The organism is Loktanella sp. M215, from assembly GCF_021735925.1.
Taxonomy (GTDB): Bacteria; Pseudomonadota; Alphaproteobacteria; order Rhodobacterales; family Rhodobacteraceae; genus Loktanella.
This window is the reverse complement of record NZ_WMEA01000001.1, coordinates 3,643,648-4,005,088: the sequence shown is the minus strand read 5'-3', so window position 1 is coordinate 4,005,088 and position 361,441 is coordinate 3,643,648. Positions and strand designations below refer to the sequence as shown.

The following is a 361,441-nucleotide window of genomic DNA, read 5'->3' as shown; positions in this document are numbered from 1 at the left end:
GCAGGTGCGCCTGCTGGAGGCGGCGCAGGCCGCGCTTGAGGCCGGCAAGCCCGCGCGCACCGTCGACGTCGACCCCGAGGACGCCAAGGCCTGGCGGATGCTGCAGCTGCTGACGACGAAGCCGGTGCTTTACGTCTGCAACGTGGAGGAGGAAGCCTCGGCCACGGGCAACGCCCAGTCCGAGCGGGTGCGCGTTATGGCCGAGGCGGAGGGGAACTCTGCCGTCGTGATCTCGGCCCGGATCGAGGAAGAGATCAGCCAGCTGGATGCGGAAGAGGCGGAGATGTTCCTGTCCGAGATGGGGCTTGCGGAAGCGGGTCTCGATCGGTTGATCCGTGCGGGTTACGCGCTGCTGAAATTGCAGACCTATTTCACCGTGGGGCCGAAGGAAGCGCGGGCCTGGACGATCAACGCGGGAACCTCTGCGCCGAAGGCGGCGGGCGTGATCCACGGCGATTTCGAGCGCGGCTTCATCCGGGCCGAAACCATCGGTTACGACGATTTCGTCACACTGGGGGGCGAGCAGCCGGCCAAGGAGGCGGGCAAGATGCGCGCGGAAGGCAAGACCTATACGGTCAAGGATGGCGATGTGCTGCACTTCCTGTTCAATACCTGACGTGCCGGTCGCCGAAGGATTTTGGCGAAAGATCGGTGCGGCACTGACGGCCCGCGTCATCCGTGGCTGATTTCGTGATTGTCGATCTGCCGGTCGGGCGCGGCACGCTGGGCCTGTGTCCGATGCCGGGTATCGCGGGCGATTACGAAGAGGACTTTCGACGGCTGCTGCGCTGGTCGCCCTCGCTGGTCGTCAGCCTGACCGAGCCGGATGAAATGACCGCGCAGGGGGCCACCCTTGGCGTCGATCTGGTCCATGCGCCGCCGGACTGGGCCGAGATGCCGATCAGGGACTACGGGGTGCCCGATGCGGCGGCGACGGCACGCTGGGTCGGGCTTGAATCCCGCGTGACGGCGCAACTTGCGGCGGCCAAGCGCGTGCTTTTTCACTGCAAGGGCGGCTGCGGCCGGTCGGGGATGATCGTGTTGCGCCTGATGGTCCTGCACGGTGAGGCACCGGATGCGGCCCTTGCCCGGCTGCGCGCGGTGCGGCCCTGTGCGGTCGAGACGCGGGCCCAGCTGATCTGGGCCACGCGCTAGCGGCGACGGCTGGGGGGCTTGCCGGACTTGGCCGCGCGTCGCTTGCGGGCGTGGGTGGCGGCGGTGTTTTCGGTGGATTGCGCATCTTCGGCCCGCAGCTTGCGGTACCGCGCGACGCGGGCGGCGTCGATCAGGCCCGCGTCGACGGCGGCCTGCACGGCGCAGCCCGGCTCGCCCTCGTGCAGGCAGTCGCGGAACCGGCAGGCGTCGGTCAGGGCGCTGATTTCGGGGAAGGTCGCGTCGATCCCGGCGGTGACGTCGGCCACGGCGAGCCCGCGCATCCCCGGCGTGTCGATCAGCCAGCCGCCCGTGGGCAGGGCGTGCAGGCTGCGGCGGGTCGTGGTGTGGCGGCCGCGGGCGTCGTCCTCGCGGATGTCCTGCGTCTCGTCGGTGCGGCCGGTCAGGGCGTTGGCCAGCGTCGTCTTGCCGACGCCGGAGGATCCGACCAGCGCCACGGTCCGGCCCGGCCCGCACCAGGGCGAGAGCACCTCTGCCACGTTCCCGCCCTTGGCGTTGATCGCCAGCACCGGCAGGTCGCCAAGGGCCTGCGCCTGCGCGAGGTAATCGGCGGCATCGTCGGTCTGGTCGGCCTTGGTCAGCAGGATGGCGGGGGCGATGTCGGCGTCATGGGCCAGCGCCAGATAGCGTTCAAGGCGGGCCACGTTGAAATCGGCGTTGCAGGACGTGACGATGAACAGGGTGTCGAGGTTCGCCGCGATCAGCTGGCGCTGGCCGGTCCGGTGTTCCGCCCCGCGCTGCAGCAGGCTGCGGCGGTCGAGGCGGCGGACGAGGTGGGCGGCACCTGCGTCACACAGCACCCAGTCGCCGACGGCGAAGGTGCCGGTGGACACGCCGGGATCGGCGACGAGGGTGAGGGGACCGCCCGCGGTAAAGCTCGCCACATTGCGGCGATGGACGCTGGCGATGCGGGCGGGGGTCAGGGCTGCGTCATCGGGGCCGATCTGATCCGCCTCGGCGTCGGACCAGCCCATGGTGGCAAGGGTGTCCGTGGCGTCTGATGACATGGGCAACGCGGGCTGACCCTGACTATCGGGGGAAATAAGGTGAGAGGCTGACAACGACCCAAGCGGGGCTCGTTATGGCTGCTTCCTTCCGGACCTGACCAGGTTGGCGAGGCGCTCGCCCGCGCCAACCTCTCGAAACGTCATATAGCTGCGGTGATCGGCGCGTGCAACCCGGACACGTCACAAAAGGCGATCCGGTAGCTGGCAAAGCCGTCGTCCTGCAGGCCCGCGAACGTGACATGCGGATGATCCGCGAGGGTGTCGCGGGCCTGTGGGCTGGATGTGAAGCGCGCGGTGGTGCCGGGCAGCGGTGCAAAGGTCCAGGGCTGTGGTGCCGAGGCGACCGCGCCCTGCGACCGGTGCAGGGCCTGCATCAGCATCGTGCGCAGGCCGTCGCGCGAGGTGTGGACGATATCCTGCGGCGGCACGGCAATGATCCCGCCGCCGCCGTGCGCGCGGTAACTGCTGGTGGCCACGACGCACAGGGCATCGTCGTCCAGAGCCCGGCCCCGCAGCGTCAGTTCGGTGATCCGGCGGTGCCGCGACGGTGGCGCACCGGGCAGGGCGGGTGGGACCGTCAGGTCGATCCGGTACTGCAGGCCGTGCAGCGTATCGAAGTGATAAGGCGCCATGCGCGGGTTCAGCAGCGCCTGATCGGTGCGCCCGGGGGTCAGCGTGGCAAAGAAGGCGCTGCAGCATTCCAGCCACGCCCGGATTTGCCAGCCCCGGCGCAGCACGGCGCAGATCGGGTTGTCGAAGGGGACGATGGCGGCACAATCCCGCCGCCGTAGCGGTCCCGGCGAGATCGCGATGTAGTTGTCCGGCCCGCCATGACCGCCCGCCCGGAACGGCGCGGTGGTGGCGAGGACCGGCAGACCGGCATGGGGGGTGCCGGCCAGGGCCGCGCTGATCGCCTCGATCTGGACCTGGGCCAGCAGGGGGGCGGTCATGTCGGCGCCGATGGCGGCAAAGTGGCTGGTCAGCGCGACCGGCGTCTGGCCGATCGGTTGGCGCAGCCGGTCCAGCGTCGCCGCATGGGGCAGCGCCAGCCTGTTGTGCAGAAGCCGCGACAGGATGCTGGGCGCCACGGCGGGTTCAGACGGTCTGATGACCTTGCACCGATGGTCAACGACCCGCCACATCGGCCGCGCGGGCTGTGACCCGTCGGCGTCAGGCGCCGCGACCGAGAGGGTCAGGTCGAGGATGCCCACCTCCTTGCCATGTGCGCCGGCCATCATGGCGGGCTTTCCGGCCAGTGTGCCGCGGTGGGGATCGACCTGCGGCATCGGGCCGAAGGCGGTGCCGGGAAAGACCTCGTGCATGTGACCCATCAGCACGACGTCGATCTGCGGCAGCGCGGCCAGTTGCAGGGCGGCATTTTCCGCCGAATCGGCCCCGGCCGCCGGACCGCCGTGGCACAGGGCCACGATCACATCGGCCCCGGCGGCGCGCAGCAGCGGCACCTCTTGGCGGGCCGTTGCGATGATGTCGTCGGTCGTCACCATGCCGTGCAGCCAGGCGGCGCCCCAATCGGCAATCTGCGGCGGCCCGAAACCGATGATCCCGACGCGCAGGTCGCGGGTCTGGCCGTCGGAACAGGCGACCTGACGCGTCACCAGCGTCCAGGGGGCCGCGAAGGGCGCGTTGCCATCGGCCTTGAGGTTGGCCGAGACGACGGGCGCGTGCAGGTCGGCCAGCACGGCGCGCAGATAGGGCAGGCCATAATCGAAGTCATGGTTGCCGAGAGTGACCGCATCGTAGCGAAGGGTATTGAACGCCTGCACCATCGGATGCGGCAGCATGCGGCGGCCGGCGATGTCGTCCGCCAGCGGGGTGCCTTGCAGGAAATCGCCGGTATCGCACAGCACCGACGCCGCGACCTGCTGTCTTGCCGTGGCGATCAGGGGGGCAAGCGCCACGAGCCCCTGCTGCGCATTCGGCCTGTCCAGCAGGTAATCGAACGCCATGAGATGCATGTGCAGATCCGTGGTCTGGATCAGACGCAGGTGGCCCGTGGGCCGAGGAGAGGCAGACACTTCCGTCACGTCATGCAGAAGAAACGACTTCCACGTGATTCGCAACTTGCGGTTGCCGATTGCATCGCCTGAAACGTCAGACATCCAACCAATTGTGCTTTTTCGCGCGGCATGCGAAGTCAGCGCCATGAAAATCGCGGAAACAGTGACATTTGCGGGCGGCGGACTGGATCGGGCCGCGGAGTGGCGCGGCACGGCTGAGGTCCGTCAGGCCGAGGCCGCATCGCAGACGATCCTGTTGTGGCGGGGCAAGCCGCTGCTGGACGCCGACCGTCTGGTCATGGTGCCGCACGACCACCCGATACTGGCGGACGCGGCCCCCGACCGGCTGCTGCTGGGACGCATCAACGGGGCGGCGGTCTTTGCCGCCGACCTGTCGGGCTGGGCACCGCCGATGGACGCGGACGCAGCACTGGACGGATTTCGCGATGCCACGCTGCAGGTGCATCCCGCCCTGCCGGATGGCCCGGTCTTTACAGAGCTGCGCAACGCCATGACGCATCTGTCGCCGCTGGACGCGGAACTGGCCGCGACCGCGCGGGCGCTGTTCATGTGGCACGGCAGCCACCGGTTCTGTGCCAATTGCGGGGCCGCGTCCAAGGCGACACTGGGCGGCTGGCAGCGCGATTGTGCGGCCTGCGGGCGGCACCATTTTCCGCGCACGGACCCGGTCGTCATCATGCTGATCACCAGCGGCAACGCGGTGCTGGTGGGGCGCTCTCCCGGGTGGCCGGAGCGGATGTATTCCCTGCTGGCCGGTTTCGTGGAGCCGGGCGAGACGCTGGAGGCCGCGGTGCGCCGCGAGGTCTTTGAAGAGGCGGGCGTGCGCGTTGGCCCCGTGCGCTATCTGGCGAGCCAGCCCTGGCCGTTTCCCGCGTCCCTGATGTGCGGCATGGCGGGCGAGGCCACAACCCGCGAGATCACCATCGACCCCGTCGAGATCGAGGATGCCCGCTGGGTGACCCGCGAAGAGATGGCCGATGTATTCGCCGGGCAACACCCCGAGATTAACCCCGCCCGTCCGGGCGCCATTGCCCATTTTCTGCTGGAAAACTGGCTGGCGGACAGGCTCGGTTAACCCCCGGGGTCCACAACGGCCGCAGATCCGGACCACCATAAGGCACTTTCAATGAAGTTCAGCGCCCGCGAAGATATCGAAGCGCCCATCGGGCATGTTTTTTCACAAGTGACAGACTTTGCCGGGTTCGAGCGTCAGATCCTGCGCCGGGGTGCCGATGTGCGGCGGATCGATGTGGGCCAGCCGGTGCAGCCGGGATCGTCATGGGACGTGGCCTTTACCTATCGCGGCCGGGAACGCCGGGTGCTGGCCACCATCGCGCGCATGGATGCACCGACGGACCTGACGATCACCATGGCGGCCAACGGGCTGGACGGCATCACCCAGATCGAACTGGTGCCGCTGACGCCACGCCGCACCCGGCTGAGCGTCAGCATTGAGTTGTCGGCCCGTACCCTGTCAGCACGCCTGCTGTTGCAGTCGCTGAAACTGGCCAAGTCGAACCTGTCGAACCGGTTCAAGACGCGGGTCAGCGACCTTGCCAAGGATATCGCCGACAAGCCGTCGCACAGCGCCTAGGTGGCGCGTTCGTGCCGGCGGGGGGCGGCGGGGAAGACGCCCATCAGCTTCAGGTGGTCGGTGAAATAATCCAGCTCGTCCAGGGCAAGCTGCACGTTGCGGTCGTCCGGATGGCCTTCGATTTCCGCATAGAATTGCGTCGCGGTGAAGTTGCCGCCGACCATGTAGCTTTCCAGCTTGGTCATGTTCACGCCGTTCGTGGCGAACCCGCCCATCGCCTTGTAAAGGGCGGCGGGAATGTTGCGCACGCGGAACACGAAGGACGTCACCATCGGGCCGCGGCCGCGGCGGCGCAGGTCCGCCTCGCGCGACATGATGACAAAACGGGTGGTGTTGCGGGCGTGATCCTCGATATGGCGGGCCAGCACGTGCAGGCCGTAGATGTCGGCGGCGAGTTCCGACGCCAGTGCTGCCTGCGTGGGATCGCCCGCTTCGGCCACCTCGCGGGCGGCGCGGGCATTGTCGGTGCTGACGATCCCCTTGATGCCGTGTTCGCGCAAGAACCCCGCACATTGTGGCAGGATGACGACATGGCCGTGGGCCTGTGTGACGTCGCGCACCTTGGCGCCGGGGACGCCCAGTAGGTTGACGTGCACCCGCACGAAGGCCTCGTCCACGATGTGCAGCCCGCTTTCGGGCAGCAGGGAATGGACGTCGGCCACGCGGCCGTAGGTCGAATTCTCGATCGCGATCATGCCCAGTTCGGCATCACCCTTGCGCACGGATTCGATCGTGTCCTCGAAGGTCGAGCAGGGCAGGGGCTCGTGATCGGGGCGTGCCTCGACGCAGGCCTGATGCCCGTAAGCACCCAGTTCGCCCTGAAAGGCGATTTTCGCGGGCATGGTGTTGTCCCCCCAGACACAATGGCAGCATTTGCGACAAACAGGTCGTTTCGTCGCGCCACTATAGCTTGCGCATCCGGGGGGGAAACGGATACTAGGACGCAACTTATCAAAGCGGGGTGGAACGCGACATGTTCGACACAATGACATTAACCAAAGTCGTCGGCGGCGTGTGCGGCACGTTTCTGGTGTTTCTGCTGGGCGGCTGGGCGGCCGAGGTGATCTATGTCGGTGGCGAAAGTCATGCCGAAGGCGAACATGCTGCCTATCTGATCGAAGTGCCCGAAGCCGGTGGTGGCGAAGCGGCCCCCGTCGAGGAAGCCGTGCCCTTTGACGTGGCCTTTGCCGCTGCTGACGCCAGCGCAGGCGAGGCAGTGTTCCGGAACTGCAAGTCCTGCCACGCCCTTGACGGCGCGAACGGTGTCGGCCCGCACCTGAACGGTGTCGTCGGTCGCCCGGTCGACAGCATTGGCGACTACGCCTATTCCGGCGCGCTGGAGCAGGTGGCCGATGTGTGGAGCGAAGAGAACCTTTACAACTTCCTGGCCGGTCCGCAGGATTATGCGCCCGGCACCAAGATGTCGTTCAAGGGTCTGGCCAAGCCGGAAGACCGCGCCAACCTGATCGCCTACCTCGCCACGACGTCGGGCTGAACGGCCCCGCCTTGCGCAAGAATTGAACCGCGCCCCGCACCGGGCGCGGTTTTTCATTGCGCCTGCGACCTATCACGCAGAGATTACATTTTCACAACTTGAACCGCCCCGCCCCGGCGCACTAGCCTGATGCGCAGCCTGACCCCAAGCCGGAGACCCCGATGACCCAGTCCGATCACCGCCCCCGCGCCCTTGCACTGACGGTAGACCGGCCCTGGATCGTGGGGTCGGCACTGCTGATGGGGGCGCTGCTGCTGGCCGGGCAGGCGCATGCGCAGGACGTGATCAAGACCCACGGCTATTCCTACTTCGGCGATCTGAAATACCCCGAAGGCTTTGCGCATCTGGACTACGTCAACCCGGATGCGCCCAAGGGCGGCGAGATTGCCGAATGGTTCCCCGGCACCTTCGACGGGTTCAACCCCTATACCCGCGGCGGCAACACCGCCGTCATGTCGCAGACCCCGTTCGAGGCGATCGTGATGACGACCGCCGATGATCCCACGGCGCTATACTGCTATCTCTGCACGACGATGGAGTATCCGGAGGATCTGTCCTACGTCATCTTCAACCTGCGCGATGACGTGACGTTCAGCGACGGCAGCCCGATGACCGCCGAGGACATCAAGTTCAGCTACGACACCTTCATGGAACAGGGCCTGCCGGAGTTTCTGGCCGCCTTCAAAGGCCAGATCACCGGGGTCGAGGTCATGGACCCGCACCGGATCAAGTTCACCTTCGGCGGCGATGCGCCCCGGCGCGACCGCATCGGTCTGGCCGCGACCTTTCCGCCGTTTTCCAAGGCGGAATGGGAAAAGTCCGGCCGCCGTCTGGACGAGACCTGGCAGACCCCGCCGATGGGCACCGGCCCCTACATGCTGGGGCCGTTCGATTATGGCCGCAGCCTGACCTATGTGCGCAACCCGAATTTCTGGGGGGCCGACCTGCCGATCAACGTGGGCCGCAACAATTTCGACAGCATCCGCATCGAATACTTCGCCGACGGCGACACCGCGTTCGAGGCGTTCAAGGCCGGCGAGTATACCTTCCGCAACGAGAATTCCTCGCTGACATGGGCCACGGGGTATGACTTTCCGGGCGTCCAGAACGGCACCGTGATCAAGACCGAACTGCCAGACGGATCGCTGCCGCGCGCGCAGGCGTTCATCTTCAACCTCAAGGACGCCAAGTTTCAGGACCCGAACGTGCGCGAGGCGATCCGCCTCATGTTCAACTTCGAATGGTCGAACGAAACACTGTTCTACGGCATCTATGACCGCGTGCAGTCGTTCTGGGCCAATACCGAGATGGAGGCGACGGGCGTCCCCAGCCCCGAGGAGGTCGCGATTCTGCAGCCTCTTGTCGACAAGGGGCTGCTGGATGCGTCGATCCTGACCGACGAGGTGGTCACACCGCCCACATCCTCGAACAGTCAGCTGGACCGTGGCAACCTGCGCGCGGCGGGCAAGCTGCTGGATGATGCGGGCTGGGTGCCCGGCAGCGACGGCATCCGACGCAAGGACGGGCAGACGCTGGACGTGGCCTTTCTGGAAAGCAGTCCGGCCTTCGACCGCGTCATCAATCCTTATGTCGAAAACCTCAAGCGGCTGGGCGTCAACGCCAAGCTGGACCGGGTGGACCCCGCGCAGGAGCAGGAGCGCACACGGTCGGGCGACTGGGACATCGTGACCCACAGCTTTTCCATGGCGTTGGAACCGGGGACGGAGCTGAAGCAGTGGTTCGGGTCCGAAACCGCCGAAGACAGTTCGCGCAACCTGATGGGTCTGGCCGATCCGGCGGTTGACAGCCTGATCGACACGGTCGTCGCCGCCGATAGCGCCGACGCCATGCATACGGCGACCCGCGCGCTGGACCGGGTGCTGCGGTCCTATGGCTTCTGGGTGCCGGAATGGTTCAAGCCGACCTTTACCGTCGCCTATTACGACCAGTTCGAACATCCCGCAGAGCTGCCGCCCTATGCACTGGGCGAGACGGATTTCTGGTGGTTCAATGCGGACAAGGCTGCGGCGCTGAAGGCGTCCGGCGCGCTGCGCTGACCTGATGGGCGCCTATATCCTACGCCGCCTGCTGCTGGTGATTCCGACACTTGTCGGGATCATGGTGGTGAACTTTACCCTGACGCAATTCGTCCCCGGCGGACCGATCGAACAGATCATCGCCCAGATGGAAGGCGGCGGTGACGTGTTCGAGGGGATTTCGGGCGGTGGTGGCGGCGAACTCGTGGCGGGCGCCAACAGCGATTACATCGGGTCGCGTGGCCTGCCACCGGGGTTCATCGCGGAGTTGGAAAAGGAATTCGGCTTCGACAAGCCCCCGCTGGAGCGGTTCCTGAACATGATGTGGAACTACGTCCGCTTCGATTTCGGGCAGAGCTACTTCCGGTCGATTTCGGTCTTCGATCTGGTGATGGAAAAGATGCCGGTCTCGATCACGCTGGGGCTGTGGACGACGCTGATCGCCTACGCGATTTCGATCCCGCTGGGCATCCGCAAGGCGGTGCGGGACGGATCGAAGTTCGATACGTGGACCAGCGGCGCGATCATCGTGGGCTACGCGATCCCCGGATTCCTGTTCGCGATCCTGCTGATCGTGCTGTTTGCGGGCGGCAGTTACTGGCGCATCTTCCCGCTGCGGGGCCTGACCTCGACCGACTTCGACCAGCTGTCGACGCTAGACAAGATCGGCGACTATTTCTGGCACATCGCGCTGCCGGTCCTGTCGATGACCATCGCCAGTTTCGCCACGCTGACCCTGCTGACCAAGAACAGCTTTCTGGACGAGATCAAGAAGCAGTATGTGCTGACCGCCAAGGCCAAGGGGCTGGGGGAATCGACGATCCTGTATCGCCACGTGTTCCGCAACGCGATGCTGATCGTGATTTCGGGCTTTCCGGCGCTGTTCATCTCGGTCTTCTTCGGCGGATCGCTGATCATCGAGACGCTGTTCAGCCTCGACGGTCTGGGGCGGCTGGGCTACGAGGCGGCGGTGGCGCGGGATTATCCGGTGGTCTTCGGCACGCTGTTCGCCTTCTCGCTGATGGGCCTTGTCGTCGGCATTCTGACCGACCTGACCTACATGTTCATCGATCCGCGCATCGATTTCGAGGCGAGGGGATAGGCCTGTGACCAATATCGACCCCCATGAAGAGGCCCTGATGGGTGCCGCCCGCAGCCGCGCGCCGTATCTGTCGCCCCTGAACCAGCGCCGCTTGCGCAACTTCAAGCGTAACCGCCGGGCGGTCTGGTCGCTGTGGATTTTCGCGATCCTGTTCGGCCTGTCGCTGTTTGCCGAGTTCATCGCCAACGACCGCCCGCTGCTGGTGGACTACCGCGGCGAATTGCGGATGCCGATCTTCAGCTTCTATTCCGAGGCCGACTATGGCGGCGATTTCCAGACCGAGGCGGGTTACACGGATGTCGAGGTCAAGTGCCTGATCCGCACCGGTGGTCTGGCGGACCTGTGTTTCGACGACCCCGAGGGGACGCTTGCGGCCGCTGATGCGGGCACCATCGACGACCCGAACTTCAGCAAGGGCTGGACGATCTGGCCGCTGATTCCCTACAGCTACAATACCATCGTCGACGTGCCGGGCGTGGCGCCGTCGGCCCCCGATGCCAATAACTGGCTGGGCACCGACGACACCAAGCGCGACGTCGTGGCCCGCGTGATCTACGGCTTCCGCCTGTCGATCGTGTTCACGCTGATCGTGACGGTGGCCTCGTCGTTGATCGGCATCGTCGCAGGCGCGGTGCAGGGCTATTTCGGCGGCTGGGTCGATCTGACGTTTCAGCGCGTGATCGAGGTCTGGTCGGGCATCCCGTCGCTTTACGTCATCATCATCATGTTTGCGATCCTGGGGCGAAGTTTCTGGCTGCTGGTCTTCCTGATCGTGCTCTTTGGCTGGACGTCGCTGGTGGGCCTTGTGCGGGCGGAGTTCCTGCGGGCGCGGAATTTCGAATATGTCCGCGCGGCGCGGGCCCTGGGCGTGCGCGACCGGACGATCATGTTCCGCCACATCATGCCCAACGCCATGGTTGCCACGGTGACGATGCTGCCGTTCCTGATCACCGGGGGCATCTCCACGCTGGCGACGCTCGACTTCCTCGGCTTTGGCCTGCCGTCGTCGGCGCCCAGCTTGGGTGAGTTGACCTTGCAGGCGAAACAGAACCTGCAGGCGCCGTGGTTGGGCTTTACCGCCTTCTTCACCTTCGCGATCATGCTGTCGCTGCTGGTGTTCATTTTCGAAGGGGTCCGCGACGCATTCGACCCCAGAAAGACCTTCTCTTGACCGTCCTCCTCGATGTGCGCGACCTGAACGTCTCTTTCCGGCAGGACGGCGACACGACGCTGGCCGTGCGCGGCGTGTCGTTTCAGGTGATGAAGGGAGAGACCGTGGCACTGGTGGGCGAGAGCGGGTCCGGCAAATCCGTGACCGCCCTGTCCACGGTGCAGTTGCTGGGCGATTCGGCGAACGTCACCGGGTCGATCACCTATGCCGGCACGCAGATGGTCGGCGCGTCCGAGCGCGAGTTGATGCGGGTGCGCGGCAACGACATCAGTTTTATCTTTCAGGAACCGATGACGTCGCTGAACCCGCTGCACACGATCCAGCGGCAATTGGGCGAGAGCATCGAATTGCATCAGGGCCTGCGCGGCGACGCGGTCCGGACCCGCGTGATCGCATTGCTGACGCAAGTCGGCATCCGCGACCCCGAGGACCGACTGGAGGCCTATCCGCACCAGCTGTCCGGCGGGCAGCGGCAGCGGGTGATGATCGCGATGGCGCTGGCGAACGGGCCGGATCTGCTGATCGCGGACGAGCCGACGACCGCGCTGGACGTGACGATTCAGGCGCAAATTCTCGACCTGCTGGCGGACCTCAAGCAATCGTCGGGCCTGTCGATGCTGTTCATCACCCACGACCTGACCATCGTGCGCAAGATCGCGGACCGCGTCTGCGTCATGAAGGACGGGCTGATCGTCGAGACCGGGCCGACCGCCGAGATATTCGCCAAGCCCCAGCATCCCTATACCCAGATGCTGCTGGCCGCCGAATCGGTCGGCAGCCCGGAGCCTGTCGCGGACACAGCCCCGGTCATCGCGGAAACCGAGAATCTGAAGATCTGGTTCCCGATCAAGCGGGGCCTGATGAAACGCACCGTCGGGCACATCAAGGCGGTGAACGACGCCACGCTGTCCGTCAGCGCCGGGGAGACGGTGGGCATCGTCGGCGAATCGGGGTCGGGCAAGACCACGCTGGCGCTGGCGATCATGCGGCTGATCGGATCTGAGGGGCGGATCGTGTTTCAAGGGCAGGACATCCAGGGCCTGAACCAGCGCCAGATGCGGCCCCTGCGGTCCGACATGCAGATCGTGTTTCAGGACCCCTACGGAAGTCTGAGCCCCCGCATGACGGTGGAACAGATCATCGCCGAGGGGCTGACGATCCACAACATCGACCCTGCCCGCAAGAATCGCGACATGGTGGCCGAGATCATGCAGGAGGTCGGGCTGAACCCCGCCCTGATGGACCGCTATCCGCACGAATTTTCCGGCGGGCAGCGCCAGCGGATTGCCATTGCGCGGGCAATGATCCTGCGGCCCAGACTGGTCGTGCTGGACGAGCCAACCAGTGCCCTCGACATGACGGTGCAGGTGCAGATCGTGGACCTGCTGCGGGACCTGCAGCAGCGGCACGGGCTGGCCTATATCTTTATCAGTCATGACCTGAAGGTCGTGCGCGCCATGTCGCACAAGGTCATCGTCATGCGGCAGGGCGACGTGATGGAGGCGGGGACGGCACAGGCGATCTTTGATGCGCCGCAGACCGACTATACCCGCGCCCTGATGGCCGCCGCGTTCGAGGGGCGGGCAGTCTGACCTTAGGCGTGACCCAGTAGCAGCAGGACCAGCGGCAGTGTGGCCGCCGCGGCCAGCGTCTGCGTGGTGATGATGCCCGCCATCAAGGTGCCGTCACCGTTCATCTGCCGCGTCAACACGTAAGCCGTCGTCGCCGTCGGAATGGCCGAGAAGATCACCAGCACCTGCGCCTCGACCCCGTCGAGGCCGAAGGCCACGGCGACACCCGCCGCCAGCAGCGGCATCGCCAGCAGCCGCAGGACGGCGTTGCCGGTCATCGCCGCAAGGTCCAGCCGCATCGCGGCGGGCCGGAGCGCCGCACCGACGCACAAAAGACCCAGCGGCAGGCTGCCCTGCGCCAGCAAGGCCAGAAACCGGTCGATCCCGAACGGCAGCCCGTAGCCCGTCAGTGCGACGGCCAGCCCTGTGAGGCACGCGAGAATCAGCGGATTGCGCATCATGGTGCGCAGCAGGGTGCGCGGCGCGCGGGCGGTCCCGGCCTCGGTCAAGGCCAGAATGGACAGGACGTTCACGACGGGCACGGCCACGGCCAGAAAGACCGCCGCCCGCGCCAGACCGTCGGGGCCGGTCAGGCTCGCCGTGATGGCAAGGCCCAGATAGGTGTTGAACCGCACGACGCCCTGCAACGCGGGGCCGAAGCGGGCAGGGGGCGCGGGCCAGCGCCGCCGCAGCAGGTTCAGCACGAGTGCTGCGATGCAGACGGTCGCGGCCGCCGCACCGCCGAGCCGCAACAGGGCGGGATCGCGGACCGGCGCGTCCTGCAGGCTGGACACCAGCAGGGCGGGGAACAGGATGAAGTAGTTCATCCGCTCTGCCGCGGGCCAGAACCCGGCATCGGGAAAGCCGCGCCGGGCCAGGATATAGCCCACGCAGATCAGCGCGAAGATCGGCCAGATTGTCAGAAAAAGCACGGCATATGACCTGTCATGGGGGTCAGGCGGGGCCCGGTTGCCGGGCCGCCCAAACGAAATCGACGCCACCGGTTGCCCGGCAGCGTCGGAATCGCAGATGGTAAACGATCGTCCAAATCGACCATCCGATTGTCGCGGGTGAGGGGGTTAACCCTCTGACCCGATCATGAAACATGATTGATTGCGGGCCTGCAACCGGCGGCAGGCCAGGTCGGCACCTTCCCGCGTGAGGCCCATGAAGTTCGCGTCGAACCCGCGGGTGTTCTGCGTCACGCGCCGGACGGCACCGTCGAGCGTGCTCATCTCGTTCAGGGCGACGCGCAGCAGCACCTTTTCGGCCTCGTAGCGCGAGTTGTAGCGTCCCACGTTCACGCCCCAGTGCCGCCCGCCGGAGGTCGAGATGCGGGTGACGACCTCGGGGGCTTGCGGCTGTGCGATGGCAGGTGCCGGGGCAGGTGCGGGGACCGTAGAGGCGACTTGAGTCGCCTCTTGCAGGATCGAATTGATCATGTCCGTGTCGACGTCCAGATTGACGGCCACATCGACCGACGGTGCGGCCTGTGTGGGCCGCAGTGCGGGGCGCAGGCTGCGGGTGACGCGACCGGTGACGCGCACGGTCTTGCCAGCGCCGCCGGCGGTGGCGGGGCCTGCGTTCGATGCCATTAAGGCGGCGGCGGCAGGGGCGGGCGCCGGGGCGGCGGCGGGCGGTTCCGGCCGGTTCAGGGGGGCGTTGGCCGGGGCCTTGGCAAAGCCCATGTCCATCAGTTCCTTGATCTTGCCGTTGCGCTGCGCGGTCGAGGTGCCGCCGAAGACGGTCGCGATGATGCGTTCCTGCCCGCGCTGCGCCGAGGCCACGAGGTTGAAGCCTGCGGCGTTGGTAAAGCCGGTCTTGATGCCGTCCGCACCCGGATAGCTGTCAAGGAAGCGCCGGTTCGTGTGACGCACTTGTGCCACGCCCGCATCCGCCGTGCGGCGCGAGAAGAGGTTATAATACTGGGGGAAGTCATAGATCACGTGGCGGCCCAGCACGCTCATGTCGCGGGCGGTGGACAGGTGGCCTTCGGTCGTCAGGCCGTTGGCGTTCTTGAAGGTCGTGTTGGTCATGCCCATCGCGGCGGCGGTGCGGTTCATCCGGGTGGCGAAGGCCTCCTCGGACCCGCCGATCGCTTCGCCGATGGCGGTTGCGGCGTCGTTGGCGGATTTCACGGCGGCGGCGCGCAGCAGGTAGCGCAGTTTGATCTTCTGACCGACCTTCAGACCCAACTTCGACGGCGGCTCGCTGGCGGCGTTGCGGCTGACGGTGACGTCGGTATCCAGCGTGATCTCTCCGCGCTGGATGGCCTGAAAGGCGATGTAGAGGGTCATCATCTTGGTCAGCGAGGCGGGGTGCAGGCGGGTGTCGGCGTTCTGGGCGTAGATCACCTCGCCGGTGCGGGCGTCCATGACGAAGGCGGCATAGGGGGCTGCGAAAGCCACCACCGGCGTCAGGGCGAGCAGAAGGAACAGGGTAACGGCGCGCACATGGCGCGTGTGGGGACGATTTTGCACGTCTCTTGCCTCTTTGTAGGTACTGCCTCGAAGCCCCGGATTTTCCCGGTGACCGCCTTGTTGGAAACACGCTAGCACAGGCAAGATGCGATCGAAAAGCCCTGATTTTCAAAGGCTTTCACTGTGGTCTTTATGCACTGCGTCAAGATGTTGTAGGGGGCCTTGGTGCAATCTACCAGATTCGGTGGGTGACGCTGCGTCCCGTCATGTCAGCGGACGTCTGACGCGGCGCGCGCGCCTGCGACGATCCTGCCCGCGCCCTGCGGCGACAGGGGGTTTTCATGCAGCCCAAAGCGACTATATAGACAGCTTCAACAGACATGTGTGCAGGATCAAAGTCTAGATGCGGACGCGATACGAGCTCATGGCGAGCAGCGATGACGAGGACGGTCAGGACGACATCGGTGTCGTGCTGAAGACCAAGCCGAAGACGAAGCGCCCGCCGCTTTACAAGGTGCTGATCCTGAATGACGATTTCACGCCGATGGAATTCGTCGTCATGGTGCTGGAACGGTTCTTTGGCATGACCCATGCCCAGGCCTTTGACATCATGCTGACGGTCCACAAGAAGGGCGTCGCCGTCGTCGGCGTCTACAGCCACGAGATCGCGGAAACCAAGGTGGCGCAGGTCATGGATTATGCCCAGCGGCACCAGCACCCCCTGCAATGCACGATGGAGAAGGAATAGCGCCGCCCGCGCTGTTCCCGCCTGATGGCCGCAACATCCCGCCTGCACACCGTCCTTGACGACGGCCTTCTGTCCTTGCCCGACGGTCCGGTGACCGTGATGCGTCCCGCTGCCGATTATGATCTGTCGCCGCTGGCGGACCGTGACATCCGGATCGCCCAAGGGTTTGCCCCGGATGCAGAAGCCTTTGCGCAGGCCGGTTACACCGTCACGCAGGATGCGGCTGCGGCGCCCACGATGATCGTCGTGGTGCCCCGCGCCAAGGCGCTGGCGCGGTCAATGATCGCGCAGGCCTGCGCGCTGGGGCAGGTGGTCGTGGTGGACGGGCAGCGGACCGACGGGATCGACAGCCTGTTCAAGGATTGCCGCGACCGGCTGGGCGACCTGCCGTCGCTGCCCAAGGCCAAGGGACGCCTGTTCTGGTTTCCCGCGATCGATGCGCTGGCCGACTGGGCCGCGCCGCCGCCCGCACAGGGCGAGCATGGTTATTTCAACACCGCCGGCGTCTTTTCCGACGGGGCGATCGATAAGGGGTCGGCGTTGCTGGCCGCTGCCTTGCCGGCAAAGCTGCCTGCGCGCATGGCCGACCTTGGCGCGGGCTGGGGGTATCTTTCCAACGCCGTCCTCGCGCGGGACGGAGTGAAATCGTTGGATCTGATCGAGGCAGAGGCGCTGTCGCTGGACTGCGCCCGCCTGAACGTGACCGACGACCGGGCGTCCTTTCACTGGGCCGATGCGCTGAGCTGGACACCGGGCAAGAAATACGACGGCATCGTGATGAATCCGCCGTTCCATACCGGATCGAAAGGCACGCCGTCGCTGGGGCAGGGCTTTATCGCGGCCAGCGCCCGGATGCTTGCGCCGCATGGCAAGCTTTGGATGGTGGCCAACCGGCATCTGCCCTACGAGGCGGCCCTGCGCGACCATTTCCGCAATGTCGACGAGATGCCCGGTGACGGGGCCTACAAGCTGTTCCACGCGACCCGCCCGCTGAAAGCCTGAAAAGAGGTCTGCCATGTCGTTTTCCATCAAGGGTCGCACGGCCATCGTGACCGGGGCCGCCAACGGGCTGGGTCTGGCAGTGGCGCGGCATTTTGTCCGGGCTGGCGCAAATGTCGTCCTTGCCGACATGGACGAGGCCGCGCTGGAGCGTGAGATGACCGAGATGTCCGCCGACGCGGACCACGTGCGGATGTTCACCGGCGACCTGCGGCAGAAACTGTCGATTGCCAACTTGGTGTCCACCACCGTCGATGCCTTCGACACGGTCGACATTCTGGTGAACGCGGCACGGCAGGTGGCCTCGACAGCACCTCTGGACCCTGACGATACCTCGGTCGAGGAGATGCTGATGCAGAACCTGTCGATGCCCCTGCGGCTGAGCCAGGCCATCGCGCGACGGTTCATCAAGCAGGCCGAGGCGGACAGCGACGGCAGCATCGGGTCGATCGTGAACCTGTCGTCCATCGCGGGCCGCCGGGCCAACCCGGACCTGCTGGGCTTTTCCGTCGCGAATGCGGCACTGGACCAGATGACGCGGTCGATGGCCGTGGCGCTGGCGCCGCACCGGATCCGGATGAACGGCGTGTCAGTCGGGTCGGTCCTGTCGGCAAGCCTGATGGGCTGGATGCGCGACAACGACACGGCGCGGGCCGCGATCCTTGATGCGACCCCGATGGGCCGCATCGCCAATGCGGCCGAAATTTGCGATACGGTGCAATACCTTGCATCGGACGCCGCAGGTTTCGTCACCGGGCAGATCGTCACCGTCGATGGCGGCCGGACCCTGCTAGACCCGGCCGCCGTCGCGGCGCACTGACGGCGTCATTCAGGATATTGCGCGCGGCACTGCGCCACGGCGGTCGCGGACTGCCGTTCCAGCACGGCGCGTTTCGCCAGCAACTGATCCAGCGTCTCGCGCTCGATCCGCAGGTTGATCGGGACGGGCTTGGTCACGGTGCGGTAAGCCGGTTCGTCGCAGAAGTCGGGCGACAGGCCGCCCTTGCGGTCGCGCGCGTAGCAGATGTTCGTGTTGGACGTCAGGCGTTGTTCCGTCTCGAGCGCGTAGCCACGGTTGAGGTTGCCCTGCGTCTGGGCGATCAGATAGGTGTTCACGCGCAACGCCTCGGTCACGTTGTTGAGGCACTGCTGCTGCGGGGTGGCGCAGGCGGTCAGCACGGCCAGCGGGGCAAGGGCGAAAAGCAGGCGCATCATCATTCTCCGGACGGGTGGGGCGGTGGGGCTGGCATGGACTTGGCATTCCCCATGCGCCCCCTTTAAGATGATATGCAATAACAGCGGGGCAAGGGCCACATGACAGAAACGATGGACTCTGAAAAGGCGCGCGCCAGCGCCTGGTTCGAAACCCTGCGCGATACGATCCTCGCCGCCTTCGAGGGGATGGAGGACACGCAGACCACCGGCCCCACGGCTGATCTGCCTGCCGGACGGTTCGAGCGGAGTGTCACGCGGCGCACCAGCGACGACGGGTCAGAGGCCGGTGGCGGCGTCATGTCCGTGATGCGCGGCGGGCGCGTGTTCGAAAAGGTGGGCGTCAACACCTCGACCGTGCACGGCGTGCTGGGCGAGGCCGCACAGCGCGCCATGGCCGCCCGCGGCGTGCCGGGCATGGACAGCGATCCGCGGTTCTGGGCGTCCGGTATTTCCTTGGTAGCGCACATGCAGAATCCGCATGCGCCCGCCGTTCACATGAACACCCGGATGTTCTGGACGCCGCACGCCGCGTGGTTCGGCGGCGGGTCCGACCTGAACCCTTGCATCGAATACGACGCGGATACCGCGCATTTCCACGCCCAGCAGCAGGCGCATCTGGATCCGCACGGGGTCGACCTTTACCCCCGGCTGAAGGCCTGGGCGGACGAGTATTTCTATATTCCCCACCGGGGGCGGGCGCGGGGTGTCGGCGGCATCTTCATGGACGATCACGCGACGGGCGACTGGGAGGCCGATTTCAGCCTGACGCAGGATATCGGCCGCGCGTTTCTGCCTGCGTACCTGCCGCTGGTGGAACGCCGCCGGGATACGCCCTGGACCGAGGCGGACAAGGATGTGCAGCTGATCCACCGCGGGCTTTATGCGGAATACAACCTCGTCTACGACCGGGGGACGAAGTTCGGCCTGACCACAGGGCATGACGCCAACGCGGTGCTGATGAGCCTGCCGCCGCTGGCGAAGTGGGTGTGACGCGGGGCGGCAACCGCGCGGGTTGAGGGGGCGGGAGCCTCCGGCGGGAGTATTTGAGGAAAAAGCGAGGATCGGGGCCATTGGTGGCCGCAGGCGCTTCGGGCGGGCGTTTACCTTGTCAGATGAAAGAGCGCTGCGGGGCTGCAGGTGTGTCATGGAACCGTTACCCCACTGTCACGCGGCGGTCATGGCGGCGGCCTAATGCCTGCCACATCGTTAACCTGCCAAAGGCTGAACCATGACCCTGCGCATAACGCTGCTTGCCGCCACCGCCATCGTGTCCGTCCCCGTGCTGGCCGCCGCCGAGATGAACTTTTCGGCGATCCCGGTGCCGACCACCGATGAGATGAAACGGTCGATCCTGTCGAGCGAGACCGTCACCCTTGACGGCGCCGACACCACCATCGGCTATCACGTGCTGGCCCGGTCGGGCGACACCATCGGATCCGGCACATTTGCCCAGCTGGTCGATCAGGACGGCAACCCGATCACGGGTGAGAGCGAATACGGCTCTCCTGATGCGGATTTCACGTCGTTCCTGCCTGTAGGCGACAAGATCTATTCGATCACCCATTTCGAATCTCGCCCTGCCGCGATGTATCTGTCGACCGTGGCGCAGGATGCGGACGGCGCACTGACCTACACCGACACCAAGCCGATCGACTTTTCGTCCGTCGGCGGTCTTTGGGTGCCTTGCGCCGGATCGGTCACGCCTTGGAACACGCATCTGGGATCAGAGGAATATCCCGCCGATGCGCGGGCCCATGCGGAAGCGACCTCGCTCGATCAGATCGACGATTACAACTATGCCATGGTCGCCTATTTCGGTGTCGATCCGGCGACCATGTCGCTGGACGACTATCGCCGTGTCTACAACCCCTACCAGTACGGTTTCCCGGTCGAGGTGACCGTGACGGCCGAGGGCGAGGCGACGCCTGCCAAGCATTATTCGATGGGCCGGATCGCGGTCGAGCTGGCGAATGTGATGCCGGATCAGAAGACCGCCTATATCTCTGACGACGGCACCAACGTCGGCCTGTTCCGCTATGTCGCGGATACCGCGGGCGATCTGTCGGCGGGGCAGCTGTTTGCCGCCAAGTGGACCCAGACCAGCGACGACGGTGCGGGTGCTGCCGATATTTCCTGGGTCGATCTGGGGCACGCCGATGATGCGACGATCCAGAAAGCCATCGACGACAAGGTGGGATTCATGGACATCTTCAACGTCGGCGAGATGGGCGCGGATGGCACCTGCGCGGAAGGGTTCCTGCCCTCTGCCGCCGAAGGCCGGGCGGAGTGCCTGCAGGTCAAGGACGGGATGGAGGCTGTCGCCTCGCGTCTGGAAACCCGCCGCTATGCGTCGATGCTGGGGGCCACGGTCGAGTTCCGCAAGATGGAGGGCAACGTCTATAACCCCGACAACAACAGCCTGTATCTGGCGATGTCAGAGGTCGCCAAGGGCATGACCGACGGCGATGATCTGGACATGGGCAGCAGCAACGACGTGCGCGTGGCCAAGAACCCCTGCGGTGCGGTCTACGAGCTGTCGCTGGACGACACTTTCGTCGCGACCGACATGAAGGCGGTGATCGCGGGTGTGCCCACGACCTACGCCGAAGGCAGCGAGTATGCCGGGAACGAGTGTGACGTGGACGGGATCGCGAACCCCGACAACGTCACCTATATCCCCGGTCAGAAGTTGCTGGTGATCGGTGAAGACACGGGTGCAGGCCACCAGAACGACGTGGTCTGGACGATGAACACGGACACCGGCGATCTGACGCGGATCATGTCGTCGCCCTACGGGTCCGAGATGACCAGTGTGGATTGGTACGCCGATCTGAACGGTCATGCCTACCTGACCGCCGTGATCCAGCACCCCTACGGCGAGAGCGACGAGGACAAGGCCGCTGATGCCGCCGATACCCGCGCCTACGTCGGATACATGGGGCCGTTTCCGGTCGCGATGAAGTAAACGCACATCCGGCGGCCGACCTGCGCCACGTCCCCGAATCGGGGGGGCGTGGCGACTTGCATCCGGGCGATGGTCTGCCGCGGGCAGGGACATGGCTTAGCGGGAGTTGTGGTGTAATTATGCAATTTAAGATTGATTAAATTAATCTGGTTTTATAAACTTGAGGTTGCAGGACAGGGGGTCCTGCCGCTTTGGACCGGACTGCCAACCGGGATACCAAGGCTCAACTTTTGAGAGATTGGATAGCCTGTGTCTGACACTTTGACTGCTTTTGATCCCGACGAATCCGATGCCTTGGCGAAAGCCGCAGCGCGCGACACCTCGACCTATTTTCATCTGCGCGCCTATGATCTGATGACGAACGAGCCGAAGGGCTGGCTGGGGTGCACGCAAGGCGCGGCGGCAAATTACCTGCGCCTTTATGACGACAAGGATGCGGCGTCCTTCGTGAAATACGTGAACGACGGCGATCTGAAATATCTGGCCCGCGATACCACGCCGAACGACCGCTATCTGGGCTGGCGACGAATTCCTATGCGGGCTGGGGCCTGAAAGGTGGCTGGCGGAACCCGATCAAGCTGCATGCCAACGGCAGCATCAGCCTCGACCCTTACGAGGATGCGTCGTTCAAGGACCGGTATCTCTACCTCTACGGCGCATCGGTCTATTCGGACTATCTTTGCTGGTCAGAGGACGCCAACAATTCCAACATCCTGTCCTTCCGTCAGGAATGAACGGGATCGCGTGACCGCAGCCCGCGTGCGGGCCGTGGCAACGGTCAAAGGGGTGCGGTCGGTGCGCGGCCGCACCCGCAGTGCGACGCCGCTGCATGCCGCCGCGCAAAGCTTCGATCAGCGATGCGTGATCCCCTCGATCGCGGGCAGCGGGACCGGTTGCGTGACGCGGGTGACGTCGCGCCGTTCATAAAACGCGTTGCCGCCCGTCGTCACGACGTAATGCATGTTGTCGTAGCCCGCGCGGTAGCTGGCCGCGTGAAAGAACATCGCGTTGCCCGTCAGGGGATGGCGTTCGCCGCGCAGGACCGACCGTGCGGCCTCTTGCACCAGCGGCAGGCCGCGCCCGTTCATCTTGCGTGACATGATGCCGGGGGCGAATTGGTTTTTCTGCGCGACGACTCCGCAGACCGAGTCGGGGTACTGGTCGGACGCGACGCGGTTCATCACCACGCTGCCGACGGCGATCATGCCATCGCGGCTGGACCGGATGGATTCAAAGAACATCGCGCGTTCCATGCAGTCCTGGGCGCTGTGGCGGCTGAACATCCCGCAGCCCGACAGAAGCGCGAGGGCCGTTCCGGCGATGGCAAGGACCCGCAGCCGCATCACCCGCCCGGACGCAGGACGCGGGCCAGAGCGGCCCCCATCTCTCCTGCTGCCGCGAGGCCTGCTGCGGTGCCAGCACGGTCGGCCTCGGGTTTGTGCTGGTTGACCTTCCAGGCCCCCTCCAGTCGGGCGACGGGCATGCGCAGGCCCACGATGCCGCGCTGGAGGCTGGCGATGTAGTCGGACGGGGCATCGGCCACGGCCCAGGGTGTCGCGCGGTCGCCTTCCATCGCGTCGCTGATCCGTGTGACGTGGGCATGCAGCCAGTCGCCGTCCTGCACCGGGGCCAGCATCCCTTGGGCGTGGATCACGATGTAGGTCCAGGTGGGCACGACCTTTCCGGTCTCGGCCTTGGACGGGTAGAACGCGGGCGAGACATAGGCGTGCGGGCCCTGAAAGATCGCGACGGTCGGGCCCGGCGTGCGCCAGTGCGGATTGCCGCGGGCGACATGGGTTTCCAGCACCAGCGCGTCATCGGGACCGGCCAGCAGCATCGGCACATGGGTCACGACGGGGCCGTCATCGGTCTGGGTGACCAATGCGCCGAACATGATGTCGCGCGCCGCTTTCCGCAGCACCGCCACGCGGTCCTCGCGAAAGGCTGCGGGCGCGTACATCAGCCGCCGCGCACCGTGTCGATCATCAGCTGCACGTTGGCGGGGTCCGCCTCTGGTGTGATGCCGTGGCCGAGGTTGAAGATATGCGGGCCGTGCGAGAAGGCATCGACCACGCGCCGCGTTTCGCGCACCAGATCGTCGCCGCCGGTGACCATGTGGGATGATGCAAGGTTGCCCTGCACGCAGCCCCCCGTCTGGACATGCGCCGCGGCCCATTCGGGCGTGACACCGTCATCGAGCGCGATGCACTCTGCCCCGATGGCCTTGTGCAGCCCTTCGTATTTTTCACCGGCACCGCGCGGGAAGGCGATGACGGGCACGTGGGGATATTTCGCCTTCAGCGCCGCCGTGATCTGGCGGGCGGGTTCCACCGCGTATTTGGCGAAGTCTTCGCCCTGCAGCGATCCGGCCCAGCTGTCGAAGATCTTCACGACCTCGGCGCCCGCGTCGATCTGGCGCGACAGGTAGTGGATCGTGCCTTGGGTGATCTTGTCCAGCAGCGCCTCGAAGACCGGGCGGTTTTCGTTCTTCAGCGCGTGCGCGGGGCCTTGGTCCGGCGTGCCGCGTCCGGCAACCATGTAGGTGGCGACGGTCCAGGGCGCCCCTGCAAAGCCGATCAGCGCCGTCTCGCTGGGCAGTTCGCGCGACAGGATCTTGACGGTCTCATAGACCGGCGACAGGACCGCGTCGATCTCGTCCACCGGACCCAGCTTGTCCAACCCTGCCTGATCAGTGATCGTGGACAAGCGCGGGCCTTCGCCGGTGACGAACCACAGGTCGGCCCCCAGCGCCTGCGGCAGCAGCAGGATGTCGGCGAACAGGATCGCCGCATCGAAGCCGTAGCGGCGGATCGGCTGCAGCGTGACCTCGGCGGCGAGGTCCGGATTGTAGCACAGCGACAGGAAATCGCCCGCCTGCGCGCGCGTCGCCTTGTATTCCGGCAGGTAGCGTCCGGCCTGACGCATCATCCAGATCGGCGGTGTGGCAAGGGTCTCACCGGCAAGGGCACGTAGAATGGTCTTCTGGCTCGTCATCGGGCGTCCTTTATGTTGTCAGTTTCGTCGCAATGCGGTGGCCTGTTGTCAACCCGGATTGACACCGCTAACACTTGGCCCATGACGCTGACATTGCCCACACCCGCCGCCGCCTTCAAGATCGGAACCCGAGGGTCGCCCCTTGCCATGGCGCAGGCGAACGAGACGCGCGCCCGTCTGGCGACCGCCTTCGATCTGCCGTTCGAGGCCTTCACCATCGTCATCATCAAGGTGACCGGCGATCAGGTTCTGGACCGCCCGCTGAAGGAAATCGGCGGCAAGGGCCTGTTCACGCGCGAAATCGAAGAGGCCCTGCTGGACGGGTCGATCGACATCGCCGTGCATTCCATGAAAGACATGCCGACGCTGCAACCGGACGGCCTGCTGCTGGACACCTATCTGGAGCGTGAGGACGTGCGCGACGCCTTCGTGTCGCGCCACGCCCGCGGAATCGCCGATCTGGAGCAGGGGGCGACGGTCGGGTCGTCGTCACTGCGCCGCCGCGCGCAGTTGCGTGCGCGCCGTCCCGATCTGAACGTCGTCGAATTCCGCGGCAACGTGCAGACCCGGTTGAAAAAGCTGGACGACGGCGTGGCCGTGGCGACCTTTCTGGCGCAGGCCGGGCTGAACCGTCTGGGGATGGAGGATGTGCCGCATCACGCGATCAGCCCCGACGACATGCTGCCCGCCATCGCGCAGGGTGCCATCGGGATCGAACGCCGGGCCGACGATCACCGCGCCAGCGCCATGTTGGAGGCGATCCACGACACGCCCACCGGTCACCGCCTTGCCGCCGAACGCGCGCTGCTGCTGGCCCTTGACGGGTCGTGCGAGACGCCGATAGCGGGCCTGGCGGAATTGGAAGGCGGCAACCTGCGCCTGCGCGGAGAGATCCTGCGCGAGGATGGCAGCCGCGTGTTGTCCGACGACATGACCGGGCCGATTGCCGACGGGCCGCAGATGGGCCGCGAGATGGCGGCCAAGCTGCTGGACCGGGCAGGGCCGCACTTTTTCGCCTAAGGCTCCAGCGGGGCGTTACGGTCGAGCCACAGGATGGCCACCATCGCGATTGCCATGACGGTCGCGCCGATCACCGCCGCAAGGCCGTAACCGCCCAGTGCCGCGCCGACAGCGAAGACCAGCGCGCCCAGCCCCTGTGCTGCGATCTGTTGCAGCGCCAGCAAGGACGCGCCCGCGCCAGCACGGCTGCCCAGCAGGTCCTGCAGGTACCCGATCGCCAACGCATAGATCATCGCACCCCCCATGCCGTAGGGCAGGCACAGCAGCCACAGCCCCGGCCCGTCCGCCAGCACCGGCAAGAGCGCCATGCCGGCGGCATAGATGAAGACCCCCGCTGCGATGATGTGCAGTCTGCGGAATGACCGCCGCAGCGCGCCGACGGACAGGGTCACCGCGATTTCGATGGCCACGAAGATGGCAAAGAACGCGCCGACGTCGCCCGCGCCGCGCCCCGGCACTGCGTTCAGAAGCAGGCCGATGATAACCCCCGACAGTGCCGCCCCGCTGTGGATCGCGCCGACCAGCCCGACTCGCAGCAGGACGGGGCCGTGGGTCAGTTCCGACAGGGATGCGCGAAAACCAAGGCCGGATTTCACCTCGGTCCAAGGCGCCTGCGCATCGCGGGGCCAGCGCGTCAGGATCAGCACCATCAGCAGGGCACCACTGAGCGCCGTCCAGCCATAGACCGCGATCAGCGGCACACCTGCATCGAACAGCACCCCCCAGATCGCCAGCAGCACGACGAAAGGCAGCGCGAAGGTCGCGCGGATGATCGCCATGATCCCGTCGCGGTCCGCGCGGGGCAGGGGCGCCGTCACCAGCCGCGCCACGGCGAACAACTGCCCGAAGAGCGTGCCCGTCACCGGCAGCAGCAGGACATGCGCCAGCACGAAGGCCGTGGCCGACTGCCCCGCCAGCACCAGCAGCGCGCCAGCGCACATCGTCCCGGCGGCACAAAGCGCCATCGCCCGGCGGCTGGGCCGCTGGTCGGTCAGGATGCCGACCCCGATCGACGCCGTGACCGAGACCATCAGCGACGCCGCGAGGATCAGCGCGTAGCCGTTGTCCGACAGGCCAAACACGGTCACCGCGATCAGCGACTGAAAGGAGCCGACCGAGGCCGCAAAGCCGCCGTGCAGCAGCATCGCCAGCAGCATCAGCCGCAGCGTCGGGTCGCGCAGGGTCAGACGAAAGGCATGGATCATCGCGGGATGGTCTTGCCGGGGTTCAGGATGCCTTTGGGATCGAGTGCCGCCTTGATCGCGCGCATCGCGTCCAGCGCGACCGGATCCTTGCGCCGCGCCATGCTGCCCAGTTTGGACAGGCCGACGCCGTGTTCGGCGCTGAACGATCCGCGCAGGTCCTGCACGACGTCCTCCACCATCTCTCGGATCGCGGCCTTGAGGTCGGCGTCGTCTCGGCTGGGATAGGCGGTGTAATGCACGTTGCCGTCGCCCAGATGCGCCACGGACAGATCCGACGCCGCGGGGTCTAGGGCCAGCAGGCGCCGCCGCGCCTCCTCCAGAAAGGCGGCCACGTCGGTCAGCGCCACGGCGATGTCCGTGTCGACAAAGGGACGGCGGGCAAAGGTGATCTCGGCCGCGGCCTCGCGCCGCGCCCACATCTCGCGGCGCTGCTGCTCCGACCGGGCGGTGATGGCGTCGAGGATCAGTCCCTCGTCCATCATCTGCGCCAGCGTGTCCTCCAGCAGCGCCACGATCGGCACGGTGCCGTCGTCCAGCGGCGTCGCATCGCGGGGGCGGTGGCGCCGACCTCGATCAGGATGTTCACGTCGTGGGCCTGCGCAAAGGGCGGCTTCGCGCCCGCCACAACGGCCAGATGCCCGGCGATATAGGCGGCAGGCATGTATTCGAAGGCCTCGACGGCGCCGCCGGTCGCGGCCTGCACCCGGTGCAGCAGGGTCAGCGCCGCATCCAGAGAAGCTGCCGCGACCATCGCGGTGGCATAGGCGCGGGGTTTCGGAAAGAGCTTCACCGTGGCGGCGGTGATGATGCCCAGCTGCCCCTCGGCCCCGATCAGCAGGTGTTTGAGGTTCAGCCCGCTGTTGTCCTTGTGCAGCCGGCCCATCAGATCCATCACCCGCCCGTCCGCCATCACGGCGGTCATCCCCAGCACCAGATCGCGGGTATTGCCGTAACGCAGCACGTTCGACCCGCCCGCGTTCGTCGACAGCACGCCGCCGATCATGGCAGAGCCGCGCGCGCCGAAGGTCAGCGGAAAGATCAGGTCGTGGTCCGCTGCCGCGTCGTGCAGGCGTTGCAGGACCACGCCGGCCTCGACCTCTGCCGTGCGGGCATTGGGGTCGATGCTGCGGATCGCAGTCATCCGGTCCAGCGACAGGACCAGCGCGCCCTGCGCCGCGGCACCGCCGTTCAACCCGGTGTTCCCCGAGGCGGGGACGACGGGCGTGCCGCTGGCGTGGCAGGCGGCCATGACCGCACTGACCTGCGCCGTGCTGACGGGGCGGGCGACGGCCAGCGGCGCGCTGACATAGGCGCCCGTCCAGTCGCGGCCCCAAGGGGCCATGTCGGCGTCAGTGGTCAGCAGGCCCTGCGGACCCAGTATGTCAAAAAGTGCGGAAAGGATCGTCATGGCCCGGCCTGTCGTTGTTCCGCGGACCCTGACCGGCAGCAGGGCCGGTTGCAAGTCCGCACGTCGATTTCAACGCGCGTCATTCGGCGGCCACGTTCGGCCGACTGTCATCGGATTGCGGCGTCTGTTTGTTTCCAACGCGCCAGAGCACATCTGCGCGTGACGGGCCACGGATCCCGCTACCGCTTGAATTTAGGCGATGACACTCCGTTCGCCCCATGATAGAACGTCAAATGCGTTTCGCTTTGGGCTCTGTGCTTGACCGGCTCTTCCGCTTTTAGACACTTTGCAGATTCGAACGCAGCGTGGACTTTTGCGTAAGCGACTTGAGCAGCTTCAATCCAATCGCTGGTCCCGGCAGCATATATGCTGCGTTGCACAATCGAAAAGAAGTATCCTATTGGCCTATCAAATTGCTTACGTCAGCCTGTCGACAGCGCCGTTGGACGTCACGCGCCTGTCCGATATTCTGACCGTGTCCCAGCTTCACAACACGCACGACGGCATCACAGGTATCCTGATGTATCATGACTTGCTGTTCTTTCAGGTGCTGGAGGGTGAGCGGTCCAGTGTCGAAAGATGCTATGATCGGATCAAGCGTGATCCCCGCCATTCCGGCATATCGTTGATGTGGGAAGGTGATGCCGAAACCCGGTCATTCCCGACCTGGTCGATGGGCTATGTCGGACCGGATGAAATCGGACACCACACGAAACAGAAACTCGCGTCCTTGTCCGATCTTAAAAGCCGCGCAGCGGCGACTGCGCAAAGTGACTGCCTCGCCTTGCAACTTGCACTTCAGGTGTTCGGGAATTTCTCGGGTGTCGACACCTACGGACAATCGCTTTCGCGCTGGGCCCGCGCCGAAACCTGACCGGACGTACGGTTTTTGCGACCTTAGAAAGACGACATGTTTCGCGTCTGAAGATCTGCCTTTGCGTCACGTCAAAAGGGTTTCGTGTCGCAACGGTCCGGTGCCATCGGTCACCACCGCCCGCACCGTGTGGCGGGGCCTGACAGGGGGCGCGCAGCGATGCCAAGCGCGCGCCCCCTGTTTGCCGCTCATCCCTTGTGATGGACCTCTTGCAGGCCGTAGACCGGGGTCGCCAGACCTTCCATCCGGGCCTTCAATTGCAGGGCGAGGTAGAGGGAATAGTGCCGCGACTGGTGCAGGTTGCCGCCGTGAAACCACAGGTGATCCTGATGCGTGGGCTTCCACATGTTGCGCTGCTCGCCCTCCCACGGACCGGGGTCCTTGGTCGTGTCGGACCCCAGTCCCCAGACCTTGCCGACCTTGTCCGCGACCTCTTGGGAAATCAGGTCCGCCGCCCAGCCGTTCATCGAACCGTAGCCCGTGGCCAACACGACAAGGTCCGCGTCCAGCGCGGTGCCGTCGGCCAGAATCACGCCGGTTTCGCTGAATTCCTTCATCTGGCCCTGCACCAGCTTGACCTTGCCGTCGATGATCAACTGGCTGGCGCCGACGTCGATGTAATACCCCGACCCGCGGCGCAGGTACTTCATGAACAGCCCCGACTCGTCGTCGCCGAAATCGAGCTTGAAGCCCGCGTCCTCAAGCCCCTTGTAGAAATCCGCGTCGCGTTCGCGCATCTGGTTATACAGCGGGATCTGAAAGTCGTGCATGATGCGGTAGGGCAGCGACGCAAAGATCATGTCCGCCTTTTCGGTCGTCATGCCCGCGGCCACCGCCTCTTCGCTGTAAAGCGATCCCAGACCGATATCCATCAGCGTGTCGGACCGCACGATATGGGTGGACGACCGCTGTACCATGGTCACGTCGGCGCCGTTTTCCCAAAGTGCCGCACAGATGTCATGGGCCGAATTGTTGGACCCGATCACGACCACCTTCTTGCCCGTCCAGTCATCGGGGCCGTGGTGTTCGGAGGAATGCTGGACCGTGCCCCGGAACTGGTCCTGCCCGGGAAAGGTCGGCATGTTCTTCTTGCCGGACATGCCCGTCGCCAGCACCAGTTGCGTGGGTTTTAGCGTGACCTTTTCGCCGTCGCGATCCACTTCGACGGTCCAGGTTTCGCTCGCCGCGTCATAGCTGGCAGAGGTGACTTCTGACCTTGTCCAGTAGTTCAGCTCCATCACCTTGGTGTACATTTCCAGCCAGTCGCCGATCTTGTCCTTGGGGGCGAAGACCGGCCAGTTTTCGGGAAACTTGATGTAAGGCAGATGGTCGTACCAGACCGGGTCATGCAGGCAGAGCGACTTGTAGCGTTTCCGCCAGCTGTCGCCGGGGCGGTCGTTCTTTTCGATGATGATCGTGGGCACACCCAGCTGCCGCAGCCGCGCGCCAAGGGCGATCCCACCCTGACCGCCGCCGACGATGACGGTATAGGGCTGCGTGTCATAGCCCAGCGTTGCGGCTTCGGCCTCTTGCCGTTCCTTCCAGCTGGTGCGGTTCTTCTCTGCCCCGTGGGCGGCCCCCATCGGGCGGGCATGGCCTTTGGGTTCCTCGAACCCCTTGAGCTCCTGCAACGCCGTCAGCAGGGTCCAGATCTTGCCGTCCTTCAGGCGGATCAGGCCCCAGCCGCGCCCCTGCGCCGTCTGAAACGTGATCCAGGCCGTCGTCACACCGCCGTCTTCGGTCGGGATCTCGCCCTCCTGCAGTTTGAAATTCGACGGTTTCGCCTGCGCCAACTGGCTGTGCAGCATGTCGCGCACACCGTCCGGGCCTTCGACGGTCTTGAGGTTCCAGGTGAAGGCCACGAGATCGCGCCAGTAGCTGTCGCTTTGGAACATCGCCGCTGCGCGGTCCGCGTCACCGGCGGCCAGGGCCGCGCCGAAGTCGTCCAGAAACGTCTGCGTCTGGTCCGCAATGGTTGTATCGAGCATCGTATCTCCTCCCAAAGACATCTGCAGGTTGACCATACGACAGGACGGGCATCTGAAAACCGGTCTTGTGCGCGGCGGGCGATAAATTTCGCTTGAGGCCACAGCACCGGTATCCGGGCGTCGATCCTGATCCATGTCAACGACACTGGCCCCCCGGATCGTCAGACATGGTCGCATCCCGGTCCGGAGTGTCTGCCCGTGCGCGATCAACCTGCCTCTCCGCCCGACTTGGCGACCGGTACCGTGCTTGCGGTGCGCGGGGCCGTGGTCGATGTCGCCTTTGTGGGGCATCTGCCCGCGATCAACGATGCGCTGACGATCGAGCGCGACGCGGGCGGGCTGCTGACGCTGGAGGTGCAAAGCCATCTTGACCCCCAGACCGTGCGCGCCGTGGCCTTTCAGGCGACCGCCGGCCTGTCGCGGGGCACGGCGGTACGCGCGGGCGCTGGGCCTGTCACCGTGCCCGTCGGTCCTGCGATCATGGGGCGCCTGCTGGATGTCGTAGGGCAGGTGCGCGACGACGGCCCGGCGCTGCCTGCGGACACGCCGCGCCGGTCGATCCACGCGGCCCCGCCCGCCCTGCGCAACCAGACCCGCACCACAGAGGTCTTCGCGACCGGCATCAAGGTCATCGACCTGCTGACCCCCATGGCCCAAGGCGGCAAGGCCGCGATGTTCGGCGGCGCGGGTGTCGGCAAGACCGTGCTGGTGATGGAACTGATCCGCGCGATGGTCGAAGGCTACGACGGCATCTCGGTCTTTGCCGGTGTCGGCGAACGCTCGCGCGAGGGGCATGAATTGCTGACAGAGATGCAGGCCTCTGGCGTGCTGGACCAGACGGTGCTGGTCTACGGCCAGATGAATGAACCCCCCGGTGCGCGCTGGCGGGCGCCGATGACGGCGCTGACGATGTCCGAATACTTTCGCGACACGCAGCACCGCAACGTGCTGCTGCTGATGGATAACGTGTTCCGCTTTGTGCAGGCGGGGGCAGAGGTATCGAGCCTGCTGGGCCGCCTGCCGTCGCGCGTGGGCTATCAGCCGACACTGGCGACAGAGGTCGCGGCCCTGCAGGAACGCATCGCGAGCGTCGCCGGGTCGTCGGTCACCGCCATTCAGGCGGTTTACGTGCCCGCCGACGATTTCACCGACCCCGCCGTCACCACGATTTCCAGCCACATGGACTGCGTCATCGTGCTGTCCCGCGCGCAGGCGGCGGAAGGCTTCTATCCCGCCATCGATCCGCTGGCGTCGTCGTCGATGCTGCTTGATCCGCTGGTGGTGGGTGAGGCGCATTACCGCGTGGCCGAGGACGTGCGTCAGGCCTTGGCACGGTTCCGCGAACTGACCGATATCATTTCCCTGCTGGGGGTGGAGGAGCTGGGGCAGGCGGACCGGCAGATCGTCGGTCGCGCGCGGCGGTTGCAGCGGTTCCTGACGCAGCCCTTCATGGTGACAGAAGCCTTTACCGGCCTTCCCGGCGCGCGCGTGACGCTGGCCGACACGCTCGCGGGGTGCCGCGCGATCCTTGACGGCGCGGCGGACGATTGGGATGAAAGCGCGCTTTACATGGTGGGCACGCTGGCGGATGCCGCAGCCAAGAACGCCAAGGCGGCCCCCGCCGAGGCTGCCGCATGAACCTGCGCATCGTCACCCCGCTGACCGTCGTCGTGACCACCGGCATCGACCGCATGACCGCCGAGGATGCCAGCGGCAGCTTTGGCATCCTGCCCGGTCACGCGCCGTTCCTGACGGCGCTCGCGATCTCTGTCGTCTCTTGGACCACCGCAGGGGTGACCTTGTTCTGCGCCGTGCGCGGCGGCGTGCTGAGCGTCGACGGCGATGTTGCCATCGCCACGCCGGAGGCTGTGCCGGGCGACGACCTTGCCACCCTCGACGCCGCCGTGCTGGCCCGCTTTCGCGCCGACGCCGATGCGGAACGGGTGGATCGCAGCGCCGCGACCGCCCTGCAACTGAACGCGATCCGCCGGATGGTCAGCCGCCTGTCCGCCAGCCCCGATACCGGAGAGTTCCGATGACCCCCGATGACGCCCCGGACGACGACCCCCTCGTGCAGCAGGCGCGGCTGCGCCGCGACCGCCACGGGCGCTGGCTGCGGGATGGTCAAGACTCGGTCGGGCGCAGGCTGGCGCAGATCGGTGTGCTGGGCTGGATGATCGTCGCACCCATGCTGGTCGGCCTGTTCGGCGGGCGCTGGCTGGATGCGCGGACGGGCGGTGGGCTGTTCTGGACGGCGCCCGGCCTGATGCTGGGTCTGGGGCTGGGCGGCTGGACCGCATGGGCGTGGATGAACGCGGAATGACCCTCGACACGCTTCCCCTCGCTATCATCCTGCCGGCCTGCTTTGTCGGCGGCGTCGGGCTCGGATACGCCTATTTCCTCGCCCTGCGCGAAACCGCGCGTCTGATCGTGGCGCAGGGGCATCCGCTGATCGGTCTGGCCCTGACCCTTGGCCGCTTGTCGCTGCTGTGCGCCGGATTCTATGTCGCCGTGCTGGCGGGCGGTGCCGCGCTGCTGGCCGCACTGGCCGGGGTGCTTTGCGCCAAGGTCATTCTACTGCGGGCCGCACCATGATCTCGCCGCTCGCCTCGACCGTGCTGTTCCAGATCGGACCGGTGCCGATCACGCAGGCGGTGGTGACGACATGGGGCATCATGGTGCTGCTTGTCGGCTGTGCCTTTGCCCTGACCCGCACCCTGACCGCCACGCCCACCCGCCGCCAGGCCGCGGTGGAGCTGATTGTTGCGACCCTCGACACACAGATCACCGCGACCACCGGCGCCGGCCCCGCGCCCTATCGCGGGTTCATCGGATCGCTTTTCGTCTTCATCCTGATCGCGAACTGGACCTCGCTGATCCCGGGGATGGAGCCGCCGACGGCGCAGCTTGAAACCGACGCGGCGCTTGCGGCGCTGGTGTTCGTGTCCGTCGTCTGGTTCGGTATCCGGGGCGCCGGACCGGTCGGCTATCTGCGGTCCTTCACCCGGCCCAACCCGGTGATGATCCCGCTCAACATCCTGCAAAGCCTGACGCGAGTGTTTTCCATGTTCGTCCGCCTGTTCGGCAACGTGATGAGCGGCGTTTTCGTCATCGGCATCGTGGTGTCGCTGGCGGGACTGCTGGTGCCGATCCCGCTCATGGCGCTCGATCTGCTGACGGGCCTCGTGCAGGCCTACATCTTTTCCGTCCTCGCGATGGTCTTCATCGCGGCCACCATCAAGGACGGCACTCCCCCATCCGAAAAGGACACCTGATGGATTATATTCCCCACGTCAGCATTATCTGCGCGGCGCTCGCCGTCTCTTTCGGCTCCATCGGGCCGGCCCTGGCCGAAGGACGCGCCGTCGCCGCCGCGATGGAGGCGATCGCTCGTCAGCCAGAGGCCGCGAACACGATCTCGCGCACGCTTTTCGTCGGCCTCGCGATGATCGAGACGACGGCGATCTACTGCCTTGTCGTGGCCCTGCTGCTGCTTTTTGCCAACCCGATGCTGACGTGAGCATCAACCTGTGGACGCTGGGGCTGCAGGCGATCAACGTCGCGGTCCTGATGTGGCTGTTGTCGCGCGTCTTCTGGACACCCGTCGCCGCGGCCATCACCGCCCGGCAGGCGACCGTGACGGCGCTCCTGACGGACGCCAAGGCGGCGCAGGCCAAGGCGGACGCGGCGCTGGCCGAGGTCACGCAGACCCGCGCGGGCATCGCCGCGGAACGCACGGCGGCACTGGCCGAGGCCGCGGCGCAGGCCGAGGTGGTGACCAAGGCCGCCGCCGCCAGTGCCCGCACGCAGGCCGAGGCGCTGGTAACGGCTGCTGCCGCGACCGCCGCCGCGAAGGCCGAGACCGACCGGGCGGCCGCAGAAAAGGCCGCGGCAACGCTGGCCGTCGCCATGGCCCGCAAGCTGCTGGCGGGACTGGATACGGAGGTCGTGCAGACGGCCTTCCTCGCGCGTCTGGTGGCGGGCATCGGCGCCATGACGCCGCAGGACCGGGCCGCGCTGGCCGCGACAAAGGGCGGGATCACCCTCGCCAGTCCGGGCGATCTGTCGCCAGAGGCGCGCAAGGCGATCACGCAGACGGTCCACGATGCCTTGGGGGCCAAGCCGGTGCTGCATTTCGTGACCGATCCGGCGCTGATCGCGGGGGGCGAGTTGCGCACCCCGCATTTCACGCTGCACAACAGCTGGCGCGCGGATCTGGACGATATCGAACGGGCGCTGACCGATGCCGCGTGACGCCGCCGCATGGCTGGCCATGGCCGAGGCGCGGCTGGACGCCGTGACCCTCGCCCCCCTCGCCATCCACCGTGGCCGGGTCGAGGAGATCGGCGATGGCGTCGCCATGATATCCGGCCTGCGCAATGTGGGGCTGGACGAGGTGCTGCATTTCGCGGGCGGGCAGACCGGGTTTGCCCGCGTGCTGGACCCCGACCGGATCGGCTGCGTGCTACTGGACGGGACGACCGAGGTGGAGGCGGGCGACGCTGTGACCGGCACGGGCACAGTCGTGGATGTCCCGGTGGGCGCAGCGCTGCTGGGCCGCATCGTCGATCCGCTGGGTCGCCCGCTGGACGGCAAGGGGCCGGTGGCCGCCACCGCCCGGATGCCGATCGAGCGGGCCGCCCCCGCGATCATCGACCGCGATCTGGTGACGGAACCCGTGCAGACCGGTGTGGTGGTGGTCGACACCCTCTTTCCGCTGGGTCGCGGCCAGCGGGAGCTGATCGTGGGCGATCATTCCACCGGCAAGACGACCCTCGCGGTCGATGCGATCCTCGCACAGGCGCACAGCGACATGATCTGCGTCTATGTCGCGGTGGGGCAGAAATCCTCTAGCGTGCGGCGTGCCGTGGCGGCCTTGCAGGCGGGCGGCAATTTCGACCGCTGCATCGTCGTGGTGGCCAGTGCGGCCAGCGCGCCGGGCCTGCAATGGATCGCGCCCTATGCGGCCATGACGATGGCCGAACATTTCCGCGATGCTGGTCAGCACGCGCTGATCGTCTTCGATGATTTGTCCAAACACGCCGCCACCCACCGCGAGATCGCGCTGCTGACGCGGCAAAGTCCGGGGCGAGAGGCCTATCCCGGCGATGTCTTCTACATCCACGCGCGCCTGCTGGAACGGGCGGCGAAACTCTCGCCCGCTTTGGGTGGCGGATCGCTGACCGCGCTGCCGATCGCCGAGACGGTGGCGGGCAACCTGTCCGCCTATATCCCGACGAACCTGATCTCGATCACCGACGGGCAGATCGTGCTGGACGCGGCCCTGTTCCATCAGGGCCAGAAACCCGCTGTCGACGCGGGCCTGTCCGTCAGCCGGGTCGGCGGCAAGACGCAGGCCAAGGTCCTGCGCACGGCCGCGGGCACCCTGCGGCTGGACTACGCCCAGTTTCTGGAGCTGGAGGTCTTTACCCGCTTTGGCGGCATGCCCGATGGCCGCGTGCGCCAGCAGTTGACGCGCGGCGCCCGGATCAGGGAAGCGCTGCGGCAAGGCCAGCACATGCCTTTCCGCCTGGTGGACGAGGTGGCGCTGATGCTGGCGGTCCAGACGGGCCTGCTGGACCCGCTGCCGCTGGACGCGGTCAAGACCTTCCGCACCGGCCTGCCCGCCGCGCTGGACGCGCAGGCCGCACCGGTCGTGCAGGCGATGGACCGGACCGGTCAGCTGGACGGTGCCGCCCGCGCCGCGCTGCTGACGGCGCTTCAGGGTTTTGCGGTAACGCTGACACCCGCGGACCCGGTCACCGACCCATGACCGAACGGCTGGCTGACATCAGCGCCCGGATCGACGGGATTCGCCAGCTGGGGTCGGTGGTGAACGCGATGAAGGGCATCGCCTCGGCCCGCGCCCATGTTGCCCGCGCGCAGGTCGTGGCGGTCGACAGCTATGCCGCCACGCTCGCCACGGCCATGGCGCAGGTGCTGGGGGCAGGGGACCGCACCACCTCGCCCGCCGGCCGCATCGGGCTGCTGGTCTTTGGTGCGGAACAGGGATTTGCCGGGGCGTTCAGCGAACGGGTGCTGGACACCGTCGCGACCGACAACGACGTGCCGGTCTTCCTTGTCGGCACGCGCGGCCTGTCCGTTGCGGCCAGCCGGGGCGTCACGCCCCACTGGCACACCGCCCTGCCATCCCAGTCCACCACGATCCCGAAACGCGCCGAGGCGATCACCGCGGCGGTCCTCGCCGCCGTGGCGCAGGGGCAGATCGACAGCCTCGACGTGATCCACACAAGCTGGGCCGCAGGCCGGGCAGAGGTGGTGCGCCACAGGCTCTTCCCCCTCGATCTGGCGGCGCTGCCGGCGGTCAGCGGTGCCGCGGTCCTGACGCAACTGCCCGCCGCGGCGCTGCGCGACAGCATCGGGCAGGATTACCTGCACGCCCTCATCACCCGGGCCGCCCTGCACGCCTTTGCCGCCGAAAACGAAGCGCGGATGCAGGCGATGACCGCCGCCGGACACCAGATCAGCGAAGAGCTGACGGTCTTTCAGGCCAAACTACGCCGTGTGCGACAAGAGGCGATCACCGCCGAGATCATCGAGCTTGGCACCGGCGCCGCCGCTGCGGGGCAGGCCACATGACGCCGATGGGCCGACATAGGCTGACCTGGATCAAGGCGCGCCTGTCGCCCGGCCCCTAACACGGGGGGCAGGGGACCGCCCGCCGCGTCCCCGTGATGAAGGACCTTTCATGCCCAGTCATGTCAAACAGATCGTGCCGCAGCCCAACACTGACACGCCGCCCGAAGTCGCCGTCCCCCCCAAGCCAGAGACGACCTACCAGGCGCTTGACCGCAAAACCCACGCGCATGTGGCACAGGCGACGCTGGGGCTGGCCCCGTCCGTGCTGGGCGAGGCGTGGATGGACTGGGCCGTCCACATGGCCACGTCCCCCGGCAAGCAGATGGAACTGGCGCAGCAGGCGCTTGCGGACACGCAGGCGTTCTGGACCGGCAGCCTCGGGCTGACACCGGCGACTGTGCCCGATGACCGGCGCTTTGCCTCTGACGCGTGGCGGGTCTATCCGTTCAACGTGCTGGCGCAGACCTATCACCGCAACTGGCAGCTGTGGCAGGATGCGACGACCGGGGTGCATGGCGTGGCGACCCCGCACGAAAACCTGATGGCCTTTACCGCCGGTCTGCTGACCGATGCGGCGGCGCCGTCGAACTTTGCCCTGACCAATCCCGACGTGCTGGCGGCCACGGTGCAGGACCACGGCACCAACATCCTGCAGGGCCTGCGCAACCTGTCCCACGACATCACCCACAAGGGCGAGGTCGCACCCTCTGCCTTCGTGGTGGGGCGCGATCTGGCGGCGACGCCGGGCAAGGTCGTGTTCCGCAACGACTTGATCGAGTTGATCCAGTATGCGCCGACGACCGACACCGTGCGGCCCGAACCGATCCTGATCGTGCCGGCGTGGATCATGAAATACTACATCCTCGATCTGTCGCGGCAGAACTCGCTGGTCGGATTCCTCGTCGCACAGGGCTTCACCGTCTTCATCGTCTCGTGGAAGAACCCCGACGCCAGCGACCGCGACCGGAGCATGGAGGATTACCGCAAGCTGGGTGTCATGGCCGCCCTCGACGCGGTCGAAGCGATCACGTCAGCCCCAAAGGTCCATGCGGTCGGCTACTGCCTTGGCGGCACGCTGCTGGCCATCGCCGCCGCCGCCATGGGCCGCGACAAGGACGACCGCCTGGCCAGCGTCACGCTGCTGGCGGCACAGGTCGATTTCACCGAGGCCGGTCCGCTGAAGCTGTTCATCAACGAGGCCGAGGTCACCCTGATCGAGGACATCATGGATGCTCAGGGGTTCCTGACCTCTGACCAGATGGCCGGAGCCTTTGCCCTGCTGCATGCCCGCGACCGGATCTGGGCGCCGATCATCCGCGACTACATGCTGGGTCAGCGGGGCGATGCCTTTGATCTGATGGCCTGGAACGCGGATGCCACAAGGATGCCCGCGCGGATGCACGCGGAATACCTGCGCCAGTTGTTCCTGCACAACGATCTGGCCGAGGGGCATTACCGGGTCGGCGGCAAGGCGGTGGCGCTGACCGACATCGCGGCGCCGATCTTTGCCGTGGGGACCGAAGACGACCACGTCGCCCCCTGGCAGTCGGTCTACAAGCTGCACCTGTTCGCCGATACGGACGTGACCTTCGTGCTGACCAGCGGCGGGCACAACGCGGGCATCGTGTCCGAACCCGGCCATCATGACCGCCATTTCCGCAGCGCCTGCACGCCCGAACGTGGCGCCTTTCGTGATCCGGCCGCGTGGCTGGAGGCGAATGCAGCACAGGACGGATCGTGGTGGCCCGTGCTGACGGACTGGCTGCAGGCGCGGTCCGGTCCAGAGGTCGCGCCACCGCCGATGGGCAAGCCCGATGGGCGTTATGCGGTCAGGGGTGACGCCCCCGGCACCTATGTGATGCAGCGATGACCGCGCTGGACGGCAAGGTGGCCCTTGTGATCGGCGTGGCCAATACCCATTCCATCGCCGCCGGTTGCGCGCAGGCCATGGCGGACGCAGGCGCCGACATCGTGATGACCTACATCGACGCCACTGCAAAACCTTACGTCCAGCCCGTGGCAGAGGCGGTGGGTGCCAAGCTGCTGCTGCCGCTGGACGTGGAAAAACCCGGACAGATGGAAGCCGTCTTTGCCGCGGTCAAGGCGCGCTGGGGGCGGCTTGATATCCTCGTGCATTCCATCGCCTTTTGCGGTGCGCCGGACCTGCACGGTCGCGTCACCGATTGCAGCGCCGCGGGCTTCGCGCAGGCGATGGACATCTCCGTCCACTCGCTGATCCGTGCCGCCCGGCTGGCGGAGCCGCTGATGCACGCCGGCGGCACGATCCTGACGATGACCTATTACGGCGGAGAGAAGGTGGTGGACGACTACAACATCATGGGCCCGGTCAAGGCCGCGCTGGAGGCGGTCGTGCGCGATCTGGCCGTTGAACTCGGGCCGCAGCAGATCCGCGTCAACGCCCTGTCGCCGGGGCCGCTGCGCACCCGCGCCGGGTCCGGCATCGCGCATTTCGATGCGCTGATCGACGCCGCCCGCGACCGCGCGCCGGAACAGGCGCTGGTGACGATCCGCGATGTCGGAGAGGTCGCCGCGATGCTGGCCAGCGACGGCGCGCGCTGCGTGACGGGAGAGGTCGTTCATGTCGACGGAGGTCTGCATGTCCGCGCCTGACCCCCTGATCACCCCCGCCTTCATCGAGAACCGCACCTACGCCGAACTTGCCGTGGGCGACACGGCAGAGTCGGTGCGGACCCTGACGCCCCGCGACATCTCCTTGTTTGCGGTGATGTCCGGCGACGTGAACCCGGCACATGTCGATGCGGATTATGCGGCGACCGACATGTTCCACGGCATCATCGCCCACGGCATGTGGGGGGCGGCGCTGATCAGCGCTGTGCTGGGGACACAACTGCCCGGTCCCGGCACGATCTTTCTGGACCAGAGCCTGTCGTTCAAGGCCCCCGTCGCCTTGGGCGACACGATCACGACGCGGGTCACCGTGACCGAAAAGCTGAAGAAGGGCCGTGTCACGCTTGCCTGTTCCTGCGTCAATCAGGACGGCGTGACGGTCATCGACGGCGTGGCCCGCGTCATCGCGCCGTCGGACCAGGTCCACCGCCCCCGGATCGTGCTGCCAGAGGTCGCGCTGCACGCACCCGCCGCGCAATACGCGCGGCTGATCGCCATGACGACGGACCTGACCCCGGTGCGGACCGCCGTGGTGCATCCCTGCGATGAACTCTCCCTGATCGGTGCCCTCGACGCGGGTGCGCGCGGTATCATCGTGCCGGTGCTGGTCGGGCCCGCGGCGCGGATCGTGGCCACGGCCAAATCCGCAGGGCGCAGCCTGAAGGGGGTCGAGGTCATCGACACCCCCCACAGCCACGCCGCCGCCGCGATGGCCGTGTCCCTTGCCCGCGCGGGAAAGGTCGCGGCCCTGATGAAAGGCGCGCTGCATACGGAAGAGCTGATGGAGGCCGTCGTCGACGCCACGCTCGGCCTGCGGACCGACCGGCGGATGAGCCATGTCTATGTCCTTGACGTGCCGACCTATCCCAGACCGCTGTTGATCACGGATGCGGCAATCAACGTGGCACCGGATCTGGGGGCCAAACGGGACATCGTGCAGAACGCGATCGACCTTGCACTGGCGCTGGGCACGGTGCTGCCCAAGGTCGCGATCCTTGCGGCGGTGGAAACCGTGAACCCGCGCATGATCTCGACCCTTGATGCGGCGGCGCTGTGCAAGATGGCCGACCGGGGGCAGATCACCGGCGGCGTGCTGGACGGGCCGCTGGCCTTTGACAACGCAATCTCGCCTGCCGCGGCGGCGGCCAAGGGGATCGTGTCGCCGGTCGCGGGGCAGGCGGATATCCTTGTCGCACCGGACCTTGAATCCGCGAACATGATGGCCAAGCAGTTGATCTATCTGGCGGCGGCGGATGCGGCGGGGCTGGTGATGGGGGCGGCTGTGCCGATCATCCTGACCAGTCGCGCCGACAGCGCATGGGCGCGGCTGGCGTCCTGCGCGCTGGCCCGGCTGGTGATCGGATGACCGACGCGATCCTGACCCTTAACGCCGGGTCCAGCAGCCTGAAGTTCGCGCTGTTCCCCATCGCCGACGACTTTCCCGCCCTGATGCGCGGCAAGATCGCGGGCATCGGCACGGCGGCGCAGTTTGCGGCGCGCGACCACGGCGGCGCGCCCGTCACGCAACCGATGGCCGTCGCCCCGGACGCGCAGCATGACGCGCTGATCCCCGATCTGCTGCGCTGGCTGGGGCGGCAACTGCCCGATGTGACCATCGTCGCCGTCGGGCACCGCGTCGTCCACGGCGGTCGCACGCTGAAGGGGCCGGCGCGCATCACCGCAGCCCTGCTGCGCACCCTGACCGACCTCGTGCCACTGGCCCCGTTGCACCAGCCGCACAACCTGGCCGCCATCCGCCGGGTCGCGACCCTGCTGCCGGAGGTGACGCAGGTGGCCTGCTGCGATACCAGCTTTCACCGCACGCAGGACCGGCTGGCGCAGCTTTTCGCCTTGCCGCGCGACCTGACCGACAGCGGTATCATCCGCTACGGCTTTCACGGGCTGTCCTATGATTACATCGCGGGCGTCCTGCCCGAGCATAGCGACCGCGCCGCGGGACGCGTGATCGTGGCGCATCTGGGGGCAGGGGCCAGCATCTGCGCCCTGCACAAGGGGGCCAGCGTGGCGACCAGCATGGGGTTCACCGCGCTGGACGGGCTGATGATGGGGCAGCGTTGCGGCACCATCGACCCCGGCGTGTTGCTTTACCTGATGGACCAGCGCGCCATGACCGTGCAGCAGCTCTCGACCTTGCTTTACACCCGGTCGGGCCTGCTGGGGGTGTCGGGCCTCAGCCCTGACATGGCCGTGCTTCTGGCGAGCGCTGTCCCCGCAGCCAAGGAGGCGATTGCTCTGTTCTGTTTCCGAGCCGCGACCGAACTGGCGGCGCTGGCCACGGCGAACGGCGGGCTTGATGCCATCGTCTTTACCGCCGGGATCGGCGAACGCTCTTCTGTCGTGCGCGCGGCGATCTGCGACCGGCTGGCGTGGCTCGGCGTCATCCTCGACCCCGACGCGAACGCCGCCGATGCGATCCGCATCTCGGCCGATACCTCTGCCATCGACGTGCTGGTCATCCCGACGGACGAGGAATCCGTCATCGCCGAGGCCACCCGCCGCTGGGCCTGATCCCGCTGATCCGTGCCAAAAGCTGATCCGTATCAATATTGACCGGGACAATGTGGTCTAAAAGTCTTCCATCGACAACCGGCGGCCCGCTGCAGTCCGGCCTGATCACGCAGACCGCCGACAGCGATGACTGGCCCGGCACCGCCTCGCGATTATCGTGCAAAAGGAGATTTTCATGACCACCGATCACGCTCTGAAGTCTGGTGGTCTGGCCGAGCTGGACTGGGAACCCAGTGTCAACGCCGATCCTGTCGGTGTCACCACCGCCGACGGCGTCGTCACCGATATCCAGGTCAGCTGACACCATGGCTGCCCCGTATCCTCGGGGCGGCCCACCACACCGGGGGACTAGGCATGAACGCTGCGATGACGCTGGACGATCAACACTTTGCGGCTTGCAACACCTGCGACCGCCTGACCGAGGCCGACCACAGGATCGCCAACCATCTGGCCATGCTGTCCGGCTATGCCCGCCTGAAATCCCGGGCGATGGTCAAGCAGGGCAAGGGTCTGACCGCGCGGGATGCGCTGCTTTTGATCAATGCGGTCGATGTCCAGATCAACGCGGTGGCGGATCTGCACCGCATGCTGGCGGGGCACGGATCGCGCGGTCCGGTGGATCTGCCGGCCTACCTGGGGTCTGTCTGCACGGCGCTGCAGTCGGTGGGCGGCGACGACCTGACGATCCGGCGCGCGTTCCGGCCGGGCTGTGCGCTGTCGTCGGACCACCTGCTGCCGGTCACGCAGATCGTGACAGAGGTGATGACGAACGCGATCAAGCACGCCCGCGACAGCGCGGGCAAGGTGGCCCTGCTGGTGTCTTGCCGCCCCTTGGCGGATGCGATGATCGAGGTATCGGTCCGCGATTACGGGCCGGGACTGGCCCCCAATTCAGCCCCGAAGGCCGGGCAGGGTCTGGGCCTGCGGATCGTCGAACGTCTGCTGGCGCAGGTTGGCGGCACCGCGGCCTATCTTTCGGACCCGGCGGGTCTGACCGTCCGGCTGACGGTGCCCGCGCAGCGTCAGACGGCGTGACCGGTCACCCGATCATCCCGCGGCTGCGACTAGCGCAGCAGTGGCCCGTCCTGATCAAGATAGTCGAAATCGAACTCCGCCAGATCGACCAGACCGTCGAAATCAAGGATCTCGACCTGTCCCCTGTGGAAGGTCAGCAACCGGCTTTCGCGCAACTCGCGCAGGACGCGGTTGATGTGGACGGCACTCAGCCCCAGTGCGTCGGCCAGATGGTATTGCGTCAGCGGGCAGGCGAAACCTTCGCGCGTGGCATGGCCGACAAGGACAAGCCGGGCGTTCAGCTCCAGCAGCAGATGCGCCGTGCGTTCCAGCGCATTGCGCCGCCCGATGCCCACAAGGTGTTCGACGACCATCGCCTCGTCCCGCGACGCGGCCCAGAGCACGGCGGTCGCAAGGCGCGGCGTTTCGGCAAAGGCATGCAGCAACTCGCTGCTCAGCACCTCGGAGGCTTCGACCGGGGTGATCGGTTCGATGTTATGGTCAGCGGTGCGGAACAGGACGGACCGCAGCCCCAGAAAATCGCCCGGAATCTGGAAATCCACGATCTGCCGTGTGCCGTCGCGCAGCAGCTTGTACGAACAGACCCAGCCCTCGGCCAGAATATACGCGGCAGAGCGGAGCTGCCCCTGATGCACCAGATCGCGCCCGGCCACAAATGACCGCCTGCGCTGGTGCAAGCCGTCGAGGATGTCCAGCTCGGCCTCGTTCAACGCGACGAAATTGCCCAATTTGCGGGTCAGCGGACTGTGATGGCTGTACATCGGCATTCTTTCGGTTCCGGTCGCGGCGTGCCCGGACAGGTTACATCGTATTTAGCGGCAAGTCTGAAGGACGATCCTGATGTCGATCAGTCCATATTCGTATCATTCTGTCAGTGTTGTGAGCGGCCTGACCGGACGGGCCGGAAACCGGAAGGCCCTGCCCATGTCAAACGCAACACAATCGCAAGATGTCGAATCAGCCCCGCTGTTCAGCGCAAGGGTGACCGCTGCCGCCGCGCTGTCGATTTGTGAATCGCTGATGCTGGCGCTGAACGACCGCAACATCCTGCCAGAACACGAAATCGTAGGTGTCCTGCGCGACGCGGCCGCGGCCCACAGCAACCATCCCGACGCCACCGAGGACTCGGCCTTTCACGTCGAAGTCGCGAGCCTGATCAACCGGATCATCCGTGGCGGCAATTCGGTGCGCCGCGATGATGCGCCGTCCGGTCGGACCTGAGCCTTCGTGACCTGCCGGGCCGGGATCATGCCCCGGTCGTATCGGTTCCCGACAGACAGTCCGCGACGATCCCGGGCAGGGCGTCGAAGCTGGAGAACGCTGTCCGGTGCGGCAGGGCGTCGATGGTGCTCTTGCGATAGCCTTCGGTGAACAACAGGAACGGCACCTGCGCGCGCACCGCCGTTTCCGCATCCACGTCGCTGTCGCCCACGTAAAGGCGCGGGCCGTCCGGCAGCGCCGTGAAGGCGGCGTGCAGGGGCGAGGGGTCGGGCTTGTGGACGGGCAGGCTGTCGCCGCCCCAGACGGTTGCAAAGAATGGCGTCAGATCGAAGTGATCCAGCACCCGGCGGGTGGGGGCCAGCGGCTTGTTGGTGCAGATGCCAAGGCTATGGCCCGCGTCGCGCAGGGCTGTCAGCGCCGCCACGACGCCCGGATAGACCTGCGTCAGCGCCACCGCACCGTCATAGCGCGCCATGAAGGCCGCCAGCAGGCGGTCCTGATCGCTGTCAGGCATGTCCCGCGCCGCGCGCATCCGCTGCACGAAGACGGCGGTCCCGTCGCCGATGAAATCCTGCGTCTGCGTCATGGTCAGGGGCGCTAGCCCCTCGTCCGCCAGCACGGTATTGGCGACACCGTGGATATCGGGCGCGCTGTCGATCAGCGTGCCATCAAGGTCGAAGACGATCCGGGCCATCAGCTGTTCCTTGTCATTTTGAAGTGCATCGACGGCATGCGCCCTGCCACTGCCATCGCGCGGCTGGACGAAAGGACGGCCATGCCCTCAGCCCCGCACGGCGGCGCGAATCGCGCGCATGTTCTCGCCGTAGACCTGTGCCGCGTCTACGGACCCGCCCCGGAACACGGCGGATCCTGCGACCAATACGTCGGCGCCGGCGGCCACCACCAGCGGCGCCGTGACGGGATCGACGCCGCCGTCCACCTGAATGTGGACCTCTCGGTCGCCGATCATGTCACGCACACGGGCGATCTTGGCGGTCATGTCGATGAACTTCTGCCCACCGAAACCGGGGTTGACGGTCATCACCAGCACCATGTCGGCCACGTCCATCAGCTCTGCCACGGCTTCTGCCGGGGTGCCGGGGTTCAGGGCCACGCCCGCCTTCATCCCCGCCGCGCGGATCGCCTGCAGGGTGCGGTGAATATGCGGCCCGGCCTCGACATGGGCGGTCAGCATGTCGGCGCCCGCCTCGGCGTAGGCATCGATATAGGCATCGACCGGAGAGATCATCAGATGCACGTCCATGAACGTGGTCACGTGGCGGCGGAACGCCTTCACCGCAGGCGGGCCGAACGTCAGGTTCGGTACGAAATGTCCGTCCATCACGTCCACATGCACCCAGTCGGCGCCCTGATCCTCGATCGCGCGAATCTCGCGGCCAAAGTCGGCAAAGTCGGCGGACAGGATCGACGGCGCGATCTTGAGGCTGCGGTCGAAGGTCATCGGGCTTTCTCCTTGATCCGGCCCGCGCGGCGCGCGGTCCCACGCGCGTCATAGCGCGGGCCGTGCGGGGATTCCAACGCCTTCGTGACGACGCCCGTCGCCGGTCAGTAGTAGGCCAGCGCCGGAAACAGGATCAGCAAACCGACAGCCAGCGCCTGCAACCCGATGAACGGCAGCAGCGCGCGAAAGATCTCGCCCAGTGAAATGTCGGGCGGGGCCACGGACTTGAGGTAGAAGGCCGCAGGACCGAAGGGCGGCGACAGGAAGCTCATCTGCATGTTCATGCAGAACACCACCCCGAACCAGACCGGATCGTAGCCAAGGCTGACGATGATCGGCACGAAGACCGGCATGGTCAGCAGGGCGATGCCCACCCAGTCGAGGAACATGCCCAGCACGAAGAGGATCACCATCATGAAGAGCAGGATCAGGACCGGGTTGTCGGAAATGCCGGTGATCAGTTCCGTGACGAAATGGATGCCGCCCATCAGGTTGAACACGCCGACCAGCGCCGTGGCGCCGATACCGATCCAGACGATCATGCCCACGGTCTGCAGCGTCTGAAGGGCTGCGTCGATCATCATCCGAAAGGAAAACTCGCCGCGCACCATGGTCGACAGGGTGACGCCTATGACGCCCACGGCTGATGCCTCGGTCACGCTGGCGATACCGCCATAGATCGACCCCAGAACGCCCACGACCACCAGCATCGGCAGCACCAGCCCCTTGGCCAGCCGCAGCTTCTCGGTCCTGTCGACGCCGCTGAGATCGCCCAGCGGGGCCATGTCGGGGTTCATGCGGGTGCGAATCAGGACATAGGCCACATAGAACGCCGCCAGCATCGCGCCGGGGATGAAGGCCGCCGTGAACAGGTCCCCGATCGAGACGTTGGCCGTCAGGCCATAGATGATCAGCACGATCGACGGCGGGATCATCGTGCCCAGCGCACCACCCGCGCAGACCACGCCGATGGCCAGTTTGCGGTCGTAACCCAGCCGCAGCATCTGGGGCAGGGCGATCAGGCCCAGCAGCACGATCTCTCCACCGATGATGCCCGACATCGCTGCAAGGATCACGGCGACAAAGATCGTCTGCACCGCCACGCCGCCGCGCATCCGGCCCGCGAAGAGCTTCATCGCATCAAAGAGGTCGCGCGCGATGCCTGACCGGTCGAGGATCGCGGCCATCAGCACGAACATCGGCACCGACACGAAGACGAAGCTGGAAACAAAGGAATAGATCCGCGAGGTGATCAGCGGCACCGCGGACGGGCCGAACCAGCCCAGCACGAAGAACAGTGCCACCAGCAGGGTGACATAGGCCAGCGGGATGCCGGTCACGAGCAGGAACAGCAGCATCGCGAACATCAGGCCGGTGCCGGCCTCGATCCCGAGGCTCTGGAGGGATCCGAAAAATTCCATCAGCGCGGCTTTCTGGCGTAGTTGTAGGCAAGGATGAGGAACTGAACTGTCATGATCGCCATGACCACCATCAGCATGATCTTGATGACGCCGGGATAGACCGGGTCCCAAGCGCTGCCGGAGCGTTCCAGCCGGATCGCCCCGTCTGGTGCAAAGGCCGACCGCTGCACCATCAGCCAGGACGCCCAGGTAAAGAACCCGGTGCAAATGGCACAGATCAGGGAAATCACGACATCCAGCGCCCGCCGCATCCCCGGCGGTGCGATGTCATAGAGCAGCACGACGCGGATGTGCCGGTCCTTGGCCGTGCAATAAAGCCCGCCAAAGATGAAGGCCGCACCGCAGAGGAACACCGTCGTCTCGTGCGCCCAGATCGTCGGGGCGTTGAAGACGTAGCGCAGCAGCACCTCTTGGATCAGGATCAGCATGGATACCAGCAGGCCCACGGCAAAGACCAGCCCTAGCCGGTCGATGACGCGGCCCAGCCAGCCCGCCTCGGGGATCGCGACATGGTTTTCGTGCAGAACCTCTGGAATGGCATCATGCTTGGCCATGGCGGTCTCCTTTCTGTGGCGGTGGGGTGCAAGGGGGGACGGGACGGCGCGTGCCGTCCCGTCCGGTCGGTGTTACTGCTGCAGCATGCCTTTTTCGGACAGGTAACCGGTCAGCGTTTCATAGACCTTCTTCGCGTTGTCCGACCGGTCGGCCAGCGCCGCCCACTGGTCGACGGCAATGGTGCGGAACTTGGCGCGCTCTTCGTCGGACCAGTCGTGCACGGTGATCTTGCCACCGGCCTTGGCCTCGGCCACTGCGGCCTCGTCACGCTCCTTCAGGGTCGCGACCTGCGTCTGGGCGAACTGCGTGACGGATTCCTTCATCGCCGTCTGGATATCCTCCGGCAGGCCGTTCCACTTGTCGAGGTTCATCGAAATCTCGACCAGCGGCATCGAGTGGAAGCCCGGATAGACCGGATGCGGCGCGATGTCGTTCAGACCCTGCGCCTGATTGGTCGAAAAGACCGAATAGTCAGCCGCGTCGATGACGTGCTTGTCGAGGGACGTGAACACCTCGGATCCCGGCAGGTTGACCGGCGAGGCGCCCGCGGCGGCAAAGACCTGCTGCACGAGGCCTTCTGGCGCGCGCATCTTCAGCCCCTTGAGGTCGTCGACACCCTCCAGCGGCACGCTGGACACGAAGGCTTCCAGCCCCGGTGTCGTCGCACCGATGAATTGCAGGCCGTAGGGGTTTTCCAGTTCGTTCATCAGCGCGGCGCCGCCGCCGTCCGCCATGAAGTCGAACATCTGCTGCGGGTCGGACCAGGCGCCGACCGGGTTGGCGATCAGGCCGAAGGCCGGGTCGCGGCCTGCGAAATAGGAAACGTCGGTGATGTGACCGTCGAGGATGCCGGCGGCGATGGCATCCTGCGTCTCGTTATGGGCGACGATGGAATCGACGGGCAGCAGTTCGATGGCGACGCGGCCGTCGGTCATTTCGGACACCAGTTCGGTCCAGCCCTGCTGCAACTCGAAATTCGGGTTGCCGGCGGGATCGGACGACTGGAACCGGAAGCTGAAGTCCTGCGCCATGGCGGGTGCCGCAAGGGCCAGGGCCGAGACCGTGGCCAGGGTGTATGTGGTAAAGCGTGTCATTGTATCCTCCTGTGAATGACGGCGGGTTCAGTCCTTGGCCGGTGCTGGAATCAGCGCGCGGTCAAGGTGTCGGGTGATGAAATCGGTGGCCTGCGCCACGATGGCGTCAGGCGTATCAAAGGCGGGCAGGATGCAGGCCAACTCGTCGGCCGCGGGCGGTTCCAGCGTGTCGAGCTGACTTTGCACCAGCGACGGCGGCATGTAGTGATCCTGCCGGGCCGCGACGCGCGCCTTCAGCAGGTCGCCGTCGGCGGCCAGATGGATGATCGGCATCGGGCGGCAGGTCAGGCGCAGCCGGTCGCGGTAGACGCGGCGCAACGCAGAGCAGGCGAGGACGGACAGGCCGGGCCGGGCCTGCGCCTCGGCGGCGATGGCATCCAGCCAGGCCCAGCGGTTGTCGTCGGTCAGCGGGACGCCACGCGCCATCAGCGCCTTGTTGTCGGCGGGGTGAAAATCGTCGGCCTCGATGAACCGCGCGGACAGCCTGTCGGCCAGACCCCGCGCGATCGTCGACTTCCCGACACCGCAGGCTCCCATGACCAGAATCACGGGCACATCTTTTTCCATCTGGCCCCCTCCCTGGCGCCTGGCCCGCGCTGCCGTGCAGGGGGCCATGAATGACAGCGCTATCATCATTGATAGCGCTGTCATTTGTCAATACATGTCTGAGGCAAGAGGATGACAATGGCGAATGCGACCCTTTCCGACGTGGCCAGACTGGCGGGCGTAAGCCCGATCACCGCGTCGCGCGCGATCAGGAACTCTCCGCAAGTCACGGAAGCGACACGCGAAAAGGTCCGTGCCGCCGCGGCCTCGCTGAACTACACCCCCAATTCCGCCGCCCGGGCGTTGGCCACCGGTCACAGCGGATTCCTCGCTGTGCTGATCCCCTCGGTCACGAACGCGGTGTTTGCCGACGTCCTTAGCGGTGCCTTTTCCGTGGCGGACGATCTGGGGCTGACGCTGCAACTGGTGAACACCGGCTATTCGGCCCAGCGCGAGGAAGATGCCCTGCGCCTGATTCTCAACCAGCGGCCCAGCGGCATCATCGTGTCCGGCATCGACCAGACCGACGCCAGCCGCCGGATGCTGGAAGGTGTGCAGGTGCCGTTGGTGCAAATCATGGACCTGTGCGACGACCCCATCGACATGATGGTCGGGTTTTCCCACGCCAATGCCGCCGCGGCGGCCGCAGCCCACCTGCTGGACATGGGATACCGGCATCCCGCGGCGCTGGCGGCACAGCTTGATCCGCGCACGATCCGGCGGATGGCGGGATTCAGCGACGGGTTGCGCGCTGCGGGCCACCCTGAACCGGACCGTATCCAGCGCACGGACGCCCCGTCCGGCTTTGCCGTCGGCGGACAGCTGTTGCGCGACCTGATGGCGCGCCGTCCCGACACCGACTGCGTCTTCTGCAACAACGACGACCTCGCCATCGGCGCCCTGTTCGAGGCGCAACGCCTTGGCCTGTCGGTGCCGCACCGGCTGGGCATTTGCGGTTTCAACAACCTCGAGGCGGTGGGCGCGACAGAGCCGGGAATCACCAGCGTCAAGACCAACCGGTTCGAGATGGGCCGCCTTGCGGTGCAGAAGGTCAGCCGGATCGCAGGCACCAAGGACGGCACGCCGCGGGTCGTCGACCTTGGGTTCGAGGTGATTGCCCGCGCCAGCACCCGCCGCACGCCGACCGCCGGCTGACGGGTCTGCAGATGCCGCGACCGGGATGATGCAGACGCGGGAGGTCCGCCGCAGATCATCGCAACGCGACGCCCTGCAGATGATCCTTCGACAGACATGTTCGGGAGGACAGGGTGGTGGCGTGGGGGAGACTTGAACTCCCGACCTATCGATTATGAGTCGATCGCTCTAACCAACTGAGCTACCGCGCCTTGCCACGGCGCATCCGATAAGCGGGCGTGGCAGGAGTGTCAAACGCAAATTTGCGCGAACGTCGGGACAGCTGCGGGACGCCGGTCGGTTTCGGGGGCAAATCGCGAAAAGCGGGAAAGAATCGCACCAACTGCAAAGCCGGCGCTGGACCTGACGCGCCGGGACGGCGACAAGGAACCGGACCGGGCCAAGGCAGGAGAACGCGCCGTGACGACAGGATTTCTGACGACCCATGTCCTTGATACCGCGCGCGGCTGCCCTGCGGCGGGCCTGGTGATCGTGCTGGCGCGGATCGCGGGTGACGGCCGCGAGGAGCTGGTCCGCATGACGACGAACGCCGATGGCCGGACCGATGCGCCGATCCTGCCGCAGCCCGATTTTGCCATCGGCACGTACGAGCTGACCTTCCACGCCGGCGATTACCTGCGGGCCACGGCGCAGGAGGGTGACGCACCGCTGTTTCTGGATGTCGTGCCGATCCGGTTCGGCATCAGCGATCCAGCGGCGCACTACCATGTGCCGCTGCTGCTGTCGCCCTACGGCTATTCCACCTATCGCGGAAGTTAACGTTCTGTCGGAGAGGGCGACGGTCAATCAGGCGCGCCTCAAAATGGTGTTGCATCCATCCTGACATGTCACCGGCTGCGCCATGCAGGACTGACCAGCAGCGCCTTGCGGGATCGCGACAGCGATCATCCACCCCAACGACTCAGCTGCCTGCTTCAGGCCTTTTGGCATTTGCCGAAACTGGCAGGTCGTCAAAGACCTCAACTTCACACGCGTTGATGGCGGTCAAGGTTGGCTTTCGGTCCGTTGCGATGGCACCGTTCAATGTCAGCCTGACGGGTTCCTAATCAACTTCAAAGCGCGATGATATGACATCGGACATCATTCAGGCTAATCTAGATCACGACCTATCAGCGGGTTTCAGTGCGGTGCCGTCCTGTCCTGCTCGTCCGCGATACGGACCCTGATGGCGCCGGGGTGCTGGTTCCGGGTGAGTGCGGCACGATGATCCGGCGCCTTGGGTTCAGGACCCATGTGGGGCAGGGGGACAAGTTTGGCGCGATCCTTGGTTCATCCGGGATCTGACCCACAGGTCTGGATCAGCGCGCCAAAGCAGTCCCGGTGCAATCCGGGCTGCTGGAATCGGCGGCGACGCCTGCCATCCCCGGCGGCGTGAGTGAATGTCGTGACGTGCACGTGAGGGACATTCTGGCCTTGTCGGCCCCAAATGTTTCGCGTGCGAGACATATTATGTCAAATGGACCGACCGAAGGTAAAGGTGGTGAACTGGCGGTAGGGGGCGGCCTCGGTCACGCGGATCGACGGGAAATCCGGATGGGTCGGCGCGTCGGGCCAGCCCTGCGCCTCGAAGGCCAGTGCCTCATAGGGGGTCTTGCGCGGCCCGACCAGATGGCGCCCGTCGAACAGCTGCATGCCCGGCTGATCCGTCGCCATGGTCAGCGTGGTCCCCGACTGGCCGGTCAGCCACAACACATCGCGCAGCGCCACCGGACCGTCCGACAAACAGTAGTTGTTGTCCAGATCCGGCTGTCCGGGCGCAATGCTGCGGGTCTTGCGGAAATCCATGTCGGTGCCGGTGAGGTCGGCAATCTCGCCGGTGGGGCAGAAATCCTCGGTCGCGGGCAGATAGCGATCGGCGGCGACGCGCAGGGTGTGACCTTCCCACGTCGGGGTGCCGTCGAGGTTCCAGTAGGCGTGATTGGCAAAGTTCATCAGGGTCGGCTGGTCGGTTGTGCCCGTGATCTCCATCGTCAGGGTGGCGGGGGCGATGACGGTATAGACGACGCGGATGTGCCGGTCACCGGGCAGCCCTGCGTCGCCGTCGGGCAGATGCAGGGTCAGCGTGACGCGGTCGGAGGATGATTCCTTGATCTTCCACGGGCGCAGGTGCGTGGCCCGGCTGCCGGAGTGCAGGTGGATGCGGTTCTTCAGGTTCCGTTCCAGTTCATACATCATGCCGTCGACGGCAACCCGGCCGGTGCTGATCCGGTTCACGATCGGCCCGATGACCGACCCGTGGTAACGCATGTCACCTTCGTAGTCGCTGATGTGATCGGATCCCGGCGTCAGGGCATAATCGATCCCCGCCAGCCGCAGATCCTGGATCACGCAGCCCCAGGTCAGGATCGTCACGGACAGATCGCCCGCGTGCAGCCTGATGCTGTCGATGTCGTGGCCAGCGGCCGTGGTGCCGAAGTGCGAGATCATGATCGTGCCTCCCAGTGAACGCCGGCCGCGGGAATCGTGGTGCCGTTCCAGTCGATGGGCTTAGTGCCATAGTTGAACAGGAAACGCATCGTCGAAGTGTCGCGCACCCGCAGCCCTGCGGGAAGTTGCAACGTGGCAATCCCGGCAGCATCGCAGAGGCCGCCGACGATCCCGTCAAAGGTCGCGTCGTCCGGCCAGCCGGCGAGGTAGCGCAGGTGATCGCCGCCCATGATGGCAGGGCGGCCGTCGCGCGTCGACAGATGGACGGGTGCGGTGCCGTCCAGATGCTCGAACCAGTGGCGGAAGGCGCCGCCGCCCTGCAGCTTGATCTTTTCGGAGGGCGGCAGGCTTTCGGTCAGGGTGACGGTGACGTCGGTATCGGGCAGGTGAGGTCCCATCGGTAGCGGGATCGCCATGTCGCGGGACTTGAGGTCGCTGCGGGGGCCGATCAGCGCGATGCCCTGATAGGTGGCGAGGGCCGCGCGCAGCGGGTCGGACAGGGTCATCAGGCCGGGGGCGAGCACCAGTTTGTAAGCGGACAGATCACCGGTGTCGGGCGGCAGGATGTCGATGCTGAGGCCCGCACGGCGCAGGGCGCGGTAGGCGGCAAAGGCAAGGCGGAACATCTCGAAATCCGCGCCCTGCGGCTGGGTGTCCCAGGCCCAGGCGGATTCGTAGTCGAAGATCAGCGCGACAGTGCCGGTGGCCTGATCGAGGTCGGGCATCTGCGCGATCTCATCCGCGACCTGCGCCGCCTCGGCCAGTGCCGGGGCCGGCTGGCTGTCGGGGCGCAAGAGGCCTGCGTGCATCTGCTCCTGCGCGAAGGGCGCCTGCCGCCAGCGGAAGTAGCAGACGGCCTCGGCACCGTGGGCAAACGCCTCCCACGCCCAGAGGCGAGCCATGCCGGGCAGGGGGGCCGGGTTGTAGGGCGCCCAGTTCACCGGGCCTGGTTGCTGTTCCATGACCCAGAGCCGCCCCTTGCCCACGGCGCGATAGAGGTCGTGGTGGAAGGCCTGATTGTCCGGGTGGCCCTGACGCAGGAAGGCCTGTTTATCTTTCTTGCTGCCCTCGATCCGGTCGGACAGGAAGCCGATCGGGTAAGAGTCCCAGGACGCGATATCGAGGTCGGCGCCGACGGCGTAGTGATCGAAGGTCAGGGTCCGACCCATGTAGTTGTGGATCAGGGGCGCGTCGGTGAGGGGGCGCAGCGCCTCGACCTGCACGCGGTTGAAGGCCACGACCTGATCCGATGAATAGCGGCGGAAGTCCATGACGTGCGCGGGGTTGGGTTCGGTGACGGTCAGGTTGGGCAGGTCGATCTGGTCGAAGCTGTCATATTGCATCGACCAGAACACGTTGCCCCATGCGCGGTTCAGGGCGTCCGGGCTTTGGTATTTCTGCGCCAGCCAGTTGCGGAACCCGGTGCGGGCGGCGTCGGAATAGCTGAGCGTCGTGTCGTGGCAATCGTATTCGTTGTCGATCTGCCAGGCGGCGACGTGAGCGTTGCGGCCATAGCGCTCGCCCATCGCGCGGGCGATGCGGCGGCATGCCTCGCGGTAGCCCATGTGGCTGAAGTCGTAGTGCCGGCGCGAGCCAAAACCGCGGGTGCGGCCCTGCGCGTCGACGGGCAGCATGTCCGGCATGGAGTCCACCAGCCAGCGCGGTGGCGTGGCAGTGGGTGTGCCCATGACGACCTTCAGCCCCGCGTCGCCCAGCGTCTGCACGGCGCGGTCGAGCCAGTCCCAGTCGTAGATGCCGGGGTTGGGTTCCATCAGGGACCAGGCGAATTCGCCGATCCGGACCCAGGTGAGGCCGGTGGCGCGCATCTGGGCGGCGTCGGTCGCCCATTGGGAGTCTGGCCAGTGTTCAGGATAATAACAGACGCCGAGCGTGCGGGGCATGGTGGGCCTTTTTGAGTATTTAAGAAAAAAGCGAGGACAGGGTCAGAGAATGACGCGGTGTTCGCGTTGGCCGGTGTAGGGGGTCGCAATCTTGTAGGTCAGGCCCTGTGCAGGGTCGGGATTGTCAATCTCCTGCCGTGCGGTCGTGACGTAGAGCGTGGACAGGTCCGCGCCGCCGAAGGCGGGACAGGAGGTGTGGCGGGCGGGCAGGTCGAAGGCCGTGATGAACTGGCCTTGCGGATCGTAGGCGGCGATGCGGCCGACGCCCCATTGCGCGTTGAACAGGTTTCCGGCGGCATCCACGACGGACCCGTCGGGATAGAAGTCGGTGCCGGTCAGGTCGATGTGGACCTGCGGTGTGCCGGTGGGCCACCCCTCTGGGTCGAGGATGACGCGCATGATCTGCTGGGTCGGCGTATCGGTGAAATAGGCGGTCTGTCCGTCGGGGGCGAAGCATATGGAATTGCTGATCGCGAGGTCGGCGTAGATCTTGCGCAGCGCGCCTCGGTAGAAGCGCCAGATGCTGCCGTGACCGGCCTCTGCACCCAGTCCCATGGTCCCGATCCAGAACCCACCCTGCGGGTCGGCGCGGCCGTCGTTGGACCGGGTGCCCGCGAGATCGTGTTCCAGGTCCATGATCTGGACGTGATCGCCCGAGGCGATGTCGAAGCGGTGCAGCGCGATGTCGGAGGCCACGAGCAGGGTTTCGTAATCGACCCAGCCGGCGGCCGAGACGTGGCCGGGGAAGTCCCAGTGCTGGCCCTTGGTGTGCATCCGGTGGTTGATGATGTCGAACCAGAAGAGCTGGTCGCGTTCGGGGTGCCAGAGCGGGCCTTCGCCCAAGATGCAGGGGGTGTCGTCGAAGATCATGCGGTGGCCTCCTCATAGGCCGTCACGATTGTTTTCGCGCGGCTGGCGACCTGTCCGGCTGTGAGGCCGGGCGTGTAGAGGGCGGTGCCGATGCCAAAGCCGGAAGCCCCCGCCGCAATCCAGTCGGCGAAGTTGTCGGGGCCCGCACCGCCCACGGCATAGACCGGGCAGTCGGCGGGCAGGACGGCGCGCATCGCCTTGATGCCGGCGGGACCGATGAGGGACGCGGGGAAGATTTTCAGGCCGTCGGCGCCGGCCTTGAGGGCGGCGAAGCATTCGGTGGGGGTCATCACGCCGGGCCAGCTGGCCATACCGGCGGCCTTGGTCGCCATGATGACGCGGGCGTCGCAGTTGGGGGACACGATCAAGGTGCCGCCTGCGTCGCGCACGCGGTTCACGTCGTCGGGGGTCAACACGGTGCCAGCGCCGATTTCCGCGATGTCGCGGTGGGCGTCGGCCATGCGGCGGATGCTGTCGAAGGGCTGCGGCGAGTTCAGGGGCACCTCGATCCTTGTGATGCCGGCGTCGATGCAGGCGGCGGCCACGGCGACGGCGTCGTCGGGGGTGACGCCGCGCAGGATGGCGATGATGGGGCGGGTCATGTCCGGTCCTTCCAGATGCGATATGCGGCGGTCAGGCCCGCGAGGGTGGCGCGGTCTGCATTTACCTGTGTCGCAGGGGCAGATTGCGCCGCGAGGGCCGTGACGTAAAGTCCTGCGAGCGTGCCTGCGCCGATCACGGCGATCTGTTGGCCCAGCCAGTAGGGTTTCGTCGCCGCAAGCTCTGCCCCGATGAGCAGGCCGGACAGGCGGGCGCGGGCGACGGCGTCGGGGAGGGCGTCGAGCAGCCCCTCGGCACGCAGGGAAAACAGGCGGGCGGCGAGTTTCTCGGGGCGGGAGATGGCGTCGTCGACGCCCTTTCCGAAACCGGCGTCGTCCCACCCTGTCGCTGTCGAATGGCGCAGGACCGTGTGACCGGTGATCGCGGCGAAGAGGTCGCCGGTCATCACGGTCTGAAAGCTGATGACCTCGCCCGCGCTGACGTGGACCCACTTGGTATGGGTGCCGGGCAGGCAGATGACGCCGTCCCAGTTGGGGTTGAGGGCGAGGAAGCCCGCAATCTGGGTTTCCTCGCCGCGCATCACGTCGGCGGGGCTGGTCTGTTTCAGGCCGGGAATGATGTGGGTGCGGTCGCCCGCGAGAGTGAGCTGGTTGGAGAGGGGTGGGCAGGGGACGGCGGCATAGGCGGCCTCGGCCCAGCCCTGGCGGGACCCGACCATGCCGCAGGCGATGACCGGCACGTGGGGCCAGTCCGCCGTCACCCGGTCGAGGGCGGCGGGATAGGCGTCGCACGTCAATGATCCCATGCCGTCGTCGGAGGTGGCCGCCGCCAGCACGGTGCCGCTGGCGGACATGGCCCAGACCCGCAGGTTGGTGGTGCCCCAGTCGGCGGCGATCCATATGGCGGCAGAGATGCTCATCCTGTGAACGCCAGTCCGCCGTCGATGAAGAGGCATTGCGCCGTCATCATCCGCGACAGGTCGGAGGCGAGGAAGAGGGCGGTGCCCGGAACATCTTCGGGGTAGAGGTTCTTGTCGATGCACTGGCGCTTGCGGAAGTCGGCGAGGTCTTCGTCGGTGTGCACCTCCTCGATCTGCTTTTTCGTCAGCACGAGACCGGGCGAGATCGCGTTGACGCGGATTCCGCGCGGGCCCCAGTCGCGGGCGAGGGAGCGGGTCAGGCCGATGATGCCGGCGTTGGATGAGATGTAGGGGGCGAGCTGTTCGCCCGCGATCTGGTAGCTGGCGGAGGAGAAGTTGATGATCGACCCGCCGTCGGTCATCAGCGCGCCGGCCTTCTGGCAGGCAAAGAAGTAGTGGCGCAGGTTGACGGCGATCTGGTTGTCCCAATCGTCCACCGTGATGTCGGCGGGGTCCATGCGGGTGTCCGCGGCGGCGTTGTTGATCTGGACCTTGAGCGGGCCTTGGTTGGCCACAGCCTTGTCCATGGCGGCGTGCAGGGCCTGCGTGTCGGTGACGTCGCACTGGAGGAAGAGGGGCTTGGTGCCGGTCTTGTCGGCCATATCGTCCGCGAAGTCGCTGTAGTCGGAGCGGCCGACGAAGCTGACCTTTGCCTTTTGGGTCAGGAAGGCTTCGGTCAAGGCGGCGCCGATGCCGGACCCGCCGCCGGTGATGAAGACATGGGCGTTTTCGAGGTCTTGGAAATGGGCGGTCATGCGCGGTGTCCTTCGATGATCCACATTGAATCGGGAAGGTCGTAGGGTAGGGCGATGCCTTGCGACATCAAACTTTGTCCCGTCAGGGTCAGGGGGCCGGATTTCAGGGCCGGGGTGCCGCGAGAAAGGCTGGAGATATCTTCGCGGTTGGCGAGGTCGATGGTGTAGCTGGCGGCGGGGTCGAGGCCGGTCAGGCGCAGGGGGCGCGGGGCGATCTGGGTGCTGGTGCCGGCGTGGCCCGCGAAGACGACGAAGCGGGTGCCGTCGGCGGCCTGCTGCTGTTCGGCGATGATCGCGGGATCGGCTGCGTCGAGGCGCAGGATGTCGGCGGTGCGCAGCCAGTCGCGGTTGGCCTTGTACCAGGCGGTGACTTTCGTGAGCGTTGCTGCCTCGGCGTCGGTCAGCTCTCGGGGGTCCATCTCGAACCCCATGTGGCGCTGGGCTGCGACCCAGGCGCGGAAGCTGATGGAGTGGATGCGGCCCGTCGTGTGGCAGGTGCGCGGGCCGACGTGGGAACCCGTGACGCAGGATGGCAGGAAGAGGGCGGCGTCGTGCTGGATGCGCAGGCGCGACAGGGCGTCGTTGCTGTCGGACAGCCAGACTCGCTGGGTATGCGCCATGATGCCGAAGTCGATGCGACCGCCGCCGGAGGAGCAGGATTCGATCTCCACCTCCGGATGGGCGTCGCGGAGGCGTTTCAGCAGGTCGTAGGTACCGCGGGTCTGGGCGGCGTCGTTGTACGGCAGGACCCGATTGTGGTCCCATTTGATGTATTCAATATCATGGGTCGAAAGAGTGGTGGTGATTTGAGTGAACAGGTGATCGCGCAGATCGGCGTTCGCCATGTCCAGCACATACTGCCCGCGGCCCAGCGGCTGGGTCGTCGGGCCGAGGATCCAGTCGGGGTGCGCGCGGGCGAGGTCGCTGTCGGCGTTGACCATTTCCGGCTCGAACCAGAGGCCGAAGGTCATGCCGAGGCCGTGGATGTGGTCGATCAGCGGGGTCAGGCCGTCGGGCCATTTGGTGGCGTCGATGGTCCAGTCGCCGAGCGATGTGGTGTCGTCGTTGCGGCCTTTGAACCAGCCGTCGTCCAGCACGAAACGCTCTGCCCCGAGTGCGGCCGCGCGGTCGGCGATGGCGGTCAGGGCGGCGAGGGAGTGGTCGAAATAGATCGCCTCCCAACAGTTGTAATGCACTGGACGGGGGGTGTCGGGCTGCGGCCAGGTCACGATGCGGTCGCGCAGGTGACGCTGGAAGCTGACAGCGCAGCCGTTCAGGCCGGTGTCGGAGAAGGCTGCGTAAAGCGGCGCAGTCTCGAACCGGGTGCCGGGCAGGGGATCGCTGGCGGTGGCGTGGCCGAACTGGATCTGGCGGCGGCCGTCGGGCAATTCCTCGGCCAGCATGCGGTGACCGCCGGACCAGCCGTAGTGCAGGGCGTGCGCCTCTCCACCCGTATTGGTGCAACCGCGGGCGGGCAGGATGATCGCGGGGAAGTGTTCGTGCCCGGTGCGCCCGGTGCGGTTGTCGCGGGCGCGGATACCGGTGGCCCAAGGTGTCGTGACGGGCTGGAATTCATCGCACCAGCGGCCGGCGAAGTCGATCATCTGGTCGGCCAGTTGCGGGCCGGGCAGGACGGGGGCGGCGAGCCAGTCGCACAGGACGGGTGTGTCGCTGTCCAGCGTGGTGCTGGCGGTGATGATGCCGGTCGCGGCGTCGGCGGCAAAGCGGAAGGTCAGGGTGAGGCCGAGGTCCTCGTCGGTGTAGGCGAGCGACAGGGTGTCGGTGCGCTTGGTGCCGGCCTTGGTGAAGACGGGGCGCAGGGGCGTGCCATCGGGGGAGCGGACCACCAGACCGGGCTGGCCCGGAAAGGCGGCTGCGGTCTGCGGGCAGAGCGTCAGTTCGGGGTTGGCGTCCAGCATGCCGCCGGTCAGGTCCAGCGCGGCGCTCGCCGCGACCTGCGCCAGATCGGCGCCATCGGGCAGGCGCGCGCCCCAGAAGGTGCAATGCGGCAGCCCGTCCGAGGGGGCGGCCAGCACAAGGGTCTGGCGCAGGGCGTCGATACGATAGTGAGTCATTTTGCTTACTTTACGGCGCCGAGGGTCAGACCGGCAATGAAGTGCTTTTGCATCAGGAAGAACATGGCCACGGGGGGCAATGCCGCGACGATGGACCCGGCAGAGACGAGGTGCCATGCTGCGACCCACTGGCCGTTCAGCGACGACAGGCCGGCGGTGACGGGGCGGGTGTCGGCGCTGGTGGTCAGGACCGTGGCCCAGAAGAAGTCGTTCCAGATGAAGGTGAAGACCAGCACCGACAGCGCGGCGATCGCGGGCTTCATCAGGGGCAGGACGATGTACCAGAAGATCTGCCATTCTGCGACGCCTTCGACACGGGCGGCCTCGATCAACTCGCGCGGCAGGGCGGCGATGAAGTTGCGCATGAAGAGCGTGCAGAAGCCGGTCTGGAACGCGATGTGGAAGACGATCAACGCCCAAGGCGTGTTGTAGATGCCGAGGTTGATGGTCATGTCGCGGACCGGGACCATCAGGATCTGGAACGGCACGAAGTTGCCTGCGACGAACATGAAGAAGATCAGCAGGTTGCCGCGGAACTTGTAGATGCCAAGCGCAAAGCCGGTGAGGCAGGACAGCGCGACCGCGCCGATCACCGTGGGGATCGTCACGTAAAACGAATTGCGGATGTATTTCCAGAGGTCAAAATCAAAAAGGACGGTCCAGTAATTCTCGAACGCGAGGTGCGTCGGCAGGCCGAAGTAGTTGCCTGACGCAAGGTCGGCTGCGGGTTTCACCGAGGTCATGGCGATGCCGAGCAGCGGCAGCAGCCACAGGATCAGGGCGATGGGCAGCAGCGCGGAATAGGTCCACTGGGCGGCGGGGCCGCGCTGGGCGATGGGGCGGGGGAACATGGTCAGTGCCCCTTTTCGTCGCGGATCATCTTCCAGACGAAGCCGGCGATGAAGACCATCATGATGAGGAACAGGACGACGGCGATGGCAGCACCGTAACCCATGCGGTAGCCATATTCGCTCAGCGCTTTTTCATACATGTAGAATGACAGCACGCGGGTCTGCCCGAAGGGGCCGCCGTTGGTCATGATGGACACGAGGTCGAAGCTGCGCAGCGCACCGATCACGGTCACGACGACGGCGATGAAGGTGGCGGGCCGCAGTTGCGGCAGCACGACATACCAGAGCATCTTGAGGCCCTTGGCGCCGTCGAGGCGCGCGGCCTCGATCTGGTCGGGGGCCACGTTGTTCAGGCCGGTCAGGTACAGGATCATGCAATGGGCGATCTGCGGCCAGAGGCCCGCAACGATGATGCCATAGGTGGCGTATTCGGGGTTCGCGAGGACAGCGGTGCCGGTGCCGAAGAGCCATTCGGTCAGCAGGAAGAACAGGCCGAAGTTGGGCGCGTAGAACCACGCGAACATCAGGCCGACGACGACCTGAGAGATCACGAAGGGAAAGAAAAACAGGGATTTGTAGATCCGGATGCCGGTCACGGTCTGGTTCAGAAAGATCGCGATGCCAAGGCCCGCAGGCACCGCCAGCATGTAAAGAACCAGCCAGATCAGGTTGTTCTTGAGCGAGATGATGAAGTTCCGGTCGCCCCACAGCTCCTGGTAGTTGGCCCAGCCGACCCATGTCTTGGGGGAGAGGCCGTCCCAGTCATAGAAGCTGAACTGGAAGGAGGCGAAGATCGGCCAGATCACGTAGACCGCGAACATGAAGATGCCGGGGGCCAGAAACAGCCACGGGGTCAGGGTCTGCTGGTTCGACTGCCACCACGTCCGGCGCGGCGGCTCTGATGGTTCTGGCACGGCAATGGTCATCGTGTTCCCCCCGGTCGGTGCGGGGCGGGCCATTTGAACCCGCCCCGGCAGCGTTACTTGTAGATCCGCTGACGATCGCTTTCGAGGCGGTTCAGGATGTCCTCGAGGTTGGCCGGATAGGCCATGAACTCCTGAAAGCCTTCCATGCCGCTGGCCGCCATTTCGGCCGGTGCATCACGGTCGAAGAACTGCGCGAGGCCGGAAGCGGTGGAGAGCATCTCGAACCCTTGCGAGAGGAATGGATCGGCTTCGTCCACGGTGGATTCGTTGTTGACCGGAAGCTGACCCAGCGCGGCGTTCAGCTTGGTCTGCACGTCCGGCCGCGCGAGGAACGCGAGGAAGGTCTTGGCGTCCTCGGGGTTCTTGGCACCGGCGGGGATGTGGACGGTGTCGGTCGGCGCATCCTCGGCGCGGGCGACGTCGGGGTTGATCGTCGGGAACGGAAAGAAGCCCAGCGTGTCGTCGGTCATGCCGCCGTCCTTGAACGTGGCCACGGCAAAGTTGCCCATGACGTAGTTTGCGGCCTTGCCTTGGCTTAGCAGCGCTGCGGCGTCCTGCCAGTCGATGGCGGCGGCGTTGGCGGTGATGTAGCCGGGTTCGACCAGCTTGTTCCACTCGGCAAAGGTGTTGCGCACACGCTCGTCGGTCCAGGGGATCTCTCCGGCCGTCAGTTGCATGTGGAAGTCGTAGCCGTTGGTGCGCAGGTCGAAATAGTCGAAAAGGCCTGCGGCGGGCCACATGGCAGAGGTGCCGGTGGTCAGGCAGTCGATGCCCGCATCCTTGAAGAGTTTGCAGTTGGCGACGAAGTCTTCATAGGTTTCAGGTACCTTCGCGCCGACCTGGTCGTAGACCGCTTTGTTATAATACATGCCCCACTGGTAGTAGGTATAGGGCACGCCCCACTGCTTGCCGTCGATGGTCATGGCGGACTCGGCCGAGGCGAGTTGCGCGTTCAGATCGTTGTCGGCCCAGACGTCGGAGACATCCACGAACTGGCCTGCGTCGACAAAGGGCTTCATCCGGTTGCCGGCGTACCAGTTGGCCAGATCCGGGCTGTCGGCGGTCAGAAAGTTGCGGATCGCGGTTTTGTAGCCTTCGTGGTCGAACAGGTTGGTCTGCACGTCGATGTCCGGATACTCCGCCTCGAAATCGGCGATCAGCGCCTCGAACGCGGCCTTGGGCGCGGGGTCGGACGTGTCGGTATTGAAGGTCAGAACGCGCTGCTGGGCGATGGCGGATGTCGCCCCCAGCAGGGCCACGGACAGCACCAGACCGGTGCCGAGGGGTTTGCGCAACATTGGTTTCCTCCCTGAATTGCGTCTCTTTGGTTTCATTATGTGAAACTCGGTTTTGTATATTGATACCTAATCGCGAATCCCCTAGGCTTGTCAACAGTCCCGATCCGCCGCAGCGCAGCATCGGGTGCAGGGGGAGGGACGCATGGCAGGCAGCGGTGACGGCACCGTCGGCAAGGCACTGGAGGTGCTGGATCAGGTGGCCGGTTTCGGCCGCCCGGTGCGGTTCAATGACGTGCTGGCGGACTCTGCCTTTCCAAAACCGACGCTTTACCGCCTGCTGCAAACTTTGGTCAGCCAGAACATGCTGACCTTCGATCCCGACCGGCAGACCTATGCCCCCGGTGCGCGGCTGGTGCGGCTGGCCCATGCGGCCTGGGCGCAGTCGAGCCTGGTGCAGGTGGCGCGGCCGCATCTGCTGCATCTCTCCGCCGCGACCCATGAAACCGTTCATCTGGCGCAGCTGGATCACGCGCAGGTGCTTTATCTGGACAAGCGCAACGCGGACAGTCCGGTTCAGATGTTCTCTCAGGCGGGCAAGGTCGGTCCGGCCTATTGCACCGGCGTCGGCAAGGTCATGCTGGCCTATCTGGAGGGCGGTGCCGCCGATGCGATCATAGCACAGCAGTCGTTCCACCGCTTCCAGCCCGGCACGCTGACCACCGCCACCGCCCTGCGGCGCGAGCTGCAGGCGATCCGCGCGCGCGGCTACGGTTTTGACCGCGAAGAACACGAGGCGGGTATCATTTGCGTGGCGGCCCCAGTGCTGACGCCCACGGGGCGCGTGCTGGGTGCGGTGTCGGTCACGGCCACGACGGCGCGGACCGATCTGGCGGGGCTGGACCGGTTGGCACCGCAGGTCTGCGACACGGCGGCCGCGATCGCCGCCGATGCGGCGAAATGGAGCTTTCCCGATCTTGGGACACAACGGAAAACAATAGCGGGGGAATAGGCCATGTCAGGCGTCACATTGCAGAACGTGGTCAAGAAATACGGCGAGGTGGAGGTGATCCACGGCATCGACCTTGACGTGAAGGACGGAGAGTTCTGCGTCTTCGTCGGCCCCTCGGGCTGCGGCAAGTCCACGTTGTTGCGCATGATCGCGGGGCTGGAGGAGACGACGGCGGGCCGGATCACCATCGGCGCGCGGGACGTCACGCGCCTTGATCCGTCAGAGCGTGGCGTGGCGATGGTGTTCCAGACCTATGCGCTTTACCCGCATATGACGGTCAAGGACAACATGGGCTTCGGGCTCAAGATGAACGGCCATCCAAAGACCGAGATCGCGGCCAAGGTGGCCGAGGCGAGCCGGATTCTGAAGCTGGACGACTACCTCGACCGCAAGCCCGCCGCCCTGTCGGGCGGACAGCGCCAGCGGGTCAGCATCGGGCGGGCCATCGTGCGGGGGCCAGAGGTGTTCCTCTTCGACGAGCCGCTGTCGAACCTCGACGCGGAACTGCGGGTAGAGATGCGGGTCGAAATCGCCCGCCTGCACAAGGACATCGGTGCGACGATGATCTACGTCACCCATGATCAGGTCGAGGCGATGACGCTGGCCGACAAGATCGTGGTGCTGCGCAAGGGTGCCATCGAACAGGTCGGCGCGCCGATGGACCTCTACCGTGACCCTGACAACAAGTTCGTCGCGGGCTTCATCGGCAGCCCCGCGATGAATTTCATGATCGGCGACGTCAAGGGCGGCACGCTGATCGTGGCGGGGATGAAGGCGCGGTTCGACCTGAACCTGCGCCATCACGCGGGCCCCGTCACGGTCGGCATGCGCGCCGAACATCTGACCGTCGATCCCGACGGCGACACCCACACGGTGGACCTGACCGAAAGCCTGGGCGGCGTGTCCTACGTCTATCTGCTGGGCGACACCGGAGAGCGTCTGGTGATCGAGGAGCGCGGCGATCACCGCTCGCGCATCGGCGACCGCGTCGGCATCACGATCGAGGCGCGGCGCGTCTACCTTTTCGACCCCAAGACGGAAGCCCGCATCCGCCACTGACGCGCCGCTGCCCCCCCTCTCTGTTTTGAAAATATCCCGGGGTTTGGGGCAGAGCCCCAAGCCGATTTTTCACGGAAAAATCGGATACCGCGCCCGGGCTAGCGTTTGCCGTAGTACAGGCCGACGACGTGTTCCGCCTGCGCAAAGAACAGCCAGCGCAGACAAAGCACGCCCAGCAGGTGCGCCACGACGGCGATCAATGCGGTGATGTGGGTCAGCCCGGCGGCCAGCAGCGGGATTGGCACGCCGCAGGCGAGGATCAACCCGATGACCCGCAGTTGCAGCGCGTGCCGCCGTCCGACTACGTGGACGAATTCGCGCAGCAGATAGTTCGATCCTGTATGTGGCGGCATGAAGGACCTGACGCTGCCGATCCCGCCCAGACCCGTGGCCGTGGCCAGCGTCGTGCCGGATACGGCCAGCCGCCTGTCGCCGGTGATCCAGGCCACCAGTTGCAGCACTGCCGTCATAGCGAGCAGGATCAACGCGGCATGACCCTGATTGGCCAGCAGCGCGCCGCCGGCCAACGACAGGCCCAGGAACACGGCCGGCGTAGTCCAGTGGCGCCAGCGGGGCACGGTCTTCATCTGGGTGTAGATCATCGCGGTGGTAAAGACCGTGGCAAGGCATCCCAGCGACACCAGCCATCCCAGCGGGGCGGCTGCGATCTCTATGACCCGTAAAAGCGCGAAGATGCCCCCCAGCAGCAGTGTCGCGATCGCGGCGATCCCCTCGCGCGACAGCCAGCTGGTGCGCCATTGGGTGAGGGCCAGATGCGCGCGCTCCGGATGGCCGAGGTGGAAGGTGGAGGCGAGCAGGCCGACGACCGCCAGCACGAAGGCAAGGCCAAAGAAGGCCGCGGCGACCCAGCCGGTGGGGCCGGGCAGCCCGAGGCCGAGCCAGAACAGCAAGCCGAAGCCGAGGCCGGAGAGGGTGGTGAATGTGATGACGGAGGGGGCCGGGTGCATCAGCCGCGCGCCCCGGGCAATTTCGACAGGGTCCGGTCGAGCCATGCGACCAGCCCCTTGCCGTCGGTCGCGACGGTGTCAAGGAGCGGTGCGAGTATGTCGATGTCGCCGGCGGTATCGCGGTCGCGGGGGCGGGGGGGCAGGTACTTGTTGACCGGTTTCGTGCCTTGTTCTGGCATCAGATCGAAGCCGCCCCGGTCCGCGACCAACTGGCTGACGGCGGAGTCCGGATCGCCCAGATCGCCAAAATGGCGCGCGCCGGCGGGACAGGTGCGCACGCAGGCGGGGGTGCGGTCGATTTCGGGCAGCGCCTCGTTGTAGATGCGGTCGACGCAGAGGGTGCATTTCTTCATCACGCCGGCGCTGGAATCCATTTCGCGCGCACCGTAGGGGCAGGCCCAGGCGCAGAGGCCGCAGCCGATGCAGGCGTCCTCGTTCACCAGCACGATGCCGTCGGTGGCGCGCTTGTAGCTGGCACCGGTGGGGCAGACGGTGACGCAGGGGGCGTCTTCACAATGCAGGCAGGATTTCGGAAAATGCACCGCTTGCGTGGGGCCGGTGGGCGGCGTCACCTCGTAACTGTGGACGCGGTTGAGGAAGGTGCCGGACGGGTCTGCCCCGTAGGGGTCCTGATCCGAGAGCGGCGCGCCGAGGTCGCTTTGGGTGTTCCAGCCCTTGCAGGCGACCACGCAGGCATGGCAGCCGACGCAGGTGTCGAGGTCGATGACGAGACCGAGCTTGACCTGTGACGGGGGTGGCAGCGTCGTCATGGGGTGTGGCCTTGGTGTGGTTCTTTTTTGCGCCGGCATCGGGGGGGCCAGCCCCCCGTCCTGCGGACTCCCCCCGAAGTATTTGCGACCAGAAGAAGGATCATTTCCGGGCCTCTCGGGCGAAGGCTGCGAGGTCGTCGGCGAAGCGGTCGGGCGCTTCGAGGAAGGGGGTGTGGCCAATGCCGTCGTAGATGACGTGGGTGGCGTTCGGGATGTTGTGGGCGGCGGAGGCGGCGGGCGGAACGATCGCGTCGGCGTCGCCGTGCAGGATCAGCGTCGGGACGGTGACGGTCGCGGCGTCGGCGGTGTAGTCCTCGTCGCGGGCGGCGAGGGCCATGCGGACGTGATGGGGGCACAGGAGCGCCTCGTCCAGCAGAGTCTGTGCGAGGTCAGGGGCGAGGGGGTCTTTCGTGCAGGCGCGGACGAAGGCGGCGGTGCCGGTTTCGCGCTGGTCTTCGTCGAACATCGGGCCGCGGTTGGCCTTGGTCGCGGCGGGGACCGGGCCAGTGTAGCTGCCGATCAGCGCGAGGGCCGACAGGGCCGCATCGCCGTGGTGGCGGATATAGTCCATCGCCACGCGACCGCCCATGGACCAGCCCAGCAGCAGCGGCCTGTCAAGGGAGGCCAGGATCTGCGCGATGTCGGCGGCCCAGGCGGCGCTGTCTCCGTAGGCCTGTTCGGGTTTGGGTGACAGGCCGTGGCCGCGCAGGTCCGGGGCGATGACGTGGAAGGAGTCCGACAGCCGCGCCATCAGCGGTGCGAAGATCGCGTGCGACATGGAGAAGCCGTGCAGCATGACGATGGATGGATTGGCCGGGTTGCCTTGGGTGGCGATGTGGAGCGGCAGGGTCATTGGGTCTGGCCCGTGGCGCGGCAAGATGCGTCAGGGCGTTTATTCTGGGAAGTGGACGGCTGGGGTGCAGGGGCGGTGCGGCGTGCTTCCGGGCGACGGTCGGAGCCTCCGGCGGGAGTATTTGCTGAAAAAGCGAGGAGGGTGCGGGTCATCGGATCTTCCAGTGCAGGGATGTCGGGGCGGGCGGGACGGGGGAGGCGAGCGGGGGCAGGATGGGTTGGGATTCCTGCGGGGTGCCGGATTTCTCGATCTTGACGCGCAGGTCGAACCAGGCGGCCTGACCGGTGACCGGGTCGGAGTTGGACCAGCGCAACCCGTCGCCCTTGGGCGGGAGCAGTTCGTGGATCAGGTGGTTGAGCAGGAAGCCGCGGGTCGCCTCGGGTGCAACCTTGTCCAGCGCCCAGGCGCCCTTGCGCTTGCCGATGGCGTTCCAGGTCCAGACGGTGTTTTCGTTGAGCGACGCCTGCAGGGCCACGGGCACGGTGATGGAGCCGTGGGCCGAGGTGACGCGCGCCCAGTCGCCGTCCTTGAAGCCATGCTTGGCCCAGATCTTCGTCGGCACGTAGAGCGGGTTGTGGCCGTGAATCTGGCGCAGCCATGCGTTCTGGCCGCCCCAGCTGTGATACATGGCCATGGGCCGCTGGGTCAGGGCGTGGACGTTGTATTCGGCGGGGTCGATATGGGCATCCTCGAACGGGGGATACCAGATGGGGAGGGGGTCCATCGTGACGCGGAGCTGGCCGCGCAAATGGTCCGGGGGCTGGCGGTGGCCGTGCCCTTCGGCGGCGAGCTGGAAGCGGCGCAGGGGTTCGACGTAGAGCTGGAAGATGTAGGGCTGCGGCGCGTCATAGAGGCCCATCGTCACGGCCCAGTCCTGATAGGCGCGGTTGAAGGGTTTGTAATAGGCGGCGCCGTCGGGGATGTTTCTGGTCCAGAAACCACCGTTCGCGATATATTCGTTCAGCTGATTGTCGTTGGGCCCGCCGCGGCCGTCCTGCAGACCGGTATCGCCCACGCGCCAGCCTGCCAGCGGGCCGATGCCGGGGCGGCGGATGTGGTGGGTGATGTAATCGGCATAATCGGCGTATTTCGCGGTGCCGTCGTCATTGACGAAGCCCGGCAGGGACAGCCGCGCGCCGAGGTCGCAGAGGACCGACTGGAAGGCGCGCACGTTGCGGTCAGGCTGGACGACCGGCCAGCGGATCGCATCGGCCATGGCGTCAGCTTCTGAGATCGGGCGGTCGAGGAGCGAGATGCAGTCGTGGCGTTCGAGGTAGGTCGTATCGGGCAGGATCAGGTCGGCGTAGGCGACCATTTCCGATGAATAGGCGTCGGAGTAAATGATGCGCGGGATGACGTAGTCGCCGTCCGCGTCCGTGTCGGTCAGCATGTCGATGACGCCTCGTGTGTTCATCGAGGAGTTCCACGACATGTTGGCCATGTACATGAAGAGCGTGTCGATCCTGTAGGGATCGCCAGCGTGCGCGTTGGAGATGACCATGTGCATCAGCCCGTGGGCCGAAAGCGGGTTTTCCCAGGTGAAGGCCTTGTCGATGCGGGCGGGGGTGCCTGCGTCGGTCAGGCACAGGTCGTCCGGCCCCTGCGGATAGCCGAGATGCGGGCCGTTCAGGGGCTGGCCGGGGACGACCTTGCAATGGGGCTTGGGGTGGGCTGTGGCGGGCTTGGGGTAGGGCGGTTTGAACCGCATGCCGCCTGGCGTTTCGACCGCACCAAGGATGATCTGCAGCATGTGCAGCGCGCGGCAGGTCTGGAAGCCGTTGGAATGGGCCGAGATGCCGCGCATGGCGTGGACGCTGACCGGGCGGCCGATCATCTGGGCATGGTGCTTGCCGCGAAAGTCGGTCCAAGGGCGGTCGAGGATCACCGGCTGGTTGAAGGCCACGTTTGCCATGTCGGCGGCCAGTTGCCGGATGCGGGCGGCGGGGATGCCGACGCGGTCGGCCACGTTTTCAGGCGCGTGGACAGGGTCGGTATAGCGGTCGGCCATCAGGTGAAAGACGCTGCGATGGGTAGTGCCCGCGTTGCGCCATGTGCCGGTCAGTTGCGGTTCCACCCCTTCGCCGTTCCACGGCGCGAGCTTGCCGGTGCGCTGGTCGATGACCTGCGGGCGCAACTCGTCATCACGGATGAAGAGGCCGTAGTCGGGGGATTTGGGGTCCTGATTGACCAGCACGCTCGCGTTGGTGAAGCGCGCGAGGTAGTCCACGTCGATCTGGCCTGCGGTCATCAGGCAGTGGACGAAGCTCAGGATCAGCAGTCCGTCGTTGCCCGGTGTCACGCCGAACCAGTCGTCGGCCACGGCGTTGTAGCCGGTGCGGATCGGGTTGACGCCGACGATGCGCGCGCCGCGCGCCTTGAGCTTGCCGATGCCGATCTTGATGGGGTTGCTGTCGTGATCCTCGGCCACGCCGAAGAGCAGGAAAAGCTTGGTATTCTCCCAATCGGGGGTGCCGAATTCCCAGAAGGCGCCGCCCATGGTGTAGATGCCCGCGGCGGCCATGTTGACCGAGCAAAAGCCGCCGTGGGCGGCGTAGTTCGGGGTGCCGAAGCCCTGCGCCCAGAGGGATGTGAAGGACTGCGACTGGTCGCGGCCGGTGAAGAAGGCGAGCTTTTCGGGCGCCGTCTCGCGCAGCGGTTTCAGCCAGGAGGTCGCGAGGGTCAGGGCCTCGTCCCAGCTGATCTCCTCATACTCGCCCGATCCGCGCGGGCCGGTGCGTTTGAGGGGTGCACGCAGGCGGGCGGGGGCGTTGTGCTGCATGATGCCCGCGCTGCCCTTTGCACAGAGGACGCCCTTGTTGACGGGATGATCGCGGTTGCCCTCGATATAGGCGACCTTGCCACCCTTCATGTGGACGTCGATGCCGCAGCGGCAGGCGCACATGTAGCAGGTGGTCTTGCGGACCTCGTCACCGACGGGGCGTGACAGATCGAGGGTCGGATCGCTCACGCCAGCAGGTCCAGAGCCGCGCGGGCGATGGCACTCTCTTCGCGCGCGGGAACGATCCAGGCGGCGACGGGTGATCGGTCGGTGTGCAAGCGGGCCTCTCCCTCTGCGTTCGCTGCCGCGTCCATGACCAGCCCGGTGAAGGCCAGCCCCTCCATGATCGCGGCGCGGATATTGGGATCATTCTCGCCGATGCCACCGGTAAAGGCCAGTGCATCAATCCCGCCCATCGCGGCGATCATGGACCCCGCGTGGCGGATCGCCCAGTAGGTGAAGTGCCCGATTGCAAAGCGCGCGGCACGGGTGCCAGTGGCAGAAAGGGTGCGCATGTCCGAGGCACCGCCGAGGGCCGCGAGGCCGCTGTGGCGGTTCAGCAGGGTTTCCGCGCCGTCAATGCCGTGCAGGCGGGCGAGGGCGAGGACGGCTGCGGGGTCGATGCTGCCGGACCGGGTGCCCATGGTCAGGCCGTCCAGCGGCGAATAGCCCATCGTGGTGGCGACGGACTGTCCTGCCTTGATGGCGCAGAGGGACGCCCCGTTGCCGAGGTGCAGCGCCAGAAGGCGGTCGGGCTGCGGGGTCACGCGGCGGGCGAGATCGGCGTAGCTGATGCCGTGAAAGCCGTAGCGGCGGATGCCCGGCGTCACGGGGATGGCGTAGGTCGTGGCAACGCGCGGGTTGGTCGCGTGAAAGGCCGTATCAAAACAGGCGACCTGCGGCAGGTTTGGGGCAAGCGTCGTCACGGCGTCGATTCCGGCCAAGGCCGCAGGATTGTGCAGCGGGGCGAGGGGGATCAGGGCCGCGATCTGTGCGCGGACCTGCGGCGTGACGCGGGTGGCGGCGGTCAGCACGTCTCCACCGTGGACGACGCGGTGGGCGCTCGCCGTCAGGGTGTGGCGTGCGTAGTGGTCCAGGATGGTGGCGATGGCGGCGGCGTGGTTGGTGACCTCTGAGATGGTCAGGCTGTCCAGCGCTGTAAGGTCGGTCGCGAAGAGGGCGGATTTGACGGAAGACGAGCCGGCGTTAAGGACGAGGATGCTCATATGAGCGCTCGGATCAGGCCCAAAGCGGAGAGCGCCATCAGCAGCCATGTGGCGAGGCGGCGGAAGGCGGCGGGCGGGGCTGCGGCGAAGCGGCGGTTGCCGAGCAGGATGCCGATGGCCAGCAGGGGTGCTGCGATGAGGGCGGCCACGAAGGTCGCCTGCGTGATCTGGCCGCCGAGGCCCAGCAACGGCAGGGTCATCAGGTCGATGCCGGTCAGAAAGACGATCATCGTGGCGCGGAATGTCGCGGGCGGGATGTTTTGCGCGCCAAGGCAGGCGGCGACGGGCAAGCCGCCCACGCCTGCCGCGTTGGCCGCACCCGCGATCGTGCCGACGGCGATATGGCCTGCGCGGCCCAAGGGGCGTTGCAGGGTCCAGCCGGTCAGCATCAGCAGGGCCAGCGCGCCGATGACCGCGCTGACGAGCAGGCGCACGGCCTCGGCCGGCAGGGTCAGCATGGTCGTGACCGCCAGCGGCAGCGCCACCGCGGCCCCGCCCAGCAGCGCCAGCGCGCGGGACCAGTCGACATGGCCGCGGATGCCGCGGGCCTGCAGGGCGGTCATCGCGATCTCGCACAGAAAAACCACGGGCATCAGCGGCAGCGGGTTCGTGACCAGCGCTGCACAGGCGATGACGATGGCCGAAAAGCCAAATCCGGTATAGCCGCGGATGATCGCGGCCCCAAGCAGCGCACAGGCCAAATAAGCCGCGATGCCGGGCGCAAGGTCGAAGGGCATCAGACCTGCGCTGTCGCCATGTCGTCCTTGGAAATGCCAGCCACGCGCACCGGCTTCTTCATCGCGTCGCGGCGAAACGGCTCTCCCAGCTCCTGATTGAGAAGGACCTCGATCAGGGTCGTCTTGCCGTTCTGCATCTGGTCGGTGATCGCGGTGTTCAGGGTTTCGGTCAGGTCTGCCATCCCCTTGACCTGCACGCCTTTCAGGCCGCAGGCTTGGGCTATGGCGGCGTAGGACACGCCTTCGTCCAGTTCGGTGCCGACGAAGTTGTCGTCGAACCACAGGGTCGAATTGCGCTTTTCCGCGCCCCACTGGTAATTGCGGAAGACGACCATGGTGATCGCGGGCCACTCGGGCCGCCCGATGGCGGTCAATTCGTTGCAGGCAATCCCGAAGGCGCCGTCACCGGCGAAGCCGACGACGGGCACGGACGGTTGTCCGATCTTGGCACCGACAATGGACGGCAGGCCATAGCCGCAGGGGCCAAAGAGGCCGGGGGCGAGGTATTTGCGGCCCTGATCGAAGCTGGGGTAAGCGTTGCCGATGGCGCAGTTGTTGCCGATGTCGCTGCTGATGATCGCCTCGCGCGGCAGGGCGCTCTGGATCGCGCGCCAGGCCATGCGGGGCGACATCCAGTCCGGCTTGTCGGCGCGGGCACGCTGGTTCCAGGTGGTGCCTGCGTCGTCGTCTTCGTGGTCCATCGACGACAACTGCTGCGCCCAGCGGGATCTTGTGTCGCCGATCAGGGCTTTGCGGTTCTGCCGTCCCGCATCGCCCGCCGTGTCTGACAGGGCGCCGCGGATGCGGTCGGCGACGGTCGCGGCGTCGCCGACAATGCCGACGCTGACCTTTTTCGTCAGACCGATGCGGTCGGGGTTCAGGTCGACCTGGATGATCGCGGCGTCGCGTGGCCAATAGTCGATGCCATAGCCCGGCAGGGTACTGAAGGGGTTCAGGCGGGTGCCAAGCGCCAGCACGACATCCGCCTTGGCGATCAGTTCCATCGCCGCCTTGGAGCCGTTGTAGCCCAGCGGCCCGGCGAACAGGGGATGCGATCCGGGGAAGGCATCATTGTGCTGGTAGCCCACGCAGACCGGCGCATCGAGGCGTTCGGCCAAGGCCATGGAGGCCGCGATGCCGCCATCGGAGAGCACGACGCCGGCGCCGTTCAGGATCACCGGGAATGTGGCGTTGGAGAGTAGATCGGCGGCGCGCGCGATGGCGCCTTCACCGCCGGAGGGACGCTCGAACGCCACGATCTGCGGCAGGTCGACGTCGATCACCTGCGTCCAGAAATCGCGGGGCACGTTGATCTGGGCGGGGGCAGAGGCGCGCTTGGCGGCCATGATGACGCGGTTCAGGGTTTCGGCGATGCGGGAGGGATCGCGGACCTCTTCCTGATAGGCGACCATGTCTTCGAAAAGCTTCATCTGCTCGACCTCCTGAAAGCCGCCCTGACCGATGGTCTTGTTGGCGGCCTGCGGGGTGACCAGCAGCAGGGGGGTGTGGTTCCAGTAGGCGGTTTTGACGGCGGTAACGAAGTTGGTGATGCCAGGCCCGTTCTGCGCAATCATCATGCTCATGCGGCCCGTGGCGCGGGTGTAGCCGTCGGCCATCATCCCGGCGGAGCCTTCGTGCGCGCAGTCCCAGAAAGTGATGCCCGCGTCGGGAAAAATATCCGAGATCGGCATCATGGCGGATCCGATGATCCCGAAGGCCTGATCGATCCCGTGCATCTGCAGGGTTTTGACGAAGGCTTCTTCGGTGGTCATCTTCATGGTGTTGATCCTTGGGCAGAGCATATTGTTGGGCGATCATCCGATTTTTCGTCGAAAAACCGGCGCGGGGCTCTGCCCCGCACCCCGAAGTATTTGCGACCAGAAGAAGATCAGCCCAGAACGCGGGTCAGGGCGCGGTCGACAGCGTCGGTGATCTGATCGATGTCGTCGGTCGTCGCGATCAGGGCCGGGGCGAAAAGCAGCGTGTTGTTGAAGCCCGGGACGGAGCGGTTCGTGGCCCCGATGATCACGCCCTGCGCCATGCAGTCGGCCACGATGGCGCCGACCTGCTTTTCATTGAGCGGGTCTTTGGTGCCGCGGTCGGTGACCAGTTCGGCGCCGCAGAACAGGCCCTGGCCGCGCACGTCGCCGATGACGGCGTGCTTTTCCATCAGGGCGTGCAGGTTGGCCTTCAGGTGGATGCCCATCGTGGCGGAGTTCGCGAGCAGGCCTTCCTCCTCGATGATCGCCATGTTCTCGATCGCCGCTGTCGGGCCTGCGGTGCAACCGCCGAAGGTCGAGATGTCGCGGAAATAGGACATCGGGTCGGTGTCGTCCTTGAACTGCTCGAACACGGCGTTCGTGGTCACGCAGCAGGAGATCGCGGCGTAGCCCGATGCGACGCCCTTGGCCATCGTCACGATGTCGGGCTGCACGCCGTATTGCTGGTAGCCGAACCAGGTGCCGGTGCGGCCCAGACCGCAGACGACCTCGTCGATGTGCAGCAGGATGTCGTATTTGCGGCAGATCTCCTGCACGCGGTCCCAGTAGCCTTTCGGCGGGGTCACGATACCGCCGCCGGCGGTGATCGGTTCCAGGCAGAGCGCGCCGACGGTGTCCGGGCCTTCGCGCAGGATGACCTCTTCGATCGCGTCGGCGGCGCGGACGCCGTAGTCGTCGTCTGTCAGGCCATCCTGACGGCGGTATTCAAGGCAATGCGGCACCTGCACGAAACCCGGCGTATAGGGGCCGTACTGGGCGTTGCGCTCGTGCTGGCCGCCGGCAGAGAGGTTGGTGATCGTCGTGCCGTGGTAGTCGCGTTCGCGGAACAGGATCTTGTGCTTGCGGCCACCGTGATGCTTGTGCGCGATCTGGCGCACCATCTTGAAGGCCTTCTCGTTCGCCTCTGACCCCGAGTTTGCGTAATAGACCCGGTCGAGGCCCGGCATCTTGTCCACCAGCATTTCCGCGAATTGCGCGCCGGGGATGGTGCCGGAGGCGCCGGCGAAGAAACACATCTTGGTCAGCTGGGCGGCCACCGCATCGGCGATCCGCTTGCGGCCGTAGCCCACGTTCACGGTCCAGACCGCACCGGACACGGCGTCGATGTGTTCGCGCCCCTTGATGTCCCAGACGCGCAGGCCGCGGCCTTCGACGATGATGCGGGGGTCGATCGTCTCGAACGGTTTGTGCTGGATCAGGTGGTGCCAGACATGCGCGCGGTCGGCGGCGATGACGGCGGCGGGATCGTTCGACAGGGTGTGCTGGTTCATGGGGCAAATCCGGGGTCAGAGGGCAGCGGGCAACAGGTTCCAGTCTTGGCCGGGCGGTCCGCCTTTGGCAAGAGATTGCATCCGCATGCCGCAATTTGCAGCGCGATGCGCGACGGCTGGAGTCCCGTTCGCGACACGCAGGCCGCGCGTCACCTGTGCACTGGTCAGACCGGGGTGGCCTGTGATTAGCTGCAGGGCGAGAGGCGGGATGCACCCGCCCGGTCCATGCCCCGATGCGGGGTGCTTTCAACCGGGAGACGACAGATGACATTGAAGACGACGATGATGGGGGCCACGGGCGCGCTGGCGCTGTTGACCGGCGGTCAGGCGATGGCTGAGGCGCATGGAGAGCTGACCGTTGGTTACTTCCTTGAATGGCCGATGCCGTTCGAATTCGCCAAGGTGCAGGGTACCTACGATGAGGCGCTGGGCATGAAGGTGAACTGGGTCAGTTTCGATACCGGCACCGCGATGTCGGCCGCAATGGCCTCGGGCGATGTGCAGATTGCGGTCAGCCAGGGCGTGCCGCCCTTCGTGATCGCGGTCAGCGCGGGTCAGGACCTGCAGGTGCTGGATGTGGCCGTCAGCTATGCGGACAATGACAATTGCGTCGTGGCCTCCGGTCTGGAGATCGACAAGGAATCGGCCGGTGAGCTGGCCGGCAAGAAGGTCGCTGTGCCGCTGGGAACGGCGGCGCATTACGGGTTCCTTAAGCAGATGGACCACTTTGGCGTGGACGTGGGCAGCATGCAGGTCGTTGACATGGCCCCGCCCGAAGGCGCTGCGGCGCTGGCGCAGGGGGCGGTGGACATGATGTGCGGTTACGGCGGGTCGCTGCGCACGGCGATGGACTATGGCAACGTGCTGCTGACCGGCGACGAGAAGACCGAGTTGGGGATCCTCGTGTTCGACGTGACCTCTGCCCCGGCGGCATTCGTGGCTGAAAATCCCGATGTGGTGGCGAAATTCCTGTCCGTGACGGCCAAGGCCAATGACGCATGGAATTCCGGCGCCAAGGTCGAGGAGATGATCCCCGTCATCGCGCAGGACAGCGGCATGGACGAGGCGGCGGTTCGCGACTTTATGGCGACTTTCACCTTTCCGGGTGTCGAGGACCAGTTGGGCCAGAAGTGGCTGGGCGGCAATGCGGCGGAGTTCATGAAGGGTGTGGCACAGGTCTTTGTCGATGCGGGGTCGATCCCCTCGGCGCTGGACGATTATACGGCGGCGGTGAACACCGGGCCGTTGCAGGCTGCAGAGAGCATGTAAGCCCCTTGCGGTGTGCGGCGGTGGTCGCGCACCGCACCGACTGAAAGAGGGGCTGCCGTGGCCGGTCTGCATATCGAGAATCTGTCCATGCGGTTCGATCTGCCGCAGGGGGGCGCCGTGCAGGCGCTGAAGGACGTCAGCATCGACCTGAAACCGGGCGAATTGCTCAGCGTTTTGGGGCCGTCGGGCTGTGGCAAGACGACCTTGCTGAACATCGTGGCGGGGTTTCTGGCACCCACCGCGGGGCGGATCACGCTGAACGGCAACCGCGTCACCGGGCCGGGGCCGGACCGCGGCATGGTCTTTCAGCAAGGCGCGCTGTTCGAATGGATGAACGTGCGCAAGAACGTGGGCTTTGGTCCGCGCATGAAGGGCATGAAGGCGGGACCGAAGCGCGAGATCGTCGATCACCTGCTCGACGTCGTGGGCCTGCGGGATTTCAAGGACAAGGCGGTCTATGAGTTGTCGGGCGGCATGCAGCAGCGCGTGGCACTGGCGCGGTGTCTGGCGAATGAACCCGACGTGATCCTGATGGACGAACCGCTGGGCGCGCTGGACGCGCTGACGCGCGAAAAGATGCAGGGCCTTGTCCTGAAGCTGTGGAAAGAGACGGGCAAGACCATCATCCTGATCACCCACTCGGTCGAGGAGGCCCTGCTGCTGGGCGAGCGCCTGATCGTCATGGCGCCGCGACCGGGGCGCATCCATAAGGAATACAATCTGCCCTTTGCCGACATGGGCGTGGGCCGCGACCTGCGCGAGGTCAAGAAGGATCCCCGCTTTGCCCAGACCCGGGAGGAGATCCTGTCGATGATCTGGAACATGGAGGAGGAGATCATGGGCAGCGCCGGAGAGCAGGTCTGATGGCCGTTCTAGCGGCGCTTTGGGGCGAATTCCTGACGGTATTGAAGGCAGTGGGCGGGGCGGTGCCGTTCATTCTGGCCTATGTCGCGCTGATCCTTGCGTTGATGCTCGTCTGGTCCTTTGTCCGCCGCCTGCTGCGGCCAAAGCATGACTATGGTGGCCTGAAAACCGTGACCTTTGGCGATGAATCCGCCGTGGTGTCGAACGGGGTCGCGTCGGTCATCAGCATTGTGCTGATCTTCGTGCTCTGGGGGGCGTTTACCGGATCAAAGCTGCTGCCGGGATTCCTGCACATGCCGGGGCCGTTTCAGGGGACGGCGACGTTTGACTACACGTTGACGGGGCCGGACGGGGCGACCGATGACGCTACGGTCACGGTGCTGGTCCACCCCGCCGATGTTACCACCCCCGATCCGCAGGTCGATCCCGGTACCGGCATGGCCCGCAACGACTCCATCGCCATCGGCATGTTCCGCAGCGCCCTGCTGCGCGTGGCTGACAACGACGAGGTCACCCGCGATCAGGGGGCCCAGATCACGGCGGTCGATGGCACGCCCATCGCACCGGGCGGGTCTGTGCGCACCGGCTTTGGCCGGGTGATGATGACCCCCAAGGGCACGCTGAACATCGCGCCTGCGTCCGGCTGGCAGATGGAGCCGATCTGGCTGCCGCCGCCAGAGGCGGTCTGGGCGCAGGCTGTGACCATCGCCCGCGACGGGTTCCGGGGGGCGAGCCTGTGGGAACACCTGGGCTATTCGCTGTTCCGGGTGATCGTGGGCTTTTTGCTGGGGGCGCTTGTGGGCATCCCCCTCGGCTATGCCATGGGCCTGTCGGACTGGTTTCGCGGCTGGTTCGACCCCATCGTGGAGTTCATGCGGCCCGTCCCGCCGCTTGCCTTGATCCCGCTGGTCATCATCTGGGCGGGGATCGGTGAGACGGGCAAGATCATCCTGCTGTTCCTTGCGGCACTCTGGATCATGGCGATCGCCGCGCGCTCCGGCGTGTCGGGCGTGCGGATTTCCAAGGTGCATGCGGCCTATTCATTGGGCGCGTCGAAATGGCAGGTGATGCGGCATGTCGTCATCCCGAATTCCCTGCCGGAGATATTCACCGGTGCGCGGGTGGCCATGGGGGTCTGCTGGGGCACCGTCGTCGCGGCAGAGCTGGTGGCGGCACAGACCGGCGTCGGCATGATGATCATGGTTGCGTCCAAGTTCCAGAACACGGACATCGTGCTGATGGGGGTGATCGTGATCGGGATCGTGGGGTTCACCATCGACCTTGGCATCCGCTGGCTGGAGCGGATCATGGTGCCGTGGAAGGGCAAGGGATGACGTCATGACGGGACCGGCTGCAGCACTTGCGGTGCTGCTGGTGTTGCTGGTGCTGGGCGGGGCCGACCCGGCCCGCTTGCAGACCTTCGCGTGGTTCGCACTGGCCGGGCTGGCGCTGGGCCTGCTGTGGGACACCCTGTGGGAGGTGTGGCGGCGGCGCTCGCCCGCGGACGTGGCGCCGCGCCGGATCCCGCAGCAGCGGCGGCGGACAAACAGGCCGCGCGTTCCGCCGCAGGCCCGCCCGACAATCCTGATCGACGGATCGAACGTCATGCACTGGAACGGGAACGCGCCGTCCGCCGTGGTGCTGCGCCGAGTGGTGCAGGCGCTGGTGGACAAGGGCGAGCGGCCGCACGTCTATTTCGACGCCAACGCGTGCTACAAGCTGGCAGAGGGGTTCAGGGATGCAGTGGCACTGGGTGCCATGATCGGTCTGCCCGCGTCGTCGGTCACCGTCGCGGCCGGCGGGACGCCGGCAGATCCGCTGTTGCTGGCCCATGCGGCACGGGATCGCCTGCGGGTCGTGACAAACGACCGGTTTCTGGACTGGAAGACGCAATTCCCCGCCGTGGGCGCGCGGGGATTTCTGGTCAAGGGGCGCTGGCAAGAGGGCGCGCCGATCCTGCGCCTGTAAGACGGGCGGTCGTGCCTTTGCGTGCAATCTGATGGGCGATGCATGACCCGGATCGGGCCGCCAGTCGCCGCTGATGTCGCGGTCCGAATCCGGAAAAGTGTGCGCGATGACAGTTAGTTGATGAACCCCTGTGCAGGGTGGGCGGTTGTCTATGCAGAACATGGCCTGAAGCGTCAGGCCTGGACGACCCAAAGGATTTGACTGATGAAAACCATTCTCGCCAGCACGGCAATTGCCCTCGTCATGGCCAATGCGGCCGTGGCGCAGACCCCCGCCACCAGCCCTGCAACCGACGGCACATCCACCGACAGCATGTCCGTGCAAAGCACCGGCAACCCGGCTCCGACCTCCGCCATGCCTGCGACTGACGGCACATCCACCGACAGCATGTCCGTGACTAGCACCGGCACAGGCACCAGCACCGAGGTCGTACCTGCGGATTCGTCCACCTCCGCATCCGAAGCACCGGCGACCGATGGCACGTCGAACGATTCCATGTCCGTTCAGAATGCCGCATCGGCGATGACGATGGACGGCTACAGCGACGTTGTGGTGACCGAAATCACCGTCGAACAGCTGACCGGACTGGACGTCTATGACACGGACGGCAACAAGGTCGGCACGATCAGCGAGCCTGTCATCGGCGCCGACGGCACCGTCTCGGCCGCCATCGTGGATGTCGGCGGATTTCTGGGACTGGGTGCAAAGCCGGTCGCGATCTCTCTGAGCAGCATGCAGGTTCTGGCGATGGCAGATGGTAGCGACATGCGCGCCTATGTCGGCATGACGACGGACCAACTGAAAGAGATGCCGGCCTATGAGGCAACCGCCGCGTCGAACTGATCATTTTTTAGATCGCAGGAATTGGCCGCCCTCTCCGGGGCGGCCTTTTTCCTGTAAGGGGGGTGCGACGTGCCGCGTCCGAAAAGCAGTGCGCAGTTGCCAGCGCCGGGCGCCAAGTGTCACGGACTCTGCAGGAAATTTCAATGAAGGTCTTGGTGGAGACGATCGGGATCGAACCGACGACCTCGTCGTTGCGAACGACGCGCTCTCCCAACTGAGCTACGTCCCCACTCTGACGTCTAGATGGCGCGGGGCCGGGGTGCTGTCAAGATTGTCTGCGCGGTGTTTGGGTCACACCGGGGACAATTCACGGGCGTTGCGGAACGCGGCGGGACAGGTCACGTTGAGGTTGGAACATTCAAAGGAGACGACGATGGACACCTTTCTGCAAGTGGTCGGCTGGGGTGCGATTTCACTGCTGGCCGTGATCGGTCTGGTCGCGGGCCTGATCGCTGCGGTCATCACCGGAGGCAACAAGGGCGCCTACATTGTCGCAGGCATCATCGGCGCCGTGGCGCTGCCCTTCGTGCTGGCCTTGCTGGGCGTCACGGCCGCAATCGGTGCGGGCCTGCTGGCGATCCTCGTGATCGGTGCGGTTGGCGCCGTGGTGCTGGTCGTGCTGATCAAGGCGCTGACGGGGCGGTCGGACGACCGGCCCCGCAGATAACGAGTGGGGTCGGGCCGGTTTGGCCTAACGCTTCTTCCCCCCATACCGCGACTTTCCACCCCGCATGCCCCCGCGTCCGCCCGTAGACCGGCCTGAGGCCTTGGCGGAGTCTTCGACCGCCTTGTCGACGGCCTGTTGGCGCGCCAACGGATCGTCGGCAATCGCAAGCTCGACGGCCTCCAGCCGTTTCAGCTCGTCCCGCAGGCGGGCGGCGGTTTCGAATTCGAGGTTCTCGGCGGCCTTGCGCATGTCGGTGCGCAAGCCGTCCAGAACGGCCTTCATGTTGGAGCCCTGACGTTCGACCTTGGCCGTCACGCGATTCATGTCGACGTCGCCCTTGTAGAGGCCCGCGAGGATGTCTTCGACGTTCTTTTTCACCGTCGTCGGCGTGATGCCGTGTTCGACGTTGTAGGCGGTCTGGCGGGTGCGGCGACGCTCTGTTTCCTTCATCGCGCGTTCCATCGACCCGGTGATCCGGTCGGCGTACATGATGACGCGGCCTTCGGCGTTCCGCGCGGCGCGGCCGATGGTCTGGACGAGGGAGGTTTCGGAACGCAGGAAGCCTTCCTTGTCGGCGTCGAGGATGGCGACGAGACCGCATTCGGGAATATCCAGACCCTCGCGCAGCAGGTTGATGCCGATCAGCACGTCGAAGGCTCCAAGGCGCAGATCGCGCAGGATCTCGATCCGCTCGATCGTGTCGATGTCAGAGTGCATGTAGCGCACGCGGATGCCCTGTTCGTGCATGTATTCGGTCAGGTCCTCGGCCATGCGCTTGGTCAGCGTGGTGCAGAGCGTGCGGAAACCGGCGGCAGAGACCTTGCGGACCTCGTCCAGCAGGTCGTCGACCTGCATTTCGACGGGCCTGATCTCGATGACCGGGTCGATCAGGCCGGTGGGGCGGATGATCTGTTCGGTGAAGACGCCGCCGGTTTGTTCGAGTTCCCACGCCGCAGGGGTGGCGCTGACGAAGACGGACTGGGGGCGCATAGCGTCCCATTCCTCGAACTTCAGCGGGCGGTTGTCCATGCAGGACGGCAGGCGGAAGCCGTGTTCGGCCAGCGTCATCTTGCGTCGGAAGTCGCCCTTGTACATGCCGCCGATCTGCGGGACCGAGACGTGGGACTCGTCCGCGAACACGATGGCGTTGTCGGGGATGAATTCGAACAGGGTGGGGGGCGGCTCGCCGGGGGCGCGGCCCGTCAGGTAGCGGGAATAGTTCTCGATCCCGTTGCAGACGCCGGTCGCTTCCAGCATTTCCAGATCGAAGTTGGTACGCTGTTCCAGCCGCTGTGCTTCCAGCAGCTTGCCTTCGTTCACCAGTTGATCCAGCCGCATCCGCAGCTCTTTCTTGATGCCGATGATGGCCTGCTGCATCGTCGGTTTGGGCGTGACGTAGTGCGAGTTCGCGTAGACGCGGATTTTCGGGAAGGTGTCGGTTTTCTCGCCCGTCAGGGGGTCGAATTCGGTGATCGACTCCAGTTCCTCGCCAAAGAAGCTCAACCGCCAGGCGCGGTCGTCGAGGTGGGCGGGGAAGATTTCCAGCGAATCGCCGCGCACGCGGAAGGTGCCGCGCTGGAAGGCGGCGTCGTTGCGGCGGTATTGCTGGGCGATCAGGTCCGCCATGATCTTGCGCTGGTCGTAGGATTTGCCGACGTGGATGTCCTGCGTCATGGCGCCGTAGGTTTCCACCGACCCGATACCATAGATGCAGGACACCGAGGCCACGATGATCACGTCATCGCGTTCCAGCAGCGCCCGCGTGGCCGAGTGGCGCATCCGGTCGATCTGTTCGTTAATCTGGGATTCCTTCTCGATATAGGTATCCGACCGGGCGACGTAGGCTTCGGGCTGGTAGTAGTCGTAGTAGCTGACGAAGTATTCCACGGCGTTTTCGGGGAAGAAGCCCTTGAATTCGCCATATAACTGCGCCGCGAGCGTCTTGTTGGGGGCGAGGATGATCGCGGGGCGCTGGGTCTCTTCGATGATCTTGGCCATGGTGAAGGTCTTGCCGGTGCCGGTGGCCCCTAGCAGCACCTGATCCCGCTCTCCGTTTTTGACACCTTCGGACAGCTCGACGATGGCCGTCGGCTGGTCGCCGGCGGGTTCGAATTCGGTCTTCAGGACGAACTTGCGGCCGCCTTCCATCTTCTCGCGCGTCCGCACGTTGGGCGCGGGGTTGGACAGGTAGGCGGCGTCGGCAAGCTCGCGTTTGTCGGTCTGGGCGTAGGCCATGGGGAATCCTTCGGGGGTCAAGACATATTTGATCCCGAAGCCCTGCGGTTCAAGGGGTGCTGCTGACACTTGCCGCCAGCAGCAACGCCGAAGGCGACGAAAGGGCCGGTTTGTGCTAGAATCGGGCAGGCTGCATAGGGGGGATGCGATGGCTGTGGCGATCCTGTGGGGCACGTCGAAGGGCGTGTTTCTGGTGAGGGAGGGTGCGCAGGGCTGGGCCGCGACAGGCCCGTTCTGCGACGGCTGGCCGATCAACCACGTGATCGGCGATCCTTTGACGGGGACGCTTTGGGCCGGTGGCGGTGGCGACTTTCAAGGGGCGGGGGTCTGGCGGTCGCAGGACGATGGTGCCACCTGGACGCTGACCAAGCTGACCAAAGGCGGCATGGACGACTGGGCGGCCAATGATCCCGGCTTTGCCGCGATGATCGGCTGGGTGGATGCGCCGATGCCGTTCGACCGGGAGTTCATGCAGGTCTGGTCGCTGCATTTCGCCCATGGCGTGCTTTGTGCGGGCACGAAGCCCGCGCGATTGCTGAAAAGCCATGACATGGGCGTGACGTGGGACAAGGTCGGCGGTCTGACCGACGATCAGGGTGTGGATGACTGGCAGGCGGGGGGCGCAGGGCTGACGCTGCACAGCCTAGTCTCTCATCCCGCGGACCCCGACCGGATGTGGGTCGGCATTTCGGCAGAGGGCGTCTTTGCGACCGACGACGGCGGGGCGACATGGGACCGGCGCAACCGGCTGTCGAACGCGGGCGCCTGTGCCGACCATCACCACCCGGCGGGGCCGGAGGGGGGCGAGGTCGGGCATTGCGTCCACAACATGATGCGCGCGCCGGGCGAGGGCGATGTGCTTTATCAGCAGAACCACCACGGCGTCTGGCGGTCCGCCGATGGGGGGCGGTCGTGGGACGATATCTCGACGGGGTTGCCGTCCACCTTCGGCTTTCCGATCCGGGTGCATCCGCGCGACGCGGACACGATCTGGACCCTTCCGCTGAACGGCGACATGGCGGGGCGGTTCCCACCGGATGCGGCCTGCGCCGTCTGGCGGTCGCGGGACGGCGGTGCCACGTGGACAGGACTGCGCGACGGGCTCCCGCAACAGGGCTGCTATTTCACCGTGTTGCGGCAGGCGATGGCGGGGGATGCGCGCGATCCGGCGGGTCTTTATTTCGGGACGAACTCCGGATCGGTCTTTGCCAGTTTCGACGAGGGCGACAGCTGGGCGGAATTGACGCGGCATCTGCCGACCATCCTCTCGGTCGAGGTGCTTGACAGGGCCTGAGCCGAGGTTGACGCCGCAGGGCAGAGGCGTAGGTTCGCGCCCAACCCTCAAGGAGCATCCCCATGTCCGACCATCTGGACCCCGAAAAACTCGACCGTCTGGCCGAGGTCGCCGTGCGCACCGGCGTGAACCTGCAAAAGGGGCAGGACCTGATCATCACCGCCAACATGTCCGCCCTGCCGCTGGTCCAGCGCATTGCGGTTCATGCCTACAAGGCGGGCGCCGGTCTGGTGCTGCCGTTCTTTACCGATGACGCAATCACGCTGGCGCGGTATGAAAATGCCGAAGATGAGAGCTTCGATCGTGCCGCCGACTGGTTCTACGAAGGGCTGGGCAAGGCTTACAAGGCCGGTGCCGCGCGCATGGCGATCACCGGCGACGACCCCATGCTGCTGGCCGAACAGGACCCGGCGAAGGTGGCACGTGCATCCAAGGCCGTGTCCATCGCGGCCAAGCCGGCCATGAACCCGATCGTGGGGTTCGAGGTGAACTGGAACATCGTGGCCTTCCCCGGTGCCGCCTGGGCCGCCCGCGTGTTCCCCGATGTGCCTGTCGATCAGGCGCAGGGTCGGCTGCTGGATGCGATCTACGACGCCTCCCGCCTTGGCGGTGACGATCCGGTGCAGAACTGGGCCGACCACACGGCGGAACTGAAGACCCGCGTCAAATGGCTGAACGCGCAGAACTTCGAGGCGTTGCAGTATACCGGCCCCGGCACCGACCTGCGCCTTGGTCTGGCAGAGGGGCATATCTGGAAAGGGGGCGCCTCGCCCGCGCTGAACGGCGTCGTCTGCCAGCCCAATATCCCGACGGAGGAGGTCTTTACCTGCCCGCACGCCTACAAGGTCGACGGCACGGTCGCGGCGACCAAACCCCTCGCGTATCAAGGCACGGTGATCCGCGACATCGCGGTCCGGTTCGAGGCGGGCAAGATTGTGGAGGCGACGGCATCGACCGGAGAGGCCGTGTTCCGCGACCTGCTGGCCGTTGACGACGGGTCCAGCCGGATCGGAGAGGTGGCGCTGGTGCCTCATTCCTCGCCGATCTCGCAATCAGGCACGTTGTTCTACAACACGCTCTTTGATGAAAACGCATCCTGCCATATCGCGCTGGGGCAATGTTACGCGGACACGATCCAAGGCGGATCGTCCCTGAAGCCCGAGGAATTGAAGCAGAAGGGCGGCAACCAGTCTCTGGTCCACGTCGACTGGATGATGGGATCGGATGCCGTCGATATCGACGGCATCACCCGGACCGGCGAAGTGGTCCCGGTGATGCGCGCAGGCGAATGGGCGTTCTGATTACTTGAACACGCCACAGGCGATGCGGTCACCCGCGTCGCCAGCGGGCTGGCTGCTGTAATCGTCGGTGCCCGCATGCACGATGATGGCCGATCCGTCGTCGTCACCCATCAGCTCGGGCGTCAGCATCGCGTTGAAAAATTCCATCTTCGCCGTGCCATCCTCGGCCACGGTGATGTTGGGAATATCGCCCGGATGCGGGCCAGCCGCGGCCATCACGCCGTGGTCATGACCGTCGGCCAAGTGGCCGCCAGCACTGGTGAAATCGGCGGCCGCACAGTCGCCCGTTTCGTGCACATGGATCGCGTGGTCGCCCGCAGGCAGGCCCGACAGGTCGATCTGGACCAGCATCGCGCCGGACTCGGTCGGGGTGATGGTGACGATCCCCTTGCTGGACCCGTCGGTGCCGTTGACCGTCGCGGTCATCGGCATCATTTCGGCGTGGGCCGCAGCAAAAGCGCCGGCCGGCACCATGGTCAGCGCGGCCATCAGGGGAAGAAATTTCATGGGTCGTCCTTTGGTCTGGGTTCAGCTGACCAACGCGGGCTGATGGGGTAGGGTTCCTCTTGCCCTTGGCGCGCAATTTGCCGATAACATCCCCGGTTCAACAGGAGTTCGTCCCATGCAGGCCCGCATCTATCGCCCCGCCAAGACGGCCATGTCCTCCGGCACGGCCAAGACCCACGTGTGGGTGCTGGATTTCGTCAAGGATTCGGCGCGCGAGATCGACCCGCTGATGGGCTGGACCAGTTCGACCGATACCCAAAGCCAGGTGCGGCTGACCTTCGAGACGAAAGAAGAGGCGCTGGCTTATGCCAAGGACCACGGGATTGACGCGGTCGTGACCGAACCCCAGACCCGTCGGGCCAACGTGCGTCCCGGCGGCTATGGCGAAAACTTTGCGACTCACCGGCGAGGCGTGTGGACCCACTGAGGGTGTAAATCGGGACAAAGTTGTCTCGGAATCGGGCTAAAGATCCTGCGAGACTGACTTTTCATCAACGTGTTGGGTCACGATCGGTGCGGCAACTAAATGTAGAATGCGACGAGCTGGTTCAGATAGCCCCCTTAAGCTTCCGGTTTTCTTCAGAATGAAACGCTCAGATCTATAAGCGAGTACAGAGTCTGCGCATGGCTGAAGGCTGCATGACCTGCGGCAACTACTGCTATTCAAAGGGCTGCTGAAAGTAGTCCAGCTGTTGGTGTTTGTAAAACACAGCATTAAATGGCCATTCGTGGCCATTTTTTGTCCATCAAACACAAGTTAGTGTCCACTCTGTGGCGCACATATATTTATACTTGATTTTATCGATGGGTTAGGGCGTCTCTTCGTTTGGACCTGTCTTTTGCAGGTTCCGGGACGTGAACAACCGCCGTGCGATCTTTCCGAAGCAATTATGTCGCCCGCCGCTGGAGCTGATAAGCAGTCGACAAGATGGGCGTATTCCGTTGAAAAACTCTTGTTGATTTGGGGCCTGGTCGCTGATTCACTTTCGGTAGTGAGGCGGAGGATCTGCGATGCTGAGACCAAGGCAAGAGGCGCAAGGCGCATTGTTTTACGAGTTCTCGATAGAAGGTCATGTCCCGCAAGATCACCTGCTGCGATCCATTGATCGCTTCGTGGATCTGTCCGGCATCCGTCAGTATCTGGCTCCGTTCTACAGCAATACCGGCCGCCCCTCCATCGACCCCGAGTTGCTGATCCGCATGCTGCTGGTTGGGTATTGCCTGGGCATCCGGTCAGAGCGGCGGCTCTGCGAAGAGGTGCATCTGAACCTCGCCTATCGATGGTTCTGCCGCCTTGATCTGGCTGATCGTGTGCCAGACCACTCCAGCTTTTCGAAGAACCGCCATGGCCGGTTCCGGGACAGCGACCTGTTGCGCCACGTGTTCGAGACGGTCGTGGCGCGGTGCATCGCTGAAGGTCTGGTCAGCGGCCAGCGCTTCGCCGCAGACGCAAGCCTGATCGAGGCTGACGCCAACAAGCAGAACGCGACGGCGAAGGAAGACTGGCATCCTGAAGCCATAAATCCAGCCGATGCGCCGCGGGCCGTCAGAGAGTATCTCCAAGTTCTGGATGACGCCGCCTTTGGCGCAGCCACAACAGTTGAGCCCAAGTTCACGTCTCATTCAGACCCGTCCAGTCAGTGGACTGCAGCTCGCAAGGGCCCTGCGTTCTTTGCTTATTCGACGAACTACCTGATCGATACGGACCACGCCGTGATCGTTGACGTGGAAGCGACCCGGTCGATCCGGCAGGCTGAGGTCGGGTCTGTTCGCACCATGCTGGATCGTGTGAGAGACACGTTCAACCTGCATCCCGAGCGCATCATTGCGGACACGGCCTATGGCTCCGGACCGATGCTCGGCTGGCTGGTGGACCGCAAGATCGCACCGCATATTCCAGTGATTGACAAGGCGAGCCGCACAGACGGCACCTGGTCTCGCGCCGACTTTGATTGGGACGCCGAGAACAACCAATACATCTGCCCGGAAGGCGAAACCCTCAAACAATTCCGTCGCAATTACTCCGACCCGAAACGTGGCCCAACCGGCAAGGGCGTCGCCAAGTATCAGGCCCTGAAGCTGACCTGCCAATCCTGCCCTTCGAAGCCGAAATGCTGCCCGAATGCCGACGCCCGCAAGATCACCCGCGAAGAGCATGAAGATGCCCGTCAGGTTGCCCGCGACATCGCCAAGACGGAGCAATACGCCGTCTCAATGCGGCTCCGAAAGAAGGTCGAGATGCTCTTCGCCCACCTCAAACGCATTCTGGGGCTGGGGCGGCTCCGATTACGCGGTCCGAACGGCGCAAATGACGAATTCTTGCTCGCCGCCACCGCTCAGAATCTCCGGAAATTAGCCAAGATCCTTCCTGCACCGCAGCATGTGCGCCCGGCCTGATAAGAAAGGCGCTTGCACCCTCATCGGCACCTGACTTTCTGCACGAGCGAACCGTTGTTTTTCAACAGAATCGGCGGAAAGCTGACCTTCGCTGCGCCGAAAATGGAGGTCTGCTTTGGCGTAAACCACCTTTACATTGTTCCCAACATTTTGCGTCAGACTACTTTTGAAGGCTGCATGTAGTGGTAGACGGCGGTCGTTATTGCTTTGGCGGAAGATCTGGCCTGTCATTTGGTTAGGCTGAGCTGCTGCCGGTTTCGTGGACACCGGGTTAGGTTTGCATAGCTCGGTCCTCGAACGCCATAGGGCTGAGATAGCCCAGCTTCGAATGCCGTCGCCTCGGATTGTAAAAGCGCTCGATGTAGTCGAACACGTCGGCGCGTGCCGCGTCACGGGTGCGGTAGACCTTGCGGGCTGTCCGTTCGATCTTCAGCGACGAGAAGAAGCTCTCCATTGCTGAGTTGTCCCACACATTGCCCGCACGGCTCACCCGGCAAATGATGCCGTTGTCCAGCAGCAGGCGCTGAAACTGCTCACTGGTATATTGCGATCCTTGGTCTGAGTGATGGAGCAGCGCGTCAGCCTTTCCGCGCCGCCAGACGGCCATCCGCTGCCCGGCAGTGGTTTGCAGGTCATTCCGGTGGAATGACTGGCAAACCATGAGAGGGATCAGCGCATCCATGACCAGTGAAGCATCCCGTTCCGCCTTCATGGACCAGCCGACGGTGAGCCATTGATGCGCCATTGGTTCAAGCACAATGGCGAACCCTGGAGAACAGGTCCAGCACGACCGCCACGTAGAGCCAGCCCTCTGCGGTCCAGATGTAGGTGAAGTCGGCAAGCCACTTCTGGTTCGGCCGGTCTGCTGTGAAGTCGCGGTCAAGGATGTTGTCGGCGATGACCGACCGCTCGCCGTCATCCTTCGGGTTCCCGCGGCGTTTGGGCCGCGCTCTCATTGCATTTAGCCGCATCAAGCGTTCGATCCGGTGCAGTCCACATGCGAGACCTTCTTCCAGAACGTCACGCCAGACCCGGCGGGCGCCATAGGTGCGATCGCTGGCCTTGAAGCTCTTGTCGATCGACTGGACGAGCTTTGCATCCTGAGCCGCGCGTTCGCTTATCGGCCTTCTGAGCCAGGCATGAAAGCCGGATCGGGAGACGCCCAGCACCGCGCACATCCAGCTGACCGGCCAAATGTGCCGATGCTTTGCCACGTAAGCGAACGTCATGTCGCTTCCCGCGCGAAGTAAGCTGCCGCCTTTTTTAGGATGTCACGCTCCGCCTTGAGCTTGGCGACCTCTTTCTTCAGGGTCGCAATCTCGGCCAATTCTGCGCGTTGCAAGCCATTGCCGGGAAACGCCGCAACAGGCGCTCCCATCAATTCCCGCATCCAGCGACGCAGCACGCTCTCCGCAAGATCCAGGTCCCGGCACGCCTGAGCGACCGCAACGCCTCGCTCGGTCACCAGCCTTACCGCCTCGATCTTGAACTCGCGGCTAAACTTCCGTCTCGTCATATCCACTCTCCAGTTCAATGGTCACGATCTTATCTTCGTGTCCACAAAACCGGCAGCAGCTCAAAACGCCGGACTATCTGTCGTGGCTTCGTGCACGTATTCACAGATCAACGGCCGGCATAAATAAGTGGCTGGACGGTCAAACCATTGAACAGGTGCTCGCCGCGTCAGAAATGCTCGGCGGGATCCTGCAGCACGGCCATAATGTTGCCATCACGAGATTGACACCCGAGGAAACTGAAGAAGCAACGGATAGCGGTTTCTCAATCTACACAGAAGGCCCCGGGGCAATCGAGGAGGCGCTTGACACCATCCGTCAAACCTCGACTGCCACCGCGGTGCAGGCTGGTCCACTTGCTTTTTATGGAAGGCTTTTCAACTGGCTTGATCGCCGGTGCAATGCGATCAATCCTGGTCCGATCCGTGATATCCTGCGCGACCACATCGTAAAGCATTCCGCAGTTGAGCCCGGCACGCGGGTTCTTGGCGTCGAAATTACACAACGGCGATACCATACCCTTTATAGCTTGTCCGCGGCCGTCGGCGTCGAAAGGCCACGGCTATCGCGCCTCCTGAAATAGCTTGGTGAGATTCCAACAGATGCGACTGAAGTGGAGAGCGGGACCATGGTGTTCGAGGCTGCCAAGAGCGTGCGCCTGATCGAAGCCTTTGCAACCGCCATTCCGTTGCGGGATGTCCCCGCATATCTGTGCGCCACCCAGAACCAAGTGGAAATTCTTTATCGCGTAGATCTTTTGCAGCCATTGATTCCGAGGACCGGTCGCGGGTCAGTTCGCCATGTCGTTTTTGCCCGGTCGCACCTCGAAGAACTTCTGAATAAGGTGACCGAATTGCCGGTGCTGGACGAAACGACCGCTGGTGAATTTCATCCGATTTCTTACGCCTGCCAGCGTGGTGCTGGACGCTTCGAAGACCTGTTCGCCGACGTTCTCGATGGCAAGGTTCAGGGCTTTCGCCGTTTCGATAAAGTTGGCATCGGAGCAATTGAAGTCGATGTCCGCTCTTTGATCGCGATGAAGAAATCCGCCTGAACCGCGCCTGAACGTTCCAGAAATTGTCAGTCACCAAGCTCGCCTCGGCGAGCTTTTTTTCGTCTTGTTCCAGTCCGCGGGATCTTACCCCGATTTTCGTAGCATCTTTGCCCGGACTTCTAAATGGACGATAATAAGCCACTGTTATTAATCGTCTTTTCGAGCTCTTCCGAGGCAACTTTGCTCCGATTTACAGGGTGCGGGGCGGACCGTCGCTGTCATCCACCACGGCCCGGTTCCGGGCGTGGCGACGGCAAGACACAGGGACTGAAGCCTAGCCAGACCTCCGACCTGACGGCCCTTATTGAGCTCTGTCAGCTGGACAACGGGCAGGTCCTGCGCGCCCATACGCTGATGTTGCTGGAGTGGGGGCAGGCCCGGATCTCCAAAGTCTCGCTGGGTTATCCGGTTCAGGTCTTGAACGCTGGTGTCGCGGTCAGTATCCGCAGCGGCCTTCTCGACGGATCGCTGTCAGGTCACACCGTTCATTCTGTGTCGGCCGACATCGGCGGGCCACTGGATTTTCGCCATGCGGCGTCGGTTCACCCCGCAGTCGAGGAGACGCTTGCGAAACGCCGCTCTATGATCACCCTGTCGCGTGCCCTATCGTCCGGCGCAAATCCCCGTTGATCAAGGTCCGAGATGTCAGAAATCACCTCCATCGCTGTCACAACCGCCCTTTTGGGGCCGGACTACGACTCTTCCGGACCCGTCGAAATGGTGTTGCAGGAAGGCCTGATCGCGGCCATCCGTCCATGGGCGGGGGTGGCGCCGCGGCTGCTGGCGATGCCTGCGGTGACGGATGCCCACAACCACGCGCGCCCCTTGTCGAGCGCGTCGTTCGGTGCCGCGCTGAAGCCGCTCGAACTTTGGCTGCCGCAACTGGCGACCATGCCGGCGGTCGATCCTTACACGGCGGCGGCGGCGGCGTTTGCGCGTTCCTTGCGCGGCGGGGCGACGGCGGTGATGGTGCATCTGACCCGTGCGATGGGCCAACGACCCTTGCCGCAGGAAGCCCGCGAGATCGCACGCGCCGCACAGGATGTCGGTATCTCCATCGGTTTTGCCGTCGCGATGCGGGATCGCAATCCGCTGGTTTACGGCGATTACGCGTCGGTGCTGTCCAGGTTAAGCCCCGACGCGGCACAGATGGTGCAGAAGACGTGGGGTGCGGCCCCGCTTGCGGTGGCCGATCAGATCGCGCTGGTGGACGAGGTCGCCGCGGCGGTGGCCGACATGGATGTCCATGTCGACGTGCAATACGGGCCGACCGGCGTGCAGTGGTGTTCCATGGATCTGCTGACGGCGATTGCCGACGCCTCGGCCCGGACGGGGCGGCGTGTGCACATGCACCTGCTGGAAACCCGTCCGCAGCGCCACTGGGCCGACCGCAGTTATCCCGACGGCATTGTCGCCATGCTGGACAGGATCGGTCTGCTATCCCCGCGGCTGACGCTGGCGCATTGCGTCTATGGCCGCGCGGCAGAGTATGCGGCCATCGCGCGGGCGGGTGCGCGGATTGCCGTCAACGTCTCGTCCAACCTGCATCTGTCGTCGGGGATCGCGTCGGTGACCGCGATGCAGGCGGCGGGTGTTCAGGTTGCGATGGGACTGGACGGCTGCGCATTGGACGACGACGATGATGCGCTGCGCGAATTGCGCCTATTCCATTTTCTGAACCGCGCACCGGGCTTCGGGACCGACGGGATGACGCCGCAGACCGCGCTGAAGGCCGCCTGTGCGACCGGCCGCGCGGGCTTGGGTCTGCCGCCCGGTGGCGTGCTGGCGCCAGGAATGCCGGCGGACCTGCTGCTGCTGGATCTGGATCTGCTGGATCCGGACGCACTGATGCCCGTCGATCCGCGCGACTTCGTCATGACACGCGCGACCCGCAACATGATCCGCCGGATCTATGCGGGCGGGCGGCTTGTTCTGTCGGACGGGCGGCCCTCCGGTGTGGACATTGACCGCCTGCACACGGACTTGCGGACGCAGGTGCGCGCGGGGCTGCCGGGGACGGCGGCGCTTGCCGCCCTCTGGCCAGAGATCGAAGATGCCATCGCCGCGGAATACAGGGGATGCTGCTGAGCGCCTGACAGGGGGGGATCTTTTCAGGCCGGGGCGTCTGCGGCGTGCGCCGAAAGATAGCTGCGCCAGTCGCCGGTTGCCGTGATGTCGGTCGCGCCTTGGGTGGCTGTGGCTTCGCACAGAAAGCCCTGGACCGTGGTGCCATCGTCCAGCGCGATGGTGCCCAATCCAAGAGGCGCGGGAATCCCTGCCAGAAAACCGCCCACCGCCGTCAGCGGCAGATCCCACAGCTCTACGGCGATGGCCGCGCCCGATCCGGGCGCACCGCGCACCAATCCGGGGCGCGCGGGCGGGCCGCCGGCCAGCGCGTAGAAGCGGTAGGCATCGCTGGTCCGGGCGGCCCTGACGAAGACCGCACCCCGGTCGGTCAACTGCCCGTTCAGCGGCAGACCCGACATATGCGCCCCGCACACCGCGAGGCGCAGGACAGGCGCGGGCGAGGCGTCCTCCACCGCGGGCGGTGCCACGAATGGCCAGTCGGTGGCCCCCAGACGGCGCCCGCCCGCTGCCTCCAGCGCGAGGGCGGTGGCGGCGATCCGGTCGTCCTGACCGGCTTTGGCCAGCAGGGTGACGCTGCCGGGCCGTCCGTCGGACCGCGCGGGCACCGGTACGGCGATGCCGCACATATCCAGCAGGTTCACGAAATTGGTGTAGGTGCCGAAATTGGAATTGGGCGTGACGGGGTCCGCCTCCAACTCTGCGACCGTATGGAACCGCGGGATCGTCGGCACGCACAGCATGTCGATGCCGTCCAGCAGCGGCTCTGCCGCGCGGGCCAGTTCCTTCAGCCGGTAGATGCCGCGGAAGGCGTCGGCGGCGGACAGATCCTCCGCCTTGCGGATGATCTGCCGTGTCACGGGATGAATGGCGTCGGGATCGCGGGCCAGCAGGTCGGCGATCACCGTATAACGCTCTGCCACCCAGGCCCCTTCATACAGCATGTGCGCCACATCGTAGAGCGGGGTGAAGTCGATATCCCTGATCACGGCGCCCTGCGCGCGCAGCAGGTCTACCGCGTCCGCAAAGGACGCCGCCTGCACGCCGTCCCCCAGAAACCGGATACTGTCGGGGCTGGGAATGCCGATCACCGGCGCCGGGGCGGCTGCGGTCAGGGCCGGGGCCGTGATGTGGCGGGCAAAGGCATCTTGCGCGTCATAGGCGCAACAGACGCGGTAGGCGGCATAGGCGTCGGACACGGTCAGCGCAAAGATCGAGATCGTCTCGATCGACCGGCAGGCGGGCACGACGCCAGTGGCGGACAAGGCCCCGAGGGTGGGTTTCAGGCCGACGATATTGTTCAGCGCCGCGGGCACGCGTCCCGATCCCGCGGTGTCGGTCCCCAGTGCCAGCGGCACGATGCCGTGGCCGACCGCCACGCCGGACCCGCCGGACGATCCGCCCGGCACGATCAGCGGGTCGATGCTGTTGCGTGGCGCGCCGTAGGGTGTCCGCACGCCGACCAGCCCTGTGGCGAATTGGTCAAGGTTCGTCTTGCCCAAATAGATCGCCCCCGCCGCGCGCAGCTGCGCCACGACAAAGGCATCGCGATCGGGCGTATAGGCATAGGCAGGGCAGGCGGCGGTCGTCGGAACCCCGGCCACGTCGATATTGTCCTTCACGACAAAGGGGATGCCCCACAGCGGCTTGGCCGGATCGAACGGCCCAAGGGCCGCCGCATCGGCTAGCACCGCGTCCTGTTCGGCAAGGGTGATGAAGATCTGTGGATCGCGCGCGGCGGCGATCCGGGCAAAGACCTGTCCGATGACCTCGGTCGGGCTGACGCCACTGGCGTAGGCGGCATGCAGATCGGGGATCGTCATCCGAATGTCGGTCATGGCAAGGATCCTCGTGATGATCGCAGGAGTATTCCGCCCTTGTCCGCAGTTGCGGCCAGTCACGCAAATGCTAAGAATTCACAAAAGCGATGCAAAAAATGCAGCGCTGCGCAAGGGGCTACCATGAAACACCTGCAAAACTTTCATTATATCGAGGGGGTCATGCGTGCCGGGTCTATCCGCAAGGCCGCCGACGACATGAACATCACCGCCTCTGCCCTGAACCGGCGCATCCAGCGGTTCGAGGACGAGTTCGGATCCGAAATCTTTGAACGACTGCCGCGCGGAGTGCGCCTGAACCCGGCCGGAGAGTTGTTGATGCAGCATTTCCGCACGCAGGCCTCTGATCTGCGCCGGGTCCAAAGTCAGGTGGCCGATCTGTCCGGCGAGCGGCGGGGCCACATCGCGATCGCCTGTTCGCAGGCGCTGGTGCCCTATTTCCTGCCAGAGCAGATTGCCGCGTATCGCAGGGACCATGCCGGTGTCACCTTTTCCGTCATGGTGCGGGACCGCGAAGCGGCAGAGCGTGATCTTGCGACCTTCGACAGCGACCTCGCGCTGGTCTTCGAGCCGGTGCATCTGGTGGATTTCGAGGTCATTGCCCATTGCCCGCAGGTCATTCATGCCATCATGCGCCGCGACAATCCGCTTGCGGCACAGTCAGACGTGCGGCTGCGCGATTGTCTTGACCAGCCCCATATCCTGCCCAGCAGCGCCTACGGCGTGCGCGCCCTGATGGAGGTGGCGGCGGCCCGTGGCACGCGCCCGCTGCGCCCCAGCGTGGAAAGCGACAGCTTCGATTTCATGCGGCACTATGTTTTGCACGAAAATGCGGTGTCGTTTCAAATTCCCATCGGCTTGCAGCTGGCCCCCGATGACAGGATCGTCTCGCGGCCGCTTTCGACACGGGATGTGCCTGCGGGCAATCTGCTGCTGGGGCAGCAGCGCGGGCGCACGCTGCCGGTTGCCTCTGCCCGGTTTGCCCAGCGCCTGACGCGGGCGCTTGATCGCCTGTCGCTGGCCTGAAACCGGTAATAGGAAGAGCGCTGCATTTTTTGCACCGCTTTGGCGAATATTAAGCAGACGTAAACAGCGCTGAACTCTCATAGTCTGCGATTCATATATATTAACGGCCGCCGCGCCCGGCGTCCGATCAACATGGAGCGACGACATGCCCAAGATGACCCCCCTGAATCGCCGCCGCTTTCTGGGCACCAGTGCCGCCGCCCTCGGTGCCATGGCGCTCAGCGGTTTTGCCCGGCCCGCCATGGCGCAGGAGGCCCTGACCGTGGGCTTCATCTACGTCGGGCCCAAGGACGACTTCGGCTACAACCAGGCTCATGCAGAGGGCGCCGCCGCCGTCAAGGCGATGGACGGCGTCACCGTGCTCGAGGAGGAGAACGTCCCCGAAAGCCAGGACGTGCAGAACACGATGGAATCGATGATCAACTTCGACGGCGCGTCGCTGCTGTTCCCGACGTCCTTTGGCTATTTCAACCCGCATATCATTGAACTGGCACCGAAATATCCCGACATCCGGTTCGAGCATTGCGGCGGTCTGTGGACCGAAGGCAACCCGACCAACGCAGGGTCCTACTTTGGCTATATCGGCATGGGGCAATACCTGAACGGCATCGCCGCCGGTCATGCCAGCAAGTCCAAGAAGATCGGTTTTGTCGCGGCCAAGCCGATCCCGCAGGTGCTCAACAACATCAACTCTTTCCTGCTGGGCGCGCGCGCCGTCGATCCGACCATCACCTGTCAGGTGATCTTTACCGGTGAATGGTCGCTGGCGGTGAAGGAGGCAGAGGCCACCAACGCGCTGGCCGATCAGGGCTGCGACGTCATCACCTGCCACGTCGACGGCCCCAAGGTCGTCTGCGAGACGGCTGCCGCGCGCGGAGCCTTCGTCTGCGGCTATCACGCGGATCAAAGCGCGCTGGCCGGTGATCTGTATCTGACCGGTGCCGAATGGAACTGGGCCAGCGTCTATACCGACATGGTCGCCAAGACGATGGCCGGCGAGACGATCCCCAACTTCGTGCGCGGCGGCCTGGCCGACGGGTTCGTCAAAATGAGCCCGCTGGGCCCTGCCAACTCTGACGCCGCGCGCGCACAATTCGAGGCCGTGAAAGCCGAGATCATGGCCGGCGGCTTTGCCGTCTATAAAGGCCCGCTGATGGACAACGCGGGCAAGGAAATCGTGTCGGGGGGCACGGAGCTGGTGGAAACCGACGTGGCACTGGAAAGCATGGATTACCTTGTCGACGGCGTCCTGGGATCGACCAGCTAAGATGAGCATGTCAGGACCTGCGACGGCTGCGTCTGGCAGTCCCGCGGCACGGGTCCTTTCAAGGGTCATGCCGCGCGCCGAGGGGGTCGCGATCCCCCTTGGTGCGCTTGCAGCCGGGTTCGCGGCCTTCAGCCTGTTCCTGCTGCTGGTCGGCAAGTCCCCGGCAGAGTTCTTTGGATTGGTGTGGAAGGCCGGGTTTTCTTCGGCCTTCTCGTGGCAGAACACGCTGTCGCGGGTGTCGCCGCTGGTGCTGGCTGCCTTGTGCGTAGCCTTGCCTGCGCGGTTGGGTCTTGTCGTGATCGGCGGCGAAGGCGCGATCGTGCTGGGCGGGCTTGCGGCAGCGGTCACCGGCACGGCGGTCGCAGGCTGGTCCGCAGCCCCCGGCATGATCGCGATGGCGCTGGCGGGCATGGCGATGGGCGGTCTGTGGATCGGGACGGTCGGTGCCCTGCGGATCAAGCGCGGCGTGAACGAGACCATCTCCTCGCTTCTGATGGCCTATATCGCCATCGCTCTGTTGAACCATTTCGTCGAAGGGCCGTTCCGCGATCCCGCGTCGCTGAACAAGCCCTCGACTGCACCTCTTGTCGATGCGCTGAAGGTCGGCGACATGCCGTTTCTGGGCGCGCATTGGGGTGTCCTGGCCGGCGTGCTGGCCTGCGTGTTTAGCTGGATCCTGATCGAGCGGACGACGCTGGGTTTTGCCGCCCGCATCGCCGGCGACAACGTCCGCGCGGCACAGGTGCAGGGCCTGCCCGTGGGCAAGCTGGTCATCGGTTTCACGGCCCTTGGCGGGGCCTTCGCCGGGCTGGCCGGATATTACGAGGTCGCCGCGGTGCACGGGTCGGCCAACGCCTCGCTGATCGCGGGTTACGGCTACACGGGAATCCTCGTGGCCTTCCTCGCACGGCACAATCCGCTGGCGATCCTGCCCGTCGCCGTCCTGCTGGCCGGGTTCGAGGCGTCCAGCGGGTTGATCCAGCGTCGCATGGATCTGCCCGACGCGACGATCCTCGTCTTCGAAGGCATGGTCTTTATCATCATCCTGCTGAGCGAGGCGCTGTACGGTCACCTGCGCCTTTTCACCGCCGCCTACTGGGAGGGCCGCTGATGGACCCCGTCGATATCGGTCTGTGGGGCGTGCCGCTGGCCATCCTTGGCGGCGCGATCCGCGTCTCGACGCCGTTCATCTTCGTCTCTCTGGGCGAATGCCTGACAGAGCGGTCGGGCCGCATCAATCTGGGGCTGGAAGGCACCCTCGTCTTTGGCGCGATGAGCGGCTACGCCATCGCCTACCAAAGCGGCAATCCCTTCGTGGGTGTGCTGGCGGCGGCGCTGGCGGGCGCCTGTTTCGGTCTGCTGCACGGCTGGATCTGCAAGTTCAAGGGCGTGAACGACATCGCTGTTGGCATCGCCATGATGCTCTTCGGCATGGGCCTCGCATTCTTTTTCGGGAAACCCTACATCCAGCCGCAGGCGCCGGACCTGCCCGCGATCCCGCTGGGCTGGTGGTCGTCCGTGCCGCAGGTGCAGGCGGCCTTGCAGGTGAACGTGCTGTTCATCGCGGGCGGCCTGCTGGCGGTCGCGATGGCATGGATGTTCAAATCCACCCGCGTCGGTCTGATCGTGCGTGTCGTGGGCGACAGCACGGATGCGGCCCGCGCCATGGGCCTTGACCCCGACCGTGTACGCCTGCTGTCCACCGCCGCTGGCGGTGCGCTGGCGGGTGTCGGCGGGGCCTACCTGTCGCTTTACTATCCCGGCAGCTGGACCGAAGGCGTGTCCTCGGGGCAGGGCCTGATGGCCATCGCACTGGTCATCTTTGCCCGCTGGAACCCGATCAACTGCTTCTGGGCGGCGCTGCTGTTCGGCGGGGCCGGGGCGCTTGGCCCGGCGCTGCAGTCCGTCGGCGTGACCGAGGGCTACTACCTTTTCTTTGCAGCACCTTACGTCCTGACGTTGGCGCTGCTGATCCTCACGAGTTCCCCGGACCGGGCCCTGCAGGGTGCGCCGCTGGAACTGAGCCTCACCAAATAAGGAGCGACCGCAATGAATGGCCTTGGCGGACTGAACAAGACGGACAACGGCGTGGTGATCGGCCTCGTACAGTTGCAACTGCCCAACGTGGTGACAAAGGCCGATCTGACGGCACAGACCGCGCGCGTGGTGGAACTGGTGGCCAAGGCGCGCCGCAACCTCGGCACGATGGATCTGGTCGTGTTTCCCGAATACATGCTGCACGGCCTGTCGATGGACACCAACCCAGAGATCATGTGCAGCATGGACGGACCAGAGGTCGCGGCGCTGAAGCAGGCCTGCATCGACAATGCGATCTGGGGCTGCTTTTCGATCATGGAACTGAACCCGGGCGGCTATCCCTACAACACCGGTCTGATCATCGACGACGCGGGCGAGGTGCAGCTTTACTATCGCAAGATGCACCCTTGGGTGCCGGTCGAGCCGTGGGAGCCGGGCGATATCGGCATCCCGGTCTGCACCGGCCCGAAGGGGGCGAAGATCGGCCTGATCATCTGCCACGACGGGATGTTCCCCGAAATGTCGCGCGAGGCCGCCTATAAGGGCGCCGAGATCATGATCCGCACCGCAGGCTACACCGCGCCGATCCGCGAGGCGTGGCGGTTCACCAACCAGTCCAACAGCTTCTGCAACCTGATGGTGACGGCCAACGTCTGCATGTGCGGGTCGGACGGCACCTTTGACAGCATGGGCGAGGGGATGATCGTGAACTACGACGGCAGCGTCATCGCCCATGGCAAGACGGGCCGCGCGGACGAGATCATCAGCGCGGAGGTGCGCCCCGATCTGGTGCGCGAGGCCCGCGCGATCTGGGGGGTAGAAAACAACCCCTATCAGTTCGGACACCGCGGCTATGTCGCGGTGAAGGGCGGCGCGCAGGACTGTCCCTATACCTACATGACCGACCTTGCGGCCGGCAAATACGTGCTGCCGTGGGAAGGCGATGTGCGCGTCACCGACGGCACTGGCTGCGGCTTTCCCAAGCCCAACCGGATGTTCGGAGAGAAGGAAACCGGTCAGTGACGACCGTCGACAGCACCCCTTATGCGTGGCCGTGGAACGGCGACCTGACGCCCGCCAACACCGCGCTGGTGGTGATCGACATGCAGACCGATTTCTGCGGCGCCGGCGGCTACGTCGATCACATGGGCTATGACCTGTCCCTGACGCAGGCGCCCATCGGCCCGATCAAGGCGCTGATGGCGGACATGCGGGCCAAGGGCTATCACATCATCCACACCCGCGAAGGGCATCGCCCCGACCTGTCGGACCTGCCACCCAACAAGCGCTGGCGCAGCCAGCAGATCGGTGCGGGCATCGGCGACGCCGGTCCCTGCGGCAAGATCCTGATCCGCGGCGAGGCGGGGTGGGACATCATCCCGGACCTCTATCCGCTGGACGGCGAGATCATCATCGACAAGCCGGGCAAGGGCAGCTTCTGCGCCACCGACCTTGAATTGATCCTGCGCACCAAGGGCATCACCAACCTGATCCTGACCGGCATCACCACCGACGTCTGTGTGTCCACAACAATGCGGGAAGCCAACGACCGCGGATTCGAATGCATCATCGTCGCGGATTGCTGTGGTGCCACCGATCCCGGCAACCACACCGCCGCCATCAAGATGGTCACGATGCAGGGCGGCGTCTTTGGCGCGGTGACGGAGTCGGCTGCGCTGATCGCCGGTCTGCCCGCATGAGCGTGATCGGCGCCGAGACCCGTGCGCCCACCGCCGCCATCGGGGTCGAGGCGCTGCACATGACCATGCGCTTCGGCAGCTTTACCGCGCTGGATGACGTCTCGATCCGGATCCCCGCGGGCAGCTTTCACGTGCTGCTGGGCGAAAACGGGGCTGGCAAATCGACGCTGGTGAAATGCATCATGGGATTTTACCGCGCGACCTCTGGCCAGTTGCTGGTCGCGGGACGCGAGGCGAAGATGAACGATCCCAAGGTCGCGCAGACCCTGGGGCTGGGCATGGTCTATCAGCATTTCACCCTCGTGCCGTCCCTGACCGCGGCCGAAAACCTTGTGATCAGCCGTGCGGATACGCCCGCCGTCATCGACTGGCGGCGCGAGCGGGTCGCGCTGGACGACTTCATGTCACGGATGCCCTTCAGGGTCCCGCTGGACCAGCCGGTCAGCCGTCTGGCGGCGGGCGAACGGCAGAAGCTCGAAATCCTCAAGCAGCTGTATCTGGGCAACCGGTTCCTGATCCTCGACGAACCGACCTCTGTCCTGACGCCGAACGAGGCGGACGAGGTTCTGGGCCACGTCCGCGCCTTGACGCGCGCGGGCGAGATCACCGTCCTGATGATCAGCCATAAATTCCGCGAGGTCAGCGCCTTTGCCGACGAGGTGTCGATCCTGCGGCGGGGCCGCTATGTGGGTGGTGGCAAGGTGGCGGACATGAGCATCGACGCCATGAGCCGCGCGATGATGGGCGAGGCGCCCAAGGTGTCCACCCGCACACGGACCCACCTGCGCGGCGCACCCGTGATGACCTTACAAGGCATCCGCGCCCCCGACCGCACGGGCCTGAAAGAGATTGCCGTCGACGACGTGACACTCCACGCAGGAGAGATCCTTGGCATCGCGGGCATTTCCGGCAACGGGCAAATGGAACTGATGGAAATCCTGACCGGCCAACGCGGGCTGAGGGCGGGCCGCATCACCGTCGGCGGCAGCCCCTACACGGCCACCCGGGCGCAGGCGCGGGCGCACAAGGTCCGCTATCTGCCGGAAGAGCCGCTGCGCAACGCCTGTGCGCCGCGCATGAGCGTCGCCGAAAACCTCGCGTTCCGGATGTTCGATCAGGGCCCGGACGGTGGACATGTATTCTGGCAGGACAGCCGCGCCATGGCCGCCAACGCCGACGCTTTGATCGCCGGGTTCAATGTCAAGACGACGTCGCCCGCCGCGCGCATCGCATCGCTGTCGGGCGGCAACGTGCAGCGGGCGGTGCTGGGACGGGAACTGACCGGCGAGGTCAATGTGCTGATCGTGTCCAATCCCTGTTTCGGTCTGGATTTCGCAGCCGTGCAGGCGATCCGCGACCGGCTGGTGGACGCGCGCAACGCAGGGACAGCGATCCTGCTGATCAGCGAGGATCTGGATGAGATCATGGAACTGTCCGACCGCATCCTCGTGATGTCCGAAGGCCGCATCACCTTTGAAGCACAGGTCGCCACCGCGGATGTGGCCGAACTGGGCCGACACATGGCGGGGCACGCCTGATGACAGGGATCGCCGCCGCCCCCTTCGCGTTTCCGCTGGACCGGGACCGGGTTGCCCTGATCGTGATCGACATGCAGCGCGACTTCATCGAAGCGGGCGGCTTTGGCGCCAGTCTTGGCAATGATGTCAGCCTGTTGTCGGCCATCGTGCCGACCGTGCGACGCCTGCTGGACGGATTCCGCGCGGCGGGGCTGCCGGTGATCCATACCCGCGAATGTCACCGGCCCGACCTGTCGGACTGCCCGCCGGCCAAGCGCCTGCGCGGCGCGCCATCGCTGCGGATCGGTGATCCCGGCCCTATGGGGCGCATCCTGATCGCGGGCGAACCGGGGGCCGACATCGTGCCCGATCTCGCACCATTGTCCGGCGAGATCGTCATCGACAAGCCGGGCAAGGGGGCCTTCTACGGGACCGACCTTGGCCTGCGCTTGGTCGACCTTGGTATAAGCCAACTGATCTTTGCCGGTGTCACGACAGAGGTCTGCGTGCAGACCTCGATGCGCGAAGCGAACGACCGCGGGTTCGACTGCCTGATCGCGACCGACGCGACCGAAAGCTATTTTCCCGCATTCAAGGCCGCAACCATCGCGATGATGACCGCCCAAGGCGGCATCGTCGGCTGGGCGGCCCCGACCGATGCCATACTGGAGGCGCTGCATGACTGATCCGAAGGTGCTGACCGGCCTGCTGCCAGAAGGATGGGACCGGATGACATTCGCGCCGTTCCGCGACGGGGTCGAGATTTGCCACCTCTGGCAAGGCGGCCCCGACGTGGCCCTGCTGCGCTATGCTGCCGGCGCGTCCGTGCCGCGGCACAGGCATACGGGGCTGGAGACGATCCTTGTGCTGTCAGGCAGTCAAAGCGACGAGGCGGGCACCTATCCCGCCGGATCGGTGGTCTTCAACCCCGAAGGATCGGAACACAGCGTCTGGTCCGTCGACGGCTGCACCGTTCTGATCCAGTGGGAAAGACCGGTGGCCTTCGTCGGCTGACGACGCCCGTCAGGCGACGGATTTCGTGAAGAGGATCCATGTTTCGGCATCGACGCGCCAGTCGTCCTTGACGACTGGGCGACGGTCCACCGCGCGGTAGCCGTGTGCCGCATAAAGGCGCAGCGCGTCACCGTGGGTGTCCGCCGCGATCAGGCTGATCGCGGGGCATCCGGCGGCCCGGGCCGCGACCTCTGCCCGCGCCAGCAGGGTTGTGCCGACGCCACGCCCGCGACACGCGGCATCCGTCGCCAGCACGTTCAGGTACCATGATCCCGGCGCCAGCCGTTCAAGCGCGATCAGCGGCACGAAGATCGCGGGCGTATCGGGGTCGATGGGGTCGGGATCGACCTCTGCCGGGTAGCCCAGCAGGCAGCCCGCCACGGTGCCGTCGACCTCGGCCATCCAGGCATTGCGCCAGGAAAAGCCGCCGGCGTCGCGCATCGCCCGGTTGCGCCCGATCGCCAGCGCGTCGCCGTCGGGCCCCGCAGTCTTGCGCCAGAAATGCAGCGGCAGGTCGTCGGCCGCCATATTGACGAACCGGACCAGATGGTGCGCGTCCGCCGGTGTTGCCTCTCTGATCGAGACCATCTGTTCCACGTCCTCTCTCGCGCCCTGTCGCTTGAGACATCGCCCGGCAGGCCTGTGGGGATCAAGCGGGAAACGTGCGCGGCCGGCCGTCCCGCGTGCATGCCCATTGTCACGGCGGCGCGGGCGTCCTACGACTGCGTCATGACCGCAGCGTGCACCCCGGAAGGACTGACATGAGCGATATGGTTTTCCGTTTTCCCGCGCCGGGACCCACGCCACTGCTGACCGACCTTGAAGGGTGGACCAAGGTGGCGGGCGATCCGTCGATGAAGACCTGGGTGCAGCATACCTCCCTCGACGGAAGCGTCATCAGCGGGACGTGGGAATCGACCGTCGGGACGTGGCACACCGACTACAAGTTCTACGAATTCGTGCACCTGATCGCCGGCCGGATCACGATCACGCCGGACGGCGGTGCCGCCGTGGACCTGGTGCCCGGCGATGGCTTTGTGGTCGAACCGGGGTTCAGCGGCACATGGGTGGTCTCTGAACCGGTCAAAAAGCACTTCTGTATCAAGCTGCGCTGACGCGCCGCTGGCCTGCGGCGACCGCCCGCGTGTGAGCTGTCCAAGATCCGTCCGCGACGTGCAGGCGGCCGCGCCATCGTGACGCTTGCGTTCGCGCATTTCAGGTATCGGCTGTCTCTCGCTGCCAGTGTCGCGCGTTCGGACGGCAGGTTTGCATCGCGGCCGCAATCGGCGTGACTGAAGCGCGACCGGGTGGGTTATTCCCGCCGTGCATCGCGAAAATTGCCGCTCTGCTGCATCGACAAGCAGGGTAAACCGCCACGTATCATGAACCCAGCAGTTCGGATATCACGCGCATCGACGATGCCGTATGCTCGCGCATCCGCAAATGAGCCAGCTCGCCGTTCTGCGCCAGAATGGCATCGAGGATGGCGTGGTGTTCCAGTCTGGATGTCGCGACGCGATCGGATCTGGCGCGAAACTGCGCGCCGCGCCACGGCAGGGTCCGCCGGTGCAGATCATCCAGCAGCCCTGACAGCATGGCGTTGTGAGCACCGTGACGCAGGATGTCGTGAAACCGGACATTGACCTTTTCGTAGTCGGCGTCAGGCCGGTCGCCCTCTGCCACGATATCACGCAACTGGTGCCGCTCGATTTCAGTCATGCGAAGCGCGGCGAGACGCGCAACGAGCGCTTCCAGTTCACCTAACGCTTCGAACAGATCCTGCAGTTCGGCTTGACCCATGCGGCGGACGACGAACGCCCGGCGTGTCCCGCGCTCGGTCAGACCAGCGCTCGACAGACGTTGCAGCGCTTCGCGCACCGGCGTGCGTGACAGACCAAAATCCCGGGCAATGGTTTGCTCGGCCAGGGAATCCCCCGGGCGTAACTTGCCATCGACGATCCTCTCGAGGAGCGTGTCGTATATCTGGTCCGCCGAACTTTTGGTCATCTCAATCCTTTTCTGGTCAATTGTGCATCTTTTGGCGTGACCTGTATACATATCGCGGTACCGACCTTGTGACATGTATACAGGTCGGCCCTACTGATTCCAGCACGGAGCCTTGTCAGAAGACTGCAGGATATGCGGCCGGGGGAGTTGTGCGCCCTTCGTGGCGGGTGCGGATGCCCGTCGTTTACGAACGACACAAATGGAAACGGGGATAGACGATGCAAGATCACAAGGACATTCTGGCACGACATGTCGCAGCACGCTTGGGCCGGCGCACGATTCTGAAAGGGATGGGCGCAGGCATGATTGCGGCCACGACCGGTGGTGCATTCCCTGCGATGGCGCAGGCCGCGCAAAGCGGACACATCAAGATCGGTGAGATCAAGCCGATCGACACACTGGACCCGCATTTCACGTTCCGACTGGGGGCCGTGCAGATCATCAGCAACATCTGCAACGGTCTGCTGAAGGTCGTCTATGATGGCACCACCGTGACATTCGAACCCGATCTGGCCGCGACCTGGGATCTGGAAGACGAGAAGACCCACGCCTTTACCCTGCATCCGGGCGTCATGTTCCACGACGGCACCCCCTGCGACGCCGAGGCGATCAAGTTCAACCTGATGCGCGTCAAGTCCGGCACCCCGGCCTCGCCCCATGCGTGGAAGCTGGAAAAGCTGGAGGAGGTCGAGATCATCGACCCGCTGACCTTCAAACTGCATTTCTCTGAACCCTATGCGTTTCTGCCCGTCGCCCTGACGGGGTCCATCGGGCGTGCGGGCACCATCGTCAGCCCCGCAGCCGTCGAGAAGTACGGTGAGGATTTCGGTCGCAATCCGGTGGGCACGGGTCCCTTCAAGTTCGTGTCCTGGAAGGAAAACGACAGCATCGAACTGGTGGCCAACACCGAGTATTTCGAGGCAGGCCTGCCCAAGCTGGAAAAGGTGTCGTTCATGATCATCGACGAGCCGTCCACTGCACTCGCCGCGCTGATCTCTGGTCAGATCGACGGGATGAACGATTGCCCGATGCAGCTGATCGAACAGGTCAAGAAGATGCCGAACCTGAACGTCTATGGCGGGGTCGAGGGCAATTATACCTACGTCGGCATGAACACGCAAAAGCCGCCCTTCGACGACGTGAACTTGCGCCGTGCCGTCGCCTTCGCCATCGACCGCGATGCGGTTCTGAAGCAGGCGTATTTCGGTCTGGCCAAGCAGGCCTATACACCGATCTCGCCCCCGATGAGCGGGTTCTACGATCCCGATATCGCTCAATCCGGACGCGGGCAGTTTTACGACCTTGAAAAGGCGAAGGAGTTCCGCGCCAAGGCCGCCAATCAGGATGAGATCGAGGTCACCTACATCATGACCGAGAACCCGCCCGCTGGCACGCGCGTCGCCCAGATCGTGGCGCCGATGCTGGCCGAGATCGGGATCAAGGTAAAGCTGGAGCTGCTGGAAAACGCCGCCTGGACGCAGCGCCTGCAGGATCGCGATTTTGAGATGCTCGACTTCTTCTGGACCGCCGACTTGGACCCGGACGAAACCCTGTACCCCGAGTTCAAGACCGATGGGTCGTGGAACTACTGGGGGTGGAGCAACGCCGACTTCGACAGGCTCTGCGCCGAAGCGCAGGTTATTCTGGACGTCGCCGCCCGGTCGAAGCTGTACAACGAGGCCGAAGACCTAATGGTGGACGAAGCGCCCGTCGCGATGCTGGCGCATTTCCCGCTGTACAAGATCTTCAGCAACAAGGTGCAGGGTTTCAACTATGTGCCCTGTGACCTGTTGAACCTCAACACGGTAAGCCTTGCCTGATGCTTGCCCGCGCCGCCGGTCGAATCCTTCAAACGCTCGCGGTGCTTCTGATCGTGTCGATTGCCAGCTTCAGTCTGCTGAAGCTGGCACCCGGCGATCCGGTCGTGCTGATGCTGGGCACGGAGTTTTCCCAGGACAGTTACGACGATCTGCAGGCGCAGCTGGGTCTGGATCAGCCTGTCGTCATCCAGTACGTCCGCTGGCTGGGCGACTTTGCAACGGGCAACTGGGGCAATTCCTACGTCGCCAAGACCGACATCTTCGACTTCGTGGTGAAGGAGGCGCTGCCGGTCACCCTGACGCTGACCGCCTGCGCGATCATCCTCGCCATCGTGATCGGCGTCCCGCTAGGCGTGATGTCCGCCGTTCGCAAGGATACGTTCTGGGACGCCGGCATCGCGGCGCTGGCGCTGACGGGCACGGCGTTTCCGTCGTTCTTCCTTGGAATCGTGCTGATCTGGTTCTTTGCCGTCAAGGTCGGCTTCTTTCCCGTCATGGGGTTCGTGCCCCCGTGGGAGGATTTCTGGCAAGGCATGCTTCACCTGGTCCTGCCGTCCTTCACGCTGGCCACGTTCTTTATCGGCATGATCGTCCGCGTCACCCGCGCCGCCATGGTCGAGGTGCTGGACCAACCCTATATCACTGCCGCCATTGCCCGGGGCGAACCGCGCCGCCGGGTGATCTGGGTGCATGCCTTCCGCAATATCCTGATGCCCCTCGTCACGGTGATCGGGCTGCAGCTGGGCGCGATCCTGCAGGGTGCCGTGCTGACGGAAACGGTCTTTTCGCTGCCCGGCCTTGGGCAGATGCTGACCGGCGCTGTGCTGGGCCGCGAATACGTGCTGGTGCAGGCGGGTGTCATGCTGACGGCGACGCTGTTCATTCTGGTCAACCTTGCGGTCGATCTGTCCTATCCCTTTCTTGACCCCAGACTGAGGGCGCGCTGATGGATACCTCTGCCGTCGCGTCCCCGCGTCCCGCCAAGGTGCGTCGCCGCCACATGTTCCTGCGCCGCCCGTTCTTTACCGTCGCACTGGTCGTGACACTGGGATTTGTCGTCTGCGCGGTCTTCGCGCCGCTGATCGCGCCCTATGACCCGACGCAGCAATCGATCGAGGCGATGATGGCGGCACCGGGCGGTGACCATCTGCTGGGGACCGACAGTTATGGGCAGGATATCCTGTCGCGGATCATCTTCGGGGCGCGTTATGCCTTGTCGATCGCCTTTTTCGCGATCCTGATCGGCGCGACCGGCGGTCTGATCCTTGGCACCGCTGCGGGTCTGACGACGGGCTGGGTGGAATGGGTGCTCATGCGCCTGATCGACTCGATCCTGGCGCTGCCGTCGCTGATCCTCGCGATCGCCGTCATCGCCATCCTGGGGCAGGGGGTCGACAAGGTGGCGATTGCCGTCGGCATTTCGATGATCGGTCCCTTCTCGCGCACCGTGCGGTCCGACGTGTTGCAGGTGTCGTCGCAACTGTTCGTCGAAGCCGCAGGCCTGATGAGCATTTTGCGCCTGACGGTGATCCGGCGGCATATCCTACCCAATATCGTCTTTCCGCTGGCGGTGCAGATCACCGTCCGGGTGTCAGAGGCGATCCTTGTGTCGTCGTCGCTGTCGTTTCTCGGGATCGGGGTGACGCCGCCGACGCCGGACTGGGGGTTGATGATCGCCGAGGGTCGCGGCTTTGTCAGTTTCGCGCCGTGGATGTCGGGGATGCCGGGGCTTGCGCTGGCGCTGCTGCTGATCGCGCTGGCCATCGTGGGCGATGGCATCCGCGAGGAATTCGACCCCAGGATGAGAGGCGGCCAATGACCGATACGCTGTTGAAGGTCGCGGGGCTGACCGTCCATCGCGGATCCCGCAGGATCCTTGACGATGTCAGCTTTACCCTGGGTAAAGGCGAGACTCTGGCGCTTGTCGGGGAAAGCGGTGCCGGCAAATCGACCATCGCGGCGGCCTTGATGGGGTTGCTTGCAGGGCAGGCCCGGGTGGCGGGGCAGGCGGCGTTCGACGATGTGCCAGACCTGCTGGCGATGAAAGAGCGGGCGTGGAGCAGCCTGCGCGGTCAACGCATCGCGATGATCTTTCAGGACGCGGGTGCCGCGCTGAACCCCTGCTATACGGTTGGCAGTCAATTGATATCGGTCCTGCGGCGGCAGTTGGGACTGGACCGGAACACGGCGCGGACCCGGGCGGTGGACCTGCTGGACAGCGTCGGTCTGAACGATGCCGCCGCCCGCATGTCGGCCTATCCGCACCAGTTGTCCGGCGGGATGCAGCAGCGGGTCATGATTGCCATCGCACTTGCCTGCAGTCCCGATCTGCTGTTCGCGGATGAACCCACCTCTGCGCTGGATGTCACCATTCAGGCGCAGATCGTGCGGCTGATCCTGGACCAGACCAAGGCGAAGGGCGCGAGTTGCATCTTCGTGTTGCACGATCTGGCGCTGGCCAGCCAGTCCTGCGACCGGATTGTGGTCCTTTATGCGGGTCAGGTGATGGAGGCGGGGCCGTCGGACATTGTGTTGCGCGACCCACGTCATCCCTACACGCGGTTGTTGAAATCCTGCGTGATCGAGATCGGCACGACCGACCTAGACCCGCCAGAGGGGAGCGTTCCCGGCTACGACGACCTGCCGGCCGGATGCCGGTTCGCCACGCGGTGCCCCCGCGCCCTGGCACAGTGCAGCACCGACCGGCCCCCGTTGCAGGACGTCGCGGGCCGCAGTCTGGCGTGCTGGAACCCGGAGGAACCCGCATGACCGATGCGCCCGACGTCCAACCCCTTTTTGAACTGATCGAGGTCGAGAAGGTCTACATGGTGCGCAAGCCAGGCACGGTGTTTTCCACCGCAAAAGTGGGTTTGCCAGCGCTGGACGGCGTCCGGCTGAAGATCCGCAAGGGCTCTTCCATCGCACTGGTGGGCGAAAGCGGGTCCGGCAAGTCGACGCTGCTCCGCGTGTTGCTGGGCCTGACCCGCCCGACCGAGGGCCGCGCCCTCTATATGGGCCGCCCCGTGGACGAAGTACGGGCCGAAGGCACGGACTTCGCCCGGCAGGTCGCGATGGTCTATCAGGACGCCCGCGGCTCGCTGAACCCGCGCATGACGATCGCGGCACTGATCGCGGAACCTCTGCGCCACTTCGCCATCTGTCCCGAGGCGGACATTCCCGCACGGATCAACGCCCTGCTGGCCCGCGTCGGCCTGCCGCAAGAGGTCGCGCAGCGCTATCCCTCGGCCATGTCGGGCGGGCAGGTCCGGCGGGTCGCGATTGCCCGGGCGCTGGCGTCGGAACCGACGGTTCTGGTCGCGGACGAGGCGGTGTCGGGTCTGGATGTGTCGACGCAGGCGCAGCTTTTGAACCTGCTGCGGCGCCTGCAGCGCGACATGGCGCTGACGCTGGTGTTCATCACCCACGATCTGGGCGTCGCGAGTTATCTGTGCGACGACATCGCGATCATGTATCTGGGGCGCATCGTCGAAACCGGACCGACGAACGCGGTGCTGACTGCGCCGGCGCATCCCTATGCCCGCGCCCTGCGCCGGGCTGCACCGGATTTCTTTGCCCCGATCACCGACCCGCTGCCGGGCGAAATCCCAAGCCCTCTCGACCTGCCGCCCGGGTGTCGCTTTTCGGGGCGGTGCGATATGGTGCAGGCGGATTGCCGGCGCAGCGATCCGGCGCTGGTGCGTCTGGCCCGTCCCGACCGCGCGGCTGCCTGCTTTCATCCCCTGACCGACGATACGCCAAACCGACAGAAACGAGACCTTCATGCATGACTTCTTCTCTGCCCGCCGCCCCTCCACGTTTTCGGGGCGGGCAATGGTTGCGACCTCTCATCCATTGTCCACGGCCGCTGGCCTCGACATTCTGTCGGCGGGTGGAAACGCCGTCGATGCGGCACTGGCTGCGGTTGCGGTGCAATGTGTCGTCGATCCGCTGATGACCGGGATCGGCGGGGATTGCTTTGCCCTTTATGCCCCCGCCGGTGGCGCGGTGAAGGCCCTGAACGCCTCGGGTCGCGCACCTGCCGGGGCCACCATCGCCGCGCTGAATGCGGCGGGTCTGATGGACGAGATTCCCAAGACGAGCCCGCATGCGGTGACCATCCCCGGCGCGATCTCCGGCTGGTGCCGGCTGCACGGCGATCACGGCAGCCTGCCGTTGGACCGCATCTTTGCCCGTGCCATCGGCTACGCTGCGGACGGCTACCGGATCACGCCGCGCGTCGCAAAGGACTGGGCGGCCCATGTCGATTTCGTCGCGGGCGATGCTAATGCGGCAGCCCTGTTCCTGCCCAATGGCCGCGCACCGCAGGTCGGAGAGCGCCATGCCCAGCCTCTGTTGGCTGACCGTTTGCGCGAGATCGCGGCGCAGGGTGCGGACGGGTTTTACAAGGATGACACGGCCGCCCGTATGGTGGCTTACCTGCAATCCCTCGGCGGCTTTCACACGACCGCGGATTTTGCCGCGGGCGCGGACGCTGCGCATTGGGTGACACCGATCCAGGCGTCCTACCGTGGTTACGACGTGCACGAATGTCCGCCGAACGGGCAGGGGCTGGCGGCCCTCGTGATCCTGCGGATCATGGAAGGCTTCGACATCGCCACGATGTCAGAGGTCGACCGTATCCACCTGCACGCCGAGGCGACAAAGCTCGCCTATCATCACCGCGATTCGCTGATGGCCGATCCGGGCGAGTGCGGCGATCTGGCAGAGACGCTGCTGTCGGACGCTGTCATCACGACCCTGCGGGCCCGCATCGACATGGACCGCGCCCTGCCGCCGGCCTTGTGGGACGAGCCAGAGCACAAGGACACCGTCTACCTCTGTGTCGTGGACGAGGCCGGGAATGCGATCTCGCTGATCAATTCGATCTTCAACGGGTTCGGATCGACCCGTCTTGATCCCGCCACGGGCGTGTTGTTCCACAGTCGCGGATCGTCCTTCCGCCTGATCCCGGGACATCCGAACGCCATCGCACCGGGCAAACGTCCGATGCACACGATCATCCCGGCGATGCTGTCAAAGGATGGCCGGGTCGAAATGCCCTTCGGTGTCATGGGGGGGCATTATCAGGCCGCCGGACATGCGACGTTCCTGTCCAACATCATCGACCATGGCATGTCCCTGCAGGCCGCGATGGATGCCCCCCGAACTTTTGCCTTTGGCGGGGTGCTGGAGGTAGAGCCGACATTGCCCGAGGAGACCCGCACGGCACTCGGCGCACGGGGCCATGCGATCAAGCTCGTGGCATCCCCCATCGGTGGCAGTCAGGCGATCCGGATGACGGAAGGTCTGCTGGAGGGTGGATCGGACAGCCGAAAAGACGGTATGGCGCTGGGATACTGATCTTGTCGCAGCGCACTGGCGGCGAAAGACGAAACGTGAGACACCGCAAACCAAACTGCCGGATGGACATATGACCTACCTCAGACGCCTTGGCATCGACACCTACATGCTTCTGCTGATTGCCACGGTGGTCATCGGCCTGGTCCTGCCGGTGCAGGGTGTGGCAGCCGACGTGTTGAAGCAGATCACATTCTGGGCCGTGGCGCTGCTGTTCTTTCTTTACGGGGCCAAGCTTGACGCGGCGTCCATCCGGTCTGGGATGCTGAACTGGCGACTGCAGGGGCTGACCTTCGCTGCGACCTACCTGCTGTTCCCCTTGCTTGGACTGGCCTTCGCCTTCATGTTTGGCGGTGTGTTAGGGCCGGACCTGACGTTTGGCCTGATCTTTCTGGCGGTGCTGCCGTCCACCATCCAGTCGTCGATCGCCTTTACCGGCATGGCGGGGGGCAACGTGCCGGCGGCGATCTGTGCCGCGTCCTTTTCCAACCTGATCGGCGTGGTCCTGACACCCGCGCTGGTGGCCGTGTTCCTGCATCAGGGCGGCGGGGCGATCAGTGGTGCCGCAGTGGTGAAAATCGCATTGCAGATCCTGCTGCCCTTCGTCATCGGCCAGATCTCGCGCCCCATCGTCGGTGATCTGGTCAAGCGGCACAAGGCGGCGACGTTGCTGGTCGACCGTGGCGCGATTTTGCTGATCGTCTATTCGGCGTTCAGCGCGGGGACCGTCTCGGGCCTGTGGTACGCCATTCCGGGGACCAGCCTGATCCTGCTTTACGGTGTGGTGGTGCTGTTTCTTGCTTTGGCGATGGGGATCATGACCTTTACCGGCCGCGCCCTGGGATTGCCGGACGAGGATCGCGCCGTCCTGTTCTTTTGCGGATCGACCAAGAGCCTGGCCAGTGGTCTGCCGATCGCCACGGCCCTGGTGCCCGCCGCGACGCTGGGGGCGACTGTGCTGCCGCTGATGCTTTACCATCTGACGCAGCTTTTTGTCTGCGCACTCGTGGCGCAGCGCAAATCGCAGGCACTGGCAGACGCCCGCGATGAATCAGTCTTGCCGGCATCCTGACCTTGCGTCTTTGCTGATTTGGCTTTGTCAGCGGCCGTCGGCGACCGCTGACTTGCGACATGACGTAAACTGCCCTTCATTGTCGTGCCCGTGCCCGTGCCCGTGCCCGTGGCCGTGCCCGTGCCCGTGCGCAAAGCCAAGGCGGTTCATGCCTAATCAGCTGAGGGGCTGCTATTCAGCAGGTCGGCGACGGCGGTTCGCAAGACGGCCTCGTCCTCAGGATTGAGGCTCGGATTGCCGGCACGATGCCCCCAGATCGATTCAAGCGGACGGAACGCGGCGTTTGGCATCATTGCCGTTTCCAAGGCGCTGTCTTCTGGCGTGAAATAAAGGTCGGTCCGCGACGGCATGATGACCGAACGGGCCGTGATCGCGTTCAGCGCCCGTTCAAGGTTGCCGTCAAATATCGCGTTGTCAGAGATGTCCGAGGTCATCCAGGTGTCCAGGCTGGCCAGCAGATCGTGGGCATCGCGGCGCAGGAAATTCGCCTCCCAAGAGCGGACGAGGAAATCCTCGAGCGAGCCGTAACCCACCCGTTCATAGAGCCGTTCGCGGTAGAAAGCCTGCGACATGGCCCAGCCGGCATAAACCCGCCCCATCGCGCGCAGACCGCGCACAGGATGATCCGCGAAATGATCGCCGCGCCAGGACGGATCGCCGGTCAGCGTCGCGCGGACGCCTTGCAGAAAGACCTGATTGTGGATCGAGGTGCGCGCCGATCCACAGACTGCGCAGATGCGTTCGACCTGATCGGGAAAAATCGCGCCCCAGTGCAGCGCCTGCTGCGCCCCCATCGACCAGCCGTAGATCATCGCCAGTCGCGTGACGCCGAACACCTCTTCCAGCAGGCGGCGCTGGGCGTGAACATTGTCCCAATGAGTGAATGTGGGATACCGGTCCTTACCGAAGGGGGCGTCGATGGTGGAGGGCGATGTGGACAGGCCGTTGCCGAACATGTTGGGGATGACGATGAACCAGTCGTCGGGATCCAGCACGCGGCCCGGCCCGATCAGCCATTCGGTATCGACGTGCTGCGCCCCGTAGGATGTCGGGTAAAGAATGACGTTGGACTTGTCCTGCGCCAGACGGCCATAGGTCTTGTAGGCAAGCTGCGCCCGCGGCAGGGTGATTCCCCGTTGCAGGCGTAGGTCCGTGATCTCGAAGATGTCGTAATCCACAGTTGTCATAGGGCCTCGCAGGGTAAAGGGGGCTGAAATGAATCGCACGTCTCGCCTCAGGTTGAGGCTGCCCACACGGAAAGCAAGGGACAATCCTGCCGCGCGACCCCGATCACAGTCCGCCCATGATCGCCCGGGCCGCCTCCATCGCCATGGGAGAGGCTTTGCCGACGAAATCCTGCGGCGTCCATTCCGCCAGCGATCCGGCCACATGGATCGCGGCCAGCGGCCGGCCGTCCCGTCCGGTGATTGCCACGCCGACGGCGACCTCGCCCTGTACGAATTCATCGACGACGACAGCAAAGCCGTCGGTGCGGGCGACCCTGACCTGCGCCATCACGCTGTCCGGATCGGTCAATGTCATTGCGGTGTATCGGTGCAGTGGCGTGTGGAGGATGATCTCTTGCGCCTCTGCGTCCGGCAGTTTTGCCAGAACCGCCCGCCCGCCGGCGGTGCAGAAGGTGGGCACACTGTGCCCGACGAGGGTTGCGTAAAAGGTCTCGCGCTTGCTTTGCATCCGCAGCGCATAGATCAGCCGCGTTTCATCGTAGAGGCTGAAGTCCACACGCTCTCTGATGTTCTTGCGCAATTCCAGCAGCACCGGCGTCGCCTTCTGCACCACCGGATCCAGCCGCAGGATGTCAAGCGTGTGATCCAGCAACCTGAGGCCGGGCAAATACCCGCGATCGTCGGCGCTGCGCCGGATGTACCCCAATGTCATGAGAGTATGCACCAGCCGCTGCGCCGCGGACCGGTCGATCGCGGCCCTGGTTGCAATCTCTGACAGGCTGAGCGGGCCACTGGCATGGTGGAACGCGCTGAGGACATGCATGGCACGCGCTGCCGATCTGACGAACAGACGGTCGTCGTCTGCCTGAAAATTGATCGGTTTCGATGGATCTGCGCGTAGAATTCCGGTCATCCGATCCTCCGGGTTGACGATGGGTCAATCACATCTCTAGCATCATACAACACTACGAGTGTATCGTCAGGCAATACTTGCGATACGGGACGTAGCGTCGAAACGGGTCGCCAGAAACGCGCAAAAGGACCGCCATGAGAGTTGCAGTTGCGGGTTTCCTTCATGAAACCAACACCTTTGCCCCGAACCTCGCGGATATGGCTGCCTTCCGGAACGGGGGTGGCTATGTCCCGATGACACGCGGGGCGGCGATGATTCCCGCCTTTGCCGGCGTGAACCTTGGCATGTCGGGTGCCTTGTCAGTGGCTGCGGCACGCGGGTGGGACGTAAAGCCCATCCTTTGGGCAGGGGCGATTCCGTCCGCGCGTGTGACACGCGAGGCGTTCGAGATGATCGCGGCAGAGATCGTGGCGGGCATTGCCGCCGCCGGGCCGCTGGACGGCGTGTTTCTCGATCTGCACGGGGCGATGGTCGTGGAGCACGTGGACGACGGTGAAGGCGAGATCGCGCGGCGTGTCCGTGCCGTGGTCGGGCCCGACGTGCCGATTGCTGCGGCTCTCGATCTGCACGGCAACATTTCGGACGATTTCGTTCAAACGGTCGATGTCCTCGTCGGGTTCCGAACCTATCCCCACGTCGACATGGCCGATACAGGGGCCGCTGCGGCGCGGTTGCTGGACACCCTGATGCAGACAGGACAGCGGCCGTTCAAGGCCTGCCGGCGGATGTCTTACCTTGTCCCGATTCCGTTCCAGTCCACGGATATGGCCCCAGCCGACGGCCTTTACGCCATGCTGCCACAGGTCGAGGCGGCGGGGGCGATGACGGCCTCGCTGTTCATGGGGTTTCCGGCGGCGGATATCCCGGACTGCGGGCCGGTCGCGATCGCGTTTGCGCCGACACAGGCCGCGGCAGACCTTGCCGCAGACACCATCGCCGCGGCCTATGAGGCAGCAGAGACGGCGTTCGACAGCGTGACCTACACGGCGACAGAGGCCGTAGCCAAGGCGGTAGAGATGACGCGAGGCACAGGACGCGGCCCGGTCGTGATCGCCGACACGCAGGACAATCCCGGTGCCGGTGGTGTGTCGGCCACGACGGGAACGCTGCGGGCCCTCATCGCTGCGGATGCGCAGGATGCGGCCATCGGCCTGATCGTGGATCCCGCCACTGCGGCACAAGCCCATAACGCAGGGCAGGGCGCCGTCGCCCGATTCTCCATCGGTGGGCATCCGGGCGTGCCGGGGGATCATCCGGTGCAGGTCGAGGCCACGGTCGAACACCTGTCGGACGGCGCCCTGCACGCGACGGGCCCCTATTACGGCGGCACGCATCTGAACCTCGGGCTGTCTGCCTGTCTGCGGATCGGCGGGGTGCGGGTCGTCGTAACGACGGGCATCGCACAGATGGCGGATCGCGAGATGCTCCGCTTTGTCGGTATCGTGCCAGAGGATCAGGCGATCCTCGTCGTCAAGAGTTCCACCCATTTCCGGGCCGATTTCGCGCCCATCGCGCGGGAGATCCTGATCGCCCGCGCGCCCGGCCCGATGCCCTTCGACCCTGCGGACCTGCCGTTCACGCGGCTGCGCGACGGTCTGCGGCTGTCACCGGGCGGTCCCGCCTTTGCCACCCCGCGCGCCGCTGCGGCGCGTCCCTATCCCGGCGACACGCGCGCCGCGGTCCAACACCAAAGCACCGACAACCAACATGGGAAACAGACATGCTGACATTGCGACACACGCTGAAAACCACCCGCGGCCTTGCCGCTGCCCTTTTGACCGGAACGGCCCTGATGACACCTGCAGCCCTGCTGGCGCAGGACGGTGAAACCACCATCACAGCGGTCATGCACTCTGGCCTGCGCGTGCTGGACCCGGTCATCACGACCGCCCACATCACCCGCGACCATGGCTACATGATCTATGACGTGCTGACGGCGGTGGACGACACCTTTACCCCGCAGCCGCAGATGGCCAGCTGGGCGATTTCGGACGACGGGCTGACCTATACCTTCACCCTGCGCGATGGCCTGATGTTCCACGACGGCGCGCCGGTGACCGGGGCCGATGTCGTCGCCTCGCTGGAGCGGTGGGGCAAGCGCGATTCCGGTGGTCAGCTGATCATGGACGTGACGACAAGCATCGCAGCGCCCGACGACAAGACCATCGTCTGGACCTTGTCCAAGCCCTTTGGCCCGCTGCTGGACGTGATTTCCAAGCAATCCGCCGTCCCGCCCTTCATCATGCCAGCCCGGATCGCGGCGACATCCCCGGACGAGACGATCACTGAATATGTGGGCTCCGGTCCGTTCGTGTTCAACGAGGCGGAGTATGAGCCCGGCGTATCCGTGACTTACGACAAGTTCGCGGACTACGTGCCCCGCGACGAGCCCGCGTCATGGATGGCGGGCGGCAAGGTCGTGAACGTCGACAAGGTGGTCTGGACCACGATGCCGGATGCGCTGACCGCCTTGAACGCCCTGTCTGCGGGAGAGATCGACTATCTGGAACAAGTCCAGATCGACCTGATGCCAATTCTTGAAGGCAATCCCGACGTCACCGTCGAGAAGCGCGACAACCTTGGATACGTCACGATCGGACGCCCCAATTTCCTGTTCCCTCCGTTCGACAACAAGCTGGTACGGCAGGCCGCCATGGCGGCGCTGGATCAGGAATCCATGCTGGCGACGATGCAGGGCGATCCAGAGTACTACAACGTCTGCGGTGCGATCTTCGGCTGTTCCACGCCGCTGGGCGATCCAGCAGGGTCCGACATGCTGACCGGCGGCGCCGATCCCGAAAAGGCCAAGGCCCTGCTGGAAGAGGCCGGATACGATGGCACGCCCGTCGTTCTGATGGCGCCCACGGACGTCATCAGCCTGAACAACCAGCCTGTCGTGGCGGCACAGGCCCTGCGCGAGGCGGGGTTCGAGGTCGATCTACAGGCGATGGACTGGCAGTCGGTCGTGCAGCGCCGCGCGATGCAAAGCCCGGTTGCGGATGGCGGCTGGAACCTGTTCTTCACCAACTGGATGGTCCCCGAAATCTCGGACCCCTTGGTCAACGTGATGCTGAACGGACGCGGTGACGACGCGTGGTTCGGCTGGCCCGACGACCCCGAGATCGAGGCGATGCGCACCGAATATGTCGCAGCCAGCGACGACGCGACCAAGAAAGAGATCGCGGTCCGCATTCAAGCACACGTCATGGACAACGTGAATTACCTGATGATGGGCGAATACGTGATCCCGCAGGCGCGCCGGAACACAATCAAAAACATGATCCCGTCGCCGGTGCCGGTGTTCTGGAACATGACCAAAGCCGCAGAGTGATCTGCACCGGAGGATGCGCCGCGCGGCGCATCCTTCATCCGACCCCCAAGGAGCTGCGGCCATGTTCGTCTATATCCTGAAGCGCGTGCTGGCCACGATCCCGGTGATGGTGATCGTCGCCATCTTCGTGTTCCTGCTGTTGCGTCTGACCCCCGGCGACCCTGCCGCGATCTTGGCGGGCGATGCCGCGACCCCTGCACAGCTGGAAAGGATCCGCGACAGTCTGGGCCTGAACGATCCGCTGCTGACGCAGTTCGTGACGTGGATGGGGCAGTTGGCCCGCGGAAATCTCGGCACCTCTTTGCTTTCGAATACACCCGTGGCGGGCATGATCGCCGACCGGCTGGGGCCGACCATGAATATCGCGCTGATGACGATCGTGATCTCGGTCGCGCTGGCTGTCCCGATGGGGGTGATTGCCGCGTGGCGTCACCGGACGTGGGTCGATTTTCTGGTGATGTCGTTCTCGGTCCTCGGGTTTTCCGTGCCGGTCTTCGTCATCGGCTACATCCTGATCCAGATCTTCGCCATCGACCTGAAATGGGTGCCGGTGCAAGGCTACAAGTCACCGTCCGAAGGGTTTGGCGCCTTCTTCAGCCGCGCCATCCTGCCCTCGCTGACCCTGGCCACGATCTATATCGCGCTCATCGCCCGCATGACGCGCGCCTCCATGCTGGAGGTGCTGGGCGAGGATTACATCCGCACGGCGCGGGCCAAGGGTGTGCGCGAGAATGTCGTGCTGTTCCGCCATGCCCTGCGCAATGCGGCGGTGCCGATCCTGACGATCATCGGGACAGGGTTCGCGCTGCTGATCTCCGGCGTCGTTGTCACGGAAAGCGTGTTCAACATCCCCGGCATCGGACGACTGACCGTCGATGCGATCTTGGCCCGCGACTATCCCGTGATCCAGGCGATGATCCTGCTGACGGCGGGCATCTACGTGGCGGTCAACCTGCTGATCGACATCTCCTATTCATTCTTCGACCCAAGGATCCGGTACTGACATGACAGAGATCCCCACCTCGCGGCACAGCGCGTTTCAGGTGCTGACCGGCTGGTTTTCGTTGCCCGCGGGTGCGCGCATCGGCATCGGCCCGACCATTGCGGCCGTGATCCTCGTGATCATCGTGCTGGCCTCGATCCTGGCGCCGCTTTACGTGCCCTACGATCCGCTGGCCATGAACGCGATGGCGCGGTTGAAACCGCCGTCGGACGAATTTCTGCTGGGCACCGACCCCTACGGGCGCGACACCTTCAGCCGCGTGATGACCGGCGGCCGTGTGTCGCTGCTGATCGGCGTGGGGGCTGCCGTGGTCAGTGTGGCAATCGGCCTGATGATCGGGCTTGTGGCGGGCTACTTCCGCCTTGCGGATGCGATCATCATGCGGATCATGGACAGCCTGATGGCGATCCCGGCGATCCTGCTGGCCATCGCGCTGGTAGCGCTGAACGGCCCCAGCCTGATGTCGGTCATCATCGCGATCACGGTGCCAGAGGTGCCGCGCGTCGTGCGCCTTGTCCGGTCCGTCGTGCTGTCGGCACGAGAGGAGCCCTATGTCGAAGCTGCCATCGCGCTGGGCTCGTCGATGCCCAAGATCCTGATCCAGCACCTGATGCCCAACACCTTTGCGCCGCTCATCGTGCAGGGCACCTACATCTGCGCCTCTGCCATCCTGATCGAGGCGATCCTGTCGTTCCTTGGGGCCGGTGTATCGACCGAGATTCCGACCTGGGGCAACATCATGGCCGAGGGGCGCAGTTACTTTCAGATCAAGCCGGGCCTGATCTTCTGGCCGGGGTTGCTGCTGTCGCTTTGCATCCTTGCGATCAACCTGCTGGGTGACACGGCCCGCGACCTGCTGGATCCGCGCATGAAAAAGCGGGAGGGGTAAGCATGGAGTTCAAGTCACGGGATTTTACCGACGCCAAGACGGTCCTGACGATCAAGGGCCTGACTGTGGGTCTGACCGGCCGGTCGGACGCGGCCCTTGTGCTGGATGGCATCGACCTGACGATCCGGGCGGGCGAAACGCATTGCCTGGTCGGCGAAAGCGGATCGGGCAAATCGGTCACCTCGCTGGCCGCGATGGGACTGCTGCCCAAGGATGCGCTGGAGATCACCGGCGGCAGCATCGATCTGGAGGGGTTCGAGATCACTACGGCTCGCCCCGCGCAAATGCGCGAACTGCGAGCCCGGCGGATCGCCATGATCTTTCAGGAACCGATGACGGCACTGAACCCGGTCCTGCGCGTCGGCGAACAGATCGAGGAGGTGCTGAACATGCACACCTCGCTGTCGCGCAGCGAGGCGAAGGCGCGCACCGTCGCCATGATGGAACAGGTCCATCTGCCGGACGTGGAACGGATCTATGCCGCCTTTCCGCACCAGCTGTCCGGCGGCCAGCGCCAGCGGATCATGATCGCGATGGCGCTGATCCTCGACCCCGATCTGCTGATCGCCGACGAACCCACGACGGCGCTGGATGTGACAACGCAGTTGCAGATCCTCAAGCTGATTGCCGAAATGCAGGAACGGCACGGCACCGCCGTGCTGTTCATCACCCACGACATGGGCGTCGTGGCCGAAATCGCGGATACCGTCAGCGTCATGCAAAAGGGCCGCATCGTCGAACGCGCCCCGATCCGCGCGCTGCTGACCGCACCGCAGGACCCCTACACCCGCAAACTGCTTGCTGCCGTGCCGAACCTTGCGCCGCGCGCCGCACGCGCGGCGGCCACGGCTAAGGATGTGATCACGGTCGAGAACCTCGACATGACCTATGGCGGCAGCGGATTTTTCAGCACGTCCGAAGGGGTGCGCGCCGCAAGGGACGTGAATTTCACGATTGCTCCCGGCCGGACGCTGGGCATCGTGGGTGAAAGCGGGTCCGGCAAATCCACCGTGGCCCGCTGCATCATGCGCCTGATCGACCCGACGGCGGGCAGCGTCACCGTTGCGGGGGCTGAAATCGCGCATCTGTCGCGTCGCCAGTTGCAGCCGCACCGCAAGCATTTCCAGATCGTGTTTCAGGACCCTTACCGGTCACTGAACCCACGCTGGACCGTCGCGCGCAGCCTGTGCGAGGGGCCGGTCAATTTCGGCACGTCCAAGTCCGACGCGATGGATCATGCGGCAGAGTTGATGGATCTGGTCGATCTGCCGCGCGATGCGCTCGACCGCTATCCGCACCAGTTTTCCGGCGGGCAGCGGCAACGCATCGCCATCGCCCGCGCCGTCGCGATGAAACCCGACCTGCTGGTCGCCGACGAGGCGGTCTCTGCCCTCGACGTCAGCGTGCAGGCGCAGGTGCTGGACCTGCTGGACGACGTGCAGGCCCGGTTCGGCATCGCGATGCTGTTCATCACCCACGACCTGCGCGTCGCGGCGCAGATCTGCGACGATGTGCTGGTCATGCAAAAGGGCGTCGTGGTCGAGCACGGGCCCGCGGGCGAGGTGCTGGCCAACCCCCGCCACGACTACACCCGCAACCTGATCGAGGCGGCGCCGGGCCGCCTTTGGGATTTCGCCAACTTCCGCGCCATGAGCGCTGTCACCACAGGAGCCACCCCATGAGTATCATCCCCAAGATCGACGCCTTCGCGCCCGATCTGACCGCGATCCGTCAGGACCTGCATGCCCACCCCGAACTGGGGTTCGAGGAAACCCGCACCGCTGCCATCGTGGCCGAAAAACTGCGGGCCTACGGCGTGGACGAAGTGCACGAGGGCATCGGTGGCACCGGTGTCGTCGGCCTGATCAAGGGGCAGGGCGGGGGCAACCGGCGTGTGGGCCTGCGCGCCGACATGGACGCCCTGCCGATAGAGGAGGCCTCTGGCGTTGCCTTCACCTCGCAGAACCCCGGGCGGATGCATGCCTGCGGCCACGACGGTCATACGACGATGCTGCTGGGCGCCGCCCGTTATCTGGCCGAGACCCGCGATTTCGACGGGACCGTCGTGCTGATCTTTCAACCGGCCGAGGAAGGTCTGGGCGGCGCGCGGCGCATGATCGCGGAGGGGCTGTTCGACAAATTTCCCTGCGACGAGATCTACGGGATGCACAACGACCCCAATTCTGCACCCGGCTTTGTATCCGTCACGCCGGGGCCTGCGATGGCGGGGGCGAGTTTCTTTGACATCACGATCAAGGGCACCGGCAGCCATGCCGCCATGCCGCACCAGTCGCGCGATCCCATCGTGATTGGCACGGCGCTGGTCCAGCAGTTGCAAAGCGTCGTCAGCCGCAACACGCCGCCGACGAAGCCGATCGTGCTGTCGGTGACAAAGTTCAACGCAGGATCGGCCTATAACGTGGTGCCGGGGTCTGCGACCATCGCCGGCACGATCCGCTATTTCCACGACGACGTCATCGCGATGGCAGAGGCGCGCATCCGCGAGCTGTGCGCCGGCATGGCGCTGGGCTACGGGGTCGATATCGACGTCGAGTTGCGTAACGTCTTTGACGTGCTGATGAACGATGCCGACCTGACGACGGCCTATGTCGCGGCGGCGGCGGATATCGTCGGCGCTGACCTGTCGCAGGAATCGACCGAACAGGCCACCGGGTCCGAAGATTTTGCCGACATGCTGAAGGTCGTGCCCGGCGCCTACTGCCGCGTCGGCCACGCGGGCAATGTGCCGCTGCACAATCCCGGCTTCGTGCTGGACGATGCGATCCTGCCCGTTGGTGCCTCGATCTACGCCCGCATCGTGGAGACACGCCTGCCCAAGGCCTGAATTCTGTCCTTCCTTTCCCAAACCACCCCCGGTGTGCGCCGCGCCACCGGGGCAGGAGCCTGCACCATGACCGACCCGCTGACCCTGCCATTCGACACCGACGAGATGATCGCCGGTCTGAAGCCCTGGATCGAGACCGAGAGCCCGACGTTCGATGCTGCGGCCGTGAACCGCATGATGGACCTCGTGCAGCACGACCTGGCTGCTCTTGGTGCCCGGGTTGAAAGGATTCCCGGTCGCATGGGGTACGGCGACAGCGTCCGCGCGACCATGCCGCACCCGAAGGCAGGGCAGGGGGGCATCCTGCTGCTGGGACATATGGACACGGTCCACCCGGTTGGCACCCTGCAAAAACTGCCGTTCAAACGCGACGGCGCGATCTGTTACGGTCCCGGCCTGATGGACATGAAGGGCGGCAATTACGTCTTTCTCGACGCCCTCCGCAAGCTGCTGGCAGCAGGAGTCGAGACACCGCTGCCCGTCACCGTCCTGTTCACCCCGGACGAAGAGGTCGGCACGCCGTCCACGCGCGCGCTGATCGAGGCGGAGGCGAAGCGTCACCAGTTCATCCTGGTTCCCGAACCCGCCTGCCCGGACGGCGGGGCCGTGATCGGGCGCTATGCCATCGCGCGGTTCAACCTGCAGACCCGCGGCAAGCCCAGCCACGCCGGCTGGGCGCTGGGCGAGGGACGATCCGCCATCGCGGCCATGGCGAAATCCGTCGCCGTGATCGAGGGGATGACAACGCCTGACTGCACCTTCTCGCTGGGCGTGATTCACGCCGGGCAGTGGGTCAACTGCGTCTCGTCATTCTGTGACGCCGAGGTGCTGTCGATGGCCAAGACGCAGGCACTGCTGGACGCAGGCGTGGCCCGGATGATGGCCCTGGACGACGACAGCGGCGAGGTCGTGATGGAGGTGCGTCGCGGTGTGACCCGCCCCGTCTGGGAGCCCGACCAGCCCGGCACGATGGCGATGCTGAAAGTGGCGCAGGATATCGCGCAGGACATCGGGTTCGAGATGTCGGGCACCTCTGCCGGGGGCGGATCGGACGGGAATTTCACCGGCTTCCTCGGCCTGCCCACGCTCGATTCCATCGGCGTGCGCGGCAAGGGATTGCATACTCTGACCGAGCATATCGAGGTCGACAGCCTGGTGGAGCGCGCCAAGCTTGCTGCGGCGCTCTACTGCCGACTGGGGGCCTGACCAGCGCCATGTTCCGTTCGATGCAGATCCGCAGGGATGCTGTCGGGACCGGACACGGCGTGGTCGCGTCTCAGCACCGACAAGCGTCTCTGACCTCGGGATCCTTGTCCGCCCCCGCTACGGCGTCATCCATTCCATAAACCTGTTGGAACGCGAACCCATCACCCTTTGAAGAGATTGCGATGTTGCGCAGGCTGGCACCGCAGATACTGGTTTGCGGCCTCCACTTGCCCACCAAGGGCGGCGGCTGCATGCCACGGCCAGCGCGGATCATAAAGAATGGTCCGGGCCAGTGCGATCATGTCGGCGTCACCATTGGCGATGATGGCCTCGGCATGGGTGGGTTCGGTGATCAGCCCCACAGCCACAACCGGGATGCCGACGGCAGCCTTGACGGCACGCGCAAGCGGCACTTGATACCCCGGTCCAACGGGAATTTTCTGGTCCGGATGCAGACCGGCGGACGAGACATGGATCGCATCGACACAACGTGCCTCAGCCATGCGGGAAAATGCGACGGCCTCTTCCAAGGTGAAGCCGCCGTCAACCCAGTCGGTCGCCGAAATCCGCAGCGTGACAGGGCGGTCTGCTGTAAACGCCGCGCGGACCGCATCAAACACCTCCAGCGGAAAGCGTGCCCGGTTTTCCAGCGACCCGCCGTATTGATCATCGCGGTGGTTCGACAGTGGTGACAGAAATTGATGTAGCAAATAGCCATGAGCGACGTGAATCTGAACGGCGTCAAAACCCAGCCGGCCCGCGCGCGTCGCCGCCGCCGCGAATGCATCGCGCATCTGGACCAGACCCGCAGGATCCAGTGCGGTCGGCGTCGATGAACGATCGTCGTAAGGCACGGCCGATGGGGCCTGCGTCTGCCAGCCATTGACATGATTCACGGGCAGGGGCGTGCCGCCCTGCCAGGGCACATCACAGGACGCTTTGCGCCCCGCATGGCTCAGCTGGATCGCAACCGGCATCTGGCTGTAATGTCGGATATGATCAAGAACACGGGCCATCGCGGCCTCGGTTGCATCGTCGTACAGACCGACGTCGCCATAGGTGATCCGCCCTTCCGGCGATACCGCCGACGCCTCGATCGTCAAAAGTCCGGCACCTGATTGCGCAAGATTTCCCAGGTGCATCAGATGCCAGTCGTTCATGCAGCCATCCTTGGCCGAATACTGACACATGGGGGCAACGACGATGCGATTGGCAAGTTCCAGGTGACGCAGCTTGAGCGGCGTGAAAAGGGCGGGCTGCGACATGGGATCTCCGATCTTTGAATGGGCTGGAGCCCGTCTACACTGCGCCGTGCGCTTATCAAAGCGCGACGGCGTCGATCTTTCCAACCTGAGAGACTCGACCGCCATCTCACAGTCCGACGGCACTCAACTGTCTTTCACGAGAAACTCAAGGTAGCTTTCAAGACCGACGCCGAGTTCTGTGTTTACAGAAAAACCGAGATCCCGCTTTGCACGTCCGATGTCGATCGCAGTCGGACCTGTGGCGGTCTTTTGCGGGGCTGATAGGGCCAGTCGGACGTCGGGCCGAAGGTCGGTGATGATGCTGGCAAGGTGTTTGACGGGCACGCCGGGTCCGGTTGCGATATTGTAAAGCCAATCTCTTGGTGCGGCAGCGCAGCCAGCACAGATCAGCCCGTCGACGGCGTCCTGAATATAAAGATAATGGGTGAAATCGTCCGGTGCCGCACTGAAGACGGCGGGTTGCCCGGTGAGGGCGGCGCGCAGGATATTCTCCAGCTCTGTCGGGGTTCGACGTCCGGGGCCGTAAATCCACGACAGGCGCAAGGCAATGGCGTCGGTGCCATGTTCGCGCACATAGCCCAGAACAGCATTCTCGGCCGCAAGCTTGCTGGCCGCATAGACAGAATTTGGCGCCGGCCGCGTCCTTTCATCGACCGGCGCGGCGAGGTCGCCGTAGACATTCGTGGTCGAACAGACCACGACCCGCCCCGCGTCATGAAGGCGTGCCGCCTCCAGCACATGGGCCGTGCCGAGCGCGTTGATCTGCCAGATTGCCAGAGGCTGATCGGCAAGCACCATCGGCCCGGACACTGCGCCACAGTGAAAGACGGTCCCGAACGTCTGGCCTCGAAAGAGTGCCTCGACCTGCGCAAAGTCTGTGATGTCGCACGGTGCGTCGCCAGCTTCGATATCTGACGCAATGACCTGATGGCCGGTTCCCCGCAGGCGGGCCATCAGTGCCGCGCCCAGAAAGCCATTTGCACCGGTCACAAGCACAGGGCCAAGCTGGCGCGGGGTCATCGGTTTGCCTTGAGTTCAGCAACAAGCGCTTCGGTGCTGATCTGCCGGCAATAGCCCTTTATGGCCTTCACCGATGCCTCTTGCCGTTCTGCTGTGTATGTGGCGCTTGCGTCAGGAACGAGTGTGACAAGATACCCCAGATCGCAGGCATCTCGCACGGCCGACTCGACACATTGGTCTGTTACCACTCCGCAAAGGATCACCTGCTTTATCCCCAGACTGCGCAATAAATAATCAATGTTGGTCGATATGAAGACATTGGATGAGTTTTTCCGAAGGATGATTTCGTCGTCTCCGGGTGCGATCGCCGCGCACACCTGGGCATCCCAAGACCCTTTTTCGACGTTGATCCCCGAAATCTTGTAGTCGAGGCTGCGGTCTCTTCCATTGGCGGTCAGGTTCTCGATCACGGCGTAGATGACTTCCAAACCGGCGCCGCGGGCCGCCTGCTGCAAACGTTGCATGTTCGGCAGTGCGACGCTCTCAAGTCTTTCAAAGTAATAGTCATATTTCGACTTTTCGGCGGGACCCAGTCCTTTGAATTCGCTGCCATCGGGGTGGGCCGCGTAGTTCTGGACATCGATGAAAACGAGTGCTGCATGTCGGGGTGCGATGGTGATGTCACGGGTCAGAGCGTCAGGCATGTTGCGTTTCTGTTCCTGCTCAAAGGTCGGTGCGGATGATCTTATGTCGGGCTGTAACAAACTCAATATACATTTGACGGACCGTAACATTTGTTCTCTTGTTACAGAAGTTACGACAAGACCAATTCCCTATCAAACATTACAATGGGGCTGTGTTGTTGTCGTTGCTGGAAAACGGGGGCGGGATGGACGCGTCGACAGAACCACTTTTGACCGTCGGGGGGCTGACCAAGACCTTTGGTGGCGTCCGCGCACTTGATGGTTTCGGTTTCTCGATCAACGAAGGGGAACTGGTGGGGCTGATTGGTCCGAACGGGTCAGGTAAGACGACGGCGTTCAACCTTTTGACGGGCGTGCTGAAACCGACATCCGGCAACATCCGCTTTCGGGGCAAGGACGTCGCGGGCAAGTCGCCTGCGCACAACGCGCATCTGGGCATGGCGCGGACATTCCAGAATATCCGGCTGTTTCGCGATCTCCCGGTCCTCGATAATGTAATGGTCGGTCTGCACATGCGCCATGGCGCGGGCTTTCTGTCGACAATCCTTCGGTCGTCCGCCGCCCGGTCATCGGAGGTCGACATCCGCGGCCGTGCATTGAAAATGCTGGAGGTCCTCGGCCTGCGGCGGCGCGCACATGAAATGGTCAGCAACGTGTCGTATGGCGAGCAGCGCAAGGTGGAATTTGCCCGCGCTTTGGTCAGCGAGCCTGCGTTGCTGCTGCTGGACGAACCGACGGCCGGCATGAACCCGCAAGAAACCATCGATCTGGGGCAAACGATCCGCCGCCTGCATGGCGAATTGGGCATAACGACCCTGCTGGTCGAACATGACATGAAGATGGTCATGGGGATCTGCGACCGCATCGTGGTCCTTCATCAGGGCAGGCTGCTGGCCGAAGGCACCCCTGCCGAAGTCCAGCGCGATCCGCGCGTAATCGAAGCATATTTGGGTCGCCGCAGAAAGGATGCCCATGCTGCGGATTGAGGACGTCCATGTCCGCCGTGGCGGCACGCACGCGTTGCGCGGGATCAGCATGACCGTCAACGCGGGAGAGATCGTGGCATTAATTGGCGCGAACGGTGCAGGCAAGACGACAACGCTGGCGACAATTTCGGGGCTGCTTCGGCCTGAATCGGGCACCCTGAGCTATGCGCCTCGTGCGGACGCTGCGCCCATCGACATCGGGCGGATGCGCGCCGAACAGATCGTGCAGGCCGGGATATCCCATTGCCCGGAAGGGCGGCAGGTGTTTGCAGCCCTTTCTGTGACCGAAAACCTGCGGATCGGGGCCTATCTGCGCCAGGACCGGGCGGCCATCGATGCTGATATCGCCGACCTTCAGACCCAGTTTCCGATCCTGCGCACCCGCGCCAACGTGCCCGGGGACCGGTTGTCAGGGGGCGAGCAGATGATGCTGGTCATCGGGCGTGCGCTGATCAGCCGCCCCAAGCTGCTGCTGCTGGACGAGCCGTCGCTGGGTCTGGCGCCGCAACTGGTCGAACAGATCTTCGACATCCTGGAACGGCTGCGGCGGGAGGGCATGACGATCCTTCTGGTGGAACAGAACGCCGCCATGGCGCTGGATATCGCCGACCGCGCCTATGTGCTGGAGGCGGGACAGATTGTGCTGGAAGGCACCGGCCGCGATCTAGCCGGGAACGCGGACGTGCAGCGCGCTTATCTGGGGGCTGCGTGATGGGATCGGCTTATATCCTCTCTCAGATCGTGAACGGCGTGATCCTGGGCAGCATGTATGCGCTGATCGCAATCGGTTTCACGATGATCTACGGCATCGTGCGCCTGATCAATTTCGCCCATGGCGATATCTTCACGATGGGCGCATTCACGACGCTGGCGAGTCTGGCGTTGATCGGGCTGCCGTTTCCGGTGGCACTGGTCGTTGTTGTCCTGACCGGGGCCTTGTTCGGTGTGGTGATCGAACGGATCGCATTCCGGCCGATGCGCGGTGCGCCGCAGGTCACCGGCTTTATCGCGTCGCTGGCGGTGGCGATCATTCTGGAAAACCTTCTGGTAATGACGATTTCGGCCCAGCCGCGCGTCTTTCTGGTGCCGGAATATCTGAACCGGCTGGTAGCGACCGGGGTCATCACGATCCGGGTGATCGACCTTGCGATCGTTGCGCTCGCCATCGTCTTGATGATCGCTCTCGTCTTTTTCGTGCAGTTCACGAAGGTGGGCATCGCGATGCGTGCCACGGCGGAAAACTATGACGTGGCGCGCCTGATGGGGATCAACATCGACCGGATGATCATGCTGGCCTTTGCCATTGGCAGCGGTCTTGCGGCCGTCAGCGGTTTGATGTGGGGCAGTAAATACGGGCAGATCAGCCCGTTCATGGGGCTTTTGCCCGGGTTGAAGGCCTTCGTGGCCGCCGTGATCGGTGGGGTCGGGTCCATACCGGGTGCGGTTGTCGGTGGCTACGTTCTGGGCCTGTCAGAGGTCCTGTTCGTGGGCCTGCTGCCGCCAGAATATTCGGGATACCGCAACGCCTTTGTGTTCGGGGCGCTCATCGTGGTTTTGCTGGTCATGCCCAACGGCCTGCTGGGCCGCAACACCGAAACGCGCGCATGACCGGCGGGACCAAAATCGGGGTGGCGGTGCTGACGCTGGTGGTGGCATCGGCGCTGATCTATGGCGCGATCCATGCCTTCGATCCCTACACCGTGTCGATTATCGGCTTTGTCGGCGTGAATATCATTCTGGCCGTCAGCCTGAACATCACAAATGGCTATATCGGTCTGTTCTCGCTGGGTCATCCTGCGTTCATGACCATCGGTGGCTACCTGTCTGCGATCCTCGTCATGGCGCCAGAGCGCAAGGCCGTGATGCTCAAATCGCTGCCCGATTTGCTCGTGACACAGCATTGGCCGTTCCTGCCTGCCCTTCTGGCGGGTGGGTTGCTGTCGGCGGCCACTGCGGTTATCGTTGGCTTTCCGGTGTTGCGGCTGCGTGGCCACTATCTGGCGGTCGCGACGCTGGGGCTGATTTTCATCGTGCAAAGCTTTGCGGTGAACCTTTCGGGGATTACGCGGGGCGCCCTTGGATTGAGCGGTCTGTCCGCGCTGACCAATTTGTGGTGGGTTTATCTGTTCGTGGCCCTGACCATCTATGTCTGCTGGCAGCTCAAGCATTCGTCGCTGGGACGCACCATGCTGGCGATCCGCGAAAACGAACTGGCGGCGTCTTGCCTCGGGATCAACGTGGCACGCACGCGGGTTCTGGCCTTTGCGCTGGGGGCGTTCTTTGCGGGGATCGGCGGCGGGCTTTGGGTGCATCTGGTGACGCTGATCAGTCCCAATTCATTCACCTTCCTGATGGCGTTCCAGCTGGTCGTGATGGTCGTTTTGGGGGGCACCGGCAGCATCACCGGTGCGGCCATTGTGGCCGTGATCCTGACGATCTCGACCGAGTTTTTGCGACCATTCGAAGAAGTGGCGGGCCTGTTTGGTGCAAGCCAGATGATCGTGGCCGTCGTCGTCCTGCTGGTTCTGATCTTTCGCCCCACCGGCCTGTTCGGCACGGCAGAGCCTGACCTGTTTGCCTGGACCCGAAAGTTTACGAGGCGCCCAGACCCGAGCCATGGGTCACAACCCTGAAACAAGGAGATTCCGATGTCTTTCAACTGGAAGTCTAAAGTTGCGGCGTTTGCTGCAAGCATGGCCATCGCTGTGGCATCGCCCGCAGTCGCCCAAGAGCCGATCAATATCGCAGCCCTGTATAACGTCAGCAGTGGCGGCCTTGCGTCGCTTGACGGGCCATCGCTGAACGGGGTCAAGCTGAAGGCGAAGATGATCAACGATGCGGGCGGATTGCTGGACGGCCGCATGATCGAACTGACGGCCATCGACACCAAGGACGACACCCGTGAAGCGGCGACCGCCGCACAGCGCGCCGTCGCCATCCCCGGTCTGACTGCCGGGATCGGTCACAGCGACACCACCTTCGCGCTGGCCTCTGCGGCGCTGTTCCAGACCGCCGGTATCCCCTTCGTCACCTCCGGTGCCACCTCTCCGGACTTGCCTGCGATGGTCGGCGACGAGATGTTTCTGGTCCCCTTCGGCGACGACGTGCAGGCCCATGCGATGGCCGAATATGCCTATGAAACGCTGGGCCTGCGCAACGTCGCTGTCTGGACGGACAACGCGATGGACTACACGACCGGCCTGTCGAAATACTTTGTAGAGCGGTTCACCGCACTGGGGGGCACGGTCGCGGTTGAAGATGTTTACATGACCGCCGATCAGGACTTCTCGGCACTCGTCGCACGTCTGCAGGCGACGACGGGCGTCGATGGCGTGTTCGCATCCTCTGGGCCGGATACGGCAGGGATCATCGTGAAGCAGATCCGAGAGGCCGGGATTTCCTTGCCGATCATGGCCGGGGATGGCTTTGACACCGATCTTTTGACGTCCGTTCCCGGACCGATGCTGTCGACCAACGTGTACTTCACGACCCACGCCTATGTCGGACTTGAAACCGGACCGGCAGAGACCTTCCGCAAAGCCTATGAGGCGGAATATGGGATGCCCCCTGAAAATGCATTCGCGGCCCTTGGCTATGACGCGATGGGGCTGATCGCGGATGCCATCACGCGGGCCGGATCGTCCGATCCGAAAGCCGTGACAGAGGCACTGGCCGCCACCGCTGGCTATGCCGATGCCGTCACGGGCACGATTGCCTATGTCGCCGGCAGCCGTGTGCCCAGCAAACCTGTCGCGATCATGCATGTGGTTGATGGCGTCGTGTCGCTTGATACGACTGTCACACCGCAAAGCTGACCGACCCCATACAAAATGACGCAACCCGATCAGACGACGCTACCACCGATCGGGTTGCGCCGGGTCCCGTTGAAGGAAGCCCCGACGTGAACACCAAGACGACGCTTTTGAGCATGACCGACCCGCAGGCGTTCGGTGTCGAAAACCCAGACGGTGCCAGCCCCATCCTGTTCGTGTCGGACCACGCCGGACGGGCGATTCCGCAGCATCTGGGCACGCTCGGATTGGGCGAAGACGAACTGTCGCGACATATTGGCTATGACATCGGGATCTATGGTGTGACACGCGAATTGGCCCGCACGCTCGATGCGACCTATATCTTTCAGCCCTATTCGCGGCTTGTCATCGATTGCAATCGCAAGCCACGAAAGCCGCAGTCGGTCCCTGAAATCAGTGACGGAACCGTTGTACCGGGCAATGTCGGCCTGACGGTGGACCAGATCGGCGCACGCGAGCACGAAATCCTGCGGCCCTATCAGGACCGTATCAAAGCGGAACTGGAGCATCGGCGGGCCGCAGATCGACCGTTCGTGCTGTTCGCGATGCACAGTTGCACCGATCGCCCTCGCAGCGATCCGCGCCCCCGGCCTTGGGACATCAGCGTCATCGCAAACAGTGACTGGCGGATCGGGAACGCGCTGGTTGACGTGCTGAAATCCGACACGACGCTCTGTGTCGGCATCAACGAACCTTACGTCGTGAACATGGAAATGGATTACACCATTCCCGTCCATGCCGAGGCCAATCAGATTCCCTACGTCGAGATCGAGATCCGGCAGGACCTGATCGGCGATGACAGCGGGCAGCGGCAGTGGGCCCGTTTGCTGGCTGACCTGTTTCCCAAAGCGGTCGATCTGTCCGGGGTTCTGACGTCATGACCGCCCCCGACAAGAACGCCAGTGCAACTGATCGTCCGGCCCTGTCGCTGCAGGACAGGGTCAGACGAGAGCTGGGATTGTTCACGGAGGCCGAACGCCGGGTGGCACAGGCGCTTTTGGGCGAATATCCGATGGCCGGACTTGAAACGGTTGCCCGCTTTGCGCGTCGCGCAAACACCAGCGGACCGACAATATTGCGGTTCACCAGCCGGCTTGGCTTTGAAAACTATGCCGATTTTCAGGAAGCCTTGCGCGCCGAAATTCAGGTCAGGCTTCAGGGGCCATTGTCGCGCTATGCGGTCAGGGGCGTCGAAGACGGGCCCGTCGCCCCGCGCGATGGCATCGCACAGGCCATGGTTCAGAATATCGACATGGCAGAGCGGGATCTGCGTCAGCACCTGCCATGGATCGTGGCGCGGTTGTCCGACCTCGACCGCAAGGTGTTTTGTATCGGCGGCCGGTTCAGCTGGATGGTCGCCTCCTACCTTCATCATTACCTGCGGGAATTGCGGCCTGGTGTGCGGTTGATCCGCGACAGCAGCGCGGCCTGGGCGGATTATCTGCTGGACGTCGGGCCGGGCGACACCGTCGTGGTCTTCGATTTCAGGCGCTACCAGCGCGACGTGCTGGACTTTGCAAAAGGCGCGGCCGGTCAGAAGGCGTCGATCATCCTTGTCACGGATATCTGGTATTCTCCAATCGCCGCTTTCGCCGATATCGTCGTGCCCTGTCCCGTCAGCATCCCCAGCGCCTTTGACAGCGGTGTCACCGGTCTGGCCATGGCGGAAATCATCACGGCGGGCGTCGTGGACGCCCTTGGGGCGCGATCAAAGGACCGGATCGCCACACTCGAAAACCTGCGCAAACCATTCAACCTCGGGTCCTGATCCATGACCCAACCGCACCAGAGGCCAGACATGCAACAAGATCCACTGACGATGTTCTGCTACACCGACCTTGCGGGCCAGGTGCGCGGCAAGGGCTTTCCATCGTCGCAACTTGAAAAGCGTCTCACAGGGGGCATCGGCTGGACACCGAACAACCTGATGTTCACGGCGCTGGGGACGATTGCGCCGGGGGCCTGGGGATCGCACGGCGACGTGATGCTGATGCCCGACCCTGCCACCGGGGTCGCGGTCGATTACGGCGATGGCACACCCGCCGAACGGTTCTATCTGTGCGACGTACAGAACACGGACGGGACGGTGTGGGACTGTTGCCCGCGCACGCTGTTGCGGGACGCTGTGGCAGATCTGTTGGCGCAGACCGGCATCGTCCTGAAAGTCACATTCGAACACGAGTTCATTTACAGCGGTGCCAATGCGCGCGCGGCGGACAACTACGCATTGGACGCCATCCGCCGCCACGGCGTTTTCGGCGAAACCTACCTTGGCGCGCTGCGCACCGCCGGGGTCGAAGTCGACAGCTACCTCGCGGAATTTGCACCCGGCCAATTCGAGGTGACGGTGCCCCCGTCGGAGGCCCTGGTCGCCTGCGACACTGCCATGACCGTGCGCGAAATGGCGCGGGCCACGGCTTTTCGGCTGGGCCACAGTGTCAGCTTTTCGCCGCGGGTGCAGCCCGATGGTCTGGGGAGCGGTGTGCACATCCATTTCAGTCTGTGGGATACGGACGGCACACCCCTCAGCCATGATCCGGACCGCCCGTTCGGGATCAGCGAAAGGGCAGGGCAATTTCTGTCCGGAATTGTGCGGCACATGCCGGCGCTATGCGCCTTCACTGCGCCGTCACCGGTATCCTATCTGCGGCTGGTGTCGCACTCTTGGACCGGGGTGTGGTCGAATGTCGGGTTTCGCGACCGAGAGGCGGGGCTGCGGATCTGTCCGACCTTCGGGGCGTCACCCGAGGCCGTGGCGCGACAGTTCAACTTTGAATTCCGTGCAGCCGATGCCACGGCGAACCCCTATCTGCAGCTGGCCGTCATCATTCGTGCCGGCCTTTCCGGGATCAACGACGCGCTGCCGCCGCCGCAGCCGACGATGGACGAAGATCCCGAAACCATGTCGTCAGACGCGCGTGCAGCACGCCAGATCGTCAGGCTGCCATCCTCCGTGGACGCGGCCTTTGCGGCGCTGAAGGATGATCCGGTCGTGCAGGGTTTCCTGCCGCAGCGCCTGCTGGACGCCTACATTGCCAACAAGCAGGCCGAGTTCGAGATCAGCCGCGCGTGGGCGCCCGACGAGCTCTGCAGACGTTACGCCGAAATCTACTGAAAATGAACATGCGCCTCTGATGAAAGCGGTCCACGGGAGACACAAGATGGGACAATTGGACGGTCGTATCGCGATCGTGACAGGGGCCGCAACCGGACTTGGTCGTGGCATCGCGATGCTCTACGCGGCCGAAGGGGCCGATGTCGCGGTCCTTGACCGCAATGGACCGGGTGCTGCGGCTGTGGCCGCGGCCATTCGCGCGACGGGACGCCAAAGCGTGTCGTTTCAGGTCGACGTCGGGAACGAAACAGAGGTCCAGACCGCGATAGCGGCCGTTATCGACGACCTTGGTGCGCCTGCGATCCTTGTCAACAATGCGGGCATCGGCACGGTGTCCTTGGTGGAAAACATGCCCACGGCCATGTGGGACGAGATGATCCGCATCAACTTGACCAGCGTCTTCTATTGCACCCGCGCGGTGCTGCCCCACATGCGCGCGCAACGCTATGGCCGGATCATCAACATCAGCTCTCAACTGGCCCACAAGGGAGGCGAGGGCATGGGACACTACGCCGCTGCCAAAGCTGGTATTCTGGGCCTGACCCGTTCGCTGGCCTACGAGGTCACGCGCGACAACATTGCAGTCAACGCGATCTGTCCGGGACCACTTTTGACCGACATGAAACTGCCGGCGGAATGGGCCGCGAAAAAGCAGGGCGAACTGCTGACCGGGCGACAAGGTCATGTGGACGAAATCACACCGACAGCGCTCTTGCTCGCGACAGAGGCCGCCGCGTTTTACGTCGGTGCCACGTTCAACCCCAATGGCGGGGACATCATGGTATGATGGCGCCAAGCGAGAGCTGCACGTTGGCAATGCCGTCATGATTGGCAAATGTATATGACGGCCAACGTCCTTCATTACAGTCTGCGCACGATCGCTGCGCAGTTGGCCGACGGAGCGCTGCGGGCACCGGATTTGATCGACGCGGCCTTGGCGCAGCATGATCCTGCGTTGAACGCCTATGTGTCATGGGCGCCAGATATGGCCCGGCTGCAGGCCACGGCGGCCGACGCCGCCTTTTCCGCGGGCACCTACCTGGGCGGGCTTCAAGGCATCCCGATATCCTTCAAAGACCTCTACGGTGTTGCGGGGCTGCCGACATTTGCGGGCAGCCCCTGCGCACTGCCCGAAGTCTGGACTGCCGAAGGTCCACTTGTCGCCGCTGTGCGCCGGCAACTGGGGGTCATTGTCGGCAAGACCCATACGGTTGAATTCGCCTTTGGCGGATTGGGAACCAGCAAGCATCACCCGGTGCCATGGAACCCCCGAGCCCGACAGACCCACCGCGCCCCCGGCGGATCGAGCAGCGGCGCGGGCGTCTGTGTTGTGGAAGGTACGGCGCTTGTTGCCTTCGGGACCGATACCGGCGGTTCGGTGCGTATCCCTGCCAGTATGACCGGTACGGTTGGCTTGAAGACGACGTTGGGAAAATGGTCGGTTCAGGGCATCGTGCCCCTCAGCCCCAGTTTCGATACCCCCGGAATCCTGACGCGCACCGCTGACGACGCGGCCTTCGCCTTTGAACACCTCGGGGGCGACAAGGTGCCGGATCTGGCTGAAGGAACGTCGCTGCGGATCGGGGTCGCAGAGCGGTTTTTCTGGGACGGCACCGATCCCGGCATCGCCGAGCGCGTCACGGAGGCGATGCGGCTGTTGGAGGCTGCCGGTGCGACATTGACAGAGCAGACCTTGCCCGGTTGTGGCGAAGTTTATGAGATCTATCATCAGGGCGGCATCGTATCGGCCGAACTTTACGCCTTTCTTCGCGGTCATTTGCCGGACTGGCTTGACACACTTGATCCGCGCGTCCGGCAGCGGATGGATGACGGGCGCGACCTGCCGGCTTGGACGTACCTGCATCGCAAATCCCGCTATGCGGCTTTGGCCGCCGAGGCGGCCGCCGTTCTGCAGGGCTATGATGCGATCATCAGTCCGACCGTACCGATCACCCCGCCGCCCGTCGCCATGCTGGCCGACGCGGACACATATGCACGGCTTAACCTGGCCAACCTCCGCAATACCTGCGTCGTCAGTTTTCTGGGTCTCTGCGCCGTGACCATTCCCGCCGGGTTCGATGCTGCGGGTCTGCCGGTCGGACTTCAGCTGATCGGGGCACCCGGCCGCGAAGCGCGATTGCTAGCGATCGCCCGGACGATCGAAAACCTGCTGGCAAAGGCCGATATCTGGAGGGCCCACGCCTGAAAGGTCCGAAAAACCCCCAAAATCCATCCCTTTTCAAAGAGGTCACGCATGCCCACCGCCACCGACGCCACCCTCAGCCGGATCCGGCCATTTGATCCCAAGCGGACTTGCCTGCTGTTGATCGACACGCAGAACTACGTCTGGAATCCGCGGGTAGCGGAAAGCATTCCGTATTTCGACACCGAAATTCGCAAGACGGTGCTGCCGAACCTGCAGCGGCTTCTGACCAGCTTTCGCGCGGCAGGGGCAGAAGTGATGTACACCGTGATGGAAAATATGACCGAGGACGGGCGTGATCGCAGTCTGGATTACAAGCTGTCGCAGTTCTTCATCGCAAAGGGATCGTGGGACGCCAAGGTGCTGGATCAACTTGCGCCGGGAAAGGACGACATCGTACTGCCCAAGACGTCGTCCGGTGTCTTCAATTCGACGAATATCGAATACCTGCTCCGCAACATCGGGATCGATACGCTCGTCGTCACGGGCTTTCTGACCGATCAATGCGTCGATCATACGGTGCGGGATGCGGCCGACCGCGGCTTCTATCCTGTCTGCGTCGCGGACGCCTGTGCCACCCATACCGAAATGCGCCATCAGAATGCTTTGTCGGCGTTTGCGGGGTACTGCCGGACGATGTCGACCGACAGCTTGATCGACGCGATCGAAGCCGGCGCATGACGACAGTTACTGGCAGCCTCGCGTGGTTTCGATCTGCCACGGGCGGTGGCCGCAACGCACCGTATTCCAGTTCAGGCATGGGCAGGCGCCTCGGGTTCCGCCCGTTATCCCATGCTTCGGGCTTCACCCCCAAGCCCCAAGTCCAACGGCGGGACCGCAACACAAGACAGGAGACCTTCGATGTCGAGACGATCAAGAGGCTTTGGTATTTTTGTGATGTCAGCGGTTTGCGCCGCGTTTGTGACGACCAGCGCACAAGCGCGCGACCTGAGGATCGGGATCCGTGCCGATCCCGATATTCTCGACCCCGCACAGGGTGGCTCGGTTGCGGGTCGTCTGGTTTTCGCGTCGCTTTGTGACAAGCTGATCGACACGACGCCCGAAGGCACTTTTCGTCCCCAACTGGCCACCGCCTGGGACTGGTCCGAGGATAACCGTTCGCTGACCCTGAAACTGCGACCCGATGTCAAGTTTCATGACGGCACCGCCTTGGATGCTGCGGCGGTGAAGACGAATCTGGACCGCTACCGGTCCGATCCGATTTCGCGTCGCCAGACAGAGCTGAAGTCGATTGCATCGGTCGAGGTTGTCGATCCCCTGACCGTTCGGATCGATCTCGCACAGCCTGACGCGCCCTTGGTGGCCGCATTGGCTGACCGCGCCGGCATGATCATGTCGCCAAAGGCGCTGGCGGACGCGGGAGAAGATATCGGTTTGAATCCCGTGTGCGCCGGGCCCTTCAAGTTCGTCGAACGCGTGTCGCAGGATTTCATCAGGCTCGAGAAGTTCGATGAATATTGGAACAGCGGCGAAATCTTTCTGGATGGGGTCACATTCCTGCCGATACCCGACGATTCGATCCGCCTTCTCAGCCTGCGCTCGGGCGATCTGGACATGATCGAACGGGTTGCGCCCACCGATATCAAGGCCGTCGAAGACGATGCTGGCTTGACGCTGGTGCGCGGTCCGTCGGTCGCATACGATCTTATATCGATCAATGTCGCGAACGGAGAGAAAGCCCAGAACCCCTTGGGTCAGGATGCCCGCGTGCGCCGCGCATTCGAGCTGTCGATCGACCGCAATGTCTTGAACCAGGTGGTCTACAACGGCCTTTTCGTTCCAAGCAATCAACACGAAGTGCCCGGTTCGCAATACTACGACGCCACGCACCCGGTCCCGGACCGCGATGTCGAAGCGGCAAAAGCGCTGCTGGCAGACGCTGGTATCCCGAACCCCAGCTTCACGTTGAATGTCGCAAATAGCTCCACGTCCCAGCAGATCGGCGAAATCGTTCAGGCGATGGCAGCCGAAGCCGGATTTGACGTCAAGCTCGAAGCGCTTGAATCCTCGACAATGGCGTCGCGTGCAGATGCCGGGGACTATCAGGCCTCATTGGTCATCTGGAGCGGCCGACCTGATCCAGACGCCAACGTTGCACCCTGGGCGTCATGCGACGGCTTCTTGAACTGGGGAAAATATTGCGATCCCGCTCTGGATGCGATCCTGAAGCAGGCACGCGAGATTACCGATCCGACGATGCGTTCCGACCTCTACCAGAAGGCCGTCGCGATCTACACCACCGCCAATCCACACATTGTCATGTATCACTACACCTCATTGTTCGGTCTTCGAAACGATGTGACTGGGTTCGTCGCATATCCCGATAGCCTGATCCGGCTTCAAGGGGTGAAAAACGCCGCATAGAAAGAATTTGGCACGGCATGCAATGGATCGCTGATCAAGTCGTCGGCGTTGCCTCCATTTGAAATGTCGTGCCATCCACCCACATGCGATGCGAGAAATTCTCTATGCCAACGCGTCCTTGGCTCGTTTTGTGAAAATCGTCAGGCAGAACGTGACGCGATGCCTCAGCCAAGATTGTCCTCAATTGCGGAAAAGGGCCCTGTCGTCACGTCGGCTTATTTGACGCCGAACGCCGTCAGAAAACGATCAACGGCGCGTGTGATGGCCTCGGTCGGCTTCGCGGGGCAGTGGACCTGAGAAATGTGCTGCCGGATGGGGCGCAATCGTCATGGTCGTCTCCGCAACAGCGGCGAAGACCATGTCGCTCATCGCTGTCAGACAACGGGCCAGGATCTTCGCGTCGCGCGGGACATGGTTGCGAAGCGAAAATCAGAGGAGATTCTCTTTCAATGGGGTGCAGGTCGATCCGGGACGCGGGGTCAGCGTTTACGACAGAAGTAACCAGACCGGCGGAGTTCAAGTTGGGGCGGCAAGCTCCGATTGCGTGGCACGCAGAAGCCCTATTGTGCACCGCCGTGTGCACCTCGTTCTCAAGTTCCGATTCCGAATATCGGAAATCCTGAGATTTCAGGAACTTGCTGGAGGATTGGCTCCGACGGTAGGGATCGAACCTACGACCAATTGATTAACAGTCAACTGCTCTACCGCTGAGCTACGTCGGAAAACCTGAGGCTGCTATAACAACCGGGTTTTCGCGCGTCCAGACCCATTCGGCAGAAAAAGTCAGATCTTTTGTCGAAGTTCCACAGCGCGCCAAGGTCATTTTGTTAGCCTTCCAAGTGCTTGTGCGAAAGATAACTGCGCCTGTGTTGGTAAAATGAATTGACCAGTGATTGCGTCTCTTATTTACTCATGCTCAGGCAAACCGACCGAGACCCGACTTTGCCCAACAGGAGGATAAAAAAACATGAAACGCAGACAATTTCTGACCTCGGCCGCCGTGGGCACCGCAGCGACCACGCTTGCCACACCGATGCTGGCGCAGACCCGGATCGACATGAACATCGTTTCGACCTGGCCGCGGGACTTTCCCGGGTTGGGGACGTCCGCACAGCGGCTGGCTGCCCGGATCGAGGAACTGACCGAGGGCCGGATCGCGGTGCAATACTTTGCCGCCGGCGAAAAGGTCGGGGCATTCGATGCCTTCGACGACGTGGCCTCCGGCAACTCTCAGGCCTATATCGGTGCCGACTACTACTGGAAGGGCAAGCATGCCGGCTGGTCGCCGTTCACGGCGATCCCGATGGGCCTGACCTATACGGAAATCGACGCCTGGATGAAGTTCGGCGGCGGGCAGGAATTGTACGAAAGGCTGGGCGACGAATTCGGCATCATCGGCTACCCGGCGGGCAACACCGGCGTGCAGATGGGCGGCTGGTTCAACAAGGAAATCGAATCCCCCGACGACATTCGTGGCCTCAAGATGCGGATCCCCGGTCTTGGCGGCGACGTCATGGCGAAACTGGGCGCGTCGCCGGTGTCCCTGCCGGGTGGGCAGATCTACGAAAACCTCGTGTCCGGCGCGATCGACGCGACCGAATGGGTCGGTCCGTGGAACGACTATTTCCTCAAGCTTTATGAAGCGGCGAAATACTACTACTGGCCGGGCTTCCACGAGCCGGGCTCGCAGCTGGGTTTAGGTATGAACAAGACCTGGTGGTCGACCGTGCCCGAGATCGACCAGAAGATCATCCGCGCCGCTTGCGCCGAGGAAAATGCCGTGTCCTGCGCGGAAACCAACGCCAAGAACGGCGAATATCTGGGCAAGCTGATCAACGAATACGGTGTAGAGCTGCGCGAGTTCAACGACGAGGTCTACGAAGCCTTCGGCACTGCTTCGGCTGAAGTTATCGAAGAGGCGCGTGATCACAGCCCGCTGGCTGCCGAGATCTTTGACAGCCACCTCAAGGCCCGTGCCGAGATTGGTGCCTGGACGGCGCTGTCGGACGCGCCCTATGTGGCCAAACGGAACCGCGTTCTGGACATGTAAGCGCAGGCAATTCCGGGTGGAACGGGGCGGCAAGATTGCCGCCCCATTCCCAAAAATACAAAAAAACGGGGGGATGGGAATGGAAACGCAGGGACATGCGCGCGCCTTGCTGGCGCGTGGATTTGGCTGGATCGTGTTGGCGGTGCTGGCCGCCTACATGATCAACGTGGTGCTGACGTTCTGGTTCGGGTTTCCGGGTGCCATGTCCGCGCTCTCCGGCGGCGTGGGTGTCATGGCGCTTGTGCAGGTCGTCGTGGTGCTGGCCGCGATCGCCGCAGCGCTCCTCTATGTCACGCGCAGCCCTGACGTGACCTTGCGGCAGGACGCGGCCCGGATCAGCGCCTTCAACCGGTTTCTGGTGCGCTGCGCCTTTTTCGTCGTGCTTCTGGTCGGCATGGGGGACGCGATCCTGTCGTTCCTGCGGGTGCAGAACATGCTGGACGGCGTGGTCGGTCCCGATCTGGCCGGCAACCTCGGCCGTGCCGATTTCCGCGGCGTCTATTTTCACGTGCCGCTGATCGTCCTCGGGATCGTGCTCGGTGCCATCACCCGCGGCCTCGGGTTCATCTGGCTGACGCTACTGGTGGTCGTGGCCGAACTGCTGATCGTGCTGTCGCGCTTCGTCTTTTCATACGAACAGGCCTTCATGGCCGACCTCGTGCGGTTCTGGTACGGCGCGCTTTTCCTCTTCGCCTCGGCCTATACCCTGCTGGAGGAGGGGCACGTCCGCGTCGACCTGCTCTATGCCTCGATGCGCCGCGAATCAAAGGGGCGGGTGAACGCCGTAGGTTCCGTCATCCTTGGCATGGTGCTGTGCTGGACGATCCTGATCATCGGCTTCGGCACCGCCTCGTCGATCATCGTCGGCCCCATTCTGGTGTTCGAGACGACCCAGTCGGGCTTTGGCATGTACGTCAAATATTTCATGGCGGGCTTCCTCGCGGTCTTTGCGATCACGATGATGATCCAGTTCGTCGCTCAATTTCTGGAAGCGGTCGCCGACAAGCGCGGCGAACCCGGTGCGCGCGATGTCGCCACCGAGATGATGTAATCGGGGACACCGGACCACATGGAACTCTTCTTTCTTCTGATGCTGCTCGTCGTGATGGGCACGGCGCTCGGCTCCGGCTACCCGGTGGCCTTCGCGCTGCCCGGATCGGCCATTTTGACCGTCGGTGCCGCGGCCCTTGTCGGTCTCCTGCTCGAAGGGTCAACAGCCGCCTATTTCGCCAACGGCGGCCCGTCGCAATGGCTCTCGGCCGGCGTCACCAACCTGCGCGGCGTCTATTGGGAGCCTGAACGCGACACCCTGATCGCGATCCCGCTGTTCATCTTCATGGGGATCATGCTGCAACGCTCCAAGATCGCAGAGGATCTGCTGGTTAACATGGCCCAGCTCTTTGGCCCGATTCCGGGCGGCCTCGGCATCTCCGTCATCGTCGTGGGCGCGCTGCTTGCCGCCACGACGGGCATCGTGGGCGCGACCGTCGTCGCGATGGGCATGATTTCCCTGCCCGCGATGATGCGCAACGGCTATTCCAATTCCCTGTCGTCGGGTGTCATCGCGGCGTCCGGCACACTGGGGCAGATTATTCCGCCCTCCATCGTGCTCATCATTCTGGCCGACCAGCTTGCCTCTGCCGTTGATCAGGCGGGCACCTCGCGGACCGAGCTTTACAAGGTCGCGACCGGCGAGCTGACGATGCCGTCGGAATTCGCCATCGTCTCGACTTCTGCCGGTGACATGTTCCTTGGCGCACTGGTGCCGGGCCTGCTGCTGGTGGCCATCTACATCCTTTACGTCCTCGCCATCGCGATCCTGCGGCCGAAAATGGCGCCTGCCGTTCCCTACGAGGGGAAATACGACGCGGCCTTTATCGGCAACGTCCTGCTGGCCATGATCCCGCCGCTGGCGCTGATCCTGCTGGTGCTGGGGTCGATCATTGCCGGTGTCGCCACGGTCAACCAGGCTGGCGCCATCGGCGCCGTCGGCGCCATGGTCATGGCGGGCTATCGCCTGCATCCCAAAGGCCGCCCTGGACGCTTTACCCCCGCGATCATCGCGGCGGTGGGTCTGGCGCTGGTGGCCTGGACGCTGGCGAACTACAACACCAACGTCCTGAACATGCAGACCGCCAGCGACCGCATGGGGGTCACACTGGCCGCCATCGGCGTCGGTTTGATCGTCATCTCGATCATCTGGTCCGGGATCCGCGCCTTCACGAACGAGGACGCGCTGACCGGCGTTATGGTCGAAACCGCCAAGACGACCTCGCTTGTGTTCATCATCCTGCTGGGTGCGGCCATGCTGACAGCCGCCTTCCGCGCCTTCGGTGGCGAGGAGCTGGTCAAGCACTTCCTCGAAGGGTTGCCGGGCGGCTTCTGGACGAAATTCATCATCGTCATGACGGTGATTTTCGTGCTGGGCTTCTTTCTGGACTTCATCGAAATCGCGGTCGTCGTGGTGCCCATCGTGGCCCCGATCCTGCTGGCCGATCCAGAGGCGAACGTCTCTGCCGTCTGGCTGGGCGTGATGATCGGTCTGAACATCCAGACCTCGTTCCTGACACCACCCTTCGGTTTCGCGCTGTTCTACCTGCGCGGCGTCGCACCGGCGGCGCTCAAGACGATCCAGATCTACAAGGGCGTCGTGGCCTTCATCTTGCTGCAGATCCTCGCGCTGATCATCGTGGCCTTCAACCCGCCGCTGGTGAACTACCTGCCGGCGCGCACGTCCCTGACGGCTGAAACTGCGCCGCCGCCGGTGAACCCCGCGTTGCAATACTGCATCGAGGAATACATCGCGGACGCCTTCGACACGCGTGGCCCGCAAATCAGCGCCGCCATCGAGACGGCGCGCGGGCTGGACGTGTCATACCTGCCGGAAAACCTGCGCGACGATTGGATCGAGGGGCTGGACAAGGCCGCAACCGCGATCCCGATGATGGCCGAGATCCAGACCATCCAGCAGCGCCTGCGCGACGGTGCCGTGGACTACCGCCCCGAACACACCATCGTCCGCGGCCTGCAGCGCGACATGCTGATCCGGACCAAGGAAATCGCGGACCTGCGCCTGCGTGCGTCCCGCGGTTTCGGCGACAGCGAAGCCCAGACCGCCCGCGCCGACGCCTTGCAGTCCGAAGTCGACGCTCTGCAGGCGCAGATTCCCGCGACATGGGAGGATACGCAGGCGACCTACAACGTGCTCAACAAAGAGAATGAGACCGCCCGCAACCTCTATCGCCGGACGGTCGATCAGGCTTACGGGCCGGTGATGGACATGAAGGCCGTCATCGCCAGCACCGACGCGCTGGAGGCCATCCGCGCCCCCATCGCAGCCCTCGTGGCCGATGCACCCGGCATGGACGGTGACACCGCCGACGTCCGCTTCAAAGAGGTGGAATCGATGCTGGGCGACGTCGATGGCGGGCGCGAGATCCGCGGCCTGCTGGCCGATGCCCGCAAAGAGATCGACGACCGCTCTCCCGATCCGGAACGCGCGATGGCGTATCTGGCCGAGGCGCAGGCGCTCTTCGACACTCAGATGGCTTGGCGCACACGTGCAGCGACAGAGCTTCTGCCCGGAGTCACCGCCTACGACGACGCGATCCGCGACACCATCGGTCTGCGCCAGCAACCGCGCCTGCCGCGCGCGCAGGCGCTGGAAGTCGCCTCCTGCGCCGCGCACCACCGCGATATCTCGCTCAACTTCTGAGCGGCGCATGACGCAGACCTGATGCTGCGCAAGGGCCGGGGGCACGCCTCCGGCCCTTGCATGTAGGCACCGCAGCAGCACTGTGCGCTGCCGCACCTATCGCCGGACCGCGACTGGGCTTATATTGCGCGCGAACATCCCGAAAGGATCCCCCATGGCCGCGATCGTGTCCGTCAAGAACCTGCGCAAAACCTACGACACCGGGTTCGAGGCGCTGAAATCGGTCAACCTCGACATCGAGGAAGGTGAGATTCTGGCCCTGCTCGGCCCCAACGGGGCGGGCAAGACCACGCTGATCTCGGCCATCTGCGGCATCACCGTGCCAACCTCTGGCACGGTCAGCGTCGGCGGCTTCGACACGCTGCTGGAATACCGTCAGGCGCGCGCCCTGATCGGCCTCGTGCCGCAGGAAATCAACCTCGAACCCTTCGAGACGGTGCAGAACACCGTCAGCTTTTCCCGCGGCCTCTTCGGCAAGCCCCGCGACGATGCAAAGGTCATGGCGATCCTGAAAAGCCTGTCGCTGGACGACAAGGCGAAGTCCCGGGTCAAGGAACTCTCCGGCGGGATGAAGCGCCGCGTGTTGATCGCCAAAGCCTTGGCGCACGAACCGCGCGTGCTATTCCTTGACGAGCCGACCGCCGGCGTCGACGTCGAACTGCGAAAGGACATGTGGAACGTCGTGGCCGACCTCAAGGCTACCGGCGTCACCATCATCCTGACCACCCATTACATCGAAGAGGCCGAGGCCATCGCCGACCGCGTCGGCGTCATCAGCAAGGGCCAGATCCTGCTGGTGCAGGACAAGGCCGAGATGATGAGCCAGATGGGCAAGAAACAACTGCGCGTCGATCTGGCGGAACAGGCCACCGCGATCCCCGCCAGCCTGTCGGATTATGATCTGACGCTGGAAAAGGACGGCACCGTGCTGGTCTATACCTACGACACGCGCAAGGAACGCACCGGCATCCGCCGCCTGCTGAACCAGATGAATGACGCAGGGCTGGTGATGACCGACCTGCAGACCCAGCAAAGCAGCCTCGAAGACATCTTTGTCGGACTGGTAAAGGACAACGCATGAACCTGACCGCGATCAAATCCATCTACAAGTTCGAGATGGCCCGCTTTTTCCGCACGATCACACAGTCGCTCGTGTCGCCGGTGCTGTCGACGTCGCTCTACTTCGTGGTCTTCGGCACCGCCATCGGCAGCCGGATCGACACGGTGGAAAACGTCAGCTACGGCGCCTTCATCGTGCCGGGCCTGATCATGCTGTCCGTGATGACCCAGTCCACCAGCAACGCAAGCTTCGGCATCTACTTTCCGAAATTCATCGGTACGATCTACGAACTGCTCTCGGCCCCCGTGAACTTCATCGAGATCACGATCGGCTATGTCGGGGCCGCGGCGACCAAAGCGCTCTTCATCGGCACGATCATCTTCATCACCGCATTCTTCTTCGTCGATATTCAGGTGGCGCATCCGTTCTGGATGGTGGCCTTCCTTGTGATGACCTGCGTCAGCTTTGCGCTGCTGGGGTTCATCATCGGCATCTGGGCCGGCAATTTCGAACAACTCCAGCTGATTCCGCTGCTGATCATCACGCCACTCGTTTTCCTGGGTGGATCCTTCTACTCGGTCACTATGCTGCCGCCGGTCTGGCAGACGATCACCATGTTCAACCCGGTGGTCTATCTGATCAGTGGCTTCCGTTGGGCGTTCTTCGACAGTGCTGACGTGCCGGTAGGCCTGTCGTTGCTGGCGATCAGCCTGTTCATGGCGGCCTGCCTCACGGCGATCTGGTGGATCTTCCGCACCGGCTGGCGCATCCGTCAGTAAGTCGCACAAGACCGCAGGGACAAAGACTTGCGGGTCTGGGGCAGGGGACCTAGATCGGGGGCATGAAAATGAAAATCCCCTTCGTGAACCGCGACCCGCTGGTCAACGTCGTCCGCCTGCAAGGCGCCATAACCACCGCAGGCCGAGGGTTGGACGACCCCTCCCTCGCCGCCGTGCTGCAAAAGGCCTTCACCAAGGGGAAACCCAAGGCCGTGGCGCTTCAGATCAACTGCCCCGGCGGCAGTCCTGTGCAGTCGTCCCTGATCGCCGCGCGCATCCGCCGCCTCAGCCAGGAACACGACGTCCCCGTCATCGCTTTCGTCGAGGATGTTGCGGCCTCTGGCGGCTACTGGCTGGCCTGTGCGGCGGATGAAATCTATGCCGATGTAGGCAGCCTCATCGGCTCCATCGGCGTCATCTCGGCGGGCTTCGGGTTTCACGACCTGATCGACCGCTACGGCGTCGAACGTCGCGTGCACACGGCAGGCACCTCGAAATCCATGCTCGACCCCTTCCGGCCGGAAAAGCCCGAGGATGTGCAGAAGCTTGAAGGCTGGCTGACCGACCTGCACGAGATCTTCATCGATTACGTGAAATCCCGGCGCGAGGCGCTGCTGGACGACGACCCCGCAATCTTCTCGGGCGAGGTCTGGATCGGCCGCAAGGCGCAGGACAAGGGTTTGATCGACGGCATCGGCCACCTGATCCCTGTGATGAAGGCGATCCACGGCGACGACGTGAAATTCCGCCGCTACGGGCCGAAGAAATCGCTCTTTGCCCGCCTCGGCGCGCGGATCATGGGCGACGCCATCGCCAGCATCGAGGATCGCACCGCCTTTGCCCGGTTCGGTCTTTGATGCTCATCAAGGTCGCGGCCCTCTTCCTCGTCTTCTTCTTCGTCCTTGGACTGTTCGGCAAATGGCGGTTCCCAGGGCAGAAGGCATTGGCCGCGGCCAAATGCCCCAAATGCGGGCGTTACAACATTGGCAAAGGCCCCTGTGCCTGTGAAAAGGGAAACCCCTGATGGAATGGCTCCTTGTCGCCGCCGGCCTGATCATCCTGATCTTCGCCGGGGACAGCCTTGTCAAAGGTGCTGTGAACCTTGCCCTGCGCCTTGGCGTGCCGGCGCTGATCGTGTCGTTGACCATCGTGGCCTTCGGGACCTCCGCGCCTGAACTGCTGATTTCCGTCCAGTCGATCCTCGACGGCTTTCCGGGGCTGGCGCTGGGCAACGTGGTCGGGTCGAACACGGCCAACGTGCTGCTGGTGCTGGGTATCCCCGCGCTGCTCGCGGTGATCCACACCTCCGAATCCGATGTGCGCGCCAGCTACCTGCAGATGCTGGCGGCCTCGGTGCTGTTCATCGTGCTGTGCTTCTTCGGCCCGCTGAACTGGATCAGCGGGTTGATCCTGCTGGCCGGTCTGGCGGCGATGCTGACAGATGCCGTGCTCAAGGCCCGCCGCAGTCCCGCCCCGCCAGAGGTCGAAGGCGCCGACCCCTCGATGGCTTGGGGCAAGATCATCGTGTTCCTCGCGCTTGGCCTGATCGGCCTGCCGATCGGGTCAGAGCTTCTGATCCGGGGGGCGACGGTCATCGCGCAGGACTTCGGCCTGTCCGACAGCGTGATCGGCCTGACGCTGATCGCCGTCGGCACGTCCCTGCCAGAGCTTGCGACGACCGTCATGGCGGCCTTGCGCCGTCAGGCCGACGTGGCGCTGGGCAACGTGGTCGGGTCGAACCTGTTCAACATCCTCGGCATCATGGGCATCGCCACGCTGGTCGGCCCGGTGCCGGTGGACACGCAGTTCCTGACGTTCGATCTCTGGGTGATGCTGGGGTCCGCGCTCTTGATGATCCCGCTGGTCTTCATGGGTCGCAATCTGACGCGCCTCTGGGGCATCGGTCTGACCGCTGCCTATGCTGTCTACGTCTGGTCCATCCTGTGAAGGCGCTCGTCACCGGGGCAGGGGCGCGTCTGGGGCGGGCCATGGCGCTGGCACTGGCGGATCGCGGGTATGACGTCGCTGTGCACTACGCAGGGTCCGCCGCCGGGGCGACCGAGGTCGCCGACCTGATCCGCGCCAAGGGCCGGCAGGCGGTGACCCTGCAGGCCGACCTGCTCGACATCGCCGCGACGGACGACCTTGTCGGGCGCGCTGTGGCAGGCTTGGGTGGGCCGTTGACGGTGCTGGTCAACAATGCCTCGATCTTTGAACACGACGACATTCATACCGCCACCGCGAAAAGCTGGGACCGGCACATGGGGTCCAACCTGCGCGCGCCCTTGATGCTGACGCAACACTTCGCTGCACAGGTGCCGGACCCGGCGATGGACGATGACGGCGAGCCGGTGGCGCAGGGGCTGGTCGTCAACATGATCGACCAGCGCGTCCACAAGCTGACGCCGGAATTCATGACCTACACGCTGGCCAAGATGGGCCTGTGGACCCTGACGCGTACGGCGGCGCAGGCCTTGGCGCCGCGCATCCGGGTGAACGGCATCGGCCCCGGCCCGACGCTGAAAGGCGCTCGCCAGTCGCCGGAACATTTCGCGGCACAGCGCGCCGCGACGATCCTTGGGCGCGGGGCGGATGCCGCGGATATATGCACCGCACTCCTCTATCTGCTGGACGCGCGCGCAGTCACGGGCCAGATGATCGCCGTCGATGGCGGGCAGCATCTGGCGTGGCAGACGCCGGATGTTCTGGGCCTCGAATAAACTTGCGCGATACGAGTTGTGCACCTTGACAACCCAAGACCTCACTTTGCCGGGGTTAATGTGCTTGAGGGTGGCCTTCATAAATCCTTCATAAAATAATATTTTAAAATCAATAAGATAAAGAACTGCTTATAAATACGGCAAAGTGATGAAGCCCACGGGATGCAACGAAAAAATCCGCCTCACAGCAAAGTGCCCCCGGAGTTATCCACAGAATCCGTGGATGCCTTACGTCTTGTCCCGATTGCGTTAACATTGCAGACACACCCAGAATCACGGACTTCGCGATGACTGACACCAAGACCGGCGCTGCCCTGACCGGCTACGCCTATATCGCGGCCTTCGTGAAGACGCTGGACGCCTCGCCCGGCGTCTACCGGATGCTGGATGGCGAGAGCAGGGTGCTTTACGTCGGCAAGGCGCGCAACCTCAAGGCGCGGGTCACGAACTATTCCCGGCCGGGGCCGCATTCGGGCCGGATCGCGCGGATGATCCGAGAGACGCAAGGCATGATGGTCCTGACCACCCGGACCGAAACCGAGGCGCTGCTGCTTGAGCAGAACCTGATCAAGCAGCTCAAGCCGCGCTACAACGTGCTGCTGCGCGACGACAAGTCGTTCCCGAACATCCTTGTCACCACCGGCCACGACTGGCCGCAGATCAAGAAGCATCGTGGGGCCAAGACCGAGAAGGGCGACTATTACGGACCCTTCGCGGGGGCGGGGGCCGTCAACCGGACGCTGAACCAGCTGCAGCGGGTGTTCCTGCTGCGCAACTGCTCTGACCAGGATTTCGAGACGCGGACGCGGCCCTGCCTGCAATACCAGATCAAGCGCTGCTCTGGCCCCTGCTGCGGGCTGGTGACGGCAGAGGACTACCGCGCCTCTGTCCGCGATGCGCAGGCGTTTCTGTCGGGGCGCACCAAGGGTATTCAGGAGACGCTGGCCGCCGAGATGGCTGCCGCATCCGAGGCGATGGAGTTCGAGCGCGCCGCGGCGATGCGCGACCGGATCAAGGCGCTGACGCAGGTGCAGACGACCCAAGGCATCAACCCCAAGCATGTTGAGGAGGCCGACATCATCGGGCTGCACATCGACGGCGGGCAGGCCTGCGTGCAGGTGTTCTTCATCCGGGCCAATCAGAACTGGGGCAATCACGACTATTACCCCCGGATCAGCGGTGACGAGGATCCGTCAGAGGTGATGGAGGCCTTCGTCGGCCAGTTCTATGCCGACCGCGAGCCGCCGAAGGGGCTGATCCTGTCGCACGGGCTGGACAACCCCGATCTGATGGCCGAGGCGCTGTCCGGCAAGCTGGGCCGCAAGGTCGAGATCCTCGTGCCGCAGCGGGGCGAGAAGGCGGAACTGGTGCAGGGCGCGCTGCGCAATGCCCGCGAGAGCCTGGCACGCAAGATGAGCGAGACGGCGACGCAGGGCCGCCTGCTGAAAGGCGTGGCTGAGGCGTTCGATCTGCCCAAGGTGCCACAGCGGGTCGAGGTCTATGACAACAGCCACATTCAGGGCAGTTTTGCGGTGGGGGCGATGGTCGTCGTCGGGCCTGACGGGTTCGAGAAGAACCAGTACCGCAAGTTCAACATCCGCGGCGACGACCTGACGCCGGGGGATGACTTTGGCATGATGAAGGAGGTGCTGACCCGCAGGTTCCAGCGCCTGCTGAAGGAAGACCCCGAGCGCAAGGGCGGCACCTGGCCGGACCTGTTGCTGATCGACGGCGGTGCGGGGCAGGTGAGTGCCGTGCGCGAGATCATGGAGAAGCTGGGTGTGGGCGACGTGCCGATGGTCGGCGTCGCCAAGGGCATTGACCGGGATGCGGGCAAGGAAGAGTTTCACCGCACCGGCAAGTCGGTGATGGCGCTGCGGCACAACGACCCGGTGCTCTATTTCATCCAGCGGATGCGCGACGAGGTCCACCGCTTTGCCATCGGCACCCACCGTGCCAAGCGCGCCAAGGCGATCGGGGCCACGCCGCTGGACGATGTGCCGGGCGTGGGCGCCACGCGCAAGCGGGCGCTGCTGGCGCATTTCGGATCGGCCAAGGCGGTGGCGCGCGCCAATGCGGGCGATCTGCAGGCGGTCGATGGCATCAGCCAGACCATGGCGCAGACGATCTATGACTATTTCCATGAAAATGGCTGAGGCGCCCCGCGGCGCGGTGGAGGGGGGGCCAGCCCCCCGCCGCTTCGCGTCTCCCCCCGAAGTATTTTTGACCAGAAGAAGGGGCAGGGTGCACGTGATCTGGTGTCTTTGTGTGAGCGCAGCTAGGGTGCGCTCATGACCATGACTTTTCCCAATATCCTGACGATCCTGCGGCTGCTGGCGGCACCGGCCGTGGCTGTCATGTTCCTGTTCTTTGCGCGGCCCTGGGCCGACTGGTTCGCGCTGGTGCTTTTCGTCAGTGCGGCGGTGACGGATTTCGTCGACGGCTACCTTGCGCGGGCGTGGAAGCAGGAAAGCAAGTTCGGCGCGATGCTTGATCCGATTGCGGACAAGGCGATGGTGGTCATCGCGCTGCTGGTCATCACCGGATTTTCCGGCATGAACCCCTGGATCTTGCTGCCAGCGACCTTCATCATCTTTCGCGAGGTCTTCGTGTCTGGCCTGCGGGAGTTTCTGGGGGCGACGGCGGGGCTGCTGAAGGTCACGCAACTGGCCAAGTGGAAGACCACGGCGCAGATGGTGGGGATTGCCCTGCTGTTTGCGACCGGTGCCTTCGAGCATTATCTGGGCATGCAGACCTTTGGCATGGACCGTGCGATCCGCGATAACGTGCTGGCGGGGCATATTCCCGATGAACTGGGTCTGGTCTGGAAATACTGGGGCATGATGCTGAGCTGGTATGCGGGGATCACCGTGCTGTGGCTGGCGGCCGCGTTGACGCTGCTGACGGGCTGGGACTATTTCCGCAAGGCCCTGCCGTATCTGAGGGACGCGTGATGGATGTGCTGTATTTCGCCTGGGTCCGCGAGCGGATCGGTTTGCCGCGCGAGCGGGTGGAGACGCAGGCCGCGACGGTGAATGACCTGGTGGCGGAGCTGGTCGCGCGCGAAGAGCGTTATGCGGCGGCCTTTGCCGACACGACCGCGTTGCGGGTCGCGCTGGATCAGGTGCTGGCAAGTTTCGATGCGCCGCTGGACGGGGTGCGCGAGGTCGCGTTCTTTCCCCCGATGACGGGCGGCTGATGGCAGTCCGGGTGCAGGAAGCGGCCTTCGATGCGGGGGTGGAGCTGAACGCCTTTACCGCCGGGGCTGTGGCGGCAGGGGCTGTCGTCAGCTTTACCGGCGTCGTGCGCGACGTGGACGGCGGGCTGCGGCACATGATGATCGAGCATTATCCGGGCATGACCGAAAAGGCGATTGCGGGGATCGTGGAAGAGGCGCGGGCGCGCTGGGATCTGGTGGATGCGCTGGTGATTCACCGGTTCGGGCCGTTGGCACCGGGACAGCCGATCATGATGGTGGCCACGGCGGCAGCGCACCGGGCGGCGGCCTTTGCCGCGGCGGATTTCCTGATGGATTACCTGAAATCCCGCGCGCCTTTCTGGAAGAAGGAAGTGACGGCGGACGGCGCGGACTGGGTCGCGGCCAAGGACGCGGACGAGGCGGCGCTGGGGCGCTGGGACTGACCTTATCCGCGGGGAAGCCGCGCGGTGCGTCAGGGATGCGTTAACGGATCGTGGCGGTGGCAGGGGAGGATGTGGTCGTTCACCAGACCGCAGGCTTGCATGAAAGCGTAGACGATGGTCGGGCCACAGAACTTGAACCCAGCCTTTTTGAGGTCTTTCGAGATGCGGGTGGACAGGGGCGTGAAGGCCGGCACATCGGCCATCGTCGCGCGGTGGGTCTGCAGGGGGCGGCCGTCCACGTAGTCCCACAGGAAGCGGTCAAAGCCTTGTGCGGCCTCGATCTGTTGCCAGGCGCGGGCGTTGGTGATCGTGGCCGCGATCTTGCCGCGGTGGCGGATGATGCTGCGGTCGCCCAGCAGGCGCGCGATGTCATCCTCGCCCCAGGTGGCGACGATGTGGGGGTCGAACCCGGCGAAGGCCGCGCGGAAATTGTCGCGCTTTTTCAGGATGGTGATCCATGACAGGCCGGCCTGAAAGCCGTCGAGCACCAGCTTTTCCCACAGGGCGCGGCTGTCGTATTCGGGCACGCCCCATTCGGTGTCGTGGTAGGCTTGGTAAAGCGGGTCGTCGCCCGCCCAGGCGCAGCGGATCGGGGGCATGAAATTACCTTTGGCGGTGATGTCTTAACCCGGTGTTAGGCGGGCGGGCGCATTGTGGCAAGGCCCGCAAATGGATTCCATGTCATGTCGCAGACCCGCCTTCACGCGTCGCCCGATCGGGATGAAGATTTCAGCGATCCGTTGCAGTTCGCCTTTGCCAGCCGTGATGCGGATACGCCGCATCTGGTGTCGCAGGCGCTGGATCAGGGGCGGGCGCAGCTGGCGTTCCAGCCGATCGTGGTGGCCGCCGACCCCACCAAGGTCGCCTTTTACGAAGGGTTGATCCGCCTGCTGGACAATGCGGGCCGCGTCATTCCCGCCGCCAATTTCATGCCGCAGGTGACGGACACGGCAATCGGGCGGCGCATCGACGTGCTGACGCTGGACCTTGCACTGCGGATGCTGCGGCAGACTCCGGCGATGCGGTTGTCGGTCAACGTCTCGGCCCGGTCGCTGGGGGACTGGCGCTGGCGCCAGACGCTGGAAGCGGGGCTGGCGGAACGTGGGGCGCTGGGCGAGCGGCTGATCTTCGAGATCAGCGAAACCTCGGCCATGATGCTGCACGAGGTCGTCATGCGCTTCATGGAAGACATGCAGCCGCGCGGCGTGGCCTTTGCGCTGGACGGGTTCGGGGGTGGGATGACGGCGTTCCGGCATCTGAAGGATTTCTATTTTGACATGGTGAAGGTCGACAAGACCTTCGTGAAGGGGATCGCCGACGACCCCGATAATCAGGTTCTGATCGAGGCGCTGGTCACTGTCGCCCACCAGTTCGAGATGTTCGCCATCGTGGAAGGCGTCGAAAACGCCCGCGATGCCCGGTGGTTGCAAAGCATCCGTGTCGATTGCCTGCAGGGCTATTACATCGGCGCGCCGAAGTTCGGGATCGATTAGGCGGTTCCCGTTGCCCTTCCGTGGCGTGCGGCATACATTCGTGCCCAAGACGCGGAGGGGACGACATGAAGACCCTTCTGCGGCCTGCAACCGCTAGAAAGGGTTAACATGACCAATGTCGTGATCGCGTCCGCCGGGCGCACTGCTGTCGGGAGCTTCCTCGGCTCGTTCGCCGCCACGCCCGCCCACGATCTGGGTGCCGCCATGCTGGAAGGCATCGTGGAACGCGCCGGGATCGACAAATCCGAGGTGAGCGAGACCATTCTGGGTCAGGTGCTGACCGCGGCGCAGGGCCAGAACCCGGCGCGGCAGGCGCATATCAACGCAGGCCTGCCGATCGAATCCGCCGCCTGGTCGCTGAACCAGGTCTGCGGGTCGGGGCTGCGGGCCGTGGCGATCGCCGCACAGCATATCCAGTTGGGCGACGCCACGATCATCGCTGCCGGCGGGCAGGAGAACATGTCGATGTCACCCCATGCCGCCAACCTGCGGCAGGGCCACAAGATGGGCGACGTGAGCTATATCGACACCATGATCAAGGACGGCCTCTGGGACGCTTTCAACGGCTATCACATGGGGCAGACCGCTGAAAACGTGGCTGAAAAATACCAGATCAGCCGCGATCAGCAGGACCAGTTCGCGGTCGCATCGCAGAACAAGGCCGAGGCCGCGCAGAAGGCCGGCAAGTTCAAGGACGAGATCATTCCCTTCACCATCAAGACCCGCAAGGGCGAGGTCGTGATGGACGCGGACGAATACATCCGCCACGGTGCCACGATGGAGGCGATGCAGAAACTGCGCCCCGCCTTCACCAAGGACGGCTCTGTCACGGCGGCCAACGCATCCGGCCTGAATGACGGGGCAGCCGGTTGCATCCTGATGACCGCCGACGAGGCGGAAAAGCGCGGGATCGAGCCGCTGGCGCGGATCGTGTCCTATGCGACGGCCGGTCTGGACCCCAAGATCATGGGCGTCGGCCCGATCTATGCCTCGCGCAAGGCACTGGAAAAGGCCGGCTGGAAAGCCGCCGATCTGGAACTGGTCGAGGCGAACGAAGCCTTTGCCGCACAGGCCTGTGCTGTGAACAAGGAAATGGGCTGGGATCCCCAGATCGTGAACGTCAACGGCGGCGCCATCGCCATCGGCCACCCGATCGGTGCCTCGGGTGCGCGCGTTCTGAACACGCTGCTTTTTGAAATGAAGCGCCGCGGCGTGAAAAAGGGCCTCGCGACCCTGTGCATCGGCGGCGGCATGGGTGTGGCCATGTGCGTCGAACGCCCCTGAGCCCAATGATGTGCCCGCATCCTGACAGGGTGCGGGCATCCCGCGTGCGGCCTTGGTCTGCCGCAGATCTGAAAATCCAAAATTGAAATAGAAAATCACCACGAAACCGGTGGACGCAATTTTATTGCGCGTTACACTGAATTTTACGATCTAGGGAGGATACGATCATGGCACGAGTGGCACTTGTCACCGGCGGCACGCGCGGCATCGGCGCGGCCATTGCAACCGCACTGAAGGAGGCCGGCTATACCGTCGCCGCGACCTATGCGGGCAATGACGAAAAGGCGAAAGCCTTTACCGACGCACACGGCATCAAGACATATAAATGGGACGTCGGCAGCTATGACGCCTGCAAGGCCGGCATCGCGGGGATCGAGGCGGAGTTGGGCCCGATCGAGGTGCTGGTCAACAACGCCGGCATCACCCGCGATGCGCCGTTCCACAAAATGACGCCGGACCAGTGGAACGAGGTCATCGGCACCAACCTGACCGGTGTGTTCAACATGACCCACCCGGTCTGGCCCGGCATGCGCGAGCGTAAGTTCGGGCGGATCATCACGATTTCCTCGATCAACGGGCAGAAGGGGCAGTTTGCGCAGGCGAACTACTCGGCCGCCAAGGCGGGCGACATCGGCTTTACCAAGGCGTTGGCACAGGAAGGCGCGCGCGCTGGCATCACCGTCAACGTGATCTGCCCGGGCTATATCAACACCGACATGATGGCGACGATCCCGGAAAAGATCATGGACCAGATCGTCGGCAACATCCCCGTCGGCCGCCTGGGCGAGCCCGGAGAGATCGCCCGTGCGGTCGTGTTCCTCGCATCCGACGACGCGGCGTTCATCACCGGCGCCACGCTGACGGCGAACGGTGGGCAATATATGGCCTGACGCCGATTGGCGTGCTAGGCGCGAAAGGCCGGGGCATGTCCCCGGCCTTTTGCATGGGGGCAACGGGATGACACGCAAAGCTGCGACGCTGACGGGCTTTGTCGCCGTGCTGCTGTGGTCCTTGCTGGCGGTGCTGACGGTTCTGACATCCCCCGTTCCGCCGTTCCAGCTGGCGGCGCTGACCTTTGCGGTCGGTGCCATGGTCGGGCTGATCTGGGGGGGCATGACCGGCACGCTGGGGCTGCTGCGCACGGTGCCGCTGTCGGTTTACGCGGTCGGGACGCTGGGCCTGTTCGGGTATCATGCGCTGTATTTCTCGGCCTTGCGGCTGGCGCCACCGGCAGAGGCCGGGCTGATCGCCTACCTCTGGCCGTTGTTGATCGTGCTGCTGTCGGGACTGCTGCCGGGCGAGGTGCTGCGGCGCGGCCATGTGGCGGGGGCGGCGCTGGGCTTTGCGGGGGCGGCACTGATCATTCTGGGGGGGCGGGGTGTCGCGGGGACGGGCGCCTTTGTGGGGTATGCCCTGGCGCTGCTTTGTGCGTTCTTCTGGTCCGGCTATTCTGTTTTGTCCCGGCGTTTTGGTGCCGTGCCGACAGTCAGCGTGACGGTTTTTTGCGCGGCAACTGCCGTGCTGTCAGGGGGCGTCCACATGGTGACAGAGGTCACGATCGCACCGACAGCCACCGGGTGGCTGGCGATTGCGGGGCTGGGTCTGGGGCCGGTGGGTCTTGCGTTCTTCGTCTGGGATATCGGCGTCAAGCGCGGCGACATCCAGTTGCTGGGGACTGCATCCTATGCGGCACCGGTGCTGTCCACGATTGTGCTGGTTCTGGCGGGTCAGTCGCCGTTCACATGGGCCTTGGCCGGGGCGACCCTGCTGATCGTGGGTGGGGCTGCACTGGCCGCAAGGGCCAGCGCAGCAACGCGGGTCAGTGCGCCGACAGGCGGGTGATTTCCTGCTTGATCATCAGCTTCTGTTTCTTCAGGCGCGAGATTTCCTGATCGTCCGTCGCCGGGTGACGCTGCAAGGTCTCGACCGAGTCGGACAGGGTCTGGTGCTTCTTTTTCAGTTCCTCAACGTGCGAACTCAAGCTCATGGTCGGCTCCTTTTGCTGTCATTGAACAGTTACATTGCAGCACAGACCAAAGCCAAAGTCACGGAGTTTGACATGATCCTGCCGCCCAACCACTTTCCGACGCAATTATTGCCAAGAAGTTAATTGCGTTACGGCAATTTTTTGCCATTGCCGGGAACTTGAGGGGCGTGAGCGTGGTAATAGGCGTCGCCGATCCCCATCTGTCGCGCGGGTGATGTTGCGGCCCTCAGGGCGAGGTGTCGATCTGCGCGTCGCGCATTACGGCCCGCGCCATGAACAGGTCGCGGTCGGCCACCATGACGCGGCGCGGCAATATGCCAAGGCTGCCGTCGAGGATGCTCATGTTTACGTCAAACTGGAAACAGGTTATGTCCTCGGCGTCCAGAAGGGCGGTCGCAAGGGCGATGACGGTCGGGTCATTGGTGCGCAGCAGTTCTTTCATGGGCGAAACCTATGCGGCACCTGCGCCCTTGTCCATTCAGCCTGCGAAAGTCCCCTCCATGAGCCTCGATCACGCCTCTTCGAAACCGCACGAACGTCTGGCCGCGGCGCTGGCCGAGGATATGGCGGCGGTGAACGACATGATCGCGGCACGCATGGCGTCGGAGCATGCGCCGCGCATCCCCGAAGTGACGGCGCATCTGGTGAATGCGGGCGGCAAGCGGTTGCGCCCGATGCTGACGCTGGCTGCAGCGCGGCTGTGCGGCTACGACGGGCCTTACCATATCCATCTGGCGGCGACGGTGGAGTTCATCCATACCGCGACGCTGCTGCACGACGACGTCGTGGACGAAAGCGACAAGCGGCGTGGGCGGCCGACGGCGAACCTGCTGTGGGACAATACCTCGAGCGTGCTGGTGGGTGATTACCTGTTCGCCCGCAGCTTTCAGCTGATGGTCGAGACGGGCAGCCTGCGGGTGCTGGATATCCTTGCCAATGCCGCCGCGACGATTGCCGAAGGCGAGGTGCTGCAACTGACCGCGGCGCGCAACATCAAGACGACCGAGGACACCTATCTGAAGGTCGTGCGCGGCAAGACTGCGGCGCTGTTTTCGGCCGCGACGGAAGTGGGCGGCGTGATTGCTGCCGCGCCCGAGGATCAGGTCGCGGCGCTGCATGCCTACGGCGATGCGCTGGGCATCGCGTTCCAGATCGTGGATGACCTGCTGGACTGGCAGGGCGGGGCCGGCATCGGCAAGAATGTTGGCGACGATTTCCGCGAGGGCAAGCTGACGTTGCCGGTGATCCGCGCGATTGCCGCGGGCGACAGCGAGGACCGGGTGTTCTGGACACGGACGCTGGAAAAGCGCGTGATCGAGGCAGGCGATCAGGATCGCGCGCTGGCGCTGCTGGAGCAGTACGGCACGCTGGACAGCACGCGCGCCGATGCGCTGATGTGGGCAGAGCGGGCCAAGACGTCGCTGACCGCCCTGCCGGATCACGCGATCCGCGGGATGCTGACGGATCTGGCGGATTACGTCGTGGCCCGTCTGGTCTGACGTCAGGCGCGCTGGATGGCGGCAGGTGCGACCCACCAGGCCATTTCAGCCACCTGAACCGCGCGGGCGGTCAGGCGGGCGGTGGCCATGTCGCCGACCAGCGCCCAGCATGTCGCGCCCGATCCCGACAGGCCCACTGTCTTGACCGCAGGCAGGCGGCGCAACCGGTCGAGCACGCGGTCAATGTCGGGGGCGATGCGGCGCGCGGTGTCCAGCAGGTCGTTGCGCTGATCCGCCAGCCAGACCGCGAAATCGTCGAAGGTCATGTCGTCCGGCACAGCCGCCATCGGATCGTTGTGGCGCGATGTGAGCGCCTTGAAGACCTGCGGTGTCGGCGTTTCGACCCGCGGATTGACCAGCACGAGGGCGCAGTCAGGCAATGCGGGTGCCGCGGCAATGTGGTCGCCCATGCCCGTCATATGCAGCGGGCCGGGGCCTGACAGGCAGGCCGGGACATCGGCGCCGAGGGCCAGCACCTCTGGATGGTCGGCGGGCAGGGGGGCCACGCCCCAGAATTTTGCGAGCACGGTTAACGTGGCCGCCGCGTCGGCAGAGCCGCCGCCGACGCCCGCCGCGTGAGGCAAGTTCTTTTCCAGTTGCAGCAGCGCGCCGCGGTCCACGCCGCGCACCCGCGCCAGCGCGTGGGCTGCGCGCAGCACGAGGTTACGCTCATCCGTCGGCACGCCCTGCGCGAAGGGGCCGCCGACGGTCAGGCGCAGGTCGGGGGCGGGCTGCACCGTCAGCCGGTCACCCAGATCGACGAAGACAACCAGCGAATCGAGCATGTGGTAGCCGTCGTCGCGCTGGCCGGTCACGTGCAGCGTCAGGTTGACCTTGGCGGGGGCGTCTGCGGTCAGCCTGCTCATTGTGCGGGATCGGCGGCGACGCGGGTGGGTGCCAGCCCTTCGTCGCTGCGAACCGCATCGAGGCCACGGTCCAGCTTGGCGCGGATTCGCGCGGCAAGCTCCGGCTCGGGATCGAAGGACAGGGACCGCTGCCACTGGAAGCGCGCCTCTCTCACGCGGCCCACGGCCCAGTAGGCGTCGCCCAGATGGTCGTTGACCACGGCGTCGGTCGCCTCCAGCGAGGCTGCCTTTTCCATCGGGTCGATGGCGTCCTCGTAGCGGCCCAGCTGGAAATAGACCCAGCCCAGCGAATCAACGATAGCACCGTTGTCCGGCTGATCCGCGACCGCGCGTTCGATCATGCCAAGGGCCTCGTCCAGCTTCTCGCCCCGTTCGACCAGCGAATAGCCCAGATAGTTCAGCACCTGCGGCTGATCGGGGTTCAGGGCGAGGGCGGCGCGAAAGTCGGATTCTGCCGCGGTCCATTGATCGAGGTCGTGGTGGACGACCCCGCGGGTGTATAGCACGACCCAGCGGTTCGGGTCGGCGTCGGGGTAAAGGTCGAGGGCGGCACTGTAGGCGGTGACGGCCCCGGTCAGGTCGCCTGCGTCACGCAGGACATCGCCCAGCTTGGACTGCACGAAGGGCAGATCGGGATGAGTGCGCGCGAGGGACTGGGCGACTTCGGTCGCGACGGCAGTATCGCCGGATTTGCGCAGGGTGTCGATGCGGCCCAGTTCGGCGTTGACGAAGGCGGGCGCGTCTTGCGGCACCTGCGCGAAGGCGGCAGAGGCCAAGTCATACTGATCGAGGTTCTGCAGCAAGGCGGCGGAAAGCATCGCGGCGTCGGCATTCTGCGGGGCCAGCAGTTGTGCGACGCGGGCGTATTGCAGGGTGTAATCCTCGCGCGTCTCGACCGCCAGCAGGCTGGCGATCATGAAGGCGACCTCTGCCACGCCGTCGCGGGGGCTGGTCACGATGTCGAAGGGGATCGGGGAGTCGCCTTCCAGCCGCATGCGCAGGTCCGCGATTTGTGGGTCCATGGTGGCCCCAAAGGCCGCGTCGAGGGTTGCGATAGCGTCGGCGTTCCGGCCCATCTGCGACAGCACTTGCGCGCGGGCGATCACGGCGCGGGGGCTGAAGGCGGTGGCGCCGGGGCCGGGGTCCGCGAGGATCGCATCGGCGCCTTCGTAGTCACCGACCGAGGCGAGTGCCAGCGCCTTGTGGAAGCGGCCGTAGGGGGCCATGCCGTCGGTGGCGATGACGGCGTCGAAGGCGGCCAGCGCCTCTGTCATGTTGCCAAGGCCCAAGGTCGCCCAGGCCTTTGTCAGGCCGTCGAACAGGGGGCTGACGCCTTGGCCCGCGTCGATATCGGCCACGATCCCGGCCCAGTCGTCGCGGCGCGCGGCGTCGGCGATCAGGACCATGTTGCCGACCTGACTGCCGAAGCCGCCGTTGCGCAGCTCTTGTGCGATGGGCTTGGCGTCGTCGATTTGCGCCATGGCGAGGTAGGCGATGACGCTGCCTTCCAGCAGGGCAGGATTGCCGGGGTCGATGACGCGGGCCTGATCGTACCAGTTCGCGGCGGCGGCGTAATCGCTGCGGCCCGCAGCGTTGCGGGCGGCGAGGTAAGCCCCGGCGTCGGGCGTATCGGTGCCGGTCACGGCGATGGCCGGGGTGGCGGGCGCCTGCGTATCCTGTGCCGCAGCACCTGCTGCCATCAGAATACCCGCAAGGATCGCGCCGGTCGAAATAAGTCTTTTCACGTGTGCATGCGCCTGTCTGTCGGTTCAGGGCGCAGCCTATGCCCCGGACGGCACCTGTGCAATCGCAGCACCGTCACAGGGACTTGAACGGGCGGACCTTCGCCCGCCCGGATCGGTCACATATTGGGGTAATTCGGGCCGTCGCCGCCCTGCGGCACGGTCCACTCGATGTTCTGGCTGGGGTCCTTGATGTCGCAGGTCTTGCAGTGGACACAGTTCTGGAAGTTGATCTGGAACTTCGTATCCTCGCCCGTGCCCACGAATTCATAGACCCCCGCCGGGCAATACCGGGCCGAGGGGCCGGCGTATTCGGGCAGGTTCACCTTGACCGGGATCGAGGGGTCTTTGAGTTTAAGGTGCGCGGGCTGGCTTTCCTCGTGGTTGGTGAAGCTGAAGGCCACGTTGGTCAGCCGGTCGAAGGACAGTTTGCCGTCGGGCTTTGGGTAGTCGATGGGTGTGTGCTGGTCGGCATGCTCTGTCGCCTCGGCGTCGGTCTTGCCGTGTCCCAACGTGCCGAGGAACGAGAAGCCCAGCGTGTTGGTCCACATGTCGAGGCCACCGACGGCGAGCGAGGTGGCGAGGCCGTATTTCGACCAGAGCGGTTTGACGTTGCGGACCTTTTTCAGGTCGGTGCCGATCGGTCCGGATTTCACTGCCTTGTCGTAGTCGGCCAGCGTATCGCCCGACCGGCCTGCGGCAATCGCCGCATGGGCGGATTCGGCGGCGTGGATGCCGGACAGCATGGCATTGTGGTTGCCCTTGATCCGGGGCACGTTCACGAGGCCGGCCGAGCAGCCCAGCAGCGCGCCGCCGGGAAAGGCCATCTGCGGGATCGACTGGAAACCGCCTTCGGAGATCGCGCGGGCGCCGTAGGCCACGCGCTTGCCGCCTTCCAGCAGGTCGGCCACCATCGGATGGTGCTTGAAGCGCTGGAATTCCATGTAGGGGAAAAGGTAGGGATTCTTGTAGTTCAGGTGGACGACGAAGCCCACGTAGACCTGATTGTTGTCGATGTGATAGATGAACGACCCGCCGCCGGCATTCTTGCCCAAGGGCCAGCCCATCGTGTGGGTCACGGTGCCGGGCTTGTGCTTGGTGGGGTCGATTTCCCAGATTTCCTTCATGCCGAGGCCGTATTTCTGCGGCTCGGAATTCTTGGCGAGGTTGTATTTCGCGATGACCTGCTTGGACAGCGACCCGCGCACGCCTTCAGACAGGAAGACGTATTTGCCCAGCAGTTCCATGCCGGGCTCGTAGCTGGACCCTTCGGTGCCGTCGGCGTTCTTGCCGAATTCACCGGCCACGACGCCGGCGATGCGGCCGTCCTCACCCCAGACCAGTTCGGAACAGGACATGCCCGGGAAGATTTCGACGCCAAGCGCTTCGGCCTGTTCGGCCATCCAGCGGCAGACGTTCGCCATGCTGACGATGTAATTGCCGTGGTTGTTCATCAGCGGCGGCATCGGGAAATTGGGCACGCGGATCTTGCCCGCCTCGCCCAGCAGATAGAAGTTATCCTCTTTCACCGGCACGGTGATGGGCGCGCCGCGATCTTTCCAGTCGGGCATCAGGCGGTCGAGGCCGCTGGTGTCAAGCACGGCACCCGACAGGATGTGGGCGCCGACCTCTGACCCCTTTTCCAGCACGACGACGGACAGATCCGCGTCCAGTTGTTTCAGACGGATCGCGGCAGAGAGGCCCGCAGGCCCCGCGCCGACGATGACGACGTCGTATTCCATTGCTTCGCGTGCGGTCTCGGCCATGTGGGTCATCCCTTGAAAGGTCACGGAATTAAGTTGTGCATCGGGTTACAGGACCACGGCGGGTGGGGCAATCGCGACACGACGTTAAATGCCACACATGCGGCACCTTGGCAGGTCCTGCCGATACCGCGACAGGGTCAGACACCTGCATCCGCGCGCCCAACGATCTGCCTGCAGTTGCCGCTTGTGCTTGACTTTGCACTGCCCCCATACGCTATGAACGTTCGATTGATGCAACCTGCCGCCATAAGGGGCCCCACCATGGACAAGATCCCGCTGACCGCAGCTGGCTACAAGAAACTCGACGAAGAACTCAAGCACCTCAAGTCGGTGGAGCGTCCGGCGATCATCCGCGCCATTTCAGAGGCGCGCGAACACGGCGACCTGTCCGAGAACGCGGAATATCATTCCGCCAAGGAAAAGCAGTCCTTCATCGAAGGGCGCGTGAAAGAGCTGGAAGGCGTGCTGTCGCTGGCCGACGTCATCAACCCGGCCAAGATGTCGGGCACCGTCAAGTTCGGTGCGACCGTGTATCTGGTGGACGAGGATACGGACGAGGAGAAGACCTTTCAGATCGTCGGCGAATACGAGGCCGATATCGAAAAGGGCCGTCTGAACATGAAGTCTCCGCTGGCGCGGGCGCTGATCGGCAAGGACGAGGGCGACAGCGTCGAGGTCCGCACCCCGGGCGGAGACAAGGCCTACGAAATCGCCAAGATCGAATTCAAGTAGCAGGCGGACGCCCCCATGGTCGACGGCCAGCACAAACCGACCTTTGTCAACGACACGGGCCTGTCCCGGGTCGAACTGCTGGCCATCGGGCTGGGCGGGCTGTGGGTCGTGGTGGTCGGCATCTATGCCCTGATGATGCCAGCGGCCCCGGCAGGGGCCGGTGCATTGCAGGGGCTGGTCCTGATGATGACCGTCTTTCTGCCGGTCGCGATGTTCTGGGTCGCGGCCACGGCGGCGCGCACGACGCGGATCCTGCGCGACGAATCCACGCGCCTGCAGGCGGCGATCGACGCGTTGCGGGCCGCCTATGTGGCGGACCGCAAAAGCAACCCGAGCGCCCCCACGGTCGAAGCCCGTCTGAACGAGATCGCGCAGACGGCGCGCAAGACGGAAACGGCGCTTGCGACCTTCACCACCTCGCGCGATCCGGTCACGAAGCCAAAGCTTGCGATCACTGCGATTCGTGCGGCCACGCCCGACGAACAGCCGACGCTGGCGCTGGGCACCCGCGAGGAGGATGCCGCACCGCCCTTGCCCAACGTCGATTTCATCCGCGCGCTGAACTTTCCCGACAACGACCGCGACAAGCCCGGCTTTGACGCCCTGCGGCGCGCCCTGAAGGACCGCCGCGCGCGGCAACTGGTGCAGGCCGCACAGGACGTTCTGACCTTGCTGAGCCAGGACGGCATCTACATGGACGACCTGACGCCCGACCGCGCGCGGTCCGAGATCTGGCGCCGCTTTGCGCTGGGCGAGCGGGGGCGGTCGATGGCGGCGCTGGGCGGCATCCGCGACCGCAGCTCGCTGGCGCTGTCAGCGGGACGGATGCGCGAAGACACGATCTTTCGCGATGCGGCGCACCATTTCCTGCGCCTGTTCGACAAGGCGCTGGTCAGCTTCGAGGCAGAGGCCACGGACGAGGAACTGGCCGCTTTTGCCGATACCCGCACGGCGCGCGCCTTCATGCTGCTGGGCCGCGTGACCGGGGCCTTCGACTGACGTGCTGGCGATCTTTCTGCAGACGCTGCCGTTCTTCGCGATCATCGGCCTTGGGTACGGCGCGGGACGCACCGGGTTCTTTTCCGAGGCGGCAACGGCGAGCCTGACCAAGTTCGTCTTCTACTTCGCCCTGTCCGCCCTGCTGTTCCGCTTTTCCGCGAACCTGAGCCTGTCGGAGGTCTTCGACTGGAATTTCGTGCTGGCCTACCTGTGCGGGACGGGGGCGATCTATCTGGTGGCCACGGTGGTCGCGGTGGTCCGCCGCCTGTCCATCGCAGAGGCGGCCGTCGAGGCGCAGGTCGCGGTGATCGGCAACGTCGGCTTCCTCGGCATCCCGATGCTGACGCTGCTGCTGGGGCCGGAGGCGATCGGGCCGAACATGATGGTGCTGTCGGTCGACCTGATCGTCTTCGGCTCGCTGATCGTGGTGCTGATCACCGGCAGCCGCGACGGACGGGTCCATGTCGGTGTGCTGAAGACCGTGGCGCTGGGCCTGCTGAAGAACCCGATGATCGTGTCGATCGTGCTGGGACTGACGGTGTCCGCGCTGGCGCTGCCGATTCCCAAGCCTTTGAACGATTTCGTGGCGCTGCTCGGCGGGGCTGCGACGCCCGGCGCGCTCTTCGCCATCGGGGCGTCGCTGGCGTCCAAGTCGGCGGAACGGATGTCCGTCGCGGTCTGGCTGTCGACGTGCAAGCTGGTGTTGCACCCGGCGTCGGTCGCGGTCTTCGCGCTGCTGGTCTTCGACGTCGACCGCTATGCGGCGGGCGTGATGATCGCGGCGGCGTCATTGCCGGTGGCGGGCAACGTCTACATGCTGGCGCAGCACTACCGGGTGGCGCCGCAGCGGGTGTCGGCGGCGATCCTCGTGTCGACGGCCTTCAGCATCCTGACGGTGTCTCTGGTGATCGCACTGGTGGCGACTGGGCCATAAGGCGGGGTTCACAGGCGGATGCGACTGCGCTAGCCATGCGGCAACCCGAAACGGAGGAGACGCAGATGGAAACCAAATCCGAAAACCGCAGCTTTGGCGGCACGCAGGGCGTCTATACCCACGCCAGCAAAGCCACCGGCACCGACATGACCTTTGCGCTGTTCCTGCCGGAAGAGGCTGCGACCGGCCCGGTCCCGTTGCTGTGGTTCCTGTCCGGCCTGACCTGCACGCATGACAACGCCATGACCAAGGCGGGCGCGCAGCAGTGGTGTGCGGCCCAAGGGCTCGGTCTGGTCTTCCCCGACACCTCGCCGCGCGGCGAGGGTGTGGCGAATGACGAGGCCTATGACATGGGGCAGGGCGCCGGATTCTATATCGACGCGACGGAAAGCCCCTGGACACCGCATTTCAAGATGGAATCGTATATCACCAAGGACCTGACCGACCTTCTGGCGGCGGAATTCCCGCTGGATATGGACCGGCAGGCGATCACGGGCCATTCGATGGGCGGCCACGGCGCGCTGACGCTGGCGATGAAGCACCCGGGGCGGTTCCGGTCGGTGTCGGCCTTCTCTCCGATCTGCCATCCGACCGCGTCGGACTGGGGGCGCAAGCAGTTCACCGGCTATCTGGGCAAGGATGCGGACTGGACAGGTCACGACGCGACTCTGCTGATGAAGGATCGCGGCTTCGACGGGCCTGTGCTTGTGGATCAGGGGACGGACGACCAGTTCTATGACCTGCTGAACACCGGCGATTTCGCCGCCGCCTGTGCGGCGCGCCGTCAGGACGCGACGGTGCGGCTGCACAAGGGCTACGATCACAGCTATTTCTTCATCTCCACCTTCATGGAAGAGCATGTCGATTTCCACGCGCAGGCGCTTTACGCATGAGGCCGTGCCCGTGATCGTCGGACCGGAGGGACGCGCTTGATCTACGTCGATGCGGATGCCTGCCCGGTCAAGGCCGAGGTGGCGCGTGTCGCCACGCGCCACCGGGTGAAGACCTTTGTCGTGTCGAACGGCGGCATTCGGCCGTCGGTCAATCCGCTGATCGAGACGATCGTGGTGCCCGACGGGCCAGACGTGGCCGACATGTGGATCGCCGACCGCGCGACCCGGGGGGATATCGTCATCACCGGCGATATCCCCCTGGCCGCGCGCTGCGTCGAGAACGGCGCGCAGGTGCTGAAACATAACGGCGAGGCGCTGACGCCCGCCAATATCGGCAACATCCTTGCCACCCGCGACCTGATGGCGGACATGCGCGCCGCCGATCCGTTCCGTCAAGGCGGTGGGCGGCCGTTTTCGAAGGCCGACCGGTCCCGCTTCCTCGACGCCCTCGAACGCGCGCTGCGCGCAGCCAAAGGATAGACCATGCCTGTCACACCGACCGTCAAGGCCGTCGTCTTCGACATCGGCAACGTGCTGATCGAATGGCAGCCGGAGCGTTTCTATGATGCGCGCGTGGGTGAGGCGCGCCGGCGCGAGATGTTTGCGACGCTCGACCTGCACGGCATGAACGACGGCGTGGACCGGGGCGATCACTTTCATGACGCGGCGACGGCGTTTGCCGCCGCCAACCCGGACTGGCACGCCGAGATCATGATGTGGCACGACAACTGGGCGGATATGGCCAGCCCGGCCATCGACCACTCAGTTAGACTGTTGCGCGCCCTGCGGGCGGAGGGGGTGCCCTGTCTGGCCTTGTCCAATTTCGGCATCCAGACCTTTGAGATTGCCGAAAAACGGTATGATTTCTTGCACGAATTCGATCAGCGCTACATTTCAGGCCATCTGGGCGTCATCAAGCCCGACGCCGAGATCTATGCCCGGCTGGAGGCCGATTGCGGCGTGGCCCCCGGCGATCTGCTGTTCACCGACGACCGGATCGACAACATCCGCGCCGCTGACCGGCGCGGCTGGCAGACCCATCTGTTCGACGGACCCCGCGCCTTTGCCGGGCGCCTGATCGCCGAAGGCTTGCTGACGCCGGAGCAGGCCGTATGACCCAGACCATCCCCTTTGAGGCCGAACGCCACCTCGACTGGCTGGCGCTGACCGACGCGCTGGCGGCGGGGCACGATCTGCCCGCGGCGAAGGTCGAGGACGTGTTTCTGTACCAAGGCGACAACACGCTGCTGAACCGGTCCGCGTGGATCGCGGGGCTGGGCCTGCTGGTCAAGGCCGCGACGGTCTTTCCGGGCAACCCCGCCAAGGGCAAGCCGATGGTCGGCGGGGCGGTGAACCTGATGTCGGACGCGGACGGCAGCTTGCGCGCGATCCTCGATTTCGCACTGGTGACCAAGTGGAAGACCGCCGGTGACAGCCTGCTGGCCGCGCGGCGTCTGGCGCGTCCCGACAGCCGGCGCATCCTGATCGTGGGGGCAGGGACCGTGGGGCGCAGCCTGCTGGCGGCTTACGGGGCCGCGTTTCCGGACGCGCAGTTCACGGTCTGGAACCGCTCGCCCAAGGGCGCGGCTGACTTTGCCGCGGCCCATCCCGGCATAGCTGTCGCGGACGATCTGGAAACCGCCGTGCGCGCGGCGGACATCGTGACCTCTGCCACCATGTCCACCAGTCCGATCATCATGGGCGACTGGCTGCAACCGGGCCAGCACATCGACCTGATCGGCGCCTACCGCCCCGACATGCGAGAGGCTGACGATGACGCGATCCGCCGCGCCCGCGTCTTTGTCGACAACCGGCACACGACGATGGAGCATATCGGAGAGCTAAAGGCGCCCCTTGCCGCCGGCGTCATCGCACCGGAGCATGTGATTGCGGATTATTACGACCTGCCGTCATTCCAGCGCCACACGCCCGACGAAATCACCCTGTTCAAGAACGGTGGAGGCGCGCATCTGGACCTGATGACCGCCGATTACATTCTGAGGGCCGTTGCGGATGCTGCTGACTGACTTGACGATAAGCACGGGGCTGGCGGGCGCATGATCCTCGCGCTGATTCTTGCGGCGCTGGCGGGCATCGCGCTGGTCCCGATTTTCCAAGAGGCGCGGCGTCATCCGGTCAGCGCCGTCGACCGCGCCGCCGCCCCCGGGGATTGCGTGGCGCTGTCGCAGGGCCAGACCTATCTGCGCTGGCACGGTCCGGCGCGGGGTCCGGTCATCGTGGCGATCCATGGGCTGACCACGCCGTCACCGGTGTTCGATGCGCTGGCGGGCTTTCTGGGCGGGTTGGGCTACCGTGTGCTGACCTATGACCTCTATGGGCGCGGTTTGTCGGATCAGGTGCCGGGACCGCAGAACGCGGCGTATTTCCTGCGACAGCTGGACGATTTGCTGACCCACGAAAAGCTGAGCGAGGACGTGATCCTGATGGGTTATTCCATGGGGGGCGCGATTGCTGCGGCCTTTGCCGCCGCCCAGCCGCACCGTGTGGCGCAGGTGATTCTGCTGGCCCCCGCCGGCATGGCGCTGAACGAGACGCGGTTCTGGCACCTTGCTCGCCGCGTGCCGGTGCTTGGCGAATGGCTGGTCGGCAGCTTCGGCGCGCGGCTGCTGGCGGCAGAGGCTGCGGGCGATACGCCCGTCGGTCGTGCGCAACGCGCTGGTCTGGCGCGGCGTGGATACCTCTCGGCCGTGCTGTCCAGCCGCAGGCATTTCTTGTCGGTCAGCCAACAACCGGCGCACCGCTTTCTGGGGCGGGAGGACGTGCCGGTGACGGCGATCTGGGGCGGTCAGGATCCGGTGATCCCGCTGCAGGCGCTGGGTCTGTTGGCCCAGTGGAATCGCAACGCCCTGCAGGATGTCGTCCCCGATGCCGACCACAGCCTGCCGTGGCGCCATGCCGAAGCAGTGGCCGAGATCCTGCGCGACAGGCCCTGAAGGGGCCCTGACGACGTCTCAGGCGAGGGCAGTGGCGGTCGGACGGGACTCTTTGATCGGCAGGTGGACGATGGCGCTGAATGCGCCGACGCCGATTCCGATCCACCAGACGGCGGTGTAGTTGCCGAAGGCATCGAACAGCCGCCCGCCGAGCCAGACCCCCATGAAGCTGCCCAACTGGTGCGAGAAGAACACGATCCCGTAAAGCGTGCCCATGTAGCGCAAGCCGTAAAGGTGTGCCACGAGGCCCGAAGTCAGCGGCACCGTGGCGAGCCAGAGGCTGCCCATGGCGAGGCTGAAGAGGATCACCGTGGCCGGCGTCACGGGTGTTAGGATGAAGGCTGCGGCGACCAGCGTCCGCCCGGTGTAGATGCCCGCCAGCAGATATTTGCGCGGAAACCGCTTGCCTGCCCAGCCCGCCAGCAGCGTGCCCGCGATATTGGCCAGCCCGATCAGGGAAATCGCGATGGCCCCCAGCGCGCTGGTCGTGGTGATGCCAAGGCCCGCAAGGACGCCGCCCGCCATGATCGGACCGCACATCTCGGTCACGAAGGCGGGGAAGTGGGCGGTGATGAACCCAAGCTGATAGCCGCAGGAAAAGAAGCCGATGAAGATCAGCGCGAATGAGGGATCGCGGATGGCCCGGTTCAGGATCGTGCCCATGCTCTCCTCCAGCACGGCCTTTGACACCGGGGCGGGGCTGCGCATCAGCGGCAGCACGGCGAGGGACGCGAGGATCAGGGCGGCAAACACGAGGAACACGCTTTGCCACGCCATCATGGACAGCAGCCATTCCGCCAGCGGCGCGCCGAAGACCTGCCCGGCAGAGCCTGCGGCGGTCGCCACGGCGAGCGCCATCGACCGGTTGTCGTCGCTGGCCGCACGCCCCACGACGGCGAGGATGACGCCGAAGCCTGTGCCGGCGATGCCGAAGCCGACCAGAACCTCTGTCATCTGGGCCGCCAGTGGCGTGGTGGCGCCCGCCGACAGCACGAGGCCGATCGCGTAGCAGACAGCCCCCAGCACGATCGCCTTGCGGTCGCCAAGCCGTTCGGCGATCGCGCCGAAGAACGGCTGGCCGAAGCCCCAGGCGAGGTTCTGGATCGCGATGGCGAGGCTGAACTCGGCCCGCGGCCAGTTGAACTCTTGCGCGATGGGGATCTGGAAGACACCGAAGGACGCACGGATTGCAAAGCCGGTCATGATGATGACGCAGCCTGCGATGAGGACGGGGTTCACAAGGGGACTGCGCTGTTCCATGGCGCAGATTGAAAGCCACCTTCGCGAATTGTCAATCGGGCGCGCACCGCCTAAGTCATCCTCCATGATGACCGTGACCCAAGCCTATACCGCCGCCGTGGCCGATGGCCGCCTGACCCGAGATGCCGCACAGGAAGGCGTGCTGAGCGAGCTTGACCGCATTCAGGCGGCGCTGGCAGAACCGGTGAAGAAAGGCCTGTTCCGCAAGGCCGCCCCGCCGCCAAAGGGGCTTTACATGTGGGGTGGCGTGGGGCGGGGCAAGTCGATGCTGATGGATCTGGCCTATGCCCAGATCGACGCGCCCAAACGGCGGCAACATTTCCATGCCTTCATGCAATGGGTCCACGCCGAGATCGCAGAGGCCCGCAAGACCGGCGTGAACGACGCGATCAAGCCGGTCGCGGCCAAGCTGGTGGCCGACATCCGGCTGCTGGCGTTCGACGAGATGCAGATCAGCGACATTACCGACGCGATGATCGTGGGTCGTCTGTTCGAGGCGCTGTTCGCCGCGGGCGTCACCGTCATCACCACATCGAACCGGCCGCCGAGTGATCTGTACAAGAACGGGCTGAACCGCGAAATCTTTCTGCCGTTCATCGCCCTGCTGAAGGACCGGATGGTCGTGCATGAACTGGCGGCGGCGACGGATTACCGGCAGGGCCGGCTGGCGGGGGCGGAAAGCTATTTCACGCCCGCCAACGCTGACAGCCGCGCCCGGATCGCCGCGATCTGGGAGGATATCAGCCAAGGCGAAAGCGCGCCGCTGACCTTGCGGATCAAGGGGCGCGACGTGGTGCTGCCGCAGTATCACAACGGCGTCGCGCGGGCGTCGTTCTATGACCTGTGCGGCAAACCGCTGGGGGCGGCGGATTATCTGGCGCTGGCTGATGCCGTGCGCGTGCTGATCCTGGAAGACATCCCGTCGCTCGGGCGCGACAACTTCAACGAGGCGAAGCGGTTCGTCACGCTGGTCGACGCCCTGTACGAAGCGCGGGTCCGGCTGATCTGCAGTGCTGCTGCAGAGCCTGAGTATCTTTACCGCGAGGGCGAAGGGTCGTTCGAATTCGAACGCACCGCCAGCCGTCTGCGCGAGATGCAGGCAGAGGGTTGGGGGCAGGGGTGATGCGGTACGGCGATGCGGACAGAGTAATATGGGGCTGATCGATGGCGTTAATCTTGGTTAACGGATTTTTGGAAATGTCAAGGATTGTAGTGGCCCCTAAATACAAAAAAGCAGGCTAAATGCCTGCTTTTTTGCCCTGCCTCACTGCCCAGAGGGTACGACGGTTGATCCGCCTGTTCACGCTCTCGTTGCAGTAACCTTAATGTGAGCAGTGATTCGGCGTCAATCCCCTGATTCGCGAATCGGCATTTAACTTGTGGGGATGGTGACAGAGCAGTCCGGCGACACGGGGTCGAATGTGGCCACCAGTGGCGTTTCGGGCGGGACGCTGCTGGTATGGACGTAGGTGCCGTTCACGCAGATGTCTTGCGCATAGTTGCCGGAGTTGAAGCCGAAGCCGGGGCTGCCGCAGTTCTGCACGTTGCCGTCGGCGTTCCAGCCCTGCGAATGAGGACCCGCAAAGCTGCCGCCGGTCAGAAAGGTCATCGTCAGGGGAGCAAAGCGCATGTGCCAGGTCGCACCATGCGCGGCGCGGCTGTTGTCCCAGGTGCCCAGCAGCCGGCCGTCCTTGTAACCGGCGATCTTGAACTGCGTGACATCCGCCTCTGTCACGATGGCACGCTGCATCAGGGGATCCGGGATCTGCATCCGCCCGGTCATGGTATAGCCTTCGGCGCCCTGCCAGCAGAAATTCACCGTGGCGGCAAAGGATGAGACAGGCACACAGGTGGCCACGAGAGCGAGGACGCGTAACATGATGAAATCCGGTCTGTTCTATGAAACAAGAATGGCAGGCCGGACCCCGGCCGCGCATTCGAATGACTAACAGATCGTTAACGACGAAGGGCCGAACGGGTTCCGCCTAGACCGGGCCGCCGGTGCCATTCAGGCGCAAAACATGTCCGGCAAGGTAGAGTGAGCCGCAGATCAGAATCCTGACCGGTCCTGCGGCGGACAGGTCCCGCAGTGCCGTTTCGACGTCGGGCGCGGTCGTGGCGGGCAGGCCGACGGTGGCGGCGTGCTGCGCCGTCTCGGCGGCGGGGATCGTCGCGGCCTCGCCGGGGATCGACACGGCCGTCAGGCTGGCGGCGACGGTTGCCAAGGGGGCAAGGTAGCCCGCGATATCCTTGGTGTTCAGCATGCCGCAGATCAGATGAGTCGGGCGCGGGGGCAGGGCAGCCAGCGTCGCGGCAAGGACCAGACCGGCGGCGGGGTTGTGGCCGCCGTCCAGCCACAGCTCTGCCGGGCGGGCGAGGTCGACCAGCGCGCCGGTCGTCAGGCGCTGCATGCGGGCGGGCCATGTCACCTGCGTCATGGCCTTGGTGCAACAGTCTTCGTCGGTCGCGGACTGTCCGGCGGTGGCGGACAGGTGACGCAGGGCGGCGATCGCCATGCCGGCGTTGCCGATCTGGTGCGGGCCGGGCAGGGCGGGCAGCGGCAGGTCCAGCAGGCCACGCTCGTCCTGATAGATCAGGCGGTCGCGTTCGGTCGTCACGTGCCAGTGCTGGCCGTGGACCAGCAGGGGGGCGCCGACGCGGGCAGCGCGCGCCTCGATCACGTCAAGGCCTTCGTCGTGCTGGGGGCCGACGACGCAAGGCACGCCGCGTTTCAGGATGCCCGCCTTTTCGCCGGCAATCAGCGCCAGCGTGTCACCGAGGTAGCTTTGGTGGTCCAGATCGACCGGCGTGATGACCGTCAGGGCAGGCTTTGCCACCACGTTCGTCGCGTCCAGACGACCGCCGAGGCCGACCTCCAGCAAGGTGTAATCCGCGGGCGTTTCGGCAAAGGCGAGCAGGGCCGCGACGGTCGTGATCTCGAAATAGGTGATCGGGTCGGGGCCGTTGGCGGTATGGGTGCGATCCAGCAGCGCGGTCAGCGCGTCCTCTGAAATCAGCGACCCGGCCAGGCGGATGCGTTCGTGGAACCGGGCAAGGTGCGGCGAGGTATAGGCGTGGACAGTCGCGCCCCGCGCCTCCAGCCCGGCGCGGATCATGGCCTGCGTGCTGCCCTTGCCGTTGGTGCCGGCGATGTGGATCACCGGTGGCAGACGGTCCTGCGGATTGTCCAGACGGTCGAGCAGGCGCCAGACGCGGTCCAGCGTCAGGTCGATCACCTTGGGGTGCAGGGACATCATCCGCGCGAGGATGACGTCGGAACCCGGCGTCACGGCTGGACCGGCAGCGCCGCCTTGTCGTCCAGGGCGTGGCTGTCGATATGCGGCGGCGGCAGATCGCCCCGGACGGCGGGGGGCAGTTTGGTCAGGATGCGGACGATGGTGATGAGTTCGTCTTTCAGGTCCGTGCGCTTGGTCACGCGGTCCAGCATGCCGTGATCCAGCAGGTATTCGGCGCGCTGGAACCCTTCGGGCAGTTTCTCACCGATGGTCTGTTCGATGACGCGGGCACCGGCAAAGCCGATCAGCGCGTTGGGTTCCGCGATCTGCACGTCGCCCAGCATGGCGTAGGATGCGGTCACACCCCCCGTCGTGGGGTGCGTCAGCACGACGATGTAAGGCAGGCCCGCCTCTTTCAGCATCTGCACGGCGATGGTCGTGCGCGGCATCTGCATCAGGCCAAGGATGCCTTCCTGCATGCGCGCGCCACCGGCGGCGGAAAACAGGATCAGCGGGCGGCCCATTTCGACGCTGCGCTCAGCTGCGGCGACGATGGCGTTGCCGACATACATCGACATCGACCCGCCCATGAAGCTGAAGTCCTGCACGGCGGCGACGATGGGGGTGCGCCCGATCTCGCCCTCTGCCACCAGCATCGCGTCACGCTCGCCGGTCTTCTTGCGCGCTTCCTTCAGGCGGTCGGTGTATTTCTTCTGGTCGCGGAATTGCAGCGGGTCCGCCACGGGGTCCGGCACCTTGACGTCGGTGTAGATGCCGCCGTCGAACAGGGCGGTCAGCCGGTCGCGGGCGGTGATCGGCATGTGGTGGCCGCAATTGGTGCAGACGTTCAGGTTGTCGGCCAGTTCGCGGTGGAACAGCATCGTGCCGCACTCGGGGCATTTCGTCCACAGGTTGTCGGGCACTTCACGCCGGGAAAACAACGAGTTGATCGTCGGGCGGACGTAGTTCGTGATCCAGTTCATCGCGGCTTACCTATCAGCTTTATCGCCCCGAAATAGGCTGTTGCCGGGTCGAATGCAATCAAGCCCTGATCGCGATGCGCGCGGCCAGCCACATCACCAGCACGCCCATCGCCGAATAGGCCAGATCGAAGAGCGTGGCTGTGGTCGCCAGCCCCTCCAGCCCCGCGGTATTGATGGTCTCGGCGGTGTCGGGCAGCAGGAACAGGGCCAGCCCGAAACCGGGCGCCCCCATGAAGCCCAGCACGAGGGCCGCAAAGAGGTTGTTGCCCAGATGCAGGCCGATGGCAGCGCCGAGGTTGCCGGTGCGCGCGGTCAGGTCTGCACAGGCAGCACCCAGCATCGCCGCCCAGACGGCCCACATCGCGCCTTCGGCCAGACCGTCGCCGTTCAGCAGGTGGCTGGTGCCGAAATAGACTGAGGGCAGCAGCATCCAGACGCGCTTTTTCAGACTGACCGCGGCGAGTTGCTGGGTCAGGTAGCCGCGGAAGTAGATCTCCTCTGTCGTGACCTGCAGCAGGATCGCGAGGGCGGCGGGGATCAGCCACAAGAACCAGTGGCCAAGGGGGGCGAGGATCAGGTCGCGCAGGTCCGGGGCCAGATCGAAGGGTTGCTGCACCAGCAAAACGAGGCAGACCGCGACCAGCACGCGCCCCAGATCGCGCAGCAACGGGCCAAAAGGCCCGGTCAGACTGGCGGGGCCGCGGCGGTGCAGCAGGGCGATCAGCACCAGCAGGGCCGCCAGATCAAGGCCGAAGCCCGCGTAATTCAGCGTCTCCAGCACCGCGTCGGGCCAGGACCAGTTGATATAGGGATCGAGGATGTAGGGTGTCGTGGAAAAGGCGACCTCGAACCCGATGATGACGAGGGCCACCCGCCACAGGCCGGGCAGGGCCAGCGCGGGGCGGCGAAAGGTGCGCAGGGCGCTGTAGGCTGTGGGCAGGGACATGGGGCAGGTGTGGCGCAGCTGCGGTGGCTGCGCAATGTCCGAACGCGCGGCAGGGCTCTGCATTGCGTCTTGTGTCGCGGCAAGGTGCAAATTAGACCAAGGGCAACTTGAGAAGGACCCATCCCATGGCCACGAACCGCCCCGACAAATCCAAGCTGCCCAGCCGTCACGTCACCGAAGGCCCCGCGCGCGCGCCGCACCGGTCGTATTACTATGCCATGGGTCTGACCGAAGAAGACATCGCACAGCCCTTCGTCGGCGTCGCCACCTGCTGGAACGAGGCGGCGCCCTGCAACATCGCGCTGAACTGGCAGGCCCAGTCCGTCAAGGCGGGCGTGATCGAGGCGCATGGCACACCGCGCGAATTCACCACGATCACCGTCACCGACGGCATCGCGATGGGCCACGAGGGGATGCGGTCGTCTCTGGCGTCGCGCGAGGCGATTGCCGACTCGGTGGAGCTGACGATGCGCGGTCACGGCTATGACGCGCTGGTCGGTCTTGCGGGCTGCGACAAGTCGCTGCCGGGCATGATGATGGCGATGATCCGGCTGAACGTGCCGTCGGTCTTCATGTACGGCGGGTCGATCCTGCCGGGCAAGGTGCCCGAAGGTGCCAATGTCCCCGCCGATTTCGCCGACCGCGACCTGACCGTGCAGGACATGTTCGAAGCCGTCGGCCGTTACCAGAACGGTGAAATGACCGACGAACAGCTTGCGATCCTGGAAAAGGTCGCCTGCCCGTCAGAAGGCGCCTGCGGCGGCCAGTTCACCGCCAACACGATGGCCTGCGTGTCCGAAGCCATCGGTCTCGCGCTGCTGAACTCGTCTGGCATGCCGGCACCCTTCAAAGATCGCGGCCAGTATGGCGTCGCATCCGGCAAGGCCGTCATGGACCTGATCACCAACAACATCCGCGCCCGCGACATCGTCACGCGCAAGTCTCTTGAAAACGCTGCCCGCGTGGTGGCCTGCACCGGCGGGTCCACCAACGCCGGTCTGCACCTGCCCGCAATGGCGCACGAGGCCGGGATCGACTTCGACCTCTGGGACGTCTGCGACATCTTCAAGGATACGCCCTATTTCGTCGACATGAAACCCGGCGGTCAGGCCGTGGCGAAGGACCTGTATGACGCCGGTGGCATTCCCGTCGTGATGAAGGAGCTGCGCAAGGCGGGCCTGATGCACGAGGATTGCATCACCGCATCGGGCCGCAGCATCGGCGAGGAGATCGACATGATCACCCGCGATCCCGACGGCAAGACCATCCACTTCATCGACAACCCGATCACCAAGACCGGCGGCGTCGTCGGTCTGCGCGGCAACGTCGCACCCGACGGTGCCATCGTGAAGGTCGCAGGCATGACCGAGGAACAGCAGGTCTTTACCGGCCCCGCCCGCGTCTATGAAAACGAGGAAGAGGCCTTTGAGAGCGTCAAGGCGCGCACCTACAAGGAAGGCGACGTGCTGGTCATCCGCAACGAAGGCCCCGCAGGCGGCCCCGGCATGCGCGAAATGCTGGCGACGACCGCCGCCCTGTCCGGGCAGGGCATGGGCAAGAAGGTGGCACTGATCACCGACGGTCGCTTCTCTGGTGCCACCCGCGGGTTCTGCGTGGGTCACGTCGGGCCGGAAGCGGCCCATGGCGGCCCCATCGCGTTGCTGAAGGATGGCGACATGATCACGATCAACGCCCTGACCGGAGAGTTGTCCGCCGACATCTCTGCCGAGGAGATGGACGCCCGCCGTGCCGCATGGTCCGGCCCGAAAGAGACGATCTATGCCTCCGGTGCGTTGTGGAAGTATGCGCAGCTTGTCGGCGGAGCGCGCAAGGGGGCGGTGACGCATCCGGGCGCCAAGCACGAAAAGCACATCTACATGGACCTTTAAGGGTCGTGCGGTGGGGCCTGCCTGCGGCACTGGCGATGATCGCGGCACTGGCGGGCTGCGAACCCGTCTCTCTGACCGCACCGGGCGAGCCTTCGGTGCGGCTGGTGGGGGACGTGCTGGTGGGCGGGCCTGCGGGCTATTGCGTCGATCCGGTCGTGACGCGGCCCCGGCAGGGCTTTGCCTTGCTGGCCGCCTGTGCGGCGATGACCGCTGACGAGACCGACACCTATCCGGGTGACATCGCGCTGATCACCGTGACGGTGGGCGATGCGGGCAGTGCGGTCGTGGCGGGGCAGGAGGAGGACTTCAAGACCTTCCTTGAGACGCCGCAGGGGGCGGCGCTGCTGTCGGCCTCGGCCATCGGCGGGCCGGTCGCCGTGCGGCAGACCCAGACGGACGCCAACGCCGTTGCGGTCTATACCGAGGATGTCGGCCCCCCCGGCGTCAAGGGCACGCAGACGCAGGCCTGGCGATTGTTCACGGACATGCGGGGCCGGCTGGTCACGATTTCCGTACGCGGCCTGTCGGAGGATCCGCTGTCGCAAAGCACCTCGCGCGCGCTGCTGACGCAGATGCTGGCGATCCTGCGGCGCGCCAACGACGAGACGGCGACATGAGCGCGACGGGGCTGTTTCCTTTCCCTTGGCGATTTGCCAGATAGACTGCTGACGACGCACTGAACGGGACCTGTCGACATGGGACGCAAGACCAAAGGGGTGATGGACGCGCTGTTGCACACCCGCGTCCTGCGACGCTGGACTCGTGCCGCGCGCCAGGCGGCGACCGAAGAACTGCAGGTGCTCCGCGTACAGCGCCAGCAGGCCCGCGATCTGTCCGCCCGCCTGACCGAACTGATGTTTCACGCGGACGGGCGCCTTGCGATGCCGCAGATCGGATCGAACGCTTTTGCCCGGCCCGCCGGGACTCTGTGGTCGTGGCGGCCTCTGCTGTGGCGCGGTCCGCTGCCGCAAAAGGGGATGACGGCCGTGTCCAGCAAGACCGCTCTGGGCGACGAGGTGACGCTGTTTCACGACTGCGCCGTCAGCGAACTGACGCTGCGCCAGCTGCGCAACACGCGCGAGGAGGACCTGTCTCCCTTCGGCCTGCGGCTGGACGTGTTCCGCTTTGACGGCTCGTTCCTGTCGCTGGCGCTGGATCTGCCGCCAGAGGCGGTCCAGGGCATGACCCGCCGCCAGATTCTGCGCGTGTCCATCGTGGTGGAGGTCGAGAAGCCGCTGGAAATCTTTGCCCGACTGAATATCAACCACGGTCCCAACACCGAACAGATGGTGCAGGAACTGCCCCGCAAACGGGGCGAGGCCATCGTGGAATTCGACCTTGCCTACACCGAGTTGAACGAGAAACGGATCGAGAAGGCCTGGCTTGACCTGATCTTTGAGGGGCCGGAGATGAACCAGATCACCCTGCGCGATGTCACGGTCTGCCGTTACCCGCGCGCCGAACTTTAAGGGGGCGACATGTCCGACCTGACACTGACGAAAACCCGCATGATCGCGGGTATCTGGCACGGCATCCTGACCGGTGCGACCGGTGACACCGCCCCCCCCCTGACGTTGTCGCACAAGGCCGAAGTGCTGACTTCTGGCCTGACGGTGCAGCCTCGTGACGATGGGACCTGGTCAGTCGAGGTGGCGGTGCCGGTGAACCGGCTGGCGGACGGCGTGCAGACCTTTGTCATCACGGACACGGCGACCGGCGACACGCTGGCCAGCTTCGCCTTTCTGGCTGGCGAGGGGCTGGCCGAGGATATCCGGGCCGAGGTGGATCTTTTGCGCGACGAACTCGACATGCTCAAGCGCGCGTTCCGCCGCCACTGCGTGGAGACGGCAGAGGAGGAGTGACGCCGCGTCGGGGGTGACGCAGGGCTGTAGGCGGGGCATCCTCGCGCGCAGGAGGGCCATCCCATGACCGATTATCCGCACCTGCTCGCCCCGCTCGACCTTGGGTTCACCACGCTGAAGAACCGCGTGCTGATGGGATCCATGCACACCGGGCTGGAGGAAACCCGCGACTGGAACCGCGTGGCCGAATTCTATGCCACGCGCGCCCGTGGCGGTGTCGGCCTGATGGTGACCGGCGGCATGGCCCCCAATGCCGAAGGCGGTGTCTTTCCGGGGGCTGCCGGCCTGTTCAGCGACGCGGATATTGCCAACCACCGCATCGTCACGGACCGCGTTCACGAGGCTGGCGGCAAGATCGCGATGCAGATCCTGCATGCGGGCCGCTATGCGTATAGCCCGAAATGCGTGGCGCCTTCGGCGATCAAATCCCCGATCTCTCCGTTTGCCCCGACCGCCCTTGATGCGGCGGGGATCGAAAAGCAGATCAGCGACATGGTGACTGCGGCCAGCCGCGCGCGGCAGGCGGGATATGACGGGGTCGAGGTCATGGGATCGGAAGGGTATTTCCTGAACCAGTTCCTCGTCACCCACACGAACAAGCGCGACGACGACTGGGGCGGCGCTTACGAAAATCGCATGCGCCTGCCGGTCGAGGTGGTGCGCCGGGTCCGCTCCGCCGTTGGCCCCGATTTCATCATCATCTACCGCCTGTCGATGATCGACCTGATCCCCGATGGATCGACCTTTGCCGAGGTCGTGCAACTGGCAAAAGCCATCGAGGCGGCAGGGGCCACCATCCTGAACACCGGCATCGGCTGGCACGAGGCGCGGGTGCCGACCATCGCGACCTCTGTCCCGCGCGCGGCCTTTGCCTGGGTCACGCAAAAGCTGATGGGGCAGGTGGGGATCCCGGTCATCACCTCGAACCGGATCAACACGCCGCAGGTGGCCGAGGACGTGCTGGCGCAAGGCTGCGCCGACATGGTCAGCATGGCGCGCCCGTTTCTGGCCGATCCGGATTTCGTGGCCAAGGCCGCAGCCGGTCGCGCCGATACCATCGCGCCTTGCATCGCCTGCAATCAGGCCTGCCTCGATCACACGTTTGGCGGCAAGCTGTCATCCTGCCTCGTCAACCCGCGCGCCTGCCACGAGACGGTGCTGACCCTGCGGCCGGTTGCGGTGGCGCAACGGGTCGCGGTGGTCGGCGCGGGGCCGGCGGGTCTGGCAACAGCACTGGCCGCCGCAGAAAGAGGCCATGCGGTGACGCTGTTCGACGCAGCCGATGACATCGGCGGCCAGCTCAATATGGCGCGTCAGGTGCCGGGCAAAGAGGAGTTTCACGGCCTCGTCGACTGGTATCGCACCAGCGTGGCAGAGGCGGGAATCACCCTGCGGATGAAGACCCGCGCGACCGTGTCGGACCTGACCGGCTTTGATCACGTGGTCATCGCCACCGGCGTGCGCCCGCGCGATCCGGCGATTCCCGGTCAGGACGGACCGAACGTCGTCAGCTATATCGACGTGCTGCGGGCCCGCGTGCCGGTGGGCAACCGCGTGGCGATCATCGGCGCCGGCGGCATCGGGTTCGACGTGGCCGAATACCTTGTCACCACCGACAGCCCGACGATCGATCTGCCGGCGTGGATGGCGGAATGGGGTGTCACCGACCCGGCCGACCAGCGCGGCGGTCTGGCCCCCAAGGGGCCGCGGCCAGATGCGCCCGCCCGGCAGGTCACGCTGTTGCAACGCAAGTCCACCAAGCCGGGCAAGGGCCTTGGCAAGACGACGGGCTGGATCCATCGCGCATCCTTGCAGATGAAGGACGTGAAGATGGTGGCCGGGGTGAACTACGAACGGATCGACGCGGACGGCCTGCACGTCTCCTTCGGCGCAGGGCGCGAGACGCCAACGCTGATCGCTGCGGACACCATCGTGCTCTGCGCCGGTCAGGAACCTGAGCGCACGCTGTTCGACGACCTGACGGCGGCGGGGATCGCGGCGCATGTCATCGGCGGGGCGGATGTCGCGGCGGAACTGGACGCCAAACGCGCGATTGACCAAGGGACACGGCTGGCCGCCACACTGTAAGGCGCGCGGTGCTTGTCCTGCTAATTCGGGCGGGCTGCGCGGCACCACACTAGGGGCCTGTCACGATGCTGTCGGTTGGCGATTCGATCCCCCTGCGCGCCGGCGCTGACCGCATTGTCGCGACGCCTTGCTGTGCTGGCAAAGCGCGACGCGCGTGTCATCTGCGTCGACGCAAAGGACGTCATCGATCCCGCGGATCTGTCCCTCTACGATCCCGATCTGACCCACCCGTCCCGCGCAGACGCGGCCCTGATCGGCGATTTGATCGCCCACCGGATGGCGCAGGTGTCGCCCGGCTGACGCCGTCCGGTTGTTTCCCATGCCGCGTCAGTGTCCACCGAAACCGCCATATTGTCAGGCCCATGTCCCATTCCTGCCCTGATTGGCCGTCACATCAGACGCATTGGATACAGATGCGTTAGGACAGCGGCATGGATCGCCTTACCGAAATGGAAGCCTTTGCCACGGTGGTGGATCAGGGCGGTTTCACCGACGCAGCACGCAAGATGGGGATATCGAAATCCGCCGTCTCGAAACACGTCTCCTCTCTCGAGGCGCGTCTGGGCGCACGTCTGCTGAACCGCACCACCCGCCGCGTCAGCCCGACCGAGATCGGTCTGGCCTATTACGACCGCGCCCGCCGCGTGTTGAACGACGCGGGCGAGGCGGATGCGCTGGTGACGTCGATGCAATCCGCACCTTCGGGTCTGCTGCGCATTTCCGTGGCCACCGACTTCGGCGTGAACCACCTGTCGCCGGTGCTGGGTGATTTCCTGTCGGAATTCCCCGACATCACCGTCAACATGGTGCTGAACAACCGCTACGTGGAACTGATCAGCGAAGGCTTCGACATGGCCGTGCGGATCGGAGAGCTGGAGGATTCCACCCTGCGCGCCCGCAAGCTGACCGACACCACACGGCGGATGATCGCCTCACCGGGCTATTTCGCGAAACACGGCCGGCCCGAGAAGATCGACGACCTGAACGACCACAAGCTGCTGCATTATTCCAACGCCGCCAATTCCGCTGTCTGGAAACTGACGGCGCCCTCGGGGGAAAAGCGTCAGGTCCGCACGGCAGGCTGGCTCACCGTGAACGATGGCCAGTCGCTGTTGAACGCATGCGTCGGCGGCCTCGGCATCGCTTACCTGCCTAGCTTCCTCTACGGTGATGCCATGTCCAAGGGGCTGGTCGAAGAGGCGATCCCCGATCTGCCCGCCGACACGCAGGGGATCTACGCCGTCTATCCGCCGGGCCGGTTTACCCAGCCCAAGGTGCGTGCTTTCATCGATTTTCTTGTCCACGCCTTCGCGGAAAAGGGTCCGGACGCCTGGTAACACCCAGACCGGGAAAGCATTCTTCCCTTCTTCTGGTCCCAAATACTTCGGGGGTCCGGGGGCAGCGCCCCCGGCGGGTCGACGGGCCGCAGGCCCGGCGAAACCCGATTGTCACGCGGCCCTAGTTGATCGGCCCTGTGACCACGGCTTCGACCCTGCGGTTTGCCGCGCGCCCGGCGGGATCCAGATTGCTGGCGACCGGCGCCAGATAGCCCATCCCTGCCGCGGTCAGCCGCGCCCCGTCGGCGCCATAGTCCGCCACCAGCCGGGCGATCACCGCCGCCGCACGTCGTTTCGAGATCGCGATATTGCCGTCCAGCCCCCCTTGGCTGTCCGTGTGGCCGACGATGCTGACCTGCAGGGCCGGGTTCGCCGCCATAAAATCTGCCAGCCGCTGCAGAACGGGCATCTTGGCGTCTGACAATGTGACGTCGCCGGTCTGGAAGGTCACGCCGTCCAGCACCGCATGGCCGGTTTCGGTCAGCGCCTGCGCCAGATCGCCAGTGGCGCCAGGGCTGGGGGGCGTGGGGCCGGTGGTCACGGGGCCACTGGTCGCGGGGCCGGGGGCGCGGGCTGCGGGGGCATCGGCAGCGGTCAGGGGCGGTACCTCTTGCGCATCCGCAGGCACCACCCGGATCACTTGCACGAAGCCTGCCTGCGGCGTGCGGCTGACTAGCAGGCTGACCGCACGGGTGTCGCCACCGATCTGCCGTGTCGCTGACAGAAACCGGAAATCCGACAGATCGACCTGCATCGCGGGCGGGGCTGCGACGATCGTGCCGAACCGGAAATCAAAGCCGCCGCAGCCTTGGGTGTCGCATTCGAAGGTTATGTCATACCCCGCTTGTCGCAACTGGTCGCGCAGCGGGCGCAGCAGTTGCAGGCTGGCAAGGCCGGTGGCGGCCACGCGCCAGACCTGCGTGGTCATCTCGCCCTCGATCCGAGTGGCGGGGATCGCGCCGTCGGCCCATGGCCCGGTTGGCAGGTCGTAGCTGTCCAGCGGCACGCTGATATCGCTGTCCAGCGTCGCGTTGCCGGGCAGGGTCAGCACCTGTGCTGTCAGCGCGCCGGGCCACAGCAACCACAGGGCCAGCGCGCGGATCATCGCGCCTGAGCGTGATAGTCGGGATTGGGGCGCATATCGGTGGCAGAGGCCACGCGATTCGTCATGTTGAAGAAGGCCGCGACTGAGGCGATGTCCCAGATATCGCGGTCGGTAAAGCCTGCGTCCCGTAGTGCCTGCCGGTCGGCCTCGACAATGCGGGCGCTGTCGGTGGTCAGCTTGTCGGCAAAGTCCAGCATCGCGGTCTGTCGCGGGTCCAGATCGGCGGCGCGCCAGTTCATCACCATCATTTCGCCCAGCGCCGGGTCGCCCGACAACTGCCGCACGGCGGCCCCGTGGGCGGTCAGGCAATAGAAGCACTTGTTGATCGACGAGACGACGACGGCGATCATCTCACGCTCCAGCTTTGACAGGCCGGAGTCCGCCAGCATCAGGTCGTTATAAAGGCCAGTAAAGGCGTCGAGCTTGGCGATGTCGAAGGCGTAGGCGCGCAGCACATTGGGCACCATGCCCAGCTTGTCCTGACAGATGTCGAAGTATTTCTGCGTGGCGGGCGGCAGCGGGTCGACCTGTGGCAGATCGAGGGCGGTGGGACGGTCGGTCATGACTTTTCCTTTGGCAGGGCGCGGTAATGATAGCGGCCGACCTCTGCCAGCCCAAGGTCGGCGTAAAGCGCATTGGCGCCGGCATTGGCGGCGGTGACTAGCAGGCTGAACTCTGCGGCCCCCTGTCGCTGCGCCCAGAACGCCGCAGCGCGGGTCAAATGGCGGGCAAGGCCCTTGCGGCGGTGGTGCGTCGCGACCTCCAGCCCGTGCAGCATCGCGGTGCCATCGTGGATCGCGACGAAGAGGGTCCCGGCGGGGCGGTCGTCGATGCGGCCGAAAAGCGTGGTCTTTGTTCCTTGGACCCGGTCCATGATGGCCAGGCGCGCAGGTCCGATCCCGCCGTCCGCCCAAATGTCGCGCTGGGCGGCAAGTGGCGGCCAGACGGTGAAGGCGGTGACGGGAGGCACCGGTTCGGTCGTCAGACTTGCGGTCGGGCAGGCACGGATCACCGTCGGGTCGCGGATGATGTAGCCCGCGTCGGCCAGCATCCGGTCCAGCGCATCCTCGCCGTCCCGCACCATGAACAGCGGCTCTTGCCCCAGATCGCGCATGGCGGACACGGCGCTGTCGAGGTCATCCAGTCCGACCGCTGCCACAGCCGTCGCGGCGCTGACGCGGTTGCCGCCACCGGCACCGGTGCGGATCGTCCACGGGCCGTGCGACCTGCGCGCGGCGGCGGGCCATGTGGCGTCGATCACGGCAGCCCAGTCGGTCATGCGGGAAACAGCGCCTGAAGTTGCGCCATCGCTGCCGCGACGCGCGTGGCCTCGGTCCCGCGGATCACGATATTCGTGCCATAGACGCCGTCCTTCTGGAACGGATAGGACCCGATGCTCAGGTCCGGGTGATCCTGCGCGATCTGCGACAATGGCTGCGCCACATCGCCTTCGCCGCGCATGATGCGCCATGTCTCCGACAGCAGCGGTGCTCCGTGGGCGAGTTTGCTGACGACGGATGCGACCATCGCCTCGAACACCGCGGGCACGCCGGCCATGACGTTGACGTTGCCGAGGGTAAAGCCCGGTGCGGTGCTGACCGGGTTGTCGATCAGGGCGGCGCCGTCGGGGATGCGGGCCATGCGCAGGCGCGCGTCGTTCAGGGTCGTGCCTGCGCGGTCGTAATGCGCCTGCAACAGCGCGCGGGCATCGTCGCGCACATCGACGCTGACGCCGAAGGCCGCGCCAATGGCGTCTGCGGTGATGTCGTCATGGGTCGGCCCGATCCCGCCAGAGGTAAAGACGTGGTCGTAAGCCTTTGACAGCGCCTGCACGGCGGCCACGATGGCGGTCTGATCGTCGCTGACCACGCGCGCCTCTTTCAGGTCGATGCCGGCCTCTGTTAGCACCTTTGCCAGATGGTTCATGTTCGAATCGCGGGTCCGGCCCGAGAGGATCTCATCACCGATGACAAGCATCGCGGCGGTGGGGTTTGGCATTGGCTTCTCCTGTGCGTCGGGTCTTGGTATAGCCCGCCGCATGGACTTTGCCACGCCCCTGATCCCCGCGACGCTGATCCGCCGCTACAAACGCTTTCTGGCCGATTGCAGGCTGGAGGACGGGCGCGAGGTGACGGCCCATGTGGCCAACCCCGGTGCGATGACCGGCACCGCGATTCCCGGCAGCCGCATCTGGCTGGAGCCGAACGACAATCCGCGCACAAAGCTCGATTACGGCTGGCGCCTGCTGGACGTGGGCGGCGATTTCGTCTGCGTCGATACCAGCCTGGCCAATCGCATCGTGGGCGAGGGGTTGCGCGCGGGCGCCGTGCCGGGGCTGGCAGGCTATGACGTCGTGCGTCAGGAAGTGAAATACGCGGACGCCAGCCGGGTCGATTTCCTGCTGACCGGCGACGGGCCAGATCTGTATCTAGAGGTCAAGAGCGCCAATTTTTGTCGCGACGCACCCTTGGTGGAGTTTCCCGACAGCAAGACCCTGCGCGGGGCGCGCCACATGGCCGATCTGGCGCAGATGGTGGGGCAGGGGCATCGTGCGCTGGTCTTCTACCTCATCACCCGGACGGATTGCACATCGGTCGCCGTCGCCCGCGACATCGACCCCGCCTATGCGGCGGCTTTCGACGCGGCGCGCGCGGCAGAGGTCGAGGTGATGGCGATGGATTGCGTCATCTCGCCCGCGGGGATCGTGTTGGGGCAGGTGCGGCCCGTGGCGGATCCGGCCGGTTAGCCTAAGGGGTGGAACGCAGGTGCAAAACGGCCTATGTGGGCGAAAAGGCAGCCGAGGGTACACGCGATGACCGACACGACACATCTGACGAAAGACGGCATCCGGCTTTATGCGCCTTCGGATTTCGGCGGCATGAACCGCGCCGGACGACTGGCCGCAACGATCCTTGACGATATCGCCGACCACGTGTTTCCGGGGCAGACCACCGGCAAGCTCGATCAGCTGATCACCGACTGGGTGACGGCGGCGGGGGCGACATCGGCCACCATCGGTTATCGCGGGTATCAGCACGCCAGCTGCATTTCCGTCAACCACGTCGTCTGCCACGGCATTCCCGGCGCGCCGGTGCCCAAGGGCAAGGACGAGACGGTGTCCAAGAACCATGAAAAGCGGCGCGACGACGACGTGCTGAAGGATGGCGATATCCTGAACATCGACGTCACCGTCATCGTCGACGGCTGGTACGGCGACAGCAGCCGCATGTATGTGGCAGGCACCCCCAGCCCCAAGGCGCAGCGCCTGATCGAGGTCACACATGACGCGCTGATGGTGGGCATCGAGGCGGCCAAGCCCGGCAATACCTTCGGCGACATCGGCCACGCGATCCAGGTCTACGCCGAGGCGCAGCGCATGTCCGTCGTGCGCGACTTCTGCGGTCACGGTCTGGGCCGCGTGTTCCACGCGCCGCCCAACGTGCTGCACTACGGGCGCGCCGGGTCCGGGGCGGTGCTGGAAGAAGGCATGTTCTTTACCATCGAGCCGATGATCAACCTTGGCCGTCCCGAGACCAAGACGCTGGCCGACGACTGGACCGCCGTGACCCTTGACCGGTCGCTCTCGGCCCAGTTCGAGCATTCGATCGGCATCACGGCGCAGGGCTGCGAGATCTTTACCACCTCGCCCGCCGGACGGTTCTATCCCACGCAGGCCGTGTGAGCGCGCCGAAACGGTTGATCCCGGTCCTGTCGGCGGCGAATTTCGTCATCGGCATGGGCGCCTTCGTGCTGATCGGGATGCTGACCCCGGTGGGGCAGGATTTCGGTATCGATCCCGGTCGCACCGGCTGGCTGATGACGACCTACGCACTGGCCTATGCGGTGCTGTCGCCGCTGCTGGTCTCGTTGACAGGATCCATCGGCCGCAGGCGGGTGCTGGCCTATGCGCTGACCGGCTTTGCGGTGGCGAACCTGCTGTCGGCGCTGGCCCCGACGGAGCTGACCCTGCACCTGACCCGGATCTTGGCGGCCGCCGGGGCAGGTCTGCTGACGCCTGTCAGCGCATCCGTCGCCGCCGGTCTGTCCGCGCCGGAGCGGCGGGGCAAGGCGCTGGCTGCGGTGGTGTTCGGTCTGACACTGGCGCAGGTGCTGGGCGTGCCGGCAGGCAGTTTCATCGCCTATACCTTCGGCTGGCGCGCGGCCTTCGTCGTCGTGGCCCTGCTGGCGGTGCCGATCGTGCCGCTGATCTGGCGGATCGTGCCGTCGGGGCTGGCGTTCCAGACCGTGACCCTGCCGGAACTTGGCCGCACCCTGCGCGATGGCCGCACGATGCTGGCGGTCGCCTTCACGGCGACCTATCTGGCGTCGGCCTATGTCGTCTATACCTACCTCGCCCCGCTGCTGGAACAGACGATGGGGTATGGGCGTAATGGCATCACGGCGGTGCTGCTCGTGTTCGGTGCGGCGGCGGTCATCGGCAACCTGGCGGGTGGGGCGGTGGCCGACCGGATCGGATCGTTCCGCACGCTGCTGGGGCTGGCGGTGGGGCAGGCAGTGGTCCTGCCGCTGTTTTCCCTGATGCCGCTGCCGGGACCGCTGCTGGTCGTGCTGATCGCGGGTTGGTCGCTGCTGGTCTGGTCAATGATCGCGGGGCAGCAGATGCGGATCATCGCCCTGCGTCCCGCAGCGGCCCCCATCGTGCTCGCCCTGAATGCGGCGGCGATCTATATCGGAGCGGCGGCGGGGTCCGCGATCGGCAGTGCAATTATCGCCATGGGCGGGATGCGCGCGCTGGGCGTCGGCGGGTCGGCTGTGGCGGTGGTGGCCACGGTGCACATCCTGTGGTCCGAGCGGCTGAACCGAAAATCGGCCTGACCCTCTTGTGCAGCGCGTGCGGTCAGGCCATATTCGCTTGACCACTAGCGGTGGCACCCCCCCTAAATCATTGAACAGGATGCAGATCATGCACCGTCTGAATGCTGCCGCTTTTGCGGCCACCCTTGTCCTTGCCATGCCTGCCAACGCGCAGGAGGTGACGTTGCGGTTCCAACACTTCGTGTCCCCCGCCAGTGCTAATCCGACCTATTTCATGCAGCCCTGGGCCGATGCGATCGAGGAACAGTCAGGCGGCCGCATCAAGGTCGAGCTTTATCCATTCATGCAACTGGGCGGTGCGGCGCCCGCGCAATACGACCTGATCCGCGACGGGGCCATCGACGGTGGCTGGGTCATTCCCAGCTACGAGCCCGGCCGCTTTCCCGAGGCCGAGGCGCTGGAACTGCCCTTCATGACGCCCAAATCCGGAGAGATCGCGTCTGAGGCCGCGTGGCATTACACGCAGTCGCACCTGATGGACGATTTCGCAGACGTCCACGTCATTGCGGCGCATATGCACGGGCCCGGCATCATTCACAAGAAAGGTCCGGCGATCGCCACGGTCGAGGATATGCGCGGTTTGAAACTGCGCGGCCCCTCGCGTCCCGCGACCAGCCTGCTGACCGCCATGGGCGCCGTGCCGATCGGCATGCCGGTCCCCGCCTTCACCGAGGCGCTGTCGCGCGGCGTCGTCGATGGCGGCGTCATCACATGGGAAATGTCGCCGAGCCTGAAGCTGGACGAACTTGCCGACAGCCATACGGACGTGGCGGGGGACGAGGCGCTTTATAACCTCTATTTCATCTGGGCGATGAACAAGGGAGTCTATGACGCGATGCCGGCCGACCTGCAGGCCGTCATTGATGCCAATTCCGGTCTGATGGCCAGTCGCTGGGCGGGTCGGGCGCATGATACGGGCGATGCCCTTGGCCGCGAGATCATGGCCGATAGCGGGAACGAGATTGCTGTGCTGTCCCAGCCCGAGACGGACCGCATCCGTGCGCTGGCCGAGGTCGTGCGCGCAGACTGGATCGCCGAGATGGATGAAAAGGGGTTCGACGGCGCCGCCCTTGTGCAGGACGCGACCGACGAGATGGCCGCGGCCCGCGCCTCATCCGGGGGCAACTGACGCCGCTGCAGCGGCCCTCTTAAATCCCGAGGGCCGCTGCGATCTGCGCCATGGCGGTGACGGGTGTCGAGGGATACCCGGCGGCGCGCGCAGGCCCGCCCTCTGCCACGTAGGCAAAGCAGCCGCAGCCTGCGGCCTGTGCCGCGCGCCAGCCGGCGGGCATGTCGTCGATCATCCAGGTGGCGTTCGGGGCGGCGCCTGCGACCTGCATCGCATGCCGCAGCATGGCGGGGTCTGGCTTTGGCGCATGGTCATAGGCGGAATAGATGCGCCCGGCGAACCGGTCCCACAGGCCGGAGGCGGCCAGCGAAATCTCCATCTTCTGCGGTGGCCCGTTCGAGGCGATGGCCATCGGCACGCCCGCCGTGTCCAGCGCGTCGATCAGGTCGATCACGCCGGGCACGACGTCCACACCTGCGCGCAGGGCGGCGTAGACTTCGGCGTAGGCATGCTCCAGCCAGTCGGGGGGCAGCCGCGCCCCGCGCTGCACGGCGCCTTCGCCCACGCCCTTCAACGTACCGCCGGCAAAGAGGCTGTGAATCTCGTGCGGGGCGATGGTCAGACCGTGGCGCGTCAGGTTGTCAGAGATGACACGGTCGGTGGTGGGCTCCGTGTCCACCAGCACGCCGTCGCAATCGAAAATCACCAGTTCGGGTGTCATAACGCCTCCACCAGCGTGATCCATGTGTCGCCATAGCGGCGGGCGTCCAGCGCCTTGAAACCTTGGGGGGGGATCTGTGCCGTGCGTTCCTCCCAGACGATGACCGTGCCCGCCGCGATCCAGCCCTTTGCCCTTGCCGTGCGCAGGGCCGTCAGGCCCAGCCCCAGGCCGTAGGGGGGATCGAGGAACACCAAGCCGCACGGCTTACCGTCCGGCAGGGCGTCGGCGCGGCAGCGCAACAGGGTGCAATCGCCCGCGCGGCGCAGTTTGGCGATGTTTCCGGCGATCAGGCCCTGTGCCACCTTGCCGTCATCGACGAAGGTTGCGTGGGTGGCACCGCGCGACAGCGCCTCCAGCCCCAGCGCGCCGGTGCCGGCGAACAGGTCCAGCACCAGAGCACCCTGGATCGGATCGCCGAAACGGCCCCCCTGCAGCACGTTGAAAAGGCTTTCGCGCACGCGGTCCGTGGTGGGGCGCAGGTGGGCTGCGTCGTCGCCGGCCCCCACGGGCACCAGCGCCGTGCCGCGATGTTGCCCTGCGATGATCCTCATGCGCGCAGCAGCGCCTTCATGTCCGTGGCAGGGTCGGTGACGATGGCGGGTGCGGGGCTTTGCCCCGCTTCGATCAAGCGCTTGCCGACCATATAGTTGCGCACGTCCGACATGGCGTCGATCGCGATTAGCGTGTCGTCGCGGTAGTACCAGTGGGATTGGGCCAGCCCCTCGCCAGTTTTGACGTAGACGGCGGTGTAGCCGGTGTTCAGCCCGGCGATCTGCAGTTTGCAGTCGTATTGATCCGACCAGAACCAGGGGGTGGGCGTATAGGTCACGTCATGGCCCAGCAGGTTCTGGGCCACGATCTCGGCCTGGTCGATGGCATTACCGACGCTTTCGATCCGCACCCGCGCCCCGCGCCACGGGGTCGAGGCGCAGTCGCCTGCAGCCCAGATATGCGGGTCCGAGGTGCGTCCGTGGGCGTCGCAGGCGATGCCATTGCCGAGCGTCAGGCCCGCGCCATCGGCCAGCGCCGTATCGGGGGCGATGCCGACGCCGACGATGGCGAAGTCGATGTCCAGCGTTGTCCCGTCCGACAGGACCGCGCCGGTCACGGTGTCGTCGCCGGTCAGGCGCACCAGACCGGTGCCTTCGCGGATATCCACACCGTGGCTGCGGTGCAGATCGCGGAAATAGGCGGACGTTTCCGGGGCGGCGACGCGCTGCAGGATGCGCTCTGATGCCTCGACAAGCGTGACGTGTAGGCCACGACTGGCGGCGACGGCGGCCGCTTCCAGCCCGATGTAGCCACCACCGACGATCAGGCAGCGCGCGCCTTCGGCAAAGGCGGGTGCCATGGCGTCCGCATCGGCCAGATCGCGGACGGCAAAGACATTGCCCAGCGTGCCACCGATCGCGGCGGGCAGGGTGCGGGGCCATGCCCCGGTCGTCAGCACCAGATCGTCGTAGCCCAGCACGCTGTCGTCGGACAGCTTGACCTGCCGCGCGGCTGCATCGACGCCAACCGCCCGACAGTTCAGCCGCAGGTCGATACCGTGGTCTGCATACCAAGCCTCTGGTTTGAAAAACAGGCGCTCGCGGTCCATCTTGCCCAGCAGATAGGCCTTGGACAGGGGCGGGCGCTGGTAGGGGGCGTGAGGTTCGGCGCAGATCAGGGTGATGCCGTCGGTCACACCGCCCGCCACCAGTTTGGCCACCAGCGCCGCCGCGGCTTGTCCTCCACCGATCACCACGATCCTGCTCACGATGTCATACCCTTGCTCTGGTTCTATTCCCGCGCACCCTATATGTTTTGGGGTGACAAGAGCAATTCAAAGGACGATCAGCATGACCATCACCACGGGCGACACATTGCCGGACGCAACGGTTCTGACCATGGGCGCAGAGGGACCGGAAGCCGTGTCCATCGGCGACAAGCTGAAAGGCCGGACGGTCGTGATCTTCGGCCTGCCGGGTGCTTATACCGGCACCTGCACCACGGCGCATGTGCCAAGCTTCATCCGCAACATCGACGCATTGAAGGCCAAGGGCGTGGACGAGGTGATCTGCCTGTCGGTCAACGATCCCTTCGTGATGCAGGCCTGGGGCGAATCCACCGGTGCCGCAGCGGCCGGTATCACCATGCTGGGCGATGCCGAGGCGTCGTTCACCAAGGCCATCGGCATGGAATTCTCAGCCCCGCCCGTGGGCTTTGTGAACCGGTCAAAGCGCTATGCCATGCTGGTCGAGGACGGTGTCGTGAAGGTCCTGAACGAGGAGCCCGGCCCCGGCCAATGCGACATTTCCGGTGGCGAGAGCATGCTCGACGCCATGGCCTGAGAGGCGATTATCCTTGCGTGACGTTACGGGCCATGCGGACATGGCCCGTGACTTGGTGAGGAGTATGACATGTCAGATCTTTATATCGTGGCCACCCTTGTGGCCAAACCCGATCAAGCGGACCGTCTGCGCGAAATGCTTACAGGCGCCGTGCCGGACTTTCGTGCAGAGGACGGCTGCATGGGTTATACCGTGCTGGAAGATGCCGGCCGCCCCGGCCGGTTCATGACCTATGAACGCTGGCGCGACCGGGCCGCCGCCGATGCCCATATGCAAACGCCCCTGATGGGGACGCTGCTGCCGCAATTGCCGGATATTCTGGCGGAAGAATTCAAGCAGGATTTCCTAAACCCCGTCGTGATGATGTGACGACGGGCCGGGGGCGTCAGTCGTCCTTGGCCATATACATCGTGCGGGTGGGGAAGGGGATTTCCACGCCCGCGGCGTCCAGCGCCTCTTTGACCTTGCGGGTCATGTCGGCCTGATACTGGAAATAATCGGTCCGCGCGCACCAGACCCGCACCAGAAAATCGACGGAAGAAGCGTTCAGGTTGTTGACCTGAATGAACGGCTCCGGATCTTTCAGGCTGCGCGGGTCGGCCATGATCGTGTCGATGATTGCACGTTCCGCATCGGCCAGATTGGCACCGTAGGCCACCCCGATGTTCCATTCCGCGCGCCGCTGCGGATAGACGGAATAGTTGACGATCGTGTTGCCCCAGACTTCGGAGTTCGGGATGATGATCTGCACGTTGCCGATGCTCGCCATCTCGATGAAGTTCAGGTTGATCGCCTTTACCGTGCCGCTTTGATCGTTGATCGTGACGAAATCGCCCAGCTTGATCGGGCGGAAGAAGATGATCATCACGCCCGCCGCCACGTTCGACAGCGTGCCCTGGAGGGCCAGACCGATGGCCAGACCGGCGGCACCGATGACGGCCACGACGCTTGTCGTCTGGACACCGAAGGTGTTGAGGACGAACAGGAACGAAAAGCCGATGATGATGTAGCGGACGATGTTCCCAAGGAAGATGAACAGCGTCTCGTCCAGATGACGGTTCTTGACGCCGATGCTTTCGATCCGGCGGGAAATCCAGCCGCCGACGACAAAGCCGATGGTGATGATCAGAATGGCGGTCAGCACGGACCCGATGGCCGACGCCAGAAACTCCAGCGTCAGGACGTCCATGATGGATTTGCCGTTCAAAATCGGCTTGTTCAGCAGGTTTTCCATCTTAACGCTCCGCGAGTTCGTCCATTTTCTGCGCCAGTTTGGCGTCGAGCGCGGTCAAACCATCTGCATCATGCGTGGTCAACGCCACTTCCACGGTTTTATAGACATTGGACCACTCCGGGTGGTGGTTCAGCTTTTCCGCGTGAATCGCTACTTGCGTCATCCAGCCAAAGGCCTGCACGAAGTTCTTGAATTGATACGTCTTCGTAATGGCGTCGCCTTCGTCGGACAGGGTCCAGCCCGCGTCCGTTAGCGGCTTGATCTCGGCTTCGGTCAGTTTGTCGGTCATTGTTGTTCCTCTCGGGTGTCGCGTTTGAAGGGGCCGTAGGCTGTCAGCACCTCGATTTCCTCGTCGATGGCGCGGGTTTCGGCCACGAGGTAGCGGGCGATGGCGTCGCGGAAAGACGCGTCCCTGATCCAATGCAGGGAATGGGTCGCCACCGGCAGGTAGCCGCGTGCCAGCTTGTGTTCGCCCTGCGCACCAGCTTCGACCCGGATCATCTTGTTTTGAATGGCATAATCGATGGCCTGATAATAGCACAACTCGAAATGAAGCGAGGGGTGGTATTCGGTGCTGCCCCAGTAGCGGCCATAAAGCGTATCGCACCCGATGAAGTTCAGCGCGCCGGCGACGGGCCGGTCGCCGTCCATCGCCAGCACCAGCAGCATGTCGTCGCGCAGGGTCGCCTGCGCGCGGTTGAAGAAATCCCGCGTCAGGTAAGGCGTGCCCCACTTGCGGTTGCCGGTGTCCTGATAGAACCGCCAGAACGCGTCCCAGTGGTGCGGCTGGATCGCGTCGCCGGTCAGTGCCACGATGTCGCCGCCAAACCCCTGCGCTTCGGCCCGTTCCTTGCGGATGTTCTTGCGCTTGCGGCTGGACAGGTCGGCGAGGAATCCGTCGAAATCGGCGTAATCGCGATTTTCCCAGTGAAATTGCTGACCGACGCGGGGCATCAGGCCCATCTCGGCGCCCGCGAGCGCCTCTGCTTCGGTGCAGAAGGTGATGTGCAGCGACGACAACTCGTTGTCCGATGCAATCTGGACCGCGCCCTGGATCAAGGCCGACATCCCCACTGCCTCGAACCCCGGGCGGGTCAGAAAACGGCGTCCGGTGGCGGGGGTGAAGGGGACGGCGATCTGCAGTTTCGGGTAGTAATCGCCGCCCGCATTCTCGTAGGCCTGCGCCCAGTTGAAATCGAAGATGTATTCGCCTTGGCTGTGTCCCTTCGCGTAAAGCGGCGCGCAGGCGATGACCTGACCGTCCGCCTTTGCCACCAGATAGCGGGGCTGCCAGCCGGTCCGGCCACCGACGGAGCGGGAGTCCTCCAACGCCTTGAGGAACCGGTAGGTCGTGAACGGATCTTCGGGCCGACCGTCGCCGGGGCTGGCGCAGGCATCCCAGTCGGCCTGTGCGATATCATCCAGCGACGGATGTGCTGCCAGTTCTATGGTCGGGGTATTCATGGGGCGTAACGTGGTCGCAATGCCTGCGGCGTCAAGCGGCATATCCCTCGAACGTGATGTTGTCGGCGTATTGACGGGCGGCCTGCGCCTCTTCTTTCGAGCGGATCGTCCAGCACAGGATCGCGGCGCCGTGCTGCTCGTTCAGCTCTGTCACGCGCGGTTGATCCAGTTCCTTGTGATAATGGCTGATGAAGCTGGCGCCGACATGGCCGTAATCTGGAATGTCGCGCAGGCGTTCCAGCGTGGGCTGCGGGACCGTGGGCCAATCCTGCGGATTGAACGACCCGGTCGTCAGACCGCGCGGCACGTCCGGCAGCAGGCGCGCCATTTCGGCCACCGCATGGGGGTTGAAGGACATGACGGCGACCGGCCCCTTGTAGGGTTCCAGCACGGCGGCGACAGCCTTGCCTAGCGGGCCGGTATCGGGGCCAAGCGCGCCGTCCTGATCCTTGATCTCGATCAGCAGGGGGACGCGACCGGCGACGAGTTTCAGCACATCCGCCAGCGAGGGGATGGTGGTGCTGTCGCCCATCAGCGGGATCTGCGCCAGTTGCGCCGACGACCGTCCGGCCAGGGGCCCCTGTTCGATGGTCAGACGGCGCAGGTCGTAGTCGTGAAACACCATCGGCACGCCATCGCTGGCCAGTTGCAGGTCGATCTCGATCCCGTAGCCGTGCTCGATCGCAGACTTGATCGAGCTGATACTGTTCTCGACCCGGCCGTGCGCCTTGTCGTGAAAGGCGCGGTGCGCGATGGGACGCGTGACGAAGGATTTCGGCAGCATCACGCGATCTCGAACACGGCTTCGATTTCGACCATGACGCCCATCGGCAGGCTGGCGACACCCACGGCGGACCGGGCGTGGCGCCCCTTATCGCCAAGGGCTGCGACGAGGAAATCGGAGGCGCCGTTGATGACGCGTGGCTGGTCGGTGAAGTCGGGCGTGCTGTTGACCATACCGACCAGTTTCACGACGCGCACGAGGCGGTCAAGATCGCCGTCGCAGGCCTTTTTCAACTGCGCCAGCAGGCTGATCGCGCAGGCCTTGGCGGCGGCCGCGCCGGTTTCGATATCGACCCCGTCACCCAGCTTGCCGATCATCAGACCGTCAGGCCCCTGGCTGATCTGGCCGGACACCCAGACCTGATGGCCAGACTGCACGAAAGGCACATAGTTGGCCGCCGGGGCGGGGGCGTCGGGCAGGGTGATGCCCATATCCGTCAGGGTCGTTTCGATCGTGCTCATGGGCTCAGGCCTCCGCTTGCGCTGTCGCGGCCACCCTATGCCGGGGCGGGTGGCGCGTCCATCTAGCTTTCGCGGAACGCCTTTGCGAAGTAGTCTGCGACGGGTTTGAGGAAGTAGTCCATGGGGGTGCGGTCGGCGGTGCGGACGTAGGCCTCGACCGGCATGCCGGGGATCAGGGTCATGCCGGTGGGAAGCTTTTCGATCTCGCCGTCGTCCATGCGGACCTCTGCGCGGTAGAAGGACAACCCGTTCTGTTCGTTCTTGAACGCATCCGCGCTGACCTGCGTGACGTGGCCGGTCAACTCCGGCGTGCGGCGCTGGTCGAAGGCCGACAGACGCAGGATCACGTCCTGGCCGAGGTGGATCTGGTCGATGTCCGTGACCTGCACCTGTGTCGCGATCACCAGCGGACGGTCCTGCGGCACGAGATACAGCAGCGGCTCTGCCGCGCGCACCACGGAGCGGGGGGCATAGACCGTCAGGCCGTAGACCACGCCCGAGACCGGCGCGCGGATGTCCAGCCGGTCGAGTTGCTGGCGCAGGGTGCGGCGGCGTTCGGTCAGCTCCAGTTCGTTGTACTGCAGGTCGCGCAGGCGGGTGATCGCCTCTTCGCGGCGCGTGCTGGTCAGGCCGAGGATCTGGATCTCGATCTCGGTGCGGCGTTCGGCCGCCTGTGCGGCCTGCGCAGTCAACTCACCGACGCGGCCGCGCATGTTGGACGCTTCGCGCTTCAGGGCCAGCACCCGGCTGGCCTGCGCGAGGCCGCGATCCAGAAGGGTCTGCTGGTCGGCCAGTTCCTCGTCGATCAGGGCGGTCTGTTCGGTCAGGGCGGTCTGCTGCGCCGTGATGCCGTCGATCTGGCTCGCGATCTGCATTTCCTGCTGTTTCAGCTGGTCTGTCGCCTGCAGTAGGCTGTCGAGCCGCGCCTCAAACAGGCGCTGCTGGCCGGACATCAGGTCGCCGGCCTCGTCTTTGCCCTCCAGCAGAAGGGGGTCGAAATCCAGGTTGGGCAGGCCGTCACGCTCGGCCTCCAGCCGGGCGCGGCGGGCGAGGATCTCGAACAGCTGGCCTTCGACCACGGCCAGTTCGCTGGCGAGGTTGGACGAATCCAGCCGGATCAGCAGATCACCAGCGGCGACGGTCTCGCCCTCGTCGACGACGATCTCCTCGACCACCCCGCCGTCCGGGTGCTGGATCACCTGGCGGTTGCGGTCGACCTCGATCTGGCCGTGGGTGATGACGGCGCCGGTCAGGTTGGCGAAGACCGCCCAGGTGCCGAAACCGCCGACCAGCAAGGCTACGGCGAGGGTGCCGGTCAGCAACGGTTTCGTGGCCGACCAGCGGCTGGGGACATGGGGCGCGGTCATTGCACGCCCGCCAGCTGGCCGGTCGCCTGCGTGATCGTCTGCGCGTTGCTCAGCACCTTCTTCATCACCTCGTCCTTGGGGCCGAAGGCCCGCAGCGTACCATTCTCGATCACCAGCAGCAGGTCGCATTCCTGGATCGCGGCCGGGCGGTGCGCCATGATGAAGACCGCCTTGCCTTCGGATTTGGCCACGCGGATCGCGTCGTTCAGGGCGGTCGATCCGTCGTTGTCGAGGTTGCTGTTGGGCTCGTCCAGCACCAGTATCACCGGATCGCCGTACATGGCGCGCGCGAGGCCCACCCGCTGGATCTGGCCACCCGACAGCCGCCCGCCGTTGGCGGTGACGCGGGTGTCGTAGCCGTCGGGCAGGCGCAGGATCATGTCGTGGGCGGCGGCCTTTTGTGCCGCGCGCACCACGGCGGCATCGTCGGGGGTCATCGACATGCGGGCGATGTTTTCCTTGATCGTGCCGTCGAACAGCTGCACCCGCTGCGGCAGATAGCCGATGTGCTTGCCCAGCGTGTCGGCGTCATACTGGTCCAGCGCCGCGCCATCGAGGCGGATCTTGCCGCCCGCGGGCCGCCAGACGCCCGTGAGGGCGCGCGCCAGCGTCGACTTGCCGGCGCCGGAGGTGCCGATCACGCCCACGGCCTGTCCGGGATGCACCGCAAAGCTGATCATGCGCAGGCTGGCCTGCTGCTCGCCCGGCGGTACGACGGTCACGCTTTCGGCGCTCAGGATCGCGCGGGGGGCGGGCAGGGCGGTGCGCACCTCTTCCTCCGGGACAGAGCCCAGCAGGACGGACAGGCGCTGCCAGCCTTCACGGCCTTTCTGGAACACGGCCCACTGGCCCACGATCATCTCGATCGGGGCCAGCGCCCGGCCCATCAGGATCGAGCCTGCGATCATCGCGCCCGCCGTCATCTCGCCGCGCAGCACCAGCAGCGCGCCGAGGCCCAGCATGGCCGACTGCAGGAACAGGCGAAAGGTGCGGGTCATCGCGGTGAAGGTGCCTGCGGAATCCGAGGCACCGATGGTCGCATCCAGAGAAGCGCCACGCGCGATTTGCCAGCGGTCGAAGGCCGCGGTGCGCATGCCAAGCGCATGGACCATCTCGCTTTCGCCGCGTATCTGCGCCCCCAGTGCTTCGGATTGGAAAGAGGCGGCATTCGCGGCCTCAAGCGGTTTTCGGGTGGTGATCTGGTTGGCCAAGGCGACTACGATCAGGACCGCGCCGCCGACCAGCGCCAGCAGACCTAGATCCATGTGAAAGACGAAAATGCCCGCAAAAAACAGCGGGATGAAGGGCAGATCGAAGACCGCCATTAGCGCGGGCGATGTGATCAGGCGCTGCACGGCCTCAAGGTCGCGCAGGCCCGTGCGGGCTTCTTGCGGGACACGGTTCAGGGTCTGGGCGTGCAGGGTCGCGGCAAAGACGCGCCGGTCAAGACGCGCCTGAAACCGCGCGCCGAGGCGCCCCATGACGCGACCCCGGACGTAGTCGAGGATACCCATCATGCCGTAAAGGAACGCCACCAGCACGCTGAGCGCGATCAGTGTTTCCAGACTGCGCGACCCCAGCACCCGGTCATAGACGTTGAGCATGTAAAGCGGCCCGGTCAGCATCAGCAGGTTCACGAAAAAGCTGAACACCGCGACCGCCCAATACAGCGCCCGCCCCTCGCGCCGCACTGCCGCAAGCTCTGCCGCTCCCCGCTTTACCGCCTGATCGCTACTGCGCATCGCCGTCTTTCCCCATATTGCGGATCGTGCGGCCGGTCCTGCGCGTGCAAGGATTCGGTCCGCGCTATCCAGCCACCCGGCCCGTGTTACACCCTTTTGGTAGCCCGCGGCGACAGCGTGTCGTCGCAAAGACCGTTTTGAGGCAAATTCGTTGCGAAAGGCCTTACGGCAACCGCCGTGACAGCGCCACATTCGGGTTGTAGCATCACCGGGGTGTGAATGGCAGGGAGGCCACGGAGCATGACCGCAGGATTTCATCTGGCCCTGACGCTGGCCCTGCTGGCCACGTCAGCGCAGGCCGGCCCCTATGACGGGACCTACAAGCAGGCGGCCAATTCCGAATGCGCCCTCGTCGGGATCGACGGCGGATCGGTCAAGATTGCGGAAGGGATCTTTTACGGGGTCGAGGTCAGTTGCCGGATGACCAACCCGGTCAATGTCCTGGACATGGATGCGCTGCTGTACACCATGCAGTGCAGCGGCGATGACCAGAGCTTCAGCGAGCGCGCGATGCTGATGAACAAGGCCCAGGGCGACGGGATCATCATGGTCTGGGACGGCTATGCCTTCGTCTACGATCGCTGCCCGGAGCCGGGTGCGCCCGCTGCCCCCGGGCCAGTGGCGGATGCGGTGGCGGAGGACGGCTTGCCTGATATCGCTGACGTGGCGCCCGCAGCCGCCCCGTCACCGGCCTCGGCGGAACCCGCTGCCGCCGACTGATTCCGCGTCAGTTGCCCAGACCGTTGAGGATGTTGTTCAGCACATCCAGGATCTGGCCATCCGCCTCGATCCCGCTGTCGGCCAGCATGCCACCGCGGCTGCTGGGGCCGGGTTGGTCCATCGGCAGGGGCTTTGGCACCTCGCCCGCCACGACGCGTGACATCGTAGCCTGCCAGATTTCCGCTGGCAATCCGCCCCCGGTCACACCGGTCATCGGGCTGTTGTCGTCGTAGCCCATCCAGACACCCACGACATAATCGGCGTTGAACCCGATGAACCAGGCATCCCGAGAAGAGTTCGTGGTCCCCGACTTGCCCGCCAGTTCCCAGCCGGGAATCTGCGCCCGTGTGCCGGTACCGCGAGACACGACCTGGCTCATCATGTAGGTGAGTTCCCGCGCCGCCTTTTGCTGGATCACGCGTTCCTGCAGGCCGGTGCCCATGTTGTCCATCAGGGGCGAATCGTCGCCTTTGAGCCGCAGGTCGATTAGACCGTAAGGTTCGACCGCAGAGCCGCCGTTCAGGATGCCCGCGTAGGCGCCCGTCATCTCGATCAGGGTGCTTTCCGACACGCCGAGGGCCAGGGCCGGACCGGCCGCCAGATCGCTGGCGATGCCGAATTTCTGGGCGACGGTGCGGACCAGCTCCCGGCCGACCTCCTCTGACAGGACGATGGCGGGGATGTTGCGCGATTCGTACAGCGCCTCTGTCAGGGTGATCGGACCCTTGAATTTGTGGTCATAGTTGTCAGGCCGCCAAGGGCCGGAGCCGGGGACGTTGATCGTCAGCGGCTGGTCGTCGATCATGTCGTTGGGGCTGAACCCAAGATCCAGCGCCGTGGCATAGATGAACGGCTTGAAGGCCGATCCCGGCTGCCGGCGGGCTTGCGTGGCGCGGTTGAACGCCCCCGAGGCGCGCACGTCGCGCCCGCCCACCATGCCGCGCACGGCGCCATCGGCGCTCATCACGATGACGGCGGCCTGCGCCTTGGACGACGGCTTCAGCTTGGTATCGAAGATCGACAGCAGGGCGGTTTCCGTCGCGGTCTGGATGCGCTGATCGAGGGTGGTCTGGATGATCACATCCTCTGTCGTGTCTTGCGTAAAGAAGTCGGGGCCCTGTTCCATGACCCAGTCCGCGAAATACCCGCCCGCCCGTGCCTGTGCCGCCTGGCTGAGCTGCGCGGGATGGGTGCGGGCATCGTCCGCCTGTTCGGCCGTGATATAGCCCTGGTCCTGCATCAGGCCGATCACGACATTGGCCCGGTCCACCGCCCGCTGCATGCTGGATGTGGGCGCATAGCTGGACGGCGCCTTCAGCAGGCCGGCCAGCATCGCGGCCTCGGCCGGGTCGACGTCTGCCGCTGATTTGCCGAAATAGCGTTGTGCTGCGGCCTCGAACCCGCGGCTGCCGGCGCCCAGATAGGCGCGGTTCAGGTAGATCGTCAGTATCTGGTCCTTGGTATAGGCGACCTCCATCCCCATCGAGAAGATGGCTTCCTTGATCTTGCGCCACAGGGTCGTGCGGCGGCAGTCGTCCTCGTAGGCGCGTTCGGTCTTCCATGTGGCGGCGTCATAAGGCACGCCGAGGCAAAGCAGCTTCGCCGTTTGCTGGGTGATCGTGGACCCGCCGTTGCCGGACAGCGGCCCGCGCCCTTCGCTGAGGTTGATCTTGACGGCGCTGGCCACGCCGCGCGGGCTGATGCCGAAGTGGCTGTAAAAGCGCTTGTCTTCGGTCGCGACAACGGCGTCGTGCAGGTATTTCGACACGCCTTCGGATGTCACCATGCCGCCGAACTGGTCGCCGCGCCAGGCGAAGACATCGCCGTTGCGGTCCAGCAGCGTCACGGACCCGCGCGTGCGGCCGTCGACAAGTTGCGCGATCGGGGGCATCTGGGCCGCGAAATAAAGCACACCCGCGGCGATCAGCACGGCGACCGCCAGACCCAGTTTCCACGTCACGCGCAGCGCCAGGCCAAGTGCCCATGTGAATGGCAGCAGAATCCAGCCGATAAGCCCGCGTTTGCGCGCAGCCCGCTTGCGCGGCTGCCGCTTGGGGGCGGCTTTTTTCGGCGTCTCGGCTGTCTCGGTGTAGCGGCGGTCCGCCACCAGAGGTTTGCCTGTCTTGCTGTTCTTCGCCATGCGCTGCCCGGTCCGTCGTTCTTGTGTTTTCCGGATCATACCCAATGGGCGCCCGCTTGTCCCGCGATCTTGAAGCTGTGCCGTTCGGTTTTTCGTGAAGTCTAAAATTTAATCACATGACGTTGTTTGTGCAAAAATTGTGCAACTTAGCCGGATTCACGGGGGCGTGACGGGGCAGCTTTTCTTGTGCGACCGCGCTGCAGCCGTCCTTTTGTCAGGCATCCGTAGCATCGGGACCTGCGACAGGGTGCCGTGAACAAGGGAAGCAGACGTGAAACTGATTATTGCAACGATCAAGCCGTTCAAGCTGGAGGAGGTCCGCGAGGCGCTGACCTCGGTCGGCGTGCGCGGCATGATGGTGTCCGAAATCAAGGGATTTGGCTCTCAGTCGGGTCATACGGAAATCTACCGCGGTGCCGAATATGCCGTGAACTTCGTCCCCAAGGTCAAGCTGGAGATCGTGGTGCCGGATTCGATGGCCGAACAGGTTGTCAGCACGATCGCCAGTACCGCCAAGACCGACAAGATCGGTGACGGCAAGATCTTCACCCTCGACGTCGAAGGCGCGCTGCGCGTCCGCACCGGCGAATTGAATGACGACGCGCTGTAAGGCGCGCAGGAAGGGAACCAGACCGATATGACCAGAACGCATAACAAGTACCTTTTCCCCGTGGCGGCCGCGCTGATCGCGCTGCCCCTGATGGGGTTTGCACAAGAGGTCGCCCCCGCAGCCCCCGCAGCCGACGCGGCGGTCGAGGCGGCCGCGCCGACCTTTGACCAGATCGGCCCCTACATCATGACCACGCTGCTGTTCCTCGTGGGCGGCTTTCTTGTCATGTGGATGGCGGCGGGGTTCGCGATGCTCGAGGCGGGCCTCGTGCGGTCCAAGAACGTCACCACGCAGCTGACCAAGAACGTGGCGCTTTTTGCCATCGCGGGCATCATGTACTGGCTGGTCGGCTTCAACCTGATGTATCCGGGCGACGGTTGGACTATCGTGGGCTATGTCGGTGCGCTGTTCTCTCCGACCGTGCTCGAACCGGTCGGTCTGGCCGCCGATGCGGCGTCGCTGGACTATGCCTCTGTCGCGTCCGACTTCTTCTTTCAGCTGATGTTCTGTGCGACGACCGCATCAATCGTGTCCGGCACGCTCGCCGAGCGGATCAAGCTGTGGCCCTTCCTGATTTTCACGGTGGTGCTGACCGGCTTCCTGTACCCGATCGAAGCGTCGTGGCAGTGGGGCGGCGGCTGGCTGTCCGAGGCGGGCTTCTACGACTTCGCAGGTTCGACCCTCGTGCACGCTGCCGGCGGTTTTGCAGCCCTAGCCGGTGCGCTGGTGCTGGGTCCGCGGATCGGCCGTTTCAAGGATGGCAAGGTGTTCCCGATGCCGGGATCGAACCTGGCACTTGCGACACTGGGCACGTTCATCCTGTGGCTGGGCTGGTTCGGCTTCAACGGCGGATCGCAGCTGGCCGCGGGCACCGTGGGCGACATCACCGACGTGGGCCGCATCTTTGCCAACACCAACATGGCGGCAAGCGCCGGTGCGGTCGCCGCGATGATCTTTACCCAGCTGATGTACGGCAAGGTCGACCTGACGATGGTGCTGAATGGCGCGCTGGCGGGCCTCGTGTCCATCACCGCAGGTCCGCTTGATCCGTCGCTGTTCGGATCGCTGCTGATCGGTGCCGTGGGTGGCATCATCGCCGTGCTGGTCGTGCCGATGCTGGACAAGATGAAGATCGACGACGTGGTCGGTGCCATCCCGGTCCACCTCGTGGCTGGCTTCTGGGGCACGATGATCGTGCCGTGGAACTCTCCCGACACGTCCTTCGTCACACAGTTCATCGGATTTGCCGCCATCGGCATCTTCATGTTCGTCGTGTCGCTGGTGATCTGGCTGATCCTCAAGGCCGTCATGGGCATCCGTGTCAGCGAAGAGGCCGAGATCAACGGCCTCGACGTATCCGAGATGGGCATGGAGGCGTACCCTGAGTTCGCAAAGGGCTGATCCTCCCTCAGACCCCTTGCGGTGGCCCGGGCAGCGATGCCCGGGCCATTCTTGTTTGCGGACCCTGTGCGACGCTCACGTCTCGCGGGTCCTTCAGCTGTTGCAAAGGGCGGAACAGGCCGGAGCGCCGGGTCATGTCTGCGTTGAAAGCCGCCGTGGTGGTGATGGCTGGGTGGTTGAGTAAGCATCCGTCCGGGGTCGGATGCTGCCCCAGAGATACGCACGGCGATGTCTGAATCGTTCGCAAAAAGCCATATTTTTAATCGTATCGCCCTAAAATTAATACGCGAACCCGTGATGTGCTGCAATTCACGGCAGTTGCGTGTTCGAATCCCTTGTTCTGCCCGTCCTTGGGGCCGTTTCTGTCCGACAGGAACATCGGACGAAGGGAGTCTGCCATGAAGCTGATTATCGCCGTGATCAAACCGTTCAAGCTCGACGAGGTGCGCGAGGCGCTGACCGCGGTGGGCGTGCGCGGGATGATGGTCTCTGAGATCAAGGGCTTCGGCGCCCAGTCCGGTCATACGGAAGTGTATCGCGGGGCCGAATATGTCGTGAATTTCGTCCCCAAGCTGCGGCTGGAGATCGTCGTGTCGGACGATCTGGCCGAGCAGGTCGTCGCGACCATCGCCAAGACCGCCAAGACCGACAAGATCGGCGACGGCAAGATTTTCACCCTCGACGTTGAGGGCGCGCTGCGCGTCCGCACCGGCGAGACGAACGACGACGCGCTGTGAACGGCGCAAAGGGGACAAAACGAATGAAACTGAAGACACTCCTTACCGCCAGCGCCATGGCCCTGCTGCCGACGCTGGCGCTGGCGCAGGACGCTGCGGCCGAGACGATGGACAAGGGCGACGTCGCCTGGATGATGACCGCGACCGTGCTGGTGCTGTTCATGATCGTGCCGGGTCTGGCGCTGTTCTACGGCGGCCTCGTGCGGTCCAAGAACATGCTGTCCGTGCTGATGCAGTGCACGCTGATCACCGCGATGGTGATGGTGATCTGGGTCGTCTGGGGCTACTCCTTTGCCTTTGGCGGCGGCACCGGTGCCTATTGGGGTGGCATGGGCAAACTGTTCCTGGCGGGTGTCACACCTGACAGCATGGCGGCGACCTTTACCGACGGCGTCGTGATCCCCGAATACCTGTTCATCGCGTTCCAGATGACCTTTGCGGCCATTACGCCCGCGCTGATCGTCGGCGCCTTTGCGGAACGCATCAAGTTCAGCGCGCTGCTGCTGTTCGTCCTGCTGTGGGTGACGGTCGTCTACTTCCCGATCGCCCACATGGTCTGGGATGCGAACGGCCTGATCTTCCAGATGGGTGCGATCGACTTTGCCGGCGGCACGGTGGTTCACATCAACGCAGGTATCGCGGCGCTGTGCGGGTCCATCATGATCGGCAAGCGCGTCGGTCTGGGCCGGGACAACATGGCACCGCATTCGATGACGCTGACGATGGTCGGAGCGGCGATGCTCTGGGTCGGCTGGTTCGGCTTCAACGCGGGCTCCAACCTCGAAGCCAACGGCGGCGCGACGCTTGCGATGATCAACACCTTCACCGCCACGGCTGGCGCGATACTGGCCTGGTGCGCGATCGAGGGGATGACCCGCGGCAAGGCATCCATGCTGGGTGCGGCCTCGGGTATGGTCGCGGGCCTCGTGGCCGTGACGCCGGCCTGCGGCACCATCGGCCCGGTGGGTGCGATCGTGCTGGGCGCCATCGCCTCGGCGGTCTGCTACTTCTTCGTGGCGGTGGTCAAGAACAAGGCGGGCTATGACGACAGCCTCGACGTCTTCGGCATCCACGGCATCGGTGGCATCATCGGCGCCGTCGGCACCGGCATCTTTACCGCGCCCGGTCTGGGTGGCACGGGCGGCGAGGATTACTCGCTGACCGGCCAGACCTTTATCCAGATCGAAGCGGTCGTCATCACCATCGTCTGGTGCGGCATTGCGTCCCTGATCCTTTACAAGCTGGTCGATCTGATCGTCGGCCTGCGGGTGACGGAAGAAGAAGAGCGTATCGGTCTCGACCTGTCCTCCCACGGCGAAACGGCTTACCACAGCTGATCGACGGTCACAGGTCAACGGCGCGGGCGGTGCACCACTGGTGCATCGCCCGTTCCCGTTCTAGGCTGCGCCAAATGACTGCGGAGAGACCACGATGATCCAGACCCCCTATCTTCTGTTTCTGGGCGACGCCCCCGACATGCTGGCCTGCAAGGTGGCCATCGGCATCCGCGACTGGCGCCCCGGCCACGCCGTGGGCCAGATGCGCCTGCCCGAGTGTCGCGCCGATCTGGGTCTGACGGAAATGACGCTGGAGGAGGGGCTGGCTGCCGGGGCGAAAACGCTGGTGATCGGTGTGGCGAACCGTGGCGGGATGATCTCTCCCGCATGGAAGGAGCAGCTGCTGGCGGCCCTTGCCGCGGGCTACGACCTCGCCTCTGGTCTGCACAACCTGCTGCGGGACGAGCCGGACCTTGCCGCAGCGGCGGCGCAGTACGGACGTACCTTGCACGACGTGCGCGTGCCGTCGGTCAAGTATCCTATCGCCAGCGGCATCCCCCGCACCGGCAAGCGCGTGCTGACCGTCGGCACCGATTGTTCCGTCGGCAAGATGTACACCGCCCTCGCGATGGATACCGAGATGAAGGCCCGCGGCCTGAAAAGCAGTTTTCGCGCGACGGGCCAGACCGGCATCCTGATCACCGGCGAAGGTGTGCCGCTGGATGCGGTCGTCGCTGATTTCATGGCCGGCGCGGTGGAATGGCTGACGCCGGACAACGACGCCGATCATTGGGACCATATCGAGGGGCAGGGGAGCCTGTTCCACGTGAGCTACTCCGGCGTGACGATGGCGCTGGTTCATGGGGGGCAACCCGATGCGCTGATCCTCGCGCACGAACCCACCCGTACCCACATGCGCGGTCTGCCGGATTACGCGCTGCCGACGCTGGAGGTGCTGCGCGACACGGCCCTGCCGCTGGCCCGCGTCGCCAATCCGGACTGCCGGGTCGTCGGCGTCTCGGTCAATACGCAACATCTGGGCGACGATGCCTTCGAGGCCTATCTGGCGGAGGTCGAGGACCGCATGGGCCTGCCGACGGTCGATCCGTACCGGCAAGGGGCGGCGCGTCTGGTGGATGCACTGGTGGCGCCTTGAGTCGATTTTGCATGCAAAACCGAGCCTCCGGCGGGAGTATTTTGAAAAAAGCGAGGACTGGCGATGCGCATTGACGTGACGCGGGATGTGTTCCGGCTGGAGCAGGTCTTTACGATCTCGCGCGGGTCGCGGACGGAGGCAAAGGTGCTGACGGCGACGGTGACGGATGGGGCGGTGTCTGGGCGTGGTGAATGCGTGCCTTACGCACGGTATGACGAGACTTTGGACAGCGTGGCGGACCAGATTGCGGGGTTGCCGGGTGATCTGACGATCGAGGGTTTGCAAGGCCTGCTGCCCGCCGGTGCGGCGCGCAATGCCGTGGACTGCGCCCTTTGGGATCTGGCGGCCAAGCGCGCGGGGCGGCGGGTCTGGGACCTGCTGGGGCTGGCCGTGCCGCAGCCGCAGGTCACCGCCTATACCCTTTCGCTGGATACGCCGGACGCGATGCAGGCGCAGGCGGCCAAGAACGCCGCGCGTCCGCTGCTGAAGATCAAGCTCGGCACGCCCGACGACATGGAAAGGCTGGAGGCGGTGCGCCGTGGCGCACCGGACGCCGCGATCATCGTGGACGCCAACGAAGGATGGACGGCGGAGATCTACGCGGATCTGGCCCCGCACCTGATCCGGTTGGGAGTGAGGATGGTGGAGCAGCCTCTGCCTGCCGGCGCCGACGACATGCTGGCCGAGATCGCGCGGCCCCTGCCGGTCTGTGCTGACGAATCCTGCCATGACCGGGCGTCCTTGCCGGGGCTGCGCGGCAAGTATGACATGGTGAACATCAAGCTGGACAAGACCGGCGGGCTGACCGAGGCGCTGGCCCTGAAGACGCAGGCGCAGGCCGAGGGATACGGCATCATGGTCGGTTGCATGGTCGGGTCGTCGCTGGCGATGGCACCGGCCACCATACTTGCGCAGGGGGTGGCGTTTACCGATCTTGACGGACCGCTGCTTCTGGCCGAAGACCGGGATCAGCCTTTGCATTATGACACCGCTGGCGTGCACCCGCCCAGCGCCGCACTTTGGGGATAAGACCATGCGCACCGTTTACCTGAATGGCGACTACCTGCCCGAAGACGCGGCCAAGGTCAGCATTTTCGACCGCGGCTTTCTGATGGCCGACGGCGTCTATGAAGTGACCTCCGTGCTGGATGGCAAGCTGATCGACTTCGACGGCCACGCCGTGCGCCTGCAGCGGTCCCTGACCGAGCTGGAGATGGCCCTGCCGATGGGCCGCGACGCTTTGCTGGAGGTTCACCGCGAGCTGGTCCGCCTGAACGAGATCACCGACGGCATGATCTATCTGCAAATCACGCGCGGGTCGCCCGGTGACCGCGATTTCGCCTTTCCGCCCAAGGATACGCCACCGACCGTGGTGCTGTTCACCCAGGCCAAGCCCGGCATGGCGGACAGCCCGATGGCGCTGAAGGGGATGAAGGTCATCTCGATCCCCGACCAGCGTTGGGGGCGGCGCGATATCAAGACGGTGCAGCTGCTTTATCCCTCGATGGGCAAGATGATGGCCAAGGCGGCGGGGGCCGACGACGCCTGGATGGTCGAGGACGACCACGTCACCGAAGGCACGTCGAACAACGCCTATATCGTCAAGGGCAACACCATCGTCACCCGCCAGCTGGGCCATGACATCCTACATGGCATCACCCGCGCCGCCGTCCTGCGCTTTGCCCGCGAAGCGCAGATGACGGTCGAGGAGCGGCCCTTTACCGTGGCCGAGGCGCAGGCGGCAGACGAGGCCTTCATCACCTCGGCCAGCATGTTCGTCATGCCGGTCGTCGAGATGGACGGCGCGGCCATCGGCACCGGCGCGCCAGGCCCCGTGGCGGCACGCCTGCGCGAGATCTACCTGGACGAAAGCCGCAAGGCCGCGATCTAGGGCGCGGTGACGTAGAGGATGTCGAAGGACTGCTGGCCCGACACGTCTGCCGTCAGATCCTGAGGCCCGTCGACGCCGAACAGCTTGGCCACGATCCGCCCTTCCAGCCGCAGGTTGATCGTGCGGTTGTCGGCGGCCAGATCGGCAGACAGGTCGTCCTCTGACGCGCCGTTGAGTTCGATGACGATGCGTTCGCCCGGTTGGATGTCGCTGATGATGACGGGGGCGGCGTCCACGTCGTCGGTCGCGATGTAGTAGGTATCGGTGCCGATCCCGCCGTCCAGAATGTCGCCGTCGTCACCGATCAGCAGATCGTCCCCGGCGCCGCCGAACAGGGTGTCCGACTGGGGATCGCGACCTGCGGTATCGCGCGCGTCCAGCACGTCCGCGCTGGCGTCGCCATAAAGCGTGTCGGCCCCTTCGTCGTCCTTGATCGCATCCCGGCCACCGCCGCCGCGGATCAGGTCGTCGCCCTTGCCATAGCTCGGCACCAGATCGCCATCGAAATTCGGCCCGCTGCGGTAGAAATGCTGGTCGTCACCCTGTCCGAGGAAAATCTCGTCGTCGCCACCGCGCCCGATGACGCTGTCGTTGCCGCCACCGGCAAAGATCACCTCTGGCCGGTCGTTGGCGAGGATGACGTTGTCGCCCTCGTCGGCCTGCAGGATGGTTTTGCCATCGGCGTTGACCGGGAGGGGCGTCACCGGATCTGCGCCGATCACCGGGTCCAGCAGATCCGGGCCATCGCCGGGGTCCTTCGGCGGCGTCTGATCTGCGGGCTGGTCATCGTCCTTTCCCGAATCATGCAGCAGAAATCCGGCGAGGCCGATCGACAGAAGGAGTGGGACAAGAAACAACGACATGATAAAAAACCTTTGGTTGAAATTTCAGCCAGATTGTCCGGTCGGGACGCGCGCGACAATATCCCGGATGGAAACACACTATCCATTCTCTTGGCATGGTCTGGCCGCTACAGGTTTAACCCCGGATGTCGATCATGCGGATCGGTATGGTGATCAAGCGACCATGGCACTTCGGACACCCGCCGGAGGATCAGCCCGCGTCGTCATGTCGCTCGCCCGCCTCCGGCGTCAGGCCGTAGGGGGCTGCGATCCGCCAGACGTGGCCGGGGATCATGTTCTTCATCTTGGCCGGTTCCTCGCGGCGCAGGTGAAGGATCGCCTCGGCCGCTTTCATCTCGACCCGCGCACGTGCGAACTCCAGCCCCTTCGGCCCCATTTTTGGCATCAGCCAGCCCATGATGGGGCGCAGCCAGTCGGGCATCCTTCGCAGCGGCAGACCGCCGGCCGCCAGCCGCGTGTTCGCGATGAAGCCCTTGACCGGACCCGCCCGCTTGCCGCGCGAGTCCACCGGCGCCAGCGCGATCCGGTCGCCGAGGGCCGCCAGCATCTCGGCCCCGCGGTCGTTGCGCACGATCAGCCACTGATCGCCCATCCCGGCCATGTAGCCCACGGTGATGTCCGCCAGCCGGTTGGTATAGTCGACGCAGGTCCGGCAGGTCAGCGGAAAGAAATCGCCCGGCAGGTCTGACAGCGGCAGTTGCAGGAACGGGATCAGACGGCGGTTGCCATCGGCAAAGCGCAATTCGACATGATAATCCGCGCGGAATTCCAGATAGGTGACCGTCTCTGGCGCATCGGTCAGACGCGCGAGGAAGCCGTGGAAGTTGGCAGTCGTCGTGTTGTCGGAACAGGGCGTTCCGATGACATAGATCCGCTCGAACCCCAGATCGGCCTCGAGCTTGCGCAGGGCGTAGATCTGGCAGGGAATGCCGATGACGGCGATGCGCCGGTGTCCCGCCGCGGCTGCCGGTTCGAGCAGCGCCAGCAAGGGGGCGTAGCCCATCCGCATGCCGCGCGCGTGCTGCATCTGGTCGGGCGTGGTCAGGATCGCAGGGCGGGGCGCCCAGGAATCCGTTGCATCCGGCACCATGGCCAGCACCGCGTCGACGACGCCCCGGCGCAGCAGATCGGCGGCCAGACCGGTCGTGATCCCGGTCCACTGGGCGCCTGCGGCGGGGGGCGTCATGCGCGCGCGGTACATGGCCTGATAGACGCCAAAGAAGCCCTCGTCGTCCGTCTGGCCAGCAGCGCGCCCGTGAACCCGTGCCTCGGTTCCGGGGTAGTCCGGCTTGATGAACTGGCAGGCCTGCCCACAGGCCGCCGGGTTGGTCATCCGGCTGACACCGCAATCGGTGCAAAGCCCGCGGGGGGCGGCGTCGGCGAAGCGGGGCAGGGTGGGCGCATCGGTCATGATCGCGACCTTACCGGGTCGCGTGGCACTGTCCAGTTCAGTTGACATACCCGCCCACCGCGGCCCCCCTTCTTCTGGTCAAAAATACTTCGGGGTCCGGGGCGGCGCCCCGGCAACCGCGCCACCTCTTGCACCCTCCGCACCCCCATGCCACCACATCGCAAGAGGAGCTTTCGCACATGACCAAAGGCCTGATCGTCCTCGCCCTGTCCTACGCCCTGTCGCAATTCTACCGCGCGTTCCTACCGGTGCTGTCTCCGGTGCTGAAGGCGGACCTCGGTGCGACGCCGGAAAACCTCGCCACCGCCTCCAGCGTCTGGTTTCTGGTCTTCGCCGCCATGCAGATCCCGGTGGGTGCCGCGCTGGACCGGTTCGGGCCGCGCTGGACGGCGGCGAGCCTTTTTGCCGTGGGCGGCGGTGGCGGCGCGCTGGCCTTCGCGCTGGCGCAGTCGCCGGTGCATATTACATGGGCGATGGTGCTGCTTGGCGTAGGCTGCTCTCCGGTCTTGATGGCCAGCTACTACATCTTTGCACGGCAGTATTCGGCGTCGATGTTCGCCACGCTGGCGACGGCGATGATCGGCCTGGGCAGCCTTGGCAACATCGCGGGCGCCTCGCCGCTGGCGTGGAGCGTTGCGGCCTTTGGCTGGCGACCCAGTGTACTTGCGCTGGCGGCCCTGTCGCTCGCCGTCGCACTGGCGATTGCAGTGCTGGTGCGCGATCCGGAGCGTTTGCCCGTGACGACGCGCGGGTCGGTCATCGACCTGCTGCGCATCCCGGCGCTCTGGCCGATCTTCGCGATGATGTTCGTGAACTACGCGCCCGCGGCGGGGATCCGGGGCCTGTGGGCCGGACCCTTCGCCGCAGAGGTGTACGGCGCCGATACCCTGACCATCGGCCGCGTCACGCTGGTCATGGGACTTGCGATGATCGTCGGCAACTTTGCCTACGGCCCGATGGACCGGCTGTTCGGCACCCGCAAGTGGGTCGTGATCGTGGGCAATACCGCGGCCTTGGCCGCGCTAGTCCTGCTGGCGTTGCAGCCTGCAGCGGGCCTTGTCCGCAGCACGGCGCTGCTGGCGGTGCTTGGCGCGGGGGCCGCGGCCTACGGTTTGATCATCGCCCATGCGCGGGCGTTCTTTCCGCCGCATCTGACGGGGCGGGGGGTCACGCTGATGAACCTCTTCGGGGTGGGCGGTGTCGGCGTCATGCAATACGCCACCGGGCCGATCTATCGCGCCGGTGCCACGCCAACGCAGTCCTTTACCCTGCTGTTCACGGCCTTCGCGGCGCTGCTGGCGGCGGGCCTGCTGATCTACCTCTTCGCGCGGGACCGCACGGACTGACCCCCTTTCCCTTTGGGCAGATGGGGCGTAAGACCCTGCGGTCTCAACAAGGAGCCTGACAGATGGGTTACAGAATCGTCGTCGTCGGCGCCACGGGCAACGTGGGCCACGAAATGCTGAACATTCTGGCGGAACGCGAGTTTCCGGTGGATGAGATTGCCGCACTCGCCAGCCGCAAGTCGCTGGGGACCGAAGTCAGCTTTGGCGACCGCACCCTGAAGACCACCGATCTGGACACCTTCGATTTCACCGGCTGGGACATGGCGCTGTTCGCCGTAGGCTCTGACGCGACCAAGAAATACGCCCCCAAGGCCGCCGCCGCCGGCTGCGTCGTGATCGACAACTCGTCGCTTTATCGCTACGACGCCGACGTCCCGCTGATCGTGCCCGAGGTCAACCCGCAGGACGTCCACGGCTACGCCAAGAAGAACATCATCGCGAACCCGAACTGTTCGACCGCTCAAATGGTCGTGGCGCTGAAGCCGCTGCACGACCGCGCCACGATCAAGCGCGTCGTCGTCAGCACCTACCAGTCCGTGTCCGGTGCGGGCAAGGAAGGCATGGACGAGCTGTGGGACCAGACGAAATCCATCTACAACCCGACGGATTCCAAGCCACCCACGAAGTTCACCAAGCAGATCGCCTTCAACGTGATCCCGCATATCGACGTGTTCCTCGATAGCGGCGAGACCAAGGAAGAATGGAAGATGGTCGCCGAGACCAAGAAGATCCTCGATCCCAAGATCAAGGTCACGGCCACCTGCGTCCGCGTGCCGGTCTTCGTCGGTCATTCGGAGTCGATCAACATCGAGTTCGAGAACCCGCTGGACGCCGACGAGGCGCGCGACATCCTGCGCGAATCCCCCGGCATCATGGTGATCGACAAGCGCGAGGACGGCGGCTACGTCACGCCGATCGAATGCGTCGGCGATTATGCGACCTTCATCAGCCGTATCCGCGACGACAGTACGGTCGAGAACGGCATCAACCTGTGGTGCGTGTCCGACAACCTGCGCAAGGGCGCTGCCCTGAACGCCGTGCAGATCGCCGAACTGCTGGGCCGCGAAGTGCTCAAGAAGGGCTGATGAGCCCTCTGGGCCGGTCGCGGCATCCTTGCTGCGACCGGCGTCTGATGATCATCCGTGACTGCTGCGCTGAGGTGATTGAAAACCGGAGCTATGGACGGCGCTTGCCGCAGGTCGGCGTGTGTGACGATCCAGAGACCCAGCACGTCAAAGTCCGGCAGCACGTGGATCAGGTCGGGGCTGCAGCTTGCCGGCCGTACATGACACACGCCGACGCCGATGCGTCGCGCCGACTGCTGTGGCGCAATGCAGACGCCGTGGTTTGCAGATCAAGCAAAGAGCTCGCCCGAAGCTGCCTCTGCTGCGGATCTCGATCAAAGCCGATCAGCATGCCTGAAGCGATGACCTCGGTCATGTCGCGGGCAGGTCTTGGCGGTCGACCCAGAATTGACGGCCAGCTATGCCCTTGGCGCGCGATGGGGGGCGTGATCTACAACATCGGTCCGGTCTACACCGTCCCGGCTTTAATCCTTGCCGTCGGCGTCGCCACAGGCATCCCCCGGATTGTCGTCCTTGCCATCGTTTCGTTTGCCCAATCGGGTTCGACCAAACGGTGGGTTTCGGGTTGAAACGGCGGATCGGCTTCGGGACGACGACCTTGGCAGGACGCGACGGCGCGCCAATCGGCTTCTGACGGGGGGCCGCGGCACCCCTGTCGCAGACGGAAACCCGGTCGCGATGCAGCGACCTGAAACTTTTTTGTGTCGGGCACCGTACTTTAGTTTGTGTGGGGGCGCACAATGAGAAGGTCACTGCCATGACGTTTGCCATTCGCATCATCCGCTCCGCACTCGGGACCAGATCGGAGACCGCGCGCCTGACGCCGAACTCCAGCAGTCCCGTCACGCGCTCCGAAATGATGGCGCTTTTCGGTGATATCCTCGACACGCGCGGTCATTGATCGCACCGTCCGACAGCGCGATCCTGCGACCCGCGTCGACCGGGTATGCCATGACCGGTGCCGTCAAGCCGGAGAAAATCCCCCTGACAGCCCGCATTCCCTTGCAAACCGGCGGCTCAATGATTGAAACTGGCTGCGACGGCCCTCGGGCCTTCGATATTTCTGGGAGGAAAACCATGATCAATCTGAAATCCGCATTGCGGGGCTGCGCGGTTGCGTCCGCACTTGTCGCCGCGCCCTTCGCCGCATCGGCGCAGGAGTTCATCAATGTACTGACCGGTGGCACATCGGGCGTCTATTATCCGCTGGGTGCCGGTCTGGCCAATATCTACGGCGAAAAGATCGAGGGCGTCCGTACGCAGGTCCAGTCCACCAAGGCCAGCGTCGAGAACCTGAACCTGCTGCAGGACGGGCGTGGAGAGTTGGGCTTTGCACTGGGCGATGCGGTCGCCGCCGCCTGGGAAGGCAACGCCGACGCCGGTTTTCCGCAGAAGCTGGACAAGCTGCGCGGCATCGCCGCGATCTATCCGAACTACATCCAGATCGTGGCCAGCGCCGATAGCGGCATCGCCGATTTCGAGAGCCTGAAGGGCAAGAGCCTGTCGGTCGGCGCGCCTGCATCCGGCACGGAACTGAACGCCCGCGCGATCTTTGGCGCCATGAGCATGAGCTACGAGGATCTGGGCAAGGTCGAATACCTGCCCTTCGCGGAATCCGTTGAGCTGATCAAGAACCGCCAGCTGGATGCCACGCTGCAATCCGCAGGCCTTGGTGTCGCCTCGATCCGTGACCTTGCGTCGTCGCAGCCGATCACCGTGGTCGCTGTCCCGGCTTCGGTCGCGGAAACGCTGGGCGCGCCCTACATCGCCGCCACGATCCCCGCCGGCACCTATGACGGCCAGACCGAGGATGTGCCGACCGTCGCCGTGTCGAACTTCCTCGTCACCAGTGACGCGGTCAGCGACGAGATCGCATACCAGATGACCAAGCAGCTGTTCGAGAACCTGGACACGCTGGTGGCATCGCATCAGGCGGCCAGCCAGATCGACATCGCCAACGCGCTGGAAGGCATGCCGATCCCGCTGCACCCGGGCGCAGAGCGGTATTACCGCGAGCAAGGCATCATCAAGTAAGCACCTGACGGGTGCCAGAGGGGCGTGCCGTCGCGGCGCGCCCCGTTGCCGTTTCATTTCCTGACGAAAGCTGCGCGCATGTCCGATACGCTTACTCCGCCAGAGCCGCAGGAGGGCCACGAGGTCAACTTTGGCGATGACGCCATGGGCCGACTGCTGTTCTGGATTGCGGTTGCTTTCTCGGTCTTTCAGATCGTCACCGCCGCCCATATCGTCGACATGGCCAGCCAGATCACACGTGCGGTCCATGTCGGATTTCTGACACTTCTGGCCTTTCCCTTAGTGGCATACGGGCGAAACCTGTCGGTTTCGTTCAAGGCATTGGCGTGGGCGTTCGCGCTCGCTGGGGTCGCCGTGGCACTTTATCAATGGTGGGAATACCAGCCGCTGATCATGCGCGCAGGGCGACCGCTGACGCAGGACATCGTCGTCGGGGTCATCGCCCTGATTGTCGTGTTTGCCGCGGCCTGGACGATGATGGGCTTTGCCCTGCCGCTGATCGCGGGCATGTTCCTTGGCTACTGTCTGTTCGGGGAATACCTGCCGTCGCCGCTGAACCATCGCGGCTACAGCTTCAGCCAGGTCATCGACCACATGGCCTTCGGGACCGAAGGCATTTACGGTATTCCGACATACGTATCAAGCACTTATATCTTCCTCTTCATCCTGTTCGGGTCGTTTCTGGAACGCGCGGGCATGATCCGGCTGTTCACCGACGTCGCGATGGGCCTTTTCGGCCACCGGCAGGGGGGCGCTGCCAAGGTCGCCGTCGTGTCGTCGGGCCTGATGGGCACGATCTCGGGCTCTGGGGTGGCGAACGTCGTGACGACGGGGCAGTTCACCATCCCGCTGATGAAGAAGTTCGGCTATCGCCCCGCCTTTGCCGGCGGGGTCGAGGCGACGGCATCGATGGGTGGGCAGATCATGCCGCCGGTGATGGGGGCCGTCGCCTTCATCATGGCCGAAACGCTGGACGTGCCTTACGTCGAGGTTGTGAAGGCTGCACTGATCCCGGCGATCCTCTACTTCGCCTCGGCCTTCTGGATGGTGCATCTGGAGGCGGGGCGCTACGGCCTGCGCGGCCTGAACCGGGACGAACTGCCGTCAGCGCGCAAGGCAATCAAGGAAAACTGGATGCTGCTGGTCCCACTGGGGGTGCTGGTCTACCTCCTGTTCGGGGGATACACGCCGCTGTTTGCGGGCACCATTGGGCTGGGGCTGACGGTCTTGCTGATCCTTGGCGGGTCTGCGGTCCTGAATCTGGCCCCGGGTGTTATGCGCATCATCTTCTGGCTGTGCCTCGGCCTTGTTGCCGCCGGTTTCCTGCAATTTGGCATCAACGTCCTGATCGCGGCACTGGTGGCGCTGATCGTCTGGTGCGCTCTGACCAGGGGCGGGCGAGAGACGCTGATCCTGTGCCGGGATTCGCTGGCAGAGGGTGCCAAGACAGCGCTGCCCGTCGGTGTGGCCTGCGCGCTGGTCGGCATCATCATCGGGACCATGACCCTGACGGGCGCGGCCAATACGTTTGGCCAGTTCATCGTGGCCGTGGGCCAGAACAGCCTGCTGCTGAGCCTGATCCTGACGATGTTCACCTGCATCCTTCTGGGTATGGGGATCCCGACGATCCCCAACTACATCATCACGTCCTCCATCGCCGGTCCCGCGCTGCTGGCGCTGGGGGTGCCGCTGATCGTCAGCCACATGTTCGTCTTCTACTTCGGCATCCTCGCGGATCTGACGCCACCCGTGGCGCTGGCCTGCTTTGCCGCAGCGCCCATCGCCAAGGAAAGCGGGCTGAAGATCAGCATTGAGGCGATCAAGGTCGCCGCCGCCGGCTTCGTCATTCCGTTCATGGCGGTCTACACGCCCGCCCTGATGCTGCAGGCGGGCGGACCCCTGGCCGAGGCGATCGGGTATTGGCCCGCCGTCGCCTATATCGTCTTCAAGACGGTGCTGTGCATCGGCATGTGGGGCGCCGCGGTCATCGGCTGGCTGGGCCGCCCGCTGGGCTGGCCGCTGCGGATACTCGCCGTCGTGGCAGCCGCCACCCTGATCGCGGCGCTGCCCCTGACGGACGAGATCGGTTTCGCATTGGTGGCGCTTTTCGTCGGTCTGGTCGTCCTGGAACGCCGCAGGGCGCTGGCATGAGCACCTGTCTGGCGGTCGGGGCAGCGGTGCTGCACCTGACCGCCGGAACATTTACGCTCCACTGGACCCATTCCATCGAACACGTCGCGTGGGAGGAGGACTGGACGGTGTTGCCAGACGCCTTGCGGCTGGACCAATCCCGGATCAAGGGGTCTGGCGCCGGGATGGAACCCGGACAGGATGCCGTTCTGCAAGGGGACTGGTGGGTTTCACCCGGGCATCTGACGGTGCCTGCGCTGACACTTGCCGCATCGGGTGCCACGGGGCAGGGGTGGACGTTCTGTGCCGACGGCGCCTGCCGCACCTTGGGTGCGGACGCGGGACCTCCGATCAGCATCGCGCCCTGTCCGTCCTGACGACAGGCAGGGCAGCGTGCGGCGGTCAGGCGTCCGTCTTCGGCTTGCCGGCCCCGGTCAGCTTGGCGATCACGACGAAGAACAGCGGCACGAACAGCACACCGATGATCGTCGCGGTCAGGGTGCCGCCCAGCACGCCGGCACCGATGGCCGTCCGTCCGCCCGAACCTGCGCCGGTCGACAGCACAAGCGGCACGACACCGAGGGAGAACGCCATAGACGTCATGATGATCGGGCGAAAGCGCTGGCGCGCCGCCTCGATCGCCGAGTCGATGACCGACGCGCCGGCCTCCATCTGTTCGCGCGCGAATTCGACGATCAGGATAGCGTTCTTGCCGGTCAGGCCGATGACCGTCAGCAGGCCGACCTGAAAGAACACGCCGTTTTCGAACCCGCCGATCCAGGCGGCCAGCAGCGTGCCCAGCACACCGATCGGCATGGCGAGCATGACGGCAAAGGGGATCGACCAGCTTTCGTAAAGCGCCGCAAGGGCGAGGAACACCGCCGCGAGCGACAGGGCGTAGAGGAGGGGCGCCTGATTGCCGCTTTGCTGTTCTTCGAGTGACAGACCTGTCCATGCGGCACCAAAGCCGGGAGGCAACTCGCCCACCAGCCGCTCTACTTCCGCAATCGCTTCGCCGGTGCTGACGCCGGGCGCGGGCGTGCCCTGGATCTGCATGGCGGGGATGCCGTTGTAGCGGTTCACGCCCTGCGGGCCAAAGACCCATGAGGCGGTCGAGAAGTTGGAAAACGGCACCAGCCCGCCGCTGTCGTTGCGCACCCGCCACTTGTCCAGATCCGACGGCGTCGCGCGCGATTCCGCCTCGCCCTGCACATAGACGCGCTTGATCCGATCCCGGTCGATGAAGTCGTTGACGTAACGCCCGGCCCATGCCGTTGTCAGCAGTGTGCCGACGTCGGTCGCGGACACGCCCATGGCGCCGGCCTTGCGCCAGTCGATGTCGAGGTTGAACTGGGCCGCATCCTCCAGCCCGTTCGGGCGGGCAGAGGCGATCAGCGGGCTTTGCGCCGCGAGGCCAAGGAACTGGTTGCGGGCGGCCAGAAGCTCTTCGTGGGTCTGACCCGCGCGGGCTTCGAGGTACATGTCAAAGCCGGAGGCGTTGCCGAGTTCGATGACCGAGGGCGGCACGATGGGGAACACCTGCGCGTCCTGAATCTGGCTAAGTGCACCGAAGGCACGCCCCGCAAGCGCCTGCACGGTCTGGTCAGGCGCAGTGCGCTCCTCCCAATCCTTGAGCCGGACGAAGGCGAGCGCCTGGTTTTGGCCCCGACCGCCAAAGCTGAAACCGACGACGCCGAAGGTCGATTCAACGATGTCGGATTCCTTGTCGATGAAGTAATCTTCGACCTGCTTGAGCACGTCGAGGGTACGTTCTGCGGTGGCACCGGTCGGGGTCTGGATCAGGGTAAAGAGGATGCCTTGGTCTTCTTCCGGCAGGAAGCCGCCCGGCGTGCGCAGGAACAGAAAGACCGTCGCCGCGATGATCACGACGTAGACGAGACCCACCCGGAACGGACGGCGCACGATCCAGCCGATGCTGGCTGCGTAGCCTGACAGCGTCTTGCCGAACCCTGCGTTGAACCAGCCGAAGGGGCCGCGGCGTTTACCTTCCTTCTTGGGCTTGAGCATCGTGGCGCACAGGGCAGGGGTCAGTGTCAGCGCCATCACGACCGACAGCACCATGGCCGAGACGATGGTGATCGAGAATTGCTTGTAGATGACGCCGGTCGATCCGGGGAAGAAGGCCATCGGGATGAACACGGCCGTCAGCACCACCGCGATACCGATCAGTGCGCCGGTGATCTCGTCCATGGATTTGCGCGTCGCCTCTAGTGGCGTGGCACCTTCCTGTTCCATGATGCGTTCGACGTTTTCCACGACGACGATGGCGTCATCGACCAGCAGACCGATCGCCAGCACCATCGCGAGCATCGTCAGCGAGTTGATCGAAAAGCCGAAAGCCGCGAGGATGCCGAAGGTACCCAGCAGCACGACCGGCACCACCAGCGTCGGGATGATCGTCGCGCGGAAGTTCTGCAGGAACAGCAGCATGACGAGAAACACCAGCACGACGGCCTCGACCAGTGTCTTGACCACTTCTTCGATCGAGATCAGCACGAAGGGGGTCGTGTCGTAGGGGACGACGTAGGTCACGCCTGCGGGGAAGAAGTCCGACAACTCCTCCAGCCGGGCCTTGACCGCGTCGGCGGCATCCAGCGCGTTGGCGCCCGGTGCGAGGGAAATCGCCATGCCGGTGGAGTTGGAGCGGTTGTAGCGCGAGATGGTGGAGTAGTTCTCGGCCCCGATCTCGACCCTTGCCACGTCGTTCAGCAGCACGAGGCCGCCGTCGGTTTCGGCGCGGATGACGACCTGCTCGAAATCCTCTGGCGTGCGCAGCAGGGACTGGGCGGTGATCGTGGCGTTCAATTGCTGGCCGTCGACGGTCGGCCTGCTGCCAAAGGCGCCGGCGGAAATCTGGGCGTTTTCTTCGGCCACCGCGTTCACGACGTCGGTCGGGGTCAGGTTGAAGGCCGCGAGCTTCGCCGGGTCCAGCCAGATCCGCATGGCATATTGCGCGCCGAAGACCTGAACGGAGCCGACGCCGTCGACGCGGCTGATGTCATTGACGACGTTGGTGGCCAGATAGTCCGACAGGTCGGTCGCGTTGTAGCTGCCATCCTCGGAAATCAGCGCCACGACCATGAGGAAGCCCGAAGATGACTTTTGCACCGTAACGCCCTGGCGTTGCACGACTTCCGGCAGCAGGGCTGTGGCCTGCGACAGCTTGTTCTGGACCTGCACCTGCGCGATGTCGGGGTCGATGCCTGTCTCGAACGTCAGGGTGATGCTGGCGCCGCCGGAGGACGACGAACTGGACGAGAAGTAACGCAACCCGTCAAGGCCGGTCATCTGCTGTTCGATCACCTGTGTCACGGTGTTGGCGACGGTATCCGCCGAGGCGCCGGGGTAGGAGGCGTTGATCGAGACCGAGGGCGAGGCGATCTGCGGATACTGCGAGATCGGCAGCGACAGGATCGAAAGCACGCCGAGGCCCGAAATGAACAGCGCAATGACCCAGGCAAAGATCGGTCGGTCGATGAAGAAACGGGCCATGAAAGCTCTTTCGAAACAAATGTATCCGGAACGACGTGGCCGGCAGACGTGTGAAGTGGGGGGCCGATATGCCGGCGCCCCGTCGCGGGATTGGATCAGTCGGCGGCGGGTGCGTCGCCGGTGGCGGCCTCTGGGGCAGCGGGGGGCACCGTTTACGGCAGGCGCGTCGCCCGCCGGTGCGGCACCGCGTTCCTGCGGCGTCACCGTGGCCCCGGCAGAAGTCTTTTGCAGGCCCGCCACGATCACGCGGTCACCGGCGGCGAGACCTTCATCGACGATCCAGTCGGCGCCGCTGTCAGTCACGATGTTCAGCGTCTTTGACACGACCACATTGTCGGGGCCGACGACCAGCACCGACGCGGTGCCGCGCTGGTCACGGGTGACGGCCTCTTGCGGCACGATGAAGACGTTGTCGATCGTGCGCGTCGGCAGTTCGACCTGCACGTACATGCCCGGCAGCAGTAGCTTGTCGGGGTTGGCGAACTGCATCCGCAGCACGACGACGCCGGTCTGTTCGTCCACGCTTGGTTCTGCCGCAGTCAGGCTGCCGGTCTGGTCGAAGGTGCTGCCGTCGGCCAGTGTCAGCTTGACGGTCGGATCGCGGTCCATCGCGTCCTGACCCATGGTGTTGCGCCGGAATTCCAGCAGGGCGGCGGCGGATTGGGTCACGTCGACGTTCACCGGGTCGATATTGCGGATCACGGCGAGCGGGGCGGCCTGACTGGCGGTCACCAGTGCGCCGGGGCTGGTCTGGGAAATCCCGATCTCGCCGGACAGGCGGGCGCGGATCGTGGTGCGGTCACGCTCGATCTGGGCGGCGTCACGCTGGGCCTGGGCGGCCTGCAGATTGGCCTCTGCACTGGCGCGGGCGGCGTCAGCCTCGTCCTTGGTGGCGGTGCTGGCGACGTTGCGAGAGGCGAGTTCGTCAACGCGGGCCGCGGATTTCAGGGCGGCGTTCAGTTGCGCCTGCGCCTGCGCCACGGCGGCATCGGCCTGATTGACCGCCGCATCATAGCTGGCCGGGTCGATCTGGTAGAGCGGATCGCCTTCTGCCACCGGGGCGCCTTCGACGAACATCTCTTCGGTGATGATCCCGGCCACCTGCGGTCGCACCTCTGCCATGGCAGAGGCCGCGACGCGGCCCGGAAGGGTGGTGGTCAGCGTGGTGGATTGCGGCTTCAGCGTCACGACGGTCACGGCGGCGGGCGGGCGGTCGCCCTGACCCTGCTGCGCCGCAAGGGGGGCGGCCACGCCCGTCAGGGTTGCCGCCGCCAGGACAAGAAAGCTGCGGACAAGACGTTTTGACATGACGGAAAACCTTACTCAAATGGGGTGGCGGCTGACCAAGATTAAGTCGGCCCGGCACAAAGGCAACCGCACCGGGCGTCGGGAAATGTCCGGACGGCGCATTGCCATGCTCTGTGCCTTGAAAACGTGCGGGGTGCCACCGCGCACCGCGCACATGGCATGTGCATTCCTACGCGGGCCGCTGTCTGCACGGCCTCATTCGTATGATACCGACGCCTGATGCGTCAGGGTGCCGCAGGCGGCGACACTGTGCCGCGGCCCCTTTTTGGCTCTGTGGTCAGCCCAGACGGCGTAACAGGTCCAAAGACGGCTCTCCGGTCGCGGGCAGGCCGTTCTGCTGCTGGTAGGCCGCGATTGCGGCGCGGGACTTGCCGCCCAGCACGCCGTCGGTGCCGCCGGTATCGAACCCTGCGGCGGTCAGGCGGACTTGCAACTGTTCGCGCTGGTCGGCGGTCATGCCGTAACGGTCGGGGGGGAAACTGCCGCGGATCGGACCGGCCCCGGCAATCCGGTCGGCCAGATGCCCGACCCCGATCGCGTAGCTGTCAGAGTTGTTGTAGCGCTTGATCGCGTTGAAGTTCGGCCCGACCACGAAGACGGGTCCGCCGGGCTGCGGCTGGATGCGGCGGGTGCCGAAGGCAGCACCGGGCGCGCCGTCCTCGCCGCCCCAGGCCTGACCCTTTTTCCACCCCGACCGAGCGAGGTAGGAGGCCGTGCTGGCCAGCGCATCGGTCGGATCGTCCGCCCAGATGTCGCGCCGCCCGTCGCCGGTAAAATCGACGGCATAGCCGAGGTAGGATGTGGGGATGAACTGGGTGTGCCCCATGGCGCCCGCCCAGCTGCCGGTCATGCGGTCCGGCGTGGTGTCGCCGTTCTGCAGGATGCGCAGGGCGGCGATCAGCTGATCCTCGAAGAAGGCGCCGCGCCGACCTTCGTAGCCCAGGGTCGAGAGGGCCGAGACGACGGAGACATTGCCCCTGCGTTCGCCATACATGCTTTCCAGACCCCAGACAGCTGTGACGACGTTGGCCTCCACGCCGTAGCGGGCCTCGATCTGCGCCAGCACGTCGCGGTAGCGGGCAAAATTGGCGCGACCCTTGCTGACCCGCTCGTCAGAGGCGGCGATGGCGAGATATTCCTCCAGCGTGCGGCTGAATTCGGTCTGGTTGCGGTCCTTTTCGATCACCTCTGGCAGGAATCCCGCGCGGGCAAAGGATGACGAGAGCGTGGCCTGAGAAATGCCTTGCCCCGCCGCCCTCCCCTTGAAGGCTGCGACCCAGGCATCCCAGCCGGCGTCTGGGACGGCCACCATAACCGGATCCGGCGCCCGCGGGCCGGCGTTGGTCAAAGCCAAGCCCGTGGTGCGGCCCCCGCAGGCCGCAAGAAAGGCCATCGCGGCCCCGAGTGAGAATGTCCGTCTTGTCGCCTGCATGCCGCCGATCCGCTTTTATGATTTTTGTGTCGCGGATACCCTATCGAAACCCTCTGTGGCCGCAAGCTGCCGGGGTTGGGACCGGCGGATTGTCACAACCCATGGGGGGCTACTGGACCTGCCGCTTTTCCAGCTTGCGGGCCAGTGTCCGGCGGTGCATCCCCAGTCGCCGCGCGGTTTCCGAGATGTTGAAATCCGTATCCACCAGCGTCTGGTGGATGGTTTCCCATTCCAAGGTCTTGATCGTCGTGGGCCGGTGCGACGGCTGCACCTCTGCGTCGCCTGCAACGCGGTCAAAGGCGGCAAGTATATCGTCGGTATTCGACGGCTTCGTCAGGTAGTTGCAGGCGCCCAGCTTGATCGCCTCGACGGCGGTGGCGATGCTGGCAAATCCGGTCAGCACGACGATCCGCATGTCCGGCGCGTGGTTGTGCAGGACATCGACACAGACGAGACCGGATTCACCCGAGAGTTTCAGATCGACGACGGCGTGGCTGGGACTGTCCGCTGTCAGATAGTCCCGCAGCGCGTCTGCAGAGGCGACGCGGTCCACCGTGAAGCCGCGCCGCCCGAGCGAGCGCTGCAGGGTCAGGGCAAGGTCGTCGTCATCCTCGACGATCAGAATCCGTGCGTCTGGGGTCATCGGCTGCACCTTTCGCCATGGCCAGTCGGGCCAGCGGCAGTCTAATCGTCACACAGGCGCCACCCGCCGGATGGTTCGCCGCTTTCACCTCTCCACCAAGTTTATGTATCGCGTTCACGACCAGAAACAAGCCGACGCCCTTGGCGGCGCCGGGCTTGGTGGAATTGTAGGGTTTTCCAAACTTCTCAAGGACTTCAGTATCGAAGCCGGGGCCGCGGTCGTCGATCCGCAGGACCAGCGCGTCGTCCTGCCGCATCGCGGTCAGGTAGATGCGGGTGGGTGACGCTTCCAGCGCGTTGTCCAGCACGGCAGTGACCAGTTGCTTGATCGACGGGTCGGTCAGGATCGGCACATCGTCCGCGACGCGGTTGTAGAACCGCAGGGCATCGGTCTGGCGGCTTTCGGTCCACTCCTCGACCAGATCGTCGAGGAAGGCGTTCACGCTGGACGGACCAGGGGCGATGCCGCGCGTCTCGCCGGAGGATCGCAGGATCTCGCCCACGATGCCCTTGCAGCGGTCCACGGCCTTTTGCATCTGGGCCACGTCGTGCTGCAGGTCGGCGTCGTCGCGGGTGGCGGTCAGGGTGCGCCAGTCGCTGAGGATCACCGAAATCAGCGCCAGCGGCGTGCCGAGTTCGTGCGCCGCACCCGAGGCAAGCAGGCCCATGCGGACGATGTGGTCTTCCTCTGCCGCCTGCTGGCGCATGTCGGCCAGCCGCGCGTCGCGGTCGCGCAGGTTGCGGTTGATGCGGGTGACGAAGGCCGCGATCAACACGGCGTCGATCACCAGCGCCACCAGCATGCCGATCAGATAGACGCCGAAGATCGTCTCGTCGTCTGGTAGTTGCAGCGGCAAGAAGATGATCGTCAGTGCGCCCGCCAGCAGCGCCGTCAGGCCGATGAAGATCCAGCAGTCGCGCGGGCGCAGCAGGACTGCCGCAAGAGTGATCTGCAACAGGTAAAGTGCCGTGAACGGATTGGTGGCGCCGCCCGACAGGCCCAACTGGACGGTCAGCAGGATCGCGTCGATCATCAGGGACCATGCGGCGCCAGGGACGCGTCCCCGCCGCAGGGCTGCAAGGCTGACGAGGTTTAGCACCAGCAGGGCCGCAAGCGTCGCGGCCATCCACTCCAGCGGCAGATCCACCTTCAGGACGAGGGCGACAAACGCGATGGTGGCCACCTGTCCGCCCATGGCGATCCAGCGCAGCTGGATCAGCAGGTGCTGGTTCCGCAGATCGGCCTCGACCGCGCGCGCCGTGGGAGGGGTGGTTTTCACGGCCGCGCAAGTCCGTGTGCGCGGTCCTGCCGGACCAGAATGACCAGTCCGGCGATGGTGCCAAGAGCGAGGGCGAACCACGTCAAGGCGTAGGACAGGTGGCTGTTGCGGAAGGCGACGACGGTCAGGCCGCCGACCGGCAGGCCGCCGGGGTTCGGCGTGGCGTCCGCATCGATGAAGGCGGGGGCGAGGGCGAGGCCTGTCCGGTCCGCAATGGCCGCGACATCGCGGGAATACCAGCGCCCCTCGTCTGGCGCGTTGGCGCGCAGGAATGCGCCGTCCGGCTCTGTCATCCGCATGAGGCCGGTGACGGTCACCGTTCCGTCGATCTGCCCGGCTGCGCGGGTCCCCGGGTCTCGCCGGTCGGCGGGAACAAAGCCACGGTTGATCAGCCATGTCCCGTCCGGGGTGACCAGCGGCGTCATCACCCAGAACCCGCCGCCCAATTCCGTGACCGCCTGCACCAGCACCTCTGCGTCGTGGCGGAACTGTCCCGTGACCGTAACCTTGCGGTAGCGGTCGTCGGTCTGGTTGATCTGCGGCCAGGCCGCGGGCGCGGGGGCGGGAGCAGCCGGGGCCGCCAGACGCGCATCGACCGTGGCGATCAGGTCGCGCTTCCAGGCCAGACGCTCGACCTGCCAGACGCCCAAGGCGCAGAACAGGGCCACCAGCAGCACCCCCAGCCCCATGATCAGCCAGAAGCCTGTCCGCGACCGGCGGGTCCGGGGGGTGACATCGGGGGGCAGCGACATGGCCTGCGCCTTACATGTCCGGCTGCATCGGCATCATGTTGGCGTTCAGGTGGTACATGACCCAGACCGACCCGGACAGCATGATGACCAGAATGATCAGCGTGAAGATCAACGAGATCATCGACCAGCCGCTTTCCGTCCCCGGCTTCATGTGCAGGAAGTAGTACATGTGCACGACGATCTGCACCATGGCCGTGGCCAGCACGATGAACACGGTCAGATCGCGGCTGGGCAGGCCCCCGGTCATCACCACGTAAAAGGGAATGACCGTCAGGATCACGGCCAGCAAAAAGCCTGTGACATAGGATTTGAACGTGCCGTGGTCATCGTGACCGTGATCGGCGTGGGTGTCATGGCTGCTCATCAGATCAGTCCCATCAGATAGACGAAGGTGAAGACGCCGATCCAGATGACGTCCAGAAAGTGCCAGAACAGGCTGAGGCACATCAGGCGGCGTTTGTTGAAATCGGTCAGGCCGAACCGGCCGACCTGTACCAGCAGGGTAATCATCCAGATGATCCCGAAGGTCACGTGCAACCCATGGGTGCCGACCAGCGCGAAGAAGGATGACAGGAAGGCAGAGCTTTGCGGCGTGGCGCCTTCGTGGATCAGGTGGCTGAACTCGTACAGCTCGATCCCGAGGAAGGCCGCGCCGAACAGGCCCGTCACGATCAGCCAGGCCACCATCGGCTTGACCCGGTTCCGGGCCATTTCCAGCATCGCAAAGCCGTAGGTGATCGACGACAGCAGCAGCATCGCGGTGTTCACGGCGACGAGGCTGAGGTCGAACAGCTCCCTTGGCCCCGGGCCGCCGGCAAAGTTGCGCCCCAGCACCGCGTAGACCGCAAAGAGCACTGCGAAGATCAGGCAGTCGCTCATCAGGTAGATCCAGAAGCCCAGCATGGTGCTGTGGCCGTCGGGGTGGTGCGGCTCTTCGGCGGCGTGAAAGTTGCGGACGTCGTCCGTCATGGTCGTGGTGCTCATGTCTCAGGCCCCGCTGGTCAGAAGCTGCGTGCGCGTGGCTTCGGTCTGGGCCACCGTCTTGGCCGGAATGTGGAAATCGCGGTTCGTGTTGAAGGTATGCGCGATCGCCACTGCGAGGATGCCGATGAAGGCTAGTGCCGCGAGCCACCAGATATACCAGATCAGACCAAACCCGCAGGCGACGGAGAGGGCCGCGATGATCACGCCCGTGCCGGTGTTGCGCGGCATGTGGATCGCCGCGAAATCGGCGGTGGGTCGTTCATAGCCATGGACCTTCATGTCATGCCAGGCGTCGATGTCGTGCACGACCGGCGTGAAGGCAAAGTTGTAGTCCGGCGGCGGCGAGGAGGTCGCCCATTCCAGCGTCCGGCCCTGCCACGGGTCGCCCGTCACGTCGCGGTTCTGGGCGCGGTCGCGGATCGACACGGCGATCTGGATCAGGAAGGCCGCGATGCCGATGGCGATCAGGGCGGCGCCGAAGGCTGCGATCACGAACCAGATCTGCAGGCTGGGATCATCGAAGACCCGTGTGCGGCGCGTGACGCCCATCAGGCCCAGCACGTAAAGCGGCGTGAATGCGAACCAGTAGCCTGCGACCCAGAACCAGAACGAGACCTTGCCCCAGAATTCGTTCAGCATGAAGCCGAAGGCCTTGGGGAACCAGTAATTCATCCCGGCGAAGGCGCCGAAGACCACGCCGCCGATGATCACGTTGTGAAAGTGTGCGATCAGGAACAGTGAGTTGTGCAGCACGAAGTCGGCAGGCGGCACCGCCAGCAAAACACCTGTCATGCCGCCCACCGTAAAGGTCAGCATGAAGGCGACTGTCCACATCATCGGCAGGTCGAACCGGATGCGGCCGTGGTACATCGTGAACAGCCAGTTGAAGAGCTTGGCGCCCGTCGGGATCGAGATGATCATCGTGGTGATCCCGAAGAACGAGTTCACGCTGGCCCCCGATCCCATGGTGAAGAAGTGGTGCAGCCACACGAGGTAGGACAAGATCGTGATCGTCACGGTCGCATAGACCATCGAGGTATAGCCGAACAGCCGCTTGCCCGAGAACGCCGAGGTGATCTCGGAGAAGATGCCGAACATCGGCAGGATCAGGATGTAGACCTCCGGGTGGCCCCAGATCCAGATCAGGTTCACGTACATCATCGGGTTGCCGCCCGCGTCATTCGTGAAGAAGTGGGTGCCAAGGTAGCGGTCCAGCGTCATCAGCGTCAGCACCGCCGTCAACACCGGGAAGGAGGCGACGATCAGCACGTTCGTGCACAGCGCCGTCCAGGTGAAGATCGGCATCTTCATCATGCTCATGCCCGGTGCGCGCATCTTGATGATCGTGACCAGCAGGTTGATGCCCGACAGCGTCGTGCCGACGCCCGCGATCTGCAGGCCCCAGATGTAATAGTCCATGCCGACGCTGGGGCTGCTCTCGATCCCCGACAGGGGCGGCATCGCCAGCCAGCCTGCGGTCGAGAATTCGCCCACGAAGAGCGACATCATGATGATGACGGCACCACCGGCGGTCATCCAGAAGGAAAAGTTGTTCAGGAACGGAAACGACACGTCGCGCGCACCGATCTGCAGTGGCACGATGTAGTTCATCAGGCCGGTGATGAAGGGCATCGCCACGAAGAAGATCATGATGACGCCGTGCGCGGTAAAGATCTGGTCGTAGTGATGGGCGTTCAGATAACCTTCCGACCCACCGAAGGCCATCGCCTGTTGCAGGCGCATCATGATCGCGTCGGAAAAGCCGCGCAGCAGCATGACGATGCCAAGGACCATGTACATGATCCCGATCTTCTTGTGATCGACGGATGTGAACCATTCGGTCCACAAATACCCCCACAGTTTGTAATAGGTCACGGCAGCAACCAGTGCGATCCCGCCCAGCATCACGACAATGAAGGTGCCGATCACGATCGGATCGTAGGGTAGCGAATCCCAGGACAGGCGTCCGAACAGGATGCTGGTTGCGGTGTCTTGCGCTGGCAAAGTCATGGTCAGTCCGTTCAGAGGTTATCTTGGGTAGCGGGGGTGTCGCCGAAGAAGGGCGTCAGGTCGCGTGACAATCCGTGGCCCCGCAAACGGTCGCTCGCGGGCGGCGCAGTGTCAGGGTCGATGGGCGTCGTCGCCGTATCCTCGGACGCGGTCGTGGGGGTGTCGCTGGTGTCGGCGGCGGGCTTCGTCTGGCCTTCCATCGTCATGCCGCCCATGTCGTGCCCGGCGCCGTGGTCCGTCGGTGCGGCGGCGGCGGTGCGCGCGTCCTGCATCATGATCTCGTCCATGCAGGCGGTGCCCGGTGTGACGCACATGTTGACGATGTCGTGGTAAAGCTCATCCGACACGCTGCCGAAATAGGCGGGGGGGACGTTTTCCGTGGGCTCTGTCAGCGTCAGGTATGTTGCCGCGTCCAGCGGTTCGGGGGCGGCCTGTACCTTGGCGATCCAGTCGTCAAAGGTCGCCTCGTCGGTGGCGTGCACCTTGAACCGCATCCCCGAAAACCCGGCACCCGAGTAGTTGGAGGAGAAGCCGTCATAGACGCCTTCGGCATTGATGACACCGTGCAGGGCCGTCTGCATGCCGGGCATGGCATAGATCATGCCGGCCATCGTCGGGATGTAGAAGGCGTTCATCACGCTGTCAGATGTCAGCTTGAAGGCCACGGGCCGATCCACGGGCATCGCGAGTTCGTTCACCGTGGCGATGCCGTATTGCGGATAGATGAACATCCATTTCCAGTCGAGCGCCACGACCTCCACCTCGAGCGGTGTGGTATCCGCACCGATCGCATTCCCGGCAGAGATGCGGTCGAGCGGGCGGTAGGGGTCTAGCAGGTGGGTACCGACCCATGTCAGGCCGCCAAGGCAGATGACGATCAGCAGGGGTGCTGCCCAGATGACCAGCTCCAGCCGTGTCGAATGGCTCCACTCCGGTTCATAGGTCGCGTCGGTGTTCGACGCACGGTAGCGGAATGCGAAAAACGCGATCAACAGCAGCACCGGCACGATGATCAGCAACATCAGATAGGTGGAGTGCACCAGAACGTCGCGTTGCCGGGCGGCCACGTCGCCCGCAGGTGCCAGGACGACCGGCTTGCAAGCCGCGACAAGGGCAATGGAAAGGGTCAATGCTGCAAGACGAAGCCGTTTCAAGGTATTTCCTGTCTGTTGGTCGGTGCGCGTCAGGCTAGCACAGTTTGCCGTCGCGGTGTATCTTGCCAGATAGGGGCCATGCTGCGGATGCGACATTGGACAATTTGTCCAATGCCCGGCACCGCGCAAATGGCGCAAGACAGCCACACTATCCGACCGACACGATCTGACCGAACGGAGCATCCGACCGATGACCAACAGCACATCCACCATTGCGGAACGCGACGCGCGCGCCCTGCACCACGCCGACGTGCCGCTGGAACCCGGCGAGATCTCGATCGGGGTGATCATCGGTCGCACCTCCGAATTTTTCGACTTCTTCGTTTTCGCCATCGCCTCGGTGCTGGTGTTCCCGGCGCTGATCTTTTCGTTCACCGATCCGTTGCACGGCACGGTCTATTCCTTCGGGATCTTTGCGCTGGCCTTCATCGCGCGGCCTTTCGGTACCGTCATCTTTACCCGCATCGACAAGAACTTCGGCCGCAGCGTCAAGCTGACGTCGGCGCTGTTCCTGCTGGGCGTGTCGACCGCGGCGCTGGCCTTCACCCCCAGCTACGATCAGGCGGGCGGCTATGCGATCGCCATTCTGGCCGTCTTGCGGATCGGGCAGGGGCTGGCGCTGGGCGGGGCCTGGGACGGGCTGGCATCATTGCTGGCGATGAACGCACCGCCCAGTCGGCGCGGCTGGTATGCCATGGTGCCGCAACTGGGGGCCGCGTTGGGCATGATCGTGGCGAGCGGGTTGTTCCTGTTCCTGATCACGCGTCTGAGCGCGCATGACTTTCTGGAATTCGGCTGGCGGTATCCGTTCTTCTGCGCCTTCGCGATCAACGTTGTGGCGTTGTTCGCCCGTCTGCGGATCGTGGCGACACCGGAATATGAACGCCAGTTCGCCAACCTCGAACTGAACCCCGTCCGGGTCAGCGAGACCGTCCGCAACGAGGGGCGCAATCTGCTGCTGGGGGCCTTCACACCGCTGGCGAGCTTTGCGCTGTTCCACATGGTGACGGTGTTCCCGCTGTCCTGGGTGTTTCTTTACACAAACGACAGCCCTGCCGATTTCCTCGTGATCGAGATACTGGGCGCCGTCATCGGCTTCTTCGCCATCCTGCTGTCGGGCGTCCTTGCCGACCGGTTCGGGCGGCTGCGCCTGCTGACGGTCTGTGCAGTGGCGATCGGCATCTATGCGCTGTTCGCGCCATCGCTGCTTAGCGGCGGGATCGCGGGCGAGGTCGTCTACATGTTCACGGGCTTTGCCTTGCTGGGTCTGTCCTTTGGCCAGTGTTCCGGCGCCGTCGCCGTGCGGTTTTCCCGCAAGTATCGCTATACGGGATCGTCGCTGACGTCCGACATTGCCTGGCTGTTCGGCGCAGGCTTTGCCCCCGGCGTGGCCCTGCTGCTGTCATCGTCCTTCGGATTGTGGAGCAGCGGCGCCTACCTGTTGTCGGGGGCCGTCTGCACCTTCATCGCACTGTGGGTCACCACGCATCTGGAATACGCGGACTAGACCGCAGCGCTGTCTAGGTGCCGTAGCGGCTGAGGAACATCTCGACCGCCGCTGCTGCGCTTGCGGCGACGCGTGCGGGGTGGGGTGGCGTTTGCATGTGACCAAACAGCCGCTGCCGCCACAGGCCGACGGTGGACAGCTCGATCAGCTGACAGGCGGCGAACGTGGTGTCGTCGATGGCCAGCCTGCCTGCCGCAACTTCCTTGTCGAGGCGCAGCGCCAGGGTGCGCTGCGCCCGCAGCGCACCGCCTTCGTAGAACCGGGTGCCAAGGTCCGGCATCCGTTCCGCGATGCCGATGACCGTGCGTTGCGCCCGGATCACCGTGTCCGAACACAGCACGTGCGCCAGCGCCGTGGCAAAGGCTGTCAACCGGTCGGGCAGGGGCGCGTCGCCGTCCATCTGCGCCTCGACCCCCACGAACAGGCGGTCGCGTTCCTGAGAGACCAGCGTTTCGAACAGGTCTTCCTTGCTGGCGAAATAGACGTAAAGCGTGCTTTTCGACACGCCAGCGGCGCGACAGATGTCGCTGACGCCCGCGCCATCGAACCCCTTGTCCATGAAGATTTGCGCGGCGCCCTTCAGGATCGCCGCGCGCTTTTGCGGATCGGTGCCGGCGGCGTGGCGCCGGGGCGAGGGGGGGGCATGTTCCATCGCCTTCCTATAATCGAACCGAACGGTTCGATGAAGTCTTGATTTGGACTGAGACCTGTCCTACGTCCCGATCGAACCGATCGTTTCGATTCGACTGAAAGGACGTTCCATGGCCCGCCACGATCGCACGATGTCAGCTGCCGCCACGCCGGACGCCCCTGATGCATCCGTCCCCCAGACGACGAAACCCGCGGGCCGCAGCCGCAAGAAGGTCGTGCTGATGATCGTGGCCCTGGCCGTGATCGGCGGGCTGGCCTACGTCGGGCAGGGCTGGTGGACGACCGGTCGTTTCATGGTCGACACGGACGACGCCTATGTCACCGCCGACATCACGATGATTTCCAGTCGGGTGCAGGGCTATGTCGCCGGGGTCGAGGCGGTCGAGAACCAGACCGTCAAGGCGGGCGACGTGCTGGTGCGGCTGGACGACGGCGACTATGCCATCGCACTCGACGTGGCGAAAAGCCGGGTCGAGACCGCCGCCGACACCCTGTCGCGGATCGATGCACAGATTCAGGCGGCAGAGGCCGGTGTGGCGCAGGCGCGGGCGATGCGCGATGTGGCCGGCGCGCAGCTGCGCACCGCCACGACCACGGCAGAGCGGACGCAGAAGCTGAGCCGCGACAACGTGGCGTCGCAGGCCCAACTGGATACCGCGACCGAAGGACTGGACACGGCCACCGCCTCTATCGCGAACGCGGACGCCGCCATCGCCGCGGCACAGGCGCAGGTCGCCGTGCTGCGCGCCCAGCGGGCCGAGGCCGAGGGGACGACGCGCGAATTGCAACTGGCCGTCGATCAGGCTGCGCGCAATCTGGACCTGACCGTCCTGCGCGCCCCCGCCGACGGCACGCTGGCCAACCTGACGCTGGAGGTTGGCGATCTTGTTGCGCCCGGTGCGCGTCTGGCGGCGCTGGTGCCGACGGACACGCTTTACATCAAGGCGAATTTCAAAGAAACGCAGATGCCCGGCATCCATCCGGGTGCTGCGGTCCACATCACCTTCGACGCGCTGCCTGACGTGGAATACGAAGGCACGGTGGACTCGTTTGCCCCGGCCACCGGGTCGGTCTTCAGCCTGCTGCCCGCCGACAACGCGACCGGCAACTTCACCAAGGTCGTGCAGCGCGTGCCCGTCCGCATCGCGATCCCCGCCGATGCGCTCGACACTGGCCTATTGCGCGCGGGCCTGTCTGCCGTGGTCGAGATCGACAGCCGCACTGGCGACGGTGCCGCCGCCGCGGCCAAGTGACATGGACGACGCCCCCGAACTGACGGGACGCCGGATCGCGGCCTTCATGGTCATGGTCGTCGGCATGTTCATGGCGATCCTGGACATCCAGATCGTCAGCGCATCGCTGCCGGACATTCAGGCCGGTCTGGGCGCCAGCCCGGACGAGATCAGCTGGGTCCAGACCGCCTATCTGATCGCAGAGGTCATCATGATCCCGCTGTCTGGCTTCCTCAGCCGGGTCATGTCGACGCGCATCCTGTTCACCTGTGCGGCCGCAGGGTTCACCGCGGCGAGTTTCATGTGCGCCACCTCCGGCTCGATCTCGGAAATGATCCTTTGGCGGGCATTGCAAGGGTTCTTGGGCGGCGGCATGATCCCGTCGGTCTTTGCCGCGGCCTTCACGATCTTTCCGCCGTCCAAGCGCAACATCGTCTCGCCAATCATCGGCCTGATCGCGACGCTGGCGCCGACCGTCGGCCCGACCGTCGGCGGCTACCTCAGCCATGCGCTGTCGTGGCACTGGCTGTTCCTCGTCAACGTCATCCCCGGCATCGCCGTGGCCATCGGCGCATGGACCCTGATCGACTTCGACCGCCCGAACTGGAAGCTCTTCAATCGCTTCGACTGGTGGGGGCTTGCGGCGCTGGCCGGGTTCCTCGGCGGGCTGGAATACGTGCTGGAGGAAGGCCCCGCCAATGACTGGCTGCAGGACGAGGCGGTTGCCGTGCTGGCCGTCATCATGGTCATTGGTGGCATCGTCACCTTCTGGCGCGCCTTCACGCGGGAGGAGCCGATCGTCGATTTCTCGGCGTTTCGCGACGTGAACTTTGCCGTGGGGTCCATGTTTAGCTTCACGATGGGCATCGGGCTTTATGGTCTGACGTATCTCTACCCGCTCTACCTCGCCTCGATCCGCGGTTACGACAGCCTGATGATCGGGGAAACGGTCTTCATCTCGGGCCTTGCGATGTTCTTCAGCGCGCCGCTGGCGGGGATATTGGCGTCGAAACTGGACCTGCGGCTGATGCTGCTGATCGGCTTCGTGGGCTTTGCGACCTCCACCTGGATGCTGACGGGTCTGACCGCCGACTGGGACTTTCAGGAACTGATGCTGCCGCAGATCCTGCGCGGTCTGTCACTGATGCTGTGCATGGTGCCGATCAACAACCTCGCCCTCGGCACCCTGCCGCCGGAAAAGATGAAGGGCGCGTCGGGCCTTTACAACCTGATGCGCAACCTCGGGGGCGCCGTGGGCCTCGCGGTCATCAACACCCTGCTCACCGACCGCCGCACCCTGCACTATGAACGCCTGTCAGAGGCGATCACCTGGACCAATCAGGAGGCGCTGCGCCAGCTTGACATGATGGCGCAGAACCTGACGGCGCGGGGGTTGGACGGGGCGACCGGTGCGCTGGCGCAGATGGCCGGGCGCCTGCGCGGGCAGGCGGCGGTGATGTCGTTCATCGACGTCTTCGTGCTGATCACGGTGCTCTTCGGCGGTCTGGCCCTCGCGGCGCTTTTGATGCGCACACCGCCCAAGGACAAGTCTGTCGCGGCGCATTAGGGCGCGACGGCGGGCTGTTTGATCTGGATCAGTGCGGGCGGGATCGGGGCGATTATCCTGCGATGACAGGGTGCGTGAAACGTCAGCCGCAAGACAGGCCGCTTGCAATTCGCCTGCATCGCGCGCCTGACTGAAGCAGCGTCGCAGGGGCGCAGCCGGATCGGGACGATGAACATGACGGAGGCCTACCAGATGACACGCGCGCGGATCAGCCCGCGCGGCAGGGCTGCGGCCCGTTCCGGGGGGCGCATCTGATGGCGCGCGCATCGACCGCCCGTGCGGACACGGACACCGACGATCCCTATGCCGCACTGGGGCTGACCAAGACCGCGACAGAGGCGCAGATCAAGCAGGCCTATCGCAAGCTGGTCCGCACCTCTCATCCCGACATCAACCCCGATGACCCGCAGGCGGAGGCGCGGTTCAAGCGCATCACCAGCGCCCACGACCTGCTGAAGGATCCCGCCACCCGCGCCCGCTTCGATGCGGGAGAGATCGACGCCTCGGGTCAGGACAAGCCGCAGCGCCGTTATTACCGTGACCATGCGGGTGCCGCAGGGCAGCCGGGCGCGCAGCAGAGTGGGTTTGGAGGACAAGGTTTTGGCGGGCAGGGCGGTTTTGGCGGCATGGGGGCAGAGGACATCTTTGCCGACATCCTGCGCCAGCGCGGGGCAGGGCGGTCGCAGGGCTTTGCGGCCCGCGGGCCGGATCAGGGCTATGCGCTGACCGTGCCGTTCCTTGACGCCGTGCGCGGGGCGACCACGCGCATCACCCTGCCCGGCGAGGGCGATCTGGCGATCACCATTCCGCCGGGGCTGCGCGACGGCCAGACGCTGCGGCTGCGGGGCAAGGGCGGTGCAGGCTTTGGCGGCGGTCCGCGCGGCGACGCGCAGGTGACGGTGAGCGTCGCACCGCATCCGGTGTTCCAGCGCGATGGCAATACCATCAAGGTCACGCTGCCGATCACGCTGGACGAGGCGGTGCTGGGCGCCAAGGTGCAGGTGCCGACGGTGACGGGTGATGTCACGCTGACGATCCCGAAAGGGTCGAGCAGCGGCAAGATCCTGCGGCTGCGCGGGCGCGGTGTGCCGGGACCGGACGGCGCGGGCGATCAGCTGGTAGAGTTGCGGATCGTGGTGCCGAAAGCCGACGACCCGGAGCTTGCGGCGTTCCTGACCGCATGGCGCAGCGCCCATCACGACGACCCGCGCGCGACAATGATGAAGGGGGTGCCACGATGACGCGGACCTATACCTTTGCACAGACGCTCGTGCAGATCTCGGGTCTGACGCGCGCGCAACTGGATGCGCTGATCGCCGCAGAGGCGGTCGTGCCGAAAGCCACCGATGCGGGTCCTGCCTTTGACGAGGCGGATCTGGCGCGGCTGGACCTGCTCTGCGGCTTCTCCGAGGTTTACCGGATGGAGGCTGATGCGCTGGCGCTGGTGATCTCGGTCATCGACCAGATGCACGCGGCGCGCCTGCAGCGGCAGGCGCTGCTGACGGCGATCAGGGCACAGCCCGCCCCCGTCCGCGAGGCGATTGCCGCGACCTTGGGCGATTTGCTCTAGCGCCGCCCCGCCGGGCGGCGCTTCGTGGTGCCTCAGCCGCCGGCGGGCGGGGCGATCGCGGCGTCGAAATCGGGCGCGGTGATCCCGGGCAGCAGGTTCAGGAACGCGACCAGCGCCCAGACCTGTTCATCGGTCTGCGTTGGGCCAAAGGCGGGCATGCCAGTCATCTTGATGCCGTGCTTGATGAACTGGAAATTTTCCTGCGCATCGGGTTCACGGTCTGCCCGGTAAAGGTCGGGCGGCGTCGGGTTCAGACCCTGCGCGATGGGCGTCTTTTCGACCCCCGGACGGCCGTGACAGACCGCGCAGTTCGCGACGAAGATCTGACCGCCCGTGGCGATGGTGGCCGGCAGTTCCAGTGCGGCGGGCACGACGTTCGCGCCCAGACGGGCCGCGACCGAGTGTTCCATCGTCTGGTGGGTCGCCCAGTAGACCAGCTTAGAATCCGGCGTCGTGGCCGACACGTCATAAAGGCCGGAATTGACGAAGGCATAGGTGCCAACGCCCCCCAGCACGGCGGCGACGGCCAGCGTGCCCGCAATGATGAGGGGGGTGTTCGGGGGAGAGGTCATGGTGTGTCTCGCTTTGTGCGCTGCGGCAAGTGGCGGACCGGAATGGTCGCCAGACGCCGCATCATGCGCCAGCGGGGCAGACTGCAGACTGATCCAGATTGGCCCCCGACACATGACCGTCACCGGACAGGCGAACGGCGCGACCCCCGGGGGGCCGCGCCGCGCCTGACCTGCGAGGCGGGATCACATCGCAGGCAGGATCGCCATGTCGCGGATCGTGCCGTCCACACCCTCGATCATGCCGGCTGTGGTGGCAACGCCGGTTTCCAGATCGACGGAATACAGCGTCGTGCCGTTGATCAGCCAGCCCATGTTCTCCAGCGCCTCGGTCGTCTGGATGTCGAAGGCGAAGTTGGCTTCAGGTGCGTCGATGCCCAGCTTGCCGATCGCACCCAACGTGCCGTCGTTGGGCGAGACCTGCTGGATCACCGCGACGATGGTGCTGTCGATGTCGAACATCGCCGTGCTCTCGGGCTTGCCGAAGCTGTTGATATAGGCCGCGGCGGCGATGGCGGGGGTTTCGCCGACGTGCATGTCATCGTCCTGCCAGTCGAGGCTGCCATCCACGGTCACGGCACCGGTGTCCACGTCGACGCGGTGGTTGGTCGTGCCGGTCATGAACCGCAGCTTGTCGGCCATCGGGTTGAAATCGACGATGACGGGCTGGTCGCCGACGGACAGGGGCGTGTCCATCGTTGACATCTCGGTCGCGGCACCGGTGGCGGGGTCGATGCTGACGACGACCATGTCGGGCGTCACGCCGACCAGAGTGTTGTTGGACGGGCGCAAGTCAAAGCCCAGCAGGCTGTCGACGCCGGTCACATCCATCGTGCCCGAGACGGCCAGCGTCTCGGTGTCGAACATCACGAGGGTCTTGTCACCGACGAGGCCCACGGCGGGTGCCGCATGGGCGGCCGACAGGGACAGGGTCAGGGCCGTGGTCGAGAAAGCTGCGATACGAAACATGGGGTCATTCCTTTGTCAGGGTCTGCAAAAGCACGGCGTTCGTCGCCGTCCATGTCCCGAAGACACGGGGGACGCGAAATCGGATGCAGGAAAATCGAAAAAATTTGCATCCGGTGGGCCGGCGGCGGTGTCTTCTCTTTTGAAAGGGGCCGGATTGATGCATCAACAGATGGGACAGACGATCCGTGCCGCAGCCTGTGCCCCGGCGGCGTGGCAGATCCAGACGCGAGAGGACGGCCCCTTGACCGACGACAGTGCGACGGACCGTGCCGCCCGTTTGAAAGCGGCGTTGACCGCCTGTGCCGCAGGGGACCAGACAGGCGTGGATACGATCCTTTCGGTCGAAGGTCCGCAACTGCTGGGTCTTGCAAACCGTATCCTCGGCCGTCGCGATCTGGCGGAAGAGGCGCTGCAGGACGCGATGGTGCAGGTCTGGCGCAAGGCCGCACAATTCGACGCCTTATCCGGGTCGGCGCGCGGCTGGATCTATGCCATTCTGCGCAACCGGTGTCTGAACATCCTGCGCGACCGCAAACGCCTGTCGATCCTCGATCCCGGCGACCTTGCCACCCTGCAGGAGGGCCGCCAGCGCATCGTCCCCGAGGAGGGATGGGAAATCCTGGCCGGACCCAGCCGGATCCGCGACTGCCTGCACGGTCTGGACCAGCCCAGCCGCCACGCCATCCTGCTGGCCCATGTCGCAGGCTTTACCCACGCCGAAATCGCGGATCGTCAGGACGTGCCGCTTGGCACGATCAAGTCGCTGATCCGGCGCGGCCTGCACGCATTGAAGGAGTGTCTGACATGACCCGCCTGTCCGACGAGATCATCGCCCTGTCCGACGATTACGTCCTCGGCCTGCTGACGCCCGCCGAGGCGGAGCTGATGGAGGCGATCATCGCGCGTGATACAGCGCTTGCCCAAAGGGTGGGGGCCCTGCGCGACCAATTGCTGCCGCTGGACCTGTCGGCGGATCCCGTGACCTTGCCAGACGGGTTCACGGCAAAAGTGCTGCGGAAATTGCCGACGCAGGATCTGGAAGAAGCGCCGTCATCCGGCGCCGCAGCCGTTGTGGCGGCCAACGCGCCGGGCGCACCGGGGCGCAGGGCCTTGGGTCTGATCGCGGCGGTCGTCGCGGGTCTGGCGCTTGGGATCGGATTTACAGGGATGCGCCCGCTGCCTGCCCCCACCGTCGTCGCGGTGCTGGTGGACGCGGACGGCGTGCCGCAGGCGGTGATCGACGACTACGGCAATGACACGGCGACGGTCCGCTTCGTGGCCGACATCGCCGTGCCTGCGGATCGGACGCTGCAGGTCTGGACGCTGCCGTCGCAGGACATGGGACCGACATCGCTCGGTACGCTGGACCGGACCGCACCGACGCTGCTCAACTTCACCGATCTGCCCGATCCCGGTGCGCAACAGCTTTACGAGGTTACGCTGGAACCTCTGGGGGGTTCGCCCACCGGGCGGCCGACGGGGCCGATCATCGGCAAGGGCTTCGCCGCTCCGCAGGTCTGAACCGGCTGGCTTGGTCGCGGAACCCGTAACGGAGTTGCAGGGAGTTGACCGCGCGGTCAGCCCCCTGCCGTTGCTCAACGCCCGATGGCGTAGGCTTGCATCAGGCGCGGTGTCGCTGCCGCCCGCATCAGGCCGGAGGCATCGCGGCTGGCGGCGGTCAGGCGACCCACGCTCCAGGGTTCGGCAACCTGTACCCGGTGACCGCGGCCCCGCAGATCGGCGATGACCTCCTCGCCAAAGGACGGTTCCACCATCAGGTGACCGGGATCGGTGGCGCGGGGATAGAACGACCCCTGAAAATGGGCGGTATGGAACAGCGGCGCGTCGATGGCGGCCTGCAGGTTCGTCATGCCATGGACGTGGCGCAAAAAGAACATCAGCTGCCACTGGTCCTGCTGGTCGCCGCCGGGTGTGCCGAAGGCCAGGCTGGCACGACCGTTGCGACCCGCGATGGACGGCGACAGTGTCGTGCGCGGACGACGACCCGGCGCCAGCGATGTGGGCAATCCTTCGGTCAGCCAGAACATCTGGGCGCGGCTGTTCAGCGGCATCCCCAGCCCCGGCACGACCGGAGAGCTTTGCAGCCAGCCCCCCGACGGTGTGGCCGAGACCATGTTGCCCCAGCGGTCGATCACGTCGATGTGGACCGTGTCGCCGCGCTTCTCGCTCAGGTGCGCCATCGTGGGTTCACCGGCGCCGACGCCGGTCTCGACGACCTCGGCACTGGCGCGCTTCAGGGCCTCGCGGACCCACAGGTCGTGGCCGACGATCTCGCCCGGGCGCTGCTCCAAAGAGGCCTTGTCGCCGATCATCGCGCGGCGGATTGCGGCATAGTCCTTTGACAGAAGGGTGTCGGTCGGGATGTCCGTGTGGGCCGGGTCGCCGTAATAGGCTTCGCGGTCGGCAAAGGACAGCTTCATCGCCTCTGTCACCCAATGGACGAAATCCGCGCCATTGAGGTCCATGTCGCCAATCCCGGACCCTTCGAGGGTCCGCAGGGATTGCAGCATCGTCGGCGATTGCGCCCACATGCCGGGCTTCCACACGGTCCAGCCTTCATAGTCGACCGAGAGCGGTTCTTCGTAAGTCGCTTCCCATCCTGCCATGTCAGCCCCGGACAGCACGCCCTTGCGGCGCCCCCCGGCGGCGTCCATCACGCAGGCATCGCGCATCCAGTCGTCGATGGTCTCGGCGACGAATCCCTTGGAAAACGCCCGCCGCGCGGCCTCGATCTGTGCGTCGTGGCCTCTGGCGCTTTCGGCCTCGGTCAGGATGCGGTCCCAAGTATCTGCGAGGGCGGGGTTGCGGAACAGGCTTTCGGGCGCGGGGGCGCTGCCGCCGGGCAGCCAAGTGTCATAGGACGTCGGCCATTCGTCACGGAAGAAATCGCCAAGGCCCTCAATCGTGGCCGACACGCGGGCCAGCACCGGGTGACCATGGCGGGCGTAGTGAATCGCGGGCTCCAGAATGTCGCGCAGGGGCAGTTTGCCGTGGTCGCGCAGCATCAGCATCCAGGCGTCGAACACGCCCGGGATGACCGTCGCCAGCAGGCCTGATCCGGGGATCAGGTCGAGGCCTTCGGCCTTGTAGTGCGCGATGGTGGCACCCGCCGGTGCGGTGCCCTGACCGCAGACGACGCGGGGGGTGTCCTCTCCGGCCACCTGAATCAGGGCGGGCATGTCGCCCAGCGGCCCGCAAAGGTGGGGTTCCACCACGTTCAGCACGAAGTTCATCGCGGCAGCGGCATCAAAGGCCGTGCCGCCCTTTTCAAGGATGCTCATGCCGACGGCAGAGGCGATCCAGTGGGTCGAGGTCGCGACACCGAAGGTGCCCAGAATTTCGGGCCGGGTGGTGAATTGCATCGTAAAAGTCCTGTTCAGTTGTCGCGGGGGTCGAGGGCGTCGCGCAGACCGTCGCCCAGAAGATTGAAGCCAAGCACCACGAGGAAGATCGCGATGCCGGGGTAGAGCGCCAGCCACGGCGCCTGTTCGAGGAACTGCTTGGCGGTGTTCAGCATCGACCCCCACGACGGCGAGGGCGGTTGCTGCCCAAGGCCGAGGAAGGACAGTGACGCCTCTGCGATGATCGCGGTGGCGATGGTCAGGGTCGCCTGCACCAGCAGGGGGGGTACGATATTGGGCAGAATGTAGCGGGCGATGATGTCGCGGTGGGTCAGGCCGATGGCCTGCGCCCCTTCGACGTAATCCTCGGTCAGGACCTGCATGGTCTGCGCGCGGGCAAGGCGGATGAAGATCGGCACGGCCGAGATGCCGATGGCGATCATGGCGTTGGTCAGCGACGGGCCGAGGAAGGCCGCCATGGCGATGGCGAGGATCAGGAAAGGGGCGGCCAGCAGCGCCTCTGTCACGCGGGAAATCGCGGCGTCGGTCCAGCCGCGCGCATATCCCGCGGCGACGCCCAGCGGCACACCGATCACCAGCGCGATGGTCACGGATACGACGCCTGCCATCAGGGACGCCTGCGCGCCCCAGATCATGCGGGACAGCACATCGCGCCCGATCTCATCGGTGCCGAACCAGTGGGCAGCCGACGGCGCCTTGCGCACGGCGCCAAAGTCGGTGACGGCGGGGCCGGGGATCGGCAGCACCGGGGCGAGGATCGCCACGATGAAGAAGAACGCCACGATCCCACCGCCCAGCAAGGCGGCGGGGTTCTTTTTCAGTTTGCTCCAGAAGCGGCTTTGCTTGGGCGGCAGGACTTCGGTGACCTCCTGCCGGGACGGAGCGGTGTCGAGGGTGACGGGATTGCTCATTGCTCTGACATCTTCGGGTTCAGGACACGGTAGAGCGCGTCGGAGAGAATGTTCATCGCGATGAAGGCGATGGCGGTGCAAAGCACGATGCCTTGGACCACGGCGTAATCACGGTTGAAGACCGCATCGACGACCAGCTTGCCAAAGCCGGGGATGGTAAAAATCTGCTCGGTCAGGACAGCGCCCGCCAGCAATTCACCGAACAGCAGCGTGACGACGGTGACGACCGGCACCAGCGCATTGCGCAGCGCGTGTTTCACGACAACGGCACGCTCACCCAGTCCCTTGGCCCGGGCGGTGCGCACGTAATCCGATTGCAGCACGCCCAGCATCGCTGACCGCGTATGCCGCATCAGTGTGGCGGCAAGGCCCGTGCCCAGCACGAAGGCGGGCATCATCATGGTTTTCAGCGATTGCAGCGGATCGTCGGTGAAGGGTTGATAGCCTGACGCCGGCAGCCAGCCGAGGTTCACGCTGACCAGCAGGATCATCATGATGCCCAGCCAGAAATTCGGGATCGATAGGCCCGAAAGCGCCACGACGTTGGCGACCCAGTCGATCCAAGTCCCTTTTTTATAAGCCGACAGGATGCCCGCCGGGATGCCGATCACGACGGCAAAGAACAGCGCCATCAGCGCAAGCTGGATCGTCACCGGCAGCTTTTGCGCGATCAGGGTCGTGACGTTCTGGTTGGTGCGCAGGGAAATTCCCAGATCGCCCTGCAGCGCGTTCCAGACCCAGTTGAAATACTGGACATAGACCGGATCGTTCAGATGATACTTGGCCCGCAGGAATTCCAGCATCTCGGGATTGCGGTCCTCGCCAGCCAGTGCCAGCACCGGATCGCCGGGCAGCAGTTTCTGCAGCATGAACACGAAGACCGAGATCAGCAGGATCGTCGGGATCGCGATCAGAAGGCGGTGGCCGATGAAGCGGAGCATGGGGGAACCTTGCGGGGGATCAGGGTGGCCCGGCGACGCATGCCGCCGGGCCTTGTTTAGTTATTCGGCCTTCGACACGCCGGCCAGACGGATCATCCCGTCGGGGTAGGCGGTAAAGCCCGTGACGCCCTTGTCCATCGCCCAGATCCAGTTCTGGTGGTAGATGTATATCAGCGGCAGATCGTCATCGAGGATCGCCGTCGCCTGATCATACAGCGCCTTGCGCTCGGCCGTATCGTTGGTGGCGCGGGCGTCGTTCAGCAGCTTGTCGACCTCGGGGTTGCAATACTTGGCGTCGTTGATGCCGCCCTCGCAGGTGACGAACTGGTGGATGTTGCCGTCGGGATCGACGCGGCCGGACCAGCCGATCTGGCTGATCTCGTAATCACCCGCCGTCTGCTGGGACAGCTGCGTGGCGAATTCCTTGGCGACCACGTTGACGGTGATCCCGGCCTCTGCCGCCATCGCCTGAATGACCTGAGTCACCTGCTGGGCGACGGGGTCGGTGCTGACCTGGATCTCGACGGTCGGGCTTTCGACACCGGCCTCGGCCAGCTTGGCCTTGGCGGCCTCGACGTCGCGGGCGGGGATGGGGATGTCCTGATCGTACCAGGGCGAGGTCGGCGGCCACGGCTGGTTGCCGGCGGCAAAGGCGCCCTCAAACACGACCTGGTTGATCGCTTCGCGGTCGATGGACAGGGACAGCGCCTGACGCACCAGCTTGTCCTGACCGAAGGGGTTCTGCGCCTTGTCACCGTTGGCCACGTTGACCGTCAGACCCTGATAGCCAAGCGAGGTGGCCTGCTCCATCGTCAGCGCGTCGTCCGCCTTGACCGAGGCTACATCCGTCGCCGCAAGGCGTTCGATCATGTCCACGTCACCGGCGCGCAGGTTGGCAAGGCGGACCGTGGTGTCGACGATCGGCAGGAAGGTCACCGTGTCAAAGTTGTACTTGTCCGCGTCGTAGTAATCCGCGAACTTGGTCAGCACGATGCGGTCCTGCTGCACCCGCTCGGTAAAGCTGTAGGGGCCGGCACAGACCGGGGCGTTGCCGAAGTCGGCACCGGCCGCCTCTGCTGCGGTGGGTGACACCATCATGCCGGCGCGGTCGGCCAGTTGCGCGATCAGGGTCGCGTCGGGCTGGGCCACGGTGATCTCGATCGTGGTGGGATCGACGACCTTGGTGCCGGTGATCGAGGCGACTTCGGACTTGCGGCGGCTCTCCTCCAGCGTCTGGCTGCGGTTGATGTTGTAGGCCACGGCCTCTGCATCAAAGGGCGTGCCATCCTGAAAGGTCACGTCGTCGCGCAGTTTCATGGTCAGGGTCAGGTTGTCTTCGGACCAGGACCATTCTGTCGCCAGCATCGGGATGATTTCCAGATCGGGCGTGATGTCGACCAGCTTGTCGCAGAGCGACGCATAGACGATGCGCCCGACAAATGTGCGCGACTGGTCGGGGTCGAGGATATCGGGGTCTTCGGCCAGACCGATCTTCAGATCGGCGGCAAAGAGGGGGGCTGCGGTCAGCATCAGCATCGCGCTGAGCGTCAATACGGCTGGTGTTTTCATGGTCGTTCTCCTGACTGTTGGATCAAGTGGGTGTGGTAGTGCGCGCCGCGTCTGCGCTGCGGTCGCGGTAGAGGTCGAAACGGGCCTGCGCGGCGGCGGACCGGGTCTGGCCGGTGGCCGCATAGCCTTGCAGCGACAGCGTTGCTGCGTGATGGCAGGCGGCCCAGCGGTCGGGGCCTGCGGCGGTCAAAGCTGGCCGCGTGGTGCTGCAGACCTCGGTTGCATGCGGACAGCGCGGGTGAAAGCGGCAGCCGGTCGGAAGGTCGATGGGGTTGGGCGGATCGCCTTGCAGTTGTGTGGCGGCGCTGCGCGCGCCGACCTGTGCCACGGGGATCGCGGCGATCAGGGCGGCGGTGTAGGGGTGCTTGGGGTTCGCAAACAGATCGGCCACCGGGCCTTGTTCGACGATCTCGCCCAGATACATGACCGCAACGCGGTCGGCCATGTGGCGCACGACGGCCAGATCGTGGGCGATGATGATCAGCGTCAGGCCCAACGCCTCTTTCAGATCTTGCAGGATGTTGATCACCTGCGCCTGAATGGACACGTCCAGCGCCGAGACCGGCTCGTCCCCGATCACGACCTTGGGTTCGGTGATCAGAGCGCGTGCGATGCCGATCCGCTGGCGTTGGCCACCGGAAAATTCGTGCGGATAGCGGTCGATGACCGAGGCGGGCAGGCCGACGCGGGCCAGCATCGCCGCAACCTTGACGCGGCGGTCCTGCTTGTCGCCGATGTTGTGGACCAGCAGCGGTTCCTCGATCAGCGCGCCGATGGTCATGCGCGGGTTCAACGACGAAAACGGGTCCTGAAAGATGAACTGCAGATCACGGCGCAGATGCCGCATCTCTTCGTCAGGCACGTTGGCGATGTTGCGCCCTTGATAGACGACAGTACCGTCGCTGGGGGGCATCAGCCGCACCAGCAGGCGGGCGAGGGTGGACTTGCCGCAGCCGGACTCGCCCACGATGGCCAGCGTCTCGCCGCGCCGGATCTTGAGGTTGATGCCGTCGACGGCGCGCACGACTTTCGCCTCGCCAAAGAACGGTTTGCGCCCGGTGAACCGCTTTTGCAGCGCCTGCGTTTCGAGGATGATGTCACTGTTCATGCGGCGGCCTGCTGACCGAGGGGGGCCTTCCAGCAGGCGACACGGTGGCTGTCGTGGCCTGCAACCGGCACCGTAGGCGGCACCTTGGCGCATTGCGCATCGGCAAAGGGACAGCGCGCGGCGAAACGGCAGCCGCCCGGCATCTCGCGCGCGGGGGGGACCACGCCGGGAATGGTGACAAGCCTGTCGCCGCCACCGTCGAGGCTTGGCATCGAGGACATGAGGCCAATCGTGTAAGGGTGCTGCGGGTCATCAAAAACGGCGGCGGCAGGGCCGGTTTCCACCATCTGGCCCGCGTACATCACCGCGACCGTGTCGGCCATTTCGGCAACCACGCCCAGATCGTGGGTGATCAGGATCATCGCCGTGCCGGTATCGCGCTGCAAGGCGCGCATCAAGTCGAGCACCTGCGCCTGGATGGTCACGTCCAGCGCCGTCGTCGGCTCATCCGCCAGCACGAGGTCCGGCGCATTGGCCAGCGCCATCGCGATCATCACGCGCTGGCGCATGCCGCCCGAGAGGTTGTGGGGATAGACGTCGAGGCGCGTTTCCGGCGCGGGGATCCGCACGCGGCGCAGCATCTCCAGCGCGTGGGCGCGGGCCTCGGCCTCTGATTTGCCGGTGTGACGGCGCACGGCTTCGGCGATCTGGTCGCCGACCTTCAGTGCTGGGTTCAGGCTGGTCATCGGTTCCTGAAAGATCATTCCGATCCGGTCGCCGCGCAGGCGGCGCATCTCGGCGGGGGGCAGGGTCAGCAGATCGCGGCCCTGAAACACGGCGGTCCCGCCGGTCACCCGCAGGGGCGGCGTGGCCAGCAGGCCCATCAGCGCCAGCGCCGTCAGGCTCTTGCCGCAGCCGCTTTCGCCCACGATGCACAGCGTTTCGCCCTTGTTCAGCGTAAAGGTCAGGTCGCTGACCAGATCGCGGCTGGTGCCGTCGATGCGAATGCCAAGTCCCGCGACCTGCAGCAGAGGGTCAGCGGTCATTGGCCATGATCCTTCAGCGATTCGCGCAGGTTGTGGGTGAGGTGCAGCAGATGGTCCGTCATCGCCGCCCGCGCCGCATCCGGATCGCGCGCGTCGATCGCGTCGATGATGGCCATGTGCTGGGTATCGTAAAGCGTCAGCAGGGCAGGCGATCGCGCAAGGTCGCGCTTTTGCTGCCAGTCGGCAGAGCCGCGCACCTCGTCGATCAGCCCGAAGGCCACCGAGAGCAGCGGGTTGTCGGCAATCCGGGCGATCAGGCGGTGCAGCGCCCCGTCCCAAAGCTCGGTCGAATCCCGGTCCTGAGAGACGCTGACGCGATCTGCCAGCATCCGCAACCGGTCCACGTCCTCTGCGGTCGCGCGCCGGGCGCAAAGTGCGGCCAGTTGCGGCTCGATCCCCAGACGCGCGTCCATCACGGCCAGCGCGTCGATGTCGCCCGCGATCTCGGCGGCGAGGCCCGTGATGATCTGCGGCGGCTGCCCGACGAAAGTGCCCTTGCCCTGCTGACGCCAGACCAGTCCTTCGGCCTCCAGCGCTTCCAGCGCGCGGCGGACGGTGTGGCGCCCGACGTCCAGTTGCTGGGACAACTCGCGCTCTGTCGGCAGACGACCTTCGTGCGGCACGGCGCCGCTGTCGATCATCCGCCGGATGCGGGTCAGCGCCAGAGAGGTGTTATCGACCGGGTGGGCGGTGGTGGTCATGGGCAGACCCAATCATTTTATTGGTTTCGCCCAATCATGAAATGGTTGCCCGCTGCGAGAGTCAATCCGAACCGTCGCAAAAGCGTTATATTCCGTTCGGACGGTGAAAGATGGCTGCAAAATGCCTATTATCTATGCGATTGTTCATTAATGTAGCGATACACACCGATTCTTGCGGGGTTTTTCTGGAATGGGGTCAGATATGGCTGTCCGATCTTACCAGAAGTGGAGTGAAACAGGGCCAAATACCCGTACGGGGTGTCGTGCCGCAATGCCGCACCACGGCGCACCTTGACGGGCGTCTTGCGCCGCGACAGGCTAGGGCGACATTTGGCTGAACGCCACTCCGGCATGTGCGCCCCGACCCGAACATCAGTCTTGATGGCTTTCGGGCGGGGCTTTTTTGTGAAGGACCGACCGTGAAACGCACCGTGCCCATCGGGCTGCTGTTTTCGACCGACGGCGTCTATGGCCGGATCGGTGCCGCCTGCCGGACTGGCGCGCTGGAGGCCGTCGCTCGCGTGAACGCCGACCCCGCGCGACGTGTCGCCTTTGCCGTGGTCGAGCGTGATCCGGGTGGCGTCCTCGACAATTACGCCCCACTCTGCGCCGAACTGCTGCGCAGCGACGGGCTGCGGCATATCGTTGGCTGCGTCACGTCTTCCAGCCGCAAGGAAGTGATACCGACGCTGGATCGTCACGGTGGGACGCTGTGGTACACTGCCCCCTATGAGGGGTTCGAAGCCTCTGATCGCGTTGTCTATCTGCATGCCTGCCCGAACCAGCACCTGCTGCCGCTGCTGGACTGGGCCTTTGCCACGCAGGGGCGGCGCGGCTATCTGACCGGGTCCAATTACATCTGGGGGTGGGAGATGAACCGCCTTGCGCGCCAGACGATCACCGCGGCCGAAGGGCAGATCGCAGGAGAGCGCTATCTGCCGCTGGGATCGGTGGACGTGGGTCAGATGATCGACGAGATCCGTCAGACGATGCCGGATTTCATCCTCAATTCCCTGATCGGGCCGTCGTCCCACGCCTTCCTGTCGGCCTATGCGGACCTTGGTGCCAGCGACGCGCGGTTCGCGCCGGACCGGTGCCCTGTCCTGTCGTGCAACCTGACCGAATGCGAACTGCCGGATCTGGGCCATGCCGCCGAAGGCTTGATTGCGGCCGGACCTTACTTCGATACAGGCGCCGCGGCGTTCGCCAGCAGCTTTGCCGCCGCAGCGGACCTTGCCATCCGGACGCTGGCCGACCTGCTGGACGCGCCCGGGCAGGAGGGGAAAGACATGACCGCACTGCTGGACACGGATGCGGGGCGCGCCAGCGGGATCGATCCGCAGACGCACCACGTCCCGCAACGGGCGCTGATCGCCCGCGTGCGCGACGGCGCCTTTGCGGTCCTCCGCGACTTTGGCCTGCGGCGGGGCGACCCCTATCTGTCTGCCGGCTGGACCGAACCGGCCCCTGCCGGTGCGTCCCCCGTCCTGCGGGTCGTATCATGAGGGCGCCGTTCGCCAACGGCGATCTGGGCGGCGCGCGGGCGATCATCCTGCATCGCCCGCATGCCGCCGTGGTCGCCGTCACCCGACAGCTGCAGGCGATCGGCCTAACCGTCGAGGCGGTGTGGCCCGACCTGCCCGCGACAGCAAAGGCGGCGGATGTTCTGTTCTTTGACGCCGACATGGGATTCGACGCGCAATTCCCGTGGCCTGCAGGCGAGGCGCCCTTGCCGCTGATCGCCCTGATCGGGTCAGAGGCGCCCGGTCGCATCGAATGGGCCCTGTCTGCCGGGGCGCAGGCCCAGATCCTCAAGCCCGTCGGCGACAGCGGCGTCTACAGCGCCTTGCTGACGGCGCGGCACGGCTTTGCCGCACGGCTGGCACTGACGACCGCAGTGGCCGATCTGCGCAACCGCCTTGATGCGCGCCAGACCGTGGTGCGCGCCATCGTGCGGCTGACCCGCACGGCCGGATCCGAAGACGCGGCCTATGACAGGTTGCGGCGGATGGCGATGGAATGGCGCGTCACCCTGGAGGAGGCCGCCGCCCGCGTGGTGGCTGCCCCCGCGCCAACCCGCCGCGTGCAGGGGGGTGGCCTATGACCGATGCGACCGTCACCGCGACCGCGCGGCGTCCCGACGGCGTCTGGGCGCGCCTGCGCCGACGGCCGCTGGCGCTGTTCGGCATGGCGCTGGTGGCGCTGATCGTCGGGGCCGCCCTGCTGGCGCCTTGGATTGCGCCCTTCGATCCTTTCGCGCAGAACTTCGACGGGCTGACGATGTTCGGAGAGCCCTTGCCGCCCGGCGGGGCCTATCTGCTGGGCACGGATCTGCTGGGGCGCGACCTGTTCAGCCGTCTGCTCTACGGCGCGCGGACATCTCTCATCATCGGTGTGGTGGCAAACGGGATCGCGCTGGTGATCGGCACGGTCATCGGCCTGACGGCAGGGTTCTTTCAAGGCTGGATCGGCGCGGTCCTGATGCGGTTCACCGACCTCATGATGGCCTTCCCGGCGTTGCTGCTGGCGATCTGTCTTGCGGCAGTCTTCCAGCCGTCACTCTGGATCGTGGCTTTCGTCATCGCGATGGTGAACTGGGTGCAGACGGCACGGGTGATCTACACCGAAACCTCGGCGCTGGCCGCGCGCGACTATATCGCCGCCCAACGCACGCTGGGCGCCAGCACGCCGCGCATCCTGTTCCGCCACATCCTGCCGCACCTTGTGCCGATGATCATTGTCTGGGGCACGCTGGGGATTTCGACGACCGTACTGCTGGAGGCGACGCTCTCCTACCTCGGCGTCGGCGTGCAGCCGCCCACGCCCAGCTGGGGCAACATCATCTTTGAAAACCAGACCTATTTCCAGTCCGCCCCTTGGCTGGTGTTCTTTCCGGGTGCCGCCATCGTGGTGCTGGCGCTGGCGTTCAACCTTGTCGGCGACGCCCTGCGCGATGTGCTTGACCCCACGCTGAGAGGGTCCGACTGATGGCCGCCTACCTGATCCGCCGGTTGATCCAGAGCGCCCTGATCCTGCTGGGCGTCAGCTTCATCACGTTCTTCCTGCTTTATGTCCTGCCCGCCGACCCGGTGCGCCAGATCGCGGGCAAGTCCGCGACGCCGCAGACGGTGGCGAACATCCGGGCGCAACTGGGCCTCGATCAGCCCTTTGTCGTGCAATACGGGCGCTACCTTGCCGGGTTGTTTCACGGTGACATGGGCCGCAGCTACTTGCAGAAAACCGACGTCGCGACCCTGATCATGGCGCGCCTGCCAGCCTCCCTGCTGCTGATGGCGGCGGGGATCGGGGCAGAGCTTGTGATCGGCCTGACGATGGGCGTGGTCGCGGCGCTGTGGCGGGGCAGGGCTGTGGACAACGGGCTGATGATGACCAGCTTTGTCACCGTCTCCGCCCCGCAGTTCGTCGTGGCGCTGCTGCTGCTTTACGTCTTTGCGGTCAAGCTTGGCTGGTTCCCCATCGGCGGCTACGGCACGGCGGCGCATCTCGTGCTGCCGGCCATGACGCTCGGCATCCTCGGGTCAGGCTGGTATGCCCGCATGATGCGGTCCAGCATGGTCGAAGTCCTGCGCACCGACTTCATCCGCACCGCCCGCGCCAAGGGGCTGACCCGCGCCCGCGTCATCCTGCGCCACGCCCTGCCCAACGCGATCCTGCCGGTCATCGCCATGATCGGCATCGACATCGGCATCTTCATGGGCGGGATCGTCGTGGTCGAGGGCGTCTTCGGCTGGCCCGGCATCGGGCAACTGGCCTGGCAGGCGATCCAGCGCGTCGACATTCCGATCATCATGGGCGTCACCCTCGTGTCAGCTTTCGCTATCGTGCTGGGGAACCTGCTGGCCGACCTCGTGGCGCCCCTGATCGACCCCCGTATCCGTATCCGCTAACCCAACAGGAGAGACCAAAATGAAAAAACTGCTTGCCTCTACCGCCCTGATCGCCGCCTTGGCCTTACCGGCGTCAGCACAGGAAACGCTAGACCCCAACGCGACGCCCGGCGGCAACATCACCGTGACCTACAAGGACGACGTGGCCACGCTGGACCCGGCCATCGGCTACGACTGGCAGAACTGGTCGATGATCAAGTCGCTGTTCGACGGTCTGATGGATTACGAGCCCGGCACCACGACCCTGCGCCCCGGTCTGGCCGAAAGCTACGAGATTTCCGACGACGGCATGACCTTTACCTTCCATCTGCGCCCCGGCGTAAAGTTCCATAACGGGCGCGAGATGGTGGCCGAGGATGTGAAATACTCCCTCGACCGCGTAACCAACCCCGCGACGCAAAGCCCCGGCGCGGGCTTCTTCGGTGCTATTGTGGGTTATGACGCGGTTGCCAGCGGCACCGCCGACAGCCTCGAAGGCGTCACTGTCGTTGATCCCGCCACCGTGGAAATCAAGCTGTCGCGCCCCGACGCCACCTTCCTGCACGTCATGGCGCTGAACTTCGCGTCCGTCGTCCCGAAAGAGGCCGTCGATGCGGCAGGCGACGACTTCGGCCACAACCCGGTCGGCACCGGTGCGTTCAAGCTGGGCGAATGGACCATCGGGCAGAGACTGGTGTTCGAAAAGAATGCCGACTACTGGCGCGCCGGTCTGCCGTACCTCGACACCGTCACTTTTGAGGTCGGGCAAGAGCCCATCGTCGCCTTGCTGCGCCTGCAGAATGGAGAGGTCGACGTCCCCGGTGACGGCATCCCGCCCGCCAAATTCCAAGAGGTCATGGCCGACCCCGAGCAGGCCGCGCGCGTCGTCGAAGGCGGCCAGTTGCAGACCGGCTACATCACTCTGAACGTCACGACCCCGCCGCTGGATCAGGTCGAGGTTCGCCGCGCGATCAACATGGCGATCAACAAGGACCGGATCACGCAGCTGATCAATGGCCGTGCCGTCCCCGCGACCCAGCCGCTGCCGCCGTCGATGCCGGGCTATACCGAAGGGTACGCCGGTTACGCCTACGACGTCGAAGGGGCCAAGGCACTGCTGGCCGAGGCCGGTCTGGCGGATGGGTTCGACACCGAGCTTTACGTCATGAACACCGACCCCAACCCGCGCATCGCGCAGGCGATCCAGCAGGATCTGGCGGCGATCGGCGTGAATGCGTCGATCCAGTCGCTGGCGCAGGCCAACGTGATCGAGGCGGGCGGTGCGGGCACGGCCCCGATGATCTGGTCCGGCGGCATGGCGTGGATCGCGGACTTTCCCGATCCGTCCAACTTCTTCGGCCCGATCCTGGGCTGTGCGGGCGCAGAGGAAGGCGGCTGGAACTGGTCCAAGTTCTGCGACGCAGAGATCGACAAAGAGGCCACCGCCGCTGACAGCATGATCGACCCGGCAGCACCCGAGCGGATGAAGATGTGGTCCGACGTCTACATGAAGGTCATGGAGGAAGCGCCCTGGGTGCCCGTGTTCAACGAGCAGCGCTACACCATGAAGTCGGCGCGCATGGGCGGTGACGACAAGCTTTACGTCGATCCAGTGTCGATCCCGGTGAACTACGACTACGTCTACGTCACGGAGTAAGCATCATGTGCAAGGCTTGCGATTACACGATCCACGGGGCGCAGCACCACTTTGGCTGGGACAACAGCATCGCCCCGGTGCAGCGGGTGGAGCCGGGTCAGACGATCCTGTTCCACTGCCACGACAGCTCTGCGGGCCAGCTTGGCCCGCAGTCGACGGTGGCGGACGTGGCCACGCTGGACTTTGGCAAGATCAACCCGGTGTCGGGTCCGATCTGGATCGAAGGGGCAGAACCGGGGGATGCCGTCAAGGTGACCCTCGACAGTTTTGCGCCGCAGGCGCAGGACGGAAGGGGCTGGGGCTGGACCGCGAACATCCCGGGCTTTGGCCTGCTGGCGGACCAGTTCACCGACCCCGCACTGCACATCTGGTCCTATGACCCGGACACGATGGAACCGTCGCTCTTCGGGAAAGAGGGGCGGGTGCCGCTGAAACCCTTTGCGGGCACCATCGGCAACGCGCTGGCGGAACCGGGACTGCACTCCATCGTGCCGCCCCGGCGTGTCGGCGGCAACCTCGACATTCGGGACCTGTCGGCGGGGACGACGCTCTATCTGCCGGTCGAGGTGGCGGGCGCGCTGTTCAGCGTGGGCGACACCCACGCGGCGCAGGGGGATGGAGAGGTCTGCGGCACGGCAATCGAATCGCCGATGGACGTGGTCCTGACCCTTGATCTGGTGAAGGGGGCGAACCTAAAAACCCCGCGCTTTACCACGCCGGGGCCGGTGACGCGGCATCTGGACGCCAAGGGGTACGAGGTCACGACCGGTATCGGGCCTGACCTGATGACAGCATCCCGCGACGCGGTGGCGGGGATGGTCGATCACCTGTGTGCCACGCGCGGCATGGCGGCGGTCGATGCCTACATGCTGGTCAGCACCTGCGGCGATTTGCGCATCTCCGAAATCGTGGACATGCCCAACTGGGTCGTCAGCTTCTACTTCCCGCGCTGCGTGTTCGAGTGAGCGCGGGTTTGAAACAGCGGACCGGGGCCGAAACGGCCCCGGACGACATTATTTTGTCGGTGCGTGACCTCACCGTTTCGGTCCGCACGGACGGGGGCCTGCTGCCTTTGGTCAAGGATGTCTCGTTCGATCTGAAGCGCGGAGAGACGCTGGCGATTGCGGGCGAAAGCGGGTCCGGCAAGTCGATCACCTCGCTTGCCATCATGGGCCTGCTGCCGCCGCCCGCCGTGCGCGTGACGGCAGGTCAGATCGCGCTTGGCGACCGCGTGCTGACGACGCTGCCCGAAGGACAGATGCGCGCCCTGCGTGGCGACCGCATCGCGATGATCTTTCAGGAACCGATGACCAGCCTCAACCCGGTGATGACCGTCGGCACCCAGCTGGTCGAGGCGATCCGAGTCCATAGTCCCATGGTCCGCGCTAAGGCCCGCGCCGAAGCGCTGGCCGCCCTGACGGCGGTGCGCCTGTCGGAACCTGCGCGCAGGCTGGATCAATTTCCCCACGAACTTTCCGGCGGGATGCGCCAGCGGGTGATGATCGCCATGGCGCTGGCGTTGAAGCCCGATGTGCTGATCGCGGACGAGCCGACGACGGCGCTGGACGTGACCGTGCAGCGCGAGGTGCTGGACCTGCTGCGCGACCTGCAGCGCGAACGCGGCACCGCGATCCTTCTGATCACCCACGACATGGGCGTCGTGGCCGAAATGGCCGACCGCGTCGTCATCATGCGCCGTGGCATGATCGAGGAGACGGGGCCGGTCCGCCAGATCTTTGCCGCCCCTGCCAACCCCTACACCCGCGATCTGCTGGCCGCCGTGCCGCGCATGGGGCAGGGCGGTGCGCCGATGGAACGTCCTGACCGCCCGGTGGTGGCCGACCTGCGCGATGTCGCCGTGCGCTATGACATCCGCGGGGGCGTCCTGAACCGCGTGACCCACCGGGTTCACGCTGTCGAGGGGGTCGGATTCGACATCCGGGCGGGCGAAACCCTGTCGCTGGTGGGTGAAACTGGTTGCGGCAAATCCACTGTTGCCCGCGCCATCGTCGGTCTGGTCCCCCACACCGGGCTGATCCGCATCGGTGACCAGACCGTGGGCACGATGACCGCACAGGCCCGCAAGCGGCTGAGCGCGGTCACGCAGATCGTCTTTCAGGACCCGATGGCAGCACTCGATTCCCGCATGACCGTGGGCGAGCAGATTGCAGAACCGCTGCTGATCCACGGCACGATGGACGCCGCCGCCCGTCGTGCCCGCGCGGCAGACCTGATGGCCCGCGTCGGTCTGACGACGGCGCAGCTGGACAACTACCCGCACGAATTTTCGGGCGGGCAACGGCAGCGGATCTGCATCGCGCGTGCCCTGGCGCTGACGCCGCAACTGATCGTGGCGGATGAAAGCGTCTCGGCCCTCGACGTGTCGGTGCAGGCGCGCGTGCTGGACCTGCTGCGCGCGCTGAAGGACGAGTTCGGGATCGCGATGCTGTTCATCAGCCACGACATGGCGGTGGTCGAGAATATCTCTGACCGGGTCGCTGTCATGCAGCTGGGCCAGATCGTCGAGATCGGCAGCCGCGCGCAGATCTTCGGCAACCCGCAGCATCCCTATACCCGCCGCCTGATGGCAGCGGTCCCGGTGGCCGATCCGACCGCCGTGCGCGAGGCGACACCGCGGATGACGGGCGACATTCCTAACCCGGTGCATGCCGTGGGTGCCACGGTCGCCCGCCACCGCATGACGGAAATCGCCCCCGGCCATCTGGTGGCCGAGGGCTAGGCGACGGCCGTTCAGCCGTGCTGCAAGTCTGCGGGCAGCAGGGCGGACGGCATGTTCTGATAGCAGACGGGGCGCAGGAACCGCCGAATGGCCAGCGTGCCCACGGATGTCGCGCCAAAGTTCGTGCTCGCCGGGAACGGCCCGCCGTGCACCATCGAATCCGCGACCTCGACCCCAGTGGGGAAGGCGTTGACCAGCAGGCGTCCGGCCTTGCGTTCCAGGATCGGGACCAGCTTCTGCCCGATCCCCGTGTCGCCGTCGTCCATCTGCAGCGTGCAGGTCAACTGGCCGTGCAGGCCGCGCGCGACGGACAGCATCTCGTCGTCAGAGGCGGCGCGGATGACGATGCCGGCGGGGCCGAACATTTCGATCGCGAGGTCCTCGTTCGCCAGCCAGTCCGCAGCGCTCACGACGAAAAGCGCGGGGCCCACCTTGCGCCCTTCGCAGGGGGTGTTCAGGCGGGTCGCCACGTTCGCGGCACCGGCAATGGTTGCGACGCCGCGGCGATAACCCTCTGCCGTGCCGCCGGTCAGCATCGGGGCGGGGGCCACGTCGTGCAAGGCAGCCTCTGCCGCGTCGATGAAGGCATCGGCGTCAGCGTCCTTGATCACCACGACGCCGGGGTTGGTGCAGAACTGGCCGACGCCCATGGTCAGCGACCCGGCCCAGCCGGTGCCGATCTGCGCCGCGCGGGCCGCGGAGGCTGCGGGCAGCACGAAGACCGGGTTGATGGCGCCAAGCTCACCGAAGAAGGGGATCGGTTCTGGCCGCGCCATGGCGAGGTCGAACAGCGCTTTGCCGCCCCGGAACGAGCCGGTGAAGCCTATCGCGCGGGTCAGGGGGTGCTTGACCAGGGCCTCGCCAGCTTCGTTGGTATTGGACTGCACGAAGCCGAAGGTGCCTTTGGGCAGGCCACATTTCTCGACCGCTGCGGCGATGGCCTGCGCCACGATCTCTCCGGTCGCGGGGTGACCGGGGTGACCCTTGTAGACGACGGGGCAGCCTGCGGCGAAGGCGGCGGCGGTGTCGCCACCGGCGGTCGAGAAGGCGAGCGGGAAGTTCGAGGCCCCGAAGACACCCACGGGGCCCAGCGGTCGCTGGATCATCCGCAGATCGGGGCGCGGCAGGGGGGCGCGGTCGGGCAGGGCGGCATCAAGGCGCACATCAAGATAGTCGGCCTTGCGGATATGATCCGCGAACAGGCGCAACTGGCCGGTGGTGCGGCCGCGTTCGCCGTTCAGGCGCGCTTCTGGCAGGCCCGTTTCAGCGGTGCCGTAGGCGGTCAGATCGGCGCCGCGCGCTTCGATCTCGTCGGCGATAGCCTCCAGAAACGCCGCGCGATCGGCGCGGCTGGTCCAGCCATAGGTCTCGAAGGCGGCTTCGGCAGCGGTCATGGCGGCGTCGATTTCGGGCGTGCCGCCGGACTGGAAGGTTGCTGCGTCGCCACTGACGGGATCGGACTGGAACATCGTGCCCCCCGCGACCCAGGCCCCGTTGATGTAGTGGTTGCCGGTCAGCTTGGTCATGTCGTATTCCTTCTTAGTCATGAAATGCCGCGACAGTCTCGCGGCGACCCAGCATGAAGGCATCGGCCACATGCTGGAGGGGGCTGACGTCCACGTCGGACTGGCCAGCCTCGATGAGTTCCGCAAAGCGGTGGTAAAGGCCGGGGTATTCGCCCGGGCCGTCGGTCGTCTGCGCCATGCCGTCGATGTGCAGGGTGGCGCCGCCGTCGGTCAGACGCAGCTGGCCCCCGGTGGTATCCACCGTGATGTTCCAGCTTTGCGGACCCTCCTGCCGCCAGTCGAAGGCGGCGTCGACGGTCATGCCCGAAGGTCCGGCGAAGGTCAGGTCGGCGGCGATGGGCGTGTCGCGGTTTTCCGGAAAGCTGAGTGTCGTAGCGGTCAGATGCACCGGATTCGGCAAGATTGCGGTCATGATCGACAGGGCATTGATGCCGGGGTCGAACACGCCAAGGCCACCGGCCTGCCAGATCCAGTCCTGCCCCGGATGCCAGCGGCGGACGTCTTCCTTCCAGTCAATCCGGACGTGTTTGATCTGTGCGTCGCGCAGATGGGCGCGGGCCTGTGCAACGCCTGCCGCTTCTCTTGAATGCCAGGTGGCAAAGAGCGTCACGCCCTTGGCGCGGGCAAGGCGTTCGAGCTTCAGCACCTCTGACACGGTCGCACCGGGGGGCTTTTCCAGCATGACGTGCTTGCCTGCCGCCAGCGCCGCCGTGGCGATGTCATAGCGCGGGACGGGCGGCATGCACAGCGACAGGACCCGGATGTCGGGCCGTGCCGTCAGTAGGGAGGCGATGTCGGCATGGTTTTCCACGTCGTCGATCCCGCCGGACCGGCTGACGGTCGCGGCCAGATGGAAAGCCGTGCTGCCCGCAATGGCGGGGATATGCTGGTCGCGGGCGATCTTGCCGATGCCCAGCAGGGCAATCGGTTCGCTGACCAACTGGCGACCGACGCCACCGGCACCTGCGCCTCTAGTGACTGTCACGGGGCACCTCGTGTCCGCGGTTGCCTTTCAGGATCGTGAAATCGGCACCGGTGTCGGCGCCTTCGACCATGTCCACGAACATCTTGGAATAACCGCTGGTGAACATCGGCGCGGGCGGGGTCCAGTCGGCCAGCCGTGCGGCCAGTTCTTCGTCAGAGATATCCAGGTGGATGCGCCGCGCCTCCACGTCGAGTTCGATCATGTCGCCGGTCTGGACCACGGCCAGCGGCCCACCGGCAGCGGCCTCTGGTGCTGTATGCAGGACGACGGTGCCGTAGGCGGTGCCGGACATCCGCGCGTCGCTGATGCGCACCATGTCGGTGATGCCCTTCTTCAGCACCTTGGGCGGCAGGCCCATGTTGCCGACCTCGGACATGCCGGGATAGCCTTTGGGGCCGCAGTTCTTCATCACCATCACGCAGTTTTCGTCGATATCGAGGGCATCATCCTCGATCCGGGCCTTGTAGTCGTCGATATCCTCGAAGACGACCGCCCGGCCGCGATGTTTCATCAGGTGCGGGCTGGCGGCAGAGGGTTTCAGGACCGCCCCGTTGGGGGCCAGATTGCCGCGCAACACGGCGATACCGCCGGAGGCTGCGAGCGCCTTTTCCACCGGCAGGATCACGTCGTCGTTCCAGTTGGTCGCACCCTTGACCTCTTCACCGATGGTGGTGCCCGATACGGTCAGCGCGTCGTCGTGCAGCATGCCGGCTTCTGACAGGCGCTTCAGAACGACCGGCAAACCACCGGCGTAGAAGAATTCCTCCATCAGGTATTTGCCGGACGGCATCAGGTTGACGATGGTCGGCACGTCGCGGCCGCAGCGGTCCCAGTCGTCAAGGGTCACGTCAACGCCGACGCGACCGGCGAGCGCCAGCAGGTGGATCACCGCGTTGGTCGATCCGCCGATGGCGCCGTTGCAGCGGATCGCGTTCTCGAAGGCGTTTTTCGTCAGGATGTCAGAGGGTTTCAGGTCGTCCTTCACCATCTGCACGATGCGGCGCCCGGTCAGCTGCGCCATGACGCGGCGGCGGGAATCCACACCCGGGATTGCCGCATTGCCGGACAGGGCCATGCCCAGCGCTTCGGCCATGCTGGCCATGGTGCTGGCGGTGCCCATCGTGTTGCAGGTGCCCGACGACCGGCTCATCGCCTGCTCGGCCTCAAGGAACTCATCTTGGGTCATTTTGCCGGCCTTGATGTCCTCTGACATCTGCCACAGCGCCGTGCCCGATCCGACCCGTTCGCCCCGGAACCAACCGTTCAGCATTGGCCCACCAGTGACGACGATGGACGGGATGTCGGTGCTGGCTGCACCCATCATCAGGGACGGCGTGGTCTTGTCACAGCCGACCAGCAGCACGGCCCCGTCGATGGGCTGGGCACGCATCACCTCCTCGACCGCCATGGCGGCAAGGTTGCGGTACATCATCGCCGTGGGGCGGAAGGTGTTCTCGGACGCACTGAACACCGGCACCTCGACCGGGAAACCGCCAGCCTCCCAGACGCCGGCCTTCACCTTTTCGGCCAGTTCGCGCAGGTGGCCGTTGCAGGGGGTCAGGTCGGACCATGTGTTCAGGATGCCGATCACCGGGCGGCCGTCGAACAGGTCGTCGGGATAGCCTTGGTTCTTCAGCCAGCCGCGGTGGTAGATGTTGTCGCGGGACGTGCCGCCATACCATTCCTGCGAACGCAGACGACGGGGCCAGGAGGCAGGGGTAAATGTCATGGGCGTTTTCCTACAGGGTTTTGACGGTGACGCGGGCCGCTGGGGCCGCAGCCTCTATGGCCAGTGCATTGCGCAGGGGCAAGCCGAAGGCGGGGGCTGCGATTTCGAACACGTCGCCGTGCTGACACGACAGGCCGGTGGCGAAGGACAGGGTCGCCGTGCCGAACATGTGGATGTGCACGTCACCGGGCTGGCAGAAGATGCCGTATTTGAAGTGGTGGTGTTCAAGGTTGGCGATGGTGTGGGACATGTTCGCCTCGCCACTGACGAAGGGCGCGTCAAAGATCGCGTGGCCGTCGCGGATCACCTGGCTGTGGCCCTGAATGTCGGCGGGCAGATCACCCGCCAGCAGTTCCGGCCCGACCGCGCAGGCCCGCAGCTTGGAATGGGCGAGGTAGAGGTAGTTCTGCTTTTCCGTCACATGGTCGGAAAATTCGTTCGCCAGCGCAAAGCCCACGCGAAACGGCGTGCCGCCCTCGCCGATGATATAGACGCCAGCGATCTCCGGCTCCTCACCGCCGTCCAGCGCGAAGGACGGCGAGGGCAGGGGGGCGCCGGGCGCGATCAGGGCATGGCCGGTGCCCTTGTAGAACCATTCGGGCTGCACGCCGGGGACGGACCCCTCTGGCTTGCCACCCTCGATGCCCCAGCGGAACATCTTCATGGAGTCGGTTTCGGCCTTGTCCGCCTTCTCGTGCATTGCGGCGCGGGTCGAGGCGGACCCGAGATGCGTTAGGCCGGTGCCGGTCAGGTAGGTGTGCGCCGGATCGGGATGGAACAGGGGTGGCAGTATGCGGCCGCCTTCATACAGTGCCTCGAGGTCGACGACCTCTCCCATCCCAAGCTGGCCAATACGGTCGCGCAGGGACATGCCCTGCGCTGCGCAGTCTATCGCTAGGTCGTAGAGTGTTGCGTCCGTCTTGACGGCGCAGGCCTGCGTGCCGTCGCGGGCGACAAGCTGGATGCCACCGGTTTGGGTGCGGTATTGGGACAGCAGCATGGGATCAGGCCTTTCTTTTGTTCATGACGTCGAAGATCACGGCGGCCAGCAGCACCAGCCCCTTGATGCATTGTTGCCAGTCGATGCCGATCCCAAGGATCGACATGCCGTTGTTCATCACGCCCATGATGAAGGCCCCGATCACGGCGCCGACGATGGTACCGACACCGCCAGCCATCGACGCACCGCCGATGAAGACGGCCGCGATCACGTCCAGCTCGAACCCGGCACCGGCCTTGGGCGTTGCGGTGTTCAGCCGGGCGGCGAACACGAGGCCCGCGAGGGCCGCCAGCACGCCCATGTTGGCGAAGGTCAGGAAGGTCAGGCGCGGGGCGTTGATGCCCGACAGCATGGCGGCTTTTTCATTGCCGCCGATGGCGTAGATGCGGCGACCGATGGTCGTGCGGCTGGTGACGAAGGAATAGACCGCGATCAGCAGAGCCATGACGATGAAGACGTTGGGCAGGCCCCGGAAATAGGCCATGAGGTAGCTCATGTAGACGAGGGCGGCGAAGATCAGCCCGTTCTTGGCGGCGAAGAAGACGAAGGGTTCCTCGACGCTGCCGGTCTTGGTGGCCTCCATCCGGGACCGGATCGCGAGGACAAGGATCAGGGCCGCGACGCCGACACCGATCACCAGCGAGAAGACGTTGGGCTTGCCGCTGCCGATCAGGTCAGGGATGAAACCGGACGCGATCAGTTGGAATTGCGCCGGGAACGGGCCGACGGATTGGCCCGCCAGCAGCCAGAGCGTCAGGCCCTTGAAGACCAGCATGCCAGCCAAGGTCACGATGAAGCTGGGGATCTTGAAATAGGCGACCCAGAACCCCTGCGCCATACCGATCACGGCCCCCGCGAAGAGGCAGATGATACCAGCGATCAGGTAGGGAATGTTGAAATTGACGATCATCACGGCGGCCAGTGCGCCGACGAAGCCCATGACCGACCCGACGCTCAGGTCGATATGTCCCGCCACGATGATCAGCAGCATGCCGATCGCCATGATGATGATATAGCTGTTCTGCAGAATCAGGTTCGTCAGGTTGACGGGCTTCAGCAGGATGCCCCCCGTCGCCACCTGAAAGAACGCCATGATCGCGATCAGGGCAAACAGGATGCCGTATTCGCGCATGTGACCGCGCAGGAAGGACCAGCTCGACTTGATCTGCACCGGGGCCGCGTCTGCGTTGTCCGGGTTGGTGGTGGTCTGGGTCATGTGCGATCCCCCGATCTGATGATGGTTGCCATGATCTTTTCCTGACTGGCGTCGCGCGTCGGCATCTCACCGACAAAGCGGCCTTCGTTCATGACGTAGATGCGGTCCGTGATACCCAGCAATTCGGGCATTTCGGACGAGATGACGATGATCGCCTTGCCCGACGCGGCAAGGTCGCGGATCACGGTGTAGATTTCGTATTTCGCGCCGACGTCGATGCCGCGTGTCGGCTCGTCGAGGATCAGCACGTCAGGGTCCGAAAACAGCCACTTGGACAGCACGACCTTCTGCTGGTTGCCGCCCGACAGGTTCACCGTCTCCTGTTCGATGCTGCTCGACTTGATCTTGAGGCGGGTGCGGTATTGCGTGGCGACTTCGGCCTCTCGGACCTTGTCGACGACCATGCCGTTCGACACGCCGGGCAGGTTCGCCAGCGGCACGTTGCGGCGGATGGTGTCGTCAAGGACGAGGCCATAGGTCTTGCGGTCCTCGGTCGCGTAGGCAAGCCCTGCGTCGATGGCGCGCCGCACGGTGGACAGGTCCACGTCGCGCCCGCCGATCTGGGCGCTGCCGGTGATGCCGGCGCCGTAGCTGCGTCCGAACAGCGACATGGCGAGTTCCGTGCGCCCCGCGCCCATCAGGCCCGCGATGCCGATAACCTCACCCTTCTTCACGTCGAAAGAGACATCCTTGACCACCTGCCGGTCGCTGTGCAGTGGATGGGCCACGCACCAGTTGCGGACCTGCATCGCGACCTCTTTGGTCGCTGTCGCAACCTTCGGCGGATAGCGGTCGTCCAGCGACCGGCCCACCATGTCGCGGATGATGTCGCCTTCGCTGATGCCCGTGCGGCAATCCAGACGGGACACGGCAGCACCGTCGCGGATCACTGTAATTGTGTCCGCCACCTTGCTGATTTCGTTAAGCTTGTGACTGATCAGTATGGACGTCACCCCCTGCGCCTTGAACTCCAGCAGCAGGTCCAGCAGCTTGGCGCTGTCGGTCTCGTTCAGGGACGAGGTCGGTTCATCGAGGATCAGCAGGCGCACGTCCTTGGACAGCGCTTTGGCGATTTCAACCAGCTGCTGCTTGCCCAGCCCGAGGGCATCGACAAGCGTGTCGGGATGTTCCTTCAGGCCGACACGGGCCAGCAGCTTTGCCGCCCCGGCGCGGGTCGCGCGCCAGTCCATGATCCCGCGGGTGGCACGTTCGTTGCCCAGATAGATGTTCTCGGCCACCGACAGAAGCGGCACGAGCGCCAGTTCCTGATGGATGATGATGATACCCTGCGCCTCGCTGTCGCGGATGTTCGCGAAGCTTTGCACCTTGCCGTCATAGGCGATGTCGCCGGTGTAGCTGCCGTGGGGATAGACGCCCGACAGCACTTTCATCAGCGTGGACTTGCCGGCGCCGTTTTCACCGACGAGGGCGTGGATCTCGCCTGCCTCGACGGACAGGCTAACGCGGTCGAGGGCCTTCACACCCGGAAATTCCTTGGTGATCGCCCGCATTTCAAGAAGTGTCGCCATGATGCCCCCCGGCGCAATGGGAAAAACGGCCCCCGGTCCGCGCCGAGGCGCCGGATGACGGGGGCCAGCGTCGTCAGGTGATGCGGACCCCGCATCCCCCGCCGACAGGGAGGATCACTTGATCTGGTCTTCGGTGTAGTAACCGCTGTCGATCAGGACCGACTGCACGTCGGCCTTGGTCACGGGCACCGGCTCCAGCAGGTAGGCGGGGACGACCTTGACGCCGTTGTCATAGGTCTCGGTGTCGTTGATCTCGGGCTCGCCGTCGTTCAGCAGCGCCTCGACCATGCCCACGGTGACGCGGGCCAGTTCGCGGGTGTCCTTGAAGATGGTCGAAAACTGCTCGTCCGCGAGGATCGATTTCACCGACTGGATTTCAGCGTCCTGACCGGACACGATCGGCATCGCCAGATCGCCGGACCCGTAGCCCACACCCTTGAGCGAGGACAGGATGCCGATGGACAGACCGTCGTAGGGCGACAGCACCGCGTTCACCTGCTTGTCGGTGTAGTTGGCGGAGAGCAGGTTATCCATGCGCGCCTGCGCGACGGAGCCGTCCCAGCGCAGCGTGCCGACCTGATCCATGCCCATCTGGCCGGACGGAATGACGACGTCACCGCTGTCGATCAGCGGCTGCAGCACCGACATGGCACCGTTGTAGAAGAAATAGGCGTTGTTGTCGTCAGGGCTGCCGCCGAAAAGTTCGACGTTCCACGGCTTGGTGTCGGGGAAACGCTCTTTCAGGCCGTCCACCAGCGTCGTCGCCTGCTGTACGCCGACCTTGAAGTTGTCGAAGGTCGCGTAATAGCTGACGTCCCCGCTGTCGCGGATCAGGCGGTCGTAGGCCACCACGTCGATGTCTGCGGCTGCGGCATTGGCCAGCGCGTTTGACAGGGTCGTGCCGTCGATGGCAGCGATCACGAGGACGTCGACGCCCTTGGTGATCATGTTCTCGATCTGCGCGAGCTGGTTGGGAATATCGTCGTCGGCGTATTGCAGATCGACGGTGAAACCGGCCTCTTCGAATTGCTTGACCATGTTGTCGCCGTCGGCGATCCAGCGGGCCGAGGACTTGGTCGGCATCGCGATGCCCACATAGCCCGCGTCCTGCGCCCAGGCGCCGCCGGTCATCGCGACGAGTGCCGTCGTCGCCAGCATGGATTTCAGAATGTTCATGTCGTCCTCCCTTGCGCAGTGCTGCTTCAGTTTCCTCCCGAAGACGCCCGCACGATTGTGTTGGGCAGTGCGCATCCGGTCCGGTGAATGTCCGGTGGTCGCCTCTGCCCGGATACGTTGATCTTTGCGGGTATGATTTTCAAATTCATTTTTCGTCTCTGGATATGCGTTTATTGGTATGCCAAGTTGGCGCGACAGGAAGGGATGACATGGCGCAGGCTTCGGACAAGACGGCGGCCGCTTTGATACAGGCCAGATTGCGCCTGCCGCAACTGCGCCTTCTGCTGGCCGTGGCCGATGTGGGGCAGATCTCGGGTGCGGCGGCACAGGTCGGCATGACGCAGCCTGCCGCCTCTCGGCTGCTGGCAGAGCTGGAGCGGACGGCCGGCACGCCGTTGTTCGACCGGCATCCGCGCGGTGTCGTGCTGACGCAGGCCGGTGCGTTGCTGGCCCGCCGCGCGCGGAGTGCGCTGCGCGACATCGCGATCGCCTTTGACGAGGTCGAGATGCTGGCTAGCGGGACCGGTGGTGTGGTGCGCATCGGCACCGTGACCGGGCCGGGGCTGGAACTGGTGCTGCCGCTGATCCGCGACATGCGCGTGACCTACCCCGAGATCGAGTTCGATGTGACCGTCGATACCTCTGACATGCTGGCGGATGCGCTCTTTGCCCACAGGATCGACTTCTACATCGGGCGCGTGCTGGCGAACGCCAACCCGCGTGACGTCACCATCCGCCATATCGGCCCCGAGCCGATCGCCCTGCTGGTGCGCAAGGATCACCCCCTGTTGCGCAAGACCGATCTGACGCTGAAGGATACGCTGGCGCACGACTGGGTGATGCAGGCGCCCGGCGGGCTGCTGCGCCGCGCGGTCGAGGCGTATCTGCTGCGTCACGACCTGCCGCCGCCGTCGCGCATCCTGTCCACGTCATCGCTGCTGCTGACGCTGGGCATCATATCCGATACCAATGTCGTCGCGCCCGTGGCGCGGTCGGTGGCGGACGTGCTGGTGTCGGCCAACCGCCTGAACGGCGATGTGCGCGTTCTGGACGTCGCCCGCGATATGGCCGTCGATCCTTATGGTCTGGTGTCGCTGCGGCAGGCGGCCCATGCGCCAGCCGTCGTCCGCATCCTTGCCCTGCTGGAAGAGCGGATTCGCAACCGGTCCACGGGGCCGGACTGATCCGGCGGGGTCGGGCCGGGCGAAGCGGCAAGGCCACAGGTGCCGGTGCGCAATGCAACCTGTGCGCAATCGCGCGTTGCCCCGGAAGGCAGCCTATGGCATCCCTGCAGCAATCAATGCGAACGGAAGTAAAGATCTTGGCAAACTTCGAGGCCCGCCGCACGATGATGGTCGACACGCAGGTGCGACCCTCTGACGTGACCAAATTTCCCATCATCGATGCGATGCTGTCCGTGCCGCGCGAGGATTTCGTGCCCGCGTCCCTGCGCGAGGCCGCCTACGTCGGAGAGAACCTGACGCTGCCGGGCGGACGCACGATGCTGGAACCCCGCACCCTGTCGAAAATGCTGGATGCGCTGGACGTGCAGCCCGGCGACGTGATGCTCGATGTGGGGTGCGGTCTGGGTTATTCCGCTGCCGTCGCCGCACGGATCGTGTCCTTTGTCGTCGGCCTCGAGGATGACGCAGACCGCGCCGCCGAGGCGCAGACGAATCTGTCGGACGCCGGAATCGACAATGCCGCCGTCATGACCGGCCCGCTGGCCGAGGGCGTGGCCAAGTCCGGACCCTATGACGCCATCATCATTCATGGTGCGGTCGAAGTCGTCCCCGCCGCGCTGACCGATCAGCTGCGGCCCGGTGGCCGGATCGCCGCGCTCTTTGCCGAAGGCGCGCTGGGCACCGTGCGGATCGGCCTGAAGTCGGACAGTGGCGTGACATGGCGTTACGCCTTCAACGCCGGCGCACCGACGCTCGCCGGCTTCACCCGCGACCGGGCGTTCGCGCTATGAGGGGGCGCCGGATGTTGCGCCAGGGGGTGGCGGCGATCTGTCTTGCCCTGTCTGCCACGGCGCTGTCGGCGGAAACGCTGGCCCAGACGCTGACCGATGCCTACACCAACTCCGGTCTGCTGGCGCAGAACCGTGCGGTCCTGCGCGCCGCCGACGAGGATGTGGCCCTTGCCACCTCGCGCCTGCTGCCGGTGATCAGCTGGGCCGCCACGGCGGCCAGTCAGGCCCCGCGTCAGCCCAGCGCCGATACGATTACGGCACAGTTGAGCCTGAACGCCGATCTGACCCTGTTCGACGGTGGCGCCAATCGCATTGGCCGCGAGGCTCAGAAGGAACTCGTGCTCGCCACGCGCGAATCACTGCGCGACGTGGAGCAGCAGGTGCTGCTGCGGGCGGTCCAGGCGTATAACTCGGTCCGCAGCACCGCTGAATTCATCAGTCTGCGCCAGAACAACCTGCGCGTCCTGCAGCAGGAACTGCAGGCCGCACAGGACCGCTTTGACGTGGGCGAGGTCACCCGGACCGATGTGGCACTGGCCCAGGCCAGCGTTGCATCCGCGCAAAGCCTTCTTGCGACCGCACGCGGCGATGCTGAACAGGCGGCTGCGGAATTCTCGGTTGCCGTCGGGCGCAAGCCGGGCACACTTGTGGCGGTGTCGCCGGCACCGGTGTCGCGCACGGAAAACGAGGCAGAGACTCTGGCCGTCCGCAACCATCCACAGGTTTTGCAGGCGCAACATTCTGTGACGGTGCGGGAATTGGGAATCAAGGTGGCCGAGGCCGCCTATGTGCCCAATGCGACCTTGTCGGGACGGGTCGGCGTAGATGCCAACACCGGTATCGTCGGACGGTCCGTGACCCTGTCGCTGGGTGGTCCGATCTACAACGGCGGTGCCTTGCCCGCCGGCGTCAGACAGGCGCAAGCCCAGCGCGATCAGGCGAGGGCCGGTCTGCATCTGGCGTCGCTGAGTGTCATTCAGCAGGTCTCGAATGCCTACGCTGTCCTGCAGGCCGCACGCGCGTCGCTGCAATCCACCGATGAACAGGTGCGTGCCGCCCGTGTCGCCTTCGAAGGCATCCGCGAAGAAGCGACCCTTGGGGCGCGGACGACCTTGGACGTGCTGAACGCGGAACAGAATCTGCTGAACGCCCGCGCCAACGTCATCACGGCGCAAGAGGCAGAGGTAAACGCCTCTTATGCCGTGCTGTCAGCCGTGGGCCTGCTGACGGCGGACCATCTGAACCTGCCGGTGCAGCAGTACGATCCGGCGGCGTATTACAACCTCGTCAAGGATGCCCCTGCGGCGCTGTCCGAACAGGGACAGGCGTTGGACCGTGTCCTGCGGGCCATCGGCCAATAGCAACAACGACAGTGTTGGTTGTTTGCTAACCCGGTCCAGCGTAACCTAGTCTGAGGGCGCAATGCAGAGGCACACCATGTCTGATCCGATGACCAACGTCGAAATAGAGGATGTTCTGTCTTCCATCCGGCGGCTGGTTGCAGAAGGCGGTCAGGACACGGCACCACGGGCCGTGGTCGTGCCGCGTGCGCCAAAGCTGGTGTTGACCCCTGCGCTGCGCGTGGACACCCCCGATATGGATGGGGCGGACAAGACCTCTGTCGATCCGGCGGACCATGTGTCTGCAGATGCTGTCGCGGCGCCGGTCATCCTCGGGCCGCGTCACCGAATCGAACGGCCCGCCACCGCGGCTGACAAATCGGCGCCCGACTCGGACCTGTCCGAATCGGTCAAGGTGCAGGACCGGGTCAGTCTGCTGGCCACGATCGCAGAGCTTGAGGCCGCGGTCAGGGAACAGCCGGACGAATGGGAGCCGGATGGCACAGGGACGCAGACAGAGCCGGGCTGGGCGCGCGCCGGGTTCCGTGACCAGACCGAGATTTCGGATGCTGAAGAGCTGAAAGAAGAAAATCTGGCACCGGCGCCCGCCGACGCGGCCGCCTGGCCCGCGACCTTGGTCGAGGCGGCACGGCGGTATGGCGACGCCGGCGATGACACGGTTCCTGAATTTCGCCATCATCGCGCTGAAAACGTCATCCGCACCGAGGATGGCGGCGACGGGTTCGAGGATGACCTGATCGGCGGCCCCGGACTGGGTGCCGATCCGGAAGATCCGCTTGACCAGTACCTGAACGGGACCGGTCTGATCGACGAGGCTGCCTTGCGTGATATGGTGCGCCAGATCGTGCGGGACGAGTTGCAGGGCAAGCTGGGTGAGCGGATTACCCACAATGTGCGCAAGCTGGTGCGGCGTGAAATACACCGCGTCCTGACGACGCAGGATTTCGACTAGCGCCCGACCTCGGCAGCCAGATCAAGAATACGGTCCACGTCGAGGTGTGCCGCGATGTGATCTGCTAAAGCGTCCAATGTATCCTGCACCGTGGCGCCGTAGTCGCCTGTCGCAATCGTCTGTCCCAGTCGGGACAGATAGGCCGCGCGAAAGGCGTCCGCAGCGAAGAGACCGTGCAGATAGCAGCCCATGACGCGACCATCGGCGCTTTGTGCGCCATCTGTATGGCCGTCCAGCGCCAGCCAGGCGCGCGCCCTGTCCGGTCCTGTGGTCTGGCCCATATGGATTTCATAACCCGACACCGCGTCGCCCGTGGGCAAATAGGTCGCCTGCGCCTGCGCCAGCCGTTTCTGCTGCCCCATGACTGTGACGACATCCAGATGCCCCAGTCCGGGCGCGCTGGCAGGCGGTCCCTCGATCCCGTCGGGATCGGCGATCTGGCGTCCCAGCATCTGGTATCCACCGCACAGGCCCAGCACATGGCCACCGCGCCGGATATGCGCGGCAAGGTCGATGTCCCAGCCTTGGGCGCGAAAATGCGCAAGATCCGCGATGGTCGATTTCGACCCCGGCAGCAGGATCAGATCCGCGTCGAGGGGGAGGGGGCGCCCCTCTGCCACGATCTCGACACTGACGTCGGGTGTCATGGACAGCGGGTCGAGGTCGTCGAAATTCGCGATTCGGTTCAGGCGGGGCACGGCGATGCGCAGCGGCCCGCCGGGGCGGCTGGCGATGTCCATCACGTCCTCTGCCGGCAAGCGCCAGGCGTCGGCGAACCACGGCAGGATGCCCAGCGGCTGCCAACCGGTGTGGTCTGTAATCACGTCCATGCCAGCGGCAAAGAGGGCAGGGTCGCCACGGAACTTGTTGATCGCAAAGCCCTTGATCAGCGCGAGGTCGGCCGGATCCAGCACGGCGTGGGTCCCGACCATCTGCGCGATGACGCCGCCACGGTCGATGTCGCCGATCAGCACCACGGGGACACGTGCTGCACTGGCAAAACCCATGTTGGCGATGTCCCCTTGGCGCAGGTTGACCTCTGCCGGACTGCCGGCGCCTTCGACGATGACCAGATCGCAGGTGCGGGCCAGGCGATGAAAGCTGTCCAGCACCTCTGGCAGCAGTTGCGCCTTCATGCGGCCATAGTCGCGCGCCTGCACCGTCGCGATGCGGTGGCCGCGCAGGATGACCTGCGCGCCGATGTCGGTTTCGGGCTTCAGCAGTACCGGGTTCATGTCGACGACCGGGTCGCGACCACAGGCGAGGGCCTGCAGCGCCTGTGCGCGCCCGATCTCTCCGCCGTCGACGGTGACGGCGGCGTTGTTGGACATGTTCTGCGGCTTGAAGGGGGCGACGCGCAGACCGCGCCGCGTCGCCGCGCGCGCCAGCCCCGCGACCAGCATCGACTTGCCGACGTTCGATCCGGCACCTTGTATCATGATGGCTTTGGTCATCCGTCTTTCCCCGTCATGTTGCCGATCTTTCGCATAGCGCACAAAAAAACGCGACCCTGGCAGGGGCCGCGTTTTCAAGTCGGATCGAAGCGGAAATCAGGCGGCGCGTGCGTCCTGTTCGGCGGCATTGCGGCGCTCGCTCTCTTCGCGCGACAGCGCGACAGAGGTGCGCACACCCTTGCCCACGAACTCCATCAGGCCCGAGACGACCCGTTCGTTCGGGTCGATACCGGCACACGACAGCACTTCGCGACCATCGCGAGACCGCGCCCAACGGGCAATCTGCTCGGGGCCATTTCCATACTTCTTGTCATCCGCGATGGCATCATCCAAAGCAGCCAGAACGACCGCAGCGAAAAGCTTGCGGGCGCGGTTGCCCTGTTCGTTGTTGAACGCTGTGCCGTCGACGAAATCTCTCATCATGGGTCCTTCTCGTTTTTTTTCGCTCTTGTGGTTCCGGCGAGAAGGCCCTTATGCCTGACCAAAGGCGATTCGGGGGCCCTCTTTTGGAATGGCTGCCATGCAAGCAGTGCATGGCGACCGGCGGGTAATCGCTTATCTAGTCGCCTTGCCAGCGGGACATACGCCATATATAGACCGCGTCACATCAGCATCAAGCTCTCGCCACATTTTTGACACAAAGTGACCCATGCCCAAAATCAACGGTAACGAAATTCGCCCCGGCAACGTTCTGGAACATGATGGTGGCCTTTGGGCTGCGGTCAAGGTCGATCATGTGAAGCCCGGCAAGGGCGGCGCATTCGCCCAGGTCGAACTGAAGAACCTGCGCGACGGTCGCAAGCTGAACGAACGGTTTCGGTCCGCCGACAAGGTCGAAAAGGTGCAACTGGAACAGAAGGACCAGCAGTTCCTGTTCGAAACCGACGACATGCTGACCTTCATGGACAGCCAGACCTACGAACAGATCGCGCTGCCCGCCGATATTCTGGGTGACCGTCGTCCGTTCCTGCAGGACGGCATGGTCGTTCACATCGAATATTACGGCGACGAGGCCCTCAACGTCACGCTGCCCCTGCGCGTCACCTGCAAGATCGTCGAGACAGAGCCGGTGGTCAAAGGCCAGACAGCGGCCAACAGCTTCAAGCCCGCGATCCTGGACAACGGCGTCCGCGTCATGATCCCGCCCTTCGTAGGCACGGATGAAGACATCGTCGTCAACACCGAACTGTTCGAATACGTCGAACGCGCCTGACGGGCGCTCGGTCAGCCCGGTGGGTTCGCCGGGGATTGAAATGACAGCATCAGGTCCTCCCTTGTCTGTTGCGGGGACCGTGAGCCTGACATGTTAACAATTCGTTAAGATGGATCGGGGATGTCGCCTGCGTGCGGCACCAGCCGGGCGCCTGTCGTGTGCAGGTCGGTCGCACGATCAAAGCGTAGATAGGCGATCCCCTGCGACCCTGCCACCGTATGCAGCGTCCCGGCCACCCGGTCGCCAGAGGCGATCTCGTCCCCCGGCTGCGCCACACCGTCGATCGCGACCCGGACCAGCCCCTTGCGCAGGGTCGTCTTGTGTTTCATCCGGGCCACGATTTCCTGACCGACAAAGCAACCCTTGCGAAAATCGACGCCGTGCAGCCGATCGAACCCGGCCTCGAGGATATAGGTCTCTGGCGTGAGGTCGACGCCGGTGGCGGGCACGAGATGCGCCACCTGCAGCGTCGTCCAGTCCGTGTCGTCAGAAACGTCCAGTGTTCCGTAGAGCCGCCATCCCAGCGCCGGATCCCGCGGGTCGGGCAGGGCGCCTTCGGGGGCCGGACCAGTGCCACGCGATACGACATGGTCTGTCGGCGCGATCTGCACGTCGGCGCGCAGGCGGTACATGGTCAGGCGTTGCAGCAGCAGGCTCGCATGACTCTCGGCTACATCGACCAACAGGCGGTCGGCCTCACCCACAATGAAGAAATCCGCAAGGTATTTGCCTTGCGGCGTCAGCAGGGCCGCATAGACGATTCCGTTTGCGGCGCGCGTGACATCATTGGTGACCAACCCCTGCAGGAATTCGACCCGCTGCGGTCCGCTGACCGCCAGTACCGTGCGATCATTCATCGGCTTGACCTTCTCTTGACTTGAATTGCATGGCGTAAAGATCGGCGTAGATGCCGCCGCGTTCAAGCAGTGCGTCATGCGTCCCCTGATCCACGACCCGTCCCTGATCCATCACCACGATGCTGTCGGCGTTGCGCACCGTGGACAGGCGGTGGGCGATGACCAGCGTGGTACGCCCGACCGAAAGCCGCTCCAGCGCCTCCTGCACCAGTGCCTCTGATTTGGTGTCGAGCGCACTCGTCGCCTCGTCCAGCAGCAGGATCGGCGTGTCGCGCAGCAGGGCGCGGGCGATGGCGACGCGCTGGCGCTGGCCGCCCGACAGGTTCGACCCGCGCGGGCCGGCGGGACTGTCGAGGCCGTTGCTCAGCTGCGGCAGAAAATCGGTGACATGGGCCGCGTCCAGGACGGCGCGCAGGCGCTCTTCGGGGATGTCGTCGCGGCCCAGCAGGATGTTGTCGCGCAGGGTCTCGTCAAACAAGGCGGCGTCCTGTGTGACGACGGAAAAGAGCGCGCGCAGGTCGGCCAGATCCATCTCGGCGATGGGAATACCGCCGATGGTCACCTGTCCGCCGCCGGTTTCCACCAGCCGGGTCAGCACGTTGAAGACCGTGCTCTTGCCTGCGCCGGAGGCGCCAACCAGCGCTGTCGTGCGGCCCGCCTGCGCCGTGAAGGTCGCGCCGCGCAGCACCGGCAGGTCGCCGTAGGTCAGAGAGACATCATGCAGCCGCACCTCCGGGGCGTCGGGCGGGGCGCTGCGGGGGGTGGCGGGCGACAGCAGCGTGGGCCGCTCGGCCAACACGCTGCGCAGCCGGTCAATGCTGGCAGTGGCGACCTGCCACTGGCCGCTGGTCTGGCCCAGACGGCGCAGGGGGTCGAAGACCAGCGCCATGGCGGCGAAGAAGGACATGAACTCGCCCACGGTCTTGGTGCCGGCGATGATCTCTCCGCCGCCGTAGATCATGACGGCCAGAAAGCCGAAGCCGGTCATGACGTCGATCATCGCGGGCACGGTGGCCTGCCCTGCGGCGGCCTTGACCTCTGCACTGACGCGGGCGTTGGTCAGGTCGTCGTAGCGGGTGGATTGGTAGCTCTCCAGCGCGTTCAGCTTGATCGGGTTGATGCCGTGAAAGACCTCGTCCAGCCGGGTCGACATGCGCCCCGCCAGATCGCGGGCGGTGACGGACCGGCGGCGGACGTAGCGTTGGGCCACCAGCGCGGGCAGGATCAGGAAGGGCGTGCCGATCAGCGCGATCAGGGTCCAGCGCCAGTCCACGGACAGCGCCACGCCGAACAGCACGACGACGGTCACCGCATCCCGGCCCAGGCCTACGAGGATCGCGGCCCAGCTTTGGTTCACCAGCGTCACGTCGCCCTGCACACGCTCGATCAGCTGACCGGGCGGGTTGACCTGATGATAGCTGCTGTCGAGGCGCATCAAGTGACGCAACAGATCGCTGCGCATCGCGGCGGCGGCGCGCTGGCTGGCGATCATCATCAGCACCCGCTGCCCGGTCGAAGTGCCGGCGCGGATCAAAAAGATCGCCATGATCGCGAGGCCGACCAGCCACATGGCGCTGCCGTCGCCCCCGACGAAGACGCGGTCGAACATCGGTTTGATCATCCACGACAAAAGGCCAAGCATCCCGCCTTCCAGCGCCATCAGGACGACGGCCAGCACGATGATCCAGCGGTAGGGCCGCAGATAGGTCCGCCAGAGCCAGCGGAAGGCGTCGGTGCTGGTGTCCCGGCTCATATCGGCAAGCTGCGGCGGCTGGCAAAGCGGGCGCGCACGACGTCGGGATCGTATTCGGTGCGGACCCAGTCGCGCAGGCTGATCGGACCCTGCGCCAGACGGGCGGCATAGACATCCAGCAGCGCGTCCTGCACGCCGGTCTTTGTGAACTTCAGGTGCAGATAGCGGACCGAGAGCTGGCGGCGGGCGATGTTCAGGGGCACGCCCTGATCCAGCAGGTAAAGCGCCGCGGCAAGACCCGCCCGGTCGGCCCCCGACTTGCAGTGCATCACGAAGGGCCGCGCAATGGTGTCGAAGGCGGCCAGCAGTTCCAGCAACTTGTCGCGGCTGGGCGCATTGCGGGCGGCGAATTTCACGCTGACCAGATCAAGACCCGAGGCGAGGCAGGCGGCCTCTTCCAGCAGAAAGGACGGGCTGCCGTTGGCGCCGCGCAGGTTCAGGATCGCACGGATGCCGCGGGTCTTGTAGTCTTTCAGCCGACCGGCGTGGGGATGGTTGGACCGGAACACGCCGGGGGCGATCTCGGCGAAGTTGGTCCAGCCGTAGCGCAGGAACCCGTGATCGACCAACTGGTAATGCCACCACGCCCGCCTGCGTCCGGCGGCGTCGGACAGGGCGTGAACCCGCCGCGGCCGGGGGCTGCCGGTCAGGGCGTTGACGAATTTGCGCAGCATCCGGGTGACCTTTGGCCAATGACGGGGGTATGTCTTCCAGACACCTAATCGCTCGGTCTGCGCGGGGCAAGCGACCCTGCGGCCACGCGCGGTGTTGACGCCGCCCTGCACAGGATTAGTGTCGCGCCGTTCAATCAAGTGAAAGCGCTACCGATGTCCCTTGCCCAAGGCCGCAGCTATCTTGCCATTCCCGGCCCCTCTGTCATGCCGGACGCCGTGCTGCGTGCAATGCACCGCGCGTCGCCCAATATCTACGAAGGCGAGCTGCACGCGCTGACCGACAGCCTGATCCCCGACCTGAAGGCCGTCGCGCGCACGGCGGGCGACGTCGCAATCTACATCGGCAACGGTCACGCGGCATGGGAGGCGTCGGTCGCCAACCTCTGCGCGCGGGGCGACACGGTCATGGTGCTGGCCACGGGCCGGTTCGGACACGGCTGGGCCGATATGGCCCGGGGGCTGGGCGTGAAGGTCGAGGTGCTGGACTTCGGCCAGACCGACGCCGTGGACCTGACCCGCGTGGCCGAGGCGCTGGCTGCCGATACGCAAGGCGCGATCAAGGCGGTCATGGTCTGCCATACCGACACCTCGACCGGGGTGCGCAACGATGTAAAGGGCCTGCGCGCGACACTGGATGCGGCGGGTCACGACGCGCTGCTGATGGTCGACTGCATGGCGTCCCTGGGCTGCGACGTGTTCGAGATGGACGACTGGGGCGTCGATGTCATGGTCGCCGGTTGCCAGAAGGGGCTGATGACACCCGCCGGTCTGGCCTTCGTCTTCTTCAACGCCCGCGCGGCAGAGCGGCAGAGCGCGGAGGTTTCCAGCTGGTGGAACTGGAAACCGCGGGCGCACCCCGAGATGTTTTTTCAATACTCCAACGGCACGGCACCCACGCATCACCTTTACGGGTTGCGCGCGGCGCTTGACCTGATCAAGGCCGAGGGGCTGGATCACGTCTGGGCGCGTCATGCGACGCTGTCGCGCGCCCTGTGGGCGGCCTGCGAGGCCTGGGGCACGGACGGCCCGCTGCGGCTGAACATCACCGATCCCGCCCTGCGGTCACATTCCGTCACCTCAATCGGCATGGAGCAGGGGCAGGGCGACGCCCTGCGGCACTGGTGCGAGCATCAGGCGGGTCTGACCCTTGGCATCGGGCTGGGACGCGAACCGGCTGATGCCTGGTTCCGCATCGGCCACATGGGGCACGTCAACGCCCAGATGATCATGGGCGTCGTCGGCACGATCGAGGCCGGTCTGATCGCCTGTGGCATCCCGCACGGTGCCGGCGGTGCGCGGGCGGCGGCGCAAGTGATCGCCGCCGGCTGAGGTCTACTGCGGGTTGGCCGCCAGCCAGGCGTTCATCTGGTCGATCTCGCCCTTTTGGGTGGCCAGGATGTTCTCCGCCAGGGCCTTGACCTCGGGATCCTCGGTCGTGCGCAGGACGACCTGCGCCATCTCGACCGCGGATTCGTGGTGCGGCACCATGCCGGCCATGAAATCGTGGTCTGGATTGCCGGTCATCGGCATGTCGCCCATGCCCGCCATGCCGGCGTGGTCCACCGGCATGTCGCCATGATCCATCGCCATGCCGTCGTGGTCCGTCAGCGTGCCGTGCTGCCAGACCATCATGCCACCGATTCCCACCGCGGCGCCCAGCACCACACCCGCAATCGCACCCGTTGCCGTCGACATGTCCTGATCTCCATTAGGTTTGCAGTCCGGACATAGAGGGCCGCGGCCGGACAGCAAGGGGGCGCCGCGTCGCGCGTCAGCCCGTGCGCGCGTTGGCCAGTGCTGTCGGCAGGGCGGCGGCAAAGGCCATGATATCCGCCTCTGGTCCGCAGCTGACGCGGATGCAGCGGTCGTGGGGGGCGACAAAGGGCATGCGTACGAAGATACCGGCATCTCCCAAGGTCTTGACGACGCGCCGGGCAAAGGCGCCGTCCTGACCACAATCCATCGTGACGAAGTTCGTCGCACTGGGCAGGGGCGTCAGCCCGTTGTCGAGTGCGACGGCCGCCAAGCGGTCGCGGGCGACCGCAACCTGCGTCTGGACATGGGCCAGCCAGTCCTGATCCTGCAGCGCCGCCAGCGCCGCGATCTGGCTGAGCCGCGCCATGCCGAAGTGGTTGCGGACCCGGTCGAAGGCCGCGATCAGCGGCTGCGGCCCGATCGCGTAGCCGACCCGTGCCCCCGCCAGACCGTAGGCCTTGGAAAAGGTGCGCATCCGGATCACGCGGTCGTCGTGGGGGGCGACGTAGGGTGCGGTGCCGTCGGGGGCGAGGTCGATGTAGGCCTCGTCGAGGATCAGCAGGCATCCGTCGGGGATGTGGCTGATCATGCGCTGCAGGGTGGCGGCGTCGTGGTGACTGCCCATCGGATTGTCAGGATTGGCGATGTAGATCAGTTTGGCACCAACCTCGCGGGCCTTCGCGGTCAGACGCTCCGGATCCTCGAAATTGCCAGCGTAGGGCACGCTGTGAAGCACCCCGCCAAAGCCTGTGACGTGATAGTTGAACGTCGGGTAGGCGCCGGCACTGGTCACGACTGTGTCGCCGGGGGCAATCAGCAGGCGAACGAGGTTGCCGAGCAGCGTGTCGATCCCTTCGCCCACCATGATGTGCGCCGCGTCGATGCCGTGGTGCGCGGCAAGGGCCTGGCGCAGGTCGTGCGCCTCGGGATCGGCATATTGCCAGACCGTCTGGGCTGCGGCCTGCATGGCGGCGATGGCCGTCGGGGACGGCCCGAAGCCGGATTCGTTGGCACCGAGGCGCGCGATGAAGGGCTTGCCCCGCGCGCGTTCCTGCGCCTCTGGTCCGACGAAGGGGACCGTGGCGGGCAGGGATTGCGCGAGAGGGGTTAGACGGGGGTCGGTTGGGTTGGCCACGGGAGCCTCCGGCGGGAGTATTTGGAAAAAAGCGAGGCGGGGAACCGGAGGCAGAGGTCGGAGCCTCCGGCAGGCATTTATCGGGTCAGCTGAAGGCGGATCAGCCGATCTCTGACAGGCGGGCGAGGGCGGTTTTCAACTGGTCGGCTTCGGCTTCGCGGTCGGCGAGGTTCTGTTTGGTCTCGGCCACGACCTCTGGCGGCGCGGAGGCGGCGAAATTGGGGTTGTTGGCGCGACCCGCGAGGCCCTTGATTTCCTTTTCCAGTTTGGCGAGGCCCTTTGTCAGGCGGTCCTTTTCAGCGTCCACGTCGATCAGGCCCGCCAGAGGCAGGGCGTAGGTGGCGCCTTTTACCGCGACGGTGAGCGAGCCTTTCGGGACTTCGCTGGCGGCGTCGATGGTCTCGATCCGGGCGAGGCGCTGGATCATCGGCAGGTTGTTCGCCTCGGCCCGTTGGGCCTCGGCGTCCGCGTCGATGCGCAGCACGTCGATCTTCAGGCCGGCGGGGACGTTCATCTGGGCGCGGGCGGAGCGGACGCCGTCGATCAGCTGGATCGTCCAGTCCATTTCGGCCTGTGCCTGCGGGTTGACCAGATCGGCGGTCAGGTCTTCGGGCCACGGCGTCAGGGCCAGCATCTGGGTGCGGGTGCCGGTGAGGGACCAGAGCTCCTCGGTGATGAAGGGCATGAAGGGGTGCAGCAGGGTCATGCTTTGTTCGAGAACCCAGCGCATTACCTGTTGGGTTTCCGTCTTTTCCGCGTCTGCCCCGTCCAGCAGCAGGGGTTTGGAGAATTCGACGTACCAGTCGCAGACCTTGCCCCAGACAAAGGCATAGAGCGCGCCCGCCGCGTCGTTGAAGCGGTAGGCGGTCAGGGCGGCGTCGACCTCTTCGCGGACCTTGGCGACCTCGCCGATGATCCACTGGTTCACGGTCTGGGTCGCCTGCGGCACGCCGTCCGCGCGGGGGGCGGTGAAGACGTCGTTCATCTCTGCGAACCGCGTGGCGTTCCACAGCTTCGTGCCGAAGTTGCGATAGCCCTTGATGCGGTCCTCGTTGATCTTGAGCACGCCGCCGATCGCCGCCATGGCCGCGTTGTTGAACCGCAGGGCGTCGGCGCCGTAGAGGTCGATCATCGCAAGCGGGTCGATGACGTTGCCGCGCGTCTTGGACATCTTCTCGCCCTTCGCATCGCGGACAAGCTGGTGCAGGTAGACGGTGTGGAACGGCACGTCGTCCATCACGGCCAGCGACATCATCATCATCCGCGCGACCCAGAAGAACAGGATGTCCTGCCCGGTGATGAGGACATCGCCGGGGAAGTATCTGTTCAGTTCCGGCGTGTCCTCGGGCCAGCCGAGGGTACCGAAGGGCCAGAGGCCGGAGGAGAACCAAGTGTCGAGGACGTCGGGGTCGCGTCCTAAATCAATGCTATTGAGCTTGCCTCCGGCAGTGCCGAAACCAGTAAGCTGACCTTCAAATGCTTCGAATTCTGCGATATTGGAAACGCCATAATATTTGCGTGCCATTTCTGCGGCTTCGTCAAAGGTTGATGCACAAAAGGGGACTTTTTCACCACTGACCAAATCAGGGTAGGCAGCGATCTCTTCTTTTGGCGGCCCATACCAAACCGGAATCTGGTGCCCCCACCACAGCTGGCGCGAGATGCACCACGGCTCGATGTTTTCTAGCCAGTGGTAATAGACCTTTTCGCCGCTCTCGGGGATGATCTTCGTGCGGCCGTCGCGGACGGCGTCCAGCGCGGGGCCGACGATCTGGGCGGTGTCGACGAACCACTGGTCGGTCAGCATCGGCTCGATCACGACGTTCGAGCGGTCGCCGAAGGGCTGCATGATCTTCTTGGGCTCGACCAGCGGGGCCAGTTGGTCGAGGCGGTTTTCGCCGCCTTCCTCGGGGGCCGTCAGCTTCGCCGGCTGGCCCAGACGGGGATCGGTGGCGGGGACCATGACGGCAAGGCCCTCGGCGGTGACGTCCGCGATCACGCGGTTGCGGGCCTCGAACCGGTCGAGGCCGCGGTATGCGTCAGGGACGAGGTTCATCGCGGCGATTTTGGCCTCGTCGAAATCCTCCTCACCGTTCGCGATGCGCTGCGCGGTCGCGGCTTCGGCGGCGTAGGGTTTGCCGTCGGCGCGCATGCGTCCCTTGGTGTCCATCAGGCTATACATCGGGATGCCGCCGCGCTTGGCGACCTGATAGTCGTTGAAGTCATGGGCGCCGGTGATCTTCACCGCGCCGGAGCCAAAATTCATGTCGGGATATTCGTCGGTGATGATCGGGATCAGGCGGCGGCTTTCCTTGGGGCCGACGGGAATCTCGCAGAGCTTGCCGATGATGGCGGCATAGCGGGTGTCGTCCGGGTGGACGGCGACGGCGCCGTCGCCCAGCATGGTTTCGGGTCGCGTCGTGGCGATGGAGATGTAGTCGCGCTCTTCCTCGAACACGACGGTGCCATCCTCGTCCTTTTCGACGTAGGTATAGGTCTCACCGCCCGCGAGGGGGTATTTGAAGTGCCACATGCGGCCGTCGACCTCGATGTTCTCGACCTCGAGGTCGGAAATCGCGGTTTCGAAATGCGGGTCCCAGTTCACGAGGCGCTTGCCGCGGTAGATCAGGCCCTTGTTGTACATCTCGACGAAGACCTTGAGGACGGCGTCGTGGAAGTTGCCGGGCTTCTCGGTCTCGGGCGCGGATTCAGCGCCAGACATGGTGAAGGCGGATCGCGACCAGTCCATTGAATCGCCCAGACGCTTGGCCTGATCCTCGATCGTGCCGCCGGATTGGGCCTTCCACTCCCAGATCTTCGCAATGAAGGCCTGACGGCCCAGATCGGCGCGACCGGGTTGCTGGGCTGCGGCAAGCTGCTTTTCCACCACAAGCTGCGTGGCGATGCCCGCGTGGTCCAGACCCGGCTGCCAGAGCGTGTCGAACCCCTGCATCCGTTTCCACCGCGTCAAAATGTCCATAAGCGTGTGGTTGAAGGCGTGGCCGACGTGCAGCGCGCCGGTCACGTTGGGGGGCGGCAGCATGATGGTGAACGTCTCATCCCGGCGTTTGCCCGCGCCCGCCTTGAACGCACCGGCCTGTTCCCACGCGGCATAAAGTGCGGCTTCGCGGGCGGCGGGGTCGAATGTCTTGTCGAGAGCCATGGGATGCGTCCTTCTGTCCGTTTGCGCAGGGTTTACCCAATGGGGGGCGTGGCGAAAAGGCCCAATGGCCGGGGCTGGACAACGGCTTGATCCCGTTTAGGGTCTGCACCGCAATGCAAGAGGTCGCGCATCATGGAAAAGTTCGGGAAAAGTCAGCCGGTCACACGGGTCGAGGATCAGCGGTTCCTGACCGGGCAGGGGCGCTATGTCGATGATATTGCGCCAGACGGCGCGCTGTTTGCGGTTTTCGTGCGGTCGCAGGTCGGACATGGCACGCTGACGGGGATCGATGCGGACGATGCACGCGGGATGCCCGGCGTACATGCGGTCATCACGGCGCAGGATCTGGCGGACGCCGGCATGGTGCTGGAGATGGAAGGCTCTCGCGTCAAGAACCGGGACGGCAGCGACGGCGCCTATACCGAGCGGAGCATCCTTGCACGCGGCCGCGTGCGGCATGTGGGTGAACCGATTGCCTGCGTCGTGGCCGAAACGCTGGATCAGGCCCGCGACGCGGCCGAGATGGTCATGGCAGAGATCGACGATCTGCCGGCCCATATGGACTCCGCTCCCGGTGGCGAGGCCCTGCACCCGACGGCGCCGGACAACGTGGCTTTTGATTTTGGCCTCGGCGATGCGGATGGCGTCGCTGCGGCGATCAAGGCGGCGGTGCATGTCGTCACCGTCGCGGTGACGGACAACCGTGTCATCTGCAACGCGATGGAGCCGCGCGGCTGCTATGCAGAAGTCGCGAATGGCCGTCTGCACGTTGCGGTCAACGGTCAGGGCGTCTGGGGGCCGAAGGCGGATCTCGTCAAGCATTTCAAGCTGGACGCGGACGATGTTCATGTGACCACGCCCGACGTCGGCGGCGGGTTCGGCATGAAGGGCATGCGCTATCCCGAACCCTTCGTCGTGGCCCATGCGGCCCGCAGCCTTGGCCGTCCGGTGCGGTGGATGAGCGAGCGGACCGAGGCGATGCTGACCGACAACGCGGGGCGCGATCTGGTGACGACGGCGACGCTGGCCTTCGATGCGGACTACCGCATGACGGCCTACAGCCTCGATACCGTGGCAAACATGGGGGCCTACAACAGCCAGTTCGCGCAGGGCATCCAGACGAACCTGTTTTCGAAGGTGCTGACCGGGACCTATGCGGTGCCCCATGCCTACATGCGGACGCGCGGCGTCTATACCAATACGACACCGGTCGACGCCTATCGCGGGGCGGGTCGGCCAGAGGCGATCTTTGTGCTCGAACGGTCGATGGACGAGGCGGCGCGGCAGTTGGGGATCAGCGGTTGGGACCTGCGCAAGCGCAACTTCATCCGGCCCGACCAGTTCCCCTATACCACGCCGACAGGCGTCACCTATGACGTCGGCGAGTTTTCAGATCTGCTGGATACCGCGCAGACCTCTGCGGACACGGGCGGTTTTGCCGCGCGTAAGGCGGCCTCAGCCAGACAGGGTAAATTGCGCGGGCAGGGGCTGTGTTACTATATCGAAAGCATTCTGGGCGATCCTTCTGAAACCGCAGCGGTGGAATTCACGGAGGATGGGAACGCCTTGATCTACGTCGGCACCCAGTCGAACGGGCAGGGCCATGAAACGGTCTATGCCCAGTTCCTGTCGGATCAGACCGGCATCCCCGCCAACCGGATCACGGTCGTCCAGGGCGACAGCGACCGCATCCCGCAGGGCGGTGGCACCGGCGGCTCTCGGTCCGTCACGGTGCAGAACACCGCGACGCTTGCTACGGTCGAGGCGATGATCGCAAGCTTCTCGGCCTATCTGGCCGAGAAGGAGGGCGGCGCGGACGTCAGCTTTGATGACGAGCGGTTCCGCATCAACGGGTCCAACCTGACGCCGACGATGCTGGATGTGGCGGCCATGGCGCGCGCCGACGGACGCGAAGACCTGCTGCGTCACAGCCAGCGGATCACGCTGGATAACCGCAGCTTTCCCAACGGCGCCCATGTGGTCGAGGTCGAAATCGACCCCGAGACCGGCCAGACCGTCGTCGACCGCTACACGGTCGTCGACGATTTCGGCAACCTGATCAACCCGATGCTGGTCGAAGGTCAGGTGCACGGAGGCGTCGTGCAGGGGCTCGGGCAGGCGCTGGCCGAACGGGTCGTCTTCGACGAGGATGGGCAGCTTCTGACCGCAAGCTTCATGGACTACGGCATGCCGCGGGCTGCCGACGTGCCGATGATCGACTTTTCCACGCGCGGAACGCCGTCGCTTTATAACCCGATGGGAATGAAGGGCTGCGGCGAGGCCGGGACAGTCGGCGCGCTCGCCGCCGTGGCGAACGCCGTGCTGGACGCCCTGTGGGACGAGGGTGTGCGCCGGGTCGAGATGCCCTTTACCCCGCACCGGGTCTGGGGCTGGCTGAAGGAGGCGCGGACTGAAGCCGCATAACTGGCTCCTCGGCCTTTTCGGCCGCACGCCGCGCCAGAAAAGCGGCGCACCGCGCGGGCGCGGTCCTGCCACGCATGTCATCATCCTTGATGGCACCATGTCGTCATTGCGCGATGGCCATGCGACGAACGCCGGCCGCACCTTCAAGCTGCTGAGGGAGGCGGGCCGGCGCGCCAACCTGACGGTCTATTACGAGGCCGGCATCCAGTGGCCGGACTGGCGGCACACATGGGACGTGATGACCGGGCGCGGGCTGGACCAGCAGATCCGCCGCGCCTACGGGGTGCTCGCCTCGCGTTACCGCGCCGGCGATACCATCATCCTGATGGGCTATTCCCGGGGCGCTTTTGCGGTACGTTCGCTGGCGGGCATGGTCGGGCGGGTCGGTTTGCTGCACCACGATCATGCGACGGTCAGCGCCGTGCGCACGGCCTTTCGCCACTATCAGGCGGGCGGCACCTCTGACAGCGCGCGGGCATTTCAGCGCCTGATGTGCCACGACCGGGTCGAGATCGAGGCCGTGGCGGTCTGGGACACGGTCAAGGCGCTGGGCTGGAAGCGACCCTTTGCCCGGACCGACAGGACAGGCTTTCACGATCAGCGCCTTGGTGATCATGTGCGACACGGCTTCCACGCGCTTGCGCTGGACGAAAGGCGGCATCACTACCGGCCGGTGATGTGGGACACGGCCAGCAGTGTGCGCGCGACGGTGGAACAGGTCTGGTTCCGCGGCAGCCACGGTGACGTGGGCGGGCAGGTCGGCGCTTATCCAGCTGCCCGGCCGTTGGCCAATATCCCGCTGGTCTGGATGCTGGACCGGATCGCGGCCCGTGGTGTGCCGCTGCCGCCGGACTGGCGCGACCGCTATCCCTGCGACGTGACGGCGCCGGCGCTGGGCCAATGGCGCGGCTGGGCGCGGCTGTTCTGGTTTCGCGGGATGCGGCGGATCCTCTGTGATCCGTCAGAGAGGTTGCATGACAGTGTGACCTTGCCGGACGGTACGGCGGAACCCGCCTCGCGCGTCAGGCAATCCGCATGATCAGGCAGGTGGTCGATCCGGTCGCGTAAAGGGTGCCATCGGCGCCTTCGATCCGGCCGCTCGCCACGCCCGTCGACCGGCCTGCGTGATCGACAGTGCCGGTTGCTGTCACAGTCGTCCCCAGCGGGATCGCCCGGACGATATTGATCTTGTATTCCAGCGTCGTATAGACCGCGCCTTTCGGCACTGTCGTCATCACTGCGCAGGCCATGCAGCTGTCCAGCACCGTGCCGTACCAGCCGCCATGCACGCCGCCCACGGGGTTGGCGTGGGCAAATTCGGGCGTGCCGGAAAAGACGCATTGGCCCTGCGCCACGCTGTCCAGCGTGAAATTCATGCCTTGCGCGATCGGCGCGCCCGGCAGATCGCCGCGCAGCACAGCCTGCATGAATTCAAGACCCGACAGCGACAGGATGGTGTCGCGGTCAGGCAGGTCGGCGGGTGAGGTGGCGAATGGCATGGGCAGCTCCGGCAGAATTTGCCGCAGGCTGCCGGGTCAGGCGACGTTTTGCAAGCGTGCGCCCGGTGCGATTCCCAAGGCGCGGCAGACGTCATGGGTCAGCTGCGGCTTGTTGAGCGTGTAGAAGTGCAGGTGATCCACGCCGCCTTGCAGCAGCTCGTCACACAATTCCGTGGCCAGCGCCGTCGCCAGCAGATCGGCGTTGCCGGTGGCGGTCGCATGCGTGAAAGCTTGCGCGATCACGGCGGGAATGCTTGTACCGGTCGCCGCGGCAAAGCGCGACGCGCCTTTCCAGTTTTCCACGGGCAGGATGCCGGGGATGATCGGCGCGGTGATGCCGGCCTTCACGCATTTGTCGCGAAAGCGAAAGAAGGTGTCCGCCTCGAAAAAGAACTGCGTGATCGCGGCACTTGCACCGGCGTCGATCTTGCGCTTCAGCCAGGCAACATCAGCATCCTGGTTCGCAGCTTCGGGATGCTTTTCAGGGTAGGCGCCGACCCGCAAAGTGAACTTGCCAGTGTCGGCCAGCGCCTCGATCAGCTCGACCGACGAGGCGAAGCCGTCAGCGTGGGCGGTGAATTTTTCGGATCCCTTGGGGGCATCGCCACGCAGGGCGACGATGTCGGTGATGCCGGCCGCGGCATATTCCTCTGCAATCGCAAGTGTTTCGGCCCGGGTGGCGTCAACGCAGGTCAGGTGTGCTGCGACGCGCAGGCCGGTGGTCTTGTCGATGGCGGTGACCGCCTCGTGCGTCAGCTTGCGGGTGGTGCCGCCAGCGCCGTAGGTCACGGACACAAATTCGGGTGCCAGCGGCGCCAGTGTGTTCACGCAGTCCCAAAGACGAAATGACCCTTCGAGGTTTTTCGGCGGGAAGAATTCGAAGGAAATCTTGGGGCGGGTCATGGGTTCGGTCCTGTTCTGCGGTCTTGTCATATGTGGCATCGCCGGGCATATGAAGCAAATTCATAACGCTCACGATGATTATGAGGGCAACCGCGATATGCATATCGAGTTCCGTCACCTGCGCACGATCAAGGCGATCCACGATACGGGCGGTTTGTCCAACGCGGCGGACGTGCTGGGGATCACGCAGTCCGCGCTGTCGCACCAGATCAAGGGGATCGAGGATCAGGCCGGGGTGGAGTTGTTCGTGCGGCGCACGAAGCCTCTCAAACTGTCGGCGGCGGGCATGAAACTGCTGGCAGCTGCCGAATCGATCCTGCCGCAGGTCGCGGCGCTGGAGGCTGAATTCGACGGGTTGATCGCGGGCAAGGCCGGTCGGCTGCATATCGCCATCGAATGTCACGCCTGTTTCGAATGGCTGATGCCGGTGCTTGAATCCTTCCGCAAGGCCTGGCCAGAAGTGGACGTCGACATTCGCCCCGGCCTTGCCTTCGATGCGCTGCCGGCCCTGCGCCGCGAGGAGGTGGACCTTGTCGTATCCTCTGATCCAGAAACGCTGGAGGGCGTGGAATTCACGCCGATCTTTGATTACGAACCCGTGTTCGTGGCGGCAGCAGACCATCCGCTGGCACAGAAAACGGTGATCGAGGCCGAGGATTTCCGCGGACAGACGCTGATCACCTATCCCGTCGAGCGACACCGTCTGGACGTGTTCAGCGAGTTGCTGACGCCGGCCAAGGTCGAACCCGCCGCTGTCCGGCAGGTCGAATTGACGGCCATGATCCTGCTGCTTGTCGCATCGAACCGTGGCGTGGCGGTTCTGCCGGACTGGGTGGTGCGTCAGGTGCGCTACAACTCGGACTACGTGACGCGACCGCTGACCGCGGGCGGTATCACCAAGCGTCTGTATGCCGCCACACGGACCGCCGATGCCGGTCTTCCCTATCTCAGCCACGTCGTCCGTCTGGCCCGGCAAGAGGCGGTCAAGCTGCAGCGCGCCTAGGCCGCCGTCGCGCAACCGATCCGCAGCATGCGCAGGATCTGGTCGTAGGGCAGCGCCGGCGCATAGAAGTAGCCCTGCACGACCCGGCATCCCATACCGCGCAGAATCTCGAGTTGCATCGCCGTCTCGACCCCCTCTGCCACGATCACGACATCCAGTCCGCGGCCCATGTCGAGGAAAGATTTGACCAGCACATCGGTCGCGTGATCCTGACCCAGCTTGCGCACGAACCCGGTGTCCAGCTTCAACTCGTCGAACTCTAGTTCCTGCAGATGCTGAAAAGAGGCAAAGCCGGTCCCGAAATCATCCAGTGAAATCCGCGCACCCGCCAGCCGCAGCAGCGAGATCGAGTCCTGGATCATGCGGCCCGAGCGGGCGATGAAGATGTCCTCGGTCACCTCGAACATCAGATGCGGCCGCAGGTCGGGGTGCTGCGCTACAACGGCCAGCAGGGCCTCGCGACCGGACGTCGTGGCCAGCGTCACCTCTGCCAGATTGATCGACACCTGATCCGGCAGGACGTTGGCGGCCTTCATCCGCCGCATGTCCGAAAGGATCGCCTGTAACATATGTTGCTGAAAATCGGCTTGAAGCCCCAATTCGTTGATCGCGGGCAGAAAGGTGCCCGGTGATCGGATCTCTCCGGTCGGCATTTCCCACCGGGCCAGCGCCTCCAGCCCCGCAATGTGGCCACTCTCGACGTCGATTTGGGGCTGGTAGAATGGCTTGATCTCGCCCCGGTCGAGGACGAGTTTCATGCGGGCGCGGTCGTCCAGCGTCAACCTGCGGGGAAAGATGACGGGATCGAAGATGACGAATGACGATTCAAGCCCCAATTTGGCCTGATAAAGCGCCTGATCCGCCTCGATCAGCAATTGGTCGACGGTCGCGGCGCTGCGGGCGGGGGCGATGCCGATGCTGGCGGCAACCTGCAGATTGCGCCGCTCGAACGCGACGGGCTTGCGGACCAGCGTCAGAATATCCTCGGCAATGCGGGCCATGTCGATCTGCGTCAGGGGTCCCGGCCAGGCGATGGCGAATTCATCGCCTCCCAGTCGCGCCACGATGCTGGACCCGGTCAGATCGACGCTGAGCCTGCGCGCAACTTCCTTCAACAGCGCGTCGCCCGCGGCATGGCTGTAGCTGTCGTTGATCGGCTTGAAACCGTCCAGATCGATCAGGAACATCGCACCGGTCACGTCCTTCTGCGCCGTGGTCTTGCCCAAGAATTCCCGCGCGATCTGATCGAAGGCCAGCCGGTTCGGCAGCCCGGTCAGCACATCGCGCATGGACAGGTCCTCCAGTTCCACCAGCCGCCGGTTGGCCAGTTCGCGCATGTTTTCGTAGGCCGAGAGCGTGTCCTTGTGGTTCTGGGTCGTTTGCACGGTGTTGGCGAAATAGACCAACAGCAGGCCGGCGAGGATATACCCCTCCAGCGGGCTGGACATGGCGACCGGCTGCAAGAAGATCTCGTACACGATGGCGATCACCACCAGATAGGACGGAATCAGCATGCTCCAGTTATAGATCGGCACGGCGACGAATGAGTTCGAGATGTGGACGAGCGTCCCGAACATCCAGATACACGCACAGATCAGCATGGCCGTCGTGCCGCCGGATGCAAAAAGCGTGGCCACCATCATGTACAACATGGTCGTCACGACCGAAACGGACCAGACTGTAAGGCATCGCATCCGTCCCGGTGGGGGCCCGTCGATCCGCTGACCGGCGCCCGCCAGCCAGGCAGCGAGTTCGCACAGCGTCACGACCAGCGCCATCGTCGCGGCCGCGCGGTTGTTGCCGGTCATGACCATGATCCCGCTGACCAGCGGCACAAGGCTGACGCGGCGCAATCGGTCGCGGCGGACAATGTGGATTGTCAGCCGGGTTTCAAAGATGAAACGTTCCCTCAACTGGTCCAGCATTGCACTCTCTGTTGCCATGTCTAACCGTGTATCGTGCGATGTCGCGAAGATTCCCTTAACACGGTCCGCGTCCTATCCCTTGTGCGACCCGCCCGCCCGTCCTATACGCCGCCCTTGATCCATGGACGGAGGCCCCGATGGCTGGCAGTGCGAACCTCAACGTGATGATGAAGACGGCCCGCAAGGTCGGTCGCGGCCTGCTCAAGGACTTCGGCGAGGTCGAGCAGCTGCAGGTCAGCACCAAGGGCCCCGGCGATTTCGTCAGCCGTGCCGACCGGCAGGCCGAAGAGACCATCCGCAACGAACTGATGCACGCTCGCCCCAGCTATGGCTTTCTGGGCGAGGAGGGGGCCGAAATCGCCGGCGAGGACCCCACCCGCCGCTGGATCGTCGACCCGCTGGACGGCACCACGAACTTTCTTCATGGCCTGCCGCACTGGGCCGTCTCCATTGCGCTGGAACACAAGGGTCAGGCCGTCGCCGGTGTGATCTACGACCCTGTCAAGGACGAGATGTTCTATGCCGAAAAGGGCGGCGGCGCCTTCGTGAACGAAAAGCGCATCCGCGTGTCCGCCCGTTACAAGCTGATCGAGAGCGTCTTTGCCACCGGACTGCCCTTCGCGGGCCGCAGCGACCTGCCGGAAAGCCTGCAGGATCTGGCGCGGCTGCTGCCAGCCTGTGCCGGTGTGCGCCGTTTTGGGGCGGCGTCGCTGGACCTTGCCTATGTGGCGGCCGGTCGCTTTGACGGGTTCTGGGAGCGCAAGCTGAAGATCTGGGACATGGCGGCTGGACTGGTTATCGCCAAGGAAGCCGGTGCCATCGTGGAATCGATGACCAAGGACGGCGATCCGATGGTTGACGGGTCCGTGGTCTGCGCCAACAATGACATCTTCGCGACCTTCGCCAAGGTCGTCCGCAAGGACTAGCGCCTGCGCCGGACGGTCGGGATGCGGCTGTTGCCGTCGATGTAGGTCGCCGGCGGATGCGGCGGCTTGCCGTAGGTGACGCGCCAGAAGGATGTGCCGCCCAGCCGCTGCCACAGCGGCACGGTCAGGATCATCCCCGCGACAAAGCCCCCGATATGCGCCCAGTAGGCGACGCCGCCGTCCGCCTGCGGGCCAAGACCGCCGAAGGCCTGCATCGCGAACCACAGTCCCAGCAGCAACCACGCCGGGACCGGAAAGATCTTGAAGAAGACGATCAGAATCAGGATGATGTCGACCCGCGCGCGCGGAAACAGCAGCAGGTAGCCTCCCATCACGCCGGCGATTGCGCCGGACGCCCCCACTGTCGGCACGGCAGATGTCGGGTCGATCGCGACCTGCGCCAGCCCTGCGGCAATGCCGCAGGCGACGTAGAAGGTGGCAAAGGGGCCGTGGCCCATCCGATCCTCCATGTTGTCGCCGAAGATGAACAGAAACAGCATGTTGCCCGCCAGGTGCCAAAGGCCTGCGTGCAGGAACATGGACGTCAGCAGACCGGTGTAACCTTCGCCGCCCGCCAGTCGGGCGGGGATCAGGGCGTAGGAATAGTAGAACCAGTTCAGCGCGGCATTGTCGGTGATCGCCGTGACGGACCACAGCCAGATGCCGATATTCGCCACTAGCAGCCCGTAGGTCACGAAAGGCGTGCTGTCAGACGGGTTGTGATCGCGGACCGGGAACATGCCCCATAGGTGCGACGACCGGGGCAGGGGTCAAGGGGGCGCCACGGGCGCCCCCTTCGGGTCAGGAGGTCATGCCGGCGACTTCGGCCAGCAGGGCCGCATTGCCGCCCGCAGCCGTCGTGTCGATGCAGACGTGGCGTTCGTGCATGACGTGGGCCGTATCGGGCATCGCGGTGACAAGGCCGACGATGGGGCCGTCACGCTCTGTCAGGGCCTTGGCATAGGCGCGGCCCTGTGCCTCGTCGCCCCACCAGATGACGGTGGCGAGGGGCGACAGCGTGGTCAGCGTGGCTGCCGCGACAGCACCCTGCGCGATGATCGGCAGACCGCCCAGCAATTCAACCTCTCGCGCCTGCGCTGTGGCTGCGGCAGGGCCGGGGCCAAGGCACAGGACAGGACCGCGCGGATGCAGGCTCAGGCGGTTGGATTCGCCGGTCGGCCCCGGCATGTCGCGGGGGGCGGTACTTGCGGGCATTTGCGCGCCCTTGATGACCTTTTCCAGACGCGCGGGCGTGTCCTGACCCGACCAGCTGGCCGGGGTGGCATGCGCCTCTGCCGGGGCGGCGAAGCGGGGCAGGTATTGCGGCCCGCCCGCCTTGGGGCCGGTGCCGGACAAGCCCTCGCCACCAAAGGGCTGGCTGCCGACCACGGCACCGATCTGGTCGCGGTTGACGTAAATGTTGCCGCAATGGATGCGGTTCACCATCATCTCGACCCGGTCGTCGATGCGGGTGTGAAGACCGAAGGTCAGGCCGTAGCCGGTGCCGTTGATCGCCTTGATCACCTTGTCCAGATCGCGGGACTTGTAACGGACGACATGCAGGACAGGGCCGAAGATTTCCTTTTCCAACTGGTCGATGCCGTCGAGTGCGATGATCGTGGGCGACACGAAGTGACCCAAGGGTGGCACCGGCAACTGATGCACGACGCGCCCCTCGGCTGCAGCCTGTGCGATGTGGGTGTTGATCCCGTCACGGGCGGCTGCGTCGATCACCGGGCCGATGTCGGTGGACAAGGACCACGGATCCCCGAGTGTCAGCGTGTTCATCGCGCCTTTCAGCATCTCGATCAGCTTGTCGCCGATGTCGTCCTGCACGAAGAGGCACCGCAGGGCAGAGCAGCGCTGGCCTGCGGACCGGAAGGCGCCGTTCACGATGTCGCGGACCGCATGTTCCGGCAGTGCGGTGCTGTCGACGATCATCGCGTTCAACCCGCCGGTTTCCGCGATCAGGGGGGTGCCGGGGGCGCAGTGCTCGGCCATGCTGGCGGCGATCTTGCGCGCCGTGGCGGTCGATCCGGTGAAGGCGACACCGTTCACGCGCGCATCTGCCGTCAGGGCAGCACCCACCTCGCCGCCGCCGGGCAGACATTGCAGTGCGGTCGTCGGGACGCCGGCCGCATGCAGCAGCCGTACGGCAAGGTCGGCGATGATCGGCGTCTGCTCTGCCGGTTTGGCCAGCACGGCGTTGCCAGCGGCCAGTGCTGCGGCGATCTGGCCGGTAAAGATTGCCAGAGGGAAATTCCAAGGGCTGATGCAGGTCCAGATGCCGCGCGGGGCCGCATCCGGCATCTGCCGCGCCTGTGCTGCGTAGTAGCGCAGGAAATCCACCGCCTCGCGCAGCTCTGCCACGGCGTCGGGCAAGCCCTTGCCACCTTCGCGCGCGAGGATGGCAAAGATTTCGCCCGCGTTGGATTCAAAGGCGTCGGCGGCATCTGTCAGCGCCTTGGCGCGTACGTCTGCGTCGGCGTCCCACGGGGTCGCTGCGTCGAAAGCCGCGGCGACGGCCGACGGATTTGCCGACGTGATGTGACCCACGACATCTGAGGGGCGGGCCGGGTTCATCCGGTCATCGGCGTCACCGGCGACTGCATCAATACCTGCCACCCGCGGTGCCACGTCCCAGACCGTGTCGTGATGCGGCCTGCGGCCGTCTGCGATGGTGTCCAGCGTCGGCGGATGCGTCAGATCAAACCCCTTGGAGTTCACGCGATCCCCGAACAGGGCCGGACCGCTGCGGATCGTCGGGCGGGTGCCGATCTGCGTGAACGGATCGGCGGCGACCACCTCGGGGGCGACATCCTCGTCCACGATCTGGTTCACGAAGCTGGAGTTTGCGCCGTTTTCCAGCAGACGGCGAACGAGGTAGGCGAGCAAATCCTCGTGGGCGCCGACGGGGGCATAGATGCGGCAGCGGGTATGCTGGTCGTTGATGACGAGGGTGTGCAGCGTCTCGCCCATGCCGTGCAGGCGCTGGAATTCGTAATCCGCCGGACTGCGGTTCAGCTGCCGCGCCAGATCGAGGATCGCGGCTACCGTATGGGCATTGTGCGTGGCGAATTGCGGATAGATGCGGTCTGTCAGGCTTAGCAGCTTCTTGGCATTGGCGATGTAGCTGACGTCCGTATGCGCCTTGGCGGTGAAGACGGGAAAGCCGTCCATGCCCATGACCTGCGCGCGCTTGATTTCCGCGTCCCAGTAGGCGCCCTTGACCAGACGCACCATGATCTTGCGGTCCAGCCGCTCTGCCAGATCGTGCAGGTGGTCGATGACCATGCCCGCCCGCAGGCCGTAGGCCTGCACCACGATGCCGAAGCCGTCCCAGCCCGCAAGCGCCGGTTCCGCCAGCACCGCCTCGATCACGTCGAGCGACAGGGCCAGCCGGTCGGCCTCCTCTGCGTCGATGTTGAAGCCCATGCCGGCGGCCTTGGCGAGGATCGCAAGGGCCGTTACGCGCGGTACCAGTTCGGCCATTACGCGGTCTTCCTGCGCGATCTCGTACCGCGGGTGCAGGGCCGACAGCTTGACCGAAATGCCGGGGTTCTCGGCCACGGAATCATGCACACAATGGGCCGCGATGGCGCTGATCGCGCGGGAATAGGCCAACTGATAATTGCGCGCGTCCTTGTCCGTGCGCGCCGCTTCGCCCAGCATGTCGTAGGAATAGGTAAAGCCCTTTTCCTGCATGCCTTCGGCGCGCTTCATGGCTTTCTCGATGGTTTCGCCCAACACGAACTGACGGCCCATTTCGCGCATGGCGCGGCCGACGGCGGTGCGGATCACAGGCTCTCCCAACCGCTTGACCGCGCCCTTCAGGTGGCGCGTGATGCCGGGCTTGCTGTCGTCCAGCACGCGACCCGTCAGCATCAGGGCCCAGGTCGAGGCATTGACGAGGCTCGAGGCCGACTGGCCCAGGTGCTTGCCCCAATCCGACGGCGCGATCTTGTCCTCGATCAGCGCGTCGATGGTATCGGCGTCGGGCACCCGCAGCAGCGCCTCGGCCAGACACATCAGCGCGATGCCTTCGTCGGTGGACAGGCCGTATTCGGCTAGAAAGACCTCCATCAGGCCGGGTTCGGAACTGGCCCGGATGCGGCGCACCAGATCGGCGCCGGCGGCCCCGACCCGGGCGCGGTCCGCATCGGACAGATTGGCGTCAGCAGCCAGCGCCGTGACAACCGACATTTCATCGGCATACATGGCGGCATCGATCTTGGCGCGGCGGTCGTCATGGGTGTCGCGGGGCATGGAAAACTCCTTCGGGTTGTCCCATTCTAACAACTTGTGAAAAGACGATCTGCCTTGTAATGTGAACCTATCGGGCAGATCGGTCCGCATTTCGGGGTTGTCCATGGTCGAAACGACTGTCGCGCTGGATTCGTTCGACGCGAAGATTCTCGACGTGCTGGCCGTCGATGGCCGCATCAGCGTGACCGCACTGGCCGACCGGATCGGCCTGTCCAAATCGCCCACTCAGGCCCGCCTGCGCAAGCTGGAAGCGGACGGCGTGATCCGCGGCTACCGCGCCCTGTTCGATCCGATCCTGCTGGGCCGCGACCACGTCGCCTTTGTCGAGGTGCGCCTGACCGACACGCGAGAGGTCGCGCTGACCGCCTTCAATCGCGCGGTGCTGGAAGTGCCGCAGATCGAGCAATGCCACATGATCGCAGGGTCCTTCGATTATCTGCTGAAGGTCCGCACCCAGGGCATGACCGATTACCGGCAGGTGCTGGCCGACTTCATTTCGACCCTGCCACACGTGGCTGGCACGTCGACCTATGTCGCGATGCAGGCGGTGAAAGAAGAAGGCGTGGCGCCCGTGCCGCCCGTCGGGTGACGCAAGCGTGACTTGACCCAAGGGAGGCGAGGTCGAAAATGAGGTCCATGAAACTGTTCTTTGCCATGACCCTGCTGGCTACCCCTGCATTTGCGCAGGACGCCGACGGCATTTGCCCCGGGGCCCCCGATCATGCGGCCGAAGAGGCCGAGATCATCGCGCAGCTGCAGAAGGCCGCGGACGACCTGCAGGCGCGACCGCTTGCCGACCAGCTGTGGCGGCTGTGGACTGACGCGCCGGATGCCAAGGCGCAGGCGCTGCTGGACGAGGGCGTGGCCAAGCGCGAAGGCTACGATTTCCTTGGTGCCCGCGACACCTTCGACACACTGGTCGAATACTGCCCGGATTACGCGGAAGGCTACAACCAGCGCGCCTTTGCCAGCTTTCTGCGGCAGTAATACGACGCCGCCCTTTATGATCTGGACAAGACGCTGGAGATTACGCCCACCCATATCGCGGCGATGTCGGGTAAGGCGCTGACGCTGATGGGTCTGGGCCGGACGGAAGAGGCGCAGGCTGTGCTGCGCGAGGCGTTGGCGCTGAACCCGTGGCTGAAGGAACGCAGCCTGCTGCAGGAACCTGCGGGCACCGACCTCTGATCTCTTGCTCCTGCGGCACGGCACCGCTACGAAAGGGCCCGTGCCCCCGTGGTGGAATGGTAGACATCGGAGACTTAAAATCTCTTGGGCTTTGCCCGTGCCGGTTCGAGTCCGGCCGGGGGCACCACCCGACATTTGCATGTATGTGATCGGTCAGGCGGCCCGAACGATAAAAAGGTCATCTGCCATGACTGGATACACGACACCATAAGGGCGCGGCTGTTATGGCCACGCCCTTTTGCTGAACTGGCGTCAGCGGTCAGCCGTCGATGCGCCCGGCCATCTGCGCGATGGCTTTCTGATAGACGCCGGCAGCGTTCCACTGCTGGATGACGGCAAAGTTCGGCTGCCCCTCCTGAAAGCCCGCGCCTGGCTGCCAGCCTTTCTGGCGCAGGAAGTTCGCGGTCGAGGCGAGGGCGTCGGACTGGTTGGTCAGGTCCACGACGCCGTTGTTGTCGGCGTCCACGCCAAAGCGTTCCACGTTTCCGGGCAGGAACTGCGTGTGCCCGACCTCGCCGTGCATGGCGCCGACGGTGCCTGACGACAGGCTGCCGCGGTCCACAAGCTGCAGGGCGGCCATGGCGTGGGGCGTGAAGAAGTCGGTCCGGCGGCAGTCGTAGGCCAGCGTCGAGATCGCGCTCAGCACGTTGCTGTCGCCCATGAAGTTGCCAAAGCCCGTTTCCATCCCCCAGATCGCCACGACGACCGAGGCGGGAACGCCGTAGCGCTGTTCGAGGCCGGAAAAGAAGTTCGGATTGTTGGCGATCTTCTTGCGGCCCTGTGCGACGATGGTGTCGGCACCGCGGATGCGCAGGAAGTCGTCGAGGCTGTACTTGAAGGACTTCTGGTTGCGGTCGGCACTGATCGTGCGGGTTGCATATTGCGTGCCGGCCAGGGCATCCAGACCGCGTTGGCCTACCCCTTGGGCCGAAGCCTCTTGGGCGAACTGCTGCTTCCAGGCGTTGAAACCGCTGGCGTCGTTGCCGCAGGTGGCCGCGGCTGCCGCGGTCGTTGACAGAAGGAGGGTGGCGAGAAGTGCGTAACGGCGCATGGGTATTTTCCAATGGGACAATGTTGAGAGAGATATTAGCATGATCGCGCCGTTATCCAATAACGCCCCTGCCGGAAGCGGCAGACAGCTGCCAGAATTGCGGAACATCACCGCTTTTCGGGTGGTTCGCCCCCAGACCATGACAAGGACAGACGATGACAGACACGACACGGATCTGGACGATCTTTCTGGGATTGATCGCGTTGATCCTGACCGGGGGCGCGCTGCATGTGCTGTCGGCGGTTCTGGTCCCGGTGGTCCTTGCATTCTTCGTCGCCTTGATTGCGGCGCCGCTGGATCGCGGGGTCCGCAAACGGGTGCCGCAGAAACTCGGCTGGCTGGGGCAGGTGGCGTCGGTGCTGGCCGTGCTGGCCGTGCTTGCGATCTTTGCCGCGGGGATCGGACTGGCCGCGATGCAGGCGTCCCGCGTGTTCGACAATTTGCCCGAGGGTGTTGTCGCCGCGGTGCAGCAGGCCGCCACCGGAGAGGATTCCGGCGCGGCGGCAGCCTCTGCCGGTGAGGCACTGGAACAGACCGCCGCCGCCCGCGATGACGCGCATGGTCAAACGACAACTGTGCTCGGGATACCGCTGTCACGCCTTGCGGGTCTGATCGGGGGACAGGCGGTCGGCATGATGGCCGGCGTGGCCAAGCTGGTGGCGGCCAGTACCGGCACGCTGATTTCCGGCGTCATTCTGGTGGTGCTTCTGATGGCGCTGATGCTGGCAGAGCGGGGCCGCTGGCAGCGCCTGCTGGTCGGACGGCTGACCGAATCGACCGAGGAAGAGGTCGAAAGCGCCCTGCTCCAGATCGCCCACAAGCTACGCATCTTCATCGTGACGCGGGGGGCGCTGGGGTTGGTGACGGCGGTGTTTTACGGCGCATGGTTGTGGTGGTTCGACGTGGACCTGCTGCTAGTCTGGATGCTGCTGGCGGTGCTGCTGAACTTCATCCCGACGATCGGGTCCATCGTCGCGGGCAGCCTGCCGGTGCTCTATGCAATGGTTACCCGTGATCCGGGGACGGTCGCGATCATCGCCCTTGGCCTCTTCGTACTGGAGCAGATCCTCGGCAACGTCGTGGACCCCTACGTGCAGGGGCGTCAGGTCTCGGTGTCACCGGTGATCGTGCTGGTCGGTCTGCTGCTCTGGGGCTGGATCTGGGGCATTACCGGGACGCTCTTGGCGACGCCGATGACCATCGTGATGCTGGTCATCTGCGCCCATATTCCCGCCACCCGGACCTTTGCCCTGATGCTGTCCGACAACGACGATATCGACGATCTTCTGGTCAATACCGGGGTTCGTGCCGCGTGATCAGGTCCTGACGCCGGCGAAGCGTGCCGCCCAGTCGTCACGCTCGGCCTCGGTGATCTTGCGGAACAGGTTTTCCGGCACGTCGAAGCCATGACCGGCGGGCAGGGCGTGCAAGGCCGCCGCGATATCGTCTGGCCATGTGGTATCGTCCACCTTCACCGCGTCCAGCATCGTGCGGGCGGCGTCGGGGATGAAGGGCGCCGACAGGATCGCGTAAAGGCGGATCAGGTTCAGGCCCATCCGAACCTGACAGGCCGCCTGTGCCGGATCGGTCTTGAAGGTGGTCCAGGGCGCGGTCGCCTGCAGGTATTCGTTGCCCGCGACCCAGATGGCGCGCAACTCGGCGGCGGCCTTGCGGACCTCGATCGCGTCCATGTGGGATTCGTAAGCCGTCAGGCGACGGGTCAGCTCTGCGGTCAGCGCGGCCTCGGCCTCGCCTTCGGTCCCACCGTCCGGCACCGCGTCACCGAATTTCGCGCGACAGAACTTGGTGATCCGGCTGACGAAGTTGCCCAGCACGTCGGCGAGGTCCTTGTTCACGTCCTGCGCAAAGGCCTCCCACGTGAACTCCGCGTCAGAGGTTTCGGGGGCATGGCTTAGAAGCCACCAGCGCCAGTAGTCCGACGGCAGAATCTCCAGCGCCTGATCCATGAAGACGCCGCGCCCGCGTGACGTGCTGAACTGGCCGCCATCGTAATTGAGGTAGTTGAACGACTTGATGTAGTCGACCAGCTTCCAGTTGTCGTCGGCGCCCATGATGGTGACGGGGAAGGACAGGGTGTGGAAGGGCACGTTGTCCTTGCCCATGAACTGGGTATAGCGGACGTCGTCAGCGCCCTTGTCCGTGCGCCACCAGCCCTCCCAGTCCTGACCCTTGCCCGCATCGACCCATTCCTGCGCGCAGGCGATGTATTCGATGGGTGCGTCGAACCAGACGTAGAAAACCTTGCCTTCCATCCCCGGCCAGGGCTGGTCGCCGTTCTGCACCGGCACGCCCCAGTCAAGGTCGCGGGTGATGCCACGGTCCTGCAACCCGTCGCCGTCGTTCAGCCATTTCTTCGCGATGGAGGTCGTCAGGATCGGCCAGTCGCCCTTGGAGTCGATCCAGTCGGCCAGTTTCCCCTTCAGCTTCGACTGCTCCAGATAGAGGTGCTTGGTCGTCCGCACCTCCAGGTCCGTGGCACCCGAAATGGTGGAGTGGGGGTTGATCAGATCGGTCGGGTCCAGCTGCTTGGTGCAATTGTCGCACTGGTCGCCGCGCGCGGACTCGAACCCGCAGTTGGGGCAGGTGCCTTCGATATAGCGGTCGGGCAGGAACCGCCCGTCGGTGACGGAATAGACCTGTTCTTCGGTGACCTCGCGGATCAGCCCCTGATCGTTCAGCCGCCCGGCGAAGTATTGCGTCAGCTTGCGGTTCTGGGGCGAGGACGACCGCCCGAAGTGGTCGAACGACAGCCCGAATCCCTGTGCAATCGTGGCCTGCACATCGTGCATCTCGGCACAGTAGTCGGCCACCGGCTTGCCCGCCTTGGCCGCCGCCAGCTCTGCCGGCGTGCCGTGTTCGTCGGTGGCGCACAGGAACAGCACGTCGTGCCCGCGCCCCCGCAGGTAGCGGGCATACAGGTCGGCCGGCAGCTGGCTGCCCACCAGATTGCCCAGATGCTTGATCCCGTTGATGTAGGGAATGGCGGAGGTGATCAGGTGGCGGGCCATGGCGTGACTTTCTGTTGCTTGGCTGCCCTTCTAGCGAGAGGGCAGGCCTTTGCCAATGTCGTGCGGGCGGGTTAGGACGTGCGCGACATCAAAGGACACGACATGAAAAACCTGACTCTCGGCCGCACCGACATCACCGTCACCGACTGGTGCCTTGGCACCATGACCTTCGGCAACCAGACCCCGCAGGACGACGCCCACCGGCAGATCGACATGGCGCTGGATGCGGGCCTGACCTTCATGGACTGCGCCGAGATGTATCCCGTGAACCCCGTGACCCGCGAAACCGCCGGCCGGTCAGAGGAATTTCTGGGCAACTGGTTCGAAAAATCGGGCCGCCGCAACGACTGGGTGCTGGCGACCAAGGCTTCGGGTCCGAACGACAACATCGTGCGCGACGGCACAGGCTATACCGGTGCCACGGTCGAAGCGGCCATCGACGACTCGTTGCGCCGGCTGAAGACCGACATGATCGACCTTTACCAGCTGCACTGGCCTCACCGCGGCACCTGGGCGTTCCGCAAGAACTGGTCCTACGACCCCTCTGGCCAAAATCGCGCGCAGGTGCTGGATCACATGCACGATGTGCTCTCGGGACTCGACCGGGCGGTCAAGGCCGGCAAGATCCGCGCCGTGGGCCTGTCGAACGAAACCGCTTGGGGCACGACGAAATGGTGCGATCTGGCGGATGAACACGGCCTGCCGCGGATGGCCACGATCCAGAACGAATACTCGCTGCTGTGCCGGATCATGGACACCGACCTGGCCGAGACGATGGTGCACGAGGACGTCACGCTGCTGTCCTTCTCGCCCCTCGCCGCGGGCCTGCTGACCGGCAAATACCAGAACGGTGCCGTGCCAAAGGGGAGCCGGATGGACCTGAACGGCGATCTGGGCGGACGCAAGTCGGACCGCGTCTTCGGTGTCGTGCAGGCCTATCTGGACATCGCCGCGCGCCACGACCTTGATCCCGTCCACATGGCGATGGCATGGCAGGCGACCCGGCCCTTTGCCGTCAGCGCGATCTTCGGTGCCACCACGGCAGAGCAGCTGCAGCAGATATTGGCTGGCCGCGACGTGACCCTGTCCGACGCCGTGCTGGCCGAGATCGAGGTCTCCCACAAGGCGCACCCGCTGCCCTATTGATCGGCGCAGGTCTGCCGACGCGGGCACGGTCCTTGCCCTTGGGTCAGGAATCGCACAACGTCGCAGGCAACCGGGCAGAGGGGACGCGATGCCGTTGAACATGAAGCGAGAGGTCTTTGTCACCTGCGCCGTCACCGGGTCCGGTGCGACGCAGGACAAGTCCCCACATGTGCCCCGCAGCCCGCAGCAGATCGCGGAGAGTGCTATCGCTGCCGCCCGTGCGGGTGCTGCGATCGTGCATTGCCATGTTCGCGATCCGGAAACGGGTGCGCCCTCGCGCGATCCGGCACTTTACCGCGAGGTCACGGACCGCATCCGCGACAGCAGCACGGACGTCGTGCTGAACCTGACCGGCGGCATGGGCGGTGACATGCAGATGGCGGATGCCGAACGCCCGCTGCCGCCCGGCCCCGAGACGGACATGGCGGGGGCCACCGAACGCATGGCGCCCATCGCCGCCTGCCTGCCGGAAATCTGCTCGCTTGACTGTGGTTCCATGAACTTCGGCAACCACGGCACGGTCATGGTCAACGCGCCTGCCATGCTGCGCGCCATGGGCGGCATGATGACGGCGCTGGGCGTGCGTCCGGAAATCGAGGTCTTCGATACCGGGCATCTGTGGTTCGCGAAACAGCTTGTCGCCGACGGCGTCCTGACCGCCCCCGCGTTGGTGCAACTTTGCATGGGCGTGCCGTGGGGCGCGCCGGACGATCTGAATACCTTCATGGCGATGGTGAACAACCTGCCGCCGGACTGGACCTTCTCGGCATTCGCGCTGGGCGCTCACCAGATGCCTTACGTCGCGGCGGCGGTGCTGGCCGGTGGCCATGTCCGCGTGGGGCTGGAGGACAATCTGATGCTGGCGCGCGGGCAACACGCGACCAATGCGCAGCTGGTAGAGCGTGCGGTGGACATCATCGAAAACCTCGGCGCCCGAGTCATGACACCGGCAGAGGTGCGCCAGACCCTTGGCCTGACCAAGCGCGCGCCGGTGGCTGCATGAAACGCCTCATCCTTCTCCTGCTGCTGGCTGCCTGCGCCAAGCCGCAACCCGGTGAACCCGTCGGCGGCTTGCTGGAGGTCTACCGCGACCGCAGCGTGCCGATCGGCTCTGCCCTCAACTTCGACGCGGGCCGCTATGCGGGCAAATGGTACGAGGTCGCCCGCTACCCGGTCCCGTTCGAGACGGGCTGCGTCGGCGTGACTGCGGAATACGCAGCCCTGCCCGATGGCGGGTTGTCCGTGCTGAACACCTGCCGCAACACCGACGGCAGCGTGCGCAGCACCATTCAGGGTCGCGCCGACGTCGTGGGGCCGGGGCGGCTGAGTGTCAGCTTTGACACGATCCCCTTTCCGGCCGATTACTGGGTCCTGTGGATCGACGAAGGTTATCGCACAGCCGTCGTCGGCGCGCCGAACGGCCGGTCCGGCTGGATCCTGAACCGGGATCCGCAGATCCCCGCCGACCGCCTGCGCGCCTCGCGGGATGTGCTTGAATTCAATGGCTATGATCTGGGCCGACTGGTGGAGGTATCGCAATGAAATATCTGGGATTGGTCGCTTTGGCCCTGATGACGGGCTGCGCGGGCGCCGGCTTGACCCCGGCCAGCCTTGGCGGTGGCGGCGGTGGCGCGATCAAGGAGTTCATGGTGATCGGATCGTCGATGCCGTTCGAACAATGCCGCGCGAGCGGCGGTCTGATCATCCGCGACGTGAACAGCCCGATGACTGCCTGCGACCCGTCGGTCAAACGCAACCCGGTGCCGCAGGCGGCCCTTGACGATCCGCTGACCGACACGGACCTGAACGCCGCCCTCGAACAGCAGGATCTGGACGCCGTCAACTGATGCCGCAGCGCGCTGCGATCATCGGCGGCGGCGACATCGGCGCGGGCTGGGCCGCGCGCTTCCTGCTGATGGGCTGGGACGTCGCCGTCTGCGCGCCGGGTGCCGAGGACAGGGTGAGCGCGGTCATCGACAACGCACGCAGGGCCTTGCCCAGTCTGTCCGACGTGGCGATGCCGGTAGAGGGGCACCTGACCTTTCACGCCGACATGACCGAGGCGTTGCAGGGGGCTGACTGGATACAGGAATGCCTGTCTGAGCCATCTGACCGGAAACGGGAGCTATTTCAAAAGCTTCAGGCTGGTTCCTCACCTGATACCATCATGGGGGCGTCGTCCGGGGATGACGGGATTTCGGCCCTGCAGGACGGTGCGGCGCGACCCGGACAGATCCTTGTGGTCCGGGCGGTCGAGCCGGTCTATTTGCTGCCGTTGGTCGAACTGGGCAGCAGCGCCGCGAACCCGCCCGCCGTCGTCGCACGCGCCGCCGCCATCCTAACGTCCCTTGGCATGCGCCCGCTACCCATCGGAGCAAAGATGGACGGCCCGATCACCGACCGTCTTCTGTATGCCATCCTGCGCGAAGCCCGCCGCATCGTCGACGACGGTCAGGTCACAGCAAACCAGGTGAACGACACGATCCGCTATGGTGTCGGTTTGAACTTTGCGCAGTCTGGCTTGATAAAAACCGATAAGAACATGGACGTGTCGGCTGATAGGGCCGGTTTTTTTGCACAATTCGAACATTCCGCTGAAAATGCCAGTGCATCGGATCATCCGAACCGTGATGCTGCGGACCGCAGCCGCGACGATACGCTTGTCACGCTCCTGCGCGGGCTAAAGGCGCGCGACGTTGGGGCCGGACAGCTGTTAAATGCACATGATAAACGCATGGATCGCCTGCCGCTGACGCTGGACGACGTGGCTGACCTGTCGCAACCGGTCACGACCCTGCACCGCGCCGTGCCGCTGGATTGGACCGACTACAATGGCCACATGACCGAGGCGCGGTACCTGCACGCCTTCGGCGAGGCGACCGACCGCCTGATGGCGCTGGTGGGGTGCGACATGGATTATGTCGCGAGCGGCGTCAGCTTCTTTACCGCCGAAACCCATATCCGTCACGTGGACGAGGTGCACGCCGGCACCCGCATTCATGTCGTGTCACAAGTCCTTTTGGGGCAAGGCAAAAAGATGCACCTCTTCCACCGCATGTACGATGCCGACCGTCTGCTCGCGACCGGAGAGCACATGCTGATCCACGTGAGCCTGACGACCCGCAAGGCCTGCATGCCCGACGACCGCGTCGCCGTGCCGTTGGGCCGTCTGGCACAGGCCCATGCCGATTTGCCGTGGCCCGAGGGCGCCGGCCGCGCCGTGGGACGCAAGTGACGCAGCCATGATCTGGGTCTGGGTGACACTCGGCGCCGTCGTGGCGCAGACCGTCCGCTTCATGCTGCAAAAGCAGTTGCGCAGTGCCACGCTGTCAACGGCAGGTGCGACCTTTGCGCGCTTCATCTACTCCGCGCCACTGGTGGCCCTTTTGGCCCTGACCTACGCCAGCGTGACCGGGCAGGGGACGAGTGTGCCCGCCCGGTTCTGGGCCTTTGCGATCGCGGGCGGATTTACGCAGATCCTTGCCACGATGTGCGTGGTGGCGCTGTTCACGCAGCGCAACTTTGCCGTGGGCCTGACCTTCATGAAAACCGAAGTGCTGATCGCGGCGCTTCTGTCCATCGTACTGCTGGGCGAACAGCTGCCGCCGCTGGCTTGGGTCGCCTTGGTGCTGGGCCTGCCGGGGATCGTCCTGCTATCGGACGCGCCCGCCGCAACTGGCCCTTGGTATCGGCGTATCGTCAACCGGGGCAGCGGTCTGGGCCTCGCCTCTGGCCTGCTCTTTGCCGTGTCCAGCGTTGGCTACCGCGGCGCATCGACATCCCTGCCGGACGGCGATGCGTTCTTTCGCGCCATCCTGACGCTAGCCTGCGTGACTGCGTTTCAGGTCGTCACCATGACACTCTGGCTGGTCTGGCGCGAACCCGGGCAGATCACCCGCGTCATCAGGGCCTGGCGCATCGCGGGGCTGGTGGGGCTGACCAGCATGGCCGGATCGACCTGCTGGTTCGTCGCATTCACCTTGCAGACGGTCGCCTTGGTCAAGGGCGTTGGCCAGATCGAACTGGCGTTGTCGTTGCTGGTCGGCTGGGCCGTCTTTGGCGAACGGATCACCGGGCGAGAGGCGAAGGGGCTTGTCCTGCTGACGTTGAGCGTCGTCATGTTGGTCTGGGCTGACTAAATCAGGCGTGTGCCGCCAAGACGGCTGACCAGATGCGCCTCGTCGTCGTTGCGAAAGAACGGCACGCTCAGCGGGGCATCGGGGTCGGCCAGATGTGCCATCAGTTCGGCCAGAACGACCTCTGTGATGAAGGGCAGATCGAATTTGCGGGCCTGCGCCAGAGGCACCCATTGCAGCAGCGATAACTCGTCCTCGGCCCGGCTGAAATCGTCGGGGTCGGTCGTAAGGTCGGCTGCATCCGCCAGAAAGAACCGCGCGTCGAACCGCCGGGGGCGGCCCTGCGGTGTGACCGCGCGGAAGAAATAGCGCAAGCGGCTGGCGTCAGGCACATGACCGGTGGCAGCGAATCCGCGCCAGCCCTGCGGCGCGTCGGGCCACGGCTGCGGGTGTCCCAGCACGTGGCCTGTCTCTTCCCACAGCTCGCGAATGGCCGCTGCGGCCAGCGCTTCTGGCGGCAGGTGGCTTTCGGTGCGCAGGGCGACTGCAGTGTCATCCGTCATCGGATGCAGCGGCACGGTCCGGTCGACGGCATCCACCGCGCCGCCGGGAAACACGAACTTGCTGGGCATGAAGGCGGCGGCGGCGCCGCGTTGTCCCATCAGCACCGAAGGCACGTCCCCGCGCCGCAGCACGATAATCGTGGCCGCGTCGCGGAGGGCAGTCTTGTCAATCGCGCTGGCCAAATCCGTGCATCCCGTTTGCCCATTGAATACCGACCACCAGACCCTTCAGCCGCGGCAGCAGGAACAGCGACAGGGCCACGGTGCCGATGGTGAAGATCGTCGCAAGCACCAGCGGATCAGGCCTGAATTCGACGAAGCTGTAGATCAGGATCGGGGCCAGCAGATGCCCGACAATCAAGATGGTCAGATAGGCCGGGCCGTCATCGGCGCGGTGGCCGGACAGATTTTCCTGACACACGGGACACCGGTCGACGACCTTGAGGTACCCCTTGAACATGTGGCCTTCGCCACAGTTGGGACACCGCCGGCAGAACCCGCGCCACATCGCTGATTTCGAATTGCGTTCCGACTGCGGAATCTGGGTATCGGTCTGGGCCATGCGTGCTCCTTCGTTTCATCAGATGGACGCAAACGGCGCAAAATGAAAGGGTGCAGCGCGGCTTTGTGCGCAATGGTCGCGGTATCGCAGGAATTCCGGGACGGTCGCGACGGAACGGCCGACATGGTGCGTATCACCTGCATCGACGGCCCGGAGGGGGCGTTGCAGATGATCAGAACAAGGACGAACCCGATGAAAAAGAATGTCATGATGCTGGCTCTGCTGGGCGGACTTGCCGTGACCGGCGTGGCCGGCGCGCAGACGGCGCCCGCACCCACAGCCCCCGCCGCGACCATGCCGGCACCCGGTCCGCGCGACCGCGGCCCGATGCCGGATTTCGCGACACTCGATGCCGATGGCAATGGTGCCGTCACGCCCGAAGAAATGCAGGCCCGGGCCGCGGCCCGCTTTGCGGCGGCTGATACGGACCGCAATGGTGGATTGTCGGCGGCCGAGATGCAGGCGCAGCAGGATCAACGTCGGGCCGAACGCATGGACCGCATGATTGCGGAACGTGACACCAACGGCGACGGTCTGTTGCAGGCCGAGGAGATGGCCCCGAAAGGCGACCGCATGGCGCGCATGTTCGCGCGGCTGGACACGAACAAGGACGGCAGCCTCGACGCCGCCGAATTCGAGGCCGGTCCCCGGATGGGCGACCACGGACCCGGCAAGCGTCACGAAGGCCATGGCAAGCGCCACGGCGGCATGGACGATGGCGCCCGGCCGCGCGGCTAGGTCACGGGCAACGGTCGGGGGCGCACGCCGCCCCTGGCCGTTGCCATCCCTGATTGAACGGCCTAGCCATGATCCGTATGACGCCGCTGCCACAGCCCTCGGACGCGATGACCGATGCCGCCCTGCTGGTGGCCTATGCCAACGGCGACCCGGAGGCCGCGCGCACGCTCTCGGCCCGCGTTCTGCCGCGGGTGCTGGGGCAGGCGACCCGCATGTTGCAGGACCGGGCCGAGGCCGAGGACGTGGCACAGGAGGCGATGCTGCGCCTGTGGAAGGTCGCCCCGGACTGGCGGCAAGGCGAGGCGCAGGTCACGACGTGGCTGTTCCGTGTCGTGGCCAATCTGTGCACCGACCGGCTGCGCAAGCGCAAACGCACCGGGGTCGGGCTGGACCAGATCGCGGAACCCGCGGACCCGACCCCCGGTGCGGCAGCCACGATGCAGACCGCGGCCCGGTTGCGGGCCTTGGCGGATGCGCTGGCGCAGCTGCCGGACCGTCAGGCACAGGCCGTGGCCTTGCGGCATCTGGAGGGGCTGCCGAATCCGGAAATTGCCGCCATCATGGACATCTCGCCGCGCGCGGTCGAAAGCCTGACCGCGCGGGGTAAACGGGCGCTGGCGGCGATGTTGTCGGGACGGCGCGATGCATTGGGGTACGATGATGACGAATCGTGACATGGATGATCTTGACGATCTTCTTGCCCTGGCGAAGGCCCGCCCGGTGACACCCGGTGACGATCTGATGGCCCGCGTTCTGGCCGATGCGGCGGCCCAGCAGTCACCCGTACGGGTGCGGACCCGCAGCCCGTCCGGTCCCACACGCTGGCTGCAAGAGCTGCTGGGCGGCTGGCCGGTGCTGACGGGCATCCTTGCGGCAGGACTGTCGGGGGTATGGATCGGCGTGGCCCCGCCCGCCGGTGTCGAGGGTCTGGCGGCGGTGCTTGTCGGGACGACCCAGACCGTGACCTTCCTGCCCGAAACCGACCTTACTTTGTTCGAGGAGCCGACTGATGGCTGACCCCTTTCCCGCATCCCGCCGCACCAAGGTGCTGCGCATCGTTCTGGCCCTGTCACTGGCGTTGAACCTTGCCGTTGCGGGGATGGCCGCAGGCCTGCTGCTGCGCGGCCACGACGGGCGCCCGCCACGGGATTTTGACATGAGCCTCGGGCCGGTGGCCCGCGCGCTGTCTCCCGCCGACCGGGCTGCGATTCGCGACACCCTGAAGGCGCGCCGCGACCTTGGCCCCCCGCGACGGGACCGGGGCGGCGATCTGCTGGCCCTGCAGGATGCGCTGAAGGCCGAACCCTACGATGCGCAGGCCCTACGGTCGGCGCTGACGACCCCAGCCGCCCGTGCGGCCCGGTTTCAGTCCGCCGCAGCCGAGGCGCTGGCCGACCGGATTGATGACATGACACCCGCGGACCGTCAGGCGCTGTCAGAACGCCTGACACGAAAGCCTTCGCCGCGCTGAGCGGCAAACGCGGACCGGATGACATCCCGCGCCCGCAGCTGTGGGATCGGACATCCGAAGCGCTGCGACACGTATGTTCTGCGCAACGGTAGTGTTCTGCTGCAAGTGAGGAGATGACGACAACCAGATGGCCGCGCGTGGCGACACTGGCCCGCCATGGTAGCCAGAGTCGTGCTGGCCGCTTAAGCCCTCCAGGACGAGATTGCGACGTTCACCCGAGTTGAACCAATCCGTGGTGTAAGCCTTCACTGGACGGCGCGACGGGCGTGTTCGGCGTTGCCCAGCCTGCCGAGCGGGCGCTGCAAGATTTCGCCGTGGCTTTCGTGGGACAGCGCAAGGTCACCGAACACCTATCGGATTTTCGATCATGCAGCGTGTCAGCGGAAAATCCATCATACCAGGAACCCGCCGGGGAATTTTTGGGTCATGGAGCTTTACGTGACAACGTTAGCGTCCGGGCCCGTATCTGACACTTGTCATCCAAGGATAAGTGAGCGCCGGTCGCCACTGGTACATAAGGTTTTCTACAAAACCGCGCTGGCGGCGCGGACGACGTCCTCCGATCAGGCGCTGTCTGAAACGTTCAGACAACCGATGATGTCAGTCGGTGCTATGTTGAGACCCATATGAGCAGGGCATGCAAAAGATGCTGTCATGGCGGAAACCTAAGCGATCGGTGGAAAACGCCGCGAACGTCGTCAGACTAGCCGAACCCTTAATGCCGCTGCTCTGTCGGTCGGAATAGCGCGGGTTTCAAAGTGGCAAACCAGGATTTAAAAATGATCGGAATCCTGTCAGAAAACCGCGGTCCCGCAAAGTGCGCCGGCTGATTGCCAAGCTATCCGGATGTCCGGACAGGTGACACGTCCTCAGGCGGCAGACTGACTGATCGAGATCGCGTCGCGGCCATTTGCCTTGGCGCAATAGAGCGCTGCATCCGCCCGCTTGAACAGATCGTCGAGATTTTCGATCATGCCGCAATTAAGCCTGTCGAGTGCAACGCCGACGGAAATCGTCACATGCAGATCCTGCCGGTTTTCGCCGATTGAAAAGGGGCGCACGTTCACGAGGCGGCGCAGCCGCTGTGCCGCCGCTTTCGCTTCCGACAGGCTGGTCTGCGGCATGGCGATCAGGAACTCCTCTCCTCCGATGCGGGCGACGAGGTCTTCGGGGCGAAAGTTCTGCTTCAGCCGGTCAGCCAGACCGCGCAGCACCATGTCGCCCGCGGCGTGGCCGAACCCGTCGTTGATGCGCTTGAAATGGTCGATGTCGATCATCATCAGCGCATATTCACGCCCCACGGCGCGGGCCTGTTTGGCGATGTGGCGCAGATGCGTTTCTGCATAGCGCCGGTTGTAGAGGCCCGTCAGAGGGTCGGTGATCGCGGCGTGCAACCCGTCGCGCAGGCTGTCGCGCAATCGGTCCTGATCCATCTTGTGCCGGACCAGCGCCTTGGCGCGCAGCACGAGCTCCTGGGTACCAACCGACCCCAGGATCACGTCATCGGCGCCGAGATCAAGCAGCATGGCGGCCGCTTCGGTCTGCTGGGACGGCAGGAGGACCATCTGCGTGGCGAGCCGTGTCGATTGCCGTGCCCGCAGGTCCGCGACGAGCCTGAACAGCTGGCGTGCCCTGAAGCCGCCGACCGTGGCATCAATCATGAAGAGGTCCGTCTTCCCGACGTCGCTGGCATCGATCAGCGCGTCGTCAGAGGTAATGACCCGGATCGACTGACCAAGCCCCGCCCGCAAATCTGCGGAAAGGGCCGCCGCCGCAGTCGGTGCATCCGACAGCAGGGTGATGCGGGCCGGTGTGATCAGCAGGGCCGAGGCTTCCTCGAACCCGAAATTGCGGTTCGTCCCGTCGCGCATCTGCAGTTCGCGCGACATGTTCCGCCGGCGCATCAGGCTGCGCACGCGCGCCAGCAGCAGCGTGTCGCTGATCGGGCGCGGCAGCACATCATCGGCGCCGGCATCGAGCGCGCTGAATCGGGCGGTGGCGGTGTCCAGCACACCCACGGATATGATCGCGATATTGGCGGTGGCCACATCGGCGCGAAGCCCTCGGCAGAAGGCATGGCCTTCGCCCTGCGCATCGGTCAGATTGATCAGCACCAGATCGGGCTGGGACATCGCAATCCGACTGGCCGCTTCGGCGCAGGAGGCCACGGCATCGACCTCATACCTTGCAGCCAGCATCTTGACCCGCAGAACGATACGGTTGGTCGAAACGGAATCGACGATCAATATTTTGCCGGACATCTTGCAATCCTTCACTGACGGTTTCACCATCGCCCGGTCAGATTGCGCGAGATGTATTAAAAAAGTGTTCACCTTCGGAAATGGATTATAGATGACGCCGGAAACCGCCGAAGTGCTGGCCTTGCAGGCGCTGGCCCATGTCGCTGCCGATGACGACCTGTCCGGTGCCTTCATGGGGGGCAGCGGACTGTCGCCGGACGATCTGCGGCAAGGCGCGTCGGACCCGGTCTTCCTCGCGTCGGTGCTGGATTTCCTGACCCAGCGCGATGACTGGGTGATGGCCTTCTGCGATGCGCACGGGTTGCCCTATGATGCCCCTCTGCGCGCGCGCTATGCCCTGCCGGGGGCAGAGCAGGTGCATTGGACTTGATGGTGCCCTTCAGGAAGTATCCTGCATGATCAAGGGCTTGATCTTTGACAAGGACGGCACGCTGTTCGATTTCAATGCCACCTGGGGTGTTTTCACGCGCCGTTTATTGGTGTCGGAGGCGGCGGGCGATGCCACCCGCCTGGACCGGTTGGCGACCGTGCTTGGCTATGATCTGTCGATGAATCGGTTCCGGCCCGGCAGCCTCGTGATTGCAGAGCCAATCGACGTCGTGGCCCGCGCTGTCCTGTCGGTGACGGGGCCGGGCGATCTCGGCGCGCTCATTGCGCGGATGAACGCCTTTTCCGCCGACGTGCCGCAGCAACCGGCAACCGATCTTGCGCCCCTCATGGCGCGGCTGCGGGCCATGGGGCAAACGCTGGGCGTGGTCACGAACGACGCCGAAGACCCGGCGATGCGGCATCTGGAGGATGCGGGCATTCTGGATGAGATGGCCTTTGTCGCGGGCTACGACAGCGGGCACGGCGCCAAACCCTCTGCCGCGCCCTTGCTGGCCTTTTGCAAGGCGACAGGACTGCGCCCGATGGATTGTGCGATGATCGGTGACAGCCCCCATGATCTGACGGCCGGGCGCGCCGCCGGCATGACCTGCGTGGGGGTGCTGACCGGGCCGGCCAGCCGCGACGACCTGTCGCCGCTGGCCGATATCGTGTTGGACAGCGTTGCGGATCTGCCGATCTGGCTGGCCCGCCTGATCTGAATGGGATCCCCTGCGGGCATCAGAACGGCGCGCGCCGCACACGATTTCCTGATCAAGAGCAACTTTTTCTGCACCTCTCTCGTGGTTGCCACATCGCAGGTCACAACGACCTGCCGGGAAGAGAGAAAGAGACAATACATGTCGATGAAAACAAAGCTGATGACCGCCGCTGCCGTGTTCGCACTGTCCACCGGTGCGGCCTTTGCCGAATCCCACATGAGCGCCGACGGCAATCCGATGGTGGGTGGTGCCGAGATGTTCCCGACCAAGACGATCGTTGAAAACGCCTCGACCGCCGAGAACCTGACCACGCTGGTTGCCGCCGTGCAGGCTGCGGGTCTGGTGGAAACGCTGTCTGGCACCGGCCCGTTCACTGTCTTCGCACCGACGAATGACGCCTTCGCCAAGCTGGACCAGACGCAGGTCGCGGAACTGATGAAGCCGGAAAATCAGGCTGCCCTTGCCAAGATTCTGACCTGCCATGTCGTTGCGGCCGATGCGATGTCGGATGCGATCATGGGCATGATTGCCGACGATAACGGCACGCACGCCGTGACCACGGTGGGCGGCTGCGTTTTGCAGGCCAAGATGGACGGCGACATGATCACCCTGACCGACGAGCGCGGACAGGTGGCGACGGTTACCCAGGCCGACGTCAAGCAGTCGAACGGCGTCGTGCACGTCATCGACACGGTGATGCTGCCGGCAGAGTAATCTGCATCCTGTCAGGCGACCCTGACGGATCGACCCCGCCTTGTCGTGCGACAGGGCGGGGTTTTTGTTTGCGACGGGCCGTGTCCTGCCTGAAAGCTGCAAGCTCGAGAGCCCTTTGGGAACATTCTGACGGGGATGCTCGTTGTAGGGGCATAGCAGGACAACAAAACCTGCATGTATCTATGAAAGAGAGTTTTTTTATGTCGATGACAAGCAAACTGATGGCCGCCGTTGCCGCTCTGAGCCTGACAGCAGGCGCCGCTGCAGCCGAGTCCCACATGAGCGCCGCCGGCAACCCGATGGTTGACGGTGTCGAGATGATGCCCGACATGACGATCGTCGAAAACGCATCCAATGCTGGCAACCTTTCGACACTGGTTGCCGCCGTGCAGGCCGCCGGTCTGGTCGATACGCTGTCGGGTGAAGGCCCGTTCACCGTGCTGGCCCCGACGAACGACGCCTTCGCCAAGCTCGATCCCGCGCAGCTGGAAGAGTTGATGAAGCCGGAAAATCAGGCGGCACTGGCCAAGATCCTGACCTGCCACGTCATTCCCGGCGCGATGAACACCGAAGAACTGGCCGGTCAGTTCGGTAACGAGGGTGGCGAGCAGGAGCTTGAGACCGTCGGCGGTTGCAAGGTGACGATCCGCAAGGACGCCGTGAAGGCCGTGGGTGAAGAGCACTTTACCATCACCGACGAACGTGGTCAGGTCGCCGAGATCGTGACACCCGACGTGATCCAGTCGAATGGCGTCGTCCATGTGATCGACACCGTGATGCTGCCGGCCGAATAAGCCGACACGTCATCGACCATCACGTCGATCAGGCCTCCCGCGGTTGCCCGCGGGAGGCCTTTTTCATGCAAATTCCGCGAGGTAGGCGGCAATGATGTCGCGCGCAGCCAGCAGGTCGGTGCGATGAACCATCTCTGTCACCGTGTGAATGTAGCGCGTGCCGACGACGATCCCGACCGCGCGCGCCCCGGCTGCCGCCTGTTGCGCCGCAGCGCCATCCTGACCGCCCGCCGCCAGCATCGTGCGCTGGTAGGGGATGCCCTTTGCCTCGGCCAGGGCGGCGATGTCGCGCACGAGGCCCTTGTCCGCGATGAAGGAACTGTCGCGCACATGCAGGCCGAAGCCCAGACCGTGGCGTGTCGTCGCGTCCTTGTCGGGGATGCCCGGCGTGTCGCAGGCCAGCGTCGTGTCGATGCCCAGACCGATATCGGGCCGCACGGCGAAGGCCGCGGTGCGCGCGCCGCGCAGACCGACCTCTTCCTGACAGGTGAAGGCCACGTGGATTTCCGCGCCGCGACCGCCGTCGCCCAAAGCGCGCATCGCCTCGATCCCGAGCCAGCATGCGACGCGGTTGTCGAGTGCCTTGCTGACGAAGGTGTCGCCCATCTCGAGGAAGGGTTCGTCCATGACGACGAAATCGCCGACCTTGACGCGGTCCTTCGCCGCCAGACCCAACCCTGTGTCGATAAAGAACTCGCCGACCTCCGGCACCTTCTTGCGGTCTTCCGCGCTCGAGATGTGGATCGGCTTGCCGCCCGGGTTCATCACGCCCTTCAGGTCGCCGTCGTCTGTGCAGACCAGCACCCGGCGCGAAAACAGGTTGCGCGGATCGAAACCGCCGACGGGCTGGACGTAAAGATAGCCCTTGTCGTCGATGTGGCTGACCAGAAAGCCGATCTCGTCCATGTGGCAAAGCAGCATGATACGCGGCGCATCCGGGCGCGCGGCGTCGCGCCGGCACAGCAGGTTGCCCATCGGGTCGACCTCCGTGTGGTCGAAAAGGTCCGCGATCTCTGACTGGATCAGGGCGCGGACGCGGTCTTCGTGCCCGGGGACGCCGGGCATTTCGCACAGCCGCTTCAGCAGATCGATGTTCATGGGGTCATCCTGTGGTTTTGAAGGGTGACGCTGTGGTAGGCCCGCCGTGCGCCCGATGCAATGCGGCGGGTTTTCGCGGATGGGCTGCACCTTTCGGTGATCCCGCCGAATGAAGATGGAAATGAGCTGTGGAAGCGTGTATTCTGCATGAAATCGCGCGAAAAGCGCAAGCAGCAGGCACTTATCCCCAAGAAACGACTTTACAGACCGTCCTCGCGGCAGCACCATATCTCGTAGGGGACTAACAAGAACCATACCGTCACTAGAGCAGTGGCATAGTGCTGGGGACGCAACGCGGGACCGGTACATGAAAGAGGCAAATGACATGGCATTGATCGAGCAGTATTTCGACACCGACGACCTGCATCCCATCGACCTGGTGGAGCATCTGGCCGAACACCATGCGTGGGAATTCGACCGGCTGGCCGACAACCAGATCGCGATGGCCGTCGAGGGGCAGTGGCGCACCTATGCGATCACCCTGTCCTGGTCAGACCGTGACGAGACGCTGCGGCTGATCTGCACCTTCGAGATGGAGCCGCCCGCGCACCGCACGCAGGCCCTGTTCGAGGCCCTGAACACGATCAACGACGACAGCTGGGCTGGCACGTTCACTTGGTGGCCCGAGCAGAAGATGATGGTCTATCGCTACGGTCTGGTCTTGGCGGGCGAGCAGATCGCAAGCCCCGAACAGATCGACACGATGATCCATACGGCGGTCACAAGCTGCGAGCGGTACTATCCCGCGTTGCAACTGGTCACCTGGGCCGAGCGGACCCCGGCGGAAGCGATCCGGATCGCCATCGGCGAGGCCTACGGGCGCGCCTGAGGTTTTGCGCCGCGCTGTCGCGCGTCGCGACGCCGGGGGGCCTGCGGCCCCCCGGACCCCCCGCACCCCCGAGGGATTTGGAACGAGAAGATGCCATCCCGGCGCCTTCTTGGCGTTGTTTCCGGACAGATCGCTGCCTAGAGTGTCGGGGAAAATTGGGAAAAGACAGATGAATATGGATGACGTTGCACGCCGTGGGCTTGTCCTGCTGGGCTGTGGCAAGATGGGGTCGGCGCTGTTGGACGGCTGGCTGAAGGGCGGTCTGCCCGCGACCAGCGTCTGGGTGCTGGATCCGTCGCCAAGCGACTGGGCCAGCGGGACCGGCGTGCATGTCAATGCGGGCATGCCCGACAATCCGGCCGTGGCGCTGGTCGCGGTCAAGCCGCAGACGATGGGGGCAGCACTGCCGTCGATGCAGGCGCTGGGCGGGGGCGGGACGCTTTTCGTTTCGGTCGCGGCGGGCACGCCGCTGGTGCGTTTTGCGCAGACGTTCGGAGAAGCCACGCCCGTCGTGCGGACGATGCCGAACACGCCTGCGGCCATCGGGCGGGGTATTTCGGCGCTGATTGGCAACGCCGCCGCGACCGAGGCGCATCTGGCCCTGGCCGAGGCGCTGATGGGGGCGGTGGGCCAGACGGTGCGGCTGGAGGAGGAATCCCAGATGGATGCCGTGACCGCCGTAAGCGGGTCGGGCCCGGCCTATGTCTTTCACCTGATCGAGACACTTGCCGCGGCTGGGGTGGAGCAGGGGCTGGCGCCGGACCTGGCCATGGCGCTGGCCAAGGCGACCGTCGGCGGCGCAGGGCAACTGGCCGAAGACAGCCCCGAGGACCCCGCCCAGCTCCGCCGCAACGTGACCAGCCCGAATGGGACCACGCAGGCCGCGCTGGAGGTGCTGATGGATGCTGCGACCGGATTCCCGCCGCTTTTGACCCGCGCCGTGACAGCCGCGGCCACACGCAGCCGGGAGCTTGCACGTGACTGAGATCTCATTCGACGACTTCATGAAGGTTGACGTCCGGGTTGGGCGCGTCACGCGGGCCGAACCCTATCCCGAGGCCCGCAAGCCCGCGATCAAGCTTTGGATCGATTTTGGTGGCGAGATCGGAGAGCGCAAGACCAGCGCGCAACTGACGGTCCACTATACGCCGGACACGCTGGTGGGGCGGATGGTCTGCGCCGTGGTGAACTTTCCGCCGCGCCAGATCGGCAAGTTCATGTCAGAGGTTCTGGTTCTGGGGATGCCGGATGCCGAAGGTGCGGTCGTTCTGGTGACGCCGGATCAGGACGTTCCTGCCGGAGGGCGCTTGCATTGAAACGTCTTCTGTTGACCCGAACCTTTCCGGACGCGACGATTGCCGCCGCGCGTGCCATATTCGATGTGACCTTGCGCGACAGCACTGTGGGGCTGACCGCGGCCGAGGCGGCGGAGGCGATGCAGCACCACGATGCGATTCTGTGCACGCTGGGCGACGCCTTCACCGCCGAGGCTTTTGCCACGAATCATCTGCGCTGCGGCATGATCGCGAGTTTTGGCGTCGGCCATAACCACATCGACCTTGCTGCGGCGCAACGGGCGGGTGTTCAGGTGTCGAACACGCCCGATGTCGTGACCGATGCCACCGCTGACATTGCGATGACGCTGATCCTGATGGCGGCCCGGCGGGCGGGCGAGGGCGAGCGTCTGGTCCGTGCGGGCGGCTGGACCGGTTGGCATCCGACGCAGATGCTGGGCGCGCATGTCACGGGCAAGCGGCTGGGGATCATCGGCATGGGCCGGATCGGGCAGGCGGTCGCGCGGCGGGCGCACTACGGTTTCGATATGAAGGTGATCTATTTCAATCGCTCGGAAAAGGACGTCGATGTGCCGTCCCGTCAGGTGCCCGATCTGCACAGCCTGATGAGCCAGTCCGACGTGGTCGTGGTGACGGTCCCCGGCGGAGGTGACAACGCGCATCTGATTGATGCCGCGGCGCTGGCACAACTGGACGATGGTGCGATCTTCGTGAACGTGGCGCGGGGTGACGTGGTGGACGAGGGCGCCTTGATCGCGGAACTGACGCGCGGTCGGATAAGGGCAGGGCTGGACGTCTATGCGCACGAACCAAGTGTTCCCGCGGCTTTGACCACATTGGAAAATGTCGTGTTGCTGCCGCACCTTGGCACGGCAGCGCTGGAGGTTCGGGAGGCCATGGGCCAGATGGCGCTGGACAATGTCATCGCCTGGGCTGCGGGCCAACGGCCGCCGCAGGCGCTGTGGATGCCCTAGCGGGGCAACATTCGCCGCAGGACCGCTTTGTCATCGGCGATGAAGTGATGATAGATCGCGCCCAAGATATGCAGGGCGATCAGCGCCAGCAGCACCTTGCCGGCTATGTCGTGAACACCCGCCAGTGAATCTGACGGGATGAACCACGCCAGCGCGCCCACAATGGGCATGCCAATCAGGATCGCGTAGAACAGCCAGTGCGTTGCGCGACTGACGGTCTGGATCACGCTCGCCGATTCGGGTGGCGGCGGGATATCCGTCGTCAGACGCAGGCCGAGGCGCCACAACATCAGGACTCCGATGGTCGCCCCCAACAGCGCATGAAAGATTGCGCCTGTGGTCCAGCCGGTCCCGATTTCGATGTTTTCGAGCTTGGCGTCGAACGCCGCGCCCATATTGTCTGCAAAGACAATCTGGATCGCCACCGCCACGGCCATCAGCCAGTGCAGCATCATGTGGGGAGCGGTGTATTTCGTGGATGACATGGGCTGTTCCTGACGGGCGAACACACTCTGCCCGCAGGTTCAAACGCTAGAGCAGGCGGTCCGGTTCCGCCCCCTCCATCGCCGCGCGCCAGTGTCTGCGGCACAGCGAGACATAGCGGTCGTTTCCGCCGACCTGCACCTGATCGCCCGCCTGCACCACGCGCCCCTGCGCGTCGCGGCGCACGACCATGGTAGCCTTGCGTCCGCAATGGCAGATCGTGCGGACCTCTCGCATTTCATCCGCCAGCGCCAGCAGTGTGGCAGAGCCGGGAAAGAGCTGCCCCTGAAAATCGACCCGCAGGCCGAAGCACATGACCGGCACGTCCAGATCGTCGACGACGCGGGCCAGTTGCCAGACCTGATCTGGGTCCAGAAACTGCGCCTCGTCCACGAAGATGCAGGCGCAGGGGGTTTTCAGGCGCCGTTCGATCATCGTGTAAAGGTTGTCGCCGGGGGCATAGGTGTCGGCGGGCTGGGCGATGCCGATGCGGCTGGCGATCCGGCCCTGTCCCGCGCGCGTGTCCAGCCGGGCGGTCATCAGATAGGTCTGCATCCCGCGTTCGACATAGTTGTGGCTGGCCTGCAGCAGCACGGTCGATTTGCCCGCGTTCATCGTGGAATAATTGAAATAGAGTTTTGCCATGGCTGGGGTGATAGCGGCGACCATACGGGGTTTGCAAGAACCGGCGTGCTGACATCTCCTGCGGCTTTGGCTATGCGGTCACGGACTCTTGCCAAGGACGCGCCCCATGACCGAAGACATGCCGAACCTGCTCGCTGATCAACTGCATCCTATCGACCCCGATGACTATGCGGCACCGGGCGATCCGCGCCATCCCCCGCGCATTCTGATCCTGACCGGATCGCTGCGCCCCGTCAGCTATTCCCGCCTGACGGCAGAGGAGGGCGCCCGTGTGTTGCGTGCACTCGGGTGCGAGGTGCGCACCTTCGATCCCACCGGCCTGCCGCTACCGGACGAGGCGAACACGGACCACCCCAAGGTGCGCGAATTGCGCGACCTGGCGCTGTGGTGCGAAGGCATGGTCTGGTCCAGTCCGGAACGACACGGCGCCATGACGGCGGTGATGAAGGCGCAGATCGACTGGATCCCGTTGGCCCCCATTGGCGGCATCAGGCCCACCCAAGGTAAGACGCTGGCCTTGATGCAGGTCTGCGGCGGATCGCAATCCTTCAACACGGTCAACCAGATGCGGATCCTCGGACGCTGGATGCGGATGGTGACGATCCCGAACCAGTCGTCGGTCCCGATGGCCTTCAAGCAGTTCGCGGACGGGCGCATGCTGCCCGGTCCCCTCTACAACCGCATCGTCGACGTGATGGAGGAACTGGTCCGTTTTACCTGGCTGACCCGTGGCCGCCCGCAACTGACCGACCGCTATTCGGAACGGGTGGAAACGCTGGAGGATGTCCACAAACGCGTGACCTCCTGACGGGGAACATGTGCCGGTCCGACCTGTTGTGTCCCGCAGATGACAAGAACAGGAGACATGCAGATGTCCGACATTCCCACCAAGACTTTCACCGACGGTCACTCCATCCCGGCCTTCGGCCTCGGGATCTGGCAGGTGCCGCAAGAGGAGACGGCCCGCGTCGTGCGCGAAAGCATCAACATGGGCTATCCGCTGATCGACGGCGCCGCCGCCTACAAGAATGAAGAGCAGTTGGGCGAGGGTATCCGGTCGTCGGACACATCGCGCGACGACCTCTTCATCACGTCGAAGGTCTGGAACGACGGCATGGATTACGATGCGGTGCGCCGCGCCGTGGGCGAGAGCTTGAAGCGGATCGGCCTGGAAAAGCTCGACCTGATGCTGATCCACTGGCCCTTTCCAAAGCAGGACGCCTATGTCGACGCATGGAAGGCGCTGATCGCCGCGCGTGACGACGGGGAAGTCACATCCATCGGCGTGTGCAATTTCCACGATGCGCACCTGAAGCGGATCATCGACGAGACGGGAGAGGCGCCCGTGCTGAACCAGATCGAAGTGAACCCGATGCTGCAGCAGGCCAAGATGCTGAAGGTCAACGCCGCCCATGACGTCGTGACGCAAAGCTGGTCGCCGCTGGGCAATGCACGGTCCTTCGATGCGGACCCGATCAAGGCGGTGGCAGAGCGCACCGGCAAGACCGCACCGCAGGTCATCCTGCGCTGGCACCTGCAGCGCGGCAACGCCGTGATCGCCCGATCGACCAAGACCGACCACCTGAAGGCGAACATGGCGATCTTCGATTTCGAGATCACGCAGGCCGAAATGGATGCGATCACCAAGCTGGATCAGGGCGAGCGCACCGGTCCCGACCCCGAGACGTTCAACGGCATGTAACGACGCGGTCGGGCGGGGTCAGACCCGCTCGACCACCACAGACCCCACCGAATACCCTGCGCCGAACGAACAGATGATCCCCAGATCGCCCGGCTGCAGATCGTCCGAATGTTGCGCAAAGGCGATGATCGACCCGGCAGAGGATGTATTGGCGTAGTCCTGCAGGATGTTCGGCTGCTCGCCCTGTTCAGGGTCGCGGCCCAGCACCTTTTTCCCGATATAGTCGTTCATCGCCTTGTTGGCCTGATGCAGCCAAAGGCGCTTCAGATCCTCGGCGGCGATCCCCTCGGCCTCCATATGGTCGGCCATGTGCTGGCTGACCATCGGCAGGACCTCTTTGAACACCTTGCGCCCGTTCTGCATGAACTGCATGTCGCGGCGGTCTTCCATCTGGTCGCGCGTACGACGCATGAAGCCCGCATTGTTGCGGATGTTGTTGCTGAACTGCGTGGCGCACCGCGTTGATCTGATGACGAAATGATCGCCGGCAGCGTCGTCGGCCCGCTGTAGCACCGTCGCCGTCGCGACATCGCCAAAGATGAAATGACAGTCCCGGTCGCGCCATTCCAGATGGGCGCTGGTGATCTCGGGGTTCACCACCACCGCCGTCCGCACCGATCCGGTGCGGATCATGTCGGCGGCGGTCTGGATGCCGAAGGTGGCCGATGAACAGGCGACATTCATGTCAAAGGCAAAGCCGCCCGCGCCGATCAATTGCTGGATTTCCACGGCCACTGCGGGGTAGGCGCGTTCGATGTTTGACGCGGCGCAGATCACCAGATCGACCTGATCCCCGGTGATCCCCGCCTGCGCCAAGGCGGTGTTGATCGCATCGACACCCGTTTCTGCCATCAGGCTCGGCTCGTCGTCGCTGCGCGCGCGAAAGTGCGGATACATGCGTGTAGGATCAAGCACGCCGGTCTTGTCGATCACGTGCCGCTGCTCGATCCCCGACGCCGCGACGATGAAATCGACCGAGGAATGGGGCTTTGCAGCGATTTCTCCGGCCGCGATCGCGTCCGCGTGCTCGGCATTGTAAAGGTCGGCATAGGCGTTGAACGCCGCGACGAGTTCGGCGTTGGTGATGACCTGTTCGGGGGTAAAGACCCCGGTGCCGGTGATGGCTGCACGATACATGAAAAGCCCCCTTGGATCGTGGCATTATTGCCGGTGATCGGCGGTGAAGTCCATCAGCCCTGCGACGGGTGCAGCAAGGTCACTTTACAGCGGCCGCGCAAGTGCGGCAGCCTGCCGCTGACGGACCAGAAGGAAGATCGCATGGCACAGTGGTATTACGTGAACGCAGGCGTCGAGACGGGACCGATCGACAAGGCGGCCTTCGCGGACCTCGTGCAGCGTGGCGTTGTCGGGTCCCATACGCTGGTCTGGACCGACACGCTGGAACACTGGGAACCGGCCCACCGGCATATCGACGGCGTGACGCCCCCCCGGCCCGATGTGCCGACGTCGCCCGCCTATGCGCCCGCTGATGATTCCGCCGAGGATTACCGACGGAAATCAGGGCTTGGCGATGCGTTCCGCCAGTTCTTTCACCGCTACGCGCAGTTCGGCGGGCGCAGCAATCGTGGCGCGTTCTGGTTCTGGCAACTCGACAACTTTCTGATCGGACTGGCGTTGGGGATCGTGGATGCAGCACTTTTCGGGTCCAACGGCGCCAGTCTCCTTGACGGGCTGTGGGTACTGGTGACGATCATCCCGTCCTTCGCGCTGAGCGCGCGGCGCCTGCATGACATCGACAAGTCGGGATGGTGGATCCTGCTGAGCTTCATCCCCCTGATCGGCTGGATCGTCCTGCTGGTCTGGTATTGCCGCGCACCTGACCCGCAGCCCAACCGCTTTGGCTGACCTTAGCGGCGTGGCACGGAGTACAGAACGTAGCCCGCAATCCGCGCGACCTCGACCCCGTCGGTGTCGATGGCAAAGACGCCGAGGTTTTCCATGTCCGCCGGACAGGCGACAAGGTCCGCAGCATCGTCGAGGTAATTCGCCGTCGCCGGTGTCTCGAACGCAAGCCGGCACTGATCACCGTCGGCGCGATAGCCGGTGGGGGAAAGGGTCAGGCTGGCGGGCGGTGGCGGGGCGGCGCAGGCGGCCAGCATCAGGCAGGGCAGCAGGTATTTCATGGGAAACCTCCAACAATGTCGGCGTCACCATAGCACGATTCGGTCGAAAATGCGCGGGGCCGTCAGCCGGCCCCGCTGACCCTCAGCCCTGCAGCGACCGCACGTCGATGGCGCCGTTCGCCCGTTCCTGCATCGCCATCACGGCAGCCTGTGCGGCGGCGGCGGTGGTGAAATAGGGGATCTTGTCGTTCAGGGCGACGGCGCGGATCTCTCGGCTGTCGTCCACGGCCTGCGCGCCTTCGGTGGTGTTCAGGACCAGTGCGATATGGCCATCCTTCAGGCGGTCCACGATGGTCAGTCCGCCCTCGTAGACCTTATTGACGGTCGTGTGCGGGATGTCGTGGCTGGTCAGCCAGGCCGCCGTACCGCGTGTCGCGGTGATGGTCAGGCCAAGGTCGATCAGCCCGCGCGCGGCGGTGGCCATCAGATCGGTCTTGTCGTCGTCGCGGATCGACACGAAGACGCAGCCTTCTTCCGGCAGGATCGTGCCTGCACCCATCTGCGCCTTGAGGAAGGCGCGGGCAAAGTTGCGGTCCCAGCCCATGACTTCACCGGTTGACCGCATTTCCGGGCCAAGGATCGTATCCACGCCGGGAAAGCGGGCGAAGGGTAGCACGGCCTCTTTCACGCTGAACCAAGGCGTTTTCGGGTCGGCCAAGGTGAAGGCATCGCCCAGCGGCAGCACGTCCATCGGGTTCTCTGTCTCGGGGTAGGGCGCGCGCAGCGGGAAGTTCGACAGCGGCTCACCCGCCATGAGGCGCGCGGCGATCGAGGCGATGGCGGAGTCCGTGGCCTTGGCGACGAAGGGCACGGTGCGGGAGGCGCGAGGGTTCACCTCGATCAGGTAGACCTCCTCGTCCTTGACCGCGAACTGGACGTTCATCAGGCCGACGACATGCAGCGCGAGGGCCAGCTTTTCCGTCTGCGACCGGATTTCCGCAATCATCGCGTCGGACAGGGAATAGGGCGGCAGCGAACAGGCGGAGTCGCCCGAATGGACGCCCGCTTCCTCGATATGCTGCATGATGCCCGCGACATGGGTATTTTCGCCGTCGCAGAGGCAGTCGACGTCGACCTCGACAGCGCCAGACAGGTAGCTGTCCAGCAGGACCGGGCTTTTGCCAGACACGACCACGGCGTCAGAGATGTAGCGTTCCAGCTGCGCCTGATCGCGCACGATTTCCATCGCGCGGCCGCCAAGGACGTAGGACGGGCGGATCACCAGCGGGAAGCCGATGCTGGCTGCGATATCGAAGGCCTGCTGATCGGTCGAGGCGATGCCGTTGACCGGCTGCTTGAGCCCCAGACGGTTGACGAGGTCCTGAAACCGCTCGCGGTCCTCGGCCAGGTCGATGGCGTCGGGGGTGGTGCCAAGGATCGGGATACCGGCCTCTTGCAGGGCATTCGCCAGCTTCAGCGGGGTCTGGCCGCCGAACTGGACGATGACGCCGTGCAGGGTGCCGTTGTCCTGTTCGACGCGCAGGATTTCCATGACGTGTTCGAAGGTCAGCGGTTCGAAGTAGAGGCGATCCGAGGTGTCGTAGTCGGTCGACACGGTTTCCGGATTGCAGTTGATCATGATGGTTTCATAGCCTGCGTCCGACAGCGCATAGCAGGCGTGGCAGCAGCAGTAATCGAACTCGATGCCTTGCCCGATCCGGTTCGGACCGCCGCCAAGGATCACGACCTTGTTGCGGTTACTGGGCCGCGCTTCGCACTCGACCTCTCCCATGACGGGGGATTCGTAGGTGGAATACATGTAGGGCGTCTGCGCTTCGAACTCGGCACCGCAGGTGTCGATCCGCTTGAACACAGCGATGACGCCGGCGTTGATCCGGGTCTTGCGGATGTGTGCTTCGGTCTGGCCCGTGAGGGTGGCGAGGCGGGCATCGGTGAAGCCCATCATCTTGAGCTTGCGCAGGCCGTGTTCGGTCGTGGGCAGGCCTTCTGCCCGCACCACGGCCTCGGCGTCCACGATCTCGCGGATGCGGGCAAGGAACCAGGGGTCGTACATCGTGACGGCGTGGATGTCGTCATCGGGCAGACCGTGGCGCATGGCCTGTGCGATGACGCGGATGCGGTCTGGGGTCTGTTTCGCCAGCGCCTTGGTGATCGCGGCGGCATCGGGGGCACCGGGGATGGTGATCTCGTCAAAGCCGGTCAGGCCGGTTTCCAGCGACGCCAGCGCCTTTTGCATGGATTCGTGGATCGTGCGGCCAATGGCCATCGCCTCTCCGACCGACTTCATCGCGGTGGTTAGGTGTGGCTCGGACCCTGCGAATTTCTCGAAGGCGAAGCGGGGGATCTTGGTGACGACGTAGTCGATCGTCGGCTCGAAGGACGCGGGTGTCACGCCGGTGATGTCGTTGTCCAACTCATCCAGCGTGTAGCCGACCGCCAGTTTCGCCGCGATCTTGGCGATGGGGAAACCGGTCGCCTTGGAGGCCAGGGCCGAGGAGCGGGACACGCGGGGGTTCATCTCGATCACGACCATGCGGCCGTCGGCGGGATTGATCGCCCATTGCACGTTGGATCCGCCGGTTTCCACGCCGATTTCGCGCAGGACCGCGATCGACTGGTTGCGCATGACCTGGTATTCCTTGTCGGTCAGCGTCAGGGCCGGGGCCACGGTGATCGAATCGCCGGTGTGCACGCCCATCGGATCGACGTTCTCGATCGCGCAGACGATGATCGCGTTGTCGGCCTTGTCCCGGACGACCTCCATCTCGAACTCTTTCCAGCCGAGCAGGGATTCGTCGACGAGGATCTGCGCCATTGGGGACGCTTCCATGCCCGAGCGGCAATAGTATTCGTATTGCTCGCGGTTGTAGGCCACGCCGCCACCTGTCCCGCCAAGGGTAAAGGCCGGGCGGATGATCGCGGGCAGGCCCACGTATTCGATGGCGTCGATGGCCAGTTGCAGGCCAGCCTTGATATCGAACTTGCCGTTCTCTTTCTTGGGCGCAGTGATGATCGTGGCCTTGGGGTTTTCGATCCCCAGCCGGTCCATCGCCTCGCGGAACAGCCCGCGATCCTCGGCCATCTCGATGGCCTCGCGCTTGGCGCCGATCATTTCGACCCCGAACTTTTCAAGGACACCCATGTCGGCCAGCGCGAGAGAGGTGTTCAGGCCCGTCTGGCCGCCCATCGTGGGCAGCAGCGCGTCGGGTCGTTCCTTTTCGATGATCTTCGCCACGATCTCTGGCGTGATCGGTTCGATGTAGGTGGCGTCGGCCAGCCCCGGATCGGTCATGATCGTCGCGGGGTTGGAGTTGACGAGGATGACGCGGTAGCCTTCCTCGCGCAGGGCCTTGCAGGCCTGGGCGCCGGAGTAATCGAACTCGCAGGCTTGCCCGATCACGATGGGCCCCGCACCGATGATCATGATCGACTTGATATCATCACGTTTTGGCATGGCGGCCCCCAGGTTTTTGCAAATTCTCCGCCTTATAGAAGTGTCGGAACCGGGTGCAAGGGGCGAGTGCGCCTTTGTGCCAAAGGCGCAGCCTCCGGCGGGAGTATTTGGAAAAAAGCGAGGAGGGGGCCGCGCGCTTGACTTATGGGGGGCAAAGAGGTGAAACGGCGCGACCCACTCTGACCCGAGGACCACGTTCATGCATGCCTACCGCACACAGACCTGCGCCGATCTGACCGCCGCCGATGTCGGAAAGACCGTGCGTCTGTCCGGCTGGGTCCACCGGGTCCGCGACCACGGTGGCATCCTGTTCATCGACCTGCGCGACACCTACGGCATCACGCAACTGCTGTGCGACCCGGATTCGGCCGCGTTTGCAGACGTGGAAAAAGTGCGCAGCGAGTGGTGCATCCGGATCGACGGCGAGGTGAAGGCACGTGACGCGGCGCTGGTGAACCCCAAGCTGCCGACGGGCGAGATCGAGGTGTTCGTGCGCGAGATCGAAGTGCTGGGAGCCGCGAAGGAGCTGCCGTTGCAGGTCTTCGGCGATCAGGAATACCCCGAGGAGACGCGGCTGAAGTATCGCTACCTCGACCTGCGCCGCGAGGCGATGCAGAAGAATATGACCCTGCGGTCGAACGTGGTGCGGTCGATGCGTCAGCGCATGTGGGATAAGGGATTCCGCGAATTCCAGACGCCGATCATCACCGCGTCGTCGCCCGAAGGCGCGCGCGATTTTCTGGTGCCCAGCCGCCTGCATCCGGGCAAGTTTTATGCGCTGCCGCAGGCGCCGCAGCAGTTCAAGCAGCTGATCATGGTGTCGGGCTACGACAAGTATTTCCAGATCGCGCCCTGTTTCCGCGACGAGGACCCGCGCGCCGACCGGTCGCCGACAGACTTCTACCAGCTTGATCTGGAGATGAGCTTTGTCGAGCAGCAGGACGTGTTCGACACGATCCAGCCCGTGATCGGCGGGATTTTCGAGGAGTTCGGTGGCGGTCGCAAGGTCGACCAGACGTGGGAGCAGATCAGCTATCGCGACGCCGCCCTGTGGTACGGCACCGACAAGCCCGACCTGCGCAACCCGATCAAGATGCAGGTCGTCAGCGAGCATTTCACAGGCTCCGGCTTTGCGATCTTTGCCAAGCTGCTGGAGCAGGACGGCACGCAGATCCGCGCCATTCCGGCGCCGACAGGCGGCAGCCGCAAGTTTTGCGACCGGATGAACGCCTTTGCGCAGCAGCAGGGGCTGCCGGGGATGGGCTATATCTTCTGGCGCGATCAGGGCGAGGGGATGGAAGCCGCCGGTCCGCTGGCCAAGAACATCGGTCCCGAGCGCACCGAGGCGATCCGCCAGCAGCTGGGTCTGAACGTCGGCGATGCGGCGTTCTTCCTCGGTGGCAGGCCAGAGGCCTTCGAAGGTGTGGCGGGACGTGCCCGGACCGTGATCGGCGAGGAGCTGGGCCTCTCCGACAAGGACCGCTTCGCATTCGCCTGGATCGTGGATTTCCCGATCTATGCCGCGGACGAGGACACCGGCAAGATCGACTTTGAACACAACCCGTTTTCGATGCCGCAGGGCGGGATGGAGGCATTGCAGGGCGATCCGCTGGACGTGCTGGGTTTTCAGTATGATCTGGCCTGTAACGGCTATGAGCTCGTGTCGGGAGCGATCCGGAACCACAAGCCAGAGATCATGTTCAAGGCCTTCGAGATCGCCGGCTACGGCAAGGATGAGGTCGAGAAGCGGTTCGGCGGCATGGTCAATGCCTTTCAGTACGGCGCGCCGCCCCACGGCGGATGTGCGGCAGGCATCGACCGGATCGTCATGCTGCTGGCTGACGAAGCGAACATCCGTGAGGTCATCATGTTCCCGATGAACCAACGTGCCGAAGACTTGATGATGGGCGCGCCGAGCGAGCCGATGAACGAGCAGTTGCGCGAATTGCGCCTGCGGGTCCTGCCGCCGGAAGCCTGAGACACGCCGGACAAGAAAAGGGGCGCTGCATACGATGCAGCGCCCCTTTTTCGTGGCCTGTCGGTCAGGCTGCCTTGGGCAGCAGACCCTTTTCGTAAAGGAACACTGCGGATCCCACTGGCACGCGGTCGTAAAGATCGATCACCTGATCGTTCACGAGGCGCGCGCACCCGTTGGACACGTCAGTGCGGATCGTGTCGGGCTTGTTCGTACCATGAATGCGCAGGAAGGTGTCACCGATCTGCGGCTGGAACAGGTAAAGTGCGCGTGCGCCCAAGGGATTGTCGGGACCGCCCGGCATGCCGTCCTTGTACTTTGCGTAATGGTCGGGCTCCCGCTCGATCATGTCCTTGGTGGGCGTCCAGCTGGGCCATTCCTTCTTGGCACCGACCGTGAATTCGCCGGCGATGTACAGGGCATCGCGACCGACACCGACGTAATACCGCAGCGCTTCGCCGTTCGGCAGGGTCCAGTACAGGGAATACACGTCGGGGACAACGTGGATCTGGCCCGCGGGCATCGGGTTGTCCAGGCGGACCAGCTTGGGCGACATGTCGCGCGCCACCGGCGCCTCTGGCGCGACCGGGTCTGTCACGACCTCCTGCGCGGACAACAGCGTCGGCAAGGCCAAGCCGCTGGCGCCCAGCACTGTGGACATCATAAAGCGGCGGCGGTCGATCATGGCAAACTCCTAAAACACATTCAAGTTATGCGACAAGATGGCCCGGTCCCCCGGTCGTTTCAAGGGAACATCGGTCACTTCTGCGCGGGATAGCTGTCTGGAAGGATCATCCATGTGGTGTGCAGCAGGTGTTGGACCCTGCACGGTGCCGCGACGACGGGCCTGCCCCTCGCCTCGATCGTTCCCCGGATCGTGTTCGAACCGCTCTGGGCGGCACGGTTGGCCTTGTGATATGCGGATAAGTGACGCCTTTGAGGACGACAATCATGCCATTCGATCCGCTGATCGCGGCAACCCGCTTTGGAACCGGTCTGTCGCCACTGCACGCGCCGCCACCGGACGCGGCGACGATGATCGCGGCGCTGGCGGAGCCGGATAAGGTTGCCGTGGAATTGCCGATTGCTGGCTTTGATGCGACCCATCCGTCGACCGTTGAACTGCGGGCGGTCGCCCGGGCCCGGACCGAAGCCAAGGGGACTCCGCAGGAACCGCAGGCGGAAGAAGCACGACGGGCCATGTTCGATGCCGCGCGCGCGCTGCAGCAGCGCAATGCGCTGTCGGCGGTGGCGCGGGGTGTGACCGCGCCCGATGGTTTGAGAGAGCGGCTGACGTCATTCTGGGCGGATCATTTCACGGTCATCGCTCGTAACGGATCGCAATTCCACCTCGTCAGCCCCTATATCGCCGACGCGATCCGACCGCATGTCGCGGGCTCATTCGCGGACATGGTCGTTGCCGCCACCACGCATCCGATGATGGTGCAATATCTGGAACAGCACCGCTCTCTGGGTCCGGACTCGCCACAGGGGCTGCGAACGGGCAAGGGTCTGAACGAAAATCTGGCACGAGAGCTGCTGGAACTGCATCTGGTCGGCGTCAATGGCGGATACACACAGTCCGACGTGACCCAGATGGCAGAGCTTCTGACCGGGCTCACCTATACGCCGGCCGACGGTATCATCTATCGCCCTGGCTGGGCGGAACCGGGGGCCGAGGTCATCATGGGGCGCCGCTATAGCGCGGCATCCGACATGTCGACGATTACCCAGGCGCTGCGCGATCTGGCCGTGCGGCCGGAAACGGCGGCCCATATCGCGCGCAAGCTGGCGGTCCACTTCGTGTCGGACACGCCCGATCCGGATCTTGTCGCGACGCTGACGCAGCGGTTCCTGGCGACACAAGGCGATCTGTTGCAGGTGACGGCGGCCTTGCTGGACCACCCGGCCGCATGGTCTCCGGACCGGATCAAGGTGCGCCGGCCGGACCTGTTCCTGACCGCGGCACTGCGGGCGCTTGGCGTCTCCTCCGACCGGATCGTCGGTCTGGACCGCCGCGCCTATAATACGCACGTCGCAGGTCCGCTGAAGCTGATGGGCCAACAGGTGGAACGGCCCATCGGCCCCGACGGCTGGTCCGAAAAGGCCGCGACCTGGATCACGCCACAAGGGCTGGCAGGGCGGATCAGCTGGGCGCTGCGCAGCCCGCAATCCTTTGTCGAGGCGCTGCCCGACCCCCGTGACTTCGTCCAGACCGCCGTGGGACCGCATGCGCCGCCTGAACTGACCTTTGCCGTCGGTGCCGCCGAAAGCGATTCGGACGGCATTGGCCTGATCCTGACATCACCCACGTTTCAAAGGATTTGAGCATGGATCGCCGCAGATTTCTGCTGCAGGGGGCGGCACTGGGCTGCTCGCTGGCCGCCAGCCCCCTGATTACGCCGGTGGCCTTGGCCGCGGGGCCGTGGGACAACCGTCTGGTCGTCATCGTGCTGCGTGGTGCGATGGACGGTCTGGATGCGATCCGGCCTTTGGGTGATCCCGATTATGCGGGCCTGCGCCCGACCCTGAACGACGGCAACGGGACGGCGGTCACCGATTTCTGGGCACTTCACCCCGGCCTCGCCCCGCTGCTGCCCCTCTGGCAGGCCGGAGAGATGGGGGCCGTGCATGCCGTCTCGACCCCGTACCGCGACGGGCGCAGCCATTTCGATGGCCAGGACATCCTCGAGGCCGGGACACTGCGCATCGATGGCGGCAAGGGCGGCTGGCTGAACCGCATGCTGGGCGTCGTGCCGGGCATGACCGCCGAGACGGCCTTTGCGATAGGGCAGGATCGCATGGCGATCCTGTCGGGGCCTGCGAAATACCTGCGCTGGTCGCCGGAAGTGACGCTGAAGCTCTCGCCGCAAGTCCGTCGCCTGCTGGAGATGACGCTGCACGAAGACCCCCTGTTCCGCGACGCTGCGTTGCAGGCCGTGGCGATCGCCGACGGCCTGTCGGTCGAGGCGGCCGCAGCGGCGGCGATGCAGGAGGATGGCGGTGCCCAGATGGCGATGGCCGAGGCCCGGCCGGGCGGCGAATCGGCACTGGCCCGCTTTGCCGCCTCGCGCTTGCGCGAAGAGACGCGGATCGCCAGTTTCTCGGTCAACGGCTGGGACACGCACCTGAACCAGAAGGGTGGGCTGGAAAAAACGCTGCTGCGCCTGTCGGACACCATCCTGACCCTGCGCGACGAACTTGGTCCGGTCTGGGACAAGACCGCGGTGCTGTGCATGACGGAGTTCGGGCGCACGGCGCGGGAAAACGGCACACGCGGCACGGACCACGGCACGGGCGGGGCGATGATCTATGCGGGCGGTGCGCTGCGCGGCGGTCAGGTGGCCGGGCGCTGGCCGGGCCTATCGGAACAGGCGCTGTTCGAAGGGCGCGACCTGATGCCCACAGGCGACGTGCGCGCGGCCGCCGGATGGATCATGCGCAGCCTGTTCGGAATGGATGCGGGCGTGATATCTCAGGCCGTATTCCCCGGGCTGGACCTTGGCGCCAAGCCGGAGTTTCTGCTGTGATCACTGACAAGCGCCCCCTCGGCGCGCCGGTGATGGATTTTCTGCCCCCGCCGCATCCGCGTGGCGTCACCCTGACCGGCCGTTTCGCGTGGCTGCGGCCCCTGCGGCCCGCCGACGACGCGCCGCACCTTTACCCGCAACTTGCCGACAGCCCTTGGCTTTTCGATTATCTGGGAGAGCCGCCGCCCGCGTCGGTGGCAGCATTGGAGTCGCTTCTGGCGGTCTGGGCCGCGCGCGCCGACTGCGAGATCTTTGCCATCGGTGGGACGGGACAGACTGCGCCATCGGGCTACGCCTGCCTGATGAGCGTTTCGACAACGGTCGGCGATATCGAAATCGGCAACGTCAACCTGTCGCCCACGATCCAGCGGACGCCCTTGGCCACCGAGGCGTTTTCGCTGATGCTGGGCTGGTGTTTCGCCGTGGGCTACCGGCGCGTCGTGTGGAAATGCAATGCATTGAACGCCCCGTCACGCCGCGCAGCCCAGCGGCTTGGGTTCAGTTTCGAAGGCGTGTTTCGCAAGCATCTGATCGTCAAGGGCCTGAACCGTGACACCGCCTGGTTCGCGATCATTGACGACGACTGGCCGGGAATTGCTGCGGCGCATGCGACCTGGTTGGCGCCCGCGAATTTCAACACGTCCGGGCGGCAGGTGCAGTCATTGACGCCGCTAACCCACCCCTTGCTGTTTCAGTCCGATCCCACGATCTGATCCGCCGTGGGTCGACACTTCGTTGTGGCATACGGGCAGGGGATCGCCATACGCAATGGCGATGTGAAAGATGCCGGACCCCTATCGCAGGCGCGCCTGTTGCCTGATTTGGGCGGCCCGGTGTGACGGCGCCCGTTCGCGTCCTCACAGGCCTGCCCACCCGTGGCGGATTACGCCGGTTCGATCAGAACCCCGACGCGGCGGACAGCCGGGTGTTCACCATCCGCGTCAGGTCTGCGAGGCCGGACTTGGCCGCATGTCCTGCCTTGCGCTCTGCGATCAGGCGGCGGACGGCCTCCTGCATGTCCTTGTCTTTGGCGGATGTCGCCACGCCAGACAGGAATTGAGTGACGTAATCGAGGGTCTGCGGACTTTCGTCATGCTCCAGCACATCTGCGGCGTGGGTCAGATCGTCACGATAGGCCAGCATGTCGGGCTCGATCTGTTCATGATTGATCAGACGCGGGCCGCGGGGCTGACGGTGGGGGGGCAGGTGAAGAAGGACGGCCGCCTGAAATTCTGCCAGACTGGCGATAGGTTTGCCAATGAACCCGTCGGCGCCCGCTGCGATGACCTTGTCCTCTGACCCTGGGTCACCAGAGGTGCCAAGGATCACGTCGATGCGTGGCAACCCCTGTGACAATGACTGGATCAAGGCCAGGCCAGAGCCGTCAGGCAAACCGACATCCACGATAACAACCGTGGGCCGATAGACAGACAGGTGCTTGCGCGCGCTGGCCAGACTGTCGGCGCGTCTGATCCGGGCACCCGACCGCAGGCACAGCATGCGCACAGCCTCGCAGGCGAAACGGCTGTCTTCCACCACCAGAACCGTCAGACCCAGAAGCGGTCGTGTGGCTGTCGGCGTCCGTGTCACCATGAAGTCGTCGATATTGTCCATTGGTTCGCACCCCCGCTCTCGTGTCCGTCGGGACCAGATCACCACGTTAACGTAAAGACGGGGTTAACGTCCCTGCGACGACATGCCGGTGTTGGCATTCCCCGGTGCGCGCGGCATAAGGCCAGCAGACCAAGGGGGATCGCCATGATCGGACGTCTGAACCACGTAGCCATCGCCGTGCCGGACCTTGATGCCGCGGCGGACCAGTATCGCAACGCACTGGGTGCGGACGTCGGCCCACCGCTCGATCAGCCCGACCACGGCGTCACCGTGATTTTCATCACCCTGCCGAACACCAAGATCGAACTGCTGTATCCGCTGGGGGACGCGTCTCCGATCGCCAAGTTTCTGGAGAAAAACCCGGCCGGCGGCATTCATCACATCTGCTACGAGGTCGACGACCTGATTGCGGCCCGCGACCGGCTGACCGCCTCTGGCGCGCGGGTGCTGGGCGACGGGACACCGCGAATCGGCGCCCATGGCAAGCCGGTCCTGTTCCTGCACCCCAAGGATTTCAACGGCGCATTGGTCGAGCTGGAAGAGGTCTGACGATCGGCCCCCTGCCGGGGCCGAAGCCTCCGGCGGAGGTATTTTGAACCAGAAGAAGGCCGGGCGTCCGGTCTGGGCAGGCAGCGCCTGCGGAAAAGAGGCAAGTCATGGGAATCACTTCTGCTATCGTGATGTTCGCAGTCGTCTGGTGGATGGTGTTCTTCATCGTCCTGCCCCTGCAGATGGTCAGCCAAGGCGAGGCGGGAGAGGTCGTGCCGGGGACGCATAAATCAGCGCCCTCCGACTTTCAGCTGGGGCGCAAGGCCAAGATCACTACGATCTGGGCCGTGGGGATCTGGATCGTCTTCGCCACGATCATCCTGTCGGGCGCGATCAGCGTGCGCGACCTTGACTGGTTCAACCGGATGCCACCGGCACAGGCCCCCCTCGACCCGTCCTGAGGCGATGGTAGAGGTGGGTAAAGGTCGCGGCGCCCAAGATCGGCACGAAGAGGTTCAGCAGCGGCACTGACAGGGGCAAGGCCATCAGGATGCCGGCAATCCAGATGGTCGGCGCGTGCCGCCGCCGCAGGGCCTTCGCGCCGGCGCGCCCCTCGCGCCGCATGGCGGCGACCTGAAAGTATTCGCGCCCCAGCAGAAAGCCGTTCATCGCGTAGAAGATCAGCGGCGCAAACGGCGGGAACAGCGCGTAAAGCGTGAAGGCCAGCAGGTTCGCGATCAACATCAGCCCCAGAAAGCTGACCGTATCGCGCATCCCGTCCCAGAAGGACGTCCGCGCGACCGGAGGCAGGGCAGGGTAATGCACGGCCTCGACCGCCTCGGCCACATCTTCGAGAAAGAAGGATGTGATGGCGGAGGCTACGGGGATCATCAGAAAGACCGACAAGAGCAGCATCAGCCCCAGCGACCCCCAGCCCAGCAGGTCGCCGATCCAGGTGATCTGTCCGACCCAAGGCAGAGTGATCGGCTCTGACGCCAGCGCGTCGATCAGCCAGAGCACGCCTGCGTAAGCCGCCACAAGCAGGGCAATCGTCAACCCGATTCCCAGCCACAGCACCCGGCGAAAGCGGGGGTCCGGTAGTTGCCCGAGTGCCTTGAGGAAATCCGCGAGGATCACGCGCGCGACCAGTCCGTGATCGCGGTCAAGTCGGGGCGCGGGCGATCTGGCGGGGTTCTGGACGCGGTGCCGATATGGACGATTCCGGCCACGGTTTCGTGCGCGGCGAGGCCAAAGACCTCGTGGATGAAGTCGCGGTCGTGGCTGAACCAGCCGGACAGCCAGTTCGCGCCGAACCCGCTGGCCAGTGCCGCGTTCACCAGCGCCAGGCAGACTCCGCCGGTCGCATAGGTCTGCTCGATCTTCGGCACCTTCTCGGATGTCTTGGGGCTGAAGACGACGACGACCGCCAGATGCGCGCCGCCGTAGGTCTTGACCGGTTTGTCGATCTTGTCTTGCGGAATGCCCAGACGCCGCCCTGCGGCTGGCAAGGCGTCCGCCACCACCTGCAGGGCGTCACGGCCCAGCACGATGAAGCGCCACGGTTCCAGCTTGCCGTGGTCGGGGCTGCGGGCGGCGGCGGTCAGGATAGTCTCCAGCTGGTCGTGGTCCGGTACCGGCGTCGTCAGCGTCTGGGCCGGGCAGGACCGGCGCGTCAGCAGGAAATCGAGGGCGGACGGATTGCGGTCTGGCATGATGATCATCCTTTAGCTGCGGTCCCGGCACAGATAGGCGTGGCGCCGCAGCGGGGCAACGCGTCACTGCGGGTTCTGCGGCAGACCGTCTGCGATGTCGTAGTAATCGCCCTTGTCCGCCACAAAGATGTGACGCGCCAGCCGCACGCCCGTCGGGCCGTCAAAGGCGCTCATCGCCACGGCGGTCGTGTCGCCCTTCAGGGGGTCCCAGAACAGGAACGACCCACAGGTCGGACAGAAGTCGCGCCGCACCTGGGCCGATGCCGCGAACCATGTGGGCGCGCCCGTCACGGTCAGCGCGGATCGGTTCACGTCGACCGACGCCCAGACGTGGCCCGACTGCTTGCGGCACTGTGTGCAATGACAGGCGTTGGGTGCGGGCAGGGGGCCGGTCACCGCAAACGTGATCGCGCCGCAGAGGCACGCGCCTTGGTGGATCACAAGGAGACCTCCATCTCTTGCAACCACTGGTCGAGGAACGCCGCAAACCGGTTGTCCGGCTGGCGAGCGGCAAAGATCTCGGCGAAGGGATCGGGGGCCGTCACGCGGCTGCCGGACAGCGCCTCCAGCACCGCGTGGCCGCAGAAGGGGACGTATGTTTCCGAATAGCCGCCCTCGTGGACCAGCAGCAGTTTGCCACCGCACAAATCGTTGGCCAGCGCCATGGTGCGCTGGGTCATCTGGCGGAACGTCTCTGCCGTCGCCAGCATGCGGCCCAGCGGATCGTTGGCGGCGGCATCGTAGCCGCAGGCGACGATGATGACATCCGGTGCAAAGGCCTGGATTGCCGGCAGCGCCAGCCGGTCGAGGGCTGCAAGATAACCGTCGTGACCCGTCCCCGGCGGCAGTGGGATGTTGAGGTTGTACCCCTGACCCGCGCCCGCACCCCGGTCGGCAAAGGCCCCGGTATCCATCGGATAGTTGCGGTCCTGATGCAGTGACACGGTCAGCACGTTCGCGTCGTCGTAGAAAATCGCCTCGGTCCCGTTGCCGTGGTGCACGTCCCAGTCCAGCACCGCGACGCGTTTGGCCAACCCCTCGGCCTGCACCGCACGGATCGCGATGGCGATATTGGCAAGCAGGCAGAACCCGTTCGGAAAATCCGGCAGGGCGTGGTGCCCGGGGGGCCGCGACAGGGCATAGGCATTGCCCATCTCGCCGCGCAGCACCGCGCGAAGCGCGCCCAAAGCCAGACCCGCCGATTGCGCCGCAACCTCGAACCCACCGGGGCCGAAGGGGGTCCGACGCCCCAACTCGCCTCCAGTGCCGTCGGACAGCGCCTTGAAGTCGTCGAGGTAAGACGCCGGATGCACGCGCAGCAGATCGCCCCTGTCGGCAGGGCGTGCGCCGGTCATCACCAGATCATGTTCCAGACCGGTCACGGCGATCAGGTTCTTCAGCCGGCGCTTGGTTTCCGGGTTTTCCGGCAGTCCGCCGGTTGCCATCGGCTGCACGAGGCCGCCCACTGGCAGCATCCCCGCATAATTGCCGCCGCCGTGCCAGAAACACCGCTCGTCCCAGAAAAAACCCGTCGTCATCGCATCCTCCGCTTTGCGACCATGGTTGCGGTGCGGGCGCTGCGTTGCAAGCGGGTATCTTCAGTCCGGCTTTGACAACTGGTAGGCCCCTTCGGGCAGGTCCAGCGCCGCCCCCAGATCGCGGACCTGGACCAGCGACAGGGTAATCGTCCGCATCTCGTTCAGACGCGGATCGAATTGCGTGACGGTAACACAATCCTCGAAGGCATTCACGACCACATCCTCTTGCAGATGCGGCCCGCCCTCGTCGATCAGTGTCACGATGGTCGCGTCAAAATCGTGTTCGATTGTAAACATGAACCTGATGCTAGCCGAGGCGCGCGTGATCGGAAAGGCCATCCGCGACTTCCCGCAAACGTGCGCTTTGGATCGGTGCCGGGGGTGGCGGTGGCGTGTCAGAATGCTAGAACCAGTGCAAATCACCTCTTGGCCGAAAGACCGCCCGCAATGCTGCGCTTCCTTTCCTGTCTTGTCGTCGCTGCCGGACTGGCCGGGTGTGCCGACGTACCACAGACCAGCGCGCCGATGCCGGACAAGGTGGCGCTGCCCGTGCCGGTCGTGGCGCCACCGACACCGGGCACAGCAGCCAGCGCCCCGCCGGACGCCCGCGCTGCCGCGCGCAATCTGGTCGGTGTCGTGGACCGGGTCGAGCCCGTGGCCGAGGCGCTGTGCCGCGAGCGGTCGCCAAGCCTGAACTGCGATTTCAGCTTTGCGGTCGACACGAACCCGCTGTCGCCACCCAACGCCTTCCAGACCCTCGACAAATCCGGACGCCCGATCATCGCCTTCACCGTCGCCCTGCTGGCCGAGACGCGCAATGCGGATGAACTCGCCTTCATCATGTCGCACGAGGCCGCGCACCACATCGAAGGGCACCTTGCCCGTCAGCACCGCAACGCGGACATCGGCGCCGCGATCATGGGTCAGCTTGTCGGTCTGTCGGGCGATCCCGACGCCGGCCGCAAGGCCGCCGAATTCGGCGCCGCCATCGGCGCGCGCACCTATTCCAAGGATTTCGAGCTGGAGGCGGATGCCCTCGGCACCGTCATTGCGGCCCAGGCGGGCTACAATCCGTTGGTGGGGGCAGAGTTCTTCTTTCGTATCCCCGATCCGGGAAACACCTTCCTCGGCACCCACCCGGCCAATGCCGACCGCCTGCGCGTGGTGCAGCGCACCGCCGCGGGCCTTGGCTATCGGTCCTAGGTCAGCGCTGCGGCGCCGATGAAGATGCCGCTGAAAAAGCAGACCGAGGCAGCCAGTACGAAGCCGTGCCAGATCGCGTTGGAAAATTTCAGGCTTTCCCAACTGAAAAAGATCACGCCGGCGGTATACAACAGCCCGCCCGCGGCCAGCAGCGCCAGCGCATGGGCCGGCAGCAGGGTCGCGATCGCCGGGATCAGCAACACGCCCAGCCAGCCCATCATCAAGTAAAGCGCCGGACCGAACCGTCCAGGCACCCGCCAGAAGAACAGCTTGTGCGTCATCCCCCACAGCGCCATGGCCCAGACCAGCGCTAGCACGCCATAGGCGAAACCTGTGCCGATCATCACTGCCAGCGGCGTGAAGGTGCCCGCGATCTTGAGGTAAATGGCCGCGTGATCGATCCGCCGCAGGGTCGGGCGCAATCTCTTCCACGGTGACATGTGATAGAGCGCCGATGCGGTGAAGGTCGCGACCAGCGCCACGCCATAGACCGTCAGGGCGGTCAACTGCCCGGCATCGACGCTGCGCGCGGCCCAGCCCAGCAGGGCCACGGCCCCCGCCAGCGCAAAGGCCACGCCAAGCGCATGCAGCGTGCCGTCGGCGATCCGCTCAGAGCGGGCATAGTCGGGGTAGGCATCAAGAGGCAGGTTCATAACTTTAATCTAGGATCATTTCGCCGTCTGACACCCGTGACCATGGGTCACACCCGTCCCGCGCAAGGCCCCGCTAAGATGACCGCGTTCAGACCGGAGAATCCCATGCGCCTCGCCCTCCTTGCCCTGTCTCTCTGCCCCACGCTGGCCTTTGCCGCCGGATCCGCGGACCCCGCGCCGCCCAAGCCGACGGCCACCACGCAGACCTGCGCCGATGGCCTCGTCTTCGACCTTGCGACGAAAACCTGCCTGCCGCCGGAGGAATCGACCAACGACGACAACGCGCGCCTGAACGATGTGCGCGAACTGGCCTACGCCGGGCGCTATGCCGACGCCCTGCGCGTGCTCGACACGATGCAGGACCAGACGGACGACATGGTCATCACCTACCGCGGCTTCGCCACGCGCAAATCCGGCGACATGGCCGGTGGGATGGCTTTCTACGCCAAGGCGCTCGCCGTGAACCCCGACAACCTGCTGACCCGGTCCTACATGGGCCAGGCGCTGGTGGAACAGGGGGCGGACGACGGCGCGCTGGCGCAACTGACCGAGATCCGGATGCGCGGTGGCCGCGGGACATGGGCCGAGACCTCACTCGCCAATGCCATCGCAACGGGCGTCACCTACACGCACTAGACCCTTGCGGCAGACCCCGGCCTGCCGCATCACCACCCCATGAAGATCATCGCCAACGCCCTGACCGACCGCGGGTCGAAATACGCCGTCTCCGGCGGACCTGTCGCGTCGGTCGAGGAGGCGAAGACTTTCGTTAAGACGCTCTGCCGCAACAAGAAGTTCGCGAAGGCGACCCACAACACCTGGGGCCTGCTGCTGCCCGACGGCCCCGTCAAGAACGACGACGGAGAAGCCGGCGCCGGCCTCGTCATCCTGCGCATGCTGGAACGCGACGGGCTGGAAGGCCACATCATCGTCGTCACCCGCTGGTTTGGCGGTGTCCATCTGGGCGGAGACCGGTTCAGGCGGGTGCAGGATGCTGTGCGGATTTATTTGGATGAAATGTAGACAGAATGCTTAAGCGTTGGCGGAGCCGTTCATCCGGGAGGCAATGATTTGGGTGGCCTGGCATATAGCCGAAATAGACGAATTAAGTACGAGGTAGACGGTCTCCTCCGGAGCCGCCAGCCTTAAATCAAACTCTACCGAATCCTTAATTAAGTCAATCCTAAGCGAACGTTTTTGTATCCCCGAGATCGATGGATGGACTAGGCTACTTAAAGACCTATAACCCGTCTCGTAGAGGTCTGCTAAACCAGCTTTATTGAACAAATCCTGAAAACTGCGAGACTTTGCTCCATTCCTTGAGAGGTCTTCATAAGTATGCTGCCAATTTAATAGGTTTTGCTCAAAGTTTGGTAGGTCCGAGATACCTTCGGCAAATGGATTGCCGCTTTCCGCTTGTTTGAGGGCCGTTCTTATTGATTTTGCGTTCTCCAAGAGAAGTGTATTTGTATACCTTGAGTCCTTTTCCAGCACCATGAGTGAAATTAGATGCTCCATCTGTGATCTTAAAAGAATACCCGCATCATGATGTCGGCCGTTCTTGCAGAGTATAAGAATAGATTTACCGATTTCCGTAATCGCGTGCAAAAGGCCGGTAAAGCAGAAATCGGTTAAGCTAAATGTAGATGGAACTGACTTCCTGCAAATTTTCTCTGCCTGCTTGATTGCTCTTCTGAGCCCGTCATTTGTATCAGGAAAATTATAGTTTAAGCTAAAGCACCCCACAAATCATACTCCCCCGCTTCATCCACCGTGACCTTCACCACGTCTCCGACCGACAGCCCCTCGGCGCCTTCGTCGATGAACAGGTTGCCGTCGATCTCGGGTGCGTCGGCCCAGGTGCGGCAGGTCGCGATGCCGTCTGCGTCGATGTCGTCCACGATGACCTCCAGCACGCGGCCGACCTTCGCCTCCAGCTTGGCGGCGGAAATCGCCTGCGCCTTCGCCATGAAGCGGTCCCAGCGGTCCTGCTTGACCTCTGCCGCCACGTGGTCGGGCAGGGCGTTGGACCGGGCACCGGCGACGTTTTCGTATTGAAAGCAGCCGACGCGGTCGAGTTGCGCTTCGTCCAGCCAGTCCAGCAGGTGCTGGAATTCGGCCTCGGTCTCTCCCGGGTAGCCCACGATGAAGGTCGACCGCAGGGTGATGTCGGGGCAGATCGCGCGCCAGGCCGCGATCTCCTCCAGCGTCTTCGACCCGGCGGCAGGCCGCGCCATCCGCTTCAACACGTCCGGGTGGGAGTGCTGGAACGGGATATCGAGGTAGGGCAGCACGCCCGACGCGGGGTCGGCCATCAGCGGGATCAGGTCGCGCACATGGGGGTAGGGATAGACGTAGTGCAGCCGCACCCAGGCGCCGAGCTGCCCCAACTCGCGGGCCAGATCGGTCACATGGCTGCGCACCTCGCCACCCTTCCACGGGTTCAGGTCATACTTGCGATCAAGACCGTAGGCAGAGGTGTCCTGAGAGATCACCAGCAGTTCGCGCACGCCCGCCTCGACCAGCTTTTCCGCCTCGCGGAGCACGGCGTGGGCGGGGCGCGATGCCAGACGGCCGCGCATGTCGGGGATAATGCAGAACTTGCACTTATGGTTGCAACCCTCTGAAATCTTGAGGTAACTGTAATGCCGCGGCGTCAGAGAGACGCCCGTCGCGGGCAGCAGGTCAATGAAGGGATCGGGCGACGGCGGGACCGCCAGATGCACCGCGTCCAGCACCTGTTCGTATTGCTGCGGACCGGTGACGGCGAGGATCTTGGGGTGATGTTCGCGGATATAATCCGGCTCCGCCCCCAGACAGCCCGTCACGATCACGCGGCCGTTTTCCTGCAGCGCCTCGCCGATGGCATCAAGGCTTTCGGCTTTGGCGCTGTCCAGAAACCCGCAGGTGTTCACGATCACAGCCTCAGCACCCGCGTAGTCGGCGCTGATGGCGTAGCCCTCGGCGCGCAGGCGGGTCAGGATCCGCTCTGAGTCCACCAGCGCCTTGGGACAGCCCAAGGAGACCATGCCGATGGTCGGCTGGCCGGGGCGGGGGGCATCCGTGACGCGGGCACGGGCGAGGTCGGGGCGCAGCTCTGGCGGGTTCTGTGTCATGGGTCCTTCTATCCCGATGGGCCGTCCGCGAAAAGGGGCGCCGCGTGACCTGTGAAAGGGGGCTGGAGCAAACCGTCGATCCGTGCGTTGATGCGTCGCGAAACACAATGCAGAGCGGTACAATAGGCAATGATCTTGACAGAAGTATTGCTCTGGTTGGGCGCAGCGATCGTTGTTTTCGTCACACTCCTCCCGTTTTCGCGCATGTCACACGGTTTCATCCGCAGCGCCGATTTCCCGCGCCAGCAGATCCTTTTTCTGGCGCTGCTGCTGATCGCCGTGACCTGGTGGTTCGAACCACCCGCCTGGCCCTGGATCTTCGGCCTGATGATCGCGGCGTCCGTCGCGCAATTCTTTCACATCGGACGCTACCTGCCGATCTGGCACAAGCAGTCCCTGCGTCCGCGCAAGGGCGAGGACGTGTCCGACTCGCGCAGCGTCAGCCTGCTGGCGGCCAACGTCAAGAAGTCCAACCGCGCATACCATCACCTGATCGCGCAGACCCGTCGCGTGCGGCCGGATATCCTGATGGCGCTGGAAGTCGATCAGGAGTGGATCGACGCTTTGCACGAACTGTCCGACCTCTATCCGCACCAGCAGCTGAGGCCGCTGGACACCGGCTACGGCATGGCCGTCTACAGCCGCCTGCCGCTGGAGGACGCGCAGTTCCGCGAAAAGGTCGTCGATGGCGTGCCGTCCCTGCGGACCCGCGTGCCGCTGGCCGACGGTCTGGCGTTCCGGCTTTACGTCGTCCATCCCGAACCCCCCGTGCCCTATCAGGATACCGAAGGCCGCGACGCCGAGATGTCGGCCGTCGCCATCGAGGTACGCGACGATCCACTGCCCGCCATCGTGTCGGGCGACCTGAACGACGTGGCGTGGTCGATCACCACGCGCCGGTTCCAGCAGGTCTCCGGCCTGCTCGACCCGCGCGTCGGGCGCGGATTCTACAATACCTTCAGCGCCACGATGCCGTGGATGCGCTGGCCGCTGGATCACCTGTTCCACGACGCGCAGTTCCGCCTGCTGGACATGCGGCGCGAGGCCAAGAACGGATCGGATCACTTTCCGATGTATTTCAAGCTGCTGCTGACCCCGGTCGAGGCCGCCGAGACGCGGCCAGACACCGCCACCGCCGAAGACATGGAGGAGATCACCGACATGATCGACCGCGAGAAGAACACCACGCGCGAGGCGATCGGGTCCGACTGGGAAGACGAAAACTAGGCCTTGGTCTGCATCTTGCGCACCATCCTGAGCATCAGGCGGTGCGGGACCAGCGGCACGATCCAGTTCAGCGCGAATCCCATCAGGCCTTCGTTGATGACATGCAGACGACCTGCGGTCATCTGCTCGTAGCCGAATTTAGCCACGCTGGCGGGTGACTTGCCGCCACCCTTGACCAGTGCCGTGCCGTTCAGGTCGGCAGTCTCGGCGAATTCCGTCTCGACGTATCCGGGGGCCAGTACGGTCACCGTGACGCCGCGGTCGCGCAACTCTTCTGCCAGCGCCATGGAGTAGCTGCGCACGAAGGCCTTGGTCGCGAAATAGACGGCCTGCATGGGACCGGGCATCATGCCCGCGCTTGATCCCACATTCAGGATCCGCCCCTTGCCGCGCTGTGCCATGACGCCACCGACCGCGTGGCACAGGGCCACCAGCGCCTTGACGTTCAGGTCGATCATCGCCTGCTCTTTTGCCAGATCGCGGTCGACATGCGCGCCCTGTCCACCAAAGCCCGCGTTGTTGATCAGGATCTCGATCGGTTCCGACCGGACGGCCGCGCACAGGTCGGTCACGGCCTGCGGGTCGGTCAGGTCCGCCGGCATCACCCGCACCGAGACACCCTCCGATGCCTCCAGTTCGGCCTTCAGCGCTTCCAGCGCCTCGGTGCGGCGCGCAACGATGATCATGTCGCCGCCGCGCCGGGCGTGAATGCGCGCAAATTCCGCGCCGATCCCAGACGACGCGCCAGTGATGAGTGCAAGTTTGGTCATGGAAATCTCCCGATCCGCAAAAATTCCGCTTTCATCAAAGCTGGGCGGGCCAAAGCATTTATCAAGCCGATGCGGCCCGACGACGGGAAATCCGGCCAAAGACCGCCGGTCTTGCCGCCGCAAAACAAAACGCCGCATCCAGCGGGATGCGGCGTTTGAGGTCGGATCAGATGTCAGGCTGTCAGCGGCGTCGGTCGCGGCGCGATGACATCGGCTGGAACGCAACGCCCACATGCGCCTCGCAATAGGGTTTGCCTTGCTGTGTGGGCAGACCGCAGAACCAGAAATCCGGCGTCGCGGGGTCGCCCACGGGCCATTTGCAGGTCTTCTCGGTCAGCTCCATCAGGCCGATCTTCTTGGCGGTCTTCTCGACCTCGTTCACCTTGGCCAGCGCCTCGGGGCTGATCTCGTTGGCAGAGGGTTGCGGCGGCAGCGGTTGCCCCGCGGGAATGATCGCGCGGCGCGCGGCACTGATGGGTATGCCGTTCTCGTCCAGCTCGACCACTTCCTCGGCGTCGGGGTCGGGTTTCGGCGCACGTTGTGGCGTGGCCGACTCCGTGCGCATCTGCGGCTTTTCCTCGACCGGCGCCTCGACGGGGGCAGGGGCCGCCTCTGCGGGCTCGGCCGCACCGGCACCGGCGCGGTTCGACAGGCCCAGCCGGTGGACCTTGCCGATCACGGCGTTGCGGGTGACACCGCCCAGCTCTTTTGCGATCTGGCTGGCAGATTGCCCTTCGCCCCACATGCGCTTGAGGGTATCGACGCGTTCGTCTGTCCAGGACATATGGCTTCCTTCACTCTGGCCCCATCTCGGACGCGGGGCCTTGTCTAATCTCTCGATCCCCTATTCTAAGCACTGGGACAGGGGAAGTGAAGGACCGCGACCCGATTGCACCCTATAAGACAAAGGAAAACTGTCATGACCGACCAAACGGCCACAGCCAGCGCCACCGCCCCGAAATCAGCGATGGGCGTGCGCCGCTTCGGTCGCGTGAACTGGGAAGGGACCCGGACGCTCGCCCAACGCGAGGTGCAGCGCTTCCTCAACGTCTGGAGTCAGACCGTCATGGCGCCGCTGATCAACGCAGGCCTTCTGCTTATGATCTTCACCATCGCGATCGGGCCGCAGCGGGGCGACGTGATGGGCGTGCCCTTCATGACCTTCCTCGCCCCCGGTATCCTGATCATGACCGTGATCCAGAACGCCTTTGCCAATACCTCATCCTCGCTGGCCTCTGCCAAGGTCGGTGGCAACATCGTCGACACGCTGATGCCGCCGCTGTCTGCGTCAGAGCTGCTGTTCGGCTACCTCTTCGGCGCCGTGGCGCGGGGCCTGATCGTGGCCACGGTCATCGGCGCCGGGTCGTGGATCTTTCTTGGCGTGCATATTCAGAACATCTTCTGGATGCTGACCTTCGTGACGCTGGGGTCGATGTTCATGGGCGGTCTGGGCATGATCGCGGGTATCTTCGCCAACAAGTTCGACCAGTTGTCGGCCATCTCGAACTTCCTCGTGACGCCGCTGTCCTTCCTGTCGGGCACCTTCTACAGCATCGACGCACTGCCGGAACCGATGCGCATCGCATCCCACGCGAACCCGTTCTTCTACATCATCGACGGTGTGCGCCGTGGCATGATCGGCGTCTCCGACAGCTCGCCCTGGCTGGGTCTGGTTGTTGTGCTGGCCGCCAACGCCGTCGTGCTCAGCATCGTCTGGCGCTGGCTCGACCGCGGCTACCGCCTCAAGGCATAAGGCCTTCCCTTGCGTCACCGGACAGGCTAAAGGAGGATCATGAACGCATGTGCCCCTCTCGCGATCCGACGCGGACGCTGAACAGCGTCCGCGTCTGCACGTCCGTTTCTTTCCCCTAAATCGTTGACCCGACCGCCCCCAACGGGCATCAATCGGGCTTCACGCTTGCCATAAGGGCCGTTTTGCCATGATCCCGACCATCCTACCAACCTACAACCGCGCGCCTCTGGCGTTTGAAAAGGGCGAGGGCGCCTGGCTCACAACCACGGACGGCCGCCGTTTCCTCGACTTCGGCGCTGGCATCGCGGTGAATAGCCTCGGTCATGCCAACCCTGCGCTGGTCAAGGCGCTGACCGATCAGGCACACGCCGTCTGGCATGTCAGCAACCTTTACCAGATCCCGGCGCAGCAGCGGCTGGCCGATCAACTGGTGGAACACACCTTCGCCGACACGGTCTTCTTCACGAACTCCGGCACAGAGGCCTGCGAACTCGCCGTCAAGATGGCCCGCAAACACTTCTATGACGCAGGCCAGCCAGAGCGCACCGACATCATCACCTTTTCCGGCAGCTTCCATGGCCGCTCCTCCGCCGGCATCGCCGCCGCCGGTTCGGAAAAGATGGTCAAGGGCTTCGGCCCCCTGCTGCCCGGCTTCGTGCATCTGTCCTTCGGCGATCACGACGCGCTGACCGAGGCCGCCAAATCCCCGACCCTCGCTGCCATCCTGATCGAGCCCGTGCAGGGCGAAGGCGGCATTCGCCCGGTGCCCGACCAGTGCCTCAAGGGTCTGCGCGACCTCTGTGACGAACACGGCCTGCTGCTGATCTTCGACGAGGTGCAATGCGGCGTCGGCCGGACCGGCAAGCTCTTCGCCCATGAATGGTCCGGCATCACGCCCGACATCATGATGGTGGCCAAGGGCATCGGCGGCGGCTTCCCCCTTGGGGCCGTCCTTGCCACGGAACACGCGGCTGACGGCATGACCGCCGGCACCCACGGCTCCACCTACGGCGGCAACCCGCTCGGCTGCGCCGTCGGCAACGCGGTCATGGACATCATCGCCGATCCCGCCTTCCTGGCCGAGGTCAACCGCAAGGCCGGCCTGCTGCGCCAGAAGCTCGAAGGTCTGGTTGCCGCCCATCCGGACGTCTTCACCGGCGTCCGCGGCTCTGGCCTCATGCTGGGTCTCGTGTGCAAGGCCACGAACACGGACATCGTCAAGGCGGGCTACGACGCGGGACTCCTCACGGTCCCCGCCGCCGACAACGTCATCCGTCTGCTGCCACCGCTGAACCTGACCGACGCCGACATCGCCACCGCTGTCGATCTGCTGGACAAGGCCGCATCGACGATCTGATCCTCGCTTTTTTCCAAATACTCCACGGGGGGCCGGGGGTGTGAAACCCCCGGTCCGACACCCGAAAGAAAGCCCGACCCATGACCCATTTCCTCGACATCCACACTACGCCCACCGCCGACCTGCGTCACATCATCGACGACGCCCGCCGCATGAAGGACGCGCGTCAGGGCCTGCCAAAGGGCACGCCCGACGCCGACCAGCCGCTGGCTAACCACATGGTTGCCCTCATCTTCGAAAAACCATCGACCCGCACCCGCGTCAGCTTTGATGTGGGCGTGCGCCAGATGGGCGGCCAGACCTTGGTGCTGTCCGGGGCCGACATGCAGCTGGGACACGGCGAAACCATCGCCGACACCGCCCGCGTGCTGTCGCGCTACGTCGACATGATCATGATCCGCACGTTCGAGGAGGCGACGCTGCACGAGATGGCCGAACACGCCACCGTGCCCGTCATCAACGGACTGACGAACCGCACGCACCCGTGCCAGATCATGGCCGACATCATGACGTTCGAAGAGCACAATGGCCCGATCAAGGGCCGCAAGGTCGTCTGGTCGGGGGATGGCAACAACGTCTTTGCCAGCTTCGCCCACGCGGCCAAGCAATTCGACTTCGATCTCGTCTTCTCCGGACCGCCGCCGCTCGATCCCGAACGCGCCCTCGACGGCCTCTACACCATCGAACGCAATCCGGAAAAAGCCGTGCAGGGCGCCGACCTCGTCGTCACCGACACCTGGGTCAGCATGCACGATCCGGCATCCGCGCGCGAGCGGCGTCACAATCAGCTGCGCGGCTATCAGGTGACCGACGCCTTGATGGCGCAGGCCAATCCAGACGCGCTCTTCATGCATTGCCTGCCGGCGCACCGGGACGACGAGGTGACGTCCTCGGTCATGGATGGCCCGCATTCGGTCATCTTCGACGAGGCCGAGAACCGCCTTCACGCGCAGAAAGCCATCATGCGCTACTGCCTGTCCGCCTGACGTTTGTCATTGCATTGCGCCGCGTGCCGCACTCTATGTGGCATGCGGTCCGGGCTGTTCCGACCCGCGTGTCTGACCCGGAGAGCCCATGTACCAGACCGTCGTGCCACCGCTGCAGCGCAGCCTGACTGCCCTCGCGCGCATCCTCTCCAAGGCCGAGGCGCATTGCACCGATCACAAGATCGTGCCCGAGGTCCTGCTGCAATCGCGCCTGTTTCCCGACATGTTGCCGCTGGTGCGCCAGATCCAGTTGACCTGCGATTTCGCCACCCGCCTGAATGCGCGGCTCTCGGGCAATGCCGTGCCCAGCCATCCGGATACGGAAACGACCTTTGCCGGCCTGCGCGACCGGATTGCTGCGGTGCAGGCAGAATTGGCCAATGCAACGCCAGACGCGTTTTCGGACGCCGCCACGCGCGCGGTGACCTTCAAGGCCGGCCCGTCAGACATGACGCTCAGCGGTGCGGACTATCACGCCCATTACGCGCTGCCGCAATTCTATTTCCATATGACGATGGCCTACGCGATCCTGCGCCACAATGGCGTGGTGCTGGGCAAGCGCGACTACATGGCGGCACCGGAGGCCTGACAGGTTCGGCGCGAACCGTCTGCCCGGCATTTTCATGGGGAAGGCCGCTGCGGTAACGTGGCAGCCACCGGGTCCTCATCGCTCTGACCGAGGTGCGTAGGGCGCACCCCCACACCGCGCGGCATGACCGGACCGGGCAAGAAAGCGGGGCCAAAGGGTCGAGGATGCTACGTCCACAGTCCCCGTGAGTGCCGTGATGCGCGCAGTCTGCGCGCTTAGACGGCTTTCAGCGCCTTGCGAAATCCCTTGTCCGCCAGCATCTTGGCCGCTTTCGTCAGACTGACCCAGCGCCGTTCGCGCTGACTGACCTCGGGAAACTTACTCGACAGGTCGCGGACCTTTACCCCGTAGACGCGCACGTGGGCCGGCACTTCCTCGCCACTGTTGTAGCGCTTGATCCCCAAGAACTTGGCAATCGGCTTTGCGGTCACCTGACCGTCGCGCACGCCACCTTCTTCCCAGGCTTCCTGCAACGCCGCTTCGCCATCGGTCTTGCCATCGATCGGCCACCCCTTGGGCAGGATCCACCGTCCCCGAGAGCTGGTGACTAGCAGGACCTCGCGCCCTTTCGGTCCCTTGCGATGGCAAAGCGCAGCCACCTGAACACAGGGGGCGGGGGTCGCTCTTTCAAAATCCGGGCTAATCGTCATGCTCAATACTCAACGGACTAAACGTTTCTATTTCCTTGCTTTTAGGCCGACGGCCGAAAAATTGCAACAATTTTGCGAATCACCGATCGCCAAGCCCATTTATTGTGCGGTTTTTGTCATGTTCCCCGGGGCTTTGCCCGCAAAGTAGGATCGGCCTGCGTCGGATCCTCCGGCCATGGGTGTCGGGGATAGCGTCCCCTCATGTCGCGCCGCACGTCGGCATAGCTTGTGGCCCAGAACCCGGGGATGTCCTGCGTCACTTGGACTGGCTTCTGACCCGGCGACAGCAGCGTGACCCGCAACGGCGTATCGCCCACGACCGGATGCGCGGTCTGGCCGAACATTTCCTGAATCCGCAGGGTGATCTGTGGTGCATCGCCATCGTAGTCGATCGGAATGCGCCGCCCCAACGGCGTGACGAAGTGGCCGGGCGCGGCCCGGTCCAGTCGCTGCTGCGCGTCCCAGTCCAGCATCGCCCGCAATGCCGGCAGCAGGTCGAACCGCCCCCAGTCCGCCGCCGACCGCACGCCGCCAAGGTACGGCAGCAACCAGTCCTCCAGTCCCGCCATCAGGGCATTGTCGGTCATGTCCGGCATCACGGGCACCAGCGCCACCCGTGCGCGAAATCGCTGTGCGGCGGCATCGGGACGCAGGCCCAGCAGCCTGACACCGTCGAGCATGGCGCGGGCCACGGCCTCGGGCGGCGCATCGGTCCAGCGCCGCTGGTCCAGCACCAGCGCGCCGAACCGCTCCTGCTGCGATGTCTCGACCCGCCCGGCGCGCCGGTCCCAAACGCAGACATCGTGCCAGCGGATTGTATCGCCGTGGATCTCGCGCAGCTCTGACAGGCCGATCACCGCGGCCTGCCGGATGCGGGCCTCGCGCGGGTTGCCGTCGGTGTCGGTCACGACCAGCAGCCGTTGCCCCGCCAGCGGATCGGCTGGGTCCATCACCGCCCCTTTGCCGCCGGACAGAAGGTAACGCGGGTCGTCACCTGCCCGGCGCAGCGCCACCCGGTCCGGGTAGGCCAGCGCCGCCATCTGGCCGGTAGAGAGCGGCACGCCATCGGGCAAGCCGCGGGCCAGCCGCTGCGCCTCGGCCCGGATCTGCGCCAGCGCAGGGCCATGGACCGCAGCACTGCTGCGGTCCCCGCGCAGGGTCGCCAGCCGTACCGCCAGATCGACGCCTGCCTCGCGCACAGGATCGCGTGCTTCCAGAAGGGCGGCCAGCGGTGCAGCCTGTGCGCCCGCCACGCTCAGCATGTGACCCAGACGCGGGTGCACCGGCAGGGCGGCCAGTGCGCGCCCATGGGCCGTGATGCCGCCGCCCGCATCCAGCGCACCCAGGTCGCGCAGCAGCGCACGCGCCTCGGCCAAGGCGGCCTCCGGCGGTGGCGTCAGAAAGGCCAGGTCCGCATTGCCCCAAAGCGCCAATTCCAGCGCCAGCGCGGTCAAATCCGCGCGCGCGATTTCCGGCGGGGCAAAGGCGGGCAGGGCGCCGTCCTCACCCTTTGTCCACACGCGCCAGGTGACACCCGGCGCCACGCGTCCGGCCCGCCCGGCGCGCTGGTCCGCCTCGGCGCGACTGACCCGCTCCGTGACTAGGCGCGCCATGCCGCTGCCGGGATCGAACCGTGCCCTCCGCGCGCGGCCCCCGTCGACCACGACACGCACATCCTGAATCGTCAGCGCGGTTTCTGCGATGGACGTCGACAAGACGATCTTGCGCCCGCGGTCCACCGGGGCGATCGCGGCCCGCTGGGCGGCAAAGGGCAGGGCACCGTAAAGAGGCCGTACTGCGCAATCGTCCGGCAGTCGCCCCTTCAAGGCGCACTCCACCGCCCGGATCTCGCCTTCGCCGGGCAGAAAGACCAGCACCCCACCCGTCGTCTCCGGCACGATCCGCACCAGCAGGTCCGCCACGGCCGCAGCCAGCCGCGTGCGCGGCGGCAGCGCATGATCCAGCCACCGGACCTCGACCGGAAAGGCGCGTCCTTCCGAGGTCACGACCGGCGCATCGTCCAGCAGCGCCGCCACCGGGGCCGCGTCCAGCGTCGCGGACATCACGACAAGCGCCAGATCCGGGCGCAGCGCGGCCCGCGCCTCCCAGACCAGCGCCAGACCCAGATCGGCCTGCAGCGACCGCTCGTGAAATTCGTCAAAGATCACGGCGCCGATGCCGCGCAACTCCGGATCGCCCTGCACCATCCGGGTCAGGATGCCCTCGGTCACGACCAGAATCCGGCAATCGCGTCCCACGCGGGCCTCGCCGCGCATCCGGTACCCGACGCGGCCCCCCACCTCTTCGCCCAATTGCTGCGCCAGCCGCTCTGCCGCCGCCCGCACCGCCAGCCGCCGCGGCTCCAGCATGACGATCTGCCCGGCAAAGCCGGCCTCCAGCAACGCCAGCGGGACCCGACTGGTCTTGCCTGCACCGGGGGGCGCCTGCAAAACGACCCGGCCATGGCTGCGCAGGGCCGCCACCACGTCCTCCAGCACATCGTCAATGGGCAAGTCGTCACGCATTGCGGGTCCCCCGTTCATCTGACCCCATAAACTCCCGCCAGAGGCCGGTCTTTCGCAGAAAGGCCGACACACCCCATGCAAAAGGCCCGGTGCTTGCGCAACCGGGCCTTTCGCGTGTTAATCAAGGGTCGCTTACGCCGTGGCGGTAGCGGTGGCCTTGGCGATGTCTTTCTTGACCTTCAGGGCCTCAGGCGACAGCTCGGCGTCCTTGGCTTTCTTCATGAAGGCGTCCAGACCGCCGCGGTGATCGACCGTACGCAGCGCCGCATTCGAGATGCGGAACTTGAACGAGCGACCCAGCGTGTCGGACATCAGCGTGACGTCCTGCAGGTTCGGCAGGAACCGGCGGCGAGTATGGTTTTTGGCGTGGGACACGTTGTTGCCCGACATCGGGCCTTTTCCGGTCAGATCGCAGCGGCGCGACATGGGCATCATCCTTCGTGTTTTGGCCGGACCCCGAGGGGCGGGCCGTCTTGGGGACGCACCCTGCGGTGCGATCCGATTGGTGGAATGGCCACCCTGGGGCAGCCGTGAATTCGGTTTGCAGCGCCTACGCAGAATCTCCGTCCTCGTCAACCCTGCCCGTGTCGGCGGCCGCCAGATTTGCCGCGCGCCACCCTGCGGCGGCGGCCAGATCCGGGCGCCGTGCAGCTGCGGCCCGTCCCAGCGCCGTCCAGTAGCCGGCGCTTTGCCCGCGCGCCTGCCGGTGCGCCTGTTGCAGCGCGCCCGCCGCTGCCGCCTCGCCAAGCGCCAGCCGCTGGATCAGGCCGGTGCGAGAGATCGCGCGCAGCACCTGCGTGCAGGGATGGCCGCCGCCCGGCAACCGGATCAGACGCAGGGCCGGGAACAGCACCTGCAGCATGCGCGCGTGGGTCAGGTCCAGCAGGTTCAGCGAGTCGCACAGGATCGCCCCCTGCAAAGCAGGGTCGTGCAGTGCCGTGAGATCGCCAAGCGCGCTGTCGAAGAGGCGCCCCTCCTGGCGATAGCGCCGATCGAACGGCACCATATCCGGCGCGATCGAGACCTGCGGTGACACCGCCACCACATGTCCCAGATTTAAGGTGCGGCTGAACCGGAAGGCGCCGTATCCGCCCATCGAAAACCCCAAGGCCCGGGCCGCGCCATAGGAGGCGCGCAGCGGGCGGCAGACGGCCTCCAGCGCGGGGGTGTCGGGGTTGATGAACCAGTCGTTGCCCCGTGTCGCGATCATCAGCTGGTCATGGCCTGCCGCGGCGATCTGGCGTGACGGTGACAGGGGGCCAAAGCCCGCACGGTCCAGCCGGCGATAATCGAAGGTCACGCAAAGTGTCGCCCCCCCACGACGCACCAACTCGGCGCGCAGGTGGTCGCCGTCGAAGACGCGCACCACAGCCGCCATCAGTCGTCCCTGAGGGGTGCCAGCGCCGCCCGCGCGGCCAGTGCGGGCGTCATCCGCCCTGCCGCGACAGCGGCCTCGAGGTCAGCCATCCGGGCCTGAAGCTCCGGATCGCGGGTCAGCAGGGCCAGCATTTCGGTGCGCAGGTCCTCGCGGAACCAGTGCCGCGCCTGATCGGCGCGGGTTGCGGCCAGGACACCGGTGTCCCGCCGCCATGCTACAAGCTCCTGCATCCGGTCCCAGGCCTGCGCCAATCCGGCGCCGTCCAGCGCCGAGACGGTCATGGCCAGGGGAAAGCCGTCCCTGTCCTGCGCCCGCTTGCGCAGCAGCCGCAGTGCACCTGCATAATCGGCGCAGGTCCGCATCGCCTGCGCCTTCAGATCACCGTCGGCCTTGTTGACCAGTACAAGGTCCGCCATTTCCATGATCCCACGCTTCACGCCCTGCAACTCGTCGCCGCCGGCAGGCGCCAGTAGCAGCACGAATAGGTCAGCCATCTGGGCCACCATGGTCTCGGATTGGCCGACGCCCACGGTCTCGATCAGCACGACTTCGAATCCTGCTGCCTCGCACAGGCGCACCGCGTCGCGGGTCCGGCGCGCGACGCCGCCCAGCTGCGTCTGGCTGGGCGAAGGGCGGATGAAGGCGCGCGGATCGCGAGCCAGGTGATCCATCCGGGTCTTGTCGCCCAGGATCGACCCGCCGGAGCGGGCAGAGGAGGGATCGACCGCCAGCACGGCCACGCGCATCCCTTGCCCGGTCAGCATCAGCCCGAAGCTTTCGATGAAGGTAGATTTGCCGACGCCGGGCGTGCCGGACAATCCGATCCGCAGGGCCTGCCGGTCCTGTCCCAGTGCGTCCAGAAGGTGCAGGGCAAGGTCGCGGTGATCGTCGCGTGCGCTTTCGATCAAGGTGATCGCGCGCGACAGGGCCCGCCTGTCGCCGGCGCGGATGCCTTGGGTCAGCTGGGGGATGTCGAACCGCATGGGTCCTTCATATCCGGACCGTGCGGCATGTCCAGATGATGCTGTCGCCCCTCTGGGGCGAACCGGAGGCTCTGCCTCCGGACCTCCGAAGTATTTCCGACCAGATGAAGGGGGGTGTCAGCGGCAGCTGCGCTCGGCCTGGCCGGTGAACTGGCGGTAGCGCTTCCAGAAGGCTCCGTGGGCGCTGCTGTCGGATTGCCGGATGTCCTGTGCCTTTTGCGGGTCCTCGAAGAAGGTCGAGGCCAGTTTCTGGTCGCGGTTCGTCAAGGTCGCGTTCGCCGTGCGCTGGACGCAGGAACACAGGGCGCTGTTCGCGGCCGACCGGCCCGAAGTCATGCAGGCCTTTCCCATTTCGCCGCGGACACCGGCGCCACAGGAATTGAGAGTCACGAGGGCAAGGCCCAGAAAAAGAATACGCATTGATTGTGCCTGTCGTTCATGTGACGCGCCCGGTTTGCCGGTGTCATCGTCAATACTGCCGTGAGGTGAATATGGCGGAAAATTGCCGGCGATGCAATTCACGAATGCGGTGGAATGATGCTTCCGGTTGAAAAACGTCGGTCCTGACCGTGGAGGCGCGGCGAGCGTGAGCGAGGGCGCGGTCCCGTTGTGACAGGCGGAGTGACAGCGTCTGTGCATGACAAGCGAAGGCGCGCGGTGCGACCGCCTTGTCGCGCCGGGGGGCATCCGGCCCGTCAGTCAGGGTCCGACGCCCATCAGCGGTCAAATGTCCGGAACGGTGCGCTGTGGTCCCGCGCCCACCGGCCATGCCGGCGGGCGCGGGGTCTTTGGCGGCTTATTTCTGAAGTTCGGTCCAGATCGCCGTGTAATATTCCAGAGACTTGGCAGAGCAGGTGGGCAGGAACTTGCCCGCAGCCGCAAGCTCTGGCGGGATGTTGACCATGGGCGAGGTCTTCATCGCGTCGTCCATGAACTCTTCCGACCCGGCGATCCCGTTGGCATAGCGCGCGAATTCCGAAATCAGGGCGGCGTTTTCAGGCAGCATGATGAAGTTCAGGAACTGATAGGCTTCCTCCACGTTCTGCGCGTCAGACAACAGGGCGACGGAGTCCATGAACAGCGGGAAGCCTTCCTGCGGATAGCCGAATTTCACCTTGTCGTTCTGCAGGCTGGCCCGGAACACGGCCCCGTTCCAGTAGACCGACGACATGACGTCGTTGGCCGCCAGTTTCTCGGACATGCCGTAGTCCATCGACTGCCAGTTCGGCTTGGCCGCGATCAGAACGTCACGGGCGGCTTTGAGTTTTTCAGTGTCCTCGGTGCAGGGCTCTCCACCCACATACCACAGGGCCAGCGACATGATGTCGTTCATCTCGGGCGTCACGTTGACCTTGCCGACCAGCGCCTCTGGCGTGTCGAGGAAGATGGCGCTGGTGTTGATGTCACCGTCGTAGGCGTCACTGTTGACCGCGATGCCGGTCGCACCGATCTGCCACGGGATCGAGAACTTGCGGCCCGGATCGAAGGCGACGTCCATCCACTGCGGCGCGATGTTGCCATGGTTCGAGAGCTTTGACAGATCGAGCTCGGTGATCAGGCCCTTCTCGCGCCAGATCGGGATGTAGTTGGCCGAGGGCACGACGAGGTCGAAGCCGTGACCGCCCGCCTCGACCTTCGCCAGCGCCGTGTCGTTGGAATCGTAGTCGGTGACGGTCACCTTGATGCCGGTCTCTTCTTCGAACTTGGTCAGCAGTTCGGCGCTGGTGTAGTCGCCCCAGTTGTAAAGTTGCAGCACGCCTTCGGCGTGGGCCATGCCCGCAGTCAGGATGGCGACGGTGGTCAGCAGTTTTTTCATTGTTCTCTCTCCTAGTTGGTCGTTCAGGTGCGTTTGCGCGTCAGCAGGAAGAAGGCGGTCAGCAGAACCACCGTCAGCACCAGCAGCAGGGTCGAGATCGCGTTGACCTCGGCGCTGACCGACCGCCTGATCTGCGCAAGCATGTAGGTGGGCAGGGTATCCTGCCCGGCGGATTTCACGAAAAGCGTGATCACCACGTCGTCGAGCGAGGTCACGAAGGCCAGCATCAAGCCGGCAATGGCGCCCGGCATGACCAGTGGCAGGGTGACATGGCGGAAGGTCTGCCAGCGGGTCGCGTAAAGATCGGCGCTC

General features: G+C 65.0%; 348 protein-coding genes, 4 tRNA genes, 1 other RNA gene and 4 pseudogenes (1 of these 357 cut by a window edge). 206 read left to right on the top strand and 151 right to left on the bottom strand.

The window, feature by feature from the left end; all coding sequences use genetic code 11:
- The coding region (locus GLR48_RS19665) for a DUF933 domain-containing protein (RefSeq protein ID WP_237064261.1) at positions 1 to 616 on the top strand (616 nt) is incomplete at its 5' end.
- 62 nt (positions 617 to 678) lie between these two features.
- Positions 679 to 1,155: a phosphatase domain-containing protein gene (locus GLR48_RS19660; RefSeq protein ID WP_237064256.1), complete on the top strand. Its 477-nt coding sequence runs from the start codon at positions 679 to 681 to the stop codon at positions 1,153 to 1,155.
- Here GLR48_RS19660 and rsgA read toward each other — a convergent pair.
- The 3 genes from rsgA to GLR48_RS19645 form a co-directional block, all read right to left on the bottom strand.
- Positions 1,152 to 2,180, bottom strand: coding sequence for a ribosome small subunit-dependent GTPase A (rsgA, locus tag GLR48_RS19655; RefSeq protein WP_237064611.1), 1,029 nt, complete (start codon positions 2,178 to 2,180; stop codon positions 1,152 to 1,154). The two genes, GLR48_RS19660 and rsgA, sit on opposite strands and share 4 nt — an antisense overlap.
- Positions 2,181 to 2,217: 37 nt before the next feature.
- An RNA gene (ffs, locus tag GLR48_RS19650) (signal recognition particle sRNA small type) lies at positions 2,218 to 2,315 on the bottom strand.
- Between the two features lie 5 nt (positions 2,316 to 2,320).
- The gene (locus GLR48_RS19645; protein ID WP_237064254.1) at positions 2,321 to 4,300 is read right to left on the bottom strand and encodes a 5'-nucleotidase C-terminal domain-containing protein; all 1,980 of its coding nucleotides are present in this window, start codon (positions 4,298 to 4,300) and stop codon (positions 2,321 to 2,323) included.
- A gap of 43 nt (positions 4,301 to 4,343) precedes the next feature.
- On the opposite strand from GLR48_RS19645, the gene nudC reads away from it, so the two are divergent.
- Together nudC and GLR48_RS19635 are read left to right on the top strand one after the other, a co-directional pair.
- Complete coding sequence (gene nudC, locus GLR48_RS19640; RefSeq protein ID WP_237064252.1) at positions 4,344 to 5,294, top strand: NAD(+) diphosphatase; 951 nt, start codon at positions 4,344 to 4,346, stop codon at positions 5,292 to 5,294.
- A 51-nt stretch (positions 5,295 to 5,345) separates the two neighbouring features.
- Entirely contained in the window at positions 5,346 to 5,813 is a 468-nt protein-coding gene (locus tag GLR48_RS19635) for an SRPBCC family protein (protein ID WP_237064250.1), read from the top strand.
- Here GLR48_RS19635 and GLR48_RS19630 read toward each other — a convergent pair.
- Entirely contained in the window at positions 5,810 to 6,655 is an 846-nt protein-coding gene (locus GLR48_RS19630) for a prephenate dehydratase (RefSeq protein ID WP_237064248.1), read from the bottom strand. The genes GLR48_RS19635 and GLR48_RS19630 overlap by 4 nt on opposite strands.
- 143 nt (positions 6,656 to 6,798) lie before the next feature.
- On the opposite strand from GLR48_RS19630, the gene GLR48_RS19625 reads away from it, so the two are divergent.
- The 5 genes from GLR48_RS19625 (at position 6,799) to GLR48_RS19605 (ending at position 13,209) form a co-directional block, all read left to right on the top strand.
- Positions 6,799 to 7,308, top strand: a complete 510-nt coding sequence (locus tag GLR48_RS19625) for a c-type cytochrome (protein ID WP_237064240.1) — start codon at positions 6,799 to 6,801, stop codon at positions 7,306 to 7,308.
- Positions 7,309 to 7,469: 161 nt separating this feature from the next.
- Positions 7,470 to 9,365 (top strand): extracellular solute-binding protein, encoded by a 1,896-nt coding sequence (locus GLR48_RS19620; protein WP_237064238.1) that lies wholly within the window; start codon positions 7,470 to 7,472, stop codon positions 9,363 to 9,365.
- Positions 9,366 to 9,369: 4 nt separating this feature from the next.
- Complete coding sequence (locus tag GLR48_RS19615) at positions 9,370 to 10,446, top strand: microcin C ABC transporter permease YejB (protein WP_237064236.1); 1,077 nt, start codon at positions 9,370 to 9,372, stop codon at positions 10,444 to 10,446.
- Between the two features lie 37 nt (positions 10,447 to 10,483).
- Positions 10,484 to 11,617, top strand: a complete 1,134-nt coding sequence (locus tag GLR48_RS19610; RefSeq protein WP_237064610.1) for an ABC transporter permease — start codon at positions 10,484 to 10,486, stop codon at positions 11,615 to 11,617.
- A complete protein-coding gene (locus GLR48_RS19605) occupies positions 11,614 to 13,209 on the top strand; it encodes an ABC transporter ATP-binding protein (RefSeq protein ID WP_237064234.1) in 1,596 nt (531 codons plus the stop codon). Before GLR48_RS19610 ends, GLR48_RS19605 begins: the two co-directional genes overlap by 4 nt.
- 2 nt (positions 13,210 to 13,211) lie before the next feature.
- Here the strand turns inward: GLR48_RS19605 and GLR48_RS19600 are convergent, their stop codons facing one another.
- Together GLR48_RS19600 and GLR48_RS19595 are read right to left on the bottom strand one after the other, a co-directional pair.
- A complete protein-coding gene (locus GLR48_RS19600) occupies positions 13,212 to 14,120 on the bottom strand; it encodes an AEC family transporter (RefSeq protein ID WP_237064232.1) in 909 nt (302 codons plus the stop codon).
- A gap of 147 nt (positions 14,121 to 14,267) precedes the next feature.
- Entirely contained in the window at positions 14,268 to 15,563 is a 1,296-nt protein-coding gene (locus GLR48_RS19595; protein WP_237064609.1) for a D-alanyl-D-alanine carboxypeptidase family protein, read from the bottom strand.
- A 448-nt stretch (positions 15,564 to 16,011) separates the two neighbouring features.
- Between GLR48_RS19595 and clpS the strand changes: the two genes are divergently transcribed.
- Genes clpS through GLR48_RS19580 form a run of 3 tightly spaced genes read left to right on the top strand, consistent with a single transcriptional unit; the run spans position 16,012 to position 18,175 of the window.
- Positions 16,012 to 16,356, top strand: coding sequence for an ATP-dependent Clp protease adapter ClpS (gene clpS, locus GLR48_RS19590; RefSeq protein WP_237064224.1), 345 nt, complete (start codon positions 16,012 to 16,014; stop codon positions 16,354 to 16,356).
- Between the two features lie 24 nt (positions 16,357 to 16,380).
- Positions 16,381 to 17,358, top strand: a complete 978-nt coding sequence (locus tag GLR48_RS19585; RefSeq protein ID WP_237064222.1) for a class I SAM-dependent methyltransferase — start codon at positions 16,381 to 16,383, stop codon at positions 17,356 to 17,358.
- A gap of 13 nt (positions 17,359 to 17,371) precedes the next feature.
- The gene (locus GLR48_RS19580) at positions 17,372 to 18,175 is read left to right on the top strand and encodes an SDR family NAD(P)-dependent oxidoreductase (RefSeq protein WP_237064220.1); all 804 of its coding nucleotides are present in this window, start codon (positions 17,372 to 17,374) and stop codon (positions 18,173 to 18,175) included.
- Positions 18,176 to 18,180: 5 nt separating this feature from the next.
- Here GLR48_RS19580 and GLR48_RS19575 read toward each other — a convergent pair whose 3' ends face one another.
- Positions 18,181 to 18,570 (bottom strand): hypothetical protein, encoded by a 390-nt coding sequence (locus GLR48_RS19575; RefSeq protein ID WP_237064218.1) that lies wholly within the window; start codon positions 18,568 to 18,570, stop codon positions 18,181 to 18,183.
- Positions 18,571 to 18,669: 99 nt separating this feature from the next.
- On the opposite strand from GLR48_RS19575, the gene hemF reads away from it, so the two are divergent.
- The 3 genes from hemF (at position 18,670) to GLR48_RS19560 (ending at position 22,087) form a co-directional block, all read left to right on the top strand.
- On the top strand, positions 18,670 to 19,560 hold the full coding sequence (gene hemF / locus GLR48_RS19570; RefSeq protein ID WP_237064216.1) for an oxygen-dependent coproporphyrinogen oxidase: 891 nt from the start codon (positions 18,670 to 18,672) through the stop codon (positions 19,558 to 19,560).
- A gap of 238 nt (positions 19,561 to 19,798) precedes the next feature.
- Complete coding sequence (locus tag GLR48_RS19565; RefSeq protein ID WP_237064214.1) at positions 19,799 to 21,535, top strand: PhoX family protein; 1,737 nt, start codon at positions 19,799 to 19,801, stop codon at positions 21,533 to 21,535.
- A gap of 249 nt (positions 21,536 to 21,784) precedes the next feature.
- The gene (locus tag GLR48_RS19560) at positions 21,785 to 22,087 is read left to right on the top strand and encodes a hypothetical protein (RefSeq protein WP_237064212.1); all 303 of its coding nucleotides are present in this window, start codon (positions 21,785 to 21,787) and stop codon (positions 22,085 to 22,087) included.
- A 299-nt stretch (positions 22,088 to 22,386) separates the two neighbouring features.
- Here the strand turns inward: GLR48_RS19560 and GLR48_RS19555 are convergent, their stop codons facing one another.
- The 3 genes from GLR48_RS19555 to hemE are packed head-to-tail and all read right to left on the bottom strand — an operon-like array spanning position 22,387 to position 24,529.
- The gene (locus tag GLR48_RS19555; protein WP_237064210.1) at positions 22,387 to 22,878 is read right to left on the bottom strand and encodes a cell wall hydrolase; all 492 of its coding nucleotides are present in this window, start codon (positions 22,876 to 22,878) and stop codon (positions 22,387 to 22,389) included.
- Positions 22,878 to 23,495 (bottom strand): FMN-binding negative transcriptional regulator, encoded by a 618-nt coding sequence (locus GLR48_RS19550; RefSeq protein ID WP_237064208.1) that lies wholly within the window; start codon positions 23,493 to 23,495, stop codon positions 22,878 to 22,880. Before GLR48_RS19550 ends, GLR48_RS19555 begins: the two co-directional genes overlap by 1 nt.
- Positions 23,495 to 24,529: a uroporphyrinogen decarboxylase gene (gene hemE, locus GLR48_RS19545; protein ID WP_237064206.1), complete on the bottom strand. Its 1,035-nt coding sequence runs from the start codon at positions 24,527 to 24,529 to the stop codon at positions 23,495 to 23,497. Before hemE ends, GLR48_RS19550 begins: the two co-directional genes overlap by 1 nt.
- A gap of 81 nt (positions 24,530 to 24,610) precedes the next feature.
- On the opposite strand from hemE, the gene hemC reads away from it, so the two are divergent.
- A complete protein-coding gene (gene hemC / locus GLR48_RS19540) occupies positions 24,611 to 25,549 on the top strand; it encodes a hydroxymethylbilane synthase (RefSeq protein WP_237064200.1) in 939 nt (312 codons plus the stop codon).
- Here hemC and GLR48_RS19535 read toward each other — a convergent pair.
- Positions 25,546 to 26,754: an MFS transporter gene (locus GLR48_RS19535; RefSeq protein WP_237064198.1), complete on the bottom strand. Its 1,209-nt coding sequence runs from the start codon at positions 26,752 to 26,754 to the stop codon at positions 25,546 to 25,548. The genes hemC and GLR48_RS19535 overlap by 4 nt on opposite strands.
- A pseudogene (locus GLR48_RS19530) lies at positions 26,751 to 28,162 on the bottom strand (FAD-binding oxidoreductase). The gene GLR48_RS19535 and the pseudogene GLR48_RS19530 overlap by 4 nt, the downstream one beginning before the upstream one ends.
- A 400-nt stretch (positions 28,163 to 28,562) precedes the next feature.
- On the opposite strand from GLR48_RS19530, the gene GLR48_RS19525 reads away from it, so the two are divergent.
- A complete protein-coding gene (locus GLR48_RS19525; protein ID WP_237064190.1) occupies positions 28,563 to 29,036 on the top strand; it encodes a BLUF domain-containing protein in 474 nt (157 codons plus the stop codon).
- Between the two features lie 188 nt (positions 29,037 to 29,224).
- Here GLR48_RS19525 and GLR48_RS19520 read toward each other — a convergent pair whose 3' ends face one another.
- The gene (locus tag GLR48_RS19520) at positions 29,225 to 31,024 is read right to left on the bottom strand and encodes a flavin-containing monooxygenase (protein WP_237064188.1); all 1,800 of its coding nucleotides are present in this window, start codon (positions 31,022 to 31,024) and stop codon (positions 29,225 to 29,227) included.
- A gap of 198 nt (positions 31,025 to 31,222) precedes the next feature.
- On the opposite strand from GLR48_RS19520, the gene atpD reads away from it, so the two are divergent.
- The 15 genes from atpD to GLR48_RS19450 all read left to right on the top strand — a co-directional run bounded on the left by atpD (position 31,223) and on the right by GLR48_RS19450 (position 43,837).
- Positions 31,223 to 32,662 (top strand): F0F1 ATP synthase subunit beta, encoded by a 1,440-nt coding sequence (atpD, locus tag GLR48_RS19515; protein WP_237064186.1) that lies wholly within the window; start codon positions 31,223 to 31,225, stop codon positions 32,660 to 32,662.
- Entirely contained in the window at positions 32,659 to 33,063 is a 405-nt protein-coding gene (locus GLR48_RS19510) for a F0F1 ATP synthase subunit epsilon (RefSeq protein WP_237064177.1), read from the top strand. Before atpD ends, GLR48_RS19510 begins: the two co-directional genes overlap by 4 nt.
- Entirely contained in the window at positions 33,060 to 33,347 is a 288-nt protein-coding gene (locus GLR48_RS19505; RefSeq protein WP_237064169.1) for an AtpZ/AtpI family protein, read from the top strand. Before GLR48_RS19510 ends, GLR48_RS19505 begins: the two co-directional genes overlap by 4 nt.
- Positions 33,344 to 33,619: an N-ATPase subunit AtpR gene (locus GLR48_RS19500; protein ID WP_237064167.1), complete on the top strand. Its 276-nt coding sequence runs from the start codon at positions 33,344 to 33,346 to the stop codon at positions 33,617 to 33,619. Before GLR48_RS19505 ends, GLR48_RS19500 begins: the two co-directional genes overlap by 4 nt.
- Positions 33,616 to 34,299 carry a F0F1 ATP synthase subunit A gene (locus GLR48_RS19495; protein ID WP_237064165.1) on the top strand — a complete coding sequence of 228 codons (684 nt, stop codon included), beginning with the start codon at positions 33,616 to 33,618 and terminating at the stop codon, positions 34,297 to 34,299. Before GLR48_RS19500 ends, GLR48_RS19495 begins: the two co-directional genes overlap by 4 nt.
- Positions 34,299 to 34,544, top strand: coding sequence for a F0F1 ATP synthase subunit C (locus GLR48_RS19490; RefSeq protein WP_237064163.1), 246 nt, complete (start codon positions 34,299 to 34,301; stop codon positions 34,542 to 34,544). Before GLR48_RS19495 ends, GLR48_RS19490 begins: the two co-directional genes overlap by 1 nt.
- Positions 34,541 to 35,278 carry a F0F1 ATP synthase subunit B family protein gene (locus tag GLR48_RS19485; RefSeq protein ID WP_237064161.1) on the top strand — a complete coding sequence of 246 codons (738 nt, stop codon included), beginning with the start codon at positions 34,541 to 34,543 and terminating at the stop codon, positions 35,276 to 35,278. The genes GLR48_RS19490 and GLR48_RS19485 overlap by 4 nt, the downstream gene beginning before the upstream one ends.
- Entirely contained in the window at positions 35,268 to 36,797 is a 1,530-nt protein-coding gene (locus tag GLR48_RS19480) for a F0F1 ATP synthase subunit alpha (protein WP_237064159.1), read from the top strand. The genes GLR48_RS19485 and GLR48_RS19480 overlap by 11 nt, the downstream gene beginning before the upstream one ends.
- Entirely contained in the window at positions 36,794 to 37,624 is an 831-nt protein-coding gene (locus GLR48_RS19475) for a F0F1 ATP synthase subunit gamma (RefSeq protein ID WP_237064157.1), read from the top strand. The genes GLR48_RS19480 and GLR48_RS19475 overlap by 4 nt, the downstream gene beginning before the upstream one ends.
- Before the next feature lie 109 nt (positions 37,625 to 37,733).
- Positions 37,734 to 39,494 carry a PHA/PHB synthase family protein gene (locus GLR48_RS19470; RefSeq protein ID WP_237064155.1) on the top strand — a complete coding sequence of 587 codons (1,761 nt, stop codon included), beginning with the start codon at positions 37,734 to 37,736 and terminating at the stop codon, positions 39,492 to 39,494.
- Positions 39,491 to 40,255, top strand: a complete 765-nt coding sequence (fabI, locus tag GLR48_RS19465) for an enoyl-ACP reductase FabI (protein ID WP_237064153.1) — start codon at positions 39,491 to 39,493, stop codon at positions 40,253 to 40,255. The genes GLR48_RS19470 and fabI overlap by 4 nt, the downstream gene beginning before the upstream one ends.
- Positions 40,242 to 41,639, top strand: coding sequence for a bifunctional enoyl-CoA hydratase/phosphate acetyltransferase (locus tag GLR48_RS19460; RefSeq protein ID WP_237064145.1), 1,398 nt, complete (start codon positions 40,242 to 40,244; stop codon positions 41,637 to 41,639). The genes fabI and GLR48_RS19460 overlap by 14 nt, the downstream gene beginning before the upstream one ends.
- Entirely contained in the window at positions 41,636 to 42,802 is a 1,167-nt protein-coding gene (locus tag GLR48_RS19455) for an acetate/propionate family kinase (RefSeq protein ID WP_237064137.1), read from the top strand. Before GLR48_RS19460 ends, GLR48_RS19455 begins: the two co-directional genes overlap by 4 nt.
- A gap of 175 nt (positions 42,803 to 42,977) precedes the next feature.
- Positions 42,978 to 43,103, top strand: coding sequence for a hypothetical protein (locus GLR48_RS25740; protein WP_272911436.1), 126 nt, complete (start codon positions 42,978 to 42,980; stop codon positions 43,101 to 43,103).
- Between the two features lie 53 nt (positions 43,104 to 43,156).
- Positions 43,157 to 43,837, top strand: a complete 681-nt coding sequence (locus GLR48_RS19450) for a sensor histidine kinase (protein WP_237064136.1) — start codon at positions 43,157 to 43,159, stop codon at positions 43,835 to 43,837.
- 29 nt (positions 43,838 to 43,866) lie between these two features.
- On the opposite strand, the gene GLR48_RS19445 is transcribed toward GLR48_RS19450, so the two are convergent.
- Positions 43,867 to 44,598 carry a Crp/Fnr family transcriptional regulator gene (locus GLR48_RS19445; RefSeq protein WP_237064129.1) on the bottom strand — a complete coding sequence of 244 codons (732 nt, stop codon included), beginning with the start codon at positions 44,596 to 44,598 and terminating at the stop codon, positions 43,867 to 43,869.
- 163 nt (positions 44,599 to 44,761) lie between these two features.
- Here GLR48_RS19445 and GLR48_RS19440 point away from each other — a divergent pair, with 163 nt between their 5' ends.
- Complete coding sequence (locus tag GLR48_RS19440; RefSeq protein WP_442915820.1) at positions 44,762 to 45,058, top strand: hypothetical protein; 297 nt, start codon at positions 44,762 to 44,764, stop codon at positions 45,056 to 45,058.
- 25 nt (positions 45,059 to 45,083) lie between these two features.
- On the opposite strand, the gene gph is transcribed toward GLR48_RS19440, so the two are convergent.
- The 6 genes from gph to GLR48_RS19410 form a co-directional block, all read right to left on the bottom strand.
- Entirely contained in the window at positions 45,084 to 45,752 is a 669-nt protein-coding gene (gph, locus tag GLR48_RS19435; protein ID WP_237064127.1) for a phosphoglycolate phosphatase, read from the bottom strand.
- 87 nt (positions 45,753 to 45,839) lie between these two features.
- The gene (gene rpe / locus GLR48_RS19430) at positions 45,840 to 46,520 is read right to left on the bottom strand and encodes a ribulose-phosphate 3-epimerase (RefSeq protein WP_237064125.1); all 681 of its coding nucleotides are present in this window, start codon (positions 46,518 to 46,520) and stop codon (positions 45,840 to 45,842) included.
- Between the two features lie 104 nt (positions 46,521 to 46,624).
- Positions 46,625 to 47,941, bottom strand: coding sequence for a TRAP transporter large permease (locus tag GLR48_RS19425; RefSeq protein ID WP_237064123.1), 1,317 nt, complete (start codon positions 47,939 to 47,941; stop codon positions 46,625 to 46,627).
- Positions 47,941 to 48,495, bottom strand: a complete 555-nt coding sequence (locus tag GLR48_RS19420) for a TRAP transporter small permease subunit (protein WP_237064121.1) — start codon at positions 48,493 to 48,495, stop codon at positions 47,941 to 47,943. The genes GLR48_RS19425 and GLR48_RS19420 overlap by 1 nt, the downstream gene beginning before the upstream one ends.
- Positions 48,496 to 48,567: 72 nt before the next feature.
- A complete protein-coding gene (locus GLR48_RS19415; RefSeq protein ID WP_237064119.1) occupies positions 48,568 to 49,590 on the bottom strand; it encodes a TRAP transporter substrate-binding protein in 1,023 nt (340 codons plus the stop codon).
- A gap of 27 nt (positions 49,591 to 49,617) precedes the next feature.
- On the bottom strand, positions 49,618 to 50,157 hold the full coding sequence (locus GLR48_RS19410) for a gluconokinase (protein WP_237064117.1): 540 nt from the start codon (positions 50,155 to 50,157) through the stop codon (positions 49,618 to 49,620).
- Between the two features lie 117 nt (positions 50,158 to 50,274).
- Between GLR48_RS19410 and GLR48_RS19405 the strand changes: the two genes are divergently transcribed.
- The gene (locus GLR48_RS19405) at positions 50,275 to 51,291 is read left to right on the top strand and encodes a LacI family DNA-binding transcriptional regulator (RefSeq protein ID WP_237064116.1); all 1,017 of its coding nucleotides are present in this window, start codon (positions 50,275 to 50,277) and stop codon (positions 51,289 to 51,291) included.
- Between the two features lie 114 nt (positions 51,292 to 51,405).
- Here the strand turns inward: GLR48_RS19405 and GLR48_RS19400 are convergent.
- A tRNA-Met gene (locus tag GLR48_RS19400) sits at positions 51,406 to 51,482 on the bottom strand.
- A gap of 208 nt (positions 51,483 to 51,690) precedes the next feature.
- Here GLR48_RS19400 and uraH point away from each other — a divergent pair.
- On the top strand, positions 51,691 to 52,050 hold the full coding sequence (gene uraH / locus GLR48_RS19395) for a hydroxyisourate hydrolase (protein ID WP_237064115.1): 360 nt from the start codon (positions 51,691 to 51,693) through the stop codon (positions 52,048 to 52,050).
- 693 nt (positions 52,051 to 52,743) lie between these two features.
- Here the strand turns inward: uraH and GLR48_RS19390 are convergent.
- The 10 genes from GLR48_RS19390 to GLR48_RS19345 are packed head-to-tail and all read right to left on the bottom strand — an operon-like array spanning position 52,744 to position 63,874.
- Positions 52,744 to 53,718 (bottom strand): aldose epimerase family protein, encoded by a 975-nt coding sequence (locus GLR48_RS19390; protein ID WP_237064114.1) that lies wholly within the window; start codon positions 53,716 to 53,718, stop codon positions 52,744 to 52,746.
- Positions 53,715 to 55,619, bottom strand: a complete 1,905-nt coding sequence (locus GLR48_RS19385) for a beta-galactosidase (RefSeq protein WP_237064107.1) — start codon at positions 55,617 to 55,619, stop codon at positions 53,715 to 53,717. Before GLR48_RS19385 ends, GLR48_RS19390 begins: the two co-directional genes overlap by 4 nt.
- 42 nt (positions 55,620 to 55,661) lie before the next feature.
- Positions 55,662 to 56,489: an SMP-30/gluconolactonase/LRE family protein gene (locus GLR48_RS19380; RefSeq protein ID WP_237064105.1), complete on the bottom strand. Its 828-nt coding sequence runs from the start codon at positions 56,487 to 56,489 to the stop codon at positions 55,662 to 55,664.
- On the bottom strand, positions 56,486 to 57,091 hold the full coding sequence (locus GLR48_RS19375) for a 2-dehydro-3-deoxy-6-phosphogalactonate aldolase (RefSeq protein ID WP_237064103.1): 606 nt from the start codon (positions 57,089 to 57,091) through the stop codon (positions 56,486 to 56,488). Before GLR48_RS19375 ends, GLR48_RS19380 begins: the two co-directional genes overlap by 4 nt.
- Complete coding sequence (locus GLR48_RS19370) at positions 57,088 to 57,969, bottom strand: 2-dehydro-3-deoxygalactonokinase (protein WP_272911435.1); 882 nt, start codon at positions 57,967 to 57,969, stop codon at positions 57,088 to 57,090. Before GLR48_RS19370 ends, GLR48_RS19375 begins: the two co-directional genes overlap by 4 nt.
- On the bottom strand, positions 57,966 to 58,724 hold the full coding sequence (locus GLR48_RS19365) for an SDR family NAD(P)-dependent oxidoreductase (protein ID WP_237064101.1): 759 nt from the start codon (positions 58,722 to 58,724) through the stop codon (positions 57,966 to 57,968). Before GLR48_RS19365 ends, GLR48_RS19370 begins: the two co-directional genes overlap by 4 nt.
- Positions 58,721 to 60,799 carry an alpha-galactosidase gene (locus GLR48_RS19360; protein ID WP_237064099.1) on the bottom strand — a complete coding sequence of 693 codons (2,079 nt, stop codon included), beginning with the start codon at positions 60,797 to 60,799 and terminating at the stop codon, positions 58,721 to 58,723. Before GLR48_RS19360 ends, GLR48_RS19365 begins: the two co-directional genes overlap by 4 nt.
- Positions 60,800 to 60,804: 5 nt before the next feature.
- Positions 60,805 to 61,650: a carbohydrate ABC transporter permease gene (locus GLR48_RS19355; RefSeq protein ID WP_237064086.1), complete on the bottom strand. Its 846-nt coding sequence runs from the start codon at positions 61,648 to 61,650 to the stop codon at positions 60,805 to 60,807.
- Positions 61,651 to 61,652: 2 nt separating this feature from the next.
- On the bottom strand, positions 61,653 to 62,576 hold the full coding sequence (locus GLR48_RS19350; RefSeq protein WP_237064077.1) for a carbohydrate ABC transporter permease: 924 nt from the start codon (positions 62,574 to 62,576) through the stop codon (positions 61,653 to 61,655).
- A gap of 53 nt (positions 62,577 to 62,629) precedes the next feature.
- Positions 62,630 to 63,874, bottom strand: a complete 1,245-nt coding sequence (locus GLR48_RS19345; RefSeq protein WP_237064075.1) for an ABC transporter substrate-binding protein — start codon at positions 63,872 to 63,874, stop codon at positions 62,630 to 62,632.
- A gap of 142 nt (positions 63,875 to 64,016) precedes the next feature.
- Between GLR48_RS19345 and GLR48_RS19340 the strand changes: the two genes are divergently transcribed.
- Positions 64,017 to 64,823: an IclR family transcriptional regulator gene (locus GLR48_RS19340; RefSeq protein WP_237064073.1), complete on the top strand. Its 807-nt coding sequence runs from the start codon at positions 64,017 to 64,019 to the stop codon at positions 64,821 to 64,823.
- A gap of 3 nt (positions 64,824 to 64,826) precedes the next feature.
- Entirely contained in the window at positions 64,827 to 65,882 is a 1,056-nt protein-coding gene (locus GLR48_RS19335) for an ABC transporter ATP-binding protein (protein WP_237064071.1), read from the top strand.
- A 98-nt stretch (positions 65,883 to 65,980) separates the two neighbouring features.
- On the opposite strand, the gene GLR48_RS19330 is transcribed toward GLR48_RS19335, so the two are convergent.
- The 8 genes from GLR48_RS19330 to GLR48_RS19295 all read right to left on the bottom strand — a co-directional run bounded on the left by GLR48_RS19330 (position 65,981) and on the right by GLR48_RS19295 (position 76,486).
- On the bottom strand, positions 65,981 to 66,850 hold the full coding sequence (locus tag GLR48_RS19330; protein ID WP_237064606.1) for a dimethyl sulfoxide reductase anchor subunit family protein: 870 nt from the start codon (positions 66,848 to 66,850) through the stop codon (positions 65,981 to 65,983).
- Positions 66,850 to 67,620 (bottom strand): 4Fe-4S dicluster domain-containing protein, encoded by a 771-nt coding sequence (locus GLR48_RS19325; protein WP_237064069.1) that lies wholly within the window; start codon positions 67,618 to 67,620, stop codon positions 66,850 to 66,852. Before GLR48_RS19325 ends, GLR48_RS19330 begins: the two co-directional genes overlap by 1 nt.
- Positions 67,621 to 67,720: 100 nt before the next feature.
- Entirely contained in the window at positions 67,721 to 68,473 is a 753-nt protein-coding gene (locus GLR48_RS19320) for an alpha/beta fold hydrolase (RefSeq protein WP_237064067.1), read from the bottom strand.
- A 148-nt stretch (positions 68,474 to 68,621) separates the two neighbouring features.
- Positions 68,622 to 71,441 carry a molybdopterin oxidoreductase family protein gene (locus GLR48_RS19315; protein ID WP_237064065.1) on the bottom strand — a complete coding sequence of 940 codons (2,820 nt, stop codon included), beginning with the start codon at positions 71,439 to 71,441 and terminating at the stop codon, positions 68,622 to 68,624.
- Positions 71,438 to 72,478, bottom strand: a complete 1,041-nt coding sequence (locus tag GLR48_RS19310; RefSeq protein ID WP_237064063.1) for an acetate/propionate family kinase — start codon at positions 72,476 to 72,478, stop codon at positions 71,438 to 71,440. The genes GLR48_RS19315 and GLR48_RS19310 overlap by 4 nt, the downstream gene beginning before the upstream one ends.
- Entirely contained in the window at positions 72,475 to 73,215 is a 741-nt protein-coding gene (locus GLR48_RS19305) for a TSUP family transporter (RefSeq protein ID WP_237064061.1), read from the bottom strand. Before GLR48_RS19305 ends, GLR48_RS19310 begins: the two co-directional genes overlap by 4 nt.
- The gene (xsc, locus tag GLR48_RS19300) at positions 73,215 to 74,993 is read right to left on the bottom strand and encodes a sulfoacetaldehyde acetyltransferase (protein WP_237064053.1); all 1,779 of its coding nucleotides are present in this window, start codon (positions 74,991 to 74,993) and stop codon (positions 73,215 to 73,217) included. The genes GLR48_RS19305 and xsc overlap by 1 nt, the downstream gene beginning before the upstream one ends.
- A 110-nt stretch (positions 74,994 to 75,103) precedes the next feature.
- The gene (locus GLR48_RS19295) at positions 75,104 to 76,486 is read right to left on the bottom strand and encodes an aminotransferase family protein (RefSeq protein WP_237064051.1); all 1,383 of its coding nucleotides are present in this window, start codon (positions 76,484 to 76,486) and stop codon (positions 75,104 to 75,106) included.
- A gap of 264 nt (positions 76,487 to 76,750) precedes the next feature.
- On the opposite strand from GLR48_RS19295, the gene GLR48_RS19290 reads away from it, so the two are divergent.
- The 5 genes from GLR48_RS19290 (at position 76,751) to GLR48_RS19270 (ending at position 81,430) form a co-directional block, all read left to right on the top strand.
- A complete protein-coding gene (locus GLR48_RS19290) occupies positions 76,751 to 77,755 on the top strand; it encodes a taurine ABC transporter substrate-binding protein (protein ID WP_237064049.1) in 1,005 nt (334 codons plus the stop codon).
- Positions 77,756 to 77,812: 57 nt separating this feature from the next.
- On the top strand, positions 77,813 to 78,619 hold the full coding sequence (locus tag GLR48_RS19285) for a taurine ABC transporter ATP-binding protein (protein ID WP_237064047.1): 807 nt from the start codon (positions 77,813 to 77,815) through the stop codon (positions 78,617 to 78,619).
- Between the two features lie 104 nt (positions 78,620 to 78,723).
- Positions 78,724 to 79,953, top strand: coding sequence for an ABC transporter permease (locus GLR48_RS19280; protein ID WP_237064605.1), 1,230 nt, complete (start codon positions 78,724 to 78,726; stop codon positions 79,951 to 79,953).
- Positions 79,954 to 79,957: 4 nt separating this feature from the next.
- On the top strand, positions 79,958 to 80,587 hold the full coding sequence (locus tag GLR48_RS19275) for an NYN domain-containing protein (protein ID WP_237064045.1): 630 nt from the start codon (positions 79,958 to 79,960) through the stop codon (positions 80,585 to 80,587).
- Positions 80,588 to 80,791: 204 nt separating this feature from the next.
- The gene (locus GLR48_RS19270) at positions 80,792 to 81,430 is read left to right on the top strand and encodes a PRC-barrel domain-containing protein (RefSeq protein ID WP_237064042.1); all 639 of its coding nucleotides are present in this window, start codon (positions 80,792 to 80,794) and stop codon (positions 81,428 to 81,430) included.
- 153 nt (positions 81,431 to 81,583) lie between these two features.
- Here the strand turns inward: GLR48_RS19270 and GLR48_RS19265 are convergent.
- A tRNA-Ala gene (locus GLR48_RS19265) sits at positions 81,584 to 81,659 on the bottom strand.
- Between the two features lie 144 nt (positions 81,660 to 81,803).
- On the opposite strand from GLR48_RS19265, the gene GLR48_RS19260 reads away from it, so the two are divergent.
- The gene (locus GLR48_RS19260; protein ID WP_237064040.1) at positions 81,804 to 82,097 is read left to right on the top strand and encodes a GlsB/YeaQ/YmgE family stress response membrane protein; all 294 of its coding nucleotides are present in this window, start codon (positions 81,804 to 81,806) and stop codon (positions 82,095 to 82,097) included.
- A gap of 24 nt (positions 82,098 to 82,121) precedes the next feature.
- Here the strand turns inward: GLR48_RS19260 and uvrB are convergent, their stop codons facing one another.
- Positions 82,122 to 84,332 carry an excinuclease ABC subunit UvrB gene (uvrB, locus tag GLR48_RS19255; RefSeq protein WP_272911434.1) on the bottom strand — a complete coding sequence of 737 codons (2,211 nt, stop codon included), beginning with the start codon at positions 84,330 to 84,332 and terminating at the stop codon, positions 82,122 to 82,124.
- A gap of 148 nt (positions 84,333 to 84,480) precedes the next feature.
- Here uvrB and GLR48_RS19250 point away from each other — a divergent pair, with 148 nt between their 5' ends.
- Both GLR48_RS19250 and GLR48_RS19245 read left to right on the top strand, forming a co-directional pair.
- Positions 84,481 to 85,626: a WD40/YVTN/BNR-like repeat-containing protein gene (locus GLR48_RS19250; protein ID WP_237064038.1), complete on the top strand. Its 1,146-nt coding sequence runs from the start codon at positions 84,481 to 84,483 to the stop codon at positions 85,624 to 85,626.
- A 62-nt stretch (positions 85,627 to 85,688) separates the two neighbouring features.
- Positions 85,689 to 86,927 carry an aminopeptidase gene (locus tag GLR48_RS19245; RefSeq protein WP_237064036.1) on the top strand — a complete coding sequence of 413 codons (1,239 nt, stop codon included), beginning with the start codon at positions 85,689 to 85,691 and terminating at the stop codon, positions 86,925 to 86,927.
- Here GLR48_RS19245 and GLR48_RS19240 read toward each other — a convergent pair whose 3' ends face one another.
- A complete protein-coding gene (locus tag GLR48_RS19240; RefSeq protein WP_237064034.1) occupies positions 86,928 to 87,434 on the bottom strand; it encodes a superoxide dismutase family protein in 507 nt (168 codons plus the stop codon).
- A gap of 115 nt (positions 87,435 to 87,549) precedes the next feature.
- On the opposite strand from GLR48_RS19240, the gene GLR48_RS19235 reads away from it, so the two are divergent.
- On the top strand, positions 87,550 to 87,861 hold the full coding sequence (locus GLR48_RS19235; RefSeq protein ID WP_237064033.1) for an ETC complex I subunit: 312 nt from the start codon (positions 87,550 to 87,552) through the stop codon (positions 87,859 to 87,861).
- Positions 87,862 to 88,445: 584 nt separating this feature from the next.
- Positions 88,446 to 89,831 carry an IS1182 family transposase gene (locus tag GLR48_RS19230; protein WP_237064031.1) on the top strand — a complete coding sequence of 462 codons (1,386 nt, stop codon included), beginning with the start codon at positions 88,446 to 88,448 and terminating at the stop codon, positions 89,829 to 89,831.
- A 271-nt stretch (positions 89,832 to 90,102) separates the two neighbouring features.
- Here GLR48_RS19230 and GLR48_RS19225 read toward each other — a convergent pair.
- Positions 90,103 to 91,347 (bottom strand): annotated as a pseudogene (locus GLR48_RS19225) (IS3 family transposase).
- Between the two features lie 17 nt (positions 91,348 to 91,364).
- Between GLR48_RS19225 and GLR48_RS19220 the strand changes: the two are divergent.
- From GLR48_RS19220 to GLR48_RS19205, 4 genes are all read left to right on the top strand, one after another.
- Entirely contained in the window at positions 91,365 to 91,928 is a 564-nt protein-coding gene (locus tag GLR48_RS19220; RefSeq protein ID WP_237064029.1) for a hypothetical protein, read from the top strand.
- A gap of 45 nt (positions 91,929 to 91,973) precedes the next feature.
- Positions 91,974 to 92,399, top strand: coding sequence for a hypothetical protein (locus tag GLR48_RS19215; protein WP_237064027.1), 426 nt, complete (start codon positions 91,974 to 91,976; stop codon positions 92,397 to 92,399).
- Positions 92,400 to 92,522: 123 nt separating this feature from the next.
- Positions 92,523 to 93,029, top strand: coding sequence for a hypothetical protein (locus GLR48_RS19210; protein WP_237064025.1), 507 nt, complete (start codon positions 92,523 to 92,525; stop codon positions 93,027 to 93,029).
- 12 nt (positions 93,030 to 93,041) lie between these two features.
- A complete protein-coding gene (locus GLR48_RS19205) occupies positions 93,042 to 94,487 on the top strand; it encodes an amidohydrolase family protein (protein ID WP_237064023.1) in 1,446 nt (481 codons plus the stop codon).
- A 23-nt stretch (positions 94,488 to 94,510) separates the two neighbouring features.
- Here GLR48_RS19205 and atzF read toward each other — a convergent pair whose 3' ends face one another.
- Entirely contained in the window at positions 94,511 to 96,322 is a 1,812-nt protein-coding gene (atzF, locus tag GLR48_RS19200; RefSeq protein ID WP_237064021.1) for an allophanate hydrolase, read from the bottom strand.
- Between the two features lie 123 nt (positions 96,323 to 96,445).
- On the opposite strand from atzF, the gene GLR48_RS19195 reads away from it, so the two are divergent.
- From GLR48_RS19195 to GLR48_RS19155, 9 genes are all read left to right on the top strand, one after another.
- On the top strand, positions 96,446 to 97,348 hold the full coding sequence (locus GLR48_RS19195; RefSeq protein ID WP_237064019.1) for a LysR family transcriptional regulator: 903 nt from the start codon (positions 96,446 to 96,448) through the stop codon (positions 97,346 to 97,348).
- 145 nt (positions 97,349 to 97,493) lie between these two features.
- Positions 97,494 to 98,615, top strand: coding sequence for a BMP family ABC transporter substrate-binding protein (locus GLR48_RS19190; RefSeq protein WP_237064017.1), 1,122 nt, complete (start codon positions 97,494 to 97,496; stop codon positions 98,613 to 98,615).
- A gap of 67 nt (positions 98,616 to 98,682) precedes the next feature.
- Positions 98,683 to 99,726: an ABC transporter permease gene (locus GLR48_RS19185; protein ID WP_237064015.1), complete on the top strand. Its 1,044-nt coding sequence runs from the start codon at positions 98,683 to 98,685 to the stop codon at positions 99,724 to 99,726.
- Positions 99,726 to 100,652, top strand: coding sequence for an ABC transporter permease (locus tag GLR48_RS19180; RefSeq protein ID WP_237064013.1), 927 nt, complete (start codon positions 99,726 to 99,728; stop codon positions 100,650 to 100,652). Before GLR48_RS19185 ends, GLR48_RS19180 begins: the two co-directional genes overlap by 1 nt.
- Before the next feature lie 12 nt (positions 100,653 to 100,664).
- Complete coding sequence (locus GLR48_RS19175) at positions 100,665 to 101,675, top strand: formamidase (RefSeq protein ID WP_237064011.1); 1,011 nt, start codon at positions 100,665 to 100,667, stop codon at positions 101,673 to 101,675.
- Entirely contained in the window at positions 101,672 to 102,352 is a 681-nt protein-coding gene (biuH, locus tag GLR48_RS19170; protein ID WP_237064009.1) for a biuret amidohydrolase, read from the top strand. Before GLR48_RS19175 ends, biuH begins: the two co-directional genes overlap by 4 nt.
- Positions 102,349 to 103,890: an ABC transporter ATP-binding protein gene (locus GLR48_RS19165; RefSeq protein ID WP_237064007.1), complete on the top strand. Its 1,542-nt coding sequence runs from the start codon at positions 102,349 to 102,351 to the stop codon at positions 103,888 to 103,890. Before biuH ends, GLR48_RS19165 begins: the two co-directional genes overlap by 4 nt.
- Entirely contained in the window at positions 103,890 to 104,555 is a 666-nt protein-coding gene (locus GLR48_RS19160; RefSeq protein ID WP_237064005.1) for a cysteine hydrolase family protein, read from the top strand. The genes GLR48_RS19165 and GLR48_RS19160 overlap by 1 nt, the downstream gene beginning before the upstream one ends.
- Entirely contained in the window at positions 104,548 to 104,883 is a 336-nt protein-coding gene (locus GLR48_RS19155; RefSeq protein ID WP_237064003.1) for a cupin domain-containing protein, read from the top strand. The genes GLR48_RS19160 and GLR48_RS19155 overlap by 8 nt, the downstream gene beginning before the upstream one ends.
- Before the next feature lie 9 nt (positions 104,884 to 104,892).
- Here GLR48_RS19155 and GLR48_RS19150 read toward each other — a convergent pair whose 3' ends face one another.
- Positions 104,893 to 105,471 (bottom strand): GNAT family N-acetyltransferase, encoded by a 579-nt coding sequence (locus GLR48_RS19150; protein WP_237064001.1) that lies wholly within the window; start codon positions 105,469 to 105,471, stop codon positions 104,893 to 104,895.
- 173 nt (positions 105,472 to 105,644) lie between these two features.
- Between GLR48_RS19150 and GLR48_RS19145 the strand changes: the two genes are divergently transcribed.
- Entirely contained in the window at positions 105,645 to 105,998 is a 354-nt protein-coding gene (locus GLR48_RS19145) for a cupin domain-containing protein (protein ID WP_237063999.1), read from the top strand.
- 265 nt (positions 105,999 to 106,263) lie between these two features.
- Here GLR48_RS19145 and GLR48_RS19140 read toward each other — a convergent pair whose 3' ends face one another.
- On the bottom strand, positions 106,264 to 106,890 hold the full coding sequence (locus GLR48_RS19140; protein WP_237063997.1) for a GntR family transcriptional regulator: 627 nt from the start codon (positions 106,888 to 106,890) through the stop codon (positions 106,264 to 106,266).
- A 218-nt stretch (positions 106,891 to 107,108) separates the two neighbouring features.
- Between GLR48_RS19140 and GLR48_RS19135 the strand changes: the two genes are divergently transcribed.
- The 7 genes from GLR48_RS19135 (at position 107,109) to GLR48_RS19105 (ending at position 115,140) form a co-directional block, all read left to right on the top strand.
- Complete coding sequence (locus GLR48_RS19135; protein WP_237063995.1) at positions 107,109 to 108,710, top strand: ABC transporter substrate-binding protein; 1,602 nt, start codon at positions 107,109 to 107,111, stop codon at positions 108,708 to 108,710.
- Entirely contained in the window at positions 108,710 to 109,657 is a 948-nt protein-coding gene (locus tag GLR48_RS19130; protein ID WP_237063993.1) for an ABC transporter permease, read from the top strand. The genes GLR48_RS19135 and GLR48_RS19130 overlap by 1 nt, the downstream gene beginning before the upstream one ends.
- The gene (locus tag GLR48_RS19125) at positions 109,657 to 110,529 is read left to right on the top strand and encodes an ABC transporter permease (protein WP_237063991.1); all 873 of its coding nucleotides are present in this window, start codon (positions 109,657 to 109,659) and stop codon (positions 110,527 to 110,529) included. The genes GLR48_RS19130 and GLR48_RS19125 overlap by 1 nt, the downstream gene beginning before the upstream one ends.
- A complete protein-coding gene (locus GLR48_RS19120; protein WP_237063989.1) occupies positions 110,526 to 111,479 on the top strand; it encodes an ABC transporter ATP-binding protein in 954 nt (317 codons plus the stop codon). Before GLR48_RS19125 ends, GLR48_RS19120 begins: the two co-directional genes overlap by 4 nt.
- The gene (locus tag GLR48_RS19115) at positions 111,476 to 112,498 is read left to right on the top strand and encodes an ABC transporter ATP-binding protein (RefSeq protein ID WP_237063987.1); all 1,023 of its coding nucleotides are present in this window, start codon (positions 111,476 to 111,478) and stop codon (positions 112,496 to 112,498) included. The genes GLR48_RS19120 and GLR48_RS19115 overlap by 4 nt, the downstream gene beginning before the upstream one ends.
- On the top strand, positions 112,491 to 114,071 hold the full coding sequence (locus tag GLR48_RS19110) for a gamma-glutamyltransferase family protein (protein ID WP_237063985.1): 1,581 nt from the start codon (positions 112,491 to 112,493) through the stop codon (positions 114,069 to 114,071). Before GLR48_RS19115 ends, GLR48_RS19110 begins: the two co-directional genes overlap by 8 nt.
- Positions 114,072 to 114,141: 70 nt before the next feature.
- Positions 114,142 to 115,140 (top strand): bile acid:sodium symporter family protein, encoded by a 999-nt coding sequence (locus GLR48_RS19105; protein ID WP_237063984.1) that lies wholly within the window; start codon positions 114,142 to 114,144, stop codon positions 115,138 to 115,140.
- Positions 115,141 to 115,292: 152 nt separating this feature from the next.
- On the opposite strand, the gene GLR48_RS19100 is transcribed toward GLR48_RS19105, so the two are convergent.
- Positions 115,293 to 116,327: an alpha/beta fold hydrolase gene (locus GLR48_RS19100; protein ID WP_237063982.1), complete on the bottom strand. Its 1,035-nt coding sequence runs from the start codon at positions 116,325 to 116,327 to the stop codon at positions 115,293 to 115,295.
- 103 nt (positions 116,328 to 116,430) lie between these two features.
- Entirely contained in the window at positions 116,431 to 117,240 is an 810-nt protein-coding gene (locus tag GLR48_RS19095; RefSeq protein ID WP_237063980.1) for an IclR family transcriptional regulator, read from the bottom strand.
- A 134-nt stretch (positions 117,241 to 117,374) separates the two neighbouring features.
- Here GLR48_RS19095 and GLR48_RS19090 point away from each other — a divergent pair, with 134 nt between their 5' ends.
- The 7 genes from GLR48_RS19090 (at position 117,375) to GLR48_RS19060 (ending at position 126,514) form a co-directional block, all read left to right on the top strand.
- A complete protein-coding gene (locus GLR48_RS19090) occupies positions 117,375 to 118,967 on the top strand; it encodes a M81 family metallopeptidase (RefSeq protein ID WP_237063979.1) in 1,593 nt (530 codons plus the stop codon).
- Positions 118,961 to 120,571, top strand: coding sequence for an ABC transporter substrate-binding protein (locus tag GLR48_RS19085; protein ID WP_237063977.1), 1,611 nt, complete (start codon positions 118,961 to 118,963; stop codon positions 120,569 to 120,571). Before GLR48_RS19090 ends, GLR48_RS19085 begins: the two co-directional genes overlap by 7 nt.
- A 61-nt stretch (positions 120,572 to 120,632) precedes the next feature.
- Positions 120,633 to 121,574, top strand: a complete 942-nt coding sequence (locus GLR48_RS19080; protein WP_237063975.1) for an ABC transporter permease — start codon at positions 120,633 to 120,635, stop codon at positions 121,572 to 121,574.
- A 1-nt stretch (position 121,575) separates the two neighbouring features.
- Entirely contained in the window at positions 121,576 to 122,463 is an 888-nt protein-coding gene (locus tag GLR48_RS19075; protein WP_237063974.1) for an ABC transporter permease, read from the top strand.
- Between the two features lie 2 nt (positions 122,464 to 122,465).
- The gene (locus tag GLR48_RS19070) at positions 122,466 to 124,145 is read left to right on the top strand and encodes an ABC transporter ATP-binding protein (RefSeq protein WP_237063973.1); all 1,680 of its coding nucleotides are present in this window, start codon (positions 122,466 to 122,468) and stop codon (positions 124,143 to 124,145) included.
- Positions 124,142 to 125,308: a M20 aminoacylase family protein gene (locus GLR48_RS19065; RefSeq protein ID WP_237063972.1), complete on the top strand. Its 1,167-nt coding sequence runs from the start codon at positions 124,142 to 124,144 to the stop codon at positions 125,306 to 125,308. Before GLR48_RS19070 ends, GLR48_RS19065 begins: the two co-directional genes overlap by 4 nt.
- A 66-nt stretch (positions 125,309 to 125,374) precedes the next feature.
- A complete protein-coding gene (locus tag GLR48_RS19060; protein ID WP_237063971.1) occupies positions 125,375 to 126,514 on the top strand; it encodes a M20/M25/M40 family metallo-hydrolase in 1,140 nt (379 codons plus the stop codon).
- A 161-nt stretch (positions 126,515 to 126,675) separates the two neighbouring features.
- Here GLR48_RS19060 and GLR48_RS19055 read toward each other — a convergent pair whose 3' ends face one another.
- The 3 genes from GLR48_RS19055 to GLR48_RS19045 form a co-directional block, all read right to left on the bottom strand.
- Complete coding sequence (locus tag GLR48_RS19055) at positions 126,676 to 127,779, bottom strand: NADH:flavin oxidoreductase/NADH oxidase (protein WP_237063969.1); 1,104 nt, start codon at positions 127,777 to 127,779, stop codon at positions 126,676 to 126,678.
- 123 nt (positions 127,780 to 127,902) lie between these two features.
- Complete coding sequence (locus GLR48_RS19050; protein WP_237063967.1) at positions 127,903 to 128,799, bottom strand: NAD-dependent epimerase/dehydratase family protein; 897 nt, start codon at positions 128,797 to 128,799, stop codon at positions 127,903 to 127,905.
- Positions 128,796 to 129,443, bottom strand: a complete 648-nt coding sequence (locus GLR48_RS19045) for an isochorismatase family cysteine hydrolase (RefSeq protein WP_237063941.1) — start codon at positions 129,441 to 129,443, stop codon at positions 128,796 to 128,798. The genes GLR48_RS19050 and GLR48_RS19045 overlap by 4 nt, the downstream gene beginning before the upstream one ends.
- Before the next feature lie 185 nt (positions 129,444 to 129,628).
- On the opposite strand from GLR48_RS19045, the gene GLR48_RS19040 reads away from it, so the two are divergent.
- The 12 genes from GLR48_RS19040 to GLR48_RS18985 all read left to right on the top strand — a co-directional run bounded on the left by GLR48_RS19040 (position 129,629) and on the right by GLR48_RS18985 (position 141,944).
- Positions 129,629 to 130,429, top strand: coding sequence for an ABC transporter ATP-binding protein (locus tag GLR48_RS19040; protein WP_237063939.1), 801 nt, complete (start codon positions 129,629 to 129,631; stop codon positions 130,427 to 130,429).
- Positions 130,416 to 131,141 (top strand): ABC transporter ATP-binding protein, encoded by a 726-nt coding sequence (locus GLR48_RS19035; RefSeq protein WP_336886650.1) that lies wholly within the window; start codon positions 130,416 to 130,418, stop codon positions 131,139 to 131,141. The genes GLR48_RS19040 and GLR48_RS19035 overlap by 14 nt, the downstream gene beginning before the upstream one ends.
- Positions 131,141 to 132,037 carry a branched-chain amino acid ABC transporter permease gene (locus tag GLR48_RS19030; protein WP_237063936.1) on the top strand — a complete coding sequence of 299 codons (897 nt, stop codon included), beginning with the start codon at positions 131,141 to 131,143 and terminating at the stop codon, positions 132,035 to 132,037. The genes GLR48_RS19035 and GLR48_RS19030 overlap by 1 nt, the downstream gene beginning before the upstream one ends.
- Complete coding sequence (locus GLR48_RS19025) at positions 132,034 to 133,062, top strand: branched-chain amino acid ABC transporter permease (RefSeq protein ID WP_237063935.1); 1,029 nt, start codon at positions 132,034 to 132,036, stop codon at positions 133,060 to 133,062. The genes GLR48_RS19030 and GLR48_RS19025 overlap by 4 nt, the downstream gene beginning before the upstream one ends.
- A gap of 15 nt (positions 133,063 to 133,077) precedes the next feature.
- Positions 133,078 to 134,244: an ABC transporter substrate-binding protein gene (locus GLR48_RS19020; RefSeq protein ID WP_237063934.1), complete on the top strand. Its 1,167-nt coding sequence runs from the start codon at positions 133,078 to 133,080 to the stop codon at positions 134,242 to 134,244.
- 86 nt (positions 134,245 to 134,330) lie between these two features.
- Positions 134,331 to 135,122, top strand: a complete 792-nt coding sequence (locus GLR48_RS19015) for an N-formylglutamate amidohydrolase (protein ID WP_237063933.1) — start codon at positions 134,331 to 134,333, stop codon at positions 135,120 to 135,122.
- Positions 135,119 to 136,009: a MurR/RpiR family transcriptional regulator gene (locus tag GLR48_RS19010; protein ID WP_237063932.1), complete on the top strand. Its 891-nt coding sequence runs from the start codon at positions 135,119 to 135,121 to the stop codon at positions 136,007 to 136,009. The genes GLR48_RS19015 and GLR48_RS19010 overlap by 4 nt, the downstream gene beginning before the upstream one ends.
- Positions 136,010 to 136,039: 30 nt before the next feature.
- Complete coding sequence (locus tag GLR48_RS19005; protein ID WP_237063931.1) at positions 136,040 to 137,356, top strand: glutamine synthetase family protein; 1,317 nt, start codon at positions 136,040 to 136,042, stop codon at positions 137,354 to 137,356.
- A gap of 46 nt (positions 137,357 to 137,402) precedes the next feature.
- A complete protein-coding gene (locus tag GLR48_RS19000) occupies positions 137,403 to 138,143 on the top strand; it encodes an SDR family NAD(P)-dependent oxidoreductase (RefSeq protein ID WP_237063929.1) in 741 nt (246 codons plus the stop codon).
- A gap of 48 nt (positions 138,144 to 138,191) precedes the next feature.
- Positions 138,192 to 139,562, top strand: coding sequence for an amidase (locus GLR48_RS18995; protein WP_237063927.1), 1,371 nt, complete (start codon positions 138,192 to 138,194; stop codon positions 139,560 to 139,562).
- A gap of 48 nt (positions 139,563 to 139,610) precedes the next feature.
- Positions 139,611 to 140,240, top strand: a complete 630-nt coding sequence (locus tag GLR48_RS18990; RefSeq protein WP_237063925.1) for a cysteine hydrolase family protein — start codon at positions 139,611 to 139,613, stop codon at positions 140,238 to 140,240.
- A 180-nt stretch (positions 140,241 to 140,420) separates the two neighbouring features.
- The gene (locus GLR48_RS18985) at positions 140,421 to 141,944 is read left to right on the top strand and encodes an ABC transporter substrate-binding protein (RefSeq protein ID WP_237063923.1); all 1,524 of its coding nucleotides are present in this window, start codon (positions 140,421 to 140,423) and stop codon (positions 141,942 to 141,944) included.
- Positions 141,945 to 142,591: 647 nt separating this feature from the next.
- Here GLR48_RS18985 and GLR48_RS18980 read toward each other — a convergent pair.
- Positions 142,592 to 142,666, bottom strand: a tRNA-Asn gene (locus tag GLR48_RS18980).
- A 245-nt stretch (positions 142,667 to 142,911) separates the two neighbouring features.
- Here GLR48_RS18980 and GLR48_RS18975 point away from each other — a divergent pair.
- The 12 genes from GLR48_RS18975 (at position 142,912) to GLR48_RS18920 (ending at position 155,910) form a co-directional block, all read left to right on the top strand.
- Entirely contained in the window at positions 142,912 to 143,994 is a 1,083-nt protein-coding gene (locus tag GLR48_RS18975) for a TRAP transporter substrate-binding protein (protein ID WP_237063921.1), read from the top strand.
- Between the two features lie 79 nt (positions 143,995 to 144,073).
- Positions 144,074 to 145,045 (top strand): TRAP transporter small permease subunit, encoded by a 972-nt coding sequence (locus tag GLR48_RS18970; protein WP_237063919.1) that lies wholly within the window; start codon positions 144,074 to 144,076, stop codon positions 145,043 to 145,045.
- 18 nt (positions 145,046 to 145,063) lie between these two features.
- Entirely contained in the window at positions 145,064 to 147,709 is a 2,646-nt protein-coding gene (locus GLR48_RS18965) for a TRAP transporter large permease subunit (protein ID WP_237063917.1), read from the top strand.
- A gap of 154 nt (positions 147,710 to 147,863) precedes the next feature.
- On the top strand, positions 147,864 to 148,790 hold the full coding sequence (locus GLR48_RS18960) for an ABC transporter ATP-binding protein (RefSeq protein ID WP_237063915.1): 927 nt from the start codon (positions 147,864 to 147,866) through the stop codon (positions 148,788 to 148,790).
- Positions 148,787 to 149,548 carry an ABC transporter permease gene (locus GLR48_RS18955; RefSeq protein WP_237063913.1) on the top strand — a complete coding sequence of 254 codons (762 nt, stop codon included), beginning with the start codon at positions 148,787 to 148,789 and terminating at the stop codon, positions 149,546 to 149,548. The genes GLR48_RS18960 and GLR48_RS18955 overlap by 4 nt, the downstream gene beginning before the upstream one ends.
- A 62-nt stretch (positions 149,549 to 149,610) precedes the next feature.
- Positions 149,611 to 150,405: a S49 family peptidase gene (locus tag GLR48_RS18950; protein WP_237063911.1), complete on the top strand. Its 795-nt coding sequence runs from the start codon at positions 149,611 to 149,613 to the stop codon at positions 150,403 to 150,405.
- Between the two features lie 166 nt (positions 150,406 to 150,571).
- Complete coding sequence (locus tag GLR48_RS18945) at positions 150,572 to 151,495, top strand: calcium/sodium antiporter (RefSeq protein ID WP_237063909.1); 924 nt, start codon at positions 150,572 to 150,574, stop codon at positions 151,493 to 151,495.
- Entirely contained in the window at positions 151,492 to 152,268 is a 777-nt protein-coding gene (locus tag GLR48_RS18940; protein WP_336886649.1) for an SDR family oxidoreductase, read from the top strand. The genes GLR48_RS18945 and GLR48_RS18940 overlap by 4 nt, the downstream gene beginning before the upstream one ends.
- A gap of 287 nt (positions 152,269 to 152,555) precedes the next feature.
- Positions 152,556 to 154,424, top strand: a complete 1,869-nt coding sequence (gene uvrC, locus GLR48_RS18935; protein ID WP_237063907.1) for an excinuclease ABC subunit UvrC — start codon at positions 152,556 to 152,558, stop codon at positions 154,422 to 154,424.
- Between the two features lie 135 nt (positions 154,425 to 154,559).
- The gene (gene pgsA / locus GLR48_RS18930; RefSeq protein WP_237063905.1) at positions 154,560 to 155,222 is read left to right on the top strand and encodes a CDP-diacylglycerol--glycerol-3-phosphate 3-phosphatidyltransferase; all 663 of its coding nucleotides are present in this window, start codon (positions 154,560 to 154,562) and stop codon (positions 155,220 to 155,222) included.
- Positions 155,222 to 155,467, top strand: a complete 246-nt coding sequence (gene moaD / locus GLR48_RS18925) for a molybdopterin converting factor subunit 1 (protein WP_237063903.1) — start codon at positions 155,222 to 155,224, stop codon at positions 155,465 to 155,467. Before pgsA ends, moaD begins: the two co-directional genes overlap by 1 nt.
- Positions 155,467 to 155,910, top strand: a complete 444-nt coding sequence (locus GLR48_RS18920; protein ID WP_237063901.1) for a molybdenum cofactor biosynthesis protein MoaE — start codon at positions 155,467 to 155,469, stop codon at positions 155,908 to 155,910. Before moaD ends, GLR48_RS18920 begins: the two co-directional genes overlap by 1 nt.
- 29 nt (positions 155,911 to 155,939) lie before the next feature.
- Here the strand turns inward: GLR48_RS18920 and GLR48_RS18915 are convergent, their stop codons facing one another.
- Positions 155,940 to 156,509, bottom strand: a complete 570-nt coding sequence (locus GLR48_RS18915) for a DNA-3-methyladenine glycosylase I (RefSeq protein WP_237063899.1) — start codon at positions 156,507 to 156,509, stop codon at positions 155,940 to 155,942.
- Between the two features lie 84 nt (positions 156,510 to 156,593).
- On the opposite strand from GLR48_RS18915, the gene GLR48_RS18910 reads away from it, so the two are divergent.
- The 4 genes from GLR48_RS18910 (at position 156,594) to yddG (ending at position 160,529) form a co-directional block, all read left to right on the top strand.
- The gene (locus GLR48_RS18910) at positions 156,594 to 157,403 is read left to right on the top strand and encodes an EAL domain-containing protein (RefSeq protein ID WP_237063897.1); all 810 of its coding nucleotides are present in this window, start codon (positions 156,594 to 156,596) and stop codon (positions 157,401 to 157,403) included.
- Positions 157,404 to 157,511: 108 nt separating this feature from the next.
- The gene (locus GLR48_RS18905; RefSeq protein ID WP_237063895.1) at positions 157,512 to 158,687 is read left to right on the top strand and encodes an acetyl-CoA C-acetyltransferase; all 1,176 of its coding nucleotides are present in this window, start codon (positions 157,512 to 157,514) and stop codon (positions 158,685 to 158,687) included.
- 167 nt (positions 158,688 to 158,854) lie between these two features.
- A complete protein-coding gene (gene phbB / locus GLR48_RS18900) occupies positions 158,855 to 159,577 on the top strand; it encodes an acetoacetyl-CoA reductase (RefSeq protein ID WP_237063893.1) in 723 nt (240 codons plus the stop codon).
- A gap of 67 nt (positions 159,578 to 159,644) precedes the next feature.
- Positions 159,645 to 160,529, top strand: a complete 885-nt coding sequence (yddG, locus tag GLR48_RS18895; RefSeq protein WP_237063891.1) for an aromatic amino acid exporter YddG — start codon at positions 159,645 to 159,647, stop codon at positions 160,527 to 160,529.
- On the opposite strand, the gene GLR48_RS18890 is transcribed toward yddG, so the two are convergent.
- Together GLR48_RS18890 and GLR48_RS18885 are read right to left on the bottom strand one after the other, a co-directional pair.
- Complete coding sequence (locus GLR48_RS18890; RefSeq protein ID WP_237063890.1) at positions 160,507 to 160,674, bottom strand: YdcH family protein; 168 nt, start codon at positions 160,672 to 160,674, stop codon at positions 160,507 to 160,509. The two genes, yddG and GLR48_RS18890, sit on opposite strands and share 23 nt — an antisense overlap.
- 226 nt (positions 160,675 to 160,900) lie before the next feature.
- The gene (locus tag GLR48_RS18885; protein WP_237063888.1) at positions 160,901 to 161,116 is read right to left on the bottom strand and encodes a putative signal transducing protein; all 216 of its coding nucleotides are present in this window, start codon (positions 161,114 to 161,116) and stop codon (positions 160,901 to 160,903) included.
- A gap of 58 nt (positions 161,117 to 161,174) precedes the next feature.
- Between GLR48_RS18885 and GLR48_RS18880 the strand changes: the two genes are divergently transcribed.
- Entirely contained in the window at positions 161,175 to 162,173 is a 999-nt protein-coding gene (locus GLR48_RS18880) for a polyprenyl synthetase family protein (RefSeq protein WP_237063886.1), read from the top strand.
- A gap of 2 nt (positions 162,174 to 162,175) precedes the next feature.
- Here the strand turns inward: GLR48_RS18880 and GLR48_RS18875 are convergent, their stop codons facing one another.
- From GLR48_RS18875 to GLR48_RS18865, 3 genes are all read right to left on the bottom strand, one after another.
- On the bottom strand, positions 162,176 to 163,039 hold the full coding sequence (locus tag GLR48_RS18875) for a 4-(cytidine 5'-diphospho)-2-C-methyl-D-erythritol kinase (RefSeq protein ID WP_237063884.1): 864 nt from the start codon (positions 163,037 to 163,039) through the stop codon (positions 162,176 to 162,178).
- Entirely contained in the window at positions 163,036 to 164,784 is a 1,749-nt protein-coding gene (locus tag GLR48_RS18870) for a tetratricopeptide repeat protein (protein ID WP_237063876.1), read from the bottom strand. The genes GLR48_RS18875 and GLR48_RS18870 overlap by 4 nt, the downstream gene beginning before the upstream one ends.
- Before the next feature lie 116 nt (positions 164,785 to 164,900).
- Positions 164,901 to 166,547, bottom strand: coding sequence for an electron transfer flavoprotein-ubiquinone oxidoreductase (locus GLR48_RS18865; protein WP_237063873.1), 1,647 nt, complete (start codon positions 166,545 to 166,547; stop codon positions 164,901 to 164,903).
- A gap of 261 nt (positions 166,548 to 166,808) precedes the next feature.
- Between GLR48_RS18865 and greA the strand changes: the two genes are divergently transcribed.
- The 8 genes from greA to GLR48_RS18825 all read left to right on the top strand — a co-directional run bounded on the left by greA (position 166,809) and on the right by GLR48_RS18825 (position 173,059).
- Positions 166,809 to 167,279 (top strand): transcription elongation factor GreA, encoded by a 471-nt coding sequence (gene greA / locus GLR48_RS18860; protein WP_237063870.1) that lies wholly within the window; start codon positions 166,809 to 166,811, stop codon positions 167,277 to 167,279.
- Positions 167,280 to 167,294: 15 nt separating this feature from the next.
- A complete protein-coding gene (locus GLR48_RS18855; RefSeq protein ID WP_237063868.1) occupies positions 167,295 to 168,278 on the top strand; it encodes a hypothetical protein in 984 nt (327 codons plus the stop codon).
- Between the two features lies 1 nt (position 168,279).
- The gene (locus tag GLR48_RS18850) at positions 168,280 to 169,212 is read left to right on the top strand and encodes an AEC family transporter (RefSeq protein WP_237063866.1); all 933 of its coding nucleotides are present in this window, start codon (positions 168,280 to 168,282) and stop codon (positions 169,210 to 169,212) included.
- A 65-nt stretch (positions 169,213 to 169,277) separates the two neighbouring features.
- Positions 169,278 to 170,105: an S-formylglutathione hydrolase gene (gene fghA, locus GLR48_RS18845; protein ID WP_237063864.1), complete on the top strand. Its 828-nt coding sequence runs from the start codon at positions 169,278 to 169,280 to the stop codon at positions 170,103 to 170,105.
- A gap of 36 nt (positions 170,106 to 170,141) precedes the next feature.
- Entirely contained in the window at positions 170,142 to 170,585 is a 444-nt protein-coding gene (locus GLR48_RS18840) for a YaiI/YqxD family protein (RefSeq protein WP_237063862.1), read from the top strand.
- Positions 170,586 to 170,588: 3 nt separating this feature from the next.
- Positions 170,589 to 171,221, top strand: a complete 633-nt coding sequence (locus GLR48_RS18835; protein WP_237063860.1) for an HAD-IA family hydrolase — start codon at positions 170,589 to 170,591, stop codon at positions 171,219 to 171,221.
- Positions 171,218 to 172,132 carry an ornithine cyclodeaminase family protein gene (locus GLR48_RS18830; RefSeq protein WP_237063852.1) on the top strand — a complete coding sequence of 305 codons (915 nt, stop codon included), beginning with the start codon at positions 171,218 to 171,220 and terminating at the stop codon, positions 172,130 to 172,132. Before GLR48_RS18835 ends, GLR48_RS18830 begins: the two co-directional genes overlap by 4 nt.
- 30 nt (positions 172,133 to 172,162) lie before the next feature.
- The gene (locus GLR48_RS18825) at positions 172,163 to 173,059 is read left to right on the top strand and encodes an alpha/beta fold hydrolase (protein ID WP_237063850.1); all 897 of its coding nucleotides are present in this window, start codon (positions 172,163 to 172,165) and stop codon (positions 173,057 to 173,059) included.
- Positions 173,060 to 173,077: 18 nt separating this feature from the next.
- Here GLR48_RS18825 and GLR48_RS18820 read toward each other — a convergent pair whose 3' ends face one another.
- Entirely contained in the window at positions 173,078 to 174,319 is a 1,242-nt protein-coding gene (locus GLR48_RS18820; RefSeq protein ID WP_237063848.1) for an MFS transporter, read from the bottom strand.
- A 67-nt stretch (positions 174,320 to 174,386) separates the two neighbouring features.
- Here GLR48_RS18820 and zapE point away from each other — a divergent pair, with 67 nt between their 5' ends.
- Positions 174,387 to 175,442, top strand: coding sequence for a cell division protein ZapE (zapE, locus tag GLR48_RS18815; RefSeq protein WP_237064602.1), 1,056 nt, complete (start codon positions 174,387 to 174,389; stop codon positions 175,440 to 175,442).
- Between the two features lie 249 nt (positions 175,443 to 175,691).
- Here the strand turns inward: zapE and GLR48_RS18810 are convergent, their stop codons facing one another.
- The 4 genes from GLR48_RS18810 to GLR48_RS18795 all read right to left on the bottom strand — a co-directional run bounded on the left by GLR48_RS18810 (position 175,692) and on the right by GLR48_RS18795 (position 179,547).
- On the bottom strand, positions 175,692 to 176,198 hold the full coding sequence (locus GLR48_RS18810; RefSeq protein ID WP_237063845.1) for a hypothetical protein: 507 nt from the start codon (positions 176,196 to 176,198) through the stop codon (positions 175,692 to 175,694).
- A 106-nt stretch (positions 176,199 to 176,304) separates the two neighbouring features.
- A complete protein-coding gene (locus tag GLR48_RS18805) occupies positions 176,305 to 177,576 on the bottom strand; it encodes a bifunctional folylpolyglutamate synthase/dihydrofolate synthase (protein WP_237064601.1) in 1,272 nt (423 codons plus the stop codon).
- 29 nt (positions 177,577 to 177,605) lie between these two features.
- A complete protein-coding gene (accD, locus tag GLR48_RS18800; RefSeq protein WP_237063843.1) occupies positions 177,606 to 178,538 on the bottom strand; it encodes an acetyl-CoA carboxylase, carboxyltransferase subunit beta in 933 nt (310 codons plus the stop codon).
- A 58-nt stretch (positions 178,539 to 178,596) separates the two neighbouring features.
- Positions 178,597 to 179,547 carry a CPBP family intramembrane glutamic endopeptidase gene (locus GLR48_RS18795; RefSeq protein WP_237063841.1) on the bottom strand — a complete coding sequence of 317 codons (951 nt, stop codon included), beginning with the start codon at positions 179,545 to 179,547 and terminating at the stop codon, positions 178,597 to 178,599.
- Between the two features lie 62 nt (positions 179,548 to 179,609).
- On the opposite strand from GLR48_RS18795, the gene ilvD reads away from it, so the two are divergent.
- The 7 genes from ilvD (at position 179,610) to GLR48_RS18760 (ending at position 186,660) form a co-directional block, all read left to right on the top strand.
- Positions 179,610 to 181,373, top strand: a complete 1,764-nt coding sequence (gene ilvD, locus GLR48_RS18790) for a dihydroxy-acid dehydratase (protein WP_237063839.1) — start codon at positions 179,610 to 179,612, stop codon at positions 181,371 to 181,373.
- Between the two features lie 5 nt (positions 181,374 to 181,378).
- Positions 181,379 to 181,990 (top strand): dihydroxy-acid dehydratase, encoded by a 612-nt coding sequence (locus GLR48_RS18785; RefSeq protein ID WP_237063837.1) that lies wholly within the window; start codon positions 181,379 to 181,381, stop codon positions 181,988 to 181,990.
- Between the two features lie 78 nt (positions 181,991 to 182,068).
- Positions 182,069 to 182,842 carry a DUF6478 family protein gene (locus tag GLR48_RS18780; protein ID WP_237063835.1) on the top strand — a complete coding sequence of 258 codons (774 nt, stop codon included), beginning with the start codon at positions 182,069 to 182,071 and terminating at the stop codon, positions 182,840 to 182,842.
- A gap of 9 nt (positions 182,843 to 182,851) precedes the next feature.
- On the top strand, positions 182,852 to 183,235 hold the full coding sequence (locus GLR48_RS18775) for a hypothetical protein (protein WP_237063833.1): 384 nt from the start codon (positions 182,852 to 182,854) through the stop codon (positions 183,233 to 183,235).
- 63 nt (positions 183,236 to 183,298) lie between these two features.
- Complete coding sequence (locus tag GLR48_RS18770) at positions 183,299 to 185,323, top strand: NADPH-dependent 2,4-dienoyl-CoA reductase (protein WP_237063831.1); 2,025 nt, start codon at positions 183,299 to 183,301, stop codon at positions 185,321 to 185,323.
- Between the two features lie 75 nt (positions 185,324 to 185,398).
- Positions 185,399 to 185,623, top strand: a complete 225-nt coding sequence (locus GLR48_RS18765; protein ID WP_237063829.1) for a hypothetical protein — start codon at positions 185,399 to 185,401, stop codon at positions 185,621 to 185,623.
- Between the two features lie 131 nt (positions 185,624 to 185,754).
- Complete coding sequence (locus GLR48_RS18760; RefSeq protein WP_237063827.1) at positions 185,755 to 186,660, top strand: LysR family transcriptional regulator; 906 nt, start codon at positions 185,755 to 185,757, stop codon at positions 186,658 to 186,660.
- Between the two features lie 121 nt (positions 186,661 to 186,781).
- Here the strand turns inward: GLR48_RS18760 and GLR48_RS18755 are convergent, their stop codons facing one another.
- The 4 genes from GLR48_RS18755 to GLR48_RS18740 are packed head-to-tail and all read right to left on the bottom strand — an operon-like array spanning position 186,782 to position 189,763.
- Positions 186,782 to 187,765, bottom strand: coding sequence for an OmpA family protein (locus GLR48_RS18755; protein ID WP_237063825.1), 984 nt, complete (start codon positions 187,763 to 187,765; stop codon positions 186,782 to 186,784).
- Positions 187,762 to 188,328 carry a peroxidase-related enzyme gene (locus GLR48_RS18750; protein ID WP_237063822.1) on the bottom strand — a complete coding sequence of 189 codons (567 nt, stop codon included), beginning with the start codon at positions 188,326 to 188,328 and terminating at the stop codon, positions 187,762 to 187,764. The genes GLR48_RS18755 and GLR48_RS18750 overlap by 4 nt, the downstream gene beginning before the upstream one ends.
- Positions 188,325 to 189,044 carry a GNAT family N-acetyltransferase gene (locus GLR48_RS18745; protein ID WP_237063820.1) on the bottom strand — a complete coding sequence of 240 codons (720 nt, stop codon included), beginning with the start codon at positions 189,042 to 189,044 and terminating at the stop codon, positions 188,325 to 188,327. Before GLR48_RS18745 ends, GLR48_RS18750 begins: the two co-directional genes overlap by 4 nt.
- The gene (locus GLR48_RS18740; RefSeq protein WP_237063817.1) at positions 189,041 to 189,763 is read right to left on the bottom strand and encodes a competence/damage-inducible protein A; all 723 of its coding nucleotides are present in this window, start codon (positions 189,761 to 189,763) and stop codon (positions 189,041 to 189,043) included. The genes GLR48_RS18745 and GLR48_RS18740 overlap by 4 nt, the downstream gene beginning before the upstream one ends.
- Between GLR48_RS18740 and sfsA the strand changes: the two genes are divergently transcribed.
- The 4 genes from sfsA to GLR48_RS18720 all read left to right on the top strand — a co-directional run bounded on the left by sfsA (position 189,732) and on the right by GLR48_RS18720 (position 193,730).
- Positions 189,732 to 190,511, top strand: coding sequence for a DNA/RNA nuclease SfsA (gene sfsA, locus GLR48_RS18735; protein WP_442915819.1), 780 nt, complete (start codon positions 189,732 to 189,734; stop codon positions 190,509 to 190,511). The genes GLR48_RS18740 and sfsA overlap by 32 nt on opposite strands.
- Before the next feature lie 66 nt (positions 190,512 to 190,577).
- A complete protein-coding gene (gene map / locus GLR48_RS18730; RefSeq protein ID WP_237063815.1) occupies positions 190,578 to 191,447 on the top strand; it encodes a type I methionyl aminopeptidase in 870 nt (289 codons plus the stop codon).
- Positions 191,444 to 192,601 carry an MFS transporter gene (locus tag GLR48_RS18725; protein ID WP_237063813.1) on the top strand — a complete coding sequence of 386 codons (1,158 nt, stop codon included), beginning with the start codon at positions 191,444 to 191,446 and terminating at the stop codon, positions 192,599 to 192,601. Before map ends, GLR48_RS18725 begins: the two co-directional genes overlap by 4 nt.
- An 88-nt stretch (positions 192,602 to 192,689) precedes the next feature.
- The gene (locus GLR48_RS18720) at positions 192,690 to 193,730 is read left to right on the top strand and encodes a TRAP transporter substrate-binding protein (protein ID WP_237063811.1); all 1,041 of its coding nucleotides are present in this window, start codon (positions 192,690 to 192,692) and stop codon (positions 193,728 to 193,730) included.
- Positions 193,731 to 193,749: 19 nt separating this feature from the next.
- Here GLR48_RS18720 and GLR48_RS18715 read toward each other — a convergent pair whose 3' ends face one another.
- The 3 genes from GLR48_RS18715 to GLR48_RS18705 are packed head-to-tail and all read right to left on the bottom strand — an operon-like array spanning position 193,750 to position 196,150.
- The gene (locus GLR48_RS18715) at positions 193,750 to 194,391 is read right to left on the bottom strand and encodes an HAD family hydrolase (RefSeq protein ID WP_237063809.1); all 642 of its coding nucleotides are present in this window, start codon (positions 194,389 to 194,391) and stop codon (positions 193,750 to 193,752) included.
- Positions 194,388 to 194,942 (bottom strand): 16S rRNA (guanine(966)-N(2))-methyltransferase RsmD, encoded by a 555-nt coding sequence (gene rsmD / locus GLR48_RS18710; protein ID WP_237063806.1) that lies wholly within the window; start codon positions 194,940 to 194,942, stop codon positions 194,388 to 194,390. The genes GLR48_RS18715 and rsmD overlap by 4 nt, the downstream gene beginning before the upstream one ends.
- Positions 194,939 to 196,150, bottom strand: a complete 1,212-nt coding sequence (locus GLR48_RS18705) for an NAD(P)/FAD-dependent oxidoreductase (RefSeq protein WP_237063804.1) — start codon at positions 196,148 to 196,150, stop codon at positions 194,939 to 194,941. The genes rsmD and GLR48_RS18705 overlap by 4 nt, the downstream gene beginning before the upstream one ends.
- 82 nt (positions 196,151 to 196,232) lie before the next feature.
- Here GLR48_RS18705 and GLR48_RS18700 point away from each other — a divergent pair, with 82 nt between their 5' ends.
- Positions 196,233 to 196,724, top strand: coding sequence for a peroxiredoxin (locus GLR48_RS18700; protein WP_237063802.1), 492 nt, complete (start codon positions 196,233 to 196,235; stop codon positions 196,722 to 196,724).
- 69 nt (positions 196,725 to 196,793) lie between these two features.
- On the top strand, positions 196,794 to 197,093 hold the full coding sequence (locus GLR48_RS18695) for a putative quinol monooxygenase (protein WP_237063794.1): 300 nt from the start codon (positions 196,794 to 196,796) through the stop codon (positions 197,091 to 197,093).
- 16 nt (positions 197,094 to 197,109) lie between these two features.
- On the opposite strand, the gene GLR48_RS18690 is transcribed toward GLR48_RS18695, so the two are convergent.
- The 7 genes from GLR48_RS18690 to GLR48_RS18660 form a co-directional block, all read right to left on the bottom strand.
- Positions 197,110 to 197,958 (bottom strand): mechanosensitive ion channel family protein, encoded by an 849-nt coding sequence (locus tag GLR48_RS18690; protein WP_237063792.1) that lies wholly within the window; start codon positions 197,956 to 197,958, stop codon positions 197,110 to 197,112.
- Between the two features lies 1 nt (position 197,959).
- Positions 197,960 to 198,247 carry a 4a-hydroxytetrahydrobiopterin dehydratase gene (locus GLR48_RS18685; protein ID WP_237063790.1) on the bottom strand — a complete coding sequence of 96 codons (288 nt, stop codon included), beginning with the start codon at positions 198,245 to 198,247 and terminating at the stop codon, positions 197,960 to 197,962.
- Positions 198,244 to 199,422: a GNAT family N-acetyltransferase gene (locus tag GLR48_RS18680; protein WP_237063788.1), complete on the bottom strand. Its 1,179-nt coding sequence runs from the start codon at positions 199,420 to 199,422 to the stop codon at positions 198,244 to 198,246. The genes GLR48_RS18685 and GLR48_RS18680 overlap by 4 nt, the downstream gene beginning before the upstream one ends.
- Before the next feature lie 31 nt (positions 199,423 to 199,453).
- Entirely contained in the window at positions 199,454 to 200,206 is a 753-nt protein-coding gene (locus tag GLR48_RS18675; protein WP_237063786.1) for a glycerophosphodiester phosphodiesterase family protein, read from the bottom strand.
- Complete coding sequence (locus GLR48_RS18670; protein WP_237063784.1) at positions 200,206 to 200,667, bottom strand: RidA family protein; 462 nt, start codon at positions 200,665 to 200,667, stop codon at positions 200,206 to 200,208. The genes GLR48_RS18675 and GLR48_RS18670 overlap by 1 nt, the downstream gene beginning before the upstream one ends.
- Before the next feature lie 62 nt (positions 200,668 to 200,729).
- The gene (locus GLR48_RS18665) at positions 200,730 to 202,034 is read right to left on the bottom strand and encodes an HlyD family type I secretion periplasmic adaptor subunit (RefSeq protein WP_237063775.1); all 1,305 of its coding nucleotides are present in this window, start codon (positions 202,032 to 202,034) and stop codon (positions 200,730 to 200,732) included.
- The gene (locus tag GLR48_RS18660; protein WP_237063773.1) at positions 202,031 to 203,776 is read right to left on the bottom strand and encodes a type I secretion system permease/ATPase; all 1,746 of its coding nucleotides are present in this window, start codon (positions 203,774 to 203,776) and stop codon (positions 202,031 to 202,033) included. The genes GLR48_RS18665 and GLR48_RS18660 overlap by 4 nt, the downstream gene beginning before the upstream one ends.
- 240 nt (positions 203,777 to 204,016) lie before the next feature.
- On the opposite strand from GLR48_RS18660, the gene GLR48_RS18655 reads away from it, so the two are divergent.
- Positions 204,017 to 204,496 carry a hypothetical protein gene (locus GLR48_RS18655; RefSeq protein WP_237063771.1) on the top strand — a complete coding sequence of 160 codons (480 nt, stop codon included), beginning with the start codon at positions 204,017 to 204,019 and terminating at the stop codon, positions 204,494 to 204,496.
- Between the two features lie 7 nt (positions 204,497 to 204,503).
- On the opposite strand, the gene GLR48_RS18650 is transcribed toward GLR48_RS18655, so the two are convergent.
- Positions 204,504 to 206,636 carry a transglycosylase domain-containing protein gene (locus GLR48_RS18650; RefSeq protein ID WP_237063769.1) on the bottom strand — a complete coding sequence of 711 codons (2,133 nt, stop codon included), beginning with the start codon at positions 206,634 to 206,636 and terminating at the stop codon, positions 204,504 to 204,506.
- A 271-nt stretch (positions 206,637 to 206,907) separates the two neighbouring features.
- Between GLR48_RS18650 and GLR48_RS18645 the strand changes: the two genes are divergently transcribed.
- The 7 genes from GLR48_RS18645 (at position 206,908) to GLR48_RS18615 (ending at position 213,708) form a co-directional block, all read left to right on the top strand.
- Positions 206,908 to 207,246: a P-II family nitrogen regulator gene (locus GLR48_RS18645; RefSeq protein ID WP_237063767.1), complete on the top strand. Its 339-nt coding sequence runs from the start codon at positions 206,908 to 206,910 to the stop codon at positions 207,244 to 207,246.
- Positions 207,247 to 207,273: 27 nt separating this feature from the next.
- Entirely contained in the window at positions 207,274 to 208,647 is a 1,374-nt protein-coding gene (locus tag GLR48_RS18640) for an ammonium transporter (protein ID WP_237063765.1), read from the top strand.
- Positions 208,648 to 209,045: 398 nt separating this feature from the next.
- On the top strand, positions 209,046 to 209,384 hold the full coding sequence (locus GLR48_RS18635) for a P-II family nitrogen regulator (RefSeq protein WP_237063763.1): 339 nt from the start codon (positions 209,046 to 209,048) through the stop codon (positions 209,382 to 209,384).
- A gap of 23 nt (positions 209,385 to 209,407) precedes the next feature.
- Positions 209,408 to 210,721: an ammonium transporter gene (locus GLR48_RS18630; protein WP_237063761.1), complete on the top strand. Its 1,314-nt coding sequence runs from the start codon at positions 209,408 to 209,410 to the stop codon at positions 210,719 to 210,721.
- 94 nt (positions 210,722 to 210,815) lie between these two features.
- Positions 210,816 to 211,817 (top strand): N-acetyltransferase DgcN, encoded by a 1,002-nt coding sequence (gene dgcN / locus GLR48_RS18625; RefSeq protein ID WP_237063759.1) that lies wholly within the window; start codon positions 210,816 to 210,818, stop codon positions 211,815 to 211,817.
- A gap of 63 nt (positions 211,818 to 211,880) precedes the next feature.
- On the top strand, positions 211,881 to 212,846 hold the full coding sequence (dgcA, locus tag GLR48_RS18620; protein ID WP_237063757.1) for an N-acetyl-D-Glu racemase DgcA: 966 nt from the start codon (positions 211,881 to 211,883) through the stop codon (positions 212,844 to 212,846).
- Positions 212,847 to 212,850: 4 nt separating this feature from the next.
- Positions 212,851 to 213,708 (top strand): D-amino-acid transaminase, encoded by an 858-nt coding sequence (locus tag GLR48_RS18615; protein ID WP_237063755.1) that lies wholly within the window; start codon positions 212,851 to 212,853, stop codon positions 213,706 to 213,708.
- On the opposite strand, the gene GLR48_RS25735 is transcribed toward GLR48_RS18615, so the two are convergent.
- Positions 213,705 to 214,571 (bottom strand): calcium-binding protein, encoded by an 867-nt coding sequence (locus GLR48_RS25735; RefSeq protein WP_272911433.1) that lies wholly within the window; start codon positions 214,569 to 214,571, stop codon positions 213,705 to 213,707. The genes GLR48_RS18615 and GLR48_RS25735 overlap by 4 nt on opposite strands.
- Positions 214,572 to 214,761: 190 nt before the next feature.
- On the bottom strand, positions 214,762 to 215,982 hold the full coding sequence (locus GLR48_RS18600; protein WP_237063753.1) for a Coenzyme F420 hydrogenase/dehydrogenase, beta subunit C-terminal domain: 1,221 nt from the start codon (positions 215,980 to 215,982) through the stop codon (positions 214,762 to 214,764).
- Between the two features lie 179 nt (positions 215,983 to 216,161).
- On the opposite strand from GLR48_RS18600, the gene GLR48_RS18595 reads away from it, so the two are divergent.
- From GLR48_RS18595 to GLR48_RS18565, 7 genes are all read left to right on the top strand, one after another.
- Positions 216,162 to 217,328, top strand: coding sequence for an MFS transporter (locus tag GLR48_RS18595; RefSeq protein WP_237063751.1), 1,167 nt, complete (start codon positions 216,162 to 216,164; stop codon positions 217,326 to 217,328).
- Positions 217,329 to 217,390: 62 nt separating this feature from the next.
- The gene (locus GLR48_RS18590; protein ID WP_237063749.1) at positions 217,391 to 218,413 is read left to right on the top strand and encodes an aspartate-semialdehyde dehydrogenase; all 1,023 of its coding nucleotides are present in this window, start codon (positions 217,391 to 217,393) and stop codon (positions 218,411 to 218,413) included.
- A 47-nt stretch (positions 218,414 to 218,460) separates the two neighbouring features.
- Positions 218,461 to 218,982, top strand: coding sequence for a hypothetical protein (locus GLR48_RS18585; RefSeq protein ID WP_237063742.1), 522 nt, complete (start codon positions 218,461 to 218,463; stop codon positions 218,980 to 218,982).
- A 188-nt stretch (positions 218,983 to 219,170) separates the two neighbouring features.
- Positions 219,171 to 219,314 (top strand): hypothetical protein, encoded by a 144-nt coding sequence (locus tag GLR48_RS18580; protein ID WP_237063740.1) that lies wholly within the window; start codon positions 219,171 to 219,173, stop codon positions 219,312 to 219,314.
- A gap of 176 nt (positions 219,315 to 219,490) precedes the next feature.
- Positions 219,491 to 220,447: a TAXI family TRAP transporter solute-binding subunit gene (locus GLR48_RS18575; RefSeq protein ID WP_237063738.1), complete on the top strand. Its 957-nt coding sequence runs from the start codon at positions 219,491 to 219,493 to the stop codon at positions 220,445 to 220,447.
- A gap of 78 nt (positions 220,448 to 220,525) precedes the next feature.
- Complete coding sequence (locus GLR48_RS18570; protein ID WP_237063737.1) at positions 220,526 to 222,598, top strand: TRAP transporter permease; 2,073 nt, start codon at positions 220,526 to 220,528, stop codon at positions 222,596 to 222,598.
- Complete coding sequence (locus tag GLR48_RS18565) at positions 222,595 to 222,954, top strand: DUF1850 domain-containing protein (protein WP_237063735.1); 360 nt, start codon at positions 222,595 to 222,597, stop codon at positions 222,952 to 222,954. Before GLR48_RS18570 ends, GLR48_RS18565 begins: the two co-directional genes overlap by 4 nt.
- A gap of 25 nt (positions 222,955 to 222,979) precedes the next feature.
- Here the strand turns inward: GLR48_RS18565 and GLR48_RS18560 are convergent, their stop codons facing one another.
- The 10 genes and pseudogenes from GLR48_RS18560 to cyoA all read right to left on the bottom strand — a co-directional run bounded on the left by GLR48_RS18560 (position 222,980) and on the right by cyoA (position 235,652).
- Positions 222,980 to 226,090 carry an efflux RND transporter permease subunit gene (locus GLR48_RS18560; RefSeq protein WP_237064599.1) on the bottom strand — a complete coding sequence of 1,037 codons (3,111 nt, stop codon included), beginning with the start codon at positions 226,088 to 226,090 and terminating at the stop codon, positions 222,980 to 222,982.
- 207 nt (positions 226,091 to 226,297) lie between these two features.
- Positions 226,298 to 227,398: pseudogene (locus GLR48_RS18555) on the bottom strand (efflux RND transporter periplasmic adaptor subunit); the annotation flags it as partial.
- A 277-nt stretch (positions 227,399 to 227,675) separates the two neighbouring features.
- Positions 227,676 to 228,830 (bottom strand): lytic murein transglycosylase, encoded by a 1,155-nt coding sequence (locus tag GLR48_RS18550; RefSeq protein WP_237063727.1) that lies wholly within the window; start codon positions 228,828 to 228,830, stop codon positions 227,676 to 227,678.
- Between the two features lie 109 nt (positions 228,831 to 228,939).
- Positions 228,940 to 229,473: a response regulator transcription factor gene (locus GLR48_RS18545; protein ID WP_237063725.1), complete on the bottom strand. Its 534-nt coding sequence runs from the start codon at positions 229,471 to 229,473 to the stop codon at positions 228,940 to 228,942.
- Entirely contained in the window at positions 229,436 to 230,752 is a 1,317-nt protein-coding gene (locus tag GLR48_RS25985; protein ID WP_237063723.1) for an ATP-binding protein, read from the bottom strand. The genes GLR48_RS18545 and GLR48_RS25985 overlap by 38 nt, the downstream gene beginning before the upstream one ends.
- Complete coding sequence (locus tag GLR48_RS18535) at positions 230,749 to 231,504, bottom strand: SURF1 family protein (RefSeq protein ID WP_237063715.1); 756 nt, start codon at positions 231,502 to 231,504, stop codon at positions 230,749 to 230,751. The genes GLR48_RS25985 and GLR48_RS18535 overlap by 4 nt, the downstream gene beginning before the upstream one ends.
- Before the next feature lie 10 nt (positions 231,505 to 231,514).
- Positions 231,515 to 231,868 carry a cytochrome o ubiquinol oxidase subunit IV gene (gene cyoD / locus GLR48_RS18530; RefSeq protein WP_237063713.1) on the bottom strand — a complete coding sequence of 118 codons (354 nt, stop codon included), beginning with the start codon at positions 231,866 to 231,868 and terminating at the stop codon, positions 231,515 to 231,517.
- Positions 231,868 to 232,488, bottom strand: a complete 621-nt coding sequence (gene cyoC, locus GLR48_RS18525; RefSeq protein ID WP_237063712.1) for a cytochrome o ubiquinol oxidase subunit III — start codon at positions 232,486 to 232,488, stop codon at positions 231,868 to 231,870. The genes cyoD and cyoC overlap by 1 nt, the downstream gene beginning before the upstream one ends.
- A 3-nt stretch (positions 232,489 to 232,491) precedes the next feature.
- Positions 232,492 to 234,498, bottom strand: a complete 2,007-nt coding sequence (gene cyoB, locus GLR48_RS18520; protein WP_237063710.1) for a cytochrome o ubiquinol oxidase subunit I — start codon at positions 234,496 to 234,498, stop codon at positions 232,492 to 232,494.
- Positions 234,499 to 234,509: 11 nt separating this feature from the next.
- On the bottom strand, positions 234,510 to 235,652 hold the full coding sequence (gene cyoA / locus GLR48_RS18515) for a ubiquinol oxidase subunit II (protein ID WP_237063708.1): 1,143 nt from the start codon (positions 235,650 to 235,652) through the stop codon (positions 234,510 to 234,512).
- A 190-nt stretch (positions 235,653 to 235,842) separates the two neighbouring features.
- Here cyoA and GLR48_RS18510 point away from each other — a divergent pair, with 190 nt between their 5' ends.
- Positions 235,843 to 237,159: an MFS transporter gene (locus tag GLR48_RS18510; protein ID WP_237063706.1), complete on the top strand. Its 1,317-nt coding sequence runs from the start codon at positions 235,843 to 235,845 to the stop codon at positions 237,157 to 237,159.
- Positions 237,160 to 237,172: 13 nt separating this feature from the next.
- On the opposite strand, the gene GLR48_RS18505 is transcribed toward GLR48_RS18510, so the two are convergent.
- Entirely contained in the window at positions 237,173 to 237,811 is a 639-nt protein-coding gene (locus GLR48_RS18505) for a TetR/AcrR family transcriptional regulator (RefSeq protein WP_237063703.1), read from the bottom strand.
- A gap of 109 nt (positions 237,812 to 237,920) precedes the next feature.
- Between GLR48_RS18505 and GLR48_RS18500 the strand changes: the two genes are divergently transcribed.
- The 5 genes from GLR48_RS18500 (at position 237,921) to GLR48_RS18480 (ending at position 242,179) form a co-directional block, all read left to right on the top strand.
- Complete coding sequence (locus GLR48_RS18500; RefSeq protein WP_237063701.1) at positions 237,921 to 239,063, top strand: HlyD family secretion protein; 1,143 nt, start codon at positions 237,921 to 237,923, stop codon at positions 239,061 to 239,063.
- 1 nt (position 239,064) lies between these two features.
- Positions 239,065 to 240,609, top strand: a complete 1,545-nt coding sequence (locus GLR48_RS18495) for a DHA2 family efflux MFS transporter permease subunit (RefSeq protein WP_237063699.1) — start codon at positions 239,065 to 239,067, stop codon at positions 240,607 to 240,609.
- 102 nt (positions 240,610 to 240,711) lie between these two features.
- On the top strand, positions 240,712 to 240,864 hold the full coding sequence (locus GLR48_RS18490) for a hypothetical protein (protein WP_237063686.1): 153 nt from the start codon (positions 240,712 to 240,714) through the stop codon (positions 240,862 to 240,864).
- Entirely contained in the window at positions 240,864 to 241,850 is a 987-nt protein-coding gene (locus GLR48_RS18485; protein ID WP_237063684.1) for a DnaJ C-terminal domain-containing protein, read from the top strand. The genes GLR48_RS18490 and GLR48_RS18485 overlap by 1 nt, the downstream gene beginning before the upstream one ends.
- The gene (locus tag GLR48_RS18480) at positions 241,847 to 242,179 is read left to right on the top strand and encodes a hypothetical protein (RefSeq protein ID WP_237063682.1); all 333 of its coding nucleotides are present in this window, start codon (positions 241,847 to 241,849) and stop codon (positions 242,177 to 242,179) included. Before GLR48_RS18485 ends, GLR48_RS18480 begins: the two co-directional genes overlap by 4 nt.
- Positions 242,180 to 242,211: 32 nt before the next feature.
- Here GLR48_RS18480 and GLR48_RS18475 read toward each other — a convergent pair whose 3' ends face one another.
- A complete protein-coding gene (locus tag GLR48_RS18475) occupies positions 242,212 to 242,751 on the bottom strand; it encodes a c-type cytochrome (protein ID WP_237063680.1) in 540 nt (179 codons plus the stop codon).
- Positions 242,752 to 242,934: 183 nt separating this feature from the next.
- The gene (locus tag GLR48_RS18470) at positions 242,935 to 243,717 is read right to left on the bottom strand and encodes a DUF4394 domain-containing protein (RefSeq protein WP_237063672.1); all 783 of its coding nucleotides are present in this window, start codon (positions 243,715 to 243,717) and stop codon (positions 242,935 to 242,937) included.
- A 157-nt stretch (positions 243,718 to 243,874) separates the two neighbouring features.
- On the opposite strand from GLR48_RS18470, the gene GLR48_RS18465 reads away from it, so the two are divergent.
- Both GLR48_RS18465 and GLR48_RS18460 read left to right on the top strand, forming a co-directional pair.
- On the top strand, positions 243,875 to 244,525 hold the full coding sequence (locus GLR48_RS18465) for a sigma-70 family RNA polymerase sigma factor (protein ID WP_237064598.1): 651 nt from the start codon (positions 243,875 to 243,877) through the stop codon (positions 244,523 to 244,525).
- The gene (locus GLR48_RS18460; RefSeq protein WP_237063670.1) at positions 244,522 to 245,238 is read left to right on the top strand and encodes an anti-sigma factor; all 717 of its coding nucleotides are present in this window, start codon (positions 244,522 to 244,524) and stop codon (positions 245,236 to 245,238) included. The genes GLR48_RS18465 and GLR48_RS18460 overlap by 4 nt, the downstream gene beginning before the upstream one ends.
- A 74-nt stretch (positions 245,239 to 245,312) precedes the next feature.
- Here the strand turns inward: GLR48_RS18460 and GLR48_RS18455 are convergent, their stop codons facing one another.
- Genes GLR48_RS18455 through GLR48_RS25725 form a run of 7 tightly spaced genes read right to left on the bottom strand, consistent with a single transcriptional unit; the run spans position 245,313 to position 253,316 of the window.
- Positions 245,313 to 247,100 (bottom strand): gamma-glutamyltransferase family protein, encoded by a 1,788-nt coding sequence (locus GLR48_RS18455; RefSeq protein WP_237063660.1) that lies wholly within the window; start codon positions 247,098 to 247,100, stop codon positions 245,313 to 245,315.
- Positions 247,101 to 247,114: 14 nt separating this feature from the next.
- Positions 247,115 to 248,011, bottom strand: a complete 897-nt coding sequence (locus tag GLR48_RS18450; protein ID WP_237063658.1) for an ABC transporter permease — start codon at positions 248,009 to 248,011, stop codon at positions 247,115 to 247,117.
- Positions 248,008 to 248,952, bottom strand: coding sequence for an ABC transporter permease (locus GLR48_RS18445; protein WP_237063656.1), 945 nt, complete (start codon positions 248,950 to 248,952; stop codon positions 248,008 to 248,010). The genes GLR48_RS18450 and GLR48_RS18445 overlap by 4 nt, the downstream gene beginning before the upstream one ends.
- 60 nt (positions 248,953 to 249,012) lie before the next feature.
- On the bottom strand, positions 249,013 to 250,521 hold the full coding sequence (locus GLR48_RS18440; protein ID WP_237063654.1) for an ABC transporter substrate-binding protein: 1,509 nt from the start codon (positions 250,519 to 250,521) through the stop codon (positions 249,013 to 249,015).
- A 22-nt stretch (positions 250,522 to 250,543) separates the two neighbouring features.
- Complete coding sequence (locus GLR48_RS18435) at positions 250,544 to 251,629, bottom strand: ABC transporter ATP-binding protein (RefSeq protein ID WP_237063652.1); 1,086 nt, start codon at positions 251,627 to 251,629, stop codon at positions 250,544 to 250,546.
- Positions 251,626 to 252,615, bottom strand: a complete 990-nt coding sequence (locus GLR48_RS18430; protein WP_237063650.1) for an ABC transporter ATP-binding protein — start codon at positions 252,613 to 252,615, stop codon at positions 251,626 to 251,628. Before GLR48_RS18430 ends, GLR48_RS18435 begins: the two co-directional genes overlap by 4 nt.
- Positions 252,612 to 253,316, bottom strand: a complete 705-nt coding sequence (locus GLR48_RS25725) for a FadR/GntR family transcriptional regulator (protein WP_272911432.1) — start codon at positions 253,314 to 253,316, stop codon at positions 252,612 to 252,614. Before GLR48_RS25725 ends, GLR48_RS18430 begins: the two co-directional genes overlap by 4 nt.
- Before the next feature lie 419 nt (positions 253,317 to 253,735).
- Between GLR48_RS25725 and GLR48_RS18415 the strand changes: the two genes are divergently transcribed.
- The 7 genes from GLR48_RS18415 to GLR48_RS18385 are packed head-to-tail and all read left to right on the top strand — an operon-like array spanning position 253,736 to position 261,600.
- Positions 253,736 to 254,821, top strand: a complete 1,086-nt coding sequence (locus GLR48_RS18415; RefSeq protein ID WP_237063648.1) for a transporter substrate-binding protein — start codon at positions 253,736 to 253,738, stop codon at positions 254,819 to 254,821.
- Positions 254,818 to 255,420: an ANTAR domain-containing response regulator gene (locus GLR48_RS18410; protein WP_237063646.1), complete on the top strand. Its 603-nt coding sequence runs from the start codon at positions 254,818 to 254,820 to the stop codon at positions 255,418 to 255,420. Before GLR48_RS18415 ends, GLR48_RS18410 begins: the two co-directional genes overlap by 4 nt.
- Positions 255,417 to 256,304, top strand: a complete 888-nt coding sequence (locus tag GLR48_RS18405) for an ABC transporter permease (protein ID WP_272911431.1) — start codon at positions 255,417 to 255,419, stop codon at positions 256,302 to 256,304. The genes GLR48_RS18410 and GLR48_RS18405 overlap by 4 nt, the downstream gene beginning before the upstream one ends.
- Entirely contained in the window at positions 256,304 to 257,224 is a 921-nt protein-coding gene (locus GLR48_RS18400; protein WP_237063644.1) for an ABC transporter permease, read from the top strand. Before GLR48_RS18405 ends, GLR48_RS18400 begins: the two co-directional genes overlap by 1 nt.
- Positions 257,225 to 257,243: 19 nt before the next feature.
- Complete coding sequence (locus tag GLR48_RS18395; RefSeq protein WP_237063642.1) at positions 257,244 to 258,860, top strand: ABC transporter substrate-binding protein; 1,617 nt, start codon at positions 257,244 to 257,246, stop codon at positions 258,858 to 258,860.
- Positions 258,861 to 258,865: 5 nt separating this feature from the next.
- The gene (locus tag GLR48_RS18390; protein ID WP_237063640.1) at positions 258,866 to 259,825 is read left to right on the top strand and encodes an acetamidase/formamidase family protein; all 960 of its coding nucleotides are present in this window, start codon (positions 258,866 to 258,868) and stop codon (positions 259,823 to 259,825) included.
- Between the two features lie 8 nt (positions 259,826 to 259,833).
- Entirely contained in the window at positions 259,834 to 261,600 is a 1,767-nt protein-coding gene (locus GLR48_RS18385) for an ABC transporter ATP-binding protein (protein ID WP_237063638.1), read from the top strand.
- An 11-nt stretch (positions 261,601 to 261,611) separates the two neighbouring features.
- Here GLR48_RS18385 and GLR48_RS18380 read toward each other — a convergent pair whose 3' ends face one another.
- From GLR48_RS18380 to chvE, 7 genes are all read right to left on the bottom strand, one after another.
- Entirely contained in the window at positions 261,612 to 263,126 is a 1,515-nt protein-coding gene (locus tag GLR48_RS18380; RefSeq protein WP_237063636.1) for an aldehyde dehydrogenase (NADP(+)), read from the bottom strand.
- 13 nt (positions 263,127 to 263,139) lie between these two features.
- Positions 263,140 to 264,111: a Gfo/Idh/MocA family protein gene (locus GLR48_RS18375; RefSeq protein WP_336886648.1), complete on the bottom strand. Its 972-nt coding sequence runs from the start codon at positions 264,109 to 264,111 to the stop codon at positions 263,140 to 263,142.
- Positions 264,098 to 265,840, bottom strand: coding sequence for an L-arabinonate dehydratase (gene araD, locus GLR48_RS18370; RefSeq protein WP_237063634.1), 1,743 nt, complete (start codon positions 265,838 to 265,840; stop codon positions 264,098 to 264,100). Before araD ends, GLR48_RS18375 begins: the two co-directional genes overlap by 14 nt.
- Before the next feature lie 10 nt (positions 265,841 to 265,850).
- On the bottom strand, positions 265,851 to 266,840 hold the full coding sequence (araD1, locus tag GLR48_RS18365) for an AraD1 family protein (RefSeq protein ID WP_237063624.1): 990 nt from the start codon (positions 266,838 to 266,840) through the stop codon (positions 265,851 to 265,853).
- Positions 266,841 to 266,844: 4 nt separating this feature from the next.
- Positions 266,845 to 268,056, bottom strand: coding sequence for a multiple monosaccharide ABC transporter permease (gene mmsB / locus GLR48_RS18360; RefSeq protein ID WP_272911430.1), 1,212 nt, complete (start codon positions 268,054 to 268,056; stop codon positions 266,845 to 266,847).
- Positions 268,053 to 269,585 (bottom strand): multiple monosaccharide ABC transporter ATP-binding protein, encoded by a 1,533-nt coding sequence (gene mmsA, locus GLR48_RS18355; RefSeq protein ID WP_272911429.1) that lies wholly within the window; start codon positions 269,583 to 269,585, stop codon positions 268,053 to 268,055. Before mmsA ends, mmsB begins: the two co-directional genes overlap by 4 nt.
- Positions 269,586 to 269,699: 114 nt before the next feature.
- Positions 269,700 to 270,743, bottom strand: a complete 1,044-nt coding sequence (chvE, locus tag GLR48_RS18350) for a multiple monosaccharide ABC transporter substrate-binding protein (protein ID WP_442915849.1) — start codon at positions 270,741 to 270,743, stop codon at positions 269,700 to 269,702.
- Positions 270,744 to 270,970: 227 nt separating this feature from the next.
- Between chvE and GLR48_RS18345 the strand changes: the two genes are divergently transcribed.
- From GLR48_RS18345 to GLR48_RS18330, 4 genes are all read left to right on the top strand, one after another.
- Positions 270,971 to 271,945: a LysR family transcriptional regulator gene (locus GLR48_RS18345; RefSeq protein WP_237063620.1), complete on the top strand. Its 975-nt coding sequence runs from the start codon at positions 270,971 to 270,973 to the stop codon at positions 271,943 to 271,945.
- A 137-nt stretch (positions 271,946 to 272,082) separates the two neighbouring features.
- The gene (locus GLR48_RS18340; protein ID WP_237063618.1) at positions 272,083 to 272,736 is read left to right on the top strand and encodes a protein-L-isoaspartate O-methyltransferase family protein; all 654 of its coding nucleotides are present in this window, start codon (positions 272,083 to 272,085) and stop codon (positions 272,734 to 272,736) included.
- Positions 272,737 to 272,747: 11 nt separating this feature from the next.
- Positions 272,748 to 274,097 (top strand): TolC family outer membrane protein, encoded by a 1,350-nt coding sequence (locus tag GLR48_RS18335; protein ID WP_237063616.1) that lies wholly within the window; start codon positions 272,748 to 272,750, stop codon positions 274,095 to 274,097.
- A 76-nt stretch (positions 274,098 to 274,173) separates the two neighbouring features.
- Entirely contained in the window at positions 274,174 to 275,049 is an 876-nt protein-coding gene (locus tag GLR48_RS18330) for a hypothetical protein (protein ID WP_237063610.1), read from the top strand.
- On the opposite strand, the gene GLR48_RS18325 is transcribed toward GLR48_RS18330, so the two are convergent.
- Together GLR48_RS18325 and GLR48_RS18320 are read right to left on the bottom strand one after the other, a co-directional pair.
- The gene (locus GLR48_RS18325) at positions 275,046 to 276,503 is read right to left on the bottom strand and encodes a cobyric acid synthase (RefSeq protein ID WP_237063609.1); all 1,458 of its coding nucleotides are present in this window, start codon (positions 276,501 to 276,503) and stop codon (positions 275,046 to 275,048) included. The genes GLR48_RS18330 and GLR48_RS18325 overlap by 4 nt on opposite strands.
- A 96-nt stretch (positions 276,504 to 276,599) precedes the next feature.
- The gene (locus GLR48_RS18320; RefSeq protein WP_072855278.1) at positions 276,600 to 276,923 is read right to left on the bottom strand and encodes a DUF6280 family protein; all 324 of its coding nucleotides are present in this window, start codon (positions 276,921 to 276,923) and stop codon (positions 276,600 to 276,602) included.
- Positions 276,924 to 277,152: 229 nt separating this feature from the next.
- Between GLR48_RS18320 and efp the strand changes: the two genes are divergently transcribed.
- A complete protein-coding gene (gene efp, locus GLR48_RS18315; protein ID WP_237063608.1) occupies positions 277,153 to 277,716 on the top strand; it encodes an elongation factor P in 564 nt (187 codons plus the stop codon).
- 104 nt (positions 277,717 to 277,820) lie between these two features.
- On the opposite strand, the gene ygfZ is transcribed toward efp, so the two are convergent.
- Genes ygfZ through GLR48_RS18300 form a run of 3 tightly spaced genes read right to left on the bottom strand, consistent with a single transcriptional unit; the run spans position 277,821 to position 281,000 of the window.
- Complete coding sequence (gene ygfZ / locus GLR48_RS18310; RefSeq protein ID WP_237063606.1) at positions 277,821 to 278,573, bottom strand: CAF17-like 4Fe-4S cluster assembly/insertion protein YgfZ; 753 nt, start codon at positions 278,571 to 278,573, stop codon at positions 277,821 to 277,823.
- Positions 278,566 to 280,326 carry an ABC transporter ATP-binding protein gene (locus GLR48_RS18305; RefSeq protein WP_237063603.1) on the bottom strand — a complete coding sequence of 587 codons (1,761 nt, stop codon included), beginning with the start codon at positions 280,324 to 280,326 and terminating at the stop codon, positions 278,566 to 278,568. The genes ygfZ and GLR48_RS18305 overlap by 8 nt, the downstream gene beginning before the upstream one ends.
- Positions 280,323 to 281,000 (bottom strand): phosphatase domain-containing putative toxin, encoded by a 678-nt coding sequence (locus tag GLR48_RS18300; RefSeq protein ID WP_237063601.1) that lies wholly within the window; start codon positions 280,998 to 281,000, stop codon positions 280,323 to 280,325. Before GLR48_RS18300 ends, GLR48_RS18305 begins: the two co-directional genes overlap by 4 nt.
- 153 nt (positions 281,001 to 281,153) lie before the next feature.
- Here GLR48_RS18300 and GLR48_RS18295 point away from each other — a divergent pair, with 153 nt between their 5' ends.
- A complete protein-coding gene (locus GLR48_RS18295; RefSeq protein WP_237063576.1) occupies positions 281,154 to 282,329 on the top strand; it encodes a pyridoxal-phosphate-dependent aminotransferase family protein in 1,176 nt (391 codons plus the stop codon).
- Between the two features lie 3 nt (positions 282,330 to 282,332).
- Here the strand turns inward: GLR48_RS18295 and GLR48_RS18290 are convergent, their stop codons facing one another.
- From GLR48_RS18290 to GLR48_RS18280, 3 genes are all read right to left on the bottom strand, one after another.
- Positions 282,333 to 282,695 (bottom strand): DUF305 domain-containing protein, encoded by a 363-nt coding sequence (locus GLR48_RS18290; protein WP_237063574.1) that lies wholly within the window; start codon positions 282,693 to 282,695, stop codon positions 282,333 to 282,335.
- A 76-nt stretch (positions 282,696 to 282,771) separates the two neighbouring features.
- Complete coding sequence (locus tag GLR48_RS18285) at positions 282,772 to 283,890, bottom strand: pyridoxal phosphate-dependent aminotransferase (protein ID WP_237063572.1); 1,119 nt, start codon at positions 283,888 to 283,890, stop codon at positions 282,772 to 282,774.
- 100 nt (positions 283,891 to 283,990) lie between these two features.
- On the bottom strand, positions 283,991 to 287,053 hold the full coding sequence (locus GLR48_RS18280) for a valine--tRNA ligase (protein ID WP_237063570.1): 3,063 nt from the start codon (positions 287,051 to 287,053) through the stop codon (positions 283,991 to 283,993).
- Between the two features lie 132 nt (positions 287,054 to 287,185).
- On the opposite strand from GLR48_RS18280, the gene GLR48_RS18275 reads away from it, so the two are divergent.
- Entirely contained in the window at positions 287,186 to 289,477 is a 2,292-nt protein-coding gene (locus GLR48_RS18275) for a xanthine dehydrogenase family protein molybdopterin-binding subunit (protein ID WP_237063568.1), read from the top strand.
- A gap of 97 nt (positions 289,478 to 289,574) precedes the next feature.
- Entirely contained in the window at positions 289,575 to 290,516 is a 942-nt protein-coding gene (locus GLR48_RS18270; RefSeq protein WP_237063566.1) for a DUF2235 domain-containing protein, read from the top strand.
- Here the strand turns inward: GLR48_RS18270 and GLR48_RS18265 are convergent.
- Both GLR48_RS18265 and metF read right to left on the bottom strand, forming a co-directional pair.
- Positions 290,500 to 290,976, bottom strand: coding sequence for a PaaI family thioesterase (locus tag GLR48_RS18265; protein WP_237063565.1), 477 nt, complete (start codon positions 290,974 to 290,976; stop codon positions 290,500 to 290,502). The genes GLR48_RS18270 and GLR48_RS18265 overlap by 17 nt on opposite strands.
- 36 nt (positions 290,977 to 291,012) lie before the next feature.
- Positions 291,013 to 291,879: a methylenetetrahydrofolate reductase [NAD(P)H] gene (gene metF / locus GLR48_RS18260; protein ID WP_237063563.1), complete on the bottom strand. Its 867-nt coding sequence runs from the start codon at positions 291,877 to 291,879 to the stop codon at positions 291,013 to 291,015.
- Positions 291,880 to 291,976: 97 nt separating this feature from the next.
- Between metF and GLR48_RS18255 the strand changes: the two genes are divergently transcribed.
- Positions 291,977 to 292,882, top strand: coding sequence for a LysR family transcriptional regulator (locus GLR48_RS18255; RefSeq protein ID WP_237063561.1), 906 nt, complete (start codon positions 291,977 to 291,979; stop codon positions 292,880 to 292,882).
- Here the strand turns inward: GLR48_RS18255 and GLR48_RS18250 are convergent.
- A complete protein-coding gene (locus GLR48_RS18250; RefSeq protein ID WP_237063559.1) occupies positions 292,879 to 294,825 on the bottom strand; it encodes a putative bifunctional diguanylate cyclase/phosphodiesterase in 1,947 nt (648 codons plus the stop codon). The two genes, GLR48_RS18255 and GLR48_RS18250, sit on opposite strands and share 4 nt — an antisense overlap.
- A 119-nt stretch (positions 294,826 to 294,944) precedes the next feature.
- Here GLR48_RS18250 and GLR48_RS18245 point away from each other — a divergent pair, with 119 nt between their 5' ends.
- Positions 294,945 to 295,733: an inositol monophosphatase family protein gene (locus tag GLR48_RS18245; protein ID WP_237063557.1), complete on the top strand. Its 789-nt coding sequence runs from the start codon at positions 294,945 to 294,947 to the stop codon at positions 295,731 to 295,733.
- Here GLR48_RS18245 and GLR48_RS18240 read toward each other — a convergent pair.
- Together GLR48_RS18240 and putA are read right to left on the bottom strand one after the other, a co-directional pair.
- Positions 295,730 to 296,473, bottom strand: a complete 744-nt coding sequence (locus tag GLR48_RS18240) for a rhomboid family intramembrane serine protease (RefSeq protein WP_237063555.1) — start codon at positions 296,471 to 296,473, stop codon at positions 295,730 to 295,732. The two genes, GLR48_RS18245 and GLR48_RS18240, sit on opposite strands and share 4 nt — an antisense overlap.
- A gap of 61 nt (positions 296,474 to 296,534) precedes the next feature.
- Positions 296,535 to 299,999, bottom strand: coding sequence for a bifunctional proline dehydrogenase/L-glutamate gamma-semialdehyde dehydrogenase PutA (putA, locus tag GLR48_RS18235; protein ID WP_237063553.1), 3,465 nt, complete (start codon positions 299,997 to 299,999; stop codon positions 296,535 to 296,537).
- 103 nt (positions 300,000 to 300,102) lie between these two features.
- Here putA and GLR48_RS18230 point away from each other — a divergent pair, with 103 nt between their 5' ends.
- From GLR48_RS18230 to GLR48_RS18220, 4 genes and pseudogenes are all read left to right on the top strand, one after another.
- Entirely contained in the window at positions 300,103 to 300,588 is a 486-nt protein-coding gene (locus GLR48_RS18230; protein WP_237063551.1) for an Lrp/AsnC family transcriptional regulator, read from the top strand.
- A 47-nt stretch (positions 300,589 to 300,635) separates the two neighbouring features.
- Entirely contained in the window at positions 300,636 to 300,986 is a 351-nt protein-coding gene (locus tag GLR48_RS25980) for a hypothetical protein (RefSeq protein ID WP_336886647.1), read from the top strand.
- 12 nt (positions 300,987 to 300,998) lie between these two features.
- A pseudogene (locus GLR48_RS25975) lies at positions 300,999 to 301,187 on the top strand (hypothetical protein); the annotation flags it as partial.
- Positions 301,188 to 301,229: 42 nt separating this feature from the next.
- Positions 301,230 to 301,314, top strand: a tRNA-Leu gene (locus GLR48_RS18220).
- A gap of 132 nt (positions 301,315 to 301,446) precedes the next feature.
- Here GLR48_RS18220 and GLR48_RS18215 read toward each other — a convergent pair.
- A complete protein-coding gene (locus GLR48_RS18215; RefSeq protein ID WP_237063549.1) occupies positions 301,447 to 302,238 on the bottom strand; it encodes a lytic murein transglycosylase in 792 nt (263 codons plus the stop codon).
- Positions 302,239 to 302,393: 155 nt separating this feature from the next.
- On the opposite strand from GLR48_RS18215, the gene GLR48_RS18210 reads away from it, so the two are divergent.
- On the top strand, positions 302,394 to 303,554 hold the full coding sequence (locus GLR48_RS18210) for an AI-2E family transporter (protein WP_237063547.1): 1,161 nt from the start codon (positions 302,394 to 302,396) through the stop codon (positions 303,552 to 303,554).
- Here GLR48_RS18210 and metG read toward each other — a convergent pair whose 3' ends face one another.
- Complete coding sequence (gene metG / locus GLR48_RS18205; protein ID WP_237063545.1) at positions 303,555 to 305,267, bottom strand: methionine--tRNA ligase; 1,713 nt, start codon at positions 305,265 to 305,267, stop codon at positions 303,555 to 303,557. It abuts the gene before it with no gap.
- 102 nt (positions 305,268 to 305,369) lie between these two features.
- On the opposite strand from metG, the gene GLR48_RS18200 reads away from it, so the two are divergent.
- From GLR48_RS18200 to GLR48_RS18175, 6 genes are all read left to right on the top strand, one after another.
- Complete coding sequence (locus tag GLR48_RS18200) at positions 305,370 to 306,413, top strand: aldo/keto reductase (protein WP_237063543.1); 1,044 nt, start codon at positions 305,370 to 305,372, stop codon at positions 306,411 to 306,413.
- Positions 306,414 to 306,501: 88 nt separating this feature from the next.
- Positions 306,502 to 307,416, top strand: coding sequence for a 3-keto-5-aminohexanoate cleavage protein (locus tag GLR48_RS18195; protein WP_237063541.1), 915 nt, complete (start codon positions 306,502 to 306,504; stop codon positions 307,414 to 307,416).
- Positions 307,413 to 307,955: a lipocalin family protein gene (locus GLR48_RS18190; RefSeq protein ID WP_237063539.1), complete on the top strand. Its 543-nt coding sequence runs from the start codon at positions 307,413 to 307,415 to the stop codon at positions 307,953 to 307,955. Before GLR48_RS18195 ends, GLR48_RS18190 begins: the two co-directional genes overlap by 4 nt.
- Positions 307,952 to 308,260, top strand: coding sequence for a hypothetical protein (locus GLR48_RS18185; protein WP_237063537.1), 309 nt, complete (start codon positions 307,952 to 307,954; stop codon positions 308,258 to 308,260). The genes GLR48_RS18190 and GLR48_RS18185 overlap by 4 nt, the downstream gene beginning before the upstream one ends.
- Positions 308,260 to 309,648, top strand: coding sequence for a thioesterase family protein (locus GLR48_RS18180; protein ID WP_237063536.1), 1,389 nt, complete (start codon positions 308,260 to 308,262; stop codon positions 309,646 to 309,648). Before GLR48_RS18185 ends, GLR48_RS18180 begins: the two co-directional genes overlap by 1 nt.
- 7 nt (positions 309,649 to 309,655) lie before the next feature.
- Complete coding sequence (locus GLR48_RS18175; RefSeq protein ID WP_237063534.1) at positions 309,656 to 310,552, top strand: DMT family transporter; 897 nt, start codon at positions 309,656 to 309,658, stop codon at positions 310,550 to 310,552.
- Here the strand turns inward: GLR48_RS18175 and GLR48_RS18170 are convergent.
- Entirely contained in the window at positions 310,549 to 311,235 is a 687-nt protein-coding gene (locus GLR48_RS18170) for an NUDIX domain-containing protein (RefSeq protein ID WP_237063533.1), read from the bottom strand. The two genes, GLR48_RS18175 and GLR48_RS18170, sit on opposite strands and share 4 nt — an antisense overlap.
- Positions 311,219 to 311,614: a DUF983 domain-containing protein gene (locus GLR48_RS18165; RefSeq protein WP_237063531.1), complete on the bottom strand. Its 396-nt coding sequence runs from the start codon at positions 311,612 to 311,614 to the stop codon at positions 311,219 to 311,221. The genes GLR48_RS18170 and GLR48_RS18165 overlap by 17 nt, the downstream gene beginning before the upstream one ends.
- Before the next feature lie 192 nt (positions 311,615 to 311,806).
- Between GLR48_RS18165 and GLR48_RS18160 the strand changes: the two genes are divergently transcribed.
- The 4 genes from GLR48_RS18160 to GLR48_RS18145 all read left to right on the top strand — a co-directional run bounded on the left by GLR48_RS18160 (position 311,807) and on the right by GLR48_RS18145 (position 313,823).
- Positions 311,807 to 312,352 carry an EF-hand domain-containing protein gene (locus GLR48_RS18160; protein ID WP_237063529.1) on the top strand — a complete coding sequence of 182 codons (546 nt, stop codon included), beginning with the start codon at positions 311,807 to 311,809 and terminating at the stop codon, positions 312,350 to 312,352.
- 77 nt (positions 312,353 to 312,429) lie between these two features.
- Positions 312,430 to 313,026 carry an RNA polymerase sigma factor gene (locus GLR48_RS18155; RefSeq protein ID WP_237064592.1) on the top strand — a complete coding sequence of 199 codons (597 nt, stop codon included), beginning with the start codon at positions 312,430 to 312,432 and terminating at the stop codon, positions 313,024 to 313,026.
- Between the two features lies 1 nt (position 313,027).
- Positions 313,028 to 313,369, top strand: a complete 342-nt coding sequence (locus GLR48_RS18150) for a hypothetical protein (RefSeq protein WP_237063527.1) — start codon at positions 313,028 to 313,030, stop codon at positions 313,367 to 313,369.
- Positions 313,362 to 313,823, top strand: a complete 462-nt coding sequence (locus GLR48_RS18145; RefSeq protein WP_237063525.1) for a periplasmic heavy metal sensor — start codon at positions 313,362 to 313,364, stop codon at positions 313,821 to 313,823. Before GLR48_RS18150 ends, GLR48_RS18145 begins: the two co-directional genes overlap by 8 nt.
- An 869-nt stretch (positions 313,824 to 314,692) precedes the next feature.
- On the opposite strand, the gene GLR48_RS18140 is transcribed toward GLR48_RS18145, so the two are convergent.
- A complete protein-coding gene (locus GLR48_RS18140) occupies positions 314,693 to 316,084 on the bottom strand; it encodes a diguanylate cyclase (RefSeq protein ID WP_237063523.1) in 1,392 nt (463 codons plus the stop codon).
- Between the two features lie 91 nt (positions 316,085 to 316,175).
- On the opposite strand from GLR48_RS18140, the gene GLR48_RS18135 reads away from it, so the two are divergent.
- The 4 genes from GLR48_RS18135 (at position 316,176) to GLR48_RS18120 (ending at position 318,680) form a co-directional block, all read left to right on the top strand.
- Positions 316,176 to 316,454: a DUF3572 domain-containing protein gene (locus GLR48_RS18135; protein ID WP_237063521.1), complete on the top strand. Its 279-nt coding sequence runs from the start codon at positions 316,176 to 316,178 to the stop codon at positions 316,452 to 316,454.
- Between the two features lie 25 nt (positions 316,455 to 316,479).
- A complete protein-coding gene (locus GLR48_RS18130) occupies positions 316,480 to 317,172 on the top strand; it encodes an HAD family hydrolase (RefSeq protein WP_237063519.1) in 693 nt (230 codons plus the stop codon).
- Positions 317,173 to 317,316: 144 nt separating this feature from the next.
- Positions 317,317 to 317,886: a fasciclin domain-containing protein gene (locus GLR48_RS18125; protein ID WP_237064591.1), complete on the top strand. Its 570-nt coding sequence runs from the start codon at positions 317,317 to 317,319 to the stop codon at positions 317,884 to 317,886.
- 200 nt (positions 317,887 to 318,086) lie between these two features.
- A complete protein-coding gene (locus tag GLR48_RS18120) occupies positions 318,087 to 318,680 on the top strand; it encodes a fasciclin domain-containing protein (protein WP_237063517.1) in 594 nt (197 codons plus the stop codon).
- Positions 318,681 to 318,743: 63 nt separating this feature from the next.
- Here the strand turns inward: GLR48_RS18120 and GLR48_RS18115 are convergent, their stop codons facing one another.
- Positions 318,744 to 319,778, bottom strand: a complete 1,035-nt coding sequence (locus GLR48_RS18115) for a M42 family metallopeptidase (protein ID WP_237063515.1) — start codon at positions 319,776 to 319,778, stop codon at positions 318,744 to 318,746.
- A 325-nt stretch (positions 319,779 to 320,103) separates the two neighbouring features.
- On the opposite strand from GLR48_RS18115, the gene GLR48_RS18110 reads away from it, so the two are divergent.
- The 4 genes from GLR48_RS18110 to GLR48_RS18095 all read left to right on the top strand — a co-directional run bounded on the left by GLR48_RS18110 (position 320,104) and on the right by GLR48_RS18095 (position 322,876).
- Positions 320,104 to 320,607, top strand: a complete 504-nt coding sequence (locus tag GLR48_RS18110) for a YbjN domain-containing protein (RefSeq protein WP_237064590.1) — start codon at positions 320,104 to 320,106, stop codon at positions 320,605 to 320,607.
- A 169-nt stretch (positions 320,608 to 320,776) separates the two neighbouring features.
- Positions 320,777 to 321,592, top strand: a complete 816-nt coding sequence (gene proC / locus GLR48_RS18105; protein ID WP_237063513.1) for a pyrroline-5-carboxylate reductase — start codon at positions 320,777 to 320,779, stop codon at positions 321,590 to 321,592.
- Positions 321,585 to 321,923: a tRNA-binding protein gene (locus GLR48_RS18100; RefSeq protein WP_237063512.1), complete on the top strand. Its 339-nt coding sequence runs from the start codon at positions 321,585 to 321,587 to the stop codon at positions 321,921 to 321,923. Before proC ends, GLR48_RS18100 begins: the two co-directional genes overlap by 8 nt.
- Positions 321,920 to 322,876 carry a 2-hydroxyacid dehydrogenase gene (locus GLR48_RS18095; RefSeq protein WP_237063510.1) on the top strand — a complete coding sequence of 319 codons (957 nt, stop codon included), beginning with the start codon at positions 321,920 to 321,922 and terminating at the stop codon, positions 322,874 to 322,876. Before GLR48_RS18100 ends, GLR48_RS18095 begins: the two co-directional genes overlap by 4 nt.
- On the opposite strand, the gene GLR48_RS18090 is transcribed toward GLR48_RS18095, so the two are convergent.
- Both GLR48_RS18090 and GLR48_RS18085 read right to left on the bottom strand, forming a co-directional pair.
- A complete protein-coding gene (locus GLR48_RS18090; protein ID WP_237063508.1) occupies positions 322,873 to 323,361 on the bottom strand; it encodes a cytochrome b in 489 nt (162 codons plus the stop codon). The two genes, GLR48_RS18095 and GLR48_RS18090, sit on opposite strands and share 4 nt — an antisense overlap.
- Before the next feature lie 46 nt (positions 323,362 to 323,407).
- The gene (locus GLR48_RS18085) at positions 323,408 to 324,004 is read right to left on the bottom strand and encodes a thymidine kinase (RefSeq protein WP_237063506.1); all 597 of its coding nucleotides are present in this window, start codon (positions 324,002 to 324,004) and stop codon (positions 323,408 to 323,410) included.
- 106 nt (positions 324,005 to 324,110) lie between these two features.
- Between GLR48_RS18085 and arsH the strand changes: the two genes are divergently transcribed.
- Together arsH and GLR48_RS18075 are read left to right on the top strand one after the other, a co-directional pair.
- Positions 324,111 to 324,812: an arsenical resistance protein ArsH gene (arsH, locus tag GLR48_RS18080; RefSeq protein WP_237063503.1), complete on the top strand. Its 702-nt coding sequence runs from the start codon at positions 324,111 to 324,113 to the stop codon at positions 324,810 to 324,812.
- A gap of 63 nt (positions 324,813 to 324,875) precedes the next feature.
- Positions 324,876 to 325,706, top strand: coding sequence for an aldo/keto reductase (locus GLR48_RS18075; protein ID WP_237063501.1), 831 nt, complete (start codon positions 324,876 to 324,878; stop codon positions 325,704 to 325,706).
- A gap of 18 nt (positions 325,707 to 325,724) precedes the next feature.
- Here the strand turns inward: GLR48_RS18075 and GLR48_RS18070 are convergent, their stop codons facing one another.
- Positions 325,725 to 326,843: a beta-ketoacyl-ACP synthase III gene (locus GLR48_RS18070; protein WP_237063499.1), complete on the bottom strand. Its 1,119-nt coding sequence runs from the start codon at positions 326,841 to 326,843 to the stop codon at positions 325,725 to 325,727.
- Between the two features lie 141 nt (positions 326,844 to 326,984).
- Here GLR48_RS18070 and GLR48_RS18065 point away from each other — a divergent pair, with 141 nt between their 5' ends.
- A complete protein-coding gene (locus GLR48_RS18065) occupies positions 326,985 to 327,572 on the top strand; it encodes a DUF805 domain-containing protein (RefSeq protein WP_237063497.1) in 588 nt (195 codons plus the stop codon).
- Between the two features lie 2 nt (positions 327,573 to 327,574).
- Here GLR48_RS18065 and GLR48_RS18060 read toward each other — a convergent pair whose 3' ends face one another.
- Together GLR48_RS18060 and carB are read right to left on the bottom strand one after the other, a co-directional pair.
- The gene (locus GLR48_RS18060) at positions 327,575 to 327,850 is read right to left on the bottom strand and encodes a hypothetical protein (RefSeq protein WP_237063495.1); all 276 of its coding nucleotides are present in this window, start codon (positions 327,848 to 327,850) and stop codon (positions 327,575 to 327,577) included.
- A gap of 82 nt (positions 327,851 to 327,932) precedes the next feature.
- On the bottom strand, positions 327,933 to 331,265 hold the full coding sequence (gene carB / locus GLR48_RS18055; RefSeq protein ID WP_237063493.1) for a carbamoyl-phosphate synthase large subunit: 3,333 nt from the start codon (positions 331,263 to 331,265) through the stop codon (positions 327,933 to 327,935).
- 199 nt (positions 331,266 to 331,464) lie between these two features.
- Here carB and aspS point away from each other — a divergent pair, with 199 nt between their 5' ends.
- Complete coding sequence (aspS, locus tag GLR48_RS18050) at positions 331,465 to 333,243, top strand: aspartate--tRNA ligase (protein WP_237063491.1); 1,779 nt, start codon at positions 331,465 to 331,467, stop codon at positions 333,241 to 333,243.
- Between the two features lie 64 nt (positions 333,244 to 333,307).
- Here the strand turns inward: aspS and GLR48_RS18045 are convergent, their stop codons facing one another.
- A complete protein-coding gene (locus tag GLR48_RS18045) occupies positions 333,308 to 333,925 on the bottom strand; it encodes a L,D-transpeptidase (protein ID WP_442915818.1) in 618 nt (205 codons plus the stop codon).
- 266 nt (positions 333,926 to 334,191) lie between these two features.
- Here GLR48_RS18045 and GLR48_RS18040 point away from each other — a divergent pair, with 266 nt between their 5' ends.
- The 3 genes from GLR48_RS18040 to GLR48_RS18030 are packed head-to-tail and all read left to right on the top strand — an operon-like array spanning position 334,192 to position 337,483.
- Positions 334,192 to 335,568, top strand: coding sequence for a DUF1800 domain-containing protein (locus tag GLR48_RS18040; protein ID WP_237063489.1), 1,377 nt, complete (start codon positions 334,192 to 334,194; stop codon positions 335,566 to 335,568).
- A gap of 2 nt (positions 335,569 to 335,570) precedes the next feature.
- Positions 335,571 to 336,770, top strand: coding sequence for a DUF1501 domain-containing protein (locus GLR48_RS18035; RefSeq protein ID WP_237063487.1), 1,200 nt, complete (start codon positions 335,571 to 335,573; stop codon positions 336,768 to 336,770).
- The gene (locus GLR48_RS18030) at positions 336,767 to 337,483 is read left to right on the top strand and encodes a GNAT family N-acetyltransferase (protein ID WP_237063485.1); all 717 of its coding nucleotides are present in this window, start codon (positions 336,767 to 336,769) and stop codon (positions 337,481 to 337,483) included. Before GLR48_RS18035 ends, GLR48_RS18030 begins: the two co-directional genes overlap by 4 nt.
- A gap of 184 nt (positions 337,484 to 337,667) precedes the next feature.
- Here GLR48_RS18030 and GLR48_RS18025 read toward each other — a convergent pair whose 3' ends face one another.
- On the bottom strand, positions 337,668 to 338,384 hold the full coding sequence (locus GLR48_RS18025) for a response regulator (RefSeq protein ID WP_237063483.1): 717 nt from the start codon (positions 338,382 to 338,384) through the stop codon (positions 337,668 to 337,670).
- A 144-nt stretch (positions 338,385 to 338,528) separates the two neighbouring features.
- Here GLR48_RS18025 and mce point away from each other — a divergent pair, with 144 nt between their 5' ends.
- The gene (gene mce / locus GLR48_RS18020) at positions 338,529 to 338,933 is read left to right on the top strand and encodes a methylmalonyl-CoA epimerase (RefSeq protein ID WP_237063481.1); all 405 of its coding nucleotides are present in this window, start codon (positions 338,529 to 338,531) and stop codon (positions 338,931 to 338,933) included.
- 107 nt (positions 338,934 to 339,040) lie between these two features.
- On the top strand, positions 339,041 to 339,334 hold the full coding sequence (locus tag GLR48_RS18015) for a DUF1467 family protein (protein WP_237063479.1): 294 nt from the start codon (positions 339,041 to 339,043) through the stop codon (positions 339,332 to 339,334).
- Here GLR48_RS18015 and GLR48_RS18010 read toward each other — a convergent pair.
- From GLR48_RS18010 to GLR48_RS17990, 5 genes are all read right to left on the bottom strand, one after another.
- Complete coding sequence (locus GLR48_RS18010) at positions 339,291 to 340,010, bottom strand: EI24 domain-containing protein (RefSeq protein ID WP_237063476.1); 720 nt, start codon at positions 340,008 to 340,010, stop codon at positions 339,291 to 339,293. The two genes, GLR48_RS18015 and GLR48_RS18010, sit on opposite strands and share 44 nt — an antisense overlap.
- Entirely contained in the window at positions 340,007 to 340,585 is a 579-nt protein-coding gene (locus tag GLR48_RS18005; protein ID WP_237063474.1) for a nitroreductase family protein, read from the bottom strand. Before GLR48_RS18005 ends, GLR48_RS18010 begins: the two co-directional genes overlap by 4 nt.
- A 63-nt stretch (positions 340,586 to 340,648) precedes the next feature.
- Positions 340,649 to 341,023, bottom strand: coding sequence for a GFA family protein (locus tag GLR48_RS18000; protein ID WP_442915848.1), 375 nt, complete (start codon positions 341,021 to 341,023; stop codon positions 340,649 to 340,651).
- Entirely contained in the window at positions 341,023 to 342,123 is a 1,101-nt protein-coding gene (locus tag GLR48_RS17995) for a class II histone deacetylase (protein ID WP_237063471.1), read from the bottom strand. The genes GLR48_RS18000 and GLR48_RS17995 overlap by 1 nt, the downstream gene beginning before the upstream one ends.
- 60 nt (positions 342,124 to 342,183) lie before the next feature.
- A complete protein-coding gene (locus GLR48_RS17990; RefSeq protein ID WP_237063469.1) occupies positions 342,184 to 342,420 on the bottom strand; it encodes a hypothetical protein in 237 nt (78 codons plus the stop codon).
- 150 nt (positions 342,421 to 342,570) lie between these two features.
- Here GLR48_RS17990 and GLR48_RS17985 point away from each other — a divergent pair, with 150 nt between their 5' ends.
- Entirely contained in the window at positions 342,571 to 343,326 is a 756-nt protein-coding gene (locus GLR48_RS17985) for a M48 family metallopeptidase (protein ID WP_237063467.1), read from the top strand.
- On the opposite strand, the gene trhA is transcribed toward GLR48_RS17985, so the two are convergent.
- Positions 343,323 to 343,979 (bottom strand): PAQR family membrane homeostasis protein TrhA, encoded by a 657-nt coding sequence (trhA, locus tag GLR48_RS17980; protein ID WP_237063465.1) that lies wholly within the window; start codon positions 343,977 to 343,979, stop codon positions 343,323 to 343,325. The genes GLR48_RS17985 and trhA overlap by 4 nt on opposite strands.
- Before the next feature lie 105 nt (positions 343,980 to 344,084).
- Here trhA and GLR48_RS17975 point away from each other — a divergent pair, with 105 nt between their 5' ends.
- Together GLR48_RS17975 and GLR48_RS17970 are read left to right on the top strand one after the other, a co-directional pair.
- Entirely contained in the window at positions 344,085 to 344,615 is a 531-nt protein-coding gene (locus GLR48_RS17975; RefSeq protein ID WP_237063463.1) for a chitin binding peritrophin-A domain-containing protein, read from the top strand.
- Positions 344,616 to 344,654: 39 nt separating this feature from the next.
- On the top strand, positions 344,655 to 345,002 hold the full coding sequence (locus GLR48_RS17970; protein ID WP_237063461.1) for a YigZ family protein: 348 nt from the start codon (positions 344,655 to 344,657) through the stop codon (positions 345,000 to 345,002).
- A gap of 9 nt (positions 345,003 to 345,011) precedes the next feature.
- Here GLR48_RS17970 and GLR48_RS17965 read toward each other — a convergent pair whose 3' ends face one another.
- Both GLR48_RS17965 and rimO read right to left on the bottom strand, forming a co-directional pair.
- Complete coding sequence (locus GLR48_RS17965) at positions 345,012 to 345,725, bottom strand: DUF5677 domain-containing protein (protein WP_237063459.1); 714 nt, start codon at positions 345,723 to 345,725, stop codon at positions 345,012 to 345,014.
- Positions 345,707 to 347,095 carry a 30S ribosomal protein S12 methylthiotransferase RimO gene (rimO, locus tag GLR48_RS17960; protein WP_237063457.1) on the bottom strand — a complete coding sequence of 463 codons (1,389 nt, stop codon included), beginning with the start codon at positions 347,093 to 347,095 and terminating at the stop codon, positions 345,707 to 345,709. Before rimO ends, GLR48_RS17965 begins: the two co-directional genes overlap by 19 nt.
- Before the next feature lie 204 nt (positions 347,096 to 347,299).
- On the opposite strand from rimO, the gene GLR48_RS17955 reads away from it, so the two are divergent.
- Positions 347,300 to 348,322, top strand: coding sequence for an endonuclease/exonuclease/phosphatase family protein (locus GLR48_RS17955; RefSeq protein WP_237063455.1), 1,023 nt, complete (start codon positions 347,300 to 347,302; stop codon positions 348,320 to 348,322).
- On the opposite strand, the gene GLR48_RS17950 is transcribed toward GLR48_RS17955, so the two are convergent.
- Both GLR48_RS17950 and GLR48_RS17945 read right to left on the bottom strand, forming a co-directional pair.
- Positions 348,319 to 349,092, bottom strand: a complete 774-nt coding sequence (locus tag GLR48_RS17950; protein ID WP_237063453.1) for an SDR family NAD(P)-dependent oxidoreductase — start codon at positions 349,090 to 349,092, stop codon at positions 348,319 to 348,321. The genes GLR48_RS17955 and GLR48_RS17950 overlap by 4 nt on opposite strands.
- Before the next feature lie 181 nt (positions 349,093 to 349,273).
- Complete coding sequence (locus GLR48_RS17945) at positions 349,274 to 349,876, bottom strand: GcrA family cell cycle regulator (protein ID WP_237063452.1); 603 nt, start codon at positions 349,874 to 349,876, stop codon at positions 349,274 to 349,276.
- A gap of 135 nt (positions 349,877 to 350,011) precedes the next feature.
- Here GLR48_RS17945 and GLR48_RS17940 point away from each other — a divergent pair, with 135 nt between their 5' ends.
- The 4 genes from GLR48_RS17940 (at position 350,012) to GLR48_RS17925 (ending at position 353,777) form a co-directional block, all read left to right on the top strand.
- Positions 350,012 to 350,845 (top strand): ABC transporter permease, encoded by an 834-nt coding sequence (locus GLR48_RS17940; RefSeq protein WP_237063450.1) that lies wholly within the window; start codon positions 350,012 to 350,014, stop codon positions 350,843 to 350,845.
- Positions 350,846 to 351,032: 187 nt separating this feature from the next.
- Positions 351,033 to 352,202 (top strand): aspartate aminotransferase family protein, encoded by a 1,170-nt coding sequence (locus tag GLR48_RS17935; RefSeq protein ID WP_237063448.1) that lies wholly within the window; start codon positions 351,033 to 351,035, stop codon positions 352,200 to 352,202.
- A gap of 80 nt (positions 352,203 to 352,282) precedes the next feature.
- The gene (argF, locus tag GLR48_RS17930; RefSeq protein WP_237063446.1) at positions 352,283 to 353,188 is read left to right on the top strand and encodes an ornithine carbamoyltransferase; all 906 of its coding nucleotides are present in this window, start codon (positions 352,283 to 352,285) and stop codon (positions 353,186 to 353,188) included.
- Between the two features lie 88 nt (positions 353,189 to 353,276).
- A complete protein-coding gene (locus GLR48_RS17925) occupies positions 353,277 to 353,777 on the top strand; it encodes a DUF1993 domain-containing protein (RefSeq protein ID WP_237063444.1) in 501 nt (166 codons plus the stop codon).
- 215 nt (positions 353,778 to 353,992) lie between these two features.
- Here the strand turns inward: GLR48_RS17925 and GLR48_RS17920 are convergent, their stop codons facing one another.
- The 8 genes from GLR48_RS17920 to GLR48_RS17885 all read right to left on the bottom strand — a co-directional run.
- Positions 353,993 to 354,427 carry an NUDIX hydrolase gene (locus GLR48_RS17920; protein WP_237063442.1) on the bottom strand — a complete coding sequence of 145 codons (435 nt, stop codon included), beginning with the start codon at positions 354,425 to 354,427 and terminating at the stop codon, positions 353,993 to 353,995.
- A gap of 116 nt (positions 354,428 to 354,543) precedes the next feature.
- Positions 354,544 to 356,952: an ATP-dependent helicase HrpB gene (gene hrpB / locus GLR48_RS17915; protein ID WP_237063440.1), complete on the bottom strand. Its 2,409-nt coding sequence runs from the start codon at positions 356,950 to 356,952 to the stop codon at positions 354,544 to 354,546.
- 132 nt (positions 356,953 to 357,084) lie between these two features.
- Entirely contained in the window at positions 357,085 to 357,378 is a 294-nt protein-coding gene (gene rpmB / locus GLR48_RS17910) for a 50S ribosomal protein L28 (protein ID WP_237063438.1), read from the bottom strand.
- 124 nt (positions 357,379 to 357,502) lie between these two features.
- Positions 357,503 to 358,330 (bottom strand): alpha/beta hydrolase, encoded by an 828-nt coding sequence (locus tag GLR48_RS17905; protein WP_237063436.1) that lies wholly within the window; start codon positions 358,328 to 358,330, stop codon positions 357,503 to 357,505.
- Positions 358,330 to 359,313 carry a methylmalonyl Co-A mutase-associated GTPase MeaB gene (meaB, locus tag GLR48_RS17900; RefSeq protein WP_237063434.1) on the bottom strand — a complete coding sequence of 328 codons (984 nt, stop codon included), beginning with the start codon at positions 359,311 to 359,313 and terminating at the stop codon, positions 358,330 to 358,332. The genes GLR48_RS17905 and meaB overlap by 1 nt, the downstream gene beginning before the upstream one ends.
- Positions 359,314 to 359,430: 117 nt before the next feature.
- Entirely contained in the window at positions 359,431 to 359,733 is a 303-nt protein-coding gene (locus GLR48_RS17895; RefSeq protein WP_237063432.1) for an arginine transporter, read from the bottom strand.
- 376 nt (positions 359,734 to 360,109) lie between these two features.
- Positions 360,110 to 361,129 carry an extracellular solute-binding protein gene (locus GLR48_RS17890; RefSeq protein WP_237063430.1) on the bottom strand — a complete coding sequence of 340 codons (1,020 nt, stop codon included), beginning with the start codon at positions 361,127 to 361,129 and terminating at the stop codon, positions 360,110 to 360,112.
- 23 nt (positions 361,130 to 361,152) lie between these two features.
- Positions 361,153 to 361,441, bottom strand: partial view of an ABC transporter permease gene (locus GLR48_RS17885; RefSeq protein ID WP_237063428.1) — the final stretch only. 515 nt of this gene lie beyond the right edge of the window; only the last 289 of its 804 coding nucleotides appear in the window; the start codon falls outside the window, past its right edge — the gene reads right to left on this strand; its stop codon occupies positions 361,153 to 361,155.

Coding starts and splice junctions, on each gene's coding strand:
- rsgA (WP_237064611.1), bottom strand. CDS start 2,180: ATGTCATCAGACGCCACGGACACCCTTGCCACCATGGGCTGGTCCGAC.
- GLR48_RS19645 (WP_237064254.1), bottom strand. CDS start 4,300: ATGTCTGACGTTTCAGGCGATGCAATCGGCAACCGCAAGTTGCGAATC.
- nudC (WP_237064252.1), top strand. CDS start 4,344: ATGAAAATCGCGGAAACAGTGACATTTGCGGGCGGCGGACTGGATCGG.
- GLR48_RS19635 (WP_237064250.1), top strand. CDS start 5,346: ATGAAGTTCAGCGCCCGCGAAGATATCGAAGCGCCCATCGGGCATGTT.
- GLR48_RS19630 (WP_237064248.1), bottom strand. CDS start 6,655: ATGCCCGCGAAAATCGCCTTTCAGGGCGAACTGGGTGCTTACGGGCAT.
- GLR48_RS19625 (WP_237064240.1), top strand. CDS start 6,799: ATGACATTAACCAAAGTCGTCGGCGGCGTGTGCGGCACGTTTCTGGTG.
- GLR48_RS19620 (WP_237064238.1), top strand. CDS start 7,470: ATGACCCAGTCCGATCACCGCCCCCGCGCCCTTGCACTGACGGTAGAC.
- GLR48_RS19615 (WP_237064236.1), top strand. CDS start 9,370: ATGGGCGCCTATATCCTACGCCGCCTGCTGCTGGTGATTCCGACACTT.
- GLR48_RS19610 (WP_237064610.1), top strand. CDS start 10,484: ATGGGTGCCGCCCGCAGCCGCGCGCCGTATCTGTCGCCCCTGAACCAG.
- GLR48_RS19595 (WP_237064609.1), bottom strand. CDS start 15,563: ATGGACGCCCGCACCGGCGAGGTGATCTACGCCCAGAACGCCGACACC.
- clpS (WP_237064224.1), top strand. CDS start 16,012: ATGCGGACGCGATACGAGCTCATGGCGAGCAGCGATGACGAGGACGGT.
- GLR48_RS19585 (WP_237064222.1), top strand. CDS start 16,381: ATGGCCGCAACATCCCGCCTGCACACCGTCCTTGACGACGGCCTTCTG.
- GLR48_RS19580 (WP_237064220.1), top strand. CDS start 17,372: ATGTCGTTTTCCATCAAGGGTCGCACGGCCATCGTGACCGGGGCCGCC.
- GLR48_RS19575 (WP_237064218.1), bottom strand. CDS start 18,570: ATGATGCGCCTGCTTTTCGCCCTTGCCCCGCTGGCCGTGCTGACCGCC.
- hemF (WP_237064216.1), top strand. CDS start 18,670: ATGACAGAAACGATGGACTCTGAAAAGGCGCGCGCCAGCGCCTGGTTC.
- GLR48_RS19565 (WP_237064214.1), top strand. CDS start 19,799: ATGACCCTGCGCATAACGCTGCTTGCCGCCACCGCCATCGTGTCCGTC.
- GLR48_RS19555 (WP_237064210.1), bottom strand. CDS start 22,878: ATGCGGCTGCGGGTCCTTGCCATCGCCGGAACGGCCCTCGCGCTTCTG.
- GLR48_RS19550 (WP_237064208.1), bottom strand. CDS start 23,495: ATGTACGCGCCCGCAGCCTTTCGCGAGGACCGCGTGGCGGTGCTGCGG.
- hemE (WP_237064206.1), bottom strand. CDS start 24,529: ATGACGAGCCAGAAGACCATTCTACGTGCCCTTGCCGGTGAGACCCTT.
- hemC (WP_237064200.1), top strand. CDS start 24,611: ATGACGCTGACATTGCCCACACCCGCCGCCGCCTTCAAGATCGGAACC.
- GLR48_RS19535 (WP_237064198.1), bottom strand. CDS start 26,754: ATGATCCATGCCTTTCGTCTGACCCTGCGCGACCCGACGCTGCGGCTG.
- GLR48_RS19520 (WP_237064188.1), bottom strand. CDS start 31,024: ATGCTCGATACAACCATTGCGGACCAGACGCAGACGTTTCTGGACGAC.
- GLR48_RS19510 (WP_237064177.1), top strand. CDS start 32,659: ATGAACCTGCGCATCGTCACCCCGCTGACCGTCGTCGTGACCACCGGC.
- GLR48_RS19505 (WP_237064169.1), top strand. CDS start 33,060: ATGACCCCCGATGACGCCCCGGACGACGACCCCCTCGTGCAGCAGGCG.
- GLR48_RS19500 (WP_237064167.1), top strand. CDS start 33,344: ATGACCCTCGACACGCTTCCCCTCGCTATCATCCTGCCGGCCTGCTTT.
- GLR48_RS19495 (WP_237064165.1), top strand. CDS start 33,616: ATGATCTCGCCGCTCGCCTCGACCGTGCTGTTCCAGATCGGACCGGTG.
- GLR48_RS19490 (WP_237064163.1), top strand. CDS start 34,299: ATGGATTATATTCCCCACGTCAGCATTATCTGCGCGGCGCTCGCCGTC.
- GLR48_RS19480 (WP_237064159.1), top strand. CDS start 35,268: ATGCCGCGTGACGCCGCCGCATGGCTGGCCATGGCCGAGGCGCGGCTG.
- GLR48_RS19475 (WP_237064157.1), top strand. CDS start 36,794: ATGACCGAACGGCTGGCTGACATCAGCGCCCGGATCGACGGGATTCGC.
- GLR48_RS19470 (WP_237064155.1), top strand. CDS start 37,734: ATGCCCAGTCATGTCAAACAGATCGTGCCGCAGCCCAACACTGACACG.
- fabI (WP_237064153.1), top strand. CDS start 39,491: ATGACCGCGCTGGACGGCAAGGTGGCCCTTGTGATCGGCGTGGCCAAT.
- GLR48_RS19460 (WP_237064145.1), top strand. CDS start 40,242: ATGTCCGCGCCTGACCCCCTGATCACCCCCGCCTTCATCGAGAACCGC.
- GLR48_RS19455 (WP_237064137.1), top strand. CDS start 41,636: ATGACCGACGCGATCCTGACCCTTAACGCCGGGTCCAGCAGCCTGAAG.
- GLR48_RS25740 (WP_272911436.1), top strand. CDS start 42,978: ATGACCACCGATCACGCTCTGAAGTCTGGTGGTCTGGCCGAGCTGGAC.
- GLR48_RS19450 (WP_237064136.1), top strand. CDS start 43,157: ATGAACGCTGCGATGACGCTGGACGATCAACACTTTGCGGCTTGCAAC.
- GLR48_RS19445 (WP_237064129.1), bottom strand. CDS start 44,598: ATGTACAGCCATCACAGTCCGCTGACCCGCAAATTGGGCAATTTCGTC.
- GLR48_RS19440 (WP_442915820.1), top strand. CDS start 44,762: ATGTCAAACGCAACACAATCGCAAGATGTCGAATCAGCCCCGCTGTTC.
- gph (WP_237064127.1), bottom strand. CDS start 45,752: ATGGCCCGGATCGTCTTCGACCTTGATGGCACGCTGATCGACAGCGCG.
- rpe (WP_237064125.1), bottom strand. CDS start 46,520: ATGACCTTCGACCGCAGCCTCAAGATCGCGCCGTCGATCCTGTCCGCC.
- GLR48_RS19425 (WP_237064123.1), bottom strand. CDS start 47,941: ATGGAATTTTTCGGATCCCTCCAGAGCCTCGGGATCGAGGCCGGCACC.
- GLR48_RS19420 (WP_237064121.1), bottom strand. CDS start 48,495: ATGGCCAAGCATGATGCCATTCCAGAGGTTCTGCACGAAAACCATGTC.
- GLR48_RS19415 (WP_237064119.1), bottom strand. CDS start 49,590: ATGACACGCTTTACCACATACACCCTGGCCACGGTCTCGGCCCTGGCC.
- GLR48_RS19410 (WP_237064117.1), bottom strand. CDS start 50,157: ATGGAAAAAGATGTGCCCGTGATTCTGGTCATGGGAGCCTGCGGTGTC.
- GLR48_RS19405 (WP_237064116.1), top strand. CDS start 50,275: ATGGCGAATGCGACCCTTTCCGACGTGGCCAGACTGGCGGGCGTAAGC.
- GLR48_RS19390 (WP_237064114.1), bottom strand. CDS start 53,718: ATGATCTCGCACTTCGGCACCACGGCCGCTGGCCACGACATCGACAGC.
- GLR48_RS19385 (WP_237064107.1), bottom strand. CDS start 55,619: ATGCCCCGCACGCTCGGCGTCTGTTATTATCCTGAACACTGGCCAGAC.
- GLR48_RS19380 (WP_237064105.1), bottom strand. CDS start 56,489: ATGATCTTCGACGACACCCCCTGCATCTTGGGCGAAGGCCCGCTCTGG.
- GLR48_RS19375 (WP_237064103.1), bottom strand. CDS start 57,091: ATGACCCGCCCCATCATCGCCATCCTGCGCGGCGTCACCCCCGACGAC.
- GLR48_RS19370 (WP_272911435.1), bottom strand. CDS start 57,969: ATGAGCATCTCTGCCGCCATATGGATCGCCGCCGACTGGGGCACCACC.
- GLR48_RS19365 (WP_237064101.1), bottom strand. CDS start 58,724: ATGACCGCCCATTTCCAAGACCTCGAAAACGCCCATGTCTTCATCACC.
- GLR48_RS19360 (WP_237064099.1), bottom strand. CDS start 60,799: ATGACTCACTATCGTATCGACGCCCTGCGCCAGACCCTTGTGCTGGCC.
- GLR48_RS19355 (WP_237064086.1), bottom strand. CDS start 61,650: ATGTTCCCCCGCCCCATCGCCCAGCGCGGCCCCGCCGCCCAGTGGACC.
- GLR48_RS19350 (WP_237064077.1), bottom strand. CDS start 62,576: ATGACCATTGCCGTGCCAGAACCATCAGAGCCGCCGCGCCGGACGTGG.
- GLR48_RS19345 (WP_237064075.1), bottom strand. CDS start 63,874: ATGTTGCGCAAACCCCTCGGCACCGGTCTGGTGCTGTCCGTGGCCCTG.
- GLR48_RS19340 (WP_237064073.1), top strand. CDS start 64,017: ATGGCAGGCAGCGGTGACGGCACCGTCGGCAAGGCACTGGAGGTGCTG.
- GLR48_RS19335 (WP_237064071.1), top strand. CDS start 64,827: ATGTCAGGCGTCACATTGCAGAACGTGGTCAAGAAATACGGCGAGGTG.
- GLR48_RS19330 (WP_237064606.1), bottom strand. CDS start 66,850: ATGCACCCGGCCCCCTCCGTCATCACATTCACCACCCTCTCCGGCCTC.
- GLR48_RS19325 (WP_237064069.1), bottom strand. CDS start 67,620: ATGACGACGCTGCCACCCCCGTCACAGGTCAAGCTCGGTCTCGTCATC.
- GLR48_RS19320 (WP_237064067.1), bottom strand. CDS start 68,473: ATGACCCTGCCGCTCCACATCGCCACCCAAGGCAACCCGGCCAATCCA.
- GLR48_RS19310 (WP_237064063.1), bottom strand. CDS start 72,478: ATGAGCATCCTCGTCCTTAACGCCGGCTCGTCTTCCGTCAAATCCGCC.
- GLR48_RS19305 (WP_237064061.1), bottom strand. CDS start 73,215: ATGCCCTTCGACCTTGCGCCCGGCATCGCGGCTTATTTGGCCTGTGCG.
- xsc (WP_237064053.1), bottom strand. CDS start 74,993: ATGAAGATGACCACCGAAGAAGCCTTCGTCAAAACCCTGCAGATGCAC.
- GLR48_RS19295 (WP_237064051.1), bottom strand. CDS start 76,486: ATGAACCAGCACACCCTGTCGAACGATCCCGCCGCCGTCATCGCCGCC.
- GLR48_RS19290 (WP_237064049.1), top strand. CDS start 76,751: ATGACATTGAAGACGACGATGATGGGGGCCACGGGCGCGCTGGCGCTG.
- GLR48_RS19280 (WP_237064605.1), top strand. CDS start 78,724: ATGCTCGTCTGGTCCTTTGTCCGCCGCCTGCTGCGGCCAAAGCATGAC.
- GLR48_RS19275 (WP_237064045.1), top strand. CDS start 79,958: ATGACGGGACCGGCTGCAGCACTTGCGGTGCTGCTGGTGTTGCTGGTG.
- GLR48_RS19270 (WP_237064042.1), top strand. CDS start 80,792: ATGAAAACCATTCTCGCCAGCACGGCAATTGCCCTCGTCATGGCCAAT.
- GLR48_RS19260 (WP_237064040.1), top strand. CDS start 81,804: ATGGACACCTTTCTGCAAGTGGTCGGCTGGGGTGCGATTTCACTGCTG.
- uvrB (WP_272911434.1), bottom strand. CDS start 84,332: ATGGCCTACGCCCAGACCGACAAACGCGAGCTTGCCGACGCCGCCTAC.
- GLR48_RS19250 (WP_237064038.1), top strand. CDS start 84,481: ATGGCTGTGGCGATCCTGTGGGGCACGTCGAAGGGCGTGTTTCTGGTG.
- GLR48_RS19245 (WP_237064036.1), top strand. CDS start 85,689: ATGTCCGACCATCTGGACCCCGAAAAACTCGACCGTCTGGCCGAGGTC.
- GLR48_RS19240 (WP_237064034.1), bottom strand. CDS start 87,434: ATGAAATTTCTTCCCCTGATGGCCGCGCTGACCATGGTGCCGGCCGGC.
- GLR48_RS19235 (WP_237064033.1), top strand. CDS start 87,550: ATGCAGGCCCGCATCTATCGCCCCGCCAAGACGGCCATGTCCTCCGGC.
- GLR48_RS19230 (WP_237064031.1), top strand. CDS start 88,446: ATGCTGAGACCAAGGCAAGAGGCGCAAGGCGCATTGTTTTACGAGTTC.
- GLR48_RS19220 (WP_237064029.1), top strand. CDS start 91,365: ATGGTCACGATCTTATCTTCGTGTCCACAAAACCGGCAGCAGCTCAAA.
- GLR48_RS19215 (WP_237064027.1), top strand. CDS start 91,974: ATGGTGTTCGAGGCTGCCAAGAGCGTGCGCCTGATCGAAGCCTTTGCA.
- GLR48_RS19210 (WP_237064025.1), top strand. CDS start 92,523: ATGGACGATAATAAGCCACTGTTATTAATCGTCTTTTCGAGCTCTTCC.
- GLR48_RS19205 (WP_237064023.1), top strand. CDS start 93,042: ATGTCAGAAATCACCTCCATCGCTGTCACAACCGCCCTTTTGGGGCCG.
- atzF (WP_237064021.1), bottom strand. CDS start 96,322: ATGACCGACATTCGGATGACGATCCCCGATCTGCATGCCGCCTACGCC.
- GLR48_RS19195 (WP_237064019.1), top strand. CDS start 96,446: ATGAAACACCTGCAAAACTTTCATTATATCGAGGGGGTCATGCGTGCC.
- GLR48_RS19190 (WP_237064017.1), top strand. CDS start 97,494: ATGCCCAAGATGACCCCCCTGAATCGCCGCCGCTTTCTGGGCACCAGT.
- GLR48_RS19185 (WP_237064015.1), top strand. CDS start 98,683: ATGCCGCGCGCCGAGGGGGTCGCGATCCCCCTTGGTGCGCTTGCAGCC.
- GLR48_RS19180 (WP_237064013.1), top strand. CDS start 99,726: ATGGACCCCGTCGATATCGGTCTGTGGGGCGTGCCGCTGGCCATCCTT.
- GLR48_RS19175 (WP_237064011.1), top strand. CDS start 100,665: ATGAATGGCCTTGGCGGACTGAACAAGACGGACAACGGCGTGGTGATC.
- GLR48_RS19165 (WP_237064007.1), top strand. CDS start 102,349: ATGAGCGTGATCGGCGCCGAGACCCGTGCGCCCACCGCCGCCATCGGG.
- GLR48_RS19160 (WP_237064005.1), top strand. CDS start 103,890: ATGACAGGGATCGCCGCCGCCCCCTTCGCGTTTCCGCTGGACCGGGAC.
- GLR48_RS19155 (WP_237064003.1), top strand. CDS start 104,548: ATGACTGATCCGAAGGTGCTGACCGGCCTGCTGCCAGAAGGATGGGAC.
- GLR48_RS19150 (WP_237064001.1), bottom strand. CDS start 105,471: ATGGTCTCGATCAGAGAGGCAACACCGGCGGACGCGCACCATCTGGTC.
- GLR48_RS19145 (WP_237063999.1), top strand. CDS start 105,645: ATGAGCGATATGGTTTTCCGTTTTCCCGCGCCGGGACCCACGCCACTG.
- GLR48_RS19140 (WP_237063997.1), bottom strand. CDS start 106,890: ATGACCAAAAGTTCGGCGGACCAGATATACGACACGCTCCTCGAGAGG.
- GLR48_RS19135 (WP_237063995.1), top strand. CDS start 107,109: ATGCAAGATCACAAGGACATTCTGGCACGACATGTCGCAGCACGCTTG.
- GLR48_RS19130 (WP_237063993.1), top strand. CDS start 108,710: ATGCTTGCCCGCGCCGCCGGTCGAATCCTTCAAACGCTCGCGGTGCTT.
- GLR48_RS19125 (WP_237063991.1), top strand. CDS start 109,657: ATGGATACCTCTGCCGTCGCGTCCCCGCGTCCCGCCAAGGTGCGTCGC.
- GLR48_RS19120 (WP_237063989.1), top strand. CDS start 110,526: ATGACCGATACGCTGTTGAAGGTCGCGGGGCTGACCGTCCATCGCGGA.
- GLR48_RS19115 (WP_237063987.1), top strand. CDS start 111,476: ATGACCGATGCGCCCGACGTCCAACCCCTTTTTGAACTGATCGAGGTC.
- GLR48_RS19110 (WP_237063985.1), top strand. CDS start 112,491: ATGCATGACTTCTTCTCTGCCCGCCGCCCCTCCACGTTTTCGGGGCGG.
- GLR48_RS19105 (WP_237063984.1), top strand. CDS start 114,142: ATGACCTACCTCAGACGCCTTGGCATCGACACCTACATGCTTCTGCTG.
- GLR48_RS19100 (WP_237063982.1), bottom strand. CDS start 116,327: ATGACAACTGTGGATTACGACATCTTCGAGATCACGGACCTACGCCTG.
- GLR48_RS19095 (WP_237063980.1), bottom strand. CDS start 117,240: ATGACCGGAATTCTACGCGCAGATCCATCGAAACCGATCAATTTTCAG.
- GLR48_RS19090 (WP_237063979.1), top strand. CDS start 117,375: ATGAGAGTTGCAGTTGCGGGTTTCCTTCATGAAACCAACACCTTTGCC.
- GLR48_RS19085 (WP_237063977.1), top strand. CDS start 118,961: ATGCTGACATTGCGACACACGCTGAAAACCACCCGCGGCCTTGCCGCT.
- GLR48_RS19080 (WP_237063975.1), top strand. CDS start 120,633: ATGTTCGTCTATATCCTGAAGCGCGTGCTGGCCACGATCCCGGTGATG.
- GLR48_RS19075 (WP_237063974.1), top strand. CDS start 121,576: ATGACAGAGATCCCCACCTCGCGGCACAGCGCGTTTCAGGTGCTGACC.
- GLR48_RS19070 (WP_237063973.1), top strand. CDS start 122,466: ATGGAGTTCAAGTCACGGGATTTTACCGACGCCAAGACGGTCCTGACG.
- GLR48_RS19065 (WP_237063972.1), top strand. CDS start 124,142: ATGAGTATCATCCCCAAGATCGACGCCTTCGCGCCCGATCTGACCGCG.
- GLR48_RS19060 (WP_237063971.1), top strand. CDS start 125,375: ATGACCGACCCGCTGACCCTGCCATTCGACACCGACGAGATGATCGCC.
- GLR48_RS19055 (WP_237063969.1), bottom strand. CDS start 127,779: ATGTCGCAGCCCGCCCTTTTCACGCCGCTCAAGCTGCGTCACCTGGAA.
- GLR48_RS19050 (WP_237063967.1), bottom strand. CDS start 128,799: ATGACCCCGCGCCAGCTTGGCCCTGTGCTTGTGACCGGTGCAAATGGC.
- GLR48_RS19045 (WP_237063941.1), bottom strand. CDS start 129,443: ATGCCTGACGCTCTGACCCGTGACATCACCATCGCACCCCGACATGCA.
- GLR48_RS19040 (WP_237063939.1), top strand. CDS start 129,629: ATGGACGCGTCGACAGAACCACTTTTGACCGTCGGGGGGCTGACCAAG.
- GLR48_RS19035 (WP_336886650.1), top strand. CDS start 130,416: ATGCTGCGGATTGAGGACGTCCATGTCCGCCGTGGCGGCACGCACGCG.
- GLR48_RS19030 (WP_237063936.1), top strand. CDS start 131,141: ATGGGATCGGCTTATATCCTCTCTCAGATCGTGAACGGCGTGATCCTG.
- GLR48_RS19025 (WP_237063935.1), top strand. CDS start 132,034: ATGACCGGCGGGACCAAAATCGGGGTGGCGGTGCTGACGCTGGTGGTG.
- GLR48_RS19020 (WP_237063934.1), top strand. CDS start 133,078: ATGTCTTTCAACTGGAAGTCTAAAGTTGCGGCGTTTGCTGCAAGCATG.
- GLR48_RS19010 (WP_237063932.1), top strand. CDS start 135,119: ATGACCGCCCCCGACAAGAACGCCAGTGCAACTGATCGTCCGGCCCTG.
- GLR48_RS19005 (WP_237063931.1), top strand. CDS start 136,040: ATGCAACAAGATCCACTGACGATGTTCTGCTACACCGACCTTGCGGGC.
- GLR48_RS19000 (WP_237063929.1), top strand. CDS start 137,403: ATGGGACAATTGGACGGTCGTATCGCGATCGTGACAGGGGCCGCAACC.
- GLR48_RS18995 (WP_237063927.1), top strand. CDS start 138,192: ATGTATATGACGGCCAACGTCCTTCATTACAGTCTGCGCACGATCGCT.
- GLR48_RS18990 (WP_237063925.1), top strand. CDS start 139,611: ATGCCCACCGCCACCGACGCCACCCTCAGCCGGATCCGGCCATTTGAT.
- GLR48_RS18985 (WP_237063923.1), top strand. CDS start 140,421: ATGTCGAGACGATCAAGAGGCTTTGGTATTTTTGTGATGTCAGCGGTT.
- GLR48_RS18975 (WP_237063921.1), top strand. CDS start 142,912: ATGAAACGCAGACAATTTCTGACCTCGGCCGCCGTGGGCACCGCAGCG.
- GLR48_RS18970 (WP_237063919.1), top strand. CDS start 144,074: ATGGAAACGCAGGGACATGCGCGCGCCTTGCTGGCGCGTGGATTTGGC.
- GLR48_RS18965 (WP_237063917.1), top strand. CDS start 145,064: ATGGAACTCTTCTTTCTTCTGATGCTGCTCGTCGTGATGGGCACGGCG.
- GLR48_RS18960 (WP_237063915.1), top strand. CDS start 147,864: ATGGCCGCGATCGTGTCCGTCAAGAACCTGCGCAAAACCTACGACACC.
- GLR48_RS18955 (WP_237063913.1), top strand. CDS start 148,787: ATGAACCTGACCGCGATCAAATCCATCTACAAGTTCGAGATGGCCCGC.
- GLR48_RS18950 (WP_237063911.1), top strand. CDS start 149,611: ATGAAAATGAAAATCCCCTTCGTGAACCGCGACCCGCTGGTCAACGTC.
- GLR48_RS18945 (WP_237063909.1), top strand. CDS start 150,572: ATGGAATGGCTCCTTGTCGCCGCCGGCCTGATCATCCTGATCTTCGCC.
- uvrC (WP_237063907.1), top strand. CDS start 152,556: ATGACTGACACCAAGACCGGCGCTGCCCTGACCGGCTACGCCTATATC.
- pgsA (WP_237063905.1), top strand. CDS start 154,560: ATGACCATGACTTTTCCCAATATCCTGACGATCCTGCGGCTGCTGGCG.
- moaD (WP_237063903.1), top strand. CDS start 155,222: ATGGATGTGCTGTATTTCGCCTGGGTCCGCGAGCGGATCGGTTTGCCG.
- GLR48_RS18920 (WP_237063901.1), top strand. CDS start 155,467: ATGGCAGTCCGGGTGCAGGAAGCGGCCTTCGATGCGGGGGTGGAGCTG.
- GLR48_RS18915 (WP_237063899.1), bottom strand. CDS start 156,509: ATGCCCCCGATCCGCTGCGCCTGGGCGGGCGACGACCCGCTTTACCAA.
- GLR48_RS18910 (WP_237063897.1), top strand. CDS start 156,594: ATGTCGCAGACCCGCCTTCACGCGTCGCCCGATCGGGATGAAGATTTC.
- GLR48_RS18905 (WP_237063895.1), top strand. CDS start 157,512: ATGACCAATGTCGTGATCGCGTCCGCCGGGCGCACTGCTGTCGGGAGC.
- phbB (WP_237063893.1), top strand. CDS start 158,855: ATGGCACGAGTGGCACTTGTCACCGGCGGCACGCGCGGCATCGGCGCG.
- yddG (WP_237063891.1), top strand. CDS start 159,645: ATGACACGCAAAGCTGCGACGCTGACGGGCTTTGTCGCCGTGCTGCTG.
- GLR48_RS18890 (WP_237063890.1), bottom strand. CDS start 160,674: ATGAGCTTGAGTTCGCACGTTGAGGAACTGAAAAAGAAGCACCAGACC.
- GLR48_RS18885 (WP_237063888.1), bottom strand. CDS start 161,116: ATGAAAGAACTGCTGCGCACCAATGACCCGACCGTCATCGCCCTTGCG.
- GLR48_RS18880 (WP_237063886.1), top strand. CDS start 161,175: ATGAGCCTCGATCACGCCTCTTCGAAACCGCACGAACGTCTGGCCGCG.
- GLR48_RS18875 (WP_237063884.1), bottom strand. CDS start 163,039: ATGAGCAGGCTGACCGCAGACGCCCCCGCCAAGGTCAACCTGACGCTG.
- GLR48_RS18865 (WP_237063873.1), bottom strand. CDS start 166,547: ATGGCCGAGACCGCACGCGAAGCAATGGAATACGACGTCGTCATCGTC.
- greA (WP_237063870.1), top strand. CDS start 166,809: ATGGACAAGATCCCGCTGACCGCAGCTGGCTACAAGAAACTCGACGAA.
- GLR48_RS18855 (WP_237063868.1), top strand. CDS start 167,295: ATGGTCGACGGCCAGCACAAACCGACCTTTGTCAACGACACGGGCCTG.
- fghA (WP_237063864.1), top strand. CDS start 169,278: ATGGAAACCAAATCCGAAAACCGCAGCTTTGGCGGCACGCAGGGCGTC.
- GLR48_RS18835 (WP_237063860.1), top strand. CDS start 170,589: ATGCCTGTCACACCGACCGTCAAGGCCGTCGTCTTCGACATCGGCAAC.
- GLR48_RS18830 (WP_237063852.1), top strand. CDS start 171,218: ATGACCCAGACCATCCCCTTTGAGGCCGAACGCCACCTCGACTGGCTG.
- GLR48_RS18825 (WP_237063850.1), top strand. CDS start 172,163: ATGATCCTCGCGCTGATTCTTGCGGCGCTGGCGGGCATCGCGCTGGTC.
- GLR48_RS18820 (WP_237063848.1), bottom strand. CDS start 174,319: ATGGAACAGCGCAGTCCCCTTGTGAACCCCGTCCTCATCGCAGGCTGC.
- zapE (WP_237064602.1), top strand. CDS start 174,387: ATGACCGTGACCCAAGCCTATACCGCCGCCGTGGCCGATGGCCGCCTG.
- GLR48_RS18810 (WP_237063845.1), bottom strand. CDS start 176,198: ATGTTACGCGTCCTCGCTCTCGTGGCCACCTGTGTGCCTGTCTCATCC.
- GLR48_RS18805 (WP_237064601.1), bottom strand. CDS start 177,576: ATGATGTCCCTGCACCCCAAGGTGATCGACCTGACGCTGGACCGCGTC.
- accD (WP_237063843.1), bottom strand. CDS start 178,538: ATGAACTGGATCACGAACTACGTCCGCCCGACGATCAACTCGTTGTTT.
- GLR48_RS18795 (WP_237063841.1), bottom strand. CDS start 179,547: ATGCAGAGCCCTGCCGCGCGTTCGGACATTGCGCAGCCACCGCAGCTG.
- ilvD (WP_237063839.1), top strand. CDS start 179,610: ATGGCCACGAACCGCCCCGACAAATCCAAGCTGCCCAGCCGTCACGTC.
- GLR48_RS18780 (WP_237063835.1), top strand. CDS start 182,069: ATGGGACGCAAGACCAAAGGGGTGATGGACGCGCTGTTGCACACCCGC.
- GLR48_RS18775 (WP_237063833.1), top strand. CDS start 182,852: ATGTCCGACCTGACACTGACGAAAACCCGCATGATCGCGGGTATCTGG.
- GLR48_RS18770 (WP_237063831.1), top strand. CDS start 183,299: ATGACCGATTATCCGCACCTGCTCGCCCCGCTCGACCTTGGGTTCACC.
- GLR48_RS18760 (WP_237063827.1), top strand. CDS start 185,755: ATGGATCGCCTTACCGAAATGGAAGCCTTTGCCACGGTGGTGGATCAG.
- GLR48_RS18755 (WP_237063825.1), bottom strand. CDS start 187,765: ATGATCCGCGCGCTGGCCCTGTGGTTGCTGTGGCCCGGCGCGCTGACA.
- GLR48_RS18750 (WP_237063822.1), bottom strand. CDS start 188,328: ATGACCGACCGTCCCACCGCCCTCGATCTGCCACAGGTCGACCCGCTG.
- GLR48_RS18745 (WP_237063820.1), bottom strand. CDS start 189,044: ATGACCGACTGGGCTGCCGTGATCGACGCCACATGGCCCGCCGCCGCG.
- sfsA (WP_442915819.1), top strand. CDS start 189,732: ATGACAAGCATCGCGGCGGTGGGGTTTGGCATTGGCTTCTCCTGTGCG.
- GLR48_RS18740 (WP_237063817.1), bottom strand. CDS start 189,763: ATGCCAAACCCCACCGCCGCGATGCTTGTCATCGGTGATGAGATCCTC.
- map (WP_237063815.1), top strand. CDS start 190,578: ATGACCGACACGACACATCTGACGAAAGACGGCATCCGGCTTTATGCG.
- GLR48_RS18720 (WP_237063811.1), top strand. CDS start 192,690: ATGCACCGTCTGAATGCTGCCGCTTTTGCGGCCACCCTTGTCCTTGCC.
- GLR48_RS18715 (WP_237063809.1), bottom strand. CDS start 194,391: ATGACACCCGAACTGGTGATTTTCGATTGCGACGGCGTGCTGGTGGAC.
- rsmD (WP_237063806.1), bottom strand. CDS start 194,942: ATGAGGATCATCGCAGGGCAACATCGCGGCACGGCGCTGGTGCCCGTG.
- GLR48_RS18700 (WP_237063802.1), top strand. CDS start 196,233: ATGACCATCACCACGGGCGACACATTGCCGGACGCAACGGTTCTGACC.
- GLR48_RS18695 (WP_237063794.1), top strand. CDS start 196,794: ATGTCAGATCTTTATATCGTGGCCACCCTTGTGGCCAAACCCGATCAA.
- GLR48_RS18690 (WP_237063792.1), bottom strand. CDS start 197,958: ATGGAAAACCTGCTGAACAAGCCGATTTTGAACGGCAAATCCATCATG.
- GLR48_RS18685 (WP_237063790.1), bottom strand. CDS start 198,247: ATGACCGACAAACTGACCGAAGCCGAGATCAAGCCGCTAACGGACGCG.
- GLR48_RS18680 (WP_237063788.1), bottom strand. CDS start 199,422: ATGAATACCCCGACCATAGAACTGGCAGCACATCCGTCGCTGGATGAT.
- GLR48_RS18675 (WP_237063786.1), bottom strand. CDS start 200,206: ATGCTGCCGAAATCCTTCGTCACGCGTCCCATCGCGCACCGCGCCTTT.
- GLR48_RS18670 (WP_237063784.1), bottom strand. CDS start 200,667: ATGAGCACGATCGAAACGACCCTGACGGATATGGGCATCACCCTGCCC.
- GLR48_RS18665 (WP_237063775.1), bottom strand. CDS start 202,034: ATGACCGCGCCCCATGTCCCCAGCCGCTGGTCGGCCACGAAACCGTTG.
- GLR48_RS18660 (WP_237063773.1), bottom strand. CDS start 203,776: ATGCGCAGTAGCGATCAGGCGGTAAAGCGGGGAGCGGCAGAGCTTGCG.
- GLR48_RS18655 (WP_237063771.1), top strand. CDS start 204,017: ATGACCGCAGGATTTCATCTGGCCCTGACGCTGGCCCTGCTGGCCACG.
- GLR48_RS18650 (WP_237063769.1), bottom strand. CDS start 206,636: ATGGCGAAGAACAGCAAGACAGGCAAACCTCTGGTGGCGGACCGCCGC.
- GLR48_RS18640 (WP_237063765.1), top strand. CDS start 207,274: ATGACCAGAACGCATAACAAGTACCTTTTCCCCGTGGCGGCCGCGCTG.
- GLR48_RS18635 (WP_237063763.1), top strand. CDS start 209,046: ATGAAGCTGATTATCGCCGTGATCAAACCGTTCAAGCTCGACGAGGTG.
- GLR48_RS18630 (WP_237063761.1), top strand. CDS start 209,408: ATGAAACTGAAGACACTCCTTACCGCCAGCGCCATGGCCCTGCTGCCG.
- dgcN (WP_237063759.1), top strand. CDS start 210,816: ATGATCCAGACCCCCTATCTTCTGTTTCTGGGCGACGCCCCCGACATG.
- dgcA (WP_237063757.1), top strand. CDS start 211,881: ATGCGCATTGACGTGACGCGGGATGTGTTCCGGCTGGAGCAGGTCTTT.
- GLR48_RS18615 (WP_237063755.1), top strand. CDS start 212,851: ATGCGCACCGTTTACCTGAATGGCGACTACCTGCCCGAAGACGCGGCC.
- GLR48_RS25735 (WP_272911433.1), bottom strand. CDS start 214,571: ATGTCGTTGTTTCTTGTCCCACTCCTTCTGTCGATCGGCCTCGCCGGA.
- GLR48_RS18600 (WP_237063753.1), bottom strand. CDS start 215,982: ATGACCGATGCGCCCACCCTGCCCCGCTTCGCCGACGCCGCCCCCCGC.
- GLR48_RS18595 (WP_237063751.1), top strand. CDS start 216,162: ATGACCAAAGGCCTGATCGTCCTCGCCCTGTCCTACGCCCTGTCGCAA.
- GLR48_RS18590 (WP_237063749.1), top strand. CDS start 217,391: ATGGGTTACAGAATCGTCGTCGTCGGCGCCACGGGCAACGTGGGCCAC.
- GLR48_RS18585 (WP_237063742.1), top strand. CDS start 218,461: ATGATCATCCGTGACTGCTGCGCTGAGGTGATTGAAAACCGGAGCTAT.
- GLR48_RS18580 (WP_237063740.1), top strand. CDS start 219,171: ATGACGTTTGCCATTCGCATCATCCGCTCCGCACTCGGGACCAGATCG.
- GLR48_RS18575 (WP_237063738.1), top strand. CDS start 219,491: ATGATCAATCTGAAATCCGCATTGCGGGGCTGCGCGGTTGCGTCCGCA.
- GLR48_RS18570 (WP_237063737.1), top strand. CDS start 220,526: ATGTCCGATACGCTTACTCCGCCAGAGCCGCAGGAGGGCCACGAGGTC.
- GLR48_RS18565 (WP_237063735.1), top strand. CDS start 222,595: ATGAGCACCTGTCTGGCGGTCGGGGCAGCGGTGCTGCACCTGACCGCC.
- GLR48_RS18560 (WP_237064599.1), bottom strand. CDS start 226,090: ATGGCCCGTTTCTTCATCGACCGACCGATCTTTGCCTGGGTCATTGCG.
- GLR48_RS18550 (WP_237063727.1), bottom strand. CDS start 228,830: ATGCAGGCGACAAGACGGACATTCTCACTCGGGGCCGCGATGGCCTTT.
- GLR48_RS18545 (WP_237063725.1), bottom strand. CDS start 229,473: ATGACCCCAGACGCACGGATTCTGATCGTCGAGGATGACGACGACCTT.
- GLR48_RS18535 (WP_237063715.1), bottom strand. CDS start 231,504: ATGTCGCTGCCCCCCGATGTCACCCCCCGGACCCGCCGGTCGCGGACA.
- cyoD (WP_237063713.1), bottom strand. CDS start 231,868: ATGAGCAGCCATGACACCCACGCCGATCACGGTCACGATGACCACGGC.
- cyoC (WP_237063712.1), bottom strand. CDS start 232,488: ATGAGCACCACGACCATGACGGACGACGTCCGCAACTTTCACGCCGCC.
- cyoB (WP_237063710.1), bottom strand. CDS start 234,498: ATGACTTTGCCAGCGCAAGACACCGCAACCAGCATCCTGTTCGGACGC.
- GLR48_RS18510 (WP_237063706.1), top strand. CDS start 235,843: ATGACCAACAGCACATCCACCATTGCGGAACGCGACGCGCGCGCCCTG.
- GLR48_RS18505 (WP_237063703.1), bottom strand. CDS start 237,811: ATGGAACATGCCCCCCCCTCGCCCCGGCGCCACGCCGCCGGCACCGAT.
- GLR48_RS18500 (WP_237063701.1), top strand. CDS start 237,921: ATGGCCCGCCACGATCGCACGATGTCAGCTGCCGCCACGCCGGACGCC.
- GLR48_RS18495 (WP_237063699.1), top strand. CDS start 239,065: ATGGACGACGCCCCCGAACTGACGGGACGCCGGATCGCGGCCTTCATG.
- GLR48_RS18485 (WP_237063684.1), top strand. CDS start 240,864: ATGGCGCGCGCATCGACCGCCCGTGCGGACACGGACACCGACGATCCC.
- GLR48_RS18480 (WP_237063682.1), top strand. CDS start 241,847: ATGACGCGGACCTATACCTTTGCACAGACGCTCGTGCAGATCTCGGGT.
- GLR48_RS18475 (WP_237063680.1), bottom strand. CDS start 242,751: ATGACCTCTCCCCCGAACACCCCCCTCATCATTGCGGGCACGCTGGCC.
- GLR48_RS18470 (WP_237063672.1), bottom strand. CDS start 243,717: ATGTTTCGTATCGCAGCTTTCTCGACCACGGCCCTGACCCTGTCCCTG.
- GLR48_RS18465 (WP_237064598.1), top strand. CDS start 243,875: ATGCATCAACAGATGGGACAGACGATCCGTGCCGCAGCCTGTGCCCCG.
- GLR48_RS18460 (WP_237063670.1), top strand. CDS start 244,522: ATGACCCGCCTGTCCGACGAGATCATCGCCCTGTCCGACGATTACGTC.
- GLR48_RS18455 (WP_237063660.1), bottom strand. CDS start 247,100: ATGCAATTCACCACCCGGCCCGAAATTCTGGGCACCTTCGGTGTCGCG.
- GLR48_RS18450 (WP_237063658.1), bottom strand. CDS start 248,011: ATGAGCAATCCCGTCACCCTCGACACCGCTCCGTCCCGGCAGGAGGTC.
- GLR48_RS18445 (WP_237063656.1), bottom strand. CDS start 248,952: ATGCTCCGCTTCATCGGCCACCGCCTTCTGATCGCGATCCCGACGATC.
- GLR48_RS18440 (WP_237063654.1), bottom strand. CDS start 250,521: ATGAAAACACCAGCCGTATTGACGCTCAGCGCGATGCTGATGCTGACC.
- GLR48_RS18435 (WP_237063652.1), bottom strand. CDS start 251,629: ATGAACAGTGACATCATCCTCGAAACGCAGGCGCTGCAAAAGCGGTTC.
- GLR48_RS18430 (WP_237063650.1), bottom strand. CDS start 252,615: ATGACCGCTGACCCTCTGCTGCAGGTCGCGGGACTTGGCATTCGCATC.
- GLR48_RS25725 (WP_272911432.1), bottom strand. CDS start 253,316: ATGACCACCACCGCCCACCCGGTCGATAACACCTCTCTGGCGCTGACC.
- GLR48_RS18410 (WP_237063646.1), top strand. CDS start 254,818: ATGAGGGCGCCGTTCGCCAACGGCGATCTGGGCGGCGCGCGGGCGATC.
- GLR48_RS18405 (WP_272911431.1), top strand. CDS start 255,417: ATGACCGATGCGACCGTCACCGCGACCGCGCGGCGTCCCGACGGCGTC.
- GLR48_RS18400 (WP_237063644.1), top strand. CDS start 256,304: ATGGCCGCCTACCTGATCCGCCGGTTGATCCAGAGCGCCCTGATCCTG.
- GLR48_RS18395 (WP_237063642.1), top strand. CDS start 257,244: ATGAAAAAACTGCTTGCCTCTACCGCCCTGATCGCCGCCTTGGCCTTA.
- GLR48_RS18390 (WP_237063640.1), top strand. CDS start 258,866: ATGTGCAAGGCTTGCGATTACACGATCCACGGGGCGCAGCACCACTTT.
- GLR48_RS18380 (WP_237063636.1), bottom strand. CDS start 263,126: ATGACCAAGCTGACCGGCAACCACTACATCAACGGGGCCTGGGTCGCG.
- araD (WP_237063634.1), bottom strand. CDS start 265,840: ATGACATTTACCCCTGCCTCCTGGCCCCGTCGTCTGCGTTCGCAGGAA.
- araD1 (WP_237063624.1), bottom strand. CDS start 266,840: ATGCTGCTGTCCCAATACCGCACCCAAACCGGTGGCATCCAGCTTGTC.
- mmsB (WP_272911430.1), bottom strand. CDS start 268,056: ATGACCCAGACCACCACCAACCCGGACAACGCAGACGCGGCCCCGGTG.
- mmsA (WP_272911429.1), bottom strand. CDS start 269,585: ATGGCGACACTTCTTGAAATGCGGGCGATCACCAAGGAATTTCCGGGT.
- chvE (WP_442915849.1), bottom strand. CDS start 270,743: ATGCTGGCGACGACGGCACTCGTCGCGATGACCGGCGGCGCCTGGGCG.
- GLR48_RS18345 (WP_237063620.1), top strand. CDS start 270,971: ATGGCGCAGGCTTCGGACAAGACGGCGGCCGCTTTGATACAGGCCAGA.
- GLR48_RS18335 (WP_237063616.1), top strand. CDS start 272,748: ATGTTGCGCCAGGGGGTGGCGGCGATCTGTCTTGCCCTGTCTGCCACG.
- GLR48_RS18330 (WP_237063610.1), top strand. CDS start 274,174: ATGTCTGATCCGATGACCAACGTCGAAATAGAGGATGTTCTGTCTTCC.
- GLR48_RS18325 (WP_237063609.1), bottom strand. CDS start 276,503: ATGACCAAAGCCATCATGATACAAGGTGCCGGATCGAACGTCGGCAAG.
- GLR48_RS18320 (WP_072855278.1), bottom strand. CDS start 276,923: ATGAGAGATTTCGTCGACGGCACAGCGTTCAACAACGAACAGGGCAAC.
- efp (WP_237063608.1), top strand. CDS start 277,153: ATGCCCAAAATCAACGGTAACGAAATTCGCCCCGGCAACGTTCTGGAA.
- ygfZ (WP_237063606.1), bottom strand. CDS start 278,573: ATGAATGATCGCACGGTACTGGCGGTCAGCGGACCGCAGCGGGTCGAA.
- GLR48_RS18305 (WP_237063603.1), bottom strand. CDS start 280,326: ATGAGCCGGGACACCAGCACCGACGCCTTCCGCTGGCTCTGGCGGACC.
- GLR48_RS18300 (WP_237063601.1), bottom strand. CDS start 281,000: ATGCTGCGCAAATTCGTCAACGCCCTGACCGGCAGCCCCCGGCCGCGG.
- GLR48_RS18295 (WP_237063576.1), top strand. CDS start 281,154: ATGTCCCTTGCCCAAGGCCGCAGCTATCTTGCCATTCCCGGCCCCTCT.
- GLR48_RS18290 (WP_237063574.1), bottom strand. CDS start 282,695: ATGTCGACGGCAACGGGTGCGATTGCGGGTGTGGTGCTGGGCGCCGCG.
- GLR48_RS18280 (WP_237063570.1), bottom strand. CDS start 287,053: ATGGCTCTCGACAAGACATTCGACCCCGCCGCCCGCGAAGCCGCACTT.
- GLR48_RS18275 (WP_237063568.1), top strand. CDS start 287,186: ATGGAAAAGTTCGGGAAAAGTCAGCCGGTCACACGGGTCGAGGATCAG.
- GLR48_RS18270 (WP_237063566.1), top strand. CDS start 289,575: ATGTCGTCATTGCGCGATGGCCATGCGACGAACGCCGGCCGCACCTTC.
- GLR48_RS18265 (WP_237063565.1), bottom strand. CDS start 290,976: ATGCCATTCGCCACCTCACCCGCCGACCTGCCTGACCGCGACACCATC.
- metF (WP_237063563.1), bottom strand. CDS start 291,879: ATGACCCGCCCCAAGATTTCCTTCGAATTCTTCCCGCCGAAAAACCTC.
- GLR48_RS18255 (WP_237063561.1), top strand. CDS start 291,977: ATGCATATCGAGTTCCGTCACCTGCGCACGATCAAGGCGATCCACGAT.
- GLR48_RS18250 (WP_237063559.1), bottom strand. CDS start 294,825: ATGGCAACAGAGAGTGCAATGCTGGACCAGTTGAGGGAACGTTTCATC.
- GLR48_RS18245 (WP_237063557.1), top strand. CDS start 294,945: ATGGCTGGCAGTGCGAACCTCAACGTGATGATGAAGACGGCCCGCAAG.
- GLR48_RS18240 (WP_237063555.1), bottom strand. CDS start 296,473: ATGTTCCCGGTCCGCGATCACAACCCGTCTGACAGCACGCCTTTCGTG.
- putA (WP_237063553.1), bottom strand. CDS start 299,999: ATGCCCCGCGACACCCATGACGACCGCCGCGCCAAGATCGATGCCGCC.
- GLR48_RS18230 (WP_237063551.1), top strand. CDS start 300,103: ATGGTCGAAACGACTGTCGCGCTGGATTCGTTCGACGCGAAGATTCTC.
- GLR48_RS25980 (WP_336886647.1), top strand. CDS start 300,636: ATGAAACTGTTCTTTGCCATGACCCTGCTGGCTACCCCTGCATTTGCG.
- GLR48_RS18215 (WP_237063549.1), bottom strand. CDS start 302,238: ATGCGCCGTTACGCACTTCTCGCCACCCTCCTTCTGTCAACGACCGCG.
- GLR48_RS18210 (WP_237063547.1), top strand. CDS start 302,394: ATGACAGACACGACACGGATCTGGACGATCTTTCTGGGATTGATCGCG.
- metG (WP_237063545.1), bottom strand. CDS start 305,267: ATGGCCCGCCACCTGATCACCTCCGCCATTCCCTACATCAACGGGATC.
- GLR48_RS18200 (WP_237063543.1), top strand. CDS start 305,370: ATGAAAAACCTGACTCTCGGCCGCACCGACATCACCGTCACCGACTGG.
- GLR48_RS18195 (WP_237063541.1), top strand. CDS start 306,502: ATGCCGTTGAACATGAAGCGAGAGGTCTTTGTCACCTGCGCCGTCACC.
- GLR48_RS18190 (WP_237063539.1), top strand. CDS start 307,413: ATGAAACGCCTCATCCTTCTCCTGCTGCTGGCTGCCTGCGCCAAGCCG.
- GLR48_RS18185 (WP_237063537.1), top strand. CDS start 307,952: ATGAAATATCTGGGATTGGTCGCTTTGGCCCTGATGACGGGCTGCGCG.
- GLR48_RS18180 (WP_237063536.1), top strand. CDS start 308,260: ATGCCGCAGCGCGCTGCGATCATCGGCGGCGGCGACATCGGCGCGGGC.
- GLR48_RS18175 (WP_237063534.1), top strand. CDS start 309,656: ATGATCTGGGTCTGGGTGACACTCGGCGCCGTCGTGGCGCAGACCGTC.
- GLR48_RS18165 (WP_237063531.1), bottom strand. CDS start 311,614: ATGGCCCAGACCGATACCCAGATTCCGCAGTCGGAACGCAATTCGAAA.
- GLR48_RS18160 (WP_237063529.1), top strand. CDS start 311,807: ATGAAAAAGAATGTCATGATGCTGGCTCTGCTGGGCGGACTTGCCGTG.
- GLR48_RS18155 (WP_237064592.1), top strand. CDS start 312,430: ATGACGCCGCTGCCACAGCCCTCGGACGCGATGACCGATGCCGCCCTG.
- GLR48_RS18150 (WP_237063527.1), top strand. CDS start 313,028: ATGGATGATCTTGACGATCTTCTTGCCCTGGCGAAGGCCCGCCCGGTG.
- GLR48_RS18145 (WP_237063525.1), top strand. CDS start 313,362: ATGGCTGACCCCTTTCCCGCATCCCGCCGCACCAAGGTGCTGCGCATC.
- GLR48_RS18140 (WP_237063523.1), bottom strand. CDS start 316,084: ATGTCCGGCAAAATATTGATCGTCGATTCCGTTTCGACCAACCGTATC.
- GLR48_RS18135 (WP_237063521.1), top strand. CDS start 316,176: ATGACGCCGGAAACCGCCGAAGTGCTGGCCTTGCAGGCGCTGGCCCAT.
- GLR48_RS18130 (WP_237063519.1), top strand. CDS start 316,480: ATGATCAAGGGCTTGATCTTTGACAAGGACGGCACGCTGTTCGATTTC.
- GLR48_RS18125 (WP_237064591.1), top strand. CDS start 317,317: ATGAAAACAAAGCTGATGACCGCCGCTGCCGTGTTCGCACTGTCCACC.
- GLR48_RS18120 (WP_237063517.1), top strand. CDS start 318,087: ATGTCGATGACAAGCAAACTGATGGCCGCCGTTGCCGCTCTGAGCCTG.
- GLR48_RS18115 (WP_237063515.1), bottom strand. CDS start 319,778: ATGAACATCGATCTGCTGAAGCGGCTGTGCGAAATGCCCGGCGTCCCC.
- GLR48_RS18110 (WP_237064590.1), top strand. CDS start 320,104: ATGGCATTGATCGAGCAGTATTTCGACACCGACGACCTGCATCCCATC.
- proC (WP_237063513.1), top strand. CDS start 320,777: ATGAATATGGATGACGTTGCACGCCGTGGGCTTGTCCTGCTGGGCTGT.
- GLR48_RS18090 (WP_237063508.1), bottom strand. CDS start 323,361: ATGTCATCCACGAAATACACCGCTCCCCACATGATGCTGCACTGGCTG.
- GLR48_RS18085 (WP_237063506.1), bottom strand. CDS start 324,004: ATGGCAAAACTCTATTTCAATTATTCCACGATGAACGCGGGCAAATCG.
- arsH (WP_237063503.1), top strand. CDS start 324,111: ATGACCGAAGACATGCCGAACCTGCTCGCTGATCAACTGCATCCTATC.
- GLR48_RS18075 (WP_237063501.1), top strand. CDS start 324,876: ATGTCCGACATTCCCACCAAGACTTTCACCGACGGTCACTCCATCCCG.
- GLR48_RS18070 (WP_237063499.1), bottom strand. CDS start 326,843: ATGTATCGTGCAGCCATCACCGGCACCGGGGTCTTTACCCCCGAACAG.
- GLR48_RS18065 (WP_237063497.1), top strand. CDS start 326,985: ATGGCACAGTGGTATTACGTGAACGCAGGCGTCGAGACGGGACCGATC.
- GLR48_RS18060 (WP_237063495.1), bottom strand. CDS start 327,850: ATGAAATACCTGCTGCCCTGCCTGATGCTGGCCGCCTGCGCCGCCCCG.
- carB (WP_237063493.1), bottom strand. CDS start 331,265: ATGCCAAAACGTGATGATATCAAGTCGATCATGATCATCGGTGCGGGG.
- aspS (WP_237063491.1), top strand. CDS start 331,465: ATGCATGCCTACCGCACACAGACCTGCGCCGATCTGACCGCCGCCGAT.
- GLR48_RS18045 (WP_442915818.1), bottom strand. CDS start 333,925: ATGATCGACCGCCGCCGCTTTATGATGTCCACAGTGCTGGGCGCCAGC.
- GLR48_RS18040 (WP_237063489.1), top strand. CDS start 334,192: ATGCCATTCGATCCGCTGATCGCGGCAACCCGCTTTGGAACCGGTCTG.
- GLR48_RS18035 (WP_237063487.1), top strand. CDS start 335,571: ATGGATCGCCGCAGATTTCTGCTGCAGGGGGCGGCACTGGGCTGCTCG.
- GLR48_RS18025 (WP_237063483.1), bottom strand. CDS start 338,384: ATGGACAATATCGACGACTTCATGGTGACACGGACGCCGACAGCCACA.
- mce (WP_237063481.1), top strand. CDS start 338,529: ATGATCGGACGTCTGAACCACGTAGCCATCGCCGTGCCGGACCTTGAT.
- GLR48_RS18015 (WP_237063479.1), top strand. CDS start 339,041: ATGGGAATCACTTCTGCTATCGTGATGTTCGCAGTCGTCTGGTGGATG.
- GLR48_RS18005 (WP_237063474.1), bottom strand. CDS start 340,585: ATGCCAGACCGCAATCCGTCCGCCCTCGATTTCCTGCTGACGCGCCGG.
- GLR48_RS17995 (WP_237063471.1), bottom strand. CDS start 342,123: ATGACGACGGGTTTTTTCTGGGACGAGCGGTGTTTCTGGCACGGCGGC.
- GLR48_RS17990 (WP_237063469.1), bottom strand. CDS start 342,420: ATGTTTACAATCGAACACGATTTTGACGCGACCATCGTGACACTGATC.
- GLR48_RS17985 (WP_237063467.1), top strand. CDS start 342,571: ATGCTGCGCTTCCTTTCCTGTCTTGTCGTCGCTGCCGGACTGGCCGGG.
- trhA (WP_237063465.1), bottom strand. CDS start 343,979: ATGAACCTGCCTCTTGATGCCTACCCCGACTATGCCCGCTCTGAGCGG.
- GLR48_RS17975 (WP_237063463.1), top strand. CDS start 344,085: ATGCGCCTCGCCCTCCTTGCCCTGTCTCTCTGCCCCACGCTGGCCTTT.
- GLR48_RS17970 (WP_237063461.1), top strand. CDS start 344,655: ATGAAGATCATCGCCAACGCCCTGACCGACCGCGGGTCGAAATACGCC.
- rimO (WP_237063457.1), bottom strand. CDS start 347,095: ATGACACAGAACCCGCCAGAGCTGCGCCCCGACCTCGCCCGTGCCCGC.
- GLR48_RS17955 (WP_237063455.1), top strand. CDS start 347,300: ATGTCACACGGTTTCATCCGCAGCGCCGATTTCCCGCGCCAGCAGATC.
- GLR48_RS17950 (WP_237063453.1), bottom strand. CDS start 349,092: ATGACCAAACTTGCACTCATCACTGGCGCGTCGTCTGGGATCGGCGCG.
- GLR48_RS17945 (WP_237063452.1), bottom strand. CDS start 349,876: ATGTCCTGGACAGACGAACGCGTCGATACCCTCAAGCGCATGTGGGGC.
- GLR48_RS17940 (WP_237063450.1), top strand. CDS start 350,012: ATGACCGACCAAACGGCCACAGCCAGCGCCACCGCCCCGAAATCAGCG.
- GLR48_RS17935 (WP_237063448.1), top strand. CDS start 351,033: ATGATCCCGACCATCCTACCAACCTACAACCGCGCGCCTCTGGCGTTT.
- argF (WP_237063446.1), top strand. CDS start 352,283: ATGACCCATTTCCTCGACATCCACACTACGCCCACCGCCGACCTGCGT.
- GLR48_RS17925 (WP_237063444.1), top strand. CDS start 353,277: ATGTACCAGACCGTCGTGCCACCGCTGCAGCGCAGCCTGACTGCCCTC.
- GLR48_RS17920 (WP_237063442.1), bottom strand. CDS start 354,427: ATGACGATTAGCCCGGATTTTGAAAGAGCGACCCCCGCCCCCTGTGTT.
- hrpB (WP_237063440.1), bottom strand. CDS start 356,952: ATGCGTGACGACTTGCCCATTGACGATGTGCTGGAGGACGTGGTGGCG.
- rpmB (WP_237063438.1), bottom strand. CDS start 357,378: ATGTCGCGCCGCTGCGATCTGACCGGAAAAGGCCCGATGTCGGGCAAC.
- GLR48_RS17905 (WP_237063436.1), bottom strand. CDS start 358,330: ATGGCGGCTGTGGTGCGCGTCTTCGACGGCGACCACCTGCGCGCCGAG.
- meaB (WP_237063434.1), bottom strand. CDS start 359,313: ATGCGGTTCGACATCCCCCAGCTGACCCAAGGCATCCGCGCCGGCGAC.
- GLR48_RS17895 (WP_237063432.1), bottom strand. CDS start 359,733: ATGCGTATTCTTTTTCTGGGCCTTGCCCTCGTGACTCTCAATTCCTGT.
- GLR48_RS17890 (WP_237063430.1), bottom strand. CDS start 361,129: ATGAAAAAACTGCTGACCACCGTCGCCATCCTGACTGCGGGCATGGCC.